Source organism: Paenibacillus lignilyticus (assembly GCF_017942085.1).
In the GTDB taxonomy this organism is placed as follows: Bacteria; Bacillota; Bacilli; order Paenibacillales; family Paenibacillaceae; genus Paenibacillus_Z; species Paenibacillus_Z lignilyticus.
In genome coordinates, this window is record NZ_JAGKSP010000003.1 from 1 (window position 1) to 461,373 (window position 461,373).

431 protein-coding genes, 6 pseudogenes and 4 riboswitches (1 of these 441 only partly in view) are annotated in these 461,373 nt (G+C 49.1%); of the genes and pseudogenes, 71 read left to right on the forward strand and 366 right to left on the reverse strand.

Annotated features, from left to right (window positions below; translation table 11 throughout):
* From I8J30_RS09510 to I8J30_RS09525, 4 genes are all read right to left on the reverse strand, one after another.
* A partial coding sequence (locus I8J30_RS09510) for a peptide-methionine (S)-S-oxide reductase (RefSeq protein WP_210657629.1) occupies positions 1-213 on the reverse strand: 213 nt, incomplete at its 3' end.
* Between the two features lie 573 nt (positions 214-786).
* On the reverse strand, positions 787-1,572 hold the full coding sequence (locus I8J30_RS09515) for an SDR family NAD(P)-dependent oxidoreductase (protein ID WP_210658566.1): 786 nt from the start codon (positions 1,570-1,572) through the stop codon (positions 787-789).
* Positions 1,573-1,613: 41 nt separating this feature from the next.
* A complete protein-coding gene (locus tag I8J30_RS09520) occupies positions 1,614-1,820 on the reverse strand; it encodes a DoxX family protein (protein ID WP_240548009.1) in 207 nt (68 codons plus the stop codon).
* 139 nt (positions 1,821-1,959) lie between these two features.
* Positions 1,960-3,009, reverse strand: coding sequence for an LLM class flavin-dependent oxidoreductase (locus I8J30_RS09525; protein WP_210657631.1), 1,050 nt, complete (start codon positions 3,007-3,009; stop codon positions 1,960-1,962).
* A 688-nt stretch (positions 3,010-3,697) separates the two neighbouring features.
* On the opposite strand from I8J30_RS09525, the gene I8J30_RS09530 reads away from it, so the two are divergent.
* Positions 3,698-4,093 (forward strand): YmaF family protein, encoded by a 396-nt coding sequence (locus I8J30_RS09530; RefSeq protein ID WP_210657633.1) that lies wholly within the window; start codon positions 3,698-3,700, stop codon positions 4,091-4,093.
* Positions 4,094-4,323: 230 nt separating this feature from the next.
* Here I8J30_RS09530 and I8J30_RS09535 read toward each other — a convergent pair whose 3' ends face one another.
* From I8J30_RS09535 to I8J30_RS09545, 4 genes are all read right to left on the reverse strand, one after another.
* The gene (locus I8J30_RS09535; protein WP_210657634.1) at positions 4,324-4,515 is read right to left on the reverse strand and encodes a hypothetical protein; all 192 of its coding nucleotides are present in this window, start codon (positions 4,513-4,515) and stop codon (positions 4,324-4,326) included.
* A 38-nt stretch (positions 4,516-4,553) separates the two neighbouring features.
* A complete protein-coding gene (locus I8J30_RS34200; protein ID WP_420831221.1) occupies positions 4,554-4,733 on the reverse strand; it encodes a DUF7660 family protein in 180 nt (59 codons plus the stop codon).
* A 517-nt stretch (positions 4,734-5,250) separates the two neighbouring features.
* The gene (locus I8J30_RS09540; protein ID WP_210657636.1) at positions 5,251-6,648 is read right to left on the reverse strand and encodes a carotenoid oxygenase family protein; all 1,398 of its coding nucleotides are present in this window, start codon (positions 6,646-6,648) and stop codon (positions 5,251-5,253) included.
* Between the two features lie 88 nt (positions 6,649-6,736).
* Positions 6,737-7,258: a PadR family transcriptional regulator gene (locus tag I8J30_RS09545; protein WP_210657638.1), complete on the reverse strand. Its 522-nt coding sequence runs from the start codon at positions 7,256-7,258 to the stop codon at positions 6,737-6,739.
* Positions 7,259-8,646: 1,388 nt separating this feature from the next.
* Between I8J30_RS09545 and I8J30_RS09550 the strand changes: the two genes are divergently transcribed.
* Positions 8,647-9,564, forward strand: coding sequence for an alpha/beta fold hydrolase (locus I8J30_RS09550; protein ID WP_210657640.1), 918 nt, complete (start codon positions 8,647-8,649; stop codon positions 9,562-9,564).
* Between the two features lie 190 nt (positions 9,565-9,754).
* On the opposite strand, the gene I8J30_RS09555 is transcribed toward I8J30_RS09550, so the two are convergent.
* The 4 genes from I8J30_RS09555 to I8J30_RS09570 all read right to left on the reverse strand — a co-directional run bounded on the left by I8J30_RS09555 (position 9,755) and on the right by I8J30_RS09570 (position 12,748).
* Entirely contained in the window at positions 9,755-10,777 is a 1,023-nt protein-coding gene (locus tag I8J30_RS09555) for an alpha/beta fold hydrolase (RefSeq protein ID WP_210657642.1), read from the reverse strand.
* 96 nt (positions 10,778-10,873) lie between these two features.
* Complete coding sequence (gene bshB2 / locus I8J30_RS09560) at positions 10,874-11,533, reverse strand: bacillithiol biosynthesis deacetylase BshB2 (protein WP_210657643.1); 660 nt, start codon at positions 11,531-11,533, stop codon at positions 10,874-10,876.
* Positions 11,534-11,555: 22 nt separating this feature from the next.
* Positions 11,556-11,900 carry a YojF family protein gene (locus I8J30_RS09565; RefSeq protein WP_210657645.1) on the reverse strand — a complete coding sequence of 115 codons (345 nt, stop codon included), beginning with the start codon at positions 11,898-11,900 and terminating at the stop codon, positions 11,556-11,558.
* A 230-nt stretch (positions 11,901-12,130) separates the two neighbouring features.
* Positions 12,131-12,748, reverse strand: a complete 618-nt coding sequence (locus I8J30_RS09570; RefSeq protein WP_210657647.1) for an FMN-dependent NADH-azoreductase — start codon at positions 12,746-12,748, stop codon at positions 12,131-12,133.
* Between the two features lie 419 nt (positions 12,749-13,167).
* On the opposite strand from I8J30_RS09570, the gene I8J30_RS09575 reads away from it, so the two are divergent.
* Positions 13,168-14,247 (forward strand): lactonase family protein, encoded by a 1,080-nt coding sequence (locus tag I8J30_RS09575; protein WP_210657649.1) that lies wholly within the window; start codon positions 13,168-13,170, stop codon positions 14,245-14,247.
* A 352-nt stretch (positions 14,248-14,599) separates the two neighbouring features.
* Here I8J30_RS09575 and I8J30_RS09580 read toward each other — a convergent pair whose 3' ends face one another.
* Together I8J30_RS09580 and I8J30_RS09585 are read right to left on the reverse strand one after the other, a co-directional pair.
* A complete protein-coding gene (locus tag I8J30_RS09580; RefSeq protein ID WP_210657651.1) occupies positions 14,600-15,895 on the reverse strand; it encodes a UDP-glucose dehydrogenase family protein in 1,296 nt (431 codons plus the stop codon).
* Entirely contained in the window at positions 15,892-16,884 is a 993-nt protein-coding gene (locus tag I8J30_RS09585) for a sugar phosphate nucleotidyltransferase (protein ID WP_210657653.1), read from the reverse strand. Before I8J30_RS09585 ends, I8J30_RS09580 begins: the two co-directional genes overlap by 4 nt.
* 270 nt (positions 16,885-17,154) lie before the next feature.
* On the opposite strand from I8J30_RS09585, the gene I8J30_RS09590 reads away from it, so the two are divergent.
* The 3 genes from I8J30_RS09590 to I8J30_RS09600 are packed head-to-tail and all read left to right on the forward strand — an operon-like array spanning position 17,155 to position 19,575.
* Complete coding sequence (locus tag I8J30_RS09590) at positions 17,155-18,099, forward strand: glycosyltransferase (RefSeq protein ID WP_210657655.1); 945 nt, start codon at positions 17,155-17,157, stop codon at positions 18,097-18,099.
* A 1-nt stretch (position 18,100) separates the two neighbouring features.
* Positions 18,101-18,790 carry a glycosyltransferase family 2 protein gene (locus tag I8J30_RS09595; RefSeq protein ID WP_210657657.1) on the forward strand — a complete coding sequence of 230 codons (690 nt, stop codon included), beginning with the start codon at positions 18,101-18,103 and terminating at the stop codon, positions 18,788-18,790.
* Positions 18,791-18,816: 26 nt separating this feature from the next.
* Positions 18,817-19,575, forward strand: coding sequence for a glycosyltransferase family 2 protein (locus I8J30_RS09600; protein WP_210657659.1), 759 nt, complete (start codon positions 18,817-18,819; stop codon positions 19,573-19,575).
* A 105-nt stretch (positions 19,576-19,680) separates the two neighbouring features.
* Here I8J30_RS09600 and I8J30_RS09605 read toward each other — a convergent pair whose 3' ends face one another.
* The 4 genes from I8J30_RS09605 to I8J30_RS09620 all read right to left on the reverse strand — a co-directional run bounded on the left by I8J30_RS09605 (position 19,681) and on the right by I8J30_RS09620 (position 23,113).
* On the reverse strand, positions 19,681-20,772 hold the full coding sequence (locus I8J30_RS09605) for a glycosyltransferase family 4 protein (protein WP_210657661.1): 1,092 nt from the start codon (positions 20,770-20,772) through the stop codon (positions 19,681-19,683).
* A gap of 290 nt (positions 20,773-21,062) precedes the next feature.
* Complete coding sequence (locus I8J30_RS09610; protein ID WP_210657663.1) at positions 21,063-21,422, reverse strand: SDR family oxidoreductase; 360 nt, start codon at positions 21,420-21,422, stop codon at positions 21,063-21,065.
* A 336-nt stretch (positions 21,423-21,758) separates the two neighbouring features.
* Positions 21,759-22,730 (reverse strand): oxidoreductase, encoded by a 972-nt coding sequence (locus tag I8J30_RS09615; RefSeq protein ID WP_210657664.1) that lies wholly within the window; start codon positions 22,728-22,730, stop codon positions 21,759-21,761.
* A gap of 2 nt (positions 22,731-22,732) precedes the next feature.
* On the reverse strand, positions 22,733-23,113 hold the full coding sequence (locus I8J30_RS09620; protein ID WP_210657666.1) for a MerR family transcriptional regulator: 381 nt from the start codon (positions 23,111-23,113) through the stop codon (positions 22,733-22,735).
* A gap of 463 nt (positions 23,114-23,576) precedes the next feature.
* On the opposite strand from I8J30_RS09620, the gene I8J30_RS09625 reads away from it, so the two are divergent.
* On the forward strand, positions 23,577-24,152 hold the full coding sequence (locus I8J30_RS09625) for a metal-dependent hydrolase (protein WP_210657668.1): 576 nt from the start codon (positions 23,577-23,579) through the stop codon (positions 24,150-24,152).
* A 179-nt stretch (positions 24,153-24,331) separates the two neighbouring features.
* On the opposite strand, the gene I8J30_RS09630 is transcribed toward I8J30_RS09625, so the two are convergent.
* The 6 genes from I8J30_RS09630 to I8J30_RS09655 form a co-directional block, all read right to left on the reverse strand.
* The gene (locus I8J30_RS09630) at positions 24,332-25,015 is read right to left on the reverse strand and encodes a Type 1 glutamine amidotransferase-like domain-containing protein (RefSeq protein WP_210657670.1); all 684 of its coding nucleotides are present in this window, start codon (positions 25,013-25,015) and stop codon (positions 24,332-24,334) included.
* A gap of 176 nt (positions 25,016-25,191) precedes the next feature.
* Positions 25,192-27,744 (reverse strand): glycoside hydrolase family 97 N-terminal domain-containing protein, encoded by a 2,553-nt coding sequence (locus tag I8J30_RS09635; RefSeq protein ID WP_210657672.1) that lies wholly within the window; start codon positions 27,742-27,744, stop codon positions 25,192-25,194.
* A gap of 55 nt (positions 27,745-27,799) precedes the next feature.
* Positions 27,800-29,899: an alpha-galactosidase gene (locus I8J30_RS09640; RefSeq protein ID WP_210657674.1), complete on the reverse strand. Its 2,100-nt coding sequence runs from the start codon at positions 29,897-29,899 to the stop codon at positions 27,800-27,802.
* A gap of 112 nt (positions 29,900-30,011) precedes the next feature.
* Positions 30,012-31,631: an extracellular solute-binding protein gene (locus I8J30_RS09645; protein WP_210657676.1), complete on the reverse strand. Its 1,620-nt coding sequence runs from the start codon at positions 31,629-31,631 to the stop codon at positions 30,012-30,014.
* Between the two features lie 143 nt (positions 31,632-31,774).
* Complete coding sequence (locus I8J30_RS09650) at positions 31,775-32,716, reverse strand: carbohydrate ABC transporter permease (RefSeq protein WP_240548010.1); 942 nt, start codon at positions 32,714-32,716, stop codon at positions 31,775-31,777.
* A gap of 35 nt (positions 32,717-32,751) precedes the next feature.
* Complete coding sequence (locus tag I8J30_RS09655) at positions 32,752-33,720, reverse strand: ABC transporter permease (protein ID WP_210657678.1); 969 nt, start codon at positions 33,718-33,720, stop codon at positions 32,752-32,754.
* A 316-nt stretch (positions 33,721-34,036) separates the two neighbouring features.
* On the opposite strand from I8J30_RS09655, the gene I8J30_RS09660 reads away from it, so the two are divergent.
* Complete coding sequence (locus I8J30_RS09660) at positions 34,037-35,620, forward strand: response regulator (RefSeq protein ID WP_210657680.1); 1,584 nt, start codon at positions 34,037-34,039, stop codon at positions 35,618-35,620.
* Complete coding sequence (locus I8J30_RS09665) at positions 35,617-37,362, forward strand: sensor histidine kinase (protein WP_210657682.1); 1,746 nt, start codon at positions 35,617-35,619, stop codon at positions 37,360-37,362. Before I8J30_RS09660 ends, I8J30_RS09665 begins: the two co-directional genes overlap by 4 nt.
* A gap of 114 nt (positions 37,363-37,476) precedes the next feature.
* Here the strand turns inward: I8J30_RS09665 and I8J30_RS09670 are convergent, their stop codons facing one another.
* The 10 genes and pseudogenes from I8J30_RS09670 to I8J30_RS09715 all read right to left on the reverse strand — a co-directional run bounded on the left by I8J30_RS09670 (position 37,477) and on the right by I8J30_RS09715 (position 45,578).
* Positions 37,477-38,679: a GTP-binding protein gene (locus I8J30_RS09670; RefSeq protein ID WP_210657684.1), complete on the reverse strand. Its 1,203-nt coding sequence runs from the start codon at positions 38,677-38,679 to the stop codon at positions 37,477-37,479.
* Positions 38,680-38,764: 85 nt separating this feature from the next.
* Positions 38,765-39,058 (reverse strand): annotated as a pseudogene (locus I8J30_RS09675) (metal ABC transporter solute-binding protein, Zn/Mn family); the annotation flags it as partial.
* Positions 39,057-39,347, reverse strand: a pseudogene (locus I8J30_RS09680) (metal ABC transporter permease); the annotation flags it as partial. The pseudogenes I8J30_RS09680 and I8J30_RS09675, both read right to left, overlap by 2 nt.
* Entirely contained in the window at positions 39,293-40,000 is a 708-nt protein-coding gene (locus I8J30_RS09685; protein ID WP_210657686.1) for a metal ABC transporter ATP-binding protein, read from the reverse strand. The pseudogene I8J30_RS09680 and the gene I8J30_RS09685, both read right to left, overlap by 55 nt.
* Before the next feature lie 309 nt (positions 40,001-40,309).
* On the reverse strand, positions 40,310-41,407 hold the full coding sequence (locus I8J30_RS09690; RefSeq protein ID WP_210657688.1) for a sensor histidine kinase: 1,098 nt from the start codon (positions 41,405-41,407) through the stop codon (positions 40,310-40,312).
* A complete protein-coding gene (locus I8J30_RS09695; protein ID WP_210657690.1) occupies positions 41,404-42,102 on the reverse strand; it encodes a response regulator transcription factor in 699 nt (232 codons plus the stop codon). The genes I8J30_RS09690 and I8J30_RS09695 overlap by 4 nt, the downstream gene beginning before the upstream one ends.
* 267 nt (positions 42,103-42,369) lie before the next feature.
* Positions 42,370-42,897 carry a YdhK family protein gene (locus tag I8J30_RS09700; RefSeq protein ID WP_210657692.1) on the reverse strand — a complete coding sequence of 176 codons (528 nt, stop codon included), beginning with the start codon at positions 42,895-42,897 and terminating at the stop codon, positions 42,370-42,372.
* 920 nt (positions 42,898-43,817) lie between these two features.
* A complete protein-coding gene (hxlB, locus tag I8J30_RS09705; RefSeq protein WP_210657694.1) occupies positions 43,818-44,378 on the reverse strand; it encodes a 6-phospho-3-hexuloisomerase in 561 nt (186 codons plus the stop codon).
* Between the two features lie 5 nt (positions 44,379-44,383).
* The gene (gene hxlA / locus I8J30_RS09710; RefSeq protein ID WP_210657696.1) at positions 44,384-45,016 is read right to left on the reverse strand and encodes a 3-hexulose-6-phosphate synthase; all 633 of its coding nucleotides are present in this window, start codon (positions 45,014-45,016) and stop codon (positions 44,384-44,386) included.
* 181 nt (positions 45,017-45,197) lie between these two features.
* On the reverse strand, positions 45,198-45,578 hold the full coding sequence (locus I8J30_RS09715; RefSeq protein ID WP_210657698.1) for a winged helix-turn-helix transcriptional regulator: 381 nt from the start codon (positions 45,576-45,578) through the stop codon (positions 45,198-45,200).
* Positions 45,579-45,789: 211 nt separating this feature from the next.
* On the opposite strand from I8J30_RS09715, the gene I8J30_RS09720 reads away from it, so the two are divergent.
* The 3 genes from I8J30_RS09720 (at position 45,790) to I8J30_RS09730 (ending at position 47,976) form a co-directional block, all read left to right on the forward strand.
* Complete coding sequence (locus I8J30_RS09720) at positions 45,790-46,557, forward strand: class I SAM-dependent methyltransferase (RefSeq protein ID WP_210657700.1); 768 nt, start codon at positions 45,790-45,792, stop codon at positions 46,555-46,557.
* A gap of 27 nt (positions 46,558-46,584) precedes the next feature.
* Positions 46,585-47,517 carry a hypothetical protein gene (locus I8J30_RS09725; RefSeq protein ID WP_210657701.1) on the forward strand — a complete coding sequence of 311 codons (933 nt, stop codon included), beginning with the start codon at positions 46,585-46,587 and terminating at the stop codon, positions 47,515-47,517.
* 225 nt (positions 47,518-47,742) lie between these two features.
* Positions 47,743-47,976 carry an NHLP leader peptide family RiPP precursor gene (locus tag I8J30_RS09730; protein ID WP_210657703.1) on the forward strand — a complete coding sequence of 78 codons (234 nt, stop codon included), beginning with the start codon at positions 47,743-47,745 and terminating at the stop codon, positions 47,974-47,976.
* A 48-nt stretch (positions 47,977-48,024) separates the two neighbouring features.
* Here the strand turns inward: I8J30_RS09730 and I8J30_RS09735 are convergent, their stop codons facing one another.
* The 8 genes from I8J30_RS09735 to I8J30_RS33950 form a co-directional block, all read right to left on the reverse strand.
* On the reverse strand, positions 48,025-49,944 hold the full coding sequence (locus I8J30_RS09735) for a sensor histidine kinase (RefSeq protein ID WP_210657705.1): 1,920 nt from the start codon (positions 49,942-49,944) through the stop codon (positions 48,025-48,027).
* A 300-nt stretch (positions 49,945-50,244) separates the two neighbouring features.
* Positions 50,245-50,598 carry a hypothetical protein gene (locus tag I8J30_RS09740; protein ID WP_210657707.1) on the reverse strand — a complete coding sequence of 118 codons (354 nt, stop codon included), beginning with the start codon at positions 50,596-50,598 and terminating at the stop codon, positions 50,245-50,247.
* A gap of 178 nt (positions 50,599-50,776) precedes the next feature.
* Positions 50,777-53,815: an Ig-like domain-containing protein gene (locus I8J30_RS09745; protein ID WP_210657709.1), complete on the reverse strand. Its 3,039-nt coding sequence runs from the start codon at positions 53,813-53,815 to the stop codon at positions 50,777-50,779.
* 467 nt (positions 53,816-54,282) lie between these two features.
* The gene (locus tag I8J30_RS09750; protein WP_210657711.1) at positions 54,283-55,143 is read right to left on the reverse strand and encodes a DUF6454 family protein; all 861 of its coding nucleotides are present in this window, start codon (positions 55,141-55,143) and stop codon (positions 54,283-54,285) included.
* Between the two features lie 267 nt (positions 55,144-55,410).
* On the reverse strand, positions 55,411-56,364 hold the full coding sequence (locus tag I8J30_RS09755; RefSeq protein WP_210657713.1) for a phosphotransferase family protein: 954 nt from the start codon (positions 56,362-56,364) through the stop codon (positions 55,411-55,413).
* Between the two features lie 105 nt (positions 56,365-56,469).
* The gene (locus tag I8J30_RS09760; RefSeq protein ID WP_210657715.1) at positions 56,470-57,372 is read right to left on the reverse strand and encodes a phosphotransferase enzyme family protein; all 903 of its coding nucleotides are present in this window, start codon (positions 57,370-57,372) and stop codon (positions 56,470-56,472) included.
* Positions 57,373-57,559: 187 nt separating this feature from the next.
* Positions 57,560-59,389 carry an ABC transporter ATP-binding protein gene (locus I8J30_RS09765; RefSeq protein ID WP_210657718.1) on the reverse strand — a complete coding sequence of 610 codons (1,830 nt, stop codon included), beginning with the start codon at positions 59,387-59,389 and terminating at the stop codon, positions 57,560-57,562.
* Entirely contained in the window at positions 59,364-61,211 is a 1,848-nt protein-coding gene (locus I8J30_RS33950) for an ABC transporter ATP-binding protein (protein ID WP_210657719.1), read from the reverse strand. Before I8J30_RS33950 ends, I8J30_RS09765 begins: the two co-directional genes overlap by 26 nt.
* A gap of 343 nt (positions 61,212-61,554) precedes the next feature.
* Here I8J30_RS33950 and I8J30_RS09775 point away from each other — a divergent pair, with 343 nt between their 5' ends.
* Together I8J30_RS09775 and I8J30_RS09780 are read left to right on the forward strand one after the other, a co-directional pair.
* Positions 61,555-64,014: a DUF7948 domain-containing protein gene (locus I8J30_RS09775; protein ID WP_210657721.1), complete on the forward strand. Its 2,460-nt coding sequence runs from the start codon at positions 61,555-61,557 to the stop codon at positions 64,012-64,014.
* 26 nt (positions 64,015-64,040) lie between these two features.
* Positions 64,041-64,415 (forward strand): hypothetical protein, encoded by a 375-nt coding sequence (locus I8J30_RS09780; RefSeq protein WP_210657723.1) that lies wholly within the window; start codon positions 64,041-64,043, stop codon positions 64,413-64,415.
* A gap of 107 nt (positions 64,416-64,522) precedes the next feature.
* On the opposite strand, the gene I8J30_RS09785 is transcribed toward I8J30_RS09780, so the two are convergent.
* From I8J30_RS09785 to I8J30_RS09845, 14 genes and pseudogenes are all read right to left on the reverse strand, one after another.
* Positions 64,523-65,320 carry a class I SAM-dependent methyltransferase gene (locus I8J30_RS09785; protein WP_210657725.1) on the reverse strand — a complete coding sequence of 266 codons (798 nt, stop codon included), beginning with the start codon at positions 65,318-65,320 and terminating at the stop codon, positions 64,523-64,525.
* A gap of 201 nt (positions 65,321-65,521) precedes the next feature.
* The gene (locus tag I8J30_RS09790) at positions 65,522-65,893 is read right to left on the reverse strand and encodes a hypothetical protein (protein WP_210657727.1); all 372 of its coding nucleotides are present in this window, start codon (positions 65,891-65,893) and stop codon (positions 65,522-65,524) included.
* A 203-nt stretch (positions 65,894-66,096) separates the two neighbouring features.
* Complete coding sequence (locus I8J30_RS09795; RefSeq protein WP_210657729.1) at positions 66,097-66,735, reverse strand: GDSL-type esterase/lipase family protein; 639 nt, start codon at positions 66,733-66,735, stop codon at positions 66,097-66,099.
* A 229-nt stretch (positions 66,736-66,964) separates the two neighbouring features.
* Positions 66,965-67,096 carry a hypothetical protein gene (locus tag I8J30_RS33620; RefSeq protein ID WP_276316118.1) on the reverse strand — a complete coding sequence of 44 codons (132 nt, stop codon included), beginning with the start codon at positions 67,094-67,096 and terminating at the stop codon, positions 66,965-66,967.
* Positions 67,097-67,186: 90 nt separating this feature from the next.
* Positions 67,187-67,600, reverse strand: a pseudogene (locus tag I8J30_RS09800) (CapA family protein); the annotation flags it as partial.
* Between the two features lie 230 nt (positions 67,601-67,830).
* Complete coding sequence (locus I8J30_RS09805; protein WP_338044856.1) at positions 67,831-68,127, reverse strand: CapA family protein; 297 nt, start codon at positions 68,125-68,127, stop codon at positions 67,831-67,833.
* A 58-nt stretch (positions 68,128-68,185) separates the two neighbouring features.
* Positions 68,186-68,419 (reverse strand): annotated as a pseudogene (locus tag I8J30_RS09810) (helix-turn-helix domain-containing protein); the annotation flags it as partial.
* 93 nt (positions 68,420-68,512) lie between these two features.
* The gene (locus I8J30_RS09815) at positions 68,513-68,731 is read right to left on the reverse strand and encodes a hypothetical protein (RefSeq protein ID WP_210657733.1); all 219 of its coding nucleotides are present in this window, start codon (positions 68,729-68,731) and stop codon (positions 68,513-68,515) included.
* Between the two features lie 27 nt (positions 68,732-68,758).
* A complete protein-coding gene (locus tag I8J30_RS09820; protein ID WP_210657735.1) occupies positions 68,759-70,081 on the reverse strand; it encodes a beta-propeller fold lactonase family protein in 1,323 nt (440 codons plus the stop codon).
* A gap of 20 nt (positions 70,082-70,101) precedes the next feature.
* Positions 70,102-70,452, reverse strand: a complete 351-nt coding sequence (locus I8J30_RS09825) for a hypothetical protein (protein ID WP_210657736.1) — start codon at positions 70,450-70,452, stop codon at positions 70,102-70,104.
* A gap of 287 nt (positions 70,453-70,739) precedes the next feature.
* Entirely contained in the window at positions 70,740-71,585 is an 846-nt protein-coding gene (locus tag I8J30_RS09830; RefSeq protein WP_210657738.1) for a phytanoyl-CoA dioxygenase family protein, read from the reverse strand.
* Positions 71,586-71,624: 39 nt separating this feature from the next.
* Complete coding sequence (locus tag I8J30_RS09835) at positions 71,625-72,572, reverse strand: carbohydrate ABC transporter permease (RefSeq protein WP_210657740.1); 948 nt, start codon at positions 72,570-72,572, stop codon at positions 71,625-71,627.
* The gene (locus I8J30_RS09840; protein ID WP_210657742.1) at positions 72,566-73,483 is read right to left on the reverse strand and encodes an ABC transporter permease; all 918 of its coding nucleotides are present in this window, start codon (positions 73,481-73,483) and stop codon (positions 72,566-72,568) included. Before I8J30_RS09840 ends, I8J30_RS09835 begins: the two co-directional genes overlap by 7 nt.
* Before the next feature lie 59 nt (positions 73,484-73,542).
* Complete coding sequence (locus I8J30_RS09845) at positions 73,543-75,168, reverse strand: extracellular solute-binding protein (protein ID WP_210657744.1); 1,626 nt, start codon at positions 75,166-75,168, stop codon at positions 73,543-73,545.
* Positions 75,169-75,640: 472 nt separating this feature from the next.
* Here I8J30_RS09845 and I8J30_RS09850 point away from each other — a divergent pair, with 472 nt between their 5' ends.
* Positions 75,641-76,765, forward strand: coding sequence for a GntR family transcriptional regulator (locus tag I8J30_RS09850; RefSeq protein ID WP_210657746.1), 1,125 nt, complete (start codon positions 75,641-75,643; stop codon positions 76,763-76,765).
* A gap of 81 nt (positions 76,766-76,846) precedes the next feature.
* Here the strand turns inward: I8J30_RS09850 and I8J30_RS09855 are convergent, their stop codons facing one another.
* Together I8J30_RS09855 and I8J30_RS09860 are read right to left on the reverse strand one after the other, a co-directional pair.
* Entirely contained in the window at positions 76,847-77,299 is a 453-nt protein-coding gene (locus tag I8J30_RS09855) for a VOC family protein (RefSeq protein ID WP_210657748.1), read from the reverse strand.
* 48 nt (positions 77,300-77,347) lie between these two features.
* On the reverse strand, positions 77,348-78,145 hold the full coding sequence (locus I8J30_RS09860; protein WP_210657750.1) for a phytanoyl-CoA dioxygenase family protein: 798 nt from the start codon (positions 78,143-78,145) through the stop codon (positions 77,348-77,350).
* Positions 78,146-78,353: 208 nt separating this feature from the next.
* Between I8J30_RS09860 and I8J30_RS09865 the strand changes: the two genes are divergently transcribed.
* Positions 78,354-79,076 (forward strand): AraC family transcriptional regulator, encoded by a 723-nt coding sequence (locus I8J30_RS09865; RefSeq protein ID WP_210657752.1) that lies wholly within the window; start codon positions 78,354-78,356, stop codon positions 79,074-79,076.
* Positions 79,077-79,175: 99 nt separating this feature from the next.
* Here the strand turns inward: I8J30_RS09865 and I8J30_RS09870 are convergent, their stop codons facing one another.
* The 3 genes from I8J30_RS09870 to I8J30_RS09880 form a co-directional block, all read right to left on the reverse strand.
* Positions 79,176-80,198 carry a zinc-dependent alcohol dehydrogenase gene (locus tag I8J30_RS09870; RefSeq protein ID WP_210657754.1) on the reverse strand — a complete coding sequence of 341 codons (1,023 nt, stop codon included), beginning with the start codon at positions 80,196-80,198 and terminating at the stop codon, positions 79,176-79,178.
* Between the two features lie 177 nt (positions 80,199-80,375).
* Positions 80,376-80,945 (reverse strand): dihydrofolate reductase family protein, encoded by a 570-nt coding sequence (locus tag I8J30_RS09875; protein WP_210657756.1) that lies wholly within the window; start codon positions 80,943-80,945, stop codon positions 80,376-80,378.
* Positions 80,946-80,970: 25 nt separating this feature from the next.
* Complete coding sequence (locus I8J30_RS09880) at positions 80,971-81,309, reverse strand: YolD-like family protein (protein WP_210657759.1); 339 nt, start codon at positions 81,307-81,309, stop codon at positions 80,971-80,973.
* A 226-nt stretch (positions 81,310-81,535) separates the two neighbouring features.
* Here I8J30_RS09880 and I8J30_RS09885 point away from each other — a divergent pair, with 226 nt between their 5' ends.
* The gene (locus I8J30_RS09885) at positions 81,536-82,132 is read left to right on the forward strand and encodes a YjgB family protein (protein ID WP_210657761.1); all 597 of its coding nucleotides are present in this window, start codon (positions 81,536-81,538) and stop codon (positions 82,130-82,132) included.
* A 128-nt stretch (positions 82,133-82,260) separates the two neighbouring features.
* Positions 82,261-82,677: a VOC family protein gene (locus I8J30_RS09890; RefSeq protein ID WP_210657762.1), complete on the forward strand. Its 417-nt coding sequence runs from the start codon at positions 82,261-82,263 to the stop codon at positions 82,675-82,677.
* 173 nt (positions 82,678-82,850) lie between these two features.
* Here the strand turns inward: I8J30_RS09890 and I8J30_RS09895 are convergent, their stop codons facing one another.
* The 9 genes from I8J30_RS09895 to I8J30_RS09935 all read right to left on the reverse strand — a co-directional run bounded on the left by I8J30_RS09895 (position 82,851) and on the right by I8J30_RS09935 (position 91,284).
* Complete coding sequence (locus I8J30_RS09895) at positions 82,851-83,681, reverse strand: PPK2 family polyphosphate kinase (protein ID WP_210657764.1); 831 nt, start codon at positions 83,679-83,681, stop codon at positions 82,851-82,853.
* A gap of 220 nt (positions 83,682-83,901) precedes the next feature.
* A complete protein-coding gene (locus I8J30_RS09900) occupies positions 83,902-84,801 on the reverse strand; it encodes a response regulator (protein WP_210657766.1) in 900 nt (299 codons plus the stop codon).
* A gap of 5 nt (positions 84,802-84,806) precedes the next feature.
* Positions 84,807-86,114, reverse strand: a complete 1,308-nt coding sequence (locus I8J30_RS09905; protein WP_210657767.1) for an ATP-binding protein — start codon at positions 86,112-86,114, stop codon at positions 84,807-84,809.
* A gap of 24 nt (positions 86,115-86,138) precedes the next feature.
* On the reverse strand, positions 86,139-86,789 hold the full coding sequence (locus I8J30_RS09910; protein ID WP_210657768.1) for an amino acid ABC transporter permease: 651 nt from the start codon (positions 86,787-86,789) through the stop codon (positions 86,139-86,141).
* Positions 86,790-86,839: 50 nt separating this feature from the next.
* On the reverse strand, positions 86,840-87,493 hold the full coding sequence (locus I8J30_RS09915) for an amino acid ABC transporter permease (RefSeq protein ID WP_210657773.1): 654 nt from the start codon (positions 87,491-87,493) through the stop codon (positions 86,840-86,842).
* A 75-nt stretch (positions 87,494-87,568) separates the two neighbouring features.
* On the reverse strand, positions 87,569-88,417 hold the full coding sequence (locus I8J30_RS09920) for a transporter substrate-binding domain-containing protein (RefSeq protein ID WP_276316123.1): 849 nt from the start codon (positions 88,415-88,417) through the stop codon (positions 87,569-87,571).
* 66 nt (positions 88,418-88,483) lie between these two features.
* Entirely contained in the window at positions 88,484-89,212 is a 729-nt protein-coding gene (locus I8J30_RS09925; RefSeq protein WP_210657778.1) for an amino acid ABC transporter ATP-binding protein, read from the reverse strand.
* A gap of 750 nt (positions 89,213-89,962) precedes the next feature.
* Complete coding sequence (locus I8J30_RS09930) at positions 89,963-90,571, reverse strand: hypothetical protein (protein WP_210657780.1); 609 nt, start codon at positions 90,569-90,571, stop codon at positions 89,963-89,965.
* 149 nt (positions 90,572-90,720) lie between these two features.
* Positions 90,721-91,284 carry a TetR/AcrR family transcriptional regulator gene (locus tag I8J30_RS09935; RefSeq protein WP_210657783.1) on the reverse strand — a complete coding sequence of 188 codons (564 nt, stop codon included), beginning with the start codon at positions 91,282-91,284 and terminating at the stop codon, positions 90,721-90,723.
* A 190-nt stretch (positions 91,285-91,474) separates the two neighbouring features.
* Between I8J30_RS09935 and I8J30_RS09940 the strand changes: the two genes are divergently transcribed.
* The 3 genes from I8J30_RS09940 to I8J30_RS09950 are packed head-to-tail and all read left to right on the forward strand — an operon-like array spanning position 91,475 to position 95,188.
* Positions 91,475-92,917: a spore germination protein gene (locus I8J30_RS09940; protein ID WP_210657784.1), complete on the forward strand. Its 1,443-nt coding sequence runs from the start codon at positions 91,475-91,477 to the stop codon at positions 92,915-92,917.
* An 11-nt stretch (positions 92,918-92,928) separates the two neighbouring features.
* Positions 92,929-94,077 (forward strand): Ger(x)C family spore germination protein, encoded by a 1,149-nt coding sequence (locus tag I8J30_RS09945; RefSeq protein WP_210657786.1) that lies wholly within the window; start codon positions 92,929-92,931, stop codon positions 94,075-94,077.
* Between the two features lie 7 nt (positions 94,078-94,084).
* On the forward strand, positions 94,085-95,188 hold the full coding sequence (locus I8J30_RS09950) for a GerAB/ArcD/ProY family transporter (protein ID WP_210657788.1): 1,104 nt from the start codon (positions 94,085-94,087) through the stop codon (positions 95,186-95,188).
* A gap of 72 nt (positions 95,189-95,260) precedes the next feature.
* On the opposite strand, the gene I8J30_RS09955 is transcribed toward I8J30_RS09950, so the two are convergent.
* The 8 genes from I8J30_RS09955 to I8J30_RS09990 all read right to left on the reverse strand — a co-directional run bounded on the left by I8J30_RS09955 (position 95,261) and on the right by I8J30_RS09990 (position 102,071).
* A complete protein-coding gene (locus I8J30_RS09955; RefSeq protein WP_240548011.1) occupies positions 95,261-96,571 on the reverse strand; it encodes an epoxide hydrolase family protein in 1,311 nt (436 codons plus the stop codon).
* A gap of 124 nt (positions 96,572-96,695) precedes the next feature.
* The gene (locus I8J30_RS09960) at positions 96,696-97,325 is read right to left on the reverse strand and encodes a TetR/AcrR family transcriptional regulator (protein ID WP_240548012.1); all 630 of its coding nucleotides are present in this window, start codon (positions 97,323-97,325) and stop codon (positions 96,696-96,698) included.
* Positions 97,326-97,399: 74 nt separating this feature from the next.
* Positions 97,400-98,143, reverse strand: coding sequence for an SDR family NAD(P)-dependent oxidoreductase (locus I8J30_RS09965; RefSeq protein WP_210657792.1), 744 nt, complete (start codon positions 98,141-98,143; stop codon positions 97,400-97,402).
* 191 nt (positions 98,144-98,334) lie between these two features.
* A complete protein-coding gene (locus I8J30_RS09970) occupies positions 98,335-99,720 on the reverse strand; it encodes an MFS transporter (RefSeq protein WP_210657794.1) in 1,386 nt (461 codons plus the stop codon).
* Complete coding sequence (locus tag I8J30_RS09975) at positions 99,717-100,367, reverse strand: FMN-dependent NADH-azoreductase (protein ID WP_210657796.1); 651 nt, start codon at positions 100,365-100,367, stop codon at positions 99,717-99,719. The genes I8J30_RS09970 and I8J30_RS09975 overlap by 4 nt, the downstream gene beginning before the upstream one ends.
* A 187-nt stretch (positions 100,368-100,554) precedes the next feature.
* Complete coding sequence (locus I8J30_RS09980; RefSeq protein WP_210657797.1) at positions 100,555-101,013, reverse strand: cupin domain-containing protein; 459 nt, start codon at positions 101,011-101,013, stop codon at positions 100,555-100,557.
* Between the two features lie 57 nt (positions 101,014-101,070).
* Positions 101,071-101,562, reverse strand: a complete 492-nt coding sequence (locus I8J30_RS33955) for a cupin domain-containing protein (RefSeq protein ID WP_210657799.1) — start codon at positions 101,560-101,562, stop codon at positions 101,071-101,073.
* Positions 101,563-101,573: 11 nt separating this feature from the next.
* Positions 101,574-102,071 carry a cupin domain-containing protein gene (locus tag I8J30_RS09990; protein ID WP_210657802.1) on the reverse strand — a complete coding sequence of 166 codons (498 nt, stop codon included), beginning with the start codon at positions 102,069-102,071 and terminating at the stop codon, positions 101,574-101,576.
* 224 nt (positions 102,072-102,295) lie between these two features.
* On the opposite strand from I8J30_RS09990, the gene I8J30_RS09995 reads away from it, so the two are divergent.
* Entirely contained in the window at positions 102,296-102,799 is a 504-nt protein-coding gene (locus I8J30_RS09995; RefSeq protein ID WP_210657804.1) for an RrF2 family transcriptional regulator, read from the forward strand.
* Between the two features lie 82 nt (positions 102,800-102,881).
* On the opposite strand, the gene I8J30_RS10000 is transcribed toward I8J30_RS09995, so the two are convergent.
* A complete protein-coding gene (locus I8J30_RS10000; RefSeq protein WP_210657805.1) occupies positions 102,882-103,769 on the reverse strand; it encodes a LysR family transcriptional regulator in 888 nt (295 codons plus the stop codon).
* A 119-nt stretch (positions 103,770-103,888) separates the two neighbouring features.
* On the opposite strand from I8J30_RS10000, the gene I8J30_RS10005 reads away from it, so the two are divergent.
* A complete protein-coding gene (locus tag I8J30_RS10005; protein ID WP_210657807.1) occupies positions 103,889-105,076 on the forward strand; it encodes an MFS transporter in 1,188 nt (395 codons plus the stop codon).
* A gap of 80 nt (positions 105,077-105,156) precedes the next feature.
* Here I8J30_RS10005 and I8J30_RS10010 read toward each other — a convergent pair whose 3' ends face one another.
* The 30 genes from I8J30_RS10010 to I8J30_RS10155 all read right to left on the reverse strand — a co-directional run bounded on the left by I8J30_RS10010 (position 105,157) and on the right by I8J30_RS10155 (position 130,642).
* A complete protein-coding gene (locus I8J30_RS10010) occupies positions 105,157-105,333 on the reverse strand; it encodes a hypothetical protein (RefSeq protein ID WP_210657809.1) in 177 nt (58 codons plus the stop codon).
* A gap of 101 nt (positions 105,334-105,434) precedes the next feature.
* On the reverse strand, positions 105,435-107,636 hold the full coding sequence (locus I8J30_RS10015; protein ID WP_210657811.1) for a protein kinase family protein: 2,202 nt from the start codon (positions 107,634-107,636) through the stop codon (positions 105,435-105,437).
* 4 nt (positions 107,637-107,640) lie between these two features.
* The gene (locus I8J30_RS10020) at positions 107,641-108,387 is read right to left on the reverse strand and encodes a protein phosphatase 2C domain-containing protein (protein WP_210657813.1); all 747 of its coding nucleotides are present in this window, start codon (positions 108,385-108,387) and stop codon (positions 107,641-107,643) included.
* A gap of 37 nt (positions 108,388-108,424) precedes the next feature.
* Positions 108,425-109,255, reverse strand: coding sequence for a vWA domain-containing protein (locus I8J30_RS10025; RefSeq protein ID WP_210657815.1), 831 nt, complete (start codon positions 109,253-109,255; stop codon positions 108,425-108,427).
* A gap of 529 nt (positions 109,256-109,784) precedes the next feature.
* Entirely contained in the window at positions 109,785-110,168 is a 384-nt protein-coding gene (locus I8J30_RS10030; protein WP_210657817.1) for a VOC family protein, read from the reverse strand.
* Positions 110,169-110,237: 69 nt separating this feature from the next.
* Positions 110,238-110,516 (reverse strand): ArsR/SmtB family transcription factor, encoded by a 279-nt coding sequence (locus I8J30_RS10035; RefSeq protein WP_210657819.1) that lies wholly within the window; start codon positions 110,514-110,516, stop codon positions 110,238-110,240.
* Positions 110,517-110,657: 141 nt separating this feature from the next.
* On the reverse strand, positions 110,658-110,951 hold the full coding sequence (locus tag I8J30_RS10040; RefSeq protein WP_210657821.1) for a DUF3817 domain-containing protein: 294 nt from the start codon (positions 110,949-110,951) through the stop codon (positions 110,658-110,660).
* Between the two features lie 111 nt (positions 110,952-111,062).
* Positions 111,063-111,428 carry an iron chaperone gene (locus tag I8J30_RS10045; RefSeq protein ID WP_210657823.1) on the reverse strand — a complete coding sequence of 122 codons (366 nt, stop codon included), beginning with the start codon at positions 111,426-111,428 and terminating at the stop codon, positions 111,063-111,065.
* Between the two features lie 134 nt (positions 111,429-111,562).
* Positions 111,563-112,345, reverse strand: a complete 783-nt coding sequence (locus I8J30_RS10050) for a class I SAM-dependent methyltransferase (protein WP_240548035.1) — start codon at positions 112,343-112,345, stop codon at positions 111,563-111,565.
* A gap of 200 nt (positions 112,346-112,545) precedes the next feature.
* Positions 112,546-113,364, reverse strand: a complete 819-nt coding sequence (locus I8J30_RS10055; protein ID WP_210657825.1) for a carbohydrate ABC transporter permease — start codon at positions 113,362-113,364, stop codon at positions 112,546-112,548.
* Positions 113,365-113,379: 15 nt separating this feature from the next.
* Positions 113,380-114,264: a carbohydrate ABC transporter permease gene (locus I8J30_RS10060; protein WP_210657827.1), complete on the reverse strand. Its 885-nt coding sequence runs from the start codon at positions 114,262-114,264 to the stop codon at positions 113,380-113,382.
* Positions 114,265-114,376: 112 nt separating this feature from the next.
* Positions 114,377-115,717, reverse strand: coding sequence for an ABC transporter substrate-binding protein (locus tag I8J30_RS10065; protein WP_210657829.1), 1,341 nt, complete (start codon positions 115,715-115,717; stop codon positions 114,377-114,379).
* Positions 115,718-115,810: 93 nt separating this feature from the next.
* On the reverse strand, positions 115,811-116,581 hold the full coding sequence (locus I8J30_RS10070; RefSeq protein WP_210657831.1) for a response regulator transcription factor: 771 nt from the start codon (positions 116,579-116,581) through the stop codon (positions 115,811-115,813).
* Complete coding sequence (locus I8J30_RS10075) at positions 116,553-118,370, reverse strand: cache domain-containing sensor histidine kinase (RefSeq protein ID WP_210657833.1); 1,818 nt, start codon at positions 118,368-118,370, stop codon at positions 116,553-116,555. Before I8J30_RS10075 ends, I8J30_RS10070 begins: the two co-directional genes overlap by 29 nt.
* 196 nt (positions 118,371-118,566) lie before the next feature.
* Positions 118,567-119,667, reverse strand: a complete 1,101-nt coding sequence (locus tag I8J30_RS10080) for a phosphotransferase enzyme family protein (RefSeq protein WP_240548013.1) — start codon at positions 119,665-119,667, stop codon at positions 118,567-118,569.
* A gap of 174 nt (positions 119,668-119,841) precedes the next feature.
* Complete coding sequence (locus tag I8J30_RS10085) at positions 119,842-120,837, reverse strand: mannonate dehydratase (protein WP_210657835.1); 996 nt, start codon at positions 120,835-120,837, stop codon at positions 119,842-119,844.
* A 179-nt stretch (positions 120,838-121,016) separates the two neighbouring features.
* Positions 121,017-121,475, reverse strand: coding sequence for a carboxymuconolactone decarboxylase family protein (locus I8J30_RS10090; protein WP_210657837.1), 459 nt, complete (start codon positions 121,473-121,475; stop codon positions 121,017-121,019).
* 72 nt (positions 121,476-121,547) lie between these two features.
* A complete protein-coding gene (locus I8J30_RS10095; protein WP_210657839.1) occupies positions 121,548-122,726 on the reverse strand; it encodes an NAD(P)/FAD-dependent oxidoreductase in 1,179 nt (392 codons plus the stop codon).
* 19 nt (positions 122,727-122,745) lie between these two features.
* Complete coding sequence (locus tag I8J30_RS10100; RefSeq protein WP_210657841.1) at positions 122,746-123,168, reverse strand: DUF1641 domain-containing protein; 423 nt, start codon at positions 123,166-123,168, stop codon at positions 122,746-122,748.
* Positions 123,169-123,404: 236 nt separating this feature from the next.
* Positions 123,405-123,884 (reverse strand): carboxymuconolactone decarboxylase family protein, encoded by a 480-nt coding sequence (locus I8J30_RS10105; protein ID WP_210657843.1) that lies wholly within the window; start codon positions 123,882-123,884, stop codon positions 123,405-123,407.
* Positions 123,885-124,132: 248 nt separating this feature from the next.
* Positions 124,133-124,576 (reverse strand): cell wall hydrolase, encoded by a 444-nt coding sequence (locus I8J30_RS10110; RefSeq protein ID WP_091216570.1) that lies wholly within the window; start codon positions 124,574-124,576, stop codon positions 124,133-124,135.
* 109 nt (positions 124,577-124,685) lie between these two features.
* A complete protein-coding gene (locus I8J30_RS10115; RefSeq protein WP_091216568.1) occupies positions 124,686-125,000 on the reverse strand; it encodes a hypothetical protein in 315 nt (104 codons plus the stop codon).
* On the reverse strand, positions 124,997-125,362 hold the full coding sequence (locus I8J30_RS10120; protein WP_210657845.1) for a DUF6864 domain-containing function: 366 nt from the start codon (positions 125,360-125,362) through the stop codon (positions 124,997-124,999). The genes I8J30_RS10115 and I8J30_RS10120 overlap by 4 nt, the downstream gene beginning before the upstream one ends.
* A gap of 377 nt (positions 125,363-125,739) precedes the next feature.
* A complete protein-coding gene (locus I8J30_RS33960) occupies positions 125,740-126,585 on the reverse strand; it encodes a GNAT family N-acetyltransferase (protein WP_210657847.1) in 846 nt (281 codons plus the stop codon).
* A 185-nt stretch (positions 126,586-126,770) separates the two neighbouring features.
* Positions 126,771-127,409 carry an HD domain-containing protein gene (locus I8J30_RS10130; protein ID WP_210657849.1) on the reverse strand — a complete coding sequence of 213 codons (639 nt, stop codon included), beginning with the start codon at positions 127,407-127,409 and terminating at the stop codon, positions 126,771-126,773.
* A 7-nt stretch (positions 127,410-127,416) separates the two neighbouring features.
* Positions 127,417-127,935, reverse strand: a complete 519-nt coding sequence (locus tag I8J30_RS10135; protein ID WP_210657851.1) for a VanZ family protein — start codon at positions 127,933-127,935, stop codon at positions 127,417-127,419.
* 85 nt (positions 127,936-128,020) lie between these two features.
* On the reverse strand, positions 128,021-128,590 hold the full coding sequence (locus tag I8J30_RS10140) for an SF0329 family protein (RefSeq protein ID WP_210657853.1): 570 nt from the start codon (positions 128,588-128,590) through the stop codon (positions 128,021-128,023).
* Between the two features lie 38 nt (positions 128,591-128,628).
* Complete coding sequence (map, locus tag I8J30_RS10145; protein ID WP_210657854.1) at positions 128,629-129,375, reverse strand: type I methionyl aminopeptidase; 747 nt, start codon at positions 129,373-129,375, stop codon at positions 128,629-128,631.
* A 120-nt stretch (positions 129,376-129,495) separates the two neighbouring features.
* Positions 129,496-130,077 (reverse strand): YjgB family protein, encoded by a 582-nt coding sequence (locus tag I8J30_RS10150; protein WP_210657856.1) that lies wholly within the window; start codon positions 130,075-130,077, stop codon positions 129,496-129,498.
* A 118-nt stretch (positions 130,078-130,195) separates the two neighbouring features.
* Entirely contained in the window at positions 130,196-130,642 is a 447-nt protein-coding gene (locus I8J30_RS10155) for a hypothetical protein (RefSeq protein WP_210657858.1), read from the reverse strand.
* A gap of 238 nt (positions 130,643-130,880) precedes the next feature.
* Between I8J30_RS10155 and spoIIP the strand changes: the two genes are divergently transcribed.
* Positions 130,881-132,362, forward strand: coding sequence for a stage II sporulation protein P (spoIIP, locus tag I8J30_RS10160; protein ID WP_210657861.1), 1,482 nt, complete (start codon positions 130,881-130,883; stop codon positions 132,360-132,362).
* 73 nt (positions 132,363-132,435) lie between these two features.
* Here the strand turns inward: spoIIP and I8J30_RS10165 are convergent, their stop codons facing one another.
* Positions 132,436-133,626, reverse strand: coding sequence for a glycosyltransferase family 2 protein (locus tag I8J30_RS10165; RefSeq protein ID WP_210657863.1), 1,191 nt, complete (start codon positions 133,624-133,626; stop codon positions 132,436-132,438).
* Positions 133,627-133,787: 161 nt separating this feature from the next.
* On the opposite strand from I8J30_RS10165, the gene I8J30_RS10170 reads away from it, so the two are divergent.
* Positions 133,788-135,047, forward strand: a complete 1,260-nt coding sequence (locus tag I8J30_RS10170; protein WP_210657865.1) for a sialidase family protein — start codon at positions 133,788-133,790, stop codon at positions 135,045-135,047.
* 60 nt (positions 135,048-135,107) lie between these two features.
* Here I8J30_RS10170 and I8J30_RS33625 read toward each other — a convergent pair whose 3' ends face one another.
* The 3 genes from I8J30_RS33625 to I8J30_RS10180 are packed head-to-tail and all read right to left on the reverse strand — an operon-like array spanning position 135,108 to position 136,704.
* Positions 135,108-135,233 carry a hypothetical protein gene (locus I8J30_RS33625; RefSeq protein WP_276316119.1) on the reverse strand — a complete coding sequence of 42 codons (126 nt, stop codon included), beginning with the start codon at positions 135,231-135,233 and terminating at the stop codon, positions 135,108-135,110.
* A gap of 7 nt (positions 135,234-135,240) precedes the next feature.
* Positions 135,241-136,290 (reverse strand): NAD(P)-dependent alcohol dehydrogenase, encoded by a 1,050-nt coding sequence (locus I8J30_RS10175; protein ID WP_210657867.1) that lies wholly within the window; start codon positions 136,288-136,290, stop codon positions 135,241-135,243.
* A 15-nt stretch (positions 136,291-136,305) separates the two neighbouring features.
* The gene (locus tag I8J30_RS10180; RefSeq protein WP_210657869.1) at positions 136,306-136,704 is read right to left on the reverse strand and encodes a (R)-mandelonitrile lyase; all 399 of its coding nucleotides are present in this window, start codon (positions 136,702-136,704) and stop codon (positions 136,306-136,308) included.
* A gap of 231 nt (positions 136,705-136,935) precedes the next feature.
* Here I8J30_RS10180 and I8J30_RS10185 point away from each other — a divergent pair, with 231 nt between their 5' ends.
* Entirely contained in the window at positions 136,936-137,679 is a 744-nt protein-coding gene (locus tag I8J30_RS10185) for an MBL fold metallo-hydrolase (protein WP_210657871.1), read from the forward strand.
* A 478-nt stretch (positions 137,680-138,157) separates the two neighbouring features.
* On the opposite strand, the gene I8J30_RS10190 is transcribed toward I8J30_RS10185, so the two are convergent.
* From I8J30_RS10190 to I8J30_RS10210, 5 genes are all read right to left on the reverse strand, one after another.
* Positions 138,158-140,632, reverse strand: coding sequence for an alpha-mannosidase (locus I8J30_RS10190; protein WP_210657872.1), 2,475 nt, complete (start codon positions 140,630-140,632; stop codon positions 138,158-138,160).
* Entirely contained in the window at positions 140,629-141,618 is a 990-nt protein-coding gene (locus tag I8J30_RS10195) for an ROK family protein (RefSeq protein WP_210657874.1), read from the reverse strand. Before I8J30_RS10195 ends, I8J30_RS10190 begins: the two co-directional genes overlap by 4 nt.
* Complete coding sequence (locus tag I8J30_RS10200; protein WP_210657876.1) at positions 141,615-142,250, reverse strand: D-sedoheptulose-7-phosphate isomerase; 636 nt, start codon at positions 142,248-142,250, stop codon at positions 141,615-141,617. The genes I8J30_RS10195 and I8J30_RS10200 overlap by 4 nt, the downstream gene beginning before the upstream one ends.
* A 6-nt stretch (positions 142,251-142,256) precedes the next feature.
* Positions 142,257-143,183, reverse strand: coding sequence for a helix-turn-helix transcriptional regulator (locus tag I8J30_RS10205; protein WP_210657878.1), 927 nt, complete (start codon positions 143,181-143,183; stop codon positions 142,257-142,259).
* Positions 143,184-143,740: 557 nt separating this feature from the next.
* Positions 143,741-143,986, reverse strand: coding sequence for a hypothetical protein (locus I8J30_RS10210; RefSeq protein WP_210657880.1), 246 nt, complete (start codon positions 143,984-143,986; stop codon positions 143,741-143,743).
* A gap of 132 nt (positions 143,987-144,118) precedes the next feature.
* Here I8J30_RS10210 and I8J30_RS10215 point away from each other — a divergent pair, with 132 nt between their 5' ends.
* Positions 144,119-145,213, forward strand: coding sequence for an AraC family transcriptional regulator (locus tag I8J30_RS10215; protein ID WP_210657882.1), 1,095 nt, complete (start codon positions 144,119-144,121; stop codon positions 145,211-145,213).
* A 68-nt stretch (positions 145,214-145,281) separates the two neighbouring features.
* Here I8J30_RS10215 and I8J30_RS10220 read toward each other — a convergent pair whose 3' ends face one another.
* From I8J30_RS10220 to I8J30_RS10240, 6 genes and pseudogenes are all read right to left on the reverse strand, one after another.
* Positions 145,282-146,493 carry a glycosyltransferase family 4 protein gene (locus I8J30_RS10220; protein ID WP_210657884.1) on the reverse strand — a complete coding sequence of 404 codons (1,212 nt, stop codon included), beginning with the start codon at positions 146,491-146,493 and terminating at the stop codon, positions 145,282-145,284.
* The gene (locus I8J30_RS10225; protein ID WP_210657886.1) at positions 146,480-147,490 is read right to left on the reverse strand and encodes a lysylphosphatidylglycerol synthase domain-containing protein; all 1,011 of its coding nucleotides are present in this window, start codon (positions 147,488-147,490) and stop codon (positions 146,480-146,482) included. Before I8J30_RS10225 ends, I8J30_RS10220 begins: the two co-directional genes overlap by 14 nt.
* Positions 147,491-147,666: 176 nt before the next feature.
* A complete protein-coding gene (locus I8J30_RS10230) occupies positions 147,667-148,005 on the reverse strand; it encodes a hypothetical protein (RefSeq protein ID WP_210657888.1) in 339 nt (112 codons plus the stop codon).
* 145 nt (positions 148,006-148,150) lie between these two features.
* Positions 148,151-148,234 (reverse strand): annotated as a pseudogene (locus tag I8J30_RS33630) (VOC family protein); the annotation flags it as partial.
* Positions 148,235-148,263: 29 nt separating this feature from the next.
* Entirely contained in the window at positions 148,264-148,932 is a 669-nt protein-coding gene (locus I8J30_RS10235; RefSeq protein WP_210657890.1) for a copper resistance CopC family protein, read from the reverse strand.
* Between the two features lie 117 nt (positions 148,933-149,049).
* On the reverse strand, positions 149,050-150,432 hold the full coding sequence (locus I8J30_RS10240) for an aminotransferase-like domain-containing protein (RefSeq protein WP_210657892.1): 1,383 nt from the start codon (positions 150,430-150,432) through the stop codon (positions 149,050-149,052).
* A gap of 210 nt (positions 150,433-150,642) precedes the next feature.
* Here I8J30_RS10240 and blaOXA point away from each other — a divergent pair, with 210 nt between their 5' ends.
* Positions 150,643-151,383 (forward strand): class D beta-lactamase, encoded by a 741-nt coding sequence (blaOXA, locus tag I8J30_RS10245; RefSeq protein WP_240548038.1) that lies wholly within the window; start codon positions 150,643-150,645, stop codon positions 151,381-151,383.
* Positions 151,384-151,464: 81 nt separating this feature from the next.
* Here blaOXA and I8J30_RS10250 read toward each other — a convergent pair whose 3' ends face one another.
* From I8J30_RS10250 to I8J30_RS10295, 10 genes are all read right to left on the reverse strand, one after another.
* Positions 151,465-151,815: a hypothetical protein gene (locus I8J30_RS10250; protein WP_210657897.1), complete on the reverse strand. Its 351-nt coding sequence runs from the start codon at positions 151,813-151,815 to the stop codon at positions 151,465-151,467.
* A 6-nt stretch (positions 151,816-151,821) separates the two neighbouring features.
* Positions 151,822-152,253: a hypothetical protein gene (locus tag I8J30_RS10255; protein ID WP_210657899.1), complete on the reverse strand. Its 432-nt coding sequence runs from the start codon at positions 152,251-152,253 to the stop codon at positions 151,822-151,824.
* Between the two features lie 12 nt (positions 152,254-152,265).
* The gene (locus I8J30_RS10260; protein WP_210657901.1) at positions 152,266-152,631 is read right to left on the reverse strand and encodes a DUF2089 domain-containing protein; all 366 of its coding nucleotides are present in this window, start codon (positions 152,629-152,631) and stop codon (positions 152,266-152,268) included.
* Between the two features lie 220 nt (positions 152,632-152,851).
* Entirely contained in the window at positions 152,852-154,096 is a 1,245-nt protein-coding gene (locus I8J30_RS10265) for a serine hydrolase domain-containing protein (RefSeq protein ID WP_210657903.1), read from the reverse strand.
* A 229-nt stretch (positions 154,097-154,325) separates the two neighbouring features.
* Positions 154,326-155,459 (reverse strand): copper amine oxidase N-terminal domain-containing protein, encoded by a 1,134-nt coding sequence (locus I8J30_RS10270; RefSeq protein ID WP_210657904.1) that lies wholly within the window; start codon positions 155,457-155,459, stop codon positions 154,326-154,328.
* Positions 155,460-155,582: 123 nt separating this feature from the next.
* Positions 155,583-156,485 (reverse strand): M15 family metallopeptidase, encoded by a 903-nt coding sequence (locus I8J30_RS10275; protein WP_210657906.1) that lies wholly within the window; start codon positions 156,483-156,485, stop codon positions 155,583-155,585.
* A 351-nt stretch (positions 156,486-156,836) separates the two neighbouring features.
* A complete protein-coding gene (locus I8J30_RS10280; RefSeq protein WP_210657908.1) occupies positions 156,837-157,610 on the reverse strand; it encodes an SDR family NAD(P)-dependent oxidoreductase in 774 nt (257 codons plus the stop codon).
* 6 nt (positions 157,611-157,616) lie between these two features.
* Positions 157,617-159,611 carry a YjhG/YagF family D-xylonate dehydratase gene (locus I8J30_RS10285; RefSeq protein ID WP_210657910.1) on the reverse strand — a complete coding sequence of 665 codons (1,995 nt, stop codon included), beginning with the start codon at positions 159,609-159,611 and terminating at the stop codon, positions 157,617-157,619.
* Between the two features lie 27 nt (positions 159,612-159,638).
* A complete protein-coding gene (locus I8J30_RS10290; RefSeq protein ID WP_210657912.1) occupies positions 159,639-160,421 on the reverse strand; it encodes an SDR family NAD(P)-dependent oxidoreductase in 783 nt (260 codons plus the stop codon).
* Between the two features lie 11 nt (positions 160,422-160,432).
* Positions 160,433-161,428 (reverse strand): sugar phosphate isomerase/epimerase family protein, encoded by a 996-nt coding sequence (locus I8J30_RS10295; protein ID WP_210657914.1) that lies wholly within the window; start codon positions 161,426-161,428, stop codon positions 160,433-160,435.
* Between the two features lie 359 nt (positions 161,429-161,787).
* Here I8J30_RS10295 and I8J30_RS10300 point away from each other — a divergent pair, with 359 nt between their 5' ends.
* Both I8J30_RS10300 and I8J30_RS10305 read left to right on the forward strand, forming a co-directional pair.
* Positions 161,788-162,462, forward strand: coding sequence for a Crp/Fnr family transcriptional regulator (locus tag I8J30_RS10300; RefSeq protein WP_240548014.1), 675 nt, complete (start codon positions 161,788-161,790; stop codon positions 162,460-162,462).
* Positions 162,463-162,604: 142 nt separating this feature from the next.
* Positions 162,605-163,453, forward strand: a complete 849-nt coding sequence (locus I8J30_RS10305) for an alpha/beta hydrolase (RefSeq protein ID WP_210657915.1) — start codon at positions 162,605-162,607, stop codon at positions 163,451-163,453.
* A gap of 75 nt (positions 163,454-163,528) precedes the next feature.
* On the opposite strand, the gene I8J30_RS10310 is transcribed toward I8J30_RS10305, so the two are convergent.
* From I8J30_RS10310 to I8J30_RS10350, 8 genes are all read right to left on the reverse strand, one after another.
* Positions 163,529-164,116, reverse strand: a complete 588-nt coding sequence (locus I8J30_RS10310; RefSeq protein WP_210657917.1) for an SDR family NAD(P)-dependent oxidoreductase — start codon at positions 164,114-164,116, stop codon at positions 163,529-163,531.
* A complete protein-coding gene (locus I8J30_RS10315) occupies positions 164,079-166,163 on the reverse strand; it encodes a hypothetical protein (protein ID WP_210657919.1) in 2,085 nt (694 codons plus the stop codon). The genes I8J30_RS10310 and I8J30_RS10315 overlap by 38 nt, the downstream gene beginning before the upstream one ends.
* 91 nt (positions 166,164-166,254) lie before the next feature.
* A complete protein-coding gene (locus tag I8J30_RS10320; RefSeq protein WP_210657921.1) occupies positions 166,255-167,781 on the reverse strand; it encodes an extracellular solute-binding protein in 1,527 nt (508 codons plus the stop codon).
* Positions 167,782-167,861: 80 nt separating this feature from the next.
* Positions 167,862-168,722 (reverse strand): carbohydrate ABC transporter permease, encoded by an 861-nt coding sequence (locus tag I8J30_RS10325; protein ID WP_210657924.1) that lies wholly within the window; start codon positions 168,720-168,722, stop codon positions 167,862-167,864.
* Positions 168,716-169,576: an ABC transporter permease gene (locus I8J30_RS10330; RefSeq protein ID WP_240548040.1), complete on the reverse strand. Its 861-nt coding sequence runs from the start codon at positions 169,574-169,576 to the stop codon at positions 168,716-168,718. The genes I8J30_RS10325 and I8J30_RS10330 overlap by 7 nt, the downstream gene beginning before the upstream one ends.
* A gap of 234 nt (positions 169,577-169,810) precedes the next feature.
* Entirely contained in the window at positions 169,811-171,568 is a 1,758-nt protein-coding gene (locus I8J30_RS10335) for a cache domain-containing sensor histidine kinase (protein WP_210657929.1), read from the reverse strand.
* Between the two features lie 6 nt (positions 171,569-171,574).
* Positions 171,575-173,134: a response regulator gene (locus I8J30_RS33020; RefSeq protein WP_240548015.1), complete on the reverse strand. Its 1,560-nt coding sequence runs from the start codon at positions 173,132-173,134 to the stop codon at positions 171,575-171,577.
* 271 nt (positions 173,135-173,405) lie between these two features.
* Entirely contained in the window at positions 173,406-175,655 is a 2,250-nt protein-coding gene (locus I8J30_RS10350) for an FAD-dependent oxidoreductase (protein WP_210657931.1), read from the reverse strand.
* A gap of 133 nt (positions 175,656-175,788) precedes the next feature.
* Here I8J30_RS10350 and I8J30_RS10355 point away from each other — a divergent pair, with 133 nt between their 5' ends.
* Positions 175,789-176,598, forward strand: a complete 810-nt coding sequence (locus tag I8J30_RS10355) for a helix-turn-helix domain-containing protein (RefSeq protein WP_210657934.1) — start codon at positions 175,789-175,791, stop codon at positions 176,596-176,598.
* 97 nt (positions 176,599-176,695) lie between these two features.
* Here the strand turns inward: I8J30_RS10355 and I8J30_RS10360 are convergent, their stop codons facing one another.
* Both I8J30_RS10360 and I8J30_RS10365 read right to left on the reverse strand, forming a co-directional pair.
* A complete protein-coding gene (locus I8J30_RS10360) occupies positions 176,696-177,214 on the reverse strand; it encodes a hypothetical protein (protein WP_210657936.1) in 519 nt (172 codons plus the stop codon).
* Positions 177,215-177,252: 38 nt separating this feature from the next.
* Entirely contained in the window at positions 177,253-177,741 is a 489-nt protein-coding gene (locus I8J30_RS10365) for a DUF6376 family protein (RefSeq protein ID WP_210657938.1), read from the reverse strand.
* Between the two features lie 158 nt (positions 177,742-177,899).
* On the opposite strand from I8J30_RS10365, the gene I8J30_RS10370 reads away from it, so the two are divergent.
* The gene (locus I8J30_RS10370; RefSeq protein WP_210657940.1) at positions 177,900-178,307 is read left to right on the forward strand and encodes a DUF6999 family protein; all 408 of its coding nucleotides are present in this window, start codon (positions 177,900-177,902) and stop codon (positions 178,305-178,307) included.
* Positions 178,308-178,375: 68 nt separating this feature from the next.
* On the opposite strand, the gene ppsA is transcribed toward I8J30_RS10370, so the two are convergent.
* From ppsA to I8J30_RS10395, 5 genes are all read right to left on the reverse strand, one after another.
* Positions 178,376-180,970: a phosphoenolpyruvate synthase gene (ppsA, locus tag I8J30_RS10375; protein ID WP_210657942.1), complete on the reverse strand. Its 2,595-nt coding sequence runs from the start codon at positions 180,968-180,970 to the stop codon at positions 178,376-178,378.
* Positions 180,971-181,193: 223 nt separating this feature from the next.
* Positions 181,194-181,871, reverse strand: coding sequence for an ABC transporter ATP-binding protein (locus I8J30_RS10380; RefSeq protein WP_210657944.1), 678 nt, complete (start codon positions 181,869-181,871; stop codon positions 181,194-181,196).
* Positions 181,868-182,995 (reverse strand): ABC transporter permease, encoded by a 1,128-nt coding sequence (locus I8J30_RS10385; protein WP_210657945.1) that lies wholly within the window; start codon positions 182,993-182,995, stop codon positions 181,868-181,870. The genes I8J30_RS10380 and I8J30_RS10385 overlap by 4 nt, the downstream gene beginning before the upstream one ends.
* Positions 182,996-183,060: 65 nt before the next feature.
* On the reverse strand, positions 183,061-184,440 hold the full coding sequence (locus I8J30_RS10390; protein ID WP_210657947.1) for a sensor histidine kinase: 1,380 nt from the start codon (positions 184,438-184,440) through the stop codon (positions 183,061-183,063).
* Positions 184,437-185,120 carry a response regulator transcription factor gene (locus I8J30_RS10395; RefSeq protein ID WP_210658517.1) on the reverse strand — a complete coding sequence of 228 codons (684 nt, stop codon included), beginning with the start codon at positions 185,118-185,120 and terminating at the stop codon, positions 184,437-184,439. The genes I8J30_RS10390 and I8J30_RS10395 overlap by 4 nt, the downstream gene beginning before the upstream one ends.
* Positions 185,121-185,252: 132 nt before the next feature.
* Between I8J30_RS10395 and I8J30_RS10400 the strand changes: the two genes are divergently transcribed.
* Entirely contained in the window at positions 185,253-186,323 is a 1,071-nt protein-coding gene (locus tag I8J30_RS10400; protein ID WP_240548017.1) for a lactonase family protein, read from the forward strand.
* Between the two features lie 593 nt (positions 186,324-186,916).
* Here I8J30_RS10400 and rpiA read toward each other — a convergent pair.
* Positions 186,917-187,579, reverse strand: coding sequence for a ribose-5-phosphate isomerase RpiA (gene rpiA, locus I8J30_RS10405; RefSeq protein ID WP_210657951.1), 663 nt, complete (start codon positions 187,577-187,579; stop codon positions 186,917-186,919).
* 11 nt (positions 187,580-187,590) lie between these two features.
* A complete protein-coding gene (locus I8J30_RS10410) occupies positions 187,591-188,076 on the reverse strand; it encodes a GNAT family N-acetyltransferase (RefSeq protein WP_210657952.1) in 486 nt (161 codons plus the stop codon).
* Between the two features lie 611 nt (positions 188,077-188,687).
* Here I8J30_RS10410 and I8J30_RS10415 point away from each other — a divergent pair.
* Positions 188,688-189,455 carry a hypothetical protein gene (locus I8J30_RS10415; protein ID WP_210657954.1) on the forward strand — a complete coding sequence of 256 codons (768 nt, stop codon included), beginning with the start codon at positions 188,688-188,690 and terminating at the stop codon, positions 189,453-189,455.
* 79 nt (positions 189,456-189,534) lie between these two features.
* Here I8J30_RS10415 and I8J30_RS10420 read toward each other — a convergent pair whose 3' ends face one another.
* The 31 genes from I8J30_RS10420 to I8J30_RS10570 form a co-directional block, all read right to left on the reverse strand.
* Positions 189,535-189,870 (reverse strand): thioredoxin domain-containing protein, encoded by a 336-nt coding sequence (locus tag I8J30_RS10420; RefSeq protein ID WP_210657956.1) that lies wholly within the window; start codon positions 189,868-189,870, stop codon positions 189,535-189,537.
* 77 nt (positions 189,871-189,947) lie between these two features.
* A complete protein-coding gene (locus I8J30_RS10425) occupies positions 189,948-190,376 on the reverse strand; it encodes an organic hydroperoxide resistance protein (protein ID WP_210657958.1) in 429 nt (142 codons plus the stop codon).
* 60 nt (positions 190,377-190,436) lie between these two features.
* Positions 190,437-190,865 (reverse strand): organic hydroperoxide resistance protein, encoded by a 429-nt coding sequence (locus tag I8J30_RS10430; protein ID WP_210657960.1) that lies wholly within the window; start codon positions 190,863-190,865, stop codon positions 190,437-190,439.
* A gap of 112 nt (positions 190,866-190,977) precedes the next feature.
* A complete protein-coding gene (locus tag I8J30_RS10435) occupies positions 190,978-191,565 on the reverse strand; it encodes a TetR/AcrR family transcriptional regulator (protein WP_210657962.1) in 588 nt (195 codons plus the stop codon).
* A 148-nt stretch (positions 191,566-191,713) separates the two neighbouring features.
* Entirely contained in the window at positions 191,714-192,796 is a 1,083-nt protein-coding gene (locus tag I8J30_RS10440) for a polysaccharide pyruvyl transferase family protein (RefSeq protein ID WP_210657964.1), read from the reverse strand.
* Positions 192,797-192,824: 28 nt separating this feature from the next.
* Positions 192,825-193,952 carry a glycosyltransferase gene (locus I8J30_RS10445; RefSeq protein WP_210657965.1) on the reverse strand — a complete coding sequence of 376 codons (1,128 nt, stop codon included), beginning with the start codon at positions 193,950-193,952 and terminating at the stop codon, positions 192,825-192,827.
* Positions 193,942-194,673: a glycosyltransferase family 2 protein gene (locus I8J30_RS10450; protein ID WP_210657967.1), complete on the reverse strand. Its 732-nt coding sequence runs from the start codon at positions 194,671-194,673 to the stop codon at positions 193,942-193,944. The genes I8J30_RS10445 and I8J30_RS10450 overlap by 11 nt, the downstream gene beginning before the upstream one ends.
* Positions 194,674-194,702: 29 nt before the next feature.
* Positions 194,703-194,897, reverse strand: coding sequence for a hypothetical protein (locus tag I8J30_RS10455; RefSeq protein ID WP_240548018.1), 195 nt, complete (start codon positions 194,895-194,897; stop codon positions 194,703-194,705).
* On the reverse strand, positions 194,894-195,298 hold the full coding sequence (locus I8J30_RS10460) for a hypothetical protein (protein ID WP_210657968.1): 405 nt from the start codon (positions 195,296-195,298) through the stop codon (positions 194,894-194,896). The genes I8J30_RS10455 and I8J30_RS10460 overlap by 4 nt, the downstream gene beginning before the upstream one ends.
* A 210-nt stretch (positions 195,299-195,508) precedes the next feature.
* Complete coding sequence (locus tag I8J30_RS10465) at positions 195,509-196,165, reverse strand: GNAT family N-acetyltransferase (protein WP_210657970.1); 657 nt, start codon at positions 196,163-196,165, stop codon at positions 195,509-195,511.
* A gap of 96 nt (positions 196,166-196,261) precedes the next feature.
* Positions 196,262-196,945, reverse strand: a complete 684-nt coding sequence (locus I8J30_RS10470; RefSeq protein WP_420831220.1) for a DUF7002 family protein — start codon at positions 196,943-196,945, stop codon at positions 196,262-196,264.
* Positions 196,946-196,957: 12 nt separating this feature from the next.
* The gene (locus tag I8J30_RS10475) at positions 196,958-197,857 is read right to left on the reverse strand and encodes a hypothetical protein (RefSeq protein ID WP_210657974.1); all 900 of its coding nucleotides are present in this window, start codon (positions 197,855-197,857) and stop codon (positions 196,958-196,960) included.
* A 42-nt stretch (positions 197,858-197,899) separates the two neighbouring features.
* Positions 197,900-198,124, reverse strand: a complete 225-nt coding sequence (locus I8J30_RS10480; RefSeq protein ID WP_210657976.1) for a hypothetical protein — start codon at positions 198,122-198,124, stop codon at positions 197,900-197,902.
* Between the two features lie 27 nt (positions 198,125-198,151).
* Complete coding sequence (locus I8J30_RS10485; RefSeq protein ID WP_210657978.1) at positions 198,152-199,135, reverse strand: SLAC1 anion channel family protein; 984 nt, start codon at positions 199,133-199,135, stop codon at positions 198,152-198,154.
* 113 nt (positions 199,136-199,248) lie between these two features.
* On the reverse strand, positions 199,249-200,175 hold the full coding sequence (locus I8J30_RS10490; protein WP_210657980.1) for a LysR family transcriptional regulator: 927 nt from the start codon (positions 200,173-200,175) through the stop codon (positions 199,249-199,251).
* 260 nt (positions 200,176-200,435) lie between these two features.
* Positions 200,436-201,338, reverse strand: a complete 903-nt coding sequence (locus tag I8J30_RS10495) for an aminoglycoside phosphotransferase family protein (RefSeq protein WP_210657982.1) — start codon at positions 201,336-201,338, stop codon at positions 200,436-200,438.
* Between the two features lie 142 nt (positions 201,339-201,480).
* Positions 201,481-202,221, reverse strand: coding sequence for an SDR family NAD(P)-dependent oxidoreductase (locus I8J30_RS10500; protein WP_210657984.1), 741 nt, complete (start codon positions 202,219-202,221; stop codon positions 201,481-201,483).
* A 415-nt stretch (positions 202,222-202,636) separates the two neighbouring features.
* Positions 202,637-203,587: a VanW family protein gene (locus tag I8J30_RS10505; protein WP_210657985.1), complete on the reverse strand. Its 951-nt coding sequence runs from the start codon at positions 203,585-203,587 to the stop codon at positions 202,637-202,639.
* The gene (locus I8J30_RS10510; protein WP_210657987.1) at positions 203,584-204,702 is read right to left on the reverse strand and encodes a hypothetical protein; all 1,119 of its coding nucleotides are present in this window, start codon (positions 204,700-204,702) and stop codon (positions 203,584-203,586) included. Before I8J30_RS10510 ends, I8J30_RS10505 begins: the two co-directional genes overlap by 4 nt.
* An 83-nt stretch (positions 204,703-204,785) precedes the next feature.
* Entirely contained in the window at positions 204,786-205,277 is a 492-nt protein-coding gene (locus I8J30_RS10515; RefSeq protein ID WP_210657989.1) for a DMT family transporter, read from the reverse strand.
* Entirely contained in the window at positions 205,277-205,975 is a 699-nt protein-coding gene (locus I8J30_RS10520; RefSeq protein WP_210657991.1) for a Crp/Fnr family transcriptional regulator, read from the reverse strand. The genes I8J30_RS10515 and I8J30_RS10520 overlap by 1 nt, the downstream gene beginning before the upstream one ends.
* Before the next feature lie 35 nt (positions 205,976-206,010).
* Positions 206,011-206,436, reverse strand: a complete 426-nt coding sequence (locus tag I8J30_RS10525; RefSeq protein ID WP_210657993.1) for a DMT family transporter — start codon at positions 206,434-206,436, stop codon at positions 206,011-206,013.
* A 578-nt stretch (positions 206,437-207,014) separates the two neighbouring features.
* Positions 207,015-207,566 carry a dihydrofolate reductase family protein gene (locus I8J30_RS10530; protein ID WP_210657995.1) on the reverse strand — a complete coding sequence of 184 codons (552 nt, stop codon included), beginning with the start codon at positions 207,564-207,566 and terminating at the stop codon, positions 207,015-207,017.
* A 31-nt stretch (positions 207,567-207,597) separates the two neighbouring features.
* Positions 207,598-208,749 carry an enolase C-terminal domain-like protein gene (locus I8J30_RS10535; protein WP_210657997.1) on the reverse strand — a complete coding sequence of 384 codons (1,152 nt, stop codon included), beginning with the start codon at positions 208,747-208,749 and terminating at the stop codon, positions 207,598-207,600.
* 206 nt (positions 208,750-208,955) lie between these two features.
* A complete protein-coding gene (locus tag I8J30_RS10540; RefSeq protein ID WP_210657999.1) occupies positions 208,956-209,903 on the reverse strand; it encodes a hypothetical protein in 948 nt (315 codons plus the stop codon).
* An 18-nt stretch (positions 209,904-209,921) separates the two neighbouring features.
* A complete protein-coding gene (locus I8J30_RS10545) occupies positions 209,922-210,305 on the reverse strand; it encodes a hypothetical protein (protein ID WP_210658000.1) in 384 nt (127 codons plus the stop codon).
* 13 nt (positions 210,306-210,318) lie between these two features.
* Positions 210,319-210,897, reverse strand: a complete 579-nt coding sequence (locus I8J30_RS10550; protein ID WP_210658002.1) for an enolase C-terminal domain-like protein — start codon at positions 210,895-210,897, stop codon at positions 210,319-210,321.
* A gap of 200 nt (positions 210,898-211,097) precedes the next feature.
* On the reverse strand, positions 211,098-212,429 hold the full coding sequence (locus I8J30_RS10555; RefSeq protein WP_210658004.1) for a phospholipase D-like domain-containing protein: 1,332 nt from the start codon (positions 212,427-212,429) through the stop codon (positions 211,098-211,100).
* Positions 212,430-212,480: 51 nt separating this feature from the next.
* A complete protein-coding gene (locus I8J30_RS10560) occupies positions 212,481-213,689 on the reverse strand; it encodes an MFS transporter (RefSeq protein ID WP_210658006.1) in 1,209 nt (402 codons plus the stop codon).
* Positions 213,690-213,702: 13 nt separating this feature from the next.
* Positions 213,703-214,731 (reverse strand): ROK family transcriptional regulator, encoded by a 1,029-nt coding sequence (locus tag I8J30_RS10565; RefSeq protein ID WP_210658008.1) that lies wholly within the window; start codon positions 214,729-214,731, stop codon positions 213,703-213,705.
* 198 nt (positions 214,732-214,929) lie between these two features.
* Positions 214,930-215,667, reverse strand: a complete 738-nt coding sequence (locus tag I8J30_RS10570) for an SDR family oxidoreductase (protein ID WP_210658010.1) — start codon at positions 215,665-215,667, stop codon at positions 214,930-214,932.
* A 174-nt stretch (positions 215,668-215,841) separates the two neighbouring features.
* Between I8J30_RS10570 and I8J30_RS10575 the strand changes: the two genes are divergently transcribed.
* From I8J30_RS10575 to I8J30_RS10590, 4 genes are all read left to right on the forward strand, one after another.
* A complete protein-coding gene (locus I8J30_RS10575) occupies positions 215,842-216,420 on the forward strand; it encodes a TetR/AcrR family transcriptional regulator (RefSeq protein WP_210658012.1) in 579 nt (192 codons plus the stop codon).
* 110 nt (positions 216,421-216,530) lie between these two features.
* On the forward strand, positions 216,531-218,015 hold the full coding sequence (locus I8J30_RS10580; RefSeq protein ID WP_338044848.1) for a spore germination protein: 1,485 nt from the start codon (positions 216,531-216,533) through the stop codon (positions 218,013-218,015).
* 26 nt (positions 218,016-218,041) lie between these two features.
* Positions 218,042-219,103 (forward strand): Ger(x)C family spore germination protein, encoded by a 1,062-nt coding sequence (locus I8J30_RS10585; RefSeq protein ID WP_210658014.1) that lies wholly within the window; start codon positions 218,042-218,044, stop codon positions 219,101-219,103.
* Positions 219,103-220,218, forward strand: coding sequence for a GerAB/ArcD/ProY family transporter (locus tag I8J30_RS10590; protein WP_210658016.1), 1,116 nt, complete (start codon positions 219,103-219,105; stop codon positions 220,216-220,218). Before I8J30_RS10585 ends, I8J30_RS10590 begins: the two co-directional genes overlap by 1 nt.
* Positions 220,219-220,502: 284 nt before the next feature.
* Here I8J30_RS10590 and I8J30_RS10595 read toward each other — a convergent pair whose 3' ends face one another.
* The 4 genes from I8J30_RS10595 to I8J30_RS10610 all read right to left on the reverse strand — a co-directional run bounded on the left by I8J30_RS10595 (position 220,503) and on the right by I8J30_RS10610 (position 226,236).
* Positions 220,503-220,976, reverse strand: a complete 474-nt coding sequence (locus I8J30_RS10595; protein ID WP_210658018.1) for an SRPBCC family protein — start codon at positions 220,974-220,976, stop codon at positions 220,503-220,505.
* Positions 220,977-221,437: 461 nt separating this feature from the next.
* Positions 221,438-222,691 (reverse strand): MFS transporter, encoded by a 1,254-nt coding sequence (locus tag I8J30_RS10600; protein WP_338044849.1) that lies wholly within the window; start codon positions 222,689-222,691, stop codon positions 221,438-221,440.
* Between the two features lie 48 nt (positions 222,692-222,739).
* Positions 222,740-223,189: a MarR family winged helix-turn-helix transcriptional regulator gene (locus I8J30_RS10605; RefSeq protein WP_210658021.1), complete on the reverse strand. Its 450-nt coding sequence runs from the start codon at positions 223,187-223,189 to the stop codon at positions 222,740-222,742.
* Between the two features lie 155 nt (positions 223,190-223,344).
* Positions 223,345-226,236 carry a discoidin domain-containing protein gene (locus I8J30_RS10610; RefSeq protein WP_210658023.1) on the reverse strand — a complete coding sequence of 964 codons (2,892 nt, stop codon included), beginning with the start codon at positions 226,234-226,236 and terminating at the stop codon, positions 223,345-223,347.
* A gap of 600 nt (positions 226,237-226,836) precedes the next feature.
* Here I8J30_RS10610 and I8J30_RS10615 point away from each other — a divergent pair.
* Positions 226,837-232,770 carry a discoidin domain-containing protein gene (locus I8J30_RS10615; protein WP_210658024.1) on the forward strand — a complete coding sequence of 1,978 codons (5,934 nt, stop codon included), beginning with the start codon at positions 226,837-226,839 and terminating at the stop codon, positions 232,768-232,770.
* A gap of 54 nt (positions 232,771-232,824) precedes the next feature.
* On the opposite strand, the gene I8J30_RS10620 is transcribed toward I8J30_RS10615, so the two are convergent.
* The 15 genes from I8J30_RS10620 to I8J30_RS10690 form a co-directional block, all read right to left on the reverse strand.
* A complete protein-coding gene (locus I8J30_RS10620; protein WP_210658026.1) occupies positions 232,825-233,172 on the reverse strand; it encodes a CD3324 family protein in 348 nt (115 codons plus the stop codon).
* A 384-nt stretch (positions 233,173-233,556) separates the two neighbouring features.
* Entirely contained in the window at positions 233,557-235,812 is a 2,256-nt protein-coding gene (locus I8J30_RS10625; RefSeq protein WP_210658028.1) for an ATP-binding cassette domain-containing protein, read from the reverse strand.
* 105 nt (positions 235,813-235,917) lie between these two features.
* Positions 235,918-236,313 carry an SRPBCC family protein gene (locus tag I8J30_RS10630; protein WP_210658030.1) on the reverse strand — a complete coding sequence of 132 codons (396 nt, stop codon included), beginning with the start codon at positions 236,311-236,313 and terminating at the stop codon, positions 235,918-235,920.
* Positions 236,310-236,639 carry an ArsR/SmtB family transcription factor gene (locus tag I8J30_RS10635; RefSeq protein ID WP_210658031.1) on the reverse strand — a complete coding sequence of 110 codons (330 nt, stop codon included), beginning with the start codon at positions 236,637-236,639 and terminating at the stop codon, positions 236,310-236,312. The genes I8J30_RS10630 and I8J30_RS10635 overlap by 4 nt, the downstream gene beginning before the upstream one ends.
* A gap of 252 nt (positions 236,640-236,891) precedes the next feature.
* Positions 236,892-237,893 (reverse strand): copper amine oxidase N-terminal domain-containing protein, encoded by a 1,002-nt coding sequence (locus tag I8J30_RS10640; protein WP_210658033.1) that lies wholly within the window; start codon positions 237,891-237,893, stop codon positions 236,892-236,894.
* A gap of 189 nt (positions 237,894-238,082) precedes the next feature.
* Positions 238,083-238,601: a GyrI-like domain-containing protein gene (locus tag I8J30_RS10645; RefSeq protein ID WP_210658035.1), complete on the reverse strand. Its 519-nt coding sequence runs from the start codon at positions 238,599-238,601 to the stop codon at positions 238,083-238,085.
* A gap of 58 nt (positions 238,602-238,659) precedes the next feature.
* A complete protein-coding gene (locus I8J30_RS10650) occupies positions 238,660-239,493 on the reverse strand; it encodes a sugar phosphate isomerase/epimerase family protein (protein ID WP_210658038.1) in 834 nt (277 codons plus the stop codon).
* Positions 239,494-239,601: 108 nt separating this feature from the next.
* On the reverse strand, positions 239,602-241,362 hold the full coding sequence (locus tag I8J30_RS10655; RefSeq protein ID WP_210658040.1) for an ABC transporter ATP-binding protein: 1,761 nt from the start codon (positions 241,360-241,362) through the stop codon (positions 239,602-239,604).
* Entirely contained in the window at positions 241,346-243,115 is a 1,770-nt protein-coding gene (locus tag I8J30_RS10660; RefSeq protein WP_210658042.1) for an ABC transporter ATP-binding protein, read from the reverse strand. The genes I8J30_RS10655 and I8J30_RS10660 overlap by 17 nt, the downstream gene beginning before the upstream one ends.
* 89 nt (positions 243,116-243,204) lie before the next feature.
* On the reverse strand, positions 243,205-243,879 hold the full coding sequence (locus I8J30_RS10665; protein WP_210658044.1) for a TetR/AcrR family transcriptional regulator: 675 nt from the start codon (positions 243,877-243,879) through the stop codon (positions 243,205-243,207).
* A 450-nt stretch (positions 243,880-244,329) separates the two neighbouring features.
* On the reverse strand, positions 244,330-244,494 hold the full coding sequence (locus tag I8J30_RS10670) for a hypothetical protein (RefSeq protein WP_210658046.1): 165 nt from the start codon (positions 244,492-244,494) through the stop codon (positions 244,330-244,332).
* Positions 244,495-244,507: 13 nt separating this feature from the next.
* A complete protein-coding gene (locus I8J30_RS10675; protein ID WP_210658047.1) occupies positions 244,508-244,882 on the reverse strand; it encodes a DUF120 domain-containing protein in 375 nt (124 codons plus the stop codon).
* A 323-nt stretch (positions 244,883-245,205) separates the two neighbouring features.
* Positions 245,206-247,083 carry a galactose-binding domain-containing protein gene (locus I8J30_RS10680; protein WP_210658049.1) on the reverse strand — a complete coding sequence of 626 codons (1,878 nt, stop codon included), beginning with the start codon at positions 247,081-247,083 and terminating at the stop codon, positions 245,206-245,208.
* Between the two features lie 288 nt (positions 247,084-247,371).
* Positions 247,372-247,992 carry a GNAT family N-acetyltransferase gene (locus tag I8J30_RS10685; RefSeq protein WP_240548019.1) on the reverse strand — a complete coding sequence of 207 codons (621 nt, stop codon included), beginning with the start codon at positions 247,990-247,992 and terminating at the stop codon, positions 247,372-247,374.
* Positions 247,989-249,053: a phosphotransferase gene (locus I8J30_RS10690; RefSeq protein WP_240548020.1), complete on the reverse strand. Its 1,065-nt coding sequence runs from the start codon at positions 249,051-249,053 to the stop codon at positions 247,989-247,991. The genes I8J30_RS10685 and I8J30_RS10690 overlap by 4 nt, the downstream gene beginning before the upstream one ends.
* A gap of 107 nt (positions 249,054-249,160) precedes the next feature.
* Here I8J30_RS10690 and I8J30_RS10695 point away from each other — a divergent pair, with 107 nt between their 5' ends.
* Positions 249,161-249,529 carry a VOC family protein gene (locus I8J30_RS10695; RefSeq protein ID WP_210658051.1) on the forward strand — a complete coding sequence of 123 codons (369 nt, stop codon included), beginning with the start codon at positions 249,161-249,163 and terminating at the stop codon, positions 249,527-249,529.
* Positions 249,530-249,550: 21 nt separating this feature from the next.
* Here I8J30_RS10695 and I8J30_RS10700 read toward each other — a convergent pair whose 3' ends face one another.
* The 17 genes from I8J30_RS10700 to I8J30_RS10780 form a co-directional block, all read right to left on the reverse strand.
* Positions 249,551-249,913, reverse strand: coding sequence for a hypothetical protein (locus I8J30_RS10700; protein WP_210658053.1), 363 nt, complete (start codon positions 249,911-249,913; stop codon positions 249,551-249,553).
* Positions 249,914-249,982: 69 nt separating this feature from the next.
* Positions 249,983-250,690 (reverse strand): DNA alkylation repair protein, encoded by a 708-nt coding sequence (locus tag I8J30_RS10705; protein WP_210658055.1) that lies wholly within the window; start codon positions 250,688-250,690, stop codon positions 249,983-249,985.
* Positions 250,691-250,783: 93 nt separating this feature from the next.
* Positions 250,784-251,488 (reverse strand): DsbA family protein, encoded by a 705-nt coding sequence (locus I8J30_RS10710; protein ID WP_210658056.1) that lies wholly within the window; start codon positions 251,486-251,488, stop codon positions 250,784-250,786.
* Between the two features lie 83 nt (positions 251,489-251,571).
* Positions 251,572-252,678, reverse strand: a complete 1,107-nt coding sequence (locus I8J30_RS10715; RefSeq protein WP_240548021.1) for a glycoside hydrolase family 172 protein — start codon at positions 252,676-252,678, stop codon at positions 251,572-251,574.
* A gap of 23 nt (positions 252,679-252,701) precedes the next feature.
* Positions 252,702-253,748 carry an ABC transporter ATP-binding protein gene (locus I8J30_RS10720; RefSeq protein ID WP_210658058.1) on the reverse strand — a complete coding sequence of 349 codons (1,047 nt, stop codon included), beginning with the start codon at positions 253,746-253,748 and terminating at the stop codon, positions 252,702-252,704.
* 54 nt (positions 253,749-253,802) lie between these two features.
* Positions 253,803-254,762, reverse strand: coding sequence for an ABC transporter ATP-binding protein (locus tag I8J30_RS10725; protein ID WP_210658060.1), 960 nt, complete (start codon positions 254,760-254,762; stop codon positions 253,803-253,805).
* A 1-nt stretch (position 254,763) separates the two neighbouring features.
* The gene (locus I8J30_RS10730) at positions 254,764-255,588 is read right to left on the reverse strand and encodes an ABC transporter permease (RefSeq protein WP_210658062.1); all 825 of its coding nucleotides are present in this window, start codon (positions 255,586-255,588) and stop codon (positions 254,764-254,766) included.
* Between the two features lie 24 nt (positions 255,589-255,612).
* On the reverse strand, positions 255,613-256,611 hold the full coding sequence (locus I8J30_RS10735) for an ABC transporter permease (RefSeq protein ID WP_091216248.1): 999 nt from the start codon (positions 256,609-256,611) through the stop codon (positions 255,613-255,615).
* A gap of 86 nt (positions 256,612-256,697) precedes the next feature.
* Complete coding sequence (locus I8J30_RS10740; protein ID WP_240548046.1) at positions 256,698-258,668, reverse strand: ABC transporter substrate-binding protein; 1,971 nt, start codon at positions 258,666-258,668, stop codon at positions 256,698-256,700.
* Positions 258,669-258,756: 88 nt separating this feature from the next.
* Positions 258,757-260,268 (reverse strand): response regulator, encoded by a 1,512-nt coding sequence (locus I8J30_RS10745; RefSeq protein ID WP_210658066.1) that lies wholly within the window; start codon positions 260,266-260,268, stop codon positions 258,757-258,759.
* 26 nt (positions 260,269-260,294) lie between these two features.
* Positions 260,295-262,016: a cache domain-containing sensor histidine kinase gene (locus I8J30_RS10750; RefSeq protein WP_210658068.1), complete on the reverse strand. Its 1,722-nt coding sequence runs from the start codon at positions 262,014-262,016 to the stop codon at positions 260,295-260,297.
* A 370-nt stretch (positions 262,017-262,386) separates the two neighbouring features.
* Positions 262,387-263,544, reverse strand: a complete 1,158-nt coding sequence (locus I8J30_RS10755; protein ID WP_210658069.1) for a mandelate racemase/muconate lactonizing enzyme family protein — start codon at positions 263,542-263,544, stop codon at positions 262,387-262,389.
* 187 nt (positions 263,545-263,731) lie between these two features.
* Entirely contained in the window at positions 263,732-266,389 is a 2,658-nt protein-coding gene (locus I8J30_RS10760; protein WP_210658071.1) for an NPCBM/NEW2 domain-containing protein, read from the reverse strand.
* Positions 266,390-266,701: 312 nt separating this feature from the next.
* Positions 266,702-266,983 (reverse strand): hypothetical protein, encoded by a 282-nt coding sequence (locus I8J30_RS10765; RefSeq protein ID WP_210658073.1) that lies wholly within the window; start codon positions 266,981-266,983, stop codon positions 266,702-266,704.
* 22 nt (positions 266,984-267,005) lie between these two features.
* Positions 267,006-267,707, reverse strand: coding sequence for a YjjG family noncanonical pyrimidine nucleotidase (locus I8J30_RS10770; RefSeq protein WP_210658075.1), 702 nt, complete (start codon positions 267,705-267,707; stop codon positions 267,006-267,008).
* A gap of 519 nt (positions 267,708-268,226) precedes the next feature.
* Positions 268,227-268,694: a hypothetical protein gene (locus I8J30_RS10775; protein WP_210658077.1), complete on the reverse strand. Its 468-nt coding sequence runs from the start codon at positions 268,692-268,694 to the stop codon at positions 268,227-268,229.
* A gap of 66 nt (positions 268,695-268,760) precedes the next feature.
* Positions 268,761-269,498 (reverse strand): SDR family oxidoreductase, encoded by a 738-nt coding sequence (locus I8J30_RS10780; RefSeq protein WP_210658079.1) that lies wholly within the window; start codon positions 269,496-269,498, stop codon positions 268,761-268,763.
* Positions 269,499-269,684: 186 nt separating this feature from the next.
* Here I8J30_RS10780 and I8J30_RS10785 point away from each other — a divergent pair, with 186 nt between their 5' ends.
* From I8J30_RS10785 to I8J30_RS10795, 3 genes are all read left to right on the forward strand, one after another.
* Positions 269,685-270,599 carry an AraC family transcriptional regulator gene (locus I8J30_RS10785; protein ID WP_210658080.1) on the forward strand — a complete coding sequence of 305 codons (915 nt, stop codon included), beginning with the start codon at positions 269,685-269,687 and terminating at the stop codon, positions 270,597-270,599.
* A gap of 129 nt (positions 270,600-270,728) precedes the next feature.
* On the forward strand, positions 270,729-271,475 hold the full coding sequence (locus I8J30_RS10790; RefSeq protein WP_210658082.1) for an ABC transporter ATP-binding protein: 747 nt from the start codon (positions 270,729-270,731) through the stop codon (positions 271,473-271,475).
* A complete protein-coding gene (locus I8J30_RS10795; RefSeq protein WP_210658084.1) occupies positions 271,472-273,442 on the forward strand; it encodes an ABC transporter permease in 1,971 nt (656 codons plus the stop codon). Before I8J30_RS10790 ends, I8J30_RS10795 begins: the two co-directional genes overlap by 4 nt.
* Before the next feature lie 57 nt (positions 273,443-273,499).
* On the opposite strand, the gene I8J30_RS10800 is transcribed toward I8J30_RS10795, so the two are convergent.
* From I8J30_RS10800 to I8J30_RS10820, 5 genes are all read right to left on the reverse strand, one after another.
* On the reverse strand, positions 273,500-274,492 hold the full coding sequence (locus I8J30_RS10800) for a sensor histidine kinase (RefSeq protein ID WP_210658086.1): 993 nt from the start codon (positions 274,490-274,492) through the stop codon (positions 273,500-273,502).
* Positions 274,489-275,163 (reverse strand): response regulator transcription factor, encoded by a 675-nt coding sequence (locus I8J30_RS10805; protein WP_210658088.1) that lies wholly within the window; start codon positions 275,161-275,163, stop codon positions 274,489-274,491. Before I8J30_RS10805 ends, I8J30_RS10800 begins: the two co-directional genes overlap by 4 nt.
* 77 nt (positions 275,164-275,240) lie before the next feature.
* Positions 275,241-277,280, reverse strand: coding sequence for a Na+/H+ antiporter (locus I8J30_RS10810; RefSeq protein ID WP_210658091.1), 2,040 nt, complete (start codon positions 277,278-277,280; stop codon positions 275,241-275,243).
* 135 nt (positions 277,281-277,415) lie between these two features.
* Complete coding sequence (locus I8J30_RS10815) at positions 277,416-277,745, reverse strand: antibiotic biosynthesis monooxygenase family protein (RefSeq protein WP_177245713.1); 330 nt, start codon at positions 277,743-277,745, stop codon at positions 277,416-277,418.
* 30 nt (positions 277,746-277,775) lie between these two features.
* Positions 277,776-278,654: an oxidoreductase gene (locus I8J30_RS10820; RefSeq protein WP_210658093.1), complete on the reverse strand. Its 879-nt coding sequence runs from the start codon at positions 278,652-278,654 to the stop codon at positions 277,776-277,778.
* 440 nt (positions 278,655-279,094) lie between these two features.
* On the opposite strand from I8J30_RS10820, the gene I8J30_RS10825 reads away from it, so the two are divergent.
* Positions 279,095-280,324, forward strand: a complete 1,230-nt coding sequence (locus I8J30_RS10825; RefSeq protein WP_210658095.1) for an epoxide hydrolase family protein — start codon at positions 279,095-279,097, stop codon at positions 280,322-280,324.
* Positions 280,325-280,431: 107 nt separating this feature from the next.
* On the opposite strand, the gene I8J30_RS10830 is transcribed toward I8J30_RS10825, so the two are convergent.
* From I8J30_RS10830 to I8J30_RS10920, 19 genes are all read right to left on the reverse strand, one after another.
* Positions 280,432-281,778 carry a serine hydrolase domain-containing protein gene (locus I8J30_RS10830; protein ID WP_210658097.1) on the reverse strand — a complete coding sequence of 449 codons (1,347 nt, stop codon included), beginning with the start codon at positions 281,776-281,778 and terminating at the stop codon, positions 280,432-280,434.
* 109 nt (positions 281,779-281,887) lie between these two features.
* Positions 281,888-284,026, reverse strand: a complete 2,139-nt coding sequence (locus I8J30_RS10835; RefSeq protein ID WP_210658099.1) for a GMC family oxidoreductase — start codon at positions 284,024-284,026, stop codon at positions 281,888-281,890.
* Positions 284,027-284,108: 82 nt separating this feature from the next.
* A complete protein-coding gene (locus I8J30_RS10840) occupies positions 284,109-285,212 on the reverse strand; it encodes a Ger(x)C family spore germination protein (RefSeq protein ID WP_210658100.1) in 1,104 nt (367 codons plus the stop codon).
* Positions 285,205-286,296 (reverse strand): GerAB/ArcD/ProY family transporter, encoded by a 1,092-nt coding sequence (locus tag I8J30_RS10845; protein ID WP_210658102.1) that lies wholly within the window; start codon positions 286,294-286,296, stop codon positions 285,205-285,207. The genes I8J30_RS10840 and I8J30_RS10845 overlap by 8 nt, the downstream gene beginning before the upstream one ends.
* A gap of 66 nt (positions 286,297-286,362) precedes the next feature.
* Positions 286,363-287,760, reverse strand: a complete 1,398-nt coding sequence (locus I8J30_RS10850) for a spore germination protein (protein WP_210658104.1) — start codon at positions 287,758-287,760, stop codon at positions 286,363-286,365.
* A 179-nt stretch (positions 287,761-287,939) separates the two neighbouring features.
* Complete coding sequence (locus tag I8J30_RS10855; RefSeq protein ID WP_210658106.1) at positions 287,940-289,334, reverse strand: sialate O-acetylesterase; 1,395 nt, start codon at positions 289,332-289,334, stop codon at positions 287,940-287,942.
* Positions 289,335-289,483: 149 nt separating this feature from the next.
* Complete coding sequence (locus I8J30_RS10860; RefSeq protein ID WP_091216188.1) at positions 289,484-290,038, reverse strand: NADPH-dependent FMN reductase; 555 nt, start codon at positions 290,036-290,038, stop codon at positions 289,484-289,486.
* A 19-nt stretch (positions 290,039-290,057) separates the two neighbouring features.
* Positions 290,058-290,534 (reverse strand): MarR family winged helix-turn-helix transcriptional regulator, encoded by a 477-nt coding sequence (locus I8J30_RS10865; RefSeq protein WP_210658108.1) that lies wholly within the window; start codon positions 290,532-290,534, stop codon positions 290,058-290,060.
* A gap of 12 nt (positions 290,535-290,546) precedes the next feature.
* Positions 290,547-291,320: a pirin family protein gene (locus I8J30_RS10870; protein WP_210658110.1), complete on the reverse strand. Its 774-nt coding sequence runs from the start codon at positions 291,318-291,320 to the stop codon at positions 290,547-290,549.
* A gap of 175 nt (positions 291,321-291,495) precedes the next feature.
* On the reverse strand, positions 291,496-292,620 hold the full coding sequence (locus I8J30_RS33965) for a glycosyltransferase family 4 protein (protein WP_210658112.1): 1,125 nt from the start codon (positions 292,618-292,620) through the stop codon (positions 291,496-291,498).
* Between the two features lie 254 nt (positions 292,621-292,874).
* Positions 292,875-293,390: a WGxxGxxG family protein gene (locus tag I8J30_RS33030; RefSeq protein WP_338044850.1), complete on the reverse strand. Its 516-nt coding sequence runs from the start codon at positions 293,388-293,390 to the stop codon at positions 292,875-292,877.
* Between the two features lie 150 nt (positions 293,391-293,540).
* Positions 293,541-293,777, reverse strand: a complete 237-nt coding sequence (locus I8J30_RS10885) for a tautomerase family protein (protein ID WP_210658114.1) — start codon at positions 293,775-293,777, stop codon at positions 293,541-293,543.
* Positions 293,778-293,792: 15 nt separating this feature from the next.
* Positions 293,793-294,428, reverse strand: a complete 636-nt coding sequence (locus I8J30_RS10890; protein WP_210658116.1) for a DsbA family oxidoreductase — start codon at positions 294,426-294,428, stop codon at positions 293,793-293,795.
* Entirely contained in the window at positions 294,425-294,976 is a 552-nt protein-coding gene (locus I8J30_RS10895) for an NAD(P)H-dependent oxidoreductase (protein ID WP_210658118.1), read from the reverse strand. The genes I8J30_RS10890 and I8J30_RS10895 overlap by 4 nt, the downstream gene beginning before the upstream one ends.
* Before the next feature lie 94 nt (positions 294,977-295,070).
* On the reverse strand, positions 295,071-295,808 hold the full coding sequence (locus tag I8J30_RS10900) for an SDR family NAD(P)-dependent oxidoreductase (protein ID WP_210658119.1): 738 nt from the start codon (positions 295,806-295,808) through the stop codon (positions 295,071-295,073).
* Positions 295,809-295,975: 167 nt separating this feature from the next.
* On the reverse strand, positions 295,976-296,299 hold the full coding sequence (locus I8J30_RS10905; RefSeq protein ID WP_210658121.1) for an NIPSNAP family protein: 324 nt from the start codon (positions 296,297-296,299) through the stop codon (positions 295,976-295,978).
* Between the two features lie 58 nt (positions 296,300-296,357).
* Positions 296,358-297,095: an SDR family NAD(P)-dependent oxidoreductase gene (locus tag I8J30_RS10910; protein WP_210658123.1), complete on the reverse strand. Its 738-nt coding sequence runs from the start codon at positions 297,093-297,095 to the stop codon at positions 296,358-296,360.
* A gap of 64 nt (positions 297,096-297,159) precedes the next feature.
* Positions 297,160-297,732 carry a TetR/AcrR family transcriptional regulator gene (locus I8J30_RS10915; RefSeq protein WP_210658125.1) on the reverse strand — a complete coding sequence of 191 codons (573 nt, stop codon included), beginning with the start codon at positions 297,730-297,732 and terminating at the stop codon, positions 297,160-297,162.
* A 45-nt stretch (positions 297,733-297,777) separates the two neighbouring features.
* Positions 297,778-298,959 (reverse strand): YbfB/YjiJ family MFS transporter, encoded by a 1,182-nt coding sequence (locus tag I8J30_RS10920; RefSeq protein ID WP_210658127.1) that lies wholly within the window; start codon positions 298,957-298,959, stop codon positions 297,778-297,780.
* Positions 298,960-299,086: 127 nt separating this feature from the next.
* On the opposite strand from I8J30_RS10920, the gene I8J30_RS10925 reads away from it, so the two are divergent.
* Entirely contained in the window at positions 299,087-300,193 is a 1,107-nt protein-coding gene (locus tag I8J30_RS10925) for a GerAB/ArcD/ProY family transporter (protein WP_210658129.1), read from the forward strand.
* Here I8J30_RS10925 and I8J30_RS10930 read toward each other — a convergent pair.
* From I8J30_RS10930 to I8J30_RS10960, 7 genes are all read right to left on the reverse strand, one after another.
* Positions 300,182-300,412 (reverse strand): hypothetical protein, encoded by a 231-nt coding sequence (locus I8J30_RS10930; RefSeq protein WP_210658131.1) that lies wholly within the window; start codon positions 300,410-300,412, stop codon positions 300,182-300,184. The two genes, I8J30_RS10925 and I8J30_RS10930, sit on opposite strands and share 12 nt — an antisense overlap.
* Positions 300,409-301,587: a Ger(x)C family spore germination protein gene (locus I8J30_RS10935; protein WP_210658133.1), complete on the reverse strand. Its 1,179-nt coding sequence runs from the start codon at positions 301,585-301,587 to the stop codon at positions 300,409-300,411. Before I8J30_RS10935 ends, I8J30_RS10930 begins: the two co-directional genes overlap by 4 nt.
* 48 nt (positions 301,588-301,635) lie before the next feature.
* Positions 301,636-303,090 carry a spore germination protein gene (locus I8J30_RS10940; protein WP_240548022.1) on the reverse strand — a complete coding sequence of 485 codons (1,455 nt, stop codon included), beginning with the start codon at positions 303,088-303,090 and terminating at the stop codon, positions 301,636-301,638.
* Between the two features lie 272 nt (positions 303,091-303,362).
* Positions 303,363-304,778, reverse strand: coding sequence for an MFS transporter (locus I8J30_RS10945; protein ID WP_210658137.1), 1,416 nt, complete (start codon positions 304,776-304,778; stop codon positions 303,363-303,365).
* A gap of 188 nt (positions 304,779-304,966) precedes the next feature.
* Positions 304,967-305,233: a CD3324 family protein gene (locus tag I8J30_RS10950; RefSeq protein ID WP_210658139.1), complete on the reverse strand. Its 267-nt coding sequence runs from the start codon at positions 305,231-305,233 to the stop codon at positions 304,967-304,969.
* Between the two features lie 257 nt (positions 305,234-305,490).
* Positions 305,491-305,991, reverse strand: a complete 501-nt coding sequence (locus tag I8J30_RS10955) for an LURP-one-related/scramblase family protein (protein ID WP_210658141.1) — start codon at positions 305,989-305,991, stop codon at positions 305,491-305,493.
* 40 nt (positions 305,992-306,031) lie between these two features.
* Positions 306,032-306,574, reverse strand: coding sequence for a helix-turn-helix domain-containing protein (locus I8J30_RS10960; protein WP_210658143.1), 543 nt, complete (start codon positions 306,572-306,574; stop codon positions 306,032-306,034).
* Positions 306,575-306,691: 117 nt separating this feature from the next.
* On the opposite strand from I8J30_RS10960, the gene I8J30_RS10965 reads away from it, so the two are divergent.
* Complete coding sequence (locus I8J30_RS10965) at positions 306,692-307,468, forward strand: NADPH-dependent oxidoreductase (RefSeq protein WP_210658146.1); 777 nt, start codon at positions 306,692-306,694, stop codon at positions 307,466-307,468.
* Between the two features lie 45 nt (positions 307,469-307,513).
* Here I8J30_RS10965 and I8J30_RS10970 read toward each other — a convergent pair whose 3' ends face one another.
* The 4 genes from I8J30_RS10970 to I8J30_RS10990 all read right to left on the reverse strand — a co-directional run bounded on the left by I8J30_RS10970 (position 307,514) and on the right by I8J30_RS10990 (position 310,329).
* Positions 307,514-308,179, reverse strand: coding sequence for a DUF4367 domain-containing protein (locus I8J30_RS10970; protein ID WP_210658148.1), 666 nt, complete (start codon positions 308,177-308,179; stop codon positions 307,514-307,516).
* The gene (locus tag I8J30_RS10975) at positions 308,163-308,723 is read right to left on the reverse strand and encodes an RNA polymerase sigma factor (RefSeq protein ID WP_210658150.1); all 561 of its coding nucleotides are present in this window, start codon (positions 308,721-308,723) and stop codon (positions 308,163-308,165) included. The genes I8J30_RS10970 and I8J30_RS10975 overlap by 17 nt, the downstream gene beginning before the upstream one ends.
* A gap of 696 nt (positions 308,724-309,419) precedes the next feature.
* A complete protein-coding gene (locus I8J30_RS10985) occupies positions 309,420-309,980 on the reverse strand; it encodes a 50S ribosomal protein L25 (RefSeq protein WP_210658154.1) in 561 nt (186 codons plus the stop codon).
* A 112-nt stretch (positions 309,981-310,092) separates the two neighbouring features.
* On the reverse strand, positions 310,093-310,329 hold the full coding sequence (locus tag I8J30_RS10990) for a helix-turn-helix domain-containing protein (RefSeq protein ID WP_210658156.1): 237 nt from the start codon (positions 310,327-310,329) through the stop codon (positions 310,093-310,095).
* Between the two features lie 210 nt (positions 310,330-310,539).
* Between I8J30_RS10990 and I8J30_RS10995 the strand changes: the two genes are divergently transcribed.
* Entirely contained in the window at positions 310,540-312,135 is a 1,596-nt protein-coding gene (locus tag I8J30_RS10995; RefSeq protein ID WP_210658158.1) for a phytoene desaturase family protein, read from the forward strand.
* A 129-nt stretch (positions 312,136-312,264) separates the two neighbouring features.
* Here I8J30_RS10995 and I8J30_RS11000 read toward each other — a convergent pair whose 3' ends face one another.
* Entirely contained in the window at positions 312,265-314,346 is a 2,082-nt protein-coding gene (locus I8J30_RS11000; protein WP_210658160.1) for a transglycosylase domain-containing protein, read from the reverse strand.
* A 172-nt stretch (positions 314,347-314,518) separates the two neighbouring features.
* The gene (locus tag I8J30_RS11005; protein WP_210658162.1) at positions 314,519-315,010 is read right to left on the reverse strand and encodes a GyrI-like domain-containing protein; all 492 of its coding nucleotides are present in this window, start codon (positions 315,008-315,010) and stop codon (positions 314,519-314,521) included.
* Positions 315,011-315,174: 164 nt separating this feature from the next.
* On the opposite strand from I8J30_RS11005, the gene I8J30_RS11010 reads away from it, so the two are divergent.
* Positions 315,175-315,573 (forward strand): LysM peptidoglycan-binding domain-containing protein, encoded by a 399-nt coding sequence (locus tag I8J30_RS11010; RefSeq protein ID WP_210658164.1) that lies wholly within the window; start codon positions 315,175-315,177, stop codon positions 315,571-315,573.
* A gap of 85 nt (positions 315,574-315,658) precedes the next feature.
* On the opposite strand, the gene I8J30_RS11015 is transcribed toward I8J30_RS11010, so the two are convergent.
* From I8J30_RS11015 to I8J30_RS11040, 6 genes are all read right to left on the reverse strand, one after another.
* Positions 315,659-316,597 carry a phosphotransferase family protein gene (locus tag I8J30_RS11015; RefSeq protein ID WP_210658166.1) on the reverse strand — a complete coding sequence of 313 codons (939 nt, stop codon included), beginning with the start codon at positions 316,595-316,597 and terminating at the stop codon, positions 315,659-315,661.
* 173 nt (positions 316,598-316,770) lie between these two features.
* On the reverse strand, positions 316,771-317,811 hold the full coding sequence (locus tag I8J30_RS11020) for an S-layer homology domain-containing protein (RefSeq protein ID WP_210658168.1): 1,041 nt from the start codon (positions 317,809-317,811) through the stop codon (positions 316,771-316,773).
* 150 nt (positions 317,812-317,961) lie between these two features.
* Complete coding sequence (locus tag I8J30_RS11025; RefSeq protein WP_210658170.1) at positions 317,962-319,329, reverse strand: polysaccharide deacetylase family protein; 1,368 nt, start codon at positions 319,327-319,329, stop codon at positions 317,962-317,964.
* A gap of 25 nt (positions 319,330-319,354) precedes the next feature.
* Positions 319,355-319,690: an MmcQ/YjbR family DNA-binding protein gene (locus tag I8J30_RS11030; protein WP_210658172.1), complete on the reverse strand. Its 336-nt coding sequence runs from the start codon at positions 319,688-319,690 to the stop codon at positions 319,355-319,357.
* Positions 319,691-319,945: 255 nt separating this feature from the next.
* A complete protein-coding gene (locus I8J30_RS11035) occupies positions 319,946-321,592 on the reverse strand; it encodes a PAS domain-containing sensor histidine kinase (protein ID WP_210658174.1) in 1,647 nt (548 codons plus the stop codon).
* A gap of 207 nt (positions 321,593-321,799) precedes the next feature.
* Complete coding sequence (locus I8J30_RS11040; RefSeq protein ID WP_210658176.1) at positions 321,800-322,810, reverse strand: phosphotransferase enzyme family protein; 1,011 nt, start codon at positions 322,808-322,810, stop codon at positions 321,800-321,802.
* A gap of 160 nt (positions 322,811-322,970) precedes the next feature.
* Between I8J30_RS11040 and I8J30_RS11045 the strand changes: the two genes are divergently transcribed.
* The 3 genes from I8J30_RS11045 to I8J30_RS11055 are packed head-to-tail and all read left to right on the forward strand — an operon-like array spanning position 322,971 to position 326,692.
* Entirely contained in the window at positions 322,971-324,425 is a 1,455-nt protein-coding gene (locus I8J30_RS11045) for a spore germination protein (protein ID WP_210658178.1), read from the forward strand.
* The gene (locus I8J30_RS11050; protein ID WP_210658180.1) at positions 324,422-325,579 is read left to right on the forward strand and encodes a Ger(x)C family spore germination protein; all 1,158 of its coding nucleotides are present in this window, start codon (positions 324,422-324,424) and stop codon (positions 325,577-325,579) included. The genes I8J30_RS11045 and I8J30_RS11050 overlap by 4 nt, the downstream gene beginning before the upstream one ends.
* Before the next feature lie 24 nt (positions 325,580-325,603).
* Positions 325,604-326,692: a GerAB/ArcD/ProY family transporter gene (locus I8J30_RS11055; protein ID WP_210658182.1), complete on the forward strand. Its 1,089-nt coding sequence runs from the start codon at positions 325,604-325,606 to the stop codon at positions 326,690-326,692.
* A gap of 44 nt (positions 326,693-326,736) precedes the next feature.
* On the opposite strand, the gene I8J30_RS11060 is transcribed toward I8J30_RS11055, so the two are convergent.
* Positions 326,737-327,591, reverse strand: coding sequence for an RNA polymerase sigma-70 factor (locus I8J30_RS11060; protein ID WP_210658184.1), 855 nt, complete (start codon positions 327,589-327,591; stop codon positions 326,737-326,739).
* Between the two features lie 272 nt (positions 327,592-327,863).
* On the opposite strand from I8J30_RS11060, the gene I8J30_RS11065 reads away from it, so the two are divergent.
* Positions 327,864-328,343, forward strand: a complete 480-nt coding sequence (locus tag I8J30_RS11065; RefSeq protein ID WP_091216092.1) for a carboxymuconolactone decarboxylase family protein — start codon at positions 327,864-327,866, stop codon at positions 328,341-328,343.
* A gap of 237 nt (positions 328,344-328,580) precedes the next feature.
* Here I8J30_RS11065 and I8J30_RS11070 read toward each other — a convergent pair whose 3' ends face one another.
* The 8 genes from I8J30_RS11070 to I8J30_RS11105 are packed head-to-tail and all read right to left on the reverse strand — an operon-like array spanning position 328,581 to position 336,376.
* The gene (locus tag I8J30_RS11070; protein WP_210658186.1) at positions 328,581-328,961 is read right to left on the reverse strand and encodes a nucleoside deaminase; all 381 of its coding nucleotides are present in this window, start codon (positions 328,959-328,961) and stop codon (positions 328,581-328,583) included.
* A 25-nt stretch (positions 328,962-328,986) separates the two neighbouring features.
* Complete coding sequence (locus tag I8J30_RS11075) at positions 328,987-330,222, reverse strand: amidohydrolase family protein (protein WP_210658188.1); 1,236 nt, start codon at positions 330,220-330,222, stop codon at positions 328,987-328,989.
* 27 nt (positions 330,223-330,249) lie between these two features.
* Positions 330,250-330,801 carry a chromate transporter gene (locus I8J30_RS11080; protein ID WP_210658190.1) on the reverse strand — a complete coding sequence of 184 codons (552 nt, stop codon included), beginning with the start codon at positions 330,799-330,801 and terminating at the stop codon, positions 330,250-330,252.
* A gap of 19 nt (positions 330,802-330,820) precedes the next feature.
* Entirely contained in the window at positions 330,821-332,452 is a 1,632-nt protein-coding gene (gene ggt / locus I8J30_RS11085; RefSeq protein WP_210658193.1) for a gamma-glutamyltransferase, read from the reverse strand.
* Positions 332,453-332,491: 39 nt separating this feature from the next.
* Positions 332,492-333,475, reverse strand: coding sequence for an ABC transporter substrate-binding protein (locus tag I8J30_RS11090; protein WP_210658195.1), 984 nt, complete (start codon positions 333,473-333,475; stop codon positions 332,492-332,494).
* Between the two features lie 59 nt (positions 333,476-333,534).
* Positions 333,535-334,404 (reverse strand): ABC transporter permease, encoded by an 870-nt coding sequence (locus I8J30_RS11095; RefSeq protein WP_210658197.1) that lies wholly within the window; start codon positions 334,402-334,404, stop codon positions 333,535-333,537.
* Positions 334,405-334,408: 4 nt separating this feature from the next.
* A complete protein-coding gene (locus I8J30_RS11100) occupies positions 334,409-335,173 on the reverse strand; it encodes an ABC transporter ATP-binding protein (RefSeq protein WP_240548023.1) in 765 nt (254 codons plus the stop codon).
* Between the two features lie 39 nt (positions 335,174-335,212).
* Complete coding sequence (locus I8J30_RS11105; protein WP_210658201.1) at positions 335,213-336,376, reverse strand: amidohydrolase family protein; 1,164 nt, start codon at positions 336,374-336,376, stop codon at positions 335,213-335,215.
* Positions 336,377-336,450: 74 nt separating this feature from the next.
* A riboswitch (guanidine-I (ykkC/yxkD leader) is annotated at positions 336,451-336,559 on the reverse strand.
* A 221-nt stretch (positions 336,560-336,780) separates the two neighbouring features.
* On the opposite strand from I8J30_RS11105, the gene I8J30_RS11110 reads away from it, so the two are divergent.
* Complete coding sequence (locus I8J30_RS11110) at positions 336,781-337,263, forward strand: chromate efflux transcriptional regulator ChrS (RefSeq protein ID WP_210658203.1); 483 nt, start codon at positions 336,781-336,783, stop codon at positions 337,261-337,263.
* A gap of 349 nt (positions 337,264-337,612) precedes the next feature.
* Here the strand turns inward: I8J30_RS11110 and I8J30_RS11115 are convergent, their stop codons facing one another.
* The 5 genes from I8J30_RS11115 to I8J30_RS11135 form a co-directional block, all read right to left on the reverse strand.
* Positions 337,613-337,960 carry a hypothetical protein gene (locus I8J30_RS11115; protein WP_240548024.1) on the reverse strand — a complete coding sequence of 116 codons (348 nt, stop codon included), beginning with the start codon at positions 337,958-337,960 and terminating at the stop codon, positions 337,613-337,615.
* A 243-nt stretch (positions 337,961-338,203) separates the two neighbouring features.
* Positions 338,204-339,610: an NAD-dependent malic enzyme gene (locus I8J30_RS11120; RefSeq protein WP_210658205.1), complete on the reverse strand. Its 1,407-nt coding sequence runs from the start codon at positions 339,608-339,610 to the stop codon at positions 338,204-338,206.
* Between the two features lies 1 nt (position 339,611).
* Positions 339,612-340,865, reverse strand: coding sequence for a Glu/Leu/Phe/Val family dehydrogenase (locus I8J30_RS11125; RefSeq protein ID WP_210658207.1), 1,254 nt, complete (start codon positions 340,863-340,865; stop codon positions 339,612-339,614).
* Between the two features lie 131 nt (positions 340,866-340,996).
* Positions 340,997-342,565, reverse strand: a complete 1,569-nt coding sequence (pruA, locus tag I8J30_RS11130) for an L-glutamate gamma-semialdehyde dehydrogenase (protein WP_210658532.1) — start codon at positions 342,563-342,565, stop codon at positions 340,997-340,999.
* A 54-nt stretch (positions 342,566-342,619) separates the two neighbouring features.
* On the reverse strand, positions 342,620-343,534 hold the full coding sequence (locus tag I8J30_RS11135) for a proline dehydrogenase family protein (protein WP_210658208.1): 915 nt from the start codon (positions 343,532-343,534) through the stop codon (positions 342,620-342,622).
* Between the two features lie 216 nt (positions 343,535-343,750).
* On the opposite strand from I8J30_RS11135, the gene I8J30_RS11140 reads away from it, so the two are divergent.
* Positions 343,751-345,505 (forward strand): sigma-54 interaction domain-containing protein, encoded by a 1,755-nt coding sequence (locus tag I8J30_RS11140; RefSeq protein WP_210658210.1) that lies wholly within the window; start codon positions 343,751-343,753, stop codon positions 345,503-345,505.
* 61 nt (positions 345,506-345,566) lie between these two features.
* Here the strand turns inward: I8J30_RS11140 and rocF (I8J30_RS11145) are convergent, their stop codons facing one another.
* From rocF (I8J30_RS11145) to I8J30_RS11170, 6 genes are all read right to left on the reverse strand, one after another.
* On the reverse strand, positions 345,567-346,502 hold the full coding sequence (gene rocF / locus I8J30_RS11145; protein WP_210658212.1) for an arginase: 936 nt from the start codon (positions 346,500-346,502) through the stop codon (positions 345,567-345,569).
* Between the two features lie 55 nt (positions 346,503-346,557).
* Positions 346,558-347,748, reverse strand: coding sequence for an ornithine--oxo-acid transaminase (locus I8J30_RS11150; RefSeq protein ID WP_210658214.1), 1,191 nt, complete (start codon positions 347,746-347,748; stop codon positions 346,558-346,560).
* A 41-nt stretch (positions 347,749-347,789) separates the two neighbouring features.
* Positions 347,790-348,701, reverse strand: a complete 912-nt coding sequence (gene rocF, locus I8J30_RS11155; protein ID WP_210658216.1) for an arginase — start codon at positions 348,699-348,701, stop codon at positions 347,790-347,792.
* A gap of 338 nt (positions 348,702-349,039) precedes the next feature.
* Positions 349,040-349,915 (reverse strand): LysR family transcriptional regulator, encoded by an 876-nt coding sequence (locus tag I8J30_RS11160; protein WP_210658218.1) that lies wholly within the window; start codon positions 349,913-349,915, stop codon positions 349,040-349,042.
* Positions 349,916-350,019: 104 nt separating this feature from the next.
* Positions 350,020-350,307 (reverse strand): HesB/YadR/YfhF family protein, encoded by a 288-nt coding sequence (locus I8J30_RS11165; RefSeq protein ID WP_091216041.1) that lies wholly within the window; start codon positions 350,305-350,307, stop codon positions 350,020-350,022.
* Between the two features lie 97 nt (positions 350,308-350,404).
* Positions 350,405-351,640: a D-alanyl-D-alanine carboxypeptidase family protein gene (locus I8J30_RS11170; RefSeq protein WP_210658220.1), complete on the reverse strand. Its 1,236-nt coding sequence runs from the start codon at positions 351,638-351,640 to the stop codon at positions 350,405-350,407.
* A gap of 192 nt (positions 351,641-351,832) precedes the next feature.
* On the opposite strand from I8J30_RS11170, the gene I8J30_RS11175 reads away from it, so the two are divergent.
* Positions 351,833-354,184 (forward strand): heavy metal translocating P-type ATPase, encoded by a 2,352-nt coding sequence (locus tag I8J30_RS11175; RefSeq protein ID WP_210658222.1) that lies wholly within the window; start codon positions 351,833-351,835, stop codon positions 354,182-354,184.
* A 22-nt stretch (positions 354,185-354,206) separates the two neighbouring features.
* Here I8J30_RS11175 and I8J30_RS11180 read toward each other — a convergent pair whose 3' ends face one another.
* The 7 genes from I8J30_RS11180 to I8J30_RS11210 all read right to left on the reverse strand — a co-directional run bounded on the left by I8J30_RS11180 (position 354,207) and on the right by I8J30_RS11210 (position 359,492).
* On the reverse strand, positions 354,207-354,722 hold the full coding sequence (locus tag I8J30_RS11180; protein WP_210658224.1) for an NUDIX hydrolase: 516 nt from the start codon (positions 354,720-354,722) through the stop codon (positions 354,207-354,209).
* 334 nt (positions 354,723-355,056) lie between these two features.
* The gene (locus I8J30_RS11185; RefSeq protein ID WP_210658534.1) at positions 355,057-355,977 is read right to left on the reverse strand and encodes an aldo/keto reductase; all 921 of its coding nucleotides are present in this window, start codon (positions 355,975-355,977) and stop codon (positions 355,057-355,059) included.
* A gap of 125 nt (positions 355,978-356,102) precedes the next feature.
* Positions 356,103-357,254 (reverse strand): MGDG synthase family glycosyltransferase, encoded by a 1,152-nt coding sequence (locus I8J30_RS11190; RefSeq protein ID WP_210658226.1) that lies wholly within the window; start codon positions 357,252-357,254, stop codon positions 356,103-356,105.
* A 236-nt stretch (positions 357,255-357,490) separates the two neighbouring features.
* The gene (locus I8J30_RS11195) at positions 357,491-358,309 is read right to left on the reverse strand and encodes an MBL fold metallo-hydrolase (protein WP_210658227.1); all 819 of its coding nucleotides are present in this window, start codon (positions 358,307-358,309) and stop codon (positions 357,491-357,493) included.
* A gap of 129 nt (positions 358,310-358,438) precedes the next feature.
* Positions 358,439-358,759: an ArsR/SmtB family transcription factor gene (locus tag I8J30_RS11200; protein ID WP_091216024.1), complete on the reverse strand. Its 321-nt coding sequence runs from the start codon at positions 358,757-358,759 to the stop codon at positions 358,439-358,441.
* 1 nt (position 358,760) lies between these two features.
* Positions 358,761-359,183 (reverse strand): SRPBCC family protein, encoded by a 423-nt coding sequence (locus I8J30_RS11205; RefSeq protein ID WP_210658229.1) that lies wholly within the window; start codon positions 359,181-359,183, stop codon positions 358,761-358,763.
* Between the two features lie 162 nt (positions 359,184-359,345).
* Positions 359,346-359,492, reverse strand: a complete 147-nt coding sequence (locus I8J30_RS11210; protein ID WP_177245703.1) for a hypothetical protein — start codon at positions 359,490-359,492, stop codon at positions 359,346-359,348.
* A gap of 259 nt (positions 359,493-359,751) precedes the next feature.
* Between I8J30_RS11210 and I8J30_RS11215 the strand changes: the two genes are divergently transcribed.
* Complete coding sequence (locus I8J30_RS11215; protein WP_338044851.1) at positions 359,752-360,675, forward strand: DMT family transporter; 924 nt, start codon at positions 359,752-359,754, stop codon at positions 360,673-360,675.
* A gap of 355 nt (positions 360,676-361,030) precedes the next feature.
* Here I8J30_RS11215 and I8J30_RS11220 read toward each other — a convergent pair whose 3' ends face one another.
* From I8J30_RS11220 to I8J30_RS11235, 4 genes are all read right to left on the reverse strand, one after another.
* Positions 361,031-361,666, reverse strand: a complete 636-nt coding sequence (locus tag I8J30_RS11220) for a hypothetical protein (RefSeq protein ID WP_210658231.1) — start codon at positions 361,664-361,666, stop codon at positions 361,031-361,033.
* Positions 361,667-361,745: 79 nt separating this feature from the next.
* Entirely contained in the window at positions 361,746-362,810 is a 1,065-nt protein-coding gene (locus I8J30_RS11225) for a M42 family metallopeptidase (RefSeq protein ID WP_210658234.1), read from the reverse strand.
* A 67-nt stretch (positions 362,811-362,877) separates the two neighbouring features.
* Positions 362,878-364,557 carry an ATP-binding cassette domain-containing protein gene (locus I8J30_RS11230; protein ID WP_210658236.1) on the reverse strand — a complete coding sequence of 560 codons (1,680 nt, stop codon included), beginning with the start codon at positions 364,555-364,557 and terminating at the stop codon, positions 362,878-362,880.
* Entirely contained in the window at positions 364,554-365,414 is an 861-nt protein-coding gene (locus tag I8J30_RS11235; RefSeq protein WP_210658238.1) for an energy-coupling factor ABC transporter ATP-binding protein, read from the reverse strand. The genes I8J30_RS11230 and I8J30_RS11235 overlap by 4 nt, the downstream gene beginning before the upstream one ends.
* Positions 365,415-365,510: 96 nt before the next feature.
* Here I8J30_RS11235 and I8J30_RS11240 point away from each other — a divergent pair, with 96 nt between their 5' ends.
* On the forward strand, positions 365,511-366,158 hold the full coding sequence (locus I8J30_RS11240; protein ID WP_210658240.1) for a biotin transporter BioY: 648 nt from the start codon (positions 365,511-365,513) through the stop codon (positions 366,156-366,158).
* A gap of 24 nt (positions 366,159-366,182) precedes the next feature.
* Here I8J30_RS11240 and I8J30_RS11245 read toward each other — a convergent pair whose 3' ends face one another.
* The 7 genes from I8J30_RS11245 to I8J30_RS11275 form a co-directional block, all read right to left on the reverse strand.
* Positions 366,183-366,773: a hypothetical protein gene (locus tag I8J30_RS11245; protein WP_210658242.1), complete on the reverse strand. Its 591-nt coding sequence runs from the start codon at positions 366,771-366,773 to the stop codon at positions 366,183-366,185.
* Between the two features lie 146 nt (positions 366,774-366,919).
* Complete coding sequence (gene atzF / locus I8J30_RS11250; RefSeq protein WP_210658243.1) at positions 366,920-368,722, reverse strand: allophanate hydrolase; 1,803 nt, start codon at positions 368,720-368,722, stop codon at positions 366,920-366,922.
* The gene (gene uca, locus I8J30_RS11255; protein WP_210658538.1) at positions 368,719-372,372 is read right to left on the reverse strand and encodes an urea carboxylase; all 3,654 of its coding nucleotides are present in this window, start codon (positions 372,370-372,372) and stop codon (positions 368,719-368,721) included. Before uca ends, atzF begins: the two co-directional genes overlap by 4 nt.
* Positions 372,373-372,413: 41 nt before the next feature.
* Positions 372,414-373,067, reverse strand: coding sequence for an urea amidolyase associated protein UAAP2 (locus I8J30_RS11260; protein WP_210658245.1), 654 nt, complete (start codon positions 373,065-373,067; stop codon positions 372,414-372,416).
* A 68-nt stretch (positions 373,068-373,135) separates the two neighbouring features.
* The gene (locus I8J30_RS11265; RefSeq protein WP_210658247.1) at positions 373,136-373,861 is read right to left on the reverse strand and encodes an urea amidolyase associated protein UAAP1; all 726 of its coding nucleotides are present in this window, start codon (positions 373,859-373,861) and stop codon (positions 373,136-373,138) included.
* 53 nt (positions 373,862-373,914) lie between these two features.
* Positions 373,915-374,025: riboswitch (guanidine-I (ykkC/yxkD leader) on the reverse strand.
* 203 nt (positions 374,026-374,228) lie between these two features.
* Positions 374,229-376,232, reverse strand: a complete 2,004-nt coding sequence (locus I8J30_RS11270; RefSeq protein ID WP_338044852.1) for an LTA synthase family protein — start codon at positions 376,230-376,232, stop codon at positions 374,229-374,231.
* Positions 376,202-377,080: a radical SAM/SPASM domain-containing protein gene (locus I8J30_RS11275; RefSeq protein ID WP_210658250.1), complete on the reverse strand. Its 879-nt coding sequence runs from the start codon at positions 377,078-377,080 to the stop codon at positions 376,202-376,204. Before I8J30_RS11275 ends, I8J30_RS11270 begins: the two co-directional genes overlap by 31 nt.
* Positions 377,081-377,277: 197 nt before the next feature.
* Between I8J30_RS11275 and I8J30_RS11280 the strand changes: the two genes are divergently transcribed.
* Entirely contained in the window at positions 377,278-378,081 is an 804-nt protein-coding gene (locus tag I8J30_RS11280; protein WP_210658252.1) for a hypothetical protein, read from the forward strand.
* Between the two features lie 545 nt (positions 378,082-378,626).
* Here the strand turns inward: I8J30_RS11280 and I8J30_RS11285 are convergent.
* The 4 genes from I8J30_RS11285 to I8J30_RS11300 form a co-directional block, all read right to left on the reverse strand.
* Entirely contained in the window at positions 378,627-378,953 is a 327-nt protein-coding gene (locus tag I8J30_RS11285) for a hypothetical protein (protein WP_091215991.1), read from the reverse strand.
* Between the two features lie 97 nt (positions 378,954-379,050).
* Positions 379,051-379,347 (reverse strand): DUF6509 family protein, encoded by a 297-nt coding sequence (locus I8J30_RS11290; protein ID WP_210658254.1) that lies wholly within the window; start codon positions 379,345-379,347, stop codon positions 379,051-379,053.
* Positions 379,348-379,428: 81 nt separating this feature from the next.
* The gene (locus I8J30_RS11295; protein ID WP_210658256.1) at positions 379,429-379,941 is read right to left on the reverse strand and encodes a methylated-DNA--[protein]-cysteine S-methyltransferase; all 513 of its coding nucleotides are present in this window, start codon (positions 379,939-379,941) and stop codon (positions 379,429-379,431) included.
* Positions 379,938-380,531 (reverse strand): bifunctional transcriptional activator/DNA repair enzyme AdaA, encoded by a 594-nt coding sequence (locus I8J30_RS11300; protein ID WP_240548025.1) that lies wholly within the window; start codon positions 380,529-380,531, stop codon positions 379,938-379,940. Before I8J30_RS11300 ends, I8J30_RS11295 begins: the two co-directional genes overlap by 4 nt.
* Before the next feature lie 150 nt (positions 380,532-380,681).
* On the opposite strand from I8J30_RS11300, the gene I8J30_RS11305 reads away from it, so the two are divergent.
* A complete protein-coding gene (locus I8J30_RS11305) occupies positions 380,682-381,581 on the forward strand; it encodes a DNA-3-methyladenine glycosylase family protein (protein WP_210658258.1) in 900 nt (299 codons plus the stop codon).
* A gap of 51 nt (positions 381,582-381,632) precedes the next feature.
* On the opposite strand, the gene I8J30_RS11310 is transcribed toward I8J30_RS11305, so the two are convergent.
* Positions 381,633-381,851 (reverse strand): cold-inducible protein YdjO-related protein, encoded by a 219-nt coding sequence (locus I8J30_RS11310; protein WP_240548057.1) that lies wholly within the window; start codon positions 381,849-381,851, stop codon positions 381,633-381,635.
* 125 nt (positions 381,852-381,976) lie between these two features.
* Positions 381,977-382,084, forward strand: a riboswitch (guanidine-I (ykkC/yxkD leader).
* 98 nt (positions 382,085-382,182) lie between these two features.
* On the opposite strand from I8J30_RS11310, the gene I8J30_RS11315 reads away from it, so the two are divergent.
* Positions 382,183-383,529, forward strand: a complete 1,347-nt coding sequence (locus tag I8J30_RS11315; protein ID WP_210658260.1) for an APC family permease — start codon at positions 382,183-382,185, stop codon at positions 383,527-383,529.
* A gap of 30 nt (positions 383,530-383,559) precedes the next feature.
* Here I8J30_RS11315 and I8J30_RS11320 read toward each other — a convergent pair whose 3' ends face one another.
* From I8J30_RS11320 to I8J30_RS11330, 3 genes are all read right to left on the reverse strand, one after another.
* Positions 383,560-384,078 (reverse strand): glutathione peroxidase, encoded by a 519-nt coding sequence (locus tag I8J30_RS11320; RefSeq protein WP_210658262.1) that lies wholly within the window; start codon positions 384,076-384,078, stop codon positions 383,560-383,562.
* A gap of 106 nt (positions 384,079-384,184) precedes the next feature.
* Positions 384,185-385,093, reverse strand: coding sequence for a hypothetical protein (locus I8J30_RS11325; protein ID WP_210658263.1), 909 nt, complete (start codon positions 385,091-385,093; stop codon positions 384,185-384,187).
* Positions 385,094-385,173: 80 nt separating this feature from the next.
* Positions 385,174-385,389 carry a hypothetical protein gene (locus I8J30_RS11330; RefSeq protein ID WP_210658265.1) on the reverse strand — a complete coding sequence of 72 codons (216 nt, stop codon included), beginning with the start codon at positions 385,387-385,389 and terminating at the stop codon, positions 385,174-385,176.
* A gap of 205 nt (positions 385,390-385,594) precedes the next feature.
* On the opposite strand from I8J30_RS11330, the gene I8J30_RS11335 reads away from it, so the two are divergent.
* The 4 genes from I8J30_RS11335 (at position 385,595) to I8J30_RS11350 (ending at position 390,104) form a co-directional block, all read left to right on the forward strand.
* Complete coding sequence (locus I8J30_RS11335; RefSeq protein WP_210658267.1) at positions 385,595-386,677, forward strand: endospore germination permease; 1,083 nt, start codon at positions 385,595-385,597, stop codon at positions 386,675-386,677.
* The gene (locus tag I8J30_RS11340; protein WP_210658269.1) at positions 386,670-388,055 is read left to right on the forward strand and encodes a spore germination protein; all 1,386 of its coding nucleotides are present in this window, start codon (positions 386,670-386,672) and stop codon (positions 388,053-388,055) included. Before I8J30_RS11335 ends, I8J30_RS11340 begins: the two co-directional genes overlap by 8 nt.
* On the forward strand, positions 388,052-389,161 hold the full coding sequence (locus I8J30_RS11345) for a Ger(x)C family spore germination protein (RefSeq protein ID WP_210658272.1): 1,110 nt from the start codon (positions 388,052-388,054) through the stop codon (positions 389,159-389,161). Before I8J30_RS11340 ends, I8J30_RS11345 begins: the two co-directional genes overlap by 4 nt.
* Before the next feature lie 196 nt (positions 389,162-389,357).
* The gene (locus tag I8J30_RS11350) at positions 389,358-390,104 is read left to right on the forward strand and encodes a C40 family peptidase (RefSeq protein WP_210658275.1); all 747 of its coding nucleotides are present in this window, start codon (positions 389,358-389,360) and stop codon (positions 390,102-390,104) included.
* A gap of 95 nt (positions 390,105-390,199) precedes the next feature.
* Here I8J30_RS11350 and I8J30_RS11355 read toward each other — a convergent pair whose 3' ends face one another.
* The 10 genes and pseudogenes from I8J30_RS11355 to I8J30_RS11400 form a co-directional block, all read right to left on the reverse strand.
* Positions 390,200-391,528, reverse strand: coding sequence for a deoxyguanosinetriphosphate triphosphohydrolase family protein (locus tag I8J30_RS11355; protein WP_210658277.1), 1,329 nt, complete (start codon positions 391,526-391,528; stop codon positions 390,200-390,202).
* A gap of 145 nt (positions 391,529-391,673) precedes the next feature.
* The gene (gene odhB / locus I8J30_RS11360) at positions 391,674-392,963 is read right to left on the reverse strand and encodes a 2-oxoglutarate dehydrogenase complex dihydrolipoyllysine-residue succinyltransferase (protein ID WP_210658278.1); all 1,290 of its coding nucleotides are present in this window, start codon (positions 392,961-392,963) and stop codon (positions 391,674-391,676) included.
* The gene (locus tag I8J30_RS11365; RefSeq protein ID WP_210658280.1) at positions 392,956-395,880 is read right to left on the reverse strand and encodes a 2-oxoglutarate dehydrogenase E1 component; all 2,925 of its coding nucleotides are present in this window, start codon (positions 395,878-395,880) and stop codon (positions 392,956-392,958) included. Before I8J30_RS11365 ends, odhB begins: the two co-directional genes overlap by 8 nt.
* A gap of 246 nt (positions 395,881-396,126) precedes the next feature.
* Positions 396,127-396,630: a disulfide oxidoreductase gene (locus I8J30_RS11370; RefSeq protein WP_210658282.1), complete on the reverse strand. Its 504-nt coding sequence runs from the start codon at positions 396,628-396,630 to the stop codon at positions 396,127-396,129.
* Entirely contained in the window at positions 396,627-397,349 is a 723-nt protein-coding gene (locus I8J30_RS11375; protein ID WP_210658284.1) for a DsbA family protein, read from the reverse strand. The genes I8J30_RS11370 and I8J30_RS11375 overlap by 4 nt, the downstream gene beginning before the upstream one ends.
* A gap of 69 nt (positions 397,350-397,418) precedes the next feature.
* A complete protein-coding gene (locus tag I8J30_RS11380; protein ID WP_210658286.1) occupies positions 397,419-399,365 on the reverse strand; it encodes an ATP-dependent DNA helicase in 1,947 nt (648 codons plus the stop codon).
* A 127-nt stretch (positions 399,366-399,492) separates the two neighbouring features.
* The gene (locus I8J30_RS11385) at positions 399,493-399,690 is read right to left on the reverse strand and encodes a cation transporter (protein ID WP_091215937.1); all 198 of its coding nucleotides are present in this window, start codon (positions 399,688-399,690) and stop codon (positions 399,493-399,495) included.
* Between the two features lie 25 nt (positions 399,691-399,715).
* A pseudogene (locus I8J30_RS11390) lies at positions 399,716-401,911 on the reverse strand (heavy metal translocating P-type ATPase); the annotation flags it as partial.
* 144 nt (positions 401,912-402,055) lie between these two features.
* On the reverse strand, positions 402,056-402,379 hold the full coding sequence (locus I8J30_RS11395; protein ID WP_210658288.1) for a metal-sensitive transcriptional regulator: 324 nt from the start codon (positions 402,377-402,379) through the stop codon (positions 402,056-402,058).
* 85 nt (positions 402,380-402,464) lie between these two features.
* Positions 402,465-402,998 (reverse strand): hypothetical protein, encoded by a 534-nt coding sequence (locus I8J30_RS11400; protein WP_210658290.1) that lies wholly within the window; start codon positions 402,996-402,998, stop codon positions 402,465-402,467.
* 238 nt (positions 402,999-403,236) lie between these two features.
* On the opposite strand from I8J30_RS11400, the gene I8J30_RS11405 reads away from it, so the two are divergent.
* Positions 403,237-403,707, forward strand: a complete 471-nt coding sequence (locus tag I8J30_RS11405; RefSeq protein ID WP_210658292.1) for a C40 family peptidase — start codon at positions 403,237-403,239, stop codon at positions 403,705-403,707.
* Between the two features lie 28 nt (positions 403,708-403,735).
* On the opposite strand, the gene I8J30_RS11410 is transcribed toward I8J30_RS11405, so the two are convergent.
* A complete protein-coding gene (locus I8J30_RS11410) occupies positions 403,736-405,028 on the reverse strand; it encodes a chloride channel protein (RefSeq protein ID WP_240548026.1) in 1,293 nt (430 codons plus the stop codon).
* Positions 405,029-405,165: 137 nt separating this feature from the next.
* Between I8J30_RS11410 and I8J30_RS11415 the strand changes: the two genes are divergently transcribed.
* Positions 405,166-405,321: a DUF1540 domain-containing protein gene (locus I8J30_RS11415; RefSeq protein ID WP_090983801.1), complete on the forward strand. Its 156-nt coding sequence runs from the start codon at positions 405,166-405,168 to the stop codon at positions 405,319-405,321.
* Between the two features lie 138 nt (positions 405,322-405,459).
* Here the strand turns inward: I8J30_RS11415 and I8J30_RS11420 are convergent, their stop codons facing one another.
* From I8J30_RS11420 to I8J30_RS11430, 3 genes are all read right to left on the reverse strand, one after another.
* The gene (locus tag I8J30_RS11420; RefSeq protein WP_210658296.1) at positions 405,460-406,266 is read right to left on the reverse strand and encodes a sugar phosphate isomerase/epimerase family protein; all 807 of its coding nucleotides are present in this window, start codon (positions 406,264-406,266) and stop codon (positions 405,460-405,462) included.
* 76 nt (positions 406,267-406,342) lie between these two features.
* Positions 406,343-408,115: an ABC transporter ATP-binding protein gene (locus I8J30_RS11425; RefSeq protein WP_338044858.1), complete on the reverse strand. Its 1,773-nt coding sequence runs from the start codon at positions 408,113-408,115 to the stop codon at positions 406,343-406,345.
* 64 nt (positions 408,116-408,179) lie between these two features.
* A complete protein-coding gene (locus I8J30_RS11430) occupies positions 408,180-409,139 on the reverse strand; it encodes a serine hydrolase domain-containing protein (RefSeq protein ID WP_210658299.1) in 960 nt (319 codons plus the stop codon).
* 106 nt (positions 409,140-409,245) lie between these two features.
* On the opposite strand from I8J30_RS11430, the gene I8J30_RS11435 reads away from it, so the two are divergent.
* Positions 409,246-410,013, forward strand: coding sequence for an alpha/beta hydrolase (locus I8J30_RS11435; RefSeq protein ID WP_210658301.1), 768 nt, complete (start codon positions 409,246-409,248; stop codon positions 410,011-410,013).
* Between the two features lie 61 nt (positions 410,014-410,074).
* Here I8J30_RS11435 and I8J30_RS11440 read toward each other — a convergent pair whose 3' ends face one another.
* The 5 genes from I8J30_RS11440 to I8J30_RS11455 all read right to left on the reverse strand — a co-directional run bounded on the left by I8J30_RS11440 (position 410,075) and on the right by I8J30_RS11455 (position 414,975).
* Positions 410,075-411,424, reverse strand: coding sequence for a beta-propeller fold lactonase family protein (locus I8J30_RS11440; RefSeq protein WP_210658303.1), 1,350 nt, complete (start codon positions 411,422-411,424; stop codon positions 410,075-410,077).
* Between the two features lie 119 nt (positions 411,425-411,543).
* Positions 411,544-412,335: a GNAT family N-acetyltransferase gene (locus I8J30_RS11445; RefSeq protein WP_210658304.1), complete on the reverse strand. Its 792-nt coding sequence runs from the start codon at positions 412,333-412,335 to the stop codon at positions 411,544-411,546.
* Between the two features lie 238 nt (positions 412,336-412,573).
* Positions 412,574-412,708, reverse strand: coding sequence for a hypothetical protein (locus I8J30_RS33635; protein ID WP_276316121.1), 135 nt, complete (start codon positions 412,706-412,708; stop codon positions 412,574-412,576).
* Between the two features lie 217 nt (positions 412,709-412,925).
* On the reverse strand, positions 412,926-413,963 hold the full coding sequence (locus tag I8J30_RS11450; RefSeq protein ID WP_210658306.1) for an NADH:flavin oxidoreductase/NADH oxidase: 1,038 nt from the start codon (positions 413,961-413,963) through the stop codon (positions 412,926-412,928).
* A gap of 139 nt (positions 413,964-414,102) precedes the next feature.
* Positions 414,103-414,975, reverse strand: coding sequence for a LysR family transcriptional regulator (locus I8J30_RS11455; protein ID WP_210658309.1), 873 nt, complete (start codon positions 414,973-414,975; stop codon positions 414,103-414,105).
* Positions 414,976-415,206: 231 nt separating this feature from the next.
* Here I8J30_RS11455 and I8J30_RS11460 point away from each other — a divergent pair, with 231 nt between their 5' ends.
* Entirely contained in the window at positions 415,207-415,602 is a 396-nt protein-coding gene (locus tag I8J30_RS11460; RefSeq protein ID WP_210658310.1) for a type 1 glutamine amidotransferase family protein, read from the forward strand.
* Here the strand turns inward: I8J30_RS11460 and ade are convergent.
* From ade to I8J30_RS11595, 27 genes are all read right to left on the reverse strand, one after another.
* The gene (ade, locus tag I8J30_RS11465) at positions 415,552-417,309 is read right to left on the reverse strand and encodes an adenine deaminase (protein ID WP_420831223.1); all 1,758 of its coding nucleotides are present in this window, start codon (positions 417,307-417,309) and stop codon (positions 415,552-415,554) included. The two genes, I8J30_RS11460 and ade, sit on opposite strands and share 51 nt — an antisense overlap.
* Before the next feature lie 57 nt (positions 417,310-417,366).
* Positions 417,367-417,466, reverse strand: a riboswitch (purine riboswitch).
* A 107-nt stretch (positions 417,467-417,573) separates the two neighbouring features.
* Positions 417,574-419,076, reverse strand: a complete 1,503-nt coding sequence (locus tag I8J30_RS11470) for an MDR family MFS transporter (protein WP_210658314.1) — start codon at positions 419,074-419,076, stop codon at positions 417,574-417,576.
* A 173-nt stretch (positions 419,077-419,249) separates the two neighbouring features.
* On the reverse strand, positions 419,250-420,161 hold the full coding sequence (locus I8J30_RS11475; protein WP_210658316.1) for a CapA family protein: 912 nt from the start codon (positions 420,159-420,161) through the stop codon (positions 419,250-419,252).
* Positions 420,162-420,293: 132 nt separating this feature from the next.
* The gene (rpmG, locus tag I8J30_RS11480) at positions 420,294-420,443 is read right to left on the reverse strand and encodes a 50S ribosomal protein L33 (RefSeq protein ID WP_091215886.1); all 150 of its coding nucleotides are present in this window, start codon (positions 420,441-420,443) and stop codon (positions 420,294-420,296) included.
* A gap of 249 nt (positions 420,444-420,692) precedes the next feature.
* Positions 420,693-420,902, reverse strand: a complete 210-nt coding sequence (locus I8J30_RS11485; RefSeq protein WP_210658318.1) for a hypothetical protein — start codon at positions 420,900-420,902, stop codon at positions 420,693-420,695.
* A 77-nt stretch (positions 420,903-420,979) separates the two neighbouring features.
* Positions 420,980-421,324: a hydroxyisourate hydrolase gene (gene uraH, locus I8J30_RS11490; RefSeq protein ID WP_210658320.1), complete on the reverse strand. Its 345-nt coding sequence runs from the start codon at positions 421,322-421,324 to the stop codon at positions 420,980-420,982.
* On the reverse strand, positions 421,321-422,325 hold the full coding sequence (pucL, locus tag I8J30_RS11495) for a factor-independent urate hydroxylase (protein WP_210658322.1): 1,005 nt from the start codon (positions 422,323-422,325) through the stop codon (positions 421,321-421,323). Before pucL ends, uraH begins: the two co-directional genes overlap by 4 nt.
* A gap of 22 nt (positions 422,326-422,347) precedes the next feature.
* A complete protein-coding gene (gene uraD, locus I8J30_RS11500; protein ID WP_210658324.1) occupies positions 422,348-422,848 on the reverse strand; it encodes a 2-oxo-4-hydroxy-4-carboxy-5-ureidoimidazoline decarboxylase in 501 nt (166 codons plus the stop codon).
* Complete coding sequence (locus I8J30_RS11505) at positions 422,845-423,330, reverse strand: nucleoside deaminase (protein WP_210658326.1); 486 nt, start codon at positions 423,328-423,330, stop codon at positions 422,845-422,847. Before I8J30_RS11505 ends, uraD begins: the two co-directional genes overlap by 4 nt.
* Complete coding sequence (locus tag I8J30_RS11510) at positions 423,327-423,830, reverse strand: (2Fe-2S)-binding protein (RefSeq protein ID WP_210658328.1); 504 nt, start codon at positions 423,828-423,830, stop codon at positions 423,327-423,329. The genes I8J30_RS11505 and I8J30_RS11510 overlap by 4 nt, the downstream gene beginning before the upstream one ends.
* On the reverse strand, positions 423,827-426,130 hold the full coding sequence (gene pucD / locus I8J30_RS11515; protein ID WP_210658329.1) for a xanthine dehydrogenase subunit D: 2,304 nt from the start codon (positions 426,128-426,130) through the stop codon (positions 423,827-423,829). Before pucD ends, I8J30_RS11510 begins: the two co-directional genes overlap by 4 nt.
* A 40-nt stretch (positions 426,131-426,170) precedes the next feature.
* Entirely contained in the window at positions 426,171-427,088 is a 918-nt protein-coding gene (locus I8J30_RS11520; protein WP_210658331.1) for an FAD binding domain-containing protein, read from the reverse strand.
* 36 nt (positions 427,089-427,124) lie between these two features.
* On the reverse strand, positions 427,125-428,054 hold the full coding sequence (locus tag I8J30_RS11525) for an ABC transporter permease (protein ID WP_210658333.1): 930 nt from the start codon (positions 428,052-428,054) through the stop codon (positions 427,125-427,127).
* A gap of 17 nt (positions 428,055-428,071) precedes the next feature.
* Complete coding sequence (locus I8J30_RS11530; protein ID WP_210658335.1) at positions 428,072-429,187, reverse strand: ABC transporter permease; 1,116 nt, start codon at positions 429,185-429,187, stop codon at positions 428,072-428,074.
* Entirely contained in the window at positions 429,184-430,731 is a 1,548-nt protein-coding gene (locus I8J30_RS11535) for an ABC transporter ATP-binding protein (protein WP_210658337.1), read from the reverse strand. The genes I8J30_RS11530 and I8J30_RS11535 overlap by 4 nt, the downstream gene beginning before the upstream one ends.
* 25 nt (positions 430,732-430,756) lie before the next feature.
* Positions 430,757-431,944, reverse strand: a complete 1,188-nt coding sequence (locus I8J30_RS11540; RefSeq protein ID WP_210658339.1) for a BMP family ABC transporter substrate-binding protein — start codon at positions 431,942-431,944, stop codon at positions 430,757-430,759.
* A gap of 116 nt (positions 431,945-432,060) precedes the next feature.
* Positions 432,061-432,699 carry a nucleotidyltransferase family protein gene (locus I8J30_RS11545; RefSeq protein ID WP_210658341.1) on the reverse strand — a complete coding sequence of 213 codons (639 nt, stop codon included), beginning with the start codon at positions 432,697-432,699 and terminating at the stop codon, positions 432,061-432,063.
* Positions 432,696-433,718, reverse strand: a complete 1,023-nt coding sequence (locus I8J30_RS11550; protein WP_240548060.1) for an XdhC family protein — start codon at positions 433,716-433,718, stop codon at positions 432,696-432,698. The genes I8J30_RS11545 and I8J30_RS11550 overlap by 4 nt, the downstream gene beginning before the upstream one ends.
* A gap of 216 nt (positions 433,719-433,934) precedes the next feature.
* The gene (locus I8J30_RS11555) at positions 433,935-434,288 is read right to left on the reverse strand and encodes a hypothetical protein (RefSeq protein WP_210658344.1); all 354 of its coding nucleotides are present in this window, start codon (positions 434,286-434,288) and stop codon (positions 433,935-433,937) included.
* Positions 434,289-434,366: 78 nt separating this feature from the next.
* Complete coding sequence (locus I8J30_RS11560; RefSeq protein ID WP_210658346.1) at positions 434,367-435,683, reverse strand: DUF4129 domain-containing protein; 1,317 nt, start codon at positions 435,681-435,683, stop codon at positions 434,367-434,369.
* Complete coding sequence (locus I8J30_RS11565; protein WP_210658348.1) at positions 435,680-436,774, reverse strand: DUF58 domain-containing protein; 1,095 nt, start codon at positions 436,772-436,774, stop codon at positions 435,680-435,682. The genes I8J30_RS11560 and I8J30_RS11565 overlap by 4 nt, the downstream gene beginning before the upstream one ends.
* Positions 436,775-436,801: 27 nt before the next feature.
* A complete protein-coding gene (locus I8J30_RS11570) occupies positions 436,802-437,767 on the reverse strand; it encodes an AAA family ATPase (RefSeq protein ID WP_210658349.1) in 966 nt (321 codons plus the stop codon).
* Between the two features lie 93 nt (positions 437,768-437,860).
* Positions 437,861-439,138 carry a serine--tRNA ligase gene (gene serS / locus I8J30_RS11575; RefSeq protein ID WP_210658351.1) on the reverse strand — a complete coding sequence of 426 codons (1,278 nt, stop codon included), beginning with the start codon at positions 439,136-439,138 and terminating at the stop codon, positions 437,861-437,863.
* A gap of 323 nt (positions 439,139-439,461) precedes the next feature.
* The gene (locus tag I8J30_RS11580; protein ID WP_210658353.1) at positions 439,462-439,734 is read right to left on the reverse strand and encodes a hypothetical protein; all 273 of its coding nucleotides are present in this window, start codon (positions 439,732-439,734) and stop codon (positions 439,462-439,464) included.
* 200 nt (positions 439,735-439,934) lie between these two features.
* Positions 439,935-441,743, reverse strand: coding sequence for an ABC transporter ATP-binding protein (locus tag I8J30_RS11585; RefSeq protein ID WP_210658355.1), 1,809 nt, complete (start codon positions 441,741-441,743; stop codon positions 439,935-439,937).
* 57 nt (positions 441,744-441,800) lie between these two features.
* Positions 441,801-443,549 carry an ABC transporter ATP-binding protein gene (locus I8J30_RS11590; protein ID WP_210658357.1) on the reverse strand — a complete coding sequence of 583 codons (1,749 nt, stop codon included), beginning with the start codon at positions 443,547-443,549 and terminating at the stop codon, positions 441,801-441,803.
* A 356-nt stretch (positions 443,550-443,905) separates the two neighbouring features.
* A complete protein-coding gene (locus I8J30_RS11595) occupies positions 443,906-444,439 on the reverse strand; it encodes an ADP-heptose synthase (protein ID WP_091215827.1) in 534 nt (177 codons plus the stop codon).
* Positions 444,440-444,637: 198 nt separating this feature from the next.
* On the opposite strand from I8J30_RS11595, the gene I8J30_RS11600 reads away from it, so the two are divergent.
* Positions 444,638-445,627 carry a YpdA family putative bacillithiol disulfide reductase gene (locus I8J30_RS11600; RefSeq protein WP_210658359.1) on the forward strand — a complete coding sequence of 330 codons (990 nt, stop codon included), beginning with the start codon at positions 444,638-444,640 and terminating at the stop codon, positions 445,625-445,627.
* Positions 445,628-445,718: 91 nt separating this feature from the next.
* On the opposite strand, the gene I8J30_RS11605 is transcribed toward I8J30_RS11600, so the two are convergent.
* The 12 genes from I8J30_RS11605 to I8J30_RS11660 form a co-directional block, all read right to left on the reverse strand.
* Entirely contained in the window at positions 445,719-446,246 is a 528-nt protein-coding gene (locus I8J30_RS11605; protein ID WP_210658361.1) for a hypothetical protein, read from the reverse strand.
* Positions 446,247-446,271: 25 nt separating this feature from the next.
* On the reverse strand, positions 446,272-446,562 hold the full coding sequence (locus I8J30_RS11610; protein WP_210658363.1) for a hypothetical protein: 291 nt from the start codon (positions 446,560-446,562) through the stop codon (positions 446,272-446,274).
* A gap of 89 nt (positions 446,563-446,651) precedes the next feature.
* On the reverse strand, positions 446,652-448,958 hold the full coding sequence (locus tag I8J30_RS11615; protein ID WP_210658364.1) for a thiamine pyrophosphate-dependent enzyme: 2,307 nt from the start codon (positions 448,956-448,958) through the stop codon (positions 446,652-446,654).
* A 38-nt stretch (positions 448,959-448,996) separates the two neighbouring features.
* Entirely contained in the window at positions 448,997-450,007 is a 1,011-nt protein-coding gene (locus I8J30_RS11620) for a 2-oxoacid:acceptor oxidoreductase family protein (protein WP_210658366.1), read from the reverse strand.
* 227 nt (positions 450,008-450,234) lie between these two features.
* The gene (locus tag I8J30_RS11625; RefSeq protein ID WP_210658368.1) at positions 450,235-451,155 is read right to left on the reverse strand and encodes a polysaccharide deacetylase family protein; all 921 of its coding nucleotides are present in this window, start codon (positions 451,153-451,155) and stop codon (positions 450,235-450,237) included.
* Positions 451,156-451,286: 131 nt separating this feature from the next.
* On the reverse strand, positions 451,287-452,306 hold the full coding sequence (locus tag I8J30_RS11630; RefSeq protein ID WP_210658370.1) for a phosphotransferase: 1,020 nt from the start codon (positions 452,304-452,306) through the stop codon (positions 451,287-451,289).
* Between the two features lie 58 nt (positions 452,307-452,364).
* Positions 452,365-453,024 carry an MOSC domain-containing protein gene (locus I8J30_RS11635; protein ID WP_210658371.1) on the reverse strand — a complete coding sequence of 220 codons (660 nt, stop codon included), beginning with the start codon at positions 453,022-453,024 and terminating at the stop codon, positions 452,365-452,367.
* Between the two features lie 276 nt (positions 453,025-453,300).
* A complete protein-coding gene (locus I8J30_RS11640) occupies positions 453,301-454,980 on the reverse strand; it encodes an APC family permease (protein ID WP_210658373.1) in 1,680 nt (559 codons plus the stop codon).
* Positions 454,981-455,102: 122 nt separating this feature from the next.
* A complete protein-coding gene (locus tag I8J30_RS11645) occupies positions 455,103-455,678 on the reverse strand; it encodes a response regulator (protein ID WP_210658375.1) in 576 nt (191 codons plus the stop codon).
* A 20-nt stretch (positions 455,679-455,698) separates the two neighbouring features.
* A complete protein-coding gene (locus I8J30_RS11650; protein WP_210658377.1) occupies positions 455,699-456,310 on the reverse strand; it encodes a DUF3298 and DUF4163 domain-containing protein in 612 nt (203 codons plus the stop codon).
* Between the two features lie 53 nt (positions 456,311-456,363).
* The gene (locus I8J30_RS11655) at positions 456,364-456,864 is read right to left on the reverse strand and encodes a GNAT family N-acetyltransferase (protein WP_210658378.1); all 501 of its coding nucleotides are present in this window, start codon (positions 456,862-456,864) and stop codon (positions 456,364-456,366) included.
* On the reverse strand, positions 456,861-457,586 hold the full coding sequence (locus I8J30_RS11660) for a phosphonate ABC transporter ATP-binding protein (protein WP_091215791.1): 726 nt from the start codon (positions 457,584-457,586) through the stop codon (positions 456,861-456,863). The genes I8J30_RS11655 and I8J30_RS11660 overlap by 4 nt, the downstream gene beginning before the upstream one ends.
* A 172-nt stretch (positions 457,587-457,758) precedes the next feature.
* On the opposite strand from I8J30_RS11660, the gene I8J30_RS11665 reads away from it, so the two are divergent.
* Both I8J30_RS11665 and I8J30_RS11670 read left to right on the forward strand, forming a co-directional pair.
* Entirely contained in the window at positions 457,759-457,980 is a 222-nt protein-coding gene (locus tag I8J30_RS11665) for a hypothetical protein (RefSeq protein WP_091215788.1), read from the forward strand.
* Positions 457,981-458,330: 350 nt separating this feature from the next.
* Positions 458,331-459,074 carry an HAD family hydrolase gene (locus I8J30_RS11670; protein WP_210658380.1) on the forward strand — a complete coding sequence of 248 codons (744 nt, stop codon included), beginning with the start codon at positions 458,331-458,333 and terminating at the stop codon, positions 459,072-459,074.
* Between the two features lie 68 nt (positions 459,075-459,142).
* Here the strand turns inward: I8J30_RS11670 and I8J30_RS11675 are convergent, their stop codons facing one another.
* A protein-coding gene (locus tag I8J30_RS11675; RefSeq protein ID WP_210658382.1) for a DNA topoisomerase 3 crosses the window boundary here: on the reverse strand, positions 459,143-461,373 show its 3' portion. 190 nt of this gene lie beyond the right edge of the window; only the last 2,231 of its 2,421 coding nucleotides appear in the window; its start codon lies beyond the right edge, outside the window — the gene reads right to left on this strand; its stop codon occupies positions 459,143-459,145.

The window sequence follows — 461,373 nt, forward strand, 5'->3', positions numbered from 1 at the left end:
AAAAAAAAACTCCAGGATGCGACGGTAACTCGTCTCCGCTGTATCGAAGACGATTTCGATCCCCTCCGCATGAGTGCCATGGTTGCGATAGGTCGCGTTCGGAGTGTCACCGCCAGTATAGCCGACGCGAGTCGAGACGACGCCCGGAAGCTTGCGGATCAAGTCTTGCATTCCCCAGAAGCATCCCCCAGCGAGTACAGCGCGCTGATGCATGTTAAACCTCCTCAACCAGATCAAGATATTTGCCGAAGCCCTCGCTCTCCATGTCGTCGCGATAAACGATCGGCATCGTGAAATCATCAACCATTATACCCGCGGTATGCGTGACTCAAACCTCCCTGCCGTTAATTGAGAAAACGGCAGTTGTATGGCAGCTGCCGTTTTTATTCTTGATTCTCCTGTGTTACCTTTTGTTTCGTAGACCATACACCGCAGATCTTCATGTATCTATGTTCTTGTCCTCCGACATCTGTTCGTTAGCGTAACGAAAAAAGGAACAGCTGCCGTCGGCAAACTGCTCCAAGATGCAATGAACTATCGTTCCCCGTAAGTTAAGCGCAAAAGCCTCTTAAGCTGTAAGACATCAGTTTATTAATAGTCCATTTTCTTTTAGAGTTCAACGAACGGTACCCTAGCTATTTGTTTTTCTCCTGGCTAACGTTATTAGTTGTCTCAAATAACTTATCCCATAATCCCATAATTATCACCAATCGCTCTTGACCCAATTATCTTTCTTTATGAAATTGAATCAGTTTTTATATGCAGTTGATTGTCGTATACTGCAAATTACCAAGCTGAAGCTCCACCGTCAACGGCATAGTTAACACCAGTAATATATGCTGCTCGGTCAGAAGCAAGGAAGGCCGCAAGTTCTACAATTTCCTCAGGTTGACCAAAGCGCTTGAGAAGAGTTTTACTTGTTATTGCATTCCTAGCTGCTTGATTATCGCCGAGATCTCGGTCACTGGCTGGAGTTAGAACCGGACCGGAACTAATGGCCACCGCACGGATTCCATGACTTGCTCCTTCAAGCGCTAGCTGTCTTGTCATGCCGATGACACCAGCTTTCGCAGCACAGTGCGCAACCATAGGAGGGGTCTCGCCCGCAATCATCCCTGCCACGGACGCAATGTTAATGATCACTCCGCCGCCGCGATTGACTAGGTGGGGCCATGCATACTTGGACATAAAGAAAGGAATATCGAGTTCGCCGGCTATGGTGATCCGCCAATCCTCTATAGAGAAATCAGGCATTGGACCAAATCGTTGCATCGCTGCATTGTTGTAAAGCACGTCCAGTCCACCGTATGCGGCAACTGCTTCTTCTACTAGTTTTTTTGCTTGTTCGGGGTCGGTCAGATTAATTGGCGCGATTCCTGACATCTCACCACCTGCGCTTTTTACAAGTTCCACAGTCTCGTTATTGGCATCCACGTTGATATCACAACCTATGACTTTTGCTCCTTCACGCGCAAAAGTCAGTGCTGCAACTCGCCCCATACCTCCACCCGTACCAGTAATTAATACAATTTTATTTTCAAGTGTTCCTCTTTGAGAATGTTGGCTGTTCATAATCATTCCTCCTAATTTTGTGATTGGCATCGTCATCTGCTTCACGCTGTCAGTAATTCGCAGATGCGTAAAGATGCCCCGAGCATCCTAACAATAATAATTAAACTGCCCCAAGCGGCTAATGTTACATCCCAAATGCCCGCAATAACCAATATCGCAGAAATGACTTCTATAATTCCTGTCAAGATTCTAAACCAGCCGGGATATCCATAATGCTGAAAACCTTCAACAATGCTGAAAACCTTCAACCAATTGTTGTAACCGGAATTTCAAAACCCGAACATAAGGAATCCTGAACCTAAAATAGTCTGGAGAGAATAATGGACGAAATATGCATGACTTTCTCTCCCCTGTTTTTCTCTCTGTAAATATTAATTACTCTTGATCTTACTTATTGCTGTCCCATTTACCGACCTCTTCGCGAACTCGAGGAGCTACTTCCTTACCTAACAGCTCTATCGCCTTCAATACATCCTCATGCGGCATCGTACCGACGGGCAAATGCAGGAAGAATCGCGTAAATCCTAAGTGCTTGCTCATGAAAATAATTTTATTAGCTACCGTTTCGGAGTCTCCGACATACAATGCGCCTTCCAAGGTGCTACTGTCATCGAATTGTGAACGGGTGTATTGGCCCCAACCACGCTCTCTCGCAAAGTAATTAAACGAGGCTTGGGTAGACGGAAAATACTTCTCGACCGCAAGTGAGTTGCTTTCGCCAACATAGCCAAGTGAATGCACAGCAATTTTTAATTTTGATACATCATGTCCCGCAAGTGCCGCAGCCTTTTTATAAAGTGGTACGAGCGGTGCGAATCGCAATGGGCTCCCGCCAATAATCGCGAGCACAAGCGGTAATCCGAGTTCGCCTGCTCGGATTACCGATTCCGGATTCCCTCCGCTTCCAAGCCAAACAGGCAAAGGGTTTTGCACAGGCCGAGGGTATATGCCTAGGTTCGTAAAGGCTGGTCGGAACCCTCCTTTCCAAGTGACTTTCTCCGATTCCCTCAATTTTAATAAGAGGTCTAATTTCTCTTCAAAAAGCTGGTCATAATCTTTTAAGTCATAACCAAACAGCGGGAAAGCATCAACCATAGAGCCTCGACCAGCGATTATCTCAGCTCGTCCGTTCGATAAACCATCGAGCGTGGCAAATTGCTGGAATAAACGGACAGGATCTGCAGCAGAAAGTACGGTTACCGAGCTCGTCAAGCGGATTCTTTTAGTCATTGGCGCCGCTGCCGCTAAAATGACGGCAGTTGCAGAATCCCCAAATTCCTTGCGATGATGCTCTCCGACCCCAAATATATCTAGCCCTACCTGATCCGCAAGAATAATTTCCTCTACAACCTGACGCAATCGCTCAGCATGACTGATCGTTTCTCCCGTGTGAGCATCCGGAGTTGTTTCGACAAAAGTATCAACACCTATTTCCATGATTAAATCCTCCTTGTTAGTTACATGATCTAAAAGAAATTATTTTCTATTAGGATCGGATTCCCCAGTACTTGCAGGACTTTCGCGATTTTTAATTCCATAACCAATTTTCTTCATCACGCGTATAAGCTCAAGCTTCTCTTCTCCCGCAGCATAGGATAAATTGTCAGAAATCAATCGAACATGCTTTGGAAAGATGTTATGAAAATAGCTCCCCCCTCACTCGTTAACGAAAACTTTGTTTTTCGACGGTCTCCTGGGATAGGAATTCGTTCCACGAGCCCTTAAAAACTAGGTATCCTAATGTTAGTTATTCTAATGTTAGTTAATTTATCTGTCAACCTGTAACTTATGAGCCGAACATTATTATAAAAATAACTAGGAAAATGTGGAAAACAATAAAGCGGAACAAACTCAATGTAGTTTGTTCCGCTTTTTTCTTATATGCCTCGTTACGAATGGCCAACTTATTCTCACATTCATACAAAATATCACATATTGAAACTAAACCGCTCATTCGCCGGCTGCCGTTATGTCTTGTGGAGATAGCGTACCCGTTAGCTTCATGAATTTTCTACATAAGATCTTAATCTCTAATTATATTGAAATCCCACATATGCCTTGAAGAGTTCTCCCTCTCTCTATCATATAGATATAGAATGTTAAGTTAAAAGGAGATGGATGAACGATGGATATCCCGATTACCGGTTTCATTGTGCATAACGGCTATTCCGATGAGGATCATACTCACATTCTCTACTTAACAAGCTGGGATGGCAAACCGATGCATGTACATGATTTCTCAGGAGTCACTTCTGTGGAAATAGGTCATCATCATCAATATGCCGGCACAACGGAACCTGCACCTTCCGGCGTACAGCATTGCCACTATTACTGCACGGTAACTTCCGTAAACAGCGGACATAAGCACACGATTAAAGGTACGACAGGCCCTGCCCTCCCGTTATCCGGAGGCGGTCATTATCATTATTTCGAAGGTTGCACTACGGTTGATGGTTTGACACCGCATGCACATTTCTATTGTGGACATACGGGTAATGCAATTGCCGATAGTCGCTGCTGATTGGAGCATAGAATGAATAGCAGAACGACAACCACAAAGATGAACTACCTGTTAGTTGAGAAAACGGCAGCCTATATTCCTCGGCTGCCATTTCTTCGTGTTTATTGAGCTATCGTTTCCCGTTAGCCATTCATGCATCTCTTCTTTGCACCACAGAGCATGAAAGTTAATTCGTCCTTTCATGGTAGTTGAATCTGTAATCATTACCCAATCCTAACGCAAAGATAAGTCTAACTGTCTTGTACAGCATTCAACAAAACCCCAGCCTCAAGATCCTTTCCAATATAAACTCCTTTGTCAGTCAGATGTTGATAACCACCACCATGATCCGTTAACACATTCTGGTATTGAGCATAATGCCCCATTACTTCAATGAAAACAAGGAGCAGCTGCTGGTGGCAAACTGCTCCTTGTTTCGTCATCTATTGTGTTCCATTAGTGGAACACTACCTAAGATTCTTTATTCATAAATTTTGGATGCATATAAAATATCAGCTAACACTTTCCACGTTGGTTGCTCTGGTATGGACTGATTAGTGTTTACATAGTAACTTTCCATTCCTTCTATCCATGCTTCCATCGCTTCAAGGTAACTCTCTAATGTTGGGTTAGAGTGTCTCGTTAGCGCAATACATGCTATATGTAAGCGTCAAATTACCGCCATCTTGAACAAGGAGTGCTATTTGACGCTTACATATAATCGGATTTTCTAACGATCTCGGTTATACTTTTCTAACAAAGTGATAACCGGATAACCCCTTGGTTAAGATGTGATGAAAGGACTATGCCCCATTTCAAAATAAAATAAAACCCCCAACTTTCTATTAGCAAAGTTGGGAAGAATTTGAATTGTGCTGCTGTTTGCCATAATATAGTCATTTACCGATTAATGATATTTTTTTGGTTTATATTTAGATTTTTATAATTTTATATCGAATTCTCTCTGTTTAGTCTGAATTTACTTAGTACTTTTTGCTGGAAGTAGTTTTTTTGGATCTGACACTTTTTCTATGGTAAAAGCAAATACAGATATTTGCTTCATTTGGATTTGAAACATTAGATTTTTTTATAAGGAAAATCAATAATCTAATTTCCAATAGGAAACATTGTATTTTTCCAATAAACTCCTTCCTTCTTTAATTCAACCTGACCGTTAATTACATATACTGCTCCCCAGTGAATATCCCGTGAAATCCAAATGGAATATGATGTGTCACATCCGCTCTTCCCAGTTCTTCGAAGGTTTGTGCATCTAGGACGAGCAGGAAAGAATGTGAATTGCGACCATCCAGAACAACCGATAATACAACACCATCATCCTCATCGCTTGAATTCGGTCGCTGAACGAAAATCGGTTCGCCTGGATAGCACCCGTCTTGACGCCAAATTGTTGTCGTACCTCTCTGCAAATCTGCCTTGGCCAATTGATTCGGGTAATTCTCGTAATGATCCTTGTTTGTACTAATTCCATAAGCGTATCGGTAAGATTTACCACTATATCGGCCATAATTGATTCTCGGAAGATCAATAGATGCCGGAGAAATCACTTCGTAAGAAACATTTCGTGAATCAAACTTCACCGTATATCTACGCAATTGAACGAAAATAGGCTCACCCGTTTTCCCCTTCAAATTGCTTACTTGCAAATGGTTTATTGTCTTGGCATCTTCTAGTGCGCAAATATCCAATACCAGTCCTCCATTGATCTCGAAAGCATTCACGTGATGAAAAGAGAAGAAAGCTTCGGCTTCGAATGTTTTCAGAATGATCCCATCTGACTTGCGCACAACGCGGAACAGCGTTCCATGATCCGGCTTCCATGTAAAATTTTCGATCAGTGTTTTTTGTTCGTTGGCCAGATCTCGAGGATCGATCACAAGCGGAAATTCCGTGATGATGACGTAATTTTCCGTGTTTGCAAAGCTGTGCATATAAGCTGGTCGATCCGTCCGAACCGAGGCAATCAGATCTCGCTTGCGGCTATGTGGAGCTACCGAATACAAGTTATACGCATGCTTGCGCCCGAATTCAGTCGTGAAGTTGATGTAACGTCCGGTCTGCAAATCATAATGCGGATGGGCAGTCGTCAACTGACCGCCCAGACTGTCGTCAAAATTGAATACGTCCACGGTTTCTAGATTAACCGGATTGAATTCTATAATACCAGGCGTTTCGGATAGAGCCATAAAACGGTCGTCTAGAATGGCTACATTAATATTCGTATTATTGGCGTACTTAATTCTGGTGCCGCCCTTTGAGCCAAAACCGGTATTGAATTGTCCCTTTTCCAGCGTCGAGTAGTAAGCATTCGATCTCAAGTATCGGTTCGAGTAAATCACGTTGCCCTCGCAAAAAGAAAATTTATGCAGCATGGCAAGTCCATCGAACCAATGCGTATGCCAACCCAAGTTTTCATTTGCAGAGAATTTGGCTGGACCATTTCGGAACAAAGTACCGTTTAACCAATAAGGGATGCGACCTTGCGTTTTCAGCGGTACGGCGTTTTGTTCGTGATCCAGGTTCGAAAAACCTGATTTGAATAGTTGTTCGCTCATCTTTGGTTCACTCCATTCTTAAGCTTCAGACATCGCACGAAGTAAGAACTAGATTGTGGATACCTAAATTTGTCAATAATTGGATTGACTATTTCTTCTTTTCAACCACTGTTAAAATGCTCTTTATTTTTTGAATAAACGAATCATAATGAATTAAACCTAGCTCAATACACGATTTCTGGAATATGAGCGGCGAATCCTCATACTGCTCATATTTTTCATTCAGCTTGTCATACAGGTCTTGATATTCTCTCAAAGCTTGGCAGAGCAACATTTCCATCGTTTCTCTGGTGGCCATGTCGCCGAAATACAATCGCATTAAGAAATCAGAATTAGACACTTCTTTTTCCAAAGGTGCGTTCAAATATTCCTGGAAGCGTTCAACTCCGGTATCGGTTATGTTGTAAATGTTTTTATCCGGTTTGCCTTCTTGTTTCACGATTTTTTTTGTAATCAGATATTCCGTCTCCATTTTTCTTAATGTTGGATATATCGTACCGAAGCTGGCATCGAAGAAGAAGGAGAACCGCTCTTCGAAATAACGCTTAATTTCGTATCCAGAATGAGGACCTGAATTTAGAATTCCGAGAATGACGCCTTGGATTTTCAAAATATACCGCACCTTCCTATCCTATATTGACTATAAAGTAACCGATTTATGAGCAGTCCATTTGTGTGCTCCTTGCAGCATGCGGTCAGAACAACCGCGATTAGTGTGGCAATTCCAGATAAAAGAACCTTGCAAAGTCAGATCAAGCGACATCGCGGCGATCTTGGCGTTCAGCAATGAATTTCAGGCTTGCCGGAATTGGCGTTGATCATACCTTTAGTAACTGTTCGAATAGAATGATTGTCTCCCCTTATATCGTTCTGTCATATTAATAATTATAATATAGCATATCGATATATAAATCACTAAGGAATATTATGGCTTCAATGTTTGTCTACTAGGATTTGAATCGAGCCAACACGATGAGGGAGTTGCTCCATATCTTCTCAGGAATTGTGCAGTTCATGAGATTACTCGGCAATTTTGAGATTCTGACCGCCAGGTTCTCCAGACAGTCGGACTGAAACTATTGATTTCAAAAAACCAGAAGCTTTGTCCTTGGTAGGTACACAATTTTTCCCCGCCTAAGATCCGTCAGATTGACGTCATCGGAATCTACCTGGAGAAAGAGCTGGAAATGCAGGTTTATTTTTTAAAGTATATTTCAAAAAATATCCTTCTTATGGAAAAAGGTAATGTCTGCTATAGTTAACTCCGCGGAAAGATGGGGACCAAGAACGGGGTGATAAGGAAGAAGAATACGAAGTGAGTTTAATTAAATTCTAAAGGAGGAAAATGGTTTATGAATATTAAACAAACGATTTTTGGGGATAACCCGAAATATAAGCTATCCCACAACCCAATGCTCCGAATCCCACAGCTCCTTCTATAAGAACCTTGCTGAGAATAGGCTGTTCTTTTGCAATTGCTGCACCAAGCACCACACAAACAGCTACAAAATGGATCGACTAAGTCCTCTGGTTTTTTTGAATTTTAGGGAGAAAATCTTCCGCCTTTTTCGGAATTTCAATTCTTAGTTTTACCATTGCTTAGTAAGCGTCATATAACCTCCAACTAGATCACGCCTACTCCATAACACGACGAGTAATCGGAAGCGAAGATGACCATGGCAAATAAGGCTCGAGTGCCTCTGGATTTTGTGGATCCGGAAGCTGTGGAAATTAGGACAATAATCTGTATTGTATCTGCTACTGGAAGGTTTCTTCTTGTATCCTTTATCTGAATACAATACAACTTCTTGTCTTTTGGAAAGGACAAGAAGTCAATACCCGTATATTTTGATAAAAGACAGAAAATCATATATTTATGTCCATTAACTAGAAGAAAGGGAACACCACAGTGAATACTAAATTTACAGAGCATCGCATCGATCGTGGACAAGGCAGCATCTCTGCACGAAATTACTCAGGTAAAGGAGGAAAAATCTTATGAACCAGAACAACACAAAGGCCGAAGAAGCCGCAAAACAGGACTTAGCATCTTCGCCAAAGATGGAGATTGGCATGTTGCAGGTCAGTTCGGATATCAAGCTTCGTCATATGGTCTATCATCCTGCCCATTCGAAGGCTACGGTATTGTTCCTACACGGCTTCCCAGAGTCCATGTATACGTGGAAACCGATTGCCGAATCTCTGTCCAACGACTATGAGGTTCATGCGTTCGACTGGCCCGGTTACGGACAATCCTCACGTCCCAGCACCGATCGCTTTTCCTACTCGCCGAAAGACTATGCCCAGGTGCTGGAACAATATATTCGCGCTTCCCGTATCGATAGCTCGAAACTGGTGATTTACGCGACTGATATTGGGGCTTTGCCGGTGTTGCTGGCCGCCCTGGAACAGCCACATATCGCGAAGAAGATCATCGTCGGAGATTTTGCGCCTTTCAACCGGCCGCATTACATGTGGGAAAATTTGGCAGCTCTGAAATCTAAGCCTTCGTCTGATGTCGTGCGTGCTGCGATGAACCAGACTCGAGATGAAATCCTGGCAAACACGTTCTTCCGCGACAATCCGACAGAAGAGCGCTACACGTTGCCCCAGGAGTTCAGGGACGATATAGCGAAATGGTGGGATGGCGATATCACTGCGGCCGACGCGTTCTATCATTACTACTCTCACTTCACTCGCGACCAAGACTATTTTGAAGCCAATATGTCCAAGCTTAAAGTGCCCGTGAAAGTCGTGTGGGGCGAAAAGGATAGCTACATCAAGAAGGAAATGGGCGTCGAGTTCGCAGAGCGCAATAATTTAAAGCTTACGATTCTCCCTGGACTCGGCCATTACCCGCATCTGCAGGCACCAAAGCAGACCGCAGATGAGCTTCGAGCCGAAATCGAGGGTTGAGCTCGCCTTTCACTGTTCCTTTAAACTCATATACAGGTTGACGATATTCTTTTGAGTCGTACACATACGTTAATTTATAACTTTCCACGGTTAGACGATCACCTGTCGTGTTTCAGGTTATCTTTCTTGATGAACGAACAAGCAGTGCATGGCTAAAGCTTGCCATGCACTGCTTTTGTTACTGGATGTATTACTGGAAAAACTCGTTAAACAGCTTAATGGTTTCCTGCGGTTTCTGCTCTGCGATCCAGTGTCCTGCTCCATCCAGTTTCACCGATTTTGCATCAGTCGCATATTGACGCAAATGAGCATCAAGGTTATTAAAAGTGGAATCAAAACCTGCAATACCGAGAATTGGCATCGTTAGTTTCGGATAAGTTTTGAAATCTTCAATGTCTTGCCTGAATGTGTTATACCACCCGTTGCTTGCGCGAATTGCTTCAGCACTTGAATATGCCGCATAGTACACTTCTTTAACCTCTTTGGTCATAGAAGGCTTGACATAGGCCAGATAGTCAAAGAGCCAATCCTGATAAATACGCATTCCATCTCCTTGCAGCAATTTCTCAGGCAATCCTGGAACCGAATTGAGTCCAAACCACCAAGGGTAAATAGGATGGTCTTTAACACTCGTATCGTACACTCCTGGCGGCGGCAAGAGAGGTAGTCCCAGATAGCGTTCAGATGGATGAACAACATCCAACAAAGCTAGTTTTGTCGTAGCTTCAGGGTAATTGGCTGCATAAGCATAAGCAACAAATGCACCTATATCATGTCCTGCCATATTAACTTTTGTGTAACCGAACTCTTTGACCAAGGCATAAATATCCGCTGCCATAGTCTTCTTGTCATAGCCTGATGCGGGCTTGTCAGAGCTGCCCATTCCACGGTAGTCAACGACGTAAACATGATATTTCTTTGCTAGTTCCGGCATAATTTTGTGATACGCATACCATGTTTGCGGCCAGCCTGGAAGAAGGAATAGCGGTTCACCCTTACCGCCTTCAACATAGTGAAGCTTGATTCCATTAACCTTTTTAAATCCGTTTTTAAATCCTGGAAGTGTTTTGACGAGTTCCTTGTCCGAATAAGCTTTTTTTGCGGATGTATCATTATTATGGTTTGTGAAAGCAGTAATAAGTGCAGACACAAGCGCTGCTAACAGTAAAAATGAGCTGAATTTAGCATACTTTCTCGTTGTTCCATTTGACATAATAAAAATCCTCCATTAAAAAAATGTTTTATGAAAATAGCGGACTCAGAGTAACCCTCCGCTGCCCTATCTTAACAAGAAACGAACGGATGTATATTATGGGAAGCGATACGTCCAGAATCGTTCCGTTCCGAAACGGGCCTGGATTTCTGCATCCGATAATTTCTTGTTGCCTAACAATTCGGCGGCTTGGAACTGGGACTTATGGGCTTGTATAGACGCCATCTTCTGTTTCATGAAACCTTTAACGTCATTAATGATGTCGGGCTTTCCGATTTCTTGTTCGTGATTGTTGGCGAATGCAATGCAATGTACGGTCGGCCTACGGTCGGCTGACATTCTGCCGATTGTTCGGATAACCGCCGCCCCGCATGCGTTGTGGTCGGGATGAACGCTCAGCGTCGGGTGGAACGTAATGACCAATGAAGGATTCAGTTCAATTATGAGCGTTTCAATGCTTGCGTCTAACTTCGCTTTATCCTCGAATTCGATCATTTTATCGTGAAATCCAAGCATTCTGATATCCCGGATGCCAATGGCACGACAAGAAGCTTCCAGTTCCTGCTTGCGTATGGCGGGTAAACTGACCCGGTTGGTGAAAGGCGGTATTCCCATGTTTCGGCCCATCTCTCCCAAAGTCAAACAAGCATAAGTGACTTCCGTTAATCCTGTGCCGAGATGCATGGCAATTGTCCCTGACACGCTGAATGCTTCATCGTCCGGATGAGGAAACACAACTAGAATGCGTCGTTCCATATTCGTTCAAATCCCCCTCTGTCTAGAATGGTTCCCGGCTCAATTGCAACGCTACGATAAGTTTTCCCGCAGTATCGTGACCCGCAAGGATGAGCCTTTCGGAATCTGTTTCTTCATAGTGGGTCAGCCCCTCGGAATAAACCCAGCCTTGCTCCGTTTTCAAGCCGACGCGATAAGGTCCGTCCCCAGAAATCGAGCCGTGTGAATAACGAATAACGGCGTTCGAAATAAAGGTCGCGGCTGGATGTTTCGTACGATCCAGATGTGCCGCGTAAGCTCCCGTTGTCATCTCGAGATGGATATATAAATCCAAATCGATAAGCCTATCTATAAATTGCTGGATTTTCGTTTTGTCGATGAGTTGCATCTTCTTTCCTCCAAACACCTAGAGATCCCCTGCTCTTAACCAACCTCGTCTAATAACGCTTTGTACTCCTCGCACGTCCAAATTGTAAATAGTAAAGAGACGCCATCATAAGGCTGCTGTGAGAATTCTTACTTGGTGTTATGGTCTTTACGCTTATTATTTCTGTAATGCGTGCAACCATGTTAATCGTTGAACTGCCAACTATTGGAAATGAGTTTCGGTATTCTTTTTCACATCAGAACCGGCACTTTGGATAAATATGTCGCAGCTTCCTCAGCCTCTCTATAAGCATTCTCCAATATTTCATCCCGATTTGATACAGCAGTCGTTTGACCCTTGATGATCTGATAATCTTCAACCCCCAGGAATTTGAACATGGATTTGAGATAGTTATGAGAACACTCAACTTCCTTATCTTGGATAACAAGAAGACTTCGACCGTCCTTTAGCAACCCTACCGAGCCATTCTCCGTATATGTGAACGTCTCCCGAGGGATCATTATGTTATCTATATAATCATTGAGTTTGAGTTGAATATTGAAGTTATGCAGCGGCATTGCGATGACGTACTTATTGGCGCTTTTGAACTGTTGCAGTACCTCTGCCATGCGCGAAGTCACTTTCTGTTCTTCGGCAGTAATTGGTTCACCTTTCGCCAACTTGTCCCATGCGCTTAGTGCCGTTTGATCGACTGGGGGTACTTCATCGCTATATAGATTGATTTGTTCCATGGTCTGACTTGGATTCAATTCCTTATAGTTCATCAAAAAATGATGAAGCACTTTCGAACTGAAAGAAGAACTGGCTTCCATTTTCGGGTGGGCATTAATGATAAGCATTTTATTCATGACGTATCTTCTCCTCCCTTCTGTAATATAGACAATTATTATCGTCGATATTTAATGTCCACAATATATACTTTTGATGAAGTTCTGTCAATTCCGGAATCATTGGTAATTGAAGTAGAGTGAAACTTGGCTAAAAAAAAGAAACCCGCTTTGTAAGGCGGATTTCTTGCGTTCGAGCATGTTAACCTAAGTCAATTCAGCTGTAGCCTTAACCTCGTTATAGATACTCTTCTTCGGACTATATATTCTTCACGTGTACCACGTCGCGCCATCAATAGAATCCATTTACCGGCAATTCTATCGTTGGGTCATATAAAGCAAGTTCTCTTCATGATCTCTTTCATGACTGAATACAATTAATCGATGGTGGCCGGAACTTCATGCATCCAGCTGTAGCGATTAAGGAGGAGAACTGTACCATGCCGAACATGGTTTACATGATGACCAATATGGAAGTAAACCAAGTCATCGTCTTCTATAGGGAAATCAATGGAACCCTCACCATTGCCGGGCGATTCCCGACTTATGGAAGTGGTTCCGGAGTACGAGGGGTCAACTTTGAAGCCGCAAAAAGAGGAGGCATCGATCCCTTATCATCACAAGGCGCACTCACATTGTCACCCGACGGTCATTTTCTTTTTGCCGTTAATGCGGGAAATCATAGTATCAGTAGCTTTATCATAAGCAATAACGGATTACCCGTTCTCGCCGATGTTAAGCCCTCAGGAGGGGCTCAACCTACAAGTATAGCGGTATTCGGGAATCTTCTCTACGTTGCCAACGTAGGCAATGCCGCGAACAATTTCACATCTAATATCTCAGGATTTCGGATCGATCAATTTGGACGTCTTACTTCTATCCCCGGATCGACCCATTCTCTAAGTTCGTTAAATGCCCAGCCATCGCAAGTTCTTTTCAATCCAGATGGAAGGAAAATTATCGTATCAGAAATTTCAACGAATCTTCTCAGTGTATTCCATGTCAATCAAGACGGTACGGTTACAGGACCTATCATTAATGAATCTAACGGTATGCTACCATTTGGCTCTTTATTTCTATCCTCCGGCGTTCTTTTGGTTACAGAAGCGGGCTCCAATGCGTTATCCTCTTATTCATTGAATCCTAATGGACGGCTCGATGTAATTAGCGGCTCTGTTCCGACCGGTCAGAAAGCTACTTGTTGGGTTGCCGTAACAAAGGATGAACAATTCGCTTTCACGCCTAATACCTCAAGTGGCACGATAGCCGTTTACCATATCGATCGAAAAGGAGCCCTGACATTCCTCCGTAACGTTGCCAGTACGCCCGAAGGGGTACCAACAGGCCTTCCGATGGATGTAGGCGTATCCAAAGATGGACGTTATTTTTATGTACTCAACGGCAACCAGGGCACCATCTCTGCATTTCATATTAAGGACGACGGCAATCTAACCATTTTTCAGGTTGCTGCCTCGAGCAAAGCTCCGTATTTTGGATCACAAGGTCTAGCAGTCCTATAATCCGTCGAAGGTATCCCTTCGTTTCCCAGCTCTTCACCCTACCTCTTCATCCGTGCTGACCAAGTCCCTGAATGACATCACAGCGTCGATACAATCTCTTTCTTGGCGCTCAATTCCACCTAGGCGCTTTTGGAAAGGACAAGAACTTGTATCCATAAAATAAAAAAACCGCGTAATACGCGGAATTTAATACAATATGCTCTTATCCTCTTACAACAAAAAGGAGCCTTCCATAGACTGCTCCTTTTTTTGAAATGTCATGTAAGAATGTCTGGAACGGTAAATTACATTGTAACCTATCTTGCTTCGATTTAAGGAATCTCTAATGGTCTTTTATGTCGTATGACTTCGGCTAATAATCGTTACCGATGCCCTGATAATAATAACCGATTCCACGCATCTGCCTCGCATCCATCATATTGCGACCGTCGAAGAAATTGGCCTGCGTAAGGAGAGCTCTTAGGTGCTCCCAATTCAGCTGTCCAAACTCCGTCCACTCGGTGCATAAGATGACCGCTTCCGCATTTTGTAAGGCTTCTTCCACCGATCCACAGACCGTCACCGTCTCATAACAAACATCGACTGGCAATTTAGCGATGGGGTCAAACAATCTTACTTTTGCCTTTTCGAGTATCAGCTCTTGAATCACCCGTAGTGCTGGCGCTTCACGGATATCGTCCGTATTTGGCTTGAACGCAAGCCCCAATACTGCAATGTATTTATCTGTAAAATCTCCCAGACGCTTCCTCGCCTTGTCAAGCAAATAATTAAATTGAAGGCAGTTAACTTCCATCACTTGGTCCAGAATACGAAGATTCACTTCGTGCTTTCTTGCTGTCATGACCAGCTCCGAGACGTCTTTCGGAAAACAGGAGCCTCCATACCCCAGACCAGCTTGGAGGAAGCTTGGTCCGATCCGAGGATCTAGCCCCATTCCGTCGGCAACCTCTTTAACGTTGATTTCCAACTCATCACAAAGTCTCGCAAGCTCGTTCATATACGATATTTTTGTTGCGAGAAACGCATTGGACGCATACTTGATTAACTCTGCGGTCCGCGGCTTCGTTACGATCCAAGGGCATTGAAACGCCCCGTACAGCTTTTGAAGCTGCTCCGTTGCATTTGCGCTGTCCGTGCCAATTACGATTCGATCCGGCCGCAAGGCATCTTCCACAGCCTTGCCTTCCCGCAGAAATTCGGGATTTGAAGCGACATCGAAAGAGTAGGCCACACGCTGAGACGCCTCGATCCACGTTTTTATTTGCTCTTGCGAGCCTACGGGGACAGTGCTTTTGGTGACGACGAGCTTGTAGTCATTCATCCAGTACCCGATGTCCTCAGCTGCCTGTTGAATGTAGCGCAGATCCGCGTTTCCGTCCAACTGCGAGGGCGTTCCGACGCATATAAAAATGATGTCGTGCTCAGCGATGGCCTTCTCTTTATCCGTCGTAAAGAGCAATCGGCCACTGCGCACATGCTTTGATATAAGATCTTCAAGGCCGGGCTCGTGAAAATGCAAACGTCCCTGCCTCAACCGTTCGATTTTGAAGGCATCGACATCAAGCCCCGTGACTTGCCAGCCAGACTCTGCAAAAACCATGGCGGTCGTAACCCCTACGTAGCCCGTCCCTATTATTAAAATTTTCAAGGTTCGTTCGCTCCCTCGTCGTTGTTCACACAGGCGAAGATTGAATGCTCGCCGAGAATAACATTTTTTAACATGAATGGAGGGTCTTTCGCGTGAACCCCATTCAAAATTACACTGTTTTCAATATGACAGTTTTCCAGCCTGGAGCCGGCGCCAACGGACACGTACGGCCCGATGCAGCAATTCTTCAGCACGCAGTCCTTATCAATGGATACAGGCTCTACGATTGTACACCGTTCGAGCCTGACGGACTCGTGAATCCGATTCTTCGACGCATCTGCACTAAGCAATTTCTGGTTAGCCTCCAGCCACCGGTCCATTGTACCTACATCTATGTTCAACTGATCAGTAACATGGTAGGCAACAACTAGACGCTGCTCGAGCAACTTTTGAATCGCATCCGTAATCTCATATTCCCCCCGCTTAGAAGGTTGAATTTCGTCAATCGCCGTGAAAATATCTTTAGTGAAAGCATATGAACCAAGCACCGCCAAATTAGACTTAGGAATCGCCGGCTTCTCATCAAGACTGATAATTTGCCCATCCTGAATATCGACGATGCCATAATCCTTCGGAGCTGTAACATTCGCGAGCAGCAAGGATGCTTGTACCCCTCCAAGCTCGATGTCGTCCTTCAGCGCATACAACGGAGCGGAAATCAGATTATCCCCTAGGAGCAACAGAAAAGCTTCCTCCGAGATAAATGTCTGAGCTTGCTTGACCGCATGAGCTATTCCTCTGGCCTCATACTGATAGATATACGAAATCGAAATGCCGAGTGCTTCTCCCTCGCCGAATTGCTCACGAATGGCCGCTTCCTGCGACGGATGAATTACTATGCCGACCTGATCTATGCCGAGCTCTATTAATTTCACAAGCGATAATTGCAATAGGGGGGTATTAGCAATAGGTATAAGCGTCTTTGGCCGACTATGGGTAAACGGATATAATCGGCTTCCTTTCCCCGCACAGAGAATCAATCCCTTCAACAGCCTCTCTCCCTTCTTACGAACTGCTATTATTCTATGAAAACGGCTTTCACTTGGTATAGGCCACACACTACGCAAGAAAAAATGCCGCTGATCTTGATGAAAGCGCCGTGCCCTGCAAAAGAGTCCATTCATATCCTACAAAGAAACGCCTATGGAAGACACTGACCTAAGGAGCTGTGGGATATTTTGAGAATAGCTCAAATCTCAACCAATACGATTCCTGTCCCTCCGAAGGATTACGGGGGCACGCAGCGCGATGTTCATTATTTGACGGAAGAATTGGTCAGACGGGGGCATGAGGTGTTTCTCTTTGCTAAAAAAGGATCGACCTCGAATGCAACCCAAACGTTTGAATATGAATCGGACGATCCCAAAGAGCAACTCGACTTCATTATAAAAAACCTTCCATCTGATGTGGACATCATTCACGATCACTACGGCATCGTCGCGAAAGCGAATCCTCCGATTCCGACTATCTGCCAATCCCATTCCAAGGGAATTAAGTCAAACGTGCAGATTCGGGTATACGTAAGTAAATTTATCTTGCGTAAATACGGGAAACGAAAAGGCTACGCGGTCCACAACGGAATCCGTATGGAGGATTACACCTTTAAATCCACCAAACAGAAATACCTGCTCTTCTTGGGAAGATTGATCAAGGAAAAAGGCGTCCATCTCGCCATCAAGGTGGCTAAGAAAACGGGCAGACGGCTCATCATCGCTGGTACGCTGAACGACAAAAAATATTACAACACCAAAATAAAACCGCATCTGGGCAAGCAAATCCGCTACGTTGGCCCCGTTGGCGGAGATCTCAAGCATGAGCTTCTTGCCAATGCCAGCTGTGTCCTGTTCACTTCGACTTGGGATGAACCATTCGGTCTTGTCCTCATCGAAGCGCTTGCTAGCGGCACCCCAGTGCTCGGATTTCGGAAGGGCGGAGTCGCCGAGGTGCTTAGGGGAATGCCACGGCTCTTGTGCAAGACCACATCTGGTATGGCAATGAAAGTCAGATACCCCAAAAGGCTGCCCACAGCGCGCAAGTGCAGGCGTTATGCGAGAACTCGCTATTCAGATATCATTATGACGGATTCATTCCTAAAGCTGTATCAGAAGATCATCAACAAAAAATTGTACAAAATTAAAAAAAATACATTATGGAACCGGCGGAAAGCTAAGCTTCAACCCACATCGAATGGAGGTGGCAACTAAGATGATTACTGTGATCGCCTGTACGATGAGATCCTCCTGCATTGACAACGTATTCGAGAATTACGCTCGTCAACTTTGGAAGAATAAACAAATGATTATTATCTTAAACAACGACAACATGGATATCGAGCTCTATCGACAGCGGGCAAGTCAATTCCCGGAAAATGAAGTCCGAGTATTCCAGCTTTCCCAGAAATACAAACTCGGAAAATGTTTGAACTATGCCATTAATCTGGCTGAAAACGGAATCATCGCCAAGTTCGACGACGATGATTATTACGGCCCTAAGTTTCTTAGGGAAGCCGCCAGAGCAATTAAACGCGGCAAGGCGTCCATCGTCGGCAAACATACCGCCTTCCTCTATTTCAAAGCGAAGCGGGCATTGATGGTGTTCCGCCGTGGCGGCGAATGGAAATATAGCCGCAGCGTAAAAGGCGGTACGCTGGTTTTCAGGAAAACAGTCTGGAATCGTGTCCCGTTTCCCGAGTTTAAAAAATCCGGCACCGATTCCGGTTGGATCGGGCGCTGTATTCGTAGAGGCTTTCGCGTATATTCCTTGTCCAAACGGCATTATGTCTGCATCCGAAGAAAAAACCACAACAGCCATACGCAGAAGAAATCTACGTACCGCTACATGTCGCAATGCCGGCTTGTTCGCAAAACGAAGTATTATAGAAGATTTGTCAACTAGATGGTCTTTTTTAAAAGGAGAAAAAGATGACATCCGCGGATATAGATACTGGCGTAACAATCATTACCTCGACGATTCGAAATGAACTCATGCAAAATATGTTCGAAAATTACGCCCGTCAGGAATGGAGCGTCAAAGAGCTCATTGTAATCATTAATGACAACGACATCGCCATGGGACCATACAAAGAACTTGCAAAAAAATACGACAACGTCCGTGTTTTTCGGGTCGACGAGAGCAGAAATCTTGGGGCATGCCTCAATTATGCGGTAACTCGTGCCCGATATAGCTACATTGCCAAATTCGATGACGATGACTACTATTCGCCTCAATATCTCGATGAATCTATGTTATTGTTTCTTAAGAAGAAAGCCGATGTCGTCGGTAAACGTTCCAGTTATTTCTTCTTCCCGCACCGTTCCCTGTTGCTGCTTCGCAAAACGACAGTCAAGCCATATGGCCGGTGCAGGCGAATAGCAGGTCCCACGATCATGTTCCACAAACGGGTATTCAAGAAGGTTACCTTCTCGACTAAGGTGGTTGCCGGGTCCGATGCGCGATTCGTTCAAGCATGCCTGAAACAAGGATTCAAAGTATTCACTGCCTCTTCCTACAACTTCGCAGCATACCGCCGCGCAAACCGAAAATCTCATACTTGGAAGGTTTCAGAAAAGCAGCTGCTCGCTTCCAAAGGCGCCACGATCATAAGTACGAAAGATTTCAAACCTTACGTCGATCGGACGCTCGATCTTCTGCCCTTACCGGACGGAATGGAACCTAAATAAGCGCAACTCCATGCAGGATCAAACACCTCAATGTCTTAGCCTAGGGTCATTGAGGTGTTTTTGTTTGAACTGCTCCCTTCATACTACGTCCTTGTCGTCCCATTTCTATTTCAATTTACTTTTATACAGCTCCATTAAATTCGAGGCAGTCAGCTTCCAGTTGAACCTGTTCTGAACATCCTTCCTAGCCTGCTTGGCGAGCCGGCCGCGCATTTCCGAATCGCTCGCGAGTTTGATGATTTGGGCGGCGAACGCCGATGGTTTGTGATAGTCTTGCACGAGCAGCCCGTTCCGGCCATGTTGCACGATTTCCGGTATTCCTCCGTTATGGGAGGCGATTACCGGCAGGCCACTAGCCATCGCTTCGACGTTGACGAGTCCGAATGCCTCGTGCTTCTGCGAAGGACAAACGAAGCAGTCGCCTGTTCGGTAGAACGCCGGCATTTGCTTGCGGGAGAGATTTCCCTTGAACTGAACGGGAACGTTCAGGTTGCGTGCGGTTCTCTTCAAGAATGCCTTGTAGGAGGCTTTCCCTGATCCGCCAGCAACCGTTAATCGTAGCGAAGGAATGGATTTAAGCGCTAGACCGAAAGCCTTCAACAATGTAGGGACCCCCTTCCTCGGAATGAGCCTTCCGGCGAAGAGAAGGTGGAACGGTTTGGAGGAAGACGAGCCGATTGGATGGAACTTTTCTGTATCGACGCCAAGATGTACGAAGTTGATTTTTGCTTTATGTGCGGGAAAGCGCTTGATCAAAGACTGCTGGAGCGATTTGCTGTTGCCGACGATCAGATTCGCGTAATTGAAATCCGCATTCGCTTTCTGCGTCGTTGTCATGGGGCTGGATGCGAATGTCATGGAATGCATGAAGACGACAATTGGCGTTTTCGGAAACGATTGCCGAACCGCTTTTGCGAAGCCCGGCCTATTGTCGATCTGAATTAGATCGTAGCGGTTCCCTTTCACTTTCCGAATCGCGTTTGATAAATACGCTTGCTTAGAACCACCGGATACTCTCAAGATCGTCATGTTGTCGACGATAGATTTACGTGCTAGATTTTTGCGAAATAGACTGACGATCGTGACTTGGTGCTCGCTCGAAATTTGCTTTGTGATCTGATAGATGCAATTCTCCACCGACCCTCCGACCGGCGGCGGAACTGGAATTTGTTCAGGTGCGATGATTAGCAGTTTCATAACCTTCTCCCCTCGTCTCCTTGAAGTTGTATTACAAACTATTCGAAGATTCGCATATGTTGATAGGCAAGGGTCATATATTGGAGAATTTTATAAATCTTGCAGACGCTCTCATTATGCTTTAGCAATGCGAAAACCCAGTTTCAAGTTCTTGTCATTTGATTATGACAAGAACTTGATCCCATAAATAAAAGCCGCGATTTTCGCGGCCTTTAATGATCAGTTCTTGCTTATTAATATTCGAAGAATGAAGGATGAAAAATCATTTGGCTTTCTACCTAATACCCACGTTAAACATTAGAATTACCATTAGATCCATGTTCATTGTAATGTTGAAACATCTTTAATATTGTATTTACTTGATGGTCTCCTGATCCACGCTTTTTTAATTGTGCTGCGATCATATCGGACAAAGATAAATTTTCAGGTCCACAGAGTTCATATGTAGCCCATCTATGTCCTGGACTAGTAAGAATTATTGAAGCTGCCTCGGCTAAGTCTTCTAAGTCAACCATACAGATGCGCGTTTCTTGAGTCGTAAAATACTTTTGTTGAAAGATACCTTTTTCACTAAGCAACTTCCAAGACTCGAGAATATTCTGCATAAATACCCCTGGCTGAATTATTGTATATGGAATACCTGAATTCACAAGAAGCTCCTCAACCATATGCTACGTGCGGTCGATAGGATAACACTTCGTTTCCATGACGGGCTTGAACGCGTCGCCGAATGAGATAGAATCATGGGATTGTGGATAATACCAACCGAAGCGATCACATATATAGAACCAATATTCGATTTATGTGCACATTCCCCATTTCTATCTCCCCGAAATTTATTAATGCCATCATACTGGATCTCTTTTATTTATTCCAATGCATTTCATGTTATATTCTTATTGATTAGAAGGAATGATTGTGGATGAAATTGAAGCTGGAAGGTTTGAACTAACGTTCTCGGACATTTTCAATTTTCATAAAACATCTCAATCTGTAAATTTTATACGGGTCAATTTCTCACTGATTTGCCAAAGTCGCTCCGCATATTCAGGATCAATCGCCCAAGGAAATACACCTGTTAGCTTTTGACTCAGTCCTTGTGGTGCTTCTGCCGTAATGACTTCGGCAATATCAACATCTAAGCAGAAAACGCCTCCTTTGCCCTCAAGTTGTGGACTGGTCGCGCACCACACGCTGGTAGCAGCACCCTGCTCCGTTGTCTTTAGTTCTCCAGTTGCTGCAGCCTTTTCCTCTTCCGACATAAAACGCACTAAATCGGTCATAATTCTTCCTGGATGCACAGAAAACGCGCGGATACCGTGCGATTGCCCACGCTTGTCCAGTGCAACGGCAAAAAGCGCATTAGCAGATTTGGACTGGCCATAAGCCTTCCATTTATCGTATTCCTTCTGTTCAAAATTTGGATCCTCAAAATCAACGCCACCAAAACGGATACCTGTTGATGAAACAGAAACTACCCGCGCGTCTTTTGCCTTTTTCAAAGCGGGCCATAACTGTAACGTTAACTGAAAGTGACCCAAATGATTGGTTGCAAATTGCGACTCGTAACCACGTGCGTCCCGTACTAGGGGAGGAGCCATTATACCGGCATTATTGATCAGGATATCCAGCGGTCGTCCAGAGTCCAGAAACTTTTGAGCAAATGCCTCGATTGAAGCAGGATCGATCAGATCCAACTCTTCTAACTCTACTCTATGGATACCTGCAACCGAAGTGAGTGCTTTCTCTGGTGAACGTGCAGGTACAATGACTGTTGCTCCAGCCTCGGCTAAGGCGCGGGTTGTTTCAAGTCCGACGCCTGAGTACCCGCCGGTTACGATGGCGATTTTTCCATTCAAGTCACAGCCAATAACTACTTCCCGTGCGGTTGTTTGCGAACCAAAGCCCGAATGGATTGGTTTTTGAGGTGTTACCAGATAGTTGTTATCTTCTTTCATGTTCATTCTCCTCCTAGTCTTGCTTTCTTCATTAGGTCCTTAAAATGATCTAACTTATAATTCACTACTTCCAACGTTGCCTTTATTTCCATCATTTTCGATTCTATTTCGTGTTTATGCTTATAAAGTAAGTCATAACAGCTCTCATAATTTTTAGCGGATGCCAAGGACATGTAATGTTTAATTTCTATTAGCGGCATGCCGGTTCGTTTGAGATGCGAAATAAAGACCAGACGTTCGAGATGGACCGTGCCATATTCCCTCTGCCCGTTTTCCTTACGCTTCGTCGGAGGCAGGAGGCCAATCTTTACATAATACCGTATCGTATCGTAACTGAGTCCTGACTTATCCGAAATCTCTGCGATTGAAAATGTAGGCTCCATCTATTGCCTCCTCTCTAACCCAGCTATGCTGTTCGTTTTCAACCGCATCCGTATCTTAAAATATGGAGTTTACTCCATGTCAACAGTTTTACTCTATTTTTGGATGAGAGTGTTTTTCTCGATGTATGCGAAAGCGGCTATGAGTCAGGACAACACTATGAAATACCTCTTTAACTGCGGGCAAGCTTATGATCACTGGATAGTTTAACCGACTGAAGTCGAGTTATTCTGCCTTTTACTCCTATCGTACAGGTTCTTGTCCTAATCGGCTAAAGATATATGTTCTTGTCACCCGGCAGCATTCACCGGCAATCCGCCAACCTATCGCGAATGGAAACCGCCAAGTTCATTGGCGGTTTTTTTGCTCCGTAAAAATGCTGTTGACGTATAAATAACCGGACGGTTATATTATAACCAAAGGTTACTAACCATTGGTTATAGAACTAAAAGGAGAGTATAATACATGTTTGCAGGACATTTCGGTTTGGCGGCGGGAGTACGGGCGAAGGCGCCGGAAGTTCCGCTGTGGGCATTGTTGGCGGGTTCGCAGCTGCTGGACATCGTATTTATCCCGATGGTGATGCGTGGTGCGGAATCGATGGACGACAAAACGCACGGCAGCGGTTATGGGGAGCTGATCATTCACGCGGATTACACGCATTCGCTCGTCGCGGCGCTGCTCCTCTCGGTCCTGGCCGGCTTGCTAGCTTGGCGGCTATGGGGGAAAAGAGCGAGCAGGATCATGGCCAGCGTCGTCTTCAGTCACTGGGTACTCGATCTCGTCGTCCACCGAGGGGATATGCCGTTATTGCCGGGCAACTGGGGCGATCTTCCGCTGCTCGGGCTGGGCGCATGGAGGTGGCCTTGGTTATCCGCCGCTATGGAGCTTGTGCTGATCGTGGTCGGTCTACTCCTGTACACCGGCTTTAAGCTGAAGGATACCCAAGGCGCAAAGAGGAAAAAAGGAATCGCCTCCGTCGTCGTGCTCGGTTTCGTGCTCGTATTTATGCTCGCCTCGGACGTTACGGGGATATTTTAACGGATCAGCGGATATTGTTTTCGGGAGTACTCGTAGGTACAAGGGGCGTATCGATGAAAACCCCTAAACCAAACTTCATTTCTTCAGTAAACTTGCTCAAAAAAAAAACCCGCTTGTTAGATGATGTCTAACAAGCGGGGTGCAGTTCAAAAACGCGGATTCTAATGCATATATGTATATCAGGGCAAAAAATGTTTCCAATTCCCTTCGGAAACAACTTCTACTGTTCCGTCGACTACTTTGATGGCGGTCTGATCATCAATCGCATACGTCGGCCCTTTCATCCCAGCGGCCCATCTCTCTGCAGCAGCCATGGTGTTTCCAGGCAGCATCTCGTGATCCAGATGCGGAAATATTGCAAAATCAACCAAACTTAGCGTTTCATCACCACCGGTAGGTGGAGTCCAGCCAACGAAGAATTCCCCAATGTTAGGTGCCATCACCATACTCCCGGCGCTCATTCCCACATAAACTGCCTGCAGCGACGGCAAGAGGTCTGCCAGTCCGGACTGCCGCATCCAGTGGCATAGGTAGAGGGCGTCCCCGCCTGCCACCAGCAGGACGTCCGTCTCCCGGACCAGCGGCACCCATCGGTCTTGGTTGATGCTTGGCAGCGCTGTGAGCTCCAGCACGCCGACGGACTTCCAGCCCAGGTCGACCATGGGATTCTTGACCATGGGATTCTCGGAAATTCCGCTTATGAACTGCCAGGCTTTTACGCCGGGGCCGACCCAGGGGTGTCCGTACATCGCGGTGGGGATGCACAGGGCGTTAGAATCGGCGATCGGCTTGCCCAGCATGTCAACTAGCGCGTCGTGTATGCTTTTGTTATTGATGCCTGCAGATGTAAGCAATAATTTCATAACCTCACTCCTTCCTTGTCGTTGCGTGCGTCTGTCGTTATTTCAACCATTGACTAGGTGTTCGATAAAAGGATTGAATTTCCCTGCCCGTAAGCGTAACCGGCCACCATTTGTTTAGTAGCATGTTAGTATAGATCGTGCTTTCGTATCGATGATGTCAGCATCCGCATCCATTCTTACTCGTCTGCAATAATCGCAAAACCGTATATATGAACTACCCGGCCTTCATCATTGTATAGACGCAATGTATTGTTGCCTGCTTGCATCCAAATGCGAATTTCACGCTGGTCTTTTATATCCCAACTAGGGAAGCCCCAGCCGGCTGTGTTGTGCAAATTTGTTCTGTACGTGTGCGCTCCTCCGTTAAGCTCTACACTGAGGTCTCTGCTTTCCCCTGCACAATAGTCAAAGCGCATTAGATAGTAGCCATCCTTAGGCAGCATAATATGGTTGAACTTAAGCTCGCCTCCATTACCAAGACCTGTAACCTTTTCCATGCCCGCTGCGTCCAAAACAAATTCTGCGCCACCGCTCAAGCTGCCTTTCCCAACAGGAATATACAATTCTTTCTGTGGTTTGTTATCAATAATATGGATTTTTTCCAAAGCGGGCACTACTCCTGCAATACGTTCGATGAACAAAGCGCTCTCGCCGCCGGCGAAAGGAAATACCACGTCTTTGGTAAGGAATATTTTATTAGAGCCGCTTTGCGGCATGTCCATGTCCACTTTGTTGATTCCGTCGCTTACGCGCAGCGTCCAAGGCTCTTTTGCCGCATAGAACAGCCTTATGGTTTGAGGCGAGTCCGTTGTTTTCACTGCGAACACGATACTGCCATTCAGCAATACGGCTTCCTGTTCGTTTTCATACACGACAGGCTCGCTGCCTTGCAGCGTTTTTCCGGCTAACGCTACGTACTCTGTTCTTGCTTCGCTCATGTAACCGGAACAAATCCCTTTTGGCAGCTCCGAGATTTCTTTGGCGATATAGATTCCGGCACCGCCGCTTTTCAGAAGCGGAAGTTCGATTACATCGGCGGAGGTCACTTTGCGGCGCTTCACTTTCATCATTTCGCCGCTGGAGTCATCCTCATAAATTTCAGCCTCGTACTCGCCTTCGGGCAGGAAATCCATTTTCAGACGCACGATCATCGCTTCGTTGGTTATGCAGCCAATCAACCACTCTTCTTGGGAACGGCGCATAATGGCGGCATGATGGCCCGGGAATCCGGACAACACCTTTATTTCATCGTAAACAGGCTTCATGCGGCGTAAAAAATCGGTCCCTCTCCACGCTTCCAAATAGTAAATAGAAGCTGCGATATGCGAAGCGCCTGATTCGTATACGACTGAAAGCGCCATTTGATGCCCTAACGTCGTATTTCGGTTTTTGTTCGAGAATCCTGTCGGCGTATAATCCATCGGACCGACCACATTGCGCGTAAACGGAACCGTACAATTGTGCCTGGCGTCAGGCAAGCCGCTCCACATATAATGTTCGAGTCCCAAGATCCCTTCCGCCGTCATAAAGTTCGGCCATGTACGTCCTTCGCCCATACATTTGGTTGCCCCATGGAAATTAATCATCAACCGATGTTCCGTCATGACGTTTGCAATCATTTCATATTGCCACATCGTGTGCTGAGAATCGTTCTGGAAGAAATCGACCTTAAGCCCGTCTACCCCGCAGCTTGCCCAGAGCGGAATTTTCTCCTGCGCTTTTTCAGGGGTGTCGATATACTGCATGGCGCTCCACAGCCATACGACAATCCCTTTCGAATGGGCATAATCGCACAACTCTTTCAGCCACGTAATATCCCAATCCGCATCCACGGTGAGTCCTTCGAATCCGATCCCTGCCGCAAAATCCACATAACGTTTTTGCTCCGTGTATAGCTGTGCGCTATTCATATATTCCCACCAAGCCCATAAACAACGTCCCGGCTTGATCCAGCTTGTATCCTCCATCGTAGCAGGCGGATTCAAGTTATAGTTAATCGTTGTATTCACCATTTCGTTCAAGTCGTCCGTCGCCACGATGACGCGCCAAGGAGAGGAAAACGGCAGTTTACAGGAGAGAGGCGAGCCCATCTCTTCCGGAGCGAATTCCAAAAACATGGTTCGCTTGCCCGCTCCGCGCAAATGACAAGAGCAATAGCTTCCGTCCGTGTTATAGACCTCTGCTTCCGTAATCATGACCCAACCGCCATTGTCGGCGTGGAACAAGCTTGGCATTCCGTAATCTCTGCCTTCTTTGTCTTCCCATCCGGTATGATCATAGGTAGCTTCATAGCTGTTGGTCAAGTGCTGCAGCCACAAGTCGTCGTAGGCCTCCGCCAAAGTGAAGTTTGTTGCTTCCCGGATTACTTTCATCGGTTTCTCTGCATCGGATAGGACTTGATACCGGAAAGCAGCCCCGTCATCGTAAGCACGCGCGCACAGTACGAACGTATACGCTCCGCGCTCGAACTCTAACGTCATTTCATTCGCATGGTTGCCATAAACCGCTTTTTTGCCCGCCGGTATCGAATAGGTTTCGTCAACGACGACACGGGTTTCTTTTACGAAACGAAAGGCTTTCGTGAAATTTTCCAAATCGCTTTCAAGGCCAAGCTTGCTTTGCTCGATTACCGCTTGGCCATTGCGCTCGACGGCGTACCCTAATTCCTTCTCGGAATTCTCGAATACCGTAAGACTAACCGCACGATTAGGCGAATACAGTTTCCACATAGATGCAATCCCCTATCCATTCGTTTTTAATTGTGATTTGATCATCATCTCAGTCTTAACGATCCGGCAACAAGCGCACCATGCAGCTTGCATAATCATGATTCAGTATAATGCGGAGACCGCTGTTCATCAAAAACGCGCCTGAATATTTCTGCTGTTGCTGTCCTTCTATCTCCACCCGGTAACTCGTATTCGCATCCAACCCTCTTGGACGAATCGTAAAGGTTGTGCGCCAGCGAGAGGGATGATCCAGGAATGCAAACAATACGCTATCTTCTCCATTTTCGTACTGCACGGCCTGCAATCCGTCCGCTTGCAACGAAGCCAATCGGTGCAATTGCCCAAACTGTATAATCGGACGCACTTCTTTATAGAGCGTCACGTATTTTTTCAGAAGCTCCGTATCCTCTTCCGTACTCTCATTCAAATTGAGACCGATGCCGAGCGCGCCGCACATGGAGCAATGCAACCGGAACAACAGCGGCATCGCGCGTTTGCCATTGCTCCCCGAATCCGTCACCCATGCACGCATATACTTGATTGGATAGAGATAGCTATATCCTTCCTGAATAGACAATCGGTCCAGTGGATCCGTGTTATCGCTTGGCCAGAATTCATCGAAATATGGCATGGCGCCATAATCCACGCGACCGCCGCCGCTTGCGCAAGCTTCCCACTCTACCTCGGGATGCAGCGCCCTCAACGATTGGATAATATGGTAGAACCCTTTCGTATGCCGGTACCAAATGCTTTTAAATTCGCTGCGATCCAACATAGCGGAAGCAACCTCGCTTATGCCTCTGTTCATATCCCATTTGATATAGGAGATATCGTTCTCCGTAAGCAACCGGTCGATTTCTCCAATGATATAATCCTGTACATCTTGCCTTGTAAGATCCAGCATATACTGGTAACGCCCTTCCATCACCGGACGGCTTGCGTAATGATAGACCCAGTCAGGATGAGCGCGATACAATTCACTGCTTTGGTTCACCATTTCAGGCTCAATCCACAAACCGAAATGCATCCCGCAGCTCTTCAGCTTTTGGGTCAGCGGTGCCAGTCCGTTTGGAAACTTGACTGTGTTCACCTGCCAGTCTCCCAGACCGGCATGATCGTCTTTGCGCTGTCCGAACCAACCGTCATCCATGACGAACAGCTCCACGCCTACTTGCGCGGCCTTTTCTATAAGCTGAAGCTGCGCCTGCTCGTTCACGTCAAAATACGTGGCCTCCCAGGAGTTGTATAAAACCGAAAGAGGCTTAGCCGCCATCGGCTCCGGCATCACGTACTTTCTTGCGAATTCCCCCATCGAATTCGACATTCTATCGAATCCATCAGGAGAATAGCCCAGATAAAGTGCCGGCGTCTCCAACGTTGTCCCGCCCGTTAATCGCCATTCAAAGTCCGTATCGCCCATGCCCGCCAATATGTTTAAATACTCGTAAGGAGTTTGCTCCAATACGATTTTGAAATTTCCTGACCATGCCAGAGCGCCGTAATAGACTTCTCCGTAGGTTTCCCCCGCATTTTGATGCAGAACAAAGCTCGGATTGGCTACATGGCCCGTTGCGCCGCGCAGACTTTCCAACACCGTTTTTCCGCCCGTTATTTTTTGCTCGTAAGCATCAAAATCGGAATTCCACATGCCGTTAAAATTTTTTAGATTCCAGCCTGCTCCAGGCAACGAACACTCTCCCGAATGCAAACGCTCCACCGTAACGACATCGCTGCCGCCGTTTTTTACCGTGCGACGCTTTTCAATGATATCTACCTCTTCATAGACCTTGTAGTGCAGGGACATTTGAAGCGGATACACCGTATCTTCCAGGATTACTGTGAGTTCGTCTTTGTCAATCGTATGCCCTATATAACGATAACGAAAATCTCTGACGCCATCGGCAAACGTTACTTTGAATGAGGTTTCTTTGAACCGCATCGTTCCAAAAGAGGAGCATTCTTCTCTCTTGACGTCATAGATGGGATGAAAGCCCTGCTCCCACACATACGGCTCATTCTTGAAATCCTCGATCGCATCTATGCGCGAGCCCCAATATAGATGCCGCAAGAGCCCTTCCTGATCCACGCTAAAGCTATACGAACAATTTTTTGTGTTTAACAAAAAAACATTGTTTTCGCCAATATGAATCGCCATCTTATATCTCCTTGGAAATCGAATTCTCCTACATGAATAGTACAAGGGGCAGGATACATCTTGTCGCACTCTGCCCCGTCTTCATAGCGATGCTTCTTGGATTGCTACATGCTTATTTGCTTTCGGCGGTATTGTACAATTCCATACGAACCTTGTAGTTAGCCGTGTAAATATCTTCAATCTTCACGGCTTGATTGGCTTCCAGCTCCGCAATCATTTTTTTGTACATGTCGTCAATTTCAGCATGCGATTTGGCATACACCATATTAGAGAAGCTATTGTCGATGATATCCTTGATTTTTTGCTCGCTCAGCGCGTCCGGAGTGCCACCCTTTGGACCTAGATCATCATAAAGCGCGGTATCCCAAGTGGAACCTTCCATCGATTTCAGCGCATGTTGATTCACGTTATCTCTGTTGTAACGGAACATTAAGTCATAAGGAGTGCCGTCTTCGCCCAATCCATTTCGAATCATCCATGTCCATTTGCGCGCGCCCGTCGTTTTCGAGAATTCCGCCCAATCCGCTCTAATGGCATCCAACGCTTCTTGCGTCGGTACATGAACGCCGTTCTCCATATTCCAGTTCATGCCTTCTTTTCCCCACATCAGCAAATACTGACCTTCTTCGCTTGCCAGGAAGTCCAAGAATTTGATCGTTTCTACCGGATGCTTATTATCTACCGTAATGCCGACGCCGTCCCAGCCCAAGGAACTGCGAGGCCCGAATGTCGTGTCTGCCGGATCGACGCCCGGGGCCGTTACTTTAAATCCATAGAACAATTTATTGGTATCCTCGCCGTTTTGAGCGCGGAACGCGCTGTTGGCTTCGTTCACGATGCCGCCCGCCGTTGCGAACACCCGTCCGCTGGACGTTTTTTGCTCGTAATTTTGAGCTTTGTTGATTCCCCATTCACGGTCAAGCAAACCTTCCGTATAGAGAGTGTTGATGAATTTGATCATTTCCAAGTAACGCGGATCCCTTACGATAAACGCAAGACGGCCATCTTTCTCATAATACGTTTTCATCCCATACATCGCCTTGAATGAACCAATGATAGTAGGCATGTGTTCCGCGTTCACGGTCATCGGTATGGAAGGATTTCCGTCCACGGATGGATATTTGGCTTTGAATTTTCTCAGCAAGTCTAAAAATTCATCCTGCGTAAAGGAATCTCCGGCCAATGCTCGCTCGCCATATCCGAACTCTTCCAGGACATCCATGCGCATATTGATTGCCCAGTTTGGATCCGGATCCAAGCCGTACCAGTTGTTCAAGTAATAATTTTTGCCATCCTCGTACACGCTTTTGGAAAGCACGTCGCCATAACGCGCCTTGATATTCGGAGCGTACTTCTCAATCAAATCATTCAGCGGAATCAAAGCTCCGCCGGCAATGTATTTGTTCAAGGTTGCTTCACGTCTGTCGATTAGAGCAATATCAGGCAAATCACCGCTGACTAACATCAAATTCAGTTTCTCGTCCGGATTGCCGGTAGGCTGCTGAACCTCGATAAACACGCCCGTACGTTCCGTAATTTCTTGCGCAACAGGGTTAGTAAACGGATCGCCCACGTTTTTGTCGAACAAAGTCAACGTAATCGGCTTCTTCGTTGTACGGTTTGTTTCTTCCCCCTTGGTTACGTTTTCAGCAACATTGTTCTTTCCGGAACTACAAGCGCTCAAAAGCATAGTGCCTGCAAGTACCACTGCCATGACGATTCTTTTTCTCATTCCGATACCCCTCCTATGAATGAAATAGCTTCTTGCTTCCCTCCTACTTCTGTAAGGGGGATTTATATTTCAACCTTAGCCCGTTACTTGATGTCAGTTTCGGGATATGGACGAAATCGCGATCTATCTTAGATGGATATCGCTTAGCCTTTTACCGCCCCGATAAGCATTCCTTTTAGGAAGTACTTCTGCAATAATGGATACATAAGAATGATCGGCAGCGTAGCTACCATAGTAACGGCCATGCGGATACTCTCGCTGGATACCGGCAACTTACGCTGTTCATTGGCAAGCTGCTGTGCCGCGCTTAACATGTCACTGGTTTGGAACTGATTCAGAATTTTCACCAATACAGCCGACAATGTTTTTAAATCGGGATTATAGGTATAAATGTAGGCATCATACCAAGCATTCCAATGACCAATGGCTGAAAACAAGGTGATCGTTGCCAGTACTGGAGTACACACGGGTATGATTACTTTTAGAAAAATCTGAATGTCATTTGCACCTTCTATTTGCGCCGCTTCCTCCATCTCTTTAGGCAAACCTTCCATATAGGTGCGGACTAATATCATCCAAAATATACTCATAATGCCGGGGAAGATAAAAACCCAGAAACTGTCGATCAGATTCAAGCTGCGCACGACCATGTAAGTGGGAATCAATCCGCCGCTGAAATACATCGTAAATACAAAAAACAAATTAATTCCGCGCCAGCCTACAAGTTCTCTTTTGCTTAGCGCATACGCCAGCATGGAAACGCAAGCCAGCGTAAGAGGTACTCCGATCACCGTTCGACCTACCGTCACTACGATGGAATTCAGAATTTCCGCATCATTCAAAACGGTTTTGTAACTCTCCAGGCTGAAATCGCTCGGCCATAGCATAAATTGTCCATAAGTCGGGTCGGACGCATCATTCAAGGACAAAATGAAGATATGCCAGAACGGAAAAAACGTAACGATGAACAATAACAATAAAAATCCGTAAACGAACGTATTCCCCGTAACGGTTGCCAGCGTATAGCGCTGTGACCGCTTGCTTCCAGCGCCCGTCTTGTTCCACCGCGCAACTTCATGATCCATTTACTTATTCCTCCCCCAGCCGCATGCACGAACGTTTAGAACAGATGTGTTTGGCCCATTTTTTTAGAAATATGGTTTACAGTTATCACCAGAATAAAAGCGATGACGGATTTGAACATACTTACGGCAGCTGCATAGGAGAACATGCCATTCTGAATGCCATAACGGAACGCATAAGTATCAATGACATCGGAATAAGATCTGTTCAGTGAATTACCCAGTAAAAAATATTGATCGAATCCGGTATTCATCAAGTTGCCAATGTTCAAAATCAACAGAATAATAATCGTAGGCCGCAGCATCGGCAGTAAGACGTGCCAGATTTGCTTCAAACGATTGGCACCGTCCACTTTCGCGGCTTCAAATAACTCCGTTGGAATGGCGGCAATGGCAGCCAGATACATGATGGAATTGTAACCCATATCTTTCCAGGCATTAGATAGGGCTATGATGATCCAGAACATCTTGCCTTCCTGCATAAACAAAACGCCTTGTTCTACAACTCCGATTTTCATCAGCAGTTGATTGACAGGCCCTTCGGCAGACAACAGTGTTATCACGATACTTGCAGCAACAACCCAGGAAATAAAAAACGGTAAATAGGAGGCTGTTTGTATCGTCCGTTTAAACCAGTTTATCCTTACTTCATTCAGCGTTATTGCAATAAAAATAGGAAGAACAAACCCTATCGACAGGGTTAATATGCTCGAAACCAAAGTATTGCGCATCACTCGCCAAAAATCTTGTCCCGAAAAGAAGTATTCAAACCACTGAAATCCCACAAAGTCCGCTTTAATAAGTGAGCCCCAGAAATCCCCTAACGTCGGCTGATAATCTACGAATGCCATGTACAATCCAACCATGGGAGCATAAGCAAACAGTGCCGCCCATATCACTCCCGGGATGAGAAGCAAATAAAAATATCGCTGCCGAACCATTTTTTTAATTGTAGGACTTTTAAGAAACGGCATTTTCTCGTTGCTTTTATCCACCTCGAATTCCATTCTCCCGCCTCCTCGTGTCCAATTTAAGATTATGAATTCATCATAGGGAATCTCGAATTGAATGGCTATATCACGATGTTCCGATTTCTATCGCTAAAAAACTAACTTTCGCAATATCAAGCGTTTGGGTTGAAAAATATGGATTTTAGTGAAACATTATGCAAAAAAGCAGGCAGAATCAGGGATCCGGCAAACGGAATCCATTCCATTGACAATGCTTACATCGAAACTTATACTCTGTTCTAAGTAAGGGTTTGAAGAGATTACACTGTATTGTTCCTGCTAAACTATATCAAGCGACATGCGCGGAGGGTCTATGTACACTATTATTTTAGTCGATGACGAACGGCTTACCTTAAACGCCCTTGCCCATTATATCGATTGGGAACAAATGTCCTGCCGCGTCGTTGCCACTGCCAGCAACGGACGAGATGCAATGAAACAAATAGAAGCCCTGCAACCTGATATTCTCATTACCGACGTTAAAATGCCCGTCATGGACGGCATTGAGCTCTGTAAGCAAGTTCATACTCGCTTTCCTAACATTCAAATTGTTTTTCTAAGCGGATACAATGAATTTGATTATGCTTGTGCCGCGCTGCAACATGGTGCATGCGGCTATTTGCTGAAGCCGATCGACCACGAAGAACTGGCTTCCACGATGAGGACGGTTCGTCAACGTTGCGAGCAGCAGAAAAACCGGCTCAATTCCGCCTTATTAACATCGGGAGAATACCTGCGCGAACTTCTTCAAATCGGGGGTAATCTGCTCTCCGGCTTAGCGGACGAAGTGACAACCGTATACAACCACCATTTGCATCTTCCTGCGGATAACAAAACATTTTATTTTGTGTTTATCAGTATTGACGAATATGCTCTGTTGGCAGAGAATCCGCTTGCATTCGACGCGCCTTCCGGCGATTTTTCCACTGTGGAACGATTGGAATTTTTTATCGCCGGATTGCCCAGCTTTTCCCCCGGCATACTGACCAAGCTGCGCGATGGCCAATGGATTTTCGTCACGAAGGAAGCCGATAGCGACGTGTTAACGCATTGGCGGAATCAGTCCGCGAACGCGAGGCGCTATATATCTCTGTTCCTGACGGACAACCCGCAATCGCTGCTCTCCTTTACAAAACAATGGCCAAAGATGCTGCAAATGCGCAATCAAATGGTTGCGATTCACGGCACCGGACTTATCGACAAATACGGGGAAAATAGGCAAGTTTTATGGCGCAAGGATCCATTCCCCAGAACGGAGCACTTGATTGCCGCCGTGCAACAAAACCGCAGAGACCAAGTTGAAGAATGGCTCCATGACTTTTACGATGGCGGTCTGCCGCCAGGAAATATCAGTCAAGTTTTTGTGGGAAGCGTTTCCGTTTTTGATGCCGTACGGTCCGCAGTTGCGGCTAATAACCGTCATTTGCAAGACATAATCGAAAAAGATTCCCCCTTTTTCGGGCGCCTTTCCCTGATGGAAAGCATGCAGTCCATGAAGACGCACATGCGGCAAATCCTAAGCATCGTGATGGACGAGCTGGAAGCATCTCCTGTCGATCGACATATCGAAATTGTCAACGAAGTATGCAAAATCATACAAAATAATTATGGACAGGTTATTTCGATTGATATGCTGGCTGAACTCATCTTTCTTTCTCCCAACTATCTCCGAACGATATTCAAAGATGTTACCGGCAAAACGGTAATCGAATATGCAACTCAGATCCGCATGGACCATGCTTGCCTCATGCTGCGGGAAACGAATATTAGAGTTCATGAGATTGCCAAACGGGTCGGCTATGAAAGCCCTTCCTATTTCGGCTCCATCTTTTTCAAACGCACGGGGCTCACCCCTAACCAATACCGTACGCATGCGAAAAAGGGACAACGAACATGAAAACACTGAAAAAGCTTTTCAACAATTCGACTTTGCTGCAGAAGCTGCTGCTCATGTTTCTTACCGTTACGATCACCCCTCTTATATTCATTACGGTTTTCTTCTACGACCGTACGGAGCAACGCTTGCTCGAATTGACTTATGAAAATATGTCTAGCAGCAACCAACAAATCAGCAGCAATGTAAACGCCCATTTGGATAATCTTCGCCAAATTTCATCTATGATTTATACGGATGAAACCTTACAAGCTTATCTGACGCAATCCTACACAAGCGACATTTCGATCCTCGAAGCATACCGATATATCGATGGACTTCTATACAGCTTGATGACTGCGAACAACAACCTTGCCAGCATCAACCTTTATGTAGACAATCAAACGCTTCCGGAGGATGGTCTGTTTCTCAAACATATCACGCATGAAAATCTACCGATTGAGTACCTTATTCAATTGCAACAAACCTACGGCAACAATATATTCAGCAACGTCATTCAAGAAGACAAAAACGGCAAGAACGTCATATATCTCGGGCGTATTCTCAACTTTAACGCGCAAAACCAATTTTACGGAATGGTGACGATCGGTCTCTATGAAGAATTGCTCTACAAGTTAATCGAAAAAGAAGAGCAGAACAAAAGCGTCTACTTGCTCAACGAACACAATCAAATCATCTCCGCATCCGATAAATCGCTTTTAAACCTGTCATTCAGCGAAGCCATCGGCCCCGAGTTGTCCGGCAACCAAGAAATCGTCACCATTAACGGACATCCCACTCTGCTGGTGTATAACACCATGTATGATGGTTGGAAAACCGTTTCTCTCACGCCAGTGGACGAAATCATGCGTTCATCTCGTCAAACAGCTATGCAAATAGTTGTCATTGCCCTCTTTTGTCTTGTCTTATCCGTCTTAATGATCATTGTCATTGCCAAATACCTTTCGCGCCGCCTGCGTAAATTAAACCGTCAAGCAGCGCAAGTAGAGCAAGGAAATTTCACCCTCTTGCTCAACGATTCCAGCAAGGATGAAATCGGTCAAGTAAGCGCGGCTTTCAACAAGATGAGCACGCGTCTCAAAGACTTGATCGATAAGCTGTACGTCAAGGAAATTGCCAAGCGCGATGCGGAACTTTATGCCTTGCAAAGCCAGATCAATCCGCATTTTCTATATAATACGCTGTCGGGTATTTCCTCTCTGGCCATCCAAAACGATGATATTGAAGTAAGCAAAATTGTCAGCCATCTCGCAAAATTCTATCAAACATCACTCAATATGGGGCATCAATATATTACTCTGGAGAAAGAAATCGCCCTTACCAAACACTATCTTGCAATCCAGCATATGCGCTTTGATGATAGCTTTATTGAACGCTGGGAAGTTGACGAAAGCTTGTCAACGAATGAAACTTTAAAATTGTTGTTGCAACCTTTTGTCGAAAACGCCATTAATCACGCCATATATGATGATCATAAAAGTTTGGAAATCTCCATCCGTATTTACCAATCCATGCACGAAGGTGCTCCAGCGCTCTTGCTTGAAGTAGAAGACGACGGTTGCGGAATGTCTTCTGAACAAGTAGAAGCACTGTTATCCTCCGAATCGAAAGCAGGATATGGAATCAAAAACGTTCATGAACGCGTGCAACTTGCTTACGGACAAAACTACGGCGTAACCATTCATAGTGAAGTTGGATTAGGCACTAAAATTACCATCATGCTACCTTTGCAGCAACACGATTGAGCAGCGGCCTAGTGATCGCCCATGACGAGCGCACGACAAAAGATGATTCCTGTACTGAACAGGAATCATCTTTTTGCCTTCAGATCTGCTTTTTTATTTTGTCCTGCTGCACAATTAAGCTATCGGTGCTTCAATCGCATTTGGCAACGTATCATCGAACAAATTCCAATCACGCTTCATCTCGGAGTCAGTCAACAGGCAGTCATCGAGAGCAGATGTAAGCTTCTCTCTGTCCATTTCGATTCCGATAAACACGACTTTGTTGATGCGATCACCGAATTCCTTTGACCAGATGCTGCTTAGCAAGGGGTCCTCTTGCAAATAATACGCCTGCTCTTCCGGCGGTAATGCGGCAACCCAATAACCTGACGGTCCGAAATGAATTGAAGGGCCGGCTTGACTAATACTTTGGCCTACATCGTTACGACTGGCGACCCACATAATCCCTTTTGTGCGAACGACTTCTACGGGCCAATTTTGCATCCATTTCATCAAACGTCCTGGGTGAAACGGCCTTACGCGTTCGTAGACGAACGAAGAAATGCCGTATTCTTCTGTTTCAGGCTTATGAACAGACTTCTCCATTTCCTTCAACCAACCGGCAGATTGACTCGCTTCGTCAAAGTTGAACAATCCGGTATTCAAAATTTCCGCTGGAAGGACTTTTCCGTTCACGATCTTGATCAGCTTCGCCCGAGTCTGCAGTTTTCGAAGAACGGCTTCTAGCTGCACAAGCTCGCTCCGATTGATCATGTCGCATTTGTTAAGCAAGAGCACATCGCAAAACTCAATCTGATCGATAAGCAAATCAACGACATCGCGCGTATCGTCTTCGCCTACGGCCTCGTTTCGTTCAAGTAGAGATTCTCCGGAGGAAAAGTCATGCCAGAATCGATAGGCGTCGACGACCGTTACCATGCAATCCAGGCGGCAGTACTTCGTTAAATCGATTCCATGCTCCTCATCGATATACGTGAAAGTTTGCGCGACCGGAATAGGTTCTCCGACACCCGTCGACTCTATCAGGATGTAATCGAAACGTCCATCTTGCGCGAGTCTCTCTACCTCACGAAGCAAGTCTTCCCGGAGGGTACAACAGATGCAGCCGTTAGACATCTCCACCAACTTTTCTTCGGTTCTGGATAATCCTCCTCCATCCTTTACGAGTGCCGCATCAATATTGACCTCGCTTAAATCATTAACAATAACAGCCACTTTCAAGCCTTCGCGGTTATTCAGCACGTGGTTAAGCACTGTCGTTTTCCCTGCGCCTAAATAACCGCTAAGTACGGTTACAGGTATTTTCTTTGTTTGCATGTCATCACCCTGTTTGTAATTTTTACGATTATTGTCGAAATTAAAAACCGGCCCTATTCCGGTTTCTTTTCTCTTATGCATTTTTCTATTTAAGTGCTCTCTGCAACGCTTCAAGATTTTGCTGCATGACGCTCATGTAGTTTCGATTATGGTTGAGATCATCATCCGTCAAACCTTCAAGAGGATTGAGTACATCCGTCTTGGCACCAATTTCGTTCGAAACAACTTGGGCGACTTTCGGTTCGACCAGCGTTTCGAAAAAAATCGTTTTTACTTGATGCTTTTTGGCAAACTCGACAACTTTAGCCATCTCCTCTGGCGAAGGCTCCTGTTCGGGGGACAAGCCCGCGATCGGGATTTGCTTCAATCCATACTCCTCCCCCCACCATGATGATCGCGATGGATATTTCATTGTACGTTTTGTAAGCTCTTCGGACATATTCAACGACAATGGCGCCAATAACCGCAACGATAAATCCGGCCGTAGTCGGATTTATATGTAAATACGCTCCACCCGCTGCACCGGACATCGACACATGCGACAGCATATCCGCCATTAATGCTTGGCGTCTTAGCAATAAATAGACACCTAACGCAGAAGCCGCCAATGCAATTAGCCCGCCGGCACAAAATGCCCTCTGCATGAAGTCGTAGTGCAGCATTTCCAAGCGCTCTCCTCCTTTCTTTCCAGCGTAATGATCCGATCCAGTTCATGTTCAATTTCGTTCATGTTGTGCGTAACCATGAGCACCGTTCGGCCATTTCCCCTGATTTGCTCTCGCATTGATCCGTAAAATCGATTTCTGCTATCTTTGTCCATTCCTGTGGTTGGCTCATCCAGCACGAACAAATCCGGAGACATCGCCAAAGCTCTGGCTATGCATATTCGCTGCTTTTCTCCTCCAGACAACTCGCCGATTTTCCGATGACGATATTCCCACATTTCCATTTGTTTAAGCGCTTCATCGGCGGCTTCGATATCCTCCGAGTTCAGTCTGCTCCACCATTTCCCCCGACTAAATCGACCGGATCGGACAAACTCTTGAACACTGCTGGGAAAACCGCCGTTAAAAGCGGATATCTGCTGTGGTACGTAAGCGATGCCTCGTTTGCTGCCTTCAGAATTATACGGGGCAATAGAAACCTCCCCCTTCCAAGGACGGAGCAAACCTAACGCCAGCTTGAGGAGCGTCGTCTTCGCCGCGCCGTTCGGACCGGTAACCGCAATAAATTCGCCAGAACGGATTTCGATTGTAGCTTCTTCCAAGCAAGGCACATCGTCATATCCGAACATTACATCTTGTAGCGCAGCCAATTGCAATAGATTCACACCTTTCATATGAGATAATGAAACTTATATGTAATAATTACGTTTATAGATGAAAATTAATGTCCAACCTCATCGGTTGAACGTAATTATAACAATTAAGAACGATATCAGATTATGGAATGATCGTCAATCTATTTTCACGTAATTGCAAATATGCACAGTATGAGTGGTAATGTTGGCCATCAATATTCACATAAGCGCCGGCAGTGACTATTTTCAACTCAAGTGGACCTCCACTACTCCATACATTAGCTAGCTCTGTTGCTCCCTCCCAATACCTTCAAGTGAGTTTTTGGGATATTAGAGACCATTTGCGTAGAGCTTATGTGATTTTGGAAGGTACACGGTCACTGATGTTCCTTTTCCTCTTTGACTATGAATCTCAATTCTACCATTGTGCGCTTCAACCAGTTTCTTCACAATCGTAAGTCCAAGACCACCTCCGCCGGATTTTCGATCACGTGACTTATCCACTCGATAAAACCGTTCAAAAACAAATAAAAGATCCTTCTCTTCTATTCCAATTCCCGTATCGGTAATAATGATGTTAACAAAGCTGTTTAAATCTTTGATTTCAACTGTCACGAATCCATTTTGGGGCGTAAACTTCAAGGAATTGCTGAGTAAGTTCGCCATTATTTGACCGAAGCGCAGCTTATCTATTTTAGTTTCTATTGTTAAATGGGATTCAAATATGAGCTTCACGCCCTTTTTTTCAAACTCAGCCTGGTTAGCGTTAACATGATGCTGAACGATTGCAGTTACATTCTCATCTTCTATGTTCAGCTTGAAATTTGGGGACTCGACTTCCGTTAACTGCTCTAAATCGCCAACCAAAAAACGCAGCCGTTCAATTTCTTCAAAACATGACTCCAGGCGTCTTGGGGTTGGCTCCCATACACCTTCAATCATAGCCTCCATATGGCTTTTGAGGGTTGTGAGCGGTGTTCTAAGCTCGTGAGCAACATCGGCTGTTAACGTTTTACGGAGTGACTCCTGCAGCATCAATTGCTCAGCAAGATGATTTAACGACTTACTCAGGTCAGCTATTTCATCCTCCCCATGTACTTGCGTTCGTGAAGCTAGCTCACCTTTTGCCATTCGTTCCGCTACCTTTTTCATTTGAACGAGCGGAGCCGTTATTCGCTTTGCAACAAAGAGACTTATAATAATCGCCAATATTATCCCGAGTATGGCGATTAAAAACACAGATTGAATTAATGCCTGTTCCAAATGTTCGTTAAATGTATTTGGCAGGACTTCAAAACGCTGTGTCTGTTGTTGAACCATTGTAAGGTGGTAGTGAGCTTGAAATATGAATGTAAGCGTTGAAATGATCAATACACCTGAGGCAATTCCAATGCATGCTAATGCGATTTTTGCATTTAGACCTTTCATAAGGAACCGCCCCCCGAAAACCGATATCCTACTGCAAATACTGTGATGATGTACTGTGGATGTTTAGGGTCTAACTCAATTTTTTGTCTGAGATTTTTGACATGCTGATCGATTGCACGAGAATCGCCTTCAAAATCGAAGCCAAGCACCTTAACAATAAGCTCCTCACGAGTAAATGTTCTGCCAGGATGTCGTGCAAAGGTCATCAGCAATTTATATTCATTTGGTGTAAGGCTCAGCGGGCGTCCATTTTTAATTACCTTATGCTGAGAAGGTCGGATGATTAGATCTCCATTATTAAACATGATCGTCTCTGCGAGCAGGGTATCCTCTTGTGAACGACGTAAATTTGCCTTTACTCGAGCCATTAGTTCACGAGGACTGAACGGTTTTATTACGTAATCATCAGCTCCTAGTAGTAGTCCTTGCACCCGGTCGTCCTCGGCTACTTTAGCCGTTAGCATGATAACCGGGACCGTCGAAAACTGGCGCAGCGTTTTACATACATCTTCTCCTGATAAATCAGGTAGCATTAAGTCTAGAATGACAAGGTCGATAGTTGTTCCACTTCGAATTATCTCTAACGCATTTGAGCCAGTATCGGCTTCAATGGCATGAAAGCCTTCCTTTTGTAAATAGGACACGACCACTTCACGAATCTTCACTTCATCATCCACCATCAATACTGTCTTCATAAACCCCTCACTACGATCATTATTGGTTTACTTATCTTCACAACTTCAATTGGACTGAAATCTATTATTGAACCTTTAGCCGTTCATTTTGTTTACGCCCCTATAAAGTGTAATTCCCTTAGGCTTGAAAACTGAATGTTGTTGCAATAATCAACACTACCAATGCTGCTCCAGCAACGACTAGTATATGTTCCCCTATTGATTGCCCCCTGCAGGATTCAGCACATTTCAAAGGTACGGATTCCAGCAAGGCAAATTATTAACACTTTACTCCGTACTTGAAAGCTCACTTTCAGTTACCCACTTGTGATTCTTTACCATGTCTCCACCTGTGGTTGGCATGAAATCAACCATATAAACCGTTGTAGGTTCTGCTAGATCAATAATCGCTTCAGCACCATTCATGCCTTCCATATGATCGGCCATAAGCGTAACTTCATCCCCTGGTTTGAACGGTTGATCACCGGCGTTTTTAATCTCCTGAGTAATGACCCATTTATGATTTGTTTCCTTAGGGCCACCGTTTGTCGGAGTGTAAGATACCGCATAAGCCGTTGTGCTATAAGCACCAACAATTGTTGCTTTGGCACCGTCCATCCCTTTCATATGATCAATCATTATGATAGCCTGGCTGCCAACTTTGAATGTTGGATTATCTGCAACCTTCAAACCGGCAGGAACTTCACCGGAACTTGAATGATGCATGTCATCCATATCCCCTTTGATTTTACCGCAGGCGGTTAAAGTAAGGACAACCAAAATAGCAACTCCAATTATAACCAGTTTTTTCAGCATGCTTACCAACTCCATTTCGTGTAGTTAACTTTCAAGAGAAAACCTTACTTACTTGGAACTCCTCCATGCATAACTTCAAGCCACCCGTTCTAGCTTTACATCCATCTACCGGAGAAAGCCACTCAAAAGTATCGTCTGTAAATAGCTCATACACAATCACAATTAGTCCCTCCAATAGTGAATTTTTATTCTCATTTGTAGGCAAACGACGAAGTTTTTATCAAGTCCAGGAACTTATGTTTAGATGATTAAACGTGAACATGGCAGCGGAAAACAGTAACGGCTTCTTCTCAAATCTAACTCTTAACTTAAGTATAGAAGGCAATTGTGTAGAACTTATGTTGAAGTGGTAATCATTATCAAATGTTGATGATCTCGTTGCTCATGGGTTGTCAGTGAATGAACCGGTACTTCCACAATAATGGAACAGTTCAAGACTTTTGCCGTTTTCTTGAAACTCTCCTCAAGTTTTATATACACCGCTGTGCGGGAAAATAGCCAAGATTATCACACGGCAAACAATATAACGTCTTATCTTTGAAAAGTGTATACTTAAAATAAAAAACCGCATAAAGACGCGGCTTTTAATGAATATATGTCTTTGTCCTCTTACAAGCGACAAGATGACTTATTAGTGATGATGTGGTATCTATAAGGATACCTTGTACGGCATCATCGTGGATGAACAGAAGCATGCTGCTAAGTATAATAATTTGCTTTTGCGCAATTTAAACACTCGGTTCTTCCATAGTACATGGTCCTAAGATATCAGTGTTCGTAACAAAACCCGGCGTTGAACCGGGTTTTGTTTTCTATAATTTGTTCTGCTCGATATCCGGTTATGCTCTTTCATTTGTCTGTACTTTAGACTTCCCGCCCTTTGTCTCACATTTAACGGCATGAAATAAAGGCTACTGAGGCTACTCCAGATTCGCGTGATTGTTGAACATGGCTGCGCCCTCGAGCGCTTTCCTATCCATCAGGTGCAGGATTATCGTATCGAGCAGCAGCAGCAGCGATTGCTCGAACAAGCTGCCCATCGGCTGAGCGGTCAATGCCATGCCCGTTGAGCCGTCTTTGGTCGCGGCCGGAACGACGACGCAGGCGGACGCCAGCTGGCCCAAGGTAGATTCCTGCACTACGGTCAGGGCAGCGACCTCTGCACCGAGACTCTTAGCTTTGGCGGCCATGGCCGCAAGCGTTCTCGTCTCGCCCGAACCGGAGCCAATCACGAGCAGATCGCCCGCGGTAATGCCCGGTGTGACGGACTCCCCTACAACGTATGCTCGAAAGCCCATATGCATCAATCGCATCGCGAACGCGCGCATCATTAATCCGGAGCGGCCAGCCCCTGCGACGAAAATCGCTCCGGCGCTCGCAACAGACTCCGCAAGCGCCTCGATCTCTTCCGGGCGAACGAGCTGCAATGTCCGCTCCAGTTCCTGCAGAATGGAAGATGCAGCAATATGCGTCGTCTTCACCGGCGTTACCCTTGCTTGATCATTCGATGCATTTGGGCTGCGACCAGCTGCTTGTCGTCGGAGCCGGTAATTCCGCCTCCGACGATGACGAGATCCGGCTGCGCGCTGATCACCTCAGGCAGCGTTTGCAGCTTGATGCCTCCGGCGATCGCCGTTTTTGCCTGCTTCACCACGCGCTTGATCGTGGCCAGGTCCTCGAACGAATTTTTACCTGCTGCTTGGTGGTCGTAGCCGGAGTGGACGCAAATATAATCGACGCCAAGGCTGTCGATCTCCTGCGCGCGGGTCGCGATATCTTTTACATTGATCATATCTACCATGATTTTCTTGTTCTGCTTGCGGGCTTCTTCGACTGCGCCTTTAATGGTCGTATCGTCCGATACGCCGAGTACCGTAATGATATCCGCGCCTGCCTCGGACGCTTTCATGACCTCATATCCCCCGGCGTCCATAATTTTCAGGTCAGCGAGTACTTTCAGCGAAGGGAATTCGTCCTTAATCGCCTTTACGGCGTGAAGCCCTTCGTTGATGACGACAGGCGTGCCGATCTCCACGATGTCGATGTACGGCGCGACCTCTTTCACCACTTGCTTTGCCTCCGTGATGTTCACCAAATCCAATGCTAATTGCAGTTCCATGTATACCTCTCTCCTTTGATCCGTTGTATTGACGGCAATGTTTCCATACTAAGTTGATACTGAACAATAAGGAAGTACGCACTTTCAGGTAAGTCCGTATCCTCCAGGAAACTGTTCCGAACAAAAAAACAGACCCCACATAGGATCTGCCTGATTGAAACATAGGGATGAGAAGCAAAATTCACATGGATTCGGCAACCTGCGCGGTGTCTCTTCCGAGCACTTGCTGGCCGTAATTCATGCCCCATTCATACATCAGCTTCAGGATAGGGACTAAGCTCTCGCCATAAGCGGTCAACTTATACTCGACCTTAGGCGGTACCACTGGGTAGACCGTTCGATCAATGAGCTTGTCCTCTTCCAGTTCGCGGAGCTGGTTCGTCAATATTTTCTGCGTTATCGTGGGTATGAGCTTCTGGAGCTCGTTAAACCGCTTCGTGCCCTCAATGCCGAGATGCCAGAGTATGATGAGCTTCCACTTGCCGCCGATTAGTGCAAGCGTCAGCTCTTTCTCGCAGTTAATCTGGTCGATCTCGATTCGGGAACGGATATCCTTTGCCATTGCGAGGTGCCTCCCTGGTGATGTCGTGTCCCAATAGATTAACGAATTGGCACGCATCTGTCTACGGATCCAAGGACCATTTTCTCCAGTGGGTGTGTCGCCAATCATATCCTTCTCGGCCAATTCCCACGTATGCATTTTAGCATTGTTCGACCGCATTCTTCACCTTATACTTAATCTAGTCAATCACTTTGCCGATAAGGAGTTGTTAATGCTGGGCATCGACGATTCTACGAAATTGTTCAACGATATGCTTTCGCTGACCGTGCAGCTCTTCTATGTGCGCGAGCGTTCGCTGTTCTTGCATGAGCCGCTTCAAGCCGCTTCGTCCGTTCTCGATATCGGCTGTGGAAACGGTGCTTATTTGGAGGCTATCAAACAGGACTACCCGCACTTGAGATGCACCGGTCTCGAGAAGGACGAGCGCATTTACCGCTTTGCTGCGGCAAGAACCGCACCGGGCTTGCAATTTGTTCAGGCTGATTATCGGGAGTGGACGCCATGGGCCGAGCCGTTCGATGTCGTCATCGCTAGGCTGGTTGCCCTGCATCTCCCGGACTTCGGGCATTTTCTGACTTGGCTGCGAACCGTCACCCATGCCGATTCCTTGATCATCGTCATCGATTTGGACGATGACGCAACCGGTCCCTTGCCCGCCGACTGCCTGCCTCGATTCGAAACGTTATTTCGGGCTTCGCGCAAGCCGCTGCTGGATCGCTTCCCGAAGCCGGTCGGCGAACGGCTGGCCGAATTATCGTCTGCCCTCGGCGGCTTACAAACGAAGCTTCAGCCATATTGCATCCTGGCTGAAGACGGCGAAACGAAACGGCTGCTGCACCGCTACATGGAAACTGTGACCCGGATCATGCAAAACAATCATTTGTCCGATGAGCGAAAACAGGAATTGGACAAATGGCTTAACGAGGAGTCCTTCACCTATGGGGCCGGAATGTTCGCCTTATCATTTCAACGCATTTGATGACCAACCCGGGAGGACTAAGAAACGATGTCATGGAGATCCGATTACGAACAAGAACTTGTCTATGTGTTCCAGGAAGCGGAACGGCTGATCGATGCCTTTCCGTCACCGCTAAACGACAAAGGGCGCGATTATTTGCAAGCCTTTAGCCCACTGAATCCTTCCGGCACGAAGAACCATATCTGCTACCTGCTGCCGTTTTGGATGAAGCCCATTACGGAGTTGGATTCACGGCGCTATCGCGATCTGTCGCTCGCTAACGTATTCGTCATGCTGTATTTTTTCATCCAGGACGATCTCATGGATACCGCCCCGTCCGATTGGAAGGAACAGCTGGCACTCGGCAATTTGTTCCATCTTAGCATGCTGGACCTGTACCGCACGTTGTTTGAAAGCAGCTCCCCTTTTTGGAACTATTATCGCGCTTACGTGACGGACTGGTCCATGGCGGTTGCCTATGAAAGTCCTTCCGTCAGCCTATCTCCGGCCAAGCTCGCGCAAAAAGCGGCGCCTGTCAAATTGGCAAGCACCGGCGCCCTGCTTCTCGCCGGTCGCCGCGAGCTTGAGCCCGCCGTTTCCGAGGCTATCGATCTTGTATTGGCTACGCTGCAGATGTCTGACGATTGGGCCGATTGGGAAGAAGACTTCGACCTGCATAACGCCAACAGCCTGATCAGCATGATTGCCTCCGAGAAGTCGGTGCCTCATTCCCAGCTTACAAGAACCGATATCAGTAACGCCATCTACATCGACGACGCCTTAAGCCGTTACTCGCAGCTTGCGCAAGCGAATGGCGAGGCTTTTGCAAGATTAGAGCTTTCTCTCCCCCATTTGGCCGCGTTCCACTCTCATTTGGCTGTCAAGCTGACGGAAGCTGGCGAGCAATTGAGCAAAACGAAGACACAGCTGCTCGGCGGCGGATTCACGTACTGGCTTTCGCAAAATAAACTTGGTAATTAACATGTTGAATAACAACGTTGAGAATTTGCCGCGATCGATCCGATAACGGCCGACGAAACATGGTAAGAAAGACATAAGCAAGTAACGACAAAGGGAATCGCCTGCGGAGGGGTTCCCTTTTTTAGTGCAATATTTGTCGTATTCTAGCGATTATTAGTAGAATTGTCCCAATAATAGTGATAAACTTTACATGGTAGTATATTCCTATTAAAGAGGTGCAGCCAGATGTCCGAACAAGAATTGCAGCAACAAATCATCGAGAAAGCATGGTCCGACGAATCTTTCAAAGCCCAATTGCTGGCGGACCCGAAAGCAGCGTTGAAAGAAGCCTTCAATCTGACTTTACCCGAAGATGTGGAACTGGTCGTCATTGAAGAAACGCCTTCCAAGCTCGCGTTCGTCATCCCTCAAAACCCGAGTGAAGTCGCAAAAACGGATAGCACACTCAGTACCTGGTAATGCTCAGCTTTTGCTACAGTGCAATATTTCCTACAAAAAACGCGAAGGTCATATAGAGACCTTCGCGTTTGTTTCTACATAGCGCGCGGCCGGGAAACGAATCATCGCTTCGGTGCCAACGCCCTTCTGACTTTTGAATTTGATTGTCCCCTGCATGACCTCGATGATCCTGAACGTTACCATGAGCCCAAGACCGGTCCCCTTAGTTTTGTTGGTGAAATAGGGTTCCCCCAGCCTTTCAAGTATGCGCTCATCCATCCCGGCGCCGCTGTCCGCAATATGAATGACGACCTGTTCGCTCTCCTCGTATGCCCAAATCTTCACGACGCCGGAGCCTTCCAGCGCTTCGATGCTATTCTTAATGATATTAATCAATGCCTGCTTCAGCTTCGAGGAATTGCCTATGATCCGCAGCGACCGGGGCACGCTCATCTCCAAGTGGCCGCCCTGAAGGTTGGCCAGCGGGACGATAATGCCTTCCACGTGCTTGAATTCGTCTGCCAAATCCAATTCGTCCACTTGTTCCAGCTCCGGCTTCGCGAAGGTAAGAAAATCGGTAATGATCGTCGAAGCCCGGTCAAGCTCGTCGATGGCAAGCTTGTAATAGCTCTCGGTATTCGACGCGATATCGTGGCGTCTCTCGAGTAATTGCAGCAGGCCGCGCGTGACCTGAAGCGGGTTGCGGACCTCGTGCGCTACGGAAGCCGCTAATTGGCTGATAATCTCCATTTTCTCCGAACGCTGCATCTCGGAGTTGTATATTTCCAAGTCCCGCGAGTAGGTAATGATCAATTTATGCTGGTAGGAGATTCGGCGCCCGAGCAGCACGATGAGCGATAGCACGAAGGCGACCAGCCCCCACTTCCACCACGACAGATCGTACGTCTTGGAAGACGCGTAGAATGTCAACAATTCCGCCACGCTGACCGCTGCAAAGACAGCCAATCCGATAGAGAGAATAATCGAATCGATATTCCGATTCCACAGCTGCCTGACCAGAATGATGAGGATAAGGATAAATTGGGCCAGCATGATAATGCCGATACACGTTACAGATACGAAAAAGTAATATTGCTGTAATGCGTAGCCAGATGCCCAGTTGACAGTCAGCGCAATGATACCAAAGATGGAATAGGCGATCTGGAATCGGCGGAAATGCTTGACGATGCCGCGATAGCCGCTTCCGAACAACTGCTCGAAAAACATCATTAAGGACGGCAAGAACACGTACAAGGAAAGATCGAACATTCCTTGATAAAGGAAACCGTACTCCCCGTAGAAGGTATACAGGAACGGCGAGTATCCGATCAATATCCCGCCTATCGGGAGAATGATAAAGCATAGCGCGAGCCAGCTCTTCAATTGATTCCGGTCGAAAAAAACCGAACATACGAGCATGACGAAGGCGACGAAGACAAAAGCGCTGCCCAAGATGATGTCGAACAAATCGAATTTCGCGTACGAACGCAGGAGATCCTGGTAATCCGAGATGTTAATTCCGCGTCCGAGGCCCAGTCTGTCCGTTTGGCTTTTCAGATGCAGGACCAGCTCTTGACCGGAGTCGTGATTTTCAAGCGGAATCAAAACGCGGTTCAGATCGAACCAATACTTGCGTTCCGAACGAAAGACCTCTTCCCCGCCCAGAAAGGCGGTAATGTTCTGCGCATAAATCGAACGAAAGAACACCCCTTGTTTCATTCCGATTTCGGGAAGCTTGATCCGGATCCATGCGGACACCGCATATTCCGGTTTGGATACTGCCGGCTCGGAAGCCTGTATGTCCTGCCACCCATCTGCTTTCAGCGCCTGATCAGGCGCCGCAAGCCGATCTGCTTCCGACTCCCATTTGATCTGCCAGGATGAAATCGAAGAATCGGCCGAAGCCGGGGATGCTCCAGCGAGATTCGGTACGATTAGCAAGATACTCGCTATGATCAAAAAAATTCGGATGAATATGTTTAGCCTCATTCCTGCCGACACCTCAATACTTAGGTAATTTTAACTACGCCCATTTTCTATAATTCGACTAAATTCCAAGGTTTGCCTGCTTGATTTTCGACAAAAAAATAAATATTTTGCATACTCAATTCTCGCGTAGGTCTATTTTACTTGAAAGCGGCTGCGAACGGCATGAAAAAAGCCGCGAATCGCGGCTTCTTTTGTCAAATTTAACGATGGAATGACTATTTACAAATAACCGGGAACGACAGAAACAATCCAAGGAAGTTTGTCGAACGGGTACCATTATTACACGAAGTCATATCTTACTCATACCATTCTTGTTAATTCACTGTTGATTACGCGATGCGCGGCAACAAAACGATCTTTCGGACTAATCCCAAACGATGCAAATTGAACATTAATATGATTGGTAATAAATTGGACTTCATATTGCTTTGCATTTCCCACAAAAAAACTATTATATGTTGATGCGTTCGGTTTCACGATTAACGCAACGTTATGAATCAATTTCTTCTTCCCATTTAATGCATACACTTTGATTCTAACTTTAACATTCTTATGTTGATTCTGGTTTAACGAGTTTACAACAATATCTTTGGAGACCGTCTTATCTTTCTCCGTTAAATTATTCAGAGGTCCAGTCGTATATTTACGAACCACACATACTCCCCCTTTCATAAACAAGCTATTATGAGAAAGTCACGTCGCGGTAATATCTTATTCATTCAGTTGTGGTACGGTGTCCCATTAGCGCAATGACTTCCACAACTTCGGTTATGATCATGCCGTCGCAGAAAAAAATTGGCCAAGGAAATTTACTCCTTGGCCAATTTTTTATTTACTGGTACGTGATCGACAGCTTCGGCCGGTTTGCCGTTGTGGCGTCTTCTGCGGAGTAGATATCAACCGCTATGTTAGTTGGATTATCAATATACAGCAGTACGCCCTGATTGGTGGATGGTGTGGTCAGCCAGCCCTGTACGACTGTCGGATCGAGGGTAATATCAATCACTTGATCACCGGTCGCTGTAAAACTCGTTATCGCAAACGACTTCCCGGACATATAATCGGTCCCGTTGCCTTTTGCTCCTGCCGTCGCCCATTGCGCTCCGGACTTGCGGTTCTGCCATCCGATGAGCGTATAAGTCGGATCGTAATCCGTTAGCATGTAGCGACCTTCCATCGTAAAGCCGGTCGCCCATGTATTCATCTTGAGTGTCAGCTTTGCCGATGCGACCGTTTTGCCGGCCGGAATTGAAATATTATCGAAGCGCAGCAGCGAATCGATTTCATACGGCGTTGTCTGGCTGGTTTGATCGAATACTTTCAACGTGCCGCTAATAATATTGCCGCCGTTACCGCTGTATTGCGATGTGAGTGAGACATCCTTCGCGCCGGAGTAGCCACTCACTCCTTGCTGGAAGGTCACCGTTCCCGTGGTGCTATTGGATACGGTTACAGGTACCGAGGTCGTTGTCGTCGTATTGCCTGCAGCGTCGCGAGCAACCGCCGTAATCATATGTGAGCCGTTTGTAAGCGATGTCGTATTATACGAGATCGAATACGGCGAAGTCGTGTCTTCCGTGCCGACATTGGTGCCATCGACTTTGAACTGGACGCCGGCGACGCCAACATTATCCGAGGCGTTTGCCGACACCGTTATCGTGCCCGATACCGTTTGGCCGCTTGTTGGCGCTGTGATCGATACCGTCGGCGCCGTCGTATCGGCAGCCGCGCTTTTAGTCACGGACACCGAGGAGGATGTCGTCGTATTGCCCGCCGCATCACGCGCTGCCGCCGTAATCGTGTGCGAGCCAGCCGCCAAGCCCGAGGTGTTGTACGAAATCGAATACGGTGAAGACGTGTCTTCGGTCCCGACATTCGTACCGTCTACCTTGAATTGTACGCCTGCGACGCCAACATTATCGGAGGCGTTTGCCGACACCGTTATCGTGCCCGATACCGTTTGGCCGCTTGTAGGCGCTGTAATCGCTACCGTCGGGGCCGTCGTATCGCCAGGGCCGCCGGAGCCGGACAGCAGTTGGGACGCCAGCCACGTGAAACTGCCGGTTGTACGGAACTCCCAGCCCCACTTGCGGTTTGGCGTAATCCGGTAAGCGGTTTTTCCCGCTGACGGACCGGTCGGGCGAATCCAGAAGTTGACGCCGATATCGTAGCCGTAGTAGAGGTCGTTTACAGCCGATTCCCAGGTCGTATTTGGCGAACCGCCGAGCAGCTGACCGAAGTAGTCGGCCCACAAAATCGCGTTCCCCACCTCCAGGTTATGCTCGATCGTCGTACCGCCGGTCGGATCGCTTGAGCTTCCGCGTCCGCCGTCCAGCGCATCGGAAGTGCCGTCATATTTCACCATATAATCCGGATAGCGAAGCGCTCCGACATAAGTATCGTAAGCGTGGTAAGCATCGGAACGTGAAGCATTGTTCAGGAAGGTGCCCATACGCTTCACAAAATTAGCGATATTCGTATCTTCCGTGAATGCGTAAGCGCGGATCATTGCATCTTCCGTGAGCACGCTCATCCAGGTTGAAGCGATTAAATCGCTTGTTACGCCATCGCCATGCTGGCTGCCGTAATGATACAGTCCGCCGTCGACACGGTTTGCCGGTATAAGTCCGCCTGCACCGTTCTGATGCCAGATGAAATCAGCCGTTTGATTTTGCACATTAGTCTTATAGGTCGTGTTGCCCGTAACCTCGTAAGCGATCAGGTTGGCGAGCAGCCGGAAAGCCGTATGCCGTTCGGTCCAAGTCCCCAAGCTCGGATCCCAGCGTGTTGGCTCGTCATTCGTTTCATGCGCCTGAACGATCAGCGGGATGTAGGTCAGCATATCGTTGTCTCCCGTCAGCCAGTACGTATAAGCCATCGACTCGTCGTAGCTGTACATGGCCCCGTTGCCGCCCGGCCAGCCGTTCGGATCGGGATTTTTTAACGTGAATAGTCCGACGGCACGGGCAGGCGTCGTTGTTGCCGGATATATTTTCGTTTTGTAAAAATCGGTATGCCGCACCGCCTCTCGCAGCGCTTTCAGCGAGCCGCTTCGCATGTATAACGTGTACATCGTTGCCGCGCGGTCATAAAGCCAAGGATCGTAATTTGTTTTGTAATCGCTCTTGTATCCGGAACCGGAATCACCGGCGATAACGGCAGGATCATCCTCATTGATAAGCATGTAGAAGTTGTTTTTGAACGCATGCTCCATCTCCGTGTAGCCCGTCCAATGCTCGGTTGCATCCATCGTGGCCGGATTGTCCCTTGACTCGGTTATGCTGCTGTCGAACGTGCTCATCCGCGTTCCTTTCAGCACGCCTTCAGCAAGAAAGTCTTTAGGCAGCACCGCATAAACGTCAGGCTCGTAAACATTGTCCGATGCTACGAACGTGCCCGACGTCACTTGATGCCATGCCGATCTCGGATTCGTAAGTGTCGCAATGTTCTGGCTCCGGTTGTTGAGACCCCATTCCACGGTTATCGTCTCCGAATTCGGATATACGGAAGTAAACGTGTTTTGAATCTGGATGCGTGCCACTCGAACGGAAGCTCCATCCAGAGAAGCGTTTGTTATGCTGCGCCATGGCGTTTGCATTTCAACGTAGGCGGGAATTTCCGTGCCGCCCTTCAGCACGCGAATTTTCGATACATTCGCCGGCGTTATGGATCCTCTTGGAAACGGTACGCCGAACGTAACAAGCTTCGTTTGTCCTGAGGCGACATTTTCCATCGGATACAGTTTGACGGAGATGCTGCCGGATGTTTCAGCCGGCGCAAAGAACGATTGGGTCGCGCCGAACGAGACGACAGGAAATAATCCGGTAAGTAGAGCGATCGTACAAATGAAGGAAATTAATTTAACAGACATCCTTCGCATAAATCCACACCTTCCAACATGAATTTGGTGGGTCTTCGAGTAAAAGCACGCTGTTGTCTTAGATGAGATAGCGAGCTAATACACTAAAAAATATCTTTTTTACTCACCCCCTCCCCGGATAGCCTAATTCTCCACGATTAAAATCCTCTCAAATTATTCCAATTAATGAAGAGTATGAAGGGTGTCTTCTATTTTTGATATATCGAATTTTTTCAAAACTACCGTTTTTTTTTGAAAGTATAAAAAGAGTGAAGAAAGTGATAAAAGAGGCAAGAAAACGGAATTTATCCCATCTTCAATTCATCTTTAATACACCAGGTCTCGAAACGCATAAGGCGGGAACGCAAAAAAACCATCGCTACATGTTTGGCAATGGTTTTGATTAGGATCCAGCATGAATTCGTTGCCAGCTACCCGTTCGGCTATCGACTGCGCTTGCAGCATTCCGATTCGTTCGGTCATGCCGGGTTCAAATTGCGTGTCTCATAGACCAGCAGAGAGCCGCGCTCGTCGTCCGGCACCGCATACATCCGCAGCTCCATGCCCGCAGTCTCGAGAAATACCGGATTTCTGGTGATCACATGTCCCTGCGGCGAAAATTCCGCGATGGGCACTTCGTGAAGAGCCTCCAGCGCGTTCATATCTATCAGGGCTAAACCACCTAGCTCGTACGGCTCGGCATAGCCACCTGCCGGATTCGCCAGCTCGGAGATGCCGCTCACAATCATTATCCCATCGCCAGCATATTGGCCATCCTGATAATCCACGAAGTGGCTCGCATTGTCTTTCGCCCGCAGCATCCTCCCCGCCTTGTTCCATTCATAGAACGTGCGCGAGCCCCAGCTATTCCCGATCAGCGATCCGTTCCGGCGGTCATGAACCACGCCTCCGATATGATCCCGGACGCGAAAAGCTTCCTCTGCGAGCATCGTCACCGGATCCACCTTGTACACGATGGATTCGCTATGCGGCCTATATTCGGCGACCGGCACCCATAGATGCTCACCGTCGAAATCAATGCCACCCGGATGGTACACGTCTCCATCGCCAAGCAGCGTATGCTTCACGAGCTTCCCTCGGGTGTCAAAGGCAAACAGGTGGCCGATTCCCCTGCCGGGAGAACGGTCATACCCGTCCTGCGGTATATCATAACGAACCGGCATCCCGGCAAGCTCAACCGAGGACATGTAGAAGAGATCCCCGATGCGAACCATTCCTTGGGCATGGCCGTTGTTGAATTGCAGATCAATCTTGTCTCGCAGTTCCCACCTCGTACTGCGCGTAAGCTTTCGGAACGATGCGATAAGCCGATTATCCATAGTGAACTTGTCCTCCCAAAGTTGCGCGCGGATCAATCCCAATTTTGTTATATTTTCATTGTTTTTACCGTCCAAAAACCATAATTTACATTCCGGCATTGCTTGCAGAATGATGCGGTGCAAGCTTCCAAATCACTATGCTTTGGTTCAGATTGGCTGGCAATATACGTTTCGATTTGTTCATGTACATTCATATAAAGTGCACACCTCTTCAAATAATACCTTCATGCAACATAGTTGTGAACCGGCCACCGATCCGGATTCATTCTAGTATCCTGTTGACCATGCAGCTTCAATCTGCTCTAACCATGACTTGGCACTAGCTTTATACCCTTGGTAGGAGTCTTCTCCCCAATGCAGATAGGACACCGATAGGAGCTCGACTGTTTCAAAGAGCTGATAATATAGCTGCTTGATTTCAAAAAAAGGTGACAGCTTGCGTAGGCTTGAATATCCTGCCATGAATGCCTGCTGCAACTCCGGTAATTGGGTGAATACCTCCCTGGAATGCAGCGATTTGAAGTCGAACTCCGGATCGCCGGCAATCGACCACTCCATATCTAGAATTGCTGTAATCTCTCCATCTGCACACAGCATGTTCGCAAAATGATAGTCGTTGTGAACCAACGATGCTGTTGCTATTCCACTGAACAAACTCGTTGCTCTCTTATATACGAAGACATAACGCTCGGCTTCCTCAGGATTTAAAATGCCAAGCTTCAGACAACGATTGGTTCGTTGCTTCATGCCCTCAACTAAATACCGCTGCCAGCTGTCATATTGATTAGTAGACGAGAGAGCAAGCTCTCCAAACCTATCCCGCCTAATACCATGAATTTGGGCAAGCAAAACGCCCGAGTTATATGCCAGCTTGATTTTTGCTTCATCGGTAGCCGCTTCCGACGCCTTCCATATATCGATGCCCGGCATCTTGCTTGTAATCAATATCTCATATGGTAAATGTTCATGGCTGTTATCAAAAACATAAACATCTGGAACCGGTATGCCTTCCGATTTCATCAGTTGAAGCGCTTGCTGCTCATTGTCAAATTTCGGGAGCTCCACGTCTCTGACATTTACTCTAACTACATAATGATCGTTAATAAAAACACAAGGATTCACGATTCCCCGATCCGAATATTCTATACGTTCAATTCGTCCGAGACTATGCTTCTCGAAAAGAGCTTGAATCGTTAAGCTGTCAAATCTCATAGATTTCATGGCATACCCTCTCATTCGTCACGGATTGTTGCAGTCGAGCGGCCGATCGTGCCGGCAGCTTCGTCATAGGCGAGTATTGTGTTCATCACTTTGTCCACAGAACTATTATGCAAATGCTTCACGCCATTCATCCAGCGAGTCTACTATCGATAATCCCCATTTTACATACCACAACATATCGGAAGCATAATTTCGAGCGGCATCGCTGTCTTCCAAGCGTGTCACCCATCCACCGATGCCCCATAAAGGCTGTCTCGCCATAGCTAATGGTAACGCAGCACGTTCATCAGCCGATAATGGAATATCTAATCCTTCATTATATGCTTGTAGAAGCTTACGAAACCGAATGAATCTATTCCCATTATCCGGCGTAAACAGTGAGTATTTAGCGTCTGCAAAATAAAATGTCAATGCTACATCATCAATGCGTGGGCGCATTCCCATAAAGTCAAAATCCCCTACCAAAACAAGACGGTCATCTTGAAAAAGCACATTATTATCCCAACAGTTTCCATGAACCAGTTGGCATGGAAGGCGCTGCTCAAGTTTATCTAGGCGTTCAGCCAACTCTTCTGCAGTATCTGCAACCAGTTGTTCGTGCTCGGTCAGGTTTGTCCAAGCGCGCATGCGAGCAACCCCTTTACGGGTCATGGATAAAGCGGTTTCAGCCGGTATATGATTTGCAAACGGTTTATGTCCAACATCATGATGCAAAGACAATGATGAAAAGATGGAATGGATACGACCTAACTGAGGTAAACCTATCGTCAAACGTTCCCACGTATCCATTGTTCCGTTACTGGGTACAAATTCCTCTGCGGTTATGAAGCGGTCTTCCCATGCACAATGGGTTTGACCATCACAAGTGGGCAATAATACAGCACATGGCACCTTGCCTTGCAATGCCACCATTGCTTGTTGGATCCCTTCTAATCGTTCCAATGATACTGATGGTAGATAAATTCGTACAACATGGGGCTTTTCCCTGTAAGAAACCAACAAATTCAAGTTGTATCCCCCGCCAAGATCGGTAAATGAACTGGAAGGAAGGTTGCGCACGAATCCCCTGCCGAATCCCTTTCTCATCTGTTGAGAAGTCAAGCGCATCATTCATCTGCAGCTAAACCCCACTTTCTTTTTATTAATACAAGAACATATGTGACGCAGCTTGAACCAAAACAACGCAATGGAAATATCACGCTCCGACATAATACTGTGCCTGGGCATTCCACAGTTCCGCGTATTTCCCGCCCCGGTCGGTTATAAGTTCGTCATGGGATCCGCGTTGAATGAGACGACCCTCGTGAAATACGGCGATGTCGTGACAGAACTTGCAGGAAGAGAGCCGATGGGAGACGAAGATTGCTGTCTTGTTGCTGATTAACTCATTAAATCGGGAATAGATCTCGAACTCCGCGATGGGGTCCAGTGCCGCAGTTGGCTCGTCAAGAACCACAAAAGGCGCGTTTTTATACAGTGCCCGTGCCAGCGCAACCTTCTGTGCTTCGCCTCCTGAAATTTCAACGCCGTCATCGGAAAAATCCTTGTGCAAAAAGGTATGAAGCCCACCCGTCATGTTGTTTAACTTCGATCCAAACCCAGCCAAAATGAGTGATTCCTTCGCCAATTCTGCATCATAGCTCTCCGACGCGGCAACGTTATGGCCAAGTGAGAAGGAATAGAGCTTGAAATCTTGAAACACGACGCTGAAAACGCCCATATAGGCCGAATAGTTGTACTCTCTGATATCGATATTGTTTAATGTGATTACTCCCTCTGTAGGTTCATAAAGCCGGCATAGGAGCTTAATCATAGTCGTCTTGCCGCTGCCATTCAGCCCTACGACAGCAAGCCGCTGGCCGATATTGAACTTCATGCTAAGGTGTTTAATGGCATAATTGTCGGCGCCGGGATACCTAAACGACACGTCACGGAACTCAAATTCCAGATCCCCTTGCGGGATTGGTCTGTTTCCCTTGTTCTCTCGCATGTTGTCCGGCAGGTCGAGATAATCGAAGAATTGGCCGAGATACTGGTTGTTCGTAATAAAGTTGCCCAGAACCGAGACCAGCTTGGCCAGCGCGCCTACTGCGCCGGAAACCGCGCCGATATATTGAACCACGCTGCCTAAAGGATACATGCCATATAAGGCGCGCAGACCGATAAAGAGATAGACGCAGCCGCCCAGCACGGCATTTACAGCCGCTGCCAATGCGTTGTTTTTACCAATTAAGTCGAAAATTCTGTACCAGAACTCCGCTCCAACTGATTTATTATAGTGTTCCTCGATCGCTGAGGCTTGTTTATAAAGGCGAATATCCTTCGCGGCATTCTTTGCCTTCATATACTCGTTAAAAAAATGGACATAGGTGTTTGACTTCGGGTTTTCCTCAAACACCGTTTGCTGGATCCTCTCCTCCCTCTTCTTGAGCACGTACGTAAAGGGAAGGATCAGCAGAACGAGAATGATCAGCAAAACGGTAGCAAACGGAGAGGTTATAAACGACTTTTCGTAAGAAGATACAGCCGTAAACATGCCGAAGAACAGTACGATAGACGCGATTAGTTCAAAAATCGGCTGCAACAGTTCCGGCAAACTGTAGTGCAGACGAAGAAGACCAAGTCCGTTGCCGTTTGTCTTCGCTTCAATATCCGCTAACTTTTCATTATTCATCGTATCTTCCACTTGATCGTAATTAAGCTGCATGTACCGATTGCCCAGGAAGAAGTAGAAACGCGCCCACAAGGTACTGTTTAAAGTCGTAACCCGGCGAGAGACAGCGGCGTTTGCAGCTGACAATACAAATGCAAGCCCTACTGCAAGCGCGGCGTACAGGATGATGCGACTTGTGTCGCGCGCGCCGGCCAACTCGTTAATGATCTGCGCTGACAGGAAAAGTATCATTAACGGCTGTACGGCGTTTATGAAAGAAGAGACGAAAGTAAGCGGAATATAGGTCGGCGTAAGGCGATTTACAATCCCGTATCCGCGTCGCAGGTTATGCCAGATGGAGCGCGTCTTCATTCTCGGAAACCTCCCCGTCCTTGTAGTAGTGGGACTGGACGTTAAACATCTCCGCATATTTCCCGCCATGTCTCATAAGCTCGTCGTGCGTGCCGCACTCGGCGATGCCTCCGCCGTCAATGAACAGAATCCTGTCGCAAAAACGCGTGCTTGCCAGTCTGTGGGAGATATAAATGGAGGTTTTACCGGCAGTCAGCTCGGCGTAACGCTGATAGATTTCGCTCTCCGCGATAGGATCAAGCGCAGCAGTCGGCTCATCCAGGATAATAACCGGCGCGTCTTTATACAAGGCGCGCGCCAGCGCAAGCTTCTGCTGCTCGCCGCCTGAGAGCTCAATTGCATCGTTGTGTACGCGGCGCACAAGCAGCGTTGACTCCCCTTTCTCAAGCCCGCTCACTTTATCCATAAGACCGGACATTTCCAGGCATTTCTTTACCTTCCCGTAATCTGTCTTTTCAGGCGATTGTTGAGATATATTTCCGGCAATATCACAGCAGAACAAATGGATATCTTGAAACACCGTCGAGAAGAGCGCAAAGAATTCATCTCTGTTATACCGCGTGATGTCGACGCCTCCGAGCGTAATCTCGCCGGATGTCGGTTTATAGAGCCCGCATAAGAGCTTGATAAACGTCGTCTTGCCTGCCCCGTTACCCCCGACAATGGCAATGCGCTCCCCCGGTTTAATATCAAGATCTATGCCGGTAAGGGTCGGTTTGTTTGCCTCCGGATAGGTATAGCCGACGTTTCTAAGCGTAATCGCGGGAGGCAGCTTGTCTCCGGATTGCAGCTCATGGCCGGCGCCGGTGTTTGAAATATCCGGGACGTCAAGATAAACGCGAATATCGGACATCTCGCTTAAAGCACGCATAAGCTCGCTTGAGCTTCTCAATATGCCCGATAACCAACCGGCAAACGCGCCAATGGCGGCAAACACGAGCACGAAATTGCCCAAGGTCATCTTGTCGTGGATCAGCAAATAAATAAGAAACGCGTATGCTGCACCGTCACGCAGGAGGCTGAGCGCTGCATCCGACAGATGAGCCTTCATGTCGCCTGTCGCTACCTCCCGTTCTTTCTTGGTGCTGGCAGCGAGTACGTTTCGAAACATGCCGTTGATTAAGCTGCCTAGGTCATATAGGCGTATATCCTTGCCGCCTGACGGCTCTTTCGATACTTTCTGGATATACCACAGCTTGCCATGAAGCTTGGACCGCTCCTCGCGCGTGGCCATCTCAATCTTGCGGGCCCGCGAGAGCGCCAGCCAATTGATCCCGGCTGAGACAGCCAGAAAGAGAATAATGAGAGGATGTACCGTTACAATAACCATCCCGTATGTAACAAAACCTAATACGTTCATTAGTAGCTGGGAGGTGTTGCGCGGTATGTTGGAGGCGGGAGAGTGGTTGCTTTGCATGGCGCGCCATGCCTTTTCCCCCAGCTTGGCGTATCCGGGACTCTCTAACACCTCGAAGTCCATATTTAGATGCTTATGCATCGTAGTTTGAAGATGTTTCAATATGCTGATTGTACCGACAGATTCATTGGTAATGAGGTCGGCGTAGCTCTTCGCACTGCTCAGCAAGGCCAGAAGAAGCGCCATTGCGCCAACTGACAATATAAACCTGCCTGGCGTGACACCTGCTGTAATATTGTCGATGACAATTTTGGGCATAAGGATACTTACGAATGGCAGACCGACACCTACCAGCACCGAGATGACACAACAAATCAGCGTAAGTGGTCTTGCCCGCCAGTGCAACCGCATGGCATAACTGATGTTTGACCAAGCGGAGTACGTCGCTCCTTTCTCAGTTGACACTTTAAATCCCCCTTATTGTAGTAATTAATTAATCGTACAGCATCATGAAGTGCAATGTCGGAATCAGCATAGCACACCTTCGAATGACAACCTATCAAGCGTTAGTTGAAATTGCAGGCTTTGGAAGATTCAATTAACGGTAGAATTGGCCATCGTTTGAAATGAATTCCTCTAATTTCTTTATAATAACTCCGTTTTCCTGCCCGCTGGCGTAATGAATATGGTTAGCATAACCGGCCTCCATCGGAGCTGAATAGTCAAACAACGCTTCCATTGTAGCGAAACGTCATTTAGAAACATACAATGCTAGTATTCTATGAAAAGCAAGATTGAGGTGATAGTGATGCCCTTAATGAAGCAGCAAAGCAAATTGGCCACGCAATCATACGGGAAGATTCCGTTGTCTTTCGTTCCAAACAGAGGACAGATCGCGGATAGCCGGATTGTTTATCAGTCGCAGATGCAGGGATGCCGCTATGCGTTTGGAGCAGGTACTGCGTGGATGACGTATTGGGAACGGCAGACCAATGAAGTAGGTCAACAGAGCAGTGCGGAGGGCGTCACCCTCGCTTGGACTTTCCGAGGTACTCAGTCAGCTGTCTTGCCGGAGGGACAACAACCCGGGCAAGGAACATTTAATCGACTCAGCGGAAATGACCCAGCAGGTAATCACATCGCTCTCCCGTTGTACAAGCGTGTCGTTTACCGAGAGGTATGGGCCGGCATTGACGTTATCTTCTACGGACAAAGCCTACAACTGAAATATGATGTACATCTGAGCCCGGGATCGCGCATCGAGGATGTTCAACTTCGCTGCGAAGGTGCGGATGAACTGCAGCTCGACATGGATGGAAATCTGTTAATTGCAACTCCTTCCGGTACGCTTATGGACCTGAAACCAGTCGCATACCAAGAGATGGACGGCGGCACTCGGAGCCTGGCATGTCGCTTCATCCTTCAACCGGATCTAGATGGAAGCTTTACTGTCGGCTTTCAACTGGAGGAAGACTACGACGCCGCACTGCCGCTTGTCATCGACCCCATCCTTACTTTCTCAACTTTTCTCGGAGGAAGCGGCATAGATTCATCGGCGAGCGATATTGCGCTTGACTCTTCACAATGCACATATATTACGGGCTACTCCGGTTCGGCCAATTTCCCGGTCACTCCCGGTGCGTTCAGCAACACCTTAACCGGTGTGAGCGATGTGATTGTAACCAAGATCAACCCGAAAGGAACGGAGATCCTCTACTCTACCTATATCGGAGGAAGGCGATCCGATAATGTAGGCAAGAGCATCGTTGTCGACTCGTCAGGTCATGCCTACGTAACCGGCCACACCATAACACTCATCACCGATACATTGGATTTCCCCACTACGCCCGGTGCCTTTCAAACAATGCCATTAACGAATTACAGTGCATTCGTGACTAAGCTCAATCCGACTGGAACAGCACTCGTTTACTCCACATACTTAGGCGGCAGCAACGGTTCATTCGCAAACGGCATCGTTATTGATGATTCCGGCAACGCCTACGTGACCGGCACGACAAGATCGGCTGATTTTCCTGTTACGCCCGGTGTGTACCAGCCTACCCTTGCGGGTTTCGGGAACGTATTCGTATCCAAGCTCAATGCCGCTGGCACGGCGCTCGTGTATTCGACTTATCTTGGTGGGCTGTACGAAGATACCGGGACCGGAATTGCGATTGATTCAGCTGGAAACGCCTTTGTAACGGGGCGCACAACCTCCTTAAACTTTCCTGTTACTCCCGGCGCTTTCCAAACCATGCAGCTCGGCTATACAAACGGGTTTGTAGCCAAACTGAATGCAGTCGGCTCGGAGCTCATCTACTCCTCCTATATTGGCGGAAACATCACGGATCACCCGGAAGGCATCGTTATTGATGACGCCGGCAATGCCTACATGACCGGGCAAACTTACTCCTCTGATTTTCCTGTTACGCCCGGAGCTTATAACACCAATTATGTATCATCCAGTATGGCGTTTATCACTAAAATGAATCCAACCGGCAGTGCGCTCGTCTATTCCACTTTCCTAGGAGGTTTCATGGCCGGCACAGAGGCGGCCTTCGACATCGCGTTGGATGCTTCAGGCCAAGTTGCCGTTACCGGTGTGACCAGTTCCCCGGACTTTCCGGTTACCCCGGATGCGGTTCAGTCCGTATACGGAGGAACGAATGATGCGTTCATCACCGTCTTGAACCCTGAGGGCTCGTCTCTCGTTTTCTCAACCTATCTCGGCGGTTCCGGCATAGACGGCGGCTCAGGTATCGCAGTGGATCCTGCTGGCAATCTCTATCTCTTGGGAGAATCATGGGCGTCTGATTTTCCCGTTACGCGCCAAGTGTTTCAGCCTTTTTTCGGCGGCCGTGCTGATCTATTCATCGCGAAAATTCAATTCGCCGCCGTATTTTCAACCGGTCTCCTGCACAATGTCGCTTCAGCTTCTCGTGCAGCATCCGCTGTTATGATTCTAATTAGCAACGATAGTCTGATTAACTCGGCATCGATTCAAATTGCGGCCTATTTCTTGAGTGGAACAAGACGAATGGCCTTCGCGTCTGAGCTGTTAGCCTTACCGCCTGAAAGGACGATTACCCGAAGGTACAACGTGGAGTCGTACCAAAGCATTGAAATCCAGTATGAGCTAACCGGTCCGGGAAGCGGTGATATGGTCGTTAATGTCTTCCCGGTGGATGAGCACGGTAATCTTCATGCCGACCTGCGGGTGTTACGGGCAGAAGCGACGCCGCTCCTCATGCTCACTCCAAGAGACTGACATGACTTGAGAAGGAGGTAATAGGTATGCCTACTTTTAGCAGTGGGCCAATCCTCAATTCAGGGCTAAGCCCATCCACTGCTTTAAAAATTATGATTAGCAACGATGACCCGTCTGCGGCTGCGACGATCGAGCTGGAGGTTTTCCTTGTAAGCTTGAGTGCAGCTGCGACGCCTAAAATCCCGTATGTCCATCAGCTATTCTCGCTCTATCCACTCGACGTTACGACGAAAACAATTGATATTAGCGGAGTTCCCGCGTATGAAACGCAACTGAGAGTGACAAGTTCGAACATTGTCATCAACCTGTTTGCTACCGATGCAGTCGGTAACATGAACGCTGCACAGCGTTTGGTGCAAGCGGAGCAATCCATCATCACGGCGATTACGCCTGTAGAGTAATCGTTTGGCTAATATTCGCATAAAAAAACGCCTGCCTGCAGGCAAATTCACCTTGTAGGCAAGCGTGATTTTCATAGACTTTCATGGCCATACCCATTGGATTGGCGTTACTTTCGGCAGATAAAAATCAGTTCATTGTGGTCTGCGGTAGCTGGTTCGTCGCTGAAATCTCCAAAGATCTGAATGTCGCTGAAGCCTGCACGCTCAAGCATCAACACCAACTCGTTCTTCGTATAGTCATCCAACCTTTGCGTGTGAACTTCCTCCTTGATAAGGTTCCCCTCGTGCCACAGCCGGAGCCGCATCTGACGGGTGGACACATTCTCCATGGGATCTGTCTCAAGTGAGCGGGCAGCGATTTCAAGCTCCGTGCCGTCGGCCAGGCGCTGGCGCTCACCGGATGCTGGCCATCCTTCGGGTTCAGCACGCCTGTACTCAGGCAACCTCGCCAGCCAAGCGGGCGGATCGTTCCATCGCGCCGTATAGTTGAATGCGAATGTGCCGCCTGGACGCAGATGCTCATGGCAGCGTTGCATGGCCTGCATAGTCAGACGAGGCACTCCACCGAGACCAATCACCCCGCAGGCAAATATCGTCCTGTAGCGCCGGGGCAAATCCAGCTCGTGCATGGCCTGCGCATAGAGCCGAGGTGAAAGGCTTTGCTTTGCTGTTCGCTCCTGGCAGACAGCAAGCATATCCTCCGAATAGTCGCAGCCATCGACATCCAGACCATCTTGCAACAAGTGGAGCAATAAGCGTCCACCGCCGCAGCCCAGATCAAGCGCCGGTTGTCCGGATGTCTCGATCAATTTCTTGTAGTACGCCGCTTCCGGACCCGTTTCCGTCCACAATTCGGCATGCGCCCGCGCGACAAGGCCATAATGCCATATTTGGGGTCGTTGCATAGATTGATGACCTCCTAGTGGTATCGTTCTTATCCTCTCTCCTTCTTGCTCGCTTCATTTTATTCCGATTCTGCGGGACAAATGTCCATCTATCTTCTCCTGCGTTAATTGGGGCACAATATGTAGTGAAAATGTTTTGTCGCGTAATAAAACAAAAAAAGGTAGCCGCTGAGTGCTACCACAATCTTGGATATGCGAGCCTCATCTGATGATGCGGCCGAAATTTTTACGGTTATACAGAATCGGAGCGTTGTTGCTGCCGCTCGCTTGCTTATGCATGACCTCGTGCAGCCGCTCCGTCAGCTCCGCGAACCATTCTTCGTCACGCGTGGCCAGCGCCAGCTCGATAAAGTCTAGGATCGGCTCCTCGTAGTCCAGCACCTGCACCGAAGGCTGCTCCTTGATCCAGCCGCTCAACACAGTCACCGTAGTGCCGACCGCCGCATCGTGATCGGATTGAACGACATAAACGCTTGCAGTGTTTTGTCTATCGTTCATTGACGTAATAAATCCTTGAATAAGTTCCCCGTCCTTCGTTCTGCCTTGTACCCAATCACTGATCGCAAAGCTCATCGTCAGCACCACCTTGTCATTAGAATGGACAACCTAACTGTAACCATTATGATTACAGTTGGATTAAGAAAAGAGGACGTTGCATAAGCAGTTTGCCCGGCCAGCCGTCCTTCTTATTCCTTTATTACTGTAATTATATTAGTTACAGTTCCATATGTCAAGGGTTCCAAATTCGACATTCTAATCCTGTTTTCTTAACCTGTTTACAAATGCTTTTTTAAATTATCGAGAATGACCGTGTAAGCGTTTGGCCATAAATGGATGCCTTCTACGGTGAATTCCTGCTTCAAATTTCCTATCTCGTCTGCTAAGCCTTCATTCACATTGATAAAAGAAAATCCATGCTGCTTGGCTAATCGTTCGATTGCTTCATTCGCCTCTAGAATATTGGCGTTTGTTCGGGTAGCAAACATCAATTTCTTCTCGCATATATCAAGCCCGAAATCCGCTTGCGCATTGATCGGATAGTAGGCCATCACGAAAACCTCGCACAACGGCAATCGAGCTTTAATCCGATTTAAAATGGTATTGTAATTGATAAGCAAAGTATCTTTGCTGTACCCTTCCTTCCCGCTGGCTCCGATATCATTCGAGCCGATATTAATAAAGAGCTTGCTTGGCTCTAGATCAAAAATGCAGACATCCATCGATTGCAGCAGGTCTGCGGTCGTCGTACCGCCTATTCCGCGATTATAGATAACGCGATCAAGACCAAGATTCAACGTCAGCTGCATTTCATAAATCGGAAATCCTTCCATTAGAGAAGATCCTACAAATAAGATTTGCCCTTTGCGGGCGTGCTGGTTCAGCATGCGGTATTCATTCAGCTTGGAATGGTTCATGACGATCACTCCTGGTATAGATGATTGTAAAATTCATTATTTTCAATTTTCAATATCAAATCATCCGCTCTGGATATCGCTCTGTCAGGCCGGTCTTCAACATGATGCTCGGTAAAGCTCTTGATATCGATCCACGAAATAACAGAGCGATGGATACCTGATCCCCATGAATAGGCATATACAAGGTCCCGAATTCCGTCTTTATTGACATCGAATGGTACCGCGCTTGTTAAACCGACCCGCCAAACCCGTTTCCAATAAGAAGTGCTTTTTGATCCACCACGACAAACGTTTCCGAATTCTTAACGTTATCTACAATTTTATACAGCTGGCACTTTGTCGTTAGAAGTTTGCTTTTCATTTGAATGTTTCCTCCTAAAAACTCACAAAGTAGCGATGGAGGGTAATTTGGCATGCTCTGTTTTAAGTATAGCATCATTTCCTAAATCTTCTAATGAGAAATCTTGAACTGCCGATCGTCTTCTTCCATCTGAGCCATCATTGTTTCGTATGAGCGCCGCATACTCGATTGGTGTTCGGCAGCCCAAATGTTTTCCCGATTCTTGCTGAACCGGAATTGCAGGATGACGCCATCTTCTGTGTACGGGTTATCGAGTGTCTCCGTTCGCTGATTCGAGATGAAGTTTCCCATCGAGTACACGACAAAAGTCCCCTTCTCGCGGCCTGACTCGATCCACTTGGTTGGCTGGATGACATGAGGATGGCTGCCCAGAATGATGTCGACTCCGGCGTCCGCCAACCATGATGCAAGATCTTGCTGAACAGAGGGAGGCTCTCGTTGATATTCGACACCCCAATGCATAAACGCGATAATCGCTCCCCCTGCTGAGACTTGGCGTAAGCGATATCTTGCTTGGTTTTGTCTTTGTTAATCACATTAATCATTGAATCCAGTTCTTTGGCTGAAAGACTTGATTCCAGGCCATTCGTGCTCTCTGTATAAGAAAGGAATGCAAGTTTAATGCCTTTCACGTTCTTCATAAGTACTCTAGTATCGGGTTTATTCGCATAAGTGCCGACCGTATCGAGGCTATGGTTATTGGCGGTGGAAAGAAGATCAAAGCCGGCATACTTCTAGGCATCGATCGTCTCGTCGGGTGAATTGAACCTTGGGTATCCCATGTAGGCGTAATCGTCCGTCCCCCCCCCCGTCGTCGTCTCGAAGTTGGCGACCGCGAGGTCGGCTGCTTCGAGAATCGGTCTTACGTTTTCGAAAACGGGCTTGAAGTTATATGAACTTGATGCCTCGTCATAACCGCTCTTCAGCTGGGTGTCGTGAAACATAATGTCGCCGACAGCAGCGAGTGTAATCGTAGCGTCAGGGTCGTTCGGATTGTCAGAATCGATCGAATTAGCACCTTTACGCCGGATTTGGTTTCCTGCTGAAGGCCTTGAATAGCCAAATAGATATTCTCTTGTCGGACTGAATTTAGCGTCGCCTTCTCTCGAGTTCTTCTAACTTTTTTAAAAATGCAATCTCTGTCCGCAGACGCTCATTTTCAGCTTCCAGCTTCTTCATCGCTTGTTTTTGGCGGTCTGCATCGGTTAGTTCTTCTTCTGCCTTTTTACGTCCTCGGCCGTCCTGTTGGGCATCCTGTCCGCCGTCCTGGTATTTCTTCACCCACTGGTAAACCTGTTGGTAGGAGACCTGATGCTGCTCCGCTGTTTTCCTGTAATCCTGTTAATGAAAAACAAGGAGCAACTGCCGCTGGCAATTTACTCCTTGTTTTGTGCAGCAATCTAGGCGTTCAGATCTTCAATCTATTAGATATGGATTTCTCGAAAGTTCTGATGCCGACATGGTTGGCAATTCCTTCTCTTCATCTAATAAGGCTATATCGTAATGATCGTTTACCTCTTGCAATACGATTACGAATGTTCCAATTCCGGGGATCAACACTTGGCATACCGAATCTTCTCTTGTTAGTTTAGACAACCGTTCCCATAATTCATCCATCGTTTGAACTTCCATCATACGCATCACCACCCCCATCGTAAGTTTCTAAGGATTTACGCCAATCGCGTATGGACGTGCCCCTGTCGGGATCGTGGCAATTACCGCCTGGGTTACACCATCGATCACAGACACATTATTATCATCTTGATTAGTGACATAGATCCGATTGGTTATTGGATTTACTCCTACCCCATTCGGATTATTTCCAACAATAATCGTAGAGATAACTGAATTCGTTAGTCCGCTTATTACCGACACGTTATCCGTATCTCGATTGGGGACATAGATCGCATTCGTCGAGGAATTAACCCCTACTTCACCTGGAGTAATCCCAACCGGAATACTAGCGACTACGAGATTGGTAGCGCCATTAATAACGGATACAAAGTTACTGGTGAAATTCGAAACATAAATCAGATTTGTATCCGGATCGACTCCTACACGGAATGGATTAACCCCAACCGGAATGTTGACGATTACCGTATTCGTCGTGCCATCGACCACTGTTACGATATCGGAATTGAAATTCGCGATGTATATCAGATTGGTCAACGGATTGACAGCTATCCCCGTAGGAAAAGGGCTTCCTCCTACAGGTGTAAAGGTGGTCACCACGGCATTAGTCAAGCCTTCAATCTCCGTGACGTCATTGCTATTGAAATTCGCAGTATAAATCGCGTTCGTAGCCGGATTGACAGTCACATCCCCGGATCCATCCCCTGCGGGTATTGTGGCCATTACAGTATTGGTCATTCCATTAATAACGGTAACTTCACTGCTGTTTACATTCGCAACATAGATTCGATTGGTTAACGGATTAACGTCTATACCCGCGGGATTAATCCCAACCGGAACGGTGGCAATGACCGCATTCGTTATCCCATCTATTACGGATACACTGTTACTATTGAAGTTAGCCACATAAATTCGATTGACCGATAGGCTACCGGTTGCTCCGGTTTCACCCGTTGCTCCCGTTGCTCCAGGAGGTCCAGGAGCACCTTGAGGTCCGGTTCCTGATCCCAAAAATTCATCTGATACAAGACGATGAGCCGTGACTAACTGTCCGAATAAATCTTTTCCCCAAAACGAAATTTCAGTACTGTCTGCTGCTGGACCACTTGTTGTAAAAACGAATTGGAATGCGTCATAATTTGCTGAATAATTTTTTGTAACAACTGCATTAGGTTGGATGGAGAACAATTCCTGTACATACAATGACCGGATACCGTTTAAAACATAACCCTCTAGTAGAACGACAGAATAATTAACAGGATCCCGGTTATCCAATTTTATCGTGACTTGTTGAGTGGGTCTCATCCCATCAATGGGTTCGTTTACAATTGGACCGGTTGATAACAATGTCATTCATTCATCCCTTCTTCACGTTAGACTTGAAGTTCATTTGATACAAGACGATAGGCTGCTAATAACTGACCAGACAAACCTTTTCCCCAAAAAGAAATCTCAGTACTGCCTGCTGCTGGACCACTTGTTGTAAAAACGAATTGGAATGCGTCATAATTTGCTGGATATTTTTTTGTAACAACTGCATCTGGCTGGATGGAGAACAATTCCTGTACATACAATGAACGGGTACCGTTTAAAACATAACCCTCTAGTAAAACGACAGAATAATTAACAGGATCGCGGTTATCCAGTTTTATCGTGACTTGTTGAGTTGGCCTCATCCCATCTACAGGTTCGTTTGTAAGTGGACCGGTTGATAATAATGCCATTCATTCATCCCTTCTTCCTTATGTCAGACCTGATAAAACTGCATTTTCCTTTTTTTTGGAAGTTAATACTAGCTATTATATGTAAATTTCACACTATAGCTTGGACATTTTGCTACCAAAAAAGTCGTAAAGTCGAATGCGGTCGGCTCGGTGCAAATAAAAAAGCACCCGAAGGTGCTAACTAATTCCTACCAAGTTGTTGTTATGTTTGTTCTTGTCTTTCGACAACTATCCGCTTTTGTAAATATCTGAAATAATAGGGACGTTCTAAATTGCCCTTATCGAGGCTACTTGACCATATGAATCGGGTAGAAGGCAGGGATTGGTTTGGTATAGTTCTCTTTTGCATATTTCACTTGATTAGGCGTCCATTGCGAATAAAACAACCGGGTATCATGATCATCGCTTAGCGCAAGCACCTCGGGCACCGTCGCCCAGTTCGTGAGCGGGTAGCTCGTCGCCCGTGAATGATAGTTATGCATCGTCCGCCGCCCGTGCGTACAATCCGCGCTCCCTCCTTTTCGTGTATGATACGTCGTTATATTGTAAAGCACGGCGGTACCGGCTTTCCCCCGGATCGGGATTTCCCGGTAAGCTTCCCCCTGCTTCGCCTTCGCTTCATCAAGCGTGCCATACATATGGCTGTTCGGTACTAAACAGAACGCTGGGCAGCACTCATGAACATCAGACAAATAATAGATGACACATGTATACGTACTGATATACGGATTTTCCGGATCATAGATTTTTCCGCCTATCGTGCCGTAATAGCTGATATCGCGGTGGAAATTCATCTCGCTGGCGCTCGCCCGTTCCGCGGAAACATCCCGAAAATCAAATTGAGCAAACCGCGCTTCTCCAAGCAGCACTTCCTGAATAAGCGGAAAGATATTCGGATGACGTATAAAACGGTCCATCTCAATGGGATGCTTGGCGAGGAAGCTGCCCGTGCCGACCGCGCCTTCTATCGGCTTGTGCCATTGCTCCGGAGACTCTTTCAATGATGCCTCTACCAAGTCGTTTAAGTAGTCCAGTTCCTCCTGAGACAACGCATTCGGAATGACGGCGAAGCCATTTTCCTTGTAGTGCGCCAGAATCTCCTCTTTCGTCGTTTGGACGGCGTTCGTACTCATAATACCATCAACCTCTCTTTCATAGCCTTAAATAGATGATTAACCTTTGACGGAGCCCAGCATAATGCCCTTGACGAAATATTTCTGGAGGAAAGGATAGACGACGAGAATCGGAACGATCGCGAAAATAATGGTAGCGGCTTTAATATTTTCCGGCTGAACGACCAATTTGCTGGAATCGTTTAACGTACTCGTGTTCTGCGTCCCCATGTTCAGCATGTTGAAATCAATGACGATCGAGCGCAGCACCATCTGAAGCGGCCATTTGCTGTTATCGCTAATGAAGAACAGCCCGGAGAAGAAGTCATTCCAATGACCGACAGCATAGAACAAGCCGACAGTCGCGATAACCGGTTTGGACAACGGCAGAATAATACTCCATAACACGCGCATATCCGAAGCCCCATCGATACGGGCCGACTCCTCCAGACTCTCCGGGATGCTCCAGAAGAAGTTCCTCATCAGAATCAGGTTAAAAGGCGCGACAAGCTGAGGGATAATCATCACCCAGATGCTATTAAGCAGACCTATATTTTTGAGTAAAATATACATCGGGATGAGTCCTGCGCCAAAAAGCATTGGGATAATGACGATCCATAGCAAGAAGCGATGGCCCGGAATATGAGTCTTCGATAAGCCATATGCACCGGTTGCCGTAAATATAAGATTTAAGAAGGTCCCCACTAAGGTGACAAATACCGTAATCCCGAATGCTTTTAACAGCACTTGCGTATTGAAAATATATTTATACGATTCGAGCGTGAACGATTTGGGCCAGAGCATCATGGGATTCTTGTAAATCTCATGCGCTTCGCTGAACGAAATGGCCCACACGTTCACCATAGGCAGCAGCGTAATTAATCCCGCGACGATAAGCACCAGGTAGATCAGACCTTGCGCCCACCACGGATTGGCGTCCAGGCTGCTCCGCTTGGTTAGCTTTAGCTCCTTGACGGGCTGAGTCGCCGCGGCGGTTTGTTCTACCATAACGATTTCTCTCCCATCCTGCGAATCATGGTATTGGCCGTGATGATGAGGATCATCCCTATGATGCCTTTAAACAAACCTACGGCTGTCGCGAGCTCGAACTGCGATTGCAGAATTCCTAAGCGGTACACGTACGTATCGATGATATCTCCGACATCATAGAGAGCAGGATTAAGGAACATGAAGATTTGGTCGAAGCCCGCATCCAGTATCCCCGCGAGCTGCAAGCAGAACAGCAAGGCAATGATCGGCCTGATTCCGGGCAGCGTAATATGCCAGATTTGCCTCAGTTTTCCGGCCCCGTCAATCTTGGCTGCTTCGTACAGCTGAGAGTCGATGCCTGACAAAGCCGCCAGATAGATAATCGCTCCCCAACCGAATTCCTTCAGGATGGCCGTAACGACAACCAGCGTACGGAACACGTCCGGGTTAGTCGTAAAATTGAACTTATCCAATCCGGTGTTCACCAGCACCAAGTTAATGATTCCGCTGGGACCGATAAAGTTGTAGATGATCCCCGCGAATACGACCCACGACAAGAAGTGGGGAAAGTAGGTGATGGTTTGGATGAAGCGTTTAAACAGCATGCTCCTTACTTCGTTCAGCATTAAAGCAAATAGAATCGGAATCGGAAAGCCGAATAGCAGCCGGTACATGCTGATAATGATCGTATTCTTGATCAGCGCCGGAAATTTCTCGGAGGTGAACATCGCTTCGAAATGTTTAAAGCCGACCCATGGGCTGTCCATGATGCCCGCGAAGATTTTGTAATCTTTAAAAGCGATTGAGATGCCATAGAAGGGCGCATATGTAAAAATAGCAAAATAGATGATCGTAGGAAGAATCAGCAAATAGATAAATCGCGACTTCCATATCCGCGTGCCCAGCGTATTGACGGATTTCGCGCCCATCGGAATCACTCCTTTCCCGGAAAAGGGCAATCGGGCTGCCCTTCTCCGGCGAATGCCTATTAATCTACATAGTTCGGTTCGGACTTATTCTTCTGCAATTCATTGATCTCATCGATAATCTTCTGCCCGCCTGCGTCCAAATATTTCTTATAGGCTGCTTGATACGCTTCTTTCGTCAGGTTCATGTCGGTCAAAATACTTCCGTCTACCTTCGCCATGTAATCCTCCCAAATTTGCGGTCCTATTTCCGCTTGCGTCGGAGAAGTCACGGTCGGGTCTTTGTAATCGTTATAAGGCGTTGCGGCGTATTTCTCGAACATGCCCTTATAATATTCGAACTTATCCTGAATCCCCGCACCCGTAAAGGACAGCTCTTGCGCTTCCCAGTCCAGCTTCTCGCTCATCGGGTCAATGAACTTGAGCGGCTCGATCTGAGCTCCTTTGTAGTCATTTTCACGAGCTTCATCCGGAATCGGCACTTTTTGACCTTTCGGATTTACGGTATAGGTCTTTCCTTCAACCCCGTATCTTCTGAGCTCCGACCCTTCGGTTAACGTCCAGTTCAAGAACTTGAAGAAGCGATCGGCTTTATCTTTGGCCTTTACATTCACGTAGAATCCCCGGTCTTGAGGGAAAACAACGCGCGTACCGCCCTTCTGGCCATCCAAGCCGGTTAGCGGGGACATAATCTTAATTTCCGCGCTAGGCGTCGTTTTCTTAAGCTCCGGATAGAGCGATTGCAGATTGCCGCCGAGAATAACCGCCGCGCGGCCGGCTTTGAATTTCGTTTCCCCGAACGAGGCATCCGGATTGACGCCTGCTTCCTCGTCGAATAATCCTTGCTTCTTCATATCCTGCAGCCAGAATTTGAAGTTCAGATGCTCCTCTTGCATTTCCGGAGGTACGATCGTATTCGGATCCTCTTTCGACGGAGCCCAACCGAATCCTGAGCCAAAAGACGTTGCCAAATCCTTCGACGCCCAGTAGGCATGCGTATTGCCGTGCGTCATCGGCACGATGTCTTTGCCGCTTGCTTTAATTTTCTCCAGCGCCGATTGCAGCTCGGCAACGGAGGTCGGCTCCGGTATGCCCAGTTCATCGAAGATGTCCGCACGGTAGTTAATAAAGAACGGAACGACCGGATAAATCAAGTTCGGGATAAAGTAGATATCGCCTTTGTCGTCCGCCATCTTCTCCCAGATGCCGGCTGGAACAGCGTCTTTGATCGCCGGATATTGATCCAGATATTCGTTGATTTTCAGAAAAGCGCCTTGATCCTGCAGATCCTTCCAGAACGGATCCACCGGACCCCAGCCCCAGATAACGTCCGGCATATTGCCGCCTGCAGCCGTTGTCTTGATCGTGGCATCATAGTCAACGACCGGAATAATCCTCACATCGATTTCGACGTTTCCTTGCTTGAATAATTCCTTCTCATAGGCGCCGCCTTTCGTATAGGTGGCAGGTCCCCATGTTGGCCTTGAATAGCTGAATTTAAGAGGCTCCGAATCATCGCTGCCCGTTTTCTCCGTCTCTTCTCCATTTGCGCTGCCTTCTTCTGCCGAGCCAGAATTGTTGTTACTGGTACAACCGGTGAATAGACTGAGCAACAAGATGACAACAAGAGATAACAATCCGGCTTTCGTCAGTTGTTTCTTTTTCGTTTTCGTTTTCTGTTGTTCCATGTTCATCCTCCTTAGATACGTTCAACAACCTCTCGAATTAGAGCAAATGTAAAGCAGCACGCCCCCCTACTCTTCATCCATTTATGAAATATTCCGGCTAAGGAACGTTTCAACGTACCCAAAGAATGCGCTTACACTTTAGCGTGGACGAGACGAGTCCTAATCGCTTAGAGGGTGAATCTACTCCACCCTCATCATACTTGGTATGTACTTGTAATGTTATGGTATAAACTTATTATGCACTTGGCATGAATAATAGCATTGTAGGAAAAAGTTGTAAATGACCGTTTTCCCTCTTATTACGCCGATTTCCGAAATAAATCGGCTTCTAGTTCTTGTTCTCGTAGCAATGCTCCATTTTACAAAGATGAACGCTCTCTTTTCCACCAAAAATTTTAGCTAATCTTTACATTTTACATACCAACCTATAAGATGGTATATAACAAGCAAATTGGACATGGAGTTGCAAAATATGACGAATAACGTGCAGCATTTATCTCTCTATGAGCAAATCAAACATCATCTAATTTCAGAGATCGAGCTTGCGCATTTACTGCCTCATGATAAGCTTCCGTCCGAGAGCGAACTGACCAAGCAATTCTCGGTAAGCCGAATTACCGTAAAGAAGGCGATGTCCGATCTGGTCGAGTTAGGTATCGTATATCGTATTCAAGGGAAAGGCACCTACGTAGCCGTACAAGGCAAAGGAGCTGTTGCTGTCGAACCGCCTATTCAACCGCAAAGAGCGCCCGCGGTTGCGCTGTTGCTCCCATTCATCAACAATCAGCACAACGCGCTTTTGATCAACGGTGTCGAAAGCATGCTCTCCGAAGCCGGCTATTCGCTGCTCTTATGCAACACGGAGAACTCCATCCAGAAGGAAGAGCGCGTCATCCGGGAAATGGTCGAACGCCATGTTGCGGGCATGATCGTCTATCCTGTAGATGGCGAGTCGTATAATCGCGAAATTTTGCATCTTACCCTTAAATCGTTTCCTCTTGTCGTTATGGATCGATATTTGCGCGGAATCGACACGAATTGCGTATGTCCGGATAACTTCAGAGGTGCCCAGGAAGGCGTCAATCACTTGATCTCGCTCGGACACCGTCACATCGGGTTTCTCTCCACGACCATTAACGGCACCAGCAGCATTGAAGACCGCTTGCTCGGCTATGAGAAAGCGCTGGCCGAGCATCATATTCCGATCGACCGTCGGTATCGTTACGTGGATATTGAGCTAGGTGAACCTAAGCCCATCAAAGCGAAAATCCGGGACTTTCTGTCGAGGCATCCTGAGTTGACGGCAATCTTCGCCATTAACCCGGGACTTGGACTGCAAGTCATAAAAGTTGCTTCGGAAATGGGAATCCGTGTGCCGGATGACCTGTCCCTTATTTTCTTCGATGATTTCGAGCTATCGGAATTCTACAGTGTAAGACCGACGTTCATCAGCCAGGAGGAGAATATGCTCGGCAAAGAAGCCGCTAAGCTGCTCGTCTCGATTATGGAAAATCCGGATCAGGGGACGAAGAAACTGTTCTTCCCTCCGAAACTAATCATCCGGGAATCAACCACAAAACCGGGCAGCCGCGGATAATCTAGCTTTGTCGTCAATAAATAGACATAACGAAGGGCTGCCAATAGGCAGCCCTTCGTTATGTCTTCTTGCAAACGTCCCTTATTTCTTGACGAGTTGTTCCGCCAAACCGACTAGAATCCCTTCATTTCCGCGTATGTAGCATAGCCGATACGAGTCCTTGTACTGAACGATTTCACCAACGAGCTGAGCACCACGCTTAGTGAGTCTGGATACCAGTTCGTCAATGTTTTCAACGGCGAACATGACGCGTAGATAACCGAGGGCATTTACGGGAGCAGTTCGGTGATCTGATATCGTAGGCGGGTTGAGAAATCGCGACAGTTCAATTCGGCTGTGGCCATCCGGGGTTACCATCATGGCAATCTCTACAGTCTGTGAACCCAGCCCGGTTACGCGACCGGCCCATTCGCCTTCGACAGTAGCTCGCCCTTCGAGCTTCAAGCCAATCTCCTCGAAGAAAGAGATGGCGTCATCGAGGGATTCTACAACGATGCCGACATTGTCCATGCGTAGTAATTTGTTTTCTGCCATAGTTTTATCTCCTTAGTTGTACAAATTGGAAAGAATTTGTCCGGCATGCTATCGAGTGATCAGTTGTCTTAAAGGAAGCATCGACGCGTCAGGAACGTAATATTTAAAAGGGTTCGAGTCAATAACGCCAAGCAGCTGTTGCTGGTAAGGCGTTGCCTTCTCAAGCAATCGCGGAGAAGCTGTATGATAATCGATCGGACGCATCCAGATGGGGCTGTAACCCATGAAGAGCTGACGTCTGGTATGCGGAGAATGATTAGGCGCAGCCGAATGCCATAGGTTCTGGGCGAAAATAAAGACATCTCCCGGTTTACCGCAAATCTGAACTTCTCCTTCAATCTTCTGCCTGGTATCCGGACATTCCGGCTGATAAGGTCGGTTGTGGGATCCGGGCACCACTTTTGTATTGCCTCGATCAGGCTGTGACATGTCACTTAGAATATAACACACTTTTACGTAATATAACCCGGTCACCCCGCCTACCGAAGGGAACTGTGGATGAGGTCCGTCTTGATGCCAATTAATAAAGCTTTGCGTCGATGTATCCAGATCCATGGGATTCGGTTTTCGGATCGTCAAATGCGAGATATGCAGCTGAATATTGTGGCCCAGCAAATTAACGATCAGCGGGAGCACGGACGGTTCATCCATAAGTGAGGCAATCTCATCATGCCGTTCAACACTGTTGTATAAGTTATAAGCCAGTGCATCGGGCTCCATTGCAATCAGCTCATCTACCGCCAGGTTTAGCCGCTCCACGCGTTCCTGCGGCAAAACGTCCCGCAGCAATAAATAACCATTCTGCTCGAATTGCTTCACATACTCCGTTAGATCCGTATGATTCATGATAGTTCCCCCTACAATGGATTGGATATTGACTTGCATGATGACTTATACAATATTTAAGTATATGTAATTATTTTTTTCTTTTAATGCACAATATTATAAAATTTCTTATACTAAATTTACGAAAATGGTGATTGATTTGATCGAGCCATGGGAACTAGATGCACAAGTACATTATCATTTCTTCAAGGAGAATGCCGAACGCTTCATGCTAGAGCATTCTCGTTATAACGAATGGTTGTTATTTGTTGTCGAGGACGGTAGTTTCGAATTTGAATGCAATGGAACGAAGGGAATCGCCGCGAATGGCGATCTCGTTCTTTTACCTTGCGGAACGGATATCTACCGGAAAGCCTTAACGCCTTTATCCTTCCACTTCTTCATATTCGATTGGACCAATTCGGACGAGGAAGTAAAAGAGGTGTCCAGCCGGATTCCAAGAGGCAAGTTTCAGATTCAGGATGCTTCGCGGTTCCAGTCCACGCTTGCGCAGCTCAGATCGGTATCCGAGAAACCGGATTCGCTGTCGGTAGCCAGACGGAATCTATTGTTCAAGGACATCTGGCTGACCTATTGGTCCGGCGAATCCGAAATGATGCCGAGCAGCAGCGATCCGCTCATGAACGAGAGCTTACGGCGCATCAGGCAGCAAGCGCTCGGTAGATTTAACTTAAAGACGATCGCGGACGAGCTATGGTTGAGCCCTTCTCAATTCACTCAAAAGTTTACGAAGCAATTCGGAAAAACTCCGATGGACTACGTCACGGAGTTGCGTTTGCAGCAAGCGCGAAAACTGCTCAAGGACACTTCCTTACCGATGTCGGCAATCGCTGCTCGCTGCGGTTACGAGAACGAGTATTATTTCAGCCGGATTTTCAAGCAGAAAATGGCGGTCTCCCCGTCCAATTATCGGAAAGCCTTACGCATATAAGATATTAGGCGATCGCTCCTCTGTCGAATTCAGCTTATTCCACTAAAAAATACGATCTCTATAACAAAAATGGCAGCCTATTGACCGGCTGCCTTCGTATTACTCATTGACCATGACCATCTTGACCGCAGACCCCCGATCGTCACGCAGCGCCTGCATCGCGGCCGGGAACTCTTCCAGCGAGAACGTGTGAGAGATCAGCGCATCGCCATCAACAGCTCCCGATTTCAGCAGTTCAATGCATTTAGGAAAGAACAGCGCGGGAGTGGCGTGAGACGCTCTCAACTGCAGCTTCTTGAAATGGAATTCATTCGCATCGAACGTAATACCGGCGCCGGCGCCATACTCAATGCCGATGAAGCCGATCACGCCGCCGGTTCTTGCCGCCTTGAACGCGGACGGAATCGTCGACGGCGGCGCTGAAACGAGCACTCGGTCCACTCCCCCACGGTCGAATAGGTATGACTCGAGCGGCGTCTTGTCCGTATGAATGATTTCATCCGCTCCGAATGCGAGCGCCGTCTCGATTCGCTTAACGGAGTGGGACCGGGATGCCGCGTAGATTTTACGTGCGCCCCTTAGTTTCGCGAGGCGAAGTGCCATCAAGCCGATTGGTCCAAGCCCCAGTACTAACACATCATCGCCCATTTGGATGTCAACGGTCTCCGTAAGGTCGACCGCCACGCCAAGCGGCTCCACAAGAGAGGCAACAGCGAAGGACAGCCCTTCGAACGGAACGACCGCTTCCTTGGGAGCGACGATATAATCGGCGAATCCCATGGAGAAATTCCTGCCCCAAAAACTCGGCCCCTTATTACACAAATCGTAACGCCCATCCCGGCACCATTCGCATGTTCGGCAGAACGTACTCGTCTCCAACGTAACCGAGGCGCCTTCCACGACATGGTTGACGCGCGCACCTTTTCGAACGACAACACCGGCTATTTCATGCCCGATCGCTTCCCAATTTTCAGCGGACGATTTCACGCTGGTCATGTCCGTCCCACATATGCCGCAAGCTTTGACACGAATCAACACCTCGTCCTCACAGATCTCCCCAAGCTCGCCTGCGCGAAGTTCAAATTGAAAAGGCGCCTTGGCATACCACGCTTTTGTTTTCAACCGCTTATCCTCCCTGAATCATCCGTATTCTTGTCCTAAATACAAGTCCATTATAAACCTTTGCTATGAAATGGATAGTCTCATATTGCGACAAGGAACAGACATGGATCTGAATTTCCCTAATAGATATTGAAAAAGCTGCCGATATTCACGGCAGCTTTCTTATGGACGGTAGGGCTATCTCTCCAGCTCATAGCGGGCGGCGATAATACCCGACTTGAACGTACGGCTGGACAGCAGCTTGAGCTTGGTTTTCTCACCGTCGCCGTGGAATACGGATTGTCCGCCGCCCAAGATGACCGGACAAATCGTCAGCAGGAATTCGTCGATTAAGCCAAGCTCAAGCAACGTCTTCGCCGCCCCCGGACTGCCGAAGATAACGAGATTTTTGCCAGGCTGCTCCTTGAGCGCCTTGATTTCCTCCGCGATATTGTCCTTGATCAGCATCGTATTGTTCCATTCGACGCTGTCCATCGAGCCGGAAATAACGATCTTCTTAACATCCTGCAGCCATTTGGCATGCTCCATACCGTGCCTCGACGCATTCGGATCATCCAGCACCGCGGGCCAGTAGCTCTCCATCATCCGATACGTTGTTCGTCCGTATACGGGAGAGCCGACTTCGGCTACGACTTCCTCGGCGTACTTCTCTAATTCCTCGTTGTACGGAATCCAATCTAGTCCTCCGTTCGAATCCGACGCATACCCGTCCAGCGACACATGCATGAACAATACGAGTTTTCTCATGTTTGCTTCTCCTCTGATTTCGAATTTAGATGTTCGATCTGTTGGCAGTAGTCCGTGTTTCGATGTGTTTTTCGGAATTAGCTTTAATAACGTCCTCGATATTAAACCATTCTCCATCCACTAAGAACTGCCTTGTATAGGGATTAATTGTATCAATTACGCCAATAACTACACAATCTTCAAACTCATGATACAGGCGCAGATGTACGGTGCAGCGCAATCCTAATGACTCCACCAGCACGTCAACAATTTTATCTCGATCTGATTGGTCTAAGTTTGGTTTGGGCCGTCGATATCGATTCCGGAAGTTGAGGCTGACTTGGTGTGCCTGCTGTTCAATGAAATCCAAATGCGCATTGTCCATAATCATCACCCTTTATAAAGTGGTGGCTTCATTATAACAGAACAAATGTTCTTGTATCCAGATTTATTTCTTCAATCTCTCCTTTCTGCAAGCTGAATCTTTCGTAACCTTCTTGTAACTGTTTCTTTACCGTTCTGTCATTCCTTCTTAGGCTAGTCTGGGTATTATGAGGTTGTAAGAGCTAACCGTCCCTTGTCTCCAATACTAATAAGAGGTGAAATTCTTTATGTTGAACAAATCGAAACAATCGTATAAATTAGCCGCCAAGCTGGCCTTAACCGGATTGATCGCGGTAAGCTCCATGACGGCAATCTCTCATTCGAATGTCCACGCGGCAGCAGCCAGCGCTAGCACGAACGCGCAGAATGACTATATTAAGAGCCTATACAAGCTTGCGAGCGAAGGAAAAATCCCAGGCTTAAACGCCATCGCGGGCAAAACGCCGATCTCCGCCGTTCATTACAAATGGGGCGAACCGGATGTAGGCGGCGACCTGAAAGGCAACCATTACGAAGGCTACAATTTGGGCATGGGAAAAGGCGAATACAGCTTCGGCGTTAATAAATCCGGCGTCATCTACGATTTGCGCAATTTTGGGACGTCCGTCGATCGGACGGGAGGCGTCAAATCGCTGACGTTCGCGTCCGTCATCAAAACGCTTGGCATGCCTAAGGAAGTCCGTTTCACCGGCACGGACAAAATCTATGTTTACCATCCATCCAAAGCATACGAACTGAAATTCGTCGGCCCGAGCAAAGTCGCCAAAGGCAAAATCGCGCATATTGACCACATCAACGTCTATGCGGGCAAAGCAAATACGTAACGCACGGCAGTACAAAAAAGAAACCGTCCCGGCACAGCACTCGCTGAGCTTGGACGGTTTCTTTTTCGTATCCATATGGTTTGACATCCAATTTATCATAATGCTACCGTATACGTGAGGTGATCGGAATGGCAGAAACAGCCAAAAGTATGTTTGTTAATTTGCCGGTAAAAGACCTGAAGAAATCGATTGCGTTTTTCACCGCGGTAGGCTTTGAATTCAACCCCAACTTTACGGACGACAATGCAACTTGTATGGTCATCGGAGAAAACATTTACTCCATGTTGTTGGTTGAAGAGTATTTCAAGACCTTCACCAAAAAAGAGATTGCCGATGCATCCAAAACGACCGAAGTCTTAATTGCATTAATGGTCGAGAGCCGCCAAAAAGTGGACAAGCTAGTTGACGACGCGATTGCGGCAGGTGGCCATATTGCAAAAGAAACACAAGATCTCGGCTTCATGTACCAGAGAAGCTTCCTAGACCTCGACGGTCATCATTGGGAAATCGGCTACATGGATGAAAGCGCGATCCCGCAAGGGTAAGTATTTCGAGATTGCTTGTACTTCATACATAGAGATGGTGCCGTTGTGGCATCATCTCTTTTTCTTAGCAAATAAAAAAGGCAACTGATCCTCTGATCGGTTGCCTTTGTATTTTCCGAACTATCGTTACTCGTTGGTTCAACTAACTGCTTTACTGAGATAAGTTCCTCCAACTATTGGGACAAGGAGGCGTTGGATTGAAGCTGCTCCAGAAGCTTTCGTGTTTCGATGTCCGGTTCCGGATAAGAAAGATCCAACTTCTCCAAGGAACTGATTATAGTCCGGAGCACCAAGTAGTCGCGGAACCATCGTTCATTGGCTGGGACGATATGCCACGGAGCTTGATGGGTTGCCGTATGCCGGAAGACATCTTCGTATGCGTCAATGTATGAATCCCAGTAATCCCGTTCTTTGAGATCGCTTGGATCGAATTTCCATAGCTTCTCGGGGTTGCTCAGCCGGTCGCGGATTTTCTCGAGCTGAAATTCAGGCGAAATATGCAGGAAAATTTTAATCAGCAACACGCCATTGTTCGTTAGAAGCTTCTCGAAATGCCGTATATGCTTCATCCGAGTTGCTGCTTCGTCGTCCTTTATCACGCCGTGTACCCGGGTAATGAGCACATCCTCATAATAGGAACGATTAAATGCGGTAATATAGCCTTTGGCGGGGACAACCTTGTGCGTTCTCCATAAGAAGTCATGATCAGACTCTTCAAGCGTCGGTTTCTTAAAACTCTCCGCCCGAAAGCCCTGAGGATTCAGGTTGGACAGTACCTTCTTGATGACGCCGTCCTTTCCGCTGCAATCCATCCCTTGAAACAAAACGAGCACACTATTCGTCTTCGAGGCAAACAACTTGTCCTGCAGATTGCGAAGCTTCCGTTCCATGTGTCCGAACTCTTCTTGAATCTCTTCTTTGCTTACAAAGCCGCCTGTATCGTTCGGATCGAAGTGGCTCAGACCGCGCTTGACTGCTTTGGTCAGCCGATAGTTTTTCAACATAAGACACCTCCTCAGACATTTCTTTAATTCTATAAACTTAACCCTACGTACTAATAGTGAATCGAGAGGTGCATTTTTTTAGATAATTATCCCACAATTTGCGCGTCGATATTCAACTTTTTGTTGCGTTCAACTGTCCGGTGTCATTCCGACAATGAAAATACGCATGAAAGAAGCCCGCGAATTACGCGGACTTCACGCTATGATTGCGATTTTCAGTTTACTGACTTTTCATTTTATCAAGCGTCTCCAGGTACAGCACTTGAAGAAATTTCTTGATATTGACTTTGCGCTTCTCCTGCGGGAATTTCTCGTCGATTTCTCGCATCTTGAGACGCACGTCCTCGAAGTCGAAATAAAGCGGCGCGTAATGCTCGAACTTCGGGTGGCTGTAATCCGTGAGCCCGATGCTTGCCAGGTTGGATAATGCTGCGATGACGGTCCGGCGAACGCGCTGCTCGACCGCCTTCCCTTCCTTCTCGATATCGCCGCCATCCGGCTTGCTCTCCCGGGCTCCGACCTCGTACAGCGCTTTCAGCGGCGGAAGGCCCCCGCCTTGATGCCGTTGAATCACCCATGACATCATCGTGATGATGTCATGGCTTCCGCTCTCCCCGATGATGCCCATGTCCATTAAGATCATCCGTATGATTTCTTTGGCATCGAACTTCTTCCGCGCGCCGGCGGGTTCCGAATTCAAGTCATCCAGCTTCGCGATCGACTGTTTGATTTCCTTCAGATAACGGGATAATCGCCATTGCTCGCATACTTTGCCGAGCACGGCCTTGACTTCCACCCGGTTAATCGGCTTTTGGATATAGAATTCAATGCCTGCTTGATACGCTTTGCTGATCATTTCTTTATTCTCGATCTGGGAGATCATGACATACTTGCCTTCGTACCCTGCCTGTTTCAGTTTCGCGATCGTTTCTATTCCGTCCTGGTCCGGCATCAACAGATCGATGAGCACGACATCGGGGTTCTCGTCCAATACAAGCCGATTCCCTTCAACGCCGCCCGCCGCCATTCCGACCACCTCGCCGACGCCGCCTTTCTCGATAATCGTCTGCAGCATCCGCCTGCTTACCGCATCGTCGTCGACAATACAAAACGATAGCATTGCACCTACACTCCCTTCTTCAACTTCACGGTGGGAAAAGCCGCGGCGAACGTGGTTTCAGCGTCCCGCCCCGGTTCCGTCAGGAGGAGTCTCCCCGTGAACGAGCCGACGATATCGCGAACATGCGAGAGGCCGATGCCGGTCGCCGCGACGCCTTCCTGATTGAATTTGGTCGTAAACCCGGGTTCGAATACCATATCCTTATCCTGTTCGGCGATCCCTGTCCCCGTATCGCTGACGATAAACAAGGTATTTCCTTGGCGTTCGCGTACGCGGATGCGTATCGTGCCATGCCGCTCGATCGCTTCGACCGAGTTGGCCGTCAAATTGTTAAGCACGGTAATAAGCGGGATGTAGTGAGCGGTCAGGTAATCGATGCCGACGTCCTTCTCAATCCGGACCTCTTTCTTAAGCATCCGGCTGTATTCGCCGTTCGACTTTCCCACAAGCTCGACGATCTCGGCTAAGGTCATTTCCGGGGCGCTCTCCAGGTCGACCAGCTTCGTGAGTCCCGCCAGGATGCGCTGAGAATCCTTCTTCACTTCGTGAATCTGCTGGGTAATCCCGAGAACGGACCGGCCATGGCCGTACAGTCCTTCCTTGTTCAGTAAACCGTACAGATCGTGGCTCTTCGCGGTAATCTGTTCGATTACATCCATCGATTTGCGCAAATAGAAGACCTCGCCATAGAGACCGCTGCCGACATTAATCATTTGTTCGATCCGTTTCTGCTGTTCGGCGTGAACGCTTCGCATTTGGTGCACGGCGATGCTGCTGTAGATGCCCGTCGTAAAGTAGCTGCGCACCACGGCGATGACCGAAATCAGCACCCATTGATTAGTTTGAAAATACGGCAGCCCGAAAGCGACGCTGCGCATCAGCAGCTCCGCTTCATTGGAGACAACGTCGATCAGCGACACGCATGCGCCGAGAATAAGCGGATTCAATTGATTGATTCTGCTTTGAATGAGGGCCATTCCGGCCCCGAAGACCACGTAAAAGAGCATGGCGGAAAAGTGTGTCTTCACGCTGTCGAGTAGATAGAACGTACCGGCCGAGGCAGCTCCGTCGAACGATACCCGAAACAGCAGCACCGTCGCACCTGCGGCGATCCCCGTCCGCCAATAAGGCAGATGGTTCATCAATAGAAGTAAAAACAGAAAGGCGCTGCAGCCAAGACCGATGCGAAAAACCTCGCCGATGAATGGGTTAATCTTGAACTCCCCGGCAACCGCTACGACGATGGCGACGATGGTAATTTGCATGCTTTCGGATTTGGACCAATTTTGTATGGCTATAGGAATGACTCCCATCAGGATCATATTATCCTTGAATGCTTAGCCCCATTTGTTTTCCAGGCTCCTAGCCGCAAGCGACAACGCGTAATTGACCGCGAAATACAAGACGGCCACAAGCGCCAGAATCGGAATGGTATAATTGTAATTTTGCGCGATGACGATCTTCGAATGATGCATCAGCTCAGGCAGCGAGATCACGATGGCGAGCGACGTGTCTTTAAGCAGGGAAATAAACTGGCTCACGATCGGCGGTATCATGCGCCTCAGTCCCTGCGGGAGCACGATATGCCAAACCGTCTGCGTATAAGTGAGACCCGACGAACGGGCGGCTTCGACCTGGCCTTTCGGGATGGAGCTTAGTCCGCTGCGCACGATTTCCGAGATCATGGCGGCTTCGAATACCGCAAGACCGAAGATGGCCGAGCTCATGACCCCCAGCTTGAGGCCGACGTCCGGCAACGCGAAATAGGTGAAAAACAAGATCAGTAACAGCGGCAAATTCCGGATAAACTCGACAAGCACGCCGAGGATACGGGATAAGACCGGAATTCTCATATAACGCAGCGTTCCGGTGATGCTGCCCAGCACGAAGCTAACCACGATCGCGATAAATGCAACCCAGAGCGTAATGCCGAAGCCTTTCATAATGAAGATGAGATTATGGTAAGAGAAAGCGCCAGCTATGTCCATCCGCCGATCCTCCTAAAAGTTATACTCGAATTTTGCGTTTAGCGGCATTATTATCCGTTCTTGGCCAACTTTCGTTCGAGTTGCAATGCCGCGAAGCTTAATGGAAGGGTCAGCACGAGATACAGCGCTGCGACGAAGATATAGGTGTCGAAAGTTGCGTACGTCTTGCTGGCCACCTGATCGCCGTAATACATCAGATCGAATCCGGCGAAGACGCCGAGAATGGACGAATTTTTCACGAGGTTAATGAATTGGTTGCTAAGCGGGGGAATGACGATTTTAATCGCTTGCGGAAGCACGACATGGCGCATCGTTTGCATGTACGTCAATCCCGACGCTCTGGCTGCCTCCGTCTGTCCGGACGGAACGCTCATGATGCCCGCCCGGATTGCTTCCGCAACGAAGGAGGCGGTATATACCATTAGTCCGACCGTGCCGCTGATGAATCCGCTTAACGTCACGCCGACCGAAGGCAAGCCGTAATAAAACACAAAAACAACCAGCAGCAGCGGTATATTCCGAACGAACTCGACGTATGCCGTCCCGATCCACCGCAACGGCTTGACGGACGAAATGCGGAATACGGCGATGATCGTCCCGAGAACGAAGCTGCCAAGCAAAGCAATAACGCTCGCCCAGATCGTGTTGCCAAACCCTTTCATATAGATTCCGAAATGGTCCGTAAAAATCGATAGGTCCGGCATGCTATCCCCTCCAGCTATTCCAGCTATGCAGAAGATGGGTGGCGCTTGGCCACCCATCCTGTTGTTTGCAATCCACTATTCCCCGGACGGGGCTTTACCGATCCATTTCTCATACAACTTGTCGTATTCGCCGTTGTCGTGCAGCTTATTCAATGCTTCGTTGACGCTGTTCAGAAGATCGGTTGCGCCTTTCTTGATCGCGATGCCGTACGGCTCGTCGGTGAACGGCTCCCCAACAACCTCGTAGTTCGGATCCTGAACGGCCATGCCGTACAATATCGCGTTATCGGTCGTCAGCGTGTCGCCCTGACCGGCTTTGAGCGCGCTGAACGCGTCCTGGTAGTTGTCAAACTCCAGGATGGTCGCGTCCGGCACCTTTGCTTTGATGTTGTCGACCGAGGTGGAGCCTTTCACGGCCAATATTTTCGTGCCTTTCTTGATGTCGTCGATGCTCTTGATCGGACTTCCTTTCTTCACCAGAAGGGACTGGCCCGCCTTGAAATACACGTCGGAGAAATCGACTTCTTTCCTGCGCTCCTCCGTAATCGTCATCGTGGCGACGATCATATCGATATCGTTGTTATTCAACATCGGAATACGCGTTTTGGAAGTGACTTCTTTAAGCTCGATCTTGGTCTCGTCGCCGAGAATTTCCTTGGCAAGCGCCTTGGCGATGTCGACGTCGAAGCCTTCGACGTTGCCACTCGCCGGATCCTTCAGGCCAAACAGCTTCGTGTCGTACTTGACGCCGACGACGAGTTTCCCTCGACTCTTGATATCGCCTAACGTCGATTCCGCTTCGGACGGCGAACCTCCGTTCGCAGCGGAGTTTTCTCCTCCTTCATTGCTGCCGCATGCGGTCAATAAGACCGTGGAAAGAAACGTCAGTACAATGCCAAGCGTCATCCAATTTCTTTTCTTCATCATATAAACCCCTCTCCGATATGGGATTGCAAGGTCTGGTAACATCGTTCGATCGCGCGCAAGCCGTTAATGGCGCAGCACGCGATTGAGAAACAAACGTGCCCTCTCTTCCCGAGGCTGCACGAAGAATTCCTCCGGGGGAGAGATTTCGACGATTTGCCCATTGTCCATAAAGACGACACGATCCGCTACTTCACGCGCAAAACCCATCTCGTGTGTAACGACGACCATCGTCATCCCTTCGTGCGCCAAGGTCTTCATGACGTCCAGCACTTCGCCGACCATTTCCGGGTCGAGCGCGGAGGTCGGCTCGTCGAAGAGCATGATCCTCGGCCTCATGGCCAGCGCCCTGGCGATTGCCACGCGCTGTTGTTGTCCACCGGACAGCTGCGAAGGAAAAGCGCCCGCCTTCTCGGCGATGCCGACTTTCTCCAAATACATCCTTGCCGTATCCGCCGCTTGGGGCTTCGGGACGCTGAGTGCCTTCATTGGAGCGAGCGTAATATTGTCTATCACTTTCAGATGGGGGTAGAGATTGAAGTGCTGGAACACCATGCCGATTTCCCGCCGCAGCTTGTTGATGTCGGCTTTCTTATCGGTGACGTCGACGTCGTTAACGGTCAAGCATCCGCTTGTAATCGCCTCCAGCCGGTTGATGCACCGAAGAAGGGTGCTCTTCCCCGAACCGGATGGCCCGACTACAACGACAACTTCTCCCTGCTCAATTCGCAGATCGATGCCTTTAAGCACATGAAAGTCGCCAAAATGTTTCTCCACTTGCTTAAATTCAATCATCGCAATCCCCCCTTATCGTTGTCTATCACCTCTCTGATGGACAGGTTATGCCAGGTTAGATCACCTGCTGTGTAGACAACTATAACGGTAACCTACGCAATCCTAACGAATCCTACAGGAAACTCATGATTTTTTTTACAAACGAGTGCGATTCTCCCATATTGAAAGCTTGTCCTTAAGCAAATGATTAGAACTTCTGCACATACAAAAAAAAGCCGCAATATATGCGGCTTCATTGAATCATTTCCATTTTTCCTTCATTTGTCGCCTTAACTCCGCGTTCTCCAATCGAAGTTTCTCAAGTTCGCTTTTTACCGCGCGCATTAAAGAATTCAGCCCGAATCCGGTCATGAACAAAACCAGACCAAATATAGATACGCTTCCCGCGGCCGTTAATTCTAACAAAAAAAAGACGATGCCAAGTGATATAAGTATGAGCGAAATGATTTTTACGCTTCTTAACGAATCGTACATGATAATGCCACTCCATTCAAAAGACGCCGTTTCTTTATGGTATTCGCTTAACTAAATTTGATAATATCCTATGTGCATGAATTTAAAATGTGTCCGCAAGCCATCGGTAACAGAAGGCCGCTATCGTCGCTGTCGAGCAATAAAAAAGAAGGAGCGGCGCCGATTGCGCACTCCTCCTAAATGACATTAAGCATGAACTTATTGCCGTTCCTGCGATCGTTGAATTGCTCCGCGCCGAATACGGAGAACCAGCCTCGCTGCATCTCCCTTATCGTGTTAGGGATTCCTGGACCATAGATTTTGATACAATCCCGTGACCGTCAGCCGAACAACGCCTTTTTCGCTTAACGTGATCGCATCCTTCTCATACGCATCGTTCGGAAATAAGTAGAAAGAAAATTCATCCCCATCCTTGTAATTAAGGCCGCCGGTGCCGTACGTGGCGCTCTCATACACATTTCCCTTATATTCGGCCGTCATCTTTGCAGTCATCTCGGTTGCGAACTCCTGCTCGCCTACCGTCTTGTGATGCGTGCCTGATATCAATGACGCTCCGTTATGTGAGTAGGTTCCGGCAGCCCGAAAGCCGATCCGATACCCTCCGCCTTGCAAGCCGGCGTTATCGATCCACATCACATAAATTCGGTGCGCCCCGTCATTGTACAGCTCTTTACCTACGTTGCTTTCCAAATCCGCCAAATCGACGGAAACGGAATACTTTCCCGTAACGGCATACCCGTGTTTATCTGTAAACTTCTCCGTGTTATTCGCGATATCCGCCATATGAATCGTCCATGCAGCCGGAAAGCCGACCAGCCAGTAATATAAAAATACAACAGCGGCCGCACCGATTATCGCATTGATTCGTTTCGTTTTGCCTTTCATTAGACCCTCCGAATCCGTAAAAAAATAACTACTCTATTGTAGCATGAATCCGCCTGCCGATTCCCATCCTATTTAACTACAAACACATGAATCAGCACCGATTCAAAAAAGAGACCACTGTGCACGAATGCATAGAACGGTCTCTTTTTTTATACAAGTATGGCTTTCCATGATGCCTCAATCATTTGTTGAATCTGCACTTCGTTTAAAGGATATTTATTTACAAAAAAACCTTTCAAAATCGAAGAAATGATACCGTGGATCAGCTGGTGGCAAAGATGCGCATCCATTTCTTTGATGATGCCCTGCCGCTGGCCATCAACGATCAGTTCCTGAACGATTTGACTGGATTGATAATCGTCATCCTGATTGCGCAGTACGGGATCTATGTACGGCGAAAAAGAATAGCTGTCGATAAATAAAAACCTTTTCGGAAAATGCATGCCAAATCGCAGCCTGTTCAATTGAAGACATTTAAATCGTTCGTATAGGCTTGCATTCGCATCGTACCCTTGCAGAAGGTATTCGCCCATTTTTGTCCGCGACTCTCTATATACCTCATTCACTAACTCTTCTTTATTCGCGAAATAGTTATAGATGGTGCCGGATCCGACGCTCGCCCGTTTGAATAGTTTAGAAAAAGTGACAGACTGCAGCCCCTCTTCGTGAATCAAGTCAAGCGTGGCTGTCATAATATCTTGCTTTTTGCTCATATCCCCACCTCTACATTTTATTTTATACCCATTTCCTCGATTTCGTACAGGTTCGAACGAAACTTTCGAATTTTATGGGCCAAGTTCTCATTTATCAACCCACAGTTTCAATGGTATATTTTTCTATTCATTGCACAAAATAACTGATGATGGAGGGTTGTACACCATATCAATCATGGAGGGTTCAACTGTGTCTAAACTATCCGTTACCCTGCCGATACAGGAGCAAATCCGAAATCGCATGAAAGAAGCCCCTGACTTCGTCATTCGGCCGTTCCCTCTCCGCGGATCTTCGGCGTTCACCTGCCTCTATCTATCCTCGATCGTGGAATCGGCTCTCGTGGACGAGTTTGTCGTCAAACCCATACTCGCCGCCGTTCCTCTGGAAGAAGACTCCGATCTTGGCGACCTGGGATGGTTTCATCGCCGCATCCCCTTCGTCCAAAACAAGGAATGGACAGATGCCGATGAGGGGATCCGCCTGCTGCTGGAGGGCCAGTGCCTCCTGATTCCGACGCATGTAAACCTTTTCCTGAGCTTTGACGTCAAACGCAGTGACTATCGAAGCGTAACCGAGCCTCAGACGGAAGCCACAGTACGCGGACCGCGGGAAGGTTTCGTCGAAGACATCGGTCGGAACGTGGCACTCATTCGTAAACGACTCAAAAGTGAAAATTTGGTTTTTGAACAGATGACCATCGGAACTAAATCGATGACCAAAGTGTATTTGACCTATTTACCTGACGTTGCCCCCGCTGGTGTCGTAGAAGAATTCCGTCGTAGGCTGCAAGCCATCCAAACTGACAGCATTCTCGAAAGCTCTTATATGGAAGATTGGATCCAAGACAAGACGTGGTCTCCGTTCCCTCAACTTATCGGGACAGAACGGCCTGACGCGGTCACGGGCAAACTGTTGGACGGGCAGGTAGCGCTTCTCACCGACGGCACTCCGATTGCCTTGATCGGTCCAGTTACTTTTTTTCAACTTTTCTCTTCACCGGAAGATTACTACCAGAGGCCGGATATCGCCACGCTGTCGCGATGGTTGCGCATGTTCGCTTTCATGCTCTCGGTCTTCATCCCTCCTTTATACATAGCAGTGGTCACATTCCACCAGGAGCTGCTGCCGACTTCGCTCTTGATCAACTTGGCCGCACAGCGGGAAGCCGTGCCTTTCCCGGCGTTTCTGGAAGCCATGATCATGATGGTCACGTTCGAAATTTTGCGGGAAGCCGGATTGCGAATGCCTCGGATTGCCGGTCAATCTATTTCCATCGTAGGCGCACTCGTACTCGGCATGACTACGGTCGAAGCGGGACTCGTCTCCGCCGCCATGGTCATTGTCGTTTCGATTACGGCCATTTCCAATTTCGTGTCGCCTATTTATGGCTTCGGCGTTGCGCAGCGGATCCTCCAGTTCGTGTTCATGCTGCTGGCAGGCTTTATGGGGTTATACGGAATCCTGTGCGGGACGTTGTTTGTCTTGATCCATCTAGTCTCTTTGCGTTCCTTCGGAGTGAAATACATGTCTCCCGTCGCGCCTTTAATTCTGTCAGACTTCAAAGACACGATCCTGCGCGTTCCTCGGTTCTGGATGAAACGAACGCCTCAAATGTTCTCTAGAAAAAAATAGGGGGCCGAACATTGCGAAAATTATGGCTCTTGATCTTACTGGTCGCCTTACTTCTCTGTTCAGGCTGCTGGGACAAGAAAGAAATCAACGAACTGGCAATCGTCACCACATTCGGCATCGACCGGGAACCATCGACGGGTATGTATACCGCTTATTACCAAGTAATTAACCCGCCGGCTCTTTCCTCCAGGCAAGGCGGCGGATCCAAGGCGTCGGTTTACACCTACCGTTTCAAGGAATACAGCTTAGGCCGGTTCATGCAGAAAACGGCCACGATGATGCCCCGTTTGCTTTTCACTTCACATTTGCAGTGCTATATATTATCGGAAGAGGTAGCCCGTCAAGGAATCATAGATATCCTTAACTACTTGGAAACGACACCCGAATGGCGCATGAACGTGTATCTGTTTGTAACGGATTCCCCTCTAAAGGACGTTATGAACAGCTTTACGACACTCGAAAAGGTGCCCGGACGCCATGCCACTTCGCTTGTTCGCATTTTATCGCGGGGGTCCTTTACGGGAGGCGTAGAGCCGATCCGTGTCAAAGACATCGTGACAGGAATGGAATTCCAACTGCCGACACTCATACCGATGATCCACTACCGCGGCAAACCGGCGGATACTACGGAGAGAATGGAGCAGATTGACGTCAGCGAACAAGCCCCCTCCTTTTTCGCGGACAGCGCGGTGTTCTCTAAAGGACGCATGGTGGGACACTTGGACAGTGACAATAAATACTATTATCACATCCTGAACACGAGATATCGGAAATTCACAGAAACGGTTCAAGTAGGCGGAAGTTATATCGACGTCGAGACGAATAACGTCCAAGTGAAACGGAAATGGAATCGATCCGCCAACCATCTCAACATCTACATTCATGCTGATCTCCGCATATTGAACAACACACAGAATACCAACTTATCGTTGCAAAACATACAGTTGATCGAAAAGGCGTTTAATCGCGTCGTAGCGGACAAATCGGAGAAGATGGCTGCTTTGGGAAAGCGAAATAACTGGGATCTGCTGGGCTTGCAGGATGAAGGGGCTACTGCGGATACATGGCGGCAGACGTCGGTGAAATTCTCGGTCACTTCTGACGTTACGACGACTGGCAACAAGAGTGATCCCTATACCATTGAAGGCAAGGAAGGATGAAGAGCATATGGAATCCGTGCGGCTAAGCGCGTGGCAGTTTCATTTGTTGACGCAAGTCTATGTCATCGGAACCGCGTTCATGCTGCTCCCCGGCCCCATCATCTCGAACGCAAAACAATATGGTTGGGTTGTCGTCATTTGGGCGACCTTGTATGGGATGTTGCTTGCTTTCGGCTACTTGTACCTGGCCAAGCTCTATCCGGGAAAGTCGCTAGTCGAGATCGCTTTGCAAGCTTTCGGCAAGTGGGCAGGCAGCTTCGTCTCGTTGCTGTATATCGTCTTTTTCATCCAAATTGCCTCTTGGGTAACCCGCAACCTTGGCGACTTCATGCACATTAACCTCATGCCGCGCACACCGATTTCGTTATTCCATATCATGATCTTGCTCGTCAGTGCGTACGCCGTGTCGAAGGGGATCGAATCAATCGCCTTGGTGAACGAGCTTCTGGTGCCTTACCTCTATTTAGCGTTCTGGGTTCCGACAGTCATCATGCTGCGGGAGTGGAATTGGCGTTATTTTCACGTCAGCTACCCTTTACATCTGAGCGACGCCGTTATTCAAACCCGATATGTGTTGGCATTCCCTTTCATGGAGACGGTGGCGTTCTTGATGTTTATTCCGTACGTGCAGAGGAAAGTGAATATCGCGTTTATTACGGGAATCGCTTTCTCCGGCGCAATGTTGACTGCTTGCGTTTTTATTTCGATTGGAGTTCTGGGCGTGTATCGCGGCCAGAAATTGGTTTACCCCATCTTTTCGATTTTCCGCGAAATGAGATTTACCGGCTTCATCGAGCATTTGGAAGCGATTCTGGCCGTGAATATCGTGCTGGTAGTTTGTATGAAGCTGTGCGTGCTTTTCTATTGCGCTGTTTTAGGCATCTGCCAGTTGTTCAAAATCGAGAAGCGAAACGCCGTCATTTATCCGATGGTGTGGGTCATTTCTGCTTATTCGATGCTCTTTACGAATATCGTTGTAAATCTCGATTGGATCAGAAACTATATGTTCGAATACTACTCCTTATTCGCCGTGGCGTTTCCCGCACTCTTCATCGTAGCGGCCAAATGGAGAAATAACGGTCGACTGATGAAGAAGGACAGCTCGGCATGAGAATGCTGAATATGGGATGCGAAAATAAGCTGCCGAACCGGTCGGCAGCTTATTCGTTGTTCCGGAGCTAAATTAGCGCAGCGGCCTGAGTCCATTGCGTAGTTCATCCACAAAAAGCATCGGCTGCTCCCACGCCGCGAAGTGTCCGCCTTTATCGAGCTTATTGTAATAGATGAGATTCGGATACGCCTTTTGGGTCCAGCTCTTCGGCGCTTCATAAACCTCGTCGGGAAACACGCTCACAGCAACGGGAAGTTTGACACCATAGGTGCCAAAGAACGGATATTTATTCTCCCAGTAGAGGCGAGCGGAAGAAATCGGCGTATTCGTCAACCAATAGAGCGTAATGTTGTCTAGGACAGCGTCCCGGGACAGGCCCTCTGGTTGCCCGTTGAAAGCTTTAGTGATCATCTCCAAACTCTTCGCGTCATGGTCCAGCATAAAGGCAGCCATGCCGATTGGCGAATCCGCGAGTCCCGTAAGCGTCTGCGGACGCGTGCCCATCATCAAAGCGTATCCAACATGCTTGTAAAAGAAGTCCAGCTGCTCGCATGCACGTTTTTCTTCGCCCGTTAGATCAGGTGGGCAACCCTTGCCAGCTTGAATCGCCTTCTCGATTTCGGAAGGAACGACAAATGGCAAGTTGGTGTGAATGCCGATCAGTCCACTAGGCTGCTGGACACCCATTACCTCCGCTATAATAGCGCCCCAGTCGCCTCCTTGCGCCACATACTTCTTGTAACCTAGACGATTCATCAGCTCTCCATAAGCACGGGCAATGCGATCGGGACCCCAACCGGTCGTGGTCGGTTTGCCCGAAAAACCAAAGCCAGGCATCGACGGAATGACGACATCGAACGCATCCGATGCCTTACCGCCATAGGCTGTGGGATTAGTCAATGGGTCGATAATCTTCAGCTTCTCGACAATCGAGCCCGGCCATCCGTGCATAATGAGGATCGGCATCGCATCTTCATGCTTCGATCGGACGTGAATGAAGTGAATGTCCTCCCCATCGATAGTGGTAACGAACATCGGCAGAGCGTTCAGCTTGGCCTCGAATTTGCGCCAATCGTAATCGTTCGCCCAATAATGGGCTAAGTTCTTCATCGTTGCAAGCTGCGTGCCTTGCGTTTGATCCGATACCGTTTCTTTATCCGGCCATCTTGTCGCAAGTATACGCCTGCGCAAATCGGTAAGCTCCGCCTCCGGAATATGCACCTGAAACGGTCGAATGGCTTTCGAATCCGCTTCGGATTCATGTGGAGCTCTATGTGAAATCGCGTTAACCGTTTGGGTCATCGAGACGAACGTCGTCAATACCAAGGTTAAAGCCACAAGCATCGCCAAACGAAACCAAATCTTGCAGCTGTTGATATTCAATCGTAGGTACGCCCCTTCAGAGAGTTATTGGATGATCCTTCTCATTAGGTTCCTAGAAAAGCCGAATAATTATCCCACAATTGCAAAAAAAAAGCCGCGCGAACGCGGCGGCAATGATGATATGTCAGACGATGAACGTGTGAATATGAGCGAGCATGGCGTCCAATACCGCTTCGAGCGGGCTCGTCTCTTTTCGAACTTGAGTAAGAAGAAGGCCTCCCTGAAGCGCAGTCAGCAGCGCCAGCGCGAGATGATTCGGGTCCGCATCGGCTCTCAGCTCTCCCCGGTCATACATAGCGCGAAGTCCTTTGCGGATAGCAAGTTCCCACTGCATAAATCCGGCTACGAGCTCGCTGCGAGCTGCCGGATCTGTATCTGCCAGTGCACTTGCAAGAGAGCCAATCGAACAGCCTCCTTGGAAATGCCGTTCAATCTGAAGCTTCACAATGGCATCGCGCCACATTCGAAGCCCTTCCATACTGTCTAACCGGCTGAGCAGAGGCTCCTGAGCATCCAACACTTGTTCGGTCTGATACACAATGACCGCTAATACGAGATCTCGCTTCTCCTTGAAATAGTGGTACAGCTGAGAGGCGCTGACCTTGGCCTCCCGCTGCACGTCTTCCACGCTTGTACCGGCAACGCCGCGATCAAACATCAATTTGGCCGCGGCGGCGACGATACGTGCGCGTGTTTCTTTTCCCTTTTTCGTCAGACGTTGTTCACTTGTTTTGACATCCGTTATAGTATCCATGCATGTAGTATAACAAAATTGGATTATACAATCCATAAAAAGTCGTTGTGACGTGACCTGAACGAATGGATCACTTATACAGCGGTTTGTCCGCCGTCGACGGCAAGATTAGCTCCGTGAATGAAGCTGGCACGATCCGTCGCAAGAAAGACGACCGCCTCGGCAATCTCATCCGCGGAAGCAGGACGGCCTGCCGGCGCTTGGGCAGCAAGTTGATCAAGACCTTCGCCCATTGCATTCGTTCCCTCGGTTCTCGTAGGTCCTGGGCTGACGGTATTGACACGGACACCTTTCGGGCCGTATTCAGCTGCCCACGATTTGGTGAGTAGGCTAACAGCCGCTTTGCTTGAACCATATAGACTCATACCGGACATTCCGTAATCGGCGAGCATCGTCGATATGTTGACGATGGTCCCCTTTCCACTTTCCGCCATCAGCGGCGCCAGTTCGGCGACTAAAAAATAGGGAGCTTTGACGTTCAGCGCGTAGACGCGTTCAAAATCTTCCTCCGTCGTTTCATGCGTCGGACCAAACGGGAAGACTCCTGCATTGTTGACAAGAATGTCGACTAGGCCGTTACCCAGTTCGACTGCGCGCTTCGCCAGGAGCCTCGCGCTCGACGCGTCGAATAGATCCGTCTGCACGAAATCTGCCTTTCCTCCCGCTGCGCGGATAGCCGCAACTGTCTGTTCGCCACGCTCCCCATTGCGCCCCGCAACCACGACATGAATGCCTTGTGCGGCAAGCTTATTCGCAACTGCTCGACCAATGCCGCTTGTTCCTCCTGTAATAAGTGCTGTAGCTTGTTTCGTATTCATACTATTTTATCCCCTTCGTTTTTTGGAGTGTTTAATCCATTCTTGTTCGAACCTCATACTAACAATCATTTTCTGGATTGTCAACTCCAAAAAATATTATGAGCTCAATCCGATACCTACAAAGCCGCACAAAAAACACTAAGGAAAGATCCTTAGTGTTTTTTAGGATTCGGATTTCGCTGTCTTATCAACTAAGCAACTGTTTTGCTATCCATCTTGTCGCCCTTGCTCATTTTAGCTGCTCGACCAAATTCCACATAATAAAGTGACGCCATCAGAACGATCAGAACAGCCAGTGCCAAGAAAATATTGCTATATACGAATGTAGTGCTATCCTGAGGAATTGGATTTATACGAACGGCCGATGTGCCGAAATCCAGTACTTTGCCGATTGTTGCCGTTGATGCAGCCAAAGATATAAATGTGACCATATTGTACAGTCCCAGTCCTACGCCTATATGTTCATTTGATAACGTTCGTGAAACGGTGTTCGACATCGCGATCTGCATGAACGATTGACCCAGTACACTGAAAATCAGAAAAATCGCGATATAGACCGGCGACATGCCAACAATTGAAGACAAACAAATGAAACCGATTATCAGAAGCGACGCTGCCGTATACACAAGAAACGGATTTCCCTTATCATCCGCCAATTTGCCGCCTCCTCGACCCAAAAACGCGGCCACCAAGGCTGACGGCAGCATAACCATTCCGATGAATACCGGCGACAAGTGGTTTACGGAAGCAAGCAATTGCGGTGTAATGAATTGAATGGCAAAGTTAATGCCGAGCATCACGAAAGTAATCAGCAGCCCGAAAGAAAACGGTCTGTTCCGGAATAATGCCGGGTTAATAAATGGTGCTGAAGCATAGCGGATACGCAATATGAAAAAAAAGAGAATAATAGCCCCTGCCAAGGCAAACCCTATATTTCCGCCTGTTAAAGCAAGTAACAGAAGGGCAACAGCGCCTGCCAACAGTGATCCGCCAATAAAGTCCATTTTGCCGGCGACTCCCTTTTCATCGTCTAAATACTTTCGATACAGCGGCAACGTAAAGAGGGATAAAAGTGAAATAACAAATAAAATGCGCCAGTTCCATGCACTGCTCACCACCCCGGCAAGGATCGGACCGAGCGCCGAACCGAGTGCGAACCCGATTGCAACGGTACCCAGCGCACGCCCCCGCCGTTCCGTTGAAAAGTAACGAACCGGAATGATCATGGCAATCGCGGGAATGACCGATGCACCGGCTGCCTGTACGATGCGTCCCGCAATAACCATCCAATATTCAATGGCCACTAAACCTACAATGGATCCAATTGCAAAAAACAGCAACCCAAAAGTTAACAAACTCTTCAAGCTATAGCTTTGTGACAATTTCCCATAAGTTACGGAGCCGATTGCATATACAATCATGTAACCTGTTATCATCCAGCTTACTTGGGATGGCGTAAGATAAAACTCCTTGCTGATAGTTGGAAGTACAACATTAAACATGTTTGCGCTCATAACAGAGATAATAAGCGTAAAGACCATGATACCAAGCAATAATTCTCCGGTATTCTTTTTCATTTCTGAACCGGCATTTTGGAAAAATAGGTCGCGGCTCCCTCAGCTTCCTTATAGGCTTTTTCCAATATTTCATCCCGATTTAGAACAGCTGTCCCTTGAGCTCGGATGATCTGATAATCTTCAACCCCCAGGAATTGAAACATCGATTTGAGATATTTATGAGAAAATTCAACTTCCGTATACCAATCATTATTCGTGTACACGGCGCCGCTTCCTTGGATAACAAGAAGGCTTCGACCGTCCTTCAGCAGCCCTACCGAACCATTCTCCGTATATTTGAACGTTTCGCGAGGGATCAGGATGTTATCCATATAATCTTTGAGTTTGGATGAAATATTGAAGTTATGCAGCGGCATTGCGATGACATACTTATTGGCGCTTTTAAATTGTTGCAGGATCTCAGCCATGCGCGATGTCACTTTCTGTTCTTCGGCGTTAATCGGCTCGCCTTTTGCCAGCTTGTCCCATGCGCTCAGTACCGTTTGATCGACCGCGGGTACTTCTTCGCTGTATAGATTAATTTGTTCGATGGAATCACTTGGATTCATCTCTTTATAGGTCTTCACAAAATGTTGAAGAACATTCGTGCTGACGGAAGATGCGGATTCTACTTTCGGATGGGCATTAATGATTAGCAATTTATTCATATCGAATCTCTCCCTTATGATAATCTCTTTATTGACGATAATATATATCGTCGATTAACTATGTCCATAATATATGCTTTTGATGAGGTTCTGTCAATCCAATTGCAATGGGAATTGAGGAAGAGTGAAGCAATGCCGCAAAAAAAGAAATCCGCTTTGCAGAGCGGATTTCCAGCCTTAAAGCTTGTTATCCCAGCGAGATACCGATAGAAGCATTATCTTCGGGGGTGCCGAGCCAATAACCGTAAGCTAGTGCTACTGTAACGAAATGCATTACAACTTCCGGTGCAGGCGGACCCGGTGGTACCGTATCGGCGGGACGGCCGATTTCACTAAAAAACTCTCCCATTTTCACAGTCGATGCGACTAACAAGGTTACGGTTTCACTCGAGGAATTTCGCCAAGCGTGCTTTACGTTCCCCGGAATATCAATCGTATCTCCTGCCGTAACCGTTCTCCAACTGTCTTCCGTGAAAGCTTCGAGCTCGCCCGAAAGTACGACAAAAGTTTCGCGATCGTCATGACTATGAACAGGTACGATAACACCCGGTGGAACTTCAGCCTTCATAAGGGAATAGTCCCTATTTTCCGACAAATCCGTTAACAGTTGAATACGCGGTCCCATGACATCCAATAGTGCTGACATAATTATTTCCTCCTAGTGGCTCTTTAATGAATTGAAATGGATATGAAGTTCGCAAGGTTATTTATGAAGTGGCGGTCCCACTATAAGTACGTGAAAGGTTTTACATATTTCTTCCATTTGGTCTAATGGCAACCCGTTTATTGACTGCCAAAAGGCTTCTTCTCCTCCGGGAGTAAACATGATCTGTACATGTAACCGAGAGGCGCCAAAATTAGCGAAAGCATGAGGAGTTCCTTTCGGAATATTGACGATATCTCCCACTTCCGCGTTGAACTCCGCTCCATTCACATGAAATCGAGCCTTTCCTTCCAGGATGCGGAATATTTCGTCCGTCCTCTGATGAATGTGTAGCATAGGTCCGTACGGCGGCTCATTCTTCGGGTCCATAATGACTTCAATTAAGGAGTAGGTTCCATTGGTTTCTTCGCCTTTTACCCGAATTCTGTACCTTTCTCCGGGAGTGTGGATCAAGTCGATCCACTCCGATTCCTCGTTCTGCTGAAAAATGCCATGTAGATCTATTACGGGTTGGTCACGATGTGTTGTCACGATGTTAGGCCTCATTTATTTTCAAGTGGCGGTCCCGTGAAGATGACCTGATATTTGGTTCTGGACAGTTCGATTATTTCTTCGATTGTTTTACCGACACAATCCTGGAATGCGAGCTCATCTCCCGCGGGAGTAAACGTAATCTGCAAATGCAGCGGCGTTTCCAAGTCAAAATTAGCGAAAGTGTGCGCCGTACCCTTTGGAACGACAACGATATCCCCCGCTTCCGCATCGAGTTCTTTGCCGTCCAAGTAGAATCGCGCTTTTCCCGCAATGACGCGGAATATCTCGTCGGTTCTTTCATGAATATGAATAGGTGGTCCGTACGATGAACCATAGGAAGAGTCCTTGACCAGATCCAAAATGGAGTATGCGCCATTGGTATCTTCGCCTTTGACGCGAATACAAATTCGTTCTCCCGGCACGTGTTCCACTTGTTGCCATTCGATTTCTTCATTCCGGTGGGAAATAGCTGTGCGTTCCATTGCTGCTTCTGGATGCTTGTTCATGCAGTCTAACCTCCGTTATTTTTGTTCTCTGAGCTGTTCCACAATCGTCGACAATGTTTATCGCCTATAAACATTGTCTATAATATAGCGATTAACGTCGGGCTTGTCAATCGACCGGACAACGCATTTCGACTTGCAAATTCCGCCAAGCCTCGATTGACAAGGGTTATGAATCCACCTAAGATGTTAGTATTACGTTTTGAGTTCAGAAAGCAGGTGTTTGCATGCAGTACAGTATAGGTGTTGAATATGCGCTGCATTGCTTGGTATATTTAATCGACACTCCGTCTGATGCGACTATAGGGATTAAAGAGCTCTCTGCGTTTCAAGGCATTTCGGAGACCTATTTGTCCAAGATTTTCGGAAAATTAACGAAGGCGGGTATCGTTCGTTCCGTTCCCGGGGTAAAAGGCGGCTATAAATTAGCCAAGCCTCCTGCGGAAATCTCGTTTTGGGATGTCGTCGAAGCCGTTGAAGGCAAGTCCCCAATTTTTCAATGCAAAAATATTAAGGACAACAGTTATTTGTGCCGTGACGAGGAGTATGCGGCGTGCACCAGAGCCACTCCCTGCGTCATTAACTTAACGATGCGCGATGCCGAGGAAACCATGCGTAATCAACTCCGGAATAAGTCGTTGATATGGCTGAACGAAGAGCTGGATCGCGTGCTAACTCCTAAGGCTCGCCAAGAGACGCGCGACTTTTTTGCCCAGGGCACCGGTGGTTAATCTCTTCTCGAGGCTTTGACTCTACCAAACAAAAAATCACAGCCGCATACGGCTGTGATTTTTGCTGTTTAATTTATGGAATTCAATGATCGGATTGGTTTCTGGACTCGAAATATTCGATAACCACATCGCGAAATTCCATCGCGGCCGGCGAAATATAGCGACTTTTGTGCCACAATAATGCGATTTTGCGCACCACTTCGTGCGTCTCTACCTGGAGATATTTGATTTGTGCTCGCTCATTTCTTGCCGTGCTCGGGATGAAGGCGATGCCAATTTCGGCTTCCACCAGATTGACCAATCTTGCCGGTTCATCCCCTTCGTACACATAACGAGGTACAAATCCAAGCGATTTACAAACCTCGTCTATTAAATCGCGGGTACCATATCCGACTTTCACGCCGACAAAACATTCATCTCGCAGCTCGGTCAACGATACGCTTCCTCGATCCGCAAGCCGATGCCCAATTGGAACGGCGACAAGGATGGGGTCGATGTATACGATTTGACATTCGATGTCATCCCGTTCGACCGGAGGCGAGGACAAACAATAATCGACTTCCCCTCTCTCCAGAAGCATGATCATCTCCTGTGTGGTGAGCATTTGTACGTGAAACTGAATATTGGGCCGCTTTTTTCGAAATTCCCTAAGGATACTCGGTAACACGCTTGCGCTGGTTACCCCCAATTCAAGCGTGCCATGATCGGGGCTCGATAATTCGCTTAGCTCCAGTTTCCCCTGTTCCAATTCGAACAAAGCCCTCTCTGCGCGTCGAAGAAACCTTCTTCCGAACTCGTTCAATTGCAGCTTCCTGCCTACCCGGTCGAATAGTGAAACCCCCAGATCTTCCTCCAGGCGCTGAATCGTTTTGCTTAATGACGATTGCGTAACATGCAGTGTCCGGGCAGCTTCGGTCACATGTTCAGAACGAGCTACCGCCAGAAAATAGTGCAGCTGAAGAAGTTCCATTATTGCACGCTCCATTCATTACTTCCAGTCAATGAGATTATAGCATGCAATGCGTTGGAATAAATAATTGAGATCAAGTATGATGATGACAATAAATTTTCATAGGGGGACTGCACATCATGAATCGTAAACTCATTCTTTATATTGTTGCGTTTGCCGCATTTCTTGGGCCGTTTACGCAAACCATTTATACCCCGGTGCTGCCCGAGGTCGCCAGTGAACTCCACTCTACTTCATTCATCGTAAACTTGACGATTTCAGTGTTCACCTTGTTTCTTGCAATCATGCAGATGATCTATGGTCCGCTCACCGATTCAAAGGGGCGCCGCAAAGTTATTCTTTTCGGAATAACACTGTATGTTATCGCTTCGATCGGGTGTTTTTTCTCCGCAAACATAGAGCTGCTTATCGTCTTCCGGGCGTTGCAGGCTATCGGAATCGCTGCGGGATCGGTCGTTGCCGTTACGGTCATCAGCGACTTGTTCGATGGAAAAGAGCGCGGACAAGCGATGGGGACTTTTCAAATGTTGGTCTCTCTAGGACCCGTGCTCGGGCCGGTTATCGGCGGCTTTCTAAGCGGAATGTTTAATTTTCACTCCGTGTTTCTCGCTCTTGCGGCAACAGGTATGCTTGTGCTGATTTTCAACTACCTCTACTTGAAGGAGACAAAGCCGGACAACGTCGAAGCAGGGCGTTTTCAACTGAGGGATTTTGCGGCGATTTTTCAGAATCGGATCGGATCATCCATCATTTATCTTGGCTTTATTCAATACTATGTGTTTTACGATTTTCTTGTCTTCCTGCCGAGCATCCTAAGCGATCGATACGGCTTGTCAGCCGAGCAGAAGGGACTTGTCTTTCTGCCGATGTCGCTTGGCATCGTGGTTGGCAGTTATTTAGGCGGGAAGATCCAAGCGCGAATGGATGGCGAAAAGCTGCTCGTTCTGACGACTTATCTATGTGTGATTTCGGTAGTGTTCTTCCTTATCTCTTATTCATTTTCATTAGGCTGGCTGCTGGCCGGCATCATCTTCTTCGGTTTATCACTCGGGTTCTCGCTTCCCGTGCAGACGACGCTGCTAACGAACGCGTTCACGAAGAACCGTGCGACCGCCGTTGGAGCCTACAACTTCTTCCGATATATGGGGATGGCTTTCAGTCCGATCGTAGGCAGCCCGCTCTACCACATCGGCGGTAATTACTTGTTGTTTGGTTTTATCATCATCGTTTTCCTGGCTTTTGCCTTGCTGCTGTCGCGACGTTTACTTGGCGCACAAGCAAATAGTCCCTCCCTTGAAAAGGGATAAATTGGGCCTGATGGTCAGAACATAATCGCAAAAGCAAAAAACGTCCTAGCCTTGGACGTTTTCTGGAAGCAGTTATTCGCTTACTTTGTAATGACAGCAATGATTTTATTCAAAGGCACGAATACTTTGGTCCCCAACAAGGTTCTCAATACGACTATGCCGTTGTTTACTTTAATGACCCGACCCCCGATTTCCTCAGCCGAAGCTGTTTTAAGCACGACAAATTTCCCTCGCAGACGGTTCAAGAGTGTTAGCATGGCGTTCATCCCCCTCTCGTTACTACTCATTCTATGAGCGTTGAAACGAGAGGGTTCGGGCTTGTACGCAAGATAGTGAAAAAAAGTGTGACCGGCGTGATTCACCTGCGAAACAGGAATACTTTCTTTACGTACCTTGCAAAATGAACATTCTTGTACGATGCCATTTGTTTGTTTAGTGCATGATATTCCTCCACTTTGTCTGAATACCGTTTACCTCGTTCATCGATTTGCCTGTCAAAGTGATGAAGCTCGTTCATAAGCCGGTTTTCGGCAGCCTCCACTTCCTTCGTTAAGGAATCCCGTTCCGGAAGGTGAGTCTGCTTAATCACATCCAACTTTTCCTGTGCAGCGGTTATATAGGTTTGTTCCGCATCGTTTAATGTTGACTTCCGATCTTTAAACTTTAACGTTATGGCGGAAATTTCAGTGCGAGGAAGGACTTGAGGAATTTTCGATCGATGCCTGCGTTCGATTTTTCTTTTCCAGTCGACCAGCGCTTTCGCTTGAGATCGGCTCATGCCTACATGAACCGAACCGCCGTTTGTTAATATCAAATAGGCCTTGTCGATTTGTTTGCGGCCATAGGACTGATTGATCGTAATGTCCAAGAAATCAGCAGGCGTACGAATACCGTTCTTTCTTAAACGGCGTTTCGTCTCATCGTCGATTTCCGGAATCGTTTCCTGGCTGATCTTATGTTTGGTTATCTGCTCTTCCAACCATTTTTTTTGGAATGAGGCCAGTTTGCTCGAAAGCTCCGTTTTTTCCTCTTGATCAAGAGTTCGCCTTTCGCCAACTAATCCGCTTAAAAATTGATGAAGCTCCTTCTCCACCACTTTTGTTTCTTGCCTTTCCCGATAAGCCTCTTCCTCGAGCCTCTGTACGCAATCGTTTAACAATTCTTCTTCAATTTGACTAAAATTACGCTTAATTTCGTTTAATTCGTTCATTTCATCTCGCAATACGGATAGGTCAAACTCCAGCCTCTTCATGTTTTCATTCCTGGCTCTCTTCTCCCGGACGACGGGAATCTTCCTATATCTCCAGCTTAAAAAAACGATCTCCGTTCCAACACCTAGTATCGAACTCAAGAGTAGCGCCAAGACCGGGGCACTACTGTACAAAATCGTTCCGGCTGACGCTGTTGCGAGTAAAATCAGGTAGGAAATGAAGCTTTCCTGCAAAAGCAGATTTGGTAATGGCTGCTTGTGCGGCGTCTCTTCCAACGTAATATGGTCCAAAACCCACGACGCTCCACCGGAATACGAAGTTTCAGGCGGCGATACGGCAAGAGCCTTCTGCGGCTTCCGCTTTAAGTGCCGATCATACAAGGCCGTCAGTGAAGTTTTAAACGAAGTCGTCTTAGAGAATGCCGAGATATAAAGGCTTGAAGGCTGCCTAGTCTTCTCTTCCGGTTCGGGATTGTGGAGTTTCGGCACCTCCGGCACTTCAACTGTAACGAATTGACGAAGGGAGTTAACTGACGATCGTACTGTTTCGTCTTCCATATGCGCCAGTAATTCGAATGCGCGTGATGTTTCGGGACTAATATAATCATTCCTTCGAAATAGGAGGCTCTCCTCCAGCTCTCCCGCTTCAAGCGAATGCCATAATGAGGGATCGGCACAAACGGCTGTGATCGATATCCATACGACCCAAGCCGAGAAGTGATCGATATAGGGGCCGAAATGCCCCTCATTCCTTCCAGGGTGTTGATAGTTTCGGTGACCGAGCTCATTGCTTGGCATGCCGTCTAACCCGGGGACGTACATCCCGTCGTAGTCGATCAAAATGATTTCATCATCGTTGATCAATATATTTCCATGCTGAAAGTCGCCATGTCCAATATTGGCCGTGCGCAGTGCGCGGGTCATGATGATCCATTTATCGGAGAGTTCTTGCAGCAGGTCGGAACGATGCAAATTCCGACCCATGTAATCGAGCAGCGACTCTCCCCCCACCCATTGCATTTTCACGACGGGGAACCACTGGCCGTTGATATGAACGCCTTCGGAAAGGTATTCGAATGGGACGAGGTACGGGAGAGGATTGGAGCGTAAATGCAAGCTGATGGCATCGTAACGGATCTTCTGATCTTTTACATTGGTGGTGAAGCACCTGACCGCCCACTCTCGTTCACCACACTTCAGTTTGTACACGGTGGCGAAGCTTCCCGATATCGGACGGGGCAAACCCAGCTTATCCAATTCCGGCAAGCCTGCCTGCAGCTCCGGGTCCTTAAAGCAGATACGCGGATTTTGAATGGCTTCCCTATAATCCTGCGGAGTGGGCCAGTACATCGCCTCACTTCCCTTTTACCAGTTTTAGACGTATGAAGGTAACGTCATCGTTCCTTAAATAGAAACGGCCTTCTCGGTGAGTCCGCCGTCTTTCTTCATGCACGAGATGATTGAAGTCACGTTCGCCGCCCAGCTTATGAATCAGCCATATTACGCTGCGATCTTCCTTGTAGCGAGTCAACAGCCAACAGGCTAGGGCATCGGTCATCAACCAGAACTCGTCTCCTGCTTCGGCGGTACCGCTCCAGCTGTGAACAAACGCTTTAAGCTGGGCATTATTAGCCGTGTTACTGGAGATGAGGACAGGTCGACGTAGAAACTCATCGACATTGCTTAAAGGAAATGAGGCGAGCATCGAATCCCCTCGAACATGAAAAATGCAGCTGTCTCCGACCGCCATCGCGTCAAATGCCGCAGACTCGGCATCCCTCGCAATTCGGAATGTGATCCCCGCTAATGTGGAAAACGCTCCGCTGCTGAGTTTCTCCTGCGCATACCAAGGGAGATTTTTGCCGTTGGTTTTTTTCTGCCAAGCTTTCGATAAGGGGAAAACCGATTTATGGATCTGCATGCCGCCGAATCTGCCGAAGCAATAACCGCTTACCAGTAAATTCGCCCACAGTTCAGCATAGGAGGATTCACTGGCCCCATCCGCTATGGCGAATCTGCAGATTGTCGTCTCCTTGTGAACATGTGTGCTGCTATGGGAGGCATCCTCGTATTCATCGCTGCGATTCCCTGCCTTCGGCATGATAAAACTTTCTTTTTCGATTCGCATAACTTACGCCCTACCGAAGATTGGCCGGACGCGTACCGATATCAAGCGCCTGGATCACGAGCGTTATATCCGCATTGAGCACAAAACCTCTCGCTCCATCGGCAAGATTCAAATCGTATTCCTGATTAGCGACTTGGATCATAAAAGGCGTTAACGGACTTGAGCCTTCGTAAAGCACTCTGGAATACGCGTCAGGCAGCGCATCCGCGGTTTCGGGAAAGCGGAGCTCCACCGCGCTCGGACTATCGGAAATGTGCAGGTTGAATAGCAGTACATTTCCGTCATCTGTCGATAACGTTCTCAATTGTTCCATATCATGCGTCGGATCGCCGTCGGTCGATTCGCCGTCCGTGATATGAATGACAACCGGCGGAAAACAATGCGTGTACTCACTGATCCATTGAGCCAGGACAGTTTGAGCCGCTCTGACCGCTTCGCACATCGGCGTGCCTCCGTTTGCTATCGGCTCAAACCAGACCGGAAACTTGACGAGTTGATCAACCAACCCTCCTGCCCCATCGGGAACTTTTTTCAGACGTTTATCCAGCTTTGACGGGTTATCGGCAATTTCGCTAATCGGCACCACTTCTCTCCCCGCTAAAACTCCTCCGAACGCCGGCCCGACACCGGCGCCATAGCCAATTACGCCGACATGATAGTAATCGCGTATTCCCTCCGACTTCGCGCACTTGATAACGAGATTTTGCAATAACCGGTTGATGGCGTCTGAAACGCTCTCGGCCTTGGTGCTTGCCCCGAACGGATCGGACATAGATCCGGATTGGTCGATAATAAACAAGATACACGACGGATTCGATCGACTGATTTCAGCTGAATACATGTGCTCACCCCTCACAATAGGTACATGCTTATACCTATTCGAACAGGGACAAAGTATTGACAATAAAAAAGAAGCTGGCGCAGATGGACTGCAACAGCTTCTTAGTTTAGGGGATTTAAAATATCGTATCCCGTTCGTATAGCTTAAAGAAAGGACATTTCCCGGGCACCTATAGTGAAATGCGAGCGAGGAGCAAATCCTATCTCTGATTTTTCCGAATTCGAGTAAAGACCAGGAGCCCCGCGATCAACATGGCGATGTAACCTATGTTTTGGGCTGGCTCGGATTCCATTCCCAGCACCATGCAGAGATTGGTAACCAAACTCTTAGTTAAGAGCGCAACCGCGATCAGCATGATTGGACGTATAATATTGAACCTGTTCAAATGTGTCACCCTTTCTTATGAGTCTGTTAATTGATGCTTACCAATGAGTCATTACTTTTACGGAAAATAGGGGCTATGGTTTCGTTTCCATTGTACATAACAAAACTGCCGATCGTGTGCCGGCAGCTTTGTTACGTTGGCCAGTTACTTATGAATCATTTGAATTAAGTTGCCACATGTATCATCAAAGACAGCTATTGTGAACTCGCCCATTTTGGTCGGCTTCATTGTAAAATGGACGCCGATTTCCAATAATCGATTGTACTCTTTATGTATATCTGCAACTCCAAACATTGTGGCTGGGATGCCGTCAGTAAATATTTTCTTTTGATACTCTTTGGCGGCAGGATGATCGTTCGGTTCGAGAATAAGCTCGGTTCCTTCTTGCTCATCGGATGAAACAAGGGCGATCCACCTAAACTTCCCCATGGGAATGTCATGCTTCTTTACAAAGCCCAGCATTTCTGTATAAAACGCCAGTGCCTTATCTTGATCTTGAACGAAAAGACTGGTAACTATGATTTTCATCGCTTTTTCTGCCTCCAATGATATTGCAATGTCGGTGTTCCGTAACAAGCTAGCAGTCTTGGATAAGAATTACTCTATCCACCCTTTGAGCAGGTCTTTTAATGGTTCGTTATTAAAAACTACAATTCGGAATTTTCCTTTTTTTTCTGATTGGATCAACCCGGCGTCTTCCAGTACAGATAGATGTTTAGCGATCGCCTGTCTCGTAATGGCAAGATTGTGCTTCGTAATGAGTCGGACCGTAAGTTCATATAACGTTTGCTCGTTGCGTTCCGATAGTTCGTCTAACATAAGCCGCCTAGTCGAGTCGCCAAGTGCTTTGAATATAGTGTCTCTGTCCCATTTCATATATCGATTATAAGCAACCCTGAGGTTGCTTGTCAATCACGGTCGACGTAAGCATTGTACTATTATGCCCGATACCATAACAAAAAAAAGAACCGCCACTTTCAGCAGTTCCCTCTCATTTAGCATCCCTAGTTAGTAGACTTATTTTTTTCGCAGCAATTGGCGGTCCAGCAAGAAATTCCCGAGCGGAAGAAAGGCAGCTCCCAACGCGAAAAGCACTTTGCCTATAGACCAACGATGAGCGAACGTCACATGTGCAACCGCCAGCAGATAGAGCACGAAGAACAAGCCATGTAACGAGCCGACCACCATCACTGCTTCCGGCAGATCAGCGGCGTACTTCAGCGGCATTGCAATGCACAGCAAGATAATGTAAGAAAGCCCCTCCAAGAGGGTAATAATTCGCAATCGGCCCATTGTTGTAGTGAACTGCATGAACTTCGACCTCCTAGTTCGACCCGATCTGGGACGAGATTGTCTATATACAGTATACAATGTTGTCCATGTCCTGCCCAATGAACATATTGTTACACGCCAATACTCTTATTAATTGTCTTTACTTCGCTGGTTCTCACTAACCCGAAACTTTACCATTTTCTTAATTAAATCGAAGGGTATCGGCTTATTAATAGGAAATTGAACAGAACCCTTCGCTGTTTTATAAGGTGAAAGTTCCTCTTGAAACCTTTCTATCCCGCTAGGCGTAGGATAGAATCCGATGTGTTTTTCGAAAGCCGCGAAATGCACCAAATTGCCGTTCAACGCGAATGTCGGCATTTGATAACTGATCTTTTCAGTCGCTTCCGGTGCGCAATCGTGAATTAGTTCTCTAAGCTTATTTAGGATTTCTTTGGTCTCACCGGTAAACTGCGCAATATAATCGTCAATGGTGTTTATTCCACGTTTCTCCATTCGACTTCCTCCTAAACGTATAAAATAGATATCTCGTTGTCCTTCGAATTACACGAAACCTTTGCGCCAAGTTGTGGAAACGGCGTACCCGTTTGAAATGCTTCAAATGAATACGTCCTCCTACGCAAATATTCTTAAAGTTTTCTTGCTTTGACGACAAACGTTAAGGGAAGCATTTTTGCTTTTTGGACAACATCACTGTCCTGAGATTGGATAATCGCATCGTCGGATTCCTCGATCATCTGCTCAATTACAAATCCCGCTTTGGCCAGCGCATTGACATAAGTTGATAGTTTACGATCCGATAGGGTGAGCTCCGCTTCATCAAGAGATACCGAATACCAGGATTCATCGAAATAACACTTTTTAAAAACCAGCAAATCGCCCTCTCCAACAACGCATTTGTGTATGGGATGAGACCAGCTGAATATAAAAACGCCGTCTTTTTTCAAGTAAGAAGCGATTCGGCGGAAGGTCCCCTCAAGGTCAGTTGTCCAGCCTATGGCATAAATCGAATAGACAAAGTCAAAATAATCCTCCGGTATGCCACATGCTTCTTCCATTGGAGAACAGATCAATTTAGCTGAATAACCGCACGACTTCAAGTGTTGTGCCGCTTTTTTGATTTGGTTCTCTGAAATATCCATGCCCCACAGTTCAGATGCGTTGCGGTCCCCCTGATACTGCAACGATTGACCGTTTCCGCAACCGATTTCCAACACCCTTTTTCCCGAAACATCGCCAAAAAGCTGGCATTTTTCTTCTGAGATATACGAACCATACAAAGGAAGCACGATTGCTCCCAAAAAGCCATTTCCTTGCGTATCCCAATAGCTGCTGTTTGTTTGATAAACAGTATTCTTGTCCATGCCGTCCGTGGCAGCACAACCAAACTCGCCGGCACCTATAATATTCATTCTAGTAAAGGACTGTTTTTCCACATCGCTGCCTCCCAATATTAAGTTTCCAACATACTGCGCTTGGTGCCCCATAATTGCGAAAACGACAACCGTTATACTGGCTGCCGTTTCATTGGTAATATTCGATAGCATGAAATAAAATTCCTTCCGGTACTTGGAAAAACTCAGGGTCTACTTCTTGTGAGATCGCGTGATTGTTACCCTTTGACAGCCGAGCTGGAAATCCCTTGGATAATATATTTTTGGCCGACGAGGAAAATGAGGATCATCGGGACGATCGCTGCCGCCGAAGCTGCCATCATGCCGTTGTAGTCGACGTTGTTCTCCAGAATAAAATTTTGCAGACCGAGCGGAATCGTGTATAGCTTCGGGCTTTGGAGAAACACGAGCGCATTCTCGTAGTCGTTCCATTGCCAAGAAAAATCGATAATCGCGAATGTCGCTATCGCGGGTTTCGCCAGCGGCAGGATCAATTGGAGGAAAATCCGGAAATGGCCGGCGCCATCCAAGAAAGCCGATTCCGTGATTTCTTTCGGAATCCCCATGAAAAACTGCCTGAGCATGAAGACGCCGAAAATCGAAAACATGGCAGGCAAAATGAGCGCCCAATGCGTGTTGTAGATATGCAGCCAGTTAAACAAAATAAACTTCGGCACGAATACGACCTGCGGCGGAATCATCATCATCGACAAGTAGATCAGAAACAGCGTATCTCTTCCTTTAAACTCGGTGCGGGCGAAGCCGTAAGCAGCCAGCGCAGACATGAATACCGCGCCTGCAGTGCCAATGACCGCGATTTTGATCGAGTTCATGTAGTAAGGAGCGAAATTGTAATTACCCGTCCAAATCCGTTTGTGGCTGCTCCAATCGAGCTTGGAGGGAAGCCACTTCGTAAACACCTCGCTCGGGGTTTGAAATGACGTACTGATCATCCATAGGAAAGGAAGAATCATGAACGCGCCGGCGATCAGCATGACGACGGTCGTCGGCAGTTTAGTTCTCATCGTGGTTACCATGGCGGCATGCTCCTTTCAGTAATGAACCCAGCGCTTTTGGCCGATCCACTGCATAATTGTAATGACCAGAATGACGGCGAACAAGAACCAAGAAATCGCCGAAGCGTAACCCATTTCGTAGTAGCTGAACGCCGTTTTGTATACGTACAGCGATAGAATCGTCGTGCTCCCGCTCGGACCGCCTCCCGTGATCGCTTGAATCAAAGAGAAGGATTTGATCGTCATGATGAGACCGGTGATCAGCAGAAGGAACGTTGTCGGACTCACGAGCGGCCAGACGATCTTCCACGTGATCATTCCTTTACCTGCCCCATCGATTCGTGCCGCTTCGAGCTGCTCGGTCGAAATTTCTTGCAATGCGGCCAAATAGATGATCATGTTGTAGCCGAGCATGAACCAGATTTGCACAATGTCGATCGCATACATCGCGGTGTCGGAATCGGCAAACCAGCTGGGAGGCGATGCTATACCGATCCAACGGAGCGCTTCGTTAATCGGCCCATGCGAAGGCTGGAAGAGCAGCATCCAGACGAAGGCGACCGCGACGCCGCTCGAAATGTACGGCAAGAAGAACATCCCTCGGATTAATCCTTTCAGGTATACGCTGCGGTTCAACATGAGCGCTACGACGAAAGCGATCAATAGCGAGACGGGGACCGAGAGCAGGAAGATGCCCGTATGCTTGACTGCTTTATAGAATTGATCGTCCCCGAACATCCGCTTCAAGTTGTCGAGTCCGGTGAAATGCCACTTCGGGTTGGAAAATTGATAATCTGTAAATACAAGGCCCAATGAGAACAGTGCCGGCAAAATGAAGAAAGCGACAATGCCCAGCATGTTCGGAAAGATGAATGCGTAACCGACCCATCCTTGTTTTTGAATCCAACTGCTCCTTTTCATGGGAACGCCTCCTTCCGCAAATCTCTTTTTGAAAGCAGCAAAGAGAAGAAGGAAGCGCACGTCCTTCTTCTCTTTGAAGGGTAAAGCTATTCATTCGTCTTCGGAAATCGAATTATTTGATGAATTCTTGGTGGCGTTTGGCCATGTTGGCCAGCGTCGTATCGAGATCCTGCTCGTTCAGGAAGTACTTCTCGTATTCTTCCTTGCGGGCATCGAGCGCTTGCTGCATCACGTTCAGTTGGAACGAAGGGAATTGCCCGAATACGATTTTGTTCATCGATTCCGTATCGTACTTGTCTTCTACTCCTTGCAGCAGCAGATCCATCGCTTGTTTGTTCTCCACGCTCTTCGAGGACGGAATGCGTCCGCCGCTCGCCATCGGCAGCATGCCGCCGTCGGCGTACCATTTCGCGAACTTCCACGCCGCTTCCTGGTGTTTGGATTTCGCGTTGACGGACAGAACGTCGCCAAGGCCGCCGGCGTATTTGAAGTCGGGTTGATCCTTCGTGACTTGCGGTATGGTGGCAAAAGCAATTTGGAAGTCATGCGGGTAATCCTTCAAATTGTTCGCGTTGCGGAAAATGAATTCGCCTGCGCTCAGCATGGCAGCCTCGCCTTTGAGGAACATCGTGTCGACAGGCATCTTGCTCGTGATTTGCTCGCCGTACTCCGGAGTCGACTTGTCGACGAACATCATATCATGAAGCGTTTGGAACTGCTGCTTCCACAAGTCGTTATTGAAATTGGACGTGCCGTCCGCTTTCGTAACGCCAAGTCCGGCAATTGTACCGTCAATCGTAGCCGTGAACGATGCATCGTGCTGGAGTAAACCGTAAACGCCGTCTTTCGTTAGTTTCTTTGCGTAATCCCGCAGATCGTCCCATGTCCAATCCGTGGGAGGAAGCGGCAAGCCCGCATCGTCGAGCATCTTTTTGTTCATCCAGATGAACGCCATATTTTTCTTCGTCGGAATGCCGTAATATTTATCGCTGATTTTCCATTGCGCTGCGTCCGGACCCATTTGGCCGTCAATGTCGTAGTCTGATTTCGTACTCAAGTCGAGCGCGACACCGGCGTCGACGCGTTTTTGCAGCCGATTAATCGTGTAGTTGATATATAGATCGGAATCCTGTCCGGTCATAAGTGCCGTATCAAGCTTCAGATTGCCGGGATCGTCGTTGACGTAGCGTACATATTCGACTTGAATGTCCGGATTGCTCTTGTTCCAATCGTCGATGACTGCCTGCGGGCCTGCTTCAGCCGGAACAGCTCCCCACAGGGTAAGCTTCACTTGCTCCGCAGATTCGCTCGAACCTGCGGCGTTTTCTCCGCTCGGAGAAGCATCGCCGCTGCTGTTGTTTGCAGTACCGCCATTGGAACCGCAAGCGGATAGCACAGTCGCAGCGATCAGTACGCTTGCCGTTGCCGTAAACAACTTTTTCTTTTTCTTCATTCTGTTTCCCCCTCGGAAGGTTGAGATGATGTGCTCTACGTCTATAACTTTATCACCCTAATGATTGTTGGGGGATGAACGGCGTTTGGACATTTATAGAACAGTTTTTGGTTGTTTACGGAATTCGGTAGGGGTCATATCGTCGCACCATCGTTTAAAAATCTTAATGAAGTAGTTGTCATTCTCGAAGCCGACCTGCCGGCCGATGTCGCTGATCGTCCGGTCCGTTTCGGTCAGCAGCATCTTCGCGGATTGGACGCGCCGATATTGAATGTAATGCGTCAGTGTTTTTCCCGTCTTTTTCTTGAACAGGTCGCTCACATAGCTCGCCTCCATTCGAATCAAATTCGATAATCCTTTAAGCGTGATCTCCTCCGAATAATGCTCTTCGATGTAAGCGATCAGCTTGTTCATCTCCGGGTGATCGGTCGGCTCTTCGGACGATTTATTCGGGAACCACTTGTCGGCCTTCCGGAGCTTCTCCATCCGTTCGAGCTCGACGGCGACTTTGCCCATTGCTTGTTTAATGCCTTGAATGTCGAGCGACAGCTTCAAGAGATACCCCGATGCTCCGTATTCGACCGCCTGGCGGGCATACTCGAACTCGCTGATCGCCGTTAGCATGACGAAGCGGCATTCAAACCCTTCCTCCCGTGATGCCTGCAGCATTTTAACGCCATCCATAAGAGGCATATCAATATCGGAAACGACGACGTCCGGATGCAGTTCGCGGATTAAACGCAGTCCCTCCGCCCCGTTTGCGGCTTCCCCGACGATTTCAAACGGAATGCCGGCTTTGCCGAACAGCTTCCTGATGCTCGTCCGAGCAGGTAGTTCATCCTCTACGATCAACGTTCTCCACATCGGTGCCCCCCTCCTTCTCGTATGGTTTCGAAAGCAATAACGGCAAATGCATCATGACCCGCGTTCCGGCTTCGGATGACTCGATCGCAAGTCCCGTGCTTTGATTCTTGAACATGAGCTCCAAGCTTTCGCGTATATTTTGAAGGCCAATGCTTTTTCTTTTGCGGGATACTTCTTTTTTCTTCGTTTGCTCGACGCCGACACCGTTATCTTCCACTTCCAATATCAGTTGACCGTTTCGCTTGGCAGCTCGGATTTCGATTTCTCCAGCCGCCAGCGTCCGGCCGAACCCATGCAGCAACGCGTTTTCCACGAGCGGTTGCAAACAAAATTTCGGAATGAGCGCGTACCGCAAGTCATCTTCCATTTCGTACCTTAGCGAGATACCGTGTCCGAACCGCCGGCGCTGTATGTCCATATACGATTCGATGAGCACAAGCTCGTCCTTAAGCAGAATTAAATCGACATCGGTATCCAACGTCGTTTCCAATATTTTACCGAGCGCCACGCAAATTTCGAAAATTTCGTCCTCGTCTTTGTCAAGAGCAATGCTTTTAATCGTATTCAGCGTGTTGAGCAGAAAATGGGGGTTCATCTGCGCGAGCAGCACTTGGAAACGGACGAGCTGCTTCTGCCTCTCCTCGAGGCGCAACTTTTCCATAAGCCCGTTCAAATCGTCGATCATTGCGTTGAAGCTGAGCGCCAGGGACAACACTTCGCCTCGTCCTTCTTCGGGAAGTTTCTCCTTCAGATTCCGTTTTACGGATAGATCCATTTTCTGTTGAACGAGTTTCAGCCTTCTGGTAATCTTCGAGGAAATGAAATACGTAAGCGCTACGAACAACAGCAAAATGGCGCTATACGCTGCGAAAAATAATGCTCTCTGCTTGTCCACTTCCTTAAACAACAGCGCTAGCGGTACTTTTTTGACCAAGTATCCGTCTAATTCTTGAATCCGGTCAAAGGTATAAAGCGATTTTCCCTTCTTGTCGACGATAGAGTAAGATTTCCCCCTTTCGTCCCGGGATGCCGTTATGCTCTGCACGATTTCACTAGGCACCCCTTCATCGCCATCCGAATGAAGAATCGTGCTTCCGTCCGAATCAAGCAGGTAGTAAGTTCCCTGCTGCCGGTTATTCTCCATCGTCCGTTCGAACCACTCTTGGTAATCGATGCTCAACCTCGCATAAGCGAATGGACGAAGTCCTTCGTCGCGGAGCACCTCGTAAAGACTGAGCATCTCGCGCCCCTGCTCGACTTCGCGTACGGCGACGTCTTGATCATTCGGGTTCCAGGTATATCGTTCCCCGCCCTCTTGTCTAAGCGCTCGCACCCAAGGCTCAACCATTAACTCGCCATAGTTCAATGCGTTCTTCGGGGTATAGGATGTGTAAGCATTGCCATGCATGTCAATGACCGTGTAATACACCGTTGCTCCGGTCAGAAAAAACGTATTCTCTATCGCGCCGAACTTATTTTCTACGGTTCTTTTGCGTTCGATCGGATCTTGGAGCTTCGGATTTCGCATCAATTGGCGAATCGTCGAATCCTGCTCCAGCAGCAACCCCGTCTTCATGACAAGGCTCATAAGATCGACAAGACTTGTCTTGAGCCCTTGAAGCTGCTCGATGTTTTTCGCTGAAGCATCCCGTTGAAGCAGCCGCTCCGTCTCTTTAAAGTTGTACAAAGCCAGGGTCGCGATCGGCGTTAACAGAAAAAGCAAGAAAGAGAGCAGAATACGGTTTTTTAACGTTTCAGGTGTCACTGCGCGAATCAATCTTCTCAGCATGGTGTTGTCCTTCCTACTTCAGCCTTCTGTTACGTGTTGCTGGCAAATGCGTTATTGATTACATATTAAAACAGGGAGTCGAGCTTGCAAAGCGCTACTTACGATCCATTTCGTTTCTTTCCGCAATAAAGCAATCAACCTTAGTCCGGCGAACCGCCGAGCTAAGGTTGCTTGTCATTGCACTCAACTATAAAGACTATAAAGTCCGTTTCTCATACTCAAATGGTTCTTCGCAGGAGTAGATGGCATGGAAGAATCCCATATACGGGATATCGTCTTCGAGGCATTTTATCCGATAAGACAACTCCTCATCACACTCCGGCTCTTCGCCGTTGTTCCGCATGACCTCGAATGCATCGATAATACTTTCCATGAGGTTCACTTGGATAAATAAAGGCAGTTGTTCAAGCATTGCATCTTCGATTCCGGTCTCTGATCGGTAACCCGCGAGTGCGGTATCCATGTAATCATCCATGAACTTGATGCGTTTACCGACGTCAGGTTCAAATTGGATCCAGCCCATGCCGTTTGTCCAGAGACTGGCTAAGTCAAACATATACCAGCAGTAACAAGCATTATCGAAATCATAAACGGTGATTTTCCCGTTATCAAAATCGATCGCATAATTCCCATCATTGTAATCAAAATGGACCATACCGAAAGTCTCGCGGTTCTTGTCCAATCCTTCCAAGATGCTAAGAAGATCTAACAGCTTCTCCTTCAGCAGAGGTAACGAAGCGGGTACGCGTTTTTCGATATATTCAGCATTGTATTTGTCATTGAAACGATACCGGCGCCGGACAGGAGTATATCCTTTGGATAACTGGTGCAGCTTCCCGAGGACTTTACCGCAGTTATAATAATATTCGGTAACAGGAGCTCCTTCCCGGTACCGATACTGATTTTCCGCAAGCATTTTGCCTGCGGCCTTTTTGAACAGGCAGATAAAAAAGGGTTGATTATGATGAATGATCTCTTCCAGTAGATTCCCGTTCAGGGAGTCGACTATATCTGAAACATTTCCGCCATGCGCGAATAAATACCTGACGTACTCAAGTTCACTTAGAAAATCTTCCCGGTTTCTGTCATTTAAGAAGGCGATTCTAATTACTTTTGCATCGCTGCCGTCTCTCTCACAGGTATAAACGACATTACGCCCTCCGTGATGGGCATGAACCGGTTTGATGTCATAGCCTTCTAAGCCGTACAACTCTGTTACTGTTGATAGTAAATAGTCATTACTGATTCTAACAACCTCGTTATAATTTATATAATCTCCTCCTGTTATTCGTTGCAATCTGCTAATCCTAAATAATGTCTACTACTTGTTTCGACTGTCAGCCCCGTTGACTCCCTCAATAAAGGATTAAATCATGTATGCGGTTTCATCAATGATGCCAATGGATATCACCTCGGGTCCGATAACGCCAACTGCGGCTGCTTGCTCGATACACCATTTTTTTTTTGCCCTTTATTCCAGAAGCTCCAACGCATTCAACAAACCTTGCATATAGCCCACGGCATGCGCACGCGCGCGATGGCCCCATGCAGAATCATTAATGACATTGGGTACGTGATCGTCCATTAAGAAACCTGTAAATCCCGATCGTTTGAGCTCCCGCAACACTTCTGCCGGATGATAGTTTCCTTCTCCCAAGAAGCACTCCTGGAACTTCGGCATCGTGCCCTGTACATCGCGAAAATGCACATAACAAATTTTATTGCTCGGCCCGAAATGCTGAATCATTTCCATGACATTAGCAGCTCCGTAGACCATCTCCGAACAGCAGCCAAGGCACAAATTCAATCCCCATGCATCGCTATTCGCCAAAGCCTCCGCTTTCTTGAAGTTCTCCACTTTATAAAAGATTCTGGCCGTTCCGTCAAGCATGGCAACCGGCGGGTCGTCAGGATGCAGCGCAAGCCGAACTCCTGCTTGTTCAGCTACAGGAATCACGGCTTTTAGGAAATATTCATAATGATCCCACATGACTGCTTCGTCAGGTATTCTCACTTCTCGGTTTGCAGCATACTTAACCTGGTTGATGCCATTGGCCGCAACGGCAAGATCGAATGCCGTACACAATGCTCCGCCCCGGCCCGGCTCAGAAGATGTCCGCCAAACAAAGTTAGGCATGAAGTGGTGGCCGAGGATTGGAATCCCAACCTTCCCCATGTGACGGATGATCGTGCAATAATTCTCGATCTGCTCGTCCCTGCCGGGCAAACCGAGCATAATTTTGTCGTAGAAGCGAATGGGGACATTTTCAATGGATTCCAAGAACAATCCGTTGTCTTCGCAAGTTTTCTTTAAAGCATATAAATCCTCGTAGGCCCAACAGGATTCTCCGGGTAGATTCGGGGTGTTAAGCTGCATACTCGTTACACCTAATTGCTTGGCAAAAGTCATTGTTTCAGGAGTCAGCTCTTGCATTTGACCTAAGGCAATCCGCATGTTTTGCTTCACACTTACTCACCGTCCAAGTCCAAATTTCAGCTCATATTAGTACAGTGTACGAGCAGCAGCGAGAGTTCATGTCTATCAAGCAGAACTCTTCCATCTCGCCTACTCCGGAGGTGTAACCGGTTGGCTGTAACACCATAATAAGACAACTTACTTTTCTTGGATAGGCGGAAAGTTAAATGTTACTTTGAAACCCGAGTCGAGCGTCCCGTTTCAGTCTTAAAGGCAACGTTAATCCGGTCCCATCCATTGACTGACACGATCAAGAAACTGAGGTCCGAGATTTCTTGTTCAGAAAATTGCTCTCGAACACGATCGTATACTTCGGTAGGAACGCCATCTGCAGGTAGATTAGTCAGAATTTCGGTCCATATCAGAGCGGCACATTCCCGTGGAGTAAATAAAGCCGATTCCCGCCATGTTGAAACGTGATTCATGCGAAGCTCGCTCTCACCATGCATCTTAGCTTGAGTGATGTGCAATCCCAGGCAAAACTCGCATCCGTTTAATTGCGAAGTCCTTATCGAAACGAGATCGATTAATTTCGCATCCATTGTGCTTTCACCCAAGGCATGGGTGAATGCCAAGAACTTTTTGAAGAGGTTGGGTGATCGCTGAGCGAAATTCACACGTTGTGACATAGCTGCTGTGCCTCTCTTTACGGAAGTTTTTTGATCAGAAGATGGGTTGAGTCGAACATCCCATAACCAAGCTTAGTAAGCCAGTAAGGATAATCCTTTAATATGCGTCAAGTAGCGTACATCGCTCGCTTTTTTCATCAAGGTTGCCGGCAACCCTTTTAATTCGATGCCGCTTTCGCCAATAATACCAATGCCGTCCTTGCGTCCTAAGCTGGCGAGAGAACCGGAATTGATCGGCTCGAACGCCGCCATTTTGGTGCCTTTAAAATAGGCATGCAGGTTCTCTCCGACATGCTCGCCCATTTGCCATGCCAACTGCGCGGTCGGCGGATACGGTTGACCGTCCGGCCCGAAAACGACAGCGCAGTCTCCGGCAAGGAATACATCCGAATGCGAGACGGATTGCAAGAATTCGTTGACCGTCGCACGGCCGCAATTGACCTCAATTCCGCAGTTCGCTACGAGCGAATTGCCTTGCACGCCGCCTGTCCATATGAAGGTACCCGTTTCAATCGCCCTGCCGTCACTCAGGCTGACCGTCGATCCATTCACTTCCGTAATCGTAAGTCCCGTCATAAATTGAACGCCGCGAGCTTCGAGGCTCGTTACCGCGCGCTCGATCAGATCCGCCGAGAAGGCGGAGAGAACGGTTGATCTCGCTTCCACCAGGTACATGGACACTTCGGTAAAGTCGACGCCATGCGTGCGGCAGATGCCCGGGAGTTCGTCTGCCAACTCGCCAACGAGTTCGACGCCTGTCAAGCCGCCGCCGCCGATGACGAAAGTCGCGTCCGCTTTGTTCTTCGACTTCGCATACGCAGCGATTTGTTCATGAACGTGAGCGAAAATCCGCTTCGCGTCGTCGACCGATTTCAGCGTAAAGCTGTTTTCCTGCAATCCCCGGATACCGAAGTAGTTCGTTTCACTGCCGAGCGCAAGCACAAGCGCGTCGTAAGCGATTGAAGTCCCATTGTTCAGAATAACTTTGCGGGCTTCCGGATCAATCGTGGACACGGTGCCGATCCTGAGGTCGATATTTTTGCCTTTGAATAAGTTTGCGAGCGGCAAAGCTACGGCTTTCTCCGCGATGTTGCCTGCCGCCAGACGATGAAGTTCCGTAATAATTTGATGCGTTTCGTACCGATTAATAACCGTAATCGCCGCTTCCTCCACCGAGAATTGCTCGCGAGCGGAAAGCGCGCTGAGAAGTCCGCCGTAACCTGCACCCAAAATTACGATTTGCTTGCTCATGTTCCCATCTCCCTATTTATTATTTTCTTCTTTCTCCGAGAACATCCAAGTACGCTTTACTGAAGCGCAGCACCCGTTGAAGCTCAGGATCTTTGAACATTCTTAGCATACCGAACAAGCCGATCTTGGACGTGTCTTGCTCCATGCGATTGCCGGCCTCGATGGCGGCCGACGCGAAATGCTTTGCTTTTTGTTCAATAGGCTTCACGACTTCCTTGACTGCTCCTACCGTATCCTGAATCAGCACGCGGTCTCCCGCTACTTTCGTAGCCAAATCATATGTTTTCGTCAGCAACGTCATCATCTCGACGAGCTTCGGCAAGTTTTGAACCAGAATCTCCAAAGCCTCTTCGATTTCCGGCTTCAACAATTGATCCAGTACGTCAGGCTGCTCGGCATGCAAATCGGATTCGTTTTGTTTAGGAATGGCTGTTTCCAACATGTCAATTCTCCTCCTTTTGTTTCCAATTACGTGAAAATCTTCACAATGTAACGCACGGAATGAACAGCAAGGAAACAAGTCCGCAATGTCCCCTATGAAAACATGCCTTGTTGTCCCCTCCATGTTTCTATAAATAAGACGATTGAGGACGGCAATGTGTGACATGTTTCTAGATAGACTGAAAGAACCCTATATATAGGGTTCTTTGTTTGATAACTAGCTTCGCATCGAACGGGTTAGCTTAATCCTGCTTTCGTCAGTCCGTATGCTTCGTCAGCTGAACCCGGTACACTCTTGAAGCCGATGCTTATGCGATTCCAAGCATTTATGGCCGTGATCGAGAAGGTCAGATCCGATAGTTCTTTGTCCGATAAATGTTCACGAACCTGGTTATATATCTCGTCACTTACGCCATGTTCAGGCAGCTTCGTCAGAACCTCGGTCCATTCCAACGCTGCGCGCTCTCGCGGACTAAACAGCGTCGATTCCCGCCAAATGGGAAGGTGATAGAGACGAAGCTCTCTTTCGCCATGAATCTTGGCCTCCTTGGAATGCATGTCCACGCAGAATCCGCAGCCATTCATTTGCGAAGCTCGGAGGTGAACCAGATCGAGAATGCTCTTCTCAATCGCACTATCCTTCTCAGCGCCGCTAAGCGCTATAAGCCTTTTGAAAAACTCCGGCGATTGCTGCATATAATTCACCCTTTGTGTCATACCAGTAAACCTCTTTTCAAATGGTAATGAACGTTGTCAGAACGAACTTTGTAAATCGTTCGAAAGCCGTCCCTCTCCTGCTTTATAATTCGCAACTCCCATCGGTTTAATTCTCAACCTTGATCAAGATTGGGACAAGTCGAAGCGGGATTGGCAGGATGAAGTGAAATTCCAGTGATTGGCTTTAATGAGCGATTTCGCAAAAAAAGAAAAGCCCGTTCCCGGACTTTTCTTTCTTGACCTGACAATTAAAACGTATTGTATATGTTCTCACATTCTTGCCCTGTCGGTTCATAAAAGCAATGCTTCTTCCATCGTCCTGCGAACGGCTGGTTATACCAAGTTGGCGGACATGGTCCCGGATTGTCGAACGATCCCGGACGGAAATACCAGAGTGAGAATTTACCCGGCCAGTTCCGCTCCCCGTTCACTGCCCGTTGCGCCAGGCGACGTTCCCTCTCTCTTGCACCTTGATAATACAAACCATGCTGCAGCGCTTCGAACGCATGCGGCTGGTTGATCATTTGCGGGATCGTCCGGAGGTCTTTAAAATCGGAGCAATTCGCTCTTATTCGGTTAATGCCAACATTTCCAACAAGGAGCATGCCCATCTCGCCTTCGGTTTCAGCTTCAGCTCGAAGCAACCTTGCCAGCATATCAATATCCTGTTTTCTGGCCTTTACGACTGCCATTGGCTCACCTCTTTAGATTTCTAGACTCATCATATTGTGAGAGGAGCGGATATGTTACTCAGGCAGCATAATCTTCTGTATTCTGGAGGAAAGGACAAGTGAGAACGAACTAACCTCCGCTGTCCTTGGATTTCGATCCGATCAAATAACCGATGATTGTCGATTCTACCGGAAGCACCACAAGCGTCCACATTTCCTTCAAACCAAAATCAGGTGACCGATATTGATCGGGGATCAGCGTATAAACCAGCGCGATGAGAAGAACGCCAAGCGTAATCGTGCCCACGATATACAGGCGGACGTTCTCGCCTGAGCCGAAGAATTTGCCGAGGAAACCGAGCTCCGCTTTGCGCTTATCATTCTCGGCGTTTGCCGCGATGATCTTGCCGGCTACGCGCGGATCCTGTATTTCGATTTTGTTCATGTCGGCACGACCCCCTCGCCCGAGAAGAATGTGAAGGCCAGTGACCAGGACGTCGCATCGTAATTAATGGTCACTTCGTAACTTAGCGAAAGTTTGCGGTTATTTAAGACGCCAAGTTGAATCATATCTTGATTGCCGGTCGGCTTGCCCCGCGGAAAATTGACGCAAGCGATGCGTACTTCATTGTATCGGACCAGCCGGATATCCGTCATGAAGTCGTCTCGTTCCGATTCCTGTTCAATACAGAACACGAACGTCAGCGGATCGTTCTCTTCCGACAACACGATTTCAATCGGATTCATACCGTAGGCGAGTACGCGACCGTGATAAACGGCTTCGAAGCCGCCGGACGTTATTTTCATCGTTATCCCTCCGCAGCGAATGTCATCGAACAAGCTCACTATTACAGTGTACGAGCATGCGTGGGCGTTCATGTCTTTCAGGATTAGGCATCTTTGTGTCCGAGGCCAATTGCATGAGAGCAAGATCTCCTTATAGCAGAGCACGCTCATTTAAAAATCGATTGCCCCTCATGATTTTTCTTACTCTCTTCATCGTATCCGCGTGTTTGGGCATGCCAACGACTCGGTCTAGCAGCAGCCACCTTAGACAGGCAAGTGCTTCAAAGATCTCCAACTCCTCCGTTGCTACGGGTATTTCCTCTTGATAGCTGTACAGAAATGTTAAGCTCTTACTATCACTCAAATAGATACGCACCAGCAGACAAGCCCATGACAGATCATATCTGGAATCGCCCAGTTGTCCATTCGTCCAATGGACTTACCTTCGTTACCGCCGTGCCGTGATAGCGGGTCAGCAGCACCCCATCCCCGGTTGCGGTTCGCCCATGGCCGATAGGTTCAGATACGCGGATTCCCTGAGGATGGAGAGCCTCCAGCAGGCGATATTGGCGCAAGACATCGGGTTTCGGGCGTTTGTTCCACACCTTAAGCACAAAATGCTTGTCGCCATGCGTGATCTTAACCACATCCGCCTCGAGTCCCGGCGTAAGTGTGCTAATCGTCAGATCAGCCTCTGCAGCAAGTATAGCTTTCAATATTGGGGCGGAGTCTTGCCACTCTATACCCGCCAGTATGTCATGGCCATTCACGGGATTTCCCCTCACAGTCCCTATCATTCGGATTACTTTCCCGTCTTGTTCGAAACCTATTTCCTGCATTCCGTTTTTATGGTAGAAACGTAATGCGGTTGGATTCGAAGAGGAAACCAGAAGCTGATATTCCTTGACTCCATTGTTCTCAAAGAACTTAAGCGCATATTGGTGGAGTTCCTTGCCTAATCCTATCCCACGTTTTTCAGGAACCAAGTAATATAGATGGACATAACCGATTTTGCTATCATGGACTTCTTTGATCGTAAGCTCAAGCTGGCCGATCGGTATTTCATTTTCCATAGCTACTACCAATCCGTCTGGAAATTGCTTTGATTTTTCGCTTACCCAATCGATATATTCCTCTTCATTCCCGAAGTCCTGATCTGAACCGAAACTGACAATGAAGGAATCTCTGCGAAATGGAATCATAAACGTTCTATGTTGGATTACATCGATCGGTTCAAAACGCAACAAAATTCCCCCTAATATAGCGAGCGATACAACCACCGAGTATATTCGTGGAATGATAACGCAATCCTGCCCATTCATGAAAAAACGGCAGCCATATCGTGAAGTGACCCCATTTGTTAGTCGTGTCTAACAAATGGGGTCACTTCAATCGCTGGCCGCCGTTTATATCTTAATGTTTTCGCTTTCTACTCATCCCATCTGGAATGAAGAACACTATGGCAGAAATTAGGTCGCTTGTATCCCGGAAGAAGCAGCTCGCAGACATCCGCGTTAATGTTGCCGTATGTCGTTTCCGGCTTGTGTTTGAAGCCCTCCAGAAAGGCATGCAAGATCTTGTGCTTGAAATTGTTACGAGGAAATGCCTCGACGACTTGCTGCCGCGCTTCCGTTGAAATCAGATCGAAGTTTTTCCCTACCACATCATAGCCGACGCCGAAATTCATAAGGGCCACTTCTGCTTCCTTATATTCCACGATTCCTATCGTAGTATGAAGGGCAACGGCATCCCACACCAGCCGAATGTCATCTTCCGGAACGCCGCGACTTTGGAGAAAATCGCGGGCAGCATTAGCCCCATCGACTTCAAATCGTTTGTCATCGCTTCGAAATTTGGGAGTGAGGCCAATATCATGAAAAAGGGAACTGATATATAGCAATTCAGGATCGTATTTAATCTGCTTCCGGTTCCCGTTCATAGCCGCAAACAGAAATACCCGGTTCGAATGATTCCACAACAGATCGTCACCATGCTCGCGCAATAATTCGGCTGCTTCAACGGCTAGTTTACTATCTGGAATCTTAATATCTGCAATCAAATTCGACATCGGCATTCTACTCCTTTATTTCAATATCTCGTCGTATCGATATCGTTCCCATTAAGCGTATGAACAACACCAAGGCCGTGTATCCGATCAAGCCGCCGCTTGCATTCAGAATGAGGTCGTCGACATCAAATCGTCCGATGGCGAACAAGATCTGCGCAGTTTCCAGACATAAGCTTAATCCGAATGATCGGAAGAAAGCACCGATAACAGATCCGCCTTTGTTAGGGGACATCAAACCGATGAACATGCCAAATGGAATGAAGATCGCGATATTCCCATACAAGTTGATCAGATTATGACTCGATTGGACATGAATCGCCGTGGTTATTTCTTTAAAGGGAATCAAATTCCCGCTTTGCAAACGACTGCTTATATAAGCCGGGCTTGCTAAACTCTCCTTCAGTTGAAGCCAAAGCCATGCGAAGTCAATTGGGCCGAACTTAAACAATATAATTTTGATCAAAGCATACATATATAATACAAACAGCCCGTGGATGAATACATGATTCCTTATGTTTTTTTCCATGCCCAACCTCCTTATCATGCACTAATGATAAGGAAAACTTATTAAATAGGAGCTGGGGGAATAATAAAATTATTCTTAAACCGCTCTACACCGTACTTAGCCGAAGTTCATAAAAATACTGCACGCATGGATGCTTTAATTTGATCTTCTCGCTCAAGTTTAGAATGCGCTTCCTTCCGACTCGCCTGTCCATCAAAGCCAGTATATTCAATAAGATATCAGGACTCTCTAAGCTTTCCTCTATAGGTCGGGCCAGAAACTTATTGGCTTCAACAGTAAAGTTCGATTTACTTAATGCTGCTTGTGCGGACAGAAGCTCTTTTGCAAGTTCCGCTATTTTTCTGCCTCTTGCAATAACTTGTAGACGCTCCTCCGGAACCAGCCCCTTGGTCTCTGTTCGGATAGCCTCAATTACTTCATGATGGATCGGAATTTGAATAGCTGCGTCATTCTTGATTTCCTGCTCGGACTGGTACCATCTGATTGATGTCGTTCCATCATTCATGTTGAGTACGTTCTTTTTATCTACCGCAATATAACAATGACCTGCTTTATCAGGTGAATACCGGTAGCTGGTAGCGCGGTATTCGACCCTACCCATTAACGCAGGACTAAGAAAACTCTCCAGTTGTTGCTTCAGTTTGCTCCAGGACATATAATCCTCCGATTGTTCTAAATGACAGCAGTCCAGGACTACGCGACAGTCACGATGATGGGCTGATTCTTTGTAATGATGACCGTATGCTCATGTTGTGCCGTAAAACTATTGTCAGGTACACATAATGTCCACCCATCCTGCTGTTCGACGGCATAGTCGGCACCGGTTGATAAAAAAGGCTCAATTGTAATAACCATTCCCTCTTTCAAAACACGTTTATCATGTTTGTTATAAAAGGGAAGAATTTCTGTCGGGGCTTCATGCAGCGATTTACCAACGCCGTGACTGCACAGATTTTTAATAATCGTGTAGCCGCCTAATGCAGCTTCGCCTTCCATGATCCGACCGATTTCGTTCAGTCTTACGCCATGCTTAAGGGAAGAGATCACCTTCATCATCGTATCGTGCGTGTATTGGCAGAGATGTGTTAAAGCCGGGTTGCAAGTCGGCATTGGAAAAGAGTGCCCTGCATCCGCATAATACCCTCCTAGTTCAGCTGAAACATCGATGTTGATTAAATCGCCGGGTTGAATCTTTCGATTTCCCGGAATTCCATGGGCAACCTCGCGGTTAATGCTAATACAAGTGTTCCCGGGAAAGTTATACACCGACTTTGGCGCAGCCATAGCGCCATGCCTCTTCAAAATCCTTCCTCCAAATTCATCCAGTTCTTTCGTCGTCATGCCAACGCGTGCGTGATGTTTCATTTCATTGATCGTCAAGGCAACGATTTTGCCGATTTCCTTCAGACCATCGATATCGTTTTGAGATCCTATCGTCATATCATGACCTCCGGTTTATAGATGTCTCCATTTTACCACATGGGAGAAGTAATCCGTTATTCCGACCATTGTCAATGAAAAAAAGCCGCATCACGTGGAGGCGGCTAATCGTGAATCCCATTAACGTTTCAGCAGGTTAATATGATCGAGATTCGTACTGGAATTGAAGATAAACGCCAGTTTGTATGCACCGCGGATGTAAGTGATCTTCTGTTGAACCAATGAACCGTTGCGAATCTTGACGGATCCGGAAGGAGCTCCCCACGCTCCGATGAGCATGCGTTTCGTAATGCCGCCGATATTCGTCTCCCGTTCGATATTGGTCCCGAAGTAGCGGATTTCCCGAATCTTGTTCAGCTTATATGCGACGGCATATCCGGGGTGCCCCATCTCGGCGTGGTACAAGTCGAACCCGTCCGCGTCCGTTCGCTGCTTGTCTGGTTGGCCGATGAGTCCAAGAACGTTCTTCCGGGTGCTTACCCCGATTTTCAACCTGTTCACCGAGCCGGGAAACCTGCCGTTCAGCGCAGGCTTATAGAAGCTGTTAAGTACCTTCTTCGCCATTGCCGCGTCAGAAGAGCTTACTTGGCGCGCCGGCTTCGATGCTTCATTGGCATGGGCCGGAGCGGCATACGTTAGCCCGGTTATAAGTAACAAGCTGGAGAGTAATACGGCTAGGGCGTTTCGTAATATTCGGTACATGATTTGAGTCAGCAACCTCCTGCGTACGTGGTTGAGCCGAAATTGCAGCCCATCTCCGATAATTTACCCCTGCGCCCAACTGATTATTACTCCCCATTTTCCAAGTTAGCCTTAACCGTTAAAACATTTTCAGAATCGGCATAATGGATTTGATCATCCCGTAACCCATTTTCATCACGGGAAAGGTTTTACCCATATTTCCCATTAATCCCATGATACTTTCAAAGTTCCCAAAGCTTCCGGCTAATCCGTTGCCTAGACTACCTCCGCCTAAGCCTCCGGCACCGGAAAAGATGCCGCCTATACCTCCGCCAAACATAGAACTGCCCCCAACCATCGAGCCCAGCAAGCCGGGTATAAAACCGGATACCGCAGCTTTACCTCCGCGTTTAGTCGAGACCATCTTAGTTGTGTACGGACTCCGCTGGCCGGATACAATCAGTTGCCCGCTCTTTGCTTCAGTAACAAAGCCCCAATAAGTGCTCCCGTCCTTTAGTTCGATATAAACCGGTTGGCCTATCCATTGCTTTGCGCTGTTCTTGGTCATCTTTGATTTTACAGCCATCAATCATCACCTCTTTTCTGCAGGTAATACAATCTATTCACACGCTAACAAGCCGTCTGTACTCGCGTGCCCTATTTCGATACGGACTGGTTTGAATTGGGTTGAAAAAACAATCATTTCATCGTTTTTATGTTATTTCCAGAAATATAGCATTGAGATCATGGCGAAAGTTTCTTATTTTTAAGAGGCTGTCGTTTTTTGTGTTGCTAGAATTGACAACTAGACTAGAGGTGGAAAAATGAAAAGATCGATTATTGCATTGTTGACGCTTTTGTTCATACTCTCTCTTACTGCCCCGGCTTCTCATGCGGCACCTGCAACGATTCAATTGTTCCTTGAAGGGAAAAAGCTCAGCTCGTCCGTTGCCCCACGCTTGGTCCATCAGACCACGATGGTGCCGATTCGCGCCATTGCCGAAGGTTTAGGCGTAAACGTAACATGGAATAAGAAGAGTCAGATCGCAACCCTCTACAATGATGAGACGTCAATCGTACTGCCCATTAACGGGACCTATGCGATTCTCGGCGGAAAAACGATACGTTTGGAGCAGCCGCCAATTGTCATTAATGGGGTAACGTTACTCCCGATTCGTTTCGTCGCCGAAAATCTTGGTCTCGTCGTGAAGTGGGACGCTTCAGCTTACGCAGTACGTCTATTTAGAACAAATAGCGATGTATCCGGAAGTGACCCTGCCACCGATCCGAGCGTGCCCGCAATACCTCCGGATCAATATCCCGCGCTGCAATCAATTCTAGCGGATAATAGTTTATTCACTATTGCCACTAATGGGAGATTCACGCCAAGCATTACTACAGCAAATGACCCGGATCGTCTGGTCATCAATTTGCCCGGTGTAACATTTAATGGGCTTATTAGCGAGCCGCCCGAGAATACAATGGGTGAAGTGAACGTTTCTCCGAACAACACCTATATCTCTAAAGTTCGTTATCAACTAAAAGATTCGGAAACATCGACGATTCAAGTCGTAGCGGATTTAAAACAGAAAGTGAGCTATCAAATCGAAAACACCGGGGATCCCTCTAAATTGGTTGTTCGTTTGGTTGCGAAGACGGCGACGAATCCGATTTCGAAGTCGGCGATCTATATTTATCAATCGCATAACCGGGAATCCTGGATCCCCGAATTGCCCGGTGTAACGAATCCCGATCTGGCATACAATGCGACGACAAATGTTGCTATGTTAGGAGCAAGGTTGACCGGTGTCCTACAAGCAATGGGCGCTGAGGTTTATCATACTTCCTACGACTACGCATCTATCTATGGCAGCCAATTTAATTACGGGAAATCCTATGTTTACTCGGAGAAATCGATTATTAATCAACTGGCTCAGCATCCGCAAATCAAGTATCTCTTTGATATTCATCGCGATACGAGTCCCCGAAGGGAGACGACAGTCAATATTCGCGGCACGAACTACGCCAAATTATATTTTGTCATCGGGCTCGAGAACCCGAACTGGAAGCAGAACGATGCTTTCGCCAAAAAATTACAAGCACTGGTCACGGCCAATTACCCCGGTCTGTCCAGAGGAATCTACTATAAAGATACCAGCGTCGGCAATGGGTGGTATAATCAGAACTACTCGCCTGCCAGCGCGTTAATCGAGGTCGGCGGGACGGCAAATACGCTTGCCGAATCGAACCGGACGATGGATATTTTGGCCCAAGCCATCAACCAAATTCGTCTGAGCGGGCAATAATCAATACAGTTACACAAAAAAAAGAGCGTTCGCACGCTCTTTTTTTTTGTGTCTCTTCGCTGCTTGAAGCAGCCTACAATGAAGCTCTAATAAACGCCTGCATACCCGAGCGAACGGTCATAGTCTGATACAAATACGTAATCGTTCGCGATGTCGTGATTTCCTTATTGTATAACGAGACGGACGAAGTCGATCCCGCATCCATGAGGTGCGATTCTATTATACTTCGAACGAAGGTTACATCTGCCGGCGCATGCTCGCTGTCGAAAATAATGCACCACTCGCTTTTTGCTCTTCCAAGTGCCTTGTGCAGAGCATAGTTGATCGAATGATTGACATAATACAAGATGCGCACCCGAGGGTCGTGGAACGGTTCTACGATCTCTTCGATTTCTTTTTGCGTCGTCAGGCTGACGACGATGATCTCGCAGTTGGTTTCATACTGGTCAATGATGTTCCCAAGCGCAGTATGCGCACGGGCCACTTCGCCCGGCTTAACAATGAACAATGCACTAAACAGCAGCGGCATGTTTCGCCTCTGGCGCGTTTCATAGTGGGACTTGTGAACCTCGTTCCAGCATAAGCGGTGCTTCGAGATATCGTTTGCAATGTGGGTAGATAAGCTAAACGGAGAATTGATCCGATAATCCATCAGTTCGACAGGCACATACTTGATGTCGCAGAAATCGGTCATCCGCAGCCAATAATCGTAATCTTGAATATATTTAAACCGATATCCGTCTACGAGACGGCAATACTCCGCACGGTGAATAAAGGCAGGCCCGATAATGCAGCCGTCAAGCAATGCCTCCTTGGGACGGTTCTGCCAGCTGCGCAGCGTGCGGAGAAACTCTGGCGTATGTGCGGGTTCGCCGTTCTCGAAGATTTGATTGAAGCTGCTGTACACGATGCCCACATTAGGAGCTGCGCGATCCATTTCGTTCACTAACGTGCTCAAAAATTGCAGGTAATAAATGTTGTCTGTCGACACCCACGTCAAGTAATCGTAACCTTGGTCCATTAAGAGTTCAAATCCATAATTAAGCGCGAACGCGACTCCCTGATTGACTGGATAGGAAACGATCGTTACGCGGCGATCTCCGGCTGTACACTCCTGAATAAGAGGCAGCAGCTCGGGAGCTCCATCGATGACAATCAGGAAAGCAAAGTCTCGGTAAGATTGATTGCGAACCGTTTGAATCGCCAATCGGATATAAACTTCATTCTGATAATAAACCGGCATGACAACGCCGACTTTCGCCATGCTCCAGCACCCCTTCCATCTATACTAATCTATGAAAAAATAACGATGGCCGAGATAGTCAGAGTGCACATTTTATAGCGAGCAAACGATAACTGATATCGAATAGGACGATCTTCAACGCAATAGGATGAATTAATACGTTTATTAGGGGATGGAGGAAAATGACAAATTTTAATTTTCAAGTGACAACCGGAATACTGCCCAAATTTGAGCCAAGCATCGCGGTCAATCTCCTCATTCCGGGTATCATGGTGGCTACGGCGACTGACCACACGGACGGGGAGTCGCCTAAAGTTGGACTCTATCGTTCATTGAACGGAGGCAGCACCTGGACCACCACCTTGCTTCCACTCCCGCCCGGAATATTTACCGGAGCGGAATGCCCATCTGTAGCTTACAAATTCCCAAACACCTTTATCGTCAGTGCCCATGTCTTCCCAGGCCATCAATTCGGGTCGACGTTTGTCTATATTTCTAATGATAACGGCGCTACGTTCAGCAATCCGATACTTGTCGCCCCTGGCTACGGAACGTACATCAATAATGATGAGACCTTTCTGATTGCCGATAACGGACAATCGAGTCCCTACTTGGGCAATGTTTATGTCGTCAGGGCTAATCAGTTCAATGTAGCGAACGGAGGCAATATTACGGCTTTCTTAGACCGTTCGCGAGATGGAGGCTTGACCTGGGATACGCCTGTTCTGCTCTCCAAAATTACCGATAAAGTGAGAAGACCGGCCGTAACGGTAGATTTAATGGGAATCGTCTATGCGGGCTGGATTACAGTCAATGCGCCTAATGACAGCTACTACATACGGCGTTCGCTGGATGGAGGCACGACCTTCGGCGCACCGATTCTTGTCTCTGCCGTCGACCCGGTTCCATTGGTGCTTCCGGTTCCCGGCTATGGCTTCAGGGTACTAACCTACCCGAGTATATCCTGCGACCGATCTATCGGACCTAGTACAGGCGCGGTGTATGCCGTGTGGCAAGATAACCGTCAAGGCTACGCGGACATCTTCTTAGCGAAATCTACCAACGAAGGGTTGACTTGGTCAGCGCCGTTCAGCATTACCGGAGCTCCGCCTGGATCGCAGAACTTCTTCCCTTTCATCGACGTGGATCCGTTAACCGGCGTCGTCAATGTCGTTTATTACAGCAATCAGGTGAATGGTTTCGATCTCGACGTATTTGTGGCAAGGTCCATTAACGGAGGGCAAACGTTTACGAATACGAGGATCACGAACGTCTCCTTCAACCCGAATGCAGGGCAGGTCGGCCCAAGCCCGGTTCCCTCGATCGGCGATTATATCACGATCACAAGCGTTCCTCCCGGCGGCTATATTGCTACTTGGATGAGCACGGCTCCGGGATCGCAAACGATATTTGCCGGTTATTCCGACGTCATCATCCCTTAGCTATTGCGTTTCAATATAAAAAGCTGCCGAATTATCGGCAGCTTTCTTTGCGTTTATGGCTTAAGTCGCGTAAAGCTCGAACTCGTAAATTAACGGAATATCAATCCCCGATGTAAAATAAATTCTCGCTTTGGTTCCCGTTACCGCCGAGAAGGTGTGCGTGCTTGGTGATGCTACGCTCCCCATTGAAGTGCTATTCCTTCTCCATTGTACTAATGTCGATGACAAATCGATATTTAACATCCGATGCAAGGACGCGCTCCCAAGCTTCATCGATTTCCTTAGCCGCAATCACTTCAATCTCGGGAACAATGCCGTGCTCCGCGCAGAAGTCCAGCATTTCCTGCGTTTCGCGGATGCCTCCGATTGTCGATCCGGCAAACGACCGGCGCTGGAGAATAAGCGGAAATACGTTAATCGACATCGGCTCGGCCGGGGCGCCGACGTTTACCAGCGCACCATCCAGTGCCAGCAAGGATAGATAAGCATTGATATCAATCGCCGCGCTCACAGTATTTACGATAAGATCAAACGATCCCGCAAGCAGCTTAAATGTCTCAGGATCATTAGTAGCATAGTAGTGATCCGCGCCGAGCCGCAAACCGTCTTCTCTCTTCTTCATCGTCTGCGATAGCACCGTAACCTCGGCACCCATCGCATGAGCGAGCTTAACGGCCATGTGTCCAAGACCGCCAAATCCAACGACAGCTACCTTCTTGCCGGGAGCAGCTCCCCAGTGGCGCAGCGGCGAATACGTTGTGATGCCGGCACACAGCAACGGAGCGGCTGCGTCAAGCGCAATAGCATCCGGAATTCGAACGACGAAGTCTTCGGTTACTACGATATGCGTGGAGTAACCGCCTTGCGTAAATTGCCCGTATCTATCAATAGCTCCATAGGTTCCTGTATTGCCGTTCAGGCAATAATGTTCATCTCCCCTGTGACAGTGGGAACACTCTCTGCAAGAGTCCACCATGCAGCCTACGCCTACCCGATCGCCAATGGTATACTTCGTAACTTCCGAACCAACCTTGGTGACGATTCCGGCGATCTCATGACCGGGTACTAGCGGATAGTTAATGGGTCCCCAATCCCCGCGAGCGGCATGGATGTCGGAGTGGCAAATCCCGGCGAACTTGATTTCAATCAGGACATCATGAGGTTCAAGATCCCTTCGCTCGATCGTGGTCAGTTTGAAAGGACCTTCCGGACTAAATATAGCGCGTGCATGAACGGTTATCATAGAATGACCTCCCTCTTAGACATTATTATACTGATCTTCGCTAACGTGCTCCAGCCATTCAACCGCCTTGCCATCCAGACGCTCTTGAATGGCGATATGAGTCATCGCAGTCGCTGGCGAAGCGCCGTGCCAATGTTTCTCTCCCGGCGGAAACCAAACAACGTCACCGGGACGAATTTCCTCGATTGGTCCGCCCCATCGTTGAACCCGCCCATTGCCAGCCGTTACAATCAGCGTTTGTCCCAGTGGATGCGTATGCCAGGCCGTCCGAGCCCCGGGCTCGAATGTAACGCTCGCGGCGGCCACGCGCGCCGGATCAGCCGTTTCTATCAACGGATCGATGCGAACCGTACCCATAAAATAATCTGACGGTCCTTTGCCTGAAGGTTGTGACCCCATTCTTCTGATTTCCATGTATCAATGCCTCCGTTTGAGCTAAGTCTATGAGATATGGTAATCGAATCGTTTCGTATAACCAACTTATGTCTATAGGGATGCAAGTCTAATCGAGAGGTGGACTGAAAATGGAATAGAATGCCTCGTACAATTACGTGACTAAGTTACAGACTATTATTTATAGACCTGATACGATCTAACTGTAGCTTTTTTTGTTACAGATAACAAGGTTGAGAGGAGAACAATCAATTGAAAATCGTTAAACTTCCATGGGCAAGTATTATCATCGAACATGAAGAGAGCAGGATTGTAATCGATCCGTTTTATAATTTCCCTTCTGATCTTGGAACACCTTCAGGCGTGCTTTATCCATTAGACGATTTCGGGAAAGTGGATGCTGTTTTGCTTACCCACGTCCATCCGGATCATTTTGATCCAGTGGCAATCAAACAATTTTACGGACAGTCTATTCCGATTTATGTCCCGTTTGAAAACGTTGAGTATGTAATGGAATATGGGTTTACTTCTGTATTCGGCGTTACAATAAAGGATACCATAAAGATAAGCTCGTTTAACGTAATCCCCACTTTTTCGGTAGACGGTATGGGGGATCCTCAAGTTGCTTGGATCGTTTCGGCAGGCGGTAAACAAATTATCCATTGCGGAGATACATTGTGGCATGGATATTGGTGGAGAATAAAAGGTGTTCACGGACCGTTTGATGCGGCTTTTTTACCTGTAAACGCACCTGTAGTTGAATTTCCGAACGTAAAACCAGCAAGTAAGGAACCGATTGTCATGTCACCTGAACAGGCAGTTTCAGCGGCAATCGCGCTTGAGGCAAAAGTATTAGTTCCCATTCATTTCGACCTTGTTAACAATCCACCGTTCTATTCTCCGACAGTGGGAATAAGAAAACGTGTCGATCAAAGCGCTGAAGAAAGCAAAGTTAAAGTCCGCTGGCTAGAGACAAAGGAAATATTGTCCTTATAATCGTTCAAAAAAATTGAAGATAATGGGGAATCTCGCTCGTCCAATCACACCTAACCCAGGCTGCATAGGTTAAATAAAGTAACTGCGGTAGGTGATCGCGATTTCACGAGATTACTAGATGCGAAAACTTCACAAAACGCCAGCTATGCGAACTCGATTGCAATACCGATTATCATCATCGCTCTCCCTCAAATCATAGCACAACAGACTTTAAATTTATCCACCGGAGCAGCCGATTTAGCGCGTGTAAATTCCTCCGGGACAGTCACGCTCCAGCTTGGCCCTTCTCCTTCGAGCACCAATATTCTGGTAACGGTGGTGAGAGGTTTAACAACTTCGGGAGTTTCCGTCTTTTCTGCTTTGCAGAACCTAAATACGGATCTACTCGGACCGCAAGTCGTTTCCTCCGAAGTTTGATTGATTGTGCCTCAAATCAAAACGCTGCCAAGATGTTGGCAGCGTTTTGTTTCGTCATAAGTTAGCGATATTCAATCAAATTGACTTCCTGAACAGGAAGCGACGCGTCGGCCGGAATGAAAAACGACTTGATCTCGCATTTGCCAAAAACGGCGCGCCAAGATCGGTTCAGCATAGGCACTTCAATATCCGATTCAGCGGCAGCGCCTGACGTTTCATAGCAGCGCAATATCCAACCGTCGCCATCCTCCGCCTGTTTAAAGACAGTGGCCGCCACTTGCCGAGCAGAAATGCGCAGCCCTTCCATGCGTTGTGGCAGCGAACCCTCGTGATAGGTTTCCCACACGCAGACCGGCGGCACATTGAATTCATATGCTTTGCGCACTACGTCAGACTGGTGCCAGAAGCCCTTATGCGGCTTAAGCGCATAACCAAACTCTTGAATTCCCTGTTCCATGAACTCTACTTGATCGTCGCGCTCCCCGTAGTGGTCAGCAAAGATCGGGCTGCGGACAACCGTCATGCGCGCTTCGCTTCCCAAGACGTCGTAAGCGTACTTCCCATTGTTGAGAATGGCAAGTCCACGTACTTCACCTGTTTCCCGCGACTTGCCGAACACATCGAACCATTGCTGTCCGGGCATTTCTTGGCCGTTCGGTTCACGATGGATGTATCCGTACGGAATTTCAGATACGGACTCCGGCTGCTCCACATGAACAGGAAAGGATAGTTTCAGCATCTTATGTTTCTCTCGCCAATCGAGCTGCACCTTTACTTGAAGCTCGGCGGCGTTATGCAGCAGAGTAAAATCTTGACGAAGCGTAGAGCCGTTGTACCGGCTCGTGACGCGGATGATCCCGCGAAGCGGACCGCGCTCGAGCACCTTCACTTCTGCATCCGTGAAACACCCGATGAGCTCGCGATAGCTATGCAGCCCATGTCCCCATGTATCGCTATGATGCTCATCGATGACTAGCGGCACTGCACCCGGGCCGCTAAATACTTCCGTGTTCGTCCGCTTGTCGAGCAGGCTCTTAATCGCACCGGAGTTCGCTGCAAATTCAACGCGCAAAAAAGCATTCTCCAGCACATTCCCTTCTGCGCTCACCGGTGATTCTACCGCTTGCGCTTCCTGCTCTTTGGTGAGGTAGCACCAGTAAACTCTGTAGCCCATGGCAGGCACGCGAGCCATGAACAGCGTATCCCAATTGTCTTGTCCATTGGTGCGAGACGCTCGCACGGTCTGCATAGCTACTGGATAACCTTGTTCATCCGACACCGCGGTCATTTTGCGATTCGCATGTACAGGCACTTCCACTTCCCAAGATAAAGGATTGAAGACGACGAGCGGCGTACCGCAATCGCCCTGCTCCCAGGACAACCAGTTCTTATCCTTGCTCAGCGTGCGTATTTCCGGCTTCATCGTATCAATGGACCATGAGATGCGCTGCATGGCCGAGTTAAGCGCCTTTGCTGCAATATGCAGCGCTTCGCCATACGATTCACGAGCATCCCGGAAAGCCTCGCGGATGCTGCACCCGCCCATAATGTCGTGGAATTGGTTAAACAGCACATTCTCCCAGCCAAGCTTTAATTGCTCACCCGGATACTTATGCCCCAGCAGCACGTTAGCGGCCGAAGCGAATTTCTCCGCGTTTAATAGCCGATGCTCCGCGCGCCGGTTGTTCTCCTTCGATTCCGAATGCGTGGAGTAGCAGCCTACCGCATGCATCTGCAGCTCGTCCTTCAGCACCGGCAATTCCGGTTGCGCTGCTTCGATTTCCGCAAAATACCGATTCGGCGAGCTGATAACGATGCGCTCCTTGCCGAGCTTCTCCTGCAGTCCCTTAATCGCTTCCAGATTGCCGATCGTCGGTCCCCCGCCGTGGTTACCGACTCCATAGAATGTCATATGCGAATGACCGTTCGCATCCGCCATTTCTTCGTGATTTTGCACCTTCTGCTCAAACGGCTTCCCCCAACTGGTGGAATAGCTGTCTGACAAACGGAACGTGAGGACACGACTGCCATCCTCCGATTCCCACCAGAACAAATTCCGGTCCAGCTCCTTCTCATGTTTCTCGGGACGCATAAAGACGTAATAGTCCATTCCGCTCTTCTTCAAGATCTGCGGAAGCATGGCGTTATGTCCAAAAGAATCGACGTTGTAGCCGACCTTCGCCATAACGCCGAATTTTTCCTGAAAATAACGCTGTCCGTACAAGCCATGCCGTGCGAACGATTCTCCGGAAGGCAGATTGCAGTCCGGCTGTATCCACCAGCCGCCAACGATAATCCAGCGTCCTTCCGCGACGCGAAGTTGGATCTCCTCGAACATATCCGGCGCGTTTTCTTCGACCCAGGCATAATAGGCGGCGCAAGAACGAGTGAAGACGAAATCCGGAAATTCCTGCAAACGGTCTAGCGCTGAGCGGAAGGTCGCCTTGATCTCTGCATACCCTTCCTGCCATTGCCATAGCCATACCGGATCCAAATGCGCATTGCCTATCAGATGAATGCTGCTGCTCGTGCTCATACTTGAATCTCACCTTTCTCGAGGAGATGATTTAAGGCAACCGACAAGCTGGCATAATCGCCGATTTGCTCACCCAGTCCTGCCTGCAAGATTTCGCACACGGCGCTGGAGCGAGGAAGAGCTTCGCGTCGCAGCTCCTCCATTACGATCGGCTCCATGATCGCCTTTTGCCTTCCGTAAATACTTCCGATCACGATACGCTCCGGATTCAGCACGTCGATGAGCAAGGCGAGCGCGCGACCCAGCTGCATGGCGGAGACTCGGTAAATTTCTATCGCCACCGGATCTCCTTGCTCTGCCGCGCGGCCTACAATCTCGGCGGTAAGCAAAGGCAGTTCTTCGGCAGTTGTGCAAAATTCCGGCGGATGGCCATCCGCTAGCCGCTTCGAAACGATGCGCTTGCCAAGCTGTGCGATCCCGCCGCCGCTGCAAAAGCCTTCAAATGAACCGGCTTTGCCGTAACCGGTTGGACCGTCTTTCTCGAGCCGGATATGACCGACTTCTCCCGCCATATCGTTCGTACCGGAGTAGAGCGCTCCATTCAGAATAAGTCCGGCTCCCATCCCGGTGCCGAAAGTCAGGAAAATCATATTGGAACTGCCTTTCCCTGCGCCCCACTTCCACTCCGCCAGCGCGCATGCGTTAGCGTCATTTTGAAGCGCCGATGGAACGCCATAACGACGGGTAAACGGCGACACGATATCTACCGCGTTCCAGCCCTTCAGGTTAGGTGGGGACAATACGAGTCCGCGGCGACTGTCGAGCGGTCCTCCACAGCTGATGCCTATAGCCGCCAGCTCTTCTCCGGGACGATTCTCCAGTTCTTTATCGAGCGCGTTCAATAGCTGCTCAATCGCTTCTTCCGGTGTGCTTGGCGTATGGAAGCGGGTTTTCGAGACGATTTGGATGGTGCCGTCTCCAATCAGAACCCCAAGGCTAACCGCGCACTTTGTGCCTCCAATATCAATTCCAGCAAGCAGCTTCATTGTCCGAAGAACACCTCCTCGACAGCGAGGCATATGGCATGGTAGACAGGCAGATGCCGCTCCTGTATGTCCAGCGTAAGCTCGTAAGGGACGCGAATCGACACGTCGCATAACGATTTGAGAAGTCCTCCGTCTGAGCCCGTCATTCCGATGGTGTGCATGCCAAGTGCCCTGGCCACCTGTATCGCTCTTACGACGTTTGGGGAATTGCCGGATGTGCTGAGTCCAATGAGCACGTCTCCCTTGCAGCCGTAACCGTATACCTGCTGCGCGAATACCGTTTCTGCCGAGACATCATTGGCAAAGGCCGTCATCAACGCGGTATGGCTAACCAGCGAGATTGCCGGAAGCGCGCCTTGCAGCCGATCCGCAATATAGCAGCCTTCATCCGGGAACAGTTCATTAAGCGTCGTTCTGAATTGCGATGGAATCGGCCGTTTGGACATAAATCCCTTCATCAGTTCGCCGACAATATGCTCGCTGTCCGATGCGCTCCCGCCATTGCCGCAGACGAGCAGCTTGCCGCCGTTTCTGAATGAACCGATTAGCAGTTGGCAAGCTTGTTCGGTTTCGCCGGCGCATACTTGAAGCTCCGGATATTTGTCAACCATCGCTTGGATGTTACGTTGCATGTCCCCCTACTCCCCTCTTCTGTCACGGCTGCTGACCATCTCACTGGCTTCATAATAGAGGTTTCGAAATCGAGATGGCGTTACCATCGCCACCTGAGCAAATAAGGTCGAGAAATAAAATTCGTTCTTCAAGCCAACAGCGAGCGCGATTTGCTTCATCGACATCGGGGTTTCGATTAACAATTTCTTCGCTTGCCGAATGCGAATGTCGTTCAACTTCTCGATGACCGTCACGCCCGTTTGCTGTTTGAACTGTCGGGCCAGCGTCCGATAACTAACGTGGAGGCCGCTTGCGATGTCTTGCACTCGCAATTCGTTCGCGTAGTAAGCGTTTAAGTACATCAATGTCTGCTTGACTATGAGGTCGTTATGATCATGCGCTTGCATTGACGGGACCGGCGAATCGGCCCGCCAGTCTTCGAATAAGCCTGTCAACCAACCCGCAAAAGCGGTTCGCAGCGCCAATACGCCAATATCCGAACGAAGATCGAGCAGCGGTTGGACCGTTTCGGGCTTAAACGCGTATGGCCGAATCTGAGAGAAACAGCGAATAAACTCCGCCTCTTCCGTCGTGCCGCTGCTGGCTTCGCCCGGCTCCTCGACGATTTGCCAACGCAGGCAAAATCCATCATCCTTCTCTCCCCGTTGATGCCGATGCGAATGAACGATACCCGGCGGAATCAAATAGGATTGTCCTGCTTCAATCCGAAATTCGCAGCCGGCGATTGTCGTGCTCAGCGCACCTTCCGAAACATAATTGAATTCATACCAAGGATGCCGATGCGAAGGAGGCGCCCACTCCTCCTCATGCTCAGCCGACAGCGCGTCTAACAGCGTGATCGTAAGACCACCGATACGGATTGGCTGAAGCATAAGTAAGCGTAACAGTCGAAGCGGAATCGCGTAAGCGGTTGCACCATTCCCTGCATTCATCTCTCCTCCCCCTCACTAATCCACATTATAGTGAAATCCAGAAATGCCTGTATGACAGATTAACAGTATTTTTTATAAAATCCTGCCAACTTAACTATCCTCCTGCATCCACATGAGGATCTGATCCTTTAAGTTAATATTCGGTGAATGATTATGCATTCCTACTCTCAGCTGCATTTCTGCCTGTTTTCGACGGTAAGAGCTCATTATTGCGACTCTCATCAGCACCACTGCCGCGAGCCGCGCCATAGCGAAAAGAACCAAGCCCGTAAACTCGGGCTTGGTTCCTTCATACCATGTCTATTTATATCCCTCAGCTACCGGGTTCGGAACGAAAACTCCGCCCCGGCACCGTTTCAAGTAGTTCAACGCATGGACTTGTCCGGTCATCTCCAGCTCGTCTTTGTAAACGGGATCATGCCAGCGATGTCCCAGGCTATCGTTGCGTCTTTGCCGTGAACATGAAACACTTTATCCACCCATTTGCACACCACTCTTTGGATGAAGTATTTTTCTATGGTCAGTATAGCACTGTTCAGAACAATTTCGTGAATTCTTCATTTAACCCAGTGAATTTGTTTACATATCCGATGATAATCCTCCAACGTGTCGTGAACGGTAAAATTGCTTGTCGGATAGTTGATGGACGAATATTCGTAGAGCAGGATTGCACCATGCTGCAGCTGCCAGGCCGTATGAATGCGGATCACTTTTCTTCCCTCTACCATCACCTCATCGACTACGCTCCTGATGATATCGTTGGAGTGCATCGGAATTTCACTTTCCAGCACATTGCAGCTCATTCTATTTCCCCCTTCGACTGAAATGACTGCCCTTTGCGGATAGTTTATCGCATCTCCCCCTTAACACCAATGTCGATTGTCGGCGTAATAACTAACCAAATCTGATATAATACGAGTGTGGGAGGCGGTATCATGAATTATGAAGAATTGGATCGTATTTTATATGAATTAACGGATTTGGAGGCCCATTTACAAGATAAGGAGCTCTCCGATGACATGATTAGAAATCGCATTCTTTCTCGTGCTTTGTCTGATGATAGGCTCTCCGGCCAAAATAATTCTCGCGTTCATGCTGCTTCTTCTATGCCCGTTACCCATCCATCCGCGTACCATTATTCATTAGAGGGCGATGTGCTTCGATTGAACGTGACCGGGGAAGTCTTCGCCATCTCCAGGCATACGAGGTTTGTCCAAATGGTCAAGCACACCCATAACTTATTTGAGATGAACTATGTATACAGCGGAACCTTTTATCAAGAAATTCAAGGAGAACGGTTTGAATTTAAGGAAGGCGATTTGATTATTCTCAATAAGAATGTGGAGCATTCCATCGACAAGGTAGGCGCGAATGACATCCTCATAAACGTCTTAGCGAAGAATGAGTTTTTTGACAGCTCCTTTATTTACAACATTCTTGGGGTTGAAATTCTTGGTAAAACCATAGCCTCCATCCTTACGGATACGTCCAGAGAAAAGAACTTTCTATTATTCCATACGTCGAACAATTGGCAAATCAAACAAACGATCCAGAACCTCTTATGCGAATCCTTCGGAAGCAAACAGGCAAACCCTGAGATTCTCAAAGCCTATCTGACGATCCTGTTCACCAGGCTGTTGAAAAGCGACAGCTACGAATTGTTCTTGAACAAAGGGGGTAAAAAATCGAATATTTCCATCATGGAATTACTGGCCTACATCAAACAAAACTATCTAAACATGACATTAGAACAAACAGCCGAGCATTTTCGTTATTCGGCTGAGCATCTGGGGCGAATCATCAAAAATGTGACCGGAAAAACCTTCTCTTCATTGGTACAGGAGCAAAAGTTCATTCACGCTGCGCTGCAATTAAAGCTAACGGATCAGACCATCGAGGAGATTGCCAAAGAAATCGGCTATCAAAATCTAACCTTTTTCTATAGGAAGTTTCATGCTTTCTATGGAGTTACGCCAAAAGCGTACCGCAAATGGGTCAAGCAAGACGAAGGCAATCCAATGCCGCTATGATAGCACGCTAAATAAGGAGCAGTTTGCCGTCAAGCAAACAACTCCTTAAACACGCCGCGACTGCTCCCTTATCGAACGTTCTCCCGGGCCGATTCTCTCAACAAGCGCAAGCGCGCCATTGCCGGTGCCGGGAGCGCGCAGATCCTGGCGATGTAACGGTCAAACTTCTCGCCCAGCACCTCGTGCTGAAACTCCGACTTGGCTCTGTGGCAGCCATCCCGCACCAACCGTTCGCGAAGCTTGGTATCCTTCGCCAGACGAACGACGCTTTCGGCGATTTCTTCCGTCGATTGCGGATCGACGAGCAGCCCGGTCACACCGTCCAGCACTGCCTCCGATGCCCCTCCGGAACGACCGGCGATAACCGGAATTCCCACGGAAGCCGCCTCCAAATACACGATTCCGAATCCTTCCGCATCTCCTCGCCCCAACTCCCGGCTCACCATGATGAATTGATGCGACAGATTATAGTACGCATTCAACCGCTCGCTTCCGCTCACTCGGCCCGCGAACAGTACGTCGCCCGCAACGCCCGTTGATCGGGCAAGCTGCTCCAGCCGTTGTCGGTCCGGACCGTCGCCAACGATCAGATACACCGCGTTAGGGATGCGTTCCAGAATGGACGGCATGGCTTGGATCACCCGATCATGCCCTTTGCGCGTAACCAATCGTCCGACCGACAGCAGCACGTATTTCCCTTCGAGCCCGTGCGCCCTTGCCAGTTCGTATTCGATTGGCTGTTTCTCAAACACGCGCTCGACGCCGGGGTTGACGATGCCAATACGCCGCGGATCGACGCCGTAGTCTTCCACCAGCTTCTTCGTGAAATGACTGTTCGTCAGCACACCGTCTGCGTTGCGCAAGATCAGCTTCACGATCGCATTCAGTCCCATGAACCGCCTAAACATGAGCATATCCATACCGTGCGTAGATATGACATAACGACGCCCGCCGAAAACCCGAAACAGCAAACCGATAAACCCGATCAACACGTAGCCGTACAGTGTCACGTCCGGCTCTTCGCTGCGCAGAGTCCTGCGCACCAGGCGAAACAATCGTCCCCAACTGGTCAGGTTCACCCGCTCCTCCTGCAAGAACGGCCCGCGATGAATACGGAATGGGAGCCCTTGATCGAATGCGCCGCTCCCTGGATATTCCGGCGCGATGACGGTCATCTTGTGCTTGCTATGTAACGACAAGTTAAAGTAATAATTCTGCATGCCGCCAATGCCCGGCGGAAACACGCCTGATACGAGAACGATTTTTCTACGCTTCGTCATAGGTCCTCACCCTTCTCGTCAAATGGCCGACCGTCCTCACTGCCGCCCAGAACAGTACTTCCGCCATGATGTTCCACAGCCGAGCGATAATGGATATATATAACGCCGTCTCGGCGCCAAGCTTGAGCGACAAGAAATACACCAGGAAACCTTCGCGCACTCCCAGCCCGCCAGGCAACGGACTGAACAAACCGAGCAGCCAGGATGTAGCAAAGGTGCCGGCGGCGTACCACAAGCCGATATGCCCTTGCTCGAAGCTATTTGTCAGCAGCCAGAAAGCAATGCCCATAATGAAATGACTCCCGAGGAAACACGCCAAGCAGCCGAAAAAACGGTTCCGCGTCAATCCTGCCTCTCCGGACCATGCAGCTGATTGAGTTGCTCGCAATGATGACAGCCTGGCAAAGAAGCGCCGCAGCAATACCCGCCGCGAAACTCGAACGAACAGCGCACGAATCGCTGCCGCTCCCTTGTTGTAATAGACATAGGTAAGCGCGAACAACAAAATGACTCCGAATAGGCTTGCTGCCGGGGCGATGTCCAGGCTTACCAGCAAAATCAATGCGTAGCAGAGCGCCGCGGATACGAGCAGTACGTTCTCGTAGACGATGGCCGCGAGCTGCGCGTTCAGCGATACGCCGGCGCGCGAAGCAAGAACGACACGGCCCGCATAATTCCAGAAACCGCCCGGGAGGTACTTGCCGAACTGCGAGTCGATGAAGATCCGCAAGCCGTCCAGCAGCGGCAGTTTGACGCCGTTCCTTGGCTTACCGGGTTCCTCGCCCGCGGCGTTCACAATCAGCACCCAAATGCCTGCCTGCAGCATAAGGAAGAACGCGAATACGGCTATGGACGAATAAAACCGCAAGCTCGCATGCGCTAAGAACGACTCGATGTCCGCCAGCTTCAGCGGCATGTTCCGCAAGACGAAGAAGACGATGATTCCCGCAAGCGCGAGCTTGAGTGCCGTCGGCGCCAGCCTTCGAAGCACCGCCATCTCTCAACCACCTCCCGACTGGGTAGAAACCATCCTTCAATGCTAATGCAGAACTGTTTGCGCAATGTCAACCAAATATGCGATTCGCATGAATTTTATGGAAGAAATGCAAAAATGGTTGAGCCTGCAAAGGCCCAACCATTACTAACATGCTGTATTCGAAATGTCCTGCTGCTCTATATTAATGGAGAATGTGAAGTGTGAAGCACATGCGTGTATTCCTCTAACGCTTCCTTGGCCCGCTGGAAATCTTCCTTATGGACCTGCAATTTCATGCCTGGATTCTGTCCGCCTGTATGCATCGTGCCGGCAACAATGCCGGATGCCGACGAACCGTCCAGCTCGCGGAGGCGGGAGCGAATCCCCCGTCCATGCAAGTAAGCATGTTTGTCTTGGATTTCATCCGCTTGATTGCCTGGTGCGGTCAGAACGGTTTTCCAGCGGTTTGCGCGAATGATAAGGGCTGCGGCAATCAAGAACACAGAGACACCAACGATAATCCATACAACATTCATCGTCATTCACCTCTTCGTTCTGGGGGAGATCCCCCGTTTCCTTTACCTTAACCATCACCATTCGCACTTGAACCAACCGGACAAGCCCATTTTTCACTTGCCTTTATTTCTCCCAAAGTTCAATTAGGCGACCATCCGGATCTGCAATCCAAACTACTTCGCCGTACCATTTTTTCACGGCCTCAAGATTCTTCGTTCTCCAAAATATGCCTCCGACACCTTTAATCATCGTATCTAACTCCTTCGCAGGTTTCATGTCTATTTTTTCATAATCGCCCTAAACAAGAAAAATAACAACACCAGGCAGCCAACTGCTCCTATTTCTGTCCATGTTTTGTTCTTATTACTCTGATTCTTGTCAGCTGCATTTACAAATTGTTCCGGTACTACATCTTCTGCGGTCTGGTCCGTTGCATCGGACGGATTTACGCTTTCGGAAGTGTTTGCAGCTCCCGGAGCTTCATTTTGTTCCGTTTGAGTATCTGCTTGGGTGCTCGTGTTCTCGGTGTTACCGGAAGAATCAGACGCATTCTCAGGTGTCATCGCAGTGTCAGGAGCCGGAGCGGCTTCCGCCGGCAATGCTACCGTGAACGAATAATTGCCTTTAATATTGTGGCCATCTTCCCCAATAATGCGCCAATTGACCGTGTAGGCGCCATCCGCCAGAGGGGCATCCAATACACCTGTCAACTGATCCTCGCCGGCTTCGATCTTGACCGGGATTTCCTTATTTGAAGCATCCGTAACCTTAAGTACAACGACGGGTTCAATCTCGGTGGCAAACGATAATGTGATCTCACTCACGGCCGTTGTAACCGTCTCGTCTTTGGCCGGTGTTGAACTTTTCAAATCGGTATGCGCAGATACCGTCCGCGGTAGTAATAACGCAACGAATAGGGCGAAGCATAGTGCCAAATATTTGTTCATCTTTATATCCCCTTTTAAGAAAACTAGCTCCTAGAAAGTTTACCATGTCATTTCTCGCTTGAAATGACTCTTTCGGGCTATAGATCCAAACCATACGTGACTTTTGTCCGGCTATTCCTATCCCCTCTTTACAAATTTCACACCCGTGCGCAGCTTTAACAGCTCGCGAATACCGTCGCCAATGGCTTGGATGCCCGGCTCCAGGAGTCTATCCTCAACCTGCGAAACGCTAAGCCGGATGACTCCTTGCTTCCGAAATGCCGGCAGGAACAGGTGCTGCGCTGGATGGACCCGCACGCCGCGCCCGAGCAAGTGGTCGGCCACCGTTTGCGCTCGAAGCGGAGCCGGCAATTCAATTGTGGTGTAGAAGCCGGAATACGATCCTGTGTGTGCGGTTCCCGGAGGTAGATGCTTGCGGTACGCTTCTTGCAGAAGCACCGCTTTGCGACGATAAATCTCTCGCATCCGGCCAATATGGGCAGCGAACATGCCGCTCTCGAGGTACACCTCGAGCGCTCCTTGCGTTAGCAAAGGCGAATGCACATCAGCCACAGCCTTCGCCCGCAGAAACCCTTCCCGCAATCCATCAGGCAGCACGGCCAGCCCGAGGCGCAAGCCCGGAAGCATGACTTTAGAGAAGCTTTTTACATAGATGATTCGCCCTGAAGGATCATAGGCGAACATGGGATCGTTCTTGGGATCCCCATCCAGGTCGCCCATGTAGTCATCCTCGATGATATACACATCATACTGCTGCGCCAGCACTACCATCCTTTTGCGAGCTTCGTTCGTATGGCTGTACCCGGTTGGATTATGAAACCGCGAAACGGTGTAGAAGAATTTGACGTCCCGGTCTCGGAATAGTTCCTCCAACCGCTCTAAATCCATTCCGCCTTCCTCATAAGAAATACCGAACACTTCCCCACTATATTTCTCCAGCAATTCTACCATGCCGGCATGTACGGGTTGTTCAACTACGATGTTGCGCTTGCCGTTCGGAAACGTTAATCCCGCCAGCAAGCACAGAGCCTGCTGAGAGCCTGTTACCACGTAAATACGATCCGGAGACGTGAATACCTGCAAATCTCGCAGATGACGGGACAGCTGGAACCGTAATGAAGCGAGGCCTTGACCGCTTGAATACGTGAACATATCCTCACGGTACCGTTCTATGGCTTCGTTTAAGCAGTGTTGGAAATCTCGATATGGCATGGCGCTTCGATCCGGTCCGGCCCACTCGAAATCGATGATGTCCTGTGCCGGTGACTCGCTTCTTGTTTCCTCCCTGCCGGGACTGCGGTGTGCTACATAATATCCGCTTTGAGGGACGGCATAGATTCGGTGCCGTCGCTCGAGCTCGCCATAAGCCCGAATGACCGTATTTCGACTGCATCCAAACACTTGCGCCGCTTCCCGTATGGACTGGAGCTTATCCCCCGGCTGCAATTGCCCCCTCTTCATTTCATTCAGGAGCTCTTCCACAATCGCTTCATATAGCATCCTATCTCGCACTCCTCTCTACCAACTGTATGGGTACAATTACCCCAAACCGCAAAGCAAACTAACCGTTCCTTCCTTTATACTCGGTGATGTCGACATGAGCCTTTCTGTTACGCCATTATGAAGAAGTCCGAGGAGGAATGCAACGTGATTACTTGGAGAAAGAAATACCGTATATTGGCCCTCTCTGCCTTGCTAGTCGCCGGCACAATGGAAAGTTCATCACTTCCCGTGAACGCCGCTGCAAGAGATTCGAAGCTCCATTGCGAGGATCTGTTCCATGATGTTCAAGGTACGCTGATTATCAAAAATCTGAAGACTGACCGCGTCTTGGTCTGCAATCCTGAACGAAGCAAGCAGCGCTTTACACCGGAATCTTCGTTTAAGGTACCGAACGCGCTCATTGGTCTGGAAGTGAAAGCTGTACGAGATGAATATGACGTGAAACGGTGGGACGGCGTCATCCGGCCGTTCGAGGCTTGGAATATGGACCATTCGCTGGCTTCAGCAATGCGTGCGTCTGCAATCTGGTATTATCAGGCGATGGCTCGGGACATTGGGGAGGAGCGCATGAAGAGTTTCGTAGAGCGCATCCATTACGGAAATAGGGATATAAGCGGAGGAATCGATACCTTTTGGCTGAATAGTTCACTGAAGATCTCGGCGGAGGAGCAGGTCGGTTTCATGGAAGATTTGGTGAAGGAGACACTGCCTTTCGAGGAACAAACGATGAAGACGGTAAAACGGATTATGATCGATAACGACCAGGATCGTTACACCGTACATGGGAAGACGGGTACGCGTCTGTCTGATATGGGGCTAGGATGGTATGTGGGCTATGTTGAGCGCGGAAAGACTGACTTTGTATTTGCTGCTAACGTAGACAGCAGCGGGACGACCGCCAAGACGATTACGCTGGAAGCCTTGAAGAATCTCGGAATATTTAGGTAGCCGCAAGTGAGAAAATGGCAGCCGATAGTCGGCTGCCATCGTTTTTATATGAAATGAGCATGCTTGGCACGAAACCATCGCTTACAATTTAATTAGAACTTCCGTGCCATCATGTGATCGAACATCAACCAGAATTGTCCCTCTGCAACGTTGCAGCTCCTTGATAAGCTGCTTGATCGCTTGTTTCGTGCTTCGGTTTTCGACAATCGACAGCACCAATTCAAGCCCGAAATTTCTGCTGATCAGCCCAAGCTCGGATTCATCGATTCGGCTAGAGTGGCCGTCCGCATGTCCTTCGTTCCGAATCAGCCAACCTCTCATTTTCCGCCTAAAAACATCCATAGTCAGAATACCGCTCCCCATGCGTAATAGGGCATAAGGAACCGGAATTGTAAAAGCATGCTCGTTGTTCTTGACCTTAATGATCATCATGCCTCATCACTCAATCACTACGGTGATCGTATCCTTGTCACCGGAGCGAATGTCAACGATTTGACCGTCCAGCTCGTTCTCGATTGCTTCGATCAACATGGAGATATCGATATCCTTCACATACTTTGCGGCCTGCGGAATATTGGAGGCGACCGTGTGTCCCGCACCGAGCACGGCTTTCACCAGTTTAATCGGCAAATTGATGCTGATATTATCGTTGTCTTGAGATGTTACTCGTATTTTTAACGTTTTGTTTAAATAATCACCGGATGCCGACGACAGTTTCTTCGGAAAGTCGGATCTCCCCCACGCCTGCACAGCTTGTGATGCAGGAGCCGTTTGCTTCTCCGTAAGCGCGTCAATTAATTGCGAAGCCTTGTCAGAATCAATTTTACCTTCCTGCATCATGGAAAGCACTTTGCTAATTTCCTCTTTCATGGTTTCTCCTCCTTAATCATGCTTTAACATCTTGACTGCTTCATCCGCTGTAATTTCGCCACTCTCCAGCATGGAAATTACCTTCTTCTCATCGACTTCCGGCTTCTTCCGCGTATCGTATCCGAGGGCAGTAATAATATCGTTGAGCTTGCCGCGCACCGTCGGGTACGAAATGCCGAGCTCTTTCTCGACTTCCTTGATGTTGCCTCTGTTCACGAGAAAGGTGATTGCAAAATGGAGCTGTTCGGGCGAAAGCAGAGCCAGCTTCGATAATTCAAAATGATTCTCAATCGTCGTCCGGCAATGACCGCATTCCAGCTTGGTGGCGTGCAGCGGATGGTTACAGACCGGACACTGCGTGAGGATGGGATACTTCATACTCCACTCCTTTCATAGTTCAAAGTGTAAATCAACATATTCAATTTGTAAATACGAAATTTAAATAAAATCAATTTTTAAATTAATAATATTGATTTTCGGATTTAGAACCTCAATAAAAAGCCTCATCAAATCAGTCGAGATGATCCCCTTTTCAAGCTGGATCATCCTAATTGACTCGATGAGGCACTATTGCCGGCGAAAATAATAATAATCAACGTTAGTCTTCGATCGCTTGGTAGACCATCGTCCAGAAATCGTGAATTACGCGTGCGGAATCCGGAGTGGTCATGCCTACTTGGGTAAGCAGAATGCCGGTGAGCTGTTTATCCGGATCGGCGTAAGTCGCAGTGCCGGTGCCCCCGTCCCAGCCGAACTGACCGATGGATGCGTAATCGCCGCGGTAGGTGCGCACTGCCATTCCGAAACCCCAGCCACCGTGCTGCCCTTGGCCGTGCGACAGATGGACGAAGTTCTTGGCCATGGCATCTCGGGCTGCCTGTTGCTCCGGCGTTAAATGATTGGTTGTCATCAATTGAACAGCCGGCCGAGAGAGGATCCGTTCGGTCCCGTGCATCCCTTGGTTTAAGAGCATTTGTAAATAGGCGTGATAGTCATCTGCGGTAGAGACCAGCCCGCCGCCGCCTCCCTGAAAAGCCGGAGGTTGACTGTAGCGTCCCTCGATCGCCTCATCCCAAATATTGAACTGTCCGGTCTGCGGATCGGGGGAGTAGCTAGGAGGCAGTCGTTCAATCTTGCTGGCGGGAACGTGAAAGCCGGTGTCCTTCATGCCAAGCGGATTAAAAATACGTTCGCGCAAGAACGTCTCGAACGTCTGACCCGTAACCCTGGAAACGAGCACTCCCAGCACGTCGATACTGATGTGGTACTGCCACCGCTCTCCGGGCTGATAGCTCAGAGGAAGCGTACCCAGGCGGCGCATCCACTCGTCCGGATCGGGCAGCTTCACCTGTCCGGTATCGTATATCCCCTGCGTGAAGATTGCGGTGAAGATTGGAGAGCCCAGCAACCCCATATCCATTCCGAGCCCGAACGTGGAAGTTAATAAGTCCCGTACGGTAATCGGTCGTCGCGCCGGCACGGTGTCTTCCAGCGGTCCGTCGGGCTGTTTCAGCACCTGCCTGTTGGCGAGTTCGGGAAGCCATGGATCTACCGGGTCGTCCAGGTGGAGCTTGCACTCGTCGAGCAGAATCATCACTGGCGCGACCGCGACCAGCTTGGAAGTGGAGGCCATCCGGAAGATCGAATCTCGGCGGATTGGCGCTCCCCCGTCTTGACGCATCGTGCCGATGGCTTCCACGTGCTTCTCACCGTACCGGCTGACCAAAGCGACTAGCCCGGGAATCTTCCCGGACTCGACGTGCCGCGCCAACACGTCGTGCAATTTGCGTAATCCGATTTCGGAGAAGCCTGCGTTACTTCGTCCCTTTGCATGCTGTTCCATTTGGTTTCCCTCTCTTCTCTCTTAATCTTGCGGTAGACCCTATCGTTAAGGTACAAACATGATTACCCAATAGTTGAGAAAACGAATGGTATCCGCAGGCATGAAAAAAGACCGGATAATCTCATTATCCGGTCTTTCCTCCACCATCTGCATCGGAGTACCCTGGAGGGTTTACCAATGTCTGTCTAAGAGGCGCACTTCCTTAGCTTATTGCACACATGTACTCGAACTAAATGGCTTGAGCGGTAACTTTGATATCATCAAAGTACAGGGTGCTTAACCCTTCGTAGCCTGAATCGGCTCCGATCAGAATGTAAATTTCGCCTTTGTCATTTGCCGTCACTTTGGCGCTGTAAGTTAGTTCAACGCGCTGATAACCCTCTTTGGCCGCATCAGGTTTAGCAGCATTGCCAATTACCTTGACATCTTTGCCGCCGGTTCCTTGGCTGCCGATGTCCACGTTCATTCTGTAATATTCCGAGCCCGGTGTAGTGGTTTTGACAGCTGCAGGTTCGTTCGTCAGAATACCGGCCTTTATGAACAGAGATTCGGCAGGAGAGCCGCCGATACCGATCATACCTCCGCCGGCATCGGTGTACATCGCAAACTTCAAATTCACGTTATACGAAGTATTGGGTTTGAAGCCGTCGATCCCTTTGGATAGATACATAAACAGATCATCGCTGCGGTTATGCCCCGATAGCTTCAAGCCATAATTATCCGCATTCTTGTCGATCGGAAGTAATTTGCGAGCATAATCCAGCTCGTAGATCTCTTTATCATAATCAACCGGCATATCGGCAAAGCCGCCCTTCCAGCCTTCCATATCCTTATTAAATTGATAATTGAAATCTATCGTGCTAGGGGTTTGCACGTGATTGGTTAACGTAATCATAAGGGTTGCAGGTTCCCATTGCAGACGAATGCCCATCAGAGAGGCTAATGATCGGGCGGGAACGAACACTGTGCCTTTTGTCTGGCGCACTTGTTCAGACAGCTTGATTTTCTCTCCCTTTGCATTCACCGCATAGGTTGAATTCATTGTGAAATGGATAGGGCCGAGGCCTTTCCCCGACAATGTAATCATCTGGTTTTTGGCATTCCAACTTATTGATGCCCCCAGAGATTCAGCTGCGGCTCTAACGGGGACCATCGTGTTCCCGTTTGTAACAAAGGGAGCTGCCGGCACACTATGGTTACCTGTGTTGTTGCTATAGTTAACATCGTTAATTTTAAAAGAAACAGCCGAAGGAGCGGCAGAAGTCGGATTATTTTCTGCTCCGTGTACGATTGGTGCGCTGGCTGCCGAAACCACAGTTGCAAAAACCAGACTGGACAATATGAGAGTTTTTCTTTTCATCATGACTATTCTTCCTTTCTGCTCAGATGTACGTTCTAGACGCAATGTTTTTTCAAAAGGTTACAGCTTATTATTGTGAATATTTAACAATAATGACTAAAAAGCTTGATTTCTCAAGCTTTCCCTTTAGTTCACGATATCAAATACGGTCACGATAACGCCGTCCGTATTGTTGCCTGATAGTTCGTAATTGCCGACCACGGGCACGCGAAGCGTCGTATTGGAAGCCACCGGAAAATAATAAACGATATACGTTTTGCCCTCGACGATAGCCGTCATCGATTTACGTTCTTTCAAGTGAACCAAATATTCTTCGAATGCCCAATGATTTTCTTGCATGATTGCGCTGTGAGGAAGGCCAACATAGCGTATATGCCACGGCTCATGAATGACGCCTGTAATTTCCGTTTTATCCTCCGGATACCTGACAATGAACCCGTACTTCCACGCATTCTGCTTTAGCCATATCCCTTCGGGAGCATCTTTCATCTGTCCGGTAGTTGAACCGATGTCCAGCGCAAGTCCCAAGCTATGCTCGCTATGTCCCGGAACCGCTGCAATTTCCGGACCCAGCTGTTCGTAGAGTGCTTGTTGCTCTTGGTCGCTGCGGTATCCGCTGCTGATCAGAAAGTTTTTGACCCCGTCAACGGCAGCGTGCTTGACCATCGTAGTAAACGCTTTAGCGAGCTCCGGTGACAACCTTATCGAGTTGTCCAATAGACCGAATCCGTCCACCAATTCCTTATGCTTAAATAAGTTAACTGCTTTGGCGTCTGCTTTGTTAGGCGGTACGGCAATTTCCTCATTCACGAGAAGCAGGTTTCCCTTGCGAACTTGGTCGGGCTCGACTTGGAACGTCAGCTCGTTTACCGGCGGGCTATTCTCCGCGTTATCCGAGGTTGGCGTTCCGATCGCGTTCCCCTTCTCAGCGTGTTCCACCGGTAATCCGGTATCTCCATCTGATTGGAATCGCTCGTAGACTGCCCCCAGCAACACTAACACCGCAAGCAAAAAAAGCCAATTTCTCATTTCTTGTTTCCTCCTCCTATTCTCTCTTTCTTAAGGTTAAAGAAAACAAATTAAGATAAAGTAACTAAAAATCTTAAAGATTTATAAATAAAGGACTTCTACCCCAATGTCTCCGGAGATGAAAGGATTTTGCGCAGCCTTCGTCGATGAGTCGAATCGAAAGCTCTTGATCCGTATCGCTTTTGACTTGATTGAAAGATTATTGAGAATCACGCCGGCCGGATCAAAGTTGAAAGTGAAGTCGGTAAAGGAACTGTCATTGAAATTAACCTTCCTCTTTATTATTAACGTAAGAAAGGCAGCCGAACACATGCTCGGCTGCCTTTCTTATTATTGTAACGCATGTTTAAGTTAAATGCCGAGGCCGCCGGCGATGGAAAGTTCTGTCCCCGTTACCTGGTTGGACTCATCCGATAGCAAGTAAACAACGCCATAAGCCATATCCTCCGCAGTCTGCATACGCCCGCTCGGTACGCGGGTTGCCGCCCATTCATTGAGCTGATCGACCGAATGGCCCATTTTCGCATGCAGCTCCACTTCCCCTTCAGAAGCCACCCAGCCAACGGTCACCCAGTTCGATCGGATGCCATCTCTGGCATAGTGAACCCCGATATTGCGGTTAAGTGTTCGGAGCGCACCTTTCGAGCATGCGTACGCGACAAGATCGTGCGAGCCTCTAAATCCGTTAGTGGAACCGATCTGAACGATTGAACCTCCGCCTGTCTCCTGCATCGCCGAAATGGCATATTTCGAACAGAAGAAAGCTCCTTTTACGTTGACGGCGAATATCGAATCGAACAATTCCTCCGTCGTTTCCAGTATCGTACTTCTCGGAAAAATGCCCGCATTATTGACCAGACCATCGATTCGTCCGAAATGCGCGACTGTTTCCTCCATCAATTCACGGCATGCCGCCTCACTGCTAATATCCTTCTGAATAAACAGCGCTTTCGTTCCGAATTCCTCGGCCATCTGCGAGACCACTTGGCTCCCATCCTGCTCGTTTCTCCCGGAAATCACCACAGAAGCTCCTTCGGCCGCACACATGCGGGCGATTCCTTTGCCGATTCCTCTCGTGCCTCCTGTAACTACGATCACTTTGCCTTCCAGTCGAGGTTTACCCATGCGTATTCAGCCTCCGGTCCCTTGCTTGGATCTGGTTAATGCTTCCATTCCCGCTTGCAGTGTTTCGACAATGCGATCAACATCGTAAATGCTCCCCCTCCATGTACCGCCGCTTGCAGCCTGGAGCGCCGCCCATAGCCGTGTGTCGTCCGGCAACGCCGGGTTTGGAGCAAGGTCCGGATGAAGGGGACGGGCAGCCAATATGGCAGCGCCGGCTTCCGGGCTGAAACGCTCTTCTCCCTGACCAATGAAATGAACGCTGCCCTCCAGCTTCTTGCGATCAATGCAAACGTCTATCCAATCGCCGTTTCGCACTTTTCCTAGCGGACCTCCGGCCAATGCCTCCGGACTAATATGTCCGATGCAGGCGCCGGTTGAAACGCCGGAGAAACGAGCATCCGTGAGCAACGTCACATGTTTGCCAAACGGCAGATGTTTCAATGCGGAGGTCAACTGGTAGGTCTCTTCCATTCCCGTTCCGGAAGGACCACCGCCCATAAGCACAATGATATCGCCCGCTTGGATCTGACCGAGCTTGATCGCCTTAACGGCATCTTTTTCGGCTGTAAACACCTTTGCTTGCCCGATATGGCGATACACACCGTCTTCGCTCACAACGCTCGGATCGATGGACGTTGACTTGATGACGGATCCTTCGGGAGCAAGATTGCCAATCGGAAAAGTTACCGTGGATGTCAGTCCCCTGCCAGACGCTCGTTGCGGATTCATAATCACCTGATCCGGGTCAATGCCGTCGACTTCTTGCAGCCGTTTACGAACATTATGGCGCCGCTCGGAATGCTCCCACCAATCCAACAGCGCATCGAGAGATTCGCCTGAGACGGTCTTTGCTTGTAAGCGGAGCAGACCGAGTTTACGAAGATGCAGCATAACCTCCGGAACACCTCCAGCCATAAACACGCGAATGGTTGGGTGATACTCCGGTCCGTTCGGCAGCACGCTCACAAGTCGCGGAACGGCTTTGTTCATGCGAGTCCAATCCGCAACATCAGGTATACGGCATGATGCGGCATAAGCAATCGCAGGGATATGCAGCAGCAAATTCGTGGAGCCTCCGAATGCGGCATGAACGGCCATTGCATTCTCAAAGGCCGCATCCGTCAGTATGTCCCGCATCGTCATACCTTGCGCATCCATCCATTGAACCGCCCTCGCGGATTGACGAGCCATATTACTCCATATCGGCTGGCCGGAAGGCGCAAGTGCCGAATGGATAAGCGATATGCCAAGCGCTTCGGCGACAACTTGAGCGGAGGCGGCGGTGCCGAGAAATTGGCAGCCGCCTCCCGGTGTAGCGCACACCCGGCAGCCGAGATCAGCTGCTTCGTCCAACGTAATTTGACCATGCGCGAATCGTGTCCCTATAGTTTGAATTTTGGCCGCATCTTCACCCGCTGTCGGAGGCAACGTGACGCCTCCCGGCACAATGACAGCGGGAAGATCACGCATCGCGGCTAAGGCGATCATCATGGCTGGGAGCCCTTTGTCGCAGGTACCTATCCCTATTACGCCGCTCCTGGTCGGAAGCGATCGAATCAACCGCCGGTACACCATCGCCGCATCGTTACGGTAAGGCAGCGAATCGAACATCCCGGTAGTTCCTTGCGAACGTCCGTCGCATGGATCACTGACAAAGGCGGCGAAGGGAACGCCGCCGAGTGCGGACACTTCGAGTGCCGCTTCTTTGACGAGAAGACCTACTTCCCAATGGCCGGTATGATAGCCGAGTGCTATGGGTGTGCCGTCTTCGCCCCGTACACCACCCTGCGTGCTAAGAATAAGCACTTGCTTGCCGAGAAGCCGTTCCGGCTTCCAACCCATGCCGACATTTTGGCTCATGCCGAATAAATCTCCGCTCGGAAGATTCATCAGCATCTCGGAAGTCAGTGGCAGCTTCCCCTCCGGACCGGCCGCGTGCGTGAAGATGTCATATTCGTTCGGCTTCTCTGCCCCCATGATGAATCGTAAAGCTTCCGTCATCGTTCTCTCTCACCCTCATCAGCTTCATTATTTCCAGCATACGATCGTTTCGCCTGTCAAGGCATCCGATGCGGATCCACATAGAAACAGAACAATGTTTGACATATCCTCGGGCTGAGCGATGCGCTGTAAACGCGAGCGCCCTTCTTCGCTAGACACAGTCCGCGTTGCAAGGAATCTTCCGGTATAAGTTGGAGCGGGAGAAATGCAGTTCACATTCACATCATGCAGGCGCAATTGCTCCGCCAAGCTTCTCGTATAAGAAGATATACCCGTTTTGGCTGCCGCATAGATAATTCCGTTCGTTACCGGGACATGCCCTGCAACTGATCCCACATTTACGATTTTGCCTGATTTTCTGTTCCGCATGTGGGTGCCGGCAAACTTACAGGCATACATCGTGGACAACAGATTACGTTCGACAACGGAACGAATATCGTCGATGGAAATATCCAGCGCATCATTCGGGTCCGGACGAGGGGTGTTTAAGCCGATATCTCCCCCCGCGTTATTGACGAGAATATCCAATGAGCCCAGCTCATGAATAGCGCTTTCAATAAGACGTTCCACTTGGTACGGATCGGCCAGATCTGCTGCAATAAATGCCGATCGGACGCCAAGTTGCCTGATTTCTTCGGCAACGGCATGGCCGGAAGCTCCTTCGTTGAATTCAGCCGCTGAGCTGTCCCTAATGTCATGAATGATAACATTTGCGCCGGCGCGAGCTAAGTCGAGCGCGTATTGTTTGCCAAGCCCTCGGCTTGACCCGGTTACCAACGCATTTTTACCTTGCAATCCTGTCGTATGCATGGAGATCCCTCCTATTTTATAGTGGATTCAGAACGTATCTCATGCTTGCGGATATGTTTGGAGAGATATGCCATCGCTACGTCCATCTCTTCCAACTCGTACTTGGCGATCTCATCCGGCGTCTGATTCTGCTCGAAAGGCGTTCTCCAATCGCCTTTATGTCTGGCCCGATCCTCAACAAAACGAAGAAGCCTTGAAAGTTGCTTGGCCGTGCGCGGTGGATACTCCGTCCAGTAATCCTCCTGCAGCACTCGTATATGCCGGGCCTCCAGAGCGCCGTGTTCTACAGACATCGTTACTTCCGGGTTTATCTCATTCATCAATTGAAAGAGGTCAGGAAAATCGATAACACCTTGTCCAAGCGGGCATCGCACGAGCCTGTAGCCTTCATCCGACCCATATATCTTATAATCCTTCAAGTGCGCATTCTTGACATAAGGTGCCACACTGCGGAAGAAGTCTGCCGGATGCTCGGCTGTTGCAAGCGGATTGCCGGTGTCCAGCGTAATCCCGAATCGCTTGGAGTCGATCGTGTCGCACAACCAGAGCAATTCCTCGGAAGACAGATCCTGATGGTTCTCCACCGTCAAGTTGACGCCGATCGTTTCGGCGACTTCCACGGCTTCTTGAAAGGCACCTAAGATCCCCTTCAGAAAAGGCTGCCAGCTACCTGCCATATGGCGACGATCGCCGCCGATTTTGGCCCCGCCAACAACGGTACGCAGGGTAAGTGCGCCTCCCAGCTTCGAGAGGTGAAGCGCTTTCATCAAAGAGGCGGGTTCGAAGCCCCCCATGGCGACATTCACGAACATGCTTTTCTGCTCGGCATAAGCAGCAACTTCGCCGGGGTCGCTCTGTGAGAGCACGTCCAGAGGAATTTCCACGCCTTGAAGTCCATAAGCAACAGCCATGTCAATTTGGTCTCGAGCCGTAATGCGGACCCGGTTAGAGCCGGCATGCAGCCCCATATGAAATACGGTGCCATACGCGGTAAGTCCGAATCTCATCTCGTTTTCCCTCCTTATTCCGCCGCCTTTCCGCGGATTAGCAGTCATTATTAGGCAAACTAATGGACGAGCGGCAGCAACATTTATATGCTTTTCCACTATTTCACTTTACATCTGAAAAGTCTGTCGTAAAAAGGCGATTCAATAAAAAAGTTCCCCCGACAACGACTTCGTCTGGAAGAACTTTTTATTAGTGCTTACAAAGTTTCACATCATCGGTGTGTATACCCCAACCACGCAATGGATACGATCGTATGGACGGCATTCCATTCGGACTATTGTGACTTTATCACAGACATGCTTCGGACTTTCTGCTAGTATCTTTTGAATGACTGAACGGCATAAGGGGTTGAATTGGCTTGATTGCGGATGAACATTTAAAGCGGATCCTTACATTATTCCCGAGCTTGGCGGAAATCACCGAACAGGATTGGAAGCAAGACGGCATCAAAGTTTTGCAAATGGAACCCAATTATATTATTGAAGAAGGACAATTTCTGGAGTATGCCATTATGATTCTGGAAGGTACAGTGCGCATGTTCAAAATAAGCCCGGGAGGCCGGGAAATCACTTTGTATCGCATACATAGCGGAGAATGTTGTCCCTTAATGACTTCAAGTATTCTAGGGGAGGCCGAATACGAAGCTTCTGCGTGTGTGGAAACGACAGGATTAGTTCTGGCGATACCTGCCGAGATCTTCCGAGATTGGACAGATCGCTACAAGACGTTTCGTCGCTTTATCTTTAAATCCTTCGCCAAACGGATCGTCATTATGTCCAATTTACTGGACAGCATTCATTTCAAATCCATTCGCGGACGGATTTCGGAGTTCCTTATTCAAATGGCAGAGCAAGCCGGCCATTCCGATACGATCTCAATTACCCACGACAGCATGTCCTCCGAATTGGGAACTGCGCGCGAAGTAATCAGCAGAACGCTAAAGGTACTGGAGAAGGAAGATATCATTAAACTCTCGCGAGGTAAGATTACGATTACAAATCGTGCTGTACTCGAAAGCTTTATCGAATTATAGCTGGGCATCTCCCAAACCGCCTCACTGAGGTGGTTTTTTTGTAAGCAAACCGTTTTGTGACAAAGTTACGGTTCATTTCATTCAATCCTGCTAATATCAGAGCTATCAACAACACCTCATCAGCCGAAAGGGGACATCATTCATGAACAACACGGTAATGAATGTGAATACAAATACGAATGCAACTTCATCCAAGAAACCGGTTATTCTCTTTATTCATGGAGCTTTTATGACGCCGGACAGCTGGTCTCCGATGCGCAGCTACTTTATCGAGCAAGGGTTTGAGACAATGGCTCCCGCTTGGCCCTATCATGATCGCAATATCGAGGCGCTTCGAAACAATCCTTCCACTAACCTGGGTAAACTTGGTTTGAAGGAAGTTGTTGACCATTACGCACGCATTATTCAGGCATTGCCGGAAAAACCGATTCTAATCGGACATTCATTCGGCGGTTTAATCACTCAGATCCTTATGGACCGCAACCTGGGAGCCGCTGGTATCGCGATTGACCCTGCTGCTCCTAAAGGGATCAATCCGGGCGCTTACAAGACGGCATCCAAGTCCGTGAGTTCCATCTTGCTCAAACCTTGGAGAAAAACCGCAAGTTTATCGTTTGAACAATTCCAATACGCGTTTGTAAATACCATGACACTAAAAGAACAACAGCATGCGTTCAGCTACGCTGTCCCGGAAACAAGCAAAATCTTTTTCCAAAGCGCATTTGCTTCCTTCAATTCAGGGAGCCCGCTAACGGTTAACTTTAAGAACGGAAATCGAGGACCGCTTCTGATCATTGCAGGTGAAGAAGATCGTATTGTGCCTGCCGCGATGGTGAAGAAAAACTTCCAGCTGTATGATCAACAATCCGGAGCAACTACTCAGTATATAGAGTTCCCCAATCGGTCACATTGGATTATTGCCGAGAAAGGCTTCCAAGAAGTTGCCGATTATATCATGAACTGGATTCCGGTTCCCGCTCAAATGCGTTAAGGATGCCAAAAGGAGCATTGCCGACGACGGCAATGCTCCTTTTGCTTGTTTGTATGATCAACGCGTCGCCGCGACTTATTGATAACCTTTCAAGATCGACTCCAAGTACTCCTCGATTGGAAGCGACTTTCGCATCGACAGAAGATTATTGCCTGCCTCGCCAACGACTGTCCGGAATTGCACGCTTTCTCCGGTTGCTTGTGCCGCAATGGCATCTACGATGATTTGCGGATCATCTAAATGGCTGCTGTCTCTATTGTTCATCAAAGCCATGATTTTATCCATCAGGTCGTTATAATCCGTGATGTTCTCGTCTTTATTCCAACGGATATTATTCTTGAAATTGTTGCCGGTCGAACCCCCCTGTTCGATCAGTCGAAGTTCAATGTTCAACGGTTTGAGCTCGTAGTAAAGACCTTCGGTTAAGCCTTCCAGCGCAAATTTGGACATAGTGTACAGGGAGCCGAGCGGAACAGCGGTCGTGACACCCATAAATGAACTGATGTTGATGAACATCCCCCCGTCTACGGAGCGGAAATGCGGCAAGAATTTTCGAATGACATTGATTGGCCCAAAAAAGCCGCGATTTACGCGGCGGTTGAAACAAGTTAATGAGATTATGCTCTTATCTCCCATTCTCATGAATCGTTTCCAGTTCTGCATTGACGGTCTTCATGATATTGACCATGTCGGTATAGGGCTGATCCTGCTGATTGACCAGACCGGTATTATAATTCTCGCCATCTTTACGCCCGGTTACTGCCTGGTCATAATACCCGAACCAACCCGAGCCGACGAACAGCGGATGTGCCGATTGAATCTCAATGAATGCTTTGAAAGCCGCGCCTCTCTCCGCGATACTGGCTGTGCTTGTCGCCGCATTGGCCGGCGACAGCCCGCGTTCGCCGGTGCTAAATGTATACTCCAAATTAAGCAGCGGTTTGCCGAAAGCTTCATACCTGGAAAGCCAACCGGCATCTTTCGAATATTGGTCTACGGAGAAAGCATCCACATACTCCATGGCAGCCGAATCCCAATCCAGACTGGTCCGCCAAGTGGGAACGATGGAGGAACCTAAGAACAAATGGTTCTTATCGTATTTTTCGATAATCGATCGGATCGTCGAGAAATACGTTTTGGATGCCAGCTTGATATAGTCCGATACATCAACAGAAGGAACACGCGACATTGCGATCGGCGTATTCATCAACGTGTCGAATGAATCGGCGTTCGTGCCAAGAAGCTGGTTAACGGCAGCAAGATCATTGTTGTATCTTGGCGCAAGAAAGTCTACAAAGGCTTTCTTCGCCGCAGATGACGAATCATGCGTCAATATCTCTTTCACAATATCGGTCGTCCATCCTGATTCGTTATCGTAAGTGTAGCCGATCAACCATCGGTCATTTCTCGACTGTTGGAGCTGCGGGCTCAATGCGCTGTCGATTATGGATTTAGCTTGCGGATCGAACACATCGTACGTCCATTGAATCCTTTCCAAATTCATCGGATCTTGCAAAACCAATATATAGGGAAACATGACATGATTGGGTCTGGTCCATTTGCTAAAGGCATTAAAGCCCCAGTCGAGCAAACGCTTCTTGGTGATCTCCTCCCACTTCGACTCATAGTCGCTGCCGTATTTTCTCATGACGTTGGCGATGACAAAACTGACTCTTTCGCCATTTAAGTCATTAGCGTAAGCGGGAGCATACAAGCTCGGATCAGGAAGCTCCTCGAACAGCTTCCGAAGCGAGCCGTCCGCTGCCTTAAACGGCGTACCGTACCCCCACTCCCAAATACTTGTCGCATCCACTCCCTTTAAAAGGAATTTATAACCGGCAGGCGTAATAAACCACCATTTATGATCAATCTGTTCAAGTCGGAAAAATCCGGTGGCCTTATACTCGCCTCCGCGTTTAATTCCGCCGTACGCATCATATTTTTTGCGATCCAACGCAACCCTAGACAGCGCTTTCGCCTCATTCGCATAGTCCTGCTGCAATTGCTCGTCAGTTGCAACCTTTCCCGTCCACGTTTCATAAATCCATTGCCCGTATTTATCCACCATCAAAGCGTCTTTCTTCATTTCAGCCAGCAGTTGTTCGGCGCTGAAAGCAGCAGCCGGATTCTGTCCTTCATCCCCGATGCCTTTGTAAATTTGCACTTCCGTAAGCGGGATATGCTGATAGGCATTCGACCGCTTGATGGCAATGACAATAAACCTGGCCGTCTTATTGTCCATCGGGATGATTACCGAATCGTTCAAGGCGGTTCCTGTTTTGACATGTTTGCCGGCAATATAGTAATAATCACTTTCAGCTTCGGCACGGTATTTGACCGTCAATTGTTTATATCCCCAATAACTGTTAGGCGAGTTCAGTACGAGCCGGATGCTGTCCAGCGGGTAGTCCTTCAGCAGGTCAAACGCTGCATACACCGTTCCATTAGCAGTTGCGCTCCCCATCCAACCGGCATAGGTCGTCGTTAAGCCGTCAAGTAGTTTGCCGTTCTCCGACGATACTAAGCCGGTTGCGCCGATATCGGGAGAATTTCCTGCATTCGGTGCAGGACTGAAATAATAGTTTCCGGTCGCAAGCTGCGACCCTTCCGCAAGAGTACCACTTCCGGAAGGGAGGAACGAGAATAACAGCAGGAAGACCAGAAACAGTCCAAGAGAATCGCCTCGATACCTTCTATACCATTTACTCATAATTTACCTCCGCCTTCAGAGTCTTCGCCAATGCTGAGTTGGTAAATTAATCCTAAAGAGCGTATAAACCCATATGAAGCGTTCTTCCTTCTTATTTGCCGTAACCGAGCTCCTCCAGCTGTTTGACCGAGGAATCCATGTACGTTTTGTAATTCATGCTAGACTCAAGCGTTTTAAGGAAGCTGTCGTACCCGGTTAGCGGGGTTTTGCCATAGATAAATTTCACGAATTCTTCTTCGATAAAGCGACGGCTGTCCGCCGGATTATAGCCTTCTGGATTCGTCAGGAATCCGTTCAGAATTTGAATTCTCGGCTGGCTGTTTGCGAATTGGATAAATTGGGATTGCGGCGCGAATTTCGTCTCCAGGTAGGTCATTTCCGGTCGGCCGGTAAACTGGTACAGCCATGTGAAGCCAGCTTCCTTCCCCATCAGCTCGGTCGGCGTGACCTTGTCGCCTTCGAGATTATAGTGCGTTCCGTTGATACCGAACTGCACCAGCATCGACCCTTCCTTGCCGGAGACGTAGTTTAGCAAATCGAATACTTTCTGCAGCTTTTCCTTGTTGTTTTCCAGCGCTTTCGGGATCGCATAGATACCGGTAGTTCCTCCTAGATCGTAAGGGCCGTCGTATTGTCCGCCCGGCCCTTTCGGAGGCGCGATCTGAATCCAATTGGCGCTTGGATTTACTTTCTTGATTTGCTCCGTAAATTGATCCTTGCTCAAGTTCGGCCAATCGATCCAGACGATTCCGGCTTGCCCCTTAATTGCCTTCTCTTGATGCTGAAGACCCGTATTGGCCATAATTTCCGGATCGACCGCACCGGTATCGTTCAACTGCTTGATAAATGCTAGCGCGTCTTTCATAGCCGGGTCATACAGGGAGTTGATCAGCTTCCCGTCCTTGACGTAGAACGTGTCCGGATCCCCTACGCCGAAAGCGCCGAAGATTGGAGCGAACGTGGAAAGCTTGCTGCCGGTAAGCCCAAGCGAATCTTTCTTGCCATTGCCGTCCGGATCCTGCTCCGCGAACGCCTTCACTACATTCAGAAATTCTTCGATCGTGGAGGGAGGTTGAAGGCCAAGCTTGTCGAGCCAATCCTTGCGAATCCAATAGGTGTTGTACGGAATACTGGGGGCTTTCGGAACGGCGTACACTTTACCGTCAATCGTCGTCTTCTTCAAGCTCTCTTCGCCGATATAATCCCTAACCGGCTGCAGTTTATCCGTATAAGGCGTCAAATCGAGCACAAGTCCCTGCTCGACGAATTGTTTGAGCGACGCGCGATCCGTTACTTGAAATAAGTCAGGAAAATTGCCGGATGCCAGGCGCACATTCAATTGGTTTTTATAATCATCAGCAGACGCGTATACGGTTAAATTCACATCCGACTGAATGGCTTTGTCGATGGCTTGTTTAATAAAGTCTTTGTCGGGAGTCGGCAAATTGTTACCGGTTTCAATAATGTCGAGCTTGACCGCAGCTTGCGATGCGCCGGAAACCTCTTCCTTGTTCGTTGACTTCGGAGAATTCGAGGAATTGTCGGATGAACAGCCTGCAAGCACGCTGCTTATAAGCAAGATGCTTAGCATGACGGTAACTGTTTTCATTCTTTTCATGATTGAGGAACCCCTTTCTGTGAAAACCTTCTATTGTTAAACCGGCTTTTCCCGTTCCTGCAGTAACAGGTTGCCGAGCTTCAACCTTTAACGGAGCCGAGCAGCATGCCTTTGGTAAAATGCTTTTGCATAAACGGATAAACCATGATGATGGGCAGGCTTGCCAGAATAACGGAAGCCATTTGCAGCGTTTCGCTCGGTGTCATATTGTCGGCATTTTCGAGCGGTTGCTGCGTTTGAATCAATATTTCACGAACGACGACCTGAAGAGGGAACAAATTCCGATCCGTCACATACATAATGGCTTGAAAAAATTCGTTCCAGTGGCCCACCATATAGAACAATCCGATGGTCAGCGTTACGGGTACCGAAAGCGGGACGACGATCTGCAGCAAGATCCGAAATTCTTTAGCCCCGTCCATCCTTGCGGATTCGAACAGCTCCTCAGGGAGCGACTCGTAGAAGCTTTTCATGATGAGCACGTTGAAGCTCCACACCAGATTCGGCAAAATCATGGCCCATATCGAATCCAGAAGCCCGATCGACTTGACCACCAGATAAGTCGGTATGATCCCGCCGCTGAACAGCAGGGTAAAAACAACCATCATCAGAAATAGGTTGCGTCCCGGGAGCTGCTTGCGACTGAGCGGATACGCCATTAATGACGTAATGATCATATTCAGAATCGTGCCAATAACGGTAATCAGCACCGTAACTCCAAAAGCGCGGGGGATATTCGATTCCATGATAAGCTTGCGGTAAGCGTCAAAGGTGATCGATCGCGGCACTAGTATGAAGCCTCCGTTTCGAAGCACTTCGCTAAACGGTGTGAGCGAAACCGACAGCACATACAACAGCGGAAATACCGCGGCAAGCCCGCACGCGAGCAGGATGAGGAAAACAACGGTATCGGCGATACGGTCATTCGTGCTTTTTACCATATGCCCTCCCCCCACCGCTTCGCAAGTTTGTTCGACCCGAGCACCAATACCAATCCGATTGCCGCCTTAAATAATCCCACCGCCGATGCCAAACTAAAGTTCAGCTGCTGCAAGCCGGTTCGGAACACCCAGGTATCGAGAATGTCGGCGACGGCATAGACTTGAATGTTGTACATGATATAAATTTGCTCGAAGCCCGCATCGAGGATATGGCCCAGCTTCAAAATCAACAGCATGATGATAACGGTCCGGATGCCGGGCAGCGTAATGTGCCGGATCATCCGCAGTCGTCCCGCCCCATCCACCCGAGCCGCCTCGTAAAGCGTAGGATCGATGCCGGCAATGGCCGCCAAATAAATGATTGCTCCCCAGCCGAGATTTTGCCATATTTCCGATCCAACCAGTATGGACCTGAAGTAGGACGTCGAGGTTAAGAAGGGGATCGTCGTCCCGCCCGCATCCTGCAGCCATTGATTCAACAATCCGGAGCTTTGGGAGAGCAGTGCAAGCAGAATGCCGTAAATGATTACCCACGAAAGAAAATGCGGCATATAGGTTAAGGTTTGAATCAGCGTTCTAAACCATTTGATCCGACATTCGTTCAGCAGCAGCGCCATCGCAATGGGCGGCAGCATGCCGAATAGCAGCTTGTAAACGCTGATCAGAAAGGTATTTGTAAGCAGTTGCGAGAAATAGGGCGAGTGAAAAAACGTTAAAAAATGTTTGTTCCATGGGCTGGCCCATGGACTCGACCAGATCCCTTCCATCATGTTGAAGTCTTTGAAAGCGATAATGACGCCGTACATCGGGATATATTTGAAGACGATGTAATACGCGAGCCCCGGCAAGAGCATCAAATAAAAAGCCTTGAAGCGCCAAATGTTTCTGCAGAAGACGGAGATTATCCCTGGTTTCGGCGCCGATTCGTGGATCGATTGTGGTGCATACCGCTGGTTCATAGGTTTCACCTCTCATCTTTGTAAGCGCATTCATTATCGCAAACCAAGTATAACAAGAAGACCATGGTTTCAACTATGCAGTGATCTTGCGAAATAAAGAACAAAACCGACAAATTCTCAGCACTGCACTCATCTTCTTATTATAGGGATGCTAATGCATACGACCGTCCCCTCATTGGGTACGCTGCCGATCCTAAGTCCATAGGAAGCGCCATAATGAATTCGCAGACGCTGGTGGACATTAGCCATTCCGATGCCGGATGTGCGCTCGCTGCCGGGATCAATCATCCGCTCTTCAAGAGCCTTATGCAGCTTCGCCTTCTCCATTCCTGTGCCGTTGTCGCGGATAAAGAATCGCAGTTTCCCTTTGCAAATGGACCCCCGAACATGTATGAGTCCTTCCCCCTTGCGGCTGGGAGCGATCCCGTGGAAGACGGCATTCTCCAAGATCGGCTGCAGGGTGAGCTTCAAGATGCTGCACGGCAACGCTTCAGGATCGATTTCCTGAATGAATGTGAATTTATCTCCATATCGTATTTTCTGAATTTGCATATACATGTTCAGCCCAGCCAGCTCTTCCTCCACCGTTAAGAATTCCGACGTTTTGTCGAAGCCGAACGATAATACGCCGACCAGCGCTCGGATCGTTTCCTTCACCTCTTGCGTCCGGTGCTGTTTGGCCAAACTTCCGATGCAAGCCAAGGTGTTGTACAGAAAATGCGGGGCGATCTGGCTCTGCAGCATTTTTAGCTCCAGCTGTTTCTTCCGCTCTTCCATATGCTTTGTTTCTTGCAGCAGATTCCGAATCCGCTCCATCATGGCATTAAAGCTCTGAGTAAGCCGTCCGATCTCGTCCTCCCTCTTGACGACAAGGTTCGGAATCACGCCTACATCCTGTACCCTATCCATCTTGACGGCTAGCATCCGGATCGATTTGGTCATATAGCGCGACATGACAAACGCCATGAACAGCAGGACTACAAACCAAATGCTGGCTGCAGCCTTGTAGTTATCGAACAAGCGAATTACGTTCTGATAGAAGTAACGGTCTTTGATCAGCACGAGCAGCGTCCAACCGAGCCGATTCTGTCCGGATTTGACGACTACGAGCTTGCCCGTCGACCCGTTCACTTCGCTTGCGGTTACCGGGAGCCCGGCGAGCTTGCCGACGAACGATTCGGGGAGGTCTTCGTGATACGTGTCCGGTTTTTGCGGCAGTATGCCGTTATCCCGATCGAACGTAACTACCTTGTCCTTATCCGACATAATAACGAACGTCTGATAGGAGCCGGACGTCAATTCGCTTATTTTACGATTCAGATTCTCCAGATTGAGCTCGATGACCGCGACGCCTATCATGTCACCGTTGCCGGAGTTGACCGGTCTGGAGATGGCTACAGTCTCACCGGAGAGCGTCGATGCATAGGGCTGGCTCACGACAGCCGCCCCATAGGTTTTCTGCGATTTATCATAGATGGATCTTAGCTGCGGATTGCCGATAATCTCGTACTTAACCTGAGAGCTGGCGTATACTTTACCATCCTTTCGGATGAGATAAAGCGTTTTCACAAGTGCGCTGTTGTTCTCGGCAATGAACCGCAGCGACTCGGATATTTTGTTGCCGTCTCCTTCTTGAAGCAGTTTGGCATCCGTGGCGATCAGCAGCAGTACATTCCGGCTATTATCCAGATACGTGTCAAGAAACTGATTCGTGCGCGCGATCAATGTCACGGAGTCCGATACCATTTGGTTTTTGAACAAATCGGCAGCCTTGTAGTAATTATTCCAAGCTAATAGAACAAAAAACGTGAACGTGATAATAAATAAAAACAGAAACTGTCTCGTCGCGAGGCTCCAACTCCTGTACCAGCGATAGATCCGGTTCATTCGCCATCATCCTTTGTCATCTTGGTCTGCCCATCGCAGCCCGGTTGGAGCGGCTCCTGTCCATTCGCGAAATAGAGCAGAGAAATATCGGTAGCTCGGAATGCCTACCAGATGCGCAATTTCATATACCCTGAGCGAAGTATGCTGCAGCAAGTCGGTCGCCTTCTCCATTCTTTTTCCAGTCACGAAATCATGAAACGAAACTCCCGTTTCTTCCCGAAAGAGTCTGCTCAGATAATGCGGGCTTAGCCCGGCCTCCCGAGAAACAGCGTTAAGCGTGAGCGGCTTCTCAAGGTTTGCTTCAATAAACGCCTTTGCAGCCGTGATTTCTCTGCGACACTTCTTGATCCTGCCCGTCAACTCGATTTCATAAACGATAGCTTCCACCAATTCATTAATGGTAGCAGCACCGAGGATCTGACCCGACACTCTCCACCCAATAGCTTCCTGCCCCGCTTGTTCCCTGTGCCATCCGCGCAGCCAATCCGCAATGAACGTCCGCAGTTCCTCCGGTACGATACGTCTGTTTATCGCCCATTGCACGAATTCCCCTCGGATGAATGCTGTCAACTGCTCCCGCTTCCATTGCGATTTATGCAGCATGGCCGTTAATTCATTCGCCGATTGCTCCTCAAAAGAAGCCGGACCGGTGACAGGCGTCGCAAAGACCCGGCCTTCACCATCATAGAACACCATATACGGCTTTCCACAAACGCCGCGATACCGCTCCGCAAAATCAGCGCCTCTCCAAATCGATTCGCTTATGACGTAATAAAACCTGTATGCACCGCTGAGGAAGGGCAGCCTTCGATCGATCCATTGATATAGATTTTCGATTATCTCCTCTAGTTCTCGCTGCATTTCCGACAGATTGCCGTTCTCCATGCGGAATATCAACACATAAATGCCGCTGTCGCTGTCAGCCGGAACCCAATTGAACGACCTCGCGTGCTCCAGCGAGGTCAGGTACTCTTCGCAAGCATGCTGAACGAGTAGACCGCCGGGCTTTCTTGTCTCCACATGGAGCGCAGCAAGCTGGATCGGGAACTTGGTTTGGAAAGAAGCTTGCAGCCAGGCATCAAGATTTCCATCATCGGCTGACTGGCGTGTCATTGATATCAGTTGTTCGGACATCTTCCAGCGGTGGCATTCCGTCTCGTTTCGCTGTAGCGTTTTCGCGCGATAAACGCCATCTTTTGCCCGATGTATCGCCTGCGCAAGATCACTGTCGTCCATGGTCACTTTCACAAGGTACTCTGCCGCTCCGAGCTTGACCGCTTCCTTCGCATAAGCGAATTCCGAATGACAAGTAAGCAGGATGACTTGGATATGCGGAAACTCCTTTTTCAAACAACGAAACAGCTCAAGTCCATTCATGACCGGCATTGTAATGTCCGTTATGACGATATCCGGCGCATGGCTGCGGCAAAACCGCAGAGCCTCCTCGCCGTTCTCCGCTTCGCCAACCCATTCGACATCATAATTTTCCCAATCGAACAGACGAAGTTCCTGACGTATCGGTAGTTCGTCATCGACAATTAATACCGTTAATAAATCGTCATTCATTCGGTACCACCCCCGAAAGCAAATATCGCAGTGCGGATAACAAAAAAGATGGCTTGCACAAAAGCTGCATAACCATCTTATTTTTCGTGTCTCTAAACTATTCGCGCTCTCGACTATGCCTCACCCTTAAGTAGCCTCCATAACGGGCAGCGAATATACGATTGACGGCGGGACAGTGCCGACGGTTTAAACCGGTTCACCGCGTTCATTTCAAAATAAAAAGATGGTTTGCACAACTGCTGCAAACCATCTCTTTGTATTGTCCTATAAACTATTCGTACACCCTGACTTCGACAATTTCGGCGCGCTGGCTGCCATTCGTCGAGTAAGCCACGATTCGGAGCTTTTCAGTGGTTACCGCTGCATGCAGCGTATGGATGTGCTTGCGTTTATGATTGTTTTGTCCTTCAGCTACAGCCGTCCATTCGCCGTTCGCGTACGCCTCAACGGTATAATTTTGAATGAGCTCCGGCATGATTGCAAAAGGCGTGCGGTGATGGTGAAGGTTGATCAAGTCCTCGTTTACGTCATCATTGAACGTAATGTGGACCGACCGAACATTCACCTGATTCTCCCAGCTTAGCTCCAACCATTCTGATGAAGCTTCCCCCAAGGCGGCGGACGACCACAGATGCGGGCCCGCAAAAGGACGGGCGTAGCCATCGACGGCTCTCTCCGGAGCGAAAGCATTTGTCCGTGAAAGCAGACGGAAACAGAGCGGCTTGCGAACAAACGGATTCATGCTCCATTGGATGACAGGCTGTGACGACTGATGGTTCTCGAGGTCTGAGGATACAGCCCGCTTCGCTCCATTGAGAAATGTAAGCACGCCCGTTTGCGGCTGATGGGACAAGTGCAGTGAAAGATGCTCGTCGGCTTTAATGATGAGGAAGGCATTTTGCGGAGCATCCGGTTTCCATTGCAAATCCAGCTTCACCCATTGCTTATCACCTTTGCCAACTTGCGTCGACGCAACCATTTGCAGCGTGTGCGGGACGTAATTCTCCCCACGCCCCGTATTCCACAGCTCGACTTTAAGCGTCGCTGCATCTGCAGCATCCACCAACAGCTCGATGCCGTCAATGTCCGGGTCCGCCGGTATCAGCAAGCCAATGTCGGACTTAAGGGAGTACGTATCTACCGGGTTTTCCACCGCAAGTCGCGTCAATGTGCTGGATGCGTTTACGTTCGCTCGCAATGCCAGATCGGCTGCATCCTTATTGCGCAAGCCGATGATTGAGGCGTCCTGCTTGAGCATCGTTTGCTGCAGTTCGCTCAGATGGTTGTTATGCAGCTCGCGCGGCGTAATCCCCTTCTCTGCGCACAATGCGGCACCGGTACCGGCAGCTTCGCCGATGACCGCACAAGTTGCCATTACCCGCGTTGTCCCAAACGCGACGTGCGAGGCACTTATATCGCGGCCGGCCATGAGTAGATTGTTGACATTCGCGGAATATAGCGAGCGAAACGGAATATGATAGATGCCGTCCATGTGAAGGTGCTTGGATCCGCTTTCCGTCGAATACATCCCCTGCGGCGGATGCAGATCGATGGACCAGCCGCCGAAAGCGATGCGGTCCTCGAATTCGCGTTGCGCCAAAATATCGTTCTGATTGAGTACGTAATCGCCGATGAACCGGCGGTATTCTCTTTTTCCGGGGATAGAGCCGACCCATTCAAGCGTCATATTATCGGCATCAAACTTGCCGGAGTTCTTGATATAGTCCCAAATGCCGTAAATGGCTGACCACAGCTCGTCGCGGATCAGCTCGTTATCATGAACGGTATCGAGCTCGCCTCCCCATTCGATCCACCAATAGGCACAGCCGTTATCGCCGCTGCGGATGACTCGTTTCATTGGAATCGTCGTTTGGGTGATGTCCTTGGCAAAAGAAGGCGGGATGTATTGCACGGGCCGGCCGGCATCCTTCGTATAGAACAGAAGCGTACTGCCGAGCGTAATATCGTCCGCTACGTCTGGCGCCCACTCTTCGTTGTATTCGTCCTTCGACTCGCGTCCGACGCGATATTTGGCTCCGGCGAGAAACCCTACCAGTCCATCGCCCGAACAATCCAGAAACACTTCGCTTTCAAAACGAATCTTCCGTTCCGACCCCATCATCCAGCCCGTTACGGAACGAATCGTGCGGTCCGCCTCGTCACCGTCTGCCTCCACTTCATGCACATCCGTATTGAGAAATAAACGGATATTGGACTCTGCCCGCACCTTCTCCATGACGACCAAGTCCCAAAAGTATGGATTCCCGTCCATATTACGGTACTGGTTCTCAACGAACAATTCACCCATGATGCCGGTTTCCCTTGCATAGCGGTGTGTTCCGTGTGCAGTAGCGCCGCAAACCCACACCCTCACCTCGCTGCTGGAATTACCGCCGAGGACAGGCCGGTTTTGCACAAGCGAAACCGTTCTGCCCAGCCGGGCTGCGGCGATAGCCGCACAAACCCCTGCCAGTCCGCCGCCAATAACCGTTATGTCTGTCGCCACGACCTCATTTCTCATATCCCATGCACTCCTTATCGTTAAATGAATGTCTTTAGTTTCATCATAATAGCTGTTCATTTCAAATAACATGCATTGTATTGCGATAATTGATATACTTTATTTCACTAGGACAACTGAGGTGAAAGCTCGGATGAAGATCGATCATTATGCAAAGTTGGTCTCGCACGTTTATTGGGAACGCAAGGAACGGTTTGCTCTCGACCGTGATATTTATCCATGCTGGACGATGTTCGCTGCGCAAGACGGCAAATTCATTTATTCGATAGATGACCATGAAGGGGAAGCAGGCTTCGGTGACTTGGTGATCTGTCCGCCGAATACTTGGTTTCACCGACGAACGGTCAGCCCGCTTAGCTTCCATTTTCTCCATTTCAATTGGGAAGCGGAATCCGGTGCGGATCCGAAGACGGAGTCGGAATTCGGGGAGAAATTTCATCTTATCGGGAAACTTCGCATTGCTGATGAAGAAAGACTGCTGTCCGATTTCCGTTATTTGAAACAACTGGCACCTGAACGGGATCAAGCAGCTCATGCGAATAAGCAGCATTTATTAAACGACCTGCTGTTGCTGTTAACGTTCGAGCAGGGAAATGATCTGAGTTCCGGCCATGCAGATATCCCACATGAGTTGCAGCAGGCTCATCAGTTCATGTCGGCCCACGCCTACGCACCTCTAAACATGCGGAGCTTGGCGCATTCGCTGAAGCTTTCACCTGTTCAGCTGACCCGCCGGTTCCGCTGCGCATATGGCGTTACGCCGTCTGAATTCGTAACGGAGCTTCGGCTCTCCCGGGCATGCCGGCTGCTTGAGGAAACCGAACTCAGCATCGACAAAATCGCATCCCGGTGCGGGTACGAGAACGGGTTTTATTTAAGTCGTGTTTTTCGGCAAAAGCGCGGCATGACCCCTTCCTATTACCGAAAAACACATCGGGTGTAGGTCAGATGGAAAGTTTCATTTGCACATCAAAAACCCAAAAAGCGCCAACCGCCATCCAAATTGATTGGAAAGCGGTTGGCGCTTCTCTCAAGAACCGTCAGATTCTATAGCAAGTTTCCCCATTATGATAAAACGTCTTCAAGGTACAATTCCAATTCATCATATAGGAGCGGATGGACTGGATCTCGCTCTCGCGGAAGGCAAACAACAAAAAATGCTTCAACAGGAAATGAAAAATCAACGTAAAAAAAGCTTTCACTTCGGCGTCGGTCGTTAATTCTCCTCGCTCTAACGCAAGGTCGTATATCTCTACGACCCCAACCGGCGGAATCTGATCCCAATAATCGAAGTGATGATCTTCTATATCATCCACGACGCTTTGCTCCATGGACGTAAGCATCGGCGAGTTTTCCTGCTTCAAATCACTTAGGCTAAACTTTAATGCCAGGCCTACGTCGTCGCACTCAACTACGATATTGGCGTGGTTTGCATTACGACCTTGACGGACGGTTATTCGCTGGTTGTCAACGCAACGCTTGAATTCTTCTCCGGCATCCTCCCAGGCCTTCAATAGAAACGCTTTTTCTTCCAAAAATAAGTAAACTCTTGTTGCCATATCCGTCTCCTCTATCATTTGGACCTCAGAATTTTCGCTTATCGTAACAGCTTTAAGTATTTTTCAGCTTCCTTAAATTCAGGTGAATTTTTCATTTGTTCATACAAGGCTTGGAACTCTTCCGGATTAAAGGTGCCGTTGTCGATCTGCTTGATGTATTCATCGATCTTTTGGTTGGCCTCATCGGAATGCGCAGCGAGCTGTTCGTGAATGTTCTTCAACTTCGCCGGCGGCTCCGTCTCCGTAAGTTTCTTCAATTCTTGTTTTACCGTTACAAGTTCTTTCTTAATTTCTTTTTCCGCTGAGTTATCGTTTGCGGCATTCGCATCTGTTGCGTTCTTCTGATTTTCTTTTGCCTTCTGAATCAATGCCGGCATCTTCTCATTCACCGCACTGACAGTCGATACGGTTTCTTTGGTTTGCTTGGCGAATTCAACCGTTCCCAATATCGTGTCTTTAAAATATAAGAATGTTCCGCCCAGAATAACCACAAGAACACCTAATACGATAAGTAATTTTCGAAACATTCCCTTACCTCCAAAATAGTCCGTATTTTACTTTGACGCATTAAACAACAAAAAGGTTTCAATCGTTAGCTTTAAGACTTCGCAGAGCGACTTTATCGACCGACTTCTGATGAGGATATAAATTCTAATTATTGGGAAGCAGTCAGAGGAGGCTTACGATGAATTCGGTATATATCACAAGCACCCCGGGCGTTCAAGTCGAGATGAACCCGCTTGAGCCGACGAACCTTAAGGAAGTAGAGAATGACCTATCTCTCAATCACGACCTCAATCTTTATAATTTTGTTATCATCCTGAACCGGGAAACGCGGGAGAAAAACATAGAGGTTACCAAACAAGAAAAATTGAACTTTAACGCCATCACAACCGAGACCATTCCCATCGAAGAAATGCCGAATCGGCGGACTAACTTGCTTGATCTCACCACCGCAATTGAATGCTTTACGCCCATCTATCAGTTTTTCTTGACGGATAATGATTTCTGGAGAGCCACGAATTCGCTGCAATTGGATGAAACCATCGGCATTCTTGCTTCCAAGGAGCTTAAAAACAAACAGAACGCTTAGGCCAAATTAAAAGGGAGGCCGCAAAGCCTCCCTCTCTTTGGAGATCTCCGCTCGAGGCCGGTTTCTCCTTACAATATCTCGATATACCCCTCTGTCCCATGGACGCGAATTCGCTGCCCATTCTTGATAAGCTTGGTGGCATTCTCAACCCCAACAACGGCCGGTATGCCATATTCACGCGCAATCACGGCTCCGTGGGTCATCAGTCCCCCAACTTCGGTGACCAGTCCTTTGATCGAAACAAATAATGGCGTCCATCCGGGATCAGTGAAGGGGGTAACTAAGATATCCCCTTCCTCCAGATCCGCATCTTCCATCCGTAAAATAACACGCGCTCTTCCCTCAATCACTCCCGCGGCAACAGGCAAACCCGGAATAGCATGAGCCGGTAGATTTTCGCGGTCGTATTGGCCAACAATGATTTCACCGTCGGACGTAATCACACGCGGAGGCGTTAATTTGACATACACGTTGTATTCGTCTTTTCGTTTGCCGATGATCCGATTATCCGCTATATTCGTGCGAACGACATCTCGAAGTTCTTCGAAAGTAAGATAGAATATATCTTCCTTATTATGAATGATGCCTTCTTCAACGAGTCTTTCAGCTTCCCTCATTAAGGCCTGCTTATAGACGAAGTAACGACTGACCATGCCATATTTCGGATATTCCCGATAACCGATGTAAGCACGAATGATGTTGATCATGTGTTTCGTTTCTTCAGCTTTCTGTTCGCCATCCGGTAAATGCTTCAATCGCTCTAATAGCTCTTGTTCTTTCTCTACAGCTTCCTGCCGGCCTTGCTCAAATTTCCGAATGCCTTCATAGGGCTCAAATTGTTTGATGTTCCCCAGAAGCATCGGGACAAGCATAAGCGGCTTTTCACTCCAACGCGCTTTGGTCACATCGATTTCCCCGGCGCATCGCATCCCATATTTGGCGAGATAAGCCCGGATTGCTTCCAGCGTCTCTCGTCCGCCTTCGAACTGAACGAGTTCATCCAATTGGCGATCCTCTCTAATCCGCTGTAGAAATGCGATGACTTCCGGAAAAGGACGAATCACGTCTGCGACATCCAGCAGCGCCAGCCCCATTTCCGAGGTAATGTTGTTAGGTACGGATTGAGAGAGCGTATCGGCCGCGTTTTTCTCGCCTAACCATTCGTTCATGTTGTCATTGATCCATGATGAAGCATTCATTGCCGACATAAACACTTGCGTACTTTGAGGGTCAAACAGGATCCTCTTTAATTCTTGAAGATCCTCTACGATATAATCCATGACATCCGATCCGGATTTCAGTTGAATGTTTTGCTTTAACTCTTCCAGCGAAGCTTGATTGCGCGAGATCAAATCTGTAACTATTGTCGGATCCACTTCTATCTGCGGTGGTGTATTCGGTATGACGCTGTTAGGACTTGGTGCTTTGCCCTCACCGGGTACCGACTTAATAAAATCTCCTCGATCTATGACGGACTTGAGTGCGTCTGTGACGAGCGGATCGGATTTACTCCATGTGTTTATAATCATTTCTCTGCTGGCCGGTGATGCCAACATCGGCGTAACATCCACAAACAACCTTCCACCGGCAGTTCGCATTGGCGCTCGAGTCGTTAACAAGTAAAACGACAATCCCAGCGGTTTCATGGCATCGGTCATCATTTGCTGATGGCCAACCGATAAGTAGACGTGATTGTCTTGATCTTTCGCTTCGGGAATTGGATATAACGTCGTGATCGGACGAGTTTGGACGATATAAAAGGCGTCTTCGGCCAAACACCATTCCATATCTTGCGGGCTGCCAAAATAAGCTTCGATCTGTCTTCCAATGCTCGCAAGTCGTAAAATCTGTTGTTCCGTAAGCGTTTGCGCTGTTTGCTGCTCAGGATTGAGCTGTCTTGTCTCGGTTCCGCCTTCTTGCAGTCCATAGATCGCCAGTTTCTTGGTTGCAATCCGCTTATTGATGATCTTCCCTTCCTGCACCTGATAATTATCAGCAGATACCAGACCGGAGACCAACGCTTCCCCAAGTCCAAACCCGGCATCGATGGATAGCAGCTTACGATTGGAAGAAATCGGATCGGCGGTGAACAGAATTCCCGAGGCTTCCGGGAAAACCATTCTTTGAACAATTACGGCCAGATGAACCTGGCTGTGATCAAACCCATTTTGCACCCGATAAATGACCGCGCGATCTGTAAATAAGGAAGCCCAACATTTGCTGATATGCTTGAAAATGGCGTCTTTCCCGATGATATTTAAATAGGTATCCTGTTGACCTGCAAAGGAGGCATGAGGTAAATCTTCCGCTGTCGCACTTGAACGCACCGCATAAGCATGTTCATCACCAAGCTGTTCCAGAAAATGATTAACCGCATGAACAACACCGGAAGGCAGCTCTATTTCCATAATGGTTTTTCTAATCTCGCCGCTGATTTCACCGATTTGATTCCGATCTTCTGCCTTCAGTCCGGATAGTCGATTCACTAATGCTTGATAGGTTTTATGGTGATCGGTGGCTTGCCGAAATCCAACGGTCGTAACGCAAAATCCGGCCGGCACTTGCAATCCATTGATTTTGGAGAGCTCTCCTAAATGCAATCCTTTACCGCCAACGAGTGAAAGCTGCGATTCGTCCATTTCCTGAAATCCGAGAACCAACATTCCAAATCTCTCCTTCACCAACAATTTGAGAAATTCCATTTGACAGAAATCCGCCGTCATGTTACGATTAAATTGTAAGATAAACTAACTATGTCTATTTGACACAAGACAGTCGTACATCGATTGTATCATCGTGTCTGCATATAAGCAAGATGAAGAACCTGAGTATCGTACTCAGGTTCTTTTTTTTGATTTATTCATAGTGAGCAACCATCAGCTTATCTTATTGTTCAATGAGAGAACCGTTCTCTAAATAAAGAATACGGTCGCACAGCGGCAGAATGCGTTCATCGTGCGTAACCATGACAGCGCTCTTTCCCAGCTCTCTCGCTTCTCCGGCTAACATTCGCACGACGTCCAATCCTCGTGTCGCATCCAGACTCGCAGTCGGCTCGTCCGCGAGCAAAACAGCCGGATCGTTCATGAGGGCTCTTGCGATGGCAACACGCTGGCGTTCGCCTCCTGATAACTTGCCCGGATAAGCATCGCTGCGATGATCCAAGCCCAGCCTCCGAAGGATCTCATCCGTTCGCCTAGCACCGATCCTTTTATCCATCCCACTTAACTTAGCAACAAGGATCAGTTGTTCTTTCACCTTTAAATAAGGAATCAAATTGGCACTTTGAAAGATAAATCCCAGCTTATGAAGCCGTACGTCGGCCAACTCTTGCTTATCTAATCGGTTAATTGCTTCCCCGTCAACCAGAACATCGCCGCTTGTAGGCTTTAGAAGTGCGCCGGCGATCGACAGGAACGTGCTCTTGCCGGATCCGGAGGGTCCCATAATCGCAACCAGCTCCCCTTCCGACACTTGCAGATTTAGCGTATTCAGGATCGTTCGCTGTCGGCCGCCGTCCTCGAAGGTATGCGTAATATTCTTGAGCACTAATCGGTGACTCATGCGGCAGACCTCCCAATCGCGTTTAAAGCGTCTATTCGAGTCACTTTCCAAACGGAGAGCAATGATCCGGCAAGTGACATCGCAATAAATGCCCCACTGGTCAGCGCCACCGATGAGCTATGAAGTTGGAACGGCATACCACTGGGCAATATCGCTTCTACCACGCGGACAATCAGCACACTTACAATCAGGCTGCCTGTCGACAAGAGCAAGATTTGAATGGCAATAATTCGGATGAGGTACGACGAGCGAGTTCCGATTGCTTTAAGGATGCCAAATTGACTGCTTTTCTGGATCGTGATGACATAGAAAAACACAGCCAAAACAAAAGAAGATATGATGAATAAGAATATAATCATCATTAACAGCGAACCTTGCTCCTCCTTGTATCCCGGTATAGCAGAAACCGCGTCTGCCTTCGTGACGATTTGGGCATCCGGCAGCAACGTTGCAAGCTGCTCGGATTGCTTCTTGTTTACCTTCACCGCAATCGCATTGTAGAGCGTTTCGCTCGCTGCCTCTTCCGCTCCGGTGCGCGGCGCCGACTTCACCTGAAACTGTTGGTAATCGTGCTCGCTGAGAATAACCGCAGGCGTATGACTGAATGATTCATGGCGGACAAATCCGCCGACTGTCCATTTCAAGCCTGAAGCTTGATCGACAATAACAGAACCGAGGCGAATTCCCGAATCCTTTAGTTTGCGATCAACAAGCACTCTTCCGGTCCCTTGCGATGAAATGGTTCTTCCCTCAACTACATTTGGCATCAGCCAGCCAGCCGGTCTCAAACCAAGAAGCGTCACATCCGTCTTGTGATTAGTCCCCTCCGCTGTCACGGTTGTCATTCTGAGCGAAAGCGGCTGAACATTCTCGTGTCCCGCAATTGAACCTGCCTCGATCAGCGATTGTTTATTTAATAACGAACGGGTGAATCGATGGTTCGCATCCTTCTCCATAATAAAGTGGGAAGCATCCATCTTCTGGATGGATGCTGCGTTGTCGAAGGCGAGCCCTTGTGCAAGTCCGGTAACGAACAGGACTAGAAACGCGATCAACAGCATAATACATGCAATCAGTGAATAACGGATTTTTGCGAATCTTAACTCTCGAATGGCCAGATACATTGTGTTCCCCTCCCCTGGATAACTCCAGTTTAGGAAGCGAAAATGAACGGCGCATGAATAACAAATTACATTTCAGGAAGTGTTACAGTAAACTGGGTGCCAGCTCCTACCTTGCTGTTCACTTCGATTTCACCTTTGTGTAGCTGCACGATCCTTTTCACAATGGCTAGTCCCAGACCGGTCCGTCCGGATGCGCGTTCTCGTGCGCGATCGACACGGTAGAACCGATCGAACAGATAAGGCAGATATTCAGGAGCAATCCCATCTCCGGTATCTGAAATAATAATGCTCGTGCGTGCATGTGCATGCTCTGCTCGAATTTCAATTCTTCGGCCGACCGGAATATGGTTTACGGCATTGCTCAATAAATTAGTCCATACCTGCAACAGCAGCACTTCATCGCCATAAATTGAAATCGATTCAGGAACGGACAATTTAAGAAACAGTTCCTTTTCCTCCAGTTGCCATTGCAGCACTTTCACGGCTTGACGGACGTGGCTGTTTAAAGAGAAATGCGTTCTGTTGAGCGCTTCTTCCCCATGCTCCAGCGTAGAGAGCAGCAGCAGCTGCTTGCTTAATAAGGAAAGATGGCGGCTTTCTGCTTCGATGATGGAGGCGTGCTGCTCACGTTCTTCTTTCGATAGATCATCTTGCGACAACACTTTGGCAAACCCTTGGATCGAGGTAAGCGGCGATTGGATCTCATGCGATACGTTCGATACAAACTGTTGTCGAGCCATATCCACGCGCTCCAGCTCCCTGCTCATCGTCATGAAATGCTCGGCTAGCTGACCGATTTCGTCACGTCTGCCGGAATTTAATCGGAGGTTGTAGTTTCCATGCGCGAGACGTTTTGTCGCATCGGTTAGCTTCGTAATCGGATTGACAATATAGCGAGTGCTAATCAAGAAAAATAACATACTGATGATGATGGTCAACAACCCTACAAGAGCGAAGAAGGTACGAAGTTCGCCGAACTGAAGCAGCACATCCGGCCTCATAAATAACGCATACTTCTTCCCCGATGATTGGACGGGTACGCCTACCGTATTGCTTAAGCGGTTTTCAAAGAACCCTGAGATGAACGGTTTATTCGGAAAATGTTCCACACCGTGATAGACGCCGCCGTCAAGGACTAACGCGATGTTTTGCTTATCGAGGTCCTGCTGACGGAAGCTCCTACCGTAAAAATGCGAATCGACTTGGCCATCGGTTATATAGATTTCATACCCCAGAGCGGCTGCGTGTTGAAGATAATCCTCCATTTGAATGGGCTCAGACTCTATAAACTGCTTCATTTGTTTGGCGATGGAAACAAGCTTCGCATCATTATAAGGTTTTAACTTGATATGATAGTACATGTTGGAAGCGAGGAAACCCAGTACACTACTGACGAAAATAACGGCTGCAGTTATAAAAAACACACGGTAGTAAAGAGACTTCATCGTTCGCTCACCACAATCTTGTAGCCGATCCCGCGAATGGTTTGGATGTTAAAGTCATCCGTGTAATCGGCAAAACGTTGTCTGAGCCGTTTGATATGTACATCTACCGTTCTGTCATCCCCTTCATAATCTGCCCCCCATACGAGACGGATCAGCTCATCACGAGAGAATAGCCGCCCGGGGTATTGTGCCAATTGCGCCAGCAGCTCGAATTCTTTCATCGGAAGCAGGAAAACCGATTGGCCGTCGGAAACTTCAACGTTTTTGCGGTCAATCGTAATGCGATGCATGCGGATGATATCATTCGATAACTTGTTATAACGGCGAAACAGCGCTTTAACCCGAAATAACAGCTCTTCGGGCTCAAATGGTTTCGTCACATAGTCGTCCGTCCCCTTGAGATAACCTTCTTTCTTATCGGACAGCTGATCTTTGGCCGTAAGCATAATAATCGGGATGTCGTAATGCTGCCTTATATGCTTGCACAGTTCAAATCCGTCCATATGCGGCATCATAACATCAATAATGGCAATATCTATCGGTGAATGCTCCATTACCTTTACGGCCTCTGCTCCGTCCTGCGCTTCAAGCACGCGAAATCCTTCACGGGTCATTACATATCGGACGAGCGCTCTAATATTAGGATCATCGTCTGCCAATAGCAGTTGGTTCATTGCAATAACCTCCATTTCCATATCGATGTAAGCATAGCATAAATAATTGAGCAAGCACCTAAGTGCCTTTTCCCGCGAACAATGGTAAAATGTCAGCTTAGAACGAATATTTTCCAAGACATGGAGGTGTCCTTGATTATGGCTTCGACATTTGCTTTTATCGGCTCCTATGCAAACGCGGACGAACCGGGTATCTACGCTTGCACCTATGACAAAGAAACCGGCGCTTTAACGTTGATCGGTCAAGCGGATGGCCTGCAGAATCCGACTTTCCTCGTTCCTAATGAGAAGAATCGGATGATTTATACGATCATGGAGGGAAAAGATACCGAAGGCCGAAAATGCGGTTCAGCAGCTGCATATCGCTTCGATGACGCTTCAGGCAACCTGCTTCGCTTGAACGAAGAGATCACGCTGCCCGCTACGACTTGCCATATTTCAATCGACGCGACACGTCGATTTGCCATGACGGCGAGCTATCACGGCGGTATGATCAGCCTTTCGCCGATTCTCGAGGATGGCCGTATTGGCCCGACCGTCGACATGCACCGGCATGAAGGTTCCAGCGTTCATCCGGCACAAACACAGGCCAGAGCCCACTCGGTTATCGTCGACAACGCAGGCCGATATGCGGTCGTATCCGATCTCGGCCTAGATACGTTGTTTGTCTATGAATTGGATTTGCCAAACCAACGCATGCTGCTGCGCAGTCAGCTATCCATCACTCCCGGATCGGGACCTCGTCATTTCGTCTTTCATCCGGAGCTGCCATTTGGCTACGGTATCAACGAATTGAACAGCACAATCACGGTATATGCTTACGATTCCGCTATAGGACGACTAAGTGTCGTGCAGACGATTTCCACGCTGCCGGAATCGTTTACCGGTGACAATGCTTGCGCGGACATCCATCTGTCGCCGGATGGAAAGTTCCTGTACGGCTCTAATCGGGGACATGATAGCCTTGCAGTCTACCGCGTCAATCCGACTGACGGGAGCATTGAGCCGATTGAGTATGCGCCGACGCTCGGCGGGCACCCGCGAAATTTCGCGCTGTCACCGGACGGACGGTTCGCGCTTGTCGCAAATCGCGATGGCAGCAATATCGTAACGTTCAGCCGCAATGCCGAATCGGGCAAGCTGCAGCCAACAGGCAGCGAGCTTCGCGTATCTAAGCCGGTCTGCATCCGTTTTGCTGAAGTAGACTAAGCGTTAGGTGAACAAAAAAGTTCTTGTCATTGGATAGTGACAAGAACTTTTATTGTTTTATGGGATCCTGACGGTTCTTCCATCTTATCCCTTACCCGTTTCATCCTTCAATCTTGTAAGGATCTTAGTTCCCATAGAAATATTTTATTTTATCTCTTTCCTTTCCTTAAACTGAATTTTATAATGTTTCGCAAGATAACGGCCTAATGAAACTCCTTTATTCTTATAGACAGCGTTCACGATAAGCTTGGATTTATCTTTCAAATAAAATATATAGCAGTCCTCTTGGTAAGACTTTCCTATTTTTAAATATATGTATCCTAACTTTTTCTCTGTAATTGCTTCAATCAATTGAATGTCATTCATATCGAATTCTTTAGAAAATAGGAATGATCTTTTTTTGAGCATTTTATCTTTATTGATCTTAAAAGACGAAGAGAAGCCATAGACCGAGTAGACAATCATTAATAGACATAAACATAGTGCAACGGGCTTATTTATTTGAAAAACGAAGATAAGAAATACTCCGATCAAACTCAGCCCAATCAGCATGGATTGAGTTCCTCGAAAGGTAAAAGTAGACCGCTCTTTTATCATAATTCAACGACTGATCCGTCGTTATAGCCAACAATCACTCGAGTAGCAAGCTTAATAAACAGACCATTATCAACCACCCCGGGGATCATATTGATCGTGGTATTCAGTTCGTGGGGTTGGATTATATGCTCAAAGTGACAATCCACAATATAATTCCCGTTATCCGTTAGGAAAGCTTGATCCTCGCTCATACGCAGCTGTGGAACACAACCAAGTTTACCCAACCTTTTCTGAGTTACCTCATTACCGAATTGCACAATCTCTACCGGCAGAGGAAATTTTCCCAGCTGATTTACTTTTTTACTTTCATCCACAATAATGATGAGCTCCTTACTCATTGAAGCTACGATCTTCTCGCGCAGCAGCGCTCCGCCGCCGCCTTTGATAAGATTCCAGCTATCGTCGACCTCGTCCGCTCCATCTATTGTCAGATCAATCGAATCGACTTCGGAAATCGATAGTACCGGAATGCCTAATTCTTTAGCTAGATTCTCCGAATGAACGGAAGTGGCTACTGCTTGAATGCTTAATCCCTCTTTGACATTCTTTCCTATCTTCTGAATGGCCCAGTAGGCTGTGGACCCCGTTCCTAATCCAACGATCATGCCGGCTCGTATGTACGCTGCCGCTTTTTCTGCCGCTATTCTTTTCGACTCCATAAGGGCCTCCATTAAGGTATGTTAATCCATTGAAGCTCCATTTTCCTACTCTTCGTGGTCATGCCAATGGAATGATAGAACATGATCGCATTTGGATTGTTCTCCGAAACCCCAAGTTCAATACTATCCACCTGCAGACTTCTTGCGAAATCGAAAACATAATGCATTAGCTTTTTTCCGATCCCCATTTTCCTTACTGCATCAGCGACACAAAGACTGTTTACAAGCAAGACCTTCCTCGCGTTAACAAATGAATTTTCAGCGATTTCTTCTTCCTTCAAAACAACCATGCCAACAATATCACTGCCGAACGCAGCTAAAAAAATATGCTGTTTATCATCCAGTAACAGACTCTTAAAGTATTCTTCTCCCACTGGAGTTGCGTTCTCTTTGTACAGGTCCGGTCGTTCCGAAACGTGCAGATCATGAACTTGCTGGAACAAAGGTACTAATGACTCATAATCGTCTCCATTTGCATCTCGGATCGAAATATCCATGATAGGCCACCTCGGTTAATTGTTTAACAGAGATCATACCACTTCTATACGTAAAAGTGAAAGCTTAGCCCACCGCCGCCGCTGTGTCGTTGTATTCAGCGAAATATTCGAATACGTTGTCGCCGCAGACACGCTGACCGGTAGTGCAAACAGTCCGCTAAATGCCAGAATGAAACTTAATATACCGTTAAAGAAGTTCTGGTTGTTCTCGTTGCTTACCTTCCCTCATTCAATCTTCTCCTAAATTCGAATGATTGGCATCAAAAAAGCAAACATGACAACGTTCTCAAAACAAATATCAATGCTCCCTCCTTCCGGATTGTTCGCAAGTTGTTCATCCAACTGCTCTATTTCATTTTTCTTCCAAGAGCCTTGTTCGGTCAACCCTTCAAAGTGCATCTTTTAACCTGGGGAACGGGACAATGACCATAGTAAACAGAATGGCTGCCTTAATAAGTCCACTGTTATTGTAAGTTGAACGGTGGATCCCAAATCCTAACAATCATAAAAACAAGGGGACTCTGAAACAATATAGGAGGCTTTAGAGGGCTGAAGCACGAAAGTCTGATGCTCTTGGGCTAAACCACGAATTCTAGGAGGACAACACTTTGATGAACCAATTCGGACAGCAGGGTTATAATGGGAACATGACCGGAATGAGCCAACACACGAACTCGTATCAACCTTCGGGGTATGTACAATCTCATTATCAAGATGCTTCCAGACAACCAGGCTCGATTTCCGCGCAATCCAACGTTGGACCGGTGATCTCCCAACTCGGATATTCGGCACAAAACAACGGATACGGCCAGTCTTCCTCCATGAACTCGTTCTCTGCAAACAACTACGCGCAGCCGGTGCTTTCCCATTTTGGCGGAAGCTCAAACTATTCCGGATCCCAACAACCGGTCATCTCGCACTTCGGCGGCTATCAAGCACATAGCGCACAGCACTCGCAGCCTTACCAAGCATCGAGCTATATGAACCAATCGCAGCCGGTGCTATCGCACTTCGGCGATAGCGCAAACTATTCCGGATCCCAACAACCGGTCATTTCGCACTTCGGCGGCTATCAAGCGAATAACGCACAGCAAGCGCAGCCCTACCAGACATCAACGAACTACATGAATCACTCGCAACCCGTAATATCTCACTTTGGAGGCTATCAAGCTCAAAACACGCAAAACCAGAGCGGCTACGGTATGAACGGAAGCAATGGTTATGGCGCAACACCGTATGCAAGCCAAAGCCATGCCAGCAATACGCCTGTGCTCGACAATGCCGGTTTCTCGAACCAAGGACCGGTTATATCTCGGCACGGATATTCGGCGAATCCGCAATCCTCGATGGGATACAGCAACAATCAGCACCAATTCTAAGCGAACTCAACAGATTAAGCGGAAATGAATAAAACGGCGGACCGATCCGGCCCGCCGTTTTATTATTAGAATGACTTTCTCATACACAAGAATCGCTCATAGTCGCATAGCTAACGATGTGCTGCCGCAAAACCTCTTTACTTTGCTGCCCAACCCATGTCTCCACTTTATAGCCATCTTTAAACAGCATAATCGTTGGAACGCTAGACACGCCGTATTCCGCTGCAAGCTCTTTTTCCTGATGGATATCAACTTTGGCCACGGCGGCTTGATATCGCACCTCTTGTGCCAGCTCCTCATCAATAGAGAGCTGTAGTTGACATGAGCTGTTTCCAGGCTCATAGAAGTCAACAAGTGTAATCCCGTAATCGATTTGTCCTCTAAAGGTATCTATGAATAAAGAATGAATCTCCATTTTGCTGCCTCCCCATGTTCAATATATACAGTTGAAAACCCCGCTTTCGACAAGCGGGGCCCTGAATAATCTAACGGTTAGCCAATCACATTCGAAATAACTTCGATATTGCCTTGCGTTGCTCTGGCATATGGGCAGACTTTATGGGCTTCTTCAACAATTTCCTTCGCCACATTAATATCTACACCTTTTACCGTGATGTCGAACTGGACCGCTAATACATAGCCGTCGTTCGCATCCTTGCCGAGTGTAACATTCGAGCTGATGGAGACACCTTCGGTTTTAATTCCTCTTTTTCTGGTAATAGTTCCCATTGCTCCTTCGAAGCAAGCAGCGAACCCTGCAGCGAACAACTGCTCGGGATTCACGCCGTTACCGGGGCCGCCTAGTTCCTTGGGATATCTCAAGTCCAAGTTAAGATTGCCGTCGCTGGAAACCGCCTTACCTTCTCTTCCACCCTCAACAGTTACATTAGCCGTGTACAATTTCTTTTCAATAGTTATCATCGTAACATCTCCTTTTTGACTGGTTTATTTTTTACGGTTTGTGCGCTGCTTATCCAACTCTTATCCAACAATATTCGTAATGACTTCAATATTGCCGCGCGTTGCTTTGGCGTAAGGGCAAACTTGATGGGCTTCTTCGACGATTTCGCGGGCCATGTCCGTATCGACGCCTTTGATGGAGATGTCGAATTGAACGGCAAGACCATAACCCTCGCTCGCGTCCTTGCCAAGCGAAACGATTGAACGGATGGAGATGCCTTCTGCTTTAATATTCTTTTTTCGAAGGATCGTATTCATCGCGCCTTCGAAGCAGGCGGCGAATCCTGCAGCGAACAATTGCTCCGGATTAGCTCCATTTCCGGGGCCGCCCAGTTCCTTCGGATATCTCAAATCCAAGTTCAGATTGCCATCGTCCGAAACCGCTTTGCCTTCTCTTCCACCTTGAACATGTACCGTAGCCGTGTATAATTTCTTTTCCAATTTAACCATTAGTCTCATTCTCCTTTAGGATGATAAATTTTTATATCAATTCTTGACCGATCGTTCAAAAAATGGGGTAAAAATGATCACGCTCATATGGAATCGTGATCTTGTGCACCTGTTAATCCAATACCGACATGTTGATGTCAACAATAGAGGTTAATTTAGCATTGTCCGAACTCGTCTTAATCATTACGCGAAGACCTGTTAAAGCATTATTATAAAAATGGGACAACCATCTGGCATTGTGCTCGCGTGAAATCTCGCCCGATTGCTGACCTTCCGCAATAATATCATGGATGAACTGTTCGATTGTGTCCCAGCCCAATTGCACCAAATCTCTGGATACCGCGTCCTGCTTGGCCAGCTCGACCGCAGTATTCACCATGAAACAGCCGCTAGGAACTTCTTCTTGCTTCTGAATGGCCATTTCAAGTATCATTCGGATGGCTTCCTTAGCGGAATGGGTCTCTGCCATACGGCTCTTAACCGGACGTTTGACGGATTGCTCAAACAATTCAACATATCGTTTCAATGCCCTGTTGTACAAAGCTTGTTTATCGCCAAACGTATCATACAGGCTGCCTTTATGAATTCCCATATGGGTGACGAGATCCTGCATAGATGTCTTCTCATAGCCTTGATCCCAAAATAGCAGCATGGCCTTTAGTAGAACTGCGTCTTCATCGAATTCTTTCGTCCTGGCCATCTTGTTGCTCCCTCCTTCTGAAGTAAATTTACTATATAAAGAACGATCGGTCAAGAATTATTTTTGAACGACCGTTCTTTTATTTAACATGCAGGTTCCAAATAAAAAAGAGACTGTCCACTTTCAAACCCCGGACAATCTCTTCCCGCTACAATAATCCTTCTCTAAACGGTGTTGCGAGCGATTGATAAGCAGACTGGCGTACCCGTTCAAGCTTACTGATATAGCCGTCCCGCCAAGCCGCTGCAGCTTGAACTTTCTCCGTCAGCCTCTCGGACAATCGCAGATCGTCCGTGGACACGATCCAATGGGCCAAGCCTAGTCCATGCATTAAATCGAAGCTTTTGAATCGGTAGCCCATGCAGACAAAAGGAACATTCGCAGCCGCCGATAACAAATTGGCATGCAGTTTGAGGTTAATCGTGGCTTCCAATCCGGTCAGCAGCCTCACATAATCCGCAGCAGCATAAACCTTGGCATCGAACGTAACCCGCTCATCATGGCCAAGCTTGCTGTACAGTCTCGATAATGCTTCTCTGTCCGGACCCCAAACCGAATACAGATGGAGTCTGTAGCCGAGCGCAAGCAAGGAACGGCATGTTTGAGCAAGCTTATCCTCCACTTGGATCTCGTTTCCACCGTAAATCCGGTTGTAAGAGGTACCCCAATTGATGCCGATCGTCCGATGATGTCCTTGAAAGCTTCCTACGCTCCCGGCTTGTTCCGATGCCGTTACTTGATTCAGCGCATTCATCAGCATCGCGGAATCCCCGCTAACCGTGATCTTATTTGACATCGCGCCAAGCGAATCGATGTAATCTTTCGTCCATGGCCCTCGGATTCCGCAGTATGCACTTTGATCCATTACCGCTTTCAACCTCTCGCGATACCGCGCGTTCTCATCAGCCGGTTCAGGCTTCGGCTGTCCGTCCGGCGAAGGAATCCATTTATGAAGCCGATCGTGGCCGCTGCCCCAGATGACAGTAGTTTTCCCGAGCTCCAGCGCCTCATACACCAAATCGATATAGCCCGGGATAACCAGCGATCCGCCGCCAAGTACGATCGTATCGTACTCGCTTACTTTCTTCCATTCGACATGCGGAAGAGAAGGGATAACAAGGTGGTCTTCCTCCTTCAGATGAGTTTTAGCCATATCGCGGAACATTTCCCACATCCACTCATCTCCAAGGTTGTTGAAGCCAATCCATCCTAAATACAGCACTTTCCTCATACGTTCCATTCACTCCATCCCTATCAAGTCACCAAAGCAAGGAATTGTACAGCTGTTTCATCTGAAACGCCTTATCGAGGATTTGAAAATTAGCCCTCGCCCATGCCTGCCCTTGTCGGCCCATCTTCTCCAGCTTGTCAGTGGAAACGAGCAAGTCACGGATTGCTTCGCCGATTCGCTGTTCCGAGGGACGTTCCTTGGAATCATGATCACCAAAATAATAATGCCAAGCCTCGGCAAACACAGCTTCCTCTACGAAGCCAAAATAGCCGTGATTGCCAATAGCCAGCACAGGCTTGCCGCAAGCCATAGCCTCCAGAGCAACGCGTCCGGTTCCGACGACAAGATCGCCAAGATTGTAGTAATCGCGCATTTGCATTTGACTACCCACCAGTTGGACGAAAGAGGTGTTGCATTCGAGGTTTACCATCTCTGCCAATTCCGCAATTGCAGCTGCTTGATTACCTGAACCTGCAATGATGACATGCAAGGGCATAGCTTCGTTTAAGCGAAGCGTACGTGCGGCGCGAACGAGCATGCCGCATACCGCTGCCTTGTCCCATGCCAGACGAGATGCGTAAACCACTATTTTCTCGCCTTCCGGAATACGAAGACTTGCGCGCAATGCGGCTGATGATTCGGGTCGGTACTGGTCAAAATCAATTCCGTTCGCGATGAGCTGTGACGATATGCCCTGCCGTTCCAGATAAGCCTGAACCGGAAGACTAACGCAAACGAAGGTGCATCCGGCAGCCTTCATCAACTGGAGCTGATCCGGCGGATAATAAGCGCCATGCACCGTAAACACTACCGGGATGCCCAGTTTCCTTGCCGCTTGCGCTGCATATAGGCCGGAAGGTGTTTGATGAATGTGCACCAAATCAATTTTACGGCTGCGCATAATTTGCGTGAGGGCTTTCTCTGCCTGTTCTTGTTGCTCCGGATCCAATAACTGCTCCGCCTTCAGCTCCACGCGATGGATCGGGCACCCTGCACGTACAAAGGTTTCATACATTACGCCGGTTCCGCCCGCATATACAGGCATGACGCCAAGAGACGGAAAAGCCTTCACCAGGCTGAGCACATACGTTTCCGTGCCGCCAATAGCCAGGCTGTCCATCACCATAAGCAGGCGAATCCGACGATTAGGTCTCATAGTCATGCTCCGAATGCTGCGATTTGCCAAAATAATTGCGTGAACGCTGCAATTGATGCTTGCGGTAGTAATACAGCACCTCACGCATATTTTCCACGTTCTTAGCTCCGGGCTTAATCACTTTCGCTATGAACTCATAATCCTCGGCACCTTCAATGCGCCTTGTATGACCGCCGATTTCATCGAACACCTTTCCTCGTAACAGGGCAGTTCCATGGCAGATGCAATGACCGCCTTTGGCATAGACCTTGCCGATTTGCTCGCCATATTTCAGCCAAAATACAGGCATGCGCCGCTCCGGCTGCCCATCCTCGAACACCTCGTAATTCGTACCCAGCAAGTCGATTTGCGGATTATTTTTCATATATCGGACCTGCTTTGCAAGACGCTCCGGATGGGATAGATCATCTGCATCCTGGATGGCGATAAACTCCCCTTTGGCCAGATACATCCCTGCGGTTACGGCACCGGCGTAACCTATATTCCGCGGAAGCCGCAGCGTGCATATCCCCTTCCCTTCCCGTAATAAAGGCTCATTGTTGTTGAGCCAATTCATCACAAATTCGTAAGACCCGTCGGTGGATGCATCATCGATAATAATGAGCTCCCAATTCGAATAGGTCTGATTTAGCAGGCTCGTCAAGCAATCCGTCAAGTAAGGAACTTTATTGTAGACGGTGGTGACAATGCTGACGAGTCCCGGCATACGTTGAAAAGACACTTGCCTCTCCTCCCTTTATCTCCAAGTGGTTATAACAGCCGAATATAAGAAATAAAGCGCAGCTGAATAATTGCATAGCTGCCGCTCTCATAACCGAACAGCTCCGAAGTGCGGATCGTCACCGATACGGCATCTACCGACACAAGCGTCCCGCTGATCGTCTCCAAGGAGCTGGCGATTTGCACCTCCTTGTTCACGAGGGATTGCAGCTCTTCAATGATCATCGTTCCACCTGCTTTCCTACTAGTTGAAAGGTGACCAGCTGTTCCAAAGGAACCATTACGCTTGTCCCCCCATGCTCTCGTACGACCAGAAAATCGCCATCAACCTTCGCAATAGTCCCTTCGACAGTACCGGCCGGAGTTAACAGTTCGGCTGATTTGCCCGTGTACGGCTCAAACACTCTCCCCAGCTTGTTCAAGCTGGAGACGCCGACATTGCGCTGCTCTTCAAGTAGGACAGCAGCCATTTCCTCTCGAATCGCTTGACGAATTTCTGCTACGAGCGCTGACATATCGAGCACACCGGATTCCGCCGCGGCAGGCTGTGCTGCATGAGGCAGCAGCAGGCGAGCAAGACCATCAAAAAATTCTTTAATCTCTCTAACGTTTACGATAATTTTCATCGCTCCTCCATCCTCCTACTCCATGGAAACTTCTAATTTCCATCCTTACTAGGGTATACAGTTAAGAGGAAGAACGATTGAGTCATTTCACTAGTCATTCTTGAAATGTTTGATTGCCGATCCGAGACAAAAAGAACACCCGTCCGAATGGAGGGTGTTCTTCGAGAATACGATCGGCATTGCTTCATATGCACTATAATAGCCGTTTATTTAGAAGTCGAGACGCATTACAACGCGGCGCTTACTTGGCCTGGTCAGTTCACGGAAACCAGCTGCTTCGAAGACATTGCGACTGCCGACATGGAGCTCGCCCCATGTAATTTCTTTTCCGTGTGTGGTAATCATCCCATACCCCTCTACTGCACGAGCGCCTCTCTGCTTAGCGTACTCGACGGCTGCACGTGTCAGCTCGTAGGTGATTCCTCGTTTGCGGTAGCCTGTACGAACAATGAAGCAAGTAATCGCCCAAACGCCGTCGTCGTCCTTATCTTCATCTCGACCCGTCCAAGGCATTCGGCTGTTTATCAGGTTCGGGAAGGCGGTACGCGGCTCAATCGCACACCACCCTACCGGCTGCTGGTCGAGATAGGCGACGAGCCCACTGGTTGTCCCGGATTCCGGCTTCTCGCAGTCGGTCTGGATCCGGAGCAGATATGCACGTTCATCATCATCAACAAAGTTCCACTGGGAAGAAGGAATCTTAAACCGTTGGCAATAGCAGCGTACAGAGTGACATTTGACAGGGCCAAGCACAAGCTCCAAGTCTTCCCACGATGCTTCGTTTGCCGGTATTATGGTTATTCCTCTAACCTTTGTCGTCCGCGCATGGGCGGCTTCCGCCGGCATTTGACTTTCTGCTTCTTTCATCGTCAACAGCCACCACCTTCACGCTAGTAACTCCTACTAGGAAGACAATAGCATGTTTGATTTCGCTAATCTACTCGCAGAACGAGCTAACTTGACTCAATTCGTAAAATCGTTGAACGAGTGAGCATACTTCGCCCAGCTGCCCGTAATAGCCGACACGTCTTTACAATAAATAGCCTGTAAATATCGAGACAAATTTGTGACCTTATCTTCTACGAGAACCTCGCGGATCTCAGAAGGTTTGGTAGGAATATCGCTTTCCCGTAGGACCTCGAATTGGTCGACCGGAAGAAACATCCGCAAACTTTTCTTATAGGAGCAACGGTTAGGATAGCGAGGCGAGCTCCCCGAATCGTACTTCGACACCTTCACGGTGTCGTAGAAGTCATGAATGAGCGAATAGGCATCCATTTGAAGAACGGCAAAAGCCTCATCCGGCTCTCTTCTCGCGTACATCTCCAGCATTTTCAGACAATCTCTTTGCGTTGGCCAGAGGAATACATGCCGATCCAAGTAATGATAAAATTGATGCAGCGTTGTATGTGGATCCATCATTAGTTCTGATATTCGAAGATGAGCATTGGCGGTAAAAGTATGGCCTTGAAATTGAATTTCTCTTCTCGCTATCCTCCGTCCGTCAGACAAGCTTGGATCTGCTCCATTAGAAGAGTACAAAGCATCCAGGTGCGCGATCGATGGCAAATTTCGGACCCTCGTGAAATGATACAATGATTTCCTTCCGGAGCTGTTCGTTATTTTACGTACAATGGAGTCGTTCATCGCTTGATACCTCTAGTCCGTTCTTCTTCTGTACTGTCGATACGCCGCAGAAACACCCATCAACACGCCTGTAGTGACTAAGACGCCAACCGGGAATCCCCAAGACCCCCATGCCGGAACAATCAACGGCATCAATGATACACCAAACGCAACAGGTACAGGCACTTTGAACCCTTTACAAAGAATGAATGTGATAAGCACATTGATGATTCCGACCCAGATGATTGAGCCGTCGAGCAAGTGATATACGCCAACAGCGAGGGCAGCCGTTATCGTTAAAACCGCCAATCGCCGTGGAATCATTTTCCAAGTAAAATCCTTCGCATGAAACAGCTCGAAAATAAGCGCGAATACAGGCGGAACGACCAAAACTTCAAGCTTTGCGACAAATGCCAAGCCAATCCATAAGGCTAATAGCAGGGTTATGAGCAACGTATCCGTCTTCCTTCGGAACGCCACCGGCCCATTATTCGGCTTTTCCGGTTTTCTCTTTCTATAAGCAGCTAACATCACGACAAATGTGAAGACAGCAGTTGATATCGCAAACCTATAATCAGTAAGGCCTAGAAAGATCGGCAGTAATGCAGCAGGAATAGTAGGAGCGAAATGAACTCGAAACAGATGCATGAATATGACGATTACGATAAGGCCTAACCAGATTTTTACCAGAGGCGATAACGACAAATCATTCATCGAAGTACCCATAAAGGCACCCAAAGTTGGGGCAAGCCACAAGTGGAGCGGCTTCTTAATCCAGTGCGGCACCGAAAAAACCATGACCCCCATGGCCATCCCCGCAATTTCCGGAAAGAGAATATCCCTTTCTTGAAGCCATTCAGACCCAACCAGCATGAGAATTACTACTGCATAAGCGGAAACAAATTCTCTGGATTTCAGTAAATTCCAAGACATCTCTGTTCTTCTCCTCTCCGGTACCCGCTTATCGTCGATCCGTTAAGACCCGTTAGCCAGATCCATTTGCATTTCAGGAGGAGGCATCTGAATGAACGCCGCTCGTGTTCGAGAATGCGGCTTGCCGTTTATCCAGACGTAATTCTCGTCATACCCTTCTAATAATCCCCCGCCCGTGGTTTTCTTATCGATTATGACCATCACATAGTGACCGAAGAACATCGCATTATCATAATCGGCGTCAAATTGAAGTGTAGTCCACGGCAACGTCTTCCGTCCTTTCTCCTAGCGGGACTATCCTTTGAGCAGGTTCCCGCTAAATAACAGATTCATCGTTCGAATTAAGAAAACGAGCAACACAATGCTTAGAAACGCCAAAACAATCGCAGAAATGCCTGTTAACAGCCAGGAGTGAACGAATATCGCGTATTCCAACGCGGCATTGCTCAGAGCGGCAATCGGGAAACTAACCGCCCACCAAGACGCGCTGAACGGGTTGGACTTTCTAAACACTTTGAAGAATAAGACAATGAATAAGAACAGACCAAAGTAAAACAATATAGAGGCAAACGGATCGATCTTCTGTTGGAATTTCGTATACCCAAGAAACCCTACTTCAAACGGTGCGATCATAATAATCATGGAAGGCACCAGCCCTGCCGGCAGCGGAGCATGATGAATCAATCTGGATAAGATCAACGTCAGAAATAGCAAAGCTACAATTCCGCCGATCGCAAGCGACAACAGATTAATTTCATGCGCCCATGGGAAGGGCATCGTCCCGCCGGCAACCGCGATATCAATTGTTCCTACCCCGGGAATCAACCATGGCGGAACTACGTGACCTGGCTCGTGATTCCCATTTAATAAGCGTGTAACAATGACAAAGCAGAGCGCTAAGGTCAATATCGTTCCAATGATCCAAATGACTTGCCCTGCTGCTTGACTATAGAAACCAATAACGGAAGAGAGCAGCAATAGAGCTATCGTGATCGTTCCGAAGAAATTCCCGGTAATCGGATGCACGAATTCAGCTTTGACCTTATTCGGGTATAAGAGCCATTTCGAGAGATAACCTGCGCTTAACGCTACAAATATCAGAATTGCAAGAACGCCAATGCAATCCGCAATTACCGTCGAACTGCCGAATAGCTTACTTGCTTGTCTCCAAGCCAATGACAGACCTGAAATGCCCATAACTGACGCAAATAAACTAACAGGTAAAAATTGAACAGAACCGATGCCTTTTTGTTGCGGTACGTCAGTCATGGCGTGCATGAGTGATCATCACTTCCTTTGTTTGATGTCGACTAACTATCCTGTTGCCTCATTGTATGAGAATCATAATGATAGATCAATATCGTTGTTTCTATGATAATGATAGTTACCGCCTATGAATATTCTTCACTATCACAGGTATCCATCAGCTTATCTTGCTTTAATTTCTTTATATGCTCGGTCAACAGATCAATAAATCCACGCGCAGCTTTCCCCATGTATTTATCCCGGAGATACACAATCCCGACCTCTCTGCATAAGGTTGGCTTCTGTACCGGAATATGGAGTAAATCATCATAGTTGTACATTTCGAGCAGCGTTTTCGATAAAACCGTACCTCCGGCTCCTGACCGAACAAGTCCGAATAATGATTCAATGGTTGTCGTTTCGATCAAGGGATTCAGTTTCAAACCAGCAATATTGCATGTCATATCGACTAACTGGCGGCATCGATGGGTTTCCGGGAACATCACGATCGGCACATTGAGAATTTCGTCAAAATCAATGGCTTTACGTCCTGCATAAGGATGCTCCGCTGTTGCAACAAAATAAAAATTCTCGCAGTAAAGGGGAATCGCATGCACGCGATCATCCTCGACCGGCAGTATGGTAATGGCCAAATCCAATTCGTTGGACAAGACGCGGTTTACGACATCTTCGACACCGAAGATTTTGAGTCGGACTTTCGGATATTCGCGATGGAAATCAAGCAATAAGTTCGAGACCAATTGATTTAGCTCGCCCGGTAGCGCTCCAATGGATAATGTGCCGCGCTCAATTTGCTGCAGCTCTTGAATTTGTTCCTTGGCGTTGGCTAAGTTGCCAAATACCAGCTTGCTCTGCTTATACAAAATCATCCCGGCATCGGTAATCGCAATTTTCTTGCCGATTCGGTCGAATAACGGAACGCCTATCTCGTCTTCAAGCGCTTTAATTTGATGGCTTAAGGAAGGCTGGGTGATTCCCAGCTTGACGGAAGCTTTGGTAAAATGTAATTCTTCGCATGTACGGATAAAGTATTCCAACTGCCTTAACTCCATGGGATCGGCCTTCTTTCTCCATATTCGTACTTACTATTCCGCATAGTCACATCGGTTATGAATCACTTTGAACCCACTATAACGTGCTGCTGCTTCATAGATCAATGCGGTCTCATCTATTGTTTTGATAGTCTGTGTCTATGATTCTTGGGCGGAGGACGCGAAAAAGCTCCCCATCATGCTTCAGGTTGTACGGCCTGATTGCTTTATGGGGAGCTTCAACGGTCATCCGACATTCCGAATGCTCATGTGCCAATAATCTAGCTTAAACGTACAATCTCGTCACATCGTTCCATCGCCCACTCGAAAACCACTTCATCCCTATCCATAGCACTGGAATAAATAACATCGAGCCCAATTCGAAGTTGATAACAGCGCAGAATCTCGGACTGCCGCATAATGTCCCGATGATTATTCTCGATATACTGCGCTTGTACTTCCATGCATTCGAGCCAAGTACGCCAGAAGAAGATGTTGGCTATATCGTAGAGCGGATCGCCGATCATCGCTTCGCTCCAATCAATGACCCCCGTGATTTGACCGCCATGCGAAAGAACGTTGTTCGATCCAAAATCGCCATGGACGAGTCGTCGCATCTCAGGGCATTGTGCAGCCAATGCGCTAAGAACCTGAATATAGGCATCGATCTGTCGTTCACCAAGCATGGACTGTAATGCCTCCCAGTCATAGCAACGAGTATCCGTAATACTCATGAGAAAGTCGCGCCATTCCCCGAACCGCCCTATGCCACACTCGTTGAATGGACCAAATCCCTCGATTCCGGCGACATCTTCACTCGCCATTGTTTCTAATACCTTCATGACGGGCACCGCCACAGATGACACGTCAGAACGATTCATGTCCTGCAATGTAAGGCCAGGCGAGCGCTCCGAGATGCAATACGCATTTTCGTTATCAATGGAGCCGATTGACACGATTTCCGGGATCGGCAGGTCCGCTGATGCGAAATGACGGTAACAGTACTCATCTTTGCGAAAGCCATCGGCAGAACGATTCACCCGAAGAATGTATTCACCGCCACCGAAGCGAATCGCGAATGCTTGTGACTCCTCTCCTTCTGCCACAGGCTCCCAATAGGATAAATCGCCTACATCTCTTGCGACTGCCGCCATGATAGTCGAAGGCATCAATTGAGGCTTCATTTTAACTCTCCTTCTTCATGACCGTTTTCTTTATATTACAACAACTGAGATATTCAGGGTGATCAACCTTTGGAATGAAAAAGAGCTACCGACTGGTAGCCCTCATGGTTTTGACTAATAGGATAGGTGACTGTAAGCCAGATCACCAAGCGGACGCGCCGCCGTCGACCGCATAATTGGCGCCTGTTATGTAAGCCGCACGGTCTGACGCAAGGAATGCCGCGAGTTCCACGATTTCCTCGGGTTGACCGAAGCGCTTCAGCAGCGTTTTGCTCGTTATCGCGTCGCGAGCTGCTTGATTGTCACCAAGATCGCGGTCACTGGCTGGGGTCAAGACTGGTCCGGAGCTAATGGTTACCGCTCGGATTCCATGCTTCGCTCCTTCGAGCGCAAGCTGCCGTGTCAATCCGATAACGCCGGCTTTCGCAGCACAATGCGCCACCATCGGAGGCGTTTCACCCGCGATCATGCCGGCCACGGACCCGACATTAATGATGACGCCGCCACCCCGCTGCACCAAGTGCGGCCATGCGAATTTGGATACGAAGAAGGGGATGTCAAGCTCACCGGTTACGGTCGTCCGCCAGTCTTCGATCGAGAAATCAGGCATAGGGCCGAAACGCTGCATGGCCGCGTTGTTGTATACCACGTCGAGGCCGCCATAGGCAGCAACGGTACCCTCGACCAGCTGCTTCACTTGTTCGGGGTCTGTGAGATCGATCGGCGCGATACCCGTCATCTCGCCGCCGGCCCGACGTACCATCTCTACCGTCTCGTTATTGGCATCTGTCTGGATATCGCATCCGACCACTTTGGCTCCTTCTCGCGCAAAAACCAATGAAGCGACGCGTCCCATGCCGCCTCCGGTGCCTGTGATCAGCACAACCTTTTGGGCCAGCAAGCCCATTGAATGTTCGTTATTGATTTGCTTACCCTCCTGAAGTCGTTCTTACTTTCAACCTATAATATTGTTAAGAACTTCCTCATTTATTCATTTATTCATCTCTTCATTTATAGGACGGTATCTCCCCCCATTCATGAATGGACACCGCATCATTTGCCATTTAAGGATGGCTAGACCGTCGTCATTGACTCAGCAGCGACATTGTCGCTTGGCTGACATGGTTCATTTCCATCCTAATGGCTATAATCATGCAGCGCGCAAACTACGCCGGCCCAGCATAGAAGCTGTTACGCAGACTGAGCCATAAGAAAACATGATCGTCCTGGGTCTCTACATTGCCCCTAAACAGAAAACCGGACTACCCTCATGGAGTAGTCCGGTTTTTTTGCTTACATTATCGATTCCAATCGATAAACGGATCGATTCTTTCCTTCTCTTCCGCAGAGGCGGAGATTTCCTCCGGCAGCTGCCCAAATGACATGCCGGGCACGCTGCGCGGTTTATATTCGATGACGTCGGAGGAATAGATGGCCACAAACAATTTACCCGGGACTGCATGGGCACGGATAAGGATCGGCTGGTTATAGCGGTTCTGGAAAGTAAAATCCGGCCCGTCCCAGCTCACCGTCGCATCGCGCCCCGGCCTCACATACGGTACGTTTCGGCTGTGTGAATAACGCTGGACGATGTGCAGTCCGGCACGGTCTGTTGCATTAAACAGTGTAGAGGAAACCTGGCAAATTCCCCCGCCGATTCCTTCGGATAATTCACCTCTAACAATGATCGGTGCTTCTCGGTACCCCTTTTCTCTCGTACGCCTGCCGACAATTTTGTTGAACGAGAATGTCTCGCCCGGGAAAATGACCGTGTTGTTAATCGCTTTGGCCGCCAATCCGATGTTATGCGAACGGTTTTTGTTGCGGCTGTTGTAATAGGTCGCATATTGGCCGATCGGCTTTTCCTTAATGTTCGCCAGCAGTTCGCGGTCAACCCGCGGATAGACGGGGGCAAGCGGTGCATCGAATGCGCTTGTGCCTGTGCCGTAGAAGAACCCATAAAACTTCTCGGTAAACAGCTTCTGATCAAGTCGATACCCGTTCTGTTCCGGCGTAATGCCGCCTCGATCATTAATGATTGCGTTGCGAGGAGCTTCATAGCTTTGCCGATCCAACGTCTTAATAAGCCCGTCCAGTTTGTCCAAATCCACCATGGTAAAACCGGGCGATGCAAAATCATCGCGGTAAATGACCACGGGCGTCTGCCCCCGAAGCGACACGGATAAATGCTCGGTGCTTCCGCCCTGCTGGAGCATCCACAATATACTTGTCATTAAGAGCCACTTCATAAGGCGTTCTCCACATAATCGATTTTCCAACCTTGCCATACGGTGCTTCTTCGTAGTTGAAAGACGAACTTATTCTCGGTTTTACGAAATCCATCCTGGTAAATGACCGCTCGGACCGGTAGATCGATTGCGAGCAAATCGGAAGTATCGATTGTCGCGTAATCGGACTCTCTGCGGATGGCAATAATGCCGGCCGCCATCTGCCGCAAGCGCTCCAACTGCTCATGGTTGCGATGCGGGAATAACGTGGTCATAATTTCAGGATCACGCTGATTGATTGCGATAAAGAACAACTCCACAACGTCGCTGGGGGCAGTCTGCTGCACGTATTGCTGAAGCTTGCCGGCCGCCTTGTGCACCATCGTCTGGTGATCCGGATCAATGGTCCCGGTCTTGTGCGTGCTGCTCCCCAGAAAATGAATGCAAAAATGTCCGTTAAAGTCGTTGTCCGGAATTCCATCGCCCCCATGCGGCATGCCGTGCATGGAAGCGGCGATCTCTTGGTCGTCTTTCAAAACCAGAATGGCTCTTCTTCTCCAGCTCCATTTCCCTTGGTAAATCTGCTTCATGATTTCCGTGTCATGTTTCGTCAACGGCTGAACGTCTGCATGCGTACTTCCGGCTCTTCGCTGTACCTCAAATCTCCGGCCGGTTTCCAAATCGACAACGGTGAATATCGATTTCATCGTGATGATTTGCTTGGCTTCAGGCCAGGCCAGCAATTGACCGTAATGCTTCGATTTCAGTTGCGCAACATAGTCTTGAAGCGTTTGTTTCATATCTCCTCGAAGCTGAATCGTCCTCGAATTCTCCTCATCGTACAACGCGTAGGACTGGTCGATGCTGTAGCTTTTTTTATCAATCATTAAATATGTATCCGTTACGGGGACATAAGCGGTTTGTTGCGTTCTGCCATCTGTAACCGCGCCAACCCACTTCTCGGTATCCATTAACATTGTAGATACCATCGCCGCATGCGGCGATGCTTTGACGACTAGCTGGACAGAAGCTTGTTCTCCTCCTGTGCGTGCAATTGCCTGCTTGGGGTCGCAAACCAACACAAATAAGGCGATACCAAGCAGGAGCAATCGATACGTTCTTTTATCTTTAAGCATGTCTTCTTCCTCCTAATTAACACTATCTCTAAAAGGAAGAGAAACGATGCATGGAAAAAACCACCAAAGAATGGGCAAAAGGATCACGTATTTCGAACGACCGGATACCCATTCGTGTTATCGAACACCGCTGATTTTGCTTTTGGCTTGTATTTGAATAATATAAGGCCTGCGATCAGTGCTGTAATGCCAATTGCTTTTTGCCAGCTGAAAGGTACTTGCTCTAAACCGAACCATCCCGCTGAGTCCCACCATACCGCGCATACCATCTGGGATGCCATAACAATCGCCGTTGCTGCACTTGGGCCGATTAAGTTAACGCTTTTAACTACGCTGGTGACAACGCCGATTCCGATTAACCCGCTGAACCAGAACCAGAGCGGCATAACCTGCCAGTTCAGAAATTCTGCGCCTTCAACCGCCAACCCCATGCCAACCGATGCGATAAATCCCATCCCCAGCACCAGAGCCGTAGTTGTTTGTGAATGAACGGATGCACTCACTTTGTTATTGAACAACGTTTGCACGCTGACTAGCATGCCTGCCAGCAGAGCTAATAAAATGCCGATAAACATTATGTTTCCCTCCGGTCGCCATTCTCGTATATATTTCGTCCGGCAGCCGCTTCCAGCCCCGGTCGGTCCTTAATCACAAGCTTGCCGCGGCTCCGTTCCAGCAGCTGTAAACGGCAGAAATTCAGAATCACCCGATTCAAATGCCGATAACTGGTTCCGATTAGGTTCGCCATATCTTTCAAATTCGCCGTACTGACTTTTGCGTCTAAGGGTGTCGTCACCGAGAGCAAGTAACTGGCAAGACGGATTTCAACCGGATACAACAAATTAAAGCTCAGTGCTTCCGATTTGCTATAAAATTTCTCCGAGATCATTTTCAGCATGAACTGCAGGAACGGAACTTCTTCCCGGTAAAGCGGAAGCCAGCGTTTATGAAAGCCGATCGCATCCACGGTCGTTACAGCCGTTACGGTATTGAGAATGTTCTTGCCGCTCAGACATTCAATTTCTCCAAGTACATCAAGAGGCGTAGTAAAACCAAGCAGCAGGGTATTGCCTTCCGTTGACGTGGTATAGACTTTTACTTTTCCATGCATGAGAAAGAAAATATGCTCCGGTACCTCCCCTTGTTTACAAAGGGCCTCATCCGGTTCGAATCGGTACAACACCAAATGCTGCCTCAGCGCATTCGGGAAAACCGGGTCAAGCGCATATTGCGCGAGGTAGTTTTCGATTTGATGAGCATCCATTTCCTTCATTCCCGCAACCCCTTCCTATTCGCCAGTCTAGCCGCCTAGAAGGATAAACATAAGATGCCTGTAATCATGAGCATAATTCCGATCCATTGCGGTGCTCGCAGACGCAGCACGCGATCCCCGAACCAGCCGGCTTTCTCCATTCCGAGCGTCGCTAAGATTTGAGAGATTAACATCGCCGAGACGGTGACGGCAGCGCCATTGCGGTGAAATGCCGTAATGGAGCTGAAAATAATAAAAGCCGCAAGCGCTCCGCCGAAACGATAATGCAGCTTCACTTGGTTCAGCCTCCTCCACGATCGGTCTCCGGTTATCCATACGATGAGCATAGCCGCTGCAAACCCTGTTCCTTGCGTTAGAGCCGCGGCCTGCCAGGATCCAATCAAATCCCCGATTGCCGCATTGGCCGTACTTTGCAAGGTTATAAATACGCCGCCTAATACAGCAAATATGATCCCTTTCATTCCTTCCCTTCCTCCTCAACCAACACATGCTCTCCTTATTTAACGCCGTGCGGCCGATTCTGAAAAGGACATATGTCCTAAATGGCAAGATACCTTGTTAAAACTAAAAAAGACCCGCGGTTGCGAGTCAACTTAGTCCTTATACACATTTCGTGCATGATCCACCCGGTATTCTCAACGTATGCGTAGGTTTTTATGCGAAGTGTCGGGTTGACCGCTCTTTACTCGACAATGCAGTTTATGAAGATAGCAAAAAAGGCGTCCTACAGTCACCGATAGTGACTTGGACGCCTTTTTCAACGATATGCAACTATCTATTAATACCCTTTGTTTACTCCTCCAACAACTGGGTACGAAGGACCGCCACCATATCCACCTAAGCCGCTTCCCATACAACCACAGAATACAATAACTAACAAGATAAAGAGTACCAAAATAACTCCCGCACTAGTAAAAGCTCCACCTACACCGGACAATGAACTGCACCTCCTGGGGTTTAACGTACTTTGTATGTTATGTCCCGTAGGAGGCATTGGATTGGGTGTTTGGAGGGGATCAAATGCTTCGGGTACAGCTGCCTACTCTGCCAACTGATAGATCAATTGTACAACGCCGGACGAGAACGGCCTCGTATGCTTCAATTTTAGATTCAACCTTTGTTTAATGTCATTAAACATCGGAGTTCCTTCTCCCAGCAAAACAGGGTGAACCGATAATCGGAATTCATCAACCAGGCCTAAATGGATAAATGTCTTAATTAGATTGGCCCCGCCATATAGCCAGATGTCTTTACCGGGCTGATTCTTTATATGGTTGACTTCATCAAGAATATTGCTGTTTATATAGGTGGCATTGCGATCTGTACCGGTAAGCGTCTTAGAAAACACATATTTCAACTTGCTGTGAACGAGCTCCCACATTTCTTTATCAGTCTCGCTAGATTCCACCGTAGGCGTATATTGTCCCCATAAATCATAGCTTTTTCTGCCATACAAGATCGTATCGATTTGATTTAGGAAATCGGTAAACCCCATCTCAGGGTCCATCATGCACCAATCAACTTCCCCATTCTTCCCTTCAATAAATCCATCCAAAGTAACGGCTAAATCCAAGATGATTCTTCGTTTCATGTGTGGTTACTCCTTCTGTGTAGATCGCGGTTTACTTGGACCAACCGGAACGCTTGACAAGATTGGACACAAGTTCATCGTCGAAGTCAATTCCAAAACCCGAAGCAGCAGGGATATGAAGCTCTCCGTTTTCGATGCGATACCCGGATACGTCCATTCCTTCGATTGCAATGTCGTCGTATTCCACAAATTCGAAATTACGCACCGCAGCCGATAAATGACCGGAAACGTAAATCCCGTAGGCATTGCCGTAACAATGCGGCGCAGACCGCAAATCATGCGCATCCAACTTCTCGCCTAATTCCATCCAATGCGTGAAGCCGGGCCAGATAATGTCGTATTGAAGCACATCGACTCTGCCGCGAATTGCCCAGTCAACCAGATGAGGCGAGGCCAGTCCTTCCCCATCCGCAATAAGGACATGTTGTCCGCGTTTCAAGAGCCAGTCCTTTAGATCCGCATACAAGGCGTCATCTTCATGAAACGCTTCTTCCAACCAATATAGGTTCACATCCGTCAACGCCGCCAAGACCTCTTTGGTCAAGTTCAAATTGTAGGCGTTATTCGCATCGATCATAATCTTGCCCGAAGGACCTGCAACCTCCGAGATGCCTTGCACGATCGCGATATCGCGCTTCGTTCCTTCCCAGAGCGGCATATGGCGTCCGCCCCGGCCGACTTTAATTTTGAAATGACGATGACCTTTGTCAAATCCTTGCTGCGCTTGGTCTTGCATCAATGCAACGGCGGATTTCTCATCGGACAAATGCAAATCATCGAAGTATAGCGAGGTATCGTAACAAGGGACAATCAGCGGAACTCCACTCTCGAAGTGTGGACCTGCTACCAAGTCGTACACAGGTTTTCCAACTCGCCGCCCCAGCCAATCCAGAATGGGAAATTCCAATTGCAAACGATATTCTTCCTTCAGTCTGCCCCGATCGTCGAATAAGTCCGCTAATCGGCGACCTATGATGGCTTCAGCCCATTCCGGTGTGATATGAATGGAACTGCCATAGCCTGTTTGTCCATCGATCGTAATTCTTGCGATATCCACTGCGCATGTTTTGCCATGAATGCCGATTCTTCCATTTGCCCCCGCGCTTCTGGCCCGTTCTCCCGTTAACTTGGCGAATTCGATTCGTTCCACTTTCCAATCCGATAAAATACCTGAAATGTTCATAAGATCCTCCAGTGCCGACTCGGCGGCTTCTTGTTACGATTTGACAGTAAAATTGACTGGAAATCATTCCCACCTTTCACCATCATACCTTAAGTATTCATCAGGCCGATTAGACAATCCTGCCATTTCGGCCAATTCATTCTTACATGGCTCCAACAAAAAAACAGCCGATCCCTATTACCGGCTGCATACATGTCTGTTTTTTTTCAGTTTGTATGCTGGATGAACTGCTGCACAGCCTGCTCGAGCAGCTTAGTCCGATTGAGTAATCCTTGGAAGCGCCCGTTAATGGAGGTAATGGCGATGTACTCCCCCGGCGATTCCAGGATGGTCTGGAAATTAGCGTTGTCGAGCTTCAATTTCTTCACATTATTGGACTGCAGCAGGCTCACATGCAGATCATCTCCCAGGAGCTCCTCAAGCATTACGCCATCGATCCAGTGCGCATGCTCAAAGGTGTTTTGCAGGGATTTGATATCTACCCATTCCGGATTCGATTTAAGTCCCGGCGTCTTTCCGGCTTTCTGAATGAGATGCAGAAACTTACGAAGAAGCAAGACAAACGGTTCCCCGCTTCCTAACTCCCCTACATTCGAAGAGACGGATTCATCAGCCTCCTTGATAACGGCAGCATAAGCGTCGGCATAGGCATCTTCAAGCCAAGGATATTTTTTGGCGAGTGCCCAACGTATGGAGGCAGGTGTCGTCCATCCAGCAAATCGCTGTTGATTCGTTTGATCTGCTTCCACGAACACGATTGAACGAATCCCTTTTTGCCGAGCGAAAATGATGGACATGATGAATAGACGCGATGTCAGCCATTTGCGCCCATCCCCCAGGTTGATGATCGTATAATCCGAATTGCCTTTCGAGAACAACTGATCGCTCATACTATTCACAGAGCTGGTATAAGTCCCCATATCCTCTGCCAATTGATCACTTAAATCTAATTGATTCACAGACCACTTAGGCGTATAGGATTCGGCTTCGAAACGTTCAATCGAGATTCCGGCAAAATCAATCTTTTTCACATTCTTGAACATGCCCTTAATCAGATCCGGCATATGCTTACGGAAAATCAACAGAATGACCAATGTCACGATCGGCCACATGATTGCCGAAACCATTGTGGCAATTTCCAGGTTAACGGTCATTGTTCACCTGCTTTCCTATTATCCAATAGCCACGATCATGCTCGTTACAAGCAGCAGCAACGATACCGGAGCCCAAATTCTTCTTTCCCACTTGCTCCTGGTAATAAGGTTTAATACGGCTGCAATCATCGAGAAAATCACGACGAACCAAATCCCCGACTCTAGAAATGAATGCCAATTAGCAAGTATTAAGCCTGATTTACTCCAAACAATCGCAGCCAGAAACGCGAGAAGGACGATCTGAAATAAAGCGGCGATACGAAGTGCAGGTGGTAATTTCCCAGGGAACTTTCCTCCCATTGCCATACTGCCCCAAGGCATGCCTGCAGCTAGGGCAAATTGAAAGAGAATGACTCCTCCGATTAAAAGGGCATATATAATTGCTGACACCTCTATGTACATAAGAGCCCCCAATCTACAAGACAGCGTATTTCTTTAAAATCTCATCGCGAAATTTCAGCCCATGTCCGGGGCGATCCCAAACGTTAACGAGACCATCCTTGATTAGCGGGACATCTTCGAACAAGTCGTCATACCAATTCATGTACTCGATGTAAACACCGTTGGGAATAGCGGCAAAGATCTGAATTTGAAGTTCCCATGCCAGATGCGGCGTGACTGGGAGCCGATTGGCACTTGCCATATTGGCGATGCGAACTGATTCCGTAATCCCGCCTGCTCTTAGGTTGATCATCCCTATGTCTCCGGCTTTCCTATCGATCAGCTTGCGAAATCCGTATCGCGAATACTTTTTCCGATATAGCGGGTTCTCGCCGATCAGCAAATCGGCAATGTCTCGATCCATGCAAGTTCTGATTGTTTCGCCGCCTTGACCCAGGATAGGCAAATAACCCATGCCGGTAATCCCTTCGTCGGTTTCAATTTCAACTATGATTGCAGTTCTTTTCGCAATGACAAAAGTCGAAACTCGAATGGGGGTATTGAAAGGTACCGATACCAGCTTCGTTGTTACCGCAGTGAGTATCATAATCATTGGTCCTCCCATTTCAGATACTTCAATCTATTCACGAGATGAAGCAAAAAGAAGCTGGGGTTAATCTGCCAATGAACTCAAAAAACAAACACAGCGGATCCTTGCGAATCCGCTGTCTTTCTTATCTAATCTTTATGAACGAAACGTTATCGGTTGTCAGCGTGGCTATTTGATGAAATATGCCTCCACTGTCGCAACCGTTAGAGCTGGAACGCGAGACCCTGCCAGTTACTGTCGCCGATCTCATAGCGTAGTCGATTGCTTCTGGCAATTGCACCGAAGAGCTGCAAAGCAGCTCGAGCGTCCATCCCGGATACATCTTGATCAAGATGTTCAAGAAGTAATTCATCCAGCAGCTCGCGAGTCGCCTTACGGTCCCAGAAAGCCGCATTCATTTCGCAATTGCCGAACAGTGAATAATGATGCAGGTTGCAGGAGCCGACAGTGCCCCATTCTCCGTCGACCAGCATTAATTTGGAGTGAACCCAGACCGGGTTGCGTTTACCGTCGTCATCTAATCCGGCGATGCCTGCCAATGTGAAATGGTTGAACGCAGCCAGATGAGATAAACGTTCCGGAATCTTGTCGTCTTCCGCCGGAACGACGACTACAATTTCCACGCCGCGCAGCAGTGCCTGATGCAAGCAGTCCATAATCTCCGGCACGGCAACAATCTGGTTCTCCATATAGATCGAGCTGCGGGCAGCTTCTATTGCCGAGCAATATTGATCGAAATTCGAGCGTTCGCCTTCTTCGATCGGATAGTCGACGGCTTGAGGCGCCGCATGTCCGTTTGCATATCGTCCCCTATGAATCGTCCGCTGGATTTGAACGAGCGCATCTCCTCTTCGGCGAGGCACTTTAGTCGGAAACGGAAGATCATTTGCACTCCCCTCGCCCCATCGCCCATCCGGCAAATTCCGCTCGCTCGCTTCGTTCCAGCGCTGCACAAAGTTATGATGGATGTCCACCGCCGAAGGTCCGGCAAGCTCGATATACACATCATGGTTTTGGCCTGCAACGCCACAATGGCCCGGTGCGACTACAGAGTTGGGATTTAGATTGATCCCTCCGAGAAACGCGGTCTCTGTCTCGGTGCCGGCATCCATGAGCCAACTCTTCTGATGCTGACAAAACCCCGGTTCAGCCTGATCCCAACGGATGAGAACGCGCGAATCCGCTTCCTTTAATCGCTCAACTTGCTCGGATGCTCCCCAGAAAGCATTTGTCTTCAAATGTTCCGTTCGGGAATCGGGTCGCCAGAAGAGGATACGCACATCGATTCCGCGCGCAGCCGCCCGATTAAGGACGTCAAGAGGGGTGCCCCTTCCATCCGGCATCCGGCATGACGCCCACATGAACGTTACGGTTGCCCAAACGCTGTGTTTCGCGTGCTCAATAGCCTCGCAAATCCGACGGAATGAAGGTTCTCCGTCAATGAGCGGGTGAAGAACATTTCCGGGTCTGACGGGATAAGTTGCCCGCGTTGCATAAGGAATGGATAAATTGCCAATGTTCGCATCATCGATCAAGAGAAGCGCCCCCTCTGTTACACGCATACTGCTCTTATAACACTACTTAGTTTAATTGGAATTAAGCCTCAGCAGCTTATTTACTCGTTCGGCACTTATCATCATGACAGCTAGGAAAGCCAGTACGATATAAGGTAGTACGACGATGCTCGTTTGAGTAGCGATGAAGCCAAATAGCGGCGGAAGAAGCGTAGTCCCCGTATACGCGACGGCCATCTGATGCCCAATCAGCTTAGCGGAATGCTCGCGTCCAAACCGCGCAGGCGTTTCGTGCAATAATCCGGGATAGATAGGAGCAAGACCAAGTCCTATCAGAATAAGTCCGATCAAGTAAAGCGGAGACACCGGGAGCAGCAGCATGACTCCACCGGTAAGAGCCAGGATCTGACCGCATCGGATTAATGCCTTATTGCTGACCTTCAATGTAATAAAACCGGTAATCAGCCTGCCTAACGTGATGCCGCCATAGTACAGAGAGACCCAACCCGCAGCGGTCTCGGCTGTCATCTCCCTAGCCCCTACCAAATAGCTGGCTCCCCACAACCCTACCGTAGCCTCAACGCCACAATAAAACAAGAAAGCAACAAGTGTCTGTTTAACACCTTTCATTTGCAGCAAATTTGCCTTGGAACTTGTCGCTTCTCCTTGAGCCGCCGCGCTGTCCTGATCCTCTTGGATCTTATGTGTCCGAGGATCAGCCGCTCTAATCGCAGCGACGCGCTTCCAAAGGGAGAGCGTAGCGAACAATACGATCGCGAGAGAGAACTGTATGACAGACACTGCTGTATAACCATCTCTCCAGGAGTCGTGTTCAGCAATATAATAGGACATTAAAACAGGTCCGATAGTGGCGCCTACACCCCAGAAACAGTGCAGCCAGCTCATATGATGAGCCTTATAATTCTCGGCTACATAATGATTGAGAGCCGCATCAATGGCACCGGCGCCAAGACCAAGCGGAATGGCTAGTATAATCAGCCAAATCACCGAAGGCGCCATTGCAAAACCAAGCAGTGCCCCAGCCGTGAGGCAGCAGCTGATCAGCGTGATTTTCCCTGTCCCGATTCGCTGAACCAAACTTCCGCTGAACAGACTGGATATGATGGTTCCTCCGGCGATAACCATGGACAAAATCCCTGCGAAGCCGAATGATGCCCCCATATCTGGCCCCATCACTGGCCATGCGGATCCTAGCAGTGAATCCGGAATGCCGAGGCTAATAAAAGCTAAATAGATAATGAGTATAAAAATGGACGCCATATGTCACCTCTTTCTAACAACAGTCCGTAATCATCACATTAAGCGCCAATTGCTGCAAACCGGCTAGATAATCCTGATTGCGATCGCTTATTACGAGTGTCGGCAAATGTTTGTGCGGGATATAGGACGAGCTTCGGACTGCTACTTTTGCCAAAAACGCTTCGTCTACCTCATCATTGCAGAACACTACGGCCCGTGGGTTCAGAATGGCTGCGAAAGTAGCAATCAACCGTGCGATGGCGTCAATTTGTTTGTCTTCAACCAAGACGATCCCACCGTTATTCTCTTCGAGTTTCAGCGCCTGCACGAAGGATTGGTGATCATATTGGGGTACGAAAGAAATTTCCCCTGAGAAGAATGTGCTGCCTCTTACAACATCTCCATTGATCATAATGCCTGAGCCCGGTCCGTATTGACCGAAATACAGGTAAACCAGCGATTCGTTCTCGATCTCGAAGTTCGACGCATAGCCGAGCACCGATGCATTCATATCGTTCTCGACGACGACCGGGATTTGGAAGCGGGATTCGAATTCTTCCTTGAGATCATAGTCAAGAAATTGCTGATAAGGCGGGATGAAGATGATTTTCCCAAGATTGTCTACGGCACCGGGCACTCCGATAGCGATGGAGCGAAGCTTAGGATATTTCTCGATCAACGTCTCGATCAAGTCCCCCAGCCGCAACGCATCTTGCTGCAATACGCTTGGCAGTATTCCTTGCTCCTTGATCTCTCCGATACAATTGAATATCGAATAATTCGTCTCATTCTTCTCGATAAAGATAGCGAGCCCCAGCATATATTCCGGATCGTAGGTATAGCGTTTTGCCGGCCTGCCTCCGCCGGATTCATCATTACCTGTGAAGAGGACCTCTCCGTCACTCTCCATCTGGGCCAGAAACTTGCTAATGGTCGGAAAGCTAATCCCTAATCGCTGACTGAGCTCCGCTTTCGTCGCGCTCCCCATCATGATAAGTCCGGCTCGGATGCGATAAATCAAAGGTTCTCTTATTTTGTTTGGTGACTTAAACATTTTCGTCATGGCAGATCAAGCCTCTCGTTTATAAAGTTAACCGACACTTATTAAATCATTTTAATATGTATAGGTCATCTTATCAGAAGTTAGATGTCGGGGCAATACGATCAGACAAAAAGGACCAAGCACTTGTCACCGCTAAGTGACAGTGCTTGATCCCAAGCCCAAGACCATGACAATGATCTCTTCAGACTACTCATCTGCTTACAAAGCTGTCGGACGCACCATAATTTCGCTGATCAAGGTGTCGTCGGGTTCGTTAATGGCAAACGCGATTGCTCTGGCAATGCTGGTTGGAGAGATTCCCATTTCGCTTATTTGATTCGCTATCATCTGCACTTCCGGACTGGTAATCGTGTCAAATAATTCGGTCTTGGTCAGACCCGGAGCGATGACGGTCGACCGAATTCGCGAAGACGCTGACTCTTCCAGTCTCAAGCCTTCCGAAATGGCTCTGACGGCAAACTTTGTTGCCGCATATACGGCCGATGTCGGGGACACCTGGTAACCGGAAGTGGAAGATAAGCTGATGATATGTCCGGCCTGCTGCTCACGCATTATAGGTAAAACAGCTGCAATGCCGTACAGTACCCCTTTGATGTTCACATCGATCATTTGATCCCATTCAGCTACTCTTAGCTCACTGAGCCTGGAACTTGGCATCACGCCCGCGTTGTTCACCCATACATCAATTCGGCCGTAATGACTTAAAGTAAAGGCGACTAGATTCTCCATATCTTCGGAAGACACAACGTCTGCTCGAAAAGAAACAGCTTCGCCGCCGCTTTGTTTAATGTCATTAACAATAGCGAAGAGACGATCTTCCCGCCTGGCCGCCAATACGACCTTCGCGCCTTTTTGGGCCAATAATTTCGCTGCAGCCTCTCCTATTCCGCTTGAAGCTCCCGTTATGACGACGACTTTATTTTGTATATTTTCCATTGGTCTTTGCTCCTTTAGAATGTTCGATAATGAACATGTGTTGAATATTTAACGGCCGTTGATTACTATTATAGACAGTACCCCCGTTTACTCAATGGTTGATTGATGCGCATTTGTTTCATATTCAACAGCACTTACGCCATTGTTGATTAACTCGAGGAGGCAATGATTGAAATGAACAATTCAGTGAAAACAGATCGCCGGATTCTCCGATCCAAGCAATCGATAACCAAGGCGTTTCTGGAGCTTTTTGCGGAGAAGGACTTCGAACTAATCACCATTAATGAGATCGCGGAGCGGGCCAACGTTAACCGCGGTACAGTCTATCTGCATTACAGCGACAAATATGACCTATTGGACCACTGCATCGATGATCATATGAACGAATTGATTTCATTGTGTAAGAATCGGGAGACCGGTGTGTCCAGCCAAGGAATGGTACAAGAACCTAAACCCGTTTTTGATTATTTACGAGACCACTTCCCATTCTTCGAGGCTATGTTCTCCAATCGGCGGGTCTTCCTCTTCCGCGACCGTTTGCTTCGCTTTATCACAGTCAATTTGATGGATAAAATGGAACATCCGGACCATTTGCCCGCAATCGATAAAGAGTTGAAGGCGCAATTCCTGGCCTCTGCTTTCATTGGCGTCGTGGAGTGGTGGATCCGTCAGCAAATGCCGCATACCACGCAATTTATGGCGGATCAGGTCAAACACTTATTTGAGAAGAATTACGACGTTTATGCCGAATAAAAGCCCAGGGCTGCCTTAGCCTTGGGCTTATTTCTTATACGCGCGTTGTCATTCAATGGGAATAGCATTTCATACCCGGGCTCATAATAAGGGGAGAATTGGGTGGAAAGGTGCGATGCTGTATCCCGGAGAGTGTACATCAATTTCTGAAAAACACCATCGCATCGGATGATTTTATGCAGTCTGTGCATGAGATCCGCGATAAACAAATTCATTTCACTTATTTGCAATCCATTGTCGACCAAGAACTCATTCACCATGAAATTTTGCACAGAATTCAAGTCTCGGAAGCTTCATTTCACGATCTTCAAACACTTCAAACGATAATTCCCTTCGTGAATATCAAGATCTCTTCGAACGTGGACGAGATTACCCAACATTTGATTAAAGGGTATATTTTCGTCCAACTGGAATCTGACCTTAATCAAGGTCTACTAATCCAAATCCCGGATCAAAAACGAGGGTATCGGGGCAATAACGAGGCGGATAACGAATACAGCGTCATCGGTCCGAAGGTCGGCTTTGTTGAAGATATCGATACGAACCTAAATTTACTGCGTAAAGAGCTTCTTACGGAGCACTTACGTTTCGAGGAGAAAATACTGGGCACGATCTCCCAATCCAGAGTAATGATTGTGTATGTGGAAGGAATCTGCAATCCTCAGCATTTAGATACAGTAAGACAACGAATAAGCGGTCTTGATGTTGACGTATTATTCGATAGTTCTATTCTGGACCAAATCATATCGGATAACCCCAACTCGCCATTCCCATTATTTATGTCTTCGGAACGCGTCGACAGGGCCAAATTCAATCTCCTTAATGGTCAAGTGGCTATCTTAACCAGCGGGTCTCCGTATGTCATATCCGGACCGGTTACCGTGTTTGATTTCTTCGCTTCACCGGAAGATTACTATCTGCCGTGGCTGCTGGCATCATTCTTTCGGTGCTTAAGGTATTTGGGAGTTGCGTTCTCAATCCTTGCCTCTCCCCTCTATGTTGCCATGTTAACCTTCCATTATTCCGTCATTCCGCAATCCCTGCTGGGTCCGATTATCGAATCCAGAACGAACGTCCCGTTTGCGCCGATTATTGAAGTGCTGCTCTTAGAGTTTACGGTCGATATGTTACGTGAAGCCGGGGTTAGACTGCCTACCAAAGTCGGACAAACACTGGGCATCGTTGGCGGTATTGTCCTTGGTACTGCAGCCGTGCAAGCCGCATTGACCAGCAACATCCTGATCATTATCGTTTCTCTCTCCGCCCTCCCTTCATTTGCAACTCCAATCTTCAAAATGGCGAACACGATCCGCTTCCTGCGGTTTCCGTTCATGTTCTTGGCAGCGGCTTGGGGAGGCTTAGGTATAGCGATTGGATTGGTTCTTCTGCTGGGGCATCTGCTGAGGCTCAAATCATTGGGTATTCCCTATCTAACTCCCGCATTCCCATTCCGATATCGAGAATACGCGGATAGTTTCATTCGATCCTCATTAAGCTTAACGAAATTCCGGCCAAGCTATTTGCGTCCTCTGCAGCGCCAAAGATATAAGGTCAGTAATCCCAAGCCTAAACACAGTGACTACAATAACGAATAACTATCGAAGTAAGGGAACTTGCGTCTATGAGAAAATATGTCCTTTTCCTTGTCTTGTGCTTGGTACTTGCCGGATGTGCACAAGAGCAGATTATCGATCGGATTAAGCTAATCGAGAGTATCGGTTACGACTTGCAAGGAGAGGCATACCGAATAAGCGGCACTTATTGTGCGTACGAGAAGAAAGTGAAATTGTTTCTGCTTGAAGGAGAGGTTCATTCTTTTAATGAGGTACTCACATCGTTCACTTCGCAATCGGATCACCCCATAGCAATCGGGCAATTACGCACGATCGTAATAAGTGAACGAATTGCCGGGAGAGGCATTACAGAGCTGGCCAATACGCTTGTGAGGGATCCCCTGATCAGTAATCGCACGACTCTTGTGTTAACAACGAATCAAGCGGATGAAATCTTAGCTGAATCCATAAAATATCCGCCGGTCTACTTGTCTAACCTGCTCAAGCAGAATATGGATACCGGGAATATGCCTTTCACCAATGGTCATATCTTCCTGGATCAATATTTCGGAGAAGGTCAGGATGTTTATCTGCCGATTGTGGTCAAAGGCCCCAAAGGTGTCTTACAGGTGGATGGTGTTGGTATTTTTCTGGGGGATCAATTAAAACTCAAGCTGCCCAACATTAACGGGTTATTTATTAAACTCCTGACAACCGATAAAATCGGCATCCAGTCCGGTACCTATAACTTCAAGAATGATCAAAACAAGCAAATTACGTTCAAAATCATTAGCTCCAAGCGCAAATTAACTGTAACTAACGACAAAGCGAACATTTCGCTTAAGCTTAATATTGATCTTGGCGATTATCCGGTAGCCATGAAAGTTTTTGAGAACAGCAACGATATGCTGGCTCTAAAAAAACAGATCGAATCGAACTTATCTGCGGAAATGAGAGCCATGCTGGAACTATTTCAAAAGAATCTCGTTGATCCCATTGGAATTGGCAACCTTGCCCGCTCTCGGGAGCGGAAGTGGAATGAGCGCGATTTTATGACCCAGCACTACCCTAACCTCGATTTTGATGTAAAAACGGAAGTGACCATATTGTCGTTGGGAGTTGGACATTAGTGCAGAACTTGGTGAAGGAAAACAACATGCTTTCCGGTTTTTTTATCTTCTTCCTCTTCCATGCTTCCTTGCTCGGGGCTGGTGTCTTAGGTTTTCAACATATCATTTATAAAACAACCGGCAATGATGCTTGGATTTCAGTGCTGATCATGGGGTTAAGCCTACATATCATCATTAGGATGATATTTAAGATGCTCGGTAATCCGGCCAAGGATATTATCGATCTGCACCGCATCCTTTTTGGCAAAATCCTAGGGAATGCCCTATCCTTTGTGCTCGTCGGATACTACTTCCTGATCGCTCTGACTGTCTATCGCGGCTATATCGAAATCATCCAAATATGGATGTTTCCTGACCTTAAAGCATGGGTGCTTGCCCTCATACTCGTCTGCGCGATCTATTATGCCGTTTCCGGTGGGTTTCGCGTAATAGCCGGCTATTGCTTCTTTGGATTCTTTTTCTCCTCGCTGCTGCCGCTGTTATTATACTTTAATATCCAATACGGACATTTATATAATGTAATGCCTATGTTTAATCATTCCATGAAAGAGATGGTGATGTCCTTCAAATATACAGGGATCATTTTCATGGGATTCGAAACGATACTCCTCTATTTCCCGTTTATTAAAAATCCCGAGAAAAGCGAGAAATGGGCTCATTTCGGTTTATTGATCTGTATCATCAAATATGTCATTCTGATGTTCGTAACCCTCATGTATTTCAGTCAAGGTTTATTAAAGCATACGTATTGGCCAACTTTGGTTATGGTTAAAGTCATTGAATTTTCGCTTATTGCACGGGTTGAATTTGTGTTCATCTGCATCTGGCTGATGTTGATTATCCCGGTGCTGTGCCTCTCGGTTTGGAGCTGCACTCGCATTATCAAGAGAGTGACGAATCTTAAACCCACCTGGTCTCTGTATGGGATCCTAATCGCAATCTTCGCCGCCTCTCTTCCGTTCAACGACCGCGTTAAGATTGAATGGTTAGGCAGGAATGTGGTTGAACTTGGTTTTTATTTCATCTATGCGTACATACCGCTGTTATTTATTCTGTATTTGATTCGCAGCCTCTTCTCGCAGAGAAAGATAGTGACCATACAACCTGAACAATAAGCATACCAGCCCTGCCTTAAGACGACGCACTCCGGGTACTAGCGGAAGATAGTACTGGTCGATCAATTGTAAATGACTTACGATTGAGTACGAAAGGAATGAACGGTGGTTGAAAATCATCGCGATTATCGTCGGGATTGTATTTGTTCTCCTTCTTGCAGCGTTATTTATAGTGTGGCTAAGCATTCGCACCTTTCCGTTTCGCCGTGAATGGCGGAATGATGACCAAATAAAACCAGCGGAAGAAGGATGCCGCTGGTTTTGTTGTTCGCTATGGATAAGTATTAAGCTTGGTTTGCAAGTAGCTCTTCGAGACGATCCATCGTCTGTTCGCCGCCCGGAACAGCGTATTCTTTCACCTTATTGAACGTATCGGTGCTTTCTTCAAAAACGGAGCTATACGTGAGTTTGGTCTGCCCATCCAAATCCTCAAAGGTTGCTGTCGCCTGAAAATGCGGAAATACCGCATGTTTGATGACTAAGCGCTCGGGTTGAACGATCTCTACAAAGTTGTTGGTGTTAGGATAATCTACCCCATCCGGCCCGTGCATGATAAACTCCCATGTACCGCCGGGTCGCAGATCAAACGACTTCGTCGTGATCGAAAACCCTTGAGGTCCCCACCACTTTGCCAGCAGCTCCTCTTTCGTCCAAGCCTCAAACACAATCTCGCGCGAAACGTTCAATAGTCGGGTGATGACAATCTCACGATCACCTATATGCGTTGCGATTTTGTTCGTTGTATCGTTATGGGACATGTCCGATCCTCCAATGTGAATGTGGTCGACCTCTGCTCCATCATAGCAAAAAGTGGCAGAGACAGCTATATGAAGCAAGGCTGAGATCAGAGAATGAGATTTCGATGTCCGAGACGGCCTTGTCTGCGGCGTTTGTTTGCGCTAATGAATCGCGGAGGCTTTATTTGCCTGAAATCAGCTGTTAATAAATTTTAACGAACTGAGGAGGTCTTATTGTGGGAAAATGGTGCGGAAAGTGACACTTTGACACCTAAAAAGACCTGTGCGATTCGTTAGAATTTCTAAACCCGATATTTAAACGGAATAAGACCTCTAGGATTCGTTAGAATTTTCAGAGTCGGGGAATTGACCTGTTTAGCCGTAATTTGCGCCGTCGCGGGAGGATACAATAAAAAAGACTGCCTCGTGGCAGCCTTCAACTTAATTACTATCGGAAGTCGGTCGGTCGGTCGATCGGTCGCTCACGAACCGACCGCGACGCTATTGCTCTTACTTCCTCGTCTTACTGACATGAAATGCTGCAGCGCACCGAGGCCGACAAACACGGCCATGACGCCTGCCGAGTATCCGTACATCACCGAATAATTGCTTACCGACGAGATCGCGCCAAGCAGAATGGAACCGAACGCGACGCCGAAATCGGTTGAATTGTAGAACATGCTGTTCGCCATGCCATATTGCTCCGGCTTCGAGGAACGAAGCATCCAGGCTTGAATCGTAGGCTGAATGGCACCGAATCCGACGCCATAGAGCAGCGCGGACACGATCAGCATCGGCATGGAATGGGTGTTCGCCAGCACTGCCATGCTCGCCGTAACGAACAAGCCCGCGGGAATGAGCACTGAAGTATGGCCGAAACGGTCGAAAATCCGGCCCGAGAATGGTCGAACGATAATGATCGTAACGGCATTGAAGAGGAAAAACAAGCCTACTTGCTCGATATGCGCATCATCGCCGAACAAGGCGAGAAAACTAAGCAGACCACTGTACGTGATCGCAAGAAAGACGTTTAACAGTGCGGGAAACAAAAGTTTTCGATTGAATTTAGGCTTGACCTCCACTTTCGGCAAAGCTGCTTTCTGAGCCGGCTCCGCGTGCTCCGATGGAGCTAGTTGTTCCCGTTTCGAGCGGGACAACCACAAGATCGGGAAGATTACTAACGATGTAACAAATCCGATCATCGTCAATGGCGTGAATCCGGCTTGTTTCATGACATTGAGTCCAATTGAAGGACCTATCGACATGGCCAGACTCGTTGACAAGCCGAAATAACCTATGCCCTCTCCCATTCGGCGAAGTGGGATGATACGGGAAACAAGCGTCGGCAGGATGGTACTGGCCATCCCGAAACCGATACCGTAGCCGATGCGCAGCGTCAATAAAGTAGCGAAAGACCCGGCAAGCGAATAGATTGCAGTTGTTGCCGCTGCGATAAGAAGTCCGGCTAGCAGCAGCTTCATCCGCGAAATGCGCTGCATAAGTGCGGCCGTGGCGAAACGAGATACGATCGCCGCCAGCGCGAAGACGGATGTCACTAGGCTGGTCTGAACGTTGCCGGCATGAAATTCCGCTTTTACATAAGCCGGAAAAGACGATAGGAGCATTTGCAAACTTAGAAATAACAGAAAGAAACATAATGTCAATGCGATAAATGGACGTGTCCATAATGGCGTTTTCGGTTGTAGTTCTTGTTGTAGTACTTGCTCATGCTGCACGTTTTGCTTCATCTCCAATCCATTTCATTACGCTTCATTTCATATCTATCAATCCATGTGTCCAAGCTTTCCTTCGACATGCAGCTGAACGCGCTGCAGCAGTTCGATCATCATGTCATGCTCTTCATCCGAGATACATGTTTTAACTTCTGCCGTAATACTCTCTTCAATAGGTGTCGTTACCCGAATCACTTCTTGTCCGAGCTCTGTACTGTAGACAAGAAACGAACGGCGATCCCGATCGCCAGCCTTCTTATAGATAAGTCCCTTCTTCTCCAAATGATCCAAAATCCGCGTCGTCGATGGTTTGTCCTTCCCCAGCCGTTCGGCAAGTTCACGTTGGATGAGACCTTGCGCGCAATTGATTTGGTTCAGTGCAGACCATTGCTCCGGTGTAATGCCATAAGCGCTTAGTCTTTGCTGAAACAATGCCGCCAGCTTCCGGTAAGTAACGCCCATCATGAATCCGATGGGCAGCTTGCGGGATTCTGTTGTCATAAATGCAGTCCCTTCTTCCGATAATAGTTGTTTAGACAACTATATGTTAGACAACATATGTTGTCAATGGCATTGCCGATTCAAATTCACGCAAAAAGAAAACCGCGAAAGTCTCGCCAGAGACATTCGCGGCGGCGGCATTGGAACTCGAACTACTAATAAACCTCTACCTCAGCTATTGCCATTTGCCCACCAGTCTGACCCGGTCCATCCGGTGTGATCGCGACAACGCGAACATACCTTGCGGTTGTGGACGTTATCGTGTTGTCACTCGCTCCTCCACCGAATCCCGTTACCGATTTAACGGTTGTATACGAGGTGCCGTCCGTAGAAGTCTGAATATCGAATGCAGTCGCATAAGCAGTAGCTGGCATGATGAGCTTGATGCGATTGATGCTGGTGGACGCACCCAAATCAATGCGCAGCATCCATCGCCATTGATTCGTTGCTTGTGTCTTTGTCGATGGATTGCCGTCCGTCGCATAAACGACGGAGTCGCCCGGTTGAAGCGCCGCGGTGCTGCCGTCGATATAGTAGGCGTTAACCGTTTTGTTCAACGCTTTGTTCGTGCTTGCAGGACCTTCCACCGTAACATCGTCGAAGGAAACCGTTGAACCTCCTGTATTCGTACTGCCTCCGTTCAACGAAGGATACCCCGTCCTGCCGCTCCAAGACTGCGTATACATCCAGGACGCCGGCTCACTCGTGCCATCCTGCCACACTTTTCCGTACAAAGTCCCATTGGAGGCGCTCATTTTAAACCAATACCACGTATTGTTGCTCCAATTGAAAGGATAGCTTGTGCCCCATGCGATTTCGTCGTTCAGCCATTGAAGCGTGCTGTGATTCTGATGGAAAACGAGATTATAGCCTTTACCGTCTGAAGTCCCGGTGAATAGCCCCACGCCGGCACGTGCATAATCGCCGTCCGTCCAACTGTCGACACGAACCTTAGCCGTAATCGTGTAATCGGTAGACGTACCGAGACCGGCATTGCTTACAATCGCTTTGCGCGGATCGCCGTTAGCCGTTGAGGTTTGCTTCAGCGTCTGCGATGTCTCGCTCCATGCTCCGCCAACTGTCGTCCATGGAGATCCGATTGCATTGTCGTTGAAGTTATCGCTGAATACGACGGGACCTGCCGGAGGCGCTGTAGGCGGCGTAGGTTTCTGGGCTGTTCCTCCCGGTCCGACCGCATTCATAATGTCGATGGCGCCTTGCGGCCAGCTTTGGTTACTCACCGTTGTATTGTTCTGGAATACGTTGCTGCCGCTCCAATTTCCCCACGGCGAATTGCTGTAGTTATTCTGGATCACGTTATCGTGATTGGGAGGATTGCTGGCAAATATCGTTTGAGGCGCGTTGTTAATGACGTTTTTCTCGGCCGTTTTGTATGCACTTCCGTTGTCGAAATAGATTGCCGAAATCGGATATCCACCGTTATAGGCCGAGCCGGACAGATCGTGGATGTAGTTGGCATCGAATCTGGTGAACCCGACCATTTTGCCTAGCGTGTAAATCCCGCCGCCGTCATCCAGCAGCTTGATTACATGGTGAATGTTATTGCCGAATATTACATTATCGGTCATGCCATGCTCATAGTCCTGCCAGTTCCACCCGATGGTAATCCCCGTATAAGGCAGATTCTTAACTTCGTTCCGGCCGATTGTCATGTTGTTCGGAATCATCCCGCCGATGCCGACCATATCGGCATAATCAAGCCCCACGGTATCCACGGTATTATCCAAGATCGAATCGTAGGTACTCTGGCCGTCCATTGAGGACTGTTCATCCCACTCATCGCCGGCGACGCCTAGCGCAACGCCTCCCCCGGCATTCTTATAGAACGAATTGCTCTTTATAAGCGTATGATCGGTTCCCTCGTTCCCCATGATGCCCCATCCGCCGGCGAATTGGAACGTGTTGGATTCCAGCGTTATCGTACTCGCATATTTAAGCTGAACCATCCCCAGAGCCGACGTATATCGCGCCGTATTTCGGATTTCCGAATTGGATCCTCCGCCGGCCGTTTGGTATCGAAAGCCTGCTTGCGTATCCACGTATCCGTAAATACTGGGAGCCAGCCAATTGCTGTATCTGAACGTAATGCCGGCAAACTGAATATCGTGGACTTTATTTGAAGCGCTGCTGCCTTGGAATTGAACAAGCGTCTCTACCTTCGGTGCGATGACCGTCGTCGTATTCATAGTTTCGCCGCTGCGAGGCTTATAGTAGAGCGTCGTGTTGGCCGTATCCAAGAACCACTCGCCGGCCGCGTCCAGCAGCGCATAGGCATTCTCGAAGTAATAAGGTGAAGAACCTTGATTATGGTGATTATAAGCGAATCCACTCTCCGGAGTTTTGAACGTGACCGTATTCCCCGTATAACTCGCGATTCTTCCGCGGTGCTGGCTCCAATGGCCTACAACGACCATTTCGGCCGTGCCGCCGTTTGCCCACGAACCGATATCTGCCGTGTTTACGGTATACGGATAAGAACTATTCGTAGCGTTTAAGTAGGGCCCGCCAGTAACTTCGTCCGTCAGATTCGGCTTGCGCGCCTTGACGCCTCGCGTGTCATTCACATACAGCTGTCGGAAATTCCAATTGACCCCTGTTTTCTTATAGATGTTCTGTCCCGCATCATGAAGTGTCCAGCCTGTTGTCAAATCAACGCCGCCGCTGATGACCGGCGCGGCGCCCGTATAGTTCTTATAGATGATTTTATAACCGTTCGTCCCGGAATCGGATGGGCCGAACGTTAATGTCGCACTCAAAGGATAAGTGCCGTTCATCAGATAAACATAAATATCCCCTGTCATGCTGCCGTTAATCGTCCGAATGACATCCCTTGCTTTCGTGATCGTCGCGAACGCTGTTCCTGTCGTCAAACCGTTGTTGCTGTCGCTGCCGCCGGACGGATTCACGTAATACGTAGCCTGCGTAGCGGCATAACTCCTTTCTGACGGAACGACGGTTACCGTTAACGTAACCACCATTGCGACAATAATAAGCCAAATCACGTTTACTCGTTCACCCTTTTTCATCCTCGTTAATTCACCTCTCGCTTGTATTATTGATAACGCTTCCATTACCCAAATAATAGTTTATGGAGGCGGTTCGGTTTTATGAGAATTAGTTATGAAATAAACCGGATCATTTGTCCGGTTCTATGAAATTGACCCTATTACAAATGTCTCTTGAATTCACCAATACAGGATGTTTTGACTAATTTCTGGCAGGAATGAATATTAAGATTTCTTAAAATTGTTTACAATGACCTATTGCATAGGCAATAAGGCATTAAGGCCTGTAGACCTATGGCATTTCAAGCACAAACCAAAATGACGATATGGTGTAAACGCTAAGCCTCTTCGACTCGAAAGTTAACATGGCTAAATCATGGACTTCTATTTATTCACAATTTCCTTAGGTCTAACTTACGGCATCTCGACCTGCAATATTAAGCATATAGCCCTATCACCGGTCTTGGAGTAGGCTGTGACGCTCATTGTTAACCAATTTCGACAAGGGATATAATTGCGCTGAAAAAAAATCCCATACTTTTTCCGGGATTTGGATGTTTCTCTCATGTCGAGAAATGTCATTCAAGAAGCCCTTGAGGCACAACAGGAGGAATTGGTGGAATGAGTTCTTTTGCAAGAAAGGTTCGTAGGAAGATGCCCCTGACAACCAAGTCAGTGCTCGTCCTCTCCTTGCTTCTCGGTTCCTGGAACGGATCCATCGTTGCAGCAGCCGGTGCTAAGGGAGCCGAGGCTTCGCGCCTTCTCACGTATGGAGGAGCGGCGTACGCTTCTTCAACCGAAGGCGGCTTAACGCCAGAGAAAGCCGTTGATGGCAGCACGGACTCCAGATGGGGAAGCGCGTTCAGCGCGGATCCACAATGGATTTACGTAGACCTTGGCGCCCATGCGACGATCGACAAGGCCGTTATCCGTTGGGAGAATGCCTACTCGAAGTCGTACAAGATCCAAGTCTCCGACGACGAAACGGATTGGAAAGACATCTACACGGACGCTAAAGGCGACGGCGGCGTGGATACCATCAGCCTTTCCGGTCAAGGACGTTATGTCCGAATGCTGTCCCTCGAGCGAAGCGGCGGATATGGGGTATCGCTTTATGAATTCGAGGTTTACGGCACAGGCGGAACGAATCCCAGCCCTATCGTACTAGGTGAGGACGTGGCCAAGAATAAACCTGTCGCAGCTTCTTCTTATGAGAAAGCAGACAAGGATAAGCCAGCGATGCCGCCGGAGAATGCAAACGATGGCGATGTGACGACCAGATGGTCATCCGCTCATACAAGCAATGAATGGATATATGTTGACCTAGGCTCCGTACATGAAATTGGCCGCATTCGGCTCAACTGGGAAAATGCAGCCGGACGCATCTACGATCTGCAAGTGTCTGACGATGCCGCCAATTGGACAACCATCTACCGCGAGATGAACGGGCAAGATGGCTGGATCGATACGCCGGTCTATGCAAGCGGCCGTTATGTGCGAATGAAAGGCATTAGCCGCACGACAAGCTATGGCTACTCATTATTCAATTTCAGCGTTTACGATTACGTGAACGGGGATCCGAAGCCGGAATACACGATCCCAACGCTCCCTACCTCTTCAACGGTCGGCGTCGGCAAAGGCAGCTACTTAACCAGCGATATCAACATGCCGCAGCCGCGTCCGCCGATGAACAAGTCGGATGAGCTAGATGCACCGATTCCATCGAATGACTGGTGGCAATCGGTCTTGATCAAGAACTTCAGTGACAGCCTGATCACGCTTCCGCTGAAATCCAAGTACTCCGCGCTCGGTCTCGGAATTCTGGATCCGGGCGCAGGTTGGGTGAATGATACGGGCAACTCGCAAGCGGCTGATGGCGGTCCGGATTTCTACCTGCATGCCGGCAACATCAGCACCACCAATGTGAAGAACAAGATTACAGGTTACGGAGATTGGTCAGCAACCGTGGCACTGAGCGATAACGATACCGCGAAAATGAAGACGACCTTCGTTAAAGGCTCGCCGTATTTGTATTCGGAATTCAGTGACCCGACGACATCCGAGTTGTATTTCCCAGCGTCCACCCGCTTCTACGATGACAACGGAAATCCGGTTCTCGCTGCCGAAGGTGCCAAATTGACAGCCGATCATATCGGTTTCGCCGTGACGAATGTAGACGGTTCCCCGCAAGCGAATAAAGTAACCCGCAATTATGGCGTATTCGCGCCGGAAGGCTCCGTCTTCATGAAAGTCGGCAACAAAGTAAAAATTCGCCTGGGCAGCGGGCAAAACTACTTGTCCGTCGCGTCGATGCCTGCCGCAAGCGACTTGAATTACTTCTATAAGCATGGTTACGCATTCGTTACGAATACGGTCGTTACGCCTAGCTTCGACGAGACTGCCTCGGAAGTGGCTACTACCTTCGCGGTGGAAATCGATCGGAAGCGCTCGGATATGGAACCAACGACCTTGATGGCTCTGCTCCCGCACCAATGGAAGCAAACCTCATCGTCCTTGACTCCTCTTACGTATCCATCCATTCGCGGAACGCTTAAGCTTCATGAAGGCAACTCGTTCACGACAAAGGATCAGTTCAACGGGATCGTTCCACAATTTACGGAACCGGGCGATTCTTCGTACTCTCGCGAAGCGCTGCTTGAGCAATTAAGCTACCTGGATGAATCAACGTCCAAGAACATCATGTCCGGCGATGCTTACTGGCAAGGCAAAGTGCTGCATCCGCTGGCAATGGGCGTGCTTATTGCGGATCAAATCGGAGACCAAGCGTACAAAGAAGCGTTCCTCTCTCGAATGAGAACGATCTTAACGGACTGGTACACCTATACCAACGGCGAGCCGGATTACTTCATGTACTACGATCCGACTTGGGGTACGATGTATTACAAAAACAGTGAATTCGGCGCCAACACCGGCTTAACGGATCACCATTTCACGTATGGTTATTTCGTCTTCGCTTCTGCCGTGCTCGCGACGTACGATCAAGATTTCAAGGACAATTACGGCGGCATGGTCGAGCACCTTATTCGGGACTACGGGAATCCGTCCAAGGAAGATCCGCTCTATCCGTTCCTCCGCAATTTTGATCCCTACGAAGGCCATTCATGGGCCGGCGGTTATGGCGATAACAACAATGGGAACAATCAGGAAGCTGCAGGCGAGTCTCTGTTCGGCTGGGTAGGCGAATACATGTGGAGCTTATTGTCCGGCGACAAAGCTACTCGTGATATTGCCATCTACGGCTTCACAACGGAGCTGAAGGCTGTCGAGCAATACTGGTTCAACTATGACAACGACAACTGGCTGCCGGAATTCGCTCATAAATCAGTCGGTCAGGTATATGGAAGTGCTTATAACTTCGGTACCTTCTTCAGCGGCGATCCCGTCAATATTTACGGCATCCAATGGCTGCCAACCGGCGAATATTTAACGAGCTATGGCTTCGATCCAGCCAAAGCAGCCGATCTGTACAACGGTATGGTCAAGGACAATGAAGGTCCCGAGGATGCGTGGCAGCATATCGTTTGGCCAATCGAAGCGCTGAGCAATCCGCAAGCGGTGCTCGATAAATTTACGGTAGAGAACACGCAAAAGAACGAAATTTTCAATACCTATTGGTTCGTGCACAATATGGCGACGCTTGGAACACGCACCGAGGACATCTGGGCAAGCGGCTGGTCCGGAGCATCCGTTTACAAGAAAGGGTCCACTTACTCGGCTGAGGTATGGAATCCTACTAACGAAGCGATTACGGTAACGTTCCATAACGCCGCAGGCGTAACTGGCTCTGCGATAATCGGCCCTAAATCGCTTGTGAAAGTCGATCCGACGAAAGTAACCGATTTGGATGCGAACATGGCTCCCGTGCTTTCAACCGACAAAACCGGCAATACGATTAAACAGCCGATCGAGCTGACTTTTGCCGATCATCGGAACTGGCGCGAGTCTATTCACGCGGTTGAAGTCAATGGCGCAGCGCTGGACCCATCGCAATACGTCGTTCAAGCCGGCAAAATCACCCTGGACAGCAGCTTGTTCCCTGTTGAAGGCAGCTACTCGATCGTTGTGAAGGCTGCCGATTATCCGGATACCGGCGTTCAACAAGTCGTGATCACAAATTCGACAGTCAACCTGGCTCTGAACAAGCCGACTTTCACGTCAGATAAACCGAATAACCCGGGCTCTTACGCGGTTGACGGCAAGCTCGATACGCGCTGGGAGTCAGCTTTCAGCGATCCGCAGTTTGTTGCGGTTAATTTGAAATCGGAATATCGCATCAGCCATATTCGCCTGAACTGGGAAAATGCCGCCGGCAAAAGCTATAAGGTGCTCGTATCGACAGATGGGGAGCAATGGACACCTGTATATTCGACAACTCGCGGTCATGAAGGCATCGACGACATTACATTCCCGGCCGTGAATGCGCGGTACGTCAAAGTAGAAGGTACGGAACGCACGACGAACTACGGCTACTCCTTGTGGGAGCTGGAAGTGTTCGGCACGCCTGCGGGCAGCCTGGATGCGCCGGATCTCCTTGCAGATACGACGATGAACCGTGCCGGAAAGCCGATTGAGATCGGTTTCGAGGATGTCGCGGAATGGAGAACAGCGATTCAGAACGTGAAAGTGAACGGAACGCCTGTATCCGCATCGCAATACGAAGTTGCTCCTGGCAAAATCACGCTGGACGGCTCCCTATTCCCTGCTGCCGGCAACTATAACATCACGGTCGAATCGCATGGTTTTGCCACGACCGCCATTCAGCAGCCGATCGTGACGAATTCGAACGTCAACCTTGCCCTGCGCAAACCGACGTTCACCTCATCCACTCCGAATCAATCGAGCAGCTATGCGGTTGACGGAAACAAAACGACGCGATGGGAATCGGCCTTTACCGACGCACAATCGATCACGGTCGATCTCGGAGCGGAAGACAGCATCAGCCGCGTCCTTCTGAATTGGGAGAATGCAGCAGGCAAGAGCTACACCGTGGAAGTGTCCACGGATAATAAAGAATGGAAAACTGTCTATACCACAACAACGGGCAAACCGGGAATCAATGACATCGGCTTCTCCCCTATCGCTGCGCGTTACGTCAAAGTAAACGGCACAGAACGGACGACGAACTACGGCTACTCTTTATGGGAGCTGGAAGTGTACGGTAACGGTACGGGTCTGCCGAGCGCACCGGAACTGTCTGCCGATACAACGAACACCGTAATCGGGCAGCCAATCGATGTGACCTTTGAAGATGATGCGGCATGGAGAACCGCGATCGAAAGCGTCAAGATTGACGGCGCAACGATTAACGCTTCCAACTACCAAGTGAATGCCGGCAAAATCACATTTAACGCGTCTTTATTTAAGACAGCTAAAACGTATGTCATTTCGGTTCAAGCAAAAGATTACGCGGACGCGTCCGTACAACAAACTGTCGCTGCCCAAGATCAGCCCGGTCATCAGGATCCGAACCCGACGCCTGACCCCGGCACGAATCCCAACCCGCTGAACCTCGCGTTCGGTAAAGAAACGGCTTCTTCACCGGAGTACCACCGCTCCGGCAGCGATGCCGTTGACGGTCGCTTGGATCGCCGCTGGGAATCGGCATTTGCCGATAATCAATGGATGAGCATCAATCTCGGGTCAGCTGCAACGATCAACCGTGTCGTTCTGAACTGGGAAAATGCCTTCGGCAAAGCATACACCATTGATGTCTCCTTAGATGGGGAGACATGGACGACTGTATACGCCACGGACAAAGGCAATGGCGGTGTCGATGATATTTCCTTCGCTCCTGTCCAAGCCAAATACGTGAAGATGAACGGTATCAAGCGAGGTTCCCCTTACGGCTTCTCATTATGGGAATTCGAGGTGTACGCCGGTAATAAGGCTCCTCTCGCAGGACCTGCCTTGACGGCAGATACGACTGATAACACACTTGGCAAACCGATCGATCTCATGTTCACGGATGACTCGGCATGGAGAAACAATATCAACGCAGTTGAACTGAACGGCGCTCCTCTTCAAGCGGATCAATATACCGTATCTGCCGGCAAAATCACGCTCAGTGCTGAATTGTTCACAGAGTCCAATCCTTATGTCGTGACCGTGCAAGCACAGGGATACGAATCCGATTCCGTTGTACAGCCAATTACAGCGGGTATCAATCTAGCCCTTAACCAGAATACCGCTACTTCTGAAGGTGCACTTCAAAGCGGACAGCGTGCTGTCGACGGTAACAAAAGCACGCGGTGGGAATCCGCATTCAGCGATCCCCAATGGATCACTGTCGACCTTGGCACCATGAATACGATCAGCCGCGTTCTCTTGAATTGGGAGAATGCATCCGCGAAAGCTTACACCATCGAAGTGTCGCAAGATGGTGAGAGCTGGTCAACGGTTTATGCGACAGCTAAAGGAGACGGCGGTATCGATAACATCTTCATAGCCCCTGTCGAAGCACGTTTCGTCAAAATCCAAGGCTCGGCTCGCAATACGCAGTACGGCTACTCTTTGTTCGAAATGGAAGTTTACTAAGCAAGCAAAACAAGCTGACGCCGGGATCAACCGACGTCAGCTTGTTTTATGCCTTCAATGTTTGACTGCCTGAACCGCTTCATATGCGGTTGGCGCTTCAACGGCATCTCCCTCATCTAAAGGGAATGCTGAAGCGCTGCGCAGTTTGAGAATGATTTTGCGAATGCTGTCTCCGGACAGATGATACTGTCGCTCGAGTTCTTGTACGGTACTGCCGTCCGCGTAGCGCCGGTAGATCTCCTCGTTACGCTGTCCGATGATAATACGGGATCCGCTCTTCTCGCCCCAAGCGGCGCGCTCGCTCTGCTGCTTCGGGACATAGATCAGCTCGCCTTGAATATAGCGCTGAAGCTCCTCCAATAGTCTAGGGGGAAGCACATCTCTTCCGTTCTTGTAATTCAACGTAAACCTCCTTAATCGTATCGGCCATTGCAACGCCATCTGAATGCGATTTGTTCACGTTTCCTTCCCCCTCTCATTAATATGGAAAAAACACGATCGTTCATTAAAATCGTGCTTCAATACTCATTATAAGTGAAAACGGTTCTTTCCGTCTTCCTATTGTAAGAAAAGGGAGGCCGGAAGGCCTCCCTCTTTATGGTGACCTTCGCTTTAAGCGAAAGCCACCTCCGTGTGCTTGATCAACTGAATCAGCTCCTTTCATGAAGATTTTGTCGGGCCCGACATCTATATTAACGCATATTCGGAAGCATGCAGACAAGTGAAAGAACGGGTATAGTTGTTTTTTCGCGCGAATGGGATCAATACTCCTTGTGAATCGCTCGATTACTGCAAGTATTTCCCCGTAATGGAATCCTTCGCATCCGTAATCTGCGTAGGTGTTCCCTCGAACACCAGCTGTCCGCCTCTGCTGCCTCCGTCCGGACCCATATCGATGATCCAATCGGCTTGGCTGATCACTTCGAGGTTGTGCTCGATCACGATAACCGTATTGCCGGCATCCACGAGTCGATTCATGATCGCCAGAAGATGAGCGATATCGGACATATGCAGCCCTGTCGTCGGCTCATCCATCACGTAGATACTGCCCTTCTTATGCAGCTCGCTTGCCAGCTTGATACGCTGGCATTCCCCGCCCGAGAGTGTGCTCATCGGCTGCCCGAGCGTAATATAGGTCAGCCCCACATCGCTCATGGCCTGAAGCTTGCGGACAACCTCCTTGAGCTCGAAGAATTCCAAAGCTTGCTCAACGGTCATCTCCAGCACGTCCGCAATCGATTTGCCGTTTAGCTTGTATTCCAGCACCTCTTCCTTAAACCGTCTGCCACCGCAAACCTCGCATGGCAAATCCACGCTGTCCAGGAAAGAAAGATCGATTGACACAACGCCCTGCCCTTGGCAGTTCTCGCAAGCGCCTTTGGAATTGAAGCTAAATAAGCCCTGATTGACTTTGTTCGCCGAAGCAAATGCCTTACGCACATCATCCATGATTCCTGTGTAGGTCGCTGGATTCGAACGCGAGGAGACGCCGATCGCCGATTGATCGATGACGATCGCATCGGAATGCTGACTTAGGAAGACGTCATTAATCAGCGTACTCTTGCCTGAACCGGCGACACCTGTAACAACCGTCAGAATGCCGGTTGGAATATCGACACTCACGTTCTCCAGGTTGTGCAGCGTCGCATTCTTGACGGACAATTTGCCGGATGGTTTTCTCGACTCCTGCTTCAATTGGAGCGGCCGCTTCATATGGTTGCCTGTCAGCGTGCCTGACTCCAGCAAACCCTCGTAGCTGCCCTCGAATACGATGTTTCCCCCGCGACTGCCGGCGTGAGGACCAACGTCGACAATGTGGTCCGCCACCTTGATGACGTCGGGATCGTGCTCGACAACAATGACGGTATTTCCTTTATCTCGAAGCTTCTGAAGCAATTCATTTAACCGATGCACGTCGCGGGGATGCAAACCCACGCTCGGCTCATCGAAGATATAGGTGACATCGACAAGGCTTCCGCTCAGATGTTTGACCATCTTGACGCGCTGCGACTCGCCTCCGGACAACGTATCCGTCTCGCGATCCAGCGTCAAGTAATCAAGTCCGATATCGACAAGATGCTGAAGCCGTTCGGTCAGCGATTTGATGACCGGCGCGGCAACCGGATCCGCGATTTCCCGAACGACCCGGATGAGCTGCCCGACTTCCATGGCGGACAGCTCTGCGATGTTATGTCCGTTAATTCTGCAGCTAAGCGAAGCTTGGCTAAGTCTTGCTCCATGGCAGCTGGAGCATGAGCCCTCGATAATGAACGGCGCAACCGCTTGCTGCGTCCGGTCGGACATCGTTTTCACGTCTCGCTTAATGTACTTGTTGGTAAACTTCTCGATGACGCCTTCCACCGTAATGTTCATCGCTTTTCCGGCGAATTCCATCTCGACTTTACGCGCCTTCCCGTACAGGAGCTGCTCCAGTTCTTCACTTGAATAGTCACTCAGCTTTTTGTCCACATCGAAAGACCCCGACTGCAGGATCATATTGATTTCCCAGCCGCCAACCTTATAGTCCGGAAGCATGATAGCCCCTTCATTTAGCGACTTGGACATGTCCACGGCTCTACTCATATTCACGATCATGCTTCGTCCGATCCCGTTGCACTCGGGACACATCCCTTGCGGATCGTTAAACGAGAACATGTTCGCCGGCCCGACATAAGGCTGACCTGCACGGGAGAAGAGAAGACGAAGAATGGGCGAAATGTCGGTTATCGTACCCATCGTGGAGTGGGAACCGCCGCCGAGTCTCTTCTGATCTACAATAACCGCCATGCTTAGGTTCTCGATGCCGTCCGCCTCGGGCTGCGGAACCTTAGGCAAGAAAGTGCGCACGAACATGCTGAAGTTCTCGTTCAGCAATCGCGTCGATTCTGCAGCGATCGTATCGAAGACAATCGAGGACTTACCCGATCCGGATACCCCCGTGAAGATCGTAATTTTTCGTTTCGGAATACGCAGGGAGACGTTCTTGAGATTATTTTCTCTTGCTCCGGAGATCACGATATATTCTTGATTGGATGCGCTCATGCTAATTCTCCTCCCGATTTTGTTCATCATCCGAAGCAGACATAAACCGGCTGCATTCGACATGCAGCCGGTTTATGTCGTTTCGGGTTAACAAAGCTAACTCTACTATTCAAACAACTTGACTAATTGGCCAAGCATTGCACCCCAACCATACTTAGCGCCATTAAGGGCTTGTTCATTGGAAATTCCGGTTTGTTCGAGATGAAGATTAACCTTACCGTCCCCAAGGTCTTGCACGGTCCAAGTAACCGTGTGTTTCTCCTGACCGGTTCCCCAAGTGTAGGACAGCTTGCTTGGTTCGTCTACGATAAGCACTTCGCCTTCAACGATACCATCCCAATATTCAGTCGGCTTCTGACGGAATTGAAAACGGTGACCAACGACGGGCTTGAAATCATTTTCCATCACCCATTTGGCAAGCTTAGTCGGATCGGTTAGAGCACTCCATACTTTCTCAATCGGTGCTGTATATTGATAATCCAAATTTAAAGTAAAACTCATTCCTCTTCCTCCTCTAATAGGTGCTGCAATCGAATCAGGTTCGTGTTCCAAAATTTGCTGTAAAAAGAAACCCAATGCTGAATTTCTCGGAGGGGCTCGGCGTTTAATCGAAATCGCGTTTCTCGGCCGACCTTCCGGTCAAGAACGAGTCCGGCTTCTTTAAGAATGGTCAAATGCTTGGATACGGCTGTTCGGCCCATTTGAAATTGCGATGTTAATTCGTGCAGCGGCACTTCCTCTGCCTCTGCCAGCAGACGAATTAATTCGCGTCTGGTTGGATCCGCAATCGCGTCAAACGTATCCCGCAACGGGTTGTTCTCGCTCACAACACCCTCTCCTAATTTTGTTGACTGTGGTATTGGACACCTTTTGGTGACATGTTCATTATAGGGCATCATTTGGTGTCAAGTCAACAGCGTGCCCCCGACCCGTTGATTACATTCATGCACTTGGACATTTGCATCCATTTCGGTGGCTAACCGAATGGCTATTGCTTGGATACATCCGCAAGCTACGATAGAAGCACGAAATCAAAGGGAGCAGACCTGAGAAGATCTGCTCCCTTTGACATTGAAATCTTAGTTCGATGTTTGGCCAACTGTGTCGGTGCGCTTCTCGCCCGGCTTCGCGATTTCCAGCGTGCCGGTCTCGGTATCCACCTCGCCGAATCCATAGTGCTTGTAGCCCGTCTGCGTGAACGCTCCTTCGGCGTTTACGACACCGTATTCCGTCCATCCTGTCTCACCGAATATTCCGCTGTTATAATATATGAAATCGCCGCTTGGTTTCGGTGCTGTGCCGATGCTGTTCGTCCACTTACCCTTCATGAAAATACGAAGCTGATCCTCGATCGACCCTGCTAATCTGCCGGCCCAAGTTACTACTGCTTTGTCGTCTTTGATTTCGAACTGCTGCGCAAGGTTCCCATCGATACGGATGAATCGCAGTGCTTCCCCTTCCGGGAACAGCATCGTTGAACCGTCAGCCTCGCCGACGTTCTCGGCAATCAGAGGCTTAATCGCATACTGCGGATCGTAGCTGAGCCCAACCGCAACCTGACGAGCTTCAGCCAAGGTGCCGTGATTCAGTGTATCGTGCTTTTTCTTCCCGATATAGGATGAGATGAACACGGTCCGATCATGCCAATCGGAGGCATAGCCGAATTGGGCAGCCAAGTAACGGAGAGGTACATAGGCACGATTGCCGTGCAGCTTCATAGGTGCATCAATCCGCTCCGTCACTTTGTTCACACCGCCGGGCTGATTGCGCTCGACTACCGCAACGCTGCTGAACGCCGTGAATCGGACCGTTACGCCCCATTTACGAACGACTGCCGTATTCGTCTTGGCATTCCATTCTACATTTGCGCCAAATGCTTCGCTAACCGCGCGCAGCGGTACGAGCACCCGCCCGTGATCGATAATCGGTGCTGCGTCTGAAGCGGCAGCCTTCCCTAATACTTCAATTTGAATGGCTGTAGAGGCTGCATTCGCATAAGCCCGCTCTGTGCCGGGCAGCGCGAAGAAAGCACCTGCCATAATCGTAGTCGCTACTAACGCAGTTGCAATTTGTTGTTTCATGTTTGTCCACTCCTTATCGTCGTAATAGATCGGTAGGTAACCCGATCCGGGATTACATAGTTAGACGAGGGAAAGGTGGAAATGGTTGCTTGTCCCATATTATTAAGAGATTGGGACATAGATGAGTATAAGTGCTAACGAAAAGACGGACTCCCTGATTAGTGGGAATCCGTCCTATTTAAACTATGATTAACTGTTCGACTTCCTTCGTACCGGGTAAAGCATCGTAAAGTTGAACGTTTCGATTTCCGAGTAAGGCACGGTTAGCGCATTAAAGGGTTCGAATGGAACGGTCTCCATGCCGAGTACGCCTTCGCTTGAATCGAGTTCATATTCAACGGACTGTTCCAGCCATGCAAATATGGCATCATATACACTCCACATGTGTGCCTCATTCCCTTGAACGCGAGCACTGATGCAGAGACCGCCCGAAACCTCCAAAGTCTCAATACCGGAAGGAACATCCCCGAAGTCATCCACCGCTAATCCAACCCATAGCGTATCTACTGCCTTATTCCACTGCTCTTGCGGAATGAATACATACGCTTTAGGTCCTTCAGAGAGCCGCGCATCGGTAACGGGAACCTGCTCTGTTAACGCGTTCCATGCTTTCCGAGTTCCACTCTTGTCTTCCGTCATTCCCGTCCGCACTGCCAAAGCCTTAAAAGGAGCTACATCCACCAATTCAACTGCTATCGTATTCCGCACAACTACCTCTCCTCTCACACTTTATTCGTGTTGAAAATCATTAATCTGCGTAAACTTATTATCGAACGGAACGTTGGATCAGCTGGATGGTCTTGCGCGCGCCTTCGATCTCATTGCCGTCGGCCGGCACACTCTCAACACCCCACGTGCCTTGAAACCCATTGTCCTGCAGCAATTTACAGAAAGAAGGTACATTTTGCGTCAGTTCCTGCCCATCTTCCGTGAAATGGAAGGTTTTGATATGCGTGACCGTTGCGTATTTCGCACACTTCAACCAGCCTTGTGCCTGCTTCCCGTGTGCCCAATTCCATGAATCCAGCAGCAAGCCCAATCCGGGAACCGCTTCCAATAGTTGGACCGTATTATCCGGATCGACGGTTGGCCCCCAGTGATTCTCTACGATCACTTGAATGCCGGCTTTCCGGGCACGGGCGATGAGATCCTGATACCCCTCGACAACAATGCCAAACACGTCGTCCGTCCATTGCTGCGGTCCGCCGGAGTCGATACGAATGTGGGATGCGCCAAGTTTCTCGGCAATTTCGATCCAGCGGTATGCCCGCTGCCGATTGCCGGCACGCGCTTCCTCGGACTCTTCATAAATATGCGCTCCGTCAACCGCTATACACCCGAACGGCAATCCGGCTTCATCGGCCGCGCGCTTCACGCGTTCCAGAAATTCATCGTCCACAGCCGTCAGATGCTGAGATTGGTCCGGGTTGGCACCGGCATGCAGCGCATCCTCGCCTTGATTCAACTCGGCCAGATGAGCATTCCAAGGATCAAGCTGCGTACACCCGAGTTCTTTACAATCCTTAATATATTGGAAAATATCCTGTTTCCCCGCCGCCAACAATCTGTGAAAACTGAACGAACAAATGCTGATTTGCATACGCTACCTCCTATATTTGCGAAACTACGTTCTTACTGGAACATATTCCATTTTCGTATCCATTTTCCTCCTATCTCTTCACAAAGTTGACGATTTACAGATGCCGGTTTATGCATATTGCAATCGGTAAAGCTGCGCATACCGTCCCGAATGAACCAGTAAATGGGAATGTTTCCCTTCTTCGACCACTTCCCCATTCTCCATGACAAGGATTCGGTCGGCATTCCGAATGGTTGATAGCCGATGTGCGATCACAATAGCCGTTCGTCCCTCCATGAGTCGACCCAATGCTTGTTGAATGAGTTCTTCCGACTCGCCATCCAACGCGGATGTAGCTTCGTCCAGCAACAATAACGGGGCATTCTTGACCATTGCACGCGCAATTGCGATTCGCTGGCGCTGTCCACCGGATAATTGCGAGCCATATTCGCCTACACGTGTAGTCAGTCCATCAGGCAACCGATCGATGACTTCCCGCAATCCCGCCTCAGTTATCGCCTTCCATATGTCGTCATCGGATGCGCCGGGATTACCCCAAGCTATATTATCTCGAATCGTGCCATCGAAAAGATAACTGTTTTGCGGTACATAGGCGATTAGTGCTCTCACCGTCTCTTGAGAATACAGCTCCCGCGGATGGCCGTATAATCGAATGGAACCGGCATCGGCTTCCACAAGCTCCATGATGTACTTCACTAATGTCGTCTTCCCTCCGCCGCTGCGGCCGACAATAGCAAGCTTTTCTCCGTTTCGTACACGCAAAGACATTTGCTTAACAACGGGCAGATCGCTTTCGTAAGTTACGGAAACACCTTGCATATCAATTGCATGCTCCGCGAATGGATCCGGTTGTACGGTTTGCTCGCGTATTTGCTCGTCGGGAAGATCAAGAACCTCCTTTACGCGAACGGCGGAGATCGTTGCATATTGGAGCTGACGGTAAGAGTTGGTCATTAACAGCACGTCATTGTTGATTTGTGACTGTAAGAGCACGATGAACACAACGGTACCTAAGTCAGTCACGCCCTTGTAAACGAAATAGCTACCCGAGACGAGGGTTAGGATAATCGCGCCCCACTGTATCGCGGAACTTGAAGATGAGCGCAAAGCGTTGTATCTTGCTCCGCGCAGCGCATGCGAATAGACGCTAGAGGAATCGCCCTCATACTTCTTCTGCAAATGTGACGTAAGACCAAACATCCGTACTACAACTATTCCTGAAATCATATCCAGCATTCGCTGCGTGAGAGTCGACATGATTTCCATTCTTTTTGTAAGCCACTTATACTCTCTGCGGATGCAAGCAAGGTTCGCGTAGATGCTAATCAGTCCGAATAGGAGATTCATAAAGCCTATTATTGGCTGCGAAACGATACAGATCACCGTGGAAATAAGGATACTGACAGGAATGGCGGCTAAACTGCGGTCGCCCGTCATCATTGAACCGAAGAAATCGGCTGTACGTTCCGCATCCATACTTATGCGAGTAGACATATCCCCGGAAAGCTGCGAATCCGCTTTGGCCGCCGGTATAGCGGTTAATTTCGCGAACAATGCCTTACGAATCTGCGCAAGGCCAAGGACTTTAATCGTAGCGGCTTTGTAATTTACGGCCGTCATGACAATAATGCCAAGCATTACAATCACGGCGACTGCTCCTATCGTCTGCAGCATAGCGTCAAAGTTACCTGTTGCGGCGTGGGCCGTCGTTTGACCGATTAAATACGCAGAGGTTATCGACATCCATGCATTCTGCAGCATACTGATCAAAGAGCATCCCATATAACTCTTACGCCAAGTTGCTATGAACCGCCATGACCATAACATCATTCGTACGGTGTGCCGGATGCTGTCAATCGCAGTTTTCATCCTTATCCGCCTCCTGGGACTTGTAGAGTCGATAATAAATGCCTTGCAACGCCATCAGTTGTTCGTGTGTCCCGCTTTCCACGATCTGACCGTCATGTAGACATAGGACCCGGTCAATATGGCGAAGGGCAGACAACCGGTGCGCGATGATGATCACGGTGCGGCCATCCATTAGCCGACGAAGCGTTTCCGACACCATAGCTTCGCTTTGCGTATCCAGCGCTGAGGTGGGTTCGTCAAGCAAGAGTAGCGGAGCATCTTTCAACATCGCGCGAGCTATCGCTACCCGCTGCCGTTGTCCTCCGGATAGGTGCATCCCGCGTTCGCCGATGTCTCGCTTCATATCGATATCTTGAAGCAGCGCAGCGTCAATAACCGCTTGTATCTGTGCATCGGTAGCGCTCTGATTGCCCATTGCGACGTTATCCCGCAGCGTTCCGGCAAATAAATACGTATCCTGCCCAACATAAGAGATGTGCTCGCGAAGTGCATCCGTCGCCCAATCCTCCACAGCATGACCGAATATCTCGATATCGCCCTCCTGCTTGTGGTACAACGCCATGAGCAGTTTGATCGCGGTTGATTTTCCTGATCCGCTTGTTCCGACGAGCGCGATATGCTCGCCTCTATTTACGGCGAATGAAATTCCTCTTAATACCGGCGACTGATCCCCATACGAGAATACAACATCGGAGAGTCGGATCAGGTCGTTAGCCGGCCTAGTTGCGGTCCCGCCTGTCGGCTCCGGCGACCAATCCCACAATTCGAAAACGCGAGTGGCGCAACCCCGCGCGGTTTTGAAGGCAGACAACACGGATGACAAATCTCCGATGGGATTGCCAATGAACACACTCAATATAATGACAGACATAACGCCGCCGGAAGTAATCTGATGGATACTTGCCAGATACACACCAAAGCCGCAGATGATGATTTGGGGGAGGAATAATAAGACCTGACTTAACGGGGCAAGCAAGATGGTTGCGCGATTGGCTTCGATTCCGCTGTCGGCGGCTCGATCAACGGCAGCTTCGTAACGTTGCCGCAGTAAGTCACCAAGCTTATACGCTTTAGCGATTTCATAGCCGCCCATCAAGTGATTCGCAACGGAGAGTGATTCGCCTGCCGCTTGCTGCCGCTGATGAACGAAACGGGTTAGCGGTGCCGAGATTCGAACTTGCAAGAAGGCGATGAGCGGTACGATGGCAAGCGAGAATAATGTTAGTTGCCAGCTGATGAAGAGTGAAGCTGCTAGCGCGACAATACCGATGATCTGCTGCGGCAGCTTCACCGAGAAATAGTTTTGCAGAGATTCGTTGATTTGGACGAGATCGCTATTGGCACGTGACAAGATATCTCCGCTGTTGTGATCATCCTGTAACTGCTTGTCGATTCCGGATACGATGGCAAAATTGGTATTGCGCAGATTGCGGTCGCACAGCTCGCTGTATTTCATCCCTAGAAATTGCTGTAGATACTGCGAGGGTATAAACACCATAAGTGCAAGCAACAGAAAGGCCGTTTGCTTGTTTACGATCGTACCCGATGTACCGAATTGATCAATAATAGCGTGGAAAGATTGCGTCATCAGACTTAGCACTGCCGATGTGAGAAGTGAGAAAAGGATCGCGGATACGAGGATAGAGGTGTATTTCTTGTTGACTGTGAAATAACGGCGCATGACTTGCATTAAACTTGGAGGTGTCTCATGCTGATTGGTTTCAGGCTTTGACCTTCCATGACTTACATTCATATCTCCATCTCCATTTCGGTGAATGAATGGTTCATTCGTTTTTATTCATTTAATAAAGCACGCCGAAGCGTGCCGATCGAAATGAATATTCATTTGTTATGGATTAAGTAGGCTCTCGCCACAAGGTCAACCGCGATATCCCGGGCTGCAGCGCGTGGTACTGAAATTTCAGGCATGGCAATATTCGCATTCATAGCCCACCAGGTCAAAATATCGTTGATGCTTTGCACGTGGACGCGCGGGTAATCCAACTTCCGAATCTCTCCTGCTTCCATATAGGTCATGAGGTTTTTTTCGAATACGCGGAAGAACTGATCCCTTGCCGGAAAAAAGGAGCTCGCCAGTTCGCGAAGAATACTCGCGTTTGTCTCGATATTACCGGTTGCAAGGAGAATATCCGCACTCATATCGAAGATGTCAGCTACCATCTGCGTGAAGCTCTTGATGATTGACCCCTCTCCGTCGGTAATTCGCAAAACATCGCCGAATACCCTGTCATTTAATTTCTCGCACAGACTATACAGGTGTTTCATGTCAGCTTCTTCGACGGGCAATGCGATCTCGCTGTCGAGATAATCTTTCTCCAATGACGCGCGTATGACAAAAGTAAGAATCGCTTTCTTGCTTGTAAACAGGTTATAGATCGTACCCGTTGCGACACCGGCCGCTTCTGCAATCTCCGATACCTTCGTATTGGCATAACGCTTGGTATTAAATAGTCTTCCCGCATGAAAATAAATGCTGAACAGTCGCTCGTCTGCCATGGCTCACCTCGAAAATGAATCGTTCATTCATATTGTATGTGCCGTTTTCTCAATTGTCAATCCTATCCAGAACGTTCCGCTCTATCCGATCGTTTAGCGGTAGCCGCTTCTATTCATCCTTATCGCTGCTATCAGATAAAGGATTAGTACCACACCATATAGGTTCCAAACACTCGGTATGGACGCGATACACATATAAAGCCCAAATGGCAGTGACCATACAAACACCATGTACATTAAGAGCCGGTTATTTCTTAACGAGGATACGATACCGAGTAACGCCGGTAAAACCAACGTTATACTAATGATTAGCAACGTATCGTTACCAATCGGAATAGTTGAATACGGATTCCAAAACAAAAAAACACAACACAATAGGATGCACCCTATGGAAGCAATCAATCCGGAAAAAGAAATCATTGTTTGTTTGTTGCAGCCCCCCATTATGGATTATTCCGAATTATTCTTGTCCTTCTCCTGTTGAGCTTTAATTAAGATGTCGAGTCTCTCCAATATGCGTTCATCATTCAGCAAATGCTTCTTCACATTCGCATCAATATTGATTATGAAGAGAATGAGAATCACGGGCAAAATAAGAATTAAAACGATCTCCATCCTTTCACCTCTGCTAGCTTATTTTCACTTCTACAACATCGTCATCGCTCAAGCTGTAATGCTCTCTTAATTTTACGTCCGTTGCTATTTCTATGATTGTTCGGGGGTGATCACCAGTCCCTGCAGCGTTGCCATCTGTTCTTAAAATAAATGCTTTCCTTCCGAAAATCGAGCATTCTTGTATACTCACTGAAACAGTTCCGTTATATTCCGCTTTCTCTAATCGCATTACGTTAGTTGGCAAGTCATAAGGTTCATCAAGTTCAATATTCAATGTACCGGGAAACAAGATCATGCCCGTCTTGGATTCGTAATAAGCACTCAGCTTTTCAATCCAATAGGCAAAATTGCCAAGACCAGGTACAACCTTCCCTATTAAAGTTTTCATAACATCACTCCTTTGAGCAACATATGCCTATAATTTCCATTTTAAACATATTCGTGAAGTCGCCGCACTATCCTGCTTATCTGTTCTACAATGTCGGCTGACCCAGTATAGCCGAAAGCCAACGGTAGCTCGCGGCGGGCAACTGCTGAAAAATCACGAAACAGCTCATAATAACCCCACCTTGCCCCTTAACGGGGAGCCGAAAGTCCTAAAATAAGACTCTCAGATCACATTCAGAGCAAAAAACAAGCTGAGAGTTTCAATTTCGCACTCTCAGCTCGCCATCACAGACAGACATCCCACCTAATCGAAGGATCCATCGTTTAATTCGATACTTCGAACTCGTAAAGGATCGGCGTGTTAGTTCCGCCCGTGTAATAAATGCGCGCTTTCGTCCCTGTCACGCCGGGGAATGTCGCAACTGTCGGTGCGCCGGTGCCGCTGATCGACGTGCCGGTATATGCCGTCGCCCAGCTCGAACCGTTCCAGTACTCGATCCGGTAGCCGGATGTGCGGCTGCCAAACTCCGACAGCACTACTCGGTTGAATGTCGTGCTCGCGCCGAAATTCACTTCCACCCATTGTCCGTTATAGGCGGAGCCGAGAGCCGCCTGCCAGTTGGTGGCGAGATTACCGTCGAAGGCTTTGCTTGCCGTTTGAACCGCATCCCAATTGGAGGAGCTGGCATAGGTTTTGCCGGCTGCGAGATTGACGTATTGACGGCTGATCTCAAACTCGTAAAGGATCGGAGTGTAGGTGCCCCCGGTGTAGTAGATTCTTGCCTTTGTGCCCTGTACGGTTGGGAAAGTCACCGTCGTTGGCGATGCCGTGCTTCCAATGGTTGTGCCGGTATAAGCGGTTGTCCAGCTCGAACCATTCCAGTATTCGATCCGATAACCCGTTGTGCGGCTGCCGTATTCCGCCAGCTTCACTTGATTGAAGCGTGTGTTTGCGCCGAAGTCCACTTGCACCCACTGTCCGCTGTAACTCGAACCTGATGCAGCTTGCCAGTTCGTCACGTTGTTGCTATCGAACGCCTTGGCTGCCGTTTGGCTTGCGTCCCAGTTGGAGGAACTGCTGTAAGCCTCTCGGTCCAACGCTAGATTCGCCGGATTCGCGGACGGTTTCAGCACATTCTTAATCGCGTCGAGACGCTCCGTTCCGTCGAACAGCGTCGGTGCGATCCAGCCGCCTTCGTCGTATTCGTTCCACGCGTACATAATGACCGCGTTTGCTTCGGCGGTCGACGAGTTGCTGCCGACCCAATAAAGCGCATTCGTGAGGTTCGCAGCAATTTCGGAAGGCGCTGCAGTTTGGACCCAGTCGTTCGGTCCGACCGACGTCCAGCTTACGGGATTATCATACCGTGGACGTGTGTCCATACCCGTCGTCACCCACGGAATGACCTTCTTCCCAGTCGCCTTGTGGTTGTTCCAGTTAGCTTCGTCTTGTGCTGCAAGGCCGGAGTAAGCGCCACCGCCACCCATCCACGTGATATAAGCACTGATCGCATCTGCTCCGATCGAGGTCGCCGCGCTCGAAGCCCCGGAAGAGTTGTCGGACATGACGACGACGTACGGATTTGCCAGTCCAAGAGCAGTCGCCTTATTTCGAATCGATGTGATATCCGCAGCACTATAGCCACCTGTTCCGCCAAAAATATACAGCAGCGGCCGACCACCCATCACCTTCTGGTAATTGCTTTCTTGAAATTTACTCACCAGCCAGTCGAATTTCGTGGACGGCAGGCTCCCTGTTCCGAGGATGTAGGTGTATTTCACATCGCTTTTATGGGTGCTGGAATCGTATAAATTCCGTGCTGTATCCATGCCGCTGCCATCCGGATAAAAGCAGAACGCCCAATAATCGATGCCGGCATATTTAGCGAAGGCGATATCCTGGTCCATGAGGCTCTGAGTCAATTGCCGCGCTTGAACGGAATTCGTACCCGTCTCTACCCCAAAGTACGGCAGCCGAAAATGGTACTTATTCGGTCCGAGCGTCTGCTCGACCTGCAAACCGACCTGAGGCGCACCGACACCATCGGTATTCAGCGTACCTACCCAAGCATCCCAACGAATGGCGCCTACCAGGGTATGATTGGGGTTAGCCGCATAACCATGAGGCGCTTTAACCTGCAGCAACCCTACGGCTACCGACAATATTAAGGCGATCGAAGCCAACCATTTGAAAAATCGCATGTCCTGCACATCCTCTCACTTAGTGGCGTTCTGATAAGGTGAAGCCAGCGATTACAATCAAATCCCCCTTCCTGTCCTGCGTCGTTCCTTGCACACGCACTGAGAGTATAGCGCTTTCATTTCAAAAAATGGATTGCCCGGCTTTACTATTTTGATGTTCCTTTTTACTGTTTGCTCGCGGCGCGATAGGGATGAGAAAAGGCAACCGAATAATATCGGTTGCCTCGTTTAACTTGGCCTATCTATCCCTACTGTAGTTGAATTCTTACTGCTCTTGCTTTCCTCACCTCAAGGCTGACTGACTTCACGTTGCATTCGCACCAAAGGTCCACCCGGTGAGTCGGCGAAGCCGATTACAACGAATCCCGCCGATTCGTAAAATGCCTTTGCTAGATTGGCGGAAACCTCAATTCGCATACCGCGTTGCGCTATAACTGCGATCAACGCACTGGCTACGCCTTGACGCATCCAATCAGGATCAGTGAACAGATCCTCAAGTTCGAGGAAGTCGTCTACCGGACGCGCCGTTGCAAAGCCTACGATACGCCCGTCAACAACTGCGACATCAGCGAATGGCAGCAATGCTTCGTCCCACACAAGCCATTCGGGATTGGCAGCAATCAGATCATGGTCGGCCTCGTTCGTCAGCGAAGATCGACGATAGACATCCCGAATCAAGTCCACGTCTTCAACAGCCGCATTCCGAATAATGAGGTTAGTCATTGCTGGTCGCGATACCGGCGGTTCCTTGTCAAACGGATGAATCCAATCTGCCTCTCGCCGGAGATTATCGATTCTTTCTCGAATCAAATCTGCGAAATGACTCTTCCCCTCTCCATCAACTATGGTTTTCTCTAAGGCTTTAATCTCGATTGAAATGATGAGTCGCTTAAGCTGTGACATGTTCATTGTATTCCGCCGCTCCTCCTCCGAAGATTAGTTTCCACTTCCCTAACCATAGGCTCAATACGATCCCAACGATTCATGCAGTGATAAAGAATCATCTCCAGATCGTTCTCGTTCTGAGCGTCTTCGGTGTTTCGAAATAAAATATTCATGAGCCAATTGGTTAAATTCCGAAGATGGTGGCGGTAGGAGTAAAATCGCAATAAATCCGGATTTATGGCCACTGATTTGCCTACATGTTTCTCATAAGCGGAGAAGAAAACATCGAACTCTTCCCCGATGTAACCAATCAAATCGAATTCTATCGGCGCCATAATTGCGGATTCCCAATCTATAACATACAACGCATGGCCATTACGAATTAGATTGCCACCCCAAACATCCCCGTGACACAACTTGAACTCATGGGTTTCCGACATTGCCGCCAAACGAAGTTTACGAACGAGATTCAATAGGACAAGAATTTGCTCTTTCTTGGGCAAAACATGCTCACGCAGCGCTTGTTTACTGGGATTGTCAAAGGTCAGCGTGCTTTCGAGCAACGAAATACACTTTTCAAGATTACGGTCAAATGAAATATCGTAGGTCTCTGCCATAACCGTAGTCTGGTCTATAGATGGAGTAATCAAATGAATGGCTGCTATGGATGCGGCAATGCCTTCAATAATATCTTCGGAGAAAGGGTATGCCTCTGCCAATGATTCCCCTTGAATATAATTAAATAATACGAGCGTAATCTCATTGCATGTTGTTGAAAAATCGCCGCTCCGATTCTTAATGGGATAGGTGATGTTTTGAAGAAGCCGTTGATGAAACAAGTTCCATGTTAATGGTAAGTAATAGTGAAAACGTTCCATGCTCATTCTTTGTCTGTCATTGTTAAGATCGAATAATTTCAGATAATAACGTTCTTCATTGCTGCAATTCACCCAGTAAGAGTAAGCGGAATCCCCCATAGGAATGAAGTGAATGCTTTCGACTTGTATCCCGTACTCTTTATCAAGCGTCGCTGCGAGTACACGATCTTCGATGTGATAGTTTACTTCCAGACAAATCGCTCCCAACGTTAATTTACAATTGCATATCCGTAAAGTTTAATGACATTAACCTTCGATCCTAGCTAATTAAAATGGTATAATTAGGAACTCACACTCTGGTAGGAGGAGAATTCATGAAAATATCAGGCGTTATCCCGCAGCTGCGTACGATGAATCTTGAAAGCTCCATACAGTTTTATACGACGCAATTAGGCTTGGAACTCGCATTTCGCTACGAAGACTTCTATGCAGGCATTCGTGCAGGCAACCAGATCTTTCACCTCAAGTTTGTCTGTGAACAGGATCCTTCTATCCCTTATACCCGCGACGGTGACCATTTCACGATCTACCTGCAAACGGAAGATGCCGCTGCCTTGGCCGAGGAACTCAAGGCTCGAGGGGTCATGTTGACTAAGGATGTGCATGAGACGGATTGGAGTACTAAGGAGTTCATCATCGAGGACGATCAGGGACACACGATTTACTTTGGCGAAGCGCTATAGGTTCAGAGAGTCAACGACTCTTCACTGCATCGCTGCAATCATAATGAATGCGCCGAAAATCACGCCCCATACACCCAGCAGCGAACTTATCAAAATTGGTAACCATTTGACTCGTCTGAATGTGATATACATCATCATGAACAGCGGATAGCATACAATCAATTTCATCATCAAGAAGATGATCGACATAATGACATCATTTTTCAGAAACATGGATAAAAGGCCCATAGTAATTAACCCCGTTAATCCTACCACAAAGCCAATGTACTCTTCTAAATAGGTATTGAAATTATCATTAAAATCAAATAGAAGCGCGGCTACCGCAGGGGGAACAAACACAATTAAATACGGTATGATCAAATAGTGACAGAAACCCCTTTTCAATCGAGTTTCCTCCTTAAGGCAACAACTATAAACGGCAGCCAATCACAATGATTGCTGCCGTTTTGTTTTTTAACACCGGACATACTTACGTTTGAAACCAATCTGCCCTCTATCAATGGCCTTCTGAATATTATCTAAAGCGGAGATCAACTTGCTCTTCGCCTTGTGTTTGTTGACTTCTACAGGACCAACGGCTTTCGCAATCTCGACAGCCTTATCGTGGAGTGGAATATAAGACACCGCTACGGTGGTTATGAAATTATTCATCGCGAATTTCGTGCGTTCGGGAGCATCGTGGATCGTAGCGGCTACCAGATCAAGCATATTGGCAAGCTTACTTTCGGAAAACTCGCTGTCTTTTCGATTGCCGAGCAGCCAGCAGTAACAGCTCCAGCCGCCTGACATGCGCAGCTCTTCTCCGCTTGCAATCCAGTTGTCGGCAACTTCCTGCGCTATATCCGATTCCGCCAAAGTTACGGCCACTACGTAATCGGACAGCATAAAGAAATAAGCCGAATCCATCCATCGGTCGTAATCGGCTGCAGTCATCCCATTAGGATCCGCAATAACGCCGGCAAAGTACATCGCATCATAATTCCCCGTGGCATACAGCTGCTCAGCCAGAGGTTGATTTATTTTTATCTTCTTGGCAATGGGCTTCATTTCGCCTGTAGTCGCTCCGAACAACGGTTCATGCGCTCCATTGGACATGTACATCTTCTTACTGCGTTCCTTGCCGATTGCTTCAAGCTCCTGCATGACGGAGTCCAAATTCATTCATTAGCACGTCCTTATTTGTAAAGTAGTCGTACTGGCTGCCTAAACATCTTTACCCTTTATTATAAATAAAATGCCGGCATAAGTTAAGACCTAGCCGGCCTTGGCAATGGCTCTCTTAAGTTTGTCATAATCCGCGAAGTCTACATATTTAACCCCATTAATAAAGAGCGTCGGCGTAGCCGAAATCAGCTTCTCAGCCTTCTCGTTATGCGCAATCACGTCATTGGCATACGCCTCATTCTCAATATCCACCATCAACTTCTCGTAATCGACCTGAAGCTGCGCATTCTTGGCAAGTTCAACAAGAAATGACGGTGTTGCCCATGCAACACGTTCATCACCTTGATTCTTATAAATGGCATCGTAGTATTTCCAAAATTCCATCGGGTTTTGATGATAAACGGATTGGCCCGCGATAGCCGCTGCAAAGGAATCCGGTCCGATGATCGTATGATTCATAAAATACAACGCTACTTTCCCTTTATCGATATAGTCCTGTACCAGTTTCGGTTTAATTTCCTGGCTGAAGTAGCGGCAGGCCGGGCACTTAAAGTCACCGAACTCGACAATTTTGACCGGCGCTTCGACAGAACCGAGCATGGGAAGCTGCTGATAATCGAACGCGATCGGTTTTGGCTTTGGAGCGAATACAATCGCTAATACGATAGCTGCAATAGCTGCGAAACAGATGCTGAAGAAAATCCAACGTTTTCGCTCCTTTTGCTTCTGTTTTTCCATGGCTCTCAGTCGCTTAGTTCCTCCCGGTATTCTCTTCTTATCAATCAACGCATCCATGGTCGGTCCCGCCCTTCTGCATAGAATAAATAGAAAGACTGCCAAGGCAGTCTTTCATTCCTGAACTATTTAATAACCTCATCTTACCTCGGCCAGCGCATTTCGACAGGCTGAAGGGCCGGGAACGCAGCATGCGGTTCCGCTTGATACCAGTACGCTACCGAGGACACATCATCCGTTCTCTCGAACAAGGCGCGGCTGTTATGTCCCATTTGCTGTATCGTCACCTTCAGCTCATTCTCGAAGCGGATCGGGTCCATCAAATGCCAGCGGTACAAGCCATGCATCGGCACGCTGTCTTCTCCGAAGATGTCGCTGCGCGTCGTATCCGTCTTCGAATAATAGGGATAACCGAGATAAGGCGTATTATAGGGAACTTCAACGATTTTCCCCTCTCGTTTCTCATAGAAGCACCAGGCACCTCCGAAATAATCTTCAGTCCCCGTCCCGCATATGGTCGGCCACTCCTCATCGCCATCCATATAAAACTTGATCTCGCCTTCCCCCCACCAATAGCGTTCCAGTGCAGCCCATGCCAAGTACGTCCCGATGTAGTGTCCTTTTCCCTTCACGTTATCAAGGATCGTGAAATCCTGAGCCGCAGTCGTAATATTCTCCCGTCTCCACTGCGCATGGAAATAGCCTGCTTCCTCCGGAATGTCATCGACCAAGGTATAACTAAATTGATAGAAGAACCCGCCGATTTCGCGCGCATGCTGGTTCTCTATCGTAATCTTGGCCTTGCTGCGGAATGGCATCGGAAAATAGCAGTTCATGCCTCCTGTCGGATTTACGACGATCGGCAGCGAATTCACGATGCTCCGCGCGCCGAAACCGTTGCAGAAGAAGTCCCCCAGCGGCACTTCGACCGAAGGCTCCGCCTCGTCATCCCAATACATCCGGATAACCAGGTCTCGCAGCACGAAGTAGCCTTTATCTGTCCGGTCCGTAACGGTGATCCAGAAATGCTGAATGACGCCCGGCCCGTCCACTTCCATCAGCGTGACCGTTTCGCCTTGCTGGAGCGTAATACACGGTCTGCCCTTCCTGCCAACGCCTAAATTGCTGGCTTCCTTCCCGCCTGCGCCGACTTCCCCTCTCGGATTCTCAGCGCTGATGGAACGAGTTTTCCCATTCGTCATCAGAGGCGCCGTGGATAAACCGAAACCTAACCCTTGATTATGCAGCATATGAACAACCTCCAATATAAAGTTTACAAACTAAGATCTGAATGATTGCCGGTTGCAGCAGTGTTTACGCCGATGTTAGCTTCTCCTGCCGCGACTTGATAGCCGCTGTGTTTAAAGCAAAGCACTTGGTGATCCGCATTTAATTGAAGCATGCCGGGTTTGGTCGACCGACATATTTCCTTGGCATATACGCATCGTCCGGCAAACTTGCAGCCGTGAAGCCCATACTCTTTGCTCTCAAGATCGGGGAGCTTCATGTCTTCGTTCCATTTCTTCCCGACGCGCGGGATGGACTCCAGCAGCAGCTCCGTGTAGGGATGCGCAGGCTGGTTAAGAATTTCTTTGGCCTTGCCGTATTCGATTAAATTCCCTCTGTACATCGTCGCAATGTAGTCGCTGACATAATAAGCCGTGGATAGATCATGCGTAATATAAATAAAATTGACGTTATATTCATCCTTCAGCTTCATGAATAAGTTCACCACGTTCATGCGCAGGGAAGCGTCAATCATGGCGACCGGTTCGTCCGCTACGATCAGCCTTGGCTTCGGAATGAGCGCCCGCGCGATCGATATCCGCTGGAGCTCTCCGCCGGAGAATTGATTGGGATACTTGCCGGCCACATTGGCCAGATCAAGTCCAACGGATTTCAGAACTTCCGTGATAATGCCCTTCGCTTCCTGCTTAGTCGCGGCAACATCAAGGTTAAGCGCTGTTTCATAGAGATACGTATCCACCGTCTTGCGGCTGCTGAACGTAGAGAATGGGTTTTGGAAAATAGGCTGTACTTTCTTCAGAAAAGCTTTCTTGTTCTTCCGTTTGGCATAGAACGATAGCGGCATGCCTTCAATGAGCACCTCTCCGAAAGACGGCTCAAGCAGGCGCAGGATCATCTTCGCGAGCGTCGTCTTCCCACAGCCGGACTCGCCGACGATGCTCATGATTTGCGGTTTATCTCCCGGCAGCGTTAAGTCGATGTGATCTACCGCTGTAATTTTGGTCCCAAGCAGCATGCCGCCGATTTTGTAATGCATGGAGAGACCGTGGATTTCCAGTATATTGGTCCCCAAACAACCACCTCCTTCGTAGCGTTTGCACGGTATTAGAGAAATTCGCTAAGTTTGTTAGTTGAGCAAATGGCAGCTTGCGTAATGACCTTCGCCTACATTCACCCGCTCTGGCTCGACTATACGGCACACCTCCATGGCATGCGGGCATCTCGCGGCAAATCTACAGCCGGCCGGTGGATTTTTCAAGCTTGGCGGCGTTCCCGGTATACCTTCCTTCTGGCTGTTATCTCCGATTCTCGGAAGGGCGTTAATTAACATTTGGGTATAGGGATGCTTGGGCTCATTAAAGATACGGTCCGTCGGGCCAATTTCAATCATCTGGCCGGCATACATAATCCCCATGCGATTCGTAATCTGATAATGCACGCCCATGTCGTGAGAGACGATGACCATGGAATTCATCAATTTCTTCTGCACCTGCGACAGCATGGTCAGTATGCCGCGCTGCACGACGACATCGAGAGCCGTAGTCGGCTCATCCGCCAGAACGATACTCGGATGCAGAAATGTAGCGAGTGCAATTAACACGCGCTGCCTCATTCCGCCGCTAAGCTGATGCGGATAGGCTTTGAGCACTTCCGGCGGAAGCTCCAGCTCTTTCAAGTACGCCGTTATTTCATGCTCCAGCGTTCTCTTATTCTTCACGCCATGGAACTTGCTGATGGTGTCGAAGAATTGATTTTTCACTCTGGTCACCGGATTCATCACATGCATCGCGCCTTGCGGCACGTAGGAGATATCTTTCCACCAGCTCTTATGGATTTCGCCGTTGCGATAGATGGCAGGCGTTCCCTTCCTATCTGAAGTATGCACTTCCACGGAGCCTGAGGCGATTTCAAGCGGATATTGAATTAAATCGTACATCACCTTAAGAAGCGTCGATTTTCCGCAGCCGGATTCACCCGCAATGCCGAATATCTCATTCCTGCGAACTTCGAAATCTACTTTATCGACAGCTTTTACATAGCCGTTCAGCATGTTATATTGCGCACTTACCTGATTTAGCTTCAGCATCTTACTTCCCTCTCCTTAGCGCAGAATATTGCTGATAGCCCGTCATAACCAGGAATAAGGATATGAAGATTAAGCAGATGGCCGCAACCGGCGAACCAATCCACCACCAACGCTCCGAAAGCATCGCCTGATGCTGATTTGCCCAATAGATCATCGTGCCAAGGGTAGCCTTCTCGTTGCTGGACATCCCAATAACGGCTAAGCCGGATTCAGAGCCGATGGCAACAAGGATCGTATTGACAAAGTTGGCCACGGACCAGCCCGCGACAAAAGGAAAAATTTCCTTGACGATGATCTTCAGCGTGTTCTGCCCGGAGAAAATCGCGGTGCTGATAAAATCGCGTTCACTGAGCGATAATGCCATTGAACGAAGCTGACGCGCCGGCCAAGGCCAGTTAAATAGGATGAGCACAAAAGAAATCATGAAGAGCGAAGCCTTGCCCTGCATGAGGCTTCCGAGCAGAATCAGAATGGGGAGCGAAGGAATGACGATAAACGAGTCCGTCATGATGGTGATCAACCGATCGATAAACCCGCCCCTGAATCCGGCCCACAGCCCTAACAGAACGCCGATCAATGTAGCGAAGAACGCAACGATTATGCCGATAATGAACGAATTTTGTATCGATTTCGCCAGCAGCCAGAACGTGTCTTGGCCAAGGTTCGTCGTTCCGAAGAGATGATCCTTGCTCGGCTTAAGATTCTTCAGATACGTTCCCCATTCGATCGGATTGCCCTGGTAGAAGAAAGGAACGATGAAGCCGAGAATAATGAAGATGCCCAGCATCGAGACACCCAGCTTTAAACGAAAATTCCAATGCTTCACGCGTCACTCACCTCCGAAGCACACTTATTTATAACGAACCCTTGGATCCAGGAACGGGTATAAGAAATCCACGATAAAGGTAGCCGCTGCCACTGCGATGATCGAGAGCGTAATCGTTCCCATGATCAGGTTATAGTCAGCCTGCAGAATGCCGGTATAGATAAGAGTCCCGATCCCCGGATAACCGAACAGGATTTCCGTAATTAACGCTCCGTTGAAGATCGTCCCGATCTGCAGCGCCAGCATCGTGACTTGCGGGAGCGCCGCATTCGGCAGCACGTATTTCGTCATGATTTTGCGCTCGCTCAAGCCCTTAAGTCTGGCGAATTGGACATAATCCTCTTCGGCTATACCCGCAGACAAGGTTTTCATACTGATCACCCACCAGCCTGTTCCCACCAGTATCATCGAGAACGCCGGCAAGATGGAATGATAGATAATGCTTTTGATATGCTCCCATGAGAATCCATCTCCTTGGAAGGTAGCCGATAACGGGAATATCGGATAAATATACGAAAGCAGCATGATTAAGATCAGCGCCAAGATATAGTAGGGAATCGGATAGATCATGATAGAGATCGCTTCCATCGCCTTGGAGTACGATTTATCTTTGAGAAACCCGGCAAGCAGGCCGACGATATTGCCGATCAGCCATGCGATAATAGTCGAGATTAGCAGCAATCCCATTGTCCACGGCAGCGCTTTGGCGATTAATTCATTGACGGGATTCGGATAGCTGGCCAATGAAGGACCGAAATCCTGCGTCACGATAACCCGCTTCACAAACCCCCAATATTGATTCCACATCGAGCCTTCAAGTCCAAAGGATTCATTCAACGTTTCGCGCAGCGTAATGATCGCTTCCGGCTCCATGAACGCCTGGTTCGCCGTCATCTTGCCGATCATCGCTTCAACGGGATCCGACGGCATGAAACGGGGCACGAAGAATACGGTTGTGATGCCGATGAATACGACAAGCACAAAGGAAAGCACTTTGGACAGCAAAAACTTGTAAAATCCCATAAAGCAGCATCTCCCCGCCTGCGTTAATCTTAAAAATACATACCGGACCTCTGCAGCCCGGTATGTATTCACCATTCGATTCAGCGTTATCTGCCGGTAGGTTTCAAGTGTGGCGTATAGAACTTAAACTGCGACCACCACCACCATGGACCCTCGAACGCATTCTCCGATGATTGGAATCCATCCCAATAGTACGTATCAACCGGTACGAATTTGGATGTACCGAACATTGGAATGAACGGCATTCCTTTGACGAATTCTTTATTGATTTCCGTAATGTTCTGAACCACCTTCGGATCGTCGCTCGGCAAGCTGTCCAGTTCGTCAAGCAAGGAGCTCACACGGTCGTTCGCCCACCGATTGCGGTTGCCCGGCGCTTGCTCGCCGATCGGCACAATGTACTGCTTATGCCAACCGGTCATATTGGCCGTCGTATCCGGCAGCAAGCCGCATGCCGGCCAGTAAGAACCGATTTGGAACGCGCCTGTCGATTCGCTGTCCCAGAAGGAAGCGCCTTCCATTTGCTGCACGTTTACTTCAATGCCTTGCTTACGCCAGGAATCCGCAACGGCGAATGCCAATCGCATCGACTGTACTTCGAAGTTAGCCGGTGCATTGATGGTCATCGTCCATGGTTTGCCGTTTGGCATAAGCCACTTGTCGCCGTCTTTCTTAAATCCGCTCTTCTCCAGCAATTTCGCCGCTTGGGCCGGGTCAAACTTCCACCAGCCTACGCCGAAAGTGTCTTTGATCGCGCTCTCATCCGTCGGCAAGCCTTCAATGCCTTGCTGCTTCAGCATATCGACAATGCCGGAAGCATAACTGTCGTCGAACGGTTTGTAACCGTCGGCGAGCGTAAAGTCCTTCAGCCAGCCCAGCATCGGTTTATGGTACGTATCCTGAAGCACTTTGATCGGCGGCAGCTGGATCGGAGATACGCGCAGCATCCCGCCGAACGTTGCCATCGACACGTTCTTGATATCCGTCATCAGTGTAAGTGCCCAGCGGACATCCGGATTGTTATAAGGCTCCTTCGCCGTGTTAAAGGACATCCCGCGCTCGCACGGATCATCCATCGTTGCATACGGGAAGTCTTCGTACCATGCTTTGGCATATTCGTTCTTCTGCCTCAGCACATCCCAGCTTTCCGGTGTAATATCCTGAAGGATATCCATATCATGCTGGATCATCGCGATAATCCGTTTCTCTTCCGGTCCGAAGAATTTGAACAAAATGTATTTCGGCCCCGGCTCGCCTACAAGCTTGCCGATATCGCTCTTCTGCCAGTCTTCGCGTTTCTCCCAGAGGAACCAGTTGCCCTGCGGATCGCGATCCTTCAGCTTGTACGGCCCTACGCCGATCGGATTCGAGAACTTGAACGTTGCCGGGTCCTCTTTCTCCCAAATATGCTTCGGCATCACTCGGAAGGTATTGCCCCAGATGACAACGCCGAGCTTCTGCGCCAGTCTCGTTTCCGGATTAACCGTTTCGACTTCGATCGTGTAATCGTCCGTCGCTTTCATGCTTTTGATCAAATTCGTGAAGTAGCCGTTGTAGCCGAGCTCTTTCGCGCCTGTTATCATCGTCGCCGTAAATTCCACGTCATGCGCAGTGAATGGCTGGCCATCCGACCAGGTCAAGCCTTCCTGGATTTTGAACGAAAACTTGGTGTTCGTTCCGTCCAACGGCTCTGGGAACGTGGCTGCCAAATCCGGGATTTGCGTCCCTTTCTGAGTATCGATTTCCCATAAGTTCGAGAACATGAGCTGATGCACGCCGGCATCCATGGCTACGGCTCCCGGTACGTAGGGATTATACCGATCCGGGTCGGGACTGCGGCCTCCTAAGATGTCTACGATTAACGTTTCGCTTCTCGGCGTCCCGACATCGGTCATTTTGCCGTTTGATTTGGAATCCCCCGCATCCTTGTTTCCGTCCGTTCCTACAGCCGAATTATTCTTGTTCGTGTCTGAAGTGGAATTGCTCTTGTCATTGTTGTTATTGCATGCCGTGATGACCAATGCAACGAGTATGAACAGCACTGTAAGCCTTTTCATAATTCGCAATGAACACTCCTCCTTCTATTGGGATAATCCGAGTATAGCGAGCAGAAGGATTGATTAATTTCAAAAAACTTGGATTTCTTTAAGAATTATTGGAGATTAGGAAGGATTGTTGAAATTCCTTGGGACTCATATGTTCAATGCCCTTGAATACGGTGCTAAAGTAAGCCGCATCTTGAAAACCGACCATCTCCGCTACCTGATAGACCTTCAAATCCTTCTGTCTGAGAAACTCCTTGGCAATACGAATGCGGATAAGATTGATATATTCGCTGAACGTGACATGGGTATACTTCTTGAATTGGGAGCTGAAATACCAGGCATTCAGATAAACGGCATCGGCCACCTCTTTGAGCGTCAGGTCCTTCATATAATTCATCTCCATATAACGGATGGCCGACTGAATATAGTGCGGATTATGATTCTCGTCATTCATGGTCATGATCGCGGACATGAAGTAGGTCTTCAACCAGCCGAGCAGCTCTTTATAATTACCGATTCCCTTCATTTCCTGCACATAATCGATTTGGCTGCCGAAGAATGGGTCAACCCTATGATCCTTTAGCACATGCTCCAAATAGATTAACTCGCTCAGCAATTCCCGCTTCAACCGAAGCGGCTCAAGTCTGCCGTGGACGCGCTGCAGCTGCTGCAGAAGCGATTCAATATAGTAGCGCAGCTTCTTAGCGTCTCCGAGCGCATAATAGCTGCCTACTTTATAACCGGAGAAGTATTCGCTTATTGCAAATGGCTCCAGCTGCTTCAATTGTTCTTGGTACATGTCGTTATCCATGACGGCAGAATACTCATTAAACGCGAGGAAATCACAATATCTAAGGCAAACTTCGTATGCCAGCTCTACCGTTTTGGAAGCGCCATGGAATCGATGATATCCCGCAACTACGGTACGATTCTGTTTGCGCATCGCTAGCCGGCACTCGTTAAGCAGCTCCTTCACGTGCGAGGGATCCATCATGCCGCGATATAAGACCACACATTTCCCCTCATAGATTACCGAATCCAGTGCTCCCCGCTCGATGTTCCCATGCAGCAATCGATAGGTGATTTGCTCTTCAAGTCTGGCATCTAACGTCTCATGGCAGGAGAAGACGGCCATCTGCATTTCGGGTTGTACTGCCCAGCTCTCGGGCAGCTCGATACTGCCTTTAATTAATTTCTCAAGCAGTTGTTTATGCGAGGATTTCACATTCTCCGTTTCCTTGTCTGCCGCTTTGTCTTTAATCTTATCCAAGAGGTCGATCACCGTCTGATAATGGCAAGGCTTCAGTAAGTAATCGATTGCACCGCAGCGCATCGCTTCTCTTACAAATTCAAATTCCGCGTGTCCGCTCAAGATGACAAGATATAGATGCGGATACAGCTTGCTTAGCTCGCGCGTAAGCTCAATCCCGTTCATCCCCGGCATCATCACATCCGTAATGACGATTTCCGCCTCCGTAGCCTTCAGTACGTGCAGCGCTTCTTCCGCACTCTGCGCCGTTCCGACGATTTCATGCCCCGTACAGTGTTTGGCCATTATATGCTGCAGCCCTCTAAGAACCGACCTTTCATCATCAACGAGTACGATTTTCAAAGCAACCTCCCCTTTCTGGATGCGAATTAAGCTTGCATAACCTCGTCCTTCCACAGTTCCTCTTGAGGCACACCTGCATCCGTCCTCAGCTTTAGCGTGATTGCCGTTCCGTGTCCGGATACGCTGCGAATGGACAATCCAAACTCCTCTCCGTAGATATAAGTAATCCGCTGCCTGACTAATTGGATGCCAAGACCGCTGCCTAGGCTCTTCTTCTCGAAGGACGCCTGCAAAGCCTCCACTTTCTCAGCAGGCATGCCGATCCCATTGTCCTCCACCTCGAGATACAACTCATCGCCCCTGGCATAACCTCGAATGATAATCATGCCGCCGAGCATCATTTGCTGAAAGGCATATTTAATGGCGTTCTCTACTAACGGCTGTATGAGGAGCTTCGGAATCTTAATGTCCGCTATCGCAGGGTCAATGTGAAACACGTAGGAAAGTTTGTCCTCAAAGCGCATCCGTTGAATTTTCAAGTAATTCTCAAGCTGTTCCATATCTTCCGAGACGGTGACAAACTCATTCTGATGAGAAATAGAGTAACGCAGAATGGTGGACAGCGAAATGATCGCTTCGCCGATTTCTTCTTCATCCTTGACTACCGTCATCCAATAAATCATATCGAGCGTGTTATATAGAAAATGCGGATTCAGTTTGGACTGGAGGTTGATCACTTCGGCTTTTCGATAGGTTTGCTGCTGGTAGTACACGGTCTTAATTAATCGGTTCACCCGTTCAGCCATATGGTTGAAGTGGCGAATGATGACACTGAATTCGTCGTTGCCTTCCCTGCTCACGATGACAGCCAATTTCCCTTGCTCAATGCTCTCCATCCCTCTTAGAATTTGCTTCAGCGGTCGTAGAATCATTCGCAGAATAACCAAAGCAAACAGGAAGATGAAGGCAAAAACGATCAATTCCATAAGCAGTAACACCTTATTCACCTGGTTGACTTGATTTAGGATTTCTTGGTTGGGAACCACTCCTATCAGTTTCCATCCTTGATAATCCAACGTGAAGGTAACCTGCGCACCGGCAGCAAGCAACTTCGATAAATTCGTTTCCTTCTGATTAACAAGCCTCCTATCTGTGGCGAACATGACCGTGTCATCTTTAACTAAAAACACGCTCCCCTCTTCTCCCAATCGCACATCATCCAATTGATCATGAAACTTCTCATTTAAATCCACTCTGAGCAGACCAAGCTGCTCCTCACCGTCATAAATGAGCATCAACATGGAAATCAGATGCGTCTGCGGCTGTACCGTCCAGATGACCTCCTCCGTGCCGGGCGGCCGATTCGCAGACATCAATTGCTCGGTAAGCTTGTCTGCCTCGAAGATCGCATCGGAGTAGAAGAGGTTCATAGGCGGGTAATCAACCGGGAAAATGTAGATGTTCTCGATCATTTCCAAGTTAGGCAGCCTAACGACTTGCCTGGCAATCTGATATTTCGCAATTTGATAGTTGATGGTATGCCGGTTCAAATCCTTCAAATAGTTCTTTAACACTTGGTTGTTGCGGATGACCCGGGCATTGGCATCGATTTGTTTATATTGAAGATCGACTTGCTTGCCGATTTGCCGAACCGTTTCCTGCAAATTGGCTTCGGACTGCCGGAGTATAATCCCGCTAATCCAATGCTGGAAGAAACCCGCCTGCAGAATGACCACTAGAAGTGAAATGATAATGAATACAAGAATAATTTTGTACTTCAGTGAGCGGACTTTAATCCATTTCATCATGGGCAGCACTCCTAAATTGGCAGCAGTTATTCATTCGCTTGCCTGGGTATTAATGGATGCGCTTTCATAAATCGTAAGGCCATTATAAGGATAATTATTCCAGATTTCAATAAGGCAAAGGTCTGTGCGCTATTCTGTCGGATTCATAAAGAAATGGATGAAATGAATCGATTATTGTAGATTGAAAATTGAAAACCAGCTTGCAGACGACATCTCTTGAACGGGAGGTGCCGCGTTACGGTTGTCGGCCTTCTTCCAGCTGTCACGCAACTAATTAATGGCATTAAAAAACCACATCAGAACAAATTCCGATGTGGTTCACAAATAATTAATGCAATTAATTATATACAAATTTCTGTATAGCGACGTTTTAGCGATCAACGGAAACATAGTAATTGCCTTCAACAAAAGGGAACCGTTCCAGCGCATCTTCTGCCAGTTCCACCCCAAGTCCGGGTTTGTCCGGAAGCTCAAGCCATCCGCCTTGAATGATCGGAGTTTCCTTGACCATTTCCCATTGCATGGGTCCCTGAATGCGACACAATTCCACTAGGATTGGATTCGGAAGAGCAGCAACCAGATGCGCGTTCGCCATTGTCATGACGCCGTTATGCCAGTTATGGGGGATTGTCGGAACACCGTACTGCATGCCGAATTGCGCAATCGACATGGCTGCGGTAATTCCGCAAATCCCTGCATCCTGCTGAATAATCGAATAAGCTTGTCGCTCCATATAAGGAATGAACTGCTCAATCGTCGTGTATTGTTCTCCCCCGGTGACAGGGACATTCAACGCTGCGTTGAGCCTCGCATAACCCTCCACGTCCTTCTGCGGAATCGGTTCCTCGAACCAGCGGAATCCCCCAATGCGATCAAGCCCTTTGCCGAGGGCAAGTGCAATCTCTTCCGTCAAACGCTGATTACCGTCGATAGCGAGCTCCATCCGGCCCTTCACTTCCTGTGACAGCTCTTGAATCAGACCAAGCATCCGGTCCACGGTTACGCCATCCCATGCCCAGTGTGTGCCTACTCTGAACTTGAACACCTCGTAGCCTTCGGCCATATACGATTTGGCTTCTTCAATCAGCTGCTCCGGCCGCTCTCTCCAATCGTAGCTGCAGCCGCCGGATGCATAGAGCTGCACTTTGTTAATCGGATTGGGAGAAAGCAGCTGCGCAACCGATTTGCCTGCCAGTTTCCCGCGAATATCCCAAAGCGCACAATCAATGCCGGAAACGGCACAATCATAGGCCCATGATTGCCCGTTGGGATGCAGCGCATTGGAAGGATCCCTTGGATCGCGGCCGACCAGCAGAGGGCTGACTCTCCTTACCATATCGCTGATCTTGCCGGGAACGCCATAGGCGCAGGCTTCGCCGATTCCGATTACGCCTGCGTCGGTGCGAATGACCACAATTGCAGCTTCGGCTTTGATCGTCCGAAAAGTCGAAGTCATCCATTGCCTTTCCGGTTCATGCATTCTGGATAACAGAATCGTCTCGACATGGGTTATTTTAACATCCGACATCGCATTAACTCCCCCTAGTGTTTCGAATAAAACCCTTCTCCTCCATGTTGAAGGAATTGAATCAAATTATAGTCACCTCGCCCACACAAACCTATGGACAATCCTACGTTTTTTGGACGATTTCACCGGCTTTGCAGAGCTCTAAACAAAGAGACCGATCAAAGATCGGCCTCCGAATCACAACTGTCTATTCTCCGGCTGGATAGAGAATTCTTGCGTCTCCCCAGTCTGCATGGTCCCAATCAGAGCCATTGCCGCCATTGGTGACGACAAGTTTCAGCTCATTGACGCCGTCGATGTTAAGATCGATATTTTGCGTCGCCGCTTCAGCGTTCATGACACCACTGTCAAATGCCAATACGCCATCCAGCCATACTTCAAAGCTTACCGCGCCATTGCCATACGTCTCATCGTCGACGCCAACGCTCGCTTGGAATTTGGCGTATTCGCCTCCCAGCGTATATACGATCGTGGACTCCGCGTGAGTTCCCAAGCCTTTCGCGTAAACGACATTGTTAAGGGTGATCGGTTTGCCGTCGGATGATTTATCGCGCTGAATATTGCCCCATCCCGCTACGCCGTAATCCCACGTATAGTCGCTGAGATAAACCGTTGGCGAAGCAGGCGGTGCCAGCACGGCCGTTATCTCGTTGCTTGCATTGGAGCTGTTGCCCGCAGCATCTTTCGCTTTGACGGTAAAAGCACTGGCGGTACCCGGAATGAGACCGGAAGCCGTGAACGAAGTTGCTGTGGCACCGGTTGTCGAACCGATCAAATTGCCGTTTCTATAAACCTCGTACCCTATTACCGCCTTATTGTCCGTGGATGCAGTCCAAGCAAGCGATGCACTGGTGCCGGTTACGGATACCGCTGCTAATCCGGCAGGCGCCGTTGGCGGCTGCGAATCAGGAAGTTCAGTCGTCACACTTAGCGCAGCGCTAGCCTCGGAAACATTTCCGGCTGCGTCACGCGCTCTCAACGTGATACTGTAAGTCGTTATTGGCGAAAGCCCCGTAAGTGTGAAAGCTAATTCTCCCGGTGCCGTGCTGCCTGCAAGCGCCCCGTCTCTATAGACGTCGTAACCGACGACGCCAACATTGTCAGATGCAGGACTCCATATCAGATCAATCGTCTCATCGGTCTGCGAAGGTGAAACCAAATTCGTAGGAATGTTTGGTTTCTTCGTGTCAGGCAGTCCCGGACTTACCAGAATGATCTTCTCCTTCACGTTCGAACGTCCTTCATTGTCCCATACGACAAGTGTCACGCGGTAGATTCCCGGTTTGTCATAGACGTACGTCGGTTTAGCTGAAGCGCTTGGCAGACCTGCCCCGAAATCCCATAGGTGGTTCGTGATCGTACCATTATCTGTCGAGGTGCTTTCGAAGGTAACCGGTGCTCCTGCGCGTACCAGTATCGGATTGGTAAAGTTAGCAACAGGCTTTGCATTCGAAAATCCGCGTGAAGACGGCTGCGCATTGTTACCGTTCAAGAAGACTAGGTTACCTGACCATTCCAGGTGCTGCGCTGCGGTCGGATAAGGATCCATCGTCACGCCTTTGTTGCCGGAGATGATATTGTTCGTAAAGCTTAGTCTATCGACTCCCGCAGCTTCCGTGATTTCGATCGCTTTACGTCCGTTGTTCGCGATAAGGTTGCTGTCGAAAGATAGATTCTGCGAGTTGCCATGAATGCGAACGCCATTCCCCTCATAACCGGGATATGCGGCTTTCGGATTGTCCAGCTGGGTGTTGATAAAGCTGTTCTTGTAGAAATACTGGAACTGTTCGGTCTCACCGGAGCCGGCGCCCTGCAGCTGCATCCCCCACATGACCATGTTCTTCACCACATTGTAGCTCCATAATTGATGTCCCGTTCCCGGAGATTGCTGAATGCCGACCTGCTGGCCGCCGTCTACCAGGTTGTCCGTCGTTACTGCGTTATCCGCCATAATCTCCAGTCCAATCGAACCGACTCTGCTTTCAGTTGGATGTACGACGTTTCGGCGCACCGCAATATTCTTGGAGCGAACCGCACTAATCCAGTAATCGACATGGTTATCCTCAATGATGGAGTTGTCCGCATTCGTATGAAGCTCAATGGAAAGGCCATGCTCCTTCAAACCCGAACCCGTAATCGTATTGGATCGAACAATTGCGCCGGAGCTTCCGTCATTAATGAGAATGCCTCCACGCCCGGTGTTGGCAATGACGTTATTCTCAACGGTTACGTTCTTGGAATCCCAGCCGGCACGGACGGCAGCCCCCCAGATCGATCCTACACCGATATTGGTTACGTTATTGTTCGTGATTCGAACGTTCCGGGAGCCGATGACATAGAGCGCATGAGGACCGAAGCCTTCTACAGCTGCGAAGTCCTTGACAATCAGACCGCTCATCTCGTTTCCGCCGCCACCTTCGGATACTGCCGCTGACATTGCTAAGGTGCTGTTGTTCCCGTCGAGCGTCATATTTTTGATCGAAGCACCGGATACGTTAAGAAAATAAAACATATACGTCTCCGGGTTGTCCAGATATTTCACGATTGTGCCGCTGCGATCCTCTCCGCGGATCGCGACGCCTGATTTCCCCTTCACTGTGCCTGCCAAATAATACGTACCTTTCGGGAGGAGTACCGTATCCCCCGGCGATGCTGCGTCGATAGCCGATTGAATCGCGGCTTTGTCGTCAAGGTTATCAGCGCCGTTAGCCCCGAAATCGACGGCGGATAGCGTCGTTGATGTGACCGGACTTGCAGCGACATTGCTCAAAGGAATGGCAGATGTGACCATAATGGCAGACAAGAACAATCGAATGACAGCTTTCTTGGACGGCTTTACTTTCATCCTTCACTTCTCTCCTTCACTGGGTTAGTTACGGCGACTTCATGACAGATTCTCTAGTCATTGGCTAGATGAAGACGTACCCTCCTTCGATCGGAAATGTGGCAGCGAATTCCAATATATCCAACTAACATGCTACAGCACGGATCAAAATAGTGGATAGTGTACAATAACTGAAAATGACCCCTCTTCACGAAACGAGCGCTTATACATTTTTCGAAATCATGTACAATCCTCAACTTTCACACCCGGATAAACGCCAAAAAGCCCCCACTAATCTAGTAGTGAGGGCTAATCCCGCATTTTGCAGCCGTTCTATTCCAAGCGATCTTTAAGGTACATCGTCAGCGAATACAGCATCAAATGCAGTTCTTCATTGGTCTCTGAAAAAGGGGTTTCTCGGACGCCATGAGCATCCCGTCGAAGCAATTCACGATTTAGTTTCGTGATGTTGGTTACAAGTGTTTTGTTGTCCCAAGATTCGATGATGGCATTCATTTGAGGCTGCTTCTCATGCGCAATATTGTTAAATTCAGCGAATTTCGGATCCAGCATGAAACCGGAAAAGGATATTTTGTCTTGTTGTGATTGTGTCATCGTATTAAGCACCAACTTTATCTTATTTTGTACGGTTAGGCGGACAGATCGCGAATAGTTCGACTAACGTTGTGATCGTATATGTACTTTGGATATCTGCAGGGCTTGTCTGTCCATTTCTGTTAATCCAGCAGGTATCGATGCCGGAGAGATTACCGCCCCTGATATCGGTATGTAAGGAGTCCCCGATAATCAGAGCTTCGCTTTTGTTGAAATCCTTAATTTGACTCATCACGTAATCGAAGAATGCAACAGACGGCTTTGAATGACCAATGCTTTGCGAATCGAAAATAGCTTCAAAGAAATCATGTAGACCCGATTGCTTCAATCTCTTGATTTGCGTATGAGTGATCCCATTCGTAACGACGAACAATCTGTGGGATGCCGATAAGCTTTGAATCACTTCAAGCGCACCTTCGATATGCAGCTGGTCTCCGGTGCCGAGCAGCTCCCTATACATGTTCTCCCATTCGGGGCCGTCTACAACTTTGCCCAGTTTCAGCATCGTTTCGGAGAATCTTGTGTTGAGCACGACATCTAAACCTATCGTTCCATTCTCGTAATTTGCCCATAGCTGTTTGTTGACAGCGTTGTACACCGCAAATAATTCATCCGAAAACGTATACCCATGATGCCCAAACAATCGGGTTAACGATTGGGTTTCATTAGCGCCGAAATCCAACAACGTGTCGTCTAAATCAAATAACAGGATGTTGTAACTCAAGTTCTCACCTCTGATAAAGATATAATATAGAACAGTCTACCGCCATACATCCTCGATGTACAGCGACAGACTGCGAAAATTAAGTTATAAACGTATAGGTCGCCAAGTGAATCCGATATTTAACTGCATTAATCGATATGATCTGTGGCGATTCAGTTCGCACCTTCCTATAGTTTAATCTTATTTCCATTCCTATACACCTCTTCATATCACTTTATATTCCTAAAATCATCTATGCCCGTTACATGTTGTCTCATCTTGATCTCATTCCGAATGTTCGCCCTCCGCCAACCACCTCGCGCGCACACTGAGAGTCTCATATCGGAACTCTCGGCGATGAAATCGGAGCAAATTGATGCTGAGAATTCGGAAATGGAACTATTAGCATCGAAAGCTGAAAACTCTAATAAGAACAACAAAAAGCCCGCGAAAGTGATTGACCTGCACCGCTTGGTAGTGGGGATCACATCAATCACGCGGACTTCACCAAAATGAACGATTCGTTTTACTCAGCTTGCCTTAAACGGTGCCTGAAGTATCCGGACCATCCGGTCCATCGACCAGATCGACGACTCCGACCGCAAGCACCGTGATTGCGGCTGCTTTTCCCAGCTTCTTGACGCCGTCTTTAACAAGTTCCTTATCATGGTCCTTGATGCCGGCCATCACTTCGATCCCGCTCTCGACTACGTATTGGATGCCTTGTCCTGCACCTCTCACCGTCGTCGTTGCCGCATCTCCAAGATCGTTAAAACCGGTTTGTGCCCGCTGCTTATCCGCTGTTACCAAGCCCGCTCCTACATCCCATACGCCGCTTGCTGCTTGACCCGCAAGTTCACCCGTTCTGGAAGTAACTCGTTCTACATCATTGCCGATTTCCTTAATGTAATCGCTATGAACGAGTTCTCCGGCAACGCGCACCGTTCCTCCGATCACTCTGCCGGTCACATCACCCGCTAATTTGCCGATCCCTTTCAGAAAGTCCATCTGAAACACCTCCGTATCGTTATTTATATTATAACGAAAAATGAAGTGCTTCGTTTCGTTTCATTTTCAATTAAATCCGCCATTCACGCGTATCGTCTGTCCCGTAATCCATCGCGCTTTGTCGCTGACGAGCAGATCGACCGCATTCGCGATGTCCTCGGGTTCGCCAAGACGGCCAAATGCGATCATGCGGCTGAACGAATCAATCAGCTCCGGGGATTTGCCGTTTAGGAACAAGTCGGTTGCGATTTGTCCCGGCGCGATGCAATTGATCACGATGTCCTTAGGTGCGAACTCCTTTGCCAATTGACGCGTGATTTGCTCGACCGCCCCTTTGGTTGCGGCATATACGCTGTAAGTTGGAAGCATCGCGCCGATAACGGAAGTGGAGAAGTTGATAATCGTCCCGCCTTGGGCCATATGCTTCATCGCCTGTTGGCAAGCGAAGTAAGTCCCTTTCACATTAATGGCGAATTGCCGATCGAACATCTCCTCTGTTACTTCCGCCAGAGCCGTGCATTCCATAACGCCGGCATTATTGACCAAAATGTCCACGCGTCCGTAACGCGCAATCGTCTCCGAGAATAACGCTTCGACCTCACTCACTTTGCTCACGTCGGCGCCAATCGCAGTCGCTGCTCCGCCTGATTGGACAATCGTCGTTACGACCTCATCCGCCTTCCCCGGATTCGAAGAATAATTGACGACCACCTTCGCACCGGACGCTGCCAGTTGGATAGCCAATTGCCGTCCAATCCCACGGGATGCCCCTGTTACGATCGCTGCTTTACCATTCAAATTCATATCTGTTCTCTCCTTATCACTTCGAATTGGACAATCGAATATTTGCAGTGTTCGGCTTGTAAGGTAATTATAGTCATGTTTTGTAGCCAGCCGTTAGAACATACCTGCACGTTTCTTGCCTAATTCTCTTCGGGATCGTTATGATAAGGAAGGACCGATATCGTTGTGAAGAAGGGAAAGCATATCATGGACACTAGGATTGAATCACTTCGCTTAGAGCAAGCCTTGCAGCAATTGGCTCACTTGATACACCAACATGCTCCTTCGAGCGGCACCCATCAGACGATCGTACCTTCTTTGCAGCTTATGCATGCGATACATTTGTCTGAACCGCTGGAAGCAGTCTATAAACCATCTATTTGCGTCGTGGCGCAAGGGGCAAAAACCAGCACGCTGGCTGACGAAACCTACCGGTACGACCCTTCGAATTACTTGATTACTTCTGTTGAATTGCCGATCGTCGGAAGAATTATCGAAGCTTCCCCCGGCATCCCTTACTTAAGCTTGAAGCTCAGCTTCGACACCGATATGATACTGGATATCGTGAAAGAGATGAATCGCCCCGTGAACATTTCCACTGAACTCAGTCGCGGGATCGCAGTAAATCGACCTTCTCCCGCATTACTTGAATCTATCGTTCGCTTAATGCAGCTGCTTAATGAGCCCGAAGATGTTCCGATCCTGGCTCCACTTGTCATCCGCGAAATCCTGTATCGTGTCCTTCAAGGCGAGCAAGGCGCATTCCTCTGCCAATTCGCAATCATTGGCAGTCATGCGAACAATATCGCTAGGGCGATTCAAATCATTAACCGCGAATTTGATCAGTTCATCGTGGTTGAACAGCTTGCAAAGTCCGTGAACATGAGCACGTCTGCGTTTCACAAACATTTTAAACGGATTACGGCAATGAGTCCCTTACAGTATCAGAAAACAGTGCGTCTGCAAGAAGCGCGGCGGCTCTTGCTTACAGAATCCATGCAGGCAGCTGATGCGGCATTCCGCGTCGGTTACGAAAGCCCATCCCAGTTCAGCCGGGAATACGCAAGAATGTATGGAAGGCCTCCTAAGCAGGACGTGCAACTGTACTTGGCTTCGACTTAAGACATTTGCGATTGCATCTATCCGCTCCCGCCACTCAATATGACAAAAATGTCACTTTAGATATTGTTAAATCGATGGTTGGAGGGCAGATTAGTCGGTATAGTGGAGTGGTAAAGGAGGACGAAACTCATGGGAACCAGTATACAAACCAAGAACTTAACGAAATCGTACGGGAATGTACAAGTCTTAAAAAGCATTGACTTCACGATTGAACAAGGGGAATTCACGGCGATTATGGGGCCCTCAGGCTCTGGCAAAACGACACTATTGAATACGCTCTCTACGATTGACAGCTTTAATGGCGGCGAGGTATGGATTGAAGGCAGTTCGCTGTTGGACATGAAGAAGAAAGCGTTACGAGAGTTCCGGCAGAAACGCATGGGCTTTATTTTTCAAGATTACAACCTGCTGGACACCTTAACGGTGAAAGAAAATATTTTGCTGCCGCTTTCGCTGCAGAAAACTCCGCTCGCGGAAATGGAGCAGCGATTAGCCAAAATAATAGCGGCCTTAAATATAGAATCGATCCTGCAGCAATTCCCTTCCGAAATCTCCGGCGGCCAGAAGCAGCGCACGGCTGCAGCACGGGCGATGATTACGAATCCGGCGATCGTATTCGCCGACGAGCCGACCGGCTCCCTTGATTCGCGCTCCGCTACTCAGCTGCTCGAACAAATTCAACTGCTGAATGAAACCTTTAAGACAACCGTTCTGTTGATTACGCACGACGCTTATGCGGCCAGCTACTGCCGGCGTGTCATCTTTCTCCGAGATGGGAAGATCGTCAATGAACTGTTCAAAGGGGAACAGTCGGAGAAGCAATTTTTCGACCGCATTCTGACCGTTCAAAGTGCCACAGGGGGCGACCGGCGATGAGCTTGCTCGATTTATCATGGCGCAATATGAAACGAAGCTTTCGTCTCTATTCGATCTACTTCATTTCCATGCTGATCGGCGTCATCATTTATTTTACGTTCTCTTCCCTTATGTTTAACAAAGACATATTGGCAGCCATCGAGAATAAAGAAAACTTCCAGCTCGGCGTTTCCATCGCATCAGCGGTCGTATTCCTGTTCATTATTTTCTTCATCCTCTATGCAAACTCGTTCTTCATGAAGCAGCGCAAGAAGGAATTTGGGATGTATTTGCTATATGGCATGAGTGAGCGACATATTGTGTGGATGGTCTTTCTCGAGACCGTGATTCTCAGCGCGATCTCTATCGTAAGCGGGATCTTGGTCGGCGGATTGCTATCCAAGTTCTTCGGCATGTTATTGATGAATTTGATGCAATACGATGATGTGATCTCCTTTGCTTTTCCGCCCGAGGCGATTAGATCGACGATTCTTCTGTTCGCAGTCATTATCCTCATTATCTGCGCGCAAAGCTACATGACTGTGCGACGCGTTCAATTGGTGGAGTTATTCCGTGCAAAAGCCGTTAAGGACAAGCCCCACCGATTCTCCGCTTGGCTTGCGATTGCTTCCGTACTCTTGTTAGGAATCGCTTTCTATCTCATTAGCCGAGATGGAAGCTCGGTTGTATGGCAGGATTACATCATGGTGAGTATGATTGCGGTAACTGTCGGCATTATCGACGGGACGTATTTGTTTTTCCGTCAGTTTTTTGGTTGGATCTTGGGCAAGCTCAGCGGACGGAATAACTACTATAATGGCAACCGGATGCTGTGGATTTCCTCGCTGCGCTTTTCTATTCGCGGAAACACCTTAATGCTTACCTTCATCTCATTATTTAGTGCATTGATCATCTTCTTGGTGGGCTTCGTTTCGATAAACTATACCGTACAGATCTTATCGGCCGGAAAAGAATTTCCGAACCACATAGCGTTCTCGTCGCAAGATGCAATAAAGCAAAAGCAGATTGAACAACTAATACAGAACGATCATCCGATTACCCACCATACAAGAATCGATGGTTTAGCTGCTGAGCCGATCACAGACAGCGCAATCGCTTTTGGCAATTCAGATGCTGATAATACAGGCATTCTTCTGTTCCCTGAATCGCAGTTTAACGACATCGTCAGCGTGCGCGGGGATAAACAGCAGGTGAATTTGAAGGGTCAAGAAGCGGTCGTCCTTCTACCGGTAGGCGCTCATCCTATATCGTTTACAGAAGGGAACCGGCCTGCATTTACAGTAAAGCTTAAGGAAGAAGCGACATTCCGGCTTACGGAGAAGAAGAATTATACGTTTCTAAGCAAGGCTACCGACTCAAAAGGCGACGTTGGTTTATATCCTTCCATATTGATCATTTCCGATCAAGCCTTCGCCGAACTAAAGCCCGGAGCAAGCCTGAGCCCGTTTGATATTTATCAAATCGAAAATGCCCGCAATTCTACGGCGTTATCCCATCAAGTTCATGATCTGGTTACAGAAACGCCGGGAACGTATTACGCTGCATTTGTCGATCTCTACTCCATCGATATCGAAACCTCATCCCTGCTGCTCTTCTCTGCTGCATTCCTTGCGGTTATTGCCTTGTTTGCCCTAGGAAGCATCATATACTTCAAGCAATTGCGCGAAGCAACGGAGGAATTGAGGCACTATTCGATCTTGCGAAAGCTTGGCATGGATGACGATGAAATGAAGAGGGTTATACGGAAACAGCTGTTGTTTGTATTCCTGCCCCCCATTGTGCTTGGATTGCTGCACAGCTGGTTTCTTCTGATCTATCCAACGATGGAGGAGGTAAAGGATTACCCGCAAATCAAATCGATCATTACTGCGGTCCTGATCCTGTACGTGACCATCTATGCCCTGTTTTATTTATCATCGGCTAGTGTTTACTATAAAATCGCGAATCCGAAAAACGCAATGAATTAATCAAAATCCAGGCTTCCTTGTCGTGATGATGACTATGGGAGCCTGGATTTTGAACGTTCATTGCGTTTGTTGCCTGAGCAATAAATAAGGATCCTCATCCTTCGGGAAATGGATGATACATTGCGTGAATGCGCCGACTTCAGAGGTACAGGTAATATAATGGCCAAGCTTGTTCGATAATTGCTGCGCCAAATATAAACCCATTCCGGTCGACTTCGTATGCTTGCGTCCCGTCTCTCCTGTAAAGCCTCGATTAAAGATACGCGGAAGGTCTTGCGGGCTGATGCCAATTCCGCTGTCGCGAATAAGCAGCTGCTTTTCTTGCGGTGTCTCGACCGTAGATATCGTAATTTGCCCGCCATGCTCCGTATACTTCAAGCTGTTCGTCAGAATCTGATTAACGATGAAATGCAGCCATTTGGGATCGCTTAGGACCTCCACCAAGTCTGCTTGCATGTCGATTCGGATTTTCTTAGCTATAAAGGTTTTCGAATGCGTTTTCACGATATCCTTGGAAATCTGCAGCAAATCGCATTTCTGAATATCGTAATCCTGGTTAAAGCTGTCGAGCTTGGCATAATAGAGCGCTTGATCGATGTAATTCTCAATCTTCGCGATCTCTTCCCTTAGGCTATTGGCGTCCATCTCCGTTTGCTGAAGCAAGCGCAGCACCGCAATCGGGGTTTTGATCTCATGAAACCAAGAGACGATGAAGTCATAATGCTCATTTTGCCGATCATGGACCCGATTCATTTCGCGGATATGTTGTACTTTCAATTCTTCCAAATACTGCCTTGTGAGCTCGCCCTCCAATGACAGGCTATCTGCATCCCCGCTGCTCATTTGACGCATCACTCGCAAATTTTGCCGGTAACGCACGAATAGGAATCCGAGTAAAACAAGCGAAATCAAAGTAAACGCATAGAAGAATGTCCCCCATGCCGGGCTGTCACTGCTATCGGTATAGAAAACCGCGGCCGTAATCAAGAAGCCAACCATGTACAGATAGATGTAAGGCTTCTCGTAGGATAGAAAACGCAGGAAGGTCATTCGATCAAATACCCCATTCCCTTGCGGGTTGCGATGAACGACTCCAATTCCAGCTCCGCGATTTTTTTGCGCAGCCTGTTCACGTTGACGGTCAATGTGTTGTCGTCCACGAACTGTTCTTCGTTCCACAGCGCTTGCATCAAGTCTTCGCGCGAAACGATTTTGCCGATATGCCGCATCATGAACTGTAATAAGATGAATTCATTCCGGCTTAACTCCGTGCTGTTCCCTCTATATTCAATCCTGGAATTCGTTACATTTAATTGTAATCCCCGGTGGACAAATCTTGGGCTTTCATCGTCCTGATAGGTATATTTCCTGCGGATAAGCGCACCGATTTTGGCGACTAGGATATCCAATTCGAAGGGCTTCTGAATAAAATCATCCCCGCCCATGTTTATCGCCATGACAATATCCATATTCTGGTTGCGCGAAGACAAGAAAATAATCGGCACCTTGGAAACGGAGCGTATTTGTTGGCACCAGTAATAGCCGTCCGATACCGGTAAATTTATATCTAATAGCACCAGATGGGGCTCTGCCCGCTTAAATTCGGCTAAGACCTGATCAAATTGGGTCACTTCCGTTACTTCATATTGCCACTTGACCAGTGTATCCGCGACAATACGTCTAATTTTCTCATCGTCTTCGACCAGCATGATGCTATACATGGTATCCCTCATTATTCTCAAAGTTTCTACTAGTAGTTTAGCATAATAGTACCGTAGATTACCTCTGAATGAAGGGATTAACCGAGCTCAATCTGTTCGTACATGGATGCCTCGCGGTCTCGTATGATGCGGCGCAGCTCGGATACCAAACCACGGTCGATTTTCCCCTGCTCGTATAAATTCTGGACCTCGTATCTCTCCGCCTGAACCGCAATCCAGTGAAGCTCTTTGCGTGTTTCATCGAACGCTTCTTTCTTGCGTTTGTGATGAAGCTGAAACGATCGCAGCCGGTTGACAAGCTGTTTGTAATAAGCAACTACGCACTCCGTCGGGTCATTGGCACTCTCAGGTGCGCACAGCGGACCCATCTGGTTAATGACCACTTGTCCGCACTCGATACGAAGCCCTCTCAGCGATTCAAGATCTTGCTCCGTTAATGCTCTTCGCCCGGACTGAGAAGCGCCGGTGAGCAGTTCTTTTAATCTCCCGAGCAGTCTTTTGAACACCAATAACCACAAGTGCAGCCGATTTGCCAAAATAATTTCAACTTGATCTAGCATTTTGTTGTAGAATTCCGCATGTGCCTTCGTGATTGTGCCCTTCTCGAGCCGCTGCTGAATATAGTTTCGTTCGATTTCCAGAGCTTCGATTCGTAGAGCGATTTCGTCTTGATTTAACCGGGAGATCCTTTTATATTGGTTGTCTTTCAGTCCAAGCTGCTGAATCATTTGGTTGTACTCCTCGATCACAGCTTCCACCGCTTCCTCGTTGCCTTCGTTGCTCTCCTGCTGCAATTGGCGTATACCGGCTTGCAAAATGTGAATATGCCATTCGTTCTCTTCTTGTACCATTGCAATTTCGTCCGTTACCGCACGTTTCTTCGCAATGAGCGGCAGCAAAATACTAGCGGTCAACAAAGACAACAAGATGACACAGGCGGCAAGAAAAATGATCAGGTTTCGTTCCGGAAACAGCTTTCCACTATGCAGAAACAGCGGAATGGAGAAGGCGCCGGCCAGCGTTACGGCACCCCGCACACCGGAGATGGTCGTCATGATGAGTGCTTTGAAACTCAAGGCTTCTTTACTGTAGGAGCCGAATATGCGCCAGCCCCGTGTAAAGAGCAGTGTCCATACAAACCGCAGCGCGAGCAGGAGCACAAAGATCGCAACGGCATAACCGATGACGACAATATTGTTGAAGCCCGGATCTTTGAAGATGACTGACGTCACATCCGGAATTTGCGTCCCCAGAATGACAAATACAAGGCCGTTCAAGATAAACAAATAGACGGACCACGTACTGCTCGACACGGATTTCAGCTTCCCGATGTCGCACTCTACTCGATCTTTCTCAATGGCATGTACAATCCCTCCTGCGACCGCGGCCAGAATGCCGGATACGCCGACCTCTTCCGCACATAAATAAAGTACGAACGGCGTTAGCAGCTGCAGGAGCATGTGCATGGTCTCATCATCCAGCCCATTGCGGCGCAGCAGCTGTCTAATACCGGCGATGATTACGGCGAGCATGGCACCGACAAGAAGGCCGCCGATTGAGATGATAAGAAAGCTAATCGCGGCTTTATGAAGCGAGAAAACGCCGGTCACGGCTGCCGCGATCGCAAATTTGAAAGCAACTAAGCCGGAGGCGTCGTTCATTAAAGCTTCGCCCTCGAGGAGTCGCATGAGACTCCTCGGCAAATGGATTCGCCCTGCAAGCGAGCTAACCGCAATCGCATCCGTGGGCGATAGGATGGCCGCCAACGCGAAGGCTGCAACCAGCGGAATGGACGGTATCATCCAGTGGATCGTATAGCCGACCACGAATACGGTAGCGAACACGAGTCCTACAGATAGCAGCAATATAGGAGCGCGCAGCTTCCAGAGCTCTTCGCGCGGCGTATGTCTGCCATCATTGTACAGCAGCGGGGCGATGAACAAGATAAAGAACAGCTCGGGCTCGAGTTGAAGATGAATGCCGATCGGGAGCATGGTAATAATGCCGCCAAGCATGATCTGAATGAGCGGTACCGGCACGAAAGGAACGAATCGGTAGATCACATTCGAAACCCCGATAAGGATGAGCATTACAAGTACGACAATAAACACTTCCAAGCTGGCTCCCCCCACTCCGAGCAATTATTTCGTTATATTTTCCATAGTCGCAAACTGATATTCTCCCTTCCATAGACGTTCCTAAGAAAGCCCTTTGGACGCAAGGTCGCAAAGGGCTTGGACAAGATTTTCGATTTATTCAACCGCCGGCTCAAATGTACGAACCACTTCATACATCCCGGGTTCAAACTTTGCTATCTTTAATGCTTCTTGGAGATACGGCAGCGGTTTAGGATCACTTCGCATCGCGTTGTATTCCTCCTCGCTTCTCCACTGCGCATACATCGTCACTTTCGTCCCGTCCAAACTGCGATGAAGACTCGATGAGATAAACCCTTTCGCGTAGCGTACAGAAACATCCGTTGCGCTGGTAAGGAGCTCAACCAAACGATTCTGATTCTCGGGTTCTACCGTGAATACATTAATGAAGGTAAGAATTGGGTTGTTCATTGAAATTTGAGTCATAGTTGCTGCCTCCTCTGATGTGAGATCTAATCAGTCGCCTATTTCGTCGTACATGCGAGTGACTTCCGGGCTCAGCGCTTTGACTTCGAAATCTGCCGAGCGGCTAAGTTTCTCCCAGCGTTTCGTTTCGGCTAATTTGCCCTGGTCCACTGCGCTTGCAATGTCAACCGCATCACTTCCTAGCAGCAAGCGAAGCGGCGGATGCTCTTCATTGACGATGGTTAGGATGGCTTGTGCAGCTTTATCCGGATCACCATTCTCCTTGCCCGTTGAGTCGCGCAGATACTTAAGCAGACCACCGACTGTGTCTTTGTACTCGTCACGCGGTTCGATATGCTGCATGGAGGAGCCGGCCCAATCGGTTCGGAAACCGCCCGGCTCGATCAACGTAACCTTCAATCCCAGCGGTGCGACCTCTTTGGACAAGACCTCCGAGAAGCCTTCCACCGCCCATTTTGCCAATTGGTAAGGTGCAAGACCCGGCGCGCCTATGCGTCCGCCAATGGACGAGAATTGAACAATATGACCGTGACCTTGTTCGCGCAGCAATGGCAGTGCGGCTTTCGTTACATTAATTGTGCCCCAAAGGTTCGTTTCTACTTGAGCACGGAAGTCGTCCATCGAAGTTTCTTCAATGGAAGAAACATTACCGTATCCTGCATTATTAACAAGGACGTCTAAACGTCCGAATGTTTCAAAGGCGGTTTTCACGGCTGCTTCAGCCTGCTCGAACCGAGTGACATCCAGTTGCACCGTGCGAACCTGACTGCCATAACGTTCAGCAAGATCAGACAGCTGCTCGGGATTACGAGCCGTTGCGATAAGTTGATCCCCATTTGCCAATACCGCTTCCGCAAGACTGCGGCCGAAACCTCGTGAGCTTCCTGTAATAAGCCAAACCTTAGACATATGATTGTGCCTCCCTGATGTTTGTTTAGTTTGGAATGTTTGTTCCAATGACGTCAGTATAGTCCGATTCAATTTCTAAGTCAATGATTTTCGGAATGTTTATTCCAACCCATTGGCGTCAAGTTCTCTTCGGAAAATCGGTATATCCGTCAGTGGATTATAGCTGATTATTCGACAATTCCCACCTTACTGATGGATGTATATCGATTTTCTTTAAGCTTGATTTCGGAATTTACGGAATATATATTCCATTTTCATATGAAAACTGTCCTTTGAGTACCTACGGGTTTAAATGATGCCCCCTATATATTCGAGCTTCTTAATAAACGGCATCTGGTCCGAATGGGCTAATGGTTGAATATGTTATATAGGGATTCATTCATGATGATTTCCCTCATGCTCATGCGTTCATTTCAGCCTTACTTAAAGGAGAACATACAATGGCACAAGGAAACGCAAACCAACAATACGTGGCGCTAACGTCCACTGATAAGAAAGCTATCCGTGGGCCGTTTCAGATTCATTTTCCGGAAGCGGAACTTACTGAATTGCAAAAACGCATAATCGCTACAAGATGGCCGGAGAAGGAAACGGTGTCGAATCAAACGCAAGGTGTCCCGCTTGCAACCATGCAGAAGGTCGCGGAATATTGGGCAACTGAATATGATTGGCGTAAATGCGAGGCTATGCTCAACAATATCCCTCAGTTCTTGACTGAGATCGATGGACTGGACATCCATTTCATGCATATTCGATCGAAACACGAAGATGCTTTGCCGATGATTATCACGCACGGTTGGTCGGGCTCCATCATCGAACTGCTCAAAATAATCGACCCGCTAACCAATCCGACCGCTTATGGCGCGAAAGCATCGGATGCGTTCCATCTGGTCATTCCGTCACTGCCCGGTTATGGGTTCTCGGGTAAACCTGCTTCGACAGGCTGGGGTCCTGTCCGCATCGCTCAAGCATGGATAGAGCTGATGAATCGACTGGGTTATTCGAAATATGTGGCACAGGGCGGCGACTGGGGAGCAATTGTTACGGATTTCATGGGTGTGATGAAACCGCCGGGACTGCTCGGTATGCATACCAACATGCCGGGTACGGTTCCTCCGGACATTGATACTGCACTTATGAAAGGCAACCCGCTCCCCTCTAATCTCACACCTGAGGAAATGCGTGCTTGTGAACAGCTGGCTTTCGTATACAGGCATATCGCCTATGCCTCGATGATGGGAACACGTCCTCAGACGTTGACCGGACTGATGGATTCGCCGATTGGCTTAGCCGCTTTCTTAATGGACCATGATGCTTGTAGTTTGGAGCTGATGATTAAGGCGTTCGATGGGCATCCGGAAGGCCTCACCAGAGATAACATTCTCGACAACGCTACGCTCTATTGGCTGACGAAAACCGCGATTTCCGCAGCCCGTCTCTATTGGGAGAACATGTTCTCCTTCTTCGTCGTCAAGGGAGTCCAAATCCCCGCTGCCGTGACTGTCTTTCCGTATGAGCTGTATGAAGCGCCGAAAAGCTGGACCAGGCAGGCTTACCCTGAACTTATCTACTATAACAGGGTCGACCGAGGCGGACATTTCGCTGCTTGGGAAGTACCGCTGCTGTTCTCCGAAGAAGTTCGCGCAGGTCTCAGGCCGCTGCGTGAATGAGTAACTCTGAGCTAACTTCCACCACCGCAACTCCGACGCTAACGATCATCCAATTAAAGAAGCCGTCTCCAAAGTAGCCTGCAGCACACTTTTGAGACGGCCTCTTCTTATGGAGCTATCGGATTTGCTCGGAGCTCCTGCAATCGGTTTGAAACGGCGCTGCTTTCAGGAACGATGGCTGTGCCGCAAGTTAATATACGAATCATAGCGTCTAATTCTTGATTATTGCGAGCCAGCGCTTCGGTGATGCCCACAAATTCATAATCGTCCAGATAGTAGGTTTCCGCTTCCGCGCTCATGATGCGATGATACTCGTCTAATGCAGCATCCACGCCATCAGATACCGCTAGCGATGCCATTTTATGTGCAAGAGATCGTTTAATAATGGACAGGTCCCGAATGCCCAGCAATTGATCCAGTATAGAGAAGGACACGTTGTCCAGCCAGACGTAATCGCTGTTAGCCATAACGGCTATGCCGATTTGGTCATCCGGAAGAATGAATAAATGAGTTAAGAATCCGGTATCCCACCCGGAATGAGAGAGGATGCGGGAGCCCTTGTAATCTCCCATAAACCAACCCAAGCCAATCTGCGATTTCTTGGGATCATAGCCCGTCGCAGCATGAGGTTTCCACATGTCATCGTAGCTGCCGGACTGCAATGCGGCATGCCCATTGCCTGCAGTCCCTTGGTTCAAGTGCATCTGCAGATAACGGCACATTTCTTCCGCGCTGGTATATAACGTGGAACTGGGAGCGTGTGCCCTGTTATATGGAAATTCATCGCTGACGACCCCGCCGTACCTCGGGGAAGCTCCGAGCACATGAGGCGCAGCTAGCCGAGCTTCAACTTCCTGCTTCAGAAAGGAGCTGGAGCACATTCCGATCGGTTCCAGAATAGCAGATTTCATATAGTGCTCGAAGCTCAAACCGCTGACCTTAGCGATCAGGTCTCCCAATATTTCGTAGCCAATATTACTGTAGGCGAATTGATCTCCGGGATCGCAGTTTAGCTTAAGATGAGCGATACTTCGTACATATCTTTCGAGGCTTTGCTCATCGTATTCCGGCCGGTCCCATGCGTAATCATTTTCATCCGGCATTCCTGATGTATGGTTCATCAGCTGCCTGACTGTAATTGTCTTATACCGCTCATCATCTAACTTAAAATAAGATAAATAACTGACAATAGGGGAATCCAAATCCACTTTACCTTGTTCAACAAGTTGCATGATGCCTGTAGCAACGAAGGTCTTCGATACGGAAGCTTGATGAAACAAGGTATCGCGAGCTACGGGAGCATCTGTCGTTTTATTTGCCGTTCCATATTCGCCCGCAAAGCACTGATTGTTGTCCCACACGATTCCGACTGACAGCCCCGGAAACTGTTCATGTTCAACGTATGCGGTCAGCATCGCGTGCAGACGGATAATTCTATTCGGATCTGTATTCATGGTAACCTCCTAAATTTGCATCCTCTTACCTCTTACTACTCCGAATTATAGCCATAGGGAAAGTTGCAAACTAGATAAGAAACGAATAGAAACTATTCTTTACCCATCATCACGCTTGGTTTACCAGATTCTCTGCGGTACGGAAGGCAAGCGCAAGTATGGTTAACACCGGATTCACGCCGCCGTTGGTGACATGCACGGAGCCGTCGCTCACCCAGAGATTATCATACCCGTGTACTCTTCCCATCGGATCGGTGACGGAAGTGGCCGGGTCGTCTCCCATACGCAGCGTTCCTGACTGATGCTGTCCGCCGCTAAGCCCATTACCGGCCCGAGTCCGCCACACTTGGCGTGCTCCCGCTGCCCAAAGCCACTTCTCTGCTTGCTCGGCCAGCATGGCTGAAGCGCGGAGAGATTCCGAGTGAACGCCTCCGGATAACTGAACAACGGGAAGACCGAAGCGATCTTTAACGGTTGGCGACAAACGCACTCTGGAATCTGCAGTCGGGATTTCTTGAATCGGACCTTGAATTTGGCTGGTGCGCAGAAAGGTTTCGCGCATCGTTTCCTTGCCGGCAAGCCCCCAGCGAGCCGCATCCGGTGCAAGTGCCCGGTTCCAGTGAATGAGCGGCAGCCGGATGAACTCGTTGGCTAGCAGCCCTCCCCCGATTACGCCTGCTTCATGGCTATGTTCGAATCGGAAGGTAGCGATACTCACTCCGGGTCCATTGCCATCCTGTATTTGTTCGTCAAAGATACCGTATGCACCGGCATACACATGCCCTTGCAGATGTCTGCCTACTTGGCCGAACCGATTGCCAATTCCGTTCGGTTCCATCTCACTTGCGGATTGGAGCAGCAGTCTTGCGCTCTCGATTGCCCCGGCAGCGACCACTACATGCCCTGCTCGAATATACCGGCGCTGGAATGAGCCATCCCCATGCTCGAAGATGAGATGAACGCCGGTGGCTCGTTTTCCCCCTTCTGTCTCAATACGCTCCACAATCGTATCGCAGATGAGGTCACACTTGTTCCCCTGTGCGGTCGCTCTCACCATCATCGTATTATGTCCGCCGTTCTTGCTGTTCGTTGGGCATGCGAAACCGACACACTGACCACATTGCCCGCAAGCCGGCCGTCCATCCCGTTCGATCGAATTGATCAGCAGAGGCACCGGACCTGCATCCCACCCCAGCTTCACCGCCGCTTGGGCTAAACGGTCGCCTTCCATTGTTCTGGGAATCGCAGGCATTGGATAGGAACGCTCCCGTTTCCCTCGACCCTGGAAGGCTGCTCCATCCCCGGAGACCCCAACTTCCCATTCGGCGCGTTCGTAATAAGGTTCGAGATCCTGATAGGTGATCGGCCAATCGCTTAGCGAGCTTCCGTCCGGAATTCCATAACGCGTCGCCATGCGAAAGTCTTCGGGATGAAACCGCCACGCCTGCGCGCCATAAACCCTTGTTCCGCCACCTACAGTCATCGCGTTATTGTGATATTCACCTTCGAATGGAACGGTAATGCGTTCCTGTCCGTTAGGCAATAGAATGGTCCGCGGGTTGCCCTCCGGAGCCGGTCCGGTATTATGTCCGTATTTGCTCATCCGATGATTTCGCAAGTGGTCGCGGCCAACCTGATCATAACGGAGCCAGCTCCCACGCTCGACGACGAGCACGTGAAGCCCGGATTCGGCGAGCACGCCCGCAGCCACGGATCCGCCAGCCCCGGCTCCGATCACGACGACATCATATTGATCTCGCAGCTGGTCAATAGTACGTTGCGGCAAATCGGTTTCCTGAACAGGTAGTTGGGTGCCTGCGACCGGACCCGGACGAAATCCGACCATGTCCCATGATTTTCCTTCCCGATTGCCACCGGCTTCCGGACTTCCATAATACCCCTCAATGACCAAAGACAATAACGTATCAAAGAATAGCTTCGGTGAAACAGGCCAATCCTGAACTTGCCCCTGCTGGACAGCAGCTAACAGGAGATCGCTTTCCGTTGCCGAAAGTTCAGCGAACGATCGACTATGTTGAGCGAATGCTTCTTCATGTAATGCTCGCAGACCCGGCTCTATGTGGTTCGACCAAGTATCCGGATTCTCGTTATAATGTCGCTCTAAGTATGTAAGAACCCCTGCCAGAGTTGCCGATGGCCAGGCATCTTCCGGAACCATTCGGTCCGCAACCGCTTTCAAACTTGTTTCTACCTCTACTGAAAAAAACTTCTGACCGACGGGCTTCATCTCTAAGCGCCACCTCATGCTTTGATTTTAGTAGGTACACATCAATTTTCAACTCTATTGTACCATCAAATCCGAGCAGCATTCATTTTGATTTCCCGGTATTAGTCAGACCTACTTTAACCTTTACGTGAATGGATAGGTTAGGGTATATCATAGTCCAGTTCATCTTTTTCCATTTTTCATAGGTTAAGCGATTGCGTACGACCTTTCCTATTCCGATAGGATCGGATTGGTATTTTTGCAATTTAGCAATAAGCTTTTCTGAATTGGATCTAACATATTCTTCTATTTCTCCTTCCAATTCTCGTTGATACTTTTCATTGCTTATGTCCTTTGTGCCTGTGTATTCAAGGACGCTTCCTTTTAAACGTAAAATGACTTCGACGTTCATATTCGTTGTATCTATTCGTTTACCATTTTTAGAATTAATGTTGCTTAAGGAAAGCTGAATATTTTCTCCGGACTTTAAATCATTCATCGTAATCATCAAACTGCCGTTTCTGATGTCTCCGATTAAATAGTTAAGCATTTGCGTTTCGTTTATGGTTAGGAGGGTTACATATTGATCTCCTTTAAAAGTCCCTAATCCTTTTAAACCAATGGCTTCCCCTTCATATGAAAAAACGGGAAGTACCGGATCGATCCCATCGTCGTAATAATCCCTTATAAAACGATATTGATTCGTGAATAAAACTTTGGTGTGTTTGCCTGCTCTGTCCAAGAACTTATATATAAACTCCGCATTATCTTCGATAGAGGGAAATTTTTTCTCGAGAATTTTTCCCGCATGCCCCTCTACAATGGCGAATTTAACGCGAGTTCCGATTTCCGGATCTCTCCGCAAGGATTGGATCACATGGAATAATCCTTTTTTGGATAGTTCCTCCCCAAAGAGAATCGTCCCCTGCCCTCCAACGATCTTCAAGCTGGTTAAATTTTGAACTTTAACGAAAGTGTCATGAATCGATTTTCCATTTGCCGTAAGCGTCATCGTATCAAACTTTCCTTCTCTGGTAACCGTCGGAAACAGAACCGTCGTTGTAATCGGGTTCTCACTCCTTTCGGACAAATCGTAAGCGCCCGCTTCCAGCACGGCTAATTTTTCAATGATGTTGCTTTCTTCGCAACCGGTTAGCAATGCTGCCAAGCAGCACGTCGTGATCAACATGATGGCTTTATTAGGCATAATCTCTCTCCCGCATCACCTGATTTTTAAGCATTTGTATGAAAAGGATGCATAATACGAATAGCGGTAACGCCCATGCGATAACAATCGCGCTATTGCTCAACCAAGTTGACCATTTATCCACATGAGCCACAGAATCCGGAAGTAGCGCGAGTATGAATCCGGCTGCCAGTATGCACAGGATCCACAAACCGGATTTCACTTTTCGGGCGATATGTTCGAGGGTTTTCTGAGCTCCCCAGAAATAGATCACCGTCGTTGCCAATACTTTGAAGGCAAATACGCAAAAGCAAAGATTTTCGGCCCGTGAAAGGAAAGTAACTTCGGTATATTCAAACAATGTCATTATGGGATATAAATCATTCAATATTTGATCGAAGCTAAAAAATCCAAAGCACGTAAAGGTGACCATCAAATAAACGACCAGCGAAAAGAAATTTCCGATAAACAGCGATTTCGTCCAATTTTTAGCCACCATCGGAAAAAACAATATGGAAACTTCGATACCGAGATAAACGGAGTAAACATGAAGCGTCCCCTGGAAATAATCGGTTCCTCCTTTAAAATAAAAGGGCGTAAAACGGGCAAATTCGAACTCCGGGATCAGATAAATGAGTAAGACAATCATTGGCATCACGAAGCAGATAAGAACAACGAATGACCTCGTTATATGGCGGATTCCACCTGTTAATAATTGAAAACTAAGCAGAGTGAAGAAAAGAACGAAATAGAAAGCTGGCAATGCCGGATAAAAAAATATCTTGATGATGAAGATATATTCCCTCATTATCATGCTTGCCAACCCAATCCACACACATAGGATAAACAAATAAACGGGTACCATTACCCATTTGGGTACTGTCGCCTCAATGATTTCGAAAACGGATCGTCCTTTGCCCAACTTATAAATGATTGCAATCATCGCAATATTCAAATTCACGAGTATGAAGATGAATATAATGCTTAACCATCCGTTGGTTCCAAAATATTGGGCAGTTATTCGAGGTAATGTATACAAGTACAGACCGTTTTGAACGCTATAGAATAGGATCGACAATTGAAGTGGACGGAGTCGTTCGTTCATATCATCACCACGATTTCCTCTTAATTTCGTATCGTATTGTTCATAGAAGGCGGTTGTTTCCCTCGCTCATTTATTTCTAAAGAAAGCCATGATGTTCATTTTGTCCTTCCAGCTCTTAAAAGAAGGTAAAGAAATCACCTTAACATAGGGCGAGGAATAATTCGATAACCCCATCAAGTGGATCGTTACAATACCTAAAGCGAAGAAAATACCAATATTCCCCAAAAATCCCGCCATGACGATAAATAGAAATCGGACGAGTCTGATCGAAGCGCTCATCCCATAACTCGGGACGATAAATGAAGCAATGGCCGATATGGCAACGACAATAATCAAAATATTGCTGGTAATCCCTGCCTCGACAGCAGCCTGGCCAATGACAATACCGCCGACAATGCCAATGGTTTGACCGATTTTTGTAGGTAGTCTCGCACCTGCCTCCCGCAGCAGCTCAATGACGATTTCTAAAAACATAGCCTCAACAAAAGGCGGAAAAGGTACCCTGCTCCTAGACTGCATAAGGCTTTGCAGCAAGGATTGAGGGATCATTTCATAATGATACGTACATATAGAGACATAGAAGGCTGTAAGTATTAGGGTGACGAATAAAGCTAAGTATCGCAGAAACTTAACCGCTGCTCCTATAGTGAAGCGCTGATAAAAATCATCCGGCGATTCAAAAAAATCAAAGAAAGTGGTCGGCGTACAAATAATATTGGGACTATCATCGACAAGTCCGATAATCTTTCCATCATATAGTTTCGTTACAGCAACATCCGGTCTTTCAGTGGTATAAAATTGAGGAAACGGCGAGTTTTTATGATCATCCAACTTTTGAATTAAAAAATTGGTGTCGGTGATGGAATCCACTTTAAGCGCTTGAATCCTTTCTTTTAGATGATTCACAACGCCTATACTTGCAATACCCTCAATATAGATGATCAGAATTTTAGTTTTGGATATGGCCCCGACAGATAATCGTATCATTTTTAAGCGAGGGCTTCTGATTCTTCTTCTAATTAATGAAACATTCGTATTTAATACCTCATTAAAAGAGTCGTGCGGCCCATTAATGACGGTCTCTCTTTCAGATTGCGAAATGGCACGCTCCTCGAATCCCGGAACATCGATAAGATAGGTATGCTCCTCGGCGAACAGCGACACATTTCCGTCTAAAATTCCGTTGATGACTTCCTCTTGCTTAAATACGCGTTTAAACAGTGACTGCTGAATAGACTGTTCAAAATGATGGATCGTCATTTCTCTTAAGGGTTTGAGAATTTCCCACTCTAATGACTGGACATCAACTAGCGAATTCAAATAAATAATGCGAATTGCATCCTGGTGGAATGAACGTTCAACAAGATCAAAACTATTCTCAAATTCCGCAAGTGTCTTTTCAAAATTAGCTGCTGTCATTGTTTTTTCCTTTTGAATAATTTTGTTCGAGAGCACGTCATTCACGTACTCTCCTCCGAAACGGCATTATCAGATATTATGGAGCACAGCCTCCCCAAATATGCATAATTCAGCCAGTACATGTACGATGTGGGAATGACATTAAGGGCTGCATCGGGATTGTTCGAGGCATAACAAAGCCCGCCTATTTCTAGGCGGGCTCGGGCTGACTTCATTGCATCTGCCTATTCACTGACCTTCTGTCCGTAAAAAGCAAGAATCGGCATATAGGTACCGGAATCCAGCGGCAGGAAGCTCGACGGATTCATTTCATAAGCTGCGTGTACGACGGTTTCCCCCTCCGCCGGCCTGTCCAGATGCAGCGTGATCTCATCGCGGGCCGTTATTTGCCAGCTGCTGATGTTAATTTCGCCATTCACATCTTCCGCGGCGAAAACGTTAGAGACCGGTCCGATCGCATGCAAGTAACCGGCTACGTTAGCGAATTGCAAACGAATACGAGGCTTGTCATGCTTTTCGATAAAGGCTGCCCTCACAAGGCATGGAGCTTTCGCATGCAATGCAGCGCCTTTATAAACTTCAGCTGCGGCCAGCTTGCCCATTCGCTCGCCAATTATCATGTTTCCGGCAGGGCTATTATGAATGCCGTCGGATAACGGACAATCCAGTGCCGGAATGACATACACATGCGGAATGTTCAGCGCAGCTTGACGCTGCGCTTCGCGAACACGCCCCCAGGAACGATTGCCTTCTTCCGTTGCAGCATCCGTGCAACGATTAAGCTGAACCGTCAGAACAGGTAAGCCGGCATCATTTAATTCACGGCGCCAGTGCTCTACAGTTCGTCCAAAACGTTCCAGGTAGGTAACCGAATCCGCAGGTGAGCAATCGGAGCACCCTTGATACCATAGGATACCACGTATTTTGCCGCCTGCGGATTGAATAATGTTCATCATATTGCGATAAAGAACCCCATCCTCTTCGGGGTTCCAGGCTTTGAGCGGAGAGCCGCCCAGCGCGGTTTGGATCAAGCCGATCGGAATACGCAGCTCCTTCTGCAGCAGTTTGCCAAATGCCAGAAATGGAGAATGACCGGGATTAGCGCCTTCTCGATTCTCGAAATGTATGGATGCGGTGGATTCATTAAACGGATGGGAGGCCAAATCCCACTGTCCGTTATTTCGGAGCAAATGGATGCCGAGCTGCGGTGCATCCTGGAACGGGCCTTTCCCGTAGCCGGCAGCGTTGCTCTGGCCCGCTATTACCCAGAGATCGCCAACGCCAATGTGATGGATCATATCCCCGCGAGTCGCCCATTCTAAAGCAGGATTATCGTCAAGCTGCAAGCTTGTTTCGACCCGATAAAGCCCTCCCTGAGCGATGGAGTCTAACGTGATCTCCCAAGCTTGCTCGGCTAACATGACAGCCGGCTGCCATGCAACAACCTCTCTCGCATCCTCTTCGCTTACGACCCGAGCAAGTACTTGCGCTGTCTTGTATGGGACACCTTCCGGAGCGGCCCACACCCCGGATAACGCAATGCTGCCCACCCCGTTCTCCTGTTGAATGATCGCCCAAGGCTGAGGGCCTTGTTGAATGATCGCGCCAACCTGTTGCATGCGGATATCACAATCCTTTTCATGAAAGTTTGAATGATTATCCGCTACTATTTCTCTATTCTCCCGCATACTCCTGCCGCGATTCCTCGGTAACAGCAAAAAGCCGCATCAGATAAGAATCTGATGCGGCTTGGTTCTTCCGGTGCGTATTAACGCAATGTTTTCAAAGCGCCGCTCCATGCGATCACTTGGTCCAGCATCGTGTTAACCGCAGGCTCTTGATGAGCGCCCGGTTTGAATACACTATAGTTCTCAAAATCAGTAATGAGGGATAGTCCCACTTGAGCGCGTACATCAGCGATATGAAGCTCGCCGACGATCAAACGGAGATTCTCAATTGCACGGGATCCGCCGTTGCCGCCGTACCCTACGAAGCCAGCCGCTTTATCTTTCCACTCGTGGAAGAGAAAATCAATGGCATTCTTGAGTGCACCCGAAGTAGCGTGGTTATACTCAGGAGTAACGAATACATAGCCGTCAAAGGAAGAGATTTTCTCGGACCAAGCGATGGTATGCGGTTTGCTGTATTGTCCCATGGATGCCGGAATCGGCTCATCCAATAGCGGCAAATTGAAGTCTGCAAGGTCGACAAGCTCGAAGGATGCATCCGTGCGTTTGTTTGCAATATCGGTAACCCAGCGTGCTACTGCTTCGCCATTGCGGCCGGGACGTGTGCTTCCAAGAATAATCGCGATTTTCAACATAATAATGACCTCCGTATAGTTATGATTTAGGGTTCGTTTCGTTGTTTTGACGATCCTGAATTCCTAATCCGATCTTCTTGAGCAGCTCGATCAGCTGCTGCTTCTCCTCATCCGTTACAAAGGATAAATTGTCGGAAATCGTCTGCACATGCTTAGGGAATATCGTATCGAAATAGCTGCGTCCTTCATTCGTCAACGCGGCATTCGTTTTACGCCGATCACCCGGAATGGGAAGTCGCTCCACATACCCCTTCTTCTCCAATTTATCAACCACATAGGTGATGCTCCCGCTTGGAATGGAGAAGGTATCGCTTATTTTCTGAATGGGATGCGGACCTTTATTGTATAGAAACTCGAGAATTTGGAAGGTTTCAATATTGAGACCATAGCTGGTGATATCGCGCTCTAAACTCCCAAACAGCGTGTTCACCATATTTCTCATGACGCGTATCAGTCTTAAATCCAGAGCCGTTCCTTCAGCATTAGGTTCAATCATTTCGTAACCACCTTATCTTGCTTTCTTATACAAAGGATATTCGACTTTGGTAGGAACTTCAATCATAAAAATGCGAAGCTTCTCGCCTTCAGCCCGAATACCGATCTCTCCCTCTTGTTCACTTTGTACAATGACAAAGTCTTTATGCTTAAATGTTACGGTATCTTGTCCATCTGAGAGGACAGATCCGCCATCACCTCTAATTGCCAATGCTGCGAGCGTCCGGTCTGGCACTATACGGTGGGAATATGCAGTTCCCGGCTCAAGCTCTACGTCAAACATCCGTGCATCGGCAACCAGTTGGTGGATCGGCGAACCTTCTCCAAGGATCGTCTTTATGTTTACGCCATCTTGATTCGTCTGCGGAAAGCGTTCATGTTTAAACAGCTCGTACGTCGGCTTGCGTTTTACCGCATCATTCAAATAAGGCTCAAGCCAGATTTGAAAACTTTCGAAGCCGGCATCGACACTTTCGGCATGTTGAAGTCCTGAGCCCGCTTGCATGAGCTGAATATCTCCGGCTTCCAAGTAGCTTTCCGTACCGAGTGTATCTCTGTGCAGACCTTTGCCTCGAATGCCGTAGGATAAGATCTCAAACCCTTGGTGTGGATGAAATCCAATCCCTCCGGCTTTCTCCGCATGGCCCCAAGCCCAGTAGAATAGCGGTCCCAATCTGACGGTAACCGCACCTTGCCCGGAGAAACCGAGTGGCTTCTGGGCGTGAATTGCTCCGCCGTCGAATTCCTCTTTCCCTTGAAACTGTGGGCCTAATACTTGGATGTTCACATGAATTGCTCCTTTCTTATAGTGTGTTCTTGCCGTTCAACTTAAACAAGTTACTCTATATTTATTTATCCTAACACAATTTATTATAATCCTAGGATATAAGTCTGTCAACCTGCCATCGACTGGATAAGGTCTTGCGGACAAAGAAAGAAGCCCCCGGATTCGGGGACTTCAATTAGCTAAACAGCCGAAATAAAGTGTCAATTGTAGCGTCCCATCGCCAATTCTGAACGGTTGCCTTGCCATTCTGAGTGAGTTGAAGACGTAATTGCGGATCATGAATTAATTGATTAAGACCGGCTTTCGCAGCCTCTTCATCCCCAAGCGGTACAACAAGAGCATTATATCCGTCGATAATATACTCCTCATGCCCCGTACAATTTCCTACGACCGCCGTTCCGCCACAGGCCATCATCTCCATCGGGGGTCCGAAGAAGCCTTCTACATGGCTTAATTTCAATAAAATATCGCAGCTGGAATAAATGTGCTTCATATGCTCCATTGGGACATGGGAGAAGAACCGATCGCATCGATATTCCGGATCCGGTTCCCCATTACTTGAAACGCACCATATTTCGCAATCCAGATCCCGGACTACCCGGAACGCTTCAGCCATTCCTTTGAGCGGGTTAAGGATAGGGCCTTCCAGCAGTACTCTGACTTTATCTCTCTTCGGTTCAATGTGCTCTGTAGGATGGAATAGCGTTTCATCAATGCCGTTGGGAACATAAATCGAGGTGTGTCCGTTATTGTGCAATAACCAATTCTGAATCCAGCGTGCTTCTGTCATATAAATAAACGGCAGCCTATACGTTTGCTTTGCAGCTTCGTATTCGGCACTGCCTTCGGGATAGAAACGACTTTCAATCGATTGAACGAAATACACCTTGCGATCCGCTGACAGTTGAAGAGTCGGGTGAGCCGTCGACCAGTGCGTAGCAACAACGGTGTCAAAATGCAGCTGAGAAGCGGCCTCGAGTGTTATTATCGGCACCTTCTGCTGAGGGAACCAATCGATGTGGTTAAGCGTTTGATCCATACTAATCAGAACCATATTAAGCCCTCGAGCCTGAAGCCTGTTCACATGCTGACATATAACGGCCACGCCGCCCGAAATATCACAGCTCGGAATCACATATCCGATCGTCCTGGGTCTCTGTTCCGAAACTGTCCGCTGTCTTTTCGATTTAGGCTTGCGATGAGGTCGTTTCTTCTTCTTGAGCAGCTTCCGTTTGCGCTTATGAATGGGTTTAGCTGTACGTGAATTGCGTCGCTTCTTCCTTCTCTTCTTGGCAGCCACCAAAGCAGACCTCCCACAACGTCCTATTCCGACAATCTATTCACCCTTCCCAATGAAATTGTTAGACCATTGACATGGTGAATGTAAAAACAAATAACCTGTCGGCTCTATCCCGGCAGGTCTTCGCGATTAACGCGCGATAATGTCAATTTCCATTGAATAGAGCATGTCTTATCCAGAGAGGAGTGAAGAAACAATTAATGGCTGCCGATCAATATAATCGGCAGCCATTTTTCATGACATTTCGTAATGGATCAAGTGCGCTCACCGGAGCGATTACGCATGCCTACAAGTCCGAGCAGCCCAAGCAATCCAAGCCATCCCCAATCAAAACCATCATCGTCCGTGCCTACTGCGGTAGCACGATAACTGTTATCGCGCATTAGCCCCGATCCGCCTGTGATGGTTCTGTTTGTCAACGTCCCATAAGGTCTCATACTGCCATTATTTGCGTTCGTGCTGCCATAGTAAGAATTCATATTATTCCCATTCGTGTTACTTCCATAGTTCGAATAATTTCTCGTACTATACGTGCTCGCATTGTTCAGATCTCTCAGGTTCGGAGTTATTCTAGGTGTACCGGGAATGCCGTAAACATCCGGCGTACCTGTAGCACCCGGCGTCCCATTCATGTTGCTGCCGGATCCATAGATACTCGACTGGCTTCGTTCAATGTCAGTATTGCTCATCGATTTATTTGCCATTGCCGGTAACGCAAACATCGCCGACAGCGTTAGGCATACAGCTGCGCTCGTTATTGCTTTTCTCACTGATTAACAACCTCCATAAGTGTAGTGGTTTCACTTATGGTTTCCCCTCGATACGAAGCGTTCATCCTTGCTTTTCGCTGGTAACGGTTTGTGGTGCGATGTAAAAACACCAAACCCGACAACTGCCGGGTTTGGTGTGGGAATAACTCTTTATTTCTTTTTAGCCGCAAGCTGCTGGCGGTACTCTAACGCAGGCAGTCCGCCCCAGCCCCAATTATCGGTGTCCACTTCTTCAATGACGACGAATGTCGCTTCAAACGGCTTATTGAGAACGTTGAGCATGAGCTCACTGGCTCCTTTAATAAGAGCTGCTTTCTCTTCGGCAGTAATAGACTGGCGATCAGGTGTAGTCCCTTCTTTGGTCACTTGAATCGTTACGATCGGCATGATTGTTCTCCCCTATTAGATCGTTTGTTTAATCACATTAATGAATTCATCAGGCGATTGCAGCCCGGATAGACTGACCTTCTCGTTAATGATAAAGTAAGGCACTCCTCTAACCCCAAGCTTCTGTGCATTTCGCTGACCGGCTTCAACTTTATCGATGCCCTCACCGCTCATCAGACGACTTTTTAACGCATCTGCGTCATCCGCTGCTTTCGATTCAATCGCAATGCGGACGAGTTCATCCACATTGCCGATATCAATACCTTCTTCAAAATAAGCCTTGTAGAGCGCTTCTATTAGTTGCACTTGCAAATGCTCCGGCGTAATTGCAACTAACTGATGGGATTTTGTAGTGTTTGGCGTATATTTAACAAGATCCATATTATAGTTAAGGCCAAATTGCGCGCCGGTTGTGTTGTACTGCTTCATTCTTGCTTCGAATTGTGCTGTTCCGCCTAATCGGCCGATCATCACTTTGCGATAATCCTCGCCTTCCGGTCGGATATCCGGGTTAAGCTGGAACGCATGCCAGCGAACAGTTGCTTTCGTGTCTTCCGGCAATTGTTCTACAGCTGCCAGCAGACTCGTTGTTCCCATTCGGCACCATGGACAAATCGTATCGAAATAAACATCAATCGTTACTTGGTTCACTTGGCTGTCACCGCTTGTTTCACCGGCTGAACCGTTTTGATATGGCGGATATAATCGACTTTGCTTTGTTCCAAGCGTTCATCGGAGAGATTAGACACATCGCTTAATGCAAAGTGAGGCAAATAAGACGCGCTGATGAAATGAGCAAGTGCATCGATCGGACGCAAGATCTCTTCGAGCGTGTAGCGATTAAAACCGTCCGGTTGGTATGAAGCTTCAGATCCATAAGTCGAGATGGCGACGCCAATCTCTTTGCCTGCGGTTTTGCTGCCGTCCGGACCGTATGCCCAGCCATATTGCAACACCGTATCAAACCATCTTTTCAGCAATGTCGGTGTGCTGTACCAGAACAACGGGTATTGGAAAATAATCCGATCATGCGCTTCAATGAGTGCTTGTTCCTTGGCAACGTCGATATTCTCGTCCGGATACGTTTTGTATAACTCGTGAATTGTGAATTCGCCGTGCTTCTCCAATTCTTCGCGCCATGTACGGTTCACTCGGGATTGTTCCATATTTGGATGTGTAATGATGACTAATGTTTTCATGTGTAATATCTCCATTCGTGTTGGTTTTTTTGTTTGATAAGAAAGACGGACACGTAATAAATAATAAAGGTTAACTGTCAGTTCTTTAATTAGATCAACGGCCCGCGTTCTGTCCGCCATCTACATGTAGGATCTCCCCAGTTACGAAATTTGCAGAATCCAAGTAAAGGATCGCATCCACAATATCGCTTGATTCGCCCATTCTGCCTACCGGATGCAATTTATTCAAGAAATCATGTGTTTCTTGAGGGTGCATTGGCGTTTTGATGATACCAGGCGCAACTGCATTCACGCGAATCCCTTTATCGGCGTATTCAATGGCCAGGGACTTCGTCGCGGAATTAAGGCCGCCTTTAGTCAGTGACGCTAAGATGGATGGCACGCCGGCGATCGGTTGATCTACAAGGCTGGTTGTAATGCTTACGATATGTCCATTGCCGGCCTTCAGCATCTCAGCTGCCGCACGTCGAGTAATTTGGAAGAATCCGCCCATATTGATCGAAACCACATTAGAAAAGTCCTCGTCCGTGTATTCCGTAAAAGGTTTTGCAAGGAAGATACCTGCATTGTTAACCAAGGTGTCGACACGTCCGAAGCGATCCAATGCTGCTGCGATAACGCGATCGGCAACTTGAGGGTCCGAGATATCGCCAGCAACCGCAGCGACTTGTGCGCCGGTAGGATCAAGTTCTTTTACGGCAGCGGCTAGTGTATCTTCACGGCGTCCGTTGATTACGACATTCGCTCCGCGTTTCACGTATTCCATCGCTGTTGCTTTACCAATTCCGCTGCTACCGCCTGTGATGATGACTACTTTACCCTGCATATTCATTGCTTCAATCTCCTTTAACCTATTAATAGGTAGTTTATTTGTTTAACGATATCTTGTTTTCCTAAGTTCGACTATGCTTTAGCAGTTTGCGTTGTTTTTGTTCATGAGTTCATTCTACCTTTTAGTAGGTAGTAAATCAACGGAAATATTAGGAGGCTAATTCGTAATTAGTTATTCTTAAAAAATGGGACGTTCTTCATGTAGATACTTTCTTGTTTCTCTACCAAGGCTCCGTCAGCTTCCGTAACACGTCTTAATTCGAGCCATTCAGGGTCATTACGGAATCGCTCATAGTTGGCCTCGCGCAGTTCCATGTTCTCATGCTCGACGATATAATACAGCTGATTTTTGTCTGTATCGACATCGTCCCAGAAATGCGTAATTTTCATTCCGTGCTTACTGAACAGTTCAATAACGTGGTCCCTGAATCGAGCTTGAATGGCCTGCATTTTACCCGGCATGACATGATAAACGCGTAATTCATACAACATATATGATGCCTCCTATAATTGGTTTGATTTCATAGTCTAGTCAGAGCTTCATTGAATATTAACGGCCTGCGTTCTGTCCGCCATCCACGTGCAAGATTTCACCGGTCACGAAGTTTGCGCTATCCAAGTATAGAATCGCATCGACGATTTCACTCATTTCGCCCATACGGCCAAGCGGGTGCAATTTCTCAAGGAATTCATGCGTTGCTGCAGGGTGCATAGGTGTTTTGACAATCCCCGGTGCCACAGCATTTACTCGAATGCCCTTCTCAGCGTATTCGATAGCCAGTGACTTGGTCGCGGAATTTAGACCGCCTTTGGTTAGAGAAGCTAATACCGACGGCACTCCGGCGATCGGCTGATCTACGAGGCTTGTTGTAATGCTAACGATGTGGCCATTTCCGGATTTCAGCATTTCGGCTGCCGCACGTCTTGTGATTTGGAAGAATCCGCCCATATTGATGGACACCACATTGGCAAAATCCTCGTCCGTGTATTCCGTAAAAGGCTTAGCAAGGAAGATACCTGCGTTATTGATCAGCGTGTCAATTCGTCCGAATCGCTCCAATCCGGCAGCGATAACACGATCAGCTACTTGAGGATCAGAGATATCTCCGGCAACGGCAGCTACCCGTATTCCTGAAGGATCGATTTCCTTCGCTGCCGCTTCTAGTGTATCCTCGCGACGGCCATTTATAACAACGCTTGCTCCTCGTTTCACGAACTCGATTGCAGCTGCTTTCCCAATCCCGCTGCTTCCACCTGTGATTACGACTACTTTATCTTGCATATTCATGCTTCACTTCTCCTTTGACTATTAATAGGTAGATTAATTGCTTAAAAAGATCCGCCTTTAATTGTTATTTAAAAGCGGATAATATTCCTTCGGCAATCGTGTCATATCTCTGAATATCCTTGAAGCTTCTGGCAATTAATTGAGCTCCTTGCACTGCGGCGAACAATTTATGAGCTTGCGTTAATGCGGCGCCTTCAAACCGAAGGCTTCCTTCTTGGCGACCGTTCTCTAATACCTGGGTTAACCAATTCAGATTGATTTCAAAGAACTCTGCAACTCCATTGCGCGCTCGTTCAGATAACGAGGTCAAGTCGGTTGATAACATAACGCCTAAACAAGTTCGATAATTGTTTGCCGGTCCACTGCGATACAGATCAATGAACTTAAGCAGTTTGTCGTAACTGTTCGGCATTTCTCCATCAACCCGTGCAATGAATGCTTGAAAGCCTTCACGATAGCGCTTGATCAGCGCTTCTCCCAAATCCTCCTTACTCGGATAATGGTAATGAATACTTGCGGTACGAATTCCTACTTTTTCGGCGATGTGAGCGTAGCTGAATCCGTTAAATCCGGACTCCATCACCATTGACTCGGCGGCATCCAAAATGGCTTCTGCTGTGTTTGTGTTTTTGCTCATGTGGTTATTCTACCTTCTAGTAGATAATAAATCAAGCCGGAAATTTTAGGTGCTCTTATCGTTCTCCAATTTATGAACAACTATGCTGCCGATGCCAAGCGGCAAGCTCAGCCCGCCAATCAACACAATCAAGGCTGCACCCAGTAACGCGACTAGATAATTACCGTGTCCCGAGATGAGCAGACCGGCAACCAGCGGACCGATCATTTGGCCCAGGCCAAATGAGGCAGTCAGTAAGCCGATTATTTTTCGATTGTTCTGTGGATATAACTCCTTGGCATAAGACACAAACAATGTCGTGATGCCCATAAAAGTCGCTCCGAACAAAATCGCGCCAACGTATATGGCAGCTATCGATGAAAACAGAACCGGCAGTGCAATACCTATCGACTGCAGGAGCATCGCAACGGTTAATGTCCACTTCTTCCCTAACCTGGCAGCCAACAGGGACCAAGCCACACATGAAGGTGCGGCGGCGATACCAACCAACATCCAGCTGAGTGAAGCGATGTTCGGTATATCCGATACCGTCTTCGCAAATGCAACAAGGTAAGTGCCGGTCACAATGTAGCCTAAGCCTTCCAAGCCATAGGCAATCAATAGCCAAATTAAGATTCTTCGTACGGCCGAAGCCGAATACCGCTGCTGTGTAGGAGAATCGATTATCTTAGTCTTCGTTTGGTTGTTACCCCGCAACGAATACCATGCCGCCACACTGAGAATCAAACTAATGAAACCTAATCCCTGCCACGCTTCGATCCAACCGCCATCTTGAGTAAAGAGCGGTACTGCAAAGCCTGTGAGCAGAATTCCAACCCCTACACCGCCGTAGAATATTCCGGTTTGCAGCTCCGATATCCGTTCCAATACCATGCTGGAAGCAATTATAAACACAACTGCGCTGGCAAGCCCCGATAAGAAACGAAACAGAAACCAAACTTCGAAGTTGTTGAACATGCTCATTTCCCAAGTGGTCGCAATACTTGAGATTAATCCGATCAGCAGCAGTAACGGCCGATTTCTAACCCTTATCATCGTCAGCATGATGGCGCCGATCAAATAACCCAGATAATTGCTTGATGCCAGATAACCCGCTCCCGCTGTCGAGAACAGACCGTGCTCCATCATCATGGGCAGAATCGGCGTAAAGGCGAACCTGCCTATTCCCATCGCTACGATCAATGCCGTCATGCCGCCAAGCAGAACAAGCCAAGTAGGTCTCTCCATTCCTCATCCCTCCCTTCATCTCTATCATCAGCCGCTATGATCATACACCGTTACCTGTTGCTTGTATATCTCGTTCTTTCATTGTAAATACTTGGTACAACTATCGCCAGTAAGGAGAGAAGAGCCGATGAAAGTGCAACCGAGAGAACAAATCACAGCGACGCAGCTCGGCTTTTTACTGATTACCTTTGTCATTTCTACGATTATCTTGACGGTTCCCGGAATCATGGTCATGTTCGGCAAACAAAATTCGTGGATATCCTTCTTCCCTGCCTCTTTAACCGGATTGCTTAGCATTTGGGTGATGATTACGCTTGGGAAACGGTATCCGGGATTAACGATTACCCAGTACAGTTCCAGAATCGTCGGCAAATGGCTGGGCGCTTTGCTGGGAATCAATTATATCTACTATTGGTTCATATCGATCACAACGATTACCATGCAGCATGTGGGTTTTGTAAGTACGCTGTTGTTACCTCAAAGCCCGCATATCGTCGGAAGTCTGACATTCTTGGTGCTATGCGCGATAGCCGTCCTTACCGGAATCGAAGTCATCGCCAGATGCAATGAACTCATTAGCATTATCATTTTGGTTTCTTTGCTGCCTCTATTGATCTTGACAGCCGGTATAGGCGATTTCAATCAACTTAGGCCGGTTTTGGGAGACGGAGTGGTCCCGGTTCTGCAAGGCGCCGTTAGTCCGGCCGGTGGGTTTATGAATCAACTCTTTATATTGGGCTGGCTGTACCCGTACTTGAATCAACCCCATAAAGCACGCAAAGTATCTCTCATTGCACTTACCAGCATTTTCGTAATCATAGTAGCCATTGTATTGCTTACTATTACGGTATTGGGTCCATTGACAGGCAAACTGACCTATTCGTTCTTAAGCGTTATCCAATATATCGGCATTACGGGATCATTTGAACGACTGGAGGCTGTCGCTGTATCCATTTGGGTAATGGGATGCTTTGTTAAGGTAGCCATATGTTTGTTTATCCTGTGTCTCTGTGTTTGCCATCTCTTCGGAATTCGAAATTATCGTGAAATCGTGCTGCCCGTAACCATGATGTCTCTTGTCGGCTCCGTATGGATCTTCAAGAACGGGTCGGAACTGTTGAACTATCTCGCCTTCACTTTCCCGCTCTTGGCTTTCTTCAACCAAAGTTTTTTGCCGTTGTTGTTGCTAACGATTGACTCCATCAAGAGAAGGGGTCGACAATCATTGCTTTAGCAGCATTTTCCCGATAGGTTCAAGAAGCATTCTGGCCGGTTCCGTGAAGCTCGGCAGATTAACCCGTGCCAATAAGATGGAGCCCACTAGAGCGGAGCTCACCAGAATACAACCGTAAACCACCGCTTCTTTGTTTTTTTGCTGACTTCGCAGTGACTTCACTTTCACAATGGTCCATACCAACAATAGAAGGACATACCCTGCTATTTTCACGGTCATTTTATGATCTCCTTTTCTTTCAATTGCAGAGGAGCGCCGGCCATTCCGGCTCCGTTAATCCTTAGGTTAGCTGCAATCGATACTTCCACTTCGGGGTATTTGAGATCCCATTGGTCTTTAAGCAATTTCCATTCCTTTGGATTGTTGCGGTAGATGTTTTGCCCAATCCCAATACTGTCTACTTTATAATTCTTTTGGACTTGGTCCAGTGCTTTACGGATTTGCAATTCAATCGATTTCTCCATGGCTTTCTGGACAAGCAGCAGGTTGCTCGGCCTGCTTACATCCAAGTGCGTATTATTCTCGACTAAACTTGCTTGACCTTCCACCTGAATGTTGACTTTGATTTTATCTCCGTTAACTTGCGATGTCATTTGCCGCTTAGCATGATCAACAATCACCCCTACAGATCCGCCATATTGCGGGAGATGAGTTGTAACTCTTCCATGCTTCATTCGATCGGTAGCCCACAACAATCCATTCGTCTCTTCCTGATCCAGAAAACCGACTACTTTCAAATCCTTATAAACGGCTGAGCCCATAAGGCCGAATAATTTATTTTTGCTTCCTTTGGCAGAGGTCGAATATACATCCTCCCCTATCGCTCCCATTACAGGGTTGATACCTTCGCTTGTTACTTCTATAAAGAAGTCCCGAAGTGTTGCCGATAAATTCCCTCCCAACCCTTCCATTTCCTTGACTGCTTCGGTAGGCACATGTTCAAAGGGGTATTTCGTTCGCAGCACTTCCTGCCCTTTTCCCCCACGCACTACCATGATGTAGGTTTTCAATCGTTGGCGCGGATCGTGCGTGAATACATCCAGCACATCGTTAATCCCGTTTCTGCCAAAAGCTTCGCTTATAAAGATAACGCTGCGATGCGATGTAAATAATCTGCGCGAGCTCTGATTTTGAAGCTTCTGGAAGGCTTCATTTGCATTCTTCCCGGTAGCGGATAGAACAAAAAAACGATCTTGCTGGCCGCTTTCCCCCATACCGGAAGAAGGGATCGCGATCTGTAATGAAAGTAACGTCTCACCGTCATCCGTTATGTCAAATGCCGTACCCGAAATGAATGCGAGGTCATTGATTTCCGTTCGATCCCAACAACCGCTTATGATCAACACGGGGAATAGTAGACCGATGCATAGGATTGATTTCATTTTCAAATTCATGTCCCTTTCTCCGTCACTTTAAGCCGGATACCAACTCTCGAACCGCCGTTACCCTTGCGAGGGGCTTGGTTCCTGATCCCCGGGCTCCCGAACCGGATTGTTCTTTACCGTAGCCTGCGGACGATGGGTTCTCGCCCAAATCGGTGCTCGGATAATAACATCCTTCAAACTGCTAAGGGTAAGAGGAGCGATCGGTTCAAAATAGGGGACGCCAATTGAACGAAGCGCTGTAAGATGCAATAAAATCCCGAGAAATCCCAGTACGATGCCGTAAAGGCCAAGCGTACCGGCCAGGAATAAAATCGGAAATCGGAGTAACCGGATTCCATTCGCAAAGCTGTACCGCGGAATTGTAAAAGCAGCTATACCCGTAATCGATACGATGATGACGACAGGTGCCGATATGATCCCTGCCTGCACGGCCGATTGCCCGATAACCAATGCCCCTACTATGCTGACGGCTTGTCCGATTTGCTTCGGTAATCGAATCCCCGCCTCTCGCAATGCCTCAAAGATGACTTCCATCAATAAAGCTTCGATCAGAGCAGGAAACGGAACCGACTCCCTGGAGGCGGCAATGCTCAGCACGAGATTCGTTGGAATCATTTCCTGATGGAACGTCGTTACCGCAACATAAAGCGGTGGCGCAAATATGGCAATGAAGATGAATATTAATCGTATCCAACGCACGAAAGTCGCAATCGGCCAGCGAACATAATAATCCTCGCTGGCTTGCATCCCCGTCCAGAATGTCATGGGGACGATTAATACAAATGGGCTTGTATCAACGAGAATCGCAATTTTTCCTTCCAATAGCTCTGCAGCTACCACATCCGGCCGTTCCGTACTGTGCACCAGCGGAAATAGAGAATAGGGAGAATCCTCGATGAATTCTTCAATATACGCTGAATCAAGGATGCCATCGATCTTTATCCTTGATACCCTCTGCCGAACCTCCTCGACTATGGAGTCCTCAGCAATACCTTTTATGTAACTGATTACGATTGTGGTTTGGGTTAGTTCTCCGATTGTACTGGATTCCATTTTGAGTCGCGATGTTTTCAATCTGGTTCGGATTAACCCAATATTCGTGGAAATACTCTCGATGAATCCATCCCTCGGACCGCGGATGACCGGCTCGGAAGAAGGCTCTTCCAGGCTGCGCTGTTTGGAGCCCTTCACCTTGATCATCATGGCATGGCTATCCGCTCTCGTAAGCACGATTGCATGACTGTCCAATAGGTGGTTTACAATTTCCGAAACGCTGGAGGTTACATATGTTTTCGCCGCGGTTATCATGAGATCGTCCAAATCTTCAGCTTGCACGGTGCTCGGCTCACGATGACTATTTCCGGCAATCAAAGGCTGCAAAATATGTTTATCGATCAGTTCCTCTTCTACTGAGCAAGCGAAGAAGATGACGATCCATTGCTTCTGGCCGGATAATTGGATCGTACGGAACACGATATCGGAGCTTTTGTCGAAGATTCGTTTGAAAATCATTTCATTTTGTTCTAAATCCGAAGTTAATTTTGTGCATTCTTCAGCTTCAGAATGATCCTCCGGTATAGTTGGATATGAAGGTGCGCTTCGTATCCATTTCCTAAACCCCTTCACTGAATAAGCCTCCTATCGAGTAATTCGATACCCCTATCTTCCCCCATTATTCGGCATTAATATGCTGACTCCTAAACAGGCTAATGCCATTTGCAGCAATAAAAAAGCAACCGACCTGTGATACAGGCCGGTTGCTTGGGACACGATGGGAGCAGATGTTATTCATTCTCGGTAGTCGCGTCGGCAGCAGAACTTTTGTTCTTAGACCACCGGTAAACCAATGCGCCGGCAATGGAAAGCGTGGCAACTAGAACCATACCCCAGATGAGATTATCGAATGCACGGACAGGTGACAAGTCATGCTGCCAAGCAAGTGCGCTTGCGGATAGTGCTACACTGAATGCCCCGCTTATGAACTGCATCAATTGAAATAGACCCATACCCGAGCCGACCAATTCTTTGGGCAGCAATCGTGACATCTCGTTTGACACCGAGCTGGAGATAGCGGTGAAGCTCACGCTGGTCAAAATATAGATTACGCCAAGCGCTAAATACGATTGAGTTGCGAATAGCGCCAGCAATACGATTGAACTTAGCAGCAGCCAAGGCATGTATCGAAGCAATGCTCCATTGCCGTAGCGGTCAATGATGCGGCCAACGCGATTCGAGACGAGCATAGCAAGCACGGCGCCGGGGAACAATACTAATCCGGAAGCACCTGGCTCAAGTCCGTAGATATGCGACAATATTTGCGGCGCAAGGAACAGGAAGCCGAAGCTGACCATATACGCTCCGATCGCTACAGAAGCTAACACCAGATACGATTTATTACGGAACAGTACGGGCATCACGAATGGATTCTTCGCTGTACGGATACGAATGGCGAACAATACGATCGCAACTATGCCAATACCAAGCGCCAACAGGCTCTTCGAAGTTAGGAATAGCAGCAGTGTGGTTGTTCCAATCCCGATTAGCAATGCGCCAAGCACGTCAAATGTTCCACCTGCTGCTTTCTCAGCAGGCAGCATGCGCAGGAAAATCGGAATCAGCAGCAACGTGATGCCTGTAATGACGAATAGGAAATGCCAGCCCAAATATTGCACGACGGATCCGCCGATAACTGGGCCTAGACCCAAACCAAGTGAAGTTGCGGCCAGCATAATCGACATGGCTCTGCCCCGGCGGGATAATGGAATATAGCGTGTCAGAAGCACAATACCCAGTGATGGGATCGCACCGGCACCTGATGCCTGAATGAGTCTGGCAACGAGTAACATCCCGAATCCGTCGCTGAACAGCCCTAATAAAGAGCCTCCCCCGATGGACAGCAGTGCCGCAATAAATAAAGCGCGGATTGGAAGGATATCCGATAACCTACTGTACGTAATCGATGAAATAGCAAATACAATCGAATAACCTGTCACGATCCAAGACGCTGTTGATGTGGCAAGTGTGAATTGTTCAGCGACTTTAGGCAATGCCAGGTTGAACATCATGGTGTTCATAATGACTAATACGACCGTAAAGCCGAGCATGAACGTAACGAATTGTTCGTTGGTCAGTGCTTTCTTCTCGCCTGTGACCGACAGCTGCTCGAGCGGTGCATGACTTATAGTAATGGATTTACTCATGTATTTTACCCCCTGTTAGTTTGTTGCACTCTTTCGGGAACGATCGTTCTCTAATGGTCTAAAAAAAAAGAATTTCGATCGTCTCGCCTTGGCTCTATGTGATCTTAACACTTTGAGAACGATCAGTAAAGAATAAATTTTGTAAAAGCCGCATCAGAAATATAAACCAATGCGGCTGTTTGATTCTTTTACTTTTTGGAGTAAATGATTTTCTTAATGCTATCGTAGGAAAGACAATAAAGATCGGATAATTGCTCAATGGACAGTCCGTTCGTGAACTTATGACGGATTTCATCGTTTCGATGGCTGAGCTGTCTTCTGGCTCCGGAATTCTCGCCCCATTTCTTGCGTGAACCTTCTGGGGTCGGAACGTAGACCATGCCTCCATGGACATACTTCTGAATTTCTTTAAGTAAGGCTTCCGGAAAAACGATATCGGCGTTTACATATTTCATGGCATCTCTGCTCCTTAACTGTAAGATCGTTAAAGGAAGCAAAGTCTTACCTATAAACCATTCATCCTGTTGAATTCAAGGCGGTACTTTATTGCAGGCTCCATACAAACAACCGCCGTTGTTTATAGTTCAGACTTTGCACGGAGCTAATCGTACATTTCATCAACCGAGGTTCCTCCTTTGACATTTCCCGGGCTGTTCAACCCGAAATAACTTTACCATATTTATCAAATCATGTGTAATTTATGTACGAATACTTATGTGTTTGCGCTGCTTGCCGCCCGCTGCCTCTTCTGAATCGCATGCATGCCCATGATGACAGCTACCAGCTCATAGGTATCCAAATATTCGCTATCGTTGTTTAGCCTAAATGCGCCGGAAGAAAACCATCCGTTCACCTGCTCGAAACGAGCAACCAGCGAGCCGGATTCATCGGTAATCTCATATTCCTTGGAAAATGCCGGGGATAGGATCTCGTAGCTTCCTCGCCCTTCAGTCTCGTAGGTAAATTTCTTTGCAAAAAAAGTAAACCGGCTTTTCAGGACGCCTATCTGCTCCCCGCTCGCATTGCTAACCTCCCATTTACCGGATAAGAAGGGGAAACTTCCGGCACATTGCAGCTGATTATTTAAACCATACACCTCTATTGCAGAGCCAAACGCGCTCTTCAAATCCAAATGACCAACGTTCTCTTCCTGTTCATTTAAAATCTCCGTAACACCGGAATTGAAGAAATTATCTCTGAAATATAAGTTCAATGTACTCGCCTCCTATTTGTTTCATGCGCTCCCCTGAAATTTACTCGTCATTTCGGACAAATGAGCTGGCGTTAAGCTTTTGCATGAAATCTCGAACAAAGATCAGCTGCTCCGGGGAGTAATCTGCAGAGAAACGAACGGCACCGAGCTTTATTTGCTCATCAAGCCGTTCGTGCAGCCGATAAATCGTCTCGCCCATCTTCGTTATACGGAAATGCAGCTCTTTCTTGTTGCCCGGCAACGTTTCGATCGCTATCAACCCCAGTGCAGCCAGACGTTTTGTGACCTTGGAGACCGTCCCTTTAGGAAAGCCAAATCGGCTTGACAACATGATGCCATTCGCTGCGCCAAGCTTGCCTATGCCATCCAACACATGAAGCATCATAGGCGTCATTTCCTTCAAAATCGTCTGCACTTCCACATCATCGGAGCACTGGGAGAGCAGCCAAGCCGCCTCATCGTCATCTTCTTGCTGTATCTTAATCGCGAACTGTCTGAAAGCTTCGAACACATCTTGCAGAAGCTGTTCGTCATGCGTATGTTTCATGATCAACAACGCCGCCTTATTCTTGTTTGAACTCATTATAACAAATCTCTTCGGGCTGTGTAAAATTGTTTCCAAGAAACATTATTGACATCGCCATTCCGTTAAGTTATATTGTTTCCAGGAAACATAATTGACTGAAGGAGTGACCCATCCATGAATCACACAACATCCGGCAAGATGACAAATGAAGTATTGTCCACGATCATGAATCACCGTTCGATCCGGAAATTCAAGGATGAGCGCTTACCGCGCGAGCAGGTTGAAACGATCGTCCGTGCCGCCCAGATGGCTGCATCCTCGAGTTTTATGCAGGCATATTCGATTATTGGACTTACCGATCCTACTTTGAAACGCGAGTTGCGAGATATTACAAGGACGCCTTATGTGGAAGAAAACGGACATTTGTTTATTTTCTGCGCGGATCTTCAGCGGCTTACCGTAATGGCAGATGAACAAGAGAAGCAGGACATGAAAGTCATGCTGGAAAGCTCTATGGCCTACCAAATCGCCATCGTTGACGCCACTCTAGCCGCTCAGAATGCTGTGCTCGCCGCAGAATCCCTTGGGCTTGGCACCGTCATTATGGGAGCGGTCAAGAAAGATATCGTACGTCTGGATCAAATGCTCGGGCTGCCGGAGTATGTGACTTCGCTCTTCGGCATTGCAGTCGGTGTACCGGACCAGCAGCCGGAATTGAAGCCCCGTCTCCCTCTGGAAGCTGTTTACTTTGAGAACCGCTACGCCACAGATGAAGAACAGCAGGAACTCATCGCAGCCTATGATCGGGACATTAACGAATACTACTGGACCCGCAGCGAGAACAATCGCATGGACAACTGGTCGCGTAAACATATCGAGAAGCTGACCAAGAAGATTTCGCTTTCCGGCATGACGGAATATGTTCAAAGCAAAGGTATGAATGTGAATTAAGCGATAATAAAAACAAGGGCCGCCTCCACGGCAGCCCTTGTTTTATTATTTTACCGACTCCGCGACCTTCATCGCCTGATCCGCCGACAACGGACCTGTTATGGAATACTGAATATCGTCTATCAGCCAATACAACTCAACAAGCTCAGGCTGTTCAAAAACAAACGCTTCGCTTCCGTTCACTTGCGTCTTCCTGAACAAATCCACCGGAAATGCTGCCGTCAACCGGCTAACCGCGTACGTAATGGTTTTCTCTCCTGACGTATAGGTGAGAATGACGTCCCTCGCCGGTTCATCCTTCATCCCCACCGTCACAATGTCCGATAGCGAATACCCTTCCGGTATGACATCCGGTACGAGCATGCTCGGTCCAAAGGCCGCTCTCGCTTCCTCAATCGTACTTACTTGTGTTGTGATCAATTGAGACAGCTGCGAGCCGCTGGTTCCTTGGTTGGTTGAAGGTACGTTGTCTGCTGAATTCGTTCCCGGAGTTTGCTGCCCAAGGATCAAGAATACGGCAACAAGCATAACGGCTGCGGCAATCCCCAACGACCATTTTTTCTTGAATACAAACTTCTTCTTCGTCTTCAGGCCAGCTGCTTCCTGACGAATACTCGCCCTCAAACGGTTGCTCAACTGCATCTCGTTGAATAGAATTTCATCCGATTCTTCCCGAAGCTGCTGACGTAATTGATTATCGATGTCTGTCATCTGTCGATTCCTCCTTATTAATCAGCTTAGCTAATGCTTCACGTGCCCGGTGAAGCCTGTTTCTTATTGTGCCTTCCGGCGATGAAGTCGCATCTGCGATCTCCTTGGTGCTGAGGTCCGAATAATAGTACAGATACAGTGCTTCTTGATACGGCAAAGGCAGTCGAAGCAAATATTGCAGCACTTCGCTTTTCTTTAGTTTCTCCAGTGCCTCTTCCTCGACGCTGATTGTTCGACCTTGTTCCATTCTGCTCGGATCGGTAGGCTGTTCGGTGAACATACGAACCCCCATTTTATCTCTGCAGACATTAACGGTAATCGTCGTCAACCAAGTCTTAACGGTGCTGTCTCCACGGAAAGATGTCCATTTGCGATAGCTGCGCAGAAACACTTCCTGACTGATATCCTCTGCTAGATGCCGATCACCTGTATAGAAATAAGCGGTGCGCATAACAACGGCACCGTAATGATCCATTAGCTGCTCGAGCGCTTCTGCAGGGTCTTTCGAAAATTGTTCTTTGTTCTGTATGCCGGCCGGCTTCACTGGTTTAACCACCTCCACCCTATTAGACGGTCTTCGCGTCAGAATCGCTGCATGGTTAGTATCCTATTTTCAAAAAAACTGTATTCTCTTATACTGCGCCGTTTCGATCAGGCTTCAATCAACCCTGCTTCTAGTAAATGTGCATTCACCTATAACATTCGATAGATTCGCTTCATATATTATTAAGATCCCAATATAAAGGAGTTGATAGATATGGCTTGTGGTTGTAATGGTTCTCGTGGCAATCAAGGTACTCAGGGTACTCAAGGTTCGCGTGGCTGCAACTGTAATCGTGGAAACCGCGGCAACCAAGGTACTCAAGGTACTCAGGGTACTCAAGGTTCACGTGGCTGCAACTGTAATCGCGGAAACCGCGGTAACCAAGGTACTCAGGGTACTCAGGGTACTCAGGGTACTCAAGGTTCGCGCGGCAGTAACGGCTCGCGCGGCAATCAAGGTTCGCGTGGCGGAAACGGTTGGCAGAATAACAGCAATGGCTGGTGGGTTTGGCGCGGCTAATACTAGCTTCTAGCTTCGCTTGGCTCATAGCAGATTGAAACTTCATCTCCAAAAGGCCTGTTCTAAATAGGTCTTTTGGATTTTTATAGCAACTTCATTGCGAGAATACATACATCACATAAAAAAACCTCTCAGCAGTCGCTGAGAGGAATTATAGGTTTAAATGTGAGCAATCGATTATGCGATTTCCTCATGTACCTTTTTGATTTGAATCATGACAGTCTTCGGATCGGTCAGTACTTCGATCCCCGCTTGGAAGATCAAATCGGATACGAGCAGTTGATCCCCGCTATCGAGGTTACTGATGTCTACTTCCATAGTAGTTGGCAAGTCACCGGGCATGCAGCGAACTTCAACTTCATGTAGAAGTACTGTCAATGTCCCGCCGGCTTTCACGCCAATCGCTTCGCCGCCAAAGTGCACCGTCACTTTACTATCCATGCTTTCCGTCATGTTCACATGATGAAAATCAATATGGAGCAGTTTGCCTGTCATCACTTCGCGTTGAATGTTCTGCACTTTGATCGGCATTACTTTCTCATCAGGAGTAGTGCCTTGCAGAATTGCTCTCGGATTGCTTCTCAAAATTTCCAGCATTTCCGATTCTTTCACTTCTAAAGACAAAGTATCTTTACCAATACCATACAACACGGCCGGAATACGCCCCTGCTTTCTTGCTTGATTCCTGTGGGACTTTGTTTCTCCGGTGCGTTTGTTTAATTGAATAAATATACCCATTTGTTTGTTTCCCGCTCTCTTTGACCATAAATTCTTGTCATCAACATTATAACATGACCATAGAATCTAGTCAAACAAGCTTGTCCACGCGAATATCGTGCGATGTAATCGATTAATCAGGTCCTTGATCCTGATCAGCAGTCTCTTCGATTCCAATCAGATCTCCGGGCTGCACATTAAAATATAAACAGAGTTTAAGCAGCAAATCTCTCGGATACTGGACCATCTCATCCTTATACATGCGGCGAATGGAATCAAAGTGATAATTGACCTCCTTCGCAAGCTTGCGAATCGATAATTTAGGATCATGTTTCTCCATAACCTCTTTAAGTCTACTGCGTATAACCATTACTCACGCCCCCCCTCATTTACTATATAAAGGAACTTTTAGTGAGTCAAATGGACAAGTAATCACGGTCGAGAGACAGGTTTACCTTTATTACACGTACTTCAAATATTTTAGGGAAAATTTGGGGTTGTCGACAGTAACCGCCACTTCTCGCTCCTCCGAATGCGTTAAACTGGTACTGGCACTTAATCTTGGAGGGGGGCTCGTCATTTGAACAAGTATGATGTCATCATGATTGGCACTGGTCATAACGCACTCATTACAGCTGCTTATCTTACACGCGCGGGAAGAAGCGTCCTATTGCTGGAGAAGAACGACCGCCCGGGCGGGTTTTTACGGACGGAAGAACTCACATTGCCAGGGTTTAAACATGATGTATACGCCGCTGCTCACCCTCTCTTCCTGACAGGTCCTGCTTATGCGGATTTCAAGAAAGAGCTCGAAGCGCGTGGCCTGCATTACGTCAACACGGACCTGCCCACCGGTGTTTCAATGGAAAACGGGGATACGGCCGTCTTCGCAAGGTCAGTCGAAGAGCTTACCGTCGAAGCCGAACGCCTCGCGCCGGGTGACGGAGCGGTACTTGAACGAATGTTCGCGGCATTCGCGCCTTATGCCAGTGATGTGTTTGAATTGTTCAACTTAGATTTATCCAGTCAACAAGCTAGCGAAATTATTCATAGGTTGCTATATGACAAACGAGTTGGGGGCAAAAGCATACCGTCGTTCACCCCATCCCTGTTCTCGACCGCCCGAAATGTCGTAAGTGAATTCCAGTCGCCGGTCATGCGCGCCATGCTGGCTTCATGGGTCACACATTTAGGTCGAACACCTGATGAAATCGGCAGCGGAATCTGGGTGCCGCTCACAGCAATGGCGCTTATGGGCGGCGGGATGCCAATACCTGCAGGCGGGAGCGAACAGCTTGCACAGGCTTTGACTCGGTTAGTACAGGATCAAGGCGGCAAGATCCTTACCGGTACGATGGTCAAGAAGATCATCGTCAAACATGGAAAAGCGGTCGGCGTTCGCACGGCCGATGGCGAAGAATACCATGCGAAGCATGCGGTCGTCGCTTCAACCGGCCCGGATCAGCTGTTCCTGTCGCTGTTGGCGGATACCGAAGTCAGCCCTGACATCCGCGGTGAAGCGAAGCGGTTCCGCTACGGAAGGGGATGTGTTCAGATCCATCTCGCGCTAAGCGAAGCGCCGAAATGGCCGGATGGCCGATTCCATCGCGTCGGGCAGCCTCATTTAACCGATGGGCTCGACGGGTTTACCCAAGCCATCGCACAAGGAATGGCCGGTTTGCTTCCAGCCAAACCAACGTTTACCGTGGATTGCTCGACCAACCTTGATCCCTCCAGAGCACCTGCCGGCAAAGCGATTATGCGGCTCCAAGTTCTCGAAGTTCCTTGCCGCCCGCGCGGTGATGCTGCCGGCCTGATTGATGTTGGCGACGGTACGTGGACGCCTGATCTTACCGAACGCTTCGCGGAGCGCGTAATTGCCGTAGTTGGTAAGCATATTCCGAACATTCCGGACGCGATTATCGGGAAATCCGTCGTCACGCCGGACACAATCGCCCGTTTCAACCCGAACTCCGGGCCCGGCGACCCTTATGGAGGCTCACATGATTTCGCGCAAAGCTACTTGTTCCGACCGTTGCCGTCCCAACCAAGCCACAGAACTGCGATTCCAAATTTGTTTATGTTAGGTGCGGCTACATGGCCGGGTCATGGCATTAACGGCGGATCAGGTTATATTGTGGCGCAGCAGCTGTTAGCTCAAGGCCTGCATGAATAGAATCACAACGAAAAGCTGCCGGACTTATTCTCCGGCAGCCGAATTACAGAGAAACCCTATGTATGGTTCACGTTGGGTTTTTTTCTGCACGCCTTCTCGGCGCTCCGACAGCTTTCACTTTATCTCTGCTCAATCTTTATCCTTCGCTCCGCCATGCTTGTCGTGCCCCTTCGGGGGACGGCCCTCGTCATTCTTGCCGTGGTCTTTCTTTGGACCTTTGTGATCTGGTCCTTTATGATCCGGGCCTTTATTTCCTTTATCCGGCTTGTGATCCTTATCTCGATCATCCGCTTTCGACGGTTTCCCGGGTTTCTTCACAGCACTGCCGGGCGCTTTCGGAAAAGCGAGTATCGGTTCGCCTTTCAGCGCCTCGCTCATCAGCTCCCGGAAAACAGCCGCCGCTGCCTTGGATGTTGTCGTTAGGTAGTGCTGTGCATCCGTATGATCGTACCCAAGCCATACGGCTCCGACAAGCTGCGGAGTATAGCCGACAAACCAGTTGTCTTTGATTCCTTCGCCTCCGGTTCCCGGCATTTCGGTCGTGCCTGTTTTACCGGCGACAGGTCGACCTGCAAGGGCGGCTGCCTCCCCTGTTCCTTCCTCAACGACGCCCTCAAGCATTGCGGTCATCGTACGCGCGACGGAAGATTCGGTCGTCTTCACGCCCGCATCTCCGGCAGCTTCAGCCAGTACTTCGCCATCTGCCGATTCGATGCTGATAATGGAGTGGGCAGGATTGCGGGTCCCGTCATTGGCAAAGACACTGAATGCTTCAGCCATAGTCAGCGGAGAGACACCTTCTTGGAGTCCGCCCAGTGCAAGCCCAAGCGTTCTGTCCTCTTCCGTGAGCTCGATTCCGAAACGCTCAGCTGCCTCCATCCCCGCATCGATCCCCATCTCATTCAATAACCGCACGGCCGGAATGTTGTAGGAATTTACGATCGCTTCGTAGATCGATACTTCTCCGTGGTAGCCGCCTCCGGCATTCTTCGGTTCATACCCTCCGAAGGTGATAGGCTCGTCGAGCAGCCTATCATCAGGACGATAGCCCTGTTCAAAAGCCGGCGTGTATACGGAAATCGGCTTCATCGTGGAACCGGGCTGTCGCTTCAGCTGCACGGCGCGGTTAAATCCACGGAAAGGCTGCTGCCCTCTTCCGCCAACGAGCGCTTTAATCCCGCCATCACGCGGATCGACGAGTACCGCACCGCTTTGAATAAGCTGATCGTTAGCGCTGTTTGGAAACACGGAATTGTTTGCATACACCTGTTCCGCAGCTTGCTGCATTTTCGTATCCAACGCCGTATGTATCCGCAGTCCTCCATGCAGGATTTCATTCTCGGTCAACCCGTACAAGGCGGATGCTTCTCGAATGATTTGATCCACATAATACGGATACTTTATGCCTTCTCCTCGGTTTGGCTTGGCGCTTCCGAGTTTGATCGGCTCACGGATCGTCTTCTCATACGCGGCTGGGCTTAGTTTCCCTTGATCCTTCATGAGCTGAAGGACGATATTGCGGCGTTCTAACGCTTTATCGAGGTGCTTAAACGGCGAAAGCGCCGAAGGAGCTCGGATAATGCCTGCCAGCATCGCTGACTCTGAAAGCGTAAGGTTCTCGACCTTCTTGCTGAAGTAAGTCTCTGCCGCTCGTTTAATTCCCCAAGCCCCTTCGCCAAAGTAGATTTGGTTGATATACATCTCGATGATTTGTTGTTTATCGTATTCTCCCTCGATTTTTTTGGACAAGAGTACTTCATTCCATTTCCTGCCCCACGTTCGATCATGAGTCAGAAAGACATTCTTAGCCAGCTGTTGCGTGATCGTGCTCGCACCTTGTACCGTCTTTCCGCTCGTTAGGTTGGTCATTAACGCACGGGCAATGCCCCATAGGTCAGCCCCGTTATGCTCAAAGAAACGTTTATCTTCAACCGCAACGACTGCATCGATGAGATGCTTCGGCAATTGCTCGAATGTAACGGGTTCAATGGTATTGAGTGAAATTCGGCTTGCTACTTCATCATCTTGATCATAGATAATCGTTGCTGCCGGAAGCGGCTTGGCCAGCAAAGTAATATCCTGCTTGTTTACCAGTGCGCCGAAGACGGCCCAGCCTAAAGCAACAAATAATAGACATGACAGTATGACTGCTACTCCTATCTTCTTCCACGGCAATTGTATTGTCGATCTCTCTTTACTTCTCGGTTTCATATAAGTCTCCCAACCTCTTCCTATCCTGCCCTGCCTCAGATAGTAGTTCGCAGAGAGAACCGAATTTCAGTAGGTTGAAGCCCTAATTTGTTCTTTGTAATTACTGGGGAATGCGAAATAACATAAAAAAAACCGCGAAGCGCGGATTCTAAAGTATGGCTGGATGCTATCACTATACAAATGACTTCTCCTTGATTGGACAATAAATCGTGATTTCGTTGCGTACATCATCCGTTTCTCGCATCGTCTTCTCGTCGTATCGCTCAAAATAATACGATACATCGTCATATTCATAGCCGTTTTCGGCGATCCATTTGGATGTAAATTCATAGGCGGTTACGAGCTTGCTCGCTGCTCCGCGGTAGTAGGTAACCGAGTATACTCGAGGCAAGAGGTGGAGATGTACCATGCCGTGAGGTACATTAGACAGAGGTTCTACTTCGTAGCAGTAATAAAAATCAAGAAGACCGTCGTTTCCTTTATAATTCGGAGGCGTAATTCCATAAGTCACTTCACGATTTCTGATATTCCCAATTTCATCGCTTCTCCTTACGACCTCATGCAGTGCCTGGTTAACTGCATTCCCTAAATTCGACATGAGACTGCTTGCACGTACTCCAACGAAAGACGAAATTGTACTTGTTTGAATGATTTCGATCTTCATTCTTGCACCTCACTTTAACGTTATACATCAACATTTCTAGAGTTGGATAACGTTTCCTGCCACTATGTTAACAATATTTTTCCATATTCCCTGTAACGATTCCAAGCCTTAAGGGATATTCTATATAGTCAAATGACTATTCCAACATCATGGAGGTTACCGAAATGAATCGTGGATTTTTCCCCGGAGGTGGATTTGGCGGAGGATTTGGTGGAGGTTTCGGCCGTCGCCCGTTTTTCCGTCCCTTTCCTCATCCATTCTTCCCAGGACGTTTCTTGTTTCCGTTCTTTTCCTTTTCACCGTTTTTCTTCCCATTCTTTCGCGACGGTCAATCGGATGACATGGTTTTCGCGCAGCATCAGATTCAACCCGGCGATACATTCGCCTCTATCGGCCACAAATATAATATCCCCATGCCGATCCTAGAGGAAGCAAACCCGCAGCATAAGAACCCGAACCAGTTGAAAGTTGGCGAGACGATCGTCATCCCGCGTATTTCCAATATGGTTTGCCATAAAACCTATTCGGAAATGGCCCAGCAGCCTTCCGAAGTTCAGAAATAAATAGTATCGCCTATCCATAATCCATGAAGCAGGTAACGATGCAAAAAGCCCTCTGAAACGCAGTAAACTGCGAATCAGAAGGCTTTTATTCATTCAGATTCATTTCAACCACTTTCCTGGCAAACTCGGCAAAATATGCAATGTGGTCCGGGCTTCGATCTATTGCCCATCTAAGTTTATCGAACGCTCTAAGCAGCATTAACGGCTTTAAATCCGTGAAGTCATCTAACTTTCTCCCATACCCATCCAGAAAAGCTTGAAAATCCTCAGCATCCGGCCCGTCGCCTACTATCACGCATTGCAGCACTTGCATAATATCGCCATCCGGCACCACGTGAACCTCTGCACTGCCCCAGTCCAGCAATCGAACTTCTCCCGTAGGACTGACCAACGTATTCTTCAGCGAGAGATCGCCATGGTTCAAGCCGAACCGATAGGCTGTTCGCTTCACAAGCTCGAATCGTTCCTTCACTTTCACCGATTCTTCTTGGGAGATGACGCCTAGTTCGATGAACCGATCATCTGCAGTCAGACTGTTGATGTTATATTGCACATACCCCTTCCAGCTGCCGTCAGACCCGGGATGAGGAGGCGATTTGAACTCACCTGTTGTGGCATTGATCAGTTCCTCCCCGAAGCCCCGTGCATCGATCGTATGGACGCGTCTGACATAGATTCCGAGCTGTCGCCAAACTTCTGACTCCCTGGTTATGGCGTCTAACCCGTTGTCTCCATCTACGAAGGATTGAAGCATATAGGCGGTATCTCCGGCTATTCCTATCGCCAGCACTTCAGGACCGGGCACGCCGGCAGCGGCTGCTTGCTCCATGCACCATTTTTCCTTGATATAGATGGGATAAACCGAGGAGTCGTTCATGCGAACCACAACCTTATGAGCAGCGGTCTCGACTACACAAACTTCATTCACGAAGCCCTTGCCAAGGATCTGGTACGAGGATATCACTTGTTCCTGCAAATAATCGCCTGCTATTTGTTCTGCTTGATTTACGCTCGAGTTCTCCATGGCGCTTTCAGCAAATCCTCCTTCATATCCTGTCCATTTCCGCTCTTGGTGGATGTTTATTAAACGCAATGAAGTGGAAAAAGTTGCAAACAGCGTGAAGCCGGATGAAGCAAACGAAAAGAGACTGCCGAACAATCGTCCGGCAGTCTCTGGATTAGATCATGTTGGGGCTATTATCTAGCATCAGGAGCAGGGTGGGCCTTCAAATAAGCAACGGCATTGTTGATGGCTTCCGAAGCTTCTCCATACGTTATTTCACCCTTCGGATTGAAGCTGCCGTCGCTGCTAAGCTTTACGATCCCGTAGCTGAGTGAGCGTTGGATGGCACCCGAATTGACAACGTCGATTTGATCTGCATCCTTGATCTCGGTGACGACTACATTGATCAAGGGCAGCTTGCCTGCTTCTTCAACCGCTTTGACGAGCTGTGTAATAAATGCTTCACGCGTAAATGCTGCGCTAGGGTCGGCATTCTCGCTCAGAGACGGTGTTACGCCAATTGCTGCACCGATCATCTCGTTACCTTGCTTAATGGATACTTTGCTGTTTGCATCGATAGGCGCTGCATGTGCTTTCATGTAAGCCAGTGCATTGTAAATTTCAACTGCCGCTTCCGAACGTGTAATGATCACCTTCGGATTCACTTTGCCATCTTCGCCAAGTTTAATGACGCCGTAGTTCAGTGCGCGTGTGATGGAACCCGAGTACTCGATGTTAATTTGATCCTGGTCCGCGATCTCTACGACAACCGGCTTGATCATTGGCAATTTGCCGGTTACTTCGATGGCATGGATAAGCTCGTGTGTAAATTCTTCGCGCGTTAATTGCTTGTTCGGATTCAAATCTTTCGGGAGGTCAAGGCCGTTGACTGCGGCAATGATCAGCGCATCCGCGTACCAAGCTTTATCGTTTGCGTTCACGAAATAATCAGTCGCTTTCGGTTCTTTAAAGAAGCGAACCAAATCCAAGTTCAAGTCCAGGGCATTGACGATGAGCTGCACGCCTTGAGCTGCCGTCATTGTTGCATGCGGCGCAAATTGGTCAGCCGAGATTCCTTTGATCAAACCGCGCTGCTGCAAGGAAATGATCTCATTCTTCCCAGCATTGTTGCCCAGATCCGTGAAACCGGAAGTTGCAGCGAAGCTCTGGCTTGCAAAAGCGAATACCATCGTCGCCGCTGCCGTTAAAGTGATCATTTTGAATGTTTTTCTCATTATCGTTCACCTCATGAAGTAAATTGGCTTTCAGGTAAGGTAGACGAGCATGAATTGGAAAAGGTTACAGAAAGCAACCGGATTAATTGTTAAGGTATTGTAAATCCGATATTCACCTAGCTACCTATTCATTACAATGGCCTGATTGCATTAGAATAATGCCGGTTTCAAGGTCCATGTTTGCAGCTGAGACTGTCGAATCAGATTCGGCACTTTCAGATCAGGAGGAAACGGGCTCCACTGCGGCCCCCAATACTCATCCGTACGCGCATGCTCTTTCGATTTCAATACGGCGCCGGTCATGATTTCGATACGATCCTCATCCCCGTTGCCATTCGCAATAACAGATGCCAACGTACAGGTAAGGTCAACGGGATTTATGCGGTATTCGGCTACGATGAAATAATCAGGAAGCTGCTTGTCATCCAACAAACCGGGATATTGCCCGGAGATCGCTTGCTTAATGTCCGCAACCCGAACCGGTTCGGCCGGATCGCTTTGTGTTTCATTTTCCGGACCATAGATGAGTTCAGGGATTAAGTCTTGTCCAAGCAGATACCGGCAAAATACAGAATGCAGTTCCGATGCAGACAAAGAGTAGTCACGGAATATCGTATAGTTTAGTTCATTGGAGATCCCGGCCGCGATAGCGCGGATATCCGAAGCTTGCAATGGCTTCCGATTGGATTTCTCCATCTCATAAGCTTCCATTGCACCGATATAGTCCGCATTTGATTTTGTACGCGTATGGTCAATAAATTTGCCCAGCATGTCGATATAGCGTTCCATCTCCCCTGCCGGTCTGAGCGGAGCTGGCTGCCACTGATCGCGCGGGGTATTGTGACCCTTATTGTAGTTCACGCCGTCCCAGAATCCGGTACATGCAAACTCGCAGGGATGATAATAGATGCTAATGAACCCATCTTGGTCTTCGAGAGAAAGTTCGTCGTACAGCCGGTCGAATACCGCCATGCCCTCTTCCAGGCCGTCCTCTCTTAAATCCATGCGCATAATGCCCTTCATATCGGTAAGATTGAGCAATCCGCCGTACCAGAACGGTTGATGATCCAGTGTAATTTGATCATGTACATCCAGATAAACCGGAATTCCCCAGCTTCGAAGCACAGGAAAGGTTTGCGGTGCCCAAGAATAACCGGCCTGGCCGTAACATCGGCTGGATTGACCCGTAATCCGCGTTACATCCTCCAGCCCCATTCTCTCTCGCAGGGCATACTCCGCAGCACCATCTGCAAAGCCGTAGCTCTCCAAATATTCGCTTACCGTGGGATGCACGCTGTGCCAATCCGTATGATAGCCGATTTCATGATGAGCGAGCTGCTCTATAATATCCTGCCGGTTATTACGTTCTAATTTGCGGGCCTTCTCACCGACGATCTTGAATATTCCCTTGATGTTGCGATTGTTTAACAGTTGTACAACGGCAAGCAAAGCCTCTTCGGACTCCTTGGTTATGTAGTCTTCCGTATCGAACCAAAGCATGACATGAACATTGGCCATCTTCTATCCCTCCCTCTCCTGTCGCCTAAGGAACAAATGACTTTACGACTCGTTTCGGAGCAACCAGACTCCATGCCTTGAAGATCAAGCTATTCAATTCAATCGGATCCACGAGCTCGAGTTGAACGATGACATAATTCAGAGTCGGGTATTTCGGCGGAACCCGATAAACATCGGGATCGATCGTCGTGTACGCCTCTCGATCTTCCGCCGTTAGCTTAACCAGCAGGGATACACCATCAGGCTGAATGACGGCATAGATCTTATTTTTCACGCGAAAGGATGGCTTGCCCCAATGGTCGGCTTCATCCGTTTCGGGCAAGGACAGCGCATAACGTCTTATTTGATCCTCGGTAATCATTGTGGTTCCCTCCATTAGCGCTTGTGGATGTACAGGATATCGTTGTCTATCTTCGCCATGTTGCTCGAATCCCCTCTAGTTAACTACAAAAAAAAGACCCGCGAGAATTCGGGGAGCGATTTTCTAGGATCTCGCCTTCCTTCACTAAGGCCCGTGTTGAAACAAAAAGAACCCCGACGTTTATAAAACGGCGGGGTTCTCTACCATCTGAATAAACCGCAAGCTTCGCGGAGGTTTCTTATGCGACACCATCATCTACGCTTCTTGAAGAACGCCAATCTCTTCAATAGGCAGAATCAAATCTACCGTTGTGCCCTTATCAAGCTCGCTCTCGATATGGAGGCAGCCTCCATGTGCTTCAATGATTTTATGACATACCATGAGTCCGAGTCCTGTCCCCTTCTCCTTGGTCGTATAGAAGGGCTCTCCCAACATCAGCATTCTCTCTTCCGATATTCCGCATCCGTTATCTATGAAGCGAACCATAATATGGCGGTCAACTACCTTCATTTCAATATGGATGTTGCCTCCGCTTGTCATCGACTCGATCGCATTTTTAAGAATATTGATAAAGACCTGTTTTAATTGATTTTGCTGGCAGTTTATCATGGGAATGTCGTCTGCGATGTCGGCATGAATTTGCACATTACTGAGCGTTGCTTGGGTTTCGAGCAGCGAGAACACCTCATAATAAATTTGCCGCACATCTCTTACTTCAAAGCTCATCGCTTGAGGTTTGGCGATCACGAGGAATTCACTGACGATATCATTGATGCGGTCTAATTCCGATAACATAATTTTCAAATAGTCCTGATTCATGTCTTCCTTCGCTTGAAATAATTGAACAAAGCCGCGAAGCGACGTTAACGGATTTCGAATCTCATGCGCAACGCCGGCTGCGAGCTGACCTACTACGGACAGCTTCTCGGATTTAATCAACAATTCTTCTGTCCGTTTACGGTTGGTGATGTCTTTGGCAATGGCATAAACACCTTGAATTTTACCATGAATCACAATCGGAACCATCTTCAGATTCAAATCGATCGGAAGCCCGGATTCATGTCGGATCGCAATTTCAATGCTGTTGGACTCGCCATTCACAGCTTCCTTAAAAATAGCGCATGCCTTTTCACGATCATCCGCCATGATAAGATCCTTGAAAGGCCGGTGCAGAAGATCATCAAGTTGAAACCCCGTAATCTTGCTGGTGGCCGGATTGGCATTCAATAAGTAGCCCTTCAGATCTAATCTGAAGATCGCATCCGGATTATGATCAACAAGCGACATATAGGCTTGTTCTTGCTCTTCCAGTTTACGTTCGGCTTGTTTCCGCTCGGTGATATCCTTGCACAGAAGCTGCACAGCCGACTTGCCAAGGTACTTGATAGGCACCGACCTTACCTCGACATCAACGACTTGTCCATCAAGGCGAATGATTTTCTGTTCTACAGGCTCCGTGGACTTGCCCTCAACGACGACTTGTCGAACACGTTCCATTACACGTTCAATGAACTCCGGATGTATCATCGTAACGATAGGCAGTCCAATCACTTCTTCAGGACTAGATGCTCCGACAATTCTGGCACCGGCAGGGTTAATAAACACGATTTTCCCATCACGGTGGACCGCTACGGGCTCCGGCGAATGTTCGACGATCGCGCGGTAACGTTCTTCGCTTTCGGTCAATGCCTTCTTCAGCCGTTTAACCCAGAAATAGAGAATCACGGCCGTACTCAACACGTAAAACAGACCTTTGGATGCATTTACCGTAATGGCATCTGATAATTGCAGCTTATCAATTAATTTATCGGATAGGATGATCCAGAGACTGCCTATAATCACATAGACGAATGAAATCTTGACAGCCGATTCTGATTTTTCCAACTTTGACCGCTTATTCATACCCTTCTCATCCTTAACTATATAAAATAAAAAACGCGATTCTATAACTTGTTGATTATATCATTTTTTTCTTTAAAAATTTACAGAACTTTATTTCCAAATCATATGCTTTGATTACAGGGGGATTAATGAAAAAACCAACGCAATCAACGTTGGTCCCTGAATGGTTCTGAATGGTTCATGTCATGTCCGATTCCATTTCGATCTCTAAACGGCAAGAGACTGAAACAAAAACGGATCTCCGTTCATATATGCGCTTAACAGAGCCTGGGCATATGGCTGTTCTTCAATTAAACCTTCGGTTTCAAGCTCATTCTCCGCGTGAAAGCTGTAGGCTTCGATCATGGACATGATGAAGAAACTTTCTAAGATCGGCATCGCAGCTTCGCTCAAATGTCTAACTTTGCGATAGCCTTCGATGAAGAGCTCTCTTTGAGCCGGATGCAGTCCCATAATCGATTGGGCGATGTCGTAAAGGTGAAAACCGAAACCGCATCTTCCGAAATCGATGGGAAACGGTTCGCCATGATGATAAACGATATTGCCAATATGTAAGTCTGCATGAATCATCCCATAATCATCCCGCTCCTGCGTTTCGAGTGCATCAAGATGGTTGCTTACTCTTACAGCAGCTTGGGCATATACTGCAATGCTTTCCTCAGAAATAAAATGCTTATAATGACTATTCAAATGTTCCCAGTCCTTCTTAAAGCTCTTGCTGCCCCAAGTCGGTCGTACAAAACCGCTAGTCGGACGGAAATCGGCGCTGGTCTCGTGAAGGCGCGCCATCATTTCCCCGAGGTGATGGATGTTTGCTGTCGTCAGCATGCCTTTAGGAATGGTTTCACCCTCGACCCATTTCAACAAAGTTGCATAATAACGCAAGCCCTCGCGGCTCTCCACATTCGTAATGAATTCACCTTCGTGATTCGATATGGCGACTGGTACGATTAGCCCCTTGTGCCGTAAGTTTGCCAACCATTCAAGCTCTGATGCGGTTTCACTGCGAGTTTTGGTAGCTGGATGAATGCGCAGCAATAGTTTCTCTCCATCGCCTAGATCGACGCGGAAGGTCGCATGCTCCGAAATTTGAATGAAATGAATGGAACTCCATTCGATTTCGTAGTGCTGCATAGCGCTTAACGCAGCCTGCTTGGTATGCTTTAGTGTATAATGCCGATTGCTCTCCGTGTCCATAAGAAATCCGCTATGCATCATAATCCCCTTATTCCATACATGTCTAGTAACTAATTCCTATTCATTAAAGTAACATTCATTCCAAATCGTGTAAACTGGCTAATTGCCACAATCTGCATAGCTGCAGCCTGCTCTGCTTATAATATTCACCGAGTGTACTTAATCCGCTGGGGGATCTTCCATGGTTACCATTAGCAGCAGCATCGAAGTAAATGAAGCTTACCTCAGGGAACAATTCGACCTTTGTTCGGATATTGTTTTTCGTCCTTTTACATTAAAGGATGATACCTTGCTATTACTCGCCTATTTGGATGGCATGGTTAATGTGCAAAGCATAGAAAATAATGTGCTGAAGCCGCTTATCTTTAGCGGGTTGCCGCAAGGGATTGAACGGATTCAGACTTTGGCCGATATGCTCAAACGGGAATGGCTTCCATTGGCGAACGTGAAGACGGAAGAATCCATGGAATGTCTCGTTCAACAGATTTTGCATGGCAGCCTTGCAATCATGGTGGATGGCGAAGCATCCGTACTCCTTGCTCAGGTGCAGGAATTCGAGATGAGAGGCATTCAAGAGCCCCTTAAGGAATCGACGCTGCGCGGTTCCAAAGAAGGTTTCGTAGAGAACATCCGCACGAATACTTCGTTAATCAGACGCAGAATTATTCACCCGCAGCTGAAGATGGAATCGTTCACGATCGGGACATACACGCAAACCGAAGTCGTCCTTACCTATGTGAAAGGCCTTGCTGCTGAACATGTATTAACTGAAGTAAGAGACAAACTCGGACAGATCGAGATTAACGGCGTCATCGATTCTGCGTATATCGAAGAATGGATCGAGAATAGCTCCTTCTCTCTCTTCCCGCAAATTCAGAATACGGAACGTCCGGACATTGTGACCGCAAGCTTACTGGACGGCAAGGTAGCACTTCTCACGAACGGAACGCCATTTGCCCTTATTCTCCCCAGCACGTTCTGGTCTGGCTTGCAATCCGCCGATGATTACTTCGAGAGGTTCGTCTTCATCATCCTGACTCGGATGGTGCGCTACATCATGACCTTCATTTCTTTTGCTCTACCTGCCATCTATGTCTCGCTGTCGACGTTCCATCCGGAGATGATTCCAAGCAATCTCATGATCGGCATTGCGACCGCCCGAGAATCCTCGCCTTTTCCGACGGTTATCGAAGTGTTTATCATGATGTTCATCTTCGACGGCTTGCAGGAAGCCGGGGTTCATCTTCCCAATCAACTTGGACCAGTAGTCAGCATTATCGGAGCGTTGGTTATCGGACAAGCCGCCGTCGAAGCCGGCATCATCTCAACGCCGATTATCATCGTCATTTCTTTAACGGGGATCGCCGCTTACACCATTCCGAGATATAGCGCTACCCTTCCTTTCCGCATCATTCGGTACATGATGCTGTTTATTTCCGGCGCCCTTGGCTTCGTTGGCTTAACTTTCGGCATTATCTTCCTTTTGATCCACTTGGTCATGCTGGAATCCTTCGGAACACCCTATTTAAGCCCGGTAGCTCCGTTCGATGGCAAACGAATTCGAGATCTCTTCATTCGATACCCCTTCTGGATGAAAAACGGTCGAAATAAGAAAAAGAAAAGAGCTGCGCAATGAGTCGGCTTATACGGTATCTAGGCATTGTCTCCATGCTGCTAATGTCACTGCCCGGCTGCACTGATTTTGTCGAACCGAATCAATTAGCATATATCTTGGGTACGGCTGTTGATCATGCCGAAGACGGGGAGATAGAAATTAGTAATCAGATTGTCATTCCCTCTCAATTAAAAGGCTCCGGGCAAGGCGGCGAATCCGGAAGCGAAGATAATTATCTTGTCGTATCCGCTAAAGGAAAAGATGTATTCGATGCCACTCAGAAGATTCAAAGTAAAATATCTCGAAGATTAATGACGAGCCACCGCATCTTAATCGCAATCGGTGAAGAGTATTTTCGAAAACAAGAGGTAAGCAAGTTATTTGATAAGCTGGGCAGAGACCCTGCAAATAATTTAAGGGATACCATCCTTCTCGTTCGCGGCAGCAGTGCCAAGGATTTTCTAATGCTGCAGCATCCCATGGAATATAATTCCAGCGTCGCAGCCGGCAAAGAGCTGCACATCAACGGGCTCAAAGGTTTTACGTCAAGAGAGCTCGTGATCGAGAGTCTGTCTGAAGGAACTCGGCCGGTCTTACCCTTTCTTCAGATCCAAGAAGTTAAATATAACAGCAAGTCGAAGAAGCCGATAGCTTCTGTAGCAGGCTTTGCTGTCATGGATAAGCAGCTAAAGATTAAAGGCTTTCTAAATGCAACCGAAAGCTCACAAGCAATCTGGATGATAGGCAAAGGCAACTATGGCGGAATTACGATTCCGTGGAAGAAGGATGAAGGCGTTGTCTCGTTTAGGCTGACACATCAGAGCCGGCGCGTTCACGCCGGTAACGACCCCACTCACGTTGTACTCACAGTAGCAGGGCAAGCCTATTTGCTTGAAAATACGACATCACTCGATATGTCGGACTCCGTTAACATGATTGCGACCCAGAAATACTTGAATGAATACATCCAGAACGAAATGCAGCTTACGATGAACAAAATCCAGCAATGGGGACCTGATGTGTTCGGTATTGGAGAGTATCTGCATCGTAAACACCCGATTTGGTGGAAAACGCAAAAGGCGGATTGGGATGCGAATTTCAAGAACATTGAGGTAAAAGTCAAAGCAACAATTCAGCTTCGGTCGACCGGCGTAACCGGAGCCCAGCTCAAATAACGGTAGAAAGGCGGAGAATACAGGATGAAAGTTAGCGGTTATCAGATGTTTTGGTTAATCAGCATCTCCTCCATGATCATGTTCTCCTACCTTCCTATCCGTTTGGCTGCGGAGGAATCGCACCAGGATAGCTGGATATCCATTCTACTCGGAAGCATGATCATGATGGCCGCAACTTGGGTCATTCTGCGCATATGTCTACAGCATAAAGATAAAACGTTAGTTAACTTCCTTAAAGATCTCTTAGGCACTGTGATAGGTAAGTTGATCGTAATCCCATATTTCATACTCTGGTTCATGCAGATGTCCACAATCACGAAAAGCTTAGTGGAATTTCAAAACTTGGTTATGCTGCATAACACGCCAATGATCGCAATTTTGCTATGCATGTTGTTTCTCATTGCATTTGTGGTGTTTAAAGGCGGGATTACGGCAATAAGCAGATGTGCGGAGATTATCGGTCCCATTTTCGTCTTTACATTATTCGCTCAATTGGTTCTCAATCCGCAGGATATGAATGTGAAGCGAATTTTGCCGATCTATGTCGACTCTGGGTGGCCGCATATTCTTATGGGTACCCTGTATTCGTACAATTACATGGTTGATCCTTCGATCATCCTAATGCTGTTCTTCTTCGCAAGAAACAAACGATCCGCCTCCCGAGCCATTTTACTGGGCACTGCCGTTTCAATGATTTGGGGAGTGCTCACCACGTTGGTGCTGCTTTCCATTACGGGTCCCTTCTTAGCTGCTCAATTAGTGGTTCCTGTATACTCCCTAACAAAGTTCATCCATATCCTCAATTTCGTACAAAATATTGATGCCGTCTTCATCCCGCTATGGCTGTTTGGCGCATTTATTAAGTTAGCAATCGGCTTGTTTATCCTTAGCTACGGATTATCGGAGTGGACCGGTTTCAAGAACTGGAAGCTCATTTCGGGCATCCTGACCTTCGTCCTGCTAGCAGTCGTCATTTACAGCTCTCAGCATATTGAGCTTTCCAATATGCTTAAAAACTCATTTTTGCTTCACTTCTTTTACCCTGCTGTATTCCTCGTCATCCCCATAATGCTCTGGATGATAAGCAGCATACGACAGCGCATTAGAACATAAAACAGGACGTACCGATTAGCAATCGATACGTCCTGTTTTATGTTCTATACCGCTATATGTTGGAGTTTATCGGGATTTCTGAGCACATATAAGTTCCGGATGGCGTCGCCTTCGACATGCAGCATCACTACCGTGTGAATGCCTTCATCCGATCGCATAATAATCGCTGGCTGCCCATTTAATTGGGTGACTTCGACAATCGAGCCAATAGCAGCTTTATGCAGCGGCTTGCTTAGGAAATTAGCAACAATTTCTCTTGACGCGACGGGTTTGACGACTGCAGAAACCTTGCCTCCCCCATCGGAGACAAGAACAACATTCTGATCGAGCATCGATACGATTTCATGAAGGTTCCCTTGTTTGAGCGCGTATAGGAAGCCATGTACCCACTTTTCGTCGGCGGCTTCCGGCTGAACAAGCTCTTCGGAGGACACGCCCATCTTCGCCCTCGCGCGACTAAGCAGTTTACGGCAATTCACTTCGCTCTTCTCAATCAACTCTGCAATTTCGGGAAATTCGAAACCTAGCGCCTCGCGTAATACGAACACGATCCGTTCCGAGGGAGTTAGTCGTTCAAGCATGACAATCATGGCGTAAGATAAGAGCTCGTCGCGAGCTACGGATTCCATTCCATCATCATAAGCGCTGACAAGCGGCTCCGGCAGCCATTCTCCAAAATATTGCTCTCGCTTCTTGCGAGCCGACTTCTGTAAATCCCGACAGCGATTCGTAACCATTTTACAAAGATAAGCTTTGGGCTGGGTCAATTTCTCCGGTGGAATCTCATAAGCCTTCATAAATACGTCCTGCACAACATCCTCTGCATCGGATACGGAGCCGGTCAGCTGATATGCGAGTTTAAACAATAGTCCTCTGTACTGCTCATATAATTCCTGCATCCTACCACTTCCATTCATCAAGCTTAACTTCAAAAAGCTCAGAAAAAGGCCATTACATATAACGAGGTACGATGGCAAAGTGTGACAAGCAATTTTAACAGGCCGGTAATTTCAATTGATTTGGTACATAGCTTCTCCTGCCCGAAGTTTAATATGTATGTGGTTGCGTAAGGCTGTCACAGAATTTAAGGCTGCCTCGTTTTATGTTTGAAGAGCGGTTGAGACAACCTTGACCGATCTAACAAAACCAGTAAAGCGAGGAATAGACGATCATGACACAACGTATAAATTACATGCAGCAATCACCGGAGTTTTTCAAGCAACTGATGAATTTGAGCAATGCCGAGAAGGAAAGCGCCATTGAAGAAACCATTCTTGATCTCGTTCATATTAGAGCTTCTCAAATCAACGGGTGCGGCTTCTGCCTGGACATGCACGCTAAGCAAGCGAAGATGAATGGCGAAAGAGAGCTTCGTCTGTATCACCTGCCAATTTGGAGAGAATCCACCTTGTTCTCGCCGCGCGAGCGCGCAGCGCTGGCATGGACTGAAATCCTGACTAAGCTGCCTGAGCATGGCGTACCTGCCGAAGTGTACGACCGCGTTCGCGAACAATTCTCGGAGAAAGAGCTATCCGATCTGACTTTCTCGGTCATGACCATCAATGCATGGAATCGAATCAACGTAGCCTTCACAACAGTACCGGGCTCGGCAGACGCAGCATTTGGTTTGAATAAAGCCGGGCTGAACTGATTTATACAATTGAATTACAAGTAGATATTTCGAAATTGCCTTCGTTTGCGGATACAGACGTCGTAGCGCAGTTCGAGATATTTACAAGGAAAGAGCTCCTGAATGCATGCATTCAGGAGCTCTTTTGCGCTGTTACAACTATTCAAGCAGCTCTTGCCGGAAGCTCTGCAGCAAATCATGAGAATCTACCTTCTCATTGTTCCAGAGCATAGTAATATTCAAATGCCGGTCATTCAATCATTCCATGAAGTGTAAACTAGTGAATACCGCGCGTTCGTTCCATTCGGTTTGAAAGCCGGACTCAGAGGGCCGAGCATAATAGATTCGTTTGATCCCGCTCCACCGAATGGCGCTCATACACATCGGGCAAGGCTCATCGCTCGCGTACATTTCACAATCCTTCAGTTCAGTTACCCTCAGAGTAAGACAAGCGGTACGTATGGCTTGAATTTCGGCATGCGCTGTCGGATCACAAATCCCGGTGACATCGTTCGTGCCGGTTGCGATGATGATGCCGTTCATCATGAGTACGGCTCCGTACCGACCGCCACGGCCGGATTGCTCATTCTCGTCAGCTAAGTCAACAGCTAACTTAAGCGCTTCTTCTATGTACATCATCAACGTCCCTCCATCTCTAACCTCATTAGAAACGTCTGGCTTCGACGACCATCTCTGATTTCTTCTTCCCGTTCTTCCAAACGCCTAGGCGTGGAGGGCGATCGATGATGACATCTTCTGCCCGATCCGCCTGTACCAGTACAAGATCCGCGTTTGCTCCAACCGAGATCCCATATTGAGCCAAACCGAGTGCGCGCGCAGCATGGCTCGTCGCCATCTCCATGATTTTGGCGAGTTCGACCGTTGTCCCGAACTGCGCGGTATTCGCTAATAACAAGGCGATATCGAGCGGATCACATGTTCCATATGGCGTAAAAGCATTGCGGATATTGTTGGTCCCCATCGTCACATTAACGCCCGCCGCTTGCAGCAGCTTTACCGGCGTCAGTCCGCGGCGCGCGGCTTGTTCATCTTGCCTGCCGCCAAGATAGAGATCTGTCGCCGGCAGGCAAATAATCTGCAAGTCCGCCTCAGCCAGTTTCTCCGCATATTGCAGCGCATGATCGCGCGCGACGGATCCGAGCGATGTCACATGTCCGGCCGCTACTCGCCCTTGATAACCACGGTTGATGGTTTCATCCGCAACCATCAGGATGTTTAGTTCGTTCGGATTATCAGAGAAATCGATATGCAGATCCACAGGTTTTCCATACTTCTCCGCCAGATCGAACACGATCTTTAAATGATCATTCGCCGAGCAATCGTTATAGGGGATGCCCCCAACGACGTCCGCTCCCATGCGAAGGGATTCCTCCATCAGCTCCGCGGTTCCGGGCCGCTGCATGATCCCCTCCTGCGGAAAAACGACAAGCTGCAGATCGATTGTATCCCTCCACTTCTCTTTGAGCGCAAGGGTTGCTTCCATCGCCTGAAGCCCAATGATAGGATCCACCTCGACTTGGCAGCGCATCGAAGTCACGCCGAATCTCGCGCTTCGCTCCAGAACCCGAGTTGCTCGACTGGATATATCTTCGTAGGTATAATGGCTCTTCAACGCTCTGGTTACGGCAATTGCCTCGGCAAGCCCTCCTGCTGCGACCGGCGACTTCTCGGTTAGAAACGCTTTGTCTAAGTGAATATGCGCCTCCACTAATCCCGGCAGCAGAATTCTGCCTTCCCCTGCGATTGTTTCTTGGGCAGGAGGCAGCTCCTCACCTGCACCTACCGGCTCGAAGCGTATTATTAACCCGTCTTTTACTCCGATATCATACCGGCCGCTGCCGGTGGAAATCCCAATGTTATGAAAAAGTAGATCTAACATAGACACCCGCCTTTTCCCCGGAAACGGCTATCCCCGCAAAAATAATGCCCCTATAGCCAAAGAACCTAAGATGCCCCATACCGGATTCCAATGTAAATACTGCACCATAATAAAGAACATGCACGCAATCATGAACGGAAGAAAGCTTAAGCCAAGCGCACTTGTGCCGGGCTGAAACGCATATTTCGCAAAGTCATAAGCCAGCAGTGCCATCATTGTGAAAATAACCGGCTGTACGCCTTTGATCATCCCTTTGATAACCGGCACATGCTCCAGCTTAACCAATATGCCGGAGAGCACGACCATCAATAATGCCGTAGGTAGAACTACCGCACTCAGCGCGACAATTGCGCCGCCCCAGCCGGCGACTTTAAAACCAATATATGCGGCTAGCTTCGTTGCAATCGGCCCCGGCAGCGCGTTTCCGAAAGCAAGCGCGCTCCCGAATTCCGATGTATCCATCCAACCGTTACGGTTAACCACTTGATCTTGATACAGCGGAATGATCGATGGTCCCCCGCCATAACCCAACATCGTCGCTGAGCCGAAAGCCATAAACAATTTCCATAATAGGCTCATTTGAATCCTTCCTTTCCTCCTACGAGCTGATCGCCATTCCGTCACCACGCGGATCGACAGCGCCGCTTCGAAGTCCATTCCCATCAATAACAATCCCTTGTGCTTGCCCCATTATGCGATCCCAACTCCCGAACAATTGCACTTGATGTCCCCGGAACGCCAATTCACAGGCGGCTTCTTCCGTTTCCGGACACCGATTCTCCATGCGAAGCACATCGTTATCCATCCCCCACGTTCGGCCGTATACCCACCGCGGCAATTCAATCGCCTCGGCAATGGTAAGCCCATAATCCAGCAAGCCCGTTATCAGAGATAATTGCGTCTGCGGTTGACCTTCTCCGCCTTGCGTCCCCAGCAGTGCGTAGAGCGCGCCGTCCTTGCTTATCATTGCCGGCATTAAGGTATGGAAGCTTCTTTTCATTGGTTCGAGCGTGTTGACATGATCGGCATCAAGAGAGAAATAGGACCCTCTGTTTTGGAAAATAATGCCCGTATCTCCCGCCATATAGCAGGAGCCGAAATCATAATATAAGCTCTGGATAAAGGATACCCCGTTGCCTTCCGCATCCACGATGGCCGCATATGCCGTGTCCTGCCCCAACACGGGCGATAGATGTGGTTTTACATCCATTGGCGCCCCATCAATTTTGCTTATTTTCGCGAACAATTCTTTCGCATAAGCTTTGGACAGCAGCTTCTCCATTGGAATATCCGCTGCGAATAAGGGATCGGTTAAATAACGATCTCTCTCTGTGAATACCTGCTTGATGGTCTCCACTGCCAAATGGTAGAAATCCGCCGAATGGCGAGGGATCTTCCCCATATCCGCATTTTCCAGCATGTTTAGCATCATAAGCGCGGAGAAACCTTGGGAGTTAGGCGGCATCTCGAAGACGTCGTAGCCCCTATAATTAACGGTTAACGGTTCCACCCATTCCCCATGATGACGATGGAAATCTTCTTCGCGAAGCAACCCGCCATCCCGTCCGATCGCCTCAGTCATCGCCTTCATCAATGCCCCTTTATAGAAGGCGTCGCGTCCATCCAGCTGCAGTGACTTTAAACTTGCCGCTAATGCCGGCTGAACCAACCGATCTCCCGGGTTTTTCAGCTTTCCATTCTCCAAGAACACTCGTGACATGGGCTCGCTTGCTCGAATCAGCTCTTCATCTGTTACCATCCAGTGATGCAAATCTCGCGATATCGGAAAGCCTTCTTCGGCATATTCGATCGCGGGTTGAAGCAATTCCATCCAGGATAACTTTCCATAACGGGACCAGACTTCCCACCATGCATCGGCCATCCCCGGAACCGTTATCGCGCTCTCTACGCCTCGCCCGGGAATCGCGTTACAACCTTTATTCAAATAGTACTCTCTGGTAGCTAAATGACCTGATCTGCCGCTGCCGTTAAACCCCGAGATGGTCCCCTTGTGATGGATCATGAAGAAAGCATCGCCGCCGATTCCCGTCATATGAGGATAAACAACGCCCAGCGCTGCACTTACCGCGACCGATGCATCCATGGCATTGCCGCCGCGACCTAAGATTTGAGTTCCCACCTGTGAAGCCAAGTAATGCGGCGCTGCAACCAGATTCTTGTAGGACATTGGCATGATGTTTTTCACCGCGATACCTCCTTTGTTTGGCATAAAGGGCCCCCCTAGGGAGCCCCGAGCTACACCATTCTTCTATTTCTCAGGAAGAAAATCATTCGTATAAAGCTCGCTGATCGGAATATCCTTCTTGATCATGCCGGCTTCCTTCATCTCATCAACAAGCGTCTTCCAACGCTCCTCCGACATGTAACCCAGTCCGTGGGTTTCCGCATCGCCGCCAAAAACAAAGTCCTTCGTAATTTCTTGCGAGCTCTCCAAATGATCGAGGGAATAATCCTTGTTGGTTTCGTTTATCAGTTTATTCACTTCATCGCCATGCGCGTAGTAATAATCCCATCCTTCTACCGTAGCTTTTAGGTATTTTTTGACGGTATCGGGGTGATTCTTAATCATGTCTTCCGTCGTAATCACGACGTTTCCGTAGGGGTTGTAGCCCAGATCCGCGTTCAGGAACCAGTCCACATCGATGCCTTCTCCCTTAAGAACGTACGGCTCGTTGGTTGCAAATCCTTGCGTGACCGAATCTTTATCCGCAGAGAAGCCCGTCAGGGAACCGGTGTAATTCTGAACCTGCACCTTATCCAATTTGTATTTGTAGCTGAGGTACTGCCAGAATGGAAAACCGGTTGCCGTATACACTTTACGGCCGTTCAAATCTTCAATCTTCGTAATACCGGAGTCTTTGTGAAAGATGAGGTTTTGCGGATTTGTTTGGAGATTGGCGAAAATCGTCACGATCGGAATGCCTTCATTGCGGGCAAGCACGACCTCGTCCGCATTGGCCATTGCGAATTGCACTTTGCCGGATGCGAGCAGCTGCACGTTGGACACCTGCGGTCCGCCTTGTTGCAGCGTTACATCCAGACCGGCTTCCTCGTAAATCTTGCCGGCTACCGCGGCATAGTGTCCGCCCATCTCCGGCTGAGCGAACCAGCTCATGGTTTGCGTGATTTTGACCGGCTCGCCAGATGATCCCGAATTTGATCCACAAGCTGTCAATACTGCACCCAGAATCGTCGTACTTGCAATCATCTTCGTTTTCTCCATCGTTTTCATCCTCAATCTCCCCATCCATTTTCTGTATTTGGTGAATCGTTGAAACCACCGTTGACCCGTCAGTTCTCTGTTTGAGATGCGGATTCATGCCAATTTCTAAGGACGTAATGGGATAAAACCGAAATGCCTGCGAAGAAGATCATGCCCAGCAAGGATGCGGTTATCGCGCAAGCAAATAAATAAGGCGTCTGCATCTGAACCGCTGCCGAAGTAATGGCGATGCCAAGCCCGCCTTTAGCTCCCCCGATACCGGCAACGAATTCGCCAATAATGGCACCGATGACGGCAAGGCCGCAGGAGATTTTCATCCCGCCTAATATGTAGGGCATCGCATAAGGAATGCGAAGCTTCCACATCATTTTCCAGCCGGTTCCGTTGTACATGCGCATGAGATTCACGAGGTTGTGATCCGTCGCATTTAAGCCGAGATTGCTATTCGAGATAATCGGAAATACCGCTACGATAAAGGAAATGATAATAATGGAATTCATGCCGGTGCCAAACCAGATCACGATCAGCGGCGCAACGGCTACAACGGGAATTGTCTGAAGGACAATGGCATAAGGGGACAAGCTTCGCTGCACCCATTTGGATGCCGTCATGAGCAGCGCTGTAAGATTCCCGATGATGATGCTGAGCAGAAAACCGAAGAATGCGGATAAAGAAGTATTAAATGCGGAGCGGAGCAGGTCACTCCCCCTCTCCGATGCTGCCTGGGCAATTGCAGTCGGCGAAGGAAGAATATATCTGGGAAGATCAAAGATTACCGTAATGAGCTGCCATATCGCCAAAATCGCCAGCATGAGGATAAGCGGTGGTGCGGCAATGGGGATGATTTGTTTGGTTTTGCCGGGCTTGCCAGCAACTGCTTGCTCTTTATCGGGTTTAGCAGGCGCTGCGGTAACTTCGAAGTTTAAAATATCATTCATGATTCTAGCCTCCCTTTAAAGCTTTCGATACTTGATCCACTAACTGACCGAAGGTCGCTGAAGCTTGAAACTCGTCGTCCCTTGGATAAGGTGCAGGTATATCGATCTTGCTGCCAATTTGACCCGGGTATGACTTCATAATGACGACTTTGCTGGATAAATAGACAGCCTCGAACACATTGTGGGTAACGAATACGACCGTAAGCTTCGATTGCCGCCAAATCTCAAGCAGCTCCTGATGCAGATGATGCCGCGTCATCTCATCCAGCGCGCCGAACGGTTCGTCCATGAACAGGATTTTGGGATTGGATACGAGTGAGCGAGCAATCGAAACCCGCATCTTCATTCCGCCTGACAGCGCTTTGGGATAGGAATCGCGAAAGTTCTCCAGCCGCACGAGTCTAAGCACGTGATCTACCTCTTCACGTCGCTCCTTCTTACCTACTCCGCGCAGCTCTAATGGCAATTCAACATTTTCTATTACCGTCCGCCATGGCATCAGGTTAGCTTCTTGAAAGACGAATCCAAGCTGACCGCTTGTTTTCATTAATTGCTGCGAAGGTTGGCCGAGAACGGACACAACGCCTTCGGTAGCTTCTCCCAGTCCGGCCATTATGCGCAGCAGTGTTGATTTTCCGCAGCCGGATGGGCCAACCAGAGAAACAAACTCACCTTCGCCTATATCCAAATCCACTTCCCGCAGCGCCAGCGTTCCGGTTCCGTATCTCTTTGTGACATTGCTAATATGTATAGCCTTCTCTGCCAGCATAGCCATTCCCCTCTCGCTTCTCGTGATCTCAACAGATCGTTACCATGCCCGATCGAATTGCTTTCCTGCAACAGCCTTCCCTTGGACAGCCACGATTTCCCTCTCGGGTACAGCTGCAATTGCATGCTCGGGATTTAATGCTTGCACTAACATGAAATCTGCTTGCGCGCCAATTTGAAATTCCAGCGGAGCTGAAGTCAGATAAGGATATACCGCACGCAGCCGCTCATCGTCATTCCACCTCTTTATCTCGGCAAGCCTTCTGCCTCGAGCCAATAGATCAGGACTTCCGAAAGGCGTCCATGCGTCCAACCCCGTATGATCAGTACCTAGTTTGATGTTCACGCCCAGCGCTGTCAGCTGATCCACTCTTGGCAACGCGGAATCGATGGGGACGCTCGTGATAATCATGATGTTCTGCTCCGCAAGTCGAGCGGCGATATCAGCAGAAGCTCCCTCGTCAATTTCTCCTAAGCAATAAGCATGACTGACAGCTACATTACCTTGCTTACTCGTTTGCTGCGTATAGTCCGCAATTCGCTCAATGGTATAGAGTCCCAGATAACTCTGATCATGCAAATGAATATCCACGCCTGCGCCATAATCCACGCTCATATCGAACACGGAATCCAAGCAAGCTTCGATTTGACGATCAACGCCCGCAGGATCGACACAACCTACAATTGTTGCCCCTTCACGAAGGGCTTGCTTCAGCAGCGCAATCGATGAAGAACGAAGTAAACCTTGCTGGGGAAAAGCCACGATCTCGATATCTACCAGGCCTCTGTACTGCTCTTGCATGTGAACGATCGTTTCCAAATGCCGTAACCCGATTTCGGGATCGATATCGACATGAACTCTTGCGCGCGTTGTTCCACTTGCCAGCATTTGATCCAGCGTTTGTATTGCGCGATCCTTCATCCCGGCCTTGTGCGGTGCCAGGAGCTCCTTCTCGAGGTGAAATTGATCGAGAATCGTGTCTGTTCTTCTTCGAGCTATCCATCGATCAGCCGGAAATTGCTTATCCAGATGCACATGATAATCTTCCAGCGTCGGAAGCATGAGCAGGTTCCGGGCATCCCAACTATTCGCAGATTCGGGCATGGGCTGATGCTTGGGAATGATGTCAACTATCCTTCCTTGATTAATGTAAATATGGTGTATCCCCTCGTTCACGAATACGTTACTTAACCATTGCCCCACTGTTTTCCCTCCTCGCCATGATTCCTCTTCCATTACAGGACAACATAAAAAGCCCGAAAAATATCAGCTAAGATATCTCCCGGGCTTTTATCCCTCCGTGTGCACGGCAGCTTGCCGTGTGACATCTCTTGGACCGAACCAATGCCTCAAGATCGACATTGTGGAACCCTAGATGTCATTTCTATTTTGTTTATTGGTCGTGATCTCTTCACTTGTGTTATGTTTATTAACATGTATATAACATAACAAACAAAATGCTGATATGCAACAGTTAAATTTTCATTTTGACGTGAAAATATCGTTTGTAAAATCTATTGGTTGGTATATTATGAATGTATGCTTACGTTTCGTAATTTTTATCGGGAATAATTCGTTTTTTGTATATCGATTATAGGAGGATGAGCATGGAAAATTACGAAAAGAAGGAATGGGCAGAATACCCGCTTGATGAGATCGACCGGAAAATCATACAGTTTCTTCACGACAATGCGAGGATATCTTACACGGACATCGGCAAGGAGATCGGTTTATCACGGGTAGCCGTTCAAGCGAGGATAAGCGCCTTACTGGAGAACGGAGTTATCGAACGTTTCACGGCCGTTATCAATCCGGCCAAGATCGGCATCCACGTGTCCGCTTTCTTTAATGTGGATGTTGAACCCTCCTACCTCCAAGAGATATCCGAGAAGCTTGCTACCGTCGATGAAGTCACGAGCTTGTATCACATGACCGGACCGAGCAAGCTGCACATGCACGCGATCTTCCCGAATATTCAAGTGATGGAATCGTTCCTGGTAGAGAAGCTGTACGCCATGAAAGGCGTCGTAAGCGTAGATTGCCAATTGCTCATGAAACGATATAAGAGTCGTTTTGGGATGAAATTGTAAGAAGCTGAGGTTGGAGCGAGGTAGAGACACGGGGTATGCAGTTAATTCAATCGCAAGCCTGTTTGTTGATTCATTTAATCGACAGCTGTGACAGCCGCCACTATCGTAATTCTAACGAATCATACAGGTCTTATTCTCGCGAAAATGGCTCTTTTAAAAATCTAACGAATCGTAGAAGCCTTATTCCGCCGAAAAAGGAGTGGGGGCATGGGATTTGGGCTAAATAAGACCTGCAGGATTCGTTAGACTTTCAAATTGACTCATTCCGGGCAAATAAGGCTTCCTGGATTCGTTAGAAAAATCACCTTTTGTTGGTCACGCTTGACTAGCGATATACAAAGGTGTGCGATCACGAGATCGTGGCGAGATCAGCAGTTACCCATCCTCTACTCTCCGCATCGGCTATTCGCTCCGCATAATCGGCAGCTCGCGCCAATGCCTCATCCTTTTGCGCTGATTCACCTATCACCGAGTATGCTCGCGCAGCAGCTTCATAGGCATAAGCGATATAGAAGGCGTCCAGCTTTGCATCCGCGCTAATCTTCATGCACTTGATGGCGTAGTCCAGCGCTTGACTGCCTTGTCCGATGACTGCGTAAACGCGGGCCAGCTGCCAGTAGCCGACAGATAGGTTCGTTGGCGTATGATCTTCCACCTGCGTCCAATGCCAGAACGAGCCGTGACACAGATGCACCATCTCTTCGCTCTCCCGCTCCGTTCGCTCTTCCTTGCTAAGCAGATCCCAAACTTTGTTGAAGCATGATGACGCCAGCTGTTTATGAATAGTCAGAACGTCCCTCTCCCTGCAAGTGTAAGATAAGTGCTACGCTATCATCATAAATAAACGTTATAAACTTGTAAACGCAAACATAACAACATGAAAAAAGCTGCAGGAAGGAAGATACTCCTAACCTGCAGCCAACAATGCCACTATAAGCGTTTACCTATATTCCGGCGGAGTCCGTCTCGCGACATTGGTCAGAATAGCCGCTTCGATGACGGCTTTGCGAACCTGAATGACGACCTGTTCGTTGAAAATACTCGGAATTATGTAGTGCTCATTAAGCTCGCTGCTGGAAACGACGGATGCGATCGCTCTTGCCGCCGCCAGCTTCATCGGTTCATTGATGCGTCTCGCCCGGCAATCGAGCGCTCCGCGGAACAGTCCCGGGAAAACGAGCACGTTGTTGATTTGGTTCGGGTAATCGCTTCGGCCCGTTGCAAATACGGCAACATGCGGAAGTGCCTCTTCCGGCGTAATCTCCGGCTCCGGATTCGCCATCGCGAATACGATGCTCCCCGGCGCCATGCGTTTCACATCTTCCTCACCCAGCACGCGCGCACGCGAAACCCCGATGAATACATCTGCACCCGCGATAACTTCCTTCAATGTGCCGCTGTTCGTTTCAACCTGCGGCTGCTCCGAGAGCCATTGCCACATCGGGTGATGCTCATACGATCCGCCGCGAACAATCGCTCCGTCTCGATCAACCGGAACAAGACGTTTCACGCCGGCTTGCAGCAGCATTTTACAGATCGAAACGCCTGCCGCACCGATGCCGTTCACGACTACACGAATGTTCTCGATCCGTTTGCCGACTACTTTAAGGGCATTCAACAAACCGGCAATGACGACAACGGCTGTACCGTGCTGATCATCATGGAAGACCGGAATATCCAGCTCATCGGCGAGCCTGCTTTCGATTTCGAAACATCGCGGGGAACTGATGTCCTCCAGATTGATGCCGCCGAAGATCGGACTCATGACCTTAATCGTCCGGATGAGTTCTTCCGTATCTTTCGTATCCAGGCAGATGGGGAACGCATCGACGCCTGCGAGCTGTTTGAACAGCATCGCTTTCCCTTCCATAACGGGTGCCGCGGCATGCGGGCCGATATCGCCTAGACCAAGCACCGCCGTTCCGTCCGTGACGACAGCGACTGTATTACGTTTTATTGTAAGCGAGTAGGCTTTATGCGGGTTCTCTGCAATCGCCGTACACACTCGCGCCACTCCCGGCGTATACACTTTCGAGAGATCATCGCGATTCTTGATCGGCAGCGTCGGCTGAATGGTGATTTTACCGCCTAAGTGAACCAAGAACGTACGGTCCGATACGTTGATGACCGTAATCCCGTCCAGTCCGCGAAGCGCGTCCACCATGACCGATTCATTTTTATCCGAGAGATCGACCGTAATATCGCGTGTTGATGTGTCATGACCCGGGCGGATTACGTCAATCGACGTAATATCCCCGCCCGCCTTGCTGATGGTTGCGGCTACATCGCCGAAGGTAACTTTCTTATGATCGAGCTCCAACCTGAAAATAATGCTAGTTTGTGCCATCTTAGACCCAACCTCTCCATCTTACGGCTTCAGCTACCCGTTTTAATCCTACCATATAGGCGGACAGCCTCATATCCGTCTTCTTCTCTTGGGAAGTGCGGTAAACATTGTTGAACGCATCCACAAGTATCTTTTTCAGACGATCGTTAACTTCTTCTTCTGTCCAATAGTATCCCTGATTATTTTGTACCCATTCGAAATACGATACAACCACGCCTCCGGCACTTGCCAATACGTCAGGAACAATCATAATGCCGCGTTCGGTCAAAATCTGTGTAGCCATATGAGTCGTCGGCCCATTCGCGGCTTCCACGAGCAGCTTCGCTTTAATAAGATGCGCATTGTCTTCCGTAATCTGATTCTCAATGGCCGCCGGAATTAGGATATCGCAATCCTGAACCAATAATTCCTGATTCGTGATGCGATTCGGGAATAGATTGGTCACGCAGCCGAATGAATCGCGGCGATCCATCAAGTGGTCAATATCAAGACCTTCCGGATTGTAGAGCGCACCGGCTGCGTCCGAGATACCGACGATCGTTGCCCCGGCGTCGTGCAGGAATTTAGCCAAATAGCTGCCGGCATTCCCGAAGCCTTGGATAATAACGCGCGCCTTCCTGATCTCGATTCCGAGCACTTTGGCCGCTTCATTCATGACGATGCTAACGCCAAGCGCCGTCGACGACTCACGGCCGATGGACCCGCCGAGCACGAGCGGTTTACCTGTAATAAACCCCGGGGAATCAAATTCGCGGATCCGGCTGTACTCGTCCATCATCCACGCCATAATTTGCGAATTCGTAAATACGTCCGGAGCCGGGATATCCTTCGTCGGTCCTACGATTTGACTGATCGCTCTTACATAACCCCGGCTAAGCCGTTCCAATTCGCCAAAAGACATTGTGCGCGGATCGCACTGAATGCCGCCTTTGCCGCCGCCATACGGCAAATTCGTAATGCCGCACTTGATGCTCATCCACATCGACAACGCTTTCACTTCCTCCTGCGTAACATCCGGATGGAAACGAACACCGCCTTTAGTCGGACCGACCGCATCATTATGCTGCGCGCGATAGCCTGTGAACACCTTCACCTTGCCATCATCCATTTTCACCGGGATACGAACGGTAAGCTGACGCAGAGGCTCCTTCAACAGCTCGTAGAAAGCGCTCTCATATCCGAGCTTAGTTAAAGCCGTTTCGATGACTTGCTGCGTTCTTGCAAGTACGTCAACATTTTCTTTGACCTTATTCATTTGTATAGGGCCCCCTCAGGTAGGTGTGAAAATAGAATGATTAACAAGGCTTGACTAGTTGGTCAGCTGGGTCAGATGAAAAAAAAGAGAAAGGCCCTCCGGGCAATTAGCTTAGAGGGCCGCAAAGTTCATTAGATTTTGCGGGAAGTCAATTTAGCTTGTGTGAAGAGCAGCAGGTAATCATAGCCGCCTGCTTTGGAATCCGTACCCGACATATTGAAACCGCCGAATGGATGAACGCCTACAAGCGCACCCGTACATTTACGGTTGATATAGAGGTTGCCGCAATGAACCGTTTCAAGCGCTTCTGCAATCCGATCCTCGTCTGTCGAGAAGTAAGAACCTGTCAAACCAAACTCGGTGTCGTTGTACATGGCGATTGCTTCCTGCCAATCCTTCGCTTTAGCAAGCGCAAGCACCGGTCCGAAGATCTCTTCCTGCATGATCCGAGCTTTGCCGCCTACATCGCCGAACACAGTCGGTTGGATGTAGTAGCCATTGCCTTCCGCTTTATCGCCGCCCACAAGCAGCGTGCCTTCTTGTTTGCCCACTTCGATGTAATCAAGGATGCGGTCATAGGACGTTTTATCAATAACGGGACCTGCTGCAAAATCATGCTCTTGCAGACCCCACTTCAGCTTCTTCGTCAACTCGACGACACGTTCAGCCACTTGATCGTATACCGATTCTACGATAACCGCACGCGAGCCTGCAGAACACTTCTGTCCTTGGAAACCAAATGCAGACGCTACGATAGCTGCCGCCGCTGCTTCCAAATCAGCTGTTTCATCGACCACGATACCGTCTTTACCGCCCATCTCCGCAATGACACGTTTGATCCAGATTTGACCCGGAACGGTATCGGCTGCAAGCTTGTTGATGCGAAGACCAACTTCTTTGGAGCCGGTAAAGCTGATGAAGCGAGTTTTCGGATGTGTCGTCAAGTAGTCGCCCACTTCTGCGCCGCTGCCCGGAATAAAGTTGATAACGCCTGCCGGCAAACCAACTTCTTCCATAAGAGCAAAAAACTTATGCGCGATGACCGGAGTTGTCGATGCCGGTTTAAGCAGTACGGTGTTACCCGAGACTACTGCTGCCGTCGTCATCCCCACGCAGATCGCTAGCGGGAAGTTCCAAGGAGGTATAACAACACCAACGCCTAGTGGAATATAAGTGATTTTGTTGTCTTCGCCCGGAATCTTCGTGAGCGGCTGCGTTTCATTCGTATTGCTTAGGCGAATCATTTCGCGACCGTAGAACTCCAAGAAGTCGATGGCTTCCGCAGTATCCACGTCAGCTTCTACATAGTTTTTACCGGACTCCAGAATCATTGTCGCGGAGAATTCATGCTTGCGCTCACGCATCAGGTGAGCGGCTTTGAACAAGTATTCCGCACGCTCGCGAGCAGGCACCTTTTTCCACGTTTCGAACGTAGTCAGCGCTGCTTGCATCGCTTGTTCGGCAAGCTTCTGATCGGCTTTGCTCACATAACCGATCACTTCGTCCACATTACCGGGGTTGATCGACGTAATTTTCGCTTCCGTCTCGATCTTCTCGCCGCCGATCGTAAGCGGATAATGACGACCCAATTCAGATTTCACCTTTGCAATTGCCGCTTGCATGGCTTTCTTATTCTCTTCCAGTGCAAAGTTCGTAAACGGCTCGTTCGCATATGGTTTCACTTCTGTAAATGTTTTCATCATTGTCAGGCTCCTCTCCCGGTTACGGGTCTATTGTATTCGTAAGGCTATTATTTACTTAAACATGTTCTTGAGAACGAACCAAACGTTAGCCGGACGTTCTGCCAGGCGGCGCATGAAATAACCGAACCAATCGACGCCGTACGGCACATACACGCGAACACGGTAGCCTTCTTGCACAAGCTGTTTCTGCAGATCCTCGCAGATACCGTACAGCATTTGGAACTCAAAGCGTTCCTTCGAAATACCCTCAACTTGAACGAATGCTTTCGTAAAATCGATAATGGCAGGATCATGGCTGGCGACAGCCGTATAATTGCCGTTCTTCATATGCTGCTGAATAATCCGTTTCAGATTATCATCCACATCTTTCTTCTCCGGGAACGCCACGTCAGGCGATTCCTTATAAGCGCCTTTCACGAGGCGCAAATTAGCGCCAAGCGCATTTAAATGCTCGATATCCTGCTCGGTCCGGTACAAATACGCTTGAATGACAATGCCGACATTATCGAATTCTTTGCGAAGTTCCTCATAAATATCGAGCGAAACTTGGCAATGCGCGTAATCTTCCATGTCAATACGGACAAAATTATTATGCGTCCGGGCGCGAGTCAAAATCCGTCTCATATTGCTCATGCAAAGCTCGCGGCTGATATCCAGGCCAAGCGAGGTCATCTTGAGCGACAGATTGGAAGTAACACCGGAGCTTGCGATCGCATCGAGTGTCTGAATACACATCTCTGCGGACTCACGTGCCTCTTCTTCACTAAACACAAATTCACCCAAGTGATCCAGCGTCGCAATACGACCATCCTCATTGAGTTTACGTACGGCATCTATCGACTGTTTAATCGTCTCGCCTGCGACAAAACGGGCTGCGCCGAAGCGAAGACCATATTTCTTAGCTAAACGGTTGGCAGATCGGCTCTTGCCCAATGCTTGAAACATATTTCGAAGCATCACTTCCATGCGATCAAGTCCCCCCCCCGTGGAGTTGTACAAAGTTGTTCATTTCACTACAAAGAATTATACACTCAAATTCGATTTTTGAACAGTATTTGTTCAATAAAAGTGTTCAACCAATGTTTTGAACAACTGTACAAGCCGATCCATGGGCAATTCTGTTGAATAAGTTCGACAAAGTATGGTAAGTTTGAGTCATCTTACGCCATAGCGAGGGCCATTATGTTCAAAATTGAACAACTACTATTGAACAATCAAGTGATGTTTCTGCCTGGCGCAGCGACAGTGGAACAACTGCTGCAACCATTAAGAGAAAACAAAGCCGTCATTCTTGCTATTAAGGAAGACATCAAACAAGCTGTCCTCGTCATTCCCGAGGATCTGGCTCTCTTGGAGAGCGGGCTTCTTAATAAGCATGCCTCCGTACAGGAGCTGCTTGGCGAGAACCCTTGGTTTCGTTCTTCCCTTTGCGAAGTATTGAATGACTCCTTTCATCCAGTCCCCTTCGCAACGAATCGCCCTGTCCTTCTCCGCGAAACGAGCGGCACGATTCTGGGCTATATTTCTTTATCTGATCTGGTCCGTCATCTCCATTCGGAGCAGCAGCGCTGGTCAGCCTACTTCAAGACGCTCTCGGAGACCGTTACGGAAGCAGTTACGGTCGTCGATCGAAGCGGCGAGGTGATCTGCTGGAACCCGGTCGCCGAAGAAATCTACAACTTGCCTAAATCCGATATTCTTGGCCGGCGCATCGGGGAGCATTTTGAAACCGAAACGCTGATGGTATTGAAAATACTCGACGAAGGCAGATTGATTCGCAACACCTATCATCGACCTCGCGAAGATACCCATGTTCTAATAAATGCCGCTCCCATTCGCGATGCTCAAGGCGTGATTATCGGCGGTATCGCAGCTGAACAGGATATTACGCAGCTGGTGCGGCTTAATGAACAATTGAGCTCTGCTCACACCTTCTCGCATCTGCAGAAATCCGCCGATAAGGAACTGTTTTCCCTCATGAAAGGCAAAGGTCCGGCCATCGGCAAAGTGATGCAATGGGCTAAGAAGGTCGCGGCAACCGACACCCCTGTTCTGCTAATCGGCGAAGGCGGCGTAGGTAAAGAGCAGCTCGCGCAGATCATTCATAATTCGGGACCGCGCGCCGATCACGCGTTCCTGTCCGTGAATTGCGGCATCGTTCCAATGGGCCTGCTTGAAACGGAGCTCTTCGGTTTCCAAGGCGGTGCTTTCACCGGTGCGGAATCCGGGGAAGCCGGCAAGCTGGAGCAAGCAAAGGACGGCACCTTGTTCATTAATGAAATCGACCGTCTGTCTCTGGAACTGCAAGCTAAGCTGTACCACTATATTTCCCGGCAAACGATCACGCGTACAGGCGGCAGCAAACCCATCGCGCTGCGAACGCGCATCATTGCGGCATCGACGACTGATCTGGCGGCCAAGGTAGCAGAGCAACAATTCCGGTCCGATTTGTATTATGCGCTGAATGTCGTCTCCCTCTCCATCCCGCCGCTGCGGGAGCGACCGGAAGATATTCCAGCGATGCTGCAGATGTATCTGAAGCAGTTCTCGCTTCATTATCAGAAGCCGCTTCCTGCCCTGTCCCCGGAAGTCATGCTGGCGTTTGCCAATTACGATTGGCCGGGCAACATTCTGGAGCTGCGCAATGTCATCGAACGCTGCATCATTCTAAGCGATGAAGACACGCTGACATTAGAACATTTGCCTGCAGCCCTTCAAGCGAAACAGCCAAGCTTGGCGCTTACCCGCAAGGATGCCGACGCCTCCACTTCCGATGGGGAGAAGCGACTGAAAGCAAGCAGCAACAACGAAGAAGAGCAGCTGCTCATACACGATGCGCTTGCCAAGACTGCCGGCAATAAGAGCGCCGCGGCGAAGCTGCTCGGCGTATCCAGAGGAACGCTGTACAACAAGATGAAGGAATTCGGTTTGGAATAAAGATAAAAGCCGCTGCGAGCGATCCTAAGATCGCGGTCGTAACGGCTTTTCTGCATGTGCGTTATAGGATTCGTTTACCTAGCAAGGATGCAATAAGTCCAATGGCAAGTCGCGCTGTGCGGCGGCTTTCATCCATCATGCCATTCACTTCAACGACATCGATGGAGATAATGCGGTTGGTCTCAGCCAGCAGCTCGCAAGCAAAATGCGCTTCACGATACGTCAGTCCCCCCGGCACTTGCATGCCAACTCCCGGCGCTTCCATTGGATCCAGGCAGTCTGCGGAGAAGCTTACGTGGATGCCGTCCGTACCTTGTCCTGCAATTTCAACTGCTTTGGCAATGACCTTCTCAATCCCCATCCGGTCAATCTCATGCATCGTGAATACGGTAATCCCTTCGGACAGAATGAGCGCTCGCTCTTCGGGTTCTACATCACGGACTCCGATAAGTACTACGTTCTCCTTCTTAATGGCAGTCGCGGATACCCCATTTGTGATATCTGTCAGCGCAAGCTTTGCTTTGCCAAGCGCGACGGCTAGCGACATTCCGCCCATTTTGCCGGTAGGTGTGTTCTCTTCCGTGTTGAGCCCCGCATGTGCATCAAAGTAGATGACGCCGATGCTCGCGATCTCTTTCGCAAGTCCTGCCAATGCTCCGATCGTTACGCTGTGGTCTCCTCCGAGCACGAGCGGCATGCTGCCTTTGCTCACTTCCTGCGCGACCAAATCCGCCACTTGTCTGCTCATTTCCTTCACTTCAGGCAAATGCTTAAGGCTTGAATCTTTGGCAGACGCCGCTGTCGGCTTCTGTGGGCACTTCACTTTATGTTCGCCTACGATCTCATAGGCGGTCTTGCGGAGCTGACGCAATAATCCAACCTGCATCATCGTTTCCGGTCCCTCTTCTGTACCGGGACGTCCCGCTCCGAGTCCGAAAGGCACCGCAATCAGACTTAGTTTCTTCTTGTTTTCTGCCGCTTGGTTCAATTCTGCCATCGTGGCCCACCATCCTACTCGTCGTCTGCGTGCTAATTGCCGGCATCAGCCGGTTTTAGAAAAGCTGCTTGATTCGCGCGAGCGCCCAATCCAGCTGTTCTTTCGTAATCGTAAGCGGTGGCGCGAAGCGAATGGTCGTTTCATGCGTTTCTTTGCACAAAATTCCGAGCTCCTTCAGCTTCTCGCAGTAAGGCCGAGCTTCGCCGTACAGCTCAAGGCCAATAAACAGCCCGCGTCCGCGTACTTCTTTAATAACCGGATTATCAATCTGACGAAGCTGCTCGAGGAAATAAGCGCCGAGCTCATTCGAGCGTTTCACCAGCTCTTCATCCTGAAGCACATCGAGTGCGGCGATCGCAACCGCGCAGCCGAGCGGATTGCCCCCGAATGTTGAACCGTGCGAACCTGGGCTGAATACGCCGAGAATCTCCTCATTTGCCGCAACGGCAGAGATCGGGAACACACCGCCGCCGAGCGCTTTCCCCATGATGTACATATCCGGTACTACCGATTCCCAATCACATGCGAACAGCTCGCCTGTACGGCCGAATCCCGTTTGGATTTCGTCCGCTACGAAGAGTACTTGGTTCGCTTTGCATAGATCTGCCGCAGCCTTTAGGAACCCTTCCGTCGGAATGATGATGCCGGCTTCACCTTGGATCGGCTCGACGAGAAACGCTGCCGTGTTCGGTGTAATTGCTGCGCGAAGCGCTTCAAGATCGCCGTATGGGATGATTTTGAAGCCTGGTGTAAACGGTCCGAACCCTTGCTTATATTCCTCCGAGGAAGAGAACGACGTCACCGTAATGGTCCGTCCGTGAAAATTGCCTTCACACACGATAATTTCCGCTTGATCTGCCGGCACCTGCTTCACATTGTATGCCCAGCGGCGAACCGCTTTGAGCGCTGTCTCAACTGCTTCCGCGCCAGTGTTCATTGGCAGTATCATGCTTTTCCCGGTCAACGCGGTCAGCTTCTCATAGAACACGCCAAGCAGATCGTTATGGAATGCGCGGGAGGTTAGCGTTACTTTGTCTGCTTGCTCCTTGAGCGCTGCGATAATGCGAGGATGGCGGTGTCCATGATTCAGTGCCGAATACGCGCTCAGCATATCCATGAATTTGTTGCCTTCCGGATCTTCTACCCATACGCCTTCAGCCTTCGAAATGACGATCGGCAGCGGATGATAGTTCGGGGCGCCGAAGCGCTCCGTCTGTTCGATAATGCGATTAGTCACGGTACCCATATTGGCACTCTCCCTTACGATGTCTCTTACAGCATATGCGGTTAAAGGATACGTTCGCCAAACACCGATCCGATCAATTCCACTGCAGCCATTGCCGTCTTATTATGTTGATCCAGCATCGGATTCACTTCCACGAATTCCGCGGACACAAGTATGTTGCGTTCGAAGAGCAGCTCCATCGCAAAATGGCTCTCTCTATACGACATCCCGCCTGACACCGGCGTGCCTACGCCCGGCGCTTCAAACGGATCCATGCCATCGAGATCCAAGCTCAGATGGACGCCGTCTGTACCGTTCGTTACAATCTCCATGGCTTCTTCCATGACCTGCTTCATGCCGTTGCGGTCAATGTCATGCATGGTGAAGACGCGAATTCCTTTCTCCTTCAGAAAAGCACGTTCACCCGGGTCAATCGAACGCGCTCCTATAATGACTACGTTCTCCGGACGCAGCTTCGTCTCCAAGCCGCCAATTGCTACTAGATCAGGATGCCCGTAACCGAGCACGGCTGCCAGGGACATGCCGTGAATATTACCGGAATGTGTAGTTTCATGGGTATTGACGTCAGTATGAGCATCAAACCAAATGACGCCAAGCCGTTTCACATGCTGCAAAACACCTTTAATGGTTCCGATTGCAATGCTATGGTCGCCGCCAAGCACGAGCGGGAATTGGCCTTTACTCATTTCAGCGGATACTTGTTTGGCAAGCTCCGTGTTGACGCGGACGATTTCGCTTAGGTGCTTCAATTTCTCGCCTTGCTTCGGAGCTTCAAGCTTGCGCTGAACGCTAAGATCGCCGAGATCCTCTATGTTAAAGCCGAGCGCTTTCAGTCGTTCATGAAGATTCGCACCTCGAATCGCGTCCGGGCCCAAGTCGACGCCTTTGCGATCTGCACCATATTGCAGCGGCACACCGATAATGGAAATGTTGTTGTTTTTCACCGCGTTCATCTGCTGCACTCCTTCCGTATCTTCAAGTATGTCCATTGTAGCATAGCGATTTTTATAGAAAAAATTGAAATAGTTAATGATAACAATTGAGAAAACCTATGTATGATTATGCAGAGCTTTGTTCGACGCGAGGGAAAGGGATTGGGTGCGGGGTTACGACCGTTTCTTGTACTCGAATGAATTTCGAACTATATCCTGCGACTATTCTTCGAGTACAAATACGTACGCTGGCGCTTCTCCACTCCCGCACCAATCCCCTCCTTGAGCAACTTTGAGAAGCGAAAAACCTTCAATCCGTTTACAACTCGGATTGAAGGTTTTGGGTTAGGAGTACGAATTTAATCCCACTCTTTCCAGATTCGCTGGACGATTTCGGAGAAGGATTGGATGTTTTGTTCGGCGATCCTTTTCTTGAGGATGACCATGGAGGTTTCGATTTTGCCTGGGAAGCGGTGGATTTCGGCCAGTGTGCCTTTGCGGAGCTCGTCTTCGACGAGCGCTGAGCCGAGCAATGCGGTACCGGTATGATAAAGCACGGTGCGTTTGATGGTTTCGTCGGTGACGCATTCGATATATTTGTCAGGGGTGAAGCCGTACTCCTGCAAGCATTCGTTCACGAGCCGCTGGATGTTGGACCCGGATTTGTATGTAATGAACGGATAGGTTTCGAGCAATGTGCGCGTATCGTGTTTCTCGAACAGTTCTTTGGTCGTGACGAGGACGAGATCTTCTTTGCCAAGGGGCATAAGCTCCATCTGCTGCGAATCGCAAGGTCCCGCGATAATGGCAAGATCCGCTTCGTTCGTGGCAACCTTCTTCATGGCATCATTGCTGTCGCATGAGAACAGCTGCAGCTTCACCTTCGGATTTTGCGAAATATAAGAATGGATGATAAGCGATAGATATTGGGTACAGTAAAATTCAGGCGCTGCTACGGTTAATAAGCCATGCGGGTTATCCAGTTTGCGGAGCTCCGCTTCCATCTCTTCCATCAATGCGAATGTCTGATCGACGTATTGTTTGACGAGCTTCCCGGAAGGTGTAAGGTATGTTTTCTTCCCAACACGATTCAATAAGGTAACGCCAAGCTCGCTCTCGAGCGACTGCAGCTGCAACGTAATGGTCGGCTGTGTGTAGCCGAGCATTTGGGCTGCTTTTGTAAGATTAAGTGTATCGGCAACTACTTGGAAGGTCTTATATTTCTTGAAATCCATGCGACAATCCGCCTTTGACAAGCCATAATGACTCATTATAGAGGTGAACGCAAAGAAGGGCAAGCACGGGGCCGGCCCTTCTACTCTACGGTATTGTTCAACTTTTACACGAGGTCTATCCAGATGTCATCCTCTTGCTCGTTAAACCGAATCTGTAACTCGCGATCCTCCAGATACCACAAATTGTCCGCTTCCATGAAGAACGTAATGCCTTCCACTACTTGATGAAGTCCCGGTTCTCTTGGTTCATCCTTCATAATCCCGAGCGAATAGCCTGGTTGAACACTGCCGCTGCCACCTAAACGAACGAAAATACGCAATTGATCGCCATCCGACAATTCCATTTCTCTGATATACCAGCGTGCGGCCGATTGTTCTACCATTATCCTCATCGCTTCCATCTCCTCATTTTGGATACGGTTACATTGTATATATACGCCGTCCAGCCCGCTTTTACCTCTTTGTTCGCAAAATCGATGCCTATTTCTGCTACATCCCTCGGGATCGCTCCTGTTTCTGACGTTTAAGCCTCAAATACGCGAGCACCGCCAGGTACGCGAGCAATGACATCCATAGGATAAAAATCGTCAGCTTCGTGCTTCCCGAAGGCTCGTCGCTTTGCACGTCTGCCGCCATTTTCACATCTTCTTCCGGACTTGGCGTAACCGAAGCAACGGACACGGGAAGCTCAGTCCTGACTGGTTCCATTGTACCAGCATCTACCGTCCCTATCGAGCTGGTTACCAAAACATTTCCTTGGGAGGTTACGGAAATTGCAGGCGTTTCTCCTTTGGGGAGTACAGCCCACATCGGTTCGGCAGCTATGAATTCAGCAGGTGAGCTGCTTGTGAAGGGATACGAATCATTGGCTGCGATCAGCTGCTTCAGTTCATAATGTTCAAAGCCATAGTCAAGCAAATGGGTCATATCTTTATAGACGGCTGTTTTGGATGGGGATTTCAAAATAACGCCGATCAATTCCATCCCATCGCGTTTCGCCGACGTGACAAGTGTAAAGCCCGCCGCTTCGGTATAACCGTTCTTGATACCCGTTGTACCTTCATAATCTTTGAGCATTTGGTTGTGGTTAATAAGTGACGAGGTCCACTCTTTCCCCACCCAAGGCATTCGTTTCGTAGCCACGATTTTGCGGAAGACTTCGTTTTGCATCGCATATCTGCTGATCCGAGCCATGTCTAGGGCGGTTGTAACCTGTGCTTCGTCCGGCAACCCGCTCGGGTTGACGAAATTGGTGTGCTCCGCGCCGGCTTTTTCTTTGACAAAAGCATTCATTCGTTCCGCGAATTGAGCCTTAGATCCGTCTATATATTCGGCGATCGCCGTTGCGGCATCATTGCCGGAATTCATGAGCATGCCGTAAAGCAGCTTCTCCAGCGACACCTGCTCGCCTTCAGCCAGGTAAATTCGCGTCCCCTCTTCGCCCCGGGCTTCCTTTGATACGGTTACCAAGTTCGATAAAACGCTTTCATACTCTAAAGCGACAATGCCTGTTACGATCTTGGTAATACTTGCCGGAAACTGCTGTTTCTCGGCGTTCTTCTGAAACAACACGGTCCCGGTTTGAGCGTCCATCAGAATGGCCGATTCGGAGGCTAAGTTGGGCTCAGCCTGTACAGCCTCTTCTGCATAGACTGGAACAGCAAAACAGAAAACTTGGATGAGAAGAAGCAATGCGCTTATGCGCTTAATTGTGTTTTGAGCCATGACAGTAAATGACCTCCTAGTACGCTCGAAGCCTGCATCTGTTATTAACGTACCATCTGGAAAGGCTGTACTTCAATTATTATTTTGTGGCATCTGACAAAAGCTAAGGCAGAACGGTTTGACAGCCCATCAGGTTCAACCTATTCTAAAGGCAAGATCTCACAAATCGAGGGTGCAGAGAGGGTTGTCTCCATGAATGAATATCGAGTAAAAGGGCTCTCATGTGTCAGTTGTACATTAGAGCTCGAACGCCGGATTCGCAAGCTTGAGCACGGCAATGAAGCTTCTCTGAGCTACACATCCGGCAAGCTGAGGCTCCCTCCGCTCGTGTCACTTCAAGCCGTGGAGAAGCTGCTTAAGGAAGAGCGCGCTTTCATCGTACAAGAGGTTGGCGAGAAAACCAGCGAGAACGATCCAGCAGTTGGACATAAACATGAGCATGGATGCGGGCACGATCATGGACATGATCATGAGCACGGGCATCCTCAGCAGCACGAACACGAGGACGATCATGAACATGGTCAGGAACATACTACTGGACATCAACAAAAACACTGTCATGACCATGATCACGGCGATTCGCACCAGCACAAAGGCCATGATCACAGTCACGAGCACGGGCATGATGGTCACGACCACGATCACTCTCATGCGCATGGTGGCAGTCTTCTCGAAAATAAAGGCCTCATTGCGGCGGCTGTGTTATATGGCGCAGCATTTTTTGCACAGGAGTATTGGATTTCCGGACTTATCATTACGCTCTATCTCATATCCATCTTTCTAAGCGGCTACACCACTTTCATGCGCGGCCTCAGGAACTTACTCAAACTTAGGTTCAATATCGATACCTTAATGACCATCGCGCTCATTGGCGCGATCGGCATTCAGGAATGGAAGGAAGCGGCCTTCGTGTCGCTCCTGTTTGGCATAAACGAGTGGTTGGAAGGCCTCGGCATGGAGAAGGCGCGCCGATCGATGTCTGCCTTGCTTGATTCGGCTCCGAAGGAAGCTCTGACCGTGGTGAATGGAACCGAGAAGCTCGTACCTATCGCATCCCTTCGCAGGGGGGATCTCGTCATTGTAAAGCCGGGCTCTCAAATCCCATCGGACGGCAAGGTTGCAGGAGGTCGAAGCTCTGTAAGTGAAGCAGCCATTACCGGGGAATCGCTTCCTGTTGATAAGACAGTTGGGGATCCGGTATTCGGCGGCAGCTTGAATAACGAAGGCGTGCTTCATGTAGAGATCGAGAAAGCCTATCACGACTCGTCGCTTGCTAAGATTTTGCATTTGGTCGCCGAAGCGCAAGAAACCAAGACACCGACAGAGCTGTTCATCAACCGCTTCTCTCGTATCTATACGCCGATCATTATGATCATTGCTGCAGTTGTCATTTTGGTGCCGCCGCTGTTGTTAGATGGCTCTTGGAGCAAATGGCTGTATCAAGGTCTGGCCGTGCTAATCGTCGGTTGTCCTTGCGCGCTCATTCTCTCCTCCCCTATCGCCATTATCTCGGGGATTACCCGAAATGCTAGAAACGGGATCCTCGTCAAAGGCGGCGTGTACTTAGAACAGCTCGGCAAAATCAACACCTTAGCGTTCGATAAAACAGGGACACTTACCCGAGGGGTACCGGTTGTCGAGGAGGCAATCGTGTATGAAGAGGAACGGTTCTTCACGATAGCCGGAACAATAGAACGCAGCTCCTCGCATCCTTTGGCCAAAGCCATTATGAAAGCTGTCACCGATCACGGAGCTGAACTCTTGCATGCAGAAGACATTGAGACATTGCCAGGTCGCGGGGTGAAGGCTGTTATTTCCGGTCAAACCTACTGGCTGGGAAACGAACACAGTCTTGCACACCTGGTTGTGCAGCCGGAAGTCCAAGAACAATTGAAACAGCTCAAAGAACGCGGTCTGACGGTCGTACTCGTGGCAGATGACGCGAACGTGCTCGGATTTTTCGGGATCGCAGATGAAATTCGCGAAGAGAGCTCCGCCGTCATGAATGCGCTGCACCACCTTGGCATGAAGCGAACTGTGATGCTGACCGGTGATCATGCCATTTCCGCTCAGAAAGTAGCACAGCGCGTCGGCGTAACGGAGTACTATGCAGAGCTGCTGCCCGAGGACAAGGTAAACAAGATCCAAGAGCTCGCAAAAGAAGGCCGCGTCGCGATGATCGGAGACGGCATTAATGATGCTCCTGCTTTAGCCTTCGCGAATCTCGGCATTGCAATGGGCAAAGGAACGGACAGTGCCATTGAAACCGCAGATATTGTGCTGATGCAGGATCACCTGGGAAAATTGCCTGAAGCGATACGAGTCGCCAAACGCATGAACCGCATTATTTTCTTCAACATCTCATGCGCGCTTGGTCTGAAGCTAATCGCTTTGCTGCTCACGATTCCCGGCTGGCTGACCTTATGGATCGCCATCTTATCCGACATGGGGGCTACGGTCTTCGTCACTCTTGTCAGTTTAACGATCCTTATCGGAGCCAACAAACCGATAGAACCAACACAAAAAAGGAGACACGGCGGTTAGCCGCGTCTCCTTTTTTGTGTGTTTACTTGCTCGACTGGATGCTTACATGCCGTGTGCCGACATCCGAAGATATCGGTATGGCTTCATAGGCGGTTAATTGATTATTGTCGATGATACAACGATGCTCGTAACAGGCTTCTCCGGACAAGACCGCAGGCAAATAGTTCGGTATGATGATGCCCATCCCATGATTGCCTTTGCCAAGCACCCACGACTTTTCCTTCCACTCTAACAAGCCTTCATCTATTCTCAGCGGCGTGTTTAGCTTGATATGCTCAGGTACGGATACGCGGAACACATACATGCCCCCGATATCTACATGATCCACTTGCCATGACACAATTCCGCAATACCGGAAGTTCGTGAGGCTCAGCCCCGTCTCTTCCGCGACTTCCCGTTCCACGCCGGCGAGCGGCGTTCCCCCCGCTTCCAGCTTGCCACCTACGCCGTTCCACAGCCCCATCGCCGGCGGACGATCTCGATTCAATAACAGCAGCTTGTCCCCTTGTTCGATAAAACAAATCGTATACTTGTACATCCCACGCCTCCACATGATTGAGCTGATCATTATGACTAGTTTAGCATGGAATTGTGTCGGAAGCCTCAACGGGAAGGCTGAGAATCGGGAAAACCGACGCTCAGCTGCAATTCGGAGCTTTATTGTTGCTGAGAGTCGGGAAATCCGTCTCTCGACTACTCAAACTAGCCGATATGCTCGATCGTTGAGCCTGAGAGTCGGGAATACCGACGCTCAGCTGCAATTCGGAGCTTTATTGTTGCTGAGAGTCGGGAAAACCGACTCTCACATACCTCCACCCACAAAAAAAAAAGGTTGAACAGGAACCTCCTGTTCAACCTCCACCTTACAAACGCTACTTCTGCACATCCTGCGGATGGCTCGATTCCAGCAGCGCGACGACGCTTGCGTTGGAATCGACCTGCGCCGGGTTCTTGCAGCCCGGAATAACGGCCGTCACTGCCGGGTGCTTCAAGCACCATGCGAGCGCCCATGCCGCCATATCGACGCCGGCCGGCACTTCTTCTGCCGCGATGCGCTGCACTTCCTGCAGCTTCTGCACCGTGCTCTCGCGGTCATGGCGATGGCGCACATCCGTGACATCGAATACCGCATCCGGCTTATACTTGCCGCTGAGATATCCGCTTGCGAGCGGAACGCGCGCCAGCACGCCGAGGTCCTGTCTCAAGCAGGAAGGGAACACTTCCTCCTCCGGCGCCTGATCAAGGCGATTATAGACCACTTGAATTACCTTAGAGCCGACCTGCGTGGACGCATCAACCTGATGGATGTTACGGTTGCTGCCGATTGACGTGCCGAGGTGTTTGATTTTGCCGGCTTGCGCCTGCTTGTCCAGCACCGTCCACAGCTCGTCATTATCGAAGACCGCATCCGGTCCGGAATGGAATTGGTACAAATCCACGTAATCCGTCTTCAGCGCGGACAGCGAAGCATCAAGCTGCCTAATGACGTCTGCCGCAGAGAAATCATCCGTACGCGTGAAACGTTCATGGAAATGATGGCCGAACTTCGTCGCTACGATCCAATCTTCGCGTTTGCGGCGGGATAGATAATCACCGATAAGGGCTTCGGATAAATGATCGCCATAACACTCCGCAGTATCGATCAGGTTAATGCCAAGCTCTGCACCGCGGTCCAAAATCGCATCCGCCTCAGCCTGCGTAAAGGACTGTCCCCATTCACCGCCAAATTGCCATGTGCCGATTCCGATGACAGATACGTTCAGATCGGTTTTACCAAGTCTGCGATATTGCATGCTCATGTTCTGTTTCGCCTCCGATTTCCCACTATAATTCTTGAGCAGATTAGAATCGCCCACTCCATCATTACTGTTCTAACACATGGCGCCGCATGAATCAAATCGCGCCACATCCAGCCCTATCAAACGGTTTGTTTATTCGATTGCGCAATCAGCTCCGCGACCAGTCCTGCGGCTGCTTCCGCGGAGTATGGCTTGCTCACTTTCTTCGCTTGTCTGCGCATCATGTCCAGCCGAGCCGGCGATTTCAGCAGCATGCGCATGGTAGAGAGCAGATCTGCCTCGTCCTCGATGTGTATCGCCGCGCCGCTGTTGCGCAGGAAATTTGCATTATCAATCTCTTGTCCGGGGAGCGGCTTATAAATCAGCATCGGCAAGCCGACAGCGAGCGCCTCGGAAGATGTAAGTCCGCCGGATTTCGTAAGAAGCAGATCGGATGCCGCCATCAGCTCAGGCACTCGGTCCGTAAAGCCCGTGACGACAATCGGCAGCTTATGAGCAAATTTCAGCCGTGTAAGGTGAAGTCTGAGTTTGTCATTATGCCCGCAGACAAAGATCATTTGAGCGTGGAGTTCTTTTCGAGCCAGGGACAAGCATAACGCTTCCCCAATCTCCTGCCCCATCAAACCGTTGCCGCCGCCCATGACAAGAACCGTCGGACGTTCCGGATCAAGCCCGATCTCGGTTAATATCGCGGTTTTGTCATAGGCACCGTTATACTCCGGACGAATCGGGATGCCCGTCACCGAAATTCGCTCGGGTTCAACGCCGACTCTGGACAAGCTATGCGCAACCTCAATGGAGCCCACGACATAATAGTCCGTCTCCGGATATAACCAATAGCTGTGATCCGTAAAATCCGTAATAACCGTGACTGTCGGAACTTCATAAAGTCCGTTATCTTTCATAAAAGACATCGCTCCGGCAGCCAGCGGAAAGGTGGATACCACAACGGAAGGTTTGATCGTTTGCAGCATCGTCAGAAATTTCCCGAGTCCGAGCGCCTGCATAAACTTCAAGCTGCTCGTCAATCGATTATGATGACGAGTTTTGCCATAGAAGTAGCCATAGGTTTTCGGAAAGGTTTGCACACCGTTCAGATAGACATATTTGCTAATAGGATGAACCCTAGGATGAGCCTCCGCCATGTAATCCATGATCTCTGCTTTAATTTCAGGATGAAGTGCAGCCAGTGCTCTCCGGAGCGCATGGGCTGCCTGAATATGCCCGGACCCATAATCGCCGGTCAGAATCAGAATCGGTCCTTTCTCCATCAACGTCTCCCCCTCAAGTCGTTTCGAAGGCATATGGATGCTTTGCACCGAATGAACAAACTACCCCAAATTAATTTGGCTAGTACCATCAATATACGTTATAAATCGCATGCTGATGCTCGTTTTGACCTAATCTTTACTTTGGTGTTTTTGTAAACCGATCTTTCCTCTTCATTCGGTACCGGGCTTCCCTATTCCTTCAAGACCAGTAAACGGATTCATAAAACGTTGACCTGTTAAAAGAATCGCGTTTCCCCCGGCTGGAACAGGTGGAACTTCTGACCCCGGAACTTGCCGAGCAGCGCATCCATAAAACCGGCAATACCTTCGCTATTATTAGGATAAAGGTCATAGTGGAGCGGGATGACCACGTCCATGCGCAATTCCGCCGCAAAAGCCGCCGCCTCGTACGCATTCATATTGCCGACAACGCCAAGTCGATTTCGAAACAAATCCCTTCCGTTAATCGGCAGCATGCCGATGTCTATCCGATAGGGCTGCAGCATCTCGATCAGCTCATCTTGCACCAGCGTATCCCCGGCGTGATAGATGGTCAAACCATCCCATTGCAGGATGTAGCCTAAATATCGATCCCAGCCGTCCTCATCCATTTCTCGCTCTTCATGCCAGGAGGCTATAGGATGAATGATCAGATCAGCATCACTCTGCAGAGACGCACCGTATCTCAAAACAAGAATCCGATCCGGAGAAATTCCGATATCCGCCAGCAACTGCCGGCAGGCAAGCGGCCCCCCGAACTTACAGGCAGGCGAAGCTTCTGCAAGTACCGCCAATGTTTCCGGATCCAGATGATCCTGATGCTCATGGGTAAGAAGAACAAGATGGAGATCCTTTAGCTCGGAAGGATGTACGGGCGGTGCATAGCCGCGCGTCCAATACCCTTCCGGATAACCGGTTAATCGGTCGACAGAGTCCGTCAAATAAGGATCAATGGCGACATGAAACCCGTTGCGGCGAATGATGACACCGACTTGTCCAATGTACTGGATGGATGTCTGTGCCTGAATAGTTGCGGTTGATGGATCATGGATCATTTTGGAAGCCCCCTTCTTCAATTAGCGTATCAGAAAAAGTGCCGTCTCGGAAGCGTTTACCTTTCTATGCGGCAATAAAAAAGTGACCGCACCGGTCTCCACCGGTACAGCCACTCGTGATAAACAGATTTAGTCAGACTCAACAAAGCGCTGAAGCGCTGACATTTTATTTTCCCAGAAGCGTTCATAATAATTGAGCCAATTCTTGAGCTCCTGCAGCGGCTGCGTTTCCAGTCGGTAACGAGTTTCACGTCCGACCTTCCGTTCCTTGACAAGACCGGCCTCTGCCAGAATGCGGAGATGCTTCGATACGGCAGTACGCGTCATTGGAAAATATCCCGTAATCGCCGTCACCGGCATTTCCCGATCGACCAGCAGCTTCAATACCTCGCGCCTTGTTGGATCGGCGATGGCTTGAAACACATCATGCTTCGCTGATGGTAGTGCCATATTAAGCCTCTACATACTTGCCGAGTGCTTGGTGGATTCCCACCCAGCCCCCTTTCATCCGCTCGCGTACGACGGCATGAGGCATTCCGAATTCGTTGACATAATCGGCTTTCCAGCCGGAATGAATGAGGGTACATTCGGTTTGATTGTCGCCGATCGTTTGAAGCGTAATCGTAAGCACCCAATCCTTGCCCCAGGCAAAAGAAATCCGATTAGGCTCGTCCACTTCCTTCACAACGCAAGGCTGAATGCCGAACGGACCCGCATCGATCTTAAATTCATGCCCGACTTCCGCTACCAAATCATTTGGCATGAACCATACCGAAAGCCCTTCCGAAGTCGATATAGCCGCCCACACCTTTTGGATCGGGGCTTTGAAAATCCCGGTCTGAATGATATCCGGCAATAGGTTTTCTGTTTCCATCCCATCAATCTCCTCTTGAAAATACTTTATCCGCGTCCCAGAACAACCGAAGTATGTGCGTGTGCTGCGATTTCCACCGTTCCCGCAACTATAGGCAATCAAAAAAAGCGAAACCATTTGGTTTCGCTTTAATTATAGAATGTTTATTGTTTACATGTCAAACTAGCTGTTCTTCTTCCCTTGCTCATTCTCTACATTATGATCTTCCCAGCGTCTGGAGTAGGCTTTATTGGTAACCCAAATTGTCATCCACGTCACAATGATCGCGATAATTGCAGCTGCAATCCATACCCCTGTCGGAACACCCATTCTCAGTCTCCCCTTTATGTTCTGTACTATACTGCTGATTCTTATCCAAATCATATCATTTACACGTGCCTTGCGGCGCACGGACAAATGAACACATTTTGACGAATTCCGAATCGTCTGCTGTTCATTACGATGTCCAAGCGTCCGACGGTATACAGATGCCAAATAGTCTCTTTCCCTTGCGAGGACAAGCCTTTGTGTGCATAATGAGAAAGGTCGCTTCGCGCATGATGACGGAGCAGAAAGAAGGAACCTCACTGTGAAAATTTCGATATCCTCTAAAATGTCCATTTCTCCCGTATTCCCGCTCATTGTTGGAATGCTGGCCATCTCGTTTGCACCGATCTTCGTGAGGTATTCCAATGCGCCGGTTTCCGTCCAAGGGATGTACCGGATGCTGTTCACTTTTATTCTCATGCTGCCATTCGGCGTTAAGCAGCTTCCCGGCATAAAAGCCATCTCGCGAAAAGATTGGCTGTTGCTCCTGGCAGCGGGCTTCTTCCTCGCCCTCCACTTCCTGCTCTGGATGGCATCTTTGACCTATACCTCGATTGCCAGCTCCACCATCCTATTGGCGCTGGAGCCTGTGTTCGTCATGGTCGGCGCCTTTCTATTGTTCAAGGACAAACCGCGCAAGTTCGCGGTTATCGGCATGATCGTCGCACTGATCGGGGCCATCAGCATCGGTTCCGGTGATATTACACTGTCACAGCGTGCGTTCTTCGGCGACAGCTTGTCTTTCTTCGGGGCATTAGCCGTTGCCGTGAACATGCTGATCGCCAAACAAATTCTGAAGCGCGTCTCCTCGTTCCTGTACAGCTTCATCGTATTTGGCGTCACAACGGTATGCTTCGCCATTTATAATGTGGCAACAAGTACCCCGATGTCCGGATACGCAGATCGAGAGTGGATCGTGTTCCTGCTGCTTGCGATCGTTCCGACCGTATTCGGTCATATGATCTTTAACTGGCTGCTGAAGTATGTCAAGCCAACCACGATATCCATGTCCGTGCTCGCAGAGCCGGTCGGTGCCAGCTTGCTAGGCATGCTGCTGTTCCGTGAGATGGTTACGGGCTTCCAGCTCATCGGCGGCGCCTTCGTCATCGCCGGGCTCATCCTCTATATGCGAGCCGAGAAACAAACCCATCCGGTTGAAGTTGAGAACGAAGCGCTCAGCGCGTGACTAAGGGCTCTCCGATCCGTCATCAAATTTGACGGATCGGAAAGCCTACTTTTTTCTCTCTCGCCCGCCCCAATAAAAACGCTAACGAATCCCACAGGTCTTATTTCGCCAAAATGATCGCTTTAAATTTTCTAACGAATCGTACAAGCGTTATTTCCTACCGAAATACTGGTTTACGCTCCTTTTGCCCCAAATAAGACCTCCACGATTCGTTAGAATGATTTATAGCGATTTCCCTCTAAATAAGACCTCTACAATTCGTTAAAGCATAATCGAAGCTGCTTCACTTCAAAACAAAAAGCCGCCTCAAAGCGCATAAATGCACGCTTGAGACAGCTTTATATGCTTCTTACAATTACTCCAAGCCGTGCTCTTCGCGAATACGGTACAAGCCTTGGATAATCGGTTCTGCCGGGTCGCGATTCAGCAAGTGATGCGCAATCAGCATGTGGAGCGGCAATGCGCAGACGTTGTTGCCATCGGAGATGGACGTAAACCCTGCTTCAAGCACTGCGCCATGCTGTTCGTTCAAGTCCAGATCAACATGAACCTGCTCGTCCGGGAATTCTTCGCGAATGGTCTTCGCGCAGTAAGGCACGATAATGTTGTCGATGAGCGCTTTCGCCTCATCTTCGGATTGCGGAGGCATTGGAAGCAAACGCTCGCCGCCCGCATCCATCAGATCCAAGAAGAACGACGACATCCAAAGCGCCGGATCTTCGTTGTTTTGGAACGTGTTGAGCAGCTCGCGCATGAAGAAGCCGCATGCATATTTGTGTCCGTCTTTCACTTCGATTTTGTATGTGAAGATCGGCCCATACACTTCATGGTTCAACACTTGTCCGTCAACCTGGTCTTCTTCGAATTTAAAACGAAGCGCTCTTAGCGCGTTCTCGTGAAGCGCTTGAATCAAACGTTGGATTTCTTCTTCAGGAATACCTGCCGCTTGCTCTTGCGTTTCGTTTTGATTAGATACATCGTTAGTTGTCATCGTCTATTCACCCATCATTCATCATATAATGTTCGTTTCCTAATTGTCTACTCGTAATTTTTCCTATTGCAGCCTCTATTTATGAGCGAGGCTCCAATAAATAGGCCAACAGCAATGCCGCTGTGTTCAATACAGCATCGCTATGCGTGCGTTCCATGCTGTGCGAGGCATGTACGCCCGGCCCGATTAACGCCGCCTTGATGTTGCTTCCGCCGCGCAGTGCAGCCGAAGCGTCTGAGCCATAATGCGGATAAATATCGATCGCATAGGGAATGTTCTCACGCCCGGCCAGCTCAATTAATTTCGAAGTCATGAAATAGTCGTAAGGTCCGGAAGAATCCTTCGCGCAGATGGACACATCGCGCTCGGTCGTCGAGAGATCATCGCCGATCGCCCCCATATCGACAGCGATCATTTCGGTAATATCCGCCGGGATATTCGAGCTGCCATGACCTACTTCTTCATAAGTCGAGATGATGATCTTAACCGTACGGAGCGGTGATTTACCTTCGCGCTTCAGCCACTCTAGAAGGCCGAATACGGCGGCCACACTCGCTTTGTCATCCAAGTGTCTCGACTTTATGAGTCCGTTCGGGAAGAATCGCGTGCGCGCATCCCAACTGATAATATCCCCGGGAGCAATGCCCAGCTTTTGCACATCTTCCTTCGTCTTCACAAGTTCATCGATACGAATCTCCATATTGGCTTCATCGCGTTTCAAATCGCGAACATCGGAGAATACGTGAACAGACGGTTTCGTTGTCAGCACGGTGCCATCATACGTGCGCCCATCACGCGTGTGAATGAGACAGTATTCGCTCTCTACCGTATGCATGGAATAACCGCCGATCGGCGTGAACCGGAGCGTACCGGACGGCTTAATGGACCTTACCATTGCACCCAATGTATCCACATGGGCGGTAATGGCGATAACCTCGTTATCTTGAGGGTCGGAACCTGGTATCGTTATAATGCCGTTGCCTTTAGGGGTCAGCTCCAGCGCGTAACCCAGCTTGGCTGCTTCCTCTTGAATAATGCGCATGATCGTCATGCAAAATCCGCTAGGGCTCGGTGTTGTCAGTAGTAGCTCCAGCAGGCGGTGAATGTAAGCTCGATCGAGCTGAGGTTGAAGCGGTTCAGTCATAGCTTGCCAGACACTCCTTTCAGAAAGTTAACACTTGTTCTATCATAGCCGATTCGGAGCCATATGCCTATTGCCACATCCAGAAAATGACCGGAATGGCGGAACCTACCGCTGCCAGAACCGTGTCTCGTCCCTTCCAGTGCTCGGTTATCAGCAGCGTCGGCTGCCTTTCTTTGCCAACACCTCTGCTCTCGAGCGCATCGGAAACCTGTTCGCCAAGCCGGAACAAAGCCAGCATGAACGGAATGGACGTTTCCTGAAGCCGTCTGAATGAGCCCCCCGCGGAACGCTCTGTTTGTTTCCCTCTTGCCGTTGCGATACGCGCGAAACGCTCCCATTCCGATAGAAGAACCGGTATGAATCGAAGCAGCAGCGTAATGGTTAGCAGCAGCTTCGTCACCCAGAGCGGTACTTTCCCTACTTTTGAAAACAATTGTTCCAGTGATCGTCTAAGCCTCAGCGGTGTAACAGCCAAGGGCAATCCGAAGCCAAGCAGCATCGCAAGGAGCGGCCGCAGAAGGGATTGCAGCGACACGAGTGCGGCTTCCGTGCTCCAGAAGCCGCCACCTTCCTGCGGACCGAGTCCGGCAATGAGCGCAACCGAGAACGTGAACGCAGTGAGTGCCATAATCGCGCTGCGCCAGCGACGCAGCGGAATTTTACCGAAATGTATCGCAGCTGCAACAACCAGTGCCATAGCTCCCAGACCGGACCAGGTGGACTGAAATAGGATCGCGGCAGAAACCAGAATATAAGTGATCCAAACCGATCTCGGATCAAATAAGGATAATGGCGATGGTTGTCTATCTGAATCTCGCAAAGCGAACGGCGCCCTGGTATCACGCACGGTAGGCGGCGTGTTCGGCCGAAGCAACTTGATGTTCGGCTTCACGATATGGCCAGCTTCGTGTGCCAACGCGGCCGGATCCCACACCTGCTTGGCCGGTACGCCAAGGCAAGCGAATTGATGGGCTACACGCAGCCAAGCGGGTATGTCCATGCCGGCATCCTCCAGCCAATGGGGATTCAGGAGAAGCTCTTCCCTGCGGCAATGCCTTACACGCCCATCCGTGTGCATAATGATCACCGCAGTAGCCAATTGCAGCGCCCAGTCGCTCTCATGTGAAATGAGGAGCACGCCTTTTCCACCCGCTGCTTGCTGTTTAAGCTGCGCACCGAGCTGCTCATGACCGGCAGCATCCAGCCCGGCAGTCGGTTCATCGAGCAGCAGCCATGAAGCCGGCGGTGCGAATAAACAGGCTAATGCGGTTCGCCTGCGCTCCCCGCCGCTCATAAAGTATGGATCACGATCCAGCCACGCTTCATCCCAACCGACAGCGGCCAGCGCCTCGCTTGCCCTGCGATTGCGATCATCTTCATCAAGCTGATAGGGACGCATCACATACTGCAGCTCATCGCGAACCGTTCGTGCAAACAATTGCTCTTCCGGCGATTGGCAGGAATAACTATAACGGAGCATGGCCGGCCGATTGCGTTCTGTTTTCATTCGTCCTAAGCGCGAACGCCGCTCCGTCCACAACGGATGCGAATCATACGATACGGCGATGCCTTCCGACTTCGTAAGGCCGGCGATTGTTTCCATGAATCTGGTTTTGCCGACGCCATTAGCGCCAATGATGATGGTGATAGACCCTTGCTTCAATCGCAATTCATGCTCATGAATGGCGGGCATCTCATTATGTACCCCTGAAGGCACCTGCTTCAAACCGACAATATGCAAGGTCATCGCGGCACCGCCTCGATTCGAGCAAGCGCCTGATCCCATTCTTCCTTCGTTTCCGGATAAGGCCGCTTAAGCTTTCCAAGTCTCCCCAGCTCCAGCGCTAAGGCGGATAAGTAGGGTAATCGAAGTCCGACTGTTTGGCATGGCGTCGGCCCTTGCCCGACTTGTTCTTCCGATCCATATAGGAACTCCTCGCCTTTCCCGTCGAAAACAATGCTGCCGCCCAGCATAGCAACTACGCGCGCTGTAGACGTCATTTCTTGCAAACGCTGCGTTACCCAGACGATCGCAGTGCCTCGTTGATGAAGCTTCTTCGCTAATCCTTGCACGAGCACCATCGATTGCTCATCGAGCATGGATGTCGCTTCATCGAACACGATTAGCGACGTCTCGCCGGCCGAAGCGGCCGCCACGGCAGCCAACTGTCTTTGTCCGCCGGACAGGCGGTTCCAGGGGATATCCCCTATTGCCGAAAGTCCGGTAAAGGTGAGTATTTCCTCCGTCCGCAGCATAATTTCATGAGGAGGCATGCCGCGCCATTCCAGCGCAAATCGAATTTCCTCTCGAGGTGTTTCGGCGAATAATTGGGCATCCGGCTGTTGCATCACATAAGGTGACGGCCCGTTCCCTGCGAAACCTCGGCTCCAAGTTCCTTGTACGCCTTCAATTGTTAACCCAGCCAGCAATCTGGCCAGCGAGGACTTCCCGCTCCCGTTCACTCCGGCAATATTCACCCATTCTCCGGGCGACAGTTCAAAATCAATTTGCTGCAGCCGCGGGCTGCTATCCCCGTTATCCAAAAGCCGATCTATCGAAACATCCTTCAAGATCAGACGTTCATCATATGTAGATTGCCTCATGAAAATCCCTCTTCCCAAACGGATTAACCCATGTTATGATTTCAATTGTTAACCATAATATGATAACAAGGTTAACATTAGAGAGGAGAATTTTCAATGGAAACGACTTCAAGCTCCAAATCAAATTCAAACAACTCATCTTCTGCTGTACTCGCCCCTATTTCGGATAGCGGACAATCCGGAGCAACCTATTGGATTCGCGGTATCGTATTCACAGCACTGTTCGCAGCTCTCTTCATCGCATTTGGTTATATCAGCATTCCGCTCGGTTTCACAACGGTTCCGATCACGCTGCAAACCTTCGCCATCATGTTGGCCGGCGGTTTGCTTGGCGCACGATTCGGCTTTTGGAGTATCGCCATTGTCGTCATCCTTACCGCATTTGGCCTACCGCTTCTGCACGGCAACGGAGGTCTTGGCGTAATTTTCGGCGCAACAGGCGGATACATATGGATGTTCCCGCTTTCGGCCTTATTCATCGGATTGGCAAGCGACCGCATCTTCGCACGCACGAACAAACTCAATCGCAGCCAGTATGTTATGCTGTTCCTCAGCTTGGTGTTGTTTAGCGTAATCCTCGCCTATGTCGGCGGCGTGCCGTGGCTTGCCTATAAGGCCAATTACTCCTTCGCCAAAGCGATGGTCAACGGCTGCTACCCGTTCTTGTTCGGCGACATGGTCAAAGCGATTGCCGCTACATTCTTGATCGCGACACTACGTCCATTGCTTCCGAAACTCCGTTAATACGGAGACGTTATAGCTCTGCCGTCAGCCGGCCTGCCGCTTCACTTTCTGTTCAATCAGAACGCGAAGCTCGCGCAGCGTCGGCTTTCTTATGCTCACAACGACATTTCCCTTGTCGATCTCAATGCCTTTGATATGCAAGAGCTCCGGCAGCTGCGATCCAAGCGGAATGACAATATCGTCAAAATACCCCTTCGACAAGGAAATCCCGCGCAGCTTCGCTTCATCGACCTTTGCGACTAAGTTTGGCTCGTTCCACTCCAGCTTGTAGTAGATCGCGATTCCTACCGGCAATCGATCCCTCAGCTTCAAGTTTAAATGCGCAACCAGACGTTCCCCCTCCAGATTAAATCTGGCGCCGGTAATGAGGACACCCGGCTGGTACTCCGGTTTCAGCCGAATCGCGGCTTTCCCGATATTATCGATGTCTGCCTCCGAGAGCACAAATGACGTTTTCAGATTCTTGATCATCGTCAACGCCCGTTCCAAGAGCGGCACTTCATTAAATCGCAGATCCAGCCGCTCTGTCGGCTTCACGTACATAACAGCTCCGAAACCGGCAGCGACAACGAGCGCCAGCAGTACGATTAATGTAATCCCGATTTTCTTAAGCACAAGTCTTCACTCCGATCTCATTCCTCCTATTATACGCTCCCCTCCGTTTCCCCTTCCACTGCCGCTTTGAACAGCTGGATAAAAAAATACAAGCCGGTCCCCTTATGGGGAAAAACTCGGCTTGCATACCTTTAATACAATTTCCACTATTGCGCTACGGCGTTGCGCCACGATCCGTACGCAGATATATCTTCCGCGCCAAGCTCCGCATACGCTTCGCAAATAAATCCGGGCACTTCCGTGCCATCGCTCAGCTCAACCTTGCCGATGCCGAGCGGCGCCGGTATAGACGCAGCGAAGCCGCCGAAGGAAGCTATCGGCATCTCCCAAATTTCGAGCGTAACGGCGGATCCGCCATGCTTTTGCTTAATCATCCCCGGCTTCGCGGGCGTGGTTGGAAGCCTCACGAGCCGATATTTAGCCGCACTCTCGGCTTCTCGAACAAAAGAAGCCCCGCAAGCAATCATTTGCTTCTCAAGCGGGAAACCTCGCATATGAAGACCGCATACCGCAACCAATGTCGTTGCCGGAGCTTCTACGGATGATCGCGTCTCAGTTGGTTTTACATCATCTGCAGGCTGTAGACCGCCGTCAAAAGCGGATTTAAACTGTTTTGCAGCGCTGCATAGGAAGGATTCACTCTCCGCGGTACCGAACAACGTCACGCCAAACGGCAAATCCGTATCCGCATCGCCGGCTTGAACCGCAACGGCGCACAGATCAAGTAAATTGCAATGGTTCGTATAACGTCCCATATCGCTGTTCGTGCTGATCGGATTCGCTCGCACCTCATCGCGCGTCCATGTTCCGCCGCATGTCGGCAGGAACAATACCGCGTCTTTCAGCAGGTGCTTGGCTTCCCGTTTTAATGCTTGCAGCTTATGTGCGGCTTGGAAGACCGCCGCTGCGGTATAGTCCGGTGACGCACCGGTACGAAGCACCTGCTCCGTTACAGGGAACGCGGTTCCGGGATGATTCTCGATGAACGGACCCAGATCCGCCCAGCGTTCCGCCACCCAGGGTCCTCCGTAAAGGATCGCCGCAGCCTCCGCGAACAGATCGAGCTCTACATAGGCAACAGGCAGCCCCATCGCTTCAACGACCGCAACTGCTTTCGCCCATGCTCGCTCGTATTGATCCGCGAACGGTCCGTAGAAGGCAGGCGTCCCCTTTGGTAAACAAACCCCTGCCGGAAGCTTATCCGTGAACGGATGCGCAATCTCGCGCGACCATGGGTCAGTCTCTTCCAAGCCGCGGGCAGACAAGTCCACCGCCAGCGCATCGTCAAGGTTATGCGCGAAGACCGTGACGCAGTCCAAGCTCGCACATGCCGGAACAACGCCTTTTGTCGGCCATGCACCAAGGGTCGGTTTGTAGCCGACCAAGCCATTCAGCGCCGCTGGGACTCGTCCGGAGCCGGCCGTGTCCGTGCCCAGCGCGAAAACCGCTTGCCCCCGCGCTACCGACACGGCCGAGCCGGAGCTGGAGCCGCCGCTAATCAGCTCGCTTCGCAGCGCATTATGCGTTTCGCCATAGGGACTTCGCGTGCCGACTAGGCCGGTGGCGAACTGATCCAGATTGGTTTTGCCGATGGGAATGGCTCCGGCATTTATGAGTCGCTGTACCACAACAGCGCTGGCACCCGGGGTATAGCTGAATTCCGCACAAGCGGCTGTTGTCGGCACACCTTCTAAATCGATATTATCTTTGACGGCGAAAGGGATCCCCCAGAGCGGCGAGCTCTCCGGGGTAATCGTTGCCGTTAACCGATCGAGGTAAGGCTCAATCAGCGCCATAGACGGCGGTGTAATCCATATATTCATCTCCGCATCCGCTTCGGCTCGGCGAATGATCTCGGCAATCACATCAGCAGGCTTCAGAAGCCGCGCGATATATTGTTCTCTGAGCCATTGTGCGGTCAGTCGACTTGGCCATTCTATCGTGGTCATATGCTCAGCGCCTCTCTTTCCCGTGCCTTCACGAGTCCGACAATCAATTGACCCGTATGCACTTCATCACCCGGTTTGACGAAGATCGATGAAACAACCCCATCGCATGGAGCCGTTTGGGTAAACTCCATCTTCATGCTCTCCTCGATAATCAGCGTTTCGCCTTTCTTCACCTCTTGGCCCGGATTTACAAGCACCTTCCATACACTTCCGGGCATCGTGCAGCGAACCGCAATCGTTCCTTCCGGCAGCTCATCCTCCGGCGTTTCTTTACCCGCATCGTGCTCCGAAATAAATTCGGCGAGTCCGAGCGCTTTCCAGTTCTCCCGCTCTGCTTGAAATGCCGCTTGCTGCATCGATTGGAATTCAGCCGTGCTCTCCTTAATCTCATCGAGGAATGCCAGGTAATCGCTTAACTTGAACGTCGTTTCGGTAATATCCGCCTCGAACCGTCCGCGAGTGAAATCTTCTCGCAATCGCAGAAGTTCATCAGCCGTTACCGGGTAGAACCGGATTTGGTCAAAGAACCGAAGCAGCCAAGGCTTGCCCGGCTGGAAGCTCTCCGTTTGCCGGTTCAAGTTCCACATTTGGATCGTCCGGCCAACGAATTGGTAACCGCCGGGACCTTCCATGCCGTATACGCACATGTAGGCGCCGCCGATGCCAACCGCATTCTCCGGCGTCCATGTCCGTGCCGGATTATATTTGGTCGTGACCAGCCGATGGCGCGGATCGATCGGCGTCGCCACAGGCGCTCCGAGGTAGACATCGCCAAGGCCCATCACCAGATAATTCGCCTCATGCACGACTTTAAACACTTCATCCAGATCGCCGAGGCCATTGATGCGACGAATAAATTCCAGGTTACTCGGACACCAAGGGGCATCCGGACGAACATTTTGCTGATATCGTTCGATCGCCAGCTGCGTTGCGGGATCATCCCATGAGAGCGGCAAACGAACAATTCGTGATGGAACCTCAATCGTTTCAAGCGGCGGCAGACCGGAATCCAACTCAAGTATTCGCTCGCACGCTTCTCGTACGGTGGTCCGTTTCGGATCAATATGCACTTGAAGTGAGCGAATGCCCGGCGTCAAATCCTGTACCGGTATGAAGCCGGTTTCCCGGATCGCTTGCATCAGCGCGTGTACTTGGAAGCGAAGCAGTAAGTCCAGCTCCATCTCGCCATACTCCACCAAAATATTCTCATCCCCGCTGCAACGGATCGTAATCGGGAATCTGCGGTTAGCCGATTCTTGCTTCAATAAAGGGTATTCCGGCGACAAGTATTCGGATTCGGTTTCCGGCAAGCCAAGCGGGACGAGGCGATCCCATTTCCCTTGCCCGATCGCTTCCAGATTGCTTTCTTGTTCCTTGCGCAGACGGTCAGCCTCATCGAGAGACAACAGCCGGAAACGAACGCGGTCACCGGGATGCAGCTGACCCAGCTTCCAGAATTCCGCGGACGCAGTCGTCACCGGACATACGAAGCCGCCTAAGCTGGGACCGTCAGGTCCAAGCAGAATCGGCATATCCCCCGTCAAATCCAACGTTCCGACCGCATAAGCGTTGTCATGGATATTCGATGGATGCAGGCCAGCTTGGCCGCCATCCTCCCTAGCCCATTGCGGAGCAGGTCCTATTAGTCGAACGCCGGTCCGGGAGCTGTTGAAGTGCACCTCGAAGCTTGTTTCGGCAAGCTCTTGGAGGTAAGTAGGCAGCAGATATTCCGCCGTACAGTGCGGTCCGGGAATAACGCCAACCGTCCAAGTGCGAGTCATCGTCGGCAGATCCGACTCTTTCAGCAATACTTCCGCTCCGGTTAGAGGAACTTGCTGCATGCTCCGATTGACGCCAAGCACATCCCCTGCGCGAAGCGCGCGCCCGCCATGGCCGCCGAAATTGCCAAGTGTAAATGTCGCGGAGCTGCCTAGAATACGCGGCATATCAAACCCGCCGGCAACCAGCAAATAGCTGCGCATACCTGCTTTGGCTTCGCCGTAGCTCAGCACTTGACCTTTGCGAGCATGGATTGGCTGGTACAGCGGCACAGGAGCCTCATCAAGCACCGCGTCCATATCAGCCCCGGTTAAACAAATCCACATATCCTCCCGGAACTTATACGCACCGCCGCGAAGCGTCAGTTCAAGCCCTGCTGCATCGTCGGCATTGCCAAGCAGCTTGTTCCCCATACGGAACGACAGCGGATCCATCGGACCGCAGGGAGGGACGCCAACATCCCAATACCCTGTACGCCCCGGCCAATCCTGCACCGTCGTTTGCACTCCGCCATCTATGACTTCAAGAGCAAGCTCAGCCGGCTCAAACGTATTCAGAAGCTGTGTATATACGTTACCGCTTAAGCAATCTTCATGACCAAGCAGCGCTTTGACATATTGCAGATTTGTCGTGACCCCATAGAGACGCGTCTCATCAATGGCTTGAATCAGCTTTGCGATGGCATCCATCCGGTTGGCGCCGTGAACGATGATCTTTGCCAACATCGGATCGTATAAGGTGGTCACGGTAATGCCGTCTCGTACCCAGGATTCAATGCGCGCATGTTCGGTGAATTTCACTTGATCGAGCTTCCCTGCGCTCGGGCGGAATTGCTGCAGACAATCCTCTGCATAGATACGCGCTTGGATACTGTGGCCAACAGACGGTTTGATCAAGGACTCCAGCCCTGTCAGCTCGTTCGCCGCTTCACGCACCATCCATTCCACTAGATCAAGGCCAAGCACTTCCTCGGTCACGCCATGCTCCACTTGCAGCCGGGTATTCACTTCCAGGAAATAAAACGCACAAGATTCCGGGTCGTACAAATATTCAATGGTTCCCGCACTGCGGTAGCCCACCTCTGCGGCAAGCCGCTTCGAGGAAGCGAACATTTCTTGACGCACATGCTCCGGTAGATTCGGTGCCGGACTTTCTTCAATGACCTTCTGATTCCTACGCTGAATGGAGCAGTCGCGTTCACCTAAAGTCACGACCTCACCGAAGCCGTTGCCGAAGATTTGCACCTCTACGTGACGGGCTCTGGCAATATATTTTTCCAGAAAAATGCCGCCGTTCTTAAAGTTGGTCTCCGCTAGGTAACGAACACCGTCGAAAGCAGCAATAAGTGCGCTCTCATCCGCGCAAACCCGCATGCCGATTCCGCCGCCGCCGGCCGTGCTCTTCAGAATAACGGGATACCCGATTTCTTCCGCCTGCACGAGTGCTTCGTCCAGCTCAGAGATCAGCGCCGTTCCGGGCAGCATCGGCACACCGGCACGTTCCGCGATTTCGCGGGCGGAGTGTTTCAGACCGAACATCTCCATTTGCTCCGGTGTTGGTCCGATAAATACGATTCCACGCTCGCGGCAAGCACGGGCGAACGCGGCATTTTCGCTGAGAAACCCGTAACCCGGGTGGATCGCCTGTGCGCCGGTATCCAGGGCGGTTTGGAGAATCCGATCCACGTCCAGGTAGCTTTCTTTGGCAGGACCGCTCCCGATTAATACCGCTTCGTCTGCGCCATCGACATGAAGGCTGTCTTGATCTGCCTGCGTATAGACGGCAACGGATTGGATGCCAAGCTTGCGAAGAGTACGTTCAATTCGAACGGCGATTGCGCCGCGGTTGGCGATAAGAACTTTAGTGAACATGGACATGGTGTTTCCCTCCCGTAATGGAACTCTATTTCTCTCTATGGATTCCAGATCAACACCCGAATCGGAGTTGGGTTATAGGCATTACATGGATTATTTAATTGAGGACAATTGCTGATTAACACCATTGTGCGGGCAATCGATTCCATCTCTACATAACAACCCGGTGCCGACACCCCATCGGCAAACCGCAGCCCGCCATCTTGTGACACCGGTACATTCATGAAGAAATTCACATTGGGTGCCAAATCCCGTTTCGTATAGCCGCCATCATGTTTGGCCAGCTGCAGCATGAAGGTATCGCGGCAATTGTGCATTTGGAGCTTCTCATGCGCATACCGCACAGTATTACTCTGAGCGGAACAAGAGCCGCCGACCGTGTCATGTCTGCCGCAAGTATCGGCTACGATCTTCACCAGTTCTTTGCCGGATTCAGCCCTAAGCACGGAGCCTGTCGTTAAATAAATGTTTCCTTGTCCCGTAATGGTCGCGACCGCACTATAATGGTCTTCCGGATTCTCCGCATCGTAGAACAACGTATCAGCCGCTTGGTTCCCTTCCAAATCCACGATCCGCAGTACTTGCCCCGGCTGAAGCTCCTTCATCCAGCCATCCCCCGCCAATACAATTTCATCTATAATTGCCGTTTCCGGTTGCAGTAAACTTTCGTGTCGGTTAAATGCAGTAGTCATCGTAGTTCCTCCTTATGAATAGTTGCACGATTGAATCTATATGGCCGCATTGCGCTTATTGAGATGGATCAGCGGCCTGCGAGCAAGTAGTACTCCGCCGTATTCTCGAATGCTCGCCGGTTCTCGGATCTAAAGTTGCAGCAATAATCCGTATCCAGATCGACAGCCGGGGCAGGCAGCACCTCAAGCTGTACAGGAGCTGTCGGATAGTGAGTGCTCGGATTCAACGGGTTCGGCGTATTCGACACGACGAGGAGAATGTCCATCTCTGTCCGAAGCGTTACGGAAGCACCTTCCTTACAATGTGAGGCATCATAGATCATTCGGCCCACGTCGTTACAGCTCACCTTCGAGAACAAATTGACGACCGGCCCCATATCGCGGATGCCTAAACCGCTGCGGACGAGCTCTACCGCGAAATTCTCATAGCCGCTGCGCAGCCATTCATTCCGAAGCTGTTGATAGGTGGATTGGCCATACTTGGCATCTGTGGTAGCGCGAGTCATAAAGCCGGTTATCGTGTCATGCCAGCCTAAATCATCTTCGACGAAGCTCGCCATTGCGCGGCCGTTATCGCTCATCAGAATATTTCCGCGAGTCAAATGTGCCGTATATTGGGCTTTCAGTGTGTCCGGCATGTTGTAGCGCTCCGTCAAATCATCCGCGTGAAACATCATGACCGACAAATTCGCGTTATCCTGCAAGGCCGTAAACCGAAGTAACCTTCCTCTGCTGATCCTCGCAGACCATTTATCCCCTGCCCCAAAGGTGGTGCTCCATAAGCTTGTCGTCATTGAATATTCCTCCTCGAAAAGTGATTGAAATATAAAAAGCCCGAGAGATTGGTTTCTCCCAGGCTTTTATCCTTCCGTGTTATGCAGCGCTGCCGCACACCATCTCTCGGACCAGTCTTACATGAAAGAATCGCTCACGCAACGGAACCCTAGATGATTAGTTGTCCTCAATAGCTAACATGAGAACCGATATTCAATTGTTAAAACCTGCTATTGATTCGTATTATAGGGGGGTTTTCGTGAAAGTGTCAATCCTTATGTAAGGTATTATTACATTAACGTTCGTTAGGCAATACAAACAGCACCTAAAAAAAACCTCCCCTGCGTGCGTTTGGCGCACTTAGGAGAGGATGAATCGGGAACTAATTTAATGTCGCTGCGGAAGCGATTTTACATACCGGTCGGATACATCCATCAGTTGCATCACATAATCATAGTCGCTTCGATAAGGAGTAAGATTCGTCACCGGCTCCAGCGTTCGAATGTTTACCGCTTTGCCATCCTCGAAGCCTTTGCCCGGCACAAACAGAATGTCATCGTTGTAGAACGAGCCTGTCGGCAAATAATAACGCGTTCCAAACACATTCCGGTCTACATTAAGCAAATCATGGCCGAAGGCCGTAAACTGTTCATCCTTCAGCGACACGCCGAGCAAATTCGCGACTGTCGGCATAATATCCAGCTGGCCGCCTACACGTTCGACTACCTTCCCTTGCTGACCGGGGGCATGAATAATTAGCGGGATATTAAACCGACTCACTTGCGGGTCGTATTTAATTCCAAGCGCTTGCTTCACAAACGCAGGATCGTTCTCGTCCGGCTGGAGTCCAAAATGGTCTCCATACAGCACCAAAACGGTATTATCCCATTGCCCCGTCGCTTTGAGCTTATCGATTAACGTTCCGATTGCATAATCCGTATAGTTGACGCCGAGCAAATAGTTGCCCAGCTGTGTTCCTTTCAACTGCTCCGGAAGTTTCATTTTCATGCGATCCAATGGAACTTCGAACGGAAAGTGATTCGACACGGTAATAAACTGACCGTAATACGGCTTGCTGCCGCCGCTTACTTCCTGCAGCTTCTCGACTCCAACGCGGAACAACTCCTCATCCGAAGCTCCGAAGCTGTTATAGTGATCGTTTTTGTAATAAGGCTTGTCAAAATAATGATCAAACCCCAGTGCTGCGTAGAGCTTGTTGCGATCCCAGAATGTCACATCGTTCACATGGAACGTATTTGTGACATAGCCGCTTTTCTTCAGCAACTTCGGGAGACTGGGGATATCACGATCCCCATAACCGGTAGACATCGCGATTTTCGCGGTCGGGTAGATGGACGTGTTGGACATAAACTCGGCATCCGATGTATTCCCCTGCCCGATTTGCTGGAACACATTCGGGAAATAGAAGCTTTCATCTGCCAGCTTGTTCAGCACGGGTGTCAGCTCCTGGCCGCCAACGGACAAATGAATCGGAAAGTTCTGAAACGCCTCCATCTGGATGATGATCAGATTCTTGCCCTTCTGCGTGCCGTAATAGGCCGCCGGAGCTCCGCCCGCCCCATCCTTATAAGGATAGCTTGTTTGAAGATCGCTTGCTTCCTGCGTGATTTTGTCGATATCCCCTTCAGCGGCTACGCTGTTATCTTGTGCCGCTTTAATGGCTGCGGAGATTTGGTAATTCAAGAAACCTTCCTGCTCTGCTTCGACAAGTTCATTTTCGATGGGCATGCCTACTTGAATGACACGAGCCGAAAGCGCGAAACTCAGGATCAGAATCAGCGTCATCACGACACGATAAATCGGCGTCACGGACCGCTTGCTGTATCCGCCGTTACTGCTCCAAGAGCGGCGACGGCGCGAACCTCTCACGGTAGTGATGATCCATATTGCCAACCCAATCGCCAAATCGGCAAAAAACAAGAAGTGATTCAATTGGATCGTCGATTCTACGCTTGATCCGATTTTCGTCACCTGATGCAGCTCGTACAGAGCCGTATAGGTCGGTACGTTCCCGAAATGTTCGAAATAAACAGCCGACGAGAATAACGCGAAGGAATAAATGAGATTCACCGCGCCGTATATGGCAGTTCGGAGCTTACTTGGTGTAACCAGTTCTATTACGCTGAGCAAGACCAAGATAGCGCCAAGGTCCGCGAAAATATGCGACACATCAATTTCGTGAAATAAAAAATAGCGCAGCAGCAGCATTTTGGCAAAGAATAGTGCAATTGCCAAATAGAATAACGGAATTCTCGCATTCTTCTCCTGATTCAGAGAAAGCAGCGTCCCCCGCTGATGGATCGGAAAATGATTCATAACGACTTTCTGTACCTTCTTTCTTATAAGCTGAACCGTTGTCGGAAGCCGCACTTCCGGCATAGCTCCTCGACAACTTCCCTGCGCGAGAATCCGTCATACAGCCGGTTCGCGCGGTCGCCTTCCATGATGTCTGAGAACGGTGTCTGATGAATGTTGCCAAGATTGATGACGCCTTCGCCGTCTAAGCAGCAAGGCACTACCGTGCCGTCAACCAGAATGCCGGCTTGATTGCGCAGCGCATGGCAGAACCCTTTGCCCTCGTCTTCTTTCTCCTTCAGATCCGGCCACTTAAACTCCACCTCGTGGTTCAAATATACGCGATCCGCGATCTTTATCCCATTCCCGCGCTGGAACTTCTCTTGAATGCGGAAATCCAAATCGAAGGCTTCCTCGATCTGCTGCAAAATCTCTTGATTGCGGTTAACTTCCACATTGACCTCATTGTCTTCAGCCAAATTCCATAACCGAAGCGACACCAGCATGTCCGAGGTAGCCACAGCCTCTTTCACGAACGACAGCACGCTGCCAACGTAACCTTCTTTATCAACGGAACCTTCATGTCCGTCAAAGCTATGCAGCGAGAAGTTCATTTGACGAAGAGCGGGTTTGCCCATGATCTTATGTTTGGCTTTGTGCAGCAGCGTTCCGTTCGTCGTAATATTCACCTTAAATCCGCGCTCATGACTGAGATCCAGCAGCTGATCAATCTTCGGATGCAGCAGCGGTTCGCCTTTTAGGTGAAAGTAGATATAGTCGGTGTGCGGTTTGATTTCATCTAGAATTTTCGTGAAATCTTCGATCTTGATGAAGCTCGCCTGACGTTTCGTTTGTGGACAGAAGGAGCAAGCCAGGTTGCAGACACTCGTTATTTCGATATAAAATTTCTTGAACTTTTTCATCCCGATTAGGCCCCGTTCATACGATCATTATAGGTTGCGGTGCAATAACATACCCTCCATTATAAATCGCCGACGCAAAAGCTGTCCACTTAAGGACACTGGAAACGTCGGTTTTGCCGTTGACACAAGGGCATTTCGCAACTTATAATTGCTATTCATGCAATTGAGAAATATTATCAAAGGAGTGCACGCCAATAATGATGAACGAGCCCGTCATCGATTTCTCGCAATTCGATTCGTATTACATACGCGTGTCGCCGACTGGTGCTGCAACCCCCTCCTTCGAGATGCCTGCGACTGATTTTTCGCGCGTCGATGCAGTGAAGAAAGCGATTGAGATCGCAAGTTTGACGGCGCGCGCTACCGGCCCAGAGCTGGCAGCTTCTTTTATCGGCGGCTCATTATTCAATTTGTGCAAAGCAAGACTGCTCTTACTGTCCCGATATAACATCCTTCTTGACATGTCGCTTGATAAACTCACGTTTCAAATGGAAGATTTCGGGACTTACAATATGTTCGGCTATAAGCTGCATGAAGTCCGCTATACAGTCCTACCGGATGATGCCGACCGCGGAGAGCTTGTCCGAGACGCGCTTGAGGCAGATTTTCGAGACGTTGTTGGACCGATACTGAACGCCCTTGCTTCTGCGGGGAACCTCAAACCAGCTGTCATATGGATGCAATTCGGCAGCATGCTGGCTAACATGATAACCACTTTCGAGGCAAAAGAAACCCATGACGCCGTGCGGGAGCGCTTCGCTCACGATTGCAAGGTGCTCACGGAACAGCTCGAACCGGGCCTATTCGGCAGCAGACGCAATCCTTTCGCACATAAGCCTAGATATGTCGACAGCCCCTACCAGCTCGGCGGCAAAACGATGATTCGTTCCGGCTGCTGCATGTACCACTGCCGCGAAGACGGCGACATGTGCTACAACTGCCCAAAACTCACCACCTCTCAGCGCGAAGAACGCTACGCGCGCATTGTCGGAGCGAGCTAGAACATTAACGGCTGAACGGATTATTATCCCGTTCAGCCTTTTTTGAACCAACTCGCGCCAATCCACCTGGCCGCACGCCTCCGCGGCGGACGCTGAGAATCGGAATATCCTACTCTCAGAGTCAAACCCACACCGAATTGTCGCCGAGCGTCGGAAAAACCGTCTCTCAGCATGCAAACTACGCACTTTTATCCCGAGGTGGGGGCTGAGAGTCGGGGAATCCGACTCTCAGAGCCATATCCACGCCGAATTGACGCAGAGAATCGGAAAAACCGTCTCTCAGCATGCAAACCAACCACCTTCACGCAGCGATAGAAGCTGAGAGTTCGAAAATCGCACTCTCAGCTCCGAAATCACGCCGATCTAATGCCGAGAGTTCCACAATCGCACTCTCAGCTCCAACATCACGCCGAAGTGATGCTGAAAGCTCCAAATTCGCACTCTCAGCACTCCAAGACACCGTCCACTCCGGTTTCGGCGCACATTCCGCCACCCAGCAACCTCAACAAAAAAGGCAGCCACATGGCTGCCTCCAATAATCATCGTTACTCACTCGTCAGCATGGCGTGCATTTCGTCCTTCGTTCGCTCCTGCCGAAGTACATGCTCCGCGGAGATGTCGGACTTGTTCTCGTTGCGGAACCACTTGCCATCCAGGTAGTAGCCGTTGACTCGAGCCATGGAGTAGAACGCGCACAGCTGATTGGCAATTCGGATGGCATGCTCTTTGGTTTGGGCCGAATATAACGTATTACCGAAACTGAGTGGATTGTTGTTGCATTGAATGTTGACATTAAATGGCCCTTCATCACCTTCTACCTGCTTCACCAAAATTTGATTGTTGTAGCAATTGAGCAGATAATGAACTGTCATGTCATACACCGCCTTAATCACTTTGTTTCGGCACGCTGTTTGCTTGCCGTACAAACTATTACACAAGCCTGCTCATTTCTAAGCAGTTCACCTTATTCTATTCTTCGGCTTCCGAGAAATGCGCTTTACAAAAACTATCAATTAGCTGCTCTTCCTCGTCTTCCAGCTCGGCATCGACATAGCGATCGTTAATGCTTTCGTACAGCTCATACTTCACGATGCCGGACGCCTCGCCATCCACTTTATAAATGACGCGGATATAAACGCCATTCTCCACGAACAGCTCATCATCCTCAGGCAAGTCCACATCCAGCCTAAACTCATATCGATCGCCTGCAAGAATGCCGAACGGATCTTTAACTTTATCCACCGAAAATGCCGTAATCGAAATCATTGCCTCATCCCTTCAAATTCCTCAAGTTATGCCTCATGTGTTAGTATATCGTCTATTTCCATTCCTTTAAACACCTGCGCCTCACCGGCCTGCCAGAACGCCTTCCAATCGGAGCAGCTTCTCCTTCGCATCCATCCCGCCGCGGAAACCGGTTAACGCGCCATTCTTCCCGATTACCCGGTGACATGGCACAACGATTAGCACCGGATTCGCGCCGATAGCTGTCCCGACGGCTCGAACAGCGCTTGCTTTGCCAATCCGCTCCGCAATATCAGAATAGGAACAGGTCTCCCCATGGGGGATTTGCTCCAGCGCTTGCCAGACCATTTGCTGAAAAGCTGTTCCCTTCACACTCAGCGGCAGCCGGAAACTTGTCAGCTCCCCATTCAAATAAGCGCGAAGCTGCTTCCCATATCCCTCCAAACGCAAGTCATCTCTAACCAGCATCCATCCAGGATAATGTCTCGCACACCATTCAGCGACCTCATCCAATGATGCAGCAGGCGAGCTAACATAACTTAAACCTTCATCAGTCGCAACAAGAATGAGCAGCCAGGATGCATCGTCAATCTCCGTCCAATACAAATTTTTCATCGTTCCCCGTCCTCCCCTAAGTCCATCTTCTTGCATGGATTCGCAGCAGCCATCCGATAAGCCGACGGCGAGCTGCCCGTTTCCTTCTGATAAACCGTTGCAAAATGAGCCGCATTCGGATAACCCACTCGCACGCCTATTTCACTAATAGTTAACTCGGTAGCGGACAATAGCAGCTCCTTCGCCGCCTCAACGCGTACTTGCTGCAAATACGCAGCGGGGGACTTGCCTTTGATTCGCTTAAACGTTCGCTGTATATGATAAGGACTGACATGCGCCAGCTCAGCTAATGCAGCTAAAGTAAGCGGCTCCTCGTATCGCTCATTCATCATGGCTGCAATCGACTCCACCCATTCTTCCTCAGGAAGTCGCCTTCCTTCCGGCTTGCATCGTTTACACGGCCGATATTCACTCGCGAGGGCAGCTTGCGCATTCAAGAAGATGTGTACATGCTTCGGATTAGGCGTTCTCGATTTGCAAGAGGGCCTGCAGAAAATTCCGGTCGAACTCACGCCGTAGTAGAATCGACCATCGTACGAAGCATCGCAGCTCGCAATCGCCAGCCACATTTCGCTTGTCATCATGGGCATGCACCTTCACCTCCATGAGAAGAAGTATACCCTCTTTACAGAGCCGATGTAAGCTTTCCCGCATGAGAACGCAAGATTACGAAAGCGAACAACCGTTAAAATATGATACAACTAGTCATGTACCCGAATTGAAAGGAGGCCTCCGAACGAGTGATTCACGCCATTACGATCCATCCGCCTGCCCCGTTCAGCAGTGCCCATATCATTGACTATTTGAAACGATCCAGTAACGAATGCTTGTTTCATGTCGAAAATAATGCCGTACTGCGGCTTATCCCCACTGCGAGTAATCCCGTACTCATAAGAATCACGCCCGATCATAACGATTCACTGATTATCGAGTTCCCCGCTTTGAACGAAGATCCTTCTCAGGAGCTTCGCGAGACTGCTGCCCGCTATGTATGGGAATGGTTCGATTGCGAACGCGACCTACAGCCTTTCTATGAATTGGCTGAGCAGGACGACCTGCTTCGGGATACGGTTAAGCAATTCCACGGTCTGCGAGTAGTCGGCATCGACGACTTATTCGAAGCGCTCAGCTGGGGAATCATGGGCCAGCAAATTAATTTAACCTTTGCCTATACACTCAAGAGGCGATTTGTGGAGCGATTCGGCTCATCACTGGAGTGGAATGGCCAATGTTACTTTACCTTCCCTGCACCAGAACAAATCGCCGCTCTTCAGGTATCCGACCTGACGGAAATGCAGTTTACCGGCCGCAAATCCGAGTACTTAATCGGAACCGCCACCGAGATTGCCGAAGGCCGATTATCCAAAGAACAGCTAATGGCACTGGAAGACTGGCCCGCTATTGAGAAAGCATTAACACGAATACGCGGAATCGGGCCATGGACAGCTAACTATGTACTGATGCGTTGTTTGCGGATGCCCGCTGCTTTCCCGCTCGAGGACGCTGGGCTGCACAATGCGCTGAAATACCTTATGCAGCGGCCGGATAAACCTTCCCTGGCAGAGATCAAACAGCTCTCCTCGAAATGGGGCGACTGGAAAGCCTACGCTACCTTCTACCTGTGGCGGACCCTGTATTAGCACCGCCCCCTCCTCCCCTCCACGAACATATAAAAAGCCGCCAATTGGCGGCTAAAAGTCAAATTCATTTTTCTTCTTTCGCGGTTGGGATTTAATCTTGTTCTGAACAGCCGGTAAATGCCTCATACTGCGATGCATCGGTCCTTTGCAGATCGGACAAGCTTGTTCACCCGCTTCAGCAAACTCCTCACGAACCCACGCCTTACAATCCGCATTTTTGCATTTCCAAATCTTCGTTGCGATTAACTTCGGTTTCTCCTCTTCATTCATAGACAATGTAATAGCATCCTTTCTCTTGCTGCCTGAACGAAGCCAGTTCGCACGCCATTTAATTTTCAATTGACGATCAGGTAGTTTATGTTATATTATCTAACAAAACAACGTAACTAAATATGCCATACGTTTTCTAGGGTTCCGCAGCCACCTATCAGGCACGCTGGTCTGGACCGAGAGAGAACGCACAGCCGCTGCTGTGTTCACGGAGGGATAAAAGCCCGGGAGGATCTCATTTAGGGATGCCTTCCGCGCTTTTTTTATTATCAAGCCATTCATCCTAAGATGCAATGGTTTGCAAGCGAGATGACGGAAGGGTGCTGCACACATGAACGTACAAGTCAAACTAACGCCAACATTATCGTTATTTCAAATCGTGTTCTTAGGCCTTGCTTGGATGACACCGATGATCTACTTCTCGATTTACGGAATTGCTTATGAATCTTCTGCCGGCATGTTAACCCAAGCGTATTTGACCGCTTTTGTCGCCATCATGTTTACCGCCTACAGCTATGGCCAAATGTCGAAAGCCCACTCAAGCTCCGGGTCAGCTTATTCCTATGTGAAGAAATCTATACATCCCTACCTCGGCTTCCTTGTCGGCTGGGCTTTACTGCTGGACTATCTCTTCTCGCCCATAATCGCCTGCTTAACGTTCGGCATTTATATGCATGCCCAATTTCCGGCGATTCCGTCCTACCTTTGGATGATCGGAATCAATCTGCTCATCACGCTGGTGAATCTGCGCGGCGCATCATTCTCGGCTAATCTGAGCAAATGGTTCGTCCTCATTCAAATGGGCTTTATCGCCTTATTTTGTACGTTACTCTATCGAGACCTAACTTCCATAAGCGAGCCACTCGCGCCACTCCTCCAACATGAGATTCCTTTCACCACGATACTTACAGGCGCTTCCATGATCTGCTTCTCCTTTCTCGGCTTCGATTCCATTACGACGATGTCGGAGGAAACGAAGAACGCAAGCAAAACCATCCCCAGAGCCATCGCTATTATTATTGGGATTGCGATCGTTTTATATGTCGTACCGTCTTATTTAACTCAGCTGGCATTCCCCAATCCAATCCCGTTTGCCAACATCGATTCGGCCGGACTGGAAATTGTGAAAATGGTCGGCGGAGCCATGCTTGGATCGGTATTCATCATTGTGCTCTTATTTGCAATCTTTACGCAAGGAATCTCTTCCGTTTCAAGCGTATCACGGCTCTTGTTGGTGATGGGACGCGAATCGATCTTACCGGAGCGCATCTTCGGTTATGTACACCCCAAACTCAAAACGCCTGCGGTTAATATTCTGGTTGTAGGCATGGTCTCCATGCTCGCACTGGTCATTCGGCTCGATACGGCAATCAAATTCGTGAATTTCGGCGCACTGACTGCCTTCTTCTTTGTCAACTTATCTGTCATCGGGCATTTCTACATCAAGGAGCGGAATCGTACTGTAAAAGGAACACTAACTTACTTCGTTCTGCCCGGCGCGGGCGCCTGTGTTATCGGCTACCTATTCCTACTGCTGAGCAAGGATGCGCTTATTATGGGACTTGTGTGGCTCCTTATCGGCGTGCTCTATCAAGCGTATCGCAATCCAGACACGCTGAAGCTCATCTTGCAACGAAACAAATCCTACTCGATCGAGAAATCAAAAAGCACCCCATAAGGGGTGCTTTCATGATTACCTAACATACAGTTAGTCGTTAACCGTATTTGGCGCCGCTCCCAGGCTGCCATTATCGATCAAGCTGCGAAGATCCGGTTCAATCGCTGCCGGATCCGTCGATGCCGGATACTGCTTCACAACGTTGCCTTCTTCATCAATGAGGAATTTCACGAAATTCCACTCGATTGTACCGGTATGGTAAGGGGCAGGCGCTGCGTCCACAAGATATTTATATAACGGATGAGCATCTTCCCCGATCACGTCAATTTTCGCAAACAACGGGAAGGTTACGCTGTAATTGAGCTCGCAGAAGCTTGCAATTTCCTCGTTCGTCCCCGGCTCTTGTCCGGCAAATTGATTACATGGGAAACCAAGTACGACGAAATTTTCGTCCTTATGGGCTTCATAAATCTGCTGTAAGCCTTTGTAATGAGGGGTAAGTCCACATGCGCTTGCCGTGTTGACGATAAGAAGAGTCTTGCCTTTATATGCGGACAGCGACTGCTCTTCGCCTGTAATCGTCTTGACGGTGAAATCGTAAATGCTCATCGATAGGTCCCTCCTGAATTGAGTTCACAGTATATTGCATTTAATTAAATTGTATAAAATGATTATAGCCTATGAACACCACTTCGAGCAACCCCTAAAATAACCATTATTCCTTCGTTAACACCTTCTGGAGCACCTTTACCAGATCCTCCACATCCTGCCAAATATGCGGTCTAACTCCTTGCGGCAGCTGTTGATCGGCCACTTGGCTTGTCCATATGATCGGAATCTCATTGCCTATCGCAAAGCCCGCACGCAACCACAGCTCCGCATTCGGATTCGTCACGTCCGCCACGAATAGTTTGCAATTGCCGACCTCTTGCAGTAACGCTTCAATCGGCTTAGGATCATGGCGCAGCGAGAGATCCTCCTCCAGAAACTTCGGTGCATAACCAAGCTGAATCAGCCTCGGGAATACCGTCTCCAGCCAATCTCTGCTTCCTTTTTCATCAATGCCGCTAAGCAGGACGTAACATGGTTTCAGCGCTTTTCCGCTCGCGGTATTAGCCGCCTCCACCCATCCTTTCTCCGTCAGCTTGAACGTAGAGCCGATGCGTTCGATATACCCTTCTTCTTTAAGCTTCTCCGTGATGAAGACGAGCTCTTGCAAATTTAATGAATATGTTAAATTATAGCTTTGCGAGAACTGATTAATAACGACCGGTTCACCCGGACCTCCGGTATGCCGGTGCAAATAACGGAGAAGCCGATTCCCCTTCTCTTCGGTTGTGATCGGAATTTGCGGGGATTGCAGGATGGTCTCCCGGTCCTCATAAGTAAGAACGACCTTCTCGTCGCAATCCGTCTGCTCTCGGATATAGGCCGACAGAATCGGGAACGAATTCCGTTTCTCCGAATACGACAACAGCCGGTAGGGCTCGTAGCTGTCTTCCTGCAGCCCATAAGATCCGCCCGGCGCGCACATACAGTCGATGTACCATTCATTGCCGCCTTTTCGTTTCACTTTCACTAATTCATCGCAAAATAAACAACGTTTCGATTCTAAAACTTCCATTGCTCTAATCACCCCTTACTTAACGATTCGCAGCCGCCGCAGCCGATCAGGGTGCTAAGGGGATTAAGCTTCTCTCATTATTATCCCTTGGCTTCATCCTCCTGCTTCGCAAGAACCCATTTCGCACCATCCCAGCGCAGTACATCACCGGCTGCGATTTCCTCCCCGGCTTTCTCCCGCGGCAGCGTGAGTTCCTTCCCGTTCACCTCGATGGCAATGCTCTTCCCATCTACGGCAACCACGTTCCCGAGCCGTTGAACGGCGCACTTGACATTAGTATTCGCTTCGTTTTCCATCCCTATAGCCCCCCGGGTTAAATATGATCCTACCAAGTCCAATCACCGCATGATTCGCTACATTCATTATACGCTTCCACCGAGTTAAGGCGCTATTCTCCCGGCAGCTTTCTGATGCCTCATCCTCGAGAACGCCGTAAATATGCATAAAAATTGACAAATTGGTAATTTTAACTACATTGCCATCGAATGGAGGTGCATGGAATTGAATGATAAAATCACCCCTTTCCAATTGTCCACCTTGCTGGTTACATTTATCGGAATCTCTAACCACGTCATCTTGATTCCCATCTTGCTGGATACAGCGAATAGGGACGCATGGATCTCAGTCTTGGCGGCCATCCTTCCATCCTTACTGCTCGGCTTGCTGTATGTCTATCTCTACAAACAGCTCCCTGCTTCGTTATCCACCTGGATGTTCGAGAAAGCGCCTGCGTTTATTTGGCTTATTTTCACCCTGCTGTTCACTGCATATTTCCTGACCCAAGCAAGCATCAGCATACGGGATACGATCATGTGGTCCAACTCGTCCTACTTGACCTATACGCCGCAGTGGGTAGTCGGCTTATGTCTCATTGGCATTAGTTATTACACGGCAAGAAAAGGGCTGGCCGCTATCGCCATCACAAACGGCATTCTTCTGCCTTTTATTATTGCGGCCGGATTGTACGTCATGACCGTGAACTTTCAATACAAGGATTACAACTACCTCTTTCCCATCTTCAAAAATTCGGCGCAATCGATCACGAAAGGCGCTTGGTATACGACTTCAGGCGTTACGGAGATCTTCCTCGTGCTCTTCCTGAAAGACGATGTGAAAGGAAAGCTGTCTGGACTCAATATCAGTCTGGTCGTTCTCATGTTAATCGAACTGACATTCGGGCCATTAACCGGCGTAATCGCCATGTTCGGTCCATTCGAAGCAACGCTGCTGCGATACCCTGCCTACGAGCAATGGAGGATGGCGGCCATCGGAAGCATGCTGAGCCAAACCGACTTTATGTCCATTTATCAATGGCTGGCCGGCGCGTTTATCCGCATTTCCTTGGCCATTTATATTATTCACACGCTGTGGGTGAAAAGGTGGAAGCATCCCGAGATCTTGCTCATTCTGATCTCTTCGCTCCTCCTTGCGGTCAATTTGCTTAGACTCTCGGATGTGAATTTTCACAATCAAGTGAGAAACTACTACGCAAGCTCCATCATTTTTTGCGGTGTAGTGAGCATCGTGATCTTAATTTGCATCCGGGTTGGAAAGAACAAAAAGGCGGTGCAGCGAAATGGCTAACCTGAACGAACGCGATATCCGGCTCCTATTCGAAGACTGCGGCGATGTTACCTTCGAACTCAATGGCACCTTTCTATTCGTCTTCTGCCAAGGATTAGCGAGCCGCGAGCAAATCAATGAAATCAGTAGATACGACACAGACCTTTGGCAACAGCATCCCGTTAATCTAACTTCACATTGGAAAAATGAACTCTCCTCGTATGTGTTTAACGGCGACTTATTCCTTTTCGATCGGGAAACGACTAACTGCTATGTGCAATACGTCTCAGATCCGCCCCAACGAACAACGGAAGAATCGGTCACGGAAACGTCTACGAAAGGAGCACGAGACGGATTTACCGAGAGTATACAGACGAACTTGGCGTTAATCCGAAAACGTTTGGCTACGCCGACACTCAAAGTCGAATCCTTTGCAATCGGTCTCCGAAGCCAGACTGCGATAAATCTCCTCTACATTCAAGATATCGCGAATAAAGGAGCGGTTAATGAAGCCAGACGCAGATTGCAAAACATACATATCGACGCGCTTGTTACAAGCTCACAGCTGGAAGAAGCCATCTCGGACCGTTCCTATTCGGTAATCCCCTTAATCGACAACACCGGACGACCTGATTTTGCCGCGGAATGCTTGATGAGCGGACGTTTCGTTATCCTGCTGGATAACTCGTCGCTGGCCATTATCGCCCCCATTACGCTTACATCGCTCATCAATTCACCGGAAGATGGCTATTTCCGAGCGGTAATCAGCTCTTTTCAACGGCTAATCCGATTTTGCGGCTGGTATTTGGCCCTGTTCCTACCTGCTTTCTACATTGCGCTGATCGGCTTTAATTTCGAGCAGGTGCCATTGCCTTTATTAGCTACAATTGCATCAAATCGCATCGGACTTCCCCTTTCCCTTCCATTCGAGGCGATAACCGTGCTCGTCTTGTTTGAATTGTTCAAAGAAGCCGGACAACGGCTGCCCAAATCGGTTGGTCCAACCGTTACCGTCGTCGGCGGCATCATCGTCGGCGACGCCGCTATTCGCGCCGGAATTACGTCTCCTACCGTAACCGTGGTGGCTGCAACAACGGTAATCGCCGGCTACACGCTCGTAAACCCGACGCTCAGCGGCATCGTGTCCATTGTCCGCATCGCCATCATGATTATCTCCTCGATTCTTGGCATGTTCGGATTCTTCATGTCCATTTTCTTCGTCGTCTCCTATCTGTCCGATCTCAAATCGTTCGGGATTCCGTACCTCTCTCCGATTTCGCCGCCGTCCTGGCCGGATCTTGTAGGAGCGTTTCTGAAGAAGCCGGCAAAGCTCATGAATAAGCGACCGCAGAACCTCTATTTGCAGGACGATACCAGGATGAAGGACGATAACCCATGAAAAGAACCTGGAAAGCCGCCGTTGTCAGCTGCCTCGTGTTATCGCTGTGCGGCTGCTGGGACGTGAAGAACATTCAATATTTCAACTTCGTTACCGTAATGGGGATTGATTACGTCGACGGTAAATATAAGATTTATGCGCAAATCAACGATCTCACCACAATGGCCAAGCAAGAAGGCGGCGGCCAAAGCGCTAAACCCGTCGTAATCGGCAAAGGCGAAGGCGAGAGCATCGGGATGGCAGTATTCGATCTGCAGAAAGAAAGTCAAATGCGAATGGATTGGACGCAGAATAAAGCGTTCATTTTCAGCGACCGGATTCTTGCCAAGGGGATTTTCGATATCCACGATGAATTGATGCGAACGCGCGATCAACGCTATACGCCATGGGTGTTCGCGACGAATGAAGATCTTGCTCAAATTCTAAGCACCATGCCGATCACCGGCAGTTCCTATGTTTCCACTTTGTACTATCAGCCGAATCTGTTGTTTAAGCAGCTCCAGTCTTCTTTCGAACCTATCCAATATCAGAAGCTGATCCGGTCCACAAGGGAGCCGTTCGAGACGACTTTGGTTGACCATGTAAAGCTCTCGAAAAACTGGAAGAAAGGGAGTACGGCGTTCACACTGCCAATCGTGGACGGGCTTGTCGCGCTCAAGAACGGAAAGAGCGAAGCTCGATTCAGCCGAGAAGAAGCTACCGGTGTGAAATGGTTAAAGAAGAACACCAGGCGCGGCATGCTTCCCATCAGGGATGAGCAAGGCACCTTCATTGGAACGGCTACGCTTAAGAGCCTTAAGGTGAAGAAACAAGCTGCTTATAAGGATGGTAAACGAATCGTCAAAATAAATCTCAACATGGACGCCGGTGTTCGGGAGCAGAAGAAGCCGTTCCCTCTGGTTGAGATGAATAAACTCCTCGAGAAGAGCTTATACGACGAAATTATGAAAACCTATGAGGTAGGCAAGAAACGTTCCACGGATATCTACTCTTTGAACGAGGTCTGGTATCGTAAAGGCCTTGCCGTAAACGAAGAGATTCCGGGAATTGAGTTGCATGTCAAAGTAAAGCTAATGGCCACCGGCATGCTTGAACTTCGGAAATAACGATTCGGTAAGTCAAGGCGGATTACATTAGACTTTTCTAATTGTATTCTCATAATCGGGATCATTCTTGATGCGGCACGGGTCTTCCGACTCATTGGAAAGTGGTGGTACAAAATGCAAAATGCTGTGTTATAGTGTTCCTAGGCAATCACAGCAGCCTGTACTCAACTACTATTCCGTACAGGAGGAATTCATCATGACAAACACACTAGCTCATAAACGATTAAATAAGAAACTTCTGAACCTTACATTAAGCTTATCCATTGCAATTGGCGGCGGAAGCATGCTCTTCACGCCGGATCCGACTCATGCAGCGACAGTTACGAAAACGATTACAACTACAAATCCGGCTTCGGCTGTGAATTCATCTATCGTGAATGACATCATTGCAACAGGTAAACAATATTTAGGCGTCGACTACAAATACGGCGCCAAAACAACAACGACTTCCGTATTCGACTGCTCCTCTTTTGTTCAATATATCTTTAAGCAGCATGGCATTGATTTACCGCGTACGTCCAGACAACAAGCTAAAGTCGGCACGAAAGTAACGAAGGATCAACTGCAGCCGGGCGATCTTGTGTTCTCCGATACCAACCGAGATGGCGTCATCAATCACGTGAGTCTCTATATTGGCGATGACAAACTGCTGCAAACATACCGTGTCGGCGTAGGTGTAACGGTGTCCAAATTCTCCGGCAGCTCGTGGGATAAGACATTCGTAACGGCGCGTCATGTCATTACCGGTGACAATACCGATAATACGGGCGAGAACGGCAATACGGATAATAGCGGCGACAATGGCAGCATTGATGACGGCAACACCGGCGACAATAACGATAACGACGGCACAATCGACGACACTCAACCTGAGCAGGCTGATGAATCCGCAGCGCCAACGCAATCATCCGGCAACTCCGGTCATTACAATCGGAATCGATAAGCTAAGCTTAGAACACTTCCGATTCAAACGCTAACGAATCGCAGCTTAATGCCGCAACAAAGAGGAGGCCGCTTCCCACGCAGCCTCCTCTATTATTAATCCCTATCGTACAATAATCCGCCTTTGTTCGTAGACGCACTCCCGTAAAATTCGGTATATACCTTCTCCGCATACGCATCCGTCATGCCCGCGATATAATCGGACACCATCCGCTCCCACGGCCACACATCCTTAAGCCGCTCATAGCTTTCGAGCCAATCCGGCGGGATGATGAGCCTACCCGAGTCTTGCACCTTAAAGCTGTCCCACAACCGCTTTATGATGATCTCACTGCGCTTGTGAAGCCGCTGGACCCGGAAATCCTTGATCAGCATCACCCATGCCAGCTTCTTCAGGATTTCCATAGTGCGAAGCAGCTCTAAGTCCTGCACACCGTCGCGAACGAACGTAACCCGTTTCCAGCCTGTTGCCGGATCATCGATAATCCCGACCCCGCTGACAAACTTCCTCACCCATCGCGCCTTCATCTCTCTGCGCGTGCGCGAAGGCTCCCTGCCGCATTCCACGTAGATGCTTTCCCACTGCTCCAGATAATGATGCAGCGCCTGCTTCACCATCAGCTTCATGTCGACCTGCTCCCAGTGCATGACTGCGTTGCCGGGATCGTTGATGATTTCCTGCATGACGTTCGCGACAAGGCGATCATCCTCGAACAAGCTAGGGTTCATCTGGATTTTGCCCGCACGAATGCCATCCTCTATATCATGAGTCGAATAAGCGATATCGTCGCACAAGTCCATCAGCTGCGCTTCAAGAGTTGCACAGCCATTCGGCATCCCCCACGCACTGCGCAGCGCGTGAATCCCTTCCCATTCCATACTGTAGACCCCCTTCAAGCGTCCGGGATCCTCCAAGCAGAATGGGTATTTATTAATGGCGAGCAGGACAGCTGCGGTCAGATCGAGTCCGCTGTCGCTCCCTGCGCGTTTCTCCAGAAACATTAAGATCCGATAATTTTGAGCATTGCCTTCATACTTTAGCCCATGCTCTTCCATGAGCAGTTCATTGAGCACTTCTTCCCCTTTATGGCCGAAAGGAGGATGCCCCAAGTCATGCGCAAGCGAAGCGCATTCCACTACCTCCGGATCGAGCATCAGCCCCGGATGTTCTTTCTTCGCCAGGAACGTATAACTCTTCCCAAGCTTACGGGCCACTTCCCGCGCGATCTGTGATACTTCAAGCGAATGCGTCAGACGAGTTCGATAATAGTCACCGGAGCCTGCCCCGAATACTTGCGATTTGCCCTGCAGGCGACGAAATGCCGGGGATTGAATCAATCTGGCATAGTCTTTCTCATACTCATCCCGATCCTCGCTGGAGTGGATGTTCTCGAAATCAAATAACCGCATTTTACGTACGTTCATCTGCATTCGCCTCCGTTTCTCGCTGTCTTACCCTCATTCTATGTAGTATGGGGAGCAATAGCAAATAAAAAACCTCACTAGCTGACGTTCAGGGATAGATGCCCTAACGTCAGTAAGTGAGGTTGGTGTTTGTCCGCGGGAAGGATTAGCCTTCGAGCAGCAGCGATTCCGGATCTTCAAGCAGTTGCTTCACGGTAACGAGGAAGCGAACCGCTTCGGCACCGTCTACGATACGGTGATCGTACGACAAGGCGATATACATCATCGGGCGGTTCTCCATGCGCACATCGTCAATCGCCACAGGGCGAATTTGGATTTTGTGCATACCGAGAATACCGACTTGCGGTGCATTAAGAATCGGCGTAGACAGCAGCGAACCGAATACGCCGCCGTTTGTAATCGTGAATGTGCCGCCTTGCAGATCATTCAATGCCAATGTGTTGGCACGTGCTTTACCGGCAAGATCAGCAATTTGCTTCTCGATTTGAGCAAAGCTCAGACGATCCGCTTCACGCACAACCGGTACAACAAGACCTTCTTTCGCAGATACCGCGATACCGATGTCGTAATATTGTTTCACAAGGATCTCGTCGCCTTGGATTTCTGCATTCAGCAGCGGGTAAGCTTTGAGCGCGCCGATGACAGCCTTCGTGAAGAAGGACATGAAGCCAAGACCGATGTCATGCTTCTCTTTGAACGCGTCCTTCCGGCGTTTTCTGACTTCAAGAATCGCCGTCATGTCCACTTCGTTGAACGTCGTCAGCATTGCAGCGGTTTGCTGCGCTTCCACGAGGCGTTTCGCGATCGTAATACGGCGACGGGACATCTTACGGCGTTCAGCCGGTTTGCCCGGCTCTACTGCCGGAGCAGGCGCTGCTTGCGCGCTAGGAGCCGCTACAGGAGCTTTAGACGCAGTGTTATGAGCTTGGATATCCTCTTGACGGATACGGCCCATCGGATCTTGCGCTTGCACTTGCGTCAGGTCAATGCCGCGCTCTCTTGCGAGCTTACGTGCTGCCGGCGTCGCCGAGAACACAGCTGCATTCGCATCGGAAGCAGCCGGAGCAGCTACAGGCGCAGCCACTGTAGTCGGTTCAGCAGATGCCAACGGAGCTGCCGGTGTAGAAGCCGGCGCTACAGGTGCCGGTGCTGCTGCAGGGTCGCTGCTAGGCGACATTGGCTGAGCAGGCGCTGCACCGGAGCCGCTGCCGATCTGACCGATCGTTTCGCCTACCGCTACGGTTTCCCCTTCGCCGCGAAGAAGCTGTTCGATAACGCCGGCTTGCTCCGCACTGATTTCGATATTCACTTTATCCGTTTCCAGCTCAGCAAGCACATCGCCTACATTAACGCTGTCACCAGCTTTAACATGCCATTTAGAGATCGTGCCTTCTACGATCGATTCGCCCATTTCGGGTACTTTAATTTCACTCATGGCTGTTCTCCCCTTTAGTCGTCGTTGTTAGAGTACTGCGATTCAGCGCAACGGAAACGATACGTTGCTGCTCCATGTTGTGTACGTATTGGAATCCGCTTGCCGGGCTCGACCGTTTCGGACGACCGATATAACGGATGGTTGTATTAGGTGTTACGCGCGCGCGGATACGCGGCTCAACATAGTTCCATGCGCCCATGTTTTGCGGCTCCTCTTGCACCCACAGCACTTCTTTCACGTTCGGATAACGGTTGATGATTTGCTCGATATCGGTTTTCGGGAACGGATACAGCTGCTCCACGCGAACGATATGAACCCAGTTCCAAGTATCCGCGGCTTGTCCATCTTTAAGCTCTAATGCAGCTTCCAGATCGATGGCTACTTTACCGGTACAGAAGATCAGGCGTTCAACTTGCTCCGGCTGTTTGCCGAGACCCGGCTGCTCCAGCACAAGTCTGAATGAGCCATGGCTGAATTCTGCCGGATCGGAAGCAACGCTTGGGTTCCGAATCAAGCTCTTAGGCGACATCACGATGAGCGGACGCGCTTCGTCCGTATTGATGATCGCCGCTTGACGACGAAGCAAATGGAAGTATTGCGACGCTGACGTCAAGTTCACGATTGTCAGGTTGTCTTCCGCCGCAAGAAGCAAGAAACGCTCGAGTTTCGCACTGGAATGCTCCGGACCTTGCCCTTCGTAGCCATGAGGCAGCAGCATGATCAGACCGGACTTCTGCGACCATTTCACGCGGCCTGCCGTAATGAACTGGTCAATGATAACTTGCGCACAGTTGGCAAAGTCGCCGTATTGAGCTTCCCAAATAACTAGTGTTTCCGGGGAAAACACGTTGTATCCATAATCAAACCCAAGTACTGAAGCTTCTGCCAGCGGACTGTTATGGACCGCAAACGAAGCATTGGCTTGAGGCAGCTTGTGAAGCGGCGAGAACGTCGCATTTGTTTCGTAATCATGCAGCACGATATTACGGAATGCGAAGGTTGCGCGTTCCGAATCTTGTCCGCTAAGGCGAATCGGCGTACCGTCGGATAGGATCGTCGCAAACGCAAGCGTTTCAGCCAAGCCCCAATCCACTTTGCTGCCTTTCTCCAGCGCATTGGCACGACGCATCAGGATGCGTTCAAGCTTCTCGTGCACCTTGAAGCCATCCGGCCATTTGAGCAGTTCCTCGTTGATTGCACTAAGCTTCTTAAGCGGAACGGAAGTAACGACTTCTTTCTTGCGGCGCTTGCTTGTGTCGTCAATCTTCGGCTGCTTGAACGATTTATCGCTCGATTTCACTTCATCAAGCGCAGCTTGCAGCTTCGCCAGACCGGCTTGTCTAATAGCTACCACTTGATCCTCTGACAGAAGCCCCTTCTCTTTGAGCTTCTCGCTGTAAATGCGGCCGACAACCGGATGGTTGCGCAGCTTCTGATAAACAAGCGGCTGCGTCGTTTCCGGATCGTCCGTCTCATTGTGACCGTGACGGCGGTAGCCGACCATGTCGATCAAGAAGTCTTTGTGGAACTTCTGACGGTACTCACATGCCATCCGAACCGCAGCAATACACGCCTCCGGATCGTCGGCGCTAACATGTACGATCGGGATCTCGTATCCCTTCGCAAGGTCACTCGCATAATGCGTGGAACGCGAATCCTTGCTCTCGGTCGTGAAGCCGAGTTTATTGTTTACGATGATATGAATCGTTCCGCCGTTCTCATAACCCGCAAGCTTCTTGAAGTTAAGCGTCTCCGCAACGATTCCCTCACCTGCGAACGCAGCGTCACCGTGCATAAGGATCGCCGCTGCGCTGCCGAAATCGGATGTCGGATAGCCGGCTTTGCTGCGATCATCTTGAGCCGCACGCGTGTAGCCTTCAACGATCGGATTTACGTATTCCAAGTGACTTGGATTGTTCGCCAGCGAGATGCGCGTTTCAACCGTTTCATTCTCTTTAAGCGAACGATGTGCGCCTAAGTGGTATTTTACGTCGCCGGTCCAGCCGATATTGATGCCCATCGCGCCTTCGGATGGCAGCAAATCCTTCTCTTTGTTTGGCGAATGATGGAATTCCGAGAAAATAGCTGTGTAAGGTTTGCCGAGCACATGAGTCAGTACATTCAAACGACCGCGGTGCGCCATCCCCATCAGAATGTGACGAGCGCCGTCATGCGCCAGCTCACGAACGATCTCGTCCAGCATCGGCACAAGCGTATCCGTTCCTTCAATGGAGAACCGTTTCTGTCCCACGAATGAACGGTGCAGGAAAGTCTCGAATTGCTCGACATCGATTAAGCGTCCCAGCAAAGCGATCCGTTCTTTGGCGCTCATCGGCTTGCTGGCCATGCCGATTTCAGCTTGGCGATGGAGCCAGATCCGCTCATCCTCGGCATGAATATGACCGAATTCAAAACCGTAAGACTTCGTATATACGTCCTTCAAATGCGCAATAGCTTGGGCACCTGTCCGAATCGCCTCCGGCGCTTCCTCCCAGATCAGAGAAGCCGGAATGGTGTCCAGATCTTCCGGTGTCAGCTTGAATGTAGCGGGCTCAAGCAGCTGCGTGTCCGGAGCGGCAGATAAACCAAGCGGATCGTTGTCGGCTGCCAGATGACCGTAAGTACGGATATTCCGCACAAGTTTGCCGGCGTCGACGATTTTCTTCAAGAAAGCAGGATCAATCGATTTGATGCTATCAGAGCCTGAAGAGCCGGATGCGAGCGGTGGATTCACATTTACAATGCCCTTTGCCGAAGTGACCGGCGGCGGTCCCCACTTCGCAAAGGAATCTCTGAATGCTGGCTCAACAGATTCGGGGTTTATCAGGAACTTCTCATACATTTCCTCGATATACCCTAAATTCGGGCCATAATAGAGTTCCCATGGCGACTTCTGACTATTATTCTCTGCTGTCATTACAGGCTACCTCCAACTATTTAGATGCGCTTATTTAATTAATTAACCCTTTGTACGTCCATCCATACATGATAGCAGAAACAACACAGCTGGGACAAATGAACAGGCAAAAGTCCATGGAATGTTCATATTTAAAAGTCCGAATCCCCGTTGACAGAAAAAAAGCATACTCATCACCGTCAAATGCAAGTAAATTAGCGCCTAAATTCACAAAAAAAAGAAGTCCCCGAGGGACTTCTACTCTTTTTATAAGGTGGAACGCTCGCCCAGCTCTTCTTCAGCCTCATCTTGCTCGGTTTCATCATTCGCTTCATCGGCCGTGCCGCGTGCATTCAGCATCAGCATCGTAATGAGGGCGAAAGCGATCAAAGCCAGGAATGGAATGGTGACATAACCGCCAAACCAATCGAGGTAATCTTCGCTGCAAGGAACACCAACCGTGCAAGGAAGCATTTTGGCCAGCGCCGGAATTTGCTGCTCCGCGTAATGATACAGGGCGATCAGCCCGCCAAGCAGTGAAAGCGGCCAAATGTATGGGATTAGCCTGCGATCATTGCGATAACTCGCAATACCGAGGAGTACGACAAGCGGATACATGAATATTCGTTGGTACCAGCATAAATTGCATGGGATAAAGTGCATGATTTCGCTTAAATACAGACTGCTGCCCGTTGCGACGATCGACACGATCCACGCCAAATATAGCGCGTATTTGCTAAAGAACCCAAGACTCCTGGACGATTGGATCATTTGTCCTCGCCGGCCAGCGCGTCGTCGATGGCTTTCTTAATACTCGGATAGTCACCGAATTGACCTGTAAATTCTTCTCCGTTAATAAACAGGGTCGGTGTGGAGTTTACGTTAGCGGCAATTGCTTTGGATTTATGTTTGCTGACTTCGGATGCGTACGTGCCTGCTTCGATATCTTTCTTCAGCAAATCCAAATCGACATCGATTGCGTTATCCTTAGCTAGCTGCACCAAATATTCAGGCGTTGCCCAGAGTGTATGCTCGTCTTGCTGGTTCTTATAAAGGATATCGAAATATTTCCAAAAAGCGTCATTATTCTGATGATACACGGACTGAGCAGCCAGTGCGGCCGTCGTTGAATCTTCACCGATGAACGGGAAGTTCATGAAATAGAATGCCACTTTGCCCGACTCCACGTATTCCTTCTCGATCTGCGGTTTAATTTGCTGGCTGAACACTTGGCAGGATGGGCATTTGTAATCGCCGAACTCGACGATCTTCACCGGTGCATCGGCTTTCCCCAGGACAGGCAGCTGTTCGTAATCAAATGCGGTCGGGTCTGCTTTCGGTGTGAAGATCAGGGCAGCAATAATACCCAGAAGGACAACAACGCCCGTCCCCCACATCAGCTTCTTCATAAACTTGCGCTGCTTCTCCAGCTTCTCTTGCTCGGCTTTGCGTTGACTCTTATACGTGGATTTCTTCATTGGCTGCGACATATTGCTTACCATCCTTTTCTATGAGCCTATTCTATTTAAATTGTAGAGAACGACTTACTAGATGTCAATTCATTCAACGCTTAGAGCCAGGGGCTTAACGCCTGCCGGAAGAATGCGTTCTACTTGCTCTATCACCCGCGCATCCGCCAGTTCTTGGCCCATGATTGTAATCATCCCGTTATCCTCGCGGCCACGAATCAACCGGCCCACTCCTTGCTTCAACCGAAGCAGCATATGAGGCATGTCCACCGTTTCGAACGGATGCTCGGCATCTCTGCGTTTGGCTGTGAAGACAGGATCGTGCGGAGGAAAAGGAAGCGACCACATCAGCACATGCGACAGCGACGGACCGGGAATATCAAGCCCCTCCCATAACGTGACCGCGCATAGCACGCTGGCTTCATCGCGCTGGAACGTCTCGATGAGATGGCTGATTTCAGCCGTCCCTTCAAATAGGAACCGGAACGCAGCATAATCCGGTATCGTTGCGATATCCGTTTTAAACTGCTGCAGTTCTTCCTTGGACGGGAACAAAATAAGCGCTCGGCCTTCCGATTGTTGAAGTCTGCGCAGAGCAAGCTTCAGCTTGTCAGCTTGGCTGCTTATCGGCGCAACCGCCGCGCTCATCTGCGACTCATAATCATATGGCGACGCAACCGAGAAGGATAACGCCTTCTGAATGCCGAGACTGTCTGCGATATAAGCAAACGAATTGTTGACGGACATGGTAGCCGAGGAGAACACAATCGGCATGTGCTTCGAGAAGACACGCTCCTCCAGGATCTCCTTCACCAGCTTCGGCATAATGACAAGCGTAATGCCATCCTGCTCTTCTTCGATCCATGTAATCAAACCGCTTGGTTTCTTGAATAAGTTCAGCGCCAGCTGGAGCATTTCGATATGCTCTTCCACGATGGTGAGCTGATAAGCATCGATGGTAAACATTCCGCTCTCGAAGACAAGCTCTTCTTCGATTGCCGCGAGTACAGCCCCGAAGCGAGTAACTTCCTTCAACAACCGATCTGACATGATCACTTCACGCCGATCCGACGCTGCAACGGAACGGCTGCCGGCATCCAGCAGCCTGAAGAGAAGTTCGCTCTGTTCGATCGCTTCATCGATCGTAACGGCAAGCGTCTCACGGATCTCTCCTTGGAGCAGCCGCGTGATGATGGATTCAAATACGTTGTGCTTCAGTTTATAGGTGAGCGCTTTCTGAGCTGCCGTCTCCAGCAAATGACCTTCGTCAAATACGACAGAACTATGCTCGGGAAGCAACGGCAGCTGACCTTCGCGTTTTCGCGCTTCATAGGTCCACACATGCTCCATATAGAAATCATGGGAGCAGATGATAATGTCAGCAGCTTTGCGGTAGTGCTCGCGCGAGAGCGTCTGTCCGCAGCGATGTCTCCGGGAACAAACCAGGCAGTCCTGGAAGACGTCCCAACCTACCGCTTTCCACTGGTCGTCCGTCAGGTTCGGGTAATCCTTGCGATTGCCGTAGGGGTAGAAAGCTTGCATCGTACCTGGGTTATGGACAAAGTCAGGCAATGCCGCATGCATATCCCGATAAATCTCAGTCTCCGTGTCGAAGCCGCCTCTTGCATCTTCAAGCTTGTTCAAGCAAATATATTGATCCATCGATTTGCCCAGCCGCACATCAATCGTCAAATCCAGATATCGTGCCAGCTTCGCGATATCGCCTTCAGGCTTCACCAGCTGCTCGATCAGCGATTCGTCCGCGCAGGCAATAATGGCCGGTTTTCGCGTATATCTTGCATAGTTAATGGCGTAAAGCAAATAAACGAAGGTTTTCCCCGTCCCTACGCCGGCCTCTGCAAAAGTCGTTTGTTTTTCGCTATAAGCCCGTTCCAGCTGAAAAGCCATATAGATTTGCTCATCTCGGAGTTCAAATCCGGCTTCAGGCAGCCGTTCGTAGAACACATCCGCAATCCAATCGCTGGCTTGCTGGACGAAGGATTCTTTCGGGTCAAAGTCAAAAGGGTACTTGTTCACCTGTTTCAAAGCCTCCAGCATTACTAAATTTCAAACAACATTCAAACCGTAATCATACCATGTTTCCGCTCAAAAAGGCTAATCCATACCGTGGATTAGCCTTGATGAAAGAATTGCCAACTGCGATTTACACGACGTCGAATCCTTGATCTTCGATAAGTGTTTTAATGCGGTCCAGAGAGATCGACTTCTCCTCATAATCGACCATAACGCGGTTGCCCGGCAAATCAACCTTCGCCGCTACGCCGTTCTTCTTCAGCGCGCCTTCTATACTGTTCACGCAATGCTGGCAGGACATGCCTTTCACTTGAATGGTGGTTGTCATTTGGAATCGCTCCTCTTCGTCTGAATTATTTGCGGAATCGCTGAAGTCTTAAAGCGCTGAGTACGACGGAAACAGAGCTCAGTGCCATCGCAGCCCCTGCCACCCAGGGGGCGAGCCAGCCGGCTGCGGCAATCGGGATCCCAACTGCATTATAGGCAAGCGCCCAGAATAAATTTTGCTTGATGTTGCTCAGTGTTTTGCGGCTTAGTGCGATTGCCTCGGGAATGCTGCTTAAATCACCGCGCATCAGCGTAATATCGGCTGCCTCAATGGCAACGTCGGTCCCTGTTCCCATAGCCATGCCGATATCCGCGGTAGCGAGTGCGGGCGCATCATTAATGCCGTCGCCAATCATCGCCACTTTAAGCCCGCGCGCTTGAAGTTTCTTCACTTCCTCCGCTTTGCCCTCCGGTAAAACTTCGGCAAGAACCGTCCGTATCCCTGCTTGTTCCGCGATTGCCCGGGCTGTAGATGCATTGTCCCCTGTTATCAGCACAACTTCCAATCCAAGCGCCTGCAACGCTTCGACTGCTGCGCGAGATGTCGGCTTAATCCGATCCGCAACCGCGAGGAAACCTGCATACACGCCATCTACGGCTGCGAGAACAACCGTATGGCCCTCATTCTCCAGTTGTTCGATTGAGGATAGATCCGCAAGCTCAACCCGATGCTGCGCAAGCAGGCGGCGTGTGCCGACAAGCAGCTCTTTCCCTTCGATGCGCGCCTCGATCCCGAAGCCGGGTATCGCGGCGAACGTTTCAACCTCGGCTGCCCTCTCCAATCCCTGCTCGCGAAGACCGGCGACAATCGCTTCGCCAAGCGGGTGCTCGGAACTGCTCTCGGCTGTAAGAACCAGTCTCAGCACCTCGTCTTGTTCAAAGCCGGGCTCGACCTGATAACGCGTCAGCTTCGGTTTGCCTTCTGTCACGGTTCCCGTCTTATCAAGCAGTACCGCATCAATGAGATGCGCGCGCTCCAGATGCTCTCCGCCTTTGAACAAGATGCCCAGCTCGGCCGCTCGGCCTGAACCGGCCATGATAGAAGTCGGCGTGGCGAGGCCAAGCGCACAAGGGCAGGCAATAACGAGCACGGCAATCGCTTTGCGCAGCGCCTCGGGGAAAGCTCCGGGCTCAAGCGCAAAGTACCAGACCAGAAACGTTACTGCTGCGATTCCGATTACAATGGGGACGAAAATGCCCGAGATGACATCCGCAATTCGCTGGATCGGCGCCTTCGAACCCTGAGCCTCCTCGACGATACGAATAATCGAAGCCAACACGGTTTCTTTGCCTACCTTCGTGGCCCTCATGACAAGCTGACCGTTTCCGTTAATCGTTGCCCCGATTAGCGGATCGCCAGCCTGCTTCTGAACAGGGAAACTCTCTCCGGTCAGCATCGACTCATCGACAGACGAACTGCCCTCCAGCACAGTACCGTCCACCGGAATCTTCTCACCCGGCTTTATGGCGACGAAATCACCGGGCTGCACCTCATCGATCGGAAGCCGAACCTCGATACCTTCTCTTATGACGACAGCTTGCTTCGGTGCCAGCCCGATTAATGCGCTGATTGCTTGGGAGGAACGGCCTTTCGCCAGCGCTTCAAGCAGCTTTCCAAGCAGCAGGAAGGTGATAAGCAGCGCGCTCGTTTCATAGTACAGTTCAACACTATGCATCCCCATACTTAGGGATGACAGTGTCTCGACCAAACTATAGAAATAAGCCGCGGATGTACCGATTGCTACTAATACGTCCATATTGGCGCTTCTGCCGCGCAGTGCCTTATAGGCACCGATGTAGAACGGAGCGCCGATTACGAATTGAACCGGCGTAGCCAAGCCGAGCTGCAGCCAAGGATTCATGAACCAGCCCGGAATGTGAAGAAAGGATGCAAAAGCGAAGTGATCCGCCATGGCCAGCAGCAGCGGCAAAGAGAGCAAGGCAGAAACAAGTAACCGAAGCTTCAGCTTCCTCAATCCCGATTCCCGTTGATCGCCTAGCTGCGACATTTCTTTATGTAGCTCAGCATGAAACCCCAGCTGATCCACTTTGCTCATCACGTCGCCAACGGCGATGACAGCTTCATTATATTCCACGCGAGCGGTTTCCATCGTCAAATTCACGCTGGCACTCGTGACACCTTCAAGTCTCGATAGCCCCTTCTCGATCCGAGCCGCGCAAGAGGCACAGGTCATGCCGCTGATTTGTAGTGTAGTCTTCTGTATCGTCACGGTCGATCCATCCCCTTCTCACTTTCGTATACCTCTAGAGGGTATGCTCTCAAAACCATTTTAACATACCCCATGGGGGTATTTCAAGTGGTGTAAAAAAGACCGCACAGCCTGCACTTCCGGTCTGTCGGTCTGTTATTTCATCAGCTTGTTCATGGTTACAAGCAGTTCCTTTACCACAGCATGATCGCCTTGCTGGATGCGCTCGATAACGCAGCTGTTCATATGGTGCTCCAGCAGCAGCTTCCCGACCCCATTCAAGGCAGACTGAGCGGCGGCAATCTGATTAAGCACATCATCGCAATACGTATCCTTCTCAATGAGGCCCTTCAAGCCGCGTATTTGCCCCTCTATTCGGTTCAGACGGGTAATTAAGCCGTTCTTGATTTCTTCGGTATGCGCACTGCGCCGGACTGAACCTTCTTGATCGTGGCAATGCTCATGTTCGGTATGGTTCATCCCACATCCCCCTTCACTTACCATTCACTATATCATACCTCCAGGGGGTATACAACATTCTCCGCTATCACGCCTTCGTTCTACGTTAACCTTGATACAGAAATACGGCTGCAAGCACAAATATGCCAAGCCCGAATACGAGTGGATGCAGGAGCGGTGTCTGCTTACTGACTTCCTGCGTTTCCTCGGTCACCTCTTGTGATTCTTCCCGAATCAGCTGCAAAACAACCAGATGGACGAACAGATACAGCACATCGACGAACAGCACCATCATCGCCGCATGCGTGCCCATCATGACACCAAGCATCGCGCCCATCATCCCTCCCATTATTCCCGCGAGCATGCCATCAAGCGCTGCCATCGTACTGACCGGCTTCCCTGCCAAGTAACCGCAGACAAGCCCAAGCAGCACCGATGCTGCTGTAGGAAATGTTAGATCCTTAGGATACATGACCCCTGCAATAGTACCTATTGTGACGCTTGTCATCATCCCAATCGTCATTGCAATCATCATTCCGGCCATGCAGCTGATGAATTCACTTCTTAAATAAGTACGGATGATCGACCATGCAGACATGCCTGCAACCCCAACAATACTGCCGATATAGAAGTAACTCATCAATCAAACGCCCCTTTGTACCCCATCATTCCATGATAGTATTCGGTCACGTCTGTCAATATTCGTTTGATGAAGAATTTCTAATGCATTTCTCATACTTCGGTTCAAACCCTTGTCATTCCTTATGAATCCGCTTTCTATGTAAATGATGGGAATTATTTATATGCTATAGTGTTCCTAGGTCATTTGTCCCAAGCGGAGACAACGCATATATCAACATCACAGGGGGAACTTGAAAATGAAAACGAACATCAGCAAACTGGTTATGAGTATCGCATTAAGCTTCTCTTTACTGGCAGGCGGCACAGCAGCGCTTCAAGCTACACCGGCTCATGCAACTTCAGCTGCGAAAGCGAGCAAAATTATCAGCACAGCCAAAAAATATCTCGGTACACCTTATAAATATGGCGTTTCCACTTCAACAACCCGTTATTTCGATTGCTCTTCGTTCACCAAATACGTATTTAAGAAGTACGGCACTACGCTTCCGCGTACGTCCAAGAGCCAATCCAAAGTCGGTTCTTATGTAAGCAAAAGCAACTTAAAGCCGGGCGACTTGGTTTTCTTCTATAAACCTATTCATCATGTCGGCATCTACATCGGAAATGGTAAAATGATTCACACGTACGGTAAACCGGGCGTAATGATTTCCAGCATCAACTCCGGTTGGTGGAGCGATCACTACGCTACAGCACGCCGCGTATCCTAGTTATTGGAATGTAAAAGGGAAGAAGCGCTCATTGCCGAGCGTTTCTTCCCTTTTGTCGTTTGGCAAGCAGCATGCTTAATCCGGGTACCTTAATGTAGTAACGCGGCTTGGTAACGCCGATTAATTGCGAGCTGTATATACCGGTATGTCCGGAGAACATATAACTGACGAAGCAAGCCAGCAGCATATAACCGGCTCCGGAAATGCCGAACAACTCTAAACCAAGAACGGCACATGCCAGCGGTGCATTGGCAGCGCCGCTGAATACCGCAATTAACCCGAGCCCGGCCAGAAATGCGACGCTTAAATGAAGCAGCGGAGCGAGCGCATTGCCAAGCGCGGCTCCAATGACAAACAGCGGCGTAACTTCTCCACCCAAGTAACCGGTTCCTAATGTAACGACTGTAAACACCGTTTTCCATAGGAATGCTGCGCCTGGCACCTGCTCTTGAAACGATTGTATTAGAAGCGGCAAGCTTAACCCCAGATAGTGGCGTGTGCCCACAGCGAATGTTAACCCAATGATGACGAAACCTCCGACGAAAGCTCTTAGCCAGCCGAGCGGAATCAGCTTTGAAGAGATTCGTTTCACGAAGTGAATCGCACCTGTGAAGATCAGGCTCATCCATCCGAACAAGATGGATGCAATCAGCACCTTCAGCAGAACAACCCAGCTAAACGAAGGAATATCGCTGCCCATACTGTAATCGATATGGTGAATCCCCCAAGCCAGCGTCGTGTAATTCGCAACAATTGCTGCTATGAGGCATGGCAAGATCGCATGATACGCAATCTTCCTTCCCATAATGACAACTTCAAGCGCAAAGACCGCCCCCGCCCAGGGTGTCCCAAATACAGCGCCGAAACCCGCGCTTATTCCGCACAACAGAAAGATTCTTCTGCCTGCTATGTTCACTTTAGCGATCCTTCCGAACCAGTCGGCAAGACTGCCGCCCATTTGAACGGCCGTCCCTTCTCGGCCGGCTGAACCGCCGAATAAATGAGTGACCCACGTTCCGATCAGGATGAGTGGAGCCATTCGAATCGGCACTCGCTCATAGCGATCTGGCTGGTCATCGCTCCTGCGAATTTGTTCGATAAGGAGATTGTTTCCCTTTGCGGTATTCGCCCCATATTTCGCAAATAAGAAGCTCATCCCCCCGCCGGCGACTGGCAGGAGCAGCAGCAGCCAATAAAAGGAATTCTGAAGATAAGTTGCATATTCGAGTCCTGCCAGGAATAATGCAGCAGCCGAACCCACCGCAATTCCGATTACCGCGCTATACATCATCCATCTGATACTCTTTCGAAACTTCGTCATCTTCATCGTCGCCCTTGCAAACCTATTTACTCCTTATCATAGCCGCATCACAGCCATACAGGCAACAAACTTCTGCGGCTAGGGTATAAAAGGCATGCCAAAACGACCATCCTAAATGAGAACGGAGGTGAGTTCAGATGGCGAAAGATGTACTTTGCGAAGTCAACTCCTGCAAGCATTGGGCTGCAGGCAACCATTGCAATGCTTCTTCCATTTATGTGGTGAGTAACCGCGGGAAACAAGCAAACAATTCCGAAGAGACAGATTGCAAAACCTTCGAAGCGAAAATCTAGGCGGAAGCACGCTTTGCTTCCATGAAACGACAACGAGCCGCCTCGACCAGAAGGCGGCTCGTCCTGTCCTTCTATACCGTAGTATAGCCAACAGTGATAATAATTATCATTGAGAATGCAATTTGCAAAAATTTTTAATTAAGCTTGCCACTTCTTCACGTTCTCGCGGAAACGTTTGTAGATCCAGTCGTTAACTTCCCACAGATCTGCAACCGGTTGGTTCGTGTGCGGAAGGGTGTGCATGTAGCCCGGAGGTCCGAATTCGGGAACAACGGTCGAAACCGCATGTCCTTGTGCCGCACGGCTTTGGATCATTTCTTTCCACCAGCCTTCGAACAATGACACCTCATAAGCATACTCCGGTGCCGATGGATCCGCTACTTGCGGTCCTTCCGCATAACCTACACGCGCATGAATATGAAGCGTACGCGAAATCGCGAGCTCGATATCCGCTCTGTTATCTTCCAGATGCGACTCGCATACGCAAGTCCAGTGGCTGAAATCCGCTGTGATTTTGAGCTCAGGAAGCGCCTCAAGCAAACGAGCCGTCGTCCATGGCGTGAACATGGCACGCTGACGGTGCGTTTCATGACCGACCGCCAAGCCTGTCGAACGTTCTACGGCCAGCGCTTGTTCGAAGAAGTTGACTTGCTGCTCGAACGTCATGTGATCACGTGCGCTATGGGAGTTTACGAAGAGCGGTTTAAACGATACCGCGCGCTCCACTTGCTCTGCGAAGCTAGCCGCATGGTCAGCGCCGCCTGTGAAGATTTGCGGAATAAAGTCAAATTTGAACTCTTCCAGCAGTTCCTTGAATTCATTCTCTTGATCGGCTTCAGGCATCGGTGTCTCAACGCCGTCAAAACCTGCTGCTTGAATCCGTGTAAACATGTCCCGATATGTGCCTTCCATTCCCCACAATGCTTTCAGAAACTTCGTTTGCATCTTAGTGTTCCTCCTCGGACCTATACCTTTTATTAAAATTGCCACACTTTACTATACACGTGCCCGTCCATGCTGACTACTCTAATTCTACGGTTTCTTTCTCATGGAGTCGAAGCTGCTGTGTGGCAAATTCCAAATAGAGCGGATGGGTTTCAAGCAGCTCATCATGCGTCCCGCTTCCGGTCAGTTTCCCTTTCTCGATAAACAGAATTTGATCGGCATCCACAACCGTTGACAGCCGGTGAGCAATGACCAGCGTCGTGCGCCCTGCCATTAAATTCTTGAGCGCTTCTTGAACGACAACCTCTGATTTACTGTCCAGACTTGATGTCGCCTCATCGAGCATCAGGATCTTCGGATCGCGCAGCAGCGCTCTGGCAATCGCAATACGCTGGCGCTGGCCGCCCGAAAGCTTGATTCCGCGTTCGCCGACTTCCGTATCATAACCATTTGGCAGCTCGCTGATGAATGTATGGGCATAGGCCATTTCCGCCGCATGAACGATCGCCGCGTCGCTGACTTCTTGATCCATGCCATAACATAAATTATCTCGAATCGTGCCGGCGATCAACGGACTTTCCTGCGATACATACCCGAACTGGCTTCTCCACGACCTCAAATTGTAGCTGTCGATGGATTCCTTGCCAAGCTTGATAGTCCCGCCTGTCGGCTCATAATACCGTTCCAACAATGAGAATAGGGTTGTTTTCCCGCCGCCGCTAGGTCCTACGATTGCCGTAACCGTACCCGGCTCTACACGGAAATTAAGCTCAGCCAGCACAGGTTCGCCGTTCGCATAATGGAAGCTGAGATCATTAACGGAGATAGCCTGATCCGCACGATCAACAGGTTTTCCGCCCTCGTGATCCTCTTCGGGAGCATCCAGTATCGCAATAATTCGTTCCGTAGCGCCGACTGTTTTCTTGAACTGGGTGAAGAATGAAGTAATCTGCGTCATCGGCATTACAATTTGAATCAGATAGAGAATAAATGCAACGAGCTCGCCGGCCGACAAGGCGCCTGAAGACACCCGCACGCCGCCGTAACCGATAATGACCACAAGCAGCATCATCATAACGAAAAACATCAGCGGTGCAATCATCGCTTGAATTCGCGCTTCTTTCAGACCGAAGCTGAACAAACTGCTAATTTTCGTGCTGCCGGCTGTATATTCACGTTTCTCGGCATTCATCGATTTCACGAGTCTAACTTCAGAGAGCACTTGCGTTAGTGTCGTTGTGAACGATGCGGTTTCTTCTTGCAGTCCTTTCGAAACGATATACATTTGACGGCCCAGCGGAACCAAGAACACGGCAGCGATCGGAATAACGCCGAGCATGACTGCGGTCATCTGCCAATCCATGTAGAACAATACGGCAACCGATCCGATTACCGAGATGATTCCGGTTAAAAAATTCGTTGAATTCTCGGAGATCAGCTGCTTCACGACTCCTGTGTCATTGGTCATTCGGCTGATCGTCTCACCGGTTCGGTGATTGTCATAAAACGGAATCGGCAGCTTCAGCAGCTTCTTCCACAGCTTGTCGCGCAGGTTGGCCACAATTCGTTGTCCAACCGCGTTCAACATATACATGGAGAACCCGCTGGCTAAAGCTTGCAGCACGAAGATGCCGCCGAACAACGTCATTTGCTGCCAGCTGAGATTGCTGATCGAGAAGCCGTCCACGAGATTTTTCGTAAACAACGGTATGATAAGCGAAATTAATGTCCCGATTAAACTCAGCGATATGGCGGTAATAAGCAGTCCTTTAGACGGTCTTGTTTGACCGATCAATCGGAGCAGCGGTTTCCAGCTGCCGCTTGGCTTTGCTTGGTCATTCATGGTGATCAGTTCCTTCCCTGCGTATCTATTCTGAAGTACGCGTTAAGTATATCAGCGGTTTTTGAACTGATTATGAACAGAACGGAAGGATATGCCGGAAAAGAAGCTGCTTGGCCGCCATCGCGCTGCTCTTGCCCTCAGGCTCCTTGCGAATAGCCGCTACTAGATCATAAGAAGGTACGATGAAAATATATTGTCCTCCATAACCTTTGGCGAAGCAGTAATCTACCACACCGTTATGTGCCTCCGTCGATATCCACCAATGGTAGCCGTATTCCCCGAAAATCGGGGGCTCGTAATGAGCCAAGCCTTTGTGGTGAATCGTGGTTGAAGTTTCAACCCAGCTTCTCGGAATAACCTGCTCTCCATTCCATAACCCGCCTTGCAAATAAAGCTGACCGAATTTCGCCATGTCTCCGGATGTCAGATGCAGCCCCGCTCCGCCTTCATAGATCCCGTCATGACTGTTCCATCTCGGCTTACGAAATCCCAGCTTCTGAAACAAATGCTCCTCTGCATAGGCATAGGTCGATTGTCCGGTAGCTTTGGTCAGAATCGCCGATAATAAATGAGAACCGCCGGAATTATAAGCAAAAGCTTCTCCCGGGGCATGCGCCATCGGCTGCGAGAGAACGAAGGTGATCCAGTCGTTTGTCCGCTTCATTTTCCAATACGGCTTATCGAAATCCGGCCATTCCAAACCGGACGTCATGGACAGCAGATGTTTGATTCGAATGGCATGTTTGCGCTCATCATCTGCTGCCGCCAAGGGAAAGAAGTCGGTAACCGGCTCCTCGATCCCTATCATGTGTCCTTGCTCGATAGCGATGCCGATTAAGGCAGAGAGAATGCTCTTCGTGCAGGAGTAGATCGCGCCAACGCGATCGATGTTCTTGTCATGCCATTCCCACAGCAGCTCACCGCCTCGGAGGATGACGACATCGTGTATTTTCCACGTTTCCAGATGACTGCGAAGTTCTTCCGTATAGAGTGCTTCCCCATGTGCCGGCGTAGGCGAAAGTAAATCCATATGTACATAATTCCTTTCTCACTGGCTGAATGAGATGCTGACATGTAAAATAAGAGTAGCTTGTCTGATTTTAACAAATGCGAATAAACCGGAGGTAATGAACGGGATGGCTCTTATTCAATGTGATTTCTATTCGGAAGTGCTTGGCTTGTCCATGTCGATGAACGTTATTTTACCACAGGCTGCTCCCTCGCAGATTGGGATGGCTTCTCATGCCGGACAGCAGAAGCATAAGACCTTGTTCCTGCTTCACGGCTTGTCGGATGATCATACGATCTGGCTTAGACGGACGTCAATCGAGCGTTATGTAGCTGAACTTGGCATCGCGGTTGTTATGCCGGCCGTGCATCGCAGCTTCTATACCGATATGGTTTTAGGCGGCAACTACTGGACGTTTATCAGCGAAGAGCTGCCAGCCATCGCACGCTCCTTCTTCCCGCTGTCGGACCGCAGAGAAGATAATTTCGTTGCAGGCTTATCCATGGGCGGTTATGGCGCATTTAAACTGGCGTTGAATAAACCGGAGTCGTTCGCGGCTGCGGCGAGCTTGTCAGGCGCGCTGCATTTGAGAGACCTTAGCGAGCGCTGGCCTTTTGAGTATAACCTGATTTTCGGATCCACTAATCAATTGAATGAGCTGCCGAACTGCTTATTCCTTGCCGCTGAGCAGCTGGCTGCATCCGGGAAACCGATTCCGAAGCTCTATCAATGCTGCGGTACCGAGGATTTCTTATATGAACATAATGCCCAGTTCCTTGAACACGCACTGAAGCTTCGGCTCCCCCTTACCTATGAGGAAGGGCCGGGCGAACATGAATGGGGCTATTGGGACAAGCAGATTCAACGCGTGCTTGCATGGCTGCCACTTAAGTAAAGACAATAAAGCCGCGGCGGAAATGAGCGTTGATGCTCCTTCCTACCGCGGCTTTATTTGATCAATCCAGCAGAATCGGCGAAATCGCAACTCCCGAAGGAAAACTGCCCGTTGGCAGAATCGCTATCGGCAGTTGACTGGCAACCTCAATGACCGCGACGTAGCCAAAGGTAAGTATCGTCACATATACCTTCAAGCCATCCGCTGTAATCGCGATATCGCTCGTATTGCTGCCTGCGGGCAGCTCGATCCGAGTTAAAATTTCATTACGCGACAGATTGATGACCACGATCTCGTCGCCACCTCGACTCGCAACATAAGCTAAAGCTCCATCCGGCGTAATAACCAGCTTCTGCGGATCATTTCCCGTATCCAGCTTTATTGTGGCCGTAATGACTTGCGAAGAAGTCCGAATGGCATAAACACGTTCGAATTGCACATCCGTTACATACGCGATTTCACCGTCCGGCGTAAAAGCGATCGCGGAAGGTTTGGCGCCTTGCGGGAGCCTGATCGTTGATATAATGGCATGTGTGATTGTATCAACAACGACAATACAACCTTTGTTGATTAAGCAGCAGTACGCCTTCTGTCCGTCCGGCGCGATGGCAACTGCTACGGGATCGCCGCCGGCAGGGAGCGGGATCAACTTGACGAGCGAACGCGTCTCCGTATCTATGACGACGATATAGTCTTCTACCATAGTCGTCACATAAGCTTTACCGCTGTTACGCGACACAGCAACCGCTAGCGGCACGGCACCCACAGGGAACGTAATTTCCCCCGCGATGGTGTGCGTGAGCGTGTTGATGATTTTTACCGTCTTGTCGCCTTGGCAGGTCACCAGAACTTCTCGCCCATTTGGGGTAAAATCCAGCTGCCGCGGACTGCTGCCAACCGGAAACGGAATCGTCGCAACTCTTGTGTTGGTCGCTGTCTGAATAACCGTTACCGTGTGACCCGTATGGTTTGCAACATACGCGTGCATCATTTCGTCCATCAGCGATGACATCACCTGCAAATTATGCTGGGCGATCATCTCTCCTTCGTCGTCGAGCTCCGCCATCGTAGCGAATACTTCACCGGCTGCCAGACCGTTTGCCGTAATGCTGACGCCAAATTGATCCAGTTCTTTGACCTCATGCCGGACCGTGAAGGTGCCGCTGGAATAACCGACCGGCTGCAGCTCAACGATAGCCAGCCTGCGCATAACAAGCTTCCCGTATCCCCCTCCTACTTGATCGTCGTTTACCAGATTGGAATCCATTGATGCTGCCGCTTCGGTTGCAATCGTATACACTTGAATGCCTGCCGAGGCTTGCTGTCTTCCGCGATTCATGACCGTAATTCTTAGGCTCGCCGTTCGTCTTCGTTCTCGATTAATCAGCAGTCCAGTGTCCAAGATCGGCAAAGGGGACGCCTCCTCTACTCTTCCATTCCTCTATCGTATGAGATGCTAGAGAAAATGGCGCGAGACATATCACTATGTCAGGCTGGTAGATTGCGCAGGCTCGGTTGCATCCGGCAAATTCACCCCAAATAAACCTCAATCGTGACATCCTCATCGAATCCGATTGCCTGGTACACGCTTTGTCCCATCTTGCTAGCGAGCAGCACGGCAATTCTTCCGCCGGCAGCTTGACCTTCGCGCGCGGCATGCGCAGTTAATGCACTTCCCAACCCTCTGCGCCGATAGCCTTCCAGAGTGGCTACATTGTAGATGCCGATTGTATCTCCATCGTGGATCGCGGTTGCCGCCGCAACCGGTTGACCATCCATGAAACCTATATAATGGCGGAACGCGGCGTTCACGCCAAACGCGGCATCTTCGCTGATTTGAACGAGGGCCTCACCGGCTTCGCCTTCAAACCCAAATACGGGCAGCACGATTTCTCGAAACCAAGCCATCTCTGCTCGCGTTCGGATCGGCTTGATGATTAACCCGTGAATCGCAGGCGAAATGTACGTCCATTCACGCAAGGAAACCGACATACCGGACAGGCTGTCTACCTTCTTAAGCCCGTTCTCTGCCAGTGCTTGCGCCAAGTTCGCATGGTCGGCATCATGTGACCAAGTCAGCCAAGTGAACGGAACCTTGCGTGCCTGATAACCATTTATCAATCTTCCGATGTCGTCCTCGGTATCTTTGTCGGACAACGGTTGATGGTAGGCGATCACGCTGTTATATAGCGGATGGGTGAGATCGGATTCATATCGCATTACTTCCGGCGTTTGCTCCAGCACGATGCGCGGACTTACAAGACTCAATTGTACTCGGGAGAATATAACATTTTGCTTGATCTTCTCGGGCATGTTGGTCATATCGCACAGCCTCTCTTGACTCGTTATTTATTAATGACATGACTGGGACGAATATATAAACGCTCGAATCCTGCCCTGTGGTAGTTTCCGTAAGACTTATTGGCGTCCTCTTCCCCTGCAGACGGTAGTCCGGTTTCCGCGGTAAATCCGATTACACCTGCTGATATCCCGTCTGTTAACCGCTGTTTTATTAATGCGTTCTGGGCTCCTCTGCCGCGATAGTCGGGCAATGTCGCATCTATGCCAAACCAAGCCCAGCCATCGTTTGCTCCAACTCCGCACTGCTAGCAGGCTCATCGATTCCTAATCCGAGAACTCGGTTGAATTCGCCAATCGGCGTCCCCTGATCGGCAATGGCTATGCTCGATCCCAAACGAGTAAATGAAACCTTGGCATGTTGGACATAATCTTGAGGGGCAGCTGCAAATTAGTCAAACCACGCCTCCCGTTCTACCTTTTCAATTGCCAGATGCACATAACTATCAAACACAGTGTTCATAGGGGTTCTTCCTCTCCGTTTTTGCCATATGATTTTGCTCGTCAAAAAAGCACCGTTCGCAGCCGAACGGTGCTCCATCAGGGGAATGAACTTATGACTTCAAACCTTTAAATCCCATGCCGTACACGCCCGGAATCGACGTTTCTTTGCCAAGGACAGCGGCTGCTTCGAGCGTCCAGTACGGATTACGCAGCATGCCTCTTCCAACAGCTACGAGATCGGCGTCTTCATTGCCGACGACTGCGTTAGCAAGCGACGGTTCGTCCAGTCGGCCAACGGCGATGACCGGCACATCCAAAGCATTCTTGATTGCTCTGGCCATCGGAACTTGGTAAGCAACATGCGTGCCGGGTCTGCCATGTGCGAGGATAGGACCTTCGCCGCCGGAGCTCACGTGGAACATGTCCACGCCGGCATCGCGGTAGGTTCTTGAGAATGCAATGCTTTCATCAAGGCCATAGCCGCCGTCGACGTATTCTCGGGCCGAAATGCGCATGATAAGAGGCATGTTCTCCGGCATCACGCTTTTGACGGCATGGATGACTTCACGGCCGAACAACGTCAAATCCTTGCCATATTCATCGGTACGTTTATTGGTATACGTGGATTGAAATTGATGAATCAGATAGCCGTGCGCACCATGAATCTCTATGGTATCTACGCCGGCTTTGATCGCGCGTTCTGCAGCCTCTCGGAATTTTCCGACCATTGCTTTCGTTTCTTCCGTCGTCAAGGCTCTTGGTGTTTTGGACTTCTCATCGTACGGAATCGCCGAAGGGGCGACAGGCACTTCGGCATGCTCGGCTTTGCGTCCGGCATGGGCAATTTGAATGCCTACCTTCGCGCCGTATTCATGACACGCATCAACAATACGCTTTAGCGGTGCTATATGGTCATCGGACCACAAGCCCAAATCGAAGTCCGTAATACGGCCGTCAGGCTCGATGTCGCTCATCTCGATGATCACCAATCCTGCTCCGCCGATCGCCCGGCTCACATAGTGCACGTAATGCCAGTCTGTGGGTATACCGTCGTTGTTTTTGACTGCATATTGGCACATCGGCGGCATGACGACTCGATTTTTCAGTTCCAAGCCTTTGATCGTAAAATCATTGAACAAATTGTACATGGATTCGCATGCTCCTTTATACCTTCGACTGCTTCGCGGCAGTGTATGGATTTAGTTAAAACGGCTGGCGCTCCATCATGGTAACATTGCCATATGGCAAAAGGTACTACGTTTCTGTTTGGAGGGCCCTAACTATTCGTTATGACGGACGCGATTCAATAAAACCTAACAACTGCCTGCAGACGGATTCTTCCCGTGTAATGACTGAGATTTGACGCGTCGCTCCAAAATCCGAAATCGGAATCGCTTTTATCGTATCCTTCTTCTGAATGATGAAAATTTCGGGCAATATGGCAATCCCCAGGTTAGCATGAACGAAACCGAGAATGCTTTGTCCCAATTCGATTTCCAGTGCGATATCGAGGTCTTTCCCTCTTTCGGAGAATTCTTTCTCGACTAACATTCTTACATCGCAGCCTTCGGGTAGCATCACGAACGTTTCATTTTTTATCTCATCAAACCGAACTTCATCTTTATTGCCGTATAGAGGGTGATTGACATGAACGAATAGGAAGAACTTCTCCGTAAATGCAGGCGTTGTGTAGAAGGGGTGTTTAACGCCTCTGTCATCAAAAAACGCGGCATCGAGATTGCCATTCTCCAAATTTGTCAGCATGTCAAAAAAACTATAAAAGACCCGTACTTTGATTTCCAACTTTGTCTCTGCTTGTAGATTACCCGCTATTCGACCGGGCAAATAAATGGTCGCGATACTTGGCCAAGAACCAAGGGTCAGCACGACTTTGCCCTCATCTTGACTCCGCGTAACCTCCCGTCGCAGCGCATTAACTTCATTCAGGATACGTTTGCTTCTCTCAAGCAAAATCTGACCTGCCGTCGTCAACGTCACGCCGACGGATGAACGCAGCAATAATTGGGCTCCTAATTCATCCTCTAAGTTGCGGATCTGCTTACTTAGAGCAGGCTGGCTGATATGCAAGGATTCACTTGCCTTCGTTAAGCTTTTCGTTTCCGCCGTCTGTTGGAAGGCCTCCAGCCATTCTATTCTCATCTTCATCCCTCATAACTTTTGGTTACTCCCGACCAAACATAGCGGTAGTACAATCCGCAGATGCGGAGTGTTACAGTATGGATACAGCAAAAACAACGACAAATAATACGTCGTTTCGTTCATTGTTTGAACCGTTAATTGTCCAGCGGAGTCACGCGGAAGTGATGCATTGTTCTTGGTTATAGTGCGCTTCGCTTCAACAAATTATTTCGAATCGAGAAGTGATATATAATGACAAAACGCGTGCTGTTGGTGGTTACAACCGCCGATAAAATGAACGACAATGAACCGAAAGGGCTATGGTTATCCGAGTTTGGAGAAGCCTATATCGCTTTTAATAATGAGGGCTATGAAGTTACAATCGCCAGTCCATTAGGCGGACAAGCGCCAATTGACCATAGAAGCTTGGAAGGCGCGTCTCAAGAAATGCTCGATACGGCCAACTATCTGACAGCAACACCTAACTGGACGATTAACATACAAGCGGATGCAAATCTCATTACAGGTCAGAATCCGCAATCCACAGAACAAGCAGCTAATGAAGAAAGACCGGCTAAATCGCCGGTCTTTTTTGCGTTAAGCTTGCACCTCTACAGCAATATGCGAGAACGATTTGAAATCGAATAAACCTTTGTCCGTCAGCTTCAAGTGCGGGATGACGGGAAGCGTCAGGAACGATAAGGTGAGCAGCGGATTAAAATCCCGCGAGGCGCCGATCTCTGCCATCGCGGCCATCAGCTTATTCAGTCCCTCGTTGACTTCCCAATATGGACGATCGGACATTAATCCGCCGATTGGCAGCGGCAGCGATGATAGAACCTCGCGGCCGTCCACGACCACTGCTCCGCCACCGATACGCGTTATTTCTTCGATTGCGAGCAGAATCTCGTTATCGGATGCTCCGACTACCACTAGGTTGTGGGAATCATGCGCAACCGTTGTCGCGATCGCCCCTCTTGTCAGACCGAACCCTTTTACGATGCCAACGCCAACATTTCCGGTCGCCTGATGTCGTTCAATGACAGCCAGCTTCATGAAGTCATTGGCTGCGAATGGCAAGAACATCCCCTCATCGTCAACGTCGACTTGTTCGATTCGTTGGTTCGTCACGAGCGAATTCGGAATGACCTCAATGACACGGCAGCGATTACTTTTTAAAGGGATTGCAAGGTGAACGGGTTCGACCGGCTTTACGTTAAGTCCAGGCAAATTGCAGCTCAGGCTGTCGATTGTCGTCCCTGATGGCGGAAAAGCTTCTTCCACGATTATCCCTGCTTCCGCAACGCAGCGTCCGCGCTTAAACACTTGATGAATCTTCACTTGTTCCAGATCGTCAAGAAGAACTACATCTGCTTGGTAACCTGCGGCGATCGCGCCATGCTGATGGAGTCGGAAGCACTCCGCCGCATTGATCGTCGCCATCTGTATCGCGGTGATCGGATCGAGTCCTTTAGCCATTGCGAGTCTTAAGATATGATCGATGCTGCCTTCGTTCAGCAGATCGTCGATCAGCTTATCGTCGGTAACGAATAAGCAGCGTCTTGCGTTTCTCGGCGTAACTACAGGCAGCAGCGCATCCAGATCCTTCGCGACCGTCCCTTCACGGATCATTAAATACATGCCCAGATCAAGCCGGTCCTGCGCTTCTTGCAAGCCGGTGCTCTCGTGATCGGTACGAATGCCTGCCGCCATATAGACATTCAATCCTTGCCGGCTAATTCCGGCAGCGTGTCCGTCCATGAGGACGCCGGCCTTGCGGGTCGCATCAAGTTTTTGCAGCATTCGTTCCTCCGTATGTTCAACGGACGGAAAATCCATGACTTCGGCCAATCCCAGAACATTGGAGTGGCTAAAGAATGGCTCCAGATGCTCAGCATCGAGCCGAGCGCCATTGCTTTCGAATGGGGTTGCCGGTACGCATGAAGGCAGCATGACGTAACTGTCGATCGGCAACCCCTCGGCAGCATCGAGCATATACTGAATGCCCTCGGTTCCAGCAACGTTCGCGATTTCATGCGGATCCGTAACGACCGTCGTGACTCCGTGCAATAGCGATACACGGGCAAATTGCGGAGGCGTGAGCAGCGAGCTCTCGATGTGAACATGACCGTCGATGAAGCCCGGCACGATATAACGGCCCTCTGCATCAACGATTTCTTTTCCCTCGTACATGCCGATACCGGCTATTATACCTCCAACGATAGCGATATCGCCTGCCATCAATTCCCCTGTAAAAACATTAACGATTCGTCCGTTGCGGATGACCACATCCGCTGGCTCCTGTTTAGCCGCAACTCGGATACGCGTACGCAAAACTGAACTTGGTTGCTCCATCATTCACACCTCTGTTTCAAGTAATAAAATAAAAAAATCCTGATCACAAAAACATGTATGCGAAATACACATTTTTGTAATCAGGATTTTACGGCTCCTGGTAGAGACCCTCAAACCATATTATTGAGGTTATACAGCTTGGTATCAAATTGCCGTAATTGTACAACATACGTCAACCTAAATTCAAGTATGTGCGCATTTAAATACGGATAAGAAGTGAAGCGCTGCGCTTCACTTCTTATCCGAATGGTTTCGCGCGGTTCGTTAATGCCCCATCATCATAGCGGCATCTGCTCCCGCTTCATCTCCGGCCGTTACTTTATCTTCATCCTTCAATCTTGGTTTTCGCAGAATGAGCGAAAGAAGGACACCTGCCGTTGCAATGCATGCCGACAGGAAGAACGTATCTCCATACCCCGCTACAACGGCCGCAAGTGGATTTGCCCCTTGCTCGGCGCTAGCCGTATGGGAAGTAATTTGCGAAGTCAGATACCCGGTAAGGCCGGCAACCGCGAAGGATACTACAACTTGCTGCGCAGCTGTGGTAAGCGGGGTGACCCGGCTGACCAAACGCCGGGGCGCCGAGTTCAAAACATGTGTATTCAATGGCATCATGGAGAATCCCATCCCGAGTCCCATCATGCAGATGGATACTATTATTAGCCACAGACTGGTATTCACCGATACGGTGGATAAAATAAACAACGCAGCGGAAACGACAGCCAAACCGCAGAATGCAAGCGGTCTAGCCCCGATCTTATCAAATAATCGCCCGCTGATCGGCATCCCAATACCTGCGCAAATCGCTTGCGGCATTAGGATCCAGCCGGTCTCTAATGCTGTGTAATGTTTTACGCTTTGCAGATATAGCGGAACAATCAACATAGCGCCAAACAACGCGAGCTGCACGATCCAAGTCAGAATAATCCCCCGTGTAAAGTCCGACGATTTGAATACTTTCAGCTCCAGCAGCGGCTGCTCCTGTCTGAGTTCCACGAAAATAAACACAAGTAATGCGATCCCGCCAACGGTTAGCCCTGTAATGGTAGCTGTTGAAGACCAGCTTGTCCCCCCTTCGCTCACGCCGAAGGCAAGCATCGTAAAGGCAATCGGAGCAAGGAACATGCCGATCACATCCAGATGAGGCGCTTGATGGCGATCGGATTTCGGCAAATATTTGACGCCAAGAAAGAATGCAACGATGCCAATGGGCAAATTGATAATAAAGATCCAATGCCAGCTGACCGAATCCACCAGCCACCCTGACAAGACAGGACCAAATGCCGGCGCCATCAGCATCGGAATGCCTAATACGCCCATAATTGATCCGCGTCGTTCGGGCGGCGCAAGCTTAAATACCATCGCCATCCCTATTGGAGATACCATACCTCCGCCGACGCCTTGAATAACACGGTAAATGATCAGTTGTTCCGGTGTCTGAGCAATACCGCATAAGAGCGAACCAATCGTAAACAAGGTAATCGTCAGAAGAAAAATCTGCTTAGAGCCGAATTTATCCGTCAGCCAGCCTGCAAGCGGAATGACAGCGGATAAAGCAAGTGTATAACCGGTAACCGTCCACTGAATGGTCTTCAGATCCGTATCGAAATAATCCACCAGATGGGGAATGGCATTATTGACCACCGTACTGTCGAGAATAACCATAATCATACCTACGATAATGGCCATTAGCGGCGCAATGATGGTTTTCAGTGAGAAATCATCGTCTTTATTCGGTAAAGGTTGTGATGGTGTTCTTGCAGACATGTGCGATCCACTCCTTTCTACTGCTGTTGATTAGGTTCCCCCCTTGACCTGCAATTATAATTGGTGAACGGAACAGTTGTATCTGCCATCCATGCATGATTACGGATGTTTTTACGCAACTAAAAAGAAGCGAAGCTTATTAAGCTTCACTTCTTAGCGGCACAGCCATTCTACTATCGCACCGGCACAACCCGATACACGTTGCTCTTCCCGACATGTTGTCTAATCCGCGTGGCCACTCGCGATATTTTCACCACATCCGTCTTCCCTGCCGCATTTTTCGTTACGGTTAACCGCAATATGGTTCCTCGCAGTCTAGCGGTATGCTGAGGCAGCTCGGTAGATACGAAGTTCCCCAGGGAAGAGGCCGCTACCCGGTTTCTGAGTTGTCCGTCGATGTCCTTCATCTTCGTCATTTTAATGGGATGAAGCACATGGGGATGGGCTCCCAGCACCACATTCACGCCATTTCTAAATAACAGCTGCATGAGCCGGATCTGGCTCCGGTCGGGGTAAGATCGAAATTCTTTCCCGAAATGAAGACAGGCAATGATCAAGTCGGTTTTGCGTTTTAAGCTGCGCACGTCCGCTATCATCTTTTTTCGATGAAGCCGGTTGACCATCCACGCTTGCGGCACCGCGATCCCATTCGTTCCTTTCGTATAAGCCAAAATGCCGATCCGAATTCCTTTAACGTTCACAATCAGCTTCCTGCGGGCTTCTTGAGCAGAACGACTTGTGCCCGTATGCCGAAGACCATGGCGATCAAGGACGCTAAGCGTCCGCTTCAGACCGGAGACGTTGCCGTCCATGCAGTGGTTATTGGCTGTACCTAATACATTGAAGCCTAAGTTTCGAAGCGTAGCCGCGAATGGATCCGGGGAGCTGAACAGCAGTTTGCCGCGTGCCGGGCGGAACTTAGAACCGGAGAAGGTCGTCTCCAGATTGCCTATCGTGAAATGGGCATTGCGCAGATAGGGTTTCACTTTGGCAAAAATCGGAGCGAATCCGCCTTCTCGCTGAGCCGATGCGATCATCTTCTTCTTCATCAACAAATCCCCGACTGCCGCAATGGTGATTCTCATCCTTCACCCACTCCTCTCGCGTTATACCACGTTATTCGGTGGACAAGTGATCTGCTAGCAAGTTGGGCCATCTGTGCGTCTAATCGAACAAAAAATAATCCGCGGAAAACCGCGGATTACTTGCTTTGCTCACTATCTGGTTTCTCTATGCAGCGTGACCTTCTTATGCGTCGGGCAATATTTGCGAAGCTCCAGACGCTGCGGATTGTTTTTCTTGCTTTTGGTCGTCATGTAGTTGCGTGTTCCGCATTCCGTACATGCCATCGTAATCGTTACGCGCATGATTATATCACCTTCCTCTATCCATAAGTTATGAATGAAGGCGTCTGGGTGACAATCATAAGTTAACGAAAAAACCTGCCTTTAGGCAGGTCATTATAGTGTTATGGGTCCCACTCTTTTGTTGCATTTATTGCCATATTCCACCTCAGGAGACGGTCATGGCCGTATCTTACGCATGGAGTGTTGCATGGACCGCCGTAAGTAAAAAAGAGCCAAGCACTTCAAGCTGCTTAGCTCTTCCCTGCCACCCTAACCTGTCGGACCGTCTGCGAACAATACGCGCAGCTCTTCCAGCCTCGCCAGCATATGTTTAAGCTCAATCGCCAGAAACTCTTCGTTAGCAGTTTCAAACGCTGTTTTCAGCTTCGTTAAACTCTCCGTTGCCTCCGGAAGCAGCCTGAATGCTTCTTCCGCATGTTTGTAAAAGGGATGGACTTGGACCGCCTGCGGATCTGTCATCGATGTTCACTCCTTGCACGTATGTAGGTAGTCTATACTCTACCATTGCGCAAGCCATTTTGCAAAATCCTGACAGTTTAGCTTCCTCTATAAGTGCTGTATCCGCCTGGCGCGACCAGCAGCGGGATATGATAGTCGGAGCTCGAATCCTCGACAATGAATCGAACGGGCACTAGATTTAAAAACCGGATATCGCCGCCAAAATAGCCCCCAACATCAAACACAAGCTCGTACTCGCCGCTATGCAATTCCCCTCGACCCAGCAAGGGCGTATCCACGCGGCCATCCGCGTTAGTTTGTACTTCCTTGATCAGCTGCGGCGGTCTGCCAAGCGAGGAATGAACCCACAGCTGAATCTTCATCCCGGCGGCCGGCTTTCCTTGCGACGTGTCCAGAACATGCGTGGTCAATTGTCCCATCATGGCGACACGACCGATTTTTCGGAAATTTGAGCAGCCATCGCCTTTTGAAAATCAGCACTCTCCAGATCCGCTCTGGTCAGCGAGAACCCTTGAAACCCAAACGGCGGCCTCGGCTCCGTATATACACCGGCTCCCGTGGCCGAATCACGATCGACGATCGTTTCCCAAGTACGGTTGTTGGATTCGAAGCTAACCTCCTCCAATTGCAGGAATCTGGATAATAGCTGCAAGCCAATTTGACAAACCAAATATTGAATGGACGGGGACTGGATCGAGTGGAACACGTGCTGAGCCAGATCACGCACTTGCTCCGCAGCTACGTACGCACCGCTGCTCCCATCTATAGCATCCGTCACCTTCGAATACCGCCAATTGATGTTCAAGAAAATAAATAAAGGGCGATCATAGCTTTCGGGCAGCGTCGTATAGTCATCGCGAATGAAGCCGTAGAACGAGCTCCCGCTCACTTTAATAAGCTGCAAATCCGCAATGCCGCTGGCATGGCTGACAACGACGGCTCCGGCATCAGCCCCTCGTTTCATCCCCAGGGAAGCATGGGCATGCTCGTTGTGAGACCGGCGAAACACCAAACCGCTCTCGTTAAATCCTCCATCACCGCCGACCTGAATGGACTGGAACGGAATGCGATCTGCAGTCATTTCAACGTCCGTAATGTGCGGGTATTGAGCGAGGAAGGCTTCAGCAACATACGCCAGGAAACCTTCCGTCGTACTGCCATCGTAAGCGGCAGCATGCCTTAGAATGAAATTTTTCATCGAGTCGGTGGCCACGACATGCGTGTTATCCCCTTCACTGAACGAGCTTAGCAGCACTTCGCTGCTGACCGAGAACGTCACATTATGCGCAAAAATAATATTCGTTTCGCCACAATAGGGTGATTCCGGAATCGGCGTTACAGCAAGCGGAGCCGCATACGTTCGATAGGTAAGCACGTCGCCTTTGCCATAATAAAGCGTCCGTCCATCCCGAAGCTTCATCATGCATCATCCTTTCACCTCAAGACTATTCTTCAATCAAATCAATCAGGCGAAGCTGCGTAATTCGCTGAATTTCCAGCAGCGCCTGTCTTCGTTCCTGCACGGCGGAATGCTGCAGACGTTGCTGCATGGCTGCCAGCAGATCCGCTTTCGTTCGCCCGCGTACCGCCATAATAAAGGGAAATCCGAATTGCGCCGCGTAAGCTGCATTGAGCTGTGCAAATCGCTTAAACTCGTCCGGGGACAGCTCATGCAGCCCTGCCCCTTGCTGCTCAGCAGAGGAATAGGACGTCATGGTCATTCGAGTTGCCAAATCCGGATGTGCGCGAAACAGTTCGGTCACCTGTTCTTCAGGCGCCTGCCGCACGACGGCCAACATCGCTTCATGAAGCTCGTTCACGGAATGAAAAGGCCTTGCTTCCCAAGCTTTCTCCGCCACCCAAGGCGAGCGCTCAAATACCCCTCCGATTTGGCCGACGAACATCTCCTTACTGAGCGTATTCAGCTGCCATAAACTTATGCTCATGTCCAATACCCCGCATGTACGGCTGCAGTCTCCGCATCGATTTCCGGGAATGGCCCAATCACTTCGATCGGTTTGCGACCGCAGGCAAAGACGTCCCTGCATGGCAGATTCAACGTTAAATTCCGTTCATCGTCGCCGGTCAGTTCCGAAAGCCTGCTCTCCGACATGCCATATACGACGGTGCCCACATTCCCCCAATAGATCGCTCCCGCGCACATGGCACAGGGCTCAACGGACGTGTACAAAGTGAACTGCCAGAGCTGCTGCTTGGAGAACGTTCGGGAGGCATTCACCATTAAGGTTGTCTCCGCATGACCGGCGCAGCTGCCCGTGGTCACCTCCACATTGCCCTGCTCCAGAACGATGGCGCCTGACGGATCGACCAAGATCGCGCCAAAAGGCGTATTGCCCGATGCTAATGCCTGCTTGGACACTTCAATGCTTTTGCGCAAATAATACAAATGCCGCTCCTTCTCGTTCACGGTTGATCCCCCCTTTGTTCAATGAGCCGATGCACCGCGCGAATGATGCCTCCATAGCCCGTACACCGGCATAAGTTGCCGGACAATGCCTCTTCGACCTCTTCAAGCGTTGGATTGGGTTGTTCTTGCAGCAATGCCGCCACCGAAACGATCATGCCGGGCGTGCAATACCCGCATTGATAGCCGCCTTCTTCCAGAAAGGCTTGTTGGACCGGATGCAGTCCTTCGCCGGCTATGCCTTCAATTGTCGTAATGGCCTTCCCGTTACACTGATAGGCCATCGTCAGACAGGCATTGGCTGCTTTGCCGTCCACCAATACCATGCAGGCGCCGCAGCGCCCGATTTCGCAGGCTATCTTAGTACCGGTGAGCTCCAGATCCTCGCGAATAATCGCTAACAGTCGTTTACTTTCGGGAACGTTCAACCGGACTTCTTCGCCATTGACGGTACAGTTAAGCGGAGAAGGCGACCAATGCCGAAGCTCGAATTCGTTTTTCATAGCTCCTTCACCGCCTTCACCGGGAAAGTTGGCCGTTCCAGCAGCTCAAGCGGATCGATCGGGAGCTTATTCAGACGCCTTCCGGTTGCATCATGTATCGCCGCCAGAATGGCGGGAGCCACGCCAACCGAACCGATTTCGCCAACGCCTCGCGGTCCGTAATCATCGCCTTCCGGCAGTTCCTCGATCGCCTCAACATGGACCATTCCGTTCGCATCCTTGATTGTCGGGATGAAGTAACTGTCGAGATTACCCGTCATGTAGCGACCTTCTTCCATGAGCGCTTCTTCGGTCAGCGTATAGCCGAGCGCCATGATGCTCCCGCCTTCAATTTGTCCCAAGTACCCTTGCGGATTAATGACCGGTCCCGCCGCAACGGCATGATACTGTTCCAGAACGTGGACGCGTCCTGTCAGCGTATTGACTTCCACCTTCGCGACTACCGCAGCGAACGTATACAAATAATGGGCTCCTGTCCTCGGGAACGTCGTGGCAGGAAACGCGAACTTCGTCTCGGCGCGGATCTCTCGTCCGGCGCCGTCAGCCAGCGCTTTGTAACGGAGCAGCAATTCACCGCTGCCATTGCCGTCACCTGCTCCGCCCTTGCTCCATATCCCTCCTGCGCCAACACTGAGCTTCTCTTCGGGAAGCGCCAACAGTTCAGCCGCTGCGCCAAGCAGCCCGCTTATAAAAGGAGGCTTCAACTGCTGCAGCGACTTCCACATCATCGTTGTCGCCCTGGAAGCGGTCGTCGAGCCGCTGTCCGGCACCGCATCGGTGTCGCCGATAATGAGGCGCAGATCGGACGGTGCGAAGCCGAACTGCTCCAGCAGCATCAGCTCCAGGGAAGCGAGCAGCCCCTGTCCGCATTCCTCGTAACCGAACTGCGCTTCTATGATGCCGTCTCGGGCAAGCACCAACCTGCCGCCCGCAGGGTCGGGAATACCGGCGCCAAGCCCTGCCCCATGCATGATGAAAGCCGCTCCGATGCCGGTATGAAGCCAGGGTTGAGTCGGAGCGGACGGCCTCGACTGTTGCTTTTCCTGCCACAAGGGTGAAGCCGCGACCGCATCCCATACTTGCCGCGCACCATCCGTTGGTGCAATCGGATGCCCGAACGGCCCCGGATCATCCATTCTGCGCATATTGTGCAGCCGGAACGCCCAAGGCTCCATGCCGCACGTCTCTGCCAGTCGATCCATCTGGCCTTCCAGCGCGAATATCGCCTGATTGCCGCCGAAACCGCGAAACTCGCCGGACATGCCGTTGTTCGTGTAGACGGAGACGCTTCGCACATCGAGCGTTCCATATCGGTAAGGCCCGATCACATGCTCGGTGGCAAAATGAAGCACTTCCGCCCCAAGCGTCGCGTAAGGCCCGGTATCCGCAGTTATTGATACTTGATGAGCCAGAATGCTGCCATTGCCGTCAGTGCCCGTTTTCATCGTAATCGTCATCGGATGCCGTTTAAGTCCGGCTCGCACGGACTCTTGCCTGGAATTGTGAATCTTAACCGGCCGATTCGTCTTCAGGGCCAGCAACGCGCCGTACGGCTGAACGTTCAGCTCATCCTTGCCGCCGAAGGAACCGCCGATCGGACTGGACAAGATACGGATGGCTGTCTCCGGCATCGCCGTAATACGCGATAGCTGCAAGCGATCCATGAAGCCATGCTGGGTCGGGGAGTGAACGGTCAAGCGTCCATCCGCTTCCGGAACGAACAAGCCGCCTTCCGTTTCCATATACGCATGCATTTGTCGAGGCGAGATGTAGGTCTCCTCCACGATGTGGACGCAGCCCTCGAAGCCTGCCCCGATATCGCCGTGAGCAAATTCGGTTTCGTGCAAAATATTCCCCTTGGCATGCAGCTTCACCGCATCTGCCGCCATCGCCTTTGAAGGACTGTCCATGATCGGCAGCTCTTCATAATCGACCTCGATTAGCGCCAATGCCTGCTCCGCTTGTTCAGCCGTCTCCGCGGCAACGCAAGCTACCGCATCACCGACATAGCGAACTCTATCCCAGCACAGCACGGGTTGATCTTGAACCGCAATGCCGTACCCGTTCAAACCCGGGACATCCATATGCGTCAGCACCGCATGAACGCCCGGCAGCTGCTTCGCTTTATCGGTACGAATGGCCAGTATGCGCGCATGGGGATAGCGGCTGCGAAGCACGCGTCCAATCAGCATGCCCGGCGCAGTCCGATCCGTGAGATACGCAAGCTTGCCCGTCACTTTATCAGGACCATCGGGCCTGACTCGCCACCTCTCCTTGCCGGTGCTTCGGTTAAGCAGCATGATCATCACCCTCCCGTATCGGCTGAAGTTATGTCCTCAACTACTCGCTCGAAGCAGTCCTTCCTGCATGCTGGAATTGCTGCCACAATAACGCTGAGAGAAGCCCCGCGGCTGTTCGTTTGCGGTATGCCGCAGAAACGAAGGAATCTCCTTTGGGCTGCGCTTCCAGCACAACTTGCTCATACAGCTTCTCCATCAGCTCTGCGCTCATGATGGAATTGAGCAGCAGCTTCTCCGCGCCGTAAAGCCGATGCGGAATCATTTGTCCTCCGCCTACGGCCATTCGTATTCGGCCGATCGCCCCGCTGCCACGATCCATGGCAATGGAATAAGCTACCGTCACGACGGACGGGGTGAATGCCTCGCGCCTGCCAATTTTCTGATAGACTTCCAATCTCCGCATCAGCGGGTTCGCATCCGGCAGCTGCAGTTTTACTTGAGTCAGTATTCGTCCCTGGGGAGTCGCCGAATCAATCCCGCTTTCAAGCCACTGAACAAGAGGTTCGCGCTGCGCGCCGCGTCCATCCTGCCAGAGCAGCTCCGCGTCGCTGACGATCAGTGCCGGCAGAATATCGCCGGTCTTGCAAGCGATATTGCCTCCGATGGTTGCGGCATTGCGTATCGAAGGTGCGGCGATCGTGGTCACGGCATCTACGACGCCCTTGTAATGCTCCCCCAGAAACGGATCTCGCCGAAGCGTGGTTAAGGTGGATAAAGCGCCAATCTTCATTTCTTTCGAGCTGACGGAGATCCCTTTCATGCCGGGGATGCTGCTAAGATCGATCAGATGCCGAGGTTTGGCCGCCCCGTTCTCCCATTGTACGGAGAGCCAAGTGCCGCCGGCGATAAATGCCGCCTCATCGCCGAAGCTCTGTTTCAATCGCCAAGCTTCCGCCGCATCCAGCGGATGCCAGACCGAAGGAGCAGGATGGAAACTCTCATTGCCGGTAATGCTCATCGTTCGATCACCTCCTTACCCAAACGGACAATCGGTTCAGAATCGTTGTTCCCGATAATAAGGCATGCCGAGCGCTTCGGGCGCGCCGGACGGTCTGTTGCGGTTACGCCAGCCTAAAGCCATGAGGACGAGAATGGTGACCAGATACGGGATCATTTTCAGAAAATAAGAGGGGATTTCAACGCCAATGAGCTGCAGCCTAAAGCCGATCGTACTGAGCAAACCGAAGAAGTACGCGCACAATAACGCACGAATGGGGTTCCATCTGGCAAAAATAATAAGCGCGACGGCGATCCAGCCACGTCCTGCCGTCATCCCCTCCGTCCAGGTCGGGGTATAGACGAGCAGCAGGTCTGCGCCGGCGATACCGATCAGCATCGAGCCCGCGATTACACAGCCATAGCGGAACGCATAGACACGGATACCCATGACGTCCGCTGTCGCAGGACTGTCGCCCATCGCGCGCAGATGCAAGCCCCACGACGTATGATAGATGAACAGATGCATCGCGATAACTAGCAGGAAACTCAGCCAAGTAAACAAATCCAACCGAGCAAAAATATCGCCGGCAACAGGCACTTGTGCAAGCCAGTTCATTCGTATTGTTGGAACGGCATGCGCGATCGGAATACCGCTTATGCTTTTGCCAAGATAAGCGCTCAGACCTGAGCCGAATAATGTCAGCGCAAGTCCGGTTACAATTTGGTTCGTTCGCAGCGATATAGTGAAAACCGCATGCAGCAAGCCGAGAATCGCGCTAATTCCGATGACGGCGAGCAAGGTGAATGTGAGATTTTCGGTATGCAAATAGGTCAACCCCGCCATCACGGCGCCGAGCAGCATCAACCCTTCCGCGCCAAGCTGAATGATGCCGGAGCGTTCAATGAGAATCCCTCCAAGCGCTGCAATCAAGAGCGGCGTACCGGAAGAGATGGCGACCTGTATGAGCTGGATCATGGTTTCCATAAGCCCGACACTCCCCGTTACACGTTTCGGCGCAATCGCAAGCGGCCAATGAAGCCGCCGGCAATGAGGAAAAATAAGATTGCGCCTTGCAGCATATTCGAAATCGATGACGGCAAACCGATCGTTTGAACACTGTAGCCGCCGACGATCAATCCGCCGAACAAGACGGAAGATACAACTAAGCCAATCGGGTTCAGCTTTGCCAGCCAAGCGACGATTATAGCCGTATACCCATAACCCGGAGAGATTCCATACATCAATCGATGCGTAACGCCCGATACCTCGCTCATTCCGGCAATACCGGCTAAACCGCCGCTAATCAGCATGACAAGCAGAATATGCTTACTAAGCGGCATTCCCGCGTGCTTGGCTGCTTCCGGGTTGGCGCCTATGACTCGAAGCTCATACCCCCATTTCGTATACCTAATCGTAATGGCATACAATGCCGCTGCGACGAGTCCGATTATTAGGCCGGCATGGAGTCGTGTGCTGCCGAGTACGGGCAAGGATTGTGCGGCGGTGAATACAGGCGTTCCGGGGAAGTTGAAGCCTTCCGGGTCTCGCCAAGGGCCGAAGACAACGTAATCCAGCGCCAGCAGCGCGACGTAATTCAGCATCAATGAAGTAATCAGCTCGTTGACTCGGAAATAAATACGGGGCAAAGCGGTGAGTAAACCCCATAGTCCGCCGGCTAGAATGCCGAATAGGGCCATTAGCGGGATGGAAAAGTACATCGGCAATGAAGGAAAATAAATGGTGACCGCGGTTGCTGCAATCGCGCCTGCGGCAAATTGCCCTTCTGCTCCAATGTTCCAGAACGAGATCCGGTAAGCGATGGATACGCCGATTCCGCATAAGAGGAGCGGTATCGCTTTAACAAGCGTTTCCGAGAGGCCGTACGAGCTGCCAAACGCACCGGTCACCATCTTCTTATATACGATGAGCGGGTTCATCCCATTCATGGCAATGAAGATGCCGCACACGATCAGCGCCAGGATCATGGAGATAAGGACGACCCACCAAGGATTCCGGGCGGAATCGGCTCCCGGTAACAATACGAGCCGGAGAGGGAACCTCCGTTTCGCTTCAACCTGCTGCGGCAGCGGATGACCGGCAACGGGGTGGTCATTCATACCACTTCCTCCCCTCCGCCTTTCTCATCTCGAACCCCTGCCATATAGAGACCGATTTGCTCCCGCGTGGCTTCCTCCCGTTTCAGCTCGCCGACAATCGCCCCTCGGCTAATGACGAGAATTCGGTCCGACAGACGAAGCACTTCATCGAGGTCCTCCGAGATCAGCAGAACGCTTCCGCCCGAATGACGCAGCCGGAACAACAGCTGATGCACGCTGTTTGCGGCCCCGACATCCAAGCCTTGTGTAGGATGAACCGCAATCATCAGCTTGGGCGACTGATGAATCTCGCGTGCGAGCAGCAGCTTCTGTTGATTGCCGCCGGAAAGCTGACTGACAGGCGTTGTTACGGAAGGCGTTCTTACATCGAATTGCTCGATAAGCTGCTGTGACCAAGCCAAATTGCGTTTCATTCGCAGAAATCCAAGTCTCGTCCGCGCTCCGGAACGATATGACTTCAGTAACAGATTGTCCGTAGCCCCCAAGCTCCCGGCCAATCCGCTGCGCATCCGGTTCTCGGGAATATGCGCAATACCCGCTTCGATGAAGTCTCGCACTGTAGCCGAACGCATATCCTTCCCCGCGAAACGGATGGAGCCGCGGCTCGGAGAGCGAAGTCCTGCCAGCACTTCGGCCAGCTCCTTCTGTCCATTGCCGGCGACACCGGCGATGCCGACGATTTCACCTTGGAATACGTGAAGCGACAGCCCTTTACACGCCACGCGGCCATGATCGGCCATCACTTCCAGCTCTTGCGCGGAGAGCAGCAGCTCCCCGCGCGGAGTACCAGCTGGAAGATGCGGCAGCTCGACGATCGCTTTACCAACCATCAGCCTCGCTAAATCGCGTTCATTCGTTTCGCTCGTGTCCATCGTTACAACCATCTTGCCTTTTCGCATAACCGAGATTCGATCCGAAGCCCGCATCACTTCACCCAACTTATGCGTCGTCATAATGACCGTCTTGCCTTCTTTCTTCATCGCTTCGAGCGTCTGAAAGAGGAAATCCGCCTCACCGGGCGTTAAGACGGAGGTCGGCTCATCCAGGACGATGAATTCCGCCCCCCGGTACAAGGTTTTCATAATTTCTACGCGCTGCTGCTCACCAACGGAGAGCTGCCAGATCGGACGGTCAACATGGATCGCTAGACCGAATCGCGTCGCAATGGCTTCTATCTCTTCCTGCTTCTTCTTCATCCATCCGGCACCTCGCCAGATGGAGGACTGCTCTCCGAGCACAATGTTCTCCGCGGCCGTCAGCGTCGGAACAAGACGGAAGTTCTGAAAAACCATGCCGACACCTTGCTTCATCGCATCCTTCGGCGAACGAATTCTCACCTGTTCGCCTCGCAGATAGATGGCGCCGTCCGTCGGCTGGTACACGCCTGAGAGCATGCACATCAGCGTGCTCTTGCCAGCACCGTTCTCACCAAGCAGTGCATGAATCTCGCCCGCTCTCGCCCGAAAGTCCACCTCGTCGCTTGCGATCACACTTCCGAAGCGTTTCACAATGCCTCGCATTTCAACAGAGAAACTTCCCTGCATGACGAAACGCCTCCTGACGATCGGATTACTTCGGAATCGTGCCAACGACCCCTTTGACGAACCAATCCATTTTCAAAATCGTGTCCAAACTCATCGTTTCGCCGGCTTTCAGCTTCTCCGCACCGCTTGCATCCACAATCGGACCGGTAAACACTTGCAGGGAGCCGTCCAGAACCTTCGCCTTCGCATCCTCAACCAGCTTCTTCACGTCATCCGGTACTTTCGCGCCAAGCGGCGCCAGATCGACCATCCCGTCTGCCATCGAGCCCATGAATTGTTCGTTTTTCCACGTTCCGTCCTGCACGGCTTTCACGATGCTTGTATAATACGGTCCCCAGTTCCATACCGGGTTGGTCAAATACGCATCCGGCGCATATTTGCTCATATCCGAGTCGTTGCCGCCTGCGAACGCACCGCGCTCGGCCGCCGCTTGCACGGTAGCAGGAGAATCTTGATAAGCCATTAATACATCGGCGCCTTTATCCAGCAGACTGATAGCCGCTTGCCGCTCCGTATTCGGGTCAAACCATGTGTTGGACCACACGACGTCTATCTTTATGTCCGGGTTGACGCTTTGTGCGCCTAATGCAAACGCGTTGATATTATAAATAACTTCCGGAATCGGAAATGCGCCTACATAACCGAGATGATTTTTCTTCGTTACCTTTCCAGCCGCAATGCCGGCTAAGTAGCTGGCTTCGAAGTTTTTCCCGAAATAAGTACCCATGTTGTCAGCTGTTTTGTAACCAGCCGTATGTTCGAAGATGACCTTCGGAAATTTCTTCGCCACGTTCAAGGTGTAATCCATATAACCGAAGCTTGTTGTGAAAATAATATCGTGGTTCTGCGCCAGCTCTGTGATGATGCGCTCCGCATCCGCGCTCTCCGGCACGTTCTCTACCGTGTCGGCTTTGATGCCTGTCTGTTCTTCCATATACTTACGCCCTTGATCATGCTGAAACGTCCAGCCGCCGTCACCAGGCGGTCCGATGTAAACGAACGCGACACGAGGAGCTTTAGCTGCTGAGTCCGTTTCCGTGGTGGTCGTGTTCGTGCTTGTCGCCGTGCTTGAATCCGTATCTTCTGCCTTAGCCGCGTTAGTAGAGGTTGATGTCGTATCTTCGTTGTTTGTGCCGCTGCAGCCGGTCAGCACCATGACAAATGCAAGCATGGCCGTCAAACCAAACGTCATTGCCCGGTTACGAAGTTTCATACCGTTCCTCCCCAAACCTTATCTATATTCATCCCGGGTTCTGCCTGGGACGTAATTCCACTATAAGTCGGCGTCATGAATACGTCAACTTATATTACATTAACATAACTCGCATGTTACTTCGCTTTCGATTGCATTTGGGACCAGATCAGCCTCGCCTTCTCCAGTTGATCCTTAGTATCTACATCAATGAACGCCCATTCCGCCGCATAACGGACTACTCTCCCCCGATATTTCGGAGATTTCAGCAGCTTCCTCGCTCCGGCGTCGCCTTCAAGTTCACACAGCTGCGGGAACATCGATTTGTTAAAAATCACCGGTGGACCCGCGACGTCCCCATATCCGCTGGCCACGTAATCCACTGTCGGATCCTCTTGATACACGGACACAAGACGCTTAAGCAGCGTCGCATTCACAAAGGGCTGATCTGCCAGCGCAATTAACACGGCATCCGGATTTTCCGGCAACAGCCCTTGAATGCCGCTTCGGATGGAATGCGACATCCCGCATTGCGCTTCTTTGCAAGGCGTAATCCGATACTTAGGCAGCAACCCAATCCGTTCCTTGCGGTCGTACAGCCATAAGAGGGGATCATCCGGCCGCACGACGACGGTCAACGGGTGGAATCCGCAGCTGCGCAGCTCCTGCAACCCCCGGCTCCCCATCGTGATACCAGGGGCTAATTCCAGCGATAGCTTCGCTTCCCCCATTCGTTTGCTTGAGCCAGCAGCGAGATAGATACTGCCTATTTTCATCCCGGTTTCGCCTCCTCTTTACTTGTTTGCACAGCATGCCGCGCAGCGGCGCGTACCGCAATCAATTGCGCGGCCGCACTGACAGCAATTTCCTGCGGACCTTCCGCACTGATCGGCAGCCCCATCGGCGCATATACATTCGTACTTCGATCCAACCCTTCAAGCAGCTGAGCCACTCTCGACCTCGAACCCAGCAGCCCAATATAGCGCAGCCCCACAGGAATCGCCCGACTAAGCATCTCGCGATCATGCCGCAATTGATGGCTGCACACGATCAGATAGTCCTTGATTCCGAGCTGAAGCTTATCGATCAACTCTTGAGGAGTCCCCATGACAAACGCCACGTTAGTACTAAGGTTGGCGAGATAACGCCCCCTCTCGCCTTCCATGTCGCGTTCACGCCAATCGGCTATGACAACGCGAAATCCAATATCCCCGGCTATCTTGGCTATTGCAGCCGCATCCTGCCCATCCCCGAACAGAATCAGCCTCGGCTTCGGCGGCCAAATGCAGATGAGACTTCCCTCTCGCCGTTCGGCATCCGTTATGTTCGGACCGTTCACGACATCGCCGTCGACAACCAAACCTTCCTCATCCATGAGCTTATAATCGATTCCCGAGCCGCCCCATTTTCGGCAGAGTGCAATCGTTTGCTCGAATTGCATACGCCGATCCGCTTCTCGGAGCAATCGCAGCAACCCATCGCGGACAGCCTCCATGAGGACGGTTATCTCGCCGCCGCAGCCAACCGTTTCTCCCCATATAGCATCTTCTTCGGATCTGAGATTGTAGCTCACCATGACCGGAAACCCGCTTTCCAGCACTTCTCCCACTCTCGCTTGCAGATCTTCTTCCAAGCAGCCCGGACTTAAACTCCCGACCCTCCTGCCGCTTGCGTAAATCAGCATTGCCGCTCCTTCTTTGCGATAAGAGTGACCGCTTACTCGAATAATCGTAGCCAGAACAGCCGGTACTTCACTTCGATGATCCGCTGCCAGTTCGACCAATATCGGAGTCATATCCACCGCCGCCACCTCCCAAACCTTACATGCAGGTATCACGAAAGGAAACACCAACGATTTTTAAATGTCATGTTACATAACATATTATGATGCTCTATGAAAATATTCAAGAGCATAATGTAATGTTAATTTACATATTGTATGCCAAAAAAACCTTCTCGCTGCACGTCCCAGACGTTGCGGCAAGAAGGTTTTATAGGGCTTATTCGATTGTCATTGCATGTAATTGTTCGATGGATAGGATGTTGTCGAGTTCGACTGCGAGGCAAGCGAGCTCTTCACTTGCGCCATCGCCTGCTGGATTTTCTGCTGAATGAGCTGAATTTGACGTTTCTGCGCATCCATTTGCATTTGCAGCTGATTCTCGGCAAGCTTCAGCTCGCGCTCAATATTGTACAACTCTTGAACGACCTGTTGAACCTGCTGTGATTTCGGGTCCAGCCCCGCGTTGCGCAGCGCCTGCTGCGCCTGAAGCTGCTCTTGCTGCTGTCTTTGCTTGATCTGCTCTTGGAACTGCTCGTAGCTAAGCTGTTGACTGTTTAGGTTCGATTGACCTTGCATCTCCATAATGAGCCTCCTATTGCGGTTTCCTAATTCCGCTATAGATTGCCCCTACCAAGAGCTGATTATGTCATTTCGTACCAATCAGCGCTTCACTCCTCCGTCACGGGCGATGAGCTCCTCCAACAACTCATTGGAAATGGGTTGTTTGCCGTAGCGCACCCGTTGATAAGCCGCAAGGAGCGGATTCGTTTCAACAGCACCGATACCTTTGCTCAGCGACTGCACATCTGCATTGATTTCATTCGGCGTCAGATGCGGCTTAAATGAATACCCCTTCTTCACGAAGCTGCCCACCCAGCGGCGATATAAGTACCGAACACGCGCTTCGTTATCCGCAAGATCCTTCCACTTGAGCTTCTGCTCTTTGGCACGATTACGCCATGAAGTGAACCGGTTGCCGGTACTTCGTATCCGTTCGACTTCATCGACATAACCGCTGGTCGTCCGAGCAGCATCCCTGCGGAACAGCTGTGCAAGTTTACTGCGAAGCTGTTTCAACCACTCTGGCAGCTCTTTCAGCTTGCGAAGGAGCAGCCAGAGTACGAATCCAACCATTATCGCCGCGATACCGTACAGGATAATCTCAACCCACAGCGGCAGCCCCTTCGATGCACCGTCGATCGGCGGCATTTCAGGCAACTGCTGCGTCTCTGCCCCGCTTGAAGGCGGAGCGGACTCTTTCCCGCTTCCGCTTAACAATCCGCCCAGCAGATCCTTGACCCCGCGTCCGAGCGCCCCGAATACAGCCTGCAGCTGATAGCTGAGTACAATCAGAACGGATACCGCTGCGGCAACGCCGACGAAGAGCCGATTATGTCTGCGCACGGTATAGTCTACGACCGGTTTGGCATCTCCGGACAATGTTTCTCGGCTAACCGTACTGCGATTCGTCTGATAAAGCGTAATTCCGAGCGTAAGCAATCCTGCAATCAAATAGAAGGTATGGTATGCACCGAAACCATCCTTAAATTGGTACACGACCGATCCGGCAAAATAAAACGACGTCCCCATCACATACGTTCGCGGCAGATGACGCAATAACGGATGTGTCACCGCGTAAGCCGAACCCCGAAACAGCGCGGCCGTCAAATACAGAAACGGAACTATCGCGTCAACCGTCAAACCAAACAGGAAGAAGCAGCATGCGGCCGCTAAGATCGCAGCAAGTACGCCTCTGCCAAACGAATGCGCAAACTTCACCAGTAAATTAAGTCCGCAACCGGCCACATATCCTGCGAGCAGCAGAAGCATCATAGCAGGCAAAGGTACGCCAAATTGCGGTTTCCATACATAAACAGCGAGGTAGATCGGCATGAACAATAATAATTCGATCAAGCCTGATAAGAGTAACGAGAAGATAGCTTGAAGCACGTTCCCTTTTGCATTCGAAGCACTCATCCGGCAGCAACCTCCACTCCCGCAATCGGCAGCCAATCTACCGAATGGCCATCCCCGCGAAGCTTCGCCATTTCCCGTTCGATAGGGTCACTCATGAAAGCTGAAATAATGACGACATCGCAGCGTTCCTCCCACTCGGAGCTAAGCTGCTGAACCATCGCATCGAAAGGCTGTGTACGCACAATAACAAGCTTCGCGAGCTGACCGTATAAATGCGTCAAATGCTCGCTTCCGCTTCCTCGTTCTACCTTCATGACCGATTCCGGATGATCAAGCTCATGGCCGTTGCTCGCAAAGGCCGTTTCAACGCCTTGTTCGGTCGCATATTGCAGAATCGCAGCCGCATAGCGGATGCCTTCTTCTATGAGAGCCGGGTGATTGACCGCTTCCCACATCCCGGCATGATCCTCAACATTTAGCAGAACGATTAGCCGGTAATCTGCGGTGTAGTCGCGGCGGTGTACCTGCATCGCACCGGTTCGCGCGGTCGCGCTCCAATTGATCATTTTGAAAGAATCGCCCGGACGGTATTCCCGAACTCCGCTGATGTAGAAGGGATCTTCCACAATCCATCTGCGCACCGCGATATCCCCTTGCCAGCTCCGAGAAGGAAGCTGGATCAGCGAACGATCGGCAGGCTGCGGGTACACGAGCAGTTCCACTTCAAGCGGCACTGACCGCCACGAGCTGAACATCCCGAACAGATCGCCAAACGTCAGTGAAGCGCTGGTCAGCCGGTAACAGCCCCTCGACGCGGCCAGAACCGTATGGCGGCGTTTTAATTGCTTGTTGCCCATAAGGCTGAACAAGCTGCGATGATTTTGATAAAATTGCCCGTGGCTGACCGCGAAATTGGTATCGCTTTCGAATTTCAATCCGGTGTGCAGCAAGGATTCAACACGAAGCCACGGCACAGGCACTAATTTACGATTCACTAACCGCTCCACCATCTCGATGCGGTCACCCTCAAAGCAAGTCGCCACGCTGAACGTGCGTGAGTACGTCACGCCTTTCATTCCGAAGTAGCGGAAAACATAACGCTGCACCAAGATAACAAAAAGTGCGCTTAGAATATACCAATGAATGCCCATGCTTCATCTCCCTCCACGGCCGACTTCTTAAGCCCGGCCGACAAGCGGCGAGTCCGCAGGCACCGCTACGGTTGCAAGAATGCTGCCGACGACCTGCTCCGCCGCTTCAGGACGCATCCGCTGCACACTTCTCAGCGCGATACGGTGAGCCAGCACAGGCACCGCCATGGCCTTCACATCATCCGGCAGAACATAGTCTCTGCCCTTGATTGCCGCATGCGCTTGGCAGGCACGCAGCAGCGCCTGACTGCTCCGCGGACTGGCGCCGAGCGCCGCATCCGGATGTACCCGGGTCGCTTCTACGATCGCAAGCATATAGCCGAGCAGCTCCTCGCTGACTTGTACGCTCGTAAACAGCTTCTTGGCCGCTTCAATCTCTTCCGCGCCGATAACCGGCTCCAGCTGCTCCAGCGGACTGTCCGCCATGAAACGTTTCATGATGGAGATGCCTTCCTCCGTTGTCGGGTAGCCCATCTTAATCTTAAACAGGAAACGGTCAAGCTGCGCCTCCGGCAGCGGGAACGTTCCCTGCTGCTCGATCGGATTCTGCGTCGCAATAACGAGAAACGGACGACCGAGCGTATGGGTCGTACCGTCGATGCTCACCTGGCGCTCCTCCATACACTCCAGCAAGCTGGACTGCGTGCGCGGCGTCGCTCGGTTAATCTCATCCGCCAGCACGATGTTTGCGAAGAGAGGACCCGGCCGAAATTCGAATTCCGCGATTTTCTGATTATAGAAGTGTATGCCTGTCAGGTCGGACGGGAGCAAATCCGGCGTAAACTGGATTCGTTTGAAAGCGCCGTCAATTGATTTGGCAAGTGCTTTGGCGAGCAGCGTCTTCCCTGTCCCCGGTACATCTTCCAGCAGCACATGGCCGGATGTTAGAATGGCGATAATTAATTTGTCGACGATATCTTCTTTTCCTACGATGACTTTACTGACATTGGAACGAATTCGATCTGCCGTTTGACTGATTTTACTTAAACTCATCCTGCGTGCTCCTCTCGTTTCCAGCGAATGGAAGTACATCCTCTCAAGTATACCCCCATTCTACCGGACAGGCTAGACCCGATTGAACGACTGCTAGCGAAGCTCCGAGAGCCCTCTCATGTAGGGGCGAAGTACGGGCGGGATATAAACCGAGCCATCCTGGCGCTGATGGTTCTCCAGCAGCGGAATTAGAATTCGCGGCGTGGCGACCATCGTATTGTTCAACGTATAAGCAAATTGCGGTTTGCCGTTCTGATCCAAATAGCGGATATTCGAGCGCCGCGCCTGAAAATCAAGCAAAAGCGAAGCCGAATGCGTCTCCCCATAGCTGCCGCGGCTCGGCATCCATGTCTCGATGTCGTACTGCTTATAATTCTTCTGCGACATATCGCCGGCGCACACCGCAACCACTCGATACGGAAGCTCGAGCAGCTGCAGCAGCTCTTCGCTCGTTGCCGTCATATGTTCCAGCAGCGATAACGCCAGCGATAGATCAGCCTCACACAAGACAACCTGCTCGACTTTCGCAAATTGATGAACCCTATAGAGACCCTGTACGTCGCGCCCCGCCGACCCGACCTCGCTGCGATAGCAAGGACTGACAGCCCCAAGCCGCTTCGGCTTAGCGAGATCCACGAGCTCTCCGCTGTAGAACGAGATGAGCGGCACCTCCGACGTCCCGATCAACCACTTATCCTCGCCTTGAATGCCGAAGGTCTGATCCCGATTAGCCGGAAAATACCCCGACGACACGAGCGTTTCCTCCTTCACCATCACGGGCACATCCATCAGCTCATATCCTTTATCCATCAGCATGTCGAGCGCCAGCTGTTGGACGGCCCTATGCAATTGAAGCCCGTAATTGGCCAGCACATATTGCCGAGTACCGCCGATCTTGACCCCGCGCGCAAAATCCACCATGCCCAGTCGTTGCCCGATCTCCACATGGCTCTGCGGCGTGAAAGTCGCAAAATCGGGAATGTCTCCCAATCGGCGTATTTCAACGTTATCCTCATCACCGGCCCCGAGCGGCGTGTCTGCCGAAGTGAGATTAGGGACGCGAAGCATCAGATCCTCGTAGCGGAACATCGTCTGCCGATACTGTGCCTCTGCTTGCTTAAGCTGCTGAAGCAGCTCCGATGTTTCGAGTTTCAAAGGTGCTGCTTCTTCCTTGCGGCCTTCGAGCATCAGCTGCTCAATCGCTTTCGAGCGTCGGTTTCTCTCCGCACGAAGCGTTTCCGTGAGTTGAAGCAGCCCCCGCCGGCGGTCATCGACCTCGAGGAGCTCTTCAATCGATATCGAAATCTTTTTCGAATTTGCGGCTTGTTGATATGCTTTCGCTTGCTCTCTGATCACGGTGATGTTTAACATGGTTTGCACTCCCTTTGTTTTGTTTAGTCGATGGAGACAAACAAAAATACGCGTTCCTTTTGTCCCATAACAATGGGACGAAGAACGCGCTCGCGGTGCCACCCAAATTAGCCAATCGCATGATCGACTCTCTCAGATCCGCAGATAACGGTGCGGTGCCGGAATGCTTGGAGAGCCTGGAACGGCAACAGTATTGCCGTCAAACTCTGTACGCAACGCCTCCGAGTTGGATGCTCATCATCGGCCTGTGTGCTTATTGTTCGTTAGTATAGCAGAGCTATACTCAAGGCGCAAGGGGCAGTCATGAATGACGACCCGAAAAATTACAGAACGGAAGAAATAAGCTCTTTGTCAAGCACTTCGCGCTCAAATGCTTCTACATACTTGGTCATGCAGTTGCAATAGTAATCTCTTCTGCAGATCGGGCAAGGAACCGTAAGAAGACGGTTAACACCGATCAATTTCCAATCCGGCTTCTTCGTGAAGATCAGTCGGCATTGGGTGTTATCGGACATCGTAACGACAAAATGATATAGTCCATCTGCTACATTAATGTCTGCAGCTGCAAAATCTTTAATTTTCATATTGAATTTCATAATCAATCTCCTGTTTTGTAGATTTGAAAATTCCTTGTAAGCTTATTAAATTTGCGGGTGAATGTCAATTCATTTATATAGTTTATCCATGTGGGAACTGCCCGAAACGTGAACTTCCGGTTATTCTCGCAATTAAGAGGCTATCTAGCACGAAAGAAAGAGCAGCCCCCCTGAATAAGGAGCTGCCGTTCGCGAGAATCTTATGCACCCGTTTGCATCGCAAGCGACTGCTGCATCTCGAATTGCGTCATATAAAGCTTCTTGTACAACCCATTTTGCTTCATTAGATCATCATGCGAACCCTGCTCGGAAATTTGACCATCCTTGACGACGAGAATGATATCGGCATCGCGGATCGTAGATAGCCGATGCGCGATAATAAACGCCGTACGGCCTTCCAGCATCGTGTGAAGCGCGGCTTGAATGTGCTGCTCCGTCTCAGTATCTACGCTGGAGGTAGCCTCATCCAGAATCAGAATGCGCGGATCGGAGAGCAGTACCCGACCGAAGGCCAGCAGCTGGCGCTGACCGACGGACAGCTTCGACCCGCGTTCCTCGACCTGCGTCTGATAACCGTCCGCAAATTGGGAGACAAACTTGTCGATGCGTACATTCTCGGCTGCGCGGCGCAGCGCCTCATCGGATGCGTCCTCGTTGCCGTAGCGCAAATTCTCTTCAATCGTTCCGGAGAAGATGAAGGAATCCTGCAGCACGATACCCATCTGACGCCGCAGCGACTCCAGCGTTACATCCTTCACTTCTTGGCCGTCAATTAGAATCCGGCCGCCGGTCGTATCATAGAAGCGCATGAGCAGATTGACGATCGTGCTTTTCCCCGCACCGGTTGGACCCACAAGCGCAACGCGCTGCCCCGGCTTAATATGAAGATTAATATTCTTCAGCACATCCGGTTTATCCGCTTCGTAGCGGAATGCTACGTTCTCGAATACAACCTCGCCTTGAATCGTCTTCATCGGTTTCGCGTTGGCGCGATCCTTCACTTCCGGTTCGGAGTCCAGGATCTCGAAGATACGCTCAGCGGAAGCCATCGCAGACAGTACCTGGCTATACACTTTGGAGAGCGCGCTGAGCGGTCCCCAGAAACGCCACAGGTAATTAATGAAGGCCATAATGAAGCCCAGCGTTAGTTCTTTATCCATCACCGCTTGCGCACCGAACCACAGCACGACGCAGGTTCCGATCATCCCGATCATCTCCACGGAAGGGAAGACGATCGATTCCAGCGTTACGGCCCGCATGAACGCATTCTTATTGCGCGTGTTCAGCTTCTCAAACCGCTTGTTGTTCTCGGATTGGCGAGAGAACGCTTGAATGACGCGTATGCCTTGCAGCGTCTCGTTCAAATTGCCGTTGATCGCGGACATCGTTTTGCGGGATCGCGACCAGGAGCCTTCGATCTTGGATTGCATTTGGCCGACAACCAAGTATAGCAGCGGCAAGGTAATGAACGATAACAGCGCCAGCTTCCAATCCATCCAGAGCAGGATGGCTACGATCCCGATCAGATGCGTAAACTCCATGACCAGCGTAATCAAGCCGCCGTTGATGAGCTCGCCGATCGCGTTCGTGTCGTTCGTGATGCGGGACATGATTTTGCCTGCCGGTCTGCCATCAAAGAAACGAAACGATAGAGATTGCAAATGATTGAACAACTGTTGTCGCAGATCGAACAAAATCCGCTGTCCGGTAAAATTGATGAATCTGGTATGCAGGTAGCCAAACAGCCAGCCCGCTACTCTAATCCCCAGCAGGGTTATACCGATCATATTAATCACGAAGAAATCTTGCTTTAAGATACCTTCGTCAATGATATACCTAAGCAGCAGCGGCTCTGCGAGACTTAGACCCATGTTGAACAGGACAATAACGAGGACGATGGCAAGGACTTTGCGATAAGGGAGTACGTAGCGGAACAATCGCTTCATGTACTCACGGTTAAACGGCTTCTCTTCTAAATCTTCGTCGGAATCCCATTCGACTTGACTCATTGAGGTTTCCCTCCTTTATGACGTTAATGATTATTTTTCATGCCGTTAATTTCACGATTATCTGGCTGCGGCAGCCTCTTGCATCTGGAACAAATTACGGAAGAACCCTTCCTGCTCGAACAGTTCTTTATGCGTTCCCTGCTGTACAATCTTGCCTCCGTCGAGCACGACAATGCGATCTGCGCGTTTCACAGAGGATAGCCGCTGCGCGATGATGAACGTTGTGCGTCCCTTCATGACCTCCAGCAGCTCCTCGTGGATTGCGGATTCCGTTGCCGTATCGACGCTTGCTGTCGCTTCATCCAGCACGAGGATCGGCGGATCCATCAGAATGGCACGCGCAAGTGCGACACGCTGCCGCTGACCGCCGGACAGCCCAACGCCGCGCTCGCCGATGATCGTGTCGTAGCCGTGCGGCAATGTATCGATAAAGCTATGAATTTGCGCTTTGCGCGACGCCCATTCGATCTGCTCTTGCGTCGCTTCCGGTACTCCGTATGCGATGTTCTCCCGAATCGTCGCGGAGAACAGGAATGTCTCCTGCGGAACGATTCCGATTTTGCGGCGCAGTCCTTCGAGCTCATAGTCTCGGACATCGACGCCGTCAATCAGCAGCCGGCCTTGGCTGACATCATAGAACCGCGACATCAGCGCGATCAAGCTGCTCTTGCCGGAGCCTGTCGCGCCGAGCACGGCAATGACTTCTCCCTGCTTCACCCCAAGCGAGATATCCACCAGAATACCGGCGTCCTGCTCCGGATCTTGATCGGCAAAGTGGAAGGAAACCCCTTCAAAGCTGACATTGCCTTCAATGCGATCCGTATCCGCATTAGCCCCTGCCTCCGAGCTGATATCTACCGGCGTATCCAGCACTTCGAACACGCGAGGCGCGGCTTTGATCGCCTGCTGCATGATGTTGATTTGCCAGCCGAGCATGTTAAGCGGCCAGATGATTCCCCATGTATACCACTGGAACGCCATGAACGTTCCGAGCGACATGTTGCCCTTCGCCACGAAATATGCTCCGACCCATATCATCGTCAGAAAGACCAAACCGCCATAGAAGTTCATCAGCGGGAACGATTTGGCCTCAAGCTTCGCCCGGTCCATATTCGTTTCGAAGTTCTGATCGTTGCGTTCCTCGAACTTGGATTGTTCCACGTTCTCACGGGCAAAGGCTTTCACAACCCGGATACCCGAAATGTTCTCTTGCAAGGTTGTCGTCAACTTGCCCATTTGTTCTCTAATCTGACCCCAAGCCGGACCAACCTTTTTGTTAAACTGGTACAGCGCAAACAACAGCAGCGGAACGCTGGCCATACAGAGCAGCGTAACCTGCCACTGGATGAACGCCATGAAGACAATCGTACCGACGAAGGTCATCGCGCCTGTAAACATGGCCATCGCGCCGAAACCGATGAAGTTCTTCACCGATTCGATATCGCCTGTCATCCGCGACATCAGCTGTCCGGTCTGGGCTTTATCGTAATAGCTGAAGGACAACCGCTGCAGATGATTATAGAGCTGCTCCCTAAGCGTATAGACGACATTTTGCCCGACAAGCTCTTGCGCACGGCCTTGGACGAACATCGCGATACTTTTCACGACTTGAATGCCCGCCAGACCTATTATCAACGCAAGAATCAGCTTCACATCGCTACCCCCGATCCCTTCGTCGAAGATCAGCTTCAGCATCCACGGCGCGATCAGATCAATCACCGTTCCGAGCACCATCATCACCAGCGAGATGACGACCCAACTCGTGCTTGGGCGTAAATAACGCAATAAGCGAACCAAATTTTTCATTGTTGTATTCCCCCTTTTAAACAAAAACATGCGCAGGTTCCACGGGCGGCAACAAAAAAGGAGACCTCAAGCCGCATGGCTCAAGATCTCCTTATACACAGACGGGTATACAGCTACTTAAGGCTGCAGTCTGTGAAAGAAGTCGGGCCGATGGACCTGATCAAACGCTTCATTGCGCACATCAATAAAAATGTTTACCATATCCATCGCCCTCCTTTCATCGTTTTCCGTTAATTGGAACATCCAAATCTTAACACCACTTCCGGCAGTGCGCAAGAGGCTCTTGTGAAATTTATTTTCGCCTATAATCGGTCTAAATCAGCCCAAACGCGGTCATGCTCCTAAAAAGCAGCCGGTTACAAATCGCTGGAAGGCTCGAAATCCGCAGCCGTAATTCCTTGTTCCACCGCGAATTCGAAATCCTCAATATCATATACCTGGACAGGCACTTCAGCCTCCAGGAGCTTATCTTGAAACTCGAATTGATCCGACAGCAGAGGTACGCTCAGCTTCATCGAAGTCAGTAACAGCTCCGTCTCGATCGGGTCAAAATATTCGCCGTAATGCGCGTTATCCACCGCATGAACAATGGTAAATTGAATCATGTCATCCAGCAGCAGCGGCGAGCTCTGACGCCAAGGCATCTGAAGGGCACGCTCGATCTTCTTCTTGTTGAACGGGTCCTCGAAGAACGCAATAAGCTCTCCTATCTTCCCTTTCACGTGCGCATCGTCCTCGGGATCATCCATCACAGGATCTGTTCCTGCTTTCATATCGTAGAGTTCCATAATTGTCGAATATGGCAAGACAAAATCGACAGGCCGGCTTGGTACGAGCAAATGACCATATGTTGCTACCATTACGGCTTCAATGACAAATCGCCGTCGCATTCTATCTCCCCCTTGTAATAGGGAGTTTGACCGTAGTCAAACTCTCTCTGCTAAGTGTTAGCTTATTATACAACATAACCTTTCACGTACACAGAGCTAAATGCTTGTTTTACAGGAAGCAACTGTTTGGAAGCTGTGCTAAAATAAGACTGGTCCCTGCCCTAATGTTAAATGTGTATTGGAGTTGATCCCGAACTTATGCATAACGAACAAGTAATCATCGTCGGTGCCGGTCCGTGCGGACTGGCCGCTGCAATTGAGTTGCAGGCAATCGGCATCGATCCGCTTATGATCGAGAAACGCAATGTCGTTCATTCGATATCGCAATACCCCACCTATATGCACTTCTTCAGCTCCCCGGAGCTGCTCGAGATCGCCGGCATTCCGTTTACGACGGCGAACGAGAAGCCGTCTCGCGTCGAAGCGCTCAACTACTACCGCAGCGTTGCTCTGCGGCGTGAAGTCCGCGTTAACGCGTATGAAGCCGTCACGGCGATTCATCCGCAGCAAGATGGCAGCTTCGTGCTGGAGAGCTCGAATCGCCATGGCGAGTTAAACCATTATCACGCCAAAGCCGTCATTATCGCAACCGGGTATTTTGATCACCCGAACGAGCTTGGTATTCCCGGCGAGAAGTCCGATAAGGTGACGCATTTCTTCCGTGAAGCCCATCCATACACCGGCATGCAGGTCGCCATCATCGGCGGCAGCAATTCGGCGATCGATGCGGCTCTGGAGCTGGAGCGAGTTGGCGCGAAGGTCACCGTCGTATACCGAGGCGACCACTATTCTTCGAGCATCAAGCCATGGGTGCGCCCGATCTTCGAGAGCCTCGTCTCGAAAGGCCGCATTCAGATGCGCTTCGCCTCCCGTGTCATTGCAATCAGTCCGCGAAGCGTTACCATCGAAAGCGAAGGCGGACTCGATGAACTGCCGAACGACTTCGTGCTGGCCTTGACCGGTTTCCACCCGGATCGCGCATTTCTTGCCTCCTTCGGCGTTACGATCGAAGAAGAAGGGTATCCGACCTTCAACGACGAAACGATGGAAAGCAATGTACCGGGTATTTATTTGGCAGGCGTTGTCGCTTCTCGGCGGGAAGCCAATGAAATCTTTATCGAATCCGGCCGGTTCCACGGGCGGAAAATCGCCGTACATCTCATGCGCACCGATTCGTTAACGCTATAGTCGCCTGCCGCGCGTATGTATAATGAAAAGGCTTTGAATCCCGAATCGGCGCAGCAGCGCGGTCGGTGAATTCAAAGCCTTTTTGGTTTTCTTACAGACTCACGATTGGCTGAACGCCATCTTCGTCGACGCCTTGGAAGGTCATCACTGTCGCAATTTTCTGCAGCCGGATATATTCATTATTCAACAGTTCCGTTCGGAAGTACGCAAACATATAGACGGCTTCGATGAATGTTAATGCCGGATACACGGAAATGTTCTGATTGCTGAACGGATTATCGAGCAGCACCTGCCATTCCCCGCTTCGCTGGTCTACGGGTATGGATTCGAATACATGACGCTTGGTCCGAATGATGCCTGCGAATTCGCGCCAAACGTACGTCCACGACGGACTCGTACGGCCGGGGTCCGGAACAGCAAGCTGCCCACGTCGCAGCAGTTCTTGGGTATACTCACCTTCCTCGTCGGTAAACGTGCGCAAATACTGCCTGAAGTCATCCAGAAACCGTCTAATTGCGGTGAATCCTCCCGATCTGAGCTCCAGGCCGAACGCCTCTATTTCCACATCGGAGTCCAGCCCCTTGATCTGTTGAAAATAGGATTGATCCGTCACATTCATACGCCTCTTACCCTCCTACACAACGCTATGACTTCAGCAGCGTGATGGTTCCATCTTGCTCCAGCACTATTTTTCGAGTCGGATTATTGTTCAGCTTCACATTAAACAGCTTCAACCGCTCTTCCTTCACTTCAAGAAGATCCCAGTCTGAGGTCGGCTCGATGAAGCCCCTCTCGATAAGCGCTTGCTCAGCCTGCTGTTCCGCTGTTTCGTTATCCTCCCACCAGAGAGCGCCATAGTATGCAAAATCATACACATTTCTCAACATTCCACATGCGATTTCACCGGTCATGCGATGACGCAATACGATGGGCATTGTCCTTCAGCTCTCCTTCTATCGGGACGGTAAGGCGGCCTTCAAAATAAAAGGCGCGGCGCCTGTTAGCCGCCGCGCCGTCTCAGATCCTACAAGTACATATTCTCGTGCTTCGCCTTGAGGCGTAGCCAGCGGCGTTCCACTTCATCCTCGAACGACTTGAGCGCTTCGGCATATTCCGGGCGCGTCATATGTTTGGTTTTTCCCATGTTCTTCAGCCAATCGCCAAGCGGAATTCGTTTCCCCTTCTCTTCCGGGTTATACGTAATCGTCGTGACGCCTTCTTCAACCTCGTACATCGGGAAGAAGCATGTGTTAACGGCTTCATCGATCAAGGTCTGACCGATTTTCTCCTCCGAGAGCCAGTTCAACGGGCAAGAAATAAGGATTTTCCCATACACAAGTCCGACGTTCTGCGCATAATATTGCGCCTTCGCCGCTTTACGGAGCAAATCCTGCGGCAGCGATTCCGAACCTGTAAATACATACGAAATATTGGTTGCCGCCATAATTTGCGCCGTATCCTTATGATGGAACAGCTTGCCGCCTTGATGCTTGCCTACGTTGGATGTCGAAGTACGATGACCGAGCGGTGTTGAATACGACATCTGAGCGCCGGTATTCATATAACCCTCGTTATCGTACTCCAGAATGATCATCTTATGGTTACGGAGTGCGCTTCCGATCGCCGGCCCCATACCGATGTCCATCCCGCCGTCGCCTGTAATCATGACGAAGGTGAAATCATCCTTCAAGCCGTACTGATCCAGTTCGCCGCGTCGTTTGCGTTCCCAGAACATCTCTACAACCCCGGACAGCGTTGCCGCGCCATTCTGGAACAAGTTATGAATATACGTCGCTTTATGCGAGGAGTACGGGAATCCGGTTGTAACAACCATCGCGCAGCCGGTTTGGTAGAGGGCGACAATATCGCCTTCAATCCCCTTGAAGAACAGCTCCAGGCCGGAGAAAATACCGCAGCCCGGACAAGCTCCGTGACCCGGTGCCAGTCGCTTCGGTTTCTTCGTCAGCTGGCGAACAGGCGGAACTTTCACTTTCAGCTTGCCGGTTGTTTCATCGCGGTCAACCGTAATGAGACCTGTCTTCAGCTCCTCGTACTTGAGCGGCTCAAGGACACGCTTCGGCGCTTTCTCCGGATCGCCCGGCGTATGGCCCCAGTAGTCAAACGGCACTTCGACTTTGCCCGATTGCGCGGCTTCGATCGCAAGCTCAAACAGGTGATGCCCGTCTTCCGCGTAGAAATCTTTGCCGCCTAAGCCGTAAATCCGGCTGATGACGAGTGTATCCCGAACGCCTTGCGTAAACAGCGCTGCTTTAATTTCATTCGTCATGTTGCCGCCATGGCCCCCATAGGAATCAGCGCGGTCGCCGATCGTCACGGCTTTGACGCCGCGCAGAGCTTCTGCGATTTCTTTCGCTGGGAACGGACGAATCATATTCGGCGCGATTGAACCTGCTTTGATCCCTTTCGCGCGCAGCTGATCCACGACGTCTTTGATAATTTCCGAAGCGGAATTCATCAAGAACACCGCTACTTCGGCATCATCCATCCGATACAGATCAAGAATCGGGTAATCACGGCCTGTCAGTTCGGCATACTCCGTGCGGATCCGATCGAACACTTCTCCGGCATTATACATAGCCATCGATTGCTGGTAGCAGTTGTTGATGTAATCCGGTTCGTTCATGTAAGGGCCGACGGTGATGGGATTGTTACGGTCAAGCACATGTTTGAAGCCTTCAGGCGAATGCTCGCCTACGAAAGCATGTACATCCGTCCGATGAGCAAAGGTTTGGACGCGGCGTTTCTGATGCGAAGTAAAGTAACCGTCGGAAGCGACAAGAACAGGCAGTCGCACCTGCGGATCTTCGGCAAGCTTAAGCGCCATAATGTTCATGTCATACACAGCTTGGGGATCGCGGCACATTAGGATCGGCCAGCCGGTATTGAGTGCGAAGTACAAATCGGAGTGGTCGCCATGAATATCGAGCGGCCCGGAAACCGAACGGCATACGAGGTTCATGACCATTGGGAAACGCGTACCGGATTGAACCGGCATTTGCTCCAGCATATACAAGTAACCGTTGGAGCTTGTCGCGTTAAATACGCGGCCGCCTGCAGCGGAGGCACCATAGCAAATCCCTGCGGAACCATGCTCGCCGTCTGCGGGTATCAATTTAATGTCATGCTGCCCGTTCGCTTTCATGAGATCGAGGAACTGGGCAACCTCTGTTGAAGGTGAAATAGGAAAATAACCCATAACGTGATAGTTAATTTGATGTGCCGCATAAGCCGCCATCTCATTACCCGACTCATAGACCATACGCTGCTCTACTTTACCTCTGCTCACTTCTTTGTTGATTTCAATGGCCATTGTTTCGCTCCTCTCTTCCGTGCAAACCCTACACGACGTTAATTCGCTTTTGCCCAATCAAACTTGTGCGGCACTCGGTGTTGTTCGCCGTAACCATCCGTTTCACGTTCCGAAGCAAGCGCTTCGGTCGGACATGCCACAACGCATTTCAAGCAACCCTTGCAATATTGATAATCGATCCCCTGCAGGAACATTTGCGGACGACCCTTCTTATCCGGCTGCTCTTCCCATACGAAGCAGAAGTCCGGACACGCGGTGTCGCATGCTGCGCAGTGAATGCATTTCTCATCGTCAAAATGCGGCATCATGCCTTGCCTTGAAATACTAATATCCTTCAGCACGCTGTTTCCGGGATTGATGATCATCCCGCCCATTGGCTGCGTCTCATAGCCGAGTGACGGAACATCCCACCGCGTTGGCTGAGGCATGGTCTCGCCTTCAGGAAGCGAGTAAGTCTGGAATTTCACTTCATCGTACCCGCGCTGGAATGTACGCAGCGCCGGTTCGACCGCCTGCGGATATTTCTTCTCCAGCGACTTCCGGATAATTCCTTTCATATGCTCAAAATCCAGGAACGTGCAGAGTCGGAATAACCCGCCAAGCATCGCCATGTTAACGCGATTGTTCTCCTCGAGCGAAATGCTTGTAGCATCAACTACAGCAAGTGTACCAGCGGACAAGTTCATTTTCTGCTTCAATTCATCGGTTGTCTTACTAGAATTGACCAGTACCACGCTGTCTTCATAAATCCCGCTGATGACATTCACGGTTTTGGACATATTCTCATGAAACACCCCAACGATATGAGGACGCTCTACCGGCGACGTATCGCGGATATTCGTCTCCATATCGCAGAAACGAATATGCGCCTTTACCGGCGAGCCCTTCTTCTCTGATCCGTAAGAGGAGAAACTGACCCCATTGAAACCGCTTCCAACAACGCCTGCTTCAGCTAACATCTTTCCGGCCAAGTTAGCGCCCAATCCGCCTATTGATTCCAATCGAATTTCAAAGAATCCAAGATCATTCTGTTTTGGAAGTACCGCCACTTGCTCCACTCCCTTCCCGAATTAACTGAAAACTTATATAATTCACAACTATCAGTATACCATTACATGGAAGGGGCGAATAGCGTTTCTTTCCTAAACAGGTTCGCGAAAACAGTAATACAGCATAATGTCCCGAAAGCTGTTCTAGTACAGCTTGTCCCATTTTAATAAACAAAGCTAGCACAGCGGCTGTTCATTTCCGGCATGGACAGCCCTGCTTTCCCGAATTACGGACGCGAATTGCGACGTTGATAGTGCCTTAATTCCTTCCAGCCGATTTGTTTAATCCCTTCGTAATGCATCGCATCCTGTACTTCTTTATCTCGGAAAATATCCATTTCCATCCCCCGCTTAAGCGGTTCCGAGTGAAAAGCGGTCAGCTCGTCAGTTACAAGTGCCGGGTGGATGATCAGTTCGGATACGCCCGGCTTTAACCGTTTCAGCAGCGAAATCATTTGCGACTTGAACTGTGCGTACGTTTCGCCCGGCTTTGCATGAAACGGCAGCGCCACGAGATAGTCCAGCACGGCGACTCCTCGCCGATCTGCTTCTGCAGCATGCTTAAGTGCCTGTAAGGCCAATTCCGGAGGCGCCGGCGCTCCCGATTCCAGCTGCAGGAATCGAGGAAGTCGGAAGGGAAGCCTGTATCCTGCGCATACATCAAACACTTCCGTCAGAAAATGTCTGCCCGTCTGCAATCCGTACAAGCTTCCCATATGGTTATCTGCGTGAGTCACATTGACGCCCATATGAAGCGCCATCTCTACTTGAGCGATGAGTTCTTGTTTCACCTGCTCCGTATCCGCTCTGCGCTCGAACGATTTGGAATCCCGATGAAAATACCCTTCACCCGTCACAAGCGACTCCGTTGATCCGCCGCGATAAACCGGCCCCCACTTCATCACATCCCATTCGCTAGTCAGGGTGAAATGGACGCCGACATCCAATAGGGTATGACTGGCGCTCCATACTGCCGCTTCTCTTGCCCATGCGCAAGGCATCATGATGGTAGCCGAAGAAACGATTCCGCCCTCAAGCAGCTTTTGAATTCCTTTATTGCTGGAGTGACATAAGCCAAAATCATCCGCATTAATAATCAACAAGCGATCGTTCGGTCCGTAACCTAGCAGCTCAGCCGTGCTCTTCATATACATGCCTCCCCACCTTGCTTCAGCATGATTGCTTCCGGTTTACCGAAATTTCACAATATCATGTTATCTATATGAATAAAACAAGGCCGATCATTCTCCACGGCGGAGATAGATCGGCCCTGCATGTCCTATGAGATTAAATGACGACGGAACAAGTTCACCAGCTCTTCATTCCAGCGATCGACCCAATTACAAACGAAAGATGCGCGCTCGATCTGATCATGCCAGATTGCCTCCGAATCCATTCCTTCGAATAACCTGCCGGCAAAATGAAGCCAGACGTCGATCATCCGAATCTTTATTAACGCAGGCAGCAGCTGCACTTCTTCCTCCGTCAGTTTCGCCGCTTCACCATAGCCGCTGCAGAATAACTCTATCCTTCGAAAGGCTTCTTCTTCGTCTTCACTCGGAAATTCGGCTAAAGCAACAGCCAGTTCCATTGCTCTTACATCCATCGTGCAGAATTCGAAGTCCAGCAGTCCCGTTATTCGATCGCCTTCAGCTACCGCATTCGTAAACACGATATCTCCGTGGATCCACTGCGGCTGCAGGCCGGCAATGTGATTTCTTAACGCCGCTAATTGTTCTCTTGCACGCTGAAGTCCATCCAGCTTCTCCCGGCTTTTTAAAAGGCGCTCAGAGCGCTCGCATAACCCTATAAGAACCTCGGCCGACATGGAACCATGGATTTCCTCGAGCTCGTAATAGGGTTTATACTGGGGGAATGTTTCCGGCTTCAACGTTAAGCCGGCCAGTGCGAGAGAAAGCTCTCCTGCGGCATAGCCAAGACCGGATATATGCGAATCGAAGTCAGGCCTTGGCCTGTTCCCGTTAATATACCGATATAAGGCTGCCAGCTTGCCATCCGAGCCGATCGTAACCGAGTCGCTTGCGTGATTGAGAACCGGGCGAGGCACTTCGAACGATAACTGATGCCGCTGGAGCTCATATAAAATTTCATGCTCTGTTCTTATAAACGCATCGTTACGGTGGTTCTCGTATACGCGGAGCACGAACTTCTCCCCATCGGAATAAACCATGCGAGTCGTATTATTCATTCCGCTTTCTTCCTGCCTGAGCATCCAATTCGGATCAAGCGGATAAGCATTCAAGTACTCGGCAAATTCCCCTACTCTGATTTGACTCATATATGCCGCTGCCTCCAATTGTTGCACCTTTATTTCAGCCTTTTCGGCCTGCCGGCACTTATTCGGCTTCCAGCTTCTCAAGCCTGCCGGCAAGCGTATGCTGCCAGCTTTCCGACAATTCCGCAATGGCAAGCAAGCTGCGTATACCCGCCTTGTCCTGTTTGTCGATGTGCATGACTCGGTTGGCTTCGGCAATCGTAATCGCAGCCGGATGACTCTCTGTCAGGAGCAGCTTCTCCCCTTGTCTTACATGCCCTTCCGCAAGCACGCGCAAATAGAAGCCGGTAAAGCCGTTTAATTGTACTTCGTGAGCCAGCTCCGGCAATTGATGCTTCATGCCGAGCTTGTAGCAGGGCTGTCTAGGCTGACTGACTTGGACTACGGTTTCCCCGACGCTCCATATATCTCCAATACAAACTTCATGCTCCGTCAGAGCGGAAACGGTGAAATTCTCGCCAAAGGCGCCCGGAAGAACTTCGCGCTGCCAGCGTCCTTCCCAATACGGGAAATGTTCGGCCGAATACACGCAAACGGCTTTATCTGCACCGCCGTGAAAGACAAGATCACCCTGACCGTCACCGTTTAACCCTGTACGAGACAAATAAACAGGCTGTGTTCCAATCGGACTCTTATTGATGCCGGTGCTTATATCTTTTTTCCCGAATTTTACGGTTTCCGGCAGACCCGTATTAATCGAAATCACTGTTCCAAGCTCCATCCCTGCTCCTCCTTCAACGATCTCTGTATATTACAACGAATTATAAGCCGAATTATGGAAGCATGCAATCCTTAACGCCGTTAATAATAGTGATTTTGACATGATTTCCCCTAATGGATCACGTTGTTACAGATCGTGTCGAAAGCGCTCTTATCATGTTGTTTCGTGCGCTTCCCCGGGAAATAGTCGCGAGCAATTGGGGAAATATTTTCCGAGGTTCACTTTAATATTTCCCTATGCGCCAATCTGGATTCGATAAGCTGAACGAGTTGACTTCTAATGTTGCGGGAATTTTCTTTCAATTCTGATACATTCATCGATGGATCTCCGACTGAACCGAATCGAGCCCACAACCTTGAACGGCACCTTCTTCAGCAAGGCCCGGTATTTCCATTCAATTAAAAGCCCTCCAATCAAGACTGCGATAGTGATTGAAAGAAGGACAATAGGATTCATGAATGCAAACGCCCCTGCCGCGCTAATTGATAGCCAGCATACTGAAATCGCATCCGCAAACACCCCATAGGCGCCAAGATTCCACGGTCCTTTTAGCTTCGAAAGATTGCGATTCGTTATTTCCCCATACAGTTTAGCTCCAATGGGAAGCGCCAAAGCGATATGCAGCGCGGCTACACTAAATAAGATCAGCTGCAAAAGAGTGGTTTGCGGAGTCATCGCACCGGCTGCCACCGCTTTGAACACCAATGAAGTCACGCAGGCAACTATAGATACAGCAAGCACCGCACGAAGAGGCGTGCGATACAGCACGGATACCGCGGAAAGCCTGCTTGAGAATGGCACAGCCTCGTCCCTCGCCATCGCGAACAACGTGCGCGATGCTGCCGCCACAGACGCATTCCCATTCATCCACACAAACGAAATAACGAGCAATAGTAGAATCGTATTACTCATTGCCCCCCATTTGGTGGTCCAGAGGGTTATAAACCAAGTTCCGATGTCTGAATAGGCGTATAGCCCCTCACTTCCGAGCGGAAACCACATCATCAGAAGCACGAACAATATAAATCCGAATAAACCAAGTGCAACGGAAGAGAAGAAGATCGACCACGGCACGATGATCCGAGGATCCTTCGTTTCTTCTGCCATCTGTCCGGCATGGTCGATACCCAGAAACAGACGTTGCAGCATTAGCATCCCGATTACCATCCCCGATTGGCTATTGCCTGCAGCGGAACCCGCGATGGGGTCCGTACCCGACAGCATTTGAAAGGGATAAATGGCCGGCCATGACGCCGCAACGAAGAACAGAATGATCGCCAGCCATACCACCAGCTGCAGGCCGGAAGAAATCGCTGCTATTTTGCCTATGGAGTGAACCCCTCTTACATTCAGAAGTGCTTGCGTGAGAAACAGCACGATAAGGAGCGCATAATACAACTCTCCGCCGCCAGCATAGCCTAACCTCGTCTCCATCACTTTATAAAGCCAATCTGCCAGAAGCAGATTCGCAGTTACAAGCATGAGAATCGTACCCAGGAAATGCAGCCAGCCCGACCACAAGCCCATCCGGCGTCCGCCCGCGGATAACGCCCAATGATAGCAGCCGCCGGCAGTCGGGATGGCAGACGCAAGCGCTGCAAGCGAGCTAGCCGTTACGATGCCTAGGCAGGTTAGGACAGGCCAACCGAATCCGATGACCGCTGGGCCGCCTGCAGCCAGCGCCGGACCAAGAAACAGGACCGCTCCGCCAATCATAGATAAGGATGTAAAGGACAGCCCAAACAGGGATAACCCGCCCATATGCCTCGTCAGTTGCTGGGCAAATCCAATGCCGTTCAGATCATGTTTATCCTGCATATACCGCACATAGGGAGAGAAGTGATGCAAGGATTGGTGCAAGGACCGCTTCGCGCCTCGTTCTGCTGTACGGGCGATAACAAGGGAGAGACCACATGCACATACGATAATCAAACAACCGGCCCATAGCAAAAACAAAGTCGCCACCCCCTTACTTGACTTTATGAGCGCGGCAATCCCAACAGCACAACTAAAAAATCCGCCGGCATCGGAGCTGCCAGGACGGATTGAATCTTGCATGTTTATTCGATTGGAGGCTTTTAATCAGCCTTGCAATCCTTTTTCTTCAAGCTGTTCAACACACGATTCTTCACTTGCTCGATATCAAACGGCTTGCTGAAAAACGATTGCACGCCCAGCTGTTTGGCTGCCTCCATCTTAAGGGGATCCCCAAATGCCGTAATCATCGCTACCTGCGCATGTTCGTTCCATCGACGAATGCCTTGGAGTGCCTCAATTCCATCCATATCCGGCATCTTCAGATCAAGCAAAATGAAGTCAATCGCCGTCGTACGAACAGTCTCAATCGCGGCAGCCCCGTTGATCGCCTCATACACGATCATCCCTTCAAGCTCGAATAATTCTCGGAGCAGCATTCGGATAGCCGCTTGATCATCAACGATGAGGATGCTGCAAATCGGCTTGTTAACCTTTGAATCCGATTCTACAGCCGATATTCGCACGGGCTCTGCTGAAGTTTGCTTAGTCTTGAGTTGATGCAGTTGGCTTTGATGGTTGCGTTCCATGACCGGTTTATTATTCTCGTGCTGTCTTCGTCTGATCAAGGTGACAGTCAGAATAAAGCAGATTGGCAGCAATATGAGAACATAAATCATAAGGATCTCCTCTGGTACAGTTAATTGTTCACATCCATTCGGCCAAGTGGCCCGTTCGGATTAATGATGTCGCTTAGGTCATAGACGGAAATCGGAAAGTACGGAAACCCAAATGCATAAGGAGTAAGCTCGTATAAGGCAAAATAAATAACTAACGCGCGATCCGCAATGTAGAACGGTTGATCCGGCCGAATGGCGTTGAACGGCTCCAATGTGGCGATTTGTCGCTCATCGATTTGAGCCTTGATGATATCCGAAAGTCTGCCGACATAGTTACTGCCTGGTTTGAAAAGCTCCGACAATGTGTATGACTTGCCCGTGCCTGTATCGAACGTAAGCGACTCCTGAAGCGTTAGCCCATGAGCCCCGCCTGTAAACGCGTAATTAAACAACGATAAGCTTAGAATGTCCTTCTCGTTCGTCTTGACTTCGAAATAACCTTGCATATCGGCGCGCGGATCCTCAAGAGAGCCCTGATCGTGCACGAGCTCGCTTACCGTCCTGCGTATTTTACCGTTAATTGAATTGCGTGCCGCTGTGTTATGAAGTCCGCTTACGACCGGAACCCAAAGCTCGGCTTTCGGGAACGTGACGCGGGAGGCATGGATAACGGCCGGAAACTGGAATGCCATGATGGAACACCTGCCTATTCTAGGTTAATGCTCCATTGTATGCCGGTTCCTAATTAGATGACTCTTCTCATCTCATGCCATTCAATGCCCCCATGCGTGGATGCCGAAACCGCTACATACTCGAACCCGAGTCCTTCATAGAAAGCGATCAGATGCTGTTCGCACATGAGAACGATAGTAGCGAGCCGATCGTCTTCCGCTTGTTTGATAAGCGCTCTCATCAGCGCGGATCCAATCCCGCTGAAACGATGCTCGGGAGCGACTGCCACGGACAGAATGACAAGGTGGTTTCCACCGGCTTCGGCACTGTGCGCGCTCTTCACCGCATCGCTCTCGCAGCTGCTTTCCGCTGTACGAACTCCGCAGGATAGCCCAATAAGCTCGTTATCCTGCCAAGCTGACCAGAAATAGCCCGGGAAATGCTGCTGTCGGAACGCAAAAGATTCCCGCGTTGCCGCAGCTTCAACCGGATAACATGCGAGCTCCAGCGCATGTGCGGCATCGAGCTCGCTTTGTTCGATTGGCCGCAGCTCATAGGTAATGGATGCACTCACAGCAGCATTTTCTCCCGCTCTGTCATTTTTCTTCCCTTGATATCCAGCACGAGCTTCCCGTTATTCAAACCGATTATCCGATCTGCGAACCGCTCCGCCCAGTCACCTTGATGCATGACCGCAACTACCGAGATCCCTTGCGTCTGGCACATCTTCTTCAAATCGGACAGCACTTGCTCTGCCGCATGCGGGTCCAGCCCGGATACCGGTTCATCCGTGAGCAGTGTCTTGGCACCGTGAACCAAAGCGCGCGCCATCGCAATACGCTGCTTCTCCCCGCCGCTCAGCTTATCGCCTTTCTGATGTGCTTTCTCAAGCAGCCCCATCTTCTCGATCATATCCATGGCACCCATGTAGTCATCACTGCGAATCATACCTGTTACTCGGCGCCAGATCGGGGTTTGGTGCGTCGTGCCGATGAGCACGTTCTTGAGTGCGGTCCGTTTGCCGATTAAGGTCGGCTTCTCTTCGAGATAAGCGATTTCACGACGGATTTTCATTTTGCCAAGCAGACCTTTTTTGAGAATATCGACGCCGTCCACGATGTAGGAGCCGCCGCTCCACGACTCCCTCATCGCCAAGCAACGAAGAAGCATGGACTTTCCGCTTCCGCTTGCCCCTTTAACGGCGATAAATTCACCGGGTTCTATGTTAAAGCTGATCCCGGAGAGCACCTTCGGCCCGCCCGGAATTTGTTTGGATAGTTGATCGACTTTTATCATGAGTGGCGCTCCTTTATGAATGCATTTGCTAATAAATTCGCAGAGTTCTATGTAAGCTATTAATCTAGTTTAAGTTAAAAAAATAATAGTTTCCATACGAACAAATGTTTGCTATAATAAAAACAAGAACACACGTTCTAAATTCCCGCCAATTGTGAGGAGGCTAACCATCATGAATAACTGTGAAAACTATCGATTTATCGAAACGCATCGACCATTCCGGGATCTAACGTTTAAGTTTTATTCCAACGGCTCCTTGACCATTATCGACAACAGTGCTGATGAAGTCATTAGCCCCCGCGAATTGAAAGGAGCAAGCTACGACTTCTATGTTCGCAAGAGAATCGCTTATATTAAGCAGGATCTCACAGCGAAATTAAATAAGTATGCCTAACAACTCACAGTCTCTATAGGTGTCCGCAGCTGACTGCTGACCCGTATAGAGACTGTTCCCTAGCCCTGCCCCGCCGTATGTATTAAGGCAGCTGTTTGTTAATCCCGTTTAAGCTGGAGGGCCTGCTCGCTAATTTCTCCAGCTTCTTTAATGAGGAAGAATAATCTCTCCCCTCTGATTCACTACCCCGGTTTTTCTTATTGCTGTTCCGATTTGTTGGCATACATCCTTCACCTCCACCTACAGTATTTGTAAATGTTCCCAGTACTATTCGATTTGACGGCGAATCCCAAGATGCGGTAGATTGAATCTACACAGCGAAATCATCTGGGGAAGGAGCCGTGCCTAAGATGAAACAAAGTATTCTATTCGATCTCGATGATACGCTAATTTACTGCAACAAGTATTTCTATTTCGTCATTGATCAATTTACGGACCTCATGTCAGACTGGTTCAGAGGTTATGGAATTTCGGCTCAGGAAATCCGTGACAAGCAAACCGAAATCGACATAGCCGGCGTTCATGTATCCGGCTTTAAGAGCGATCACTTCCCGCAATCCTTTATTGGAACTTATCAGCATTACTCCGATCTGCTGGGTAGACCGATATCCCCCGTAGAAGTAGATATGCTGTGGAAATTAGGAAGAAGTGTTTACGATCATGAGGTTGAGCCCTATCCGTTCATGGAAGAGACGCTGGACGAGCTGGCGTCCAAAGGTCATGAGCTGCACCTTTACACCGGCGGGGAAATGTTAATTCAACAACGTAAAATCAAGGAAATACAGCTGGAGCGATATTTTGGTCCGCGCATCTATGTCCGTTCGATGAAGAATATCGAAGCGATGGAGAACATCCTTCGAGAAGGCCAATTCGATCGTAAATCGACTTGGATGATCGGCAACTCCATCCGTACGGACGTGATTCCCGCCTTGACTTCGGGTATACACGCCATTCACATGAAGACTGATTCCGAATGGGCGTATAATATTGTCGGCATTGATGTAGAGCCAAAGGGCGCATTCTTCACCCTCGACCAGCTCCGGGACGTTCCGACAAGTATTCATACTTACCTGAATCAGCGCGGTCCCAATTAATGATCAAGAAGAGGCTTGTCCCACACAAGAGTGATTACGACTCCTGTGAGGACAAGCCTCTTTCGTTCTTACGGAGCAGGTACAAATTCTACTGCTCCGGTTGAGATATTCGTTAGCGTCAGTTTGCCGGACTCGTTGGTACCGTCTTCCCGCTTGAACGTGGAAGCTCTCGTCGCGCCGCTGACAGCCAGCGCCTTTGCCATAGCAGCCGTTACCAGACGCCCCTGCTGTTCCTTCCAGATGACAAACGTACAGCCTTCCCTAAACCGCATACATCCAAAGCCGCGTTTCCCTTCCACAAGCTCACCCCCGCAGCCTGGCCGTGGACAAGTGGCGATCACCTTCGGCGAGCTTGCTGCCGGCTCCCGGGATACCGCTGCGCCTGTGGCTTTCGCAGAACGAGTTGAGGAACTGCTACTGCCGCCCGCTGAGGTGCTTGCAGACTTCGATCGAGGTGCAGCCGTACTCCTAGCAGCGATCCCCGTGCCAGAGCCGGATGCCTCGGTCTTCGCTGCCTTCTCCTTCGAGGAAGGCCGCCGCGAATTCTTCTCGACTGAAGCGGAAGCTTTCGCTCCTCTGCCTTTGCCTTTTGCTTCTCCGGCAGGTTGCCCCGGCTCCTCGAACAAGCTCGCGTCTGCTTGTCGCTGATGCTTCACTTTGCCGACGATCATCTCGGCAAACTGCTTCACCTTCGCAATGAACTGCTCATCCGACGCTTCGCCCTTCGAGATCTGATGGAGCCGCTGCTCCCAGCGCCCCGTCATTTCCGGCGAAGCGAGCAGTTCGACGCCCGCACCGCGAATCAGCTCGATGGCTGCGCAGCCCTTCGTCGTGATATCGAGCCGCTTGCCTGTCGGCTTGATATACCCGACATACTTCAGCCGCTCAATCGTCGCGGCGCGCGTTGCCGGAGTTCCCAGCCCCGTCTGCTTCATCGCGTCACGAAGCTCTTCATCCTCAATCGCTTTACCGGCACTCTCCATCGCTTTGAGCAATGTGCCTTCCGTATATGGCTTCGGCGGCTTCGTGGCCTTCTCGAGCGCATCTGCGCCGTCACAATGTACCGGTGCATCGGGATCAACCGAGAACGGACGATCGGTTTCGACCAGATCATCCTCTTGATCATCCGTCGCATCGTCGGATTTCTTCTTCGACTTGCTCTTAGCCTTGCTCGCGTTCCCGTCATCCTGATCGCCCAATACGACTCGCCACCCGGCATCCAGCTGTTCCTTCGCACGTGTGCGGAACTGCTCTTCTTCAACCTCCGTCAACACTTCGTGATTGTTGTAGACCGCAGGAGGATAGTAATGAGAGAGGAATCGTCGAACGATCATATCGTAAATGTTCTGCTCTTCCGTGCTTAAGGAACCGGGACGCTTAGGCGTCGGCAATATCGCATGATGGTCCTCAACTTTAGCCGGATTACAGACGGCCTTGTTGCCTTTATGCACCCTGCTGCGATCCGCGCCGTTAGCCAGATCCCCGTAGGAAGTTTGTTTAAGCATGTTAAGAACATTTCCCATTATTGGAAGGTTCTCTTCCGTGACATAGTTAGAGCTTGTCCGCGGATACGTAATCACTTTATGTTTCTCATAGAGGGATTGCGCAATATCGAGCGTTTTCTTCGCCGGGTAGCCATATCTGCCATTCGCTTCACGCTGCAGCAGTGTCAGATCGTACAGCCGATAGGGATATTCCTTCGATTCCGTCACCGTATAGCTGACAATCTTAGACGGTTTCCCGGATACTTTAGCGGCTAAAGCTTCAGCCTGCTCTCGTTTCGTTATCCGGTCTCCCTGCCAGACGCCTTTATACGTAAAGTCCTGCTGACTGAACGAGGCTTGCACCACGTAATAGGTCTCACTGTCAAAAGCGGTAATTTCTTTATGCCGGTCATACAGCAATGCCAATACAGGTGTTTGTACGCGTCCAACCGACAGCAGTGTTTTGTGGCGGATGGTAAATGCCCGCGAAGCGTTCATCCCCACCAGCCAGTCCGCCTCGCTTCTCGCCTTAGCAGCACGTGTAAGATCATCGTAATCCCGATCGCTGCGCAGCGCATCGAATCCGCGGCGAATCGTTTCCGGGGTCAAATCGGAAATCCACAGCCGATCTGTCGGCTGCGGCATTTTCAAATATTGCCGGATCAAATGGAAGATAAGCTGACCTTCACGTCCGGCATCGCATGCGTTAACAAGCCGGTCGCAACGCTTCGACAGCTCGCCGATAGTAGCAAGCTGATCCTTCGTCCGCGCATTCGGCCATAGCTTAAAGTGATCCGGAATGATGGGCAAATCCG

What these genes read in the sequence shown, in the direction of transcription:
- I8J30_RS09515 (WP_210658566.1), bottom strand. Translation starts at nt 1,572, where the DNA reads ATGAACAGCCAACATTCTCAAAGAGGAACACTTGAAAATAAAATTGTA.
- I8J30_RS09525 (WP_210657631.1), bottom strand. Translation starts at nt 3,009, where the DNA reads ATGGAAATAGGTGTTGATACTTTTGTCGAAACAACTCCGGATGCTCAC.
- I8J30_RS09530 (WP_210657633.1), top strand. Translation starts at nt 3,698, where the DNA reads ATGGATATCCCGATTACCGGTTTCATTGTGCATAACGGCTATTCCGAT.
- I8J30_RS09535 (WP_210657634.1), bottom strand. Translation starts at nt 4,515, where the DNA reads ATGACGAAACAAGGAGCAGTTTGCCACCAGCAGCTGCTCCTTGTTTTC.
- I8J30_RS09540 (WP_210657636.1), bottom strand. Translation starts at nt 6,648, where the DNA reads ATGAGCGAACAACTATTCAAATCAGGTTTTTCGAACCTGGATCACGAA.
- I8J30_RS09550 (WP_210657640.1), top strand. Translation starts at nt 8,647, where the DNA reads ATGAACCAGAACAACACAAAGGCCGAAGAAGCCGCAAAACAGGACTTA.
- I8J30_RS09555 (WP_210657642.1), bottom strand. Translation starts at nt 10,777, where the DNA reads ATGTCAAATGGAACAACGAGAAAGTATGCTAAATTCAGCTCATTTTTA.
- bshB2 (WP_210657643.1), bottom strand. Translation starts at nt 11,533, where the DNA reads ATGGAACGACGCATTCTAGTTGTGTTTCCTCATCCGGACGATGAAGCA.
- I8J30_RS09565 (WP_210657645.1), bottom strand. Translation starts at nt 11,900, where the DNA reads ATGCAACTCATCGACAAAACGAAAATCCAGCAATTTATAGATAGGCTT.
- I8J30_RS09570 (WP_210657647.1), bottom strand. Translation starts at nt 12,748, where the DNA reads ATGAATAAAATGCTTATCATTAATGCCCACCCGAAAATGGAAGCCAGT.
- I8J30_RS09575 (WP_210657649.1), top strand. Translation starts at nt 13,168, where the DNA reads ATGCCGAACATGGTTTACATGATGACCAATATGGAAGTAAACCAAGTC.
- I8J30_RS09595 (WP_210657657.1), top strand. Translation starts at nt 18,101, where the DNA reads ATGATTACTGTGATCGCCTGTACGATGAGATCCTCCTGCATTGACAAC.
- I8J30_RS09600 (WP_210657659.1), top strand. Translation starts at nt 18,817, where the DNA reads ATGACATCCGCGGATATAGATACTGGCGTAACAATCATTACCTCGACG.
- I8J30_RS09605 (WP_210657661.1), bottom strand. Translation starts at nt 20,772, where the DNA reads ATGAAACTGCTAATCATCGCACCTGAACAAATTCCAGTTCCGCCGCCG.
- I8J30_RS09615 (WP_210657664.1), bottom strand. Translation starts at nt 22,730, where the DNA reads ATGAAAGAAGATAACAACTATCTGGTAACACCTCAAAAACCAATCCAT.
- I8J30_RS09620 (WP_210657666.1), bottom strand. Translation starts at nt 23,113, where the DNA reads ATGGAGCCTACATTTTCAATCGCAGAGATTTCGGATAAGTCAGGACTC.
- I8J30_RS09625 (WP_210657668.1), top strand. Translation starts at nt 23,577, where the DNA reads ATGTTTGCAGGACATTTCGGTTTGGCGGCGGGAGTACGGGCGAAGGCG.
- I8J30_RS09630 (WP_210657670.1), bottom strand. Translation starts at nt 25,015, where the DNA reads ATGAAATTATTGCTTACATCTGCAGGCATCAATAACAAAAGCATACAC.
- I8J30_RS09635 (WP_210657672.1), bottom strand. Translation starts at nt 27,744, where the DNA reads ATGTGGAAACTGTATTCGCCTAATCGTGCGGTTAGTCTTACGGTATTC.
- I8J30_RS09640 (WP_210657674.1), bottom strand. Translation starts at nt 29,899, where the DNA reads ATGGCGATTCATATTGGCGAAAACAATGTTTTTTTGTTAAACACAAAA.
- I8J30_RS09645 (WP_210657676.1), bottom strand. Translation starts at nt 31,631, where the DNA reads ATGAGAAAAAGAATCGTCATGGCAGTGGTACTTGCAGGCACTATGCTT.
- I8J30_RS09650 (WP_240548010.1), bottom strand. Translation starts at nt 32,716, where the DNA reads ATGGATCATGAAGTTGCGCGGTGGAACAAGACGGGCGCTGGAAGCAAG.
- I8J30_RS09655 (WP_210657678.1), bottom strand. Translation starts at nt 33,720, where the DNA reads ATGGAATTCGAGGTGGATAAAAGCAACGAGAAAATGCCGTTTCTTAAA.
- I8J30_RS09660 (WP_210657680.1), top strand. Translation starts at nt 34,037, where the DNA reads ATGTACACTATTATTTTAGTCGATGACGAACGGCTTACCTTAAACGCC.
- I8J30_RS09665 (WP_210657682.1), top strand. Translation starts at nt 35,617, where the DNA reads ATGAAAACACTGAAAAAGCTTTTCAACAATTCGACTTTGCTGCAGAAG.
- I8J30_RS09670 (WP_210657684.1), bottom strand. Translation starts at nt 38,679, where the DNA reads ATGCAAACAAAGAAAATACCTGTAACCGTACTTAGCGGTTATTTAGGC.
- I8J30_RS09690 (WP_210657688.1), bottom strand. Translation starts at nt 41,407, where the DNA reads ATGAAAGGTCTAAATGCAAAAATCGCATTAGCATGCATTGGAATTGCC.
- I8J30_RS09695 (WP_210657690.1), bottom strand. Translation starts at nt 42,102, where the DNA reads ATGAAGACAGTATTGATGGTGGATGATGAAGTGAAGATTCGTGAAGTG.
- I8J30_RS09700 (WP_210657692.1), bottom strand. Translation starts at nt 42,897, where the DNA reads ATGCTGAAAAAACTGGTTATAATTGGAGTTGCTATTTTGGTTGTCCTT.
- hxlA (WP_210657696.1), bottom strand. Translation starts at nt 45,016, where the DNA reads ATGGAACTGCAATTAGCATTGGATTTGGTGAACATCACGGAGGCAAAG.
- I8J30_RS09715 (WP_210657698.1), bottom strand. Translation starts at nt 45,578, where the DNA reads ATGGCAAAGGATATCCGTTCCCGAATCGAGATCGACCAGATTAACTGC.
- I8J30_RS09720 (WP_210657700.1), top strand. Translation starts at nt 45,790, where the DNA reads ATGCTGGGCATCGACGATTCTACGAAATTGTTCAACGATATGCTTTCG.
- I8J30_RS09725 (WP_210657701.1), top strand. Translation starts at nt 46,585, where the DNA reads ATGTCATGGAGATCCGATTACGAACAAGAACTTGTCTATGTGTTCCAG.
- I8J30_RS09730 (WP_210657703.1), top strand. Translation starts at nt 47,743, where the DNA reads ATGTCCGAACAAGAATTGCAGCAACAAATCATCGAGAAAGCATGGTCC.
- I8J30_RS09735 (WP_210657705.1), bottom strand. Translation starts at nt 49,944, where the DNA reads ATGAGGCTAAACATATTCATCCGAATTTTTTTGATCATAGCGAGTATC.
- I8J30_RS09745 (WP_210657709.1), bottom strand. Translation starts at nt 53,815, where the DNA reads ATGTCTGTTAAATTAATTTCCTTCATTTGTACGATCGCTCTACTTACC.
- I8J30_RS09750 (WP_210657711.1), bottom strand. Translation starts at nt 55,143, where the DNA reads ATGGATAATCGGCTTATCGCATCGTTCCGAAAGCTTACGCGCAGTACG.
- I8J30_RS09755 (WP_210657713.1), bottom strand. Translation starts at nt 56,364, where the DNA reads ATGAAATCTATGAGATTTGACAGCTTAACGATTCAAGCTCTTTTCGAG.
- I8J30_RS09765 (WP_210657718.1), bottom strand. Translation starts at nt 59,389, where the DNA reads ATGAAGACGCGCTCCATCTGGCATAACCTGCGACGCGGATACGGGATT.
- I8J30_RS09775 (WP_210657721.1), top strand. Translation starts at nt 61,555, where the DNA reads ATGCCCTTAATGAAGCAGCAAAGCAAATTGGCCACGCAATCATACGGG.
- I8J30_RS09780 (WP_210657723.1), top strand. Translation starts at nt 64,041, where the DNA reads ATGCCTACTTTTAGCAGTGGGCCAATCCTCAATTCAGGGCTAAGCCCA.
- I8J30_RS09785 (WP_210657725.1), bottom strand. Translation starts at nt 65,320, where the DNA reads ATGCAACGACCCCAAATATGGCATTATGGCCTTGTCGCGCGGGCGCAT.
- I8J30_RS09790 (WP_210657727.1), bottom strand. Translation starts at nt 65,893, where the DNA reads ATGAGCTTTGCGATCAGTGATTGGGTACAAGGCAGAACGAAGGACGGG.
- I8J30_RS09795 (WP_210657729.1), bottom strand. Translation starts at nt 66,735, where the DNA reads ATGAACCATTCCAAGCTGAATGAATACCGCATGCTGAACCAGCACGCC.
- I8J30_RS33620 (WP_276316118.1), bottom strand. Translation starts at nt 67,096, where the DNA reads ATGAAAAGCAAACTTCTAACGACAAAGTGCCAGCTGTATAAAATTGTA.
- I8J30_RS09815 (WP_210657733.1), bottom strand. Translation starts at nt 68,731, where the DNA reads ATGATGGAAGTTCAAACGATGGATGAATTATGGGAACGGTTGTCTAAA.
- I8J30_RS09820 (WP_210657735.1), bottom strand. Translation starts at nt 70,081, where the DNA reads ATGACATTGTTATCAACCGGTCCAATTGTAAACGAACCCATTGATGGG.
- I8J30_RS09825 (WP_210657736.1), bottom strand. Translation starts at nt 70,452, where the DNA reads ATGGCATTATTATCAACCGGTCCACTTACAAACGAACCTGTAGATGGG.
- I8J30_RS09830 (WP_210657738.1), bottom strand. Translation starts at nt 71,585, where the DNA reads ATGAGTACGAACGCCGTCCAAACGACGAAAGAGGAGATTCTGGCGCAC.
- I8J30_RS09835 (WP_210657740.1), bottom strand. Translation starts at nt 72,572, where the DNA reads ATGGTAGAACAAACCGCCGCGGCGACTCAGCCCGTCAAGGAGCTAAAG.
- I8J30_RS09840 (WP_210657742.1), bottom strand. Translation starts at nt 73,483, where the DNA reads ATGGGCGCGAAATCCGTCAATACGCTGGGCACGCGGATATGGAAGTCG.
- I8J30_RS09845 (WP_210657744.1), bottom strand. Translation starts at nt 75,168, where the DNA reads ATGGAACAACAGAAAACGAAAACGAAAAAGAAACAACTGACGAAAGCC.
- I8J30_RS09850 (WP_210657746.1), top strand. Translation starts at nt 75,641, where the DNA reads ATGACGAATAACGTGCAGCATTTATCTCTCTATGAGCAAATCAAACAT.
- I8J30_RS09855 (WP_210657748.1), bottom strand. Translation starts at nt 77,299, where the DNA reads ATGGCAGAAAACAAATTACTACGCATGGACAATGTCGGCATCGTTGTA.
- I8J30_RS09860 (WP_210657750.1), bottom strand. Translation starts at nt 78,145, where the DNA reads ATGAATCATACGGATCTAACGGAGTATGTGAAGCAATTCGAGCAGAAT.
- I8J30_RS09865 (WP_210657752.1), top strand. Translation starts at nt 78,354, where the DNA reads ATGCTAGAGCATTCTCGTTATAACGAATGGTTGTTATTTGTTGTCGAG.
- I8J30_RS09875 (WP_210657756.1), bottom strand. Translation starts at nt 80,945, where the DNA reads ATGAGAAAACTCGTATTGTTCATGCATGTGTCGCTGGACGGGTATGCG.
- I8J30_RS09880 (WP_210657759.1), bottom strand. Translation starts at nt 81,309, where the DNA reads ATGGACAATGCGCATTTGGATTTCATTGAACAGCAGGCACACCAAGTC.
- I8J30_RS09885 (WP_210657761.1), top strand. Translation starts at nt 81,536, where the DNA reads ATGTTGAACAAATCGAAACAATCGTATAAATTAGCCGCCAAGCTGGCC.
- I8J30_RS09890 (WP_210657762.1), top strand. Translation starts at nt 82,261, where the DNA reads ATGGCAGAAACAGCCAAAAGTATGTTTGTTAATTTGCCGGTAAAAGAC.
- I8J30_RS09895 (WP_210657764.1), bottom strand. Translation starts at nt 83,681, where the DNA reads ATGTTGAAAAACTATCGGCTGACCAAAGCAGTCAAGCGCGGTCTGAGC.
- I8J30_RS09900 (WP_210657766.1), bottom strand. Translation starts at nt 84,801, where the DNA reads ATGCTATCGTTTTGTATTGTCGACGACGATGCGGTAAGCAGGCGGATG.
- I8J30_RS09905 (WP_210657767.1), bottom strand. Translation starts at nt 86,114, where the DNA reads ATGGGAGTCATTCCTATAGCCATACAAAATTGGTCCAAATCCGAAAGC.
- I8J30_RS09910 (WP_210657768.1), bottom strand. Translation starts at nt 86,789, where the DNA reads ATGGACATAGCTGGCGCTTTCTCTTACCATAATCTCATCTTCATTATG.
- I8J30_RS09915 (WP_210657773.1), bottom strand. Translation starts at nt 87,493, where the DNA reads ATGCCGGACCTATCGATTTTTACGGACCATTTCGGAATCTATATGAAA.
- I8J30_RS09920 (WP_276316123.1), bottom strand. Translation starts at nt 88,417, where the DNA reads ATGAAGAAAAGAAATTGGATGACGCTTGGCATTGTACTGACGTTTCTT.
- I8J30_RS09925 (WP_210657778.1), bottom strand. Translation starts at nt 89,212, where the DNA reads ATGATTGAATTTAAGCAAGTGGAGAAACATTTTGGCGACTTTCATGTG.
- I8J30_RS09930 (WP_210657780.1), bottom strand. Translation starts at nt 90,571, where the DNA reads ATGAAAGGCAAAACGAAACGAATCAATGCGATAATCGGTGCGGCCGCT.
- I8J30_RS09935 (WP_210657783.1), bottom strand. Translation starts at nt 91,284, where the DNA reads ATGAGCAAAAAGCAAGATATTATGACAGCCACGCTTGACTTGATTCAC.
- I8J30_RS09950 (WP_210657788.1), top strand. Translation starts at nt 94,085, where the DNA reads ATGGAATCCGTGCGGCTAAGCGCGTGGCAGTTTCATTTGTTGACGCAA.
- I8J30_RS09960 (WP_240548012.1), bottom strand. Translation starts at nt 97,325, where the DNA reads ATGGATACTATAACGGATGTCAAAACAAGTGAACAACGTCTGACGAAA.
- I8J30_RS09965 (WP_210657792.1), bottom strand. Translation starts at nt 98,143, where the DNA reads ATGAATACGAAACAAGCTACAGCACTTATTACAGGAGGAACAAGCGGC.
- I8J30_RS09970 (WP_210657794.1), bottom strand. Translation starts at nt 99,720, where the DNA reads ATGAAAAAGAATACCGGAGAATTATTGCTTGGTATCATGGTCTTTACG.
- I8J30_RS09975 (WP_210657796.1), bottom strand. Translation starts at nt 100,367, where the DNA reads ATGAATAAATTGCTAATCATTAATGCCCATCCGAAAGTAGAATCCGCA.
- I8J30_RS09980 (WP_210657797.1), bottom strand. Translation starts at nt 101,013, where the DNA reads ATGTCAGCACTATTGGATGTCATGGGACCGCGTATTCAACTGTTAACG.
- I8J30_RS09990 (WP_210657802.1), bottom strand. Translation starts at nt 102,071, where the DNA reads ATGAACAAGCATCCAGAAGCAGCAATGGAACGCACAGCTATTTCCCAC.
- I8J30_RS09995 (WP_210657804.1), top strand. Translation starts at nt 102,296, where the DNA reads ATGCAGTACAGTATAGGTGTTGAATATGCGCTGCATTGCTTGGTATAT.
- I8J30_RS10000 (WP_210657805.1), bottom strand. Translation starts at nt 103,769, where the DNA reads ATGGAACTTCTTCAGCTGCACTATTTTCTGGCGGTAGCTCGTTCTGAA.
- I8J30_RS10005 (WP_210657807.1), top strand. Translation starts at nt 103,889, where the DNA reads ATGAATCGTAAACTCATTCTTTATATTGTTGCGTTTGCCGCATTTCTT.
- I8J30_RS10010 (WP_210657809.1), bottom strand. Translation starts at nt 105,333, where the DNA reads ATGCTAACACTCTTGAACCGTCTGCGAGGGAAATTTGTCGTGCTTAAA.
- I8J30_RS10015 (WP_210657811.1), bottom strand. Translation starts at nt 107,636, where the DNA reads ATGTACTGGCCCACTCCGCAGGATTATAGGGAAGCCATTCAAAATCCG.
- I8J30_RS10020 (WP_210657813.1), bottom strand. Translation starts at nt 108,387, where the DNA reads ATGCCGAAGGCAGGGAATCGCAGCGATGAATACGAGGATGCCTCCCAT.
- I8J30_RS10025 (WP_210657815.1), bottom strand. Translation starts at nt 109,255, where the DNA reads ATGTATTCAGCTGAAATCAGTCGATCGAATCCGTCGTGTATCTTGTTT.
- I8J30_RS10030 (WP_210657817.1), bottom strand. Translation starts at nt 110,168, where the DNA reads ATGAAAATCATAGTTACCAGTCTTTTCGTTCAAGATCAAGATAAGGCA.
- I8J30_RS10035 (WP_210657819.1), bottom strand. Translation starts at nt 110,516, where the DNA reads ATGAAATGGGACAGAGACACTATATTCAAAGCACTTGGCGACTCGACT.
- I8J30_RS10040 (WP_210657821.1), bottom strand. Translation starts at nt 110,951, where the DNA reads ATGCAGTTCACTACAACAATGGGCCGATTGCGAATTATTACCCTCTTG.
- I8J30_RS10045 (WP_210657823.1), bottom strand. Translation starts at nt 111,428, where the DNA reads ATGGAGAAACGTGGAATAAACACCATTGACGATTATATTGCGCAGTTT.
- I8J30_RS10050 (WP_240548035.1), bottom strand. Translation starts at nt 112,345, where the DNA reads ATGAATATTATAGGTGCCGGCGAGTTTGGTTGTGCTGCCACGGACGGC.
- I8J30_RS10055 (WP_210657825.1), bottom strand. Translation starts at nt 113,364, where the DNA reads ATGGTAACCACGATGAGAACTAAACTGCCGACGACCGTCGTCATGCTG.
- I8J30_RS10060 (WP_210657827.1), bottom strand. Translation starts at nt 114,264, where the DNA reads ATGAAAAGGAGCAGTTGGATTCAAAAACAAGGATGGGTCGGTTACGCA.
- I8J30_RS10065 (WP_210657829.1), bottom strand. Translation starts at nt 115,717, where the DNA reads ATGAAGAAAAAGAAAAAGTTGTTTACGGCAACGGCAAGCGTACTGATC.
- I8J30_RS10070 (WP_210657831.1), bottom strand. Translation starts at nt 116,581, where the DNA reads ATGTGGAGAACGTTGATCGTAGAGGATGAACTACCTGCTCGGACGAGC.
- I8J30_RS10075 (WP_210657833.1), bottom strand. Translation starts at nt 118,370, where the DNA reads ATGCTGAGAAGATTGATTCGCGCAGTGACACCTGAAACGTTAAAAAAC.
- I8J30_RS10090 (WP_210657837.1), bottom strand. Translation starts at nt 121,475, where the DNA reads ATGTCACAACGTGTGAATTTCGCTCAGCGATCACCCAACCTCTTCAAA.
- I8J30_RS10095 (WP_210657839.1), bottom strand. Translation starts at nt 122,726, where the DNA reads ATGAGCAAGCAAATCGTAATTTTGGGTGCAGGTTACGGCGGACTTCTC.
- I8J30_RS10100 (WP_210657841.1), bottom strand. Translation starts at nt 123,168, where the DNA reads ATGTTGGAAACAGCCATTCCTAAACAAAACGAATCCGATTTGCATGCC.
- I8J30_RS10105 (WP_210657843.1), bottom strand. Translation starts at nt 123,884, where the DNA reads ATGACACAAAGGGTGAATTATATGCAGCAATCGCCGGAGTTTTTCAAA.
- I8J30_RS10110 (WP_091216570.1), bottom strand. Translation starts at nt 124,576, where the DNA reads ATGGCAGTCGTAAAGGCCAGAAAACAGGATATTGATATGCTGGCAAGG.
- I8J30_RS10115 (WP_091216568.1), bottom strand. Translation starts at nt 125,000, where the DNA reads ATGAACAAAATCGAAATACAGGATCCGCGCGTAGCCGGCAAGATCATC.
- I8J30_RS10120 (WP_210657845.1), bottom strand. Translation starts at nt 125,362, where the DNA reads ATGAAAATAACGTCCGGCGGCTTCGAAGCCGTTTATCACGGTCGCGTA.
- I8J30_RS10130 (WP_210657849.1), bottom strand. Translation starts at nt 127,409, where the DNA reads ATGTCGAATTTGATTGCAGATATTAAGATTCCAGATAGTAAACTAGCC.
- I8J30_RS10135 (WP_210657851.1), bottom strand. Translation starts at nt 127,935, where the DNA reads ATGGAAAAAAACATAAGGAATCATGTATTCATCCACGGGCTGTTTGTA.
- I8J30_RS10140 (WP_210657853.1), bottom strand. Translation starts at nt 128,590, where the DNA reads ATGTCCTGGAGCAAACTGAAGCAACAACTGGAGAGTTTTCTTAGTCCT.
- map (WP_210657854.1), bottom strand. Translation starts at nt 129,375, where the DNA reads ATGACGATAGGATCTCAAAACGATATCGATGGTCTGAAGGAAATCGGC.
- I8J30_RS10150 (WP_210657856.1), bottom strand. Translation starts at nt 130,077, where the DNA reads ATGTACCGAATATTACGAAACGCCCTAGCCGTATTACTCTCCAGCTTG.
- I8J30_RS10155 (WP_210657858.1), bottom strand. Translation starts at nt 130,642, where the DNA reads ATGGCTGTAAAATCAAAGATGACCAAGAACAGCGCAAAGCAATGGATA.
- spoIIP (WP_210657861.1), top strand. Translation starts at nt 130,881, where the DNA reads ATGAAAAGATCGATTATTGCATTGTTGACGCTTTTGTTCATACTCTCT.
- I8J30_RS10165 (WP_210657863.1), bottom strand. Translation starts at nt 133,626, where the DNA reads ATGGCGAAAGTCGGCGTTGTCATGCCGGTTTATTATCAGAATGAAGTT.
- I8J30_RS10170 (WP_210657865.1), top strand. Translation starts at nt 133,788, where the DNA reads ATGACAAATTTTAATTTTCAAGTGACAACCGGAATACTGCCCAAATTT.
- I8J30_RS33625 (WP_276316119.1), bottom strand. Translation starts at nt 135,233, where the DNA reads ATGGGGAGCGTAGCATCACCAAGCACGCACACCTTCTCGGCGGTAACG.
- I8J30_RS10175 (WP_210657867.1), bottom strand. Translation starts at nt 136,290, where the DNA reads ATGATAACCGTTCATGCACGCGCTATATTTAGTCCGGAAGGTCCTTTC.
- I8J30_RS10180 (WP_210657869.1), bottom strand. Translation starts at nt 136,704, where the DNA reads ATGGAAATCAGAAGAATGGGGTCACAACCTTCAGGCAAAGGACCGTCA.
- I8J30_RS10190 (WP_210657872.1), bottom strand. Translation starts at nt 140,632, where the DNA reads ATGAGCACGAGCAGCAGCATTCATCTGATAGGCAATGCGCATTTGGAT.
- I8J30_RS10195 (WP_210657874.1), bottom strand. Translation starts at nt 141,618, where the DNA reads ATGAAGCTGCTTGCTGGAATTGATATTGGAGGCACAAAGTGCGCGGTT.
- I8J30_RS10200 (WP_210657876.1), bottom strand. Translation starts at nt 142,250, where the DNA reads ATGCAACGTAACATCCAAGCGATGGTTGACAAATATCCGGAGCTTCAA.
- I8J30_RS10205 (WP_210657878.1), bottom strand. Translation starts at nt 143,183, where the DNA reads ATGAATGCAGGGAATGGTGCAACCGCTTACGCGATTCCGCTTCGACTG.
- I8J30_RS10210 (WP_210657880.1), bottom strand. Translation starts at nt 143,986, where the DNA reads ATGAGCTGCAATGTGCTGGAAAGTGAAATTCCGATGCACTCCAACGAT.
- I8J30_RS10215 (WP_210657882.1), top strand. Translation starts at nt 144,119, where the DNA reads ATGAATTATGAAGAATTGGATCGTATTTTATATGAATTAACGGATTTG.
- I8J30_RS10220 (WP_210657884.1), bottom strand. Translation starts at nt 146,493, where the DNA reads ATGACGAAGCGTAGAAAAATCGTTCTCGTATCAGGCGTGTTTCCGCCG.
- I8J30_RS10225 (WP_210657886.1), bottom strand. Translation starts at nt 147,490, where the DNA reads ATGGCGGTGCTTCGAAGGCTGGCGCCGACGGCACTCAAGCTCGCGCTT.
- I8J30_RS10230 (WP_210657888.1), bottom strand. Translation starts at nt 148,005, where the DNA reads ATGAATGTTGTATGGATTATCGTTGGTGTCTCTGTGTTCTTGATTGCC.
- I8J30_RS10235 (WP_210657890.1), bottom strand. Translation starts at nt 148,932, where the DNA reads ATGAACAAATATTTGGCACTATGCTTCGCCCTATTCGTTGCGTTATTA.
- I8J30_RS10240 (WP_210657892.1), bottom strand. Translation starts at nt 150,432, where the DNA reads ATGCTATATGAAGCGATTGTGGAAGAGCTCCTGAATGAAATGAAGAGG.
- blaOXA (WP_240548038.1), top strand. Translation starts at nt 150,643, where the DNA reads ATGGAAAGTTCATCACTTCCCGTGAACGCCGCTGCAAGAGATTCGAAG.
- I8J30_RS10250 (WP_210657897.1), bottom strand. Translation starts at nt 151,815, where the DNA reads ATGATGATCATTAAGGTCAAGAACAACGAGCATGCTTTTACAATTCCG.
- I8J30_RS10255 (WP_210657899.1), bottom strand. Translation starts at nt 152,253, where the DNA reads ATGAAAGAGGAAATTAGCAAAGTGCTTTCCATGATGCAGGAAGGTAAA.
- I8J30_RS10260 (WP_210657901.1), bottom strand. Translation starts at nt 152,631, where the DNA reads ATGAAGTATCCCATCCTCACGCAGTGTCCGGTCTGTAACCATCCGCTG.
- I8J30_RS10265 (WP_210657903.1), bottom strand. Translation starts at nt 154,096, where the DNA reads ATGGAACAGCATGCAAAGGGACGAAGTAACGCAGGCTTCTCCGAAATC.
- I8J30_RS10270 (WP_210657904.1), bottom strand. Translation starts at nt 155,459, where the DNA reads ATGATGAAAAGAAAAACTCTCATATTGTCCAGTCTGGTTTTTGCAACT.
- I8J30_RS10275 (WP_210657906.1), bottom strand. Translation starts at nt 156,485, where the DNA reads ATGAGAAATTGGCTTTTTTTGCTTGCGGTGTTAGTGTTGCTGGGGGCA.
- I8J30_RS10280 (WP_210657908.1), bottom strand. Translation starts at nt 157,610, where the DNA reads ATGGGTAAACCTCGACTGGAAGGCAAAGTGATCGTAGTTACAGGAGGC.
- I8J30_RS10285 (WP_210657910.1), bottom strand. Translation starts at nt 159,611, where the DNA reads ATGACGGAAGCTTTACGATTCATCATGGGGGCAGAGAAGCCGAACGAA.
- I8J30_RS10290 (WP_210657912.1), bottom strand. Translation starts at nt 160,421, where the DNA reads ATGCATACGACAGGATTGCAAGGTAAAAATGCGTTGGTAACCGGGTCA.
- I8J30_RS10295 (WP_210657914.1), bottom strand. Translation starts at nt 161,428, where the DNA reads ATGAGATTCGGACTTACCGCGTATGGCACCGTATTTCATATGGGGCTG.
- I8J30_RS10305 (WP_210657915.1), top strand. Translation starts at nt 162,605, where the DNA reads ATGAACAACACGGTAATGAATGTGAATACAAATACGAATGCAACTTCA.
- I8J30_RS10310 (WP_210657917.1), bottom strand. Translation starts at nt 164,116, where the DNA reads ATGCAGAACTGGAAACGATTCATGAGAATGGGAGATAAGAGCATAATC.
- I8J30_RS10315 (WP_210657919.1), bottom strand. Translation starts at nt 166,163, where the DNA reads ATGAGTAAATGGTATAGAAGGTATCGAGGCGATTCTCTTGGACTGTTT.
- I8J30_RS10320 (WP_210657921.1), bottom strand. Translation starts at nt 167,781, where the DNA reads ATGAAAAGAATGAAAACAGTTACCGTCATGCTAAGCATCTTGCTTATA.
- I8J30_RS10325 (WP_210657924.1), bottom strand. Translation starts at nt 168,722, where the DNA reads ATGGTAAAAAGCACGAATGACCGTATCGCCGATACCGTTGTTTTCCTC.
- I8J30_RS10330 (WP_240548040.1), bottom strand. Translation starts at nt 169,576, where the DNA reads ATGCTCTTGCCGGGGCTCGCGTATTACATCGTCTTCAAATATATCCCG.
- I8J30_RS10335 (WP_210657929.1), bottom strand. Translation starts at nt 171,568, where the DNA reads ATGAACCGGATCTATCGCTGGTACAGGAGTTGGAGCCTCGCGACGAGA.
- I8J30_RS33020 (WP_240548015.1), bottom strand. Translation starts at nt 173,134, where the DNA reads ATGAATGACGATTTATTAACGGTATTAATTGTCGATGACGAACTACCG.
- I8J30_RS10350 (WP_210657931.1), bottom strand. Translation starts at nt 175,655, where the DNA reads ATGAGAAATGAGGTCGTGGCGACAGACATAACGGTTATTGGCGGCGGA.
- I8J30_RS10355 (WP_210657934.1), top strand. Translation starts at nt 175,789, where the DNA reads ATGAAGATCGATCATTATGCAAAGTTGGTCTCGCACGTTTATTGGGAA.
- I8J30_RS10360 (WP_210657936.1), bottom strand. Translation starts at nt 177,214, where the DNA reads ATGGCAACAAGAGTTTACTTATTTTTGGAAGAAAAAGCGTTTCTATTG.
- I8J30_RS10365 (WP_210657938.1), bottom strand. Translation starts at nt 177,741, where the DNA reads ATGTTTCGAAAATTACTTATCGTATTAGGTGTTCTTGTGGTTATTCTG.
- I8J30_RS10370 (WP_210657940.1), top strand. Translation starts at nt 177,900, where the DNA reads ATGAATTCGGTATATATCACAAGCACCCCGGGCGTTCAAGTCGAGATG.
- ppsA (WP_210657942.1), bottom strand. Translation starts at nt 180,970, where the DNA reads ATGTTGGTTCTCGGATTTCAGGAAATGGACGAATCGCAGCTTTCACTC.
- I8J30_RS10380 (WP_210657944.1), bottom strand. Translation starts at nt 181,871, where the DNA reads ATGAGTCACCGATTAGTGCTCAAGAATATTACGCATACCTTCGAGGAC.
- I8J30_RS10385 (WP_210657945.1), bottom strand. Translation starts at nt 182,995, where the DNA reads ATGTATCTGGCCATTCGAGAGTTAAGATTCGCAAAAATCCGTTATTCA.
- I8J30_RS10390 (WP_210657947.1), bottom strand. Translation starts at nt 184,440, where the DNA reads ATGAAGTCTCTTTACTACCGTGTGTTTTTTATAACTGCAGCCGTTATT.
- I8J30_RS10400 (WP_240548017.1), top strand. Translation starts at nt 185,253, where the DNA reads ATGGCTTCGACATTTGCTTTTATCGGCTCCTATGCAAACGCGGACGAA.
- rpiA (WP_210657951.1), bottom strand. Translation starts at nt 187,579, where the DNA reads ATGGAGTCGAAAAGAATAGCGGCAGAAAAAGCGGCAGCGTACATACGA.
- I8J30_RS10410 (WP_210657952.1), bottom strand. Translation starts at nt 188,076, where the DNA reads ATGGATATTTCGATCCGAGATGCAAATGGAGACGATTATGAGTCATTA.
- I8J30_RS10415 (WP_210657954.1), top strand. Translation starts at nt 188,688, where the DNA reads ATGAACCAATTCGGACAGCAGGGTTATAATGGGAACATGACCGGAATG.
- I8J30_RS10420 (WP_210657956.1), bottom strand. Translation starts at nt 189,870, where the DNA reads ATGGAGATTCATTCTTTATTCATAGATACCTTTAGAGGACAAATCGAT.
- I8J30_RS10425 (WP_210657958.1), bottom strand. Translation starts at nt 190,376, where the DNA reads ATGATAACTATTGAAAAGAAATTGTACACGGCTAATGTAACTGTTGAG.
- I8J30_RS10430 (WP_210657960.1), bottom strand. Translation starts at nt 190,865, where the DNA reads ATGGTTAAATTGGAAAAGAAATTATACACGGCTACGGTACATGTTCAA.
- I8J30_RS10435 (WP_210657962.1), bottom strand. Translation starts at nt 191,565, where the DNA reads ATGGCCAGGACGAAAGAATTCGATGAAGACGCAGTTCTACTAAAGGCC.
- I8J30_RS10440 (WP_210657964.1), bottom strand. Translation starts at nt 192,796, where the DNA reads ATGAGGAAAGTGCTGTATTTAGGATGGATTGGCTTCAACAACCTTGGA.
- I8J30_RS10445 (WP_210657965.1), bottom strand. Translation starts at nt 193,952, where the DNA reads ATGAGACCTAATCGTCGGATTCGCCTGCTTATGGTGATGGACAGCCTG.
- I8J30_RS10455 (WP_240548018.1), bottom strand. Translation starts at nt 194,897, where the DNA reads ATGATCATTGAAGAGCTGCAATCCCTCGTGAACAAGGAGGTGCAAATC.
- I8J30_RS10460 (WP_210657968.1), bottom strand. Translation starts at nt 195,298, where the DNA reads ATGAAAATTATCGTAAACGTTAGAGAGATTAAAGAATTTTTTGATGGT.
- I8J30_RS10465 (WP_210657970.1), bottom strand. Translation starts at nt 196,165, where the DNA reads ATGAAAGAAGCAGAAAGTCAAATGCCGGCGGAAGCCGCCCATGCGCGG.
- I8J30_RS10470 (WP_420831220.1), bottom strand. Translation starts at nt 196,945, where the DNA reads ATGAACGACTCCATTGTACGTAAAATAACGAACAGCTCCGGAAGGAAA.
- I8J30_RS10475 (WP_210657974.1), bottom strand. Translation starts at nt 197,857, where the DNA reads ATGTCTTGGAATTTACTGAAATCCAGAGAATTTGTTTCCGCTTATGCA.
- I8J30_RS10485 (WP_210657978.1), bottom strand. Translation starts at nt 199,135, where the DNA reads ATGCACGCCATGACTGACGTACCGCAACAAAAAGGCATCGGTTCTGTT.
- I8J30_RS10490 (WP_210657980.1), bottom strand. Translation starts at nt 200,175, where the DNA reads ATGGAGTTAAGGCAGTTGGAATACTTTATCCGTACATGCGAAGAATTA.
- I8J30_RS10495 (WP_210657982.1), bottom strand. Translation starts at nt 201,338, where the DNA reads ATGAAGCCTCAATTGATGCCTTCGACTATCATGGCGGCAGTCGCAAGA.
- I8J30_RS10505 (WP_210657985.1), bottom strand. Translation starts at nt 203,587, where the DNA reads ATGAAGTGGCTCTTAATGACAAGTATATTGTGGATGCTCCAGCAGGGC.
- I8J30_RS10510 (WP_210657987.1), bottom strand. Translation starts at nt 204,702, where the DNA reads ATGCTTAAAGATAAAAGAACGTATCGATTGCTCCTGCTTGGTATCGCC.
- I8J30_RS10515 (WP_210657989.1), bottom strand. Translation starts at nt 205,277, where the DNA reads ATGTTTATCGGCATTTTATTAGCTCTGCTGGCAGGCATGCTAGTCAGC.
- I8J30_RS10520 (WP_210657991.1), bottom strand. Translation starts at nt 205,975, where the DNA reads ATGAAGGAAATGGATGCTCATCAAATCGAAAACTACCTCGCGCAATAT.
- I8J30_RS10525 (WP_210657993.1), bottom strand. Translation starts at nt 206,436, where the DNA reads ATGAAAGGGATCATATTTGCTGTATTAGGCGGCGTATTTATAACCTTG.
- I8J30_RS10530 (WP_210657995.1), bottom strand. Translation starts at nt 207,566, where the DNA reads ATGAAACGAAGAATCATCTTGGATTTAGCCGTTACTTTGGATGGATTT.
- I8J30_RS10535 (WP_210657997.1), bottom strand. Translation starts at nt 208,749, where the DNA reads ATGAACATTTCAGGTATTTTATCGGATTGGAAAGTGGAACGAATCGAA.
- I8J30_RS10540 (WP_210657999.1), bottom strand. Translation starts at nt 209,903, where the DNA reads ATGACCGTTAACCTGGAAATTGCCACAATGGTTTCGGCAATCATGTGG.
- I8J30_RS10545 (WP_210658000.1), bottom strand. Translation starts at nt 210,305, where the DNA reads ATGTACATAGAGGTGTCAGCAATTATATATGCCCTTTTAATCGGAGGA.
- I8J30_RS10550 (WP_210658002.1), bottom strand. Translation starts at nt 210,897, where the DNA reads ATGATTATGATACTCACTGCGGTAACAACGAAGCTGGTATCGGTACCT.
- I8J30_RS10560 (WP_210658006.1), bottom strand. Translation starts at nt 213,689, where the DNA reads ATGGCGTCCATTTTTATACTCATTATCTATTTAGCTTTTATTAGCCTC.
- I8J30_RS10565 (WP_210658008.1), bottom strand. Translation starts at nt 214,731, where the DNA reads ATGACGAAAATGTTTAAGTCACCAAACAAAATAAGAGAACCTTTGATT.
- I8J30_RS10570 (WP_210658010.1), bottom strand. Translation starts at nt 215,667, where the DNA reads ATGGAAAATATACAAAATAAAGTCGTCGTCATAACGGGAGCTTCAAGC.
- I8J30_RS10575 (WP_210658012.1), top strand. Translation starts at nt 215,842, where the DNA reads ATGAACAATTCAGTGAAAACAGATCGCCGGATTCTCCGATCCAAGCAA.
- I8J30_RS10585 (WP_210658014.1), top strand. Translation starts at nt 218,042, where the DNA reads ATGAGAAAATATGTCCTTTTCCTTGTCTTGTGCTTGGTACTTGCCGGA.
- I8J30_RS10595 (WP_210658018.1), bottom strand. Translation starts at nt 220,976, where the DNA reads ATGTCCCATAACGATACAACGAACAAAATCGCAACGCATATAGGTGAT.
- I8J30_RS10605 (WP_210658021.1), bottom strand. Translation starts at nt 223,189, where the DNA reads ATGACAACAGAATCCCGCAAGCTGCCCATCGGATTCATGATGGGCGTT.
- I8J30_RS10610 (WP_210658023.1), bottom strand. Translation starts at nt 226,236, where the DNA reads ATGAAAAAGGGTGAACGAGTAAACGTGATTTGGCTTATTATTGTCGCA.
- I8J30_RS10615 (WP_210658024.1), top strand. Translation starts at nt 226,837, where the DNA reads ATGAGTTCTTTTGCAAGAAAGGTTCGTAGGAAGATGCCCCTGACAACC.
- I8J30_RS10625 (WP_210658028.1), bottom strand. Translation starts at nt 235,812, where the DNA reads ATGAGCGCATCCAATCAAGAATATATCGTGATCTCCGGAGCAAGAGAA.
- I8J30_RS10630 (WP_210658030.1), bottom strand. Translation starts at nt 236,313, where the DNA reads ATGAGTTTTACTTTAAATTTGGATTATCAATATACAGCACCGATTGAG.
- I8J30_RS10640 (WP_210658033.1), bottom strand. Translation starts at nt 237,893, where the DNA reads ATGAAACAACAAATTGCAACTGCGTTAGTAGCGACTACGATTATGGCA.
- I8J30_RS10650 (WP_210658038.1), bottom strand. Translation starts at nt 239,493, where the DNA reads ATGCAAATCAGCATTTGTTCGTTCAGTTTTCACAGATTGTTGGCGGCG.
- I8J30_RS10655 (WP_210658040.1), bottom strand. Translation starts at nt 241,362, where the DNA reads ATGAAAACTGCGATTGACAGCATCCGGCACACCGTACGAATGATGTTA.
- I8J30_RS10660 (WP_210658042.1), bottom strand. Translation starts at nt 243,115, where the DNA reads ATGAATGTAAGTCATGGAAGGTCAAAGCCTGAAACCAATCAGCATGAG.
- I8J30_RS10665 (WP_210658044.1), bottom strand. Translation starts at nt 243,879, where the DNA reads ATGGCAGACGAGCGACTGTTCAGCATTTATTTTCATGCGGGAAGACTA.
- I8J30_RS10670 (WP_210658046.1), bottom strand. Translation starts at nt 244,494, where the DNA reads ATGGAGATCGTTTTAATTCTTATTTTGCCCGTGATTCTCATTCTCTTC.
- I8J30_RS10675 (WP_210658047.1), bottom strand. Translation starts at nt 244,882, where the DNA reads ATGAAAACTTTAATAGGGAAGGTTGTACCTGGTCTTGGCAATTTTGCC.
- I8J30_RS10680 (WP_210658049.1), bottom strand. Translation starts at nt 247,083, where the DNA reads ATGCGATTTTTCAAATGGTTGGCTTCGATCGCCTTAATATTGTCGGTA.
- I8J30_RS10685 (WP_240548019.1), bottom strand. Translation starts at nt 247,992, where the DNA reads ATGAACATGTCACAGCTTAAGCGACTCATCATTTCAATCGAGATTAAA.
- I8J30_RS10695 (WP_210658051.1), top strand. Translation starts at nt 249,161, where the DNA reads ATGAAAATATCAGGCGTTATCCCGCAGCTGCGTACGATGAATCTTGAA.
- I8J30_RS10705 (WP_210658055.1), bottom strand. Translation starts at nt 250,690, where the DNA reads ATGAATTTGGACTCCGTCATGCAGGAGCTTGAAGCAATCGGCAAGGAA.
- I8J30_RS10710 (WP_210658056.1), bottom strand. Translation starts at nt 251,488, where the DNA reads ATGGATGCGTTGATTGATAAGAAGAGAATACCGGGAGGAACTAAGCGA.
- I8J30_RS10715 (WP_240548021.1), bottom strand. Translation starts at nt 252,678, where the DNA reads ATGCTGCATAATCAAGGGTTAGGTTTCGGTTTATCCACGGCGCCTCTG.
- I8J30_RS10725 (WP_210658060.1), bottom strand. Translation starts at nt 254,762, where the DNA reads ATGCTGAAGCTAAATCAGGTAAGTGCGCAATATAACATGCTGAACGGC.
- I8J30_RS10735 (WP_091216248.1), bottom strand. Translation starts at nt 256,611, where the DNA reads ATGGGATTTTACAAGTTTTTGCTGTCCAAAGTGCTTTCCTTTGTGCTT.
- I8J30_RS10740 (WP_240548046.1), bottom strand. Translation starts at nt 258,668, where the DNA reads ATGAAAAGGCTTACAGTGCTGTTCATACTCGTTGCATTGGTCATCACG.
- I8J30_RS10750 (WP_210658068.1), bottom strand. Translation starts at nt 262,016, where the DNA reads ATGATGAAATGGATTAAAGTCCGCTCACTGAAGTACAAAATTATTCTT.
- I8J30_RS10755 (WP_210658069.1), bottom strand. Translation starts at nt 263,544, where the DNA reads ATGTCGGATGTTAAAATAACCCATGTCGAGACGATTCTGTTATCCAGA.
- I8J30_RS10760 (WP_210658071.1), bottom strand. Translation starts at nt 266,389, where the DNA reads ATGAAAGTAAAGCCGTCCAAGAAAGCTGTCATTCGATTGTTCTTGTCT.
- I8J30_RS10765 (WP_210658073.1), bottom strand. Translation starts at nt 266,983, where the DNA reads ATGACACAATCACAACAAGACAAAATATCCTTTTCCGGTTTCATGCTG.
- I8J30_RS10775 (WP_210658077.1), bottom strand. Translation starts at nt 268,694, where the DNA reads ATGGACTTTCTGAAAGGGATCGGCAAATTAGCGGGTGATGTGACCGGC.
- I8J30_RS10780 (WP_210658079.1), bottom strand. Translation starts at nt 269,498, where the DNA reads ATGAATTTGAATGGTAAAGCAGCGATCGTAACAGGGGCATCCCGTGGG.
- I8J30_RS10785 (WP_210658080.1), top strand. Translation starts at nt 269,685, where the DNA reads ATGGACACTAGGATTGAATCACTTCGCTTAGAGCAAGCCTTGCAGCAA.
- I8J30_RS10790 (WP_210658082.1), top strand. Translation starts at nt 270,729, where the DNA reads ATGGGAACCAGTATACAAACCAAGAACTTAACGAAATCGTACGGGAAT.
- I8J30_RS10795 (WP_210658084.1), top strand. Translation starts at nt 271,472, where the DNA reads ATGAGCTTGCTCGATTTATCATGGCGCAATATGAAACGAAGCTTTCGT.
- I8J30_RS10800 (WP_210658086.1), bottom strand. Translation starts at nt 274,492, where the DNA reads ATGACCTTCCTGCGTTTTCTATCCTACGAGAAGCCTTACATCTATCTG.
- I8J30_RS10805 (WP_210658088.1), bottom strand. Translation starts at nt 275,163, where the DNA reads ATGTATAGCATCATGCTGGTCGAAGACGATGAGAAAATTAGACGTATT.
- I8J30_RS10815 (WP_177245713.1), bottom strand. Translation starts at nt 277,745, where the DNA reads ATGACTCAAATTTCAATGAACAACCCAATTCTTACCTTCATTAATGTA.
- I8J30_RS10820 (WP_210658093.1), bottom strand. Translation starts at nt 278,654, where the DNA reads ATGTCTAAGGTTTGGCTTATTACAGGAAGCTCACGAGGTTTCGGCCGC.
- I8J30_RS10825 (WP_210658095.1), top strand. Translation starts at nt 279,095, where the DNA reads ATGGCACAAGGAAACGCAAACCAACAATACGTGGCGCTAACGTCCACT.
- I8J30_RS10830 (WP_210658097.1), bottom strand. Translation starts at nt 281,778, where the DNA reads ATGAATACAGATCCGAATAGAATTATCCGTCTGCACGCGATGCTGACC.
- I8J30_RS10835 (WP_210658099.1), bottom strand. Translation starts at nt 284,026, where the DNA reads ATGAAGCCCGTCGGTCAGAAGTTTTTTTCAGTAGAGGTAGAAACAAGT.
- I8J30_RS10840 (WP_210658100.1), bottom strand. Translation starts at nt 285,212, where the DNA reads ATGCCTAATAAAGCCATCATGTTGATCACGACGTGCTGCTTGGCAGCA.
- I8J30_RS10845 (WP_210658102.1), bottom strand. Translation starts at nt 286,296, where the DNA reads ATGAACGAACGACTCCGTCCACTTCAATTGTCGATCCTATTCTATAGC.
- I8J30_RS10855 (WP_210658106.1), bottom strand. Translation starts at nt 289,334, where the DNA reads ATGCAACAGGTTGGCGCGATCATTCAACAAGGCCCTCAGCCTTGGGCG.
- I8J30_RS10860 (WP_091216188.1), bottom strand. Translation starts at nt 290,038, where the DNA reads ATGTTGAAAATCGCGATTATTCTTGGAAGCACACGTCCCGGCCGCAAT.
- I8J30_RS10865 (WP_210658108.1), bottom strand. Translation starts at nt 290,534, where the DNA reads ATGATTGAACCTAATGCTGAAGGAACGGCTCTGGATTTAAGACTGATA.
- I8J30_RS10885 (WP_210658114.1), bottom strand. Translation starts at nt 293,777, where the DNA reads ATGCCGATCGTAACGATTCAAGTGACCAAAGAAGGGACTACACCTGAT.
- I8J30_RS10895 (WP_210658118.1), bottom strand. Translation starts at nt 294,976, where the DNA reads ATGAAAACATTAGTCATCATTACACATCCAAATATGGAACAATCCCGA.
- I8J30_RS10900 (WP_210658119.1), bottom strand. Translation starts at nt 295,808, where the DNA reads ATGAATATGCAGGGTAAAGTAGTCATCATCACAGGCGGTAGCAGCGGA.
- I8J30_RS10905 (WP_210658121.1), bottom strand. Translation starts at nt 296,299, where the DNA reads ATGTTGTATGAATTACGCGTTTATCATGTCATGCCGGGTAAAATGCAG.
- I8J30_RS10910 (WP_210658123.1), bottom strand. Translation starts at nt 297,095, where the DNA reads ATGAATATGCAAGATAAAGTAGTCGTAATCACAGGTGGAAGCAGCGGG.
- I8J30_RS10915 (WP_210658125.1), bottom strand. Translation starts at nt 297,732, where the DNA reads ATGAGCAAAAACACAAACACAGCAGAAGCCATTTTGGATGCCGCCGAG.
- I8J30_RS10920 (WP_210658127.1), bottom strand. Translation starts at nt 298,959, where the DNA reads ATGGAGAGACCTACTTGGCTTGTTCTGCTTGGCGGCATGACGGCATTG.
- I8J30_RS10925 (WP_210658129.1), top strand. Translation starts at nt 299,087, where the DNA reads ATGAAAGTGCAACCGAGAGAACAAATCACAGCGACGCAGCTCGGCTTT.
- I8J30_RS10930 (WP_210658131.1), bottom strand. Translation starts at nt 300,412, where the DNA reads ATGACCGTGAAAATAGCAGGGTATGTCCTTCTATTGTTGGTATGGACC.
- I8J30_RS10935 (WP_210658133.1), bottom strand. Translation starts at nt 301,587, where the DNA reads ATGAATTTGAAAATGAAATCAATCCTATGCATCGGTCTACTATTCCCC.
- I8J30_RS10940 (WP_240548022.1), bottom strand. Translation starts at nt 303,090, where the DNA reads ATGATTTTCAAACGAATCTTCGACAAAAGCTCCGATATCGTGTTCCGT.
- I8J30_RS10945 (WP_210658137.1), bottom strand. Translation starts at nt 304,778, where the DNA reads ATGAGTAAATCCATTACTATAAGTCATGCACCGCTCGAGCAGCTGTCG.
- I8J30_RS10950 (WP_210658139.1), bottom strand. Translation starts at nt 305,233, where the DNA reads ATGAAATATGTAAACGCCGATATCGTTTTTCCGGAAGCCTTACTTAAA.
- I8J30_RS10960 (WP_210658143.1), bottom strand. Translation starts at nt 306,574, where the DNA reads ATGAGTTCAAACAAGAATAAGGCGGCGTTGTTGATCATGAAACATACG.
- I8J30_RS10965 (WP_210658146.1), top strand. Translation starts at nt 306,692, where the DNA reads ATGAATCACACAACATCCGGCAAGATGACAAATGAAGTATTGTCCACG.
- I8J30_RS10970 (WP_210658148.1), bottom strand. Translation starts at nt 308,179, where the DNA reads ATGACAGACATCGATAATCAATTACGTCAGCAGCTTCGGGAAGAATCG.
- I8J30_RS10985 (WP_210658154.1), bottom strand. Translation starts at nt 309,980, where the DNA reads ATGGGTATATTTATTCAATTAAACAAACGCACCGGAGAAACAAAGTCC.
- I8J30_RS10990 (WP_210658156.1), bottom strand. Translation starts at nt 310,329, where the DNA reads ATGGTTATACGCAGTAGACTTAAAGAGGTTATGGAGAAACATGATCCT.
- I8J30_RS11000 (WP_210658160.1), bottom strand. Translation starts at nt 314,346, where the DNA reads ATGAAACCGAGAAGTAAAGAGAGATCGACAATACAATTGCCGTGGAAG.
- I8J30_RS11005 (WP_210658162.1), bottom strand. Translation starts at nt 315,010, where the DNA reads ATGAAGATCGAAATCATTCAAACAAGTACAATTTCGTCTTTCGTTGGA.
- I8J30_RS11010 (WP_210658164.1), top strand. Translation starts at nt 315,175, where the DNA reads ATGAATCGTGGATTTTTCCCCGGAGGTGGATTTGGCGGAGGATTTGGT.
- I8J30_RS11015 (WP_210658166.1), bottom strand. Translation starts at nt 316,597, where the DNA reads ATGGAGAACTCGAGCGTAAATCAAGCAGAACAAATAGCAGGCGATTAT.
- I8J30_RS11020 (WP_210658168.1), bottom strand. Translation starts at nt 317,811, where the DNA reads ATGAGAAAAACATTCAAAATGATCACTTTAACGGCAGCGGCGACGATG.
- I8J30_RS11025 (WP_210658170.1), bottom strand. Translation starts at nt 319,329, where the DNA reads ATGGCCAATGTTCATGTCATGCTTTGGTTCGATACGGAAGACTACATA.
- I8J30_RS11030 (WP_210658172.1), bottom strand. Translation starts at nt 319,690, where the DNA reads ATGATTACCGAGGATCAAATAAGACGTTATGCGCTGTCCTTGCCCGAA.
- I8J30_RS11035 (WP_210658174.1), bottom strand. Translation starts at nt 321,592, where the DNA reads ATGAATAAGCGGTCAAAGTTGGAAAAATCAGAATCGGCTGTCAAGATT.
- I8J30_RS11040 (WP_210658176.1), bottom strand. Translation starts at nt 322,810, where the DNA reads ATGATGCATAGCGGATTTCTTATGGACACGGAGAGCAATCGGCATTAT.
- I8J30_RS11045 (WP_210658178.1), top strand. Translation starts at nt 322,971, where the DNA reads ATGGTTACCATTAGCAGCAGCATCGAAGTAAATGAAGCTTACCTCAGG.
- I8J30_RS11050 (WP_210658180.1), top strand. Translation starts at nt 324,422, where the DNA reads ATGAGTCGGCTTATACGGTATCTAGGCATTGTCTCCATGCTGCTAATG.
- I8J30_RS11055 (WP_210658182.1), top strand. Translation starts at nt 325,604, where the DNA reads ATGAAAGTTAGCGGTTATCAGATGTTTTGGTTAATCAGCATCTCCTCC.
- I8J30_RS11060 (WP_210658184.1), bottom strand. Translation starts at nt 327,591, where the DNA reads ATGCAGGAATTATATGAGCAGTACAGAGGACTATTGTTTAAACTCGCA.
- I8J30_RS11065 (WP_091216092.1), top strand. Translation starts at nt 327,864, where the DNA reads ATGACACAACGTATAAATTACATGCAGCAATCACCGGAGTTTTTCAAG.
- I8J30_RS11070 (WP_210658186.1), bottom strand. Translation starts at nt 328,961, where the DNA reads ATGATGTACATAGAAGAAGCGCTTAAGTTAGCTGTTGACTTAGCTGAC.
- I8J30_RS11075 (WP_210658188.1), bottom strand. Translation starts at nt 330,222, where the DNA reads ATGTTAGATCTACTTTTTCATAACATTGGGATTTCCACCGGCAGCGGC.
- I8J30_RS11080 (WP_210658190.1), bottom strand. Translation starts at nt 330,801, where the DNA reads ATGAGCCTATTATGGAAATTGTTTATGGCTTTCGGCTCAGCGACGATG.
- ggt (WP_210658193.1), bottom strand. Translation starts at nt 332,452, where the DNA reads ATGCCAAACAAAGGAGGTATCGCGGTGAAAAACATCATGCCAATGTCC.
- I8J30_RS11090 (WP_210658195.1), bottom strand. Translation starts at nt 333,475, where the DNA reads ATGAAAACGATGGAGAAAACGAAGATGATTGCAAGTACGACGATTCTG.
- I8J30_RS11095 (WP_210658197.1), bottom strand. Translation starts at nt 334,404, where the DNA reads ATGAATGATATTTTAAACTTCGAAGTTACCGCAGCGCCTGCTAAACCC.
- I8J30_RS11100 (WP_240548023.1), bottom strand. Translation starts at nt 335,173, where the DNA reads ATGCTGGCAGAGAAGGCTATACATATTAGCAATGTCACAAAGAGATAC.
- I8J30_RS11110 (WP_210658203.1), top strand. Translation starts at nt 336,781, where the DNA reads ATGGAAAATTACGAAAAGAAGGAATGGGCAGAATACCCGCTTGATGAG.
- I8J30_RS11115 (WP_240548024.1), bottom strand. Translation starts at nt 337,960, where the DNA reads ATGGTGCATCTGTGTCACGGCTCGTTCTGGCATTGGACGCAGGTGGAA.
- I8J30_RS11120 (WP_210658205.1), bottom strand. Translation starts at nt 339,610, where the DNA reads ATGGCACAAACTAGCATTATTTTCAGGTTGGAGCTCGATCATAAGAAA.
- I8J30_RS11125 (WP_210658207.1), bottom strand. Translation starts at nt 340,865, where the DNA reads ATGAATAAGGTCAAAGAAAATGTTGACGTACTTGCAAGAACGCAGCAA.
- pruA (WP_210658532.1), bottom strand. Translation starts at nt 342,565, where the DNA reads ATGAAAACATTTACAGAAGTGAAACCATATGCGAACGAGCCGTTTACG.
- I8J30_RS11135 (WP_210658208.1), bottom strand. Translation starts at nt 343,534, where the DNA reads ATGGAAGTGATGCTTCGAAATATGTTTCAAGCATTGGGCAAGAGCCGA.
- I8J30_RS11140 (WP_210658210.1), top strand. Translation starts at nt 343,751, where the DNA reads ATGTTCAAAATTGAACAACTACTATTGAACAATCAAGTGATGTTTCTG.
- rocF (WP_210658212.1), bottom strand. Translation starts at nt 346,502, where the DNA reads ATGGCAGAATTGAACCAAGCGGCAGAAAACAAGAAGAAACTAAGTCTG.
- I8J30_RS11150 (WP_210658214.1), bottom strand. Translation starts at nt 347,748, where the DNA reads ATGGGTACCGTGACTAATCGCATTATCGAACAGACGGAGCGCTTCGGC.
- rocF (WP_210658216.1), bottom strand. Translation starts at nt 348,701, where the DNA reads ATGAACGCGGTGAAAAACAACAACATTTCCATTATCGGTGTGCCGCTG.
- I8J30_RS11160 (WP_210658218.1), bottom strand. Translation starts at nt 349,915, where the DNA reads ATGGATTTCAAGAAATATAAGACCTTCCAAGTAGTTGCCGATACACTT.
- I8J30_RS11165 (WP_091216041.1), bottom strand. Translation starts at nt 350,307, where the DNA reads ATGAGGATAATGGTAGAACAATCGGCCGCACGCTGGTATATCAGAGAA.
- I8J30_RS11170 (WP_210658220.1), bottom strand. Translation starts at nt 351,640, where the DNA reads ATGGCTCAAAACACAATTAAGCGCATAAGCGCATTGCTTCTTCTCATC.
- I8J30_RS11175 (WP_210658222.1), top strand. Translation starts at nt 351,833, where the DNA reads ATGAATGAATATCGAGTAAAAGGGCTCTCATGTGTCAGTTGTACATTA.
- I8J30_RS11180 (WP_210658224.1), bottom strand. Translation starts at nt 354,722, where the DNA reads ATGTACAAGTATACGATTTGTTTTATCGAACAAGGGGACAAGCTGCTG.
- I8J30_RS11185 (WP_210658534.1), bottom strand. Translation starts at nt 355,977, where the DNA reads ATGCAATATCGCAGACTTGGTAAAACCGATCTGAACGTATCTGTCATC.
- I8J30_RS11190 (WP_210658226.1), bottom strand. Translation starts at nt 357,254, where the DNA reads ATGGAGAAAGGACCGATTCTGATTCTGACCGGCGATTATGGGTCCGGG.
- I8J30_RS11195 (WP_210658227.1), bottom strand. Translation starts at nt 358,309, where the DNA reads ATGATCCATGATCCATCAACCGCAACTATTCAGGCACAGACATCCATC.
- I8J30_RS11200 (WP_091216024.1), bottom strand. Translation starts at nt 358,759, where the DNA reads ATGGCACTACCATCAGCGAAGCATGATGTGTTTCAAGCCATCGCCGAT.
- I8J30_RS11205 (WP_210658229.1), bottom strand. Translation starts at nt 359,183, where the DNA reads ATGGAAACAGAAAACCTATTGCCGGATATCATTCAGACCGGGATTTTC.
- I8J30_RS11210 (WP_177245703.1), bottom strand. Translation starts at nt 359,492, where the DNA reads ATGGGTGTTCCGACAGGGGTATGGATTGCAGCTGCAATTATCGCGATC.
- I8J30_RS11220 (WP_210658231.1), bottom strand. Translation starts at nt 361,666, where the DNA reads ATGACAACTAACGATGTATCTAATCAAAACGAAACGCAAGAGCAAGCG.
- I8J30_RS11225 (WP_210658234.1), bottom strand. Translation starts at nt 362,810, where the DNA reads ATGACTGAACCGCTTCAACCTCAGCTCGATCGAGCTTACATTCACCGC.
- I8J30_RS11230 (WP_210658236.1), bottom strand. Translation starts at nt 364,557, where the DNA reads ATGACCTTGCATATTGTCGGTTTGAAGCAGGTGCCTTCAGGGGTACAT.
- I8J30_RS11235 (WP_210658238.1), bottom strand. Translation starts at nt 365,414, where the DNA reads ATGAGGCAATCTACATATGATGAACGTCTGATCTTGAAGGATGTTTCG.
- I8J30_RS11240 (WP_210658240.1), top strand. Translation starts at nt 365,511, where the DNA reads ATGGAAACGACTTCAAGCTCCAAATCAAATTCAAACAACTCATCTTCT.
- atzF (WP_210658243.1), bottom strand. Translation starts at nt 368,722, where the DNA reads ATGACCACGATAGAATGGCCAAGTCGACTGACCGCACAATGGCTCAGA.
- uca (WP_210658538.1), bottom strand. Translation starts at nt 372,372, where the DNA reads ATGTTCACTAAAGTTCTTATCGCCAACCGCGGCGCAATCGCCGTTCGA.
- I8J30_RS11260 (WP_210658245.1), bottom strand. Translation starts at nt 373,067, where the DNA reads ATGACTACTGCATTTAACCGACACGAAAGTTTACTGCAACCGGAAACG.
- I8J30_RS11265 (WP_210658247.1), bottom strand. Translation starts at nt 373,861, where the DNA reads ATGACGACAAGCTTATGGAGCACCACCTTTGGGGCAGGGGATAAATGG.
- I8J30_RS11275 (WP_210658250.1), bottom strand. Translation starts at nt 377,080, where the DNA reads ATGAAAAAGTTCAAGAAATTTTATATCGAAATAACGAGTGTCTGCAAC.
- I8J30_RS11280 (WP_210658252.1), top strand. Translation starts at nt 377,278, where the DNA reads ATGATGAACGAGCCCGTCATCGATTTCTCGCAATTCGATTCGTATTAC.
- I8J30_RS11285 (WP_091215991.1), bottom strand. Translation starts at nt 378,953, where the DNA reads ATGACAGTTCATTATCTGCTCAATTGCTACAACAATCAAATTTTGGTG.
- I8J30_RS11290 (WP_210658254.1), bottom strand. Translation starts at nt 379,347, where the DNA reads ATGATTTCGATTACGGCATTTTCGGTGGATAAAGTTAAAGATCCGTTC.
- I8J30_RS11295 (WP_210658256.1), bottom strand. Translation starts at nt 379,941, where the DNA reads ATGAAAAATTTGTATTGGACGGAGATTGACGATGCATCCTGGCTGCTC.
- I8J30_RS11300 (WP_240548025.1), bottom strand. Translation starts at nt 380,531, where the DNA reads ATGCCCATGATGACAAGCGAAATGTGGCTGGCGATTGCGAGCTGCGAT.
- I8J30_RS11310 (WP_240548057.1), bottom strand. Translation starts at nt 381,851, where the DNA reads ATGAATGAAGAGGAGAAACCGAAGTTAATCGCAACGAAGATTTGGAAA.
- I8J30_RS11315 (WP_210658260.1), top strand. Translation starts at nt 382,183, where the DNA reads ATGAACGTACAAGTCAAACTAACGCCAACATTATCGTTATTTCAAATC.
- I8J30_RS11320 (WP_210658262.1), bottom strand. Translation starts at nt 384,078, where the DNA reads ATGAGCATTTACGATTTCACCGTCAAGACGATTACAGGCGAAGAGCAG.
- I8J30_RS11325 (WP_210658263.1), bottom strand. Translation starts at nt 385,093, where the DNA reads ATGGAAGTTTTAGAATCGAAACGTTGTTTATTTTGCGATGAATTAGTG.
- I8J30_RS11330 (WP_210658265.1), bottom strand. Translation starts at nt 385,389, where the DNA reads ATGGAAAACGAAGCGAATACTAATGTCAAGTGCGCCGTTCAACGGCTC.
- I8J30_RS11340 (WP_210658269.1), top strand. Translation starts at nt 386,670, where the DNA reads ATGGCTAACCTGAACGAACGCGATATCCGGCTCCTATTCGAAGACTGC.
- I8J30_RS11345 (WP_210658272.1), top strand. Translation starts at nt 388,052, where the DNA reads ATGAAAAGAACCTGGAAAGCCGCCGTTGTCAGCTGCCTCGTGTTATCG.
- I8J30_RS11350 (WP_210658275.1), top strand. Translation starts at nt 389,358, where the DNA reads ATGACAAACACACTAGCTCATAAACGATTAAATAAGAAACTTCTGAAC.
- I8J30_RS11355 (WP_210658277.1), bottom strand. Translation starts at nt 391,528, where the DNA reads ATGAACGTACGTAAAATGCGGTTATTTGATTTCGAGAACATCCACTCC.
- odhB (WP_210658278.1), bottom strand. Translation starts at nt 392,963, where the DNA reads ATGAGTGAAATTAAAGTACCCGAAATGGGCGAATCGATCGTAGAAGGC.
- I8J30_RS11365 (WP_210658280.1), bottom strand. Translation starts at nt 395,880, where the DNA reads ATGACAGCAGAGAATAATAGTCAGAAGTCGCCATGGGAACTCTATTAT.
- I8J30_RS11370 (WP_210658282.1), bottom strand. Translation starts at nt 396,630, where the DNA reads ATGATCCAATCGTCCAGGAGTCTTGGGTTCTTTAGCAAATACGCGCTA.
- I8J30_RS11375 (WP_210658284.1), bottom strand. Translation starts at nt 397,349, where the DNA reads ATGTCGCAGCCAATGAAGAAATCCACGTATAAGAGTCAACGCAAAGCC.
- I8J30_RS11385 (WP_091215937.1), bottom strand. Translation starts at nt 399,690, where the DNA reads ATGACAACCACCATTCAAGTGAAAGGCATGTCCTGCCAGCATTGCGTG.
- I8J30_RS11395 (WP_210658288.1), bottom strand. Translation starts at nt 402,379, where the DNA reads ATGAACCATACCGAACATGAGCATTGCCACGATCAAGAAGGTTCAGTC.
- I8J30_RS11400 (WP_210658290.1), bottom strand. Translation starts at nt 402,998, where the DNA reads ATGAGTTACTTCTATATCGGCAGTATTGTTGGGGTTGCAGGCATGTCT.
- I8J30_RS11405 (WP_210658292.1), top strand. Translation starts at nt 403,237, where the DNA reads ATGAAAACGAACATCAGCAAACTGGTTATGAGTATCGCATTAAGCTTC.
- I8J30_RS11410 (WP_240548026.1), bottom strand. Translation starts at nt 405,028, where the DNA reads ATGACGAAGTTTCGAAAGAGTATCAGATGGATGATGTATAGCGCGGTA.
- I8J30_RS11415 (WP_090983801.1), top strand. Translation starts at nt 405,166, where the DNA reads ATGGCGAAAGATGTACTTTGCGAAGTCAACTCCTGCAAGCATTGGGCT.
- I8J30_RS11420 (WP_210658296.1), bottom strand. Translation starts at nt 406,266, where the DNA reads ATGCAAACGAAGTTTCTGAAAGCATTGTGGGGAATGGAAGGCACATAT.
- I8J30_RS11430 (WP_210658299.1), bottom strand. Translation starts at nt 409,139, where the DNA reads ATGGATTTACTTTCGCCTACGCCGGCACATGGGGAAGCACTCTATACG.
- I8J30_RS11435 (WP_210658301.1), top strand. Translation starts at nt 409,246, where the DNA reads ATGGCTCTTATTCAATGTGATTTCTATTCGGAAGTGCTTGGCTTGTCC.
- I8J30_RS11445 (WP_210658304.1), bottom strand. Translation starts at nt 412,335, where the DNA reads ATGACCAACATGCCCGAGAAGATCAAGCAAAATGTTATATTCTCCCGA.
- I8J30_RS11450 (WP_210658306.1), bottom strand. Translation starts at nt 413,963, where the DNA reads ATGTACAATTTGTTCAATGATTTTACGATCAAAGGCTTGGAACTGAAA.
- I8J30_RS11455 (WP_210658309.1), bottom strand. Translation starts at nt 414,975, where the DNA reads ATGAGAATAGAATGGCTGGAGGCCTTCCAACAGACGGCGGAAACGAAA.
- I8J30_RS11460 (WP_210658310.1), top strand. Translation starts at nt 415,207, where the DNA reads ATGACAAAACGCGTGCTGTTGGTGGTTACAACCGCCGATAAAATGAAC.
- ade (WP_420831223.1), bottom strand. Translation starts at nt 417,309, where the DNA reads ATGGAGCAACCAAGTTCAGTTTTGCGTACGCGTATCCGAGTTGCGGCT.
- I8J30_RS11470 (WP_210658314.1), bottom strand. Translation starts at nt 419,076, where the DNA reads ATGTCTGCAAGAACACCATCACAACCTTTACCGAATAAAGACGATGAT.
- I8J30_RS11475 (WP_210658316.1), bottom strand. Translation starts at nt 420,161, where the DNA reads ATGAGAATCACCATTGCGGCAGTCGGGGATTTGTTGATGAAGAAGAAG.
- rpmG (WP_091215886.1), bottom strand. Translation starts at nt 420,443, where the DNA reads ATGCGCGTAACGATTACGATGGCATGTACGGAATGCGGAACACGCAAC.
- I8J30_RS11485 (WP_210658318.1), bottom strand. Translation starts at nt 420,902, where the DNA reads ATGACAGATCCGCAGGCGGTCCAAGTCCATCCCTTTTACAAACATGCG.
- uraH (WP_210658320.1), bottom strand. Translation starts at nt 421,324, where the DNA reads ATGATGGGACAATTGACCACGCATGTTCTGGACACGTCGCAAGGAAAG.
- pucL (WP_210658322.1), bottom strand. Translation starts at nt 422,325, where the DNA reads ATGATGAAGCTTCGGGATGGACGGACGCTTTATTATGGCAAAGGCGAC.
- uraD (WP_210658324.1), bottom strand. Translation starts at nt 422,848, where the DNA reads ATGAGCATAAGTTTATGGCAGCTGAATACGCTCAGTAAGGAGATGTTC.
- I8J30_RS11510 (WP_210658328.1), bottom strand. Translation starts at nt 423,830, where the DNA reads ATGAAAAACGAATTCGAGCTTCGGCATTGGTCGCCTTCTCCGCTTAAC.
- pucD (WP_210658329.1), bottom strand. Translation starts at nt 426,130, where the DNA reads ATGCTGCTTAACCGAAGCACCGGCAAGGAGAGGTGGCGAGTCAGGCCC.
- I8J30_RS11520 (WP_210658331.1), bottom strand. Translation starts at nt 427,088, where the DNA reads ATGAGCATTACCGGCAATGAGAGTTTCCATCCTGCTCCTTCGGTCTGG.
- I8J30_RS11525 (WP_210658333.1), bottom strand. Translation starts at nt 428,054, where the DNA reads ATGGAAACCATGATCCAGCTCATACAGGTCGCCATCTCTTCCGGTACG.
- I8J30_RS11530 (WP_210658335.1), bottom strand. Translation starts at nt 429,187, where the DNA reads ATGAATGACCACCCCGTTGCCGGTCATCCGCTGCCGCAGCAGGTTGAA.
- I8J30_RS11535 (WP_210658337.1), bottom strand. Translation starts at nt 430,731, where the DNA reads ATGCAGGGAAGTTTCTCTGTTGAAATGCGAGGCATTGTGAAACGCTTC.
- I8J30_RS11540 (WP_210658339.1), bottom strand. Translation starts at nt 431,944, where the DNA reads ATGAAACTTCGTAACCGGGCAATGACGTTTGGTTTGACGGCCATGCTT.
- I8J30_RS11545 (WP_210658341.1), bottom strand. Translation starts at nt 432,699, where the DNA reads ATGAAAATAGGCAGTATCTATCTCGCTGCTGGCTCAAGCAAACGAATG.
- I8J30_RS11550 (WP_240548060.1), bottom strand. Translation starts at nt 433,718, where the DNA reads ATGACTCCGATATTGGTCGAACTGGCAGCGGATCATCGAAGTGAAGTA.
- I8J30_RS11555 (WP_210658344.1), bottom strand. Translation starts at nt 434,288, where the DNA reads ATGGAGATGCAAGGTCAATCGAACCTAAACAGTCAACAGCTTAGCTAC.
- I8J30_RS11560 (WP_210658346.1), bottom strand. Translation starts at nt 435,683, where the DNA reads ATGAGTGCTTCGAATGCAAAAGGGAACGTGCTTCAAGCTATCTTCTCG.
- I8J30_RS11565 (WP_210658348.1), bottom strand. Translation starts at nt 436,774, where the DNA reads ATGGGCATTCATTGGTATATTCTAAGCGCACTTTTTGTTATCTTGGTG.
- I8J30_RS11570 (WP_210658349.1), bottom strand. Translation starts at nt 437,767, where the DNA reads ATGAGTTTAAGTAAAATCAGTCAAACGGCAGATCGAATTCGTTCCAAT.
- serS (WP_210658351.1), bottom strand. Translation starts at nt 439,138, where the DNA reads ATGTTAAACATCACCGTGATCAGAGAGCAAGCGAAAGCATATCAACAA.
- I8J30_RS11580 (WP_210658353.1), bottom strand. Translation starts at nt 439,734, where the DNA reads ATGAAATTCAATATGAAAATTAAAGATTTTGCAGCTGCAGACATTAAT.
- I8J30_RS11585 (WP_210658355.1), bottom strand. Translation starts at nt 441,743, where the DNA reads ATGAGTCAAGTCGAATGGGATTCCGACGAAGATTTAGAAGAGAAGCCG.
- I8J30_RS11590 (WP_210658357.1), bottom strand. Translation starts at nt 443,549, where the DNA reads ATGAAAAATTTGGTTCGCTTATTGCGTTATTTACGCCCAAGCACGAGT.
- I8J30_RS11595 (WP_091215827.1), bottom strand. Translation starts at nt 444,439, where the DNA reads ATGCGACGGCGATTTGTCATTGAAGCCGTAATGGTAGCAACATATGGT.
- I8J30_RS11600 (WP_210658359.1), top strand. Translation starts at nt 444,638, where the DNA reads ATGCATAACGAACAAGTAATCATCGTCGGTGCCGGTCCGTGCGGACTG.
- I8J30_RS11605 (WP_210658361.1), bottom strand. Translation starts at nt 446,246, where the DNA reads ATGAATGTGACGGATCAATCCTATTTTCAACAGATCAAGGGGCTGGAC.
- I8J30_RS11610 (WP_210658363.1), bottom strand. Translation starts at nt 446,562, where the DNA reads ATGCCCATCGTATTGCGTCATCGCATGACCGGTGAAATCGCATGTGGA.
- I8J30_RS11615 (WP_210658364.1), bottom strand. Translation starts at nt 448,958, where the DNA reads ATGGCCATTGAAATCAACAAAGAAGTGAGCAGAGGTAAAGTAGAGCAG.
- I8J30_RS11625 (WP_210658368.1), bottom strand. Translation starts at nt 451,155, where the DNA reads ATGAAGAGCACGGCTGAGCTGCTAGGTTACGGACCGAACGATCGCTTG.
- I8J30_RS11630 (WP_210658370.1), bottom strand. Translation starts at nt 452,306, where the DNA reads ATGAGTCAAATCAGAGTAGGGGAATTTGCCGAGTACTTGAATGCTTAT.
- I8J30_RS11635 (WP_210658371.1), bottom strand. Translation starts at nt 453,024, where the DNA reads ATGGAGCTTGGAACAGTGATTTCGATTAATACGGGTCTGCCGGAAACC.
- I8J30_RS11645 (WP_210658375.1), bottom strand. Translation starts at nt 455,678, where the DNA reads ATGATTTATGTTCTCATATTGCTGCCAATCTGCTTTATTCTGACTGTC.
- I8J30_RS11650 (WP_210658377.1), bottom strand. Translation starts at nt 456,310, where the DNA reads ATGGCATTCCAGTTTCCGGCCGTTATCCATGCCTCCCGCGTCACGTTC.
- I8J30_RS11660 (WP_091215791.1), bottom strand. Translation starts at nt 457,586, where the DNA reads ATGATAAAAGTCGATCAACTATCCAAACAAATTCCGGGCGGGCCGAAG.
- I8J30_RS11665 (WP_091215788.1), top strand. Translation starts at nt 457,759, where the DNA reads ATGAATAACTGTGAAAACTATCGATTTATCGAAACGCATCGACCATTC.
- I8J30_RS11670 (WP_210658380.1), top strand. Translation starts at nt 458,331, where the DNA reads ATGAAACAAAGTATTCTATTCGATCTCGATGATACGCTAATTTACTGC.